General features: G+C 71.2%; 387 protein-coding genes and 15 pseudogenes (2 of these 402 only partly in view). 195 read left to right on the top strand and 207 right to left on the bottom strand.

Annotation, left to right across the window (positions count from 1 at the left end; translation table 11 throughout):
• A protein-coding gene (locus tag CP978_RS27440) for a cellulase family glycosylhydrolase (RefSeq protein WP_079162339.1) crosses the window boundary here: on the bottom strand, positions 1-1406 show its 5' portion. 82 nt of this gene lie to the left of the window's left edge; the window shows 1406 of its 1488 coding nt (coding positions 1-1406); it begins with the start codon at positions 1404-1406; its stop codon lies beyond the left edge, outside the window.
• 265 nt (positions 1407-1671) lie between these two features.
• On the opposite strand from CP978_RS27440, the gene CP978_RS27435 reads away from it, so the two are divergent.
• Together CP978_RS27435 and CP978_RS27430 are read left to right on the top strand one after the other, a co-directional pair.
• A complete protein-coding gene (locus tag CP978_RS27435) occupies positions 1672-4587 on the top strand; it encodes a glycoside hydrolase family 48 protein (RefSeq protein ID WP_043445173.1) in 2916 nt (971 codons plus the stop codon).
• 92 nt (positions 4588-4679) lie between these two features.
• A complete protein-coding gene (locus CP978_RS27430; protein ID WP_043445171.1) occupies positions 4680-7388 on the top strand; it encodes a cellulose binding domain-containing protein in 2709 nt (902 codons plus the stop codon).
• A 247-nt stretch (positions 7389-7635) separates the two neighbouring features.
• On the opposite strand, the gene CP978_RS27420 is transcribed toward CP978_RS27430, so the two are convergent.
• Together CP978_RS27420 and CP978_RS27415 are read right to left on the bottom strand one after the other, a co-directional pair.
• A complete protein-coding gene (locus tag CP978_RS27420) occupies positions 7636-8376 on the bottom strand; it encodes a class I SAM-dependent methyltransferase (RefSeq protein ID WP_043445169.1) in 741 nt (246 codons plus the stop codon).
• 12 nt (positions 8377-8388) lie between these two features.
• Complete coding sequence (locus CP978_RS27415; protein WP_043445167.1) at positions 8389-8694, bottom strand: 4a-hydroxytetrahydrobiopterin dehydratase; 306 nt, start codon at positions 8692-8694, stop codon at positions 8389-8391.
• 137 nt (positions 8695-8831) lie between these two features.
• Between CP978_RS27415 and CP978_RS27410 the strand changes: the two genes are divergently transcribed.
• Both CP978_RS27410 and CP978_RS27405 read left to right on the top strand, forming a co-directional pair.
• The gene (locus tag CP978_RS27410; RefSeq protein WP_043445165.1) at positions 8832-9656 is read left to right on the top strand and encodes a helix-turn-helix domain-containing protein; all 825 of its coding nucleotides are present in this window, start codon (positions 8832-8834) and stop codon (positions 9654-9656) included.
• A gap of 83 nt (positions 9657-9739) precedes the next feature.
• Positions 9740-10603: a helix-turn-helix domain-containing protein gene (locus CP978_RS27405; protein ID WP_079162338.1), complete on the top strand. Its 864-nt coding sequence runs from the start codon at positions 9740-9742 to the stop codon at positions 10601-10603.
• 91 nt (positions 10604-10694) lie between these two features.
• On the opposite strand, the gene dnaK is transcribed toward CP978_RS27405, so the two are convergent.
• The 4 genes from dnaK to CP978_RS27385 all read right to left on the bottom strand — a co-directional run bounded on the left by dnaK (position 10695) and on the right by CP978_RS27385 (position 16382).
• On the bottom strand, positions 10695-12572 hold the full coding sequence (gene dnaK / locus CP978_RS27400; protein WP_043445162.1) for a molecular chaperone DnaK: 1878 nt from the start codon (positions 12570-12572) through the stop codon (positions 10695-10697).
• Between the two features lie 177 nt (positions 12573-12749).
• Positions 12750-13175, bottom strand: coding sequence for an OsmC family protein (locus CP978_RS27395; RefSeq protein ID WP_043445160.1), 426 nt, complete (start codon positions 13173-13175; stop codon positions 12750-12752).
• 106 nt (positions 13176-13281) lie between these two features.
• Entirely contained in the window at positions 13282-15435 is a 2154-nt protein-coding gene (locus tag CP978_RS27390) for a phage holin family protein (protein ID WP_227745469.1), read from the bottom strand.
• 449 nt (positions 15436-15884) lie between these two features.
• Entirely contained in the window at positions 15885-16382 is a 498-nt protein-coding gene (locus CP978_RS27385; protein ID WP_227745468.1) for a hypothetical protein, read from the bottom strand.
• A gap of 84 nt (positions 16383-16466) precedes the next feature.
• On the opposite strand from CP978_RS27385, the gene CP978_RS27380 reads away from it, so the two are divergent.
• Both CP978_RS27380 and CP978_RS27375 read left to right on the top strand, forming a co-directional pair.
• On the top strand, positions 16467-17240 hold the full coding sequence (locus tag CP978_RS27380) for an MBL fold metallo-hydrolase (protein ID WP_043445158.1): 774 nt from the start codon (positions 16467-16469) through the stop codon (positions 17238-17240).
• Entirely contained in the window at positions 17240-17866 is a 627-nt protein-coding gene (locus CP978_RS27375; RefSeq protein ID WP_043445156.1) for a DedA family protein, read from the top strand. The genes CP978_RS27380 and CP978_RS27375 overlap by 1 nt, the downstream gene beginning before the upstream one ends.
• 80 nt (positions 17867-17946) lie before the next feature.
• On the opposite strand, the gene CP978_RS27370 is transcribed toward CP978_RS27375, so the two are convergent.
• The 4 genes from CP978_RS27370 to CP978_RS27355 all read right to left on the bottom strand — a co-directional run bounded on the left by CP978_RS27370 (position 17947) and on the right by CP978_RS27355 (position 25250).
• Entirely contained in the window at positions 17947-19005 is a 1059-nt protein-coding gene (locus CP978_RS27370; RefSeq protein WP_043449629.1) for an MBL fold metallo-hydrolase, read from the bottom strand.
• Positions 19002-20249 carry a pyridoxal phosphate-dependent aminotransferase family protein gene (locus CP978_RS27365; RefSeq protein ID WP_043445154.1) on the bottom strand — a complete coding sequence of 416 codons (1248 nt, stop codon included), beginning with the start codon at positions 20247-20249 and terminating at the stop codon, positions 19002-19004. Before CP978_RS27365 ends, CP978_RS27370 begins: the two co-directional genes overlap by 4 nt.
• A gap of 219 nt (positions 20250-20468) precedes the next feature.
• On the bottom strand, positions 20469-21359 hold the full coding sequence (locus CP978_RS27360; RefSeq protein WP_043445151.1) for a hypothetical protein: 891 nt from the start codon (positions 21357-21359) through the stop codon (positions 20469-20471).
• 516 nt (positions 21360-21875) lie between these two features.
• Positions 21876-25250, bottom strand: coding sequence for a pyruvate carboxylase (locus tag CP978_RS27355; RefSeq protein ID WP_043449628.1), 3375 nt, complete (start codon positions 25248-25250; stop codon positions 21876-21878).
• 239 nt (positions 25251-25489) lie between these two features.
• On the opposite strand from CP978_RS27355, the gene CP978_RS27350 reads away from it, so the two are divergent.
• Both CP978_RS27350 and CP978_RS27345 read left to right on the top strand, forming a co-directional pair.
• Positions 25490-25882, top strand: coding sequence for a DUF2795 domain-containing protein (locus CP978_RS27350; RefSeq protein ID WP_043445150.1), 393 nt, complete (start codon positions 25490-25492; stop codon positions 25880-25882).
• 68 nt (positions 25883-25950) lie between these two features.
• Positions 25951-26481, top strand: coding sequence for a type 1 glutamine amidotransferase domain-containing protein (locus tag CP978_RS27345; RefSeq protein WP_043445147.1), 531 nt, complete (start codon positions 25951-25953; stop codon positions 26479-26481).
• A 207-nt stretch (positions 26482-26688) separates the two neighbouring features.
• Here the strand turns inward: CP978_RS27345 and CP978_RS27340 are convergent, their stop codons facing one another.
• On the bottom strand, positions 26689-26970 hold the full coding sequence (locus CP978_RS27340; protein WP_052454312.1) for a DUF6158 family protein: 282 nt from the start codon (positions 26968-26970) through the stop codon (positions 26689-26691).
• Positions 26971-27056: 86 nt separating this feature from the next.
• Here CP978_RS27340 and CP978_RS27335 point away from each other — a divergent pair, with 86 nt between their 5' ends.
• Entirely contained in the window at positions 27057-28142 is a 1086-nt protein-coding gene (locus CP978_RS27335) for a baeRF2 domain-containing protein (protein WP_043445145.1), read from the top strand.
• Between the two features lie 83 nt (positions 28143-28225).
• On the opposite strand, the gene CP978_RS27330 is transcribed toward CP978_RS27335, so the two are convergent.
• A complete protein-coding gene (locus CP978_RS27330) occupies positions 28226-29845 on the bottom strand; it encodes an ABC-F family ATP-binding cassette domain-containing protein (RefSeq protein ID WP_043445143.1) in 1620 nt (539 codons plus the stop codon).
• A gap of 194 nt (positions 29846-30039) precedes the next feature.
• On the opposite strand from CP978_RS27330, the gene CP978_RS27325 reads away from it, so the two are divergent.
• Positions 30040-30864 carry a class I SAM-dependent methyltransferase gene (locus tag CP978_RS27325; RefSeq protein ID WP_043449624.1) on the top strand — a complete coding sequence of 275 codons (825 nt, stop codon included), beginning with the start codon at positions 30040-30042 and terminating at the stop codon, positions 30862-30864.
• Between the two features lie 9 nt (positions 30865-30873).
• Here CP978_RS27325 and CP978_RS27320 read toward each other — a convergent pair whose 3' ends face one another.
• The 23 genes and pseudogenes from CP978_RS27320 to CP978_RS27210 form a co-directional block, all read right to left on the bottom strand.
• Entirely contained in the window at positions 30874-31173 is a 300-nt protein-coding gene (locus CP978_RS27320) for a gas vesicle protein K (RefSeq protein WP_043445141.1), read from the bottom strand.
• The gene (locus tag CP978_RS27315; protein WP_043445139.1) at positions 31170-31364 is read right to left on the bottom strand and encodes a gas vesicle protein; all 195 of its coding nucleotides are present in this window, start codon (positions 31362-31364) and stop codon (positions 31170-31172) included. The genes CP978_RS27320 and CP978_RS27315 overlap by 4 nt, the downstream gene beginning before the upstream one ends.
• Positions 31361-32170 carry a GvpL/GvpF family gas vesicle protein gene (locus CP978_RS27310; RefSeq protein WP_043445137.1) on the bottom strand — a complete coding sequence of 270 codons (810 nt, stop codon included), beginning with the start codon at positions 32168-32170 and terminating at the stop codon, positions 31361-31363. The genes CP978_RS27315 and CP978_RS27310 overlap by 4 nt, the downstream gene beginning before the upstream one ends.
• A complete protein-coding gene (locus CP978_RS27305) occupies positions 32167-32523 on the bottom strand; it encodes a gas vesicle protein (protein ID WP_043445135.1) in 357 nt (118 codons plus the stop codon). Before CP978_RS27305 ends, CP978_RS27310 begins: the two co-directional genes overlap by 4 nt.
• Complete coding sequence (locus CP978_RS27300; RefSeq protein ID WP_043445134.1) at positions 32520-33635, bottom strand: SRPBCC family protein; 1116 nt, start codon at positions 33633-33635, stop codon at positions 32520-32522. The genes CP978_RS27305 and CP978_RS27300 overlap by 4 nt, the downstream gene beginning before the upstream one ends.
• On the bottom strand, positions 33632-34360 hold the full coding sequence (locus CP978_RS27295; protein WP_311775035.1) for a DNA primase: 729 nt from the start codon (positions 34358-34360) through the stop codon (positions 33632-33634). Before CP978_RS27295 ends, CP978_RS27300 begins: the two co-directional genes overlap by 4 nt.
• Before the next feature lie 128 nt (positions 34361-34488).
• Positions 34489-34740 (bottom strand): annotated as a pseudogene (locus CP978_RS35835) (gas vesicle protein GvpG); the annotation flags it as partial.
• A 3-nt stretch (positions 34741-34743) separates the two neighbouring features.
• The gene (locus CP978_RS27285) at positions 34744-35514 is read right to left on the bottom strand and encodes a GvpL/GvpF family gas vesicle protein (RefSeq protein ID WP_043445130.1); all 771 of its coding nucleotides are present in this window, start codon (positions 35512-35514) and stop codon (positions 34744-34746) included.
• Positions 35511-35960, bottom strand: a complete 450-nt coding sequence (locus tag CP978_RS27280; RefSeq protein ID WP_043445128.1) for a gas vesicle structural protein GvpA — start codon at positions 35958-35960, stop codon at positions 35511-35513. Before CP978_RS27280 ends, CP978_RS27285 begins: the two co-directional genes overlap by 4 nt.
• A gap of 73 nt (positions 35961-36033) precedes the next feature.
• Positions 36034-36378, bottom strand: coding sequence for a gas vesicle protein GvpO (locus CP978_RS27275; RefSeq protein WP_227745467.1), 345 nt, complete (start codon positions 36376-36378; stop codon positions 36034-36036).
• A gap of 208 nt (positions 36379-36586) precedes the next feature.
• On the bottom strand, positions 36587-38434 hold the full coding sequence (locus CP978_RS27270; protein ID WP_043445124.1) for a transketolase: 1848 nt from the start codon (positions 38432-38434) through the stop codon (positions 36587-36589).
• Complete coding sequence (locus tag CP978_RS27265; RefSeq protein ID WP_043445122.1) at positions 38431-39816, bottom strand: NAD(P)/FAD-dependent oxidoreductase; 1386 nt, start codon at positions 39814-39816, stop codon at positions 38431-38433. Before CP978_RS27265 ends, CP978_RS27270 begins: the two co-directional genes overlap by 4 nt.
• 512 nt (positions 39817-40328) lie before the next feature.
• A complete protein-coding gene (locus CP978_RS27260; protein ID WP_043445121.1) occupies positions 40329-40874 on the bottom strand; it encodes a GNAT family N-acetyltransferase in 546 nt (181 codons plus the stop codon).
• Positions 40875-40925: 51 nt separating this feature from the next.
• On the bottom strand, positions 40926-41177 hold the full coding sequence (locus CP978_RS27255; RefSeq protein WP_043445119.1) for a LapA family protein: 252 nt from the start codon (positions 41175-41177) through the stop codon (positions 40926-40928).
• A 134-nt stretch (positions 41178-41311) separates the two neighbouring features.
• Positions 41312-42259, bottom strand: a complete 948-nt coding sequence (locus tag CP978_RS27250; RefSeq protein WP_227745466.1) for a S66 peptidase family protein — start codon at positions 42257-42259, stop codon at positions 41312-41314.
• The gene (locus tag CP978_RS27245) at positions 42256-44253 is read right to left on the bottom strand and encodes a prolyl oligopeptidase family serine peptidase (protein WP_043445116.1); all 1998 of its coding nucleotides are present in this window, start codon (positions 44251-44253) and stop codon (positions 42256-42258) included. The genes CP978_RS27250 and CP978_RS27245 overlap by 4 nt, the downstream gene beginning before the upstream one ends.
• A 9-nt stretch (positions 44254-44262) precedes the next feature.
• A complete protein-coding gene (locus CP978_RS27240; RefSeq protein ID WP_043445115.1) occupies positions 44263-45576 on the bottom strand; it encodes a M20/M25/M40 family metallo-hydrolase in 1314 nt (437 codons plus the stop codon).
• Positions 45569-46402: a M55 family metallopeptidase gene (locus CP978_RS27235; protein ID WP_043445113.1), complete on the bottom strand. Its 834-nt coding sequence runs from the start codon at positions 46400-46402 to the stop codon at positions 45569-45571. The genes CP978_RS27240 and CP978_RS27235 overlap by 8 nt, the downstream gene beginning before the upstream one ends.
• A 210-nt stretch (positions 46403-46612) precedes the next feature.
• Complete coding sequence (locus CP978_RS27230; protein WP_043445111.1) at positions 46613-47632, bottom strand: Gfo/Idh/MocA family protein; 1020 nt, start codon at positions 47630-47632, stop codon at positions 46613-46615.
• 25 nt (positions 47633-47657) lie between these two features.
• Complete coding sequence (locus CP978_RS27225) at positions 47658-48560, bottom strand: sugar phosphate isomerase/epimerase family protein (protein ID WP_043445109.1); 903 nt, start codon at positions 48558-48560, stop codon at positions 47658-47660.
• 1 nt (position 48561) lies between these two features.
• Positions 48562-49464, bottom strand: coding sequence for an ATP-binding cassette domain-containing protein (locus tag CP978_RS27220; protein WP_043445107.1), 903 nt, complete (start codon positions 49462-49464; stop codon positions 48562-48564).
• 6 nt (positions 49465-49470) lie between these two features.
• On the bottom strand, positions 49471-50541 hold the full coding sequence (locus tag CP978_RS27215; RefSeq protein ID WP_043445105.1) for an ABC transporter permease: 1071 nt from the start codon (positions 50539-50541) through the stop codon (positions 49471-49473).
• Complete coding sequence (locus tag CP978_RS27210; RefSeq protein ID WP_043445103.1) at positions 50541-51563, bottom strand: sugar ABC transporter substrate-binding protein; 1023 nt, start codon at positions 51561-51563, stop codon at positions 50541-50543. Before CP978_RS27210 ends, CP978_RS27215 begins: the two co-directional genes overlap by 1 nt.
• Positions 51564-51792: 229 nt before the next feature.
• On the opposite strand from CP978_RS27210, the gene iolC reads away from it, so the two are divergent.
• The 5 genes from iolC (at position 51793) to CP978_RS27185 (ending at position 57471) form a co-directional block, all read left to right on the top strand.
• The gene (gene iolC, locus CP978_RS27205) at positions 51793-52767 is read left to right on the top strand and encodes a 5-dehydro-2-deoxygluconokinase (protein ID WP_043445101.1); all 975 of its coding nucleotides are present in this window, start codon (positions 51793-51795) and stop codon (positions 52765-52767) included.
• A gap of 60 nt (positions 52768-52827) precedes the next feature.
• On the top strand, positions 52828-53706 hold the full coding sequence (locus CP978_RS27200) for a Cgl0159 family (beta/alpha)8-fold protein (RefSeq protein WP_043445098.1): 879 nt from the start codon (positions 52828-52830) through the stop codon (positions 53704-53706).
• Positions 53707-53836: 130 nt separating this feature from the next.
• Positions 53837-54754 (top strand): 5-deoxy-glucuronate isomerase, encoded by a 918-nt coding sequence (iolB, locus tag CP978_RS27195; RefSeq protein ID WP_043445096.1) that lies wholly within the window; start codon positions 53837-53839, stop codon positions 54752-54754.
• Positions 54755-54758: 4 nt separating this feature from the next.
• A complete protein-coding gene (gene iolD / locus CP978_RS27190) occupies positions 54759-56645 on the top strand; it encodes a 3D-(3,5/4)-trihydroxycyclohexane-1,2-dione acylhydrolase (decyclizing) (RefSeq protein ID WP_376697963.1) in 1887 nt (628 codons plus the stop codon).
• 28 nt (positions 56646-56673) lie between these two features.
• Positions 56674-57471, top strand: coding sequence for a GntR family transcriptional regulator (locus CP978_RS27185; RefSeq protein WP_043445092.1), 798 nt, complete (start codon positions 56674-56676; stop codon positions 57469-57471).
• Between the two features lie 31 nt (positions 57472-57502).
• Here the strand turns inward: CP978_RS27185 and CP978_RS27180 are convergent, their stop codons facing one another.
• Together CP978_RS27180 and CP978_RS27175 are read right to left on the bottom strand one after the other, a co-directional pair.
• The gene (locus CP978_RS27180) at positions 57503-57994 is read right to left on the bottom strand and encodes a GNAT family N-acetyltransferase (protein ID WP_043445091.1); all 492 of its coding nucleotides are present in this window, start codon (positions 57992-57994) and stop codon (positions 57503-57505) included.
• Positions 57995-58070: 76 nt separating this feature from the next.
• On the bottom strand, positions 58071-59225 hold the full coding sequence (locus CP978_RS27175) for a Gfo/Idh/MocA family protein (protein WP_043449618.1): 1155 nt from the start codon (positions 59223-59225) through the stop codon (positions 58071-58073).
• Positions 59226-59336: 111 nt separating this feature from the next.
• Between CP978_RS27175 and CP978_RS27170 the strand changes: the two genes are divergently transcribed.
• Positions 59337-60347 (top strand): LacI family DNA-binding transcriptional regulator, encoded by a 1011-nt coding sequence (locus CP978_RS27170; protein ID WP_043445089.1) that lies wholly within the window; start codon positions 59337-59339, stop codon positions 60345-60347.
• Between the two features lie 78 nt (positions 60348-60425).
• On the opposite strand, the pseudogene CP978_RS27165 reads toward CP978_RS27170, so the two are convergent.
• The 4 genes and pseudogenes from CP978_RS27165 to CP978_RS27150 form a co-directional block, all read right to left on the bottom strand.
• Positions 60426-61235, bottom strand: a pseudogene (locus CP978_RS27165) (PAS domain-containing protein); the annotation flags it as partial.
• Between the two features lie 203 nt (positions 61236-61438).
• Entirely contained in the window at positions 61439-63847 is a 2409-nt protein-coding gene (locus CP978_RS27160; protein WP_043445085.1) for an MFS transporter, read from the bottom strand.
• Between the two features lie 312 nt (positions 63848-64159).
• Positions 64160-64603, bottom strand: a complete 444-nt coding sequence (locus tag CP978_RS27155; protein ID WP_043445083.1) for an SRPBCC family protein — start codon at positions 64601-64603, stop codon at positions 64160-64162.
• Between the two features lie 111 nt (positions 64604-64714).
• Positions 64715-65620, bottom strand: coding sequence for an alpha/beta hydrolase (locus CP978_RS27150; RefSeq protein WP_052454311.1), 906 nt, complete (start codon positions 65618-65620; stop codon positions 64715-64717).
• 321 nt (positions 65621-65941) lie between these two features.
• Between CP978_RS27150 and CP978_RS27145 the strand changes: the two genes are divergently transcribed.
• Both CP978_RS27145 and CP978_RS27140 read left to right on the top strand, forming a co-directional pair.
• Positions 65942-67519, top strand: a complete 1578-nt coding sequence (locus CP978_RS27145; protein ID WP_043449613.1) for an alpha/beta hydrolase — start codon at positions 65942-65944, stop codon at positions 67517-67519.
• Between the two features lie 73 nt (positions 67520-67592).
• Positions 67593-67991 (top strand): RidA family protein, encoded by a 399-nt coding sequence (locus tag CP978_RS27140; RefSeq protein WP_043449611.1) that lies wholly within the window; start codon positions 67593-67595, stop codon positions 67989-67991.
• Positions 67992-68036: 45 nt separating this feature from the next.
• Here the strand turns inward: CP978_RS27140 and CP978_RS27135 are convergent, their stop codons facing one another.
• Positions 68037-68612: an adenylosuccinate lyase gene (locus tag CP978_RS27135; protein ID WP_043445081.1), complete on the bottom strand. Its 576-nt coding sequence runs from the start codon at positions 68610-68612 to the stop codon at positions 68037-68039.
• Positions 68613-69012: 400 nt separating this feature from the next.
• On the opposite strand from CP978_RS27135, the gene CP978_RS27130 reads away from it, so the two are divergent.
• The 9 genes from CP978_RS27130 to pssA all read left to right on the top strand — a co-directional run bounded on the left by CP978_RS27130 (position 69013) and on the right by pssA (position 80121).
• Positions 69013-70815 (top strand): 3-hydroxyacyl-CoA dehydrogenase family protein, encoded by a 1803-nt coding sequence (locus CP978_RS27130; protein WP_150478318.1) that lies wholly within the window; start codon positions 69013-69015, stop codon positions 70813-70815.
• A 123-nt stretch (positions 70816-70938) separates the two neighbouring features.
• Entirely contained in the window at positions 70939-71751 is an 813-nt protein-coding gene (locus tag CP978_RS27125) for a TetR family transcriptional regulator (RefSeq protein ID WP_242647099.1), read from the top strand.
• Positions 71752-72223: 472 nt separating this feature from the next.
• The gene (ccrA, locus tag CP978_RS27120) at positions 72224-73561 is read left to right on the top strand and encodes a crotonyl-CoA carboxylase/reductase (RefSeq protein ID WP_043445077.1); all 1338 of its coding nucleotides are present in this window, start codon (positions 72224-72226) and stop codon (positions 73559-73561) included.
• A gap of 18 nt (positions 73562-73579) precedes the next feature.
• Positions 73580-75625, top strand: coding sequence for a protein meaA (locus CP978_RS27115; RefSeq protein ID WP_043445075.1), 2046 nt, complete (start codon positions 73580-73582; stop codon positions 75623-75625).
• Positions 75622-76632 (top strand): HpcH/HpaI aldolase/citrate lyase family protein, encoded by a 1011-nt coding sequence (locus CP978_RS27110; RefSeq protein WP_052454310.1) that lies wholly within the window; start codon positions 75622-75624, stop codon positions 76630-76632. Before CP978_RS27115 ends, CP978_RS27110 begins: the two co-directional genes overlap by 4 nt.
• Before the next feature lie 4 nt (positions 76633-76636).
• Positions 76637-77170 (top strand): MaoC family dehydratase, encoded by a 534-nt coding sequence (locus tag CP978_RS27105; RefSeq protein ID WP_043445073.1) that lies wholly within the window; start codon positions 76637-76639, stop codon positions 77168-77170.
• The gene (locus tag CP978_RS27100) at positions 77167-78372 is read left to right on the top strand and encodes an acyl-CoA dehydrogenase family protein (protein WP_043445071.1); all 1206 of its coding nucleotides are present in this window, start codon (positions 77167-77169) and stop codon (positions 78370-78372) included. The genes CP978_RS27105 and CP978_RS27100 overlap by 4 nt, the downstream gene beginning before the upstream one ends.
• 248 nt (positions 78373-78620) lie before the next feature.
• Positions 78621-79277, top strand: coding sequence for a phosphatidylserine decarboxylase (locus CP978_RS27095; protein ID WP_043445069.1), 657 nt, complete (start codon positions 78621-78623; stop codon positions 79275-79277).
• A gap of 22 nt (positions 79278-79299) precedes the next feature.
• Complete coding sequence (pssA, locus tag CP978_RS27090; protein WP_043445067.1) at positions 79300-80121, top strand: CDP-diacylglycerol--serine O-phosphatidyltransferase; 822 nt, start codon at positions 79300-79302, stop codon at positions 80119-80121.
• A gap of 76 nt (positions 80122-80197) precedes the next feature.
• On the opposite strand, the gene CP978_RS27085 is transcribed toward pssA, so the two are convergent.
• Complete coding sequence (locus CP978_RS27085) at positions 80198-81334, bottom strand: glycerate kinase (protein ID WP_043445066.1); 1137 nt, start codon at positions 81332-81334, stop codon at positions 80198-80200.
• 339 nt (positions 81335-81673) lie between these two features.
• Between CP978_RS27085 and CP978_RS35015 the strand changes: the two genes are divergently transcribed.
• From CP978_RS35015 to CP978_RS27075, 3 genes are all read left to right on the top strand, one after another.
• Positions 81674-81850, top strand: a complete 177-nt coding sequence (locus CP978_RS35015; RefSeq protein WP_158508354.1) for a hypothetical protein — start codon at positions 81674-81676, stop codon at positions 81848-81850.
• A gap of 222 nt (positions 81851-82072) precedes the next feature.
• Positions 82073-84133 carry a restriction endonuclease gene (locus CP978_RS27080; RefSeq protein WP_052454309.1) on the top strand — a complete coding sequence of 687 codons (2061 nt, stop codon included), beginning with the start codon at positions 82073-82075 and terminating at the stop codon, positions 84131-84133.
• A gap of 174 nt (positions 84134-84307) precedes the next feature.
• Entirely contained in the window at positions 84308-84907 is a 600-nt protein-coding gene (locus CP978_RS27075; protein ID WP_144401494.1) for a VCBS repeat-containing protein, read from the top strand.
• A 111-nt stretch (positions 84908-85018) separates the two neighbouring features.
• On the opposite strand, the gene CP978_RS27070 is transcribed toward CP978_RS27075, so the two are convergent.
• On the bottom strand, positions 85019-86269 hold the full coding sequence (locus CP978_RS27070; RefSeq protein WP_170307423.1) for an IS701 family transposase: 1251 nt from the start codon (positions 86267-86269) through the stop codon (positions 85019-85021).
• A 179-nt stretch (positions 86270-86448) separates the two neighbouring features.
• Between CP978_RS27070 and CP978_RS27065 the strand changes: the two genes are divergently transcribed.
• Together CP978_RS27065 and CP978_RS27060 are read left to right on the top strand one after the other, a co-directional pair.
• Positions 86449-87186, top strand: a complete 738-nt coding sequence (locus tag CP978_RS27065; RefSeq protein ID WP_043445062.1) for an SIR2 family NAD-dependent protein deacylase — start codon at positions 86449-86451, stop codon at positions 87184-87186.
• A 643-nt stretch (positions 87187-87829) separates the two neighbouring features.
• A complete protein-coding gene (locus CP978_RS27060) occupies positions 87830-88333 on the top strand; it encodes a hypothetical protein (RefSeq protein WP_043445060.1) in 504 nt (167 codons plus the stop codon).
• Between the two features lie 135 nt (positions 88334-88468).
• On the opposite strand, the gene CP978_RS27055 is transcribed toward CP978_RS27060, so the two are convergent.
• The 6 genes and pseudogenes from CP978_RS27055 to CP978_RS27040 form a co-directional block, all read right to left on the bottom strand.
• The gene (locus tag CP978_RS27055; protein ID WP_043445058.1) at positions 88469-88951 is read right to left on the bottom strand and encodes a methylated-DNA--[protein]-cysteine S-methyltransferase; all 483 of its coding nucleotides are present in this window, start codon (positions 88949-88951) and stop codon (positions 88469-88471) included.
• 9 nt (positions 88952-88960) lie between these two features.
• A complete protein-coding gene (locus CP978_RS27050; RefSeq protein WP_043445056.1) occupies positions 88961-90439 on the bottom strand; it encodes a DNA-3-methyladenine glycosylase 2 family protein in 1479 nt (492 codons plus the stop codon).
• Positions 90440-90608: 169 nt separating this feature from the next.
• Positions 90609-91700, bottom strand: a pseudogene (locus CP978_RS35830) (3-keto-alpha-glucoside-1,2-lyase-like domain-containing protein); the annotation flags it as partial.
• Positions 91701-91751: 51 nt separating this feature from the next.
• Positions 91752-93701: pseudogene (locus tag CP978_RS27045) on the bottom strand (ThuA domain-containing protein); the annotation flags it as partial.
• Positions 93702-94499: pseudogene (locus tag CP978_RS36260) on the bottom strand (ThuA domain-containing protein); the annotation flags it as partial.
• Between the two features lie 290 nt (positions 94500-94789).
• The gene (locus CP978_RS27040) at positions 94790-95770 is read right to left on the bottom strand and encodes a multicopper oxidase domain-containing protein (RefSeq protein WP_079162333.1); all 981 of its coding nucleotides are present in this window, start codon (positions 95768-95770) and stop codon (positions 94790-94792) included.
• Between the two features lie 635 nt (positions 95771-96405).
• On the opposite strand from CP978_RS27040, the gene CP978_RS27035 reads away from it, so the two are divergent.
• Together CP978_RS27035 and CP978_RS27030 are read left to right on the top strand one after the other, a co-directional pair.
• Complete coding sequence (locus CP978_RS27035; RefSeq protein WP_052454307.1) at positions 96406-98055, top strand: OmpL47-type beta-barrel domain-containing protein; 1650 nt, start codon at positions 96406-96408, stop codon at positions 98053-98055.
• A gap of 467 nt (positions 98056-98522) precedes the next feature.
• On the top strand, positions 98523-99389 hold the full coding sequence (locus CP978_RS27030) for an alpha/beta fold hydrolase (protein ID WP_043445052.1): 867 nt from the start codon (positions 98523-98525) through the stop codon (positions 99387-99389).
• Positions 99390-99512: 123 nt separating this feature from the next.
• Here the strand turns inward: CP978_RS27030 and CP978_RS27025 are convergent, their stop codons facing one another.
• The 6 genes and pseudogenes from CP978_RS27025 to CP978_RS27000 form a co-directional block, all read right to left on the bottom strand.
• Positions 99513-100022 carry an O-acetyl-ADP-ribose deacetylase gene (locus CP978_RS27025; protein ID WP_043445050.1) on the bottom strand — a complete coding sequence of 170 codons (510 nt, stop codon included), beginning with the start codon at positions 100020-100022 and terminating at the stop codon, positions 99513-99515.
• Positions 100019-101428: a phytoene desaturase family protein gene (locus tag CP978_RS27020; RefSeq protein WP_043449601.1), complete on the bottom strand. Its 1410-nt coding sequence runs from the start codon at positions 101426-101428 to the stop codon at positions 100019-100021. Before CP978_RS27020 ends, CP978_RS27025 begins: the two co-directional genes overlap by 4 nt.
• 124 nt (positions 101429-101552) lie before the next feature.
• The gene (locus CP978_RS27015) at positions 101553-102410 is read right to left on the bottom strand and encodes an inositol monophosphatase family protein (protein WP_043449599.1); all 858 of its coding nucleotides are present in this window, start codon (positions 102408-102410) and stop codon (positions 101553-101555) included.
• 156 nt (positions 102411-102566) lie between these two features.
• A pseudogene (locus CP978_RS35300) lies at positions 102567-102775 on the bottom strand (YbhB/YbcL family Raf kinase inhibitor-like protein); the annotation flags it as partial.
• Positions 102776-102874: 99 nt separating this feature from the next.
• Entirely contained in the window at positions 102875-104416 is a 1542-nt protein-coding gene (locus CP978_RS27005; RefSeq protein WP_043445048.1) for a M28 family metallopeptidase, read from the bottom strand.
• 240 nt (positions 104417-104656) lie between these two features.
• Positions 104657-105373 (bottom strand): rhomboid family intramembrane serine protease, encoded by a 717-nt coding sequence (locus tag CP978_RS27000; protein WP_043445047.1) that lies wholly within the window; start codon positions 105371-105373, stop codon positions 104657-104659.
• Between the two features lie 535 nt (positions 105374-105908).
• On the opposite strand from CP978_RS27000, the gene CP978_RS26995 reads away from it, so the two are divergent.
• Both CP978_RS26995 and CP978_RS26990 read left to right on the top strand, forming a co-directional pair.
• Positions 105909-106943: a glycoside hydrolase family 11 protein gene (locus CP978_RS26995; RefSeq protein WP_043445045.1), complete on the top strand. Its 1035-nt coding sequence runs from the start codon at positions 105909-105911 to the stop codon at positions 106941-106943.
• Between the two features lie 121 nt (positions 106944-107064).
• A complete protein-coding gene (locus CP978_RS26990; RefSeq protein ID WP_043445043.1) occupies positions 107065-108072 on the top strand; it encodes a polysaccharide deacetylase family protein in 1008 nt (335 codons plus the stop codon).
• A 113-nt stretch (positions 108073-108185) separates the two neighbouring features.
• On the opposite strand, the pseudogene CP978_RS26985 reads toward CP978_RS26990, so the two are convergent.
• Positions 108186-108353, bottom strand: a pseudogene (locus CP978_RS26985) (DNA-binding response regulator); the annotation flags it as partial.
• Between CP978_RS26985 and CP978_RS26980 the strand changes: the two are divergent.
• Both CP978_RS26980 and CP978_RS26975 read left to right on the top strand, forming a co-directional pair.
• Positions 108344-108733: pseudogene (locus tag CP978_RS26980) on the top strand (carboxymuconolactone decarboxylase family protein); the annotation flags it as partial. The pseudogenes CP978_RS26985 and CP978_RS26980 overlap by 10 nt on opposite strands.
• A gap of 270 nt (positions 108734-109003) precedes the next feature.
• Positions 109004-109696: a hypothetical protein gene (locus CP978_RS26975; protein WP_043449598.1), complete on the top strand. Its 693-nt coding sequence runs from the start codon at positions 109004-109006 to the stop codon at positions 109694-109696.
• Positions 109697-109719: 23 nt separating this feature from the next.
• Here CP978_RS26975 and CP978_RS26970 read toward each other — a convergent pair whose 3' ends face one another.
• From CP978_RS26970 to CP978_RS26945, 6 genes are all read right to left on the bottom strand, one after another.
• Complete coding sequence (locus tag CP978_RS26970; RefSeq protein WP_043445041.1) at positions 109720-111246, bottom strand: NCS1 family nucleobase:cation symporter-1; 1527 nt, start codon at positions 111244-111246, stop codon at positions 109720-109722.
• A 138-nt stretch (positions 111247-111384) separates the two neighbouring features.
• Positions 111385-112404, bottom strand: a complete 1020-nt coding sequence (locus CP978_RS26965) for a TIGR03842 family LLM class F420-dependent oxidoreductase (RefSeq protein ID WP_043445040.1) — start codon at positions 112402-112404, stop codon at positions 111385-111387.
• A gap of 11 nt (positions 112405-112415) precedes the next feature.
• On the bottom strand, positions 112416-113819 hold the full coding sequence (gene hydA, locus CP978_RS26960; protein WP_043445038.1) for a dihydropyrimidinase: 1404 nt from the start codon (positions 113817-113819) through the stop codon (positions 112416-112418).
• 164 nt (positions 113820-113983) lie between these two features.
• Positions 113984-115270, bottom strand: coding sequence for an aspartate aminotransferase family protein (locus CP978_RS26955; RefSeq protein WP_043445036.1), 1287 nt, complete (start codon positions 115268-115270; stop codon positions 113984-113986).
• Positions 115267-116109, bottom strand: a complete 843-nt coding sequence (locus CP978_RS26950; RefSeq protein WP_043445034.1) for a nitrilase-related carbon-nitrogen hydrolase — start codon at positions 116107-116109, stop codon at positions 115267-115269. The genes CP978_RS26955 and CP978_RS26950 overlap by 4 nt, the downstream gene beginning before the upstream one ends.
• A 252-nt stretch (positions 116110-116361) precedes the next feature.
• Complete coding sequence (locus CP978_RS26945; protein WP_043445032.1) at positions 116362-116619, bottom strand: helix-turn-helix domain-containing protein; 258 nt, start codon at positions 116617-116619, stop codon at positions 116362-116364.
• 73 nt (positions 116620-116692) lie between these two features.
• Here CP978_RS26945 and map point away from each other — a divergent pair, with 73 nt between their 5' ends.
• Entirely contained in the window at positions 116693-117472 is a 780-nt protein-coding gene (gene map / locus CP978_RS26940) for a type I methionyl aminopeptidase (protein ID WP_043445030.1), read from the top strand.
• A 711-nt stretch (positions 117473-118183) separates the two neighbouring features.
• Positions 118184-120799: an ATP-dependent Clp protease ATP-binding subunit gene (locus CP978_RS26935; protein ID WP_052454627.1), complete on the top strand. Its 2616-nt coding sequence runs from the start codon at positions 118184-118186 to the stop codon at positions 120797-120799.
• An 81-nt stretch (positions 120800-120880) separates the two neighbouring features.
• On the opposite strand, the gene ggt is transcribed toward CP978_RS26935, so the two are convergent.
• A complete protein-coding gene (gene ggt, locus CP978_RS26930; protein WP_043445027.1) occupies positions 120881-122677 on the bottom strand; it encodes a gamma-glutamyltransferase in 1797 nt (598 codons plus the stop codon).
• A gap of 192 nt (positions 122678-122869) precedes the next feature.
• Here ggt and CP978_RS26925 point away from each other — a divergent pair, with 192 nt between their 5' ends.
• Together CP978_RS26925 and CP978_RS26920 are read left to right on the top strand one after the other, a co-directional pair.
• On the top strand, positions 122870-125779 hold the full coding sequence (locus tag CP978_RS26925) for an AfsR/SARP family transcriptional regulator (RefSeq protein ID WP_311775033.1): 2910 nt from the start codon (positions 122870-122872) through the stop codon (positions 125777-125779).
• A gap of 308 nt (positions 125780-126087) precedes the next feature.
• Positions 126088-126633 carry a sigma-70 family RNA polymerase sigma factor gene (locus CP978_RS26920; protein ID WP_079162332.1) on the top strand — a complete coding sequence of 182 codons (546 nt, stop codon included), beginning with the start codon at positions 126088-126090 and terminating at the stop codon, positions 126631-126633.
• A 170-nt stretch (positions 126634-126803) separates the two neighbouring features.
• Here the strand turns inward: CP978_RS26920 and CP978_RS26915 are convergent, their stop codons facing one another.
• Positions 126804-128255, bottom strand: coding sequence for a hypothetical protein (locus CP978_RS26915; RefSeq protein ID WP_043445026.1), 1452 nt, complete (start codon positions 128253-128255; stop codon positions 126804-126806).
• 198 nt (positions 128256-128453) lie between these two features.
• On the opposite strand from CP978_RS26915, the gene CP978_RS26910 reads away from it, so the two are divergent.
• The 3 genes from CP978_RS26910 (at position 128454) to CP978_RS26900 (ending at position 135154) form a co-directional block, all read left to right on the top strand.
• Positions 128454-130304 carry a hypothetical protein gene (locus tag CP978_RS26910; protein WP_144401493.1) on the top strand — a complete coding sequence of 617 codons (1851 nt, stop codon included), beginning with the start codon at positions 128454-128456 and terminating at the stop codon, positions 130302-130304.
• An 86-nt stretch (positions 130305-130390) separates the two neighbouring features.
• Positions 130391-130684: a WXG100 family type VII secretion target gene (locus tag CP978_RS26905; RefSeq protein ID WP_043445022.1), complete on the top strand. Its 294-nt coding sequence runs from the start codon at positions 130391-130393 to the stop codon at positions 130682-130684.
• 108 nt (positions 130685-130792) lie between these two features.
• Entirely contained in the window at positions 130793-135154 is a 4362-nt protein-coding gene (locus tag CP978_RS26900; RefSeq protein ID WP_227745465.1) for a type VII secretion EssC family protein, read from the top strand.
• A gap of 181 nt (positions 135155-135335) precedes the next feature.
• Here CP978_RS26900 and CP978_RS26895 read toward each other — a convergent pair whose 3' ends face one another.
• Together CP978_RS26895 and CP978_RS26890 are read right to left on the bottom strand one after the other, a co-directional pair.
• Positions 135336-135965, bottom strand: a complete 630-nt coding sequence (locus CP978_RS26895; protein ID WP_043445018.1) for a hypothetical protein — start codon at positions 135963-135965, stop codon at positions 135336-135338.
• Positions 135966-136032: 67 nt separating this feature from the next.
• A complete protein-coding gene (locus CP978_RS26890) occupies positions 136033-136329 on the bottom strand; it encodes a hypothetical protein (protein WP_043445016.1) in 297 nt (98 codons plus the stop codon).
• Between the two features lie 144 nt (positions 136330-136473).
• Between CP978_RS26890 and CP978_RS26885 the strand changes: the two genes are divergently transcribed.
• From CP978_RS26885 to CP978_RS26875, 3 genes are all read left to right on the top strand, one after another.
• Entirely contained in the window at positions 136474-137160 is a 687-nt protein-coding gene (locus CP978_RS26885; protein ID WP_043445014.1) for a hypothetical protein, read from the top strand.
• A gap of 135 nt (positions 137161-137295) precedes the next feature.
• Positions 137296-137565, top strand: a complete 270-nt coding sequence (locus tag CP978_RS36145) for a CPCC family cysteine-rich protein (protein WP_043445012.1) — start codon at positions 137296-137298, stop codon at positions 137563-137565.
• Positions 137562-138293: a HEAT repeat domain-containing protein gene (locus CP978_RS26875; RefSeq protein ID WP_043445009.1), complete on the top strand. Its 732-nt coding sequence runs from the start codon at positions 137562-137564 to the stop codon at positions 138291-138293. The genes CP978_RS36145 and CP978_RS26875 overlap by 4 nt, the downstream gene beginning before the upstream one ends.
• A gap of 92 nt (positions 138294-138385) precedes the next feature.
• On the opposite strand, the gene CP978_RS36140 is transcribed toward CP978_RS26875, so the two are convergent.
• The 11 genes from CP978_RS36140 to CP978_RS26820 all read right to left on the bottom strand — a co-directional run bounded on the left by CP978_RS36140 (position 138386) and on the right by CP978_RS26820 (position 151949).
• Positions 138386-138520 (bottom strand): hypothetical protein, encoded by a 135-nt coding sequence (locus tag CP978_RS36140; RefSeq protein WP_260421131.1) that lies wholly within the window; start codon positions 138518-138520, stop codon positions 138386-138388.
• 15 nt (positions 138521-138535) lie between these two features.
• Entirely contained in the window at positions 138536-139672 is a 1137-nt protein-coding gene (locus CP978_RS26870) for a Fic family protein (protein ID WP_043449590.1), read from the bottom strand.
• A gap of 569 nt (positions 139673-140241) precedes the next feature.
• Positions 140242-140682 carry a DUF6278 family protein gene (locus tag CP978_RS26865; protein ID WP_043445007.1) on the bottom strand — a complete coding sequence of 147 codons (441 nt, stop codon included), beginning with the start codon at positions 140680-140682 and terminating at the stop codon, positions 140242-140244.
• Between the two features lie 90 nt (positions 140683-140772).
• The gene (locus CP978_RS26860) at positions 140773-141552 is read right to left on the bottom strand and encodes an exodeoxyribonuclease III (protein ID WP_043445005.1); all 780 of its coding nucleotides are present in this window, start codon (positions 141550-141552) and stop codon (positions 140773-140775) included.
• A 69-nt stretch (positions 141553-141621) separates the two neighbouring features.
• A complete protein-coding gene (locus CP978_RS26855) occupies positions 141622-142257 on the bottom strand; it encodes an MBL fold metallo-hydrolase (protein ID WP_043445003.1) in 636 nt (211 codons plus the stop codon).
• Between the two features lie 71 nt (positions 142258-142328).
• Positions 142329-143645: a bifunctional 3-oxoadipate enol-lactonase/4-carboxymuconolactone decarboxylase PcaDC gene (pcaDC, locus tag CP978_RS26850; RefSeq protein ID WP_043445001.1), complete on the bottom strand. Its 1317-nt coding sequence runs from the start codon at positions 143643-143645 to the stop codon at positions 142329-142331.
• Between the two features lie 379 nt (positions 143646-144024).
• Positions 144025-146304 (bottom strand): SWIM zinc finger family protein, encoded by a 2280-nt coding sequence (locus CP978_RS26840; protein ID WP_150478317.1) that lies wholly within the window; start codon positions 146302-146304, stop codon positions 144025-144027.
• A complete protein-coding gene (locus CP978_RS26835) occupies positions 146301-149105 on the bottom strand; it encodes a DEAD/DEAH box helicase (protein WP_043444999.1) in 2805 nt (934 codons plus the stop codon). Before CP978_RS26835 ends, CP978_RS26840 begins: the two co-directional genes overlap by 4 nt.
• 175 nt (positions 149106-149280) lie before the next feature.
• Positions 149281-149868, bottom strand: coding sequence for a hypothetical protein (locus CP978_RS26830; RefSeq protein ID WP_052454304.1), 588 nt, complete (start codon positions 149866-149868; stop codon positions 149281-149283).
• On the bottom strand, positions 149865-151010 hold the full coding sequence (locus CP978_RS26825; RefSeq protein ID WP_043444997.1) for an ROK family glucokinase: 1146 nt from the start codon (positions 151008-151010) through the stop codon (positions 149865-149867). Before CP978_RS26825 ends, CP978_RS26830 begins: the two co-directional genes overlap by 4 nt.
• A 189-nt stretch (positions 151011-151199) precedes the next feature.
• On the bottom strand, positions 151200-151949 hold the full coding sequence (locus CP978_RS26820; protein WP_043444995.1) for a GntR family transcriptional regulator: 750 nt from the start codon (positions 151947-151949) through the stop codon (positions 151200-151202).
• Between the two features lie 116 nt (positions 151950-152065).
• Between CP978_RS26820 and CP978_RS26815 the strand changes: the two genes are divergently transcribed.
• A complete protein-coding gene (locus CP978_RS26815) occupies positions 152066-153082 on the top strand; it encodes a Gfo/Idh/MocA family protein (protein ID WP_043444993.1) in 1017 nt (338 codons plus the stop codon).
• Positions 153083-153314: 232 nt separating this feature from the next.
• On the opposite strand, the gene CP978_RS26810 is transcribed toward CP978_RS26815, so the two are convergent.
• The 5 genes from CP978_RS26810 to CP978_RS26790 all read right to left on the bottom strand — a co-directional run bounded on the left by CP978_RS26810 (position 153315) and on the right by CP978_RS26790 (position 157911).
• Entirely contained in the window at positions 153315-153626 is a 312-nt protein-coding gene (locus CP978_RS26810; RefSeq protein WP_043444991.1) for a DUF5955 family protein, read from the bottom strand.
• Between the two features lie 187 nt (positions 153627-153813).
• Positions 153814-154104: an Rdx family protein gene (locus tag CP978_RS26805; protein WP_043444989.1), complete on the bottom strand. Its 291-nt coding sequence runs from the start codon at positions 154102-154104 to the stop codon at positions 153814-153816.
• Positions 154101-155015, bottom strand: coding sequence for a HipA family kinase (locus CP978_RS26800; RefSeq protein ID WP_043444987.1), 915 nt, complete (start codon positions 155013-155015; stop codon positions 154101-154103). The genes CP978_RS26805 and CP978_RS26800 overlap by 4 nt, the downstream gene beginning before the upstream one ends.
• A gap of 151 nt (positions 155016-155166) precedes the next feature.
• Complete coding sequence (locus CP978_RS26795) at positions 155167-156318, bottom strand: PP2C family protein-serine/threonine phosphatase (RefSeq protein ID WP_052454303.1); 1152 nt, start codon at positions 156316-156318, stop codon at positions 155167-155169.
• 93 nt (positions 156319-156411) lie between these two features.
• Positions 156412-157911, bottom strand: a complete 1500-nt coding sequence (locus CP978_RS26790) for an IucA/IucC family protein (RefSeq protein ID WP_043444985.1) — start codon at positions 157909-157911, stop codon at positions 156412-156414.
• Between the two features lie 238 nt (positions 157912-158149).
• Here CP978_RS26790 and CP978_RS26785 point away from each other — a divergent pair, with 238 nt between their 5' ends.
• From CP978_RS26785 to CP978_RS26775, 3 genes are read left to right on the top strand one after another with little or no spacing between them, the layout of a single operon-like run.
• Positions 158150-159673: an IucA/IucC family protein gene (locus CP978_RS26785; RefSeq protein ID WP_043444983.1), complete on the top strand. Its 1524-nt coding sequence runs from the start codon at positions 158150-158152 to the stop codon at positions 159671-159673.
• Between the two features lie 43 nt (positions 159674-159716).
• Complete coding sequence (locus CP978_RS26780) at positions 159717-160982, top strand: VWA domain-containing protein (protein ID WP_043444981.1); 1266 nt, start codon at positions 159717-159719, stop codon at positions 160980-160982.
• Entirely contained in the window at positions 160982-161785 is an 804-nt protein-coding gene (locus tag CP978_RS26775) for a hypothetical protein (protein WP_043444979.1), read from the top strand. The genes CP978_RS26780 and CP978_RS26775 overlap by 1 nt, the downstream gene beginning before the upstream one ends.
• A 119-nt stretch (positions 161786-161904) precedes the next feature.
• Here the strand turns inward: CP978_RS26775 and CP978_RS26770 are convergent, their stop codons facing one another.
• The gene (locus CP978_RS26770; RefSeq protein WP_227745462.1) at positions 161905-162537 is read right to left on the bottom strand and encodes a winged helix-turn-helix transcriptional regulator; all 633 of its coding nucleotides are present in this window, start codon (positions 162535-162537) and stop codon (positions 161905-161907) included.
• An 87-nt stretch (positions 162538-162624) separates the two neighbouring features.
• Here CP978_RS26770 and CP978_RS26765 point away from each other — a divergent pair, with 87 nt between their 5' ends.
• The 3 genes from CP978_RS26765 to CP978_RS26755 all read left to right on the top strand — a co-directional run bounded on the left by CP978_RS26765 (position 162625) and on the right by CP978_RS26755 (position 165273).
• Entirely contained in the window at positions 162625-163833 is a 1209-nt protein-coding gene (locus tag CP978_RS26765) for a pyridoxal phosphate-dependent aminotransferase (RefSeq protein ID WP_043444976.1), read from the top strand.
• A 134-nt stretch (positions 163834-163967) separates the two neighbouring features.
• Positions 163968-164618: a histidine phosphatase family protein gene (locus CP978_RS26760; protein ID WP_052454302.1), complete on the top strand. Its 651-nt coding sequence runs from the start codon at positions 163968-163970 to the stop codon at positions 164616-164618.
• Positions 164619-164649: 31 nt separating this feature from the next.
• Positions 164650-165273: a hypothetical protein gene (locus tag CP978_RS26755; RefSeq protein ID WP_043444974.1), complete on the top strand. Its 624-nt coding sequence runs from the start codon at positions 164650-164652 to the stop codon at positions 165271-165273.
• A 53-nt stretch (positions 165274-165326) separates the two neighbouring features.
• On the opposite strand, the gene CP978_RS36440 is transcribed toward CP978_RS26755, so the two are convergent.
• A complete protein-coding gene (locus CP978_RS36440; protein ID WP_158508353.1) occupies positions 165327-165470 on the bottom strand; it encodes a hypothetical protein in 144 nt (47 codons plus the stop codon).
• A gap of 107 nt (positions 165471-165577) precedes the next feature.
• On the opposite strand from CP978_RS36440, the gene CP978_RS26750 reads away from it, so the two are divergent.
• Together CP978_RS26750 and CP978_RS26745 are read left to right on the top strand one after the other, a co-directional pair.
• The gene (locus tag CP978_RS26750; protein WP_052454301.1) at positions 165578-166090 is read left to right on the top strand and encodes a hypothetical protein; all 513 of its coding nucleotides are present in this window, start codon (positions 165578-165580) and stop codon (positions 166088-166090) included.
• Positions 166091-166493: 403 nt separating this feature from the next.
• A complete protein-coding gene (locus CP978_RS26745) occupies positions 166494-167315 on the top strand; it encodes a hypothetical protein (RefSeq protein ID WP_052454300.1) in 822 nt (273 codons plus the stop codon).
• A 149-nt stretch (positions 167316-167464) separates the two neighbouring features.
• On the opposite strand, the gene CP978_RS26740 is transcribed toward CP978_RS26745, so the two are convergent.
• Positions 167465-169144, bottom strand: a complete 1680-nt coding sequence (locus CP978_RS26740) for an AMP-binding protein (RefSeq protein ID WP_043444972.1) — start codon at positions 169142-169144, stop codon at positions 167465-167467.
• 156 nt (positions 169145-169300) lie between these two features.
• On the opposite strand from CP978_RS26740, the gene CP978_RS26735 reads away from it, so the two are divergent.
• The 3 genes from CP978_RS26735 to CP978_RS35005 all read left to right on the top strand — a co-directional run bounded on the left by CP978_RS26735 (position 169301) and on the right by CP978_RS35005 (position 173521).
• The gene (locus tag CP978_RS26735) at positions 169301-170137 is read left to right on the top strand and encodes a helix-turn-helix transcriptional regulator (protein ID WP_043444970.1); all 837 of its coding nucleotides are present in this window, start codon (positions 169301-169303) and stop codon (positions 170135-170137) included.
• 224 nt (positions 170138-170361) lie between these two features.
• Positions 170362-173181: a helix-turn-helix transcriptional regulator gene (locus tag CP978_RS26730; protein ID WP_043444968.1), complete on the top strand. Its 2820-nt coding sequence runs from the start codon at positions 170362-170364 to the stop codon at positions 173179-173181.
• A gap of 190 nt (positions 173182-173371) precedes the next feature.
• Positions 173372-173521 carry a hypothetical protein gene (locus tag CP978_RS35005; protein WP_158508352.1) on the top strand — a complete coding sequence of 50 codons (150 nt, stop codon included), beginning with the start codon at positions 173372-173374 and terminating at the stop codon, positions 173519-173521.
• Positions 173522-173752: 231 nt separating this feature from the next.
• Here the strand turns inward: CP978_RS35005 and CP978_RS26725 are convergent, their stop codons facing one another.
• The 3 genes from CP978_RS26725 to CP978_RS26715 all read right to left on the bottom strand — a co-directional run bounded on the left by CP978_RS26725 (position 173753) and on the right by CP978_RS26715 (position 176563).
• A complete protein-coding gene (locus CP978_RS26725; protein ID WP_043444966.1) occupies positions 173753-175267 on the bottom strand; it encodes an SPFH domain-containing protein in 1515 nt (504 codons plus the stop codon).
• 145 nt (positions 175268-175412) lie between these two features.
• Positions 175413-175922 carry a hypothetical protein gene (locus tag CP978_RS26720; protein ID WP_043444964.1) on the bottom strand — a complete coding sequence of 170 codons (510 nt, stop codon included), beginning with the start codon at positions 175920-175922 and terminating at the stop codon, positions 175413-175415.
• 197 nt (positions 175923-176119) lie between these two features.
• Complete coding sequence (locus tag CP978_RS26715; RefSeq protein WP_043444962.1) at positions 176120-176563, bottom strand: hypothetical protein; 444 nt, start codon at positions 176561-176563, stop codon at positions 176120-176122.
• 230 nt (positions 176564-176793) lie between these two features.
• Between CP978_RS26715 and CP978_RS26710 the strand changes: the two genes are divergently transcribed.
• Both CP978_RS26710 and CP978_RS26705 read left to right on the top strand, forming a co-directional pair.
• A complete protein-coding gene (locus CP978_RS26710; RefSeq protein WP_043444960.1) occupies positions 176794-177264 on the top strand; it encodes a cation:proton antiporter regulatory subunit in 471 nt (156 codons plus the stop codon).
• A 2-nt stretch (positions 177265-177266) separates the two neighbouring features.
• A complete protein-coding gene (locus CP978_RS26705) occupies positions 177267-178511 on the top strand; it encodes a cation:proton antiporter (protein ID WP_043444958.1) in 1245 nt (414 codons plus the stop codon).
• A gap of 172 nt (positions 178512-178683) precedes the next feature.
• Here CP978_RS26705 and CP978_RS26700 read toward each other — a convergent pair whose 3' ends face one another.
• Together CP978_RS26700 and CP978_RS26695 are read right to left on the bottom strand one after the other, a co-directional pair.
• Entirely contained in the window at positions 178684-179766 is a 1083-nt protein-coding gene (locus CP978_RS26700; protein ID WP_043449575.1) for a protein kinase family protein, read from the bottom strand.
• A 132-nt stretch (positions 179767-179898) separates the two neighbouring features.
• Positions 179899-180999: a PucR family transcriptional regulator gene (locus tag CP978_RS26695; RefSeq protein WP_079162329.1), complete on the bottom strand. Its 1101-nt coding sequence runs from the start codon at positions 180997-180999 to the stop codon at positions 179899-179901.
• A gap of 424 nt (positions 181000-181423) precedes the next feature.
• Between CP978_RS26695 and CP978_RS26690 the strand changes: the two genes are divergently transcribed.
• Entirely contained in the window at positions 181424-183139 is a 1716-nt protein-coding gene (locus CP978_RS26690) for a PucR family transcriptional regulator (protein WP_043444956.1), read from the top strand.
• 164 nt (positions 183140-183303) lie between these two features.
• Entirely contained in the window at positions 183304-184092 is a 789-nt protein-coding gene (locus tag CP978_RS26685; RefSeq protein WP_043449570.1) for a hypothetical protein, read from the top strand.
• 72 nt (positions 184093-184164) lie between these two features.
• Here CP978_RS26685 and CP978_RS26680 read toward each other — a convergent pair whose 3' ends face one another.
• Positions 184165-185064: a GntR family transcriptional regulator gene (locus tag CP978_RS26680; protein ID WP_043444954.1), complete on the bottom strand. Its 900-nt coding sequence runs from the start codon at positions 185062-185064 to the stop codon at positions 184165-184167.
• A gap of 194 nt (positions 185065-185258) precedes the next feature.
• On the opposite strand from CP978_RS26680, the gene CP978_RS26675 reads away from it, so the two are divergent.
• A complete protein-coding gene (locus CP978_RS26675) occupies positions 185259-186101 on the top strand; it encodes a (2Fe-2S)-binding protein (RefSeq protein WP_043449568.1) in 843 nt (280 codons plus the stop codon).
• A gap of 309 nt (positions 186102-186410) precedes the next feature.
• Positions 186411-187445 carry a DUF2637 domain-containing protein gene (locus tag CP978_RS26670; protein WP_043444952.1) on the top strand — a complete coding sequence of 345 codons (1035 nt, stop codon included), beginning with the start codon at positions 186411-186413 and terminating at the stop codon, positions 187443-187445.
• Positions 187446-187503: 58 nt separating this feature from the next.
• Here the strand turns inward: CP978_RS26670 and CP978_RS26665 are convergent, their stop codons facing one another.
• Entirely contained in the window at positions 187504-187944 is a 441-nt protein-coding gene (locus CP978_RS26665; RefSeq protein WP_052454298.1) for an ATP-binding protein, read from the bottom strand.
• A gap of 350 nt (positions 187945-188294) precedes the next feature.
• On the opposite strand from CP978_RS26665, the gene CP978_RS35000 reads away from it, so the two are divergent.
• The gene (locus CP978_RS35000) at positions 188295-188975 is read left to right on the top strand and encodes a hypothetical protein (RefSeq protein WP_158508351.1); all 681 of its coding nucleotides are present in this window, start codon (positions 188295-188297) and stop codon (positions 188973-188975) included.
• A 96-nt stretch (positions 188976-189071) separates the two neighbouring features.
• Here the strand turns inward: CP978_RS35000 and CP978_RS26660 are convergent, their stop codons facing one another.
• Positions 189072-190814 (bottom strand): pyruvate dehydrogenase, encoded by a 1743-nt coding sequence (locus CP978_RS26660; protein ID WP_043444950.1) that lies wholly within the window; start codon positions 190812-190814, stop codon positions 189072-189074.
• Between the two features lie 53 nt (positions 190815-190867).
• On the bottom strand, positions 190868-192745 hold the full coding sequence (locus CP978_RS26655; protein ID WP_150478316.1) for a protein phosphatase 2C domain-containing protein: 1878 nt from the start codon (positions 192743-192745) through the stop codon (positions 190868-190870).
• A 470-nt stretch (positions 192746-193215) separates the two neighbouring features.
• Between CP978_RS26655 and CP978_RS26650 the strand changes: the two genes are divergently transcribed.
• Positions 193216-194196, top strand: coding sequence for a helix-turn-helix transcriptional regulator (locus CP978_RS26650; RefSeq protein WP_043444949.1), 981 nt, complete (start codon positions 193216-193218; stop codon positions 194194-194196).
• 26 nt (positions 194197-194222) lie between these two features.
• Here CP978_RS26650 and CP978_RS26645 read toward each other — a convergent pair whose 3' ends face one another.
• From CP978_RS26645 to CP978_RS26630, 4 genes are all read right to left on the bottom strand, one after another.
• Positions 194223-195455: an SGNH/GDSL hydrolase family protein gene (locus CP978_RS26645; protein ID WP_052454297.1), complete on the bottom strand. Its 1233-nt coding sequence runs from the start codon at positions 195453-195455 to the stop codon at positions 194223-194225.
• Between the two features lie 237 nt (positions 195456-195692).
• Positions 195693-196841 carry a ribosome small subunit-dependent GTPase A gene (gene rsgA / locus CP978_RS26640; RefSeq protein WP_043444947.1) on the bottom strand — a complete coding sequence of 383 codons (1149 nt, stop codon included), beginning with the start codon at positions 196839-196841 and terminating at the stop codon, positions 195693-195695.
• A gap of 273 nt (positions 196842-197114) precedes the next feature.
• A complete protein-coding gene (locus CP978_RS26635) occupies positions 197115-198602 on the bottom strand; it encodes a cellulose-binding domain-containing protein (protein WP_043444945.1) in 1488 nt (495 codons plus the stop codon).
• 228 nt (positions 198603-198830) lie between these two features.
• A complete protein-coding gene (locus tag CP978_RS26630) occupies positions 198831-200198 on the bottom strand; it encodes a radical SAM protein (protein ID WP_043444943.1) in 1368 nt (455 codons plus the stop codon).
• 230 nt (positions 200199-200428) lie between these two features.
• Between CP978_RS26630 and CP978_RS26625 the strand changes: the two genes are divergently transcribed.
• Positions 200429-201676, top strand: coding sequence for a D-arabinono-1,4-lactone oxidase (locus CP978_RS26625; RefSeq protein ID WP_043444941.1), 1248 nt, complete (start codon positions 200429-200431; stop codon positions 201674-201676).
• A gap of 162 nt (positions 201677-201838) precedes the next feature.
• Positions 201839-203083, top strand: a complete 1245-nt coding sequence (locus tag CP978_RS26620) for an ROK family protein (protein WP_043444939.1) — start codon at positions 201839-201841, stop codon at positions 203081-203083.
• An 89-nt stretch (positions 203084-203172) separates the two neighbouring features.
• Here the strand turns inward: CP978_RS26620 and CP978_RS26615 are convergent, their stop codons facing one another.
• Positions 203173-203763: a malonic semialdehyde reductase gene (locus CP978_RS26615; RefSeq protein ID WP_043444938.1), complete on the bottom strand. Its 591-nt coding sequence runs from the start codon at positions 203761-203763 to the stop codon at positions 203173-203175.
• A gap of 331 nt (positions 203764-204094) precedes the next feature.
• Here CP978_RS26615 and CP978_RS26610 point away from each other — a divergent pair, with 331 nt between their 5' ends.
• The 3 genes from CP978_RS26610 (at position 204095) to mmuM (ending at position 208951) form a co-directional block, all read left to right on the top strand.
• Positions 204095-207022 carry a glycoside hydrolase family 2 TIM barrel-domain containing protein gene (locus tag CP978_RS26610; RefSeq protein WP_052454296.1) on the top strand — a complete coding sequence of 976 codons (2928 nt, stop codon included), beginning with the start codon at positions 204095-204097 and terminating at the stop codon, positions 207020-207022.
• Between the two features lie 139 nt (positions 207023-207161).
• Complete coding sequence (locus tag CP978_RS26605; protein ID WP_043444937.1) at positions 207162-207749, top strand: TetR-like C-terminal domain-containing protein; 588 nt, start codon at positions 207162-207164, stop codon at positions 207747-207749.
• A 257-nt stretch (positions 207750-208006) separates the two neighbouring features.
• A complete protein-coding gene (mmuM, locus tag CP978_RS26600; protein WP_043444936.1) occupies positions 208007-208951 on the top strand; it encodes a homocysteine S-methyltransferase in 945 nt (314 codons plus the stop codon).
• Between the two features lie 25 nt (positions 208952-208976).
• On the opposite strand, the gene CP978_RS26595 is transcribed toward mmuM, so the two are convergent.
• From CP978_RS26595 to CP978_RS26585, 3 genes are all read right to left on the bottom strand, one after another.
• Positions 208977-209597, bottom strand: a complete 621-nt coding sequence (locus CP978_RS26595) for a LysE family translocator (RefSeq protein ID WP_043444934.1) — start codon at positions 209595-209597, stop codon at positions 208977-208979.
• Positions 209598-209712: 115 nt separating this feature from the next.
• A complete protein-coding gene (locus CP978_RS26590; protein WP_174498684.1) occupies positions 209713-211353 on the bottom strand; it encodes a carboxylesterase/lipase family protein in 1641 nt (546 codons plus the stop codon).
• A gap of 209 nt (positions 211354-211562) precedes the next feature.
• Complete coding sequence (locus CP978_RS26585; protein ID WP_043444932.1) at positions 211563-212219, bottom strand: ThuA domain-containing protein; 657 nt, start codon at positions 212217-212219, stop codon at positions 211563-211565.
• Positions 212220-212318: 99 nt separating this feature from the next.
• Here CP978_RS26585 and CP978_RS26580 point away from each other — a divergent pair, with 99 nt between their 5' ends.
• Positions 212319-212714 carry a VOC family protein gene (locus tag CP978_RS26580; protein WP_043444930.1) on the top strand — a complete coding sequence of 132 codons (396 nt, stop codon included), beginning with the start codon at positions 212319-212321 and terminating at the stop codon, positions 212712-212714.
• 52 nt (positions 212715-212766) lie between these two features.
• Here CP978_RS26580 and CP978_RS26575 read toward each other — a convergent pair whose 3' ends face one another.
• Both CP978_RS26575 and CP978_RS26570 read right to left on the bottom strand, forming a co-directional pair.
• Positions 212767-213495, bottom strand: coding sequence for a helix-turn-helix transcriptional regulator (locus CP978_RS26575; RefSeq protein ID WP_043444928.1), 729 nt, complete (start codon positions 213493-213495; stop codon positions 212767-212769).
• Between the two features lie 42 nt (positions 213496-213537).
• A complete protein-coding gene (locus tag CP978_RS26570; protein ID WP_079162328.1) occupies positions 213538-214692 on the bottom strand; it encodes a YihY/virulence factor BrkB family protein in 1155 nt (384 codons plus the stop codon).
• 124 nt (positions 214693-214816) lie between these two features.
• Here CP978_RS26570 and CP978_RS26565 point away from each other — a divergent pair, with 124 nt between their 5' ends.
• The 16 genes from CP978_RS26565 (at position 214817) to CP978_RS26490 (ending at position 230759) form a co-directional block, all read left to right on the top strand.
• Positions 214817-216451 carry an acyl-CoA dehydrogenase family protein gene (locus CP978_RS26565; RefSeq protein ID WP_043444926.1) on the top strand — a complete coding sequence of 545 codons (1635 nt, stop codon included), beginning with the start codon at positions 214817-214819 and terminating at the stop codon, positions 216449-216451.
• A gap of 325 nt (positions 216452-216776) precedes the next feature.
• Positions 216777-218069, top strand: coding sequence for a GAF domain-containing protein (locus tag CP978_RS26560; RefSeq protein WP_043444924.1), 1293 nt, complete (start codon positions 216777-216779; stop codon positions 218067-218069).
• Between the two features lie 229 nt (positions 218070-218298).
• Positions 218299-219681, top strand: a complete 1383-nt coding sequence (locus tag CP978_RS26555) for a hypothetical protein (RefSeq protein WP_043444922.1) — start codon at positions 218299-218301, stop codon at positions 219679-219681.
• Between the two features lie 100 nt (positions 219682-219781).
• The gene (locus CP978_RS26550) at positions 219782-220357 is read left to right on the top strand and encodes a GNAT family N-acetyltransferase (RefSeq protein ID WP_043444920.1); all 576 of its coding nucleotides are present in this window, start codon (positions 219782-219784) and stop codon (positions 220355-220357) included.
• 128 nt (positions 220358-220485) lie between these two features.
• Positions 220486-220569 (top strand): putative leader peptide, encoded by an 84-nt coding sequence (locus CP978_RS36250; RefSeq protein WP_311775066.1) that lies wholly within the window; start codon positions 220486-220488, stop codon positions 220567-220569.
• A 127-nt stretch (positions 220570-220696) separates the two neighbouring features.
• Positions 220697-222388: a nitrite/sulfite reductase gene (locus CP978_RS26545; protein WP_043444918.1), complete on the top strand. Its 1692-nt coding sequence runs from the start codon at positions 220697-220699 to the stop codon at positions 222386-222388.
• Positions 222385-222582: a hypothetical protein gene (locus tag CP978_RS26540; RefSeq protein WP_043444916.1), complete on the top strand. Its 198-nt coding sequence runs from the start codon at positions 222385-222387 to the stop codon at positions 222580-222582. The genes CP978_RS26545 and CP978_RS26540 overlap by 4 nt, the downstream gene beginning before the upstream one ends.
• A complete protein-coding gene (locus CP978_RS26535; RefSeq protein WP_043444914.1) occupies positions 222579-223289 on the top strand; it encodes a phosphoadenylyl-sulfate reductase in 711 nt (236 codons plus the stop codon). Before CP978_RS26540 ends, CP978_RS26535 begins: the two co-directional genes overlap by 4 nt.
• Before the next feature lie 2 nt (positions 223290-223291).
• Positions 223292-223852 (top strand): adenylyl-sulfate kinase, encoded by a 561-nt coding sequence (gene cysC / locus CP978_RS26530; RefSeq protein ID WP_043444912.1) that lies wholly within the window; start codon positions 223292-223294, stop codon positions 223850-223852.
• Positions 223849-224793, top strand: coding sequence for a sulfate adenylyltransferase subunit CysD (gene cysD, locus CP978_RS26525; RefSeq protein WP_043444910.1), 945 nt, complete (start codon positions 223849-223851; stop codon positions 224791-224793). Before cysC ends, cysD begins: the two co-directional genes overlap by 4 nt.
• A gap of 2 nt (positions 224794-224795) precedes the next feature.
• Complete coding sequence (locus tag CP978_RS26520; protein ID WP_043444908.1) at positions 224796-226133, top strand: sulfate adenylyltransferase subunit 1; 1338 nt, start codon at positions 224796-224798, stop codon at positions 226131-226133.
• 237 nt (positions 226134-226370) lie between these two features.
• The gene (locus CP978_RS26510) at positions 226371-227519 is read left to right on the top strand and encodes an aliphatic sulfonate ABC transporter substrate-binding protein (RefSeq protein ID WP_052454295.1); all 1149 of its coding nucleotides are present in this window, start codon (positions 226371-226373) and stop codon (positions 227517-227519) included.
• Positions 227520-227555: 36 nt separating this feature from the next.
• A complete protein-coding gene (locus CP978_RS26505; RefSeq protein ID WP_043444905.1) occupies positions 227556-228344 on the top strand; it encodes an ABC transporter ATP-binding protein in 789 nt (262 codons plus the stop codon).
• Positions 228331-229239, top strand: coding sequence for an ABC transporter permease (locus tag CP978_RS26500; protein ID WP_043444903.1), 909 nt, complete (start codon positions 228331-228333; stop codon positions 229237-229239). The genes CP978_RS26505 and CP978_RS26500 overlap by 14 nt, the downstream gene beginning before the upstream one ends.
• Positions 229240-229245: 6 nt before the next feature.
• The gene (locus CP978_RS26495; protein WP_043444901.1) at positions 229246-229986 is read left to right on the top strand and encodes a sirohydrochlorin chelatase; all 741 of its coding nucleotides are present in this window, start codon (positions 229246-229248) and stop codon (positions 229984-229986) included.
• Positions 229987-230099: 113 nt separating this feature from the next.
• Positions 230100-230759 carry an HAD family hydrolase gene (locus tag CP978_RS26490; protein ID WP_227745458.1) on the top strand — a complete coding sequence of 220 codons (660 nt, stop codon included), beginning with the start codon at positions 230100-230102 and terminating at the stop codon, positions 230757-230759.
• Between the two features lie 21 nt (positions 230760-230780).
• Here the strand turns inward: CP978_RS26490 and CP978_RS26485 are convergent, their stop codons facing one another.
• A complete protein-coding gene (locus CP978_RS26485) occupies positions 230781-231515 on the bottom strand; it encodes an ABC transporter permease (RefSeq protein ID WP_174498682.1) in 735 nt (244 codons plus the stop codon).
• Between the two features lie 2 nt (positions 231516-231517).
• On the bottom strand, positions 231518-232459 hold the full coding sequence (locus CP978_RS26480) for an ABC transporter ATP-binding protein (RefSeq protein WP_043449546.1): 942 nt from the start codon (positions 232457-232459) through the stop codon (positions 231518-231520).
• A 108-nt stretch (positions 232460-232567) separates the two neighbouring features.
• On the opposite strand from CP978_RS26480, the gene CP978_RS26475 reads away from it, so the two are divergent.
• Positions 232568-233782 carry a sensor histidine kinase gene (locus CP978_RS26475; RefSeq protein ID WP_043449544.1) on the top strand — a complete coding sequence of 405 codons (1215 nt, stop codon included), beginning with the start codon at positions 232568-232570 and terminating at the stop codon, positions 233780-233782.
• 41 nt (positions 233783-233823) lie between these two features.
• Positions 233824-234486: a response regulator gene (locus tag CP978_RS26470; protein WP_043449542.1), complete on the top strand. Its 663-nt coding sequence runs from the start codon at positions 233824-233826 to the stop codon at positions 234484-234486.
• A gap of 20 nt (positions 234487-234506) precedes the next feature.
• Here the strand turns inward: CP978_RS26470 and CP978_RS26465 are convergent, their stop codons facing one another.
• A complete protein-coding gene (locus tag CP978_RS26465; protein ID WP_043444899.1) occupies positions 234507-235061 on the bottom strand; it encodes a DUF1697 domain-containing protein in 555 nt (184 codons plus the stop codon).
• A 288-nt stretch (positions 235062-235349) separates the two neighbouring features.
• On the opposite strand from CP978_RS26465, the gene CP978_RS26460 reads away from it, so the two are divergent.
• A complete protein-coding gene (locus CP978_RS26460; RefSeq protein WP_174498681.1) occupies positions 235350-237623 on the top strand; it encodes an MMPL family transporter in 2274 nt (757 codons plus the stop codon).
• Positions 237624-237690: 67 nt separating this feature from the next.
• On the opposite strand, the gene erm is transcribed toward CP978_RS26460, so the two are convergent.
• Entirely contained in the window at positions 237691-238470 is a 780-nt protein-coding gene (gene erm / locus CP978_RS26455) for an ErmE/ErmH/ErmO/ErmR family 23S rRNA (adenine(2058)-N(6))-methyltransferase (RefSeq protein ID WP_043444897.1), read from the bottom strand.
• A 384-nt stretch (positions 238471-238854) separates the two neighbouring features.
• Between erm and CP978_RS26450 the strand changes: the two genes are divergently transcribed.
• The gene (locus CP978_RS26450) at positions 238855-239718 is read left to right on the top strand and encodes a phosphotransferase enzyme family protein (protein WP_043444894.1); all 864 of its coding nucleotides are present in this window, start codon (positions 238855-238857) and stop codon (positions 239716-239718) included.
• Between the two features lie 81 nt (positions 239719-239799).
• Here the strand turns inward: CP978_RS26450 and CP978_RS26445 are convergent, their stop codons facing one another.
• Positions 239800-240513: a 3'-5' exonuclease gene (locus CP978_RS26445; protein WP_043444892.1), complete on the bottom strand. Its 714-nt coding sequence runs from the start codon at positions 240511-240513 to the stop codon at positions 239800-239802.
• A gap of 190 nt (positions 240514-240703) precedes the next feature.
• Positions 240704-241942, bottom strand: a complete 1239-nt coding sequence (locus tag CP978_RS26440; protein WP_043444890.1) for a DUF5919 domain-containing protein — start codon at positions 241940-241942, stop codon at positions 240704-240706.
• 549 nt (positions 241943-242491) lie between these two features.
• Between CP978_RS26440 and glgX the strand changes: the two genes are divergently transcribed.
• A complete protein-coding gene (gene glgX, locus CP978_RS26435; protein WP_079162560.1) occupies positions 242492-244717 on the top strand; it encodes a glycogen debranching protein GlgX in 2226 nt (741 codons plus the stop codon).
• Positions 244718-244751: 34 nt separating this feature from the next.
• The gene (gene treY, locus CP978_RS26430; protein ID WP_043444888.1) at positions 244752-247106 is read left to right on the top strand and encodes a malto-oligosyltrehalose synthase; all 2355 of its coding nucleotides are present in this window, start codon (positions 244752-244754) and stop codon (positions 247104-247106) included.
• 123 nt (positions 247107-247229) lie between these two features.
• Here treY and CP978_RS26425 read toward each other — a convergent pair whose 3' ends face one another.
• The 3 genes from CP978_RS26425 to CP978_RS26415 all read right to left on the bottom strand — a co-directional run bounded on the left by CP978_RS26425 (position 247230) and on the right by CP978_RS26415 (position 249741).
• Entirely contained in the window at positions 247230-247733 is a 504-nt protein-coding gene (locus tag CP978_RS26425) for an SSI family serine proteinase inhibitor (protein ID WP_063839084.1), read from the bottom strand.
• Entirely contained in the window at positions 247730-249055 is a 1326-nt protein-coding gene (locus CP978_RS26420; protein ID WP_174498680.1) for a M14 family zinc carboxypeptidase, read from the bottom strand. Before CP978_RS26420 ends, CP978_RS26425 begins: the two co-directional genes overlap by 4 nt.
• Positions 249056-249189: 134 nt before the next feature.
• Positions 249190-249741 carry an FHA domain-containing protein gene (locus tag CP978_RS26415; protein ID WP_043444884.1) on the bottom strand — a complete coding sequence of 184 codons (552 nt, stop codon included), beginning with the start codon at positions 249739-249741 and terminating at the stop codon, positions 249190-249192.
• A gap of 172 nt (positions 249742-249913) precedes the next feature.
• On the opposite strand from CP978_RS26415, the gene treZ reads away from it, so the two are divergent.
• On the top strand, positions 249914-251659 hold the full coding sequence (gene treZ, locus CP978_RS26410) for a malto-oligosyltrehalose trehalohydrolase (protein ID WP_043444882.1): 1746 nt from the start codon (positions 249914-249916) through the stop codon (positions 251657-251659).
• A gap of 109 nt (positions 251660-251768) precedes the next feature.
• On the opposite strand, the gene CP978_RS26405 is transcribed toward treZ, so the two are convergent.
• The gene (locus CP978_RS26405; RefSeq protein ID WP_043444881.1) at positions 251769-252173 is read right to left on the bottom strand and encodes a MerR family transcriptional regulator; all 405 of its coding nucleotides are present in this window, start codon (positions 252171-252173) and stop codon (positions 251769-251771) included.
• 70 nt (positions 252174-252243) lie between these two features.
• Between CP978_RS26405 and CP978_RS26400 the strand changes: the two genes are divergently transcribed.
• Positions 252244-253494, top strand: a complete 1251-nt coding sequence (locus CP978_RS26400) for an MFS transporter (protein WP_043444879.1) — start codon at positions 252244-252246, stop codon at positions 253492-253494.
• A 519-nt stretch (positions 253495-254013) separates the two neighbouring features.
• On the opposite strand, the gene fxlM is transcribed toward CP978_RS26400, so the two are convergent.
• From fxlM to CP978_RS26335, 13 genes are all read right to left on the bottom strand, one after another.
• On the bottom strand, positions 254014-255216 hold the full coding sequence (gene fxlM / locus CP978_RS26390) for a methyltransferase, FxLD system (RefSeq protein WP_043444877.1): 1203 nt from the start codon (positions 255214-255216) through the stop codon (positions 254014-254016).
• A gap of 11 nt (positions 255217-255227) precedes the next feature.
• On the bottom strand, positions 255228-256370 hold the full coding sequence (locus CP978_RS26385) for a lanthionine synthetase C family protein (protein WP_052454294.1): 1143 nt from the start codon (positions 256368-256370) through the stop codon (positions 255228-255230).
• Positions 256367-259336: a lantibiotic dehydratase gene (locus tag CP978_RS26380; RefSeq protein WP_170307433.1), complete on the bottom strand. Its 2970-nt coding sequence runs from the start codon at positions 259334-259336 to the stop codon at positions 256367-256369. The genes CP978_RS26385 and CP978_RS26380 overlap by 4 nt, the downstream gene beginning before the upstream one ends.
• A 78-nt stretch (positions 259337-259414) precedes the next feature.
• Positions 259415-259585, bottom strand: a complete 171-nt coding sequence (locus CP978_RS26375) for an FxLD family lanthipeptide (RefSeq protein ID WP_107070452.1) — start codon at positions 259583-259585, stop codon at positions 259415-259417.
• A 93-nt stretch (positions 259586-259678) separates the two neighbouring features.
• The gene (locus CP978_RS34995; protein WP_158508349.1) at positions 259679-259831 is read right to left on the bottom strand and encodes a hypothetical protein; all 153 of its coding nucleotides are present in this window, start codon (positions 259829-259831) and stop codon (positions 259679-259681) included.
• Positions 259828-260391 carry an ATP-binding protein gene (locus tag CP978_RS26370; protein WP_227745456.1) on the bottom strand — a complete coding sequence of 188 codons (564 nt, stop codon included), beginning with the start codon at positions 260389-260391 and terminating at the stop codon, positions 259828-259830. Before CP978_RS26370 ends, CP978_RS34995 begins: the two co-directional genes overlap by 4 nt.
• Positions 260392-260504: 113 nt before the next feature.
• On the bottom strand, positions 260505-261707 hold the full coding sequence (locus tag CP978_RS26365; RefSeq protein WP_043444876.1) for a helix-turn-helix domain-containing protein: 1203 nt from the start codon (positions 261705-261707) through the stop codon (positions 260505-260507).
• A gap of 357 nt (positions 261708-262064) precedes the next feature.
• Positions 262065-262997, bottom strand: coding sequence for an aminoglycoside phosphotransferase family protein (locus CP978_RS26360; RefSeq protein ID WP_043449531.1), 933 nt, complete (start codon positions 262995-262997; stop codon positions 262065-262067).
• 72 nt (positions 262998-263069) lie between these two features.
• Entirely contained in the window at positions 263070-264215 is a 1146-nt protein-coding gene (locus CP978_RS26355; protein WP_043444874.1) for an aminopeptidase P family protein, read from the bottom strand.
• A 275-nt stretch (positions 264216-264490) separates the two neighbouring features.
• Positions 264491-266710, bottom strand: a complete 2220-nt coding sequence (gene cyc2, locus CP978_RS26350) for a germacradienol/geosmin synthase Cyc2 (protein ID WP_043444872.1) — start codon at positions 266708-266710, stop codon at positions 264491-264493.
• A 207-nt stretch (positions 266711-266917) separates the two neighbouring features.
• Complete coding sequence (locus CP978_RS26345) at positions 266918-268066, bottom strand: damage-control phosphatase ARMT1 family protein (RefSeq protein WP_043444870.1); 1149 nt, start codon at positions 268064-268066, stop codon at positions 266918-266920.
• On the bottom strand, positions 268059-268634 hold the full coding sequence (locus CP978_RS26340; RefSeq protein WP_043444868.1) for a hypothetical protein: 576 nt from the start codon (positions 268632-268634) through the stop codon (positions 268059-268061). Before CP978_RS26340 ends, CP978_RS26345 begins: the two co-directional genes overlap by 8 nt.
• A 107-nt stretch (positions 268635-268741) precedes the next feature.
• Positions 268742-269419: a Tat pathway signal sequence domain protein gene (locus CP978_RS26335; protein ID WP_150478314.1), complete on the bottom strand. Its 678-nt coding sequence runs from the start codon at positions 269417-269419 to the stop codon at positions 268742-268744.
• Between the two features lie 624 nt (positions 269420-270043).
• Between CP978_RS26335 and CP978_RS26330 the strand changes: the two genes are divergently transcribed.
• Both CP978_RS26330 and CP978_RS26325 read left to right on the top strand, forming a co-directional pair.
• Positions 270044-270721 (top strand): DUF6230 family protein, encoded by a 678-nt coding sequence (locus CP978_RS26330; RefSeq protein WP_043444866.1) that lies wholly within the window; start codon positions 270044-270046, stop codon positions 270719-270721.
• Positions 270721-271140, top strand: coding sequence for a DUF6114 domain-containing protein (locus CP978_RS26325; RefSeq protein WP_150478313.1), 420 nt, complete (start codon positions 270721-270723; stop codon positions 271138-271140). The genes CP978_RS26330 and CP978_RS26325 overlap by 1 nt, the downstream gene beginning before the upstream one ends.
• A gap of 93 nt (positions 271141-271233) precedes the next feature.
• Here the strand turns inward: CP978_RS26325 and CP978_RS26320 are convergent, their stop codons facing one another.
• The 3 genes from CP978_RS26320 to CP978_RS26310 form a co-directional block, all read right to left on the bottom strand.
• The gene (locus tag CP978_RS26320) at positions 271234-272034 is read right to left on the bottom strand and encodes a VOC family protein (protein ID WP_043449529.1); all 801 of its coding nucleotides are present in this window, start codon (positions 272032-272034) and stop codon (positions 271234-271236) included.
• Positions 272035-272149: 115 nt separating this feature from the next.
• Positions 272150-272665 carry a hypothetical protein gene (locus CP978_RS26315; RefSeq protein ID WP_043444865.1) on the bottom strand — a complete coding sequence of 172 codons (516 nt, stop codon included), beginning with the start codon at positions 272663-272665 and terminating at the stop codon, positions 272150-272152.
• Entirely contained in the window at positions 272643-273143 is a 501-nt protein-coding gene (locus CP978_RS26310; RefSeq protein WP_242647100.1) for an ATP-binding protein, read from the bottom strand. Before CP978_RS26310 ends, CP978_RS26315 begins: the two co-directional genes overlap by 23 nt.
• Positions 273144-273524: 381 nt before the next feature.
• Here CP978_RS26310 and CP978_RS26305 point away from each other — a divergent pair, with 381 nt between their 5' ends.
• Positions 273525-274400 (top strand): helix-turn-helix domain-containing protein, encoded by an 876-nt coding sequence (locus CP978_RS26305; protein ID WP_043444863.1) that lies wholly within the window; start codon positions 273525-273527, stop codon positions 274398-274400.
• 132 nt (positions 274401-274532) lie between these two features.
• Positions 274533-275348 carry an SAM-dependent methyltransferase gene (locus tag CP978_RS26300; protein ID WP_043444862.1) on the top strand — a complete coding sequence of 272 codons (816 nt, stop codon included), beginning with the start codon at positions 274533-274535 and terminating at the stop codon, positions 275346-275348.
• 85 nt (positions 275349-275433) lie between these two features.
• Here CP978_RS26300 and CP978_RS26295 read toward each other — a convergent pair whose 3' ends face one another.
• Together CP978_RS26295 and CP978_RS26290 are read right to left on the bottom strand one after the other, a co-directional pair.
• On the bottom strand, positions 275434-276930 hold the full coding sequence (locus CP978_RS26295; protein ID WP_043444861.1) for an aromatic amino acid ammonia-lyase: 1497 nt from the start codon (positions 276928-276930) through the stop codon (positions 275434-275436).
• Between the two features lie 10 nt (positions 276931-276940).
• The gene (locus CP978_RS26290) at positions 276941-277903 is read right to left on the bottom strand and encodes an ABC transporter substrate-binding protein (RefSeq protein ID WP_043444860.1); all 963 of its coding nucleotides are present in this window, start codon (positions 277901-277903) and stop codon (positions 276941-276943) included.
• 430 nt (positions 277904-278333) lie between these two features.
• On the opposite strand from CP978_RS26290, the gene CP978_RS26285 reads away from it, so the two are divergent.
• The 4 genes from CP978_RS26285 (at position 278334) to CP978_RS26270 (ending at position 282702) form a co-directional block, all read left to right on the top strand.
• Positions 278334-281117: an ATP-binding protein gene (locus tag CP978_RS26285; protein ID WP_150478312.1), complete on the top strand. Its 2784-nt coding sequence runs from the start codon at positions 278334-278336 to the stop codon at positions 281115-281117.
• Complete coding sequence (locus CP978_RS26280) at positions 281114-281590, top strand: roadblock/LC7 domain-containing protein (protein WP_043444859.1); 477 nt, start codon at positions 281114-281116, stop codon at positions 281588-281590. The genes CP978_RS26285 and CP978_RS26280 overlap by 4 nt, the downstream gene beginning before the upstream one ends.
• Before the next feature lie 36 nt (positions 281591-281626).
• Complete coding sequence (locus tag CP978_RS26275) at positions 281627-282067, top strand: DUF742 domain-containing protein (protein WP_043444858.1); 441 nt, start codon at positions 281627-281629, stop codon at positions 282065-282067.
• A 107-nt stretch (positions 282068-282174) separates the two neighbouring features.
• Complete coding sequence (locus CP978_RS26270; protein WP_227745651.1) at positions 282175-282702, top strand: GTP-binding protein; 528 nt, start codon at positions 282175-282177, stop codon at positions 282700-282702.
• A 78-nt stretch (positions 282703-282780) separates the two neighbouring features.
• Here the strand turns inward: CP978_RS26270 and CP978_RS26265 are convergent, their stop codons facing one another.
• The 3 genes from CP978_RS26265 to CP978_RS26255 are packed head-to-tail and all read right to left on the bottom strand — an operon-like array spanning position 282781 to position 285289.
• Positions 282781-283449: an ABC transporter permease gene (locus CP978_RS26265; RefSeq protein ID WP_043444856.1), complete on the bottom strand. Its 669-nt coding sequence runs from the start codon at positions 283447-283449 to the stop codon at positions 282781-282783.
• On the bottom strand, positions 283446-284162 hold the full coding sequence (locus CP978_RS26260) for an ABC transporter permease (RefSeq protein ID WP_043444855.1): 717 nt from the start codon (positions 284160-284162) through the stop codon (positions 283446-283448). The genes CP978_RS26265 and CP978_RS26260 overlap by 4 nt, the downstream gene beginning before the upstream one ends.
• On the bottom strand, positions 284159-285289 hold the full coding sequence (locus CP978_RS26255; RefSeq protein ID WP_043444854.1) for an ABC transporter ATP-binding protein: 1131 nt from the start codon (positions 285287-285289) through the stop codon (positions 284159-284161). Before CP978_RS26255 ends, CP978_RS26260 begins: the two co-directional genes overlap by 4 nt.
• Positions 285290-285480: 191 nt before the next feature.
• Between CP978_RS26255 and CP978_RS26250 the strand changes: the two genes are divergently transcribed.
• Positions 285481-286326 (top strand): PhzF family phenazine biosynthesis protein, encoded by an 846-nt coding sequence (locus CP978_RS26250; RefSeq protein ID WP_043444853.1) that lies wholly within the window; start codon positions 285481-285483, stop codon positions 286324-286326.
• 130 nt (positions 286327-286456) lie between these two features.
• On the opposite strand, the gene CP978_RS26245 is transcribed toward CP978_RS26250, so the two are convergent.
• On the bottom strand, positions 286457-288616 hold the full coding sequence (locus CP978_RS26245) for a tetratricopeptide repeat protein (RefSeq protein ID WP_043444852.1): 2160 nt from the start codon (positions 288614-288616) through the stop codon (positions 286457-286459).
• Positions 288613-289023 carry a hypothetical protein gene (locus CP978_RS26240; RefSeq protein WP_043444851.1) on the bottom strand — a complete coding sequence of 137 codons (411 nt, stop codon included), beginning with the start codon at positions 289021-289023 and terminating at the stop codon, positions 288613-288615. Before CP978_RS26240 ends, CP978_RS26245 begins: the two co-directional genes overlap by 4 nt.
• A 233-nt stretch (positions 289024-289256) precedes the next feature.
• On the opposite strand from CP978_RS26240, the gene CP978_RS35820 reads away from it, so the two are divergent.
• The 4 genes from CP978_RS35820 to CP978_RS26220 all read left to right on the top strand — a co-directional run bounded on the left by CP978_RS35820 (position 289257) and on the right by CP978_RS26220 (position 291490).
• Positions 289257-289526: a hypothetical protein gene (locus CP978_RS35820; protein WP_079162557.1), complete on the top strand. Its 270-nt coding sequence runs from the start codon at positions 289257-289259 to the stop codon at positions 289524-289526.
• On the top strand, positions 289519-290130 hold the full coding sequence (locus CP978_RS26230; protein ID WP_043444850.1) for a DUF6879 family protein: 612 nt from the start codon (positions 289519-289521) through the stop codon (positions 290128-290130). The genes CP978_RS35820 and CP978_RS26230 overlap by 8 nt, the downstream gene beginning before the upstream one ends.
• A gap of 212 nt (positions 290131-290342) precedes the next feature.
• Positions 290343-291278 carry a helix-turn-helix domain-containing protein gene (locus CP978_RS26225; RefSeq protein WP_043449527.1) on the top strand — a complete coding sequence of 312 codons (936 nt, stop codon included), beginning with the start codon at positions 290343-290345 and terminating at the stop codon, positions 291276-291278.
• Positions 291275-291490, top strand: coding sequence for a DUF397 domain-containing protein (locus tag CP978_RS26220; RefSeq protein ID WP_043444849.1), 216 nt, complete (start codon positions 291275-291277; stop codon positions 291488-291490). The genes CP978_RS26225 and CP978_RS26220 overlap by 4 nt, the downstream gene beginning before the upstream one ends.
• 61 nt (positions 291491-291551) lie before the next feature.
• Here CP978_RS26220 and CP978_RS26215 read toward each other — a convergent pair whose 3' ends face one another.
• Positions 291552-291854 carry a type I restriction enzyme endonuclease domain-containing protein gene (locus CP978_RS26215; RefSeq protein WP_227745650.1) on the bottom strand — a complete coding sequence of 101 codons (303 nt, stop codon included), beginning with the start codon at positions 291852-291854 and terminating at the stop codon, positions 291552-291554.
• Positions 291855-291876: 22 nt separating this feature from the next.
• Between CP978_RS26215 and CP978_RS34990 the strand changes: the two genes are divergently transcribed.
• Positions 291877-292020, top strand: coding sequence for a hypothetical protein (locus CP978_RS34990; RefSeq protein ID WP_158508348.1), 144 nt, complete (start codon positions 291877-291879; stop codon positions 292018-292020).
• Between the two features lie 260 nt (positions 292021-292280).
• Here CP978_RS34990 and CP978_RS26210 read toward each other — a convergent pair whose 3' ends face one another.
• The 3 genes from CP978_RS26210 to CP978_RS26200 are packed head-to-tail and all read right to left on the bottom strand — an operon-like array spanning position 292281 to position 293449.
• Positions 292281-292661 carry a PIN domain-containing protein gene (locus CP978_RS26210; protein WP_174498679.1) on the bottom strand — a complete coding sequence of 127 codons (381 nt, stop codon included), beginning with the start codon at positions 292659-292661 and terminating at the stop codon, positions 292281-292283.
• On the bottom strand, positions 292658-292915 hold the full coding sequence (locus tag CP978_RS26205) for a hypothetical protein (RefSeq protein ID WP_043444847.1): 258 nt from the start codon (positions 292913-292915) through the stop codon (positions 292658-292660). The genes CP978_RS26210 and CP978_RS26205 overlap by 4 nt, the downstream gene beginning before the upstream one ends.
• 27 nt (positions 292916-292942) lie before the next feature.
• A complete protein-coding gene (locus CP978_RS26200) occupies positions 292943-293449 on the bottom strand; it encodes an ATP-binding protein (protein WP_227745450.1) in 507 nt (168 codons plus the stop codon).
• Between the two features lie 142 nt (positions 293450-293591).
• Here CP978_RS26200 and CP978_RS26195 point away from each other — a divergent pair, with 142 nt between their 5' ends.
• The 4 genes from CP978_RS26195 (at position 293592) to CP978_RS26180 (ending at position 296187) form a co-directional block, all read left to right on the top strand.
• Complete coding sequence (locus tag CP978_RS26195; RefSeq protein WP_052454291.1) at positions 293592-294503, top strand: helix-turn-helix domain-containing protein; 912 nt, start codon at positions 293592-293594, stop codon at positions 294501-294503.
• Positions 294500-294715 carry a DUF397 domain-containing protein gene (locus tag CP978_RS26190; RefSeq protein ID WP_043444844.1) on the top strand — a complete coding sequence of 72 codons (216 nt, stop codon included), beginning with the start codon at positions 294500-294502 and terminating at the stop codon, positions 294713-294715. The genes CP978_RS26195 and CP978_RS26190 overlap by 4 nt, the downstream gene beginning before the upstream one ends.
• A gap of 110 nt (positions 294716-294825) precedes the next feature.
• Positions 294826-295263, top strand: a complete 438-nt coding sequence (locus tag CP978_RS26185) for a hypothetical protein (RefSeq protein WP_052454290.1) — start codon at positions 294826-294828, stop codon at positions 295261-295263.
• Between the two features lie 150 nt (positions 295264-295413).
• The gene (locus tag CP978_RS26180) at positions 295414-296187 is read left to right on the top strand and encodes a polysaccharide deacetylase family protein (protein ID WP_043444841.1); all 774 of its coding nucleotides are present in this window, start codon (positions 295414-295416) and stop codon (positions 296185-296187) included.
• Positions 296188-296316: 129 nt separating this feature from the next.
• Here CP978_RS26180 and msrB read toward each other — a convergent pair whose 3' ends face one another.
• The 4 genes from msrB to CP978_RS26155 form a co-directional block, all read right to left on the bottom strand.
• On the bottom strand, positions 296317-296724 hold the full coding sequence (gene msrB, locus CP978_RS26175) for a peptide-methionine (R)-S-oxide reductase MsrB (protein ID WP_043449518.1): 408 nt from the start codon (positions 296722-296724) through the stop codon (positions 296317-296319).
• Positions 296725-296737: 13 nt separating this feature from the next.
• Positions 296738-298129, bottom strand: a complete 1392-nt coding sequence (gene murC, locus CP978_RS26170; protein WP_043444839.1) for a UDP-N-acetylmuramate--L-alanine ligase — start codon at positions 298127-298129, stop codon at positions 296738-296740.
• Between the two features lie 130 nt (positions 298130-298259).
• Complete coding sequence (locus tag CP978_RS26165; RefSeq protein WP_174498678.1) at positions 298260-298736, bottom strand: indole-3-glycerol phosphate synthase; 477 nt, start codon at positions 298734-298736, stop codon at positions 298260-298262.
• Positions 298737-299083: 347 nt separating this feature from the next.
• Entirely contained in the window at positions 299084-299890 is an 807-nt protein-coding gene (locus CP978_RS26155) for a pyrimidine reductase family protein (protein WP_043444838.1), read from the bottom strand.
• A 37-nt stretch (positions 299891-299927) separates the two neighbouring features.
• Between CP978_RS26155 and zapE the strand changes: the two genes are divergently transcribed.
• The 5 genes from zapE (at position 299928) to CP978_RS26130 (ending at position 305753) form a co-directional block, all read left to right on the top strand.
• Positions 299928-301028, top strand: a complete 1101-nt coding sequence (zapE, locus tag CP978_RS26150; protein WP_043444836.1) for a cell division protein ZapE — start codon at positions 299928-299930, stop codon at positions 301026-301028.
• Positions 301029-301153: 125 nt separating this feature from the next.
• Entirely contained in the window at positions 301154-302242 is a 1089-nt protein-coding gene (locus tag CP978_RS26145) for a slipin family protein (RefSeq protein ID WP_079162323.1), read from the top strand.
• A 142-nt stretch (positions 302243-302384) separates the two neighbouring features.
• Positions 302385-303269 (top strand): polysaccharide deacetylase family protein, encoded by an 885-nt coding sequence (locus tag CP978_RS26140; RefSeq protein WP_043444834.1) that lies wholly within the window; start codon positions 302385-302387, stop codon positions 303267-303269.
• A 92-nt stretch (positions 303270-303361) separates the two neighbouring features.
• Positions 303362-304108, top strand: a complete 747-nt coding sequence (locus CP978_RS26135) for a peptidyl-tRNA hydrolase (RefSeq protein WP_052454289.1) — start codon at positions 303362-303364, stop codon at positions 304106-304108.
• 217 nt (positions 304109-304325) lie between these two features.
• A complete protein-coding gene (locus CP978_RS26130) occupies positions 304326-305753 on the top strand; it encodes an MbnB/TglH/ChrH family RiPP precursor modification enzyme (protein ID WP_043444830.1) in 1428 nt (475 codons plus the stop codon).
• A 140-nt stretch (positions 305754-305893) separates the two neighbouring features.
• Here the strand turns inward: CP978_RS26130 and hemQ are convergent, their stop codons facing one another.
• Positions 305894-306625: a hydrogen peroxide-dependent heme synthase gene (gene hemQ, locus CP978_RS26125; protein ID WP_043444829.1), complete on the bottom strand. Its 732-nt coding sequence runs from the start codon at positions 306623-306625 to the stop codon at positions 305894-305896.
• Between the two features lie 4 nt (positions 306626-306629).
• Entirely contained in the window at positions 306630-308135 is a 1506-nt protein-coding gene (hemG, locus tag CP978_RS26120; RefSeq protein WP_043444826.1) for a protoporphyrinogen oxidase, read from the bottom strand.
• Positions 308136-308294: 159 nt separating this feature from the next.
• On the opposite strand from hemG, the gene CP978_RS26115 reads away from it, so the two are divergent.
• From CP978_RS26115 to CP978_RS26100, 4 genes are all read left to right on the top strand, one after another.
• Positions 308295-309365: a DUF4349 domain-containing protein gene (locus CP978_RS26115; protein ID WP_052454288.1), complete on the top strand. Its 1071-nt coding sequence runs from the start codon at positions 308295-308297 to the stop codon at positions 309363-309365.
• A gap of 28 nt (positions 309366-309393) precedes the next feature.
• Positions 309394-310788 carry an FAD-dependent oxidoreductase gene (locus CP978_RS26110; protein ID WP_043444825.1) on the top strand — a complete coding sequence of 465 codons (1395 nt, stop codon included), beginning with the start codon at positions 309394-309396 and terminating at the stop codon, positions 310786-310788.
• Between the two features lie 92 nt (positions 310789-310880).
• Positions 310881-311699, top strand: a complete 819-nt coding sequence (locus CP978_RS26105) for a rhomboid family intramembrane serine protease (protein ID WP_043444822.1) — start codon at positions 310881-310883, stop codon at positions 311697-311699.
• A gap of 148 nt (positions 311700-311847) precedes the next feature.
• On the top strand, positions 311848-312237 hold the full coding sequence (locus CP978_RS26100) for a hypothetical protein (RefSeq protein ID WP_107070451.1): 390 nt from the start codon (positions 311848-311850) through the stop codon (positions 312235-312237).
• A 104-nt stretch (positions 312238-312341) separates the two neighbouring features.
• Here the strand turns inward: CP978_RS26100 and hemE are convergent, their stop codons facing one another.
• Positions 312342-313409, bottom strand: coding sequence for a uroporphyrinogen decarboxylase (hemE, locus tag CP978_RS26095; protein WP_043444820.1), 1068 nt, complete (start codon positions 313407-313409; stop codon positions 312342-312344).
• A 362-nt stretch (positions 313410-313771) separates the two neighbouring features.
• Here hemE and CP978_RS26090 point away from each other — a divergent pair, with 362 nt between their 5' ends.
• The 6 genes from CP978_RS26090 to CP978_RS26065 all read left to right on the top strand — a co-directional run bounded on the left by CP978_RS26090 (position 313772) and on the right by CP978_RS26065 (position 321335).
• Positions 313772-314440 carry a DUF3000 domain-containing protein gene (locus CP978_RS26090; protein WP_063839082.1) on the top strand — a complete coding sequence of 223 codons (669 nt, stop codon included), beginning with the start codon at positions 313772-313774 and terminating at the stop codon, positions 314438-314440.
• A gap of 422 nt (positions 314441-314862) precedes the next feature.
• Positions 314863-315525, top strand: coding sequence for a response regulator transcription factor (locus CP978_RS26085; protein ID WP_043444816.1), 663 nt, complete (start codon positions 314863-314865; stop codon positions 315523-315525).
• Positions 315526-315743: 218 nt separating this feature from the next.
• A complete protein-coding gene (locus CP978_RS26080) occupies positions 315744-317018 on the top strand; it encodes an HRDC domain-containing protein (RefSeq protein WP_079162322.1) in 1275 nt (424 codons plus the stop codon).
• A gap of 349 nt (positions 317019-317367) precedes the next feature.
• Positions 317368-318585: a thiolase family protein gene (locus tag CP978_RS26075; RefSeq protein WP_043444812.1), complete on the top strand. Its 1218-nt coding sequence runs from the start codon at positions 317368-317370 to the stop codon at positions 318583-318585.
• The gene (locus CP978_RS26070) at positions 318582-320711 is read left to right on the top strand and encodes a 3-hydroxyacyl-CoA dehydrogenase NAD-binding domain-containing protein (protein ID WP_043444809.1); all 2130 of its coding nucleotides are present in this window, start codon (positions 318582-318584) and stop codon (positions 320709-320711) included. The genes CP978_RS26075 and CP978_RS26070 overlap by 4 nt, the downstream gene beginning before the upstream one ends.
• Positions 320712-320921: 210 nt before the next feature.
• The gene (locus tag CP978_RS26065) at positions 320922-321335 is read left to right on the top strand and encodes a PIN domain-containing protein (RefSeq protein ID WP_043444808.1); all 414 of its coding nucleotides are present in this window, start codon (positions 320922-320924) and stop codon (positions 321333-321335) included.
• Positions 321336-321401: 66 nt separating this feature from the next.
• Here CP978_RS26065 and CP978_RS26060 read toward each other — a convergent pair whose 3' ends face one another.
• From CP978_RS26060 to ngcE, 9 genes are all read right to left on the bottom strand, one after another.
• Positions 321402-322925, bottom strand: a complete 1524-nt coding sequence (locus tag CP978_RS26060) for an amino acid permease (RefSeq protein WP_043444806.1) — start codon at positions 322923-322925, stop codon at positions 321402-321404.
• Positions 322926-323070: 145 nt separating this feature from the next.
• Entirely contained in the window at positions 323071-325044 is a 1974-nt protein-coding gene (gene dxs, locus CP978_RS26055) for a 1-deoxy-D-xylulose-5-phosphate synthase (RefSeq protein WP_052454287.1), read from the bottom strand.
• A gap of 168 nt (positions 325045-325212) precedes the next feature.
• On the bottom strand, positions 325213-326502 hold the full coding sequence (locus CP978_RS26050; protein ID WP_043444804.1) for a sugar ABC transporter permease: 1290 nt from the start codon (positions 326500-326502) through the stop codon (positions 325213-325215).
• Positions 326499-327290 carry an ATP-binding cassette domain-containing protein gene (locus CP978_RS26045; RefSeq protein ID WP_043444802.1) on the bottom strand — a complete coding sequence of 264 codons (792 nt, stop codon included), beginning with the start codon at positions 327288-327290 and terminating at the stop codon, positions 326499-326501. The genes CP978_RS26050 and CP978_RS26045 overlap by 4 nt, the downstream gene beginning before the upstream one ends.
• A 179-nt stretch (positions 327291-327469) precedes the next feature.
• Complete coding sequence (locus tag CP978_RS26040) at positions 327470-328573, bottom strand: substrate-binding domain-containing protein (RefSeq protein WP_043444800.1); 1104 nt, start codon at positions 328571-328573, stop codon at positions 327470-327472.
• Positions 328574-328706: 133 nt separating this feature from the next.
• Complete coding sequence (locus CP978_RS26035; RefSeq protein WP_043444797.1) at positions 328707-329906, bottom strand: ROK family transcriptional regulator; 1200 nt, start codon at positions 329904-329906, stop codon at positions 328707-328709.
• 263 nt (positions 329907-330169) lie between these two features.
• Entirely contained in the window at positions 330170-331093 is a 924-nt protein-coding gene (locus tag CP978_RS26030) for a carbohydrate ABC transporter permease (RefSeq protein ID WP_043444796.1), read from the bottom strand.
• Positions 331094-331095: 2 nt separating this feature from the next.
• Entirely contained in the window at positions 331096-332022 is a 927-nt protein-coding gene (locus CP978_RS26025; RefSeq protein ID WP_043444794.1) for a carbohydrate ABC transporter permease, read from the bottom strand.
• A gap of 73 nt (positions 332023-332095) precedes the next feature.
• Entirely contained in the window at positions 332096-333544 is a 1449-nt protein-coding gene (ngcE, locus tag CP978_RS26020) for an N-acetylglucosamine/diacetylchitobiose ABC transporter substrate-binding protein (RefSeq protein WP_043444791.1), read from the bottom strand.
• A 459-nt stretch (positions 333545-334003) separates the two neighbouring features.
• Between ngcE and CP978_RS26015 the strand changes: the two genes are divergently transcribed.
• The 6 genes from CP978_RS26015 to CP978_RS25990 all read left to right on the top strand — a co-directional run bounded on the left by CP978_RS26015 (position 334004) and on the right by CP978_RS25990 (position 342519).
• Positions 334004-337804 (top strand): GH92 family glycosyl hydrolase, encoded by a 3801-nt coding sequence (locus CP978_RS26015; RefSeq protein ID WP_174498677.1) that lies wholly within the window; start codon positions 334004-334006, stop codon positions 337802-337804.
• A 494-nt stretch (positions 337805-338298) separates the two neighbouring features.
• On the top strand, positions 338299-338706 hold the full coding sequence (locus CP978_RS26010) for a YunG family protein (protein ID WP_043444789.1): 408 nt from the start codon (positions 338299-338301) through the stop codon (positions 338704-338706).
• Positions 338707-339060: 354 nt separating this feature from the next.
• Positions 339061-339423 (top strand): hypothetical protein, encoded by a 363-nt coding sequence (locus CP978_RS26005; RefSeq protein WP_043444787.1) that lies wholly within the window; start codon positions 339061-339063, stop codon positions 339421-339423.
• Between the two features lie 449 nt (positions 339424-339872).
• On the top strand, positions 339873-340709 hold the full coding sequence (locus CP978_RS26000) for a CPBP family intramembrane glutamic endopeptidase (RefSeq protein WP_043444786.1): 837 nt from the start codon (positions 339873-339875) through the stop codon (positions 340707-340709).
• Positions 340706-341860 (top strand): sensor histidine kinase, encoded by a 1155-nt coding sequence (locus tag CP978_RS25995; protein WP_043444784.1) that lies wholly within the window; start codon positions 340706-340708, stop codon positions 341858-341860. The genes CP978_RS26000 and CP978_RS25995 overlap by 4 nt, the downstream gene beginning before the upstream one ends.
• A complete protein-coding gene (locus CP978_RS25990) occupies positions 341857-342519 on the top strand; it encodes a response regulator (protein ID WP_043444782.1) in 663 nt (220 codons plus the stop codon). The genes CP978_RS25995 and CP978_RS25990 overlap by 4 nt, the downstream gene beginning before the upstream one ends.
• A 110-nt stretch (positions 342520-342629) precedes the next feature.
• Here the strand turns inward: CP978_RS25990 and acnA are convergent, their stop codons facing one another.
• Positions 342630-345344: an aconitate hydratase AcnA gene (gene acnA, locus CP978_RS25985; RefSeq protein WP_043444780.1), complete on the bottom strand. Its 2715-nt coding sequence runs from the start codon at positions 345342-345344 to the stop codon at positions 342630-342632.
• A gap of 472 nt (positions 345345-345816) precedes the next feature.
• On the opposite strand from acnA, the gene CP978_RS25980 reads away from it, so the two are divergent.
• From CP978_RS25980 to CP978_RS25970, 3 genes are all read left to right on the top strand, one after another.
• Positions 345817-347346, top strand: a complete 1530-nt coding sequence (locus CP978_RS25980) for a helix-turn-helix domain-containing protein (protein ID WP_043444778.1) — start codon at positions 345817-345819, stop codon at positions 347344-347346.
• Between the two features lie 346 nt (positions 347347-347692).
• A complete protein-coding gene (locus CP978_RS25975; protein WP_043444776.1) occupies positions 347693-348559 on the top strand; it encodes an RHS repeat protein in 867 nt (288 codons plus the stop codon).
• Between the two features lie 141 nt (positions 348560-348700).
• A complete protein-coding gene (locus tag CP978_RS25970; RefSeq protein ID WP_043444774.1) occupies positions 348701-349258 on the top strand; it encodes a hypothetical protein in 558 nt (185 codons plus the stop codon).
• 232 nt (positions 349259-349490) lie between these two features.
• On the opposite strand, the pseudogene CP978_RS25965 reads toward CP978_RS25970, so the two are convergent.
• A pseudogene (locus tag CP978_RS25965) lies at positions 349491-350309 on the bottom strand (nucleotidyltransferase domain-containing protein).
• A gap of 96 nt (positions 350310-350405) precedes the next feature.
• Positions 350406-350828 carry a DUF6299 family protein gene (locus CP978_RS25960; RefSeq protein WP_043444772.1) on the bottom strand — a complete coding sequence of 141 codons (423 nt, stop codon included), beginning with the start codon at positions 350826-350828 and terminating at the stop codon, positions 350406-350408.
• Positions 350829-351013: 185 nt separating this feature from the next.
• Between CP978_RS25960 and CP978_RS25955 the strand changes: the two genes are divergently transcribed.
• Positions 351014-351520, top strand: coding sequence for a DUF6584 family protein (locus tag CP978_RS25955; protein WP_043449504.1), 507 nt, complete (start codon positions 351014-351016; stop codon positions 351518-351520).
• 40 nt (positions 351521-351560) lie between these two features.
• On the opposite strand, the gene CP978_RS25950 is transcribed toward CP978_RS25955, so the two are convergent.
• Both CP978_RS25950 and CP978_RS25945 read right to left on the bottom strand, forming a co-directional pair.
• Complete coding sequence (locus tag CP978_RS25950) at positions 351561-351983, bottom strand: RidA family protein (RefSeq protein WP_043444771.1); 423 nt, start codon at positions 351981-351983, stop codon at positions 351561-351563.
• Entirely contained in the window at positions 351980-353107 is a 1128-nt protein-coding gene (locus tag CP978_RS25945) for an acyl-CoA dehydrogenase family protein (protein ID WP_043444769.1), read from the bottom strand. Before CP978_RS25945 ends, CP978_RS25950 begins: the two co-directional genes overlap by 4 nt.
• A gap of 165 nt (positions 353108-353272) precedes the next feature.
• On the opposite strand from CP978_RS25945, the gene CP978_RS25940 reads away from it, so the two are divergent.
• Both CP978_RS25940 and CP978_RS25935 read left to right on the top strand, forming a co-directional pair.
• The gene (locus tag CP978_RS25940; RefSeq protein ID WP_278190166.1) at positions 353273-355360 is read left to right on the top strand and encodes an AMP-binding protein; all 2088 of its coding nucleotides are present in this window, start codon (positions 353273-353275) and stop codon (positions 355358-355360) included.
• Positions 355361-355375: 15 nt separating this feature from the next.
• Positions 355376-356230 (top strand): PaaX family transcriptional regulator, encoded by an 855-nt coding sequence (locus tag CP978_RS25935; protein WP_043444768.1) that lies wholly within the window; start codon positions 355376-355378, stop codon positions 356228-356230.
• 40 nt (positions 356231-356270) lie between these two features.
• Here CP978_RS25935 and CP978_RS25930 read toward each other — a convergent pair whose 3' ends face one another.
• Positions 356271-358643 carry a bifunctional salicylyl-CoA 5-hydroxylase/oxidoreductase gene (locus CP978_RS25930; RefSeq protein WP_079162320.1) on the bottom strand — a complete coding sequence of 791 codons (2373 nt, stop codon included), beginning with the start codon at positions 358641-358643 and terminating at the stop codon, positions 356271-356273.
• Positions 358628-359455, bottom strand: coding sequence for an enoyl-CoA hydratase family protein (locus CP978_RS25925; protein ID WP_043444766.1), 828 nt, complete (start codon positions 359453-359455; stop codon positions 358628-358630). Before CP978_RS25925 ends, CP978_RS25930 begins: the two co-directional genes overlap by 16 nt.
• Before the next feature lie 347 nt (positions 359456-359802).
• Here CP978_RS25925 and CP978_RS25920 point away from each other — a divergent pair, with 347 nt between their 5' ends.
• Positions 359803-360252: an ATP-binding protein gene (locus CP978_RS25920; protein ID WP_043444764.1), complete on the top strand. Its 450-nt coding sequence runs from the start codon at positions 359803-359805 to the stop codon at positions 360250-360252.
• Here the strand turns inward: CP978_RS25920 and CP978_RS25915 are convergent.
• The 9 genes from CP978_RS25915 to CP978_RS25875 form a co-directional block, all read right to left on the bottom strand.
• Positions 360212-361666, bottom strand: coding sequence for an amino acid permease (locus CP978_RS25915; protein WP_043444762.1), 1455 nt, complete (start codon positions 361664-361666; stop codon positions 360212-360214). The two genes, CP978_RS25920 and CP978_RS25915, sit on opposite strands and share 41 nt — an antisense overlap.
• A 143-nt stretch (positions 361667-361809) precedes the next feature.
• The gene (gene argF, locus CP978_RS25910) at positions 361810-362835 is read right to left on the bottom strand and encodes an ornithine carbamoyltransferase (protein WP_043444760.1); all 1026 of its coding nucleotides are present in this window, start codon (positions 362833-362835) and stop codon (positions 361810-361812) included.
• A gap of 105 nt (positions 362836-362940) precedes the next feature.
• Positions 362941-364179 (bottom strand): arginine deiminase, encoded by a 1239-nt coding sequence (locus tag CP978_RS25905; protein WP_043444758.1) that lies wholly within the window; start codon positions 364177-364179, stop codon positions 362941-362943.
• Between the two features lie 309 nt (positions 364180-364488).
• Positions 364489-367026 (bottom strand): polynucleotide kinase-phosphatase, encoded by a 2538-nt coding sequence (locus CP978_RS25900; RefSeq protein WP_043444756.1) that lies wholly within the window; start codon positions 367024-367026, stop codon positions 364489-364491.
• The gene (locus tag CP978_RS25895) at positions 367023-368483 is read right to left on the bottom strand and encodes a 3' terminal RNA ribose 2'-O-methyltransferase Hen1 (RefSeq protein WP_043444754.1); all 1461 of its coding nucleotides are present in this window, start codon (positions 368481-368483) and stop codon (positions 367023-367025) included. The genes CP978_RS25900 and CP978_RS25895 overlap by 4 nt, the downstream gene beginning before the upstream one ends.
• Positions 368484-368699: 216 nt before the next feature.
• Positions 368700-369623, bottom strand: a complete 924-nt coding sequence (locus CP978_RS25890) for an LLM class F420-dependent oxidoreductase (RefSeq protein WP_043444752.1) — start codon at positions 369621-369623, stop codon at positions 368700-368702.
• 80 nt (positions 369624-369703) lie between these two features.
• Positions 369704-370180, bottom strand: a complete 477-nt coding sequence (locus tag CP978_RS25885; protein WP_043449497.1) for a DUF6099 family protein — start codon at positions 370178-370180, stop codon at positions 369704-369706.
• Positions 370181-370396: 216 nt separating this feature from the next.
• Complete coding sequence (locus CP978_RS25880; RefSeq protein ID WP_052454623.1) at positions 370397-370753, bottom strand: nucleotide pyrophosphohydrolase; 357 nt, start codon at positions 370751-370753, stop codon at positions 370397-370399.
• 148 nt (positions 370754-370901) lie between these two features.
• Complete coding sequence (locus CP978_RS25875) at positions 370902-371291, bottom strand: cell division protein SepF (RefSeq protein WP_043444749.1); 390 nt, start codon at positions 371289-371291, stop codon at positions 370902-370904.
• 365 nt (positions 371292-371656) lie between these two features.
• Between CP978_RS25875 and CP978_RS25870 the strand changes: the two genes are divergently transcribed.
• A complete protein-coding gene (locus tag CP978_RS25870; RefSeq protein ID WP_043444747.1) occupies positions 371657-373321 on the top strand; it encodes a membrane protein in 1665 nt (554 codons plus the stop codon).
• Between the two features lie 54 nt (positions 373322-373375).
• Here CP978_RS25870 and CP978_RS25865 read toward each other — a convergent pair whose 3' ends face one another.
• The gene (locus CP978_RS25865; RefSeq protein WP_242647101.1) at positions 373376-374080 is read right to left on the bottom strand and encodes a YcnI family protein; all 705 of its coding nucleotides are present in this window, start codon (positions 374078-374080) and stop codon (positions 373376-373378) included.
• Positions 373971-374906, bottom strand: a complete 936-nt coding sequence (locus CP978_RS25860; protein ID WP_227745447.1) for a hypothetical protein — start codon at positions 374904-374906, stop codon at positions 373971-373973. The genes CP978_RS25865 and CP978_RS25860 overlap by 110 nt, the downstream gene beginning before the upstream one ends.
• A 199-nt stretch (positions 374907-375105) precedes the next feature.
• Between CP978_RS25860 and CP978_RS25855 the strand changes: the two genes are divergently transcribed.
• The 6 genes and pseudogenes from CP978_RS25855 to CP978_RS25830 all read left to right on the top strand — a co-directional run.
• Complete coding sequence (locus CP978_RS25855; RefSeq protein WP_043444744.1) at positions 375106-375504, top strand: TOBE domain-containing protein; 399 nt, start codon at positions 375106-375108, stop codon at positions 375502-375504.
• A 320-nt stretch (positions 375505-375824) separates the two neighbouring features.
• Complete coding sequence (modA, locus tag CP978_RS25850) at positions 375825-376664, top strand: molybdate ABC transporter substrate-binding protein (RefSeq protein WP_079162318.1); 840 nt, start codon at positions 375825-375827, stop codon at positions 376662-376664.
• Complete coding sequence (gene modB, locus CP978_RS25845) at positions 376661-377515, top strand: molybdate ABC transporter permease subunit (RefSeq protein ID WP_043444740.1); 855 nt, start codon at positions 376661-376663, stop codon at positions 377513-377515. The genes modA and modB overlap by 4 nt, the downstream gene beginning before the upstream one ends.
• The gene (locus CP978_RS25840; RefSeq protein ID WP_043444738.1) at positions 377512-378606 is read left to right on the top strand and encodes an ABC transporter ATP-binding protein; all 1095 of its coding nucleotides are present in this window, start codon (positions 377512-377514) and stop codon (positions 378604-378606) included. The genes modB and CP978_RS25840 overlap by 4 nt, the downstream gene beginning before the upstream one ends.
• Before the next feature lie 325 nt (positions 378607-378931).
• Positions 378932-379597: a DedA family protein gene (locus tag CP978_RS25835; protein ID WP_043444736.1), complete on the top strand. Its 666-nt coding sequence runs from the start codon at positions 378932-378934 to the stop codon at positions 379595-379597.
• A pseudogene (locus tag CP978_RS25830) lies at positions 379594-380196 on the top strand (phosphatase PAP2 family protein); the annotation flags it as partial. The gene CP978_RS25835 and the pseudogene CP978_RS25830, both read left to right, overlap by 4 nt.
• Positions 380197-380430: 234 nt before the next feature.
• Here CP978_RS25830 and CP978_RS25825 read toward each other — a convergent pair.
• Positions 380431-381945: a hypothetical protein gene (locus tag CP978_RS25825; RefSeq protein ID WP_043444734.1), complete on the bottom strand. Its 1515-nt coding sequence runs from the start codon at positions 381943-381945 to the stop codon at positions 380431-380433.
• Between the two features lie 268 nt (positions 381946-382213).
• Between CP978_RS25825 and CP978_RS25820 the strand changes: the two genes are divergently transcribed.
• Entirely contained in the window at positions 382214-382615 is a 402-nt protein-coding gene (locus CP978_RS25820; RefSeq protein WP_079162317.1) for a BlaI/MecI/CopY family transcriptional regulator, read from the top strand.
• 10 nt (positions 382616-382625) lie between these two features.
• On the opposite strand, the gene CP978_RS25815 is transcribed toward CP978_RS25820, so the two are convergent.
• The gene (locus CP978_RS25815) at positions 382626-383471 is read right to left on the bottom strand and encodes an ABC transporter ATP-binding protein (protein ID WP_043444730.1); all 846 of its coding nucleotides are present in this window, start codon (positions 383469-383471) and stop codon (positions 382626-382628) included.
• Positions 383472-383814: 343 nt separating this feature from the next.
• On the opposite strand from CP978_RS25815, the gene CP978_RS25810 reads away from it, so the two are divergent.
• The 10 genes from CP978_RS25810 to CP978_RS25765 all read left to right on the top strand — a co-directional run bounded on the left by CP978_RS25810 (position 383815) and on the right by CP978_RS25765 (position 393833).
• Positions 383815-385698, top strand: coding sequence for an ATP-binding cassette domain-containing protein (locus CP978_RS25810; protein ID WP_043449491.1), 1884 nt, complete (start codon positions 383815-383817; stop codon positions 385696-385698).
• A gap of 228 nt (positions 385699-385926) precedes the next feature.
• Entirely contained in the window at positions 385927-386334 is a 408-nt protein-coding gene (locus CP978_RS25805; RefSeq protein WP_052454284.1) for a hypothetical protein, read from the top strand.
• A gap of 141 nt (positions 386335-386475) precedes the next feature.
• The gene (locus CP978_RS25800; protein ID WP_043444728.1) at positions 386476-386772 is read left to right on the top strand and encodes a hypothetical protein; all 297 of its coding nucleotides are present in this window, start codon (positions 386476-386478) and stop codon (positions 386770-386772) included.
• Entirely contained in the window at positions 386769-387026 is a 258-nt protein-coding gene (locus CP978_RS25795; protein WP_227745445.1) for a hypothetical protein, read from the top strand. The genes CP978_RS25800 and CP978_RS25795 overlap by 4 nt, the downstream gene beginning before the upstream one ends.
• Before the next feature lie 221 nt (positions 387027-387247).
• Positions 387248-388015 carry an IclR family transcriptional regulator gene (locus tag CP978_RS25790; RefSeq protein WP_043444724.1) on the top strand — a complete coding sequence of 256 codons (768 nt, stop codon included), beginning with the start codon at positions 387248-387250 and terminating at the stop codon, positions 388013-388015.
• A gap of 228 nt (positions 388016-388243) precedes the next feature.
• Positions 388244-389806, top strand: a complete 1563-nt coding sequence (locus CP978_RS25785) for an OPT/YSL family transporter (RefSeq protein ID WP_043449484.1) — start codon at positions 388244-388246, stop codon at positions 389804-389806.
• Positions 389807-389891: 85 nt separating this feature from the next.
• Positions 389892-390956, top strand: a complete 1065-nt coding sequence (locus CP978_RS25780) for a 2,5-dihydroxypyridine 5,6-dioxygenase NicX family protein (protein ID WP_043444723.1) — start codon at positions 389892-389894, stop codon at positions 390954-390956.
• A 90-nt stretch (positions 390957-391046) separates the two neighbouring features.
• Positions 391047-392333, top strand: a complete 1287-nt coding sequence (locus CP978_RS25775) for an alpha/beta fold hydrolase (RefSeq protein WP_043444721.1) — start codon at positions 391047-391049, stop codon at positions 392331-392333.
• Between the two features lie 142 nt (positions 392334-392475).
• The gene (gene rpmF / locus CP978_RS25770) at positions 392476-392646 is read left to right on the top strand and encodes a 50S ribosomal protein L32 (RefSeq protein WP_043444719.1); all 171 of its coding nucleotides are present in this window, start codon (positions 392476-392478) and stop codon (positions 392644-392646) included.
• Between the two features lie 5 nt (positions 392647-392651).
• Positions 392652-393833, top strand: a complete 1182-nt coding sequence (locus tag CP978_RS25765; RefSeq protein ID WP_043444717.1) for a GTP-binding protein — start codon at positions 392652-392654, stop codon at positions 393831-393833.
• A gap of 118 nt (positions 393834-393951) precedes the next feature.
• On the opposite strand, the gene nicT is transcribed toward CP978_RS25765, so the two are convergent.
• The 3 genes from nicT to CP978_RS25750 all read right to left on the bottom strand — a co-directional run bounded on the left by nicT (position 393952) and on the right by CP978_RS25750 (position 395903).
• The gene (gene nicT / locus CP978_RS25760; protein WP_174498675.1) at positions 393952-395124 is read right to left on the bottom strand and encodes a Nickel transporter NicT; all 1173 of its coding nucleotides are present in this window, start codon (positions 395122-395124) and stop codon (positions 393952-393954) included.
• Between the two features lie 465 nt (positions 395125-395589).
• Positions 395590-395667 carry a type II toxin-antitoxin system YoeB family toxin gene (locus tag CP978_RS36435; RefSeq protein WP_227745649.1) on the bottom strand — a complete coding sequence of 26 codons (78 nt, stop codon included), beginning with the start codon at positions 395665-395667 and terminating at the stop codon, positions 395590-395592.
• Between the two features lie 26 nt (positions 395668-395693).
• On the bottom strand, positions 395694-395903 hold the full coding sequence (locus tag CP978_RS25750; protein WP_043444712.1) for a DUF397 domain-containing protein: 210 nt from the start codon (positions 395901-395903) through the stop codon (positions 395694-395696).
• A 351-nt stretch (positions 395904-396254) separates the two neighbouring features.
• Between CP978_RS25750 and CP978_RS25740 the strand changes: the two genes are divergently transcribed.
• The 7 genes from CP978_RS25740 to CP978_RS25710 all read left to right on the top strand — a co-directional run bounded on the left by CP978_RS25740 (position 396255) and on the right by CP978_RS25710 (position 402669).
• Complete coding sequence (locus CP978_RS25740; protein WP_043444711.1) at positions 396255-396491, top strand: hypothetical protein; 237 nt, start codon at positions 396255-396257, stop codon at positions 396489-396491.
• Positions 396492-396569: 78 nt separating this feature from the next.
• On the top strand, positions 396570-398168 hold the full coding sequence (locus tag CP978_RS25735; RefSeq protein WP_043444709.1) for an ABC transporter substrate-binding protein: 1599 nt from the start codon (positions 396570-396572) through the stop codon (positions 398166-398168).
• Positions 398169-398194: 26 nt separating this feature from the next.
• Positions 398195-399163: an ABC transporter permease gene (locus CP978_RS25730; RefSeq protein WP_043449483.1), complete on the top strand. Its 969-nt coding sequence runs from the start codon at positions 398195-398197 to the stop codon at positions 399161-399163.
• Between the two features lie 5 nt (positions 399164-399168).
• Positions 399169-400065, top strand: coding sequence for an ABC transporter permease (locus CP978_RS25725; protein ID WP_043444707.1), 897 nt, complete (start codon positions 399169-399171; stop codon positions 400063-400065).
• Positions 400062-401027 (top strand): ABC transporter ATP-binding protein, encoded by a 966-nt coding sequence (locus tag CP978_RS25720; RefSeq protein WP_043444705.1) that lies wholly within the window; start codon positions 400062-400064, stop codon positions 401025-401027. Before CP978_RS25725 ends, CP978_RS25720 begins: the two co-directional genes overlap by 4 nt.
• Positions 401020-401679, top strand: coding sequence for an ABC transporter ATP-binding protein (locus CP978_RS25715; protein ID WP_043444703.1), 660 nt, complete (start codon positions 401020-401022; stop codon positions 401677-401679). The genes CP978_RS25720 and CP978_RS25715 overlap by 8 nt, the downstream gene beginning before the upstream one ends.
• 246 nt (positions 401680-401925) lie before the next feature.
• Positions 401926-402669 (top strand): dienelactone hydrolase family protein, encoded by a 744-nt coding sequence (locus CP978_RS25710; protein WP_043444701.1) that lies wholly within the window; start codon positions 401926-401928, stop codon positions 402667-402669.
• 86 nt (positions 402670-402755) lie between these two features.
• Here CP978_RS25710 and CP978_RS25705 read toward each other — a convergent pair whose 3' ends face one another.
• From CP978_RS25705 to CP978_RS25695, 3 genes are all read right to left on the bottom strand, one after another.
• Positions 402756-403850 carry a lytic polysaccharide monooxygenase auxiliary activity family 9 protein gene (locus CP978_RS25705; RefSeq protein ID WP_043444699.1) on the bottom strand — a complete coding sequence of 365 codons (1095 nt, stop codon included), beginning with the start codon at positions 403848-403850 and terminating at the stop codon, positions 402756-402758.
• A 166-nt stretch (positions 403851-404016) separates the two neighbouring features.
• A complete protein-coding gene (locus CP978_RS25700; RefSeq protein ID WP_043444697.1) occupies positions 404017-405156 on the bottom strand; it encodes a glycoside hydrolase family 12 protein in 1140 nt (379 codons plus the stop codon).
• 367 nt (positions 405157-405523) lie between these two features.
• The gene (locus CP978_RS25695; RefSeq protein WP_043444696.1) at positions 405524-406411 is read right to left on the bottom strand and encodes an SDR family NAD(P)-dependent oxidoreductase; all 888 of its coding nucleotides are present in this window, start codon (positions 406409-406411) and stop codon (positions 405524-405526) included.
• Positions 406412-406469: 58 nt separating this feature from the next.
• Here CP978_RS25695 and CP978_RS25690 point away from each other — a divergent pair, with 58 nt between their 5' ends.
• Positions 406470-406925 (top strand): MarR family winged helix-turn-helix transcriptional regulator, encoded by a 456-nt coding sequence (locus tag CP978_RS25690; protein ID WP_221500987.1) that lies wholly within the window; start codon positions 406470-406472, stop codon positions 406923-406925.
• Positions 406926-406966: 41 nt separating this feature from the next.
• Here CP978_RS25690 and CP978_RS25685 read toward each other — a convergent pair whose 3' ends face one another.
• Together CP978_RS25685 and CP978_RS25680 are read right to left on the bottom strand one after the other, a co-directional pair.
• On the bottom strand, positions 406967-407713 hold the full coding sequence (locus CP978_RS25685) for an SDR family NAD(P)-dependent oxidoreductase (protein WP_043444694.1): 747 nt from the start codon (positions 407711-407713) through the stop codon (positions 406967-406969).
• Positions 407714-407740: 27 nt separating this feature from the next.
• The gene (locus CP978_RS25680; protein WP_052454283.1) at positions 407741-408505 is read right to left on the bottom strand and encodes a VOC family protein; all 765 of its coding nucleotides are present in this window, start codon (positions 408503-408505) and stop codon (positions 407741-407743) included.
• Positions 408506-408689: 184 nt separating this feature from the next.
• Between CP978_RS25680 and CP978_RS25675 the strand changes: the two genes are divergently transcribed.
• A complete protein-coding gene (locus CP978_RS25675) occupies positions 408690-409322 on the top strand; it encodes a TetR/AcrR family transcriptional regulator (RefSeq protein ID WP_079162314.1) in 633 nt (210 codons plus the stop codon).
• A 22-nt stretch (positions 409323-409344) separates the two neighbouring features.
• On the opposite strand, the gene CP978_RS25670 is transcribed toward CP978_RS25675, so the two are convergent.
• Positions 409345-410553 carry a hypothetical protein gene (locus CP978_RS25670; protein WP_079162313.1) on the bottom strand — a complete coding sequence of 403 codons (1209 nt, stop codon included), beginning with the start codon at positions 410551-410553 and terminating at the stop codon, positions 409345-409347.
• Positions 410554-411103: 550 nt separating this feature from the next.
• Here CP978_RS25670 and CP978_RS25665 point away from each other — a divergent pair.
• From CP978_RS25665 to CP978_RS25655, 3 genes are all read left to right on the top strand, one after another.
• Complete coding sequence (locus CP978_RS25665; protein WP_043444689.1) at positions 411104-411853, top strand: ABC transporter ATP-binding protein; 750 nt, start codon at positions 411104-411106, stop codon at positions 411851-411853.
• 278 nt (positions 411854-412131) lie between these two features.
• Positions 412132-413160 (top strand): DUF7224 domain-containing protein, encoded by a 1029-nt coding sequence (locus CP978_RS25660; protein WP_144401491.1) that lies wholly within the window; start codon positions 412132-412134, stop codon positions 413158-413160.
• 31 nt (positions 413161-413191) lie between these two features.
• Positions 413192-413755, top strand: a complete 564-nt coding sequence (locus CP978_RS25655) for a hypothetical protein (protein WP_144401490.1) — start codon at positions 413192-413194, stop codon at positions 413753-413755.
• 142 nt (positions 413756-413897) lie between these two features.
• On the opposite strand, the gene CP978_RS25650 is transcribed toward CP978_RS25655, so the two are convergent.
• From CP978_RS25650 to CP978_RS35810, 3 genes are all read right to left on the bottom strand, one after another.
• Entirely contained in the window at positions 413898-414941 is a 1044-nt protein-coding gene (locus tag CP978_RS25650; protein ID WP_043444686.1) for a MerR family transcriptional regulator, read from the bottom strand.
• Positions 414935-415621: a HEAT repeat domain-containing protein gene (locus tag CP978_RS25645; protein ID WP_311775065.1), complete on the bottom strand. Its 687-nt coding sequence runs from the start codon at positions 415619-415621 to the stop codon at positions 414935-414937. Before CP978_RS25645 ends, CP978_RS25650 begins: the two co-directional genes overlap by 7 nt.
• A 527-nt stretch (positions 415622-416148) precedes the next feature.
• Positions 416149-417438, bottom strand: coding sequence for a hypothetical protein (locus tag CP978_RS35810; RefSeq protein WP_052454278.1), 1290 nt, complete (start codon positions 417436-417438; stop codon positions 416149-416151).
• A gap of 339 nt (positions 417439-417777) precedes the next feature.
• On the opposite strand from CP978_RS35810, the gene CP978_RS25630 reads away from it, so the two are divergent.
• From CP978_RS25630 to CP978_RS25620, 3 genes are all read left to right on the top strand, one after another.
• A complete protein-coding gene (locus CP978_RS25630; RefSeq protein WP_150478310.1) occupies positions 417778-422520 on the top strand; it encodes an RHS repeat-associated core domain-containing protein in 4743 nt (1580 codons plus the stop codon).
• A 24-nt stretch (positions 422521-422544) separates the two neighbouring features.
• The gene (locus CP978_RS25625) at positions 422545-423093 is read left to right on the top strand and encodes an SMI1/KNR4 family protein (protein ID WP_043444682.1); all 549 of its coding nucleotides are present in this window, start codon (positions 422545-422547) and stop codon (positions 423091-423093) included.
• Positions 423094-423594: 501 nt separating this feature from the next.
• Positions 423595-426006 (top strand): plasma-membrane proton-efflux P-type ATPase, encoded by a 2412-nt coding sequence (locus CP978_RS25620; protein ID WP_043444681.1) that lies wholly within the window; start codon positions 423595-423597, stop codon positions 426004-426006.
• On the opposite strand, the gene CP978_RS25615 is transcribed toward CP978_RS25620, so the two are convergent.
• From CP978_RS25615 to CP978_RS25600, 4 genes are read right to left on the bottom strand one after another with little or no spacing between them, the layout of a single operon-like run.
• Positions 425996-427243 (bottom strand): FAD-dependent oxidoreductase, encoded by a 1248-nt coding sequence (locus tag CP978_RS25615; RefSeq protein ID WP_043444679.1) that lies wholly within the window; start codon positions 427241-427243, stop codon positions 425996-425998. The two genes, CP978_RS25620 and CP978_RS25615, sit on opposite strands and share 11 nt — an antisense overlap.
• Positions 427244-427269: 26 nt before the next feature.
• A complete protein-coding gene (locus CP978_RS25610; protein WP_043444677.1) occupies positions 427270-427902 on the bottom strand; it encodes a maleylpyruvate isomerase family mycothiol-dependent enzyme in 633 nt (210 codons plus the stop codon).
• Entirely contained in the window at positions 427899-428726 is an 828-nt protein-coding gene (locus CP978_RS25605; protein WP_043444675.1) for a fumarylacetoacetate hydrolase family protein, read from the bottom strand. Before CP978_RS25605 ends, CP978_RS25610 begins: the two co-directional genes overlap by 4 nt.
• A 2-nt stretch (positions 428727-428728) precedes the next feature.
• Positions 428729-429898, bottom strand: a complete 1170-nt coding sequence (locus CP978_RS25600) for a cupin domain-containing protein (protein WP_052454277.1) — start codon at positions 429896-429898, stop codon at positions 428729-428731.
• 69 nt (positions 429899-429967) lie between these two features.
• Here CP978_RS25600 and CP978_RS25595 point away from each other — a divergent pair, with 69 nt between their 5' ends.
• Positions 429968-430744 (top strand): IclR family transcriptional regulator, encoded by a 777-nt coding sequence (locus CP978_RS25595; protein ID WP_043444673.1) that lies wholly within the window; start codon positions 429968-429970, stop codon positions 430742-430744.
• A gap of 53 nt (positions 430745-430797) precedes the next feature.
• Here CP978_RS25595 and CP978_RS25590 read toward each other — a convergent pair whose 3' ends face one another.
• Entirely contained in the window at positions 430798-431448 is a 651-nt protein-coding gene (locus CP978_RS25590) for a TetR/AcrR family transcriptional regulator (RefSeq protein WP_227745444.1), read from the bottom strand.
• A gap of 185 nt (positions 431449-431633) precedes the next feature.
• Here CP978_RS25590 and CP978_RS25585 point away from each other — a divergent pair, with 185 nt between their 5' ends.
• From CP978_RS25585 to CP978_RS25555, 7 genes are all read left to right on the top strand, one after another.
• Positions 431634-433181, top strand: a complete 1548-nt coding sequence (locus CP978_RS25585) for a bifunctional 3-(3-hydroxy-phenyl)propionate/3-hydroxycinnamic acid hydroxylase (RefSeq protein ID WP_043444669.1) — start codon at positions 431634-431636, stop codon at positions 433179-433181.
• A gap of 36 nt (positions 433182-433217) precedes the next feature.
• The gene (locus tag CP978_RS25580; RefSeq protein ID WP_052454276.1) at positions 433218-434186 is read left to right on the top strand and encodes a VOC family protein; all 969 of its coding nucleotides are present in this window, start codon (positions 433218-433220) and stop codon (positions 434184-434186) included.
• The gene (locus CP978_RS25575; RefSeq protein WP_043444667.1) at positions 434186-435043 is read left to right on the top strand and encodes an alpha/beta fold hydrolase; all 858 of its coding nucleotides are present in this window, start codon (positions 434186-434188) and stop codon (positions 435041-435043) included. The genes CP978_RS25580 and CP978_RS25575 overlap by 1 nt, the downstream gene beginning before the upstream one ends.
• Positions 435036-435845: a 2-keto-4-pentenoate hydratase gene (locus CP978_RS25570; RefSeq protein WP_043444665.1), complete on the top strand. Its 810-nt coding sequence runs from the start codon at positions 435036-435038 to the stop codon at positions 435843-435845. The genes CP978_RS25575 and CP978_RS25570 overlap by 8 nt, the downstream gene beginning before the upstream one ends.
• Positions 435842-436825, top strand: a complete 984-nt coding sequence (locus CP978_RS25565) for an acetaldehyde dehydrogenase (acetylating) (RefSeq protein WP_043444663.1) — start codon at positions 435842-435844, stop codon at positions 436823-436825. The genes CP978_RS25570 and CP978_RS25565 overlap by 4 nt, the downstream gene beginning before the upstream one ends.
• Entirely contained in the window at positions 436822-437841 is a 1020-nt protein-coding gene (gene dmpG / locus CP978_RS25560) for a 4-hydroxy-2-oxovalerate aldolase (RefSeq protein ID WP_043444661.1), read from the top strand. The genes CP978_RS25565 and dmpG overlap by 4 nt, the downstream gene beginning before the upstream one ends.
• Positions 437842-437941: 100 nt before the next feature.
• The gene (locus CP978_RS25555) at positions 437942-439090 is read left to right on the top strand and encodes an MBL fold metallo-hydrolase (RefSeq protein WP_052454275.1); all 1149 of its coding nucleotides are present in this window, start codon (positions 437942-437944) and stop codon (positions 439088-439090) included.
• A gap of 156 nt (positions 439091-439246) precedes the next feature.
• Here CP978_RS25555 and CP978_RS34985 read toward each other — a convergent pair whose 3' ends face one another.
• The 4 genes and pseudogenes from CP978_RS34985 to repSA all read right to left on the bottom strand — a co-directional run.
• Complete coding sequence (locus CP978_RS34985) at positions 439247-439402, bottom strand: hypothetical protein (protein WP_158508347.1); 156 nt, start codon at positions 439400-439402, stop codon at positions 439247-439249.
• 42 nt (positions 439403-439444) lie between these two features.
• Complete coding sequence (locus CP978_RS25550) at positions 439445-439870, bottom strand: hypothetical protein (protein WP_052454274.1); 426 nt, start codon at positions 439868-439870, stop codon at positions 439445-439447.
• 370 nt (positions 439871-440240) lie between these two features.
• Positions 440241-441440, bottom strand: coding sequence for a hypothetical protein (locus CP978_RS35805; protein ID WP_227745443.1), 1200 nt, complete (start codon positions 441438-441440; stop codon positions 440241-440243).
• 55 nt (positions 441441-441495) lie between these two features.
• Positions 441496-442197, bottom strand: a pseudogene (repSA, locus tag CP978_RS25535) (replication initiator protein RepSA); the annotation flags it as partial.
• 634 nt (positions 442198-442831) lie between these two features.
• Between repSA and CP978_RS25530 the strand changes: the two are divergent.
• From CP978_RS25530 to CP978_RS25515, 4 genes are all read left to right on the top strand, one after another.
• A complete protein-coding gene (locus CP978_RS25530; protein WP_144401489.1) occupies positions 442832-443179 on the top strand; it encodes a hypothetical protein in 348 nt (115 codons plus the stop codon).
• A 78-nt stretch (positions 443180-443257) separates the two neighbouring features.
• Positions 443258-444010 carry an ATP-binding cassette domain-containing protein gene (locus CP978_RS25525; protein ID WP_227745442.1) on the top strand — a complete coding sequence of 251 codons (753 nt, stop codon included), beginning with the start codon at positions 443258-443260 and terminating at the stop codon, positions 444008-444010.
• The gene (locus CP978_RS25520; RefSeq protein WP_043444658.1) at positions 444010-445272 is read left to right on the top strand and encodes a hypothetical protein; all 1263 of its coding nucleotides are present in this window, start codon (positions 444010-444012) and stop codon (positions 445270-445272) included. Before CP978_RS25525 ends, CP978_RS25520 begins: the two co-directional genes overlap by 1 nt.
• The gene (locus tag CP978_RS25515) at positions 445265-445903 is read left to right on the top strand and encodes a hypothetical protein (RefSeq protein ID WP_043444656.1); all 639 of its coding nucleotides are present in this window, start codon (positions 445265-445267) and stop codon (positions 445901-445903) included. The genes CP978_RS25520 and CP978_RS25515 overlap by 8 nt, the downstream gene beginning before the upstream one ends.
• Before the next feature lie 122 nt (positions 445904-446025).
• Here CP978_RS25515 and CP978_RS25510 read toward each other — a convergent pair whose 3' ends face one another.
• A complete protein-coding gene (locus CP978_RS25510) occupies positions 446026-446376 on the bottom strand; it encodes a hypothetical protein (protein WP_043444654.1) in 351 nt (116 codons plus the stop codon).
• Positions 446377-446909: 533 nt separating this feature from the next.
• Here CP978_RS25510 and CP978_RS25505 point away from each other — a divergent pair.
• Positions 446910-447101, top strand: a pseudogene (locus tag CP978_RS25505) (IS5/IS1182 family transposase); the annotation flags it as partial.
• Positions 447102-447205: 104 nt separating this feature from the next.
• Here CP978_RS25505 and CP978_RS25500 read toward each other — a convergent pair.
• Positions 447206-448456, bottom strand: a pseudogene (locus tag CP978_RS25500) (IS3 family transposase).
• Between the two features lie 237 nt (positions 448457-448693).
• On the opposite strand from CP978_RS25500, the gene CP978_RS25495 reads away from it, so the two are divergent.
• The 4 genes from CP978_RS25495 to CP978_RS25480 all read left to right on the top strand — a co-directional run bounded on the left by CP978_RS25495 (position 448694) and on the right by CP978_RS25480 (position 451759).
• On the top strand, positions 448694-449464 hold the full coding sequence (locus CP978_RS25495) for an IS5 family transposase (RefSeq protein ID WP_150478254.1): 771 nt from the start codon (positions 448694-448696) through the stop codon (positions 449462-449464).
• A 117-nt stretch (positions 449465-449581) separates the two neighbouring features.
• A complete protein-coding gene (locus tag CP978_RS25490; protein ID WP_043444649.1) occupies positions 449582-449836 on the top strand; it encodes a hypothetical protein in 255 nt (84 codons plus the stop codon).
• A gap of 701 nt (positions 449837-450537) precedes the next feature.
• Positions 450538-451398 (top strand): hypothetical protein, encoded by an 861-nt coding sequence (locus CP978_RS25485; protein ID WP_043444647.1) that lies wholly within the window; start codon positions 450538-450540, stop codon positions 451396-451398.
• A gap of 52 nt (positions 451399-451450) precedes the next feature.
• Entirely contained in the window at positions 451451-451759 is a 309-nt protein-coding gene (locus CP978_RS25480; protein WP_144401488.1) for an ATP-dependent DNA ligase, read from the top strand.
• 377 nt (positions 451760-452136) lie between these two features.
• Here the strand turns inward: CP978_RS25480 and CP978_RS25475 are convergent, their stop codons facing one another.
• The 5 genes and pseudogenes from CP978_RS25475 to CP978_RS25455 form a co-directional block, all read right to left on the bottom strand.
• Positions 452137-453354 carry a hypothetical protein gene (locus CP978_RS25475; RefSeq protein WP_144401487.1) on the bottom strand — a complete coding sequence of 406 codons (1218 nt, stop codon included), beginning with the start codon at positions 453352-453354 and terminating at the stop codon, positions 452137-452139.
• A gap of 209 nt (positions 453355-453563) precedes the next feature.
• A pseudogene (locus CP978_RS25470) lies at positions 453564-454937 on the bottom strand (IS1380 family transposase).
• A gap of 136 nt (positions 454938-455073) precedes the next feature.
• Positions 455074-455843 (bottom strand): annotated as a pseudogene (locus CP978_RS25465) (IS5 family transposase).
• Between the two features lie 186 nt (positions 455844-456029).
• Positions 456030-457790 carry an ATP-dependent helicase gene (locus CP978_RS25460; RefSeq protein WP_158508346.1) on the bottom strand — a complete coding sequence of 587 codons (1761 nt, stop codon included), beginning with the start codon at positions 457788-457790 and terminating at the stop codon, positions 456030-456032.
• Between the two features lie 5 nt (positions 457791-457795).
• Complete coding sequence (locus CP978_RS25455; RefSeq protein WP_144401486.1) at positions 457796-459775, bottom strand: ATP-dependent nuclease; 1980 nt, start codon at positions 459773-459775, stop codon at positions 457796-457798.
• A gap of 309 nt (positions 459776-460084) precedes the next feature.
• Here CP978_RS25455 and CP978_RS25450 point away from each other — a divergent pair, with 309 nt between their 5' ends.
• A protein-coding gene (locus CP978_RS25450; RefSeq protein ID WP_150478309.1) for a sacsin N-terminal ATP-binding-like domain-containing protein crosses the window boundary here: on the top strand, positions 460085-461373 show its 5' end (the start). It continues 4117 nt past the right edge of the window; the window shows 1289 of its 5406 coding nt (coding positions 1-1289); its start codon is at positions 460085-460087; the stop codon falls past the right edge of the window.

The following is a 461373-nucleotide window of genomic DNA, read 5'->3' as shown; positions in this document are numbered from 1 at the left end:
GGCCCGGAGGAGCAGTCCCAGGTGTTCCAGGTCCAGCCCAGGTAGGACAGGGACCGATCGTCGAACCACTTCATGACCTGGTCGACGAAACCGTGCGAGCAGGTGTTCTCACCGATCTCCCCGGCCACCAGCGGCACCGCGGCCGCCACCGGCGCGAGCGTGGAGTTCCAGCAGCTCTCGGTGGAACAGGTGTTGAAGTTGTAGACGTGGTACGAGGCGGCCAGATTGCCGGTCGGATCGCTGGGCCGGTAGGTCAGCCACTGGCTCATGTCGTTCGAGTAGGCGAGCCCGCCGGCCATGATCACGTTCTTGGCTCCGGCGCCGCGCACCGCGTCGACCAGGGACTGCATCCCGGCGACCCGGTACTCGATGCCGGGGCAGGTGCCGCCGTCCCGCCAGCACTGCCACGCCTGGGTGGTCGTGGAGGTGGCGCGGTCCGGATAGGGCTCGTTGAACAGGTCGAACACGACCGCCTGGTCGTCCTTGAAGGTACTGGCGACCGACGACCAGAACGAGGGGCTGTACTGGGCGTCCGGCATCGGCTTCTGGCAGGTGGCGTGCACATCGGAGCAGCCCGCGGAGTTCCCGGTGTACTGGCCGTAGGTCCAGTGCAGTTCGACGATCGGGGTCATCCCGTGCGCCTCGACCCTGGCCACCAGGTCCTTGATCGCGCCGATGTAGTTGGCGCCCGCGTACTGCGGCTTGATGTTGGACAGCCCCAGCCAGCACTCCTCGTTCAGCGGAATGCGGACCGTGTTGGCCTTCCAGTCGGCGATCGCCTTGATCGCCGCGTCGTCGACCGGACCGTCGAAGATGCCATAACCCTGCACACACATGAACTCGGCACCCGAACGGTTCACGCCGAGCAGCCTGCGCGAGCTGCCGCCGGCGTCCACCAGCTTGTTGCCCGAGACATGCAGTGCCGGAACCTTGCCGTCCGACGGTGGGTCGGTCGGCGGATCCGTCGGTGGGTCGGTCGGCGGCGTCGGCCCGGAATCCACGTTGCACGTCGTGCCGTTGAGCTTGAACGACGTGGGAGCGGCATTGTTCCCCGACCAGGAGCCGAGGAACCCGGCGCTGACACTCGCGCCCGTGGCCAGCGAACCGTTGTAGCTCTCATTGGTCGCGGTCACGGTCGCACCGGACTGCGACCACTTGGCGTTCCAGCCCTGTGTCACCTTCTGACCGTTCGCAAAGCCGAAGGTCAGACTCCAGGAACTCAGGGCCGCACTGTTGTTGGTGATCTGTACCGAGCCCTGGAAGCCGCTGTCCCACTGGTTGGTGACGGAGTACTCCACCGAGCAGACGGGCGCGGCGCCCGAGGCCGTGACGACCGGCGCGACCGCGGTGCCCACAAGGGCGACCGCGCCGGCCACGAGTAAAAGCGCGGAGCGAGGGGGGTGCATGAGCGAGTCCTTACAGCTCGGGCACGTCGTGACAGACGCGTCGACTGATGGAATCGCTCCCACTGGTGGCAATGAAGCTAGCGGCAAGTGACGGCAAAGGATAGAGGAGGTCGCCGACTTTCCTTCGGCGCGACACGTCGAATCTTTTCGACTCTTCAAACATCTTGACCGCCTCAACCCCCCTCCCCAATATGGGAGCGCTCCCACTGGTTCAAGGCTTGTTGCTCCTCCCCCACTTCTCCGAGCCGCAAGGAGGAACCAGCACATGGCTCCCAGACGGAGACGTCGCGCCGTGCGACGGCTCTTGACCGCCGTCACGGCGGCCCTCGCGCTCCCCCTCACGATGCTGGCCAACGGCACGACTCCCGCCCAGGCGGCGGCGGTCCAGTGCAGCGTGGACTACAAGACCAACGACTGGGGCTCCGGCTTCACCACGGATGTCACGATCACCAACCGTGGTACGGACACCCTCAACGGCTGGACCCTGACGTACGCCTACTCCGGCAACCAGACGCTCTCCAACGGCTGGAACGGCAGCTGGTCCCAGTCGGGCAAGAACATCACGGTGAAGAACGTCGACTGGAACGGAACGATCGCCGCCGGGGCCGCCGTCACCGCCGGCGCCCAGTTCAGTTACAGCGGCACGAACACCGCCCCGACGAGCTTCGCGGTCAACGGTACGACCTGTACGGGCGCGCATCAGCCGCCGATCGCCGTGCTGACCAGCCCCGCTCCGGGCGCGGTCTACAGCCAGGGTGAGGCGGTTCCGCTCGCCGCGACCGCGGCCGCCGCCGACAACGCGACGGTCAGCAAGGTCGAGTTCTACGACGACACCACTCTGCTGGGCACCGACACCAGTGCGCCCTTCACGCTCTCGGTCTCAAGCTTGACCGTGGGCAGTCATTCTCTGGTGGCCAAGGCGTACGACAGCCTGGGCGCGTCCGCCGCCTCGACCCCGGTCGGGATCACGGTCGCCTCCGGTCCCGCCGTGGTGGCCTCCCCGACCCAGCTCGGCGTCCAGCAGGGCAAGACCGGCACCTTCGGGGTGTCGCTGTCCAAGCAGCCGAGCTCCAATGTGACGGTGTCCGTGGCCCGCACGGCCGGCAACACCGGGCTGTCCGTGACCGGTGGGTCCTCGCTCACCTTCACGCCGTCCAACTGGAACACCGCGCAGACGGTGACCGTCACCGCCAACGCGACGGGGACCGGCTCCGCCACCTTCACCGCCTCCGCGACCGGCTATGCCAACGCCACGGTCACGGTGACGGAACTGGCGGCCTCCAAGGGGTACGACGCCCGTTTCCTGGACCTCTACGGGAAGATCACCAATCCGGCGAACGGCTACTTCTCGCCCGACGGCATCCCCTACCACTCGGTGGAGACGCTGATCGTGGAGGCACCCGACCACGGTCATGAGACCACGTCGGAGGCGTACAGCTATCTCATCTGGCTGCAGGCCATGTACGGCAAGGTGACGGGCGACTGGTCCAAGTTCAACGGCGCCTGGGGAACCATGGAGAAGTACATGATCCCCACCCACGCCGACCAGCCGACCAACTCCTTCTACACCGCTTCCAAGCCGGCGACCTACGCGCCGGAGCTGGACACGCCCAACGAGTACCCGGCGAAGCTCGACGGCAATGTGTCGGTGGGCTCCGACCCGATCGCGGGTGAGCTGAAGTCCGCGTACGGCACGGACGACATCTACGGGATGCACTGGATCGAGGACGTCGACAACACCTACGGCTACGGCAACACGCCCGGCGGCGGGTGCGAGGCCGGCCCGACGGCCAAGGGTCCGTCGTACATCAACACCTTCCAGCGCGGTGCCGAGGAGTCGGTCTGGGAGACCGTGCCGCAGCCGACCTGTGACGCCTTCAAGTACGGCGGCACCAACGGCTATCTGGACCTGTTCACCGGCGACTCCTCCTACGCCAAGCAGTGGAAGTTCACCGACGCCCCGGACGCCGACGCACGTGCCGTGCAGGCCGCGTACTGGGCCGATGTGTGGGCCAAGTCGCAGGGCAAGGGCAGCGATGTCTCGGCCACCGTGGCCAAGGCGGCCAAGATGGGCGACTATCTGCGCTACTCGATGTACGACAAGTACTTCAAGAAGATCGGTAACTGCACCAGTGTCTCCTGCCCGGCCGGCACCGGGAAGGACGCCTCGCACTATCTGCTCTCCTGGTACTACGCCTGGGGCGGCGCGACGGACTCCGCGGCGGGCTGGGCCTGGCGCATCGGCTCCAGCCACACCCACGGCGGCTACCAGAACCCGCTCGCCGCGTACGCGCTCAGCAGCTACGCCGATCTGAAGCCCAAGTCGGCGACGGGCAGCGCCGACTGGAGCACCTCGCTCAAGCGCCAGCTGGAGTTCTACCAGTGGCTGCAGTCGTCCGAGGGCGCCATCGCGGGCGGCGCGACCAACAGCTGGCAGGGCCGGTACGCCACCCCGCCGGCCGGCACGCCGACCTTCTACGGCATGTACTACGACTGGCAGCCCGTCTACCACGACCCGCCGTCGAACCAGTGGTTCGGCTTCCAGGCGTGGTCGATGGAGCGGGTCGCCGAGTACTACCAGCAGACCGGGGACGCCTCGGCGAAGAAGGTCCTCGACAAGTGGGTGAAGTGGGCGCTGTCCAAGACCACGGTCAACCCGGACGGCACCTTCCAGATCCCCTCGACCCTCCAGTGGTCGGGTCAGCCCGACACCTGGAACGCGTCCAGCCCCGGAGCCAACAACGGGCTGCATGTCACCGTCGCGGACTACACCAACGACGTGGGCGTGGCGGCCGCATACGCCAAGACGCTGACGTACTACGGCGCCAAGTCCGGTGACGCGGCGGCGAAGTCGACCGCCAAGGCACTGCTGGACGGCATGTGGAACAACGACCAGGACAGCCTCGGTATCGCCGTCCCGGAGACCCGCACCGACTACAGCCGCTTCGGCGACAAGGTGTACGTCCCGAACGGCTGGAGCGGCAAGATGCCGAACGGCGACACGATCAACTCGTCGTCGACCTTCTCCTCGCTGAGGTCCTTCTACAAGAACGACCCCGCCTGGTCGAAGATCCAGAGCTATCTCGCGGGCGGCGCCGCGCCCACGTTCACGTACCACCGGTTCTGGGCCCAGGCGGACATCGCCCTCGCCATGGGCTCGTACGCGGAGCTCCTCGAATAAGTCCCCGCTAAGGCTTCGCGTACCGCGCCGGGCGGTCCTCACCCGCACAGAGGGCCGCCCGGTCGTCGTGTCCGAGACGAGAGGACCCCACCGTGCGAAGAACTCCCCGCAAGGGCCGTGTCCTCACGGCCGTACTCGCGCTGGCAGCGGGCCTGCTGTCCGGCGCCCCCTCCGCGCTCGCCGTGGACACCCCCCGGACGGTGGCCGCCGCAGAGGCCTACACCTGGCAGAACGCCCGTATCGACGGCGGCGGCTTCGTGCCCGGCATCGTCTTCAACCGCTCCGAGAAGAACCTCGCCTATGCCCGCACCGACATCGGCGGCGCCTACCGCTGGCAGCAGTCCACCAAGTCCTGGACCCCGCTGCTCGACTCGGTCGGCTGGGACGACTGGGGGCACACCGGAGTCGTCAGCCTCGCCAGCGACTCCGTCGACCCCGACAAGGTGTACGCGGCCGTCGGCACCTACACCAACGACTGGGACCCGGGCAACGGGGCCGTGCTGAGGTCCTCCGACCGGGGCGCGACCTGGCAGAAGGCCGGACTGCCGTTCAAGCTGGGCGGGAACATGCCGGGGCGCGGCATGGGCGAGCGGCTGGCGATCGACCCCCACAAGGACAGCGTGCTCTATCTGGGCGCGCCCAGCGGAAAGGGCCTGTGGCGCTCGACCGACTCCGGGGCGACCTGGTCCCAGGTCGGCACCTTCCCCAATGCCGGCACCTATGTGCAGGACCCGGGCGACACCAGCGGATACGCCAGTGACAACCAGGGCATCGTCTGGGTCACCTTCGACGAGTCCACCGGCACCGCGGGCAGCGCCACCAAGACGATCTACGTCGGGGTCGCCGACCAGGACAACGCGGTCTACCGCTCCACGGACGCGGGCGCGACCTGGTCCCGGCTGGCCGGGCAGCCCACCGGCCGACTCGCCCACAAGGGCGTGCTGGACGCCGAGAACGGCTATCTCTACCTCGCCTACAGCGACAAGGGCGGGCCGTACGACGGCGACAAGGGCCGGCTTCTGCGGTACGCGACCAGGACCGGCACCTGGACCGACATCAGCCCGGTCGCGGAGGCCGACACCTACTACGGCTTCAGCGGGCTGACGATCGACCGGCGGCATCCGGGCACGGTGATGGCGACCGCGTACAGCTCCTGGTGGCCGGACACCCAGATCTTCCGCTCCACCGACAGCGGCGCCACCTGGACACAGGCCTGGGACTACACCTCGTACCCGAACCGCTCGAACCGCTACACCATCGATGTCTCGTCCTCGCCCTGGCTGACCTTCGGCGCCGACCCGGCACCGCCGGAACAGACCCCGAAACTCGGCTGGATGACCGAGTCGCTGGAGATCGACCCCTTCGACTCGGACCGGATGATGTACGGGACGGGCGCGACCGTCTACGGCACCGAGAACCTGACGAACTGGGACAGCGGGAGCCGGTTCGCCGTCAAGCCCATGGTGCGGGGCCTGGAGGAGACCTCGGTCAACGACCTCGCCGCTCCCCCGTCCGGCGGGGCCCGGCTCTTCAGCGCGCTCGGCGACATCGGCGGGTTCCGGCACACGGACCTCACCCAGGTCCCGTCGATGATGTACACCTCCCCGGTCTTCACCACGACCACCAGCCTGGACTTCGCCGAGAGCGACCCCGACACCGTGGTGCGGGTGGGCGACGCGGACGCGGCGCCGCACATCGCGTTCTCGACGGACAACGGCGCCCACTGGTTCGGCGGCACCGATCCCTCGGGCGTCAGCGGCGGCGGCACGGTCGCGGCGGCCTCCGACGGCAGCCGGTTCGTATGGAGTCCGGCGGGCACCGGGGTGCGGTACACCGCCGGCTTCGGCTCGTCCTGGTCGACGGCGGGCGGCATCCCCGCGGGGGCTCTCGTGGAGTCGGACCGGGTGGACCCCAAGACCTTCTACGGCTTCAAGTCCGGGAAGCTCTACGTCAGTTCGGACGGCGGCGCGACCTTCACCGCCTCTACGGCGACCGGTCTGCCGAGCGGGGACAGCGTCCGTTTCAAGGCACTTCCCGGCGCCAAGGGCGACCTCTGGCTGGCGGGCGGCACGGACGACGGCGCCTACGGTCTGTGGCACTCGACGAACGGCGGCGCCTCCTTCACCAAGCTGTCCACGGTGCAGCAGGCCGACACCATCGGCTTCGGCAAGGCGGCACCGGGAGCCTCGTACCAGACGCTCTACACCAGCGCGAAGATCGGCGGCGTACGGGGGATCTTCCGCTCCACGGACCAGGGCGCGAGCTGGACGCGCATCAACGACGACTCCCATCAGTGGGGCTGGACCGGCGCGGCGATCACCGGTGATCCACGGGTGTACGGGCGGGTCTATGTGTCCACCAACGGGCGGGGGGTCGTCTACGGCGACACCTCCGCCCCGGGCGGCGGTGGGGACACCGGCGGCGGCGACACGGGAGGCGGGGGCTCCGACGGCGGAGGCGGCACCGATCCGACGCCCTCGGGCGCCTGCGCCGTCACCTACACCGTCACCAACCAGTGGCCGGGCGGCTTCCAGGCCGATGTACAGCTCACCAACACCGGCTCCACCGCGTGGAACGGCTGGTCGCTCGGCTGGTCCTTCGCGAACGGCCAGAAGGTCGGCCAGCTGTGGAACGCCGACTACACCCAGTCGGGCACCACGGTGACGGCGAAGAACCTGAGCTGGAACGCCGGTGTCACGGCGGGCTCGTCCGTGGGCTTCGGGTTCACGGGGAGCTGGTCGGGGGCGAACACCCGGCCGGCGGCGTTCGAACTCGGCGGTCGCAGCTGCACGGTGCGCTGAGGCGAACTAAGAGGTCGCGCGGATAGATGGGGCGGCGTCGCGGGGCCGGGCACGCACATCTGCGGCGTTGTCGTCAATCACCATGGCTCCGCCATGCCTCAATCCTCCGCCTTGCAACTGCACGCACCCGGCCCCGCTCCTTCCTCCACCCCACCTATCCGCGCGACCTCTAAGCGGGGAGTATGCCGTGCTCGGCACACTCCCCGCCCGCTTCACGGGGGGGGGCGCCACGGGCCGTACGGGCCGCTCAGCCCTTGCGGTAGGCCCGGACGGTGAACTCCGGGTCGGGGCGCGGGCGGTCCTGGTCGGGCAGTCGCCTCAGCCGTGCGGCGATCCGCTCCCCGAGCGGGCTGTCGGGGGCCACCGTGGTGAACCAGCCGCGCCGCAGGTCCGCCAGGACGGTACGAGGGGTGCGCCCCTGGCCCACCCCGGGGAAGCGGGCCCGCCCGGCCGGCAGCAGACCGCAGGCCGCCGCGTGCGCGGTGACCGCCTCCGTACCGTCGGCGGCGGGGCGGCGCGGACGGTCGGCGACCACGCGGTCGATGTCGCTGCCCACATCATGGGCGTCGGCCTTGTCGACGGTGGTGACACAGACCCCGCCCGGCCGCAGCACCCGGGCGCACTCACCGAGCACCGCCCGCACCTGCTCGGGCCCGTCGAGGAGATGGAGCAGCCATACGCTGGTGACGGCGTCGAACGTCGCGTCCGGGAACGGCAGTCGGCGGCTGTCGGCGAGGAGCACGGCGCCCGGCATCCGTCCGGCGGCCCGGCGGGCCATCCCGTACGCCAGATCCACGCCGGTCACCCGCAGTCCGGGGCGTCCTGCCGCGAGCCGCCGGGTCACGATCCCGGTGCCGCAGGCCATGTCGAGCAGTCGGCCGGCGTCCTCGGGGATCAGCCGGAGCAGGGCCTCGGCCGCCGCCGCGGCCCGGGGTTCGCCGCCGCGCAGGGCGTCGTACCGCTCGGCCTCCCGGTCGTAGTCGAGCATGCCCGGCTCCCCTCAGTGGGCGCCGTGCCCGGGCGCCAGCTCCTCCACCCGGTGCGCGAGCGCGAAGTCCAGCTCGGTGACCGCACCGCCCACGCTGTGGGTGTTCACGGTGAGGGAGACGCTGTGGTAGCCGAGGGTGAGATCCGAGTGGTGGTCCAGCTCCTCCTGCACCTGGGCGATGTGCAGCACCATCGCGGCGGCCGCGAAGTGCGAGCCGAGCCGGTAGGAACGGGCGATCCGGTCACCCTCCAGCGACCAGCCGGGCAGCTCCGCGAGCCGGTCCTCGATCTCCTTCTGCGACAGCGGTTCGACGGCCATGGCCCGGCTCCTTCCGGTACGACACGGGTTCGCCCCACCCTGTCACATCCCCTCCCCGCGCCGCCGTACGCACGGCCGTCCCCCTTTCGCCCTCCGCTCCGGCCGTCCGCGTGCCGCTGCTCGGCTACGGTCGCCCCATGACCTCTGTCGCGTCCGGCCCCCGCGCCTCCTCGTCCGCGCCCTCCGACCGGGGTGCCGGCCCGCTGCTGCGCGGCTGGCGGGAGCGCAGGCGGGTCAGCCAGCTGGAGCTGGCGCTGCGGGCCGGTTCCTCGGCCCGGCACATCAGCTTCGTGGAGACGGGCCGCTCACGGCCCAGCGAGGAGATGATCCTGCGGCTCGCCGAGCATCTTCAGGTGCCGGTGCGGGAGCGCAACGCCCTGCTGCTGGCGGCCGGGTACGCGCCGCGCTATCCGAGGACGCCGCTGGACGACCCGTCGATGGACGCGCTGCGCACGGGGGTACAGCGGCTGCTCCAAGGCTATGAACCGTATCCGGCGCTGGTGGTCGACGCGACCTATGACGTGGTGGCGGCGAACCGGGGCATCACCATGCTCCTGGAGGGCGTCCCGGAGCGGCTGCTCGCCCCTCCCCTGAACGCGATGCGCCTCACCCTTCACCCCGAGGGCCTGGCACCGCGCATCCGCAATCTGCGCGCATGGCGGGGGCATCTGCTGGCCCAGATGGACCGTCAGATCGCCCTGGAGCGCTCACCGGAGCTGCGGGCGCTCCATGACGAGGTGGCCGGGTATCCGGTCCCGGAGCGTGACCCGGAACCCGAGCCGGACGAGCCCGCCCCCGCTTTCGCGCTCCCGCTGCTGATCGAGCACGACGGCCGGGTGCTGTCCTTCGTCTCGTCGATCGCCACCTTCAACACCCCGATGGATGTGACGGTCGCGGAGCTGGCGATCGAGACCTTCCTTCCCGCGGACCCGGCGACGGTGAAGTACCTTCACACTCGGTGACATCACTTCGTACCGAACCCGTGAGTCCCGGGCCCGGACGTGCCACACTGCTGCGATGTGCGGGCGCGCAGGGGAGGCGTGACGTGAGCGAGCGGCGGGCTGCCCCCACCGTGGGGCAAGTCGTACTCGGGCGGCGGTTGCAGGAGTTGAGGGAGGCCGCCGGGCTGAGGCGGGAGGAGGCCGCGCGGGCGCTGCGCGTCGCTCCGGCCACCGTGCGGCGGATGGAGACCGCCGAGGTCGCGTTGAAGATCCCGTATGTACTGATGCTGCTGACCACCTACGGGGTGTCCGACGAGGAGACGACCGCCTTCGTCCGGCTCGCCGAGGAGGCCAACCAGCCCGGCTGGTGGCAGCACTACCACGATGTCCTGCCCGACTGGTTCAGCCTGCATGTCAGTCTGGAGGGCGCCGCCCGCATCATCCGCTCCTACGAGCCGCACTTCGTGCCCGGGCTGCTGCAGACCGAGGACTACGCACGGGCGGTGCTCCAGGCCGGGACCGTGGGGCAGGCCCGGCCCCAGGACATCGAGCGGCATGTGGCGCTGCGCCTGGCCCGGCAGCAGCTGCTCACCCGGCCGGACGCGCCGCACTTCTGGGTGATCATGGACGAGACGGTGCTGCGCCGCCCGGTGAGCGTCCACTCCGAGGTGATGCGCGAGCAGCTCGACCGGCTGATCGAGGCCTCCGAGAACCCCGGCATCACCGTGCAGATCGCCGAGTTCGCCGCCGGTCCGCACCCGGGGACGCACACGCCGTTCGTCCTGTTCCGCTTCGGGGAGCCGGAGCTGCCCGACATGGTCTACAGCGAGTATCTGACCGGCGCCCTGTATCTGGACTCGCGCACCGAGGTGGCCCTGCATCTGGAGGTCCTGGACCTGATGTCCGCCAAGGCGGCGTCCGTCCGGCGCACCCGGGCGATTCTCGAGGAGACCCGCGACGCCTACTGATCCGGCCTGATCCGGCGCCGTGTCCCGGCCCGGTCCCTCAGGAGGGTCGGTACGGCGCCGGGGCCGTACGACGCCGGGGCCGCACCGGCGGTCAGGCCGTCCGGCCGCCCGGGCCGTCGTCGTCGACGATCTCCGCGTCCACGACCCCCTCGTCGTCGCCGCCCGAGCCCTCGCCGGCGGAAGGAGAGCCGCCGGCCGCGCTCCCGGCCGGCGTCTCCCGGGCCCGGGCGTACATGGCCTGGCCCATCCGCTGGCTGACACCGGTCAGTTTCTCGATCCCGGTCCGCAGCTCGGCCGTGGTGGCCTCCTCCTTCAGCAGGGCCTTCAGCTCGGCGGTCGCGGCCCTCACCTCGTCCCCGGTGTCCGCCGGGACGCGTTCCTCGTTCTCGCGCAGGAACTTCTCGCTCCGGTGGACGAGTTGCTCGGCCTGGTTGCGGACCTCCGCCGCCTCCCGGCGTTCCCGGTCCTGGTCCGCGTACTGCTCCGCGTCCCGCATCATCCGGTCGATCTCGTCCTCGGGCAGCGTCGAACGACCGGTCACCGTCATCTTCTGCTCCCGGCCCGTCCCCAGGTCCTTGGCGGAGACATGCATGATCCCGTCGGCGTCGATGTCGAAGGCCACCTCGATCTGCGGCACCCCGCGCGGCGCGGGCGGCAGCCCGGTCAGATCGAAGACGCCGAGCTTCTTGTTGTACGCCGCGATCTCCCGCTCGCCCTGGTAGACCTGGATGCCGACCGAGGGCTGGTTGTCCTCGGCGGTGGTGAAGATCTCCGAACGCCGGGTGGGAATCGTCGTGTTGCGTTCGATGAGCCTGGTCATGATGCCGCCCTTGGTCTCGATGCCCAGGGACAGCGGGGTCACATCGAGCAGCAGCACATCCTTGACGTCACCGCGGATGACACCGGCCTGGAGGGCCGCGCCGAGCGCCACCACCTCGTCCGGGTTGACGCCCTTGTGCGGGTCCTTGCCGGTGAGTTCCCTGACCAGATCGGTGACGGCGGGCATCCGGGTGGAGCCGCCGACGAGGACGACACGGTCGATCGCCGTGAGCTTGGCGCCCGCGTCCTTGACCGCCTGGTGGAAGGGGATGCGGCAGCGGTCCAGCAGATCGGCGGTCAGTTCCTGGAACTGGGCCCGGGTCAGTGTCTCCTCGAGGTGCAGGGGGCCGGCCGCTGAGGCGGTGATGTAGGGCAGATTGACGGTGGTCTCGGTGGCGCCGGACAGTTCGACCTTGGCCTTCTCGGCGCCCTCGCGCAGCCGTTGCAGCGCCATCTTGTCGACGCCGAGATCGATGCCGTACTGCCCCTTGAACCGCTTGACCAGGTGGTCGACGATCCGTTGGTCCCAGTCGTCCCCGCCGAGGCGGGTGTCGCCGTTGGTGGCCTTGACCTCGATCACCCCGTCGCCGATGTCCAGCAGGGAGACGTCGAAGGTGCCGCCGCCGAGGTCGAAGACGAGAACCGTCTGCTCCTCACCGCGGTCCAGTCCATAGGCGAGCGCCGCGGCCGTCGGCTCGTTGACGATCCTCAGGACGTTCAGACCGGCGATCTCCCCGGCCTCCTTGGTGGCCTGCCGCTGGGAGTCGTCGAAGTAGGCGGGCACGGTGATCACCGCGTCGGTGACGTCCTCCCCCAGATAGGCCTCCGCGTCCCGCTTCAGCTTCTGCAGCACCCGCGCGGACAGCTCCTGCGCCCGGTAGCGGGTGCCGTCCACGGAACCCGACGGGGGGAAGCGCCAGTTCACGTCGCCCATGTGCCGCTTGACCGAGCGCGCGGTGCGCTCGACGTTCGTCACCGCCTGGCGCTTGGCGACCTCGCCGACGAGCACCTCGCCGTTCTTGGCGAAGGCCACGACCGACGGAGTGGTCCGCGCGCCCTCGGCGTTGGCGACGACGGTGGGCTCACCCCCCTCCAGGACGGCCACCACCGAGTTCGTCGTACCGAGATCGATCCCGACCGCGCGTGCCATCGCTGTCCCCTTCCGTCAGGGCGCTTGCCACCGTCCATCACAAAATTTGAGTGGCCTCTTGTCAATGCCTCCCGCTCGACGGCGTATGGGTTCCGGCCCCGCGCCGCCCGTGAAAAAGGCGGTGCCGCGCCCCCTTCACGGAGGGCGCGGCACCGGTGCGGTACGCGGGTACGGGCGTCAGGCGAGCTTGGCCGTCAGCGTGATGGTCGTGCCGGACAGCGCCTGGCTGACCGGGCAGTTCTTCTTGGCGTCCTCGGCGGCGGCGGTGAAGGCCTCCTCGTCGAGGCCGGGAACGGTGCCCTCGACGGTGAGGTGGATGCCGGTGATGCCCTCACCGGGCTGGAAGGTGACGTCCGCCGAGGTGACGAGCTTGGTGGGAGGGGTGCCGGCTCCGCTCAGGCCGTGCGACAGCGCCATGGAGAAGCAGCTGGAGTGGGCGGCGGCGATCAGCTCCTCCGGGCTGGTCCTGCCGTTCGCCTGCTCGGCGCGCGACGGCCACGACACCGGCTGGTTTCCGATGCCGGAGGAGTCGAAGGTCACAACGCCGTTGCCCTGGAGCAGGTTGCCTTCCCAGACGGTGTGTGCGGTGCGCGTGGTTGCCACGGTTCTTCCTTTCGATGTGGTCCCGTTGCCGGGGTCCGTGACCCCTATCCGATCACACCCGGGTCCGACTCACCCATCGCACCGCGCCCTTGACGGCCCGCTCCGGTCAGGCCGCGCGTTCCTGCTCGTCCTCCGGCGCGGGCAGCGGCACCGGGTGGCCCCGGCACTCGTCCAGCCAGCGGCGGAAGACCCGGTGCAGCCGCTCGGCGCCGACGAGTTCGGCTCCTTCCTCGTCCGGGGCGGACAGGTCCACCGGCGACAGCAGGAACGGCCGCCCCTGGGCGCCGCCGAGTCCGCCGTGCGAGCCGATCTGCTCCTCGAACGCCAGGACTTCGCCGCCGACCGGGTCGTACCAGGAGTTGACCATGATGTCGGCGGTGTGCGGGAAGGAGTGGGTACGGCGTATGGCGTCGGCGGCGCCCGGGCCGAAACCGGCCAGCGGCCCGTCCCCGTCGGCGAGCAGGCCGAGCGGCACCTGCGCGCCGTCCGCCCCCAGCACCACCCCGTCGTGCTCCTGGCTGCGCACCAGGACGAAGCCGATGCCGGGATGCCCGGCCAGCGCCGGCAGCAGCGCGGGGTGGCGGCGGTCGATCTCCTCCTTGGTCATCCGGTGCGGCACATCGGGGAAGGAGACCAGTCCGAGGTTGCCGGAGGCGAGCACGACCGGTTCGGAGCGGCGCCGGGCGGCGCGGCGGGTCCCGGAGTGCTCCTCGACCGCGATGTGCTCCTCGATCTCGGCGTGCTCCTCGACCGGCCGGCGCAGCGCGACCCGTACCGCGGCACGTGCCTCGGTCCCGCTGTGGGTGCTCCCCCACTGCTCGACCCGGGCCAGGGCCCCCGCAGCCCTGCGCGGCACACCCAGCCCGCAGCCGGCCCGCACCAGATCGGCGAGGCCGAGGCCGTAGCGGGTGCGGAAGGTCTCCCCGGGGCTCTGGCCGTGGTCGGACAGTACGACGATCCGATAGGGGCGCGGGGCGTGTTCGGCGACCTGGGCGAGCAGCGCCAGCGAGCGGTCCAGCCGGCGCAGGACCTGCTCGGCGTCACCGCTGTGCGGGCCGGAGTGGTGGGCGACCTCGTCGTAGGCCACCAGGTCCGCATAGATCACATCGCGTCCGGCGAGCATGTCGCCGATCACCGCGGCGACCACCACGTCCCGTTCCACCACGGTGGCGAAGGCGCGCACCAGCGGGTAGAGGCCGCCGCGTTTGACCCGAGGCCGCCGCCGGGCGAGCCGGGCCCGGGTGGACTGGGCGATCTCGCGGCCCACCTCGGCGAGGAACGACAGGGCGGTGCGGACGGCGTTCGCGGGGTCGCTGAAGTACGCGAAGTACCCGGCCCGGGAGCGGTTCTCCCGGCCCCTGCGGACGGCGACCGACAGCACCAGGGCGACCTCGTCGGCGCCGCCGCTGAAGAGATTGCCGCGGCTGGCGCCCCCGTCCGCCAGGAGTCCGCCGTCACCGGTGCGTGCGACGGCCCTGCGCTGGAGTTCGGCGGCGCTGGAGGGCCGGTTGCTGACCATGACCTCGCGGCGGTCCTTCTCGTACCACCTGAAGGCCGGGACATCGTGGTTGGAGCCGTGCAGGATGCCCAGTTGGCTGGCGCCGGTCTGGCTGGACCAGTCGGTGCGCCAGGGGGTGAGCCGATGGCTGGGGCCGTGGTCGTCGCGAGGGCCGAGCCAGGAGGCGACGGTCGGCATCAGCCCCCGGTCGACGGCCGAGCGGAGCACCTCGTGCCCGACGCCGTCGAGCTGGAGGAACAGCACCGCCGGGGTGCGGGGCCCGGTTCGGTCGCGGGCGCGTCCGCGACGGCGGTCGGCGAGCCGGTGGAGCCGTCTGCGGTAGGCGTCGTCGTCCCGTACCGCGAGGGCGCCTCCGGTGGCGGAGGCGACGGCGGACATCACGGCGGCGACCACCACCGCGGTCTCGGGGGCGGCCTCGCCCCGCCCGGAGGGGTTGAGACGGAGGGCGACCAGCAGCAGCGAGCCGTTGAGGAAGAAGACCAGCAGCCCCAGCACCAGGGCGGGCACCAGCAGCATCAGCCGGACGAGCAGGGGCCACACCAGGGACGACAGCAGCCCGAAGACACCGGCGCCGACCGCGGCGGTGAGGGCGACCCGGGTGATGCTGTCACCGCCCGCGGACTCCAGCCGGAAGTCGGGGAGCAGCCCGGCAAGGAGAAGCATCGTCGCAGTGGACGCGGCCCACACGGCGATGCTCCGCCACACTCCGCTGATCAGTCTCCGCCAGCGCTCCTGAGCCACGCCCTGTTCACCTCACGTCCCTGCCGATGCGGTCCCCGGGGACCCGCCCCACCATGTCACAGCGGCCCGAAACTCCCGAAACGGCCCACGACGCGGCCTCCGTCGGCCGTCGGCACGCGGGCCACCGGCCCCCGGCCGCCGAACCCCGGCACACGGCCGCCGCGACAAGTCGGCAGCCGAGCTACGCACCGGCGGACACCGGCAGTGCGGCCCGCTGAACCGGCGAGAGCCGGGCCGGCCACCGGGTCGCGGGTCATCGGGCAAACCGCCCCGAAGCAACGGGCCATGGAGTCACCGGGCAACAGCAGCCGACGGGCCCACCCGGACGCCGGGCCCGCGCACCAGGCACCACACACCAGGCGAGCCGCCCCGAGCTGACGGCTGCGAGGCACGCGTCACGGGGCCGTCTGGCCGGTCGCCGCCAGGTCGCCGAGGTGCCGGCCGTGGGGTCAGCGGCCGTCGTAGCCCGCCGTCGGCATGGAGAGGCGGCGGTGGACGCAGGCCTTCATCCGGGCGTCGTACGACGGCTCCGCACGGCCCACCGTCTCGACCCGCACGCCCCGGCGCGCACACTCCGCGGTGAACTCCTCGACGGAGGACAGGGCCCGTTCCAGGACCCGGCGGCTGGGGGCCACGAACAGGTCGACCAGGCCCGCGTCCACATCCGCCCACAGCGCGCGATGGTCCGGGCGCAGCCCCCGTACCAGCAGTTCCCTCGTGACCACATAGCCCCGCTCGACCGCCCAGCGCGCGCACATCGCGTGCTGGCTGCGGGAGTCGACGAGGAAGGGCTCCGCGTCCAGTTCCTCCAGCGGTGTCAGACTGGCGATCGCCACCACCCGGACCTGACCGGGCCCCACCGGGTCGGCCGGGACGGGATCGGCCCGGACCGGGTCGAGCCGTACAAAGGCGTCGCGTGTGCCGGAGGCGCGGTGCGCATCTCCCATGGGGTCCCTCTCACCTCTGGGTCGGGCCGACGACCCTACTCCTGCCCGTAGGCTCAAGGGGAGTCGCGCGAAGGAGGCAGTGGAGTGCCGGTCGAGATCACCTGGTGGGGTCACGCCACCTGCACCGTCGAGGACTCCGGGACGCGCGTCCTGACCGACCCCCTGTTCGCGCGCCGTCTGGCACATCTGCACCGGCGCCGCGGGGCCCTGCCGCCCCCCGAGGCGGCCGTCGCGGAGGTGGCGCTGGTCTCGCATCTGCACGCCGACCATCTACATCTGCCGTCGCTGGCGCGGCTGGCCCCGGGCACCCTGCTGGTGGTGCCCCGCGGTGCCCCCGAGCGGGTGCCGGGGCTGCACCGGCTCGACCGTCTCCGGATCACCGAGGTGGTGCCCGGCGACCGGGTGCGGGTCGGTGACCTGGTGGTACGGGTGGTACGGGCACGGCACGACGGGCGGCGGCTGCCGGTCGGACCGCACCGCTGCCCCGCCCTCGGCTTTGTCGTCGAGGGCACCGCACGGACCTACTTCGCCGGGGACACCGGACTGTTCGCCTCGATGGCCGAGGAGGTCGGGCAGGTCGATGTGGCACTGCTGCCGGTGGGCGGCTGGGGCCCGTATCTCGGTCCCGGGCATCTGGACGCGGGGCGCGCGGCGCAGGCCCTGGCCCGGCTGATGCCGCGCAGCGCGGTCCCGGTGCACTACGGCACGTATTGGCCGATCGGGATGGACGCCGTGCGCCCCCATGAGTTCTACGCGCCGGGGGAGGAGTTCGTGCGCCTCGCCGCGCGCTGGGCGCCCGAGGTGTCGGTGCATCTGCCGGCCCAGGGGGAGAGCGTCCGCCCGGAGGTCGCCCGGTGATGTTCCTCGGCACCGCCGCCGGCACGGGTGTGCCGCCGGAGTCGACGCAGCAGGCGATCGGATATCCGTCGCTGTTCCTGCTGGTGCTGATCGGTGCGCTGGTGCCGGTGGTACCGACGGGCGCGCTGGTCAGCTCGGCGGCGGTGGTGGCCTTCCACCACACCGCGCCCCTCTCCCTGGTGCTGGTCTTCGTCGTGGCGGCGTTCGCCGCCTATCTCGGGGACCTCGCGCTGTACTGGCTCGGGCAGCGCGGTATGCGGTCGAAGAACGGCTCCCGCCGGCTGGAGGCGCTCCGCCGGCGCGCCCCCGAGGACCGGCTGGCCCAGGCACAGGAGAAGCTGAACGAGCACGGTGTCGCGGTGCTCACCCTCTCCCGGCTCGTCCCGGCGGGCCGGATCCCGGTGATGCTCGCCTGTCTCCTGGCCCGGATGCCGCTGCGGGAGTTCGCCCGGGGCGACGCCCCGGCCTGTCTCGCCTGGGCGGCGACGTACCAGGTGATCGGCATCCTCGGCGGTTCGCTGTTCCGGGAGCCGTGGGAGGGCGTCGCGGCGGCGGTCGCCCTGACGCTGGCGGTCAGCACGGCACCCGGCGTGTGGCGCCGTATACGCGGGACGGCGACACCGTGACGGGCCGGAACATTCGCTGACCGTCCAGGAGTTCTCCCGCCGCACCGGACCGTCCGTCCCGCACCGGCCCGCTGTGCCGCTCACTCCAGCACCCGTGAGGCCCCCACCGGCAGGTCCCACAGGTCCTCGCGGTCCAGGCCCGCCTTCTCCCAGGCCACCCGTACCCGGGTCAGGGGTTCCAGGACCGGCTCCGCCGACAGCACGAAGGTGCCCCAGTGCATGGGCGCCATCCGGCGGGCCCCCAGATCCAGCGTCGCCCGGACCGCCTCCTCCGGGTCGCAGTGGACGTCTCTGAGCCACCACCGCGGGTCATAGGCACCGATCGGCATCAGCGCCAGGTCGATTCCCGGGTACCGGCGGCCGATCCGCTCGAACCAGTGGCCGTACCCCGTGTCACCGGCGAAGTACACCCGCTGCCCGTCGGGGGCGGTCAGCACCCAACCGCCCCACAGGGAACGGCAGGTGTCGGTCAGGGTCCGCTTGGACCAGTGGTGGGCGGGAACGAAGTCGAAGCGCACACCGTCGAGTTCGGCGCCCTCCCACCAGTCCAGCTCGGTGACGCAGCTGAAGCGGCGGCGCCGGAACCACGCGGCGAGCCCGGCCGGCGCGAACACGGGTATGTGGCGCGGCAGTCGGCTCAGGGTCGGCGCGTCCAGGTGGTCGTAGTGGTTGTGGCTGACGACGACCGCGTCCAGGCGCGGCAGTTCGCCCCAGGCGATGCCGACGGGGGTGATCCGGGCCGGTGTCCCGAGGATGCGGCGGGACCAGACCGGGTCGGTGAGCACGCTCAGCCCGCCGATCCGCACCACCCAACTGGCGTGTCCCGCCCAGGAGACGGCGACGGTACGGACGCCGACCCGGGGCAGCGGGGCCGGCTCGTACGGCAGCAGCGGGACATCCTTGAGCCCCTCGGTCCCGGGTCTCACCGCACCCTCGCGGGCGAAGCGCGCGAAGGCCTTGAGGCCGGGCAGCGGCGCGGTCAGCCGGTCCATGAACGAGCGGGGCCAGAGGCGGAGTTCGCCCAGCGGGCGGGGGGCGGCGAGTGGCGGGTAGGGCCTCAGCAGGGGTCTGCTCACGGGCTCGTGGACGGCCTGCTGCTCCGAAACGGTGCTCGTGGTCGACTCGGACTGCTGCGTCATCGAGGAGGCTCCCATCGCTGAGCTTCGTCACGTAGATCGTCGAAAACCGATCCCAGGTGGATCAACGCGCGCTGCACATGAGGTGGTTCCAACGGCTCGGGGGCGATGAGGCAGCGGGACCGCTCCGCGGCGGTCCTGCCGAGGAAGGGGGCGGTGGACAGACGGACCCGCAGCGCCTCCAGATCGTCCCCGAAGCGGTGGCCGCCGGGCGCGGGCATGCCGAGCCGGCCGGTGAGGAGGTCCTCCAGTTCCTGGGCGTCGCCGATGCCGCGCGCGCCGAGCTCGGGGCGCAGCGGCCCGAAGTCCACGTACAGATGGCGTCCGGCCTGCGGGGGCCTGGCGAGGGCGCCCGCGGCGACGACGATCCCGTGGACGGCGGCGGCCACCTGGGCGTGCACCGCGGTGTCGGCGGCGAGGCGCCGGGTGATGTCGGCGGGTTCGTCGAGGGCGTACGCGGCGGCCGCGGCGATCGGGTCGGCGATCCGGGCGCCGAGCGCGGTGAGCACATCGAGGACGCGGGCGTGCAGCCCGGCTCCGTCGGCGCCGGCCGGGAAACGGGCGACGGCCGCGGGCCAGCCGGACGGCAGAAAGGGTCCGGCGAGGTCGGTGACGACGGTGACCCGGTCGGGGACCATCTCGGCGGGGCTGAGCAGCACGGTGTCGTAGGGCCGGTGCACGGTGTCGCGCCAGGTCTCGTCGCTCACCAGATGGAGTCCCTCGCCGACGCCGGCCTCGACCGTCTCGTGCACCACCTCGGGCGGGGCCACGGTGGCGGTCGGGTCGTCGGCGACCGAGAGCACCAGCAGACGGGGGTCGCCGCCCTCCTCGCGGACCCGGCGGACGGTCTCCAGCAGGGCGTAGGGGTCCGGGACGCCACCGCACTCGGCCGGGGTCGCCACCTGGTACGCGGACCGTCCCAGGGCCCGCACCTGGGGTGCCCACCAGGCGGGGCAGGGCCGCGGGACCAGGACGTCGCCGCCGAGCGCGGCGGTGATCGCGACGAACAGGACGGGCGCTCCGGGCGCGGTGGCCAGCGCGCCGGGTCCGGTGGGCAGTCCGCGGCGGCCGAAGTAGCCCCCGGCGGCGTCCAGCAGGGCGGGGATCCGGCCGAAGCCGTCGACGCCGTCGCGTTCCGCGGCGGCGGTGAGGGCCCCGGCGAGGCCCGGGAGGAGGGGCAGTCCGTGGTCGGGAAGGAGCGGACCGTAACGGACGGGGCCATGTCCTTCCGGGTCCGTGCGCCGCATGCGTGCCTCCGCGCTGTCCGTGGTTCCTTCTGTTCCTTCGGCCTCCTTGCGGTGCCGCCTGTCTTCACCGTGAAGGCTGTTCCCGCACGGCACCGATGTTCCTCATGGTGCGGATGTCGGTCTACGGTGTCGCTGTTGTCCGGCGGTGCCGCTGGTACTCCTGTGTTCCGGGTACCCAGAGATCGATGCGGTCATGACGCGCGGCCCGTCCGCCCCGGGTCACAGGGTCCGTCCATGGCCGAGGGCACCGCGCCGCCACAGCCGGTGGACGGCGGCGGCGAGCGCGAGAGCGATCAGGAAGCCGCCGGCGATCTGCATCGGCACGGACTCGCCGAAGGCGCCGCCCTCGCCCGCGTGCGCACCGTGCTGGACCCCGACGGGCGGGCCCGAACCCTCGTCGCGGTCCCCCCGGCGCCCGTCCTGGTCGTCCCCGCGCTGCTTGCCCCACTGGTCCTGGCCGTCGCCCTGGGGCCTCCCGGGCGACGGGAACGGGTTCCCGAACGCCGGGGGCCCGGCGGCGCCCTGCCTCCCGGCCGACTGCGGCGGAAGGTCGCCCTGCGCGCTCCCCGGCTGCTGGGCCGGGTCGTCGGCCGGCGGTCCCGCGAGCGGCTGGGACGCGGTGCCCGCCTGATCATTGCCCGGCAGTTGGATGGGGCCCTCGCCCTGCTGCCCGGCGCGGTCCCTGGCCACGGTGAACGAGGCGTCCCACGGTTTCTGGCGGCTGCCGGGAGCCACCGGGCACCAGCCGTCGACGCCCCACACCGCCTCACGGCCCGCCGCCTCGGTGACGGCGCCCACGCTGCCGCCCGTCGGAATGCGGGCGGTGCCGCTGTAGAGCACGGCCGGCTGCTGAGCCCGGGTGTCGTCGGTGGCGTCGACCCGGATCAGCCGGGCCCTGCCGGCCTCGAAGCCCTGGGAGGTGGCGTCGATGAAGTCGGGCGGGGCGGCGCCGGTGGCGTCGCAGGACACCGAGACGGTGACCGTCCCGCCGGGGATCGCGGAGCGCGGGGTGATGGCGGCGGTGGGATCGGCGGAGGCGGACGGGGCGACGGCGCCCAGAGCGGCGCCGGCCAGAGCTGCGGCGGACAGGACACGGGCACTGTGGCGCATGCGGGCGACTCCTTCGGCCGGGTTCCTCCGAGGGCACGACGACCGTGCCCCCGAAAGCCCATGACAGCCCGTCCGACCCCGGCCCGCGCGCGACCGGGCCCCATTCGCGCGACCCTCACCCCCGGGAGGGTGACGCAGACGGCCGTGCGGCGGCAGATGCCCCCGGCACGGCGCGACCGCGCGGCGACGCATCCGGCACGGTACGGCGCGACCGTGCGGCGGCGGGTCCGGCATCGTACGCCTGGCTGCCACCCCGTGGCCCGGTGCCGGGCGTCCTCCTCGCCGCGAGCCACGCGATCAGGGCCCGCGGGCGTCCCGGGAGCCCGGCACCCTTCCGGCCCCGGTACGGCCGACCACCGACGCGCTCCCCGGCACCAGGCGGGACGGGGCGCCCTCCTCGCCGCGGGCCGCGCGGACCGGGGCCGGCCGCCCGGGCGTCCCGGGAACGCGGCGGGCCTCCGGCTCGGCCGGCCGCGGGGGCACTCCGGGTGCCGAGCGGCCCGGGGTGGTGGCGGGTCAGGTGATCTCGACGAGCAGGTCGCCGCCCTCCACCTGCTGGACGGGGGTGATGGCCAACCGGGTCACGGTCCCGGACCTGGAGGCGGTGATCGTGGCCTCCATCTTCATCGCCTCGATGGTGGCCACCGTCGCCCCCGCCGCCACCTCGTCGCCCTCCGCGACCGAGAGGCTCACCACCCCGGCGAACGGCGCCGCCACATGACCGGGGTCGGACCGGTCGGCCTTCTCGGTGGCCGGTACGTCGGAGGCGACCGCGGTGTCCCGCACCTGGATGGGCCGCAGCTGGCCGTTGAGGCTGGACATCACCGTGCGCATCCCGCGTTCGTCGGCCTGGCCGACCGCCTGGAGCTCGATCAGGAGCCGGACCCCGGGTTCGAGGTCGACGCCGTACTCCTTCCCGGGCAGCAGCCCGTAGAAGAAGGCCTTGCTGTCCAGCACGCTGGTGTCGCCGTAGGCCTGACGGTGTGCCTCGAAGTCGCGTGTCGGCCCGGGGAACAGCAGCCGGTTGAGGGTCGGGCGCCGGGCCTTCTCCAGGCCCGCGCGGTCGTCCGCGGTCAGCTCCCGCACCGGCTTGGCCTCGCCGCGGCCCGTCAGCGCCCTGGTGCGGAAGGGCTCCGGCCAGCCGCCGGGCGGGGTGCCCAGCTCGCCGCGGAGAAAACCGATGACGGAGTCGGGGATGTCGTACCGGTCCGGTGCCGCCTCGAAGTCCTCCGGCGCCACCCCGGCCCCCACCAGATGCAGGGCGAGGTCGCCGACCACCTTCGACGACGGGGTGACCTTCACCAGCCGGCCCAGCATACGGTCGGCGGCGGCGTACATCGCCTCGATCTCCTCGAAGCGGTCGCCGAGACCCAGTGCGACGGCCTGGGTGCGCAGATTGGACAGCTGCCCGCCGGGGATCTCGTGGTGGTAGACCCGTCCGGTCGGTGCGGCCAGGCCCGCCTCGAAGGGCGCGTAGATCCGGCGCACGCTCTCCCAGTACGGCTCCAGATCGCCGACGGCCCCCAGATCCAGGCCGGTGGGACGCTCGGAGTGGTCGGTCGCGGCCACGATGGCCGACAGCGAGGGCTGCGAGGTGGTGCCGGCCATCGAGGCCACGGCGCCGTCGACCGCGTCCGCACCGGCCTGGATCGCGGCGAGATAGGTGGCGAGCTGGCCGCCCGCGGTGTCATGGGTGTGCAGATGCACCGGCAGGTCGAACTCGCGGCGCAGCGCCGCCACCAGCGTCGCGGCGGCCGGGGCGCGCAGCAGGCCCGCCATGTCCTTGACGGCCAGGATGTGGGCTCCCGCGGCCACGATCTGCTCGGCCAGGCGCAGATAGTAGTCCAGGGTGTACAGCCGCTCGGAGGGGTCCGACAGATCGGCGGTGTAGCACAGGGCGACCTCGGCGACGGCCGTCCCGGTCTCCCGTACGGCGTCGATGGCGGGCCGCATCTGGCCCACGTCGTTGAGCGCGTCGAAGATGCGGAAGATGTCGATCCCGGTGGCGGCGGCCTCCTGCACGAAGGCGTCGGTCACCTCGGTCGGGTACGGCGTGTAGCCCACGGTGTTGCGGCCGCGCAGCAGCATCTGGAGGCAGATGTTGGGCACCGCCTCGCGCAGGGCCGCCAGGCGCTCCCAGGGGTCCTCGGCGAGGAAGCGCAGCGCCACGTCGTAGGTGGCGCCGCCCCAGCACTCCAGCGACAGCAGCTCGGGCAGGGTCCGCGCCACCGCCGGGGCGACGGCGAGCAGGTCCCGGGTGCGCACCCGGGTCGCCAGCAGCGACTGGTGGGCGTCGCGGAAGGTGGTGTCGGTGACCCCGATGGTCGGTGACCGGCGCAGTTGCCGGGCGAAGCCCTCCGGGCCGAGCTCGACGAGTCGCTGTCGGGAGCCCGCGGGCGGCTCGCCGGGCAGCAGCCGCGGCAGCTTGCCCGCCGGGTCGATGAGGTGGGGGCGCTCTCCGTGCGGCTTGTTCACCGTCACATCGGCGAGATAGGTGAGCAGCTTGGTGCCGCGGTCGGCGGAGTGCCGTGCGGTGAGCAGATGGGGCCGCTGCTCGATGAACGAGGTCGTGACCCGCCCTGCCTGGAAGTCCGGGTCGTCCAGCACGGCCTGGAGGAACGGGATGTTGGTGGCCACCCCGCGGATGCGGAACTCGGCCACGGCGCGCCGGGCCCGGCCGATCGCGGCCTTGAAGTCCCGTCCCCGGCAGGTGAGTTTGACGAGCATCGAGTCGAAGTGCGCGCTGATCTCGGTGCCCGCGTGGGTGGTGCCGCCGTCCAGGCGGATGCCCGAGCCGCCCGGTGAGCGGTAGGCGCTGATCCTGCCGGTGTCGGGGCGGAAGCCGTTGGCCGGGTCCTCGGTGGTGATACGGCACTGCAGGGCGGCGCCGCGCAGCGTGACGGTCTCCTGCGACAGCCCCAGGTCGGCCAGGGTCTCCCCGGCGGCGATGCGCAACTGGGCCTGCACCAGGTCGACATCGGTGACCTCCTCGGTCACCGTGTGCTCGACCTGGATGCGGGGGTTCATCTCGATGAAGACATGGTGGCCGTCGCGGTCGAGCAGAAACTCCACGGTGCCCGCGTTGCGGTAGCCGATCTCACGGGCGAACCGCACCGCGTCGGCGCACATCCGGTCCCTCAGCTCCGGGTCGAGGTTGGGCGCGGGGGCCAGCTCGATGACCTTCTGGTGGCGGCGCTGCACCGAGCAGTCACGCTCGAAGAGATGGATGACCTCGCCCTCGCCGTCGGCCAGGATCTGCACCTCGACATGGCGCGGTTCGACGACGGCCTTCTCCAGGAAGACGGTCGGGTCGCCGAAGGCGGAGGCCGCCTCGCGGGACGCCGCCTCGATGGACTCGCGCAGCGCGGCCGGGTCCTCGACGCGGCGCATCCCGCGTCCGCCGCCGCCGGCGACCGCCTTGACGAACACCGGGAAGCCGATCTCCTCCGCGGCCCCGACCAGGGTGTCCACATCGGTGGAGGGGGCCGAGGAGGCGAGCACCGGCACGCCGGCCGCGCGGGCGGCCTCCACCGCGCGGGCCTTGTTCCCGGTCAGCACGAGGGTGTCGGCGCTCGGCCCGACGAAGGTGATGCCGGCCTCCTCGCAGGCCCGTGCCAGGTCCGGGTTCTCGGAGAGGAATCCGTAGCCGGGATAGACGGCGTCGGCTCCCGCCCGCAGGGCCGCGCCGACGATCTCCTCGACGGAGAGATAGGCCCGCACCGGATGCCCCGGCTCGCCGATCTCGTACGCCTCGTCGGCCTTCAGCCGGTGCAGCGAATTGCGGTCCTCGTGCGGGAAGACGGCGACCGTTCGCGCGCCCAGCTCGTAGCCGGCCCGGAATGCGCGAATCGCGATCTCGCCGCGGTTGGCGACCAGCACCTTACGGAACATCGTGGATCCCTTCAGCCTGCCGGCGACGCACACCATGGTGTCAGCCCTCCATGCCGTACCCCGTTGCGACGTCAGGAATCCCGGCGGCGATCATCCGGCATCCGGCCGGCGGCTCAGGTCGTTGACGCGTGAACTGTTTTCGTTCCGGACGTCCTGCCCTCCGGCCGTCCGTGCTCCCTCCGTGTCGATCGCTGCCCACCGGGTACGCGAGGGCCACCCCCGAGGATCTGGAGGGAGTCATGCAGCGAGGCAGCGACCGGCTGAGCGTCCACCGGGACGACGAGATGAAGCACGAACTGAAGGATCTCCTTCGGTCCGGCCGTCCGACCCGGACCGAGGAGTGGCACGATCCCGAACCGACCGCGGACGACGATCCGGCGGTCTGGGCCGGTCCGGTGACCACGGGCGGCGCCCCTTCCGTGGCCGAGGTGCGCCATGAGCTGGCACGGCATCTGAGCCGCACGATGTTCCCGGCACGGCCGTACGAGCTGATCCACGAGCTGCGCCGTGGGCACGCCCCGGACGCGCTGGTGGATCCGCTGGAGCGGCTCCCGCGCTCCGCGCGCTATGTCAACGCCCAGGAACTGGCCGAGGCCGTCGTCCGCACGGAAGAGACCGTCCGGCAGGCATAGGACCGTCCGGCAGACATAGGGGCGGCCGGCCGGGTCCGCACCCACGGGGAGAAAGGACAGTGAGCAGCATGCGTATCGCGTTCCTGATGGCGCCCGAGGGCGTCGAGCAGGTGGAACTCACCGACCCCTGGCAGGCCGTGACCGGGGCCGGTCATGAGCCGGTCCTGGTGTCGACGCGGCCGGGGCACATCCAGGCGTTCCACCATCTGGACAAGGCCGACACCTTCCCGGTGGACACGGTCGTGAGCCAGGTGGAGGCGGAGGACTTCGACGGGCTGGTGCTGCCGGGCGGTGTGGCCAACCCGGACTTTCTGAGGATGGACGAGCGGGCCGTGTCGTTCGTCCGGGACGTGGTGCGGCGGGGCCGTCCGGTCGCGGCCGTCTGCCACGGTCCGTGGACGCTGGTGGAGGCCGATGTGGTGCGGGGTCGCACCCTGACCTCGTGGCCGAGCCTGCGGACCGACATCCGCAATGCGGGCGGCACCTGGGTGGACGAGCAGGTACGGATCGACCAGGGCCCCAACAAGCTGATCACCAGCCGCAGGCCGGACGATCTGAAGGCGTTCGACGAGGCGATCCTGACGGAGTTCGCCGCGTAGACGACCTGCCTCGCGCCCCGTCAGGGGCGCGAGGAACTGCGCACTCAGCCCCGACGCACCCGCACCAACCAACCAGCCGGCTCCGTCGCCGCCGAGCGCGTCGCGCCCCGTCAGGGGCGCGGGGAACTGCGCGCTCAGCCCCGACACACCCGCACCCGACCGGCTTGCTCGGCCCCGCCCGCTCGCTTCTCCCAGGCGCCGCACGGCTCAGCGTGCCGGTTCCGCCCCCTGGGGTTCACCGCCGCCCAGTCCCGTCAGGGCGTTCGGTCTTTCCCGCTCCCGGGCCCCGTCCCGGGTGCGGCTCGTCGCCACCACACGGCGTGGATGGCGGCGCAGATACTCGCCCTCGAGGCGCGCCATGCGGTCGTTGTGGGCGCGCAGCGCGTCGTTGGAGCCGTAGAGCAGCGCGTCATGGCGGGTGCGGTGGATCGTCTCCAGCTCCTTCATGAGCTGCTGGTCGGTCAGCCGGCCCGGGTCGACTCCGGTCATGGTGGTCCCCGCTCGTCGTGTTCCCTCGGTGCGGTCCGGGTACCCGCCGGGGCAGGCGGTACCCCGAGCGGCATCCGGAGGTGGCCATGGATCTCGCCTTTCTCCATCCACTGTACGAACATCCCGGTCCCTGGGCCTCCGTATACGTCGACACCTCCCGGCACAGCGGGTCCACGCACCAGGACCGTGCCTCGACCGCCCGGGAGCTGGCCCGTGACCTGCGGGAACAGGGAGCGGACCGGGCGACGTGCCATGCGGTGCGCGCGGCGGTGGAGGAGCTGGCCCTGTCCCCCGAGCCGCTCGGGAGGGCCCTGTTCGCACGGGCGGGCGAGGTGGTCCTGGATCCGCCGCTGGCCGCGGCCCCGGGCGGTTCCTCGGCCCGCTGGGCGGCGCTGCCGCACACCGCGCCCCTGCTGGACCTGGCCACCGAGGACCCGGTGTGCGCGGTGGCGTACATCGACCGCGCGGGCGCCGAGTTCGAGCTGCGTGGGGCGGTGGGCAGCCGGGAGGCCGGGCCGCCGCGGGGCACGGCGGACCCGGACCGGCCGGTGCGCCACTTCCGGCTGCGGGTGGAGAACGCCTGGGACCACAACGCGGCCGAGATCGCCGACGCGCTCGCCGTCTGCCAGGAGGAGACGGGCGCCGGTCTGGTGGTGCTCGTCGGTGAGCGGCGCGCGCGGCGCTCGGTGCGCGAGCGGCTGCCGCACCGGCTGCGGGACCGGGTGGCCGAGGCGTCGCCGGGGCCGGGCGGCCGGCTGCTGGACGAGGACGTGGAACGGATCAGGGAGGCCCATCTGCGTGACCGGGCCGCCGCGGAACTGGAACGCTTCCTGGCCGCCCGGACACCGGACGAGAACGGGCGTACCCGGGCGGTGGAGGGCGTGTCCGCGGTCGCCGAGGCGGCACGCGACCACCGTATCGACGAACTGCTGATCCGGCCGGGCGGTCCGGACACCCGTCGTGAGGTGTGGATCGGCGAGGACCCGGACCGGGTCGCGGTGCGCCCCGACGACCTCGGCTCACCGGGCGAACAGCACCCCTGGCGGGCCCGGGCGGACGACGCCCTGCTGCGCGCCGCGGTGGAGACGGGCGCCCCGGCCGTCTCGGTGCCGTCCACGGCGGGGGGCGAGGCACCGGCGGGCGGGGTGGGGGCGCTGCTCCGCGGGGACTGATCCACACCCTGGTACCGGGGCGTGCCCCGACCCGGTCGCGGCGCGCGGCCGGGTGCTCGCAGGTCCCTCGCGGATCGGGGTCGCTAACGCGCCCTTTCCACCCTCCGTTCGTCCCACACCGGTTCCGGTGTCTCGCGGAGCCGGCCGTCGCTGCCGAAGACCAGATAGCGGTCGAAGGAGCGGGCGAACCAGCGGTCGTGGGTCACCGCGAGAACCGTGCCCTCGAACGCCTCCAGGCCCTTCTGGAGCGCCTCGGCGGACTCCAGGTCCAGGTTGTCGGTCGGCTCGTCGAGCAACAGGGCCGTGACGCCCTGCAGTTCGAGCAGCAGAATCTGGAAGCGGGCCTGCTGCCCGCCCGAGAGCCGGTCGAAGGGCTGCTCGCACTGCGCGGTCAGCTCATAGCGGCGCAGCCGGGACATGGCCGCGCCCCGGTCCTGGGAGTGCTCCTGCCACAGGATGTCGAGCAGCGCCCGGCCCTGGAGTTCGGGGTGGGCGTGGGTCTGGGCGAAGTGCCCGGGCACCACCCGTGCCCCGAGCCGCCACCGGCCGCTGTGGGCCACCTCGCCGCCCGCGAGCAGCCGCAGGAAGTGCGACTTGCCGGAACCGTTGGAGCCGAGGACGGCGACCCGCTCGCCGTAGAAGACCTCCAGGTCGAAGGGTTTCATCAGCCCGGTGAGCTCGAGCTGTTCGCAGGTGACGGCCCGGACGCCGGTACGACCGCCCTTGAGCCGCATCCTGATGTCCTGCTCGCGCGGCGGCTCGGGAGGCGGCCCGGCCTCCTCGAACTTCCTCAACCGGGTCTGGGCGGCCTGGTAACGGGAGGCCAGCTCATGGCTGACGGTGGCGGCCTGACGGAGGTTCAGCACCAGTTTCTTCAGCTGTGCGTGCTTCTCGTCCCAGCGTCTGCGCAACTCTTCGAAGCGGGCGAAGCGTTCCCGGCGGGCCTGGTCGTAGGTGGCGAAGCCGCCGCCGTGCACCCAGGCGTCGGCTCCGGCGGGGCTCGGTTCGAGGGACACGATCCGCTGCGCGGCGCGGGCCAGCAGCTCCCGGTCGTGGGAGACCAGCAGCACGGTCTTGCGGGTCTCCGTAAGGCGCTCCTCCAGCCAGCGTTTCCCGGGCACATCGAGGTAGTTGTCGGGCTCGTCGAGCAGCAGGACCTCGTCGGTGCCGCGCAGCAGCGCCTCCAGGACGAGCCGCTTCTGCTCGCCGCCGGAGAGCGTGCGCACCTCGCGCCACTGCGCCTTCTCGTACGGGACGCCCAGCGCCGCCGTGGTGCACATGTCCCACAGCGTCTCGGCCTCGTAGCCGCGGACCTCGGCCCAGTCGGAGAGGGCCTGCGCATAGCCGAGCTGGGCGGCCTCGTCGTCGACGGTCATCAGGGCGTGCTCGGCGTCGTCGACGGTGCGGGCGGCCTCGCGGATGCGGGGCGGAGCGACCGAGACCAGGAGGTCCCGTACCGTCGTCGCGTCCCGGACGGACCCCACGAACTGTCGCATCACACCGAGCCCGCCGCTCACGGTGACGCTCCCGCCGTGCGGCTGGAGCTCGCCGGAGAGCAGGCGCAGCAGGGTGGTCTTCCCGGCGCCGTTGGGCCCGACGAGGGCGACGACCGCGCCGTCACCGACCCGGAAGGACACATCGCCGAGCAAGGCCCTCCCGTCGGGAAGGTCGTACTGAAGGTGCGCGGCTTCCAGGTGTCCCATGGCCGCATTGTGGGCGGACGCCGCTGGGCGGGGCAATCGGATATCCCCGCCCAGCCGATCGGTCATCCCCGCCCCACCCCGCGACTGTTTCACATGACAAGACGGGAGTCTCACCATCCGGCATGAGCGTCTACGGTGATGCGTATCGCCCCGCGCTCCGGCCGCGGGGACCGTACGACGGGAAGAGGCAGGTCATGCCGAAGGAGACGGCGGTCTACACCCATGGCCACCATGAGTCCGTGCTGCGCTCGCACACCTGGCGGACCGCCGCCAACTCCGCGGCGTACCTCCTCGACTCGATCCAGCCGCACATGCGGATCCTGGACATCGGATGCGGCCCGGGCACCATCACCGCGGATCTGGCGGAGCTGGTCCCCGACGGCCGGGTCACCGGCGTCGACCACGCGCCCGGGATCCTGGAGCAGGCCCGGGCCACGGCCGGCGCGCGCGGTCTGACCAACGTGGAGTTCGCGGTCGCGGACGTGCACGCCCTGGACTACCCGGACGACACGTTCTGTGTGGTCCACGCCCATCAGGTGCTCCAGCACGTGGGCGATCCGGTGCAGGCGCTGCGCGAGATGCACCGGGTCACCAGGCCCGGCGGTCTCATCGCCGCCCGTGACGCGGACTACGCGGCGATGACCTGGTACCCGGCGTCCGAGGGCCTCGAGGACTGGCTGGACCTGTACGAGCGGGTGGCCAGGGCCAACGGCGGTGAGCCGGACGCCGGACGGCGCCTCCTGTCCTGGGCGCTGGACGCGGGCATCCGGGAGGTCACCGCCGGCTCGAGCACCTGGACCTTCGCCACGGCCGAGGAGCGGGCCTGGTGGAGCGGGCTGTGGGCGGACCGCACCCTCGCCTCGGCGTACGCGGACCGCGCGGTCGAAGGGGGACATACGACGTCCGAGGGGTTGCGGGCAGTCTCGCGGGCCTGGCGGGAGTGGGGAGAGCGGCAGAACGGCTGGTTCGCGGTTCTGCACGGGGAGATCCTCTGCCGCAAGGACGGCAAGGACACCTGAGCGCCGGGGTCACTCCCGCGGCAGGAGCGGTCCCAGGGGCCCGAGGTCCAGGTTCAGGTCCTCGGGCCGCAGTCCGTAATGGTCCCGCAGTTCGGCCATGCGGTCCTCAAGGAGCATCAGCGTCCGCCCCATCCGTTCCTCCTGCGCCTCGGTCAGCTCTCCGGTGTCGAAGCGGCGCACCGCCTGGCGCTCCATGAGCTGGCGGAGCAGTTCGACGACCGTCAGCACCAGCTTGACCAGGTCGCGTTCGACGGTGTCGGGCTCCAGGTCCAGCCGGTTGCGGGGCTTGCGGGGTGTCCGGTCGGTCATGGTGCCTGTGCCTCCGGCCAGGGCGAGGGAACGCGGGCGTCGACCGAGCTGATCAGGGCGTTGAGGTCGATGCGGACGAGGTCCACGTCCGCGATGCGCAGCGTGATGTCACCGGCGATGACGACACCGCCCGCGAGCAGCCGGTCCAGCAGGTCGACCAGGGCGATCTCCCGGTGTTCGACGACGGTCACGCCGCTCCTTCCGTTCCTTCCGTCAGTCCGGTGAAGGAGTAGGCCGCCCAGGGGCCGGTGAGTTCCACCCGGACTCCCGGGGAGTCGTCCTCCACGCGGTCCACCAGTTCCACGAACTCCTCGGAACGGGACCGCGGCACCAGATAGGCGGCGTTCAGCACATTGCGTCCCGAGGCCCCCGACAGTGTCGCGCTCTGGGGCGCGTGCAGCCGGGAGTCCTCGGCCTGCGCCGAGAGCATGTCGTGCAGCCGGCGCGCGAACCCCTCGGCCCTCTGCCAGGTCTCCTCGTGCGCCCTGGTGCGCGAACGCCGCTGCCGGAGGTAGTCCCGGCCGGAGACGGCCCCGGCGGGGGCGGCCGGACCGGCCTTCTCCCCGTGCTCCCGGCCCTTCTCGTCCTCGTCGGCCTCGCTCTCCTCGACATAGACCTTGACGCCCCATTCGACCCGGCCCTCGAGCCGCTCCATGGCGTGCCGGAATTCCTTCTCGCGCGCTTCGAGCATCACCCGGACACCGCTGTCGTCCCGGAACACGGTGCCGAGCCGCAGCGGCAGCGGGGTGGTGAGACCGGTGAGCGCGTCGATGACGTTCTGATGGGCGCGGGCGGTGTCGGTGAGCCAGTCCAGGTCCTCCAGATGCGCCTTGAGGGGCGCCTCCGCGAAGTCCTCCTCCGGGACCAGACTGAGTACGGCGATGAGGCCGTGGTGCTCCAACTGCCGGGCGGGGGCGCCCGCCACCCCGGTCAACTGGGCCTGGAGCGGGGCACCGAGGGGGCGGCACACCGCGTAGACATAGCGGAGCGCGGTCACGGTGACTCCCTCCTGCCGTGGGCGCCCTCGATCTGCGCCTCGCCGTAGGACGCCTCGAGGCGTTCCAGACGGGCCCGCAACTCGGCGTTCTCCCGGGTGAGTTCGTCGCGCCGGGCCCCGGAGGAGAGGGCCGGGTCGGACTCCCACCAGTCGATGCCCATCTCCTTCGCCTTGTCGACCGAGGCGACGATCAGGCGCAGTTTGACGGTGAGCAGTTCGATGTCGAGCAGATTGATCCGGATGTCACCGGCGATCACCACGCCCTTGTCGAGGACCCGTTCAAGGATGTCGGCGAGGCTGGCGCCGCTGCTGGGGCCGCCGTAGGGGTCGGGGAGCCTGCGGGGGGTCGTCATCGCCGGCTCCCGGCCGTCGGCCGTCCGGCCTCACGGTCCGCCTCGCGCGCGTCGCCCTCGTCGTCATCCCCCTCCTCCGCTTCCTCCGGCTCCTCCTCTTCGCCGTACTCCCCGGCTGCCCCGGTGCCCTCGTCCTCGTACTCCTCGTCCGGCTCCTCTTCTTCCTCTTCCCCTTCCTCGTGCTCGGCTTCCGGCTCCTCCTCGCCGGTCTCCTCCTCGTACTCGTCCTCGGGCTGCTCCTCCTCGGCCAGGGCCTCCTCGTGGGTGCGTACGACCTCGCCGTCGCTGATCTCACCGCGCCAGCCGTCCTCCACCTCTCCCTTGAGGGTGATGTGACGGGCGAAGTGCTTGAAGTCGAGGCGGGCCCTGCGGCCCTGGGCGCGCCAGATGTTGCCGGTCTTCTCGAAGAACCCGCTAGGGTAGTACTCCATGACCAGCAGCACCCGGGTGAGGTTCTCACCGAGCGCATGGAAGGAGATCACGCCCTTGCTGGTGCCCTTGGCGCCCTCGGTGCTCCACTGGATGCGGTAGTCGGGCACCTGCTCGACGGTGTGTCCCTTCCAGCTGCGGCTGGACCAGAGCACCTTCAGCTGCCAGTCGGAGGTGGTGTCGTCCGCGCGGCTCGCGCTCTTGACGCCCTTGGCGAAGGTGCTGAAGTCCTCGTACCGGGTCCACTGGTCGTAGGCGGTGCGCACCGGCACCCCGACATCGACGGACTCCACGATGACGGTGGGCTTGTCGCCCCCTCTGCCCTTGCGCTTCTTTCCGCCCATGAGGCCCTTGAACGCCTGGCCGAGGCTCTGCTTGGCCTGTCCGGCGCCGGACTCCAGAAGGGCGCGCAGCGGTCCCTTGCCCTCGGCGAGTTTCCGTCCGCCCTCCAGGGCGAGCCCGGCGAGTCCGGGGCTCTTGCCCTCGGCGATGTCATTGAGCTTGACGGTGGTCTCGCCCAGCTTGCGGCCCACGCCGACGAGCATCCGCTCGGCCTGGGCGGCGAGATACCCGCGCACTTCCGTCTTGAGGCGGTCGACCGCCTCGCTCCGGGCGGAGGACGACAGCTGGTCCCCTGCCTTGCCGGTGGCCCTGCCGGTCACCGAACCGATCGTGTCCGTCATCCTGATCGCCTCCCTTCGCCGCTCGGTCCACGAGCTTCGCGGGCGGCGCGTCGCGCTCCGGCCCTCGCGGAGGCGGACTTCTTCGCGGGGGCGGTCCTCTTCACTGCGGCCCTCTTGCCGGGCGCCCTGTCGGCCGGGGCCTTCTTGCCGGACGCCTTGCCCGGGGCCTTCTCGGCGCCGGTCCTGCCGGCCGCCTCCGGACGGCCCGGGGTCCGCTCGTCCGGTGATTTCCTCGGCCTCTCCCCGGCCTCGGCCGGGGTCCTCTTCGCCGTCTCCGTACGCGGGGCCTCCGTCTCCTCGTCCTCCTCGGCGTCCCCCGTGTCTGCGCGCCCGGGACCCTCTTCGCCGGTTCGCTCCTGCTCGCCCCGGTCCGTCGGTCCGGACGGTTCCGGTCCCTCGGGCAGGGACCCCGGGAGCTGGTCCCGCAGCTGGGCGGTGCGGTCGTGCAGCCGGTCGGCGATGCCCTCGATCCTGCGGTCGAGCAGGGCGCCGGACGCGGCCTTGCCCGCGCCCCGCAGCTCCTGGCGCAGCTGGTCGCCCATCTCCTTGAGCTGCGGGTTCTCCGTCAACTGCTGGTTGATCCGGTCGGCGAGGGCCCGCGGGTTGAGATCCTTTCGCTTCCCGGCGACGAGCGAGGCCACGGTGAAGGCGAGCTTCATCTTCCTGGTGCGTCCGAGCAGGTACCCCGCCCCGATGGCGAGACCCAGTGCGGTCCGATTCATCATGTGGTCCTGTCGCCCGTGTCCGCTGCGCCGCCCGGCTCCGCGGTGCCGCCGGTGACGGCCGCGTCCTGCGCTGCGGTTGCGTCCTCTGTCGCCTCGGCGTCCACGGCGGTCGCGTCGTCCGCTTCCGCCGTGCCGCCCATGGCCGTCGCACGGCCCAGACCGATCTCCAGCCGGTCGAGCAGGGCGTCCTCCTCCCGGTCGAACTCCTCGGCCGTGATCTCGCCCTCGTCGAGCCGGCGCTCGAGGAGGGCGAGTTCGGCCCGTACGGTCGCCGGGTCGTAGTACTGTCGCTCGGCCTCGGCGATCAGCTGTCTGATCACCCAAAGGCTGCCGCGCGCCGGTGCGAACGGCAGCAGCACGGTCTCCGAGAGCAGTCCCATGGCTCACTCCTCACCCGTGGCCGCGCCGGTGGTGCTCGCGGCGGGCTCGGCGGGGCCGGGCTCGACGAAGCTGTACGGCGGCAGCGGCCCGTTCACCCGCAGTTCGAGGTGCGGGTGGCTCTTGCGTATCTCCTCCACGGCGGCCAGGAACTCCTCGGCGGAGTCCCGGGGCACCAGGAAGGAGAGATTGGCCAGCCAGCCGCCGGACTCGGGGCCCGTGCTGACGGCCTCGGCGGCCGGTTCGAGCAGGCGCTGCAGCTCCGCTGCGTCCTCCGCCTCACGGCTCTGCACCGCCTCGGCGATCACTTGGCCGAGCCGCAGCCGTTCGTCGTAGCTGCCGCCGCCCGCCTGCCGGTTGGCCTCGGCCAGGGCGCGCGTCTCCGGTTCCTCGGCCATCACCCGGTGCAGCACCGCCTCCTGGTCATGGCTGGCCTTGACGTTGTACTCGATCCGTCCGCCCAGCGCCGACAGCCGTTCCCGGTAGTGGTCGGCCCGCTCGGCGAGCACCCGGGTGACGGCGTCGTCGTCCGGCGCCACACTGCCGAAGCGCATGGGCAGCACCGCGCCGCCCGCGCCGGCCTCGCCGAGCACGCTCTGGTGGGCCAGCAGGTCCCTGCGCTTGGGCCGCAGCCCTTCGGGGGCGTCGCTGACGATGGCCGCCAGTCCGCCCTCGCGGAGGATCCTGACCGGGCAGGGAGGTTCCCCGACCCCGCCCAGGCCCTTGGGGAGCGAGGGGTGCGAGGCCGCGGCGACGCCATAGACATAGGTGCTCACTCCTGCTCCTCCTCCCTCTTGCCGCGGGCGGTCATGGACCTGCGGGGCCGTGACCGCTCCTCCCGCTGTCCCTGCCCCTGCCCCTGTCCCTCCTCACGGGCCTGGTTGAAGGCGTCGGAGATGGTCTGGGCGGCGCCGGACAGGGCGCCCTTCGACTTGCCTCGCGCCCCCGATTCGGTGATCTCGCCGACCAGGTCGGGCAGACCGGGGCTCTTGCGCGGCCCGGCCTCCAGGTCGAGCCGGTTGCACGCCTCGGCGAAGCGCAGATAGGTGTCGACGCTCGCCACCACGACCCGTACGTCGATCTTCAGAATCTCGATGCCGACGAGGGACACCCGGACGAACGCGTCGATCACCAGCCCTCGGTCGAGGACGAGTTCCAGGACGTCGTAGAGTCCGCTCGAGCCACCGCCCGAGCCGGTCTGTGCTGCCGGGACAACGGTCATGCCGACCGCTCCTCCCTGTCTGCCGTGCCTGTGCTGCCGGTGTGGTCCGTCGGGGCGGCCACGGGATCGCGGTCTAGCGACCGCCCGGCCGATGTGCGTCGGCCCTCCCGCGTTCATAGCGGCGAACGCGTCGATAACCGGCGAGCTCACCGTCGGCGGTGAGCTCCACCTCATAGCTCGCGATCAGGCTCATCGTGTCGGGGACCCGGGCGAGCTCCAGAACCTCGATCTCCAGCTCCCAGCCGTCCTCGGTGGGCTCGAAGGACGACACCGCTTCGGGCGTCATGCCGGTGAGCTCGGCGAACTCGGCCCGGGCCCGGCGCAGCACCTCCATCGGGCTCAGCCCGCCCTGTGGTGTGCCGTCGCCCGCCTTCCTGGGCGAGTTCCGCGCATGCGATGCGCTCGATCCCTGTGACATGGCGACCTCGGGGACCGAGTGCCCCTTGTCAGGTGTGCAAACCCGCACTCCCCGATTCAGGACATATCGGAATCGGGGCCGGTGCGCCCGCCGTGCTCTTTCCGCGTTCCACTCCGGGCAACGGCCCCGGACCGTCATGTCGTCCGTCATGTCGTCGGCTCCGTCGTCGGCGCATCTCACGCGCGTCGTACGGACCCGCTCTCCTCGGTCAGGACGCCACCGCGTGCTCCACCAGCTGCCGGGCCACGGCGGCGATGGACTCCGCGTCGATGCCCGCGGCGTGCAGTTGCTCGGCGGGCGTGGCCGACCCCGGCATGGTCCGCACCGCCAGCCGCTCCAGCCGGGGCACGGGACGCCCGTCGGTGAAGGCGTCGAGCACCGCGTCACCGAGGCCGCCCTGTTCATGGTGGTCCTCGACGGTGAGCAGACAGCCGGTGCGCTCGGCGGCCTCGCGCAGGGTGGCGCGGTCGACCGGCTTGACCGAGTAGAGGTCGACGACCCGGACGCGTATCCCCTGGTCCGCCAGGGCGTCGGCGGCCTTCAGCGCCTCATGGACGGTGACCCCGGCGGCGACCACCGTCAGCCGGTCCTCGGCGGAGGCGCGCAGTACCTTGCTGCCGCCGACCGGGAACTCCTCGGTGGGACCGTAGATCACCGGGGTGTCCCCGCGTGAGGTGCGCAGATAGCGGATGCCGTCCAGTCCGGCCATCGCGGCGACCAGCCGCGCGGTCTGGTTGGCGTCGCACGGGTACAGCACGGTCGACCCGTACACGCAGCGCAGCATCGCGAGGTCCTCCAGGCCCATCTGGGAGGGCCCGTCCTCGCCGATGGCGCAGCCCGCGTGGGAACCGACCAGGTTGATGCCGGCACCGCTGATCGAAGCCATCCGGATGAAATCGTGGGCACGGGTGAGGAACGCGGCGAACGTCGAGGCGTACGGCACCCAGCCGCGCGCCGCCAGGCCGACGGCGACCCCGACCATCAGCTGCTCGGCGATATAGCACTCGAAGTAGCGCTCGGGGTGGCCCTTGGCGAACAGTTCGGTCCGGGTGGAGTCGCCCACCTCTCCGTCGACGGCCACGACATCGCCTCGGGCGTTGCCGAGCGCCACCAGCGCCTGGCCGTAGGCGTCCCGGGTGGCGACCCGGTCGCCGAGGTCGTAGCGCGGCAGATCCAGATGGCCTCCGCGTACGGCGTGCAGGGTCCGGGCGGCGGGCGGCGGCTCGACCTCGACCTGCACGTTTCGTACGCCGCCGAGCTCCGCGATCGCCTCCTCGGGGTCCGGCAGCGGCTTGCCGTGCATGCCCTCGCGGTTCTGTACCGAGCCGACGCCCTTGCCCTTGAAGGTGCGGGCGAGAATGACGGTGGGCTGTCCCGCGGTGGATTCGGCCTCGGTGCAGGCGCGGTCGATCGCCTCGACGTCATGGCCGTCGATCTCGAGGGTGTGCCAGTCGAAGGCCCGGAAGCGGCGGGCGTAGGCGTCCAGGTCGTGGCCGTGCCGGGTGGGTCCGCGCTGGCCGAGCCGGTTGACGTCGACCATCACGATCAGGTTGTCGAGGTGCTCATGGCCGGCGTGCTCGGCGGCCTCCCACACGGACCCCTCGGCCAGTTCGCTGTCTCCGCACATGACCCACACCCGGTATCCGGTGTGGTCGAGCCGCTTCCCGGCCAGGGCGATGCCGACGCCGACGGGCAGCCCCTGGCCGAGCGAGCCGGTGGCCGTCTCGACCCAGGGCAGCCGGCGGGGTGTGGGGTGCCCCTCCAGCCGGCTGCCGAGCTTGCGGAAGGTGAGCAGTTCGGTCTCGTTGATGGCTCCGGCGGCCTTGTAGGCGGCGTAGAGCAGGGGTGAGGCATGCCCCTTGGAGAGGATGAAGCGGTCGTTGCCGGGGTGGGCGGGGCGCTCGAAGTCGTAGCGGAAGTGCCGGGCCAGCAGTACGGCCATCAGATCCGCGGCGGACATCGAGGAGGTGGGGTGCCCGGAACCGGCCGCGGCGGCGGCGCGGACGCTGTCGACGCGCAACTGCTGGGCGAGTTCGGTGAGCTGACGGGTGTTCATGAATCCTCCTGCGTACCGTGCCGCTCGTCGGGCGGCGTCGGGAGAGGGGCGGCGGCCGAGGGCGGGGTGGTGCCGGGGGCTCCCGGCACCCGGGCCAGTTCGGGCGACGCCGACTCCAGCGGTACGGACCAGGAGCGGACCAGGCCCAACTGCACCGCCTGGCGCGGAAGTACGGCGTCCAGGAGCCAGTCGGCGGCGACCCGGACACGGTTGCCGGGCATCGCGGCCAGATGGTAACCGCGGGTGACGGCCGCGGCGGGCGGCCCGGACAGCGGGATGCCGAGCGGATCGGCGGCGGCCTGGGTGCCGCCGAGGTCCACGACGAATCCCAGATCCCGGTGGCGATAGGCGCGCCGTGAGCCGATACCGAGGGAGGCGGCGACGTTCCGGGCGCAGACCCGGCCCTGCCGCCAGGCGTGCTGCGCGGTCATCGGCGTGTACCGGCCGGGCTTGTCCAGATCGGGCACGGCCGCCCCGTCCCCGCAGGCGAACACGTCGGCATGGCCGGGCACCTGGAGGTACGGGTCGACCAGCAGGCGGCCCCGTTCCAGCGGCCGGCCCAGGCTCTCCATCAGCGGATCGGGGCGTACGCCGACGCACCACACCAGGGTGCGGGTGTCGACGAACTCCCCGTCCGTCAGCAGGACTCCTTCGTGGGTCGCCTCCTTCACCGAGGTTCCCATCCGTACGTCGACCCCGCGCCGCCGCAGCACCCGCTCGGCGGAGCGGGAGAGCCGTTCGTCCAGCTCCGGCAGGACCCGCGCCGCGACGTCCAGCAGCAGCCAGCGCGGCCGCATACCGTGGCGCAGCGGCTGGGTGCGCACCAGTTCGTCGGTGAACTGCTGTCCCTGTGCGGCGACTTCGGTTCCGGTGTAGCCGGCGCCGACCACCACGAAGGTGCAGCGGGCGGAGCACCGCCCGGGGTCGTCGGCCGCGGCGGCCAGCTCGATCTGGCGGGTCACATGGTCGCGCAGATAGAGCGCCTCGGGCAGTCCCCGGAAGCCGTGCGCATGCTCGGCGACACCGGGAATCGGCAACAGCTTGTTGACGCTGCCGACGGCGAGCACCAGCCGGTCGTAACCGAGCGTGCCCTCCCGGCCCTCGGGGTCGGTGTAGCGCACGGTGCGGGCGTCCAGGTCGATGCCGCCCGCCTCGCCGAGCACCAGGCGCACCCGGCGCAGGGTGCCGGGCAGCGAGACGGCCACCCGGCGCGGATCCAGGACGCCCATGGCGACCTGGGGCAGCAGGGGGAGATACAGAAAGTAGTCGGTCGGGTTGAGCAGGGTGATGTCGGCTCGGTGCCGGGTCAGCCGGGCGAGGGTGCGGGCCGTTCGGTACCCGGCGAATCCGGCACCGACGATCAGGATGCGGGGTCGACTCACGTTCGCCTCCGGCGTGTGGACGTCGTCTGCGTCTGGTCGCCTGCGTGTCTGTACGTGTCGTGCGTGTCTGTACGTGTCGTGCGTGCCTGCGGGTGCGTACGACTCGGCATACGCGTCCGCGTCTTCCTGGCGGCGGGCGCGGCAAAACCACCCTCACCGACTTCCCGCGTCCCCCGGTTCGGACCGGCCAAACGCCGCGGCCCACGCATTTCGGGCCACCGTCGATGACACGGCAATGACACGGCCGACGGCCGGCGGCGCTCCGGGCCGGTCGGCGGAGAGGCGGTGAACGCGAAAATCCCACCCCTATAGAACAGGGGTGGGATTCTCATCCGAGCGCCGGGCAGGCCTTGCACCTGCATCTCCCCGCAGGAAGCGGGACGTCTTTCCTTGGACCACCAACGCACTGTCGGCTACCGGGAGTTCCGGTGACCGGCTCAAGATCAACCATACCCCATCGCGCGCCGGGCGGCGAGTCGTGGCCGGGTGGCCTCCTGCCCGTCGGCCGGCCGCTACGCGCCGGTCATCTCCGCCGTGATGGCCCAGCGTTCATGGTCCTGCCAGGCCCCGTCGACATAGATCATGTTCGGGGAGAAGCCCTCCAGGCGGAAGCCGCAGCGGCGGGCGAGGGCGATCGAGGCGGTGTTGCCGGGCTGCACATTGATCTCCAGCCGGTGCAGCCGCAAGGGCCCGAAGGCGTACCGCACCACCAGGCCGAGAGCCTCCGTCATCAGCCCGCGTCCGGCGGCGTGCGCGAAGACGCCGTATCCCAGGGCCCCGCACAGAAAGCCGCCCTCGACAATGTTGTTGATGTTGATGAACCCGGCGATGGCCCCGTTCTCCTTCTCGCACACCAGGAACCCCGCCCTCGCCGGATCCCCGATCAGCCGTCCCGCGTAGGAGGCGAACGCCTCGGCGCTGGTCGGCGGGAACAGCCAGGGGCGGTGCAGTTCCTCGCTCTCCCGTGCACGGGCGGTGAACTCGGCCGCGTCGTCCTGGGTGAAGCGGCGTATGCCCACACGGGGGCCTTCGGCAAGATATCCATGGGTCTCAGGCACATCGACACCGTAGACGAGGCCGGGTGGTCCGCGGCCCTGGACCGGGGCGGGTCATCCGCGCCGGCTCGCGGCGAGCGCCCCGGCCAGCGCCCCGATCAGCCCCGTGGCCAGCAGCGCCAGCCACAGCGGCATCGTCACCAGCGTGCCCAGCAGTTTGATCCGGGTCGTCCGGGTGTTCTCGAAGACGAAGACCAGGACCAGCGCGGCCAGGACCAGGCCGGCGAGCCTGCGGGGCGTCAGCCACTCCGGGCCCAGGTGCGTCCCCGCGCTCGTCCCGGTCCTGCGGGAGGTCTTCGGGCTCATGCCACCAGGATGGACGGCCGGGCCCGGAGCCGCCCGGCCGGTGCGGGCCGGACGGGTGACGGCGCCCCCGGGGCCCGCCCACGCCCCGGGACGGCCCCCGGCGGACGGCGGCGCCCCGGCGCCGCGCGGCCGGACTACGCCAGCGCGGGCGCGTCCAGGGTCAGGGTCCCCGCGTCCGCGTCCAGTTCGGCGCCGACACCGAACGGGACGGTCAGCGCCCCGTCCCCGTGGCCGAAGCCGAACTCCTCCACGACCGGCACACCGAGCGGGCCGAGCCGGTCGCTGAGGACGGCGCGCAGCAGGTCGTAGGGGCCGCACTCCTTCCAGGAGCCGAGCGCGATCCCTGTGACCCCGTCGAGCCATCCCGAGCGCAGCAGCTGGGTGAGCATCCGGTCGATCCGGTACGCCTCCTCGCCGATGTCCTCGATCATCAGCAGTCCGCCGCGGGCGCCGGAGCGGGCGCCCGGGGTGCCCAGCTCGGTGGCGAGCAGGCTCAGACAGCCGCCGAGGGTGATGCCGCGGGCGCGGCCGGGCACCAGGGCGGTGCCGCCGGAGGCGATGGTCCGTACGGACTCCGGGTCGAACAGGGTCGCACGCAGATGCTGCTGCGCCCGGGTGTTCTTGAGGAAGTCGACGGCCGACACCATCGGGCCGTGCAGAGTGACCAGGCCCAGGCGGGCGGCGAAGGCCTCGTGCAGCGCGGTGATGTCGCTGTAGCCGACCAGCACCTTGGGCCCCGCGGCCCGCAGCGCGTCCCAGTCGAGCAGGTCGACCATCCGCTGGGCCCCGTACCCGCCGCGGGCGCAGAGCACCGCGGACACCCGTGGGTCGCACCAGGCGGCCTGGAAGTCGGCGGCCCGGTCGGCGTCGGTGCCCGCCAGGTAGGGAAAGCCGGGATGCCGGTCGAGGACGTGCGGGGCCACGACGGGCTCCAGCTCCCAGGCGCGCAGCAGGTCGAGCCCGGCGGCGAGCCGCTCCTCACGCACGGGCCCGCTGGGCGCGACGACGGCCACCCGGGCGCCGGGCACCAGCCTGGGAGGTCGCACCAGGGGGGACGTGCCCCGCACGTCGGGCTGCTTCACTCGGCCGGCTCCATGCGGGCTCCCCGCTCCAGCTCCAGGGTGGGAACGCCGGGCGGGGTCAGTCCGAAGACCTGTGCGTACAGGGACAGTTCGGCCTCCAGGGCGCGCACCATGGTCTCCGCCTTCCGGAAGCCGTGCCCCTCGCCCTCGAAGGTGAGACAGGCGTGCGGGACCCCGGTGCCGCGGATCCGGTCGAGGAACCGCTCGCACTGGGCGGGCAGGCAGATGGGGTCGTCCAGCCCCTGGAGGAGCAGGAAGGGGACGGTGATCCGGTCGGCCTGCTCCAGGGGCGACCGCTCGGCATACCGCTCCGGCACCTCGGAGTACGGGCCGACCAGGCTGTCCAGATACCGCGACTCGAAGTCATGGGTCTCCCCCGACCCGAAGCTCTTCAGGTCCAGCACGGGGTAGATGATCGTGCCGCAGGCGTAGACGTCGGTCGCGGTGAGGGAGACGGCCGTGGTCCAGCCGCCCGCGCTGCCGCCCCGCACGGCGAGCCGCTCGCGGTCCGCGGTGCCCTCGGCGGCGAGCGCGAGGGCGACGGCCGCGCAGTCCTCGACGTCGACCACGCCCCACTGTCCGCGCAGCCGGTTGCGGTACTCCCGTCCGTACCCGGTCGAGCCTCCGTAGTTGACCTCGACGACGCCGATGCCGCGCGAGGTGAAGTAGGCGATCTCCAGGTCCAGGACCAGCGGGGTGCGGCTGGTGGGCCCGCCGTGCGCCCACACGACATACGGCGGCAGCTCCCCGTCGGGCGCCCGGTGGGCCGGGTGGTGCGGCGGGTGGACATGGGCGTGGATCTCCCGGCCGTCCGGGCCGGTGAAGACCCGGCTCCGCGGCTCGGAGTAGTAGGAGGGATCCACCGCGTCCCGGTGGGCGGCGCCGATGACGCGGGCACGGCCGGTGCGGGCGTCCAGTTCGACCACCTCGGGGGCGCTGCGCGGGCCGGCGGCGACCGAGACGATCCGGCTGCCGTGCACGGCGAGCGTGGCGGCGAACTCGGTCCAGGGCCCGGGGCTGTCGGCGAGCTCGCCGCGCGCCGGGTCGAGGATCCCGAGCCGGCCCGCGCCCCGGCCGTGGACGACGGCGATCAGCCCGTTGTCCAGGGGCGCGAACCACCGCTGTCCGACCTTCCACAGCGGGCCGCCGAACTCCTCCTCGCGGGGGCACAACGGCTCGCCGTCCCGGTAGAGGTTCCACCAGCCGGTGCGGTCACCGACGTACAGCAGGGAGCCGTCGGTCGCCCACTCGGCCTGTGCGATCGACTCCTCGGGGCCGCCGGCGACGGTGCGGGGTTCCCGGAAGGTTCCCTCGTCCGTGACCTCGGCGACGATCAGCTCGGTGCCGTCCCAGGGCATCCGCGGATGGTCCCAGGCGATCCAGGCCGCACGCCGCCCGTCCGGAGCGAGACGGGGCCCGGTGACGAACCGGTGGCGCTCGGCGGTGAGTTCCCGGACCGCGGCCCGGTCCCCGGCCGCCGAACCGTCCAGCGGTACGGACACCGCGACCCGGCGCACATCGGTGGACCGTTCCCCGGTGAACTCCTCCAGGACGCACCACACTTCGCCCCGCTCGACATGGATCTGCGGGTCGATCCAGCGCAGTCCGCCGCCCACCGCGGAGAGCGGGGTGAGCGGGCGCGGTACGGCGTCCCCGGCCGCGGGCTCATAGGCGTAGAGCCGCTGGTCGGCGAAGTTCGCGAAGACCACCAGCGGTCCCTCGGGGCGCATCGTCCCGGCCCAGGCCGACCCGCCGTACTCCATGACCCGGCTGCGCACGTTCCACGGGGCGGGCAGCACCGCCTCGGTCGCACCGTCCGCGGTGCGCCGGACCAGGGCACGGCGACCGCCCTCGGCGGGGCGCGGCTCGGTCCACCACGCCTCGTCGCCCACATATCCCACCGACTCCGGCTGCCCGTCGTGCGCGGCGGCCAGCGCCGCGTCGATGGGCGAGGGCCAGTCCCCGTACGGCAGTGTCTCCTTCAACTCCCCCACTCCTCCCAACTAGACCGTGCGCAGAAAGCGGTCGAGGACCTGGACACCGAAGTGCAGTGCCTCCACCGGCACCCGCTCGTCGACACCGTGGAAGAGCGCCTGGTAGTCGAAGCCCTCGGGGAGCTTGAGCGGCGCGAATCCGTATCCGGTGATACCGAGCCGGGAGAACTGCTTGGCGTCGGTACCGCCCGACATGCAGTACGGCACCACATGCCCCTCGGGGGCGAACTCCTGCACCGCGGCGCGCATCCTGGCGTACGTCGGTGAGTCCACCGGCGCCTGGAGGGCGACCTCGCGATGCTCGAACTCCCAGTCCACGTCCGGGCCGGTGAGTTCGTCGAGGGTCCTCGCGAACTCCTCCTCGCCGCCGGGCACACAGCGCCCGTCGACATGGGCCACGGCCTGACCGGGAATCACATTCACCTTGTAACCGGCGTTCAGCATCGTCGGGTTGCTGCTGTTGCGGAGGGTCGCCTCGACGAGCGAGGCGGCCGGGCCGAGCTTCGCCAGCAGGCCGTCGATGTCGCGGGGGTCGTCGAGGTCGGCCTCCAGTCCGTACACGTCGGCGAGTCCGGCGAGCGCGGCGCGCACCGTCGGGGTCAGTCGCAGCGGCCACTCATGGGTGCCGATCCGCGCCACCGCGGCGGCGAGCCGGGTGACCGCGTTGTCGCGGTTGACCTTGGAACCGTGGCCCGCCCGGCCGTGCGCGGTGAGCTTGAGCCAGCTGGTGCCGCGTTCCCCCGCCGCGATCGGATAGATCTGCCGTCCGGCGCCGTCGTGGAAGGTGAACGCCCCGGACTCGCTGATGCCTTCGGTGCAGCCCTCGAAGAGCTCCGGGTGCCGGTCGGCCAGGAAGCCCGAGCCGTCCTCGGCGCTCGCCTCCTCGTCGGCGGTGAAGGCGACCACCAGGTCGCGTCGCGGCCGGAAGCCCGAGCGCGCCCAGTCCCGTACGACCGCGAGGATCATCGCGTCCATGTTCTTCATGTCGACCGCGCCCCGGCCCCAGACGACGCCGTCGCGCACCTCGCCGGAGAACGGGTGCACGCTCCAGTCGCCGGCCTCGGCGGGCACCACGTCGAGATGGCCGTGGAGCAGCAGCGCGTCCGCCGAGGGGTCGGTGCCCTCGATGCGGGCGACCACATTGGTGCGGCCCGTGGTGCGCTCCAGCAGGGTGGGCTCCAGGCCCGCCTCGGCCAGCCGTGCGGCCGCGTACTCGGCGGCGGGCCGCTCCCGGCAGTCGCCCCCGCCGCGGTTGGTGGTGTCGATACGGATGAGGTCGGAGGTGAAGCGCACGACCTCGTCGAGTGCCTGCCGGTCAGCCATACTGCTCCTCCACTGCGGCCGAGACGATCGTGGTGACCGCCTTGAAGGTGCGGATCCCCTCGTACATGGTCCCGCTGGTGTACACCACCTTGCGCTCCCCGGCCCGGTCCACGCCCGGGACCACGGTGGCGGACATCGCCAGATGCTCCGCGTCGAACTCCAGCGCGACGGTGAAGGGCCCGCCGTGCACCGGCTCCTGACGGACCGCCAGGGAGGCCGCCTCCTCGGCGGCGGCGCGGATGTCGGCGGCGGTCCTGGCCGGGGTGCGGCAGACGGCCGCATAGCGTGAGACATGCTCCTTGACGGCGACCTTCAGTGCCCCGGGCGCATATCCGAGCGCGTCCTCGCAGGCCACGTCGTCGCCGGTGACCAGGATGACGGGTACTCCGTACTCGGCGGCGACATACGCGTTCAGCAGGCCCTCGCTGGCGCGTACGTCGTTCACCCACACCCCGGTGATCGAGTTGGCGAGGTAGGTGTGGGCCAGTACGCCCTCCATCCCGGCGCCCGCGTGATAGCCGAGGAACGCCACGCCGTCCACGTCCCCGTGCTGCACGCCCTCCACCATGGACAGCGCCTTGTGCCGCCCGGTGAGCAGCTGCGCCCGCTCGTCGAGCCGCTCCAGCAGCAGATTGCGCATGGTCCAGTGGGCCTCGTTGATCAGCACCTCGTCGGCGCCGCCGTCGAGGAAGCCGAGCACGGCGGCGTTCACATCGGAGGTGAACATCGCCCGGCACCGCTCCCACTGCGGCGTCCCCGGCAGCACATCGGCCGGCCAGGTCACCCCGGTGGCGCCCTCCATGTCCGCGCTGATGAGGATCTTCATGCCGCACCGTCCCCTCGGTCGTCAAGGCGTTGTCGTCCGGCCTGCGACAGCGGTGTGCGGCGGCGCTCCTTCGCGGTGGAGATCTTCATGCCGCGTCACGTTACGCGTCAAGGGGCCGACCTGCTACGGAAAGGCGGACCCGCCCTCCGGGGGGGGCGTCGCCGGGTCCGCGGCGCGTGGCCGCGAAGGGGGGTGGCGACGCCCGGCCGGTCAGGCGTAGAGGGCGGGGCGGTCGATCAGTTCGACCTCGGTGCGGCGCCCCTCGGACTGGGCGCGGACACCCGCCTCGCAGACCGCCGCCGCGGCATAGCCGTCCCAGACGCTCGGCCCGGTCACCTCACCGCGGCGGGTGGCGTCGACCCAGGCCTGCACCTCGTGGTCGTACGCCTGGGCGAAGCGCTCCACATAGTCCTGGGCGACCGTGCCGCCCCAGCGGCCCGCCATATGGGTCACCATGGCGTGTCCGTCGCCGATCCGGGCGGTGCCGTACTCGCAGACCGCCTCGGCCTGCACCTGGTAGCCGAAGCCGCAGTTGACATAGATCTCGACGTCGACCAGGGCACCGCCGCCGGTCTCGAAGACCACGAACTGCGGGTCCGACAGGCCTTCCGGGGCGTTCCCCGTCGGGGTCGGGCGCAGCACCGTCACCGCGGTGATCTCCTGGCCGAGCAGCCAGCGCGTCACATCCATCTCGTGCACGACGGAGTCGTTGATGAGCATGGCGTCCGTGAAGCCGGGCGGGCTGGCCGCGTTGCGGTGGCGGTTGTGCAGCATCAGCGGCCGGCCCAGCTGGCCGCTGTCCAGCAGCGCCTTGAGCTTGACGTACTCGGCGTCGTAGCGCCGCATGAAGCCGACCTGGACGCGCCGGTGTCCCAGCTTCTGCTCGGCCTCGAGGATCCTGAGCGCCGAGGCCGCGTCGGGGGTGAGGGGCTTCTCGCACAGCACCGGCAGATCGCGCTCGAAGGCGGCCAGCAGCGCGGCCTCGTGGGCGGGACCCGGGGAGGCGATCAGCACCGCGTCGACGTCGGCGTCGGCCATCGCGGCCGCGGGTTCGGTGTAGGCGGTGCAGCCCTCGACGCCGGCCGCGACGCTCTTGGCCCGCTCCCCGTCGACGTCGACGACGGCGGCCACCCGCGCCCCGGCGGTCACTTCGTTGATACGGCGCACATGGTCGGCGCCCATCCGCCCCGTTCCGATGACGGCCACGGAGAGCGTTCCACGCTGAGTCATGGTGGTGGGTGGTCCCTTCGGACGGTCAGGCGCCGCAGGAGCGGAGGAAGGCGCGGGTGCGCACGGCGACGGGCAGCGGCCGGTCCGGCGGGCAGGGGTACATGTCCTGCTCGACGATGGCGAAGAGTTCGACGCCGAGGGCCTGAGCGGCGGTGAGCACCGGCTCCAGCGCTGGCACGCCCGCCGGGGGCTCGCACATCACTCCGCGCTGCACCGCGGGACCGAACGGCACCCCGTTGTCGACGACCTCGGCGAGGATCTCCGGGTCGACCTGCTTGAGGTGGAGGTAGCCGATGCGCTCGCCGTAGGTCTCGATCAGCTTGACGCTGTCGCCGCCGCAGTAGGCGTAGTGCCCGGTGTCCAGGCAGAGGTTGACCAGGTCGGAGTCGGTGGAGTCGAGGAAGCGCTCGACGTGCTCCTCGGTGTCGATATGGGTGTCGGCGTGCGGGTGGACGACGATGTCGAGGCCGAAGGTCTCCTTGACCTCGTGGCCGAGCCGTTCCATGCCCTTGGTGAGATGGGCCCACTGCGCGGCGGTGAGTTCGGAGGGCTCGATGATCTCGGCGGTCTTGTCGTCCCGCCAGAAGGAGGGGATGACCACCAGGTGTTCCGCTCCCATGGCCCGGGTGAGGGCGGCGACCTGCCCGACGTGTTCCCAGGTGGACTCCCAGACGGCCGGGCCGCGGTGCAGCGAGGTGAAGACCGTGCCGGCCGACACCTTCAGGTTCCGCCGCTCCACCTCGTCGGTGAGCCGGGCCGGGTCGGTCGGCAGATAGCCGTAGGGGCCGAGCTCGATCCAGGAGTAGCCCGCCTCGGCGACCTCGTCCAGGAAGCGCTGCCAGGGCACCTGCCGGGGGTCGTCCGGGAACCAGACGCCCCAGGAGTCCGGGGCCGAGCCGACCCGGATGCGGTCCAGGGCAGTGGTCATGTCAGGACTTCCCTTCGGGTGTTGCCGCCGTGGATGCCTGGAGGTCCCCCGCTTCCGGGAGCTCCTCGATGTCGACGCCGCCGGTCTGCGCCAGTTCGTGCCTGAGGGCGGCCAGTTCCGCGCCGCCGGCCATGTGGTTGGTCAGCTCTTCGAGACTGACCTTGTCGCGGGCCGCGCTGAGCTCCAGGGTGCCCAGGCGCAGCACGTTGAAGTGGTCGCCGACCATATAGGCGTGGTGCGGGTTGTGGGTGATGAAGATGACGCCGAGGCCGCGGTCGCGGGCGGCGGCGATGTACTTCAGGACGACCCCGGACTGTTTGACGCCGAGCGCGGCGGTGGGTTCGTCCAGGATGAGGACGCGGGCGCCGAAGTAGACGGCGCGGGCGATGGCGACGCACTGGCGCTGGCCGCCGGACAGGGTGCCGATGGGCTGTTCGAGGTCGTCCAGGACGATGCCCATGTTCCGCAGTTCGTCGTCCGCGGTCTTCTTCATCCGGGCGATGTCCAGGCGCCGGACGGGCCAGGGGCCCTTGGTCATCTCGGAGCCGAGGAAGAAGTTGCGCCACACCGGCATCAGCGGCACGGTGGCCAGGTCCTGGTAGACGGTGGCGATCCCGCGGTCCAGGGCCTCGCGGGGGGTGCTGAAGCGCACCGGTTCGCCGTCGACGAGGAACGCGCCCTCGGTGTGCTGGTGCAGACCGGAGATGATCTTGATCAGGGTGGACTTGCCGGCGCCGTTGTCACCGAGGACGCAGGTGACCTCGCCGGGGCGGACGGCGAGATCGACACCGTGCAGGGCGCGGATGTTTCCGTACGACTTGCCCGCGCCGCGCAGCTCGACGACGGGGGCCTTCCCGGACGGGGCGGCCGGGCCGTCGGTGTCGCGGAGGTCAGCGGTGGTCATGGGGGGTCACCTCCGGGTCGCAGACTTCTGGACCCACAGATTGATGAGGGTGGCGCCGATGAGCATCACCCCGAGGAAGGCCTTGAACCAGTCGGGGTTCCAGCCTGCGTAGACGATGCCCTGGCTCACCATGCCGAACATGAAGGCGCCGAAGACCGGTCCGATCGCGGAGCCGTGGCCGCCGGTCAGCAGACAGCCGCCGATCACCGCCGCGGCGATGTAGATCAGCTCCTGGCCGACGCCCTCGCCGGACTGCACGGTGTTGAAGGCGAACAGCTGGTGCATCCCGACGAACCAGGCGCCGAAGCCGACCAGCATGAACAGCGAGATCTTGGTGAACTTCACCGGCACGCCCACGGCCCGCGCACTGTCCTTGTTGCCGCCGACCGCGAAGATCCAGTTGCCGTACCGGGTACGCAGCAGCACCCAGGTCGCCAGGGCCGCGAAGAGCAGCCACCAGAGCACGGTCACCTTGAACTGGACGCCGCCGACCGTGAAGGAGGACGAGAAGAGCGCCTTGGCCTGGGTGAAACCGTCCATGTCGCTGATGTCGTCGGTCGCCACATTGCCGGTGACCAGCTTGGTGACCGCGAGGTTGATGCCCTGGAGGCCGAGGAAGGTGCCGAGGGTGACCAGAAAGCTGGGAAGTCCGGTGCGCACCATCATCCAGCCGTTGAACGCGCCGATCGCCAGCGACAGCACGAGCGCGACGAGCACGCCCACCCAGACGTTCATGGTGAGCTGGAAGCTGACCATGCTCGCGGTGAGCGCCGAGGTGATCACCCCGACACCGGCCGACAGGTCGAACTCGCCGCCGATCATCAGCAGGGCCACGGGCAGCGCCATGATCCCGATGGTGGACGACTGGTAGAGCACGGTGGCCATGGCGCTTCCGGAGCGGAACGCCGGGGCCATGGCGAAGAAGAAGACGAACACCGCGACGGCGCCGAGGAGGACGCCGACCTCCGGCCGGGCGAGCAACCGCAGCGCCAGGGGGCGCCGGGCGGTCCGGCCGTCGCGTGCCCCGGGACCGGAGGCCGGCGGTGCACTCACCGCCGGCGCAGCCTGGTCGGACATCACCGGGTGCCCTTCGCGGCGAAGGCGGCGACGGAGTCGACATTGGACTTGTCGACGAAGGCCGGTCCGGTCAGCACCGGCTGCTCACCGCCGCCGCTGTAGTTGCCATTGTTCTTGTACAGCCACAGGGAGTCCACCGCGAGGTAGCCCTGGAGGTAGGGCTGCTGGTCCACGGCGAACTGGATGTCGCCCTTCTTGATGGCGCCGGTGAGTTCCTTGTTGAGGTCGAAGGTGGCGATCTTGGCCTTGCTGCCCGCGTCGGCCACCGACTGCACCGCGGTCATCGCGAACGGGGCGCCCAGCGTGACCACATAGTCGATGGAGCTGTCCTGCTTGAGCTTGGCGGTGACGGTGGACTTCACCGACGGCATGTCGGTGCCGTTGACATAGAGGGTCTGGGTCTTGCCGCCGAAGGTCTTCTTGACGCCGTCGCAGCGCTGGGTGAGCCCGATGTTGCCCTGTTCGTGGATCACACAGACCACGTTCTTGGCGCCGACCTCGTCGAGCTTCTTGCCGAACGCCTCGCCGGCCACGCCCTCCTCCTGGCCGAAGAACTCCATCAGGCCCAGCTTCTTCCAGTCGTCGACACCCGAGTTGAGGCCCACCACGGGTATGCCCGCCGCGGTGGCCTTGCCGAGGACCTCCTTCATGGCGTCCGGCTTGGCGAGGGTGACCGCGATGCCGTCGACCTTCTGGTCGATCGCGTTCTGCACCAGGTTGGCCTGGTTCCCGGCGCTCGGGTCGTTCGAATAGACCAGCTTGATGTTGTCCTTGGCCGCCGCCGCCTCGGCCCCCTTGCGGACGATGTCCCAGAAGGTGTCGCCGGATCCCTGGTGGGTGACCATCGCGACGGTCATCCGGGGGGTGTCTGCCTTGCCCGCGGCGGCGCCGGAGCTGCTCTCCTCCGACTTCTTGCCACCCGAGCTGCTGGAGCAGCCGGCGACGAGCAGCGCGGAGGCCGCGGCCAGCGCGACCAGCGGAACCAGCCTGCGGGAGCGGCGGGGGTGGAACGTGCGGTCCATCTGTCGTGCACCTCACACTGTGCGACCGGGTGTTTGGGACCGAAGCAAACCCTTGCGATACCTAGCTGTCAATACTTTGTTAAGACATCATTTCAGAAGCAGGTCCGAATGTAAGAACAAAGTCTTGACAGAAAGTCATTGTGCGGCCTACACCTGTGAGGCATCCGGGCCGGTTGTTCCACCTTCCGGACCTTCGACCGCCCGCTTCCCTGCACAAGGAGCGACGCCCATGCCCGAGTCCGCCGAACATCTCGATCTGATCACCATGGGCCGCATCGGGGTCGATCTCTATCCGCTGCAGACCGGTGTGCCGCTCCCCCAGGTCGAGACCTTCGGAAAGTTCCTCGGCGGTTCGGCCGCCAATGTGGCGGTGGCCGCCGCACGCCTGGGCCGTGCCACCGCCGTCATCACCCGGACCGGGAACGACCCCTTCGGCACCTATCTCCACCAGGCGCTGCGGGAGTTCGGCGTCGACGACCGGTATGTCACCCCCGTGGACGCCTACCCGACCCCGGTCACCTTCTGCGAGATCTTCCCGCCGGACGACTTCCCGCTGTACTTCTACCGCCGGCCCAAGGCCCCCGATCTGGAGATCCACACCGACGAGCTGGACCTGGCGGCCGTCCGCTCGGCCCGGATCTTCTGGATCACCGGCACCGGACTGAGCGAGGAGCCCAGCCGCTCGGCCACGCTCGCCGCCCTGAAGGCCCGGGACAAGGCCGGCATCACGGTCTTCGACCTCGACTGGCGCCCCATGTTCTGGGCGGGCGACGGCTCCCGCGGCCCGGCGGAGACCGCACGGCCCCACTACGCCGAGGCGCTGCGCCACGCCACCGTGGCGGTCGGCAACCTCGACGAGTGCGAGATCGCCACCGGGGTACGCGAACCCCGTGCGTGCGCCCGGGCCCTGCTGGACGCGGGCGTGGAACTCGCGGTCGTCAAGCAGGGACCCAAGGGAGTGCTCGCCATGCACCGCGACGGCACGACGGCCGAGGTGCCGCCCCTGACCGTGGAGGTCGTCAACGGGCTCGGGGCCGGGGACGCCTTCGGCGGCTCGCTCTGCCACGGGCTGCTCGCCGGCTGGCCGCTGGAGAGGACCCTGCGGCACGCCAACGCGGCCGGGGCCCTGGTCGCCTCCCGTCTCGCCTGCTCCTCGGCGATGCCGACCGAGTCCGAGATCGCCGGCCTCCTCGCGCACGGCTGACCGCCGTCCCGAGGCCTCTCGCCCGCGGCGGACCGCCGCCCCCTCCGAACGGAGCCTGTCTTGAGCATCAGCATCCCCGACCTCACCCGGATGCGCGTCCGCCATCCGGAGGCCGTCGCCGAGGCCGCCGCCCGCCGCGTCCGCCGCCCGCTGATCGGCGACTCCGGCCGCCTCATGATCGTGGCCGCCGACCATCCGGCCCGTGGCTCCCTCGGCGTCGGCGACCGCCGCCTGGCCATGGCGAACCGAGCCGATCTGCTGGAACGTCTCTGCATCGCGCTCTCCCGGCCCGGCGTGGACGGGGTGCTGGCCACCGCCGACATACTCGAGGACCTGCTGCTGCTCGGCGTCCTGGACGACAAGGTCGTCATGGGCTCCATGAACCGCGGCGGCCTGGCGGGCGCCTCCTTCGAGATGGACGACCGCTTCACCGGCCACCGCGCCGAGGACATCGCACGGCTCGGCTTCGACGCCGGGAAGCTGCTGCTGCGCATCGACTACGACGACCCCGGCTCGCTGCGCACCCTGGAGTCCGCGGCCCGGGCCGTCGACGACATGGCCGCGCGCCGGCTGCCCCTGTTCGTCGAGCCCTTCCTGTCGCGCCGGGTCGACGGAAAGGTGCGCAACGACCTGAGCGCCGAGGCCGTCACCCGCTCCATCGCCATCGCCTCGGGTCTCGGCGGCACCTCCGCCTACACCTGGCTCAAGGTTCCCGTCACCGAGGACCCCGACGACATGGCCGGGGCGCTCCAGGCCTCCACGCTGCCCGCCGTGCTGCTCGGCGGCGAGGTCGGCGGGGACCAGGAGCGCGCCTACGAGAAATGGCGCACGGCCCTGCGCCTGCCCACGGTCCAGGGTCTGGTCGTCGGCCGGTCGCTGCTGTACCCGGCCGAGGGCAGTGTGGAGACGGCGGTGGACACCGCGGTCGGCCTGCTGTGACCCCGCACGGAGCCCCCGGCCGGGACCGCCCGGGCGCCCCCGGCCGCACCGCCCGCCCGGCATCGCTCCGCGCCGCCGTCTCCGTGACCTCACCCGACATCGCCTCTGTGATCGCTTCAAGAAGGGCATCATGACCGCCACGCATCACCTTCCCGCGGGCCGGGCCGCCACCGACGCCTACGCGGTCGAGATCACCCCCGAGTCGGCCGGCTGGGGCTACTCGGGTCTGAAGGTGCTCGACCTGCCCTCCGGCGGCCGGCACACCTTCGACACCGCCGACAGCGAGTGGATCGTGCTTCCGCTGTCGGGCTCCTGCACGGTCACCGTCGACGACGACACCTTCCGGCTGCACGGCCGGGAGAGCGTCTTCAGCGGGGTGAGCGACTTCGCCTATGTGCCGCGCGACGCCCGGGTCTCCCTCACCTCCGAGGCCGGCGGCCGGTTCGCACTCACCGGCGCCCGCTGCGAGCGCCGGCTGCCCGCCCGCTACGGTCCCGCCTCGGCCGTGCCGGTCGAACTGCGCGGCACCGGCAACTGCTCCCGGCAGGTCAACAACTTCGCCGCGGCGGCACCCGCGGGAGCCGGGGACGGCTACGGCTTCGACTGCGACCGGCTGATCGCCGTGGAGGTGATCACCCCGGGCGGCAACTGGTCCTCCTTCCCGCCGCACAAGCACGACGAGCACCGGCCCGGCGAGGAGTCCCAGCTGGAGGAGATCTACTACTTCGAGTTCGCCGCCCACGAGGGCACGCCCGGGCTCGGCTACCAGCGGGTCTCCCCCTCGGGACCCGGCCGCACCACGGATGTGCTGGCCGAGGTGCGCGACGGCGATGTCGTCCTCATCCCGGACGGCTGGCACGGACCGTCCATGGCCGTACCTGGCCACCACATGTACTACCTCAACGTCATGGCGGGCCCCGATCCCGAGCGCGCCTGGCTGATCTGCGACCACCCCGGCCACGCCTGGATCCGCGGCACCTGGCCCGCCCAGCCGGCCGACCCGCGCCTCCCGCTCTACACCGCCCCCGCCGACGAGCCGTCCCAGTGAGGTCATGATGAGCCACCCGAACCCGTCAGTGCGTCGTCTGACCGTCGCCCAGGCCCTGGTGCGGTTCCTGTCCGCGCAGTACAGCGAGCGCGACGGGGTACGCCACCGTCTGATCGCCGGCACCTGGGGCATCTTCGGCCATGGGAACGTCGCCGGAATCGGCCAGGCACTGCTGGAGGCCGGCGAGGAGGCCATGCCGTTCCACCAGGGCCGCAACGAACAGGCCATGGTGCACGCCGCCGTCGGCTACGCCCGCCAGTGCGACCGGCTGTCCGCACAGGCGGTCACCACCTCCATCGGGCCCGGCGCCACCAACCTGGTCACCGGCGCAGCGCTCGCCACCATCAACCGCCTCCCGGTGCTGCTGCTGCCCGGGGACTACTTCGCCGCCCGCCCCGCCGACCCGCTGCTGCAACAGCTGGAGCACCCGGTGGAGGCCGATGTCTCCGTCAACGACACCCTGCGCCCGGTCTCCCGCTACTTCGACCGGATCACCCGTCCGGAGGCGCTGATCCCGTCCGCGCTGAACGCTATGCGGGTGCTGGCCGACCCGGCCGAGACCGGAGCGGTCACCCTCGCCCTGCCGCAGGACGTGCAGGCGGAGGCGTACGACTGGCCCGAGGAGTTCTTCGCGGAACGCGTCTGGTGCATCCGCCGCCCGGCGCCCGACCCGGTCGAACTGGCCGAGGCGGTACGTGCCGTGCGCGCCGCCCGCCGTCCGCTGATCGTGGCGGGCGGCGGCGTCCACCACAGCGGGGCCGAGAACGCGCTGAGGGCACTGGCCGACGCCACCGGCATCCCGGTCGCCTCCACCCAGGCCGGCAAGGGCTCGCTGCGCCACGACCACCCCGCGGACCTCGGCGGCATCGGGCACACCGGCACCGCCGTCTGCGACGAGACCGCCCGCACCGCCGACCTGGTCATCGGCGTCGGCACCCGCTACACCGACTTCACCACCGCCTCCGGCACCCTGTTCCAGCACCCCGGCGTGCGGTTCGTCAATCTCAACATCGCCGCCTTCGACGCCCATAAGCTCGCCGCCCGCACCCTGGTGGCCGACGCGCGGGCGGGCCTTCAGGCACTCGCCGAGGGACTGACCGGCCATCGGGTGGACCCGGCGTACGAGGCCGAGTACCGGGCGGGCAAGGGACGCTGGGACCGGGTCGTCGAGGCCGCCTTCCACGCCGACGACGAGGACCGGGCCCCGACCCAGACCCAGGTGCTCGGCGCCCTGGACTCCGTGGTGGGCGACGAGGACGTGGTGATCAACGCGGCCGGCTCGCTCCCGGGCGACCTGCACAAGCTGTGGCGGGCCCGTTCGGCGCGCCAGTACCACCTGGAGTACGGCTACTCCTGCATGGGCTACGAGATCCCGGCGTCCATCGGCGTCCAGCAGGCCGCTCCGGACACCCCGGTGTGGGCGCTGGTCGGCGACGGCACCTATCTGATGATGCCCACCGAGCTCGTGACGGCGGTGCAGGAGGGTCTGCCCGTCAATCTGGTGCTGATCCAGAACCATGGCTACGCCTCCATCGGCGGCCTGTCCGAGGAGACCGGCGGCGAACGCTTCGGCACCGCCTACCGCTACCGAACCGAGGGAGGCGCCTTCACCGGCGCCCCGCTCCCGGTGGACCTGGCCGCCAACGCCGCCAGCCTCGGCATGGAGGTGATCCGCGCCGGGACCGTGCGGGAACTGCGCGCGGCCCTGGCCGCGGCGCGCGCCTCGGACCGGCCCACCTGTGTGTATGTCGAGACGGACCCGACGCCCACCGCGCCGGGCGCCGAGGCGTGGTGGGACGTGCCCGTCGCCGAGGTCGCCGCCCGGGAGGCCGCCGTGACGGCCCGGAAGCGGTACGACCGGCACTCCGCCGACCGCCGGCGCCACCTGTGAACCCGGCACCGACGGTCAGGACGATGCGATGAGAAGAGCTCCCGCCGCCAGGCCGGCCCACCCGTCACCCGCGGGCCACGGGACCCCCGCGGCCCTCGATCTCGCGGTCGACCGGGGCAGCCCGGTCCCGCTCTACTACCAGCTGGCCCGGCAGTTGGAGACGGCGATCGAACAGGGCGCGCTGGGCCCGGGCAGTCGGCTGGGCAATGAGGTCGACCTCGCCGGGCGGCTCGGCCTGTCCCGCCCCACGGTCCGCCAGGCCATCCAGTCGCTGGTGGACAAGGGGCTGCTGGTGCGTCGCCGGGGCGTGGGCACCCAGGTGGTGCACAGCCAGGTCAAGCGCCCGCTGGAACTGAGCAGTCTCTACGACGATCTGGAGGCCGCCGGCCAGCGACCGAGCACTCGGGTGGTGCGCAACGCGGTGGAGCGGGCCTCCGCCGAGGTCGCGGCCACCCTGGGGATAGCCGAGGGCACCGAGGTCCACCACCTGGAGCGGCTCCGCCTCGCCCACGACGAGCCCATGGCGTTCCTGTCCAACTATGTGCCGCTGGATCTGCTGGACATCCGCACGGAGCGACTGGAGTCGACGGGCCTGTACCGGATGATGCGCGCCGTCGGCGTCACCCTGCACAGCGCCCGGCAGTCCATCGGCGCCCGCCGCGCCACCACCGAGGAGGCCGAGCGGCTCGCGGAACCGGAGGGCGCCGCCCTGCTCACCATGCACCGCACGGCGTACGACGACACGGGCCGCGCCGTCGAGTACGGCACCCATGTCTACCGCGCCTCGCGCTACACCTTCGACTTCCGCCTGCTGGTCCGCCCCTGACACCGACGCCCCGCCGGACGGCCGTGTCCGCTCACCGCCCGGCGGCGAGCGGACGCCGGTACCGCATACCGGGCCGGCCCGCGACCGGCGCGTCCTCCACTGCGGCGAAGCCGTTGCGCAGCAGCACCGCCCGGGAGGCCGGGTTGTCGAGCGCGACCAGCGCCGTCAGCGTGGTCAGGCCGTACTCCTCGGCGGCGCGACCGCAGATCTCCCCCACCGCGGCCGTCGCCACGCCCCGTCCCGTGGCGCGTTCGCCGATCCGGTAGCCGAGTTCGGCGTCGCCCGCCCGGACGTCCACCAGATTGACGCGTCCGATCACCTCGCCCCGGTCGTCGAGGAGCAGATGGAAGTGGCACAGCCCGGCCTCCTGCTCGGCCAGCAGGGCGCGATGGCGGTCGGCGAACTCGGCGAAGTAGGCGTCACCCCGGTCGGACACGAACCGCGCGAAGTACTCCCGGTTCTCCCGCTCGAAGGCCAGCAGGGCCCTCGCATGGTGGGGGCTCAGCCGTTCCAGCGTCGTCATGACCGCAGCCTACGGTCCGGTGCCCGCCCCCGCGCCGGCCGGGGAGCGGGGGTGCCGCCGCGCGGCCGGGCGGTGCTCAGGCCGGGCTCACCCAGGTCCCCTGCTCGGCGGAGCGGGCCATGGCGTCCAGTGCGGAGGCGCTGCGCACCGCGTCGTCGAGACCGGCGCCGTACGGGATGCCCTCGGTGACGGAGCGCAGGAACTGATACGCCTCGACGACCTTCAGGTCGTCATAGCTCATGCTGTTGGCCGCACCGGGCTGGAAGGCGGCGAACTCGCCGTCGCCGGGGCCGACATGGCGGATGCTGACGGGCTGGTCCTGGTAGGAGGTGCCCAGGCTGACGCCGAGTTCGCCCATGCGCCGGAAGTCCCAGAAGACCGCCCCCTCGGTGCCGTGGACCTCGAAGCCGTAGTTGTTCTGCTCCCCCACCGAGACCCGGCAGGCCTCCAGGACGCCCCGGGCTCCGGAGGCGAAGCGCAGCAGGCAGTTGACATAGTCCTCGTTCTCCACCGGGCCCGGCTCGCCGCCCGTCGCCCGGGTGTGACCGGCGGTGGCACCGGCGGGGCGGGCCCGTTCGGGGATGAAGACGGCGGTGTCGGCGGCCAGCGAATCGATCTCGCCGAGCAGGAAGCGGGCCAGGTCCACGCCGTGCGAGGCAAGGTCGCCGAGCACCCCGCTGCCGCCCCGCTCACGCTCGTACCGCCAGGTCAGGGCGCCCTCCGGGTGGGCCGCATAGTCGCTGAAGAGCCGGATGCGGGCATGGGTGACGGTGCCGATCCCGCCGGAGGCGATCAGCTCGCGGGCGGCGGCGACGGCGGGCGCGTTGCGGTAGTTGAAGCCGACCGTGCCCCGGACGCCGGCCGCGGCGACGGCGTCGGCCACCGCCCGGGCGTCCCCGGCGGTGAGACCGACGGGCTTCTCGATCCAGATGTGCTTGCCCGCCTCGGCCATGGCGACGCCGATCTCCCGGTGCAGGAAGTTCGGGGCGGCGATGCTCACCGCGGCCACCCTCGGGTCGGCGGCGATCTCGCGCCAGTCCCTGACCGCGGTGGAGAAGCCGTACCGCCCTGCGGCCTCCTCGGCCCGGCCGGGCACCTCGTCGGCGACGGCGACCAGTTCGGGCCGCACGGACAGCTGGGGGAAGTGGTGCGGCACACGGAGGTAGGCCTGGGTGTGCACCCGTCCCATCCAGCCGAATCCGACGACGGCGACACCGAGCGTGCTCACGATGACCGACCCTTCTTTGGACCGTTCCAGGAATGTCCTGGCCCAGACTGGGGGCCATTTCCGCACTTGTCAATGCCTTTGACAGCGGCGGAGACCGTATGGAACGGTCCATCCATGAGACCCCCGACGATCCGTGATGTGGCCGAGCGGGCCGGAGTGTCCAAGTCGCTGGTCTCGCTGGTGCTGCGCGGCTCCGAGCAGGTGCGTCCCGAGAAGCGGGCGGCCGTGCTGGCCGCCGTCGAGGAGCTGGGCTACCGGCCCAACGCCGCCGCTCGCAGCCTGAGCGAGCGGCGCACCCGCACGGTCGGCGTGCTGCTCAACGATCTGCGCAACCCCTGGTTCGTGGAGCTGCTGGACGGCCTCAACTCCCGGCTGCACGACTCCGGTCTGCGGATGCTGCTGGGCGACGGGCATCTCAACCGGCGTCTCGGCGAGGACCTCACCCGTACCTTCACCGAGCTGCGGGTGGACGGACTGGTCGCGGTCGGCACACTGCCGCCCTCCGAGGCGCTGCGCCGGGCCGCCGCCCGGATCCCCACCGTGGTCGCGGGGGCCCGGGAGCCGGAGCTCGCGGCGGTGGACATCGTCGCGGGCGACGACGAGCGGGGCGCCCGGCTGGCCACCGAGCATCTCATCGGACTCGGGCACCGCAGGATCGCGCACATCGCCGGGCAGGGGGTGGTCGGTGCGCTGCGCCGCCGCGCCTTCGAGGCCGTCATGGCCGCCCAGGGGCCGGCCGGCACGGCGGTGGTGGAACAGGGCGATCTCACCGAGGAGGGCGGCTATCGGGCCGCGGTCCGTCTCCTCGGCTCCGCCGGACGCGGCGAACGCCCCACCGCGGTCTTCGCGTTCAACGACATCGCGGCGGTGGGAGCCCTGTCGGCGGCGGAGGAGCTGGGGCTCCGGGTGCCGCACGACCTCTCCCTGGTCGGCTATGACAACACGTCCCTCTCCCGGCTGCGCCACCTCTGGCTGACCACCGTGGACAACGGCAGCCACGACGTGGGACGCCGGGCCGCCCAGTGCCTGCTCGACCGCATCGCCGCCCCCACCCGCCCGGGCCGCCTGGAGCTCACCACCCCGACCCTGGAGGTCCGGGGCACGACAGGACCCCCGCCGCCCTGACCGGAGGCGCGCGCCACCGCCGTACACCCGTGTGCGCCCGTCGGCGTCAGCGGTGCGGACGGCGGCTCAGCGGCACCCCAGCCGTTCGCGGGCCGCGGTGCCCGGGCGGTCCTCGCCCCCGTCCCTGAGGTCCTCCGGCACCGGCCGGCCCGGCGCCTCGGCCCGTGCCGTCCGTCTCCGGCACGCCCCGCGCCGGGGCGCGCTCCAGTCGGGGGTGACGGGCACCCGGTCGCTGCGGCCGAAGTCCACCATGGGATAGCCCAGTTCGAGGACGTGCGCCGCGATGCGGGCGCTCTCGCCGACGCTCATGCCGGGCAGGGCCCCGGGCAGCCCGCGGGCCAGTTCCTCGGCATCGGGGACATCGGTGTGCAGGGCGAAACCGGGCGCGATGCGTCCGGCCGCCACCCCCTCGTCGCGGTGCAGCGCGTCCACCTCGGCGGCCAGCACAAGGAGCCGCTCGGGGCCCGGACCCACCAGCGGGTACGCCCACCACAGCACATCGACCCGCTCCCCGTCCGGGACCCCGCGCGCACCGCCGGGTGCGGACAGGCGGGCGCGTCCCGCCGCGGGGTGGGGCAGCCGCCCGCCGGACGAGGGTGCCCGGCCGGGGCCCGGCCCGTCGTGGGCCTCGGGCGCCTCGAGCGGGCCGCCCTCCTCGTCCTCGGGCAGGGTGCCGGAGACGGGCAGCAGATCGGCGGCGGGCCGGCCGATCGCGTCCTTCCCGGGGACACCGAACAACCGTCCCGCCCGCGGGCTCCAGTGCGAGACCAGACGGTCGCGGTCCACCACGACCGTGGCCAGGGGGACACGGCCGGGCGGGGCGTCCTCCGCGGGGCCGTCACCGGCCGGGGAGGCGAACGGCGCGCCCTTGTCGGTGCCATGGTCCACGGCCAGGCCCTCTCTCCCCGATCACCAAGATCCTTACGCTCAACCACGTTACGGCGACGCCCTGTTGGGATGTGTGGCATTACGCGAATTGATCCCGGAGCGGCCCCGGTGTCCGTACCCTGTGCCCTGGTACGGCCCCGCCGCCCGGACGCGCCCGTACGCCGGGCGGTCCACGGCCGACGGGGCGGATCCGGCCGGGCCCCTCAGTCCTCGTGCCCCAGCTGAAGATCCCGTTCCGTCCGGCCGCCCCCGGCGACCTGGAGCACCGTGGCGACCGGCGGGTACCCGGCGGCGATCACGGTGTACTCCCCGGACGACAGATCGACGAACCGGAATGTTCCGTCGGTGCCCGTGGTCAGGGTGTCGACGACATTGCCCGCGGCGTCAAGCAGGGTCACCCGGGCGTCCTCGACCGGCCGTCCGTCGCCGGCCCGCACCGTACCGCGCAACACCGCTCCGCCCGCGAGCTCCACGTCCTGCCGGGTCTCGCGCGAGGCCTGCACGGTGACCGGCAGCGCGGCCGGGCGGAAGGCCGGGGCGCTGGCCGCGAGGGTGTACTCCCCGGCCACCAGTTCGCCGATGACATAGCCCCCTTCCCGCCCGCTGCGGGTACTGGCGACCACCTCGCCGTGCACATTGGTCAGGGTGACGGCGGCGTCCCGCACCGGAGTGCCGTCGGCGGTCAGCACGCTGCCCGCCAGCCGTCCCGCGCCGCCGAGCACCACATCCAGTTCGACCGGGCGCTCCCCGACGGTGACCGAGACCGCCTGCGGCTGATGGCCGCCGGCCGCGGCGATCAGCACATAGGACCCGGATCCGGGCGTGGAGAGCGCGTACCGCCCGTCCTCGCCGCTGGCGCCGCGTCCGATCTGGACCCCTCCGACATCGATGAGGGTGAGCGCGGCGCGCGGCACCACGGTGCCGTCGGGGTGCTGGACCGTTCCGCAGACGGGCACTCCGGCGGCGTACGACGAACGTGCGTGCGGCACCTGGGGCGCGGCAGGGACGTCGGCGGGGGCGTTGTGGGACACCAGCGGTTTCTCCTTGAGAAAGAAGGCGATGAGCAGGCCGAGCACGATGACCGGCACGAGATAGAGGAAGATCCTCGGCATGGCGTCGGCGTACGCGGCGAGGTACGCGTCGCGCAGCGCCGGGGGCAGCGCATGGACGAGCTGTGGGGTGATGGAGTCGGCGTCGGGCAGCCGGGCGCCCGCTCGCGCCGGGAGCCGTTCGGCGAGGGAGTCCGAGAGCCGGCTGGCGAAGAGGGTGCCGAAGACGGCGGCGCCGACGCTGCCGCCGATCTGCCGGAAGTAGTTGTTGGCGCTGGTCGCGGTGCCGAGGTCGGCGGGGCCCACGGAGTTCTGCACGGCGAGGACCAGGACGGGCATCACCAGGCCGATGCCGGCGCCGAGGACCGCCATCCAGAGGCTGTACTGCCAGCGCGGGGTGTCCAGGTCCAGCAGGGACAGCAGCCACATGCCGACGGCGGCCAGGGCGCTGCCGAGGAGGGGGTAGAGCCGGTAGCGGCCGGTGCGGCTGATGAGCTGTCCGCCGATGATCGAGGCGCCGACGATCCCGGCCATCATCGGCAGCATCAGCAGTCCGGACTCGGTGGCGCTCGCCCCGTCGACCATCTGCAGAAAAGTGGGCAGATAGCTGGCCGCGCCGAACAGCGCTACGCCGATGACCAGCCCCACCAGGGCGGTGACATTGAAGACGGAGTCCCGGAACAGCCGCAGCGGGATGAGCGGTTCGACGGCGTACGACTCGGCGACCAGGAAGAGGACGGTCGCGAGGACTGCCCCGGCACCGAGTCCGAGGATGACCCGGGAGCCCCAGGCGTACTCGGTGCCGCCCCAGCTGGTCAGCAGCACCAGACAGGTCGAGGCGGCGGCCAGCAGCAGGGTGCCCAGGACGTCGAGGCGGGCCTTGACGGCGCGCTTCGGCAGTTTCAGCACGACCGCGACGACGGCCAGGGTGATCAGGCCGAAGGGCACATTGACGTAGAAGCACCAGCGCCAGGAGAGATGGTCGGTGAAATAGCCGCCGAGGAGCGGGCCGGCGACGGAGGCGAGGCCGAAGGCGGCGCCGATGACACCCATGTAGCGGCCGCGCTCGCGGGGCGGGACGATGTCCGCCATGATCGCCTGCACACCGATCATCAGACCGCCCGCGCCGATGCCCTGGACGGCACGGAAGGCGATCATCTGGTCCATGGTCCCGGCCCGTCCGGCGAGGGCGGAGCCGATGACGAAGACGGCGATCGCGAACTGGAAGACGCCCTTACGGCCGAAGAGGTCCCCGCACTTGCCGTAGACCGGCAGCCCCACGGTGGAGGTCAGCAGATAGGCGGTGATCGCCCAGGACATCCGGTCCAGTCCGTGCAGCTCGCCGACGATCTTCGGCAGCGCGGTGGCCACGATCATCTGGTCGAGGGCGGCGAGCAGCAGCGCCAGCATCAGCCCGACGAAGACCAGGCGCACCCGGCGGGGGCTGAGCGTCTCCGGGGAGCCGGGGATGCCGACCGGATCACGGGGCGCGCGCGGGACCACGGGCCGTACCGCCACCCGTTCGCTCTCCACATCCACCGCAACCGCAGTCGTCCCGCCCACCTGCCGCTCCCCTCGTCGCGTCCGCGCCGCCCATTTCTCGCATTGGGCGACAACCAGGTTCAAGCGCGACGAGTCGCCCGTGAGGGGGACCGCGGGAAGGTAACCGCCGGTCGGACGGCCCCCGGAGTACAGCCGGGGCCCGTTGAAAACCACTCGATACGGTGAGCGCGGAATTCAGCGGAACGACGGACGGCCCACGCTCCGGGGGCTCGGGCCGATGGCTCCGCGCCCCCGGAGCGCGCCAGGAGTCATACGGGGGTAGGAGGGGCGCTCACGGTCTGCCGCCAAGAGCGCCGGTGGTCCCGCCGGGGGTCACTTCTCCACTTCGGCGGCCAGCCTGGCGAGCACCGCGTCGTAGATCCGGGCGAGGCCCTTGGGCGCGAAGGTCCTCTCGAAGAAGCCTCCGATGCCGCTCGCGCCGTTCCAGACGGTGGTGATGACGACCCGTGCCCGGCCCTCGCCCGCCGGGGTGACCCGCCAGGTGGTGACCATGGAGGAGTTGCGGTCCTTCTCGACGAGTTCGCCGTCGGTCGGCTCGGTCACCTCCATGAGGCAGTCACGGACACGCTTGCTGGTGGCCTGGAGCTTCCAGTGCACGAGGGTGCCCTCGCCGTCACCGCCCTCGCGCACCTCGTACTCGCTGAACTGCTCGGGCAGCAGCTTGGAGCGGGTGCCGCTGTAGTCGGCGACCGCATCGAACACCGTGTCCGCGTCCGACGCGACGATCCGCTCCGTCGTGGCCTCGACCTGCGCCATGACCGACCTCTTCCTGTGCGTGTGATGGGGGGCGCCGCCATCCCATCACACCCGGGGAGCGGTGCCTGACGGGACGTCGCCGACGTCCGGCCGCGCCCCCGCGGACACCGCTCACCTCCTGCGCGGATCCGGCGTCCCGGTAAGGCATTCCTCGAAGAAGGCGAGGGCGCGCAGATGGTACGAACGCGCCGCCCAGCCCAGGCTGATGTTGTGACCGGCACCGTGCTGGTGCTCGACCCGGACGAGGGGGGCCGCGGTCAGCCGGGCGGTGAGGTCGGCGATCTCCCCCTCCCCGTGCAGCCACCAGGCCTCGTGTTCGGCGAAGGTCAGCCGCACCGGGATCCGGACGCGCGGCGCCAGTTCGTCGAACAGCCCGGGCCAGCGGGCCAGTTCGTCCGCCTCGTGGTCGGGCATGGGCGCCACCAGGGAGGCGACGGAGCGGAAGGTGTCCGGGGGATACAGCCGCAGCGGCCCCCAGTTGCGCAGCCGGTCCGAGCCGGTGCGGATCCGCGGCAGTTCGGCCTCCTCGACCCCGTAGCGGTGGCCGCAGCCGGAGATGTCCAGGGCGAGCGGGCCCCCGGCGCGGGCGGCCGTCACCAGGGCGAGTTTGCCGCCGTAGGAGTGCGCCAGCAGAAAGAACCCGGCTCCGACGGCATGGCGGGAGGCGAACCGTTCCATCACCGCCTCCAGCACCTCGGCCTGCTCGGCGAGGCCCTGTCCGCCGGGCAGTTGCGCCGCGGACCGACCGTAGCCGGGGCGGTCCGGGGCGAACACCGTGAAGCCGAGACGCGCGCCGAGCGTGAGCAGGGACAGATCGGGATGGGCCTGACCGTCGAAGTAACCGGCCGTCATACCGCCCCCGTGCACGGCGATCACGGTGGCCCGGGGCCTGCCGTCCGGCACCTCGGCGAGCAGACCGGACAGGGTGACGCCCGCGGCCTCCAGGGTGAGGCGACGCACCCCCGTGGAGAGGGCCCCCGGCGGATTCGGCTGCCGCACCACTGCATCGTGTCGCATCCCTCTGTTATGACGCAGTCGCCGACGGGGCCGTGACGGGCGCGCCGACCGCCGGGCCCCCGAGCACACCGCTCGGAGCACAGAGGGCGGCGGGGAACCCTGCCCGCCCCGGCAGGGCTCGGCTCCTCCGGACGGGCACCTGATGCGTCCGGCCCCGTCCCGGCATGTTCCTGACGGCCATTCAGATGCATCCGGGCGCTTCACACGACCCGATCGGCTCAAGTCCGGCCCGATGGCGTCGCTCCGGGCCGGCTTTCCGGGACGATGCGGCGTGGACCCGGCACCCGCGGTCCGAACCCCTCCGCCCTGGGAGGCCTGACCATGAGAAAACGCGCAGCAGCGCTGTGCGGAGCCGCTGTCGTGACGGCCGGAATGCTCACCGCCGTCCCCGCCGACGCGAGCGCCTCGCGCCTCGCGGACACCGTGCGAGCGGCGCAACCCGACTGGAAGAGTTGCGGCATCGCCGCCCGTCCGACGCTCCAGTGCGCGTCCGTGACGGTGCCGCTCGACTACGCCGACCCGCGCGGACGGCAGATCACCCTGGCGCTCTCGCGCGTCCCGCACACCGCCAAGACCTATCAGGGACCCCTGCTGGTCAACCCCGGCGGCCCCGGCGGCAGCGGTCTGACGCTCGCCGGGTACGTCGCCGCCACGCTGCCCAAGGCGGTGGCGGCACAGTACGACGTGATCGGCTTCGACCCGCGGGGCGTGGGCAAGAGCGAGCCCGCGCTGACCTGCAGCCCCGGCTACGCCGCCCCCGTGCGCCCGGACTCGGTGCCCCGCACCCCGGCCCGGGAGAGGACCAACCTGTCCCGGGTGGCCGCCTTCGCCGAGGGGTGCGCCGGGAAATACGCGAGCGTGCTGCCGTACATCGACACGATCAGCACCGTGCGCGACATGGACTCGATCCGCCGGGCGCTCGGCGCTCCCCGGATCAACTACTTCGGCTACTCCTACGGCACCTATCTGGGCGCCGTCTACGCCAAGCTGTTCCCGCAGCGGGTGCGCCGGCTGGCGCTCGACTCCGTCGTCGACCCCACGGGCGTCTGGTACGACGACAACATCCAGCAGGACTACGCCTTCAACGACCGTCACCGGGCGTTCCTGGCCTGGGTCGCCCGGCACGACTCCACCTACCGGCTCGGCACCGACCCGGCCCGGATCGAGGCCAGGTGGTACGGGATGCGGGCGGCGCTGGGAAGGAATCCGGCGCAGCAGAAGGTGGGCGCCTCCGAACTGGACGACACCTTCATCCCCGGCGGCTACTACAACGGCTACTGGCCCGTCCTCGCCAAGGCGTTCGCGGCGTATGTGAACGACGCCGACCCCGGCCCGCTGGTCAAGGCGTACGACGCGATCGGCGCGGCCGGCGCCTCGGGCGACAACAGCTACAGCATCTATGCGGCGGTGCAGTGCCGTGACGCCTCCTGGCCGCGGTCCTGGGCGCGTTGGCGGCAGGACACCTGGGCGGTCTACGCCAAGGCGCCGTTCATGGCCTGGAACAACGCCTGGTACAACGCACCCTGCGCCTTCTGGCCGACGACATCGCTGCGGCCGGTGGACGTGTCCAACGACGCGCTGCCGCCGACGCTGCTGTTCCAGGCGACCGACGACGCCGCCACCCCGTACCAGGGCGGTGTGACGCTCCATCGTCGGCTGCGCGGCTCCAGCCTGGTGGTCGAGCAGGGCGGGGGGAACCATGGCATCACCTTGAGCGGCAACGCCTGTCTGGACCGGTATCTGGCGGACTATCTCGACAAGGGCACGGTGCCACGGAGCGGCGGCACGGTCGACGCGGTCTGCCAGAGGCTCCCGGACCCGTCACCGACGAGTGTGAAGGCCGCCTCCCCGGGCGGCCGAGGCTCGACCCTGCACGGCCTGATCGGCTTCCGCCGCTGAGTCCTGGGGCCCGGTGCCCCAGGACACCGGGCCCTTCGGGGTGTTGTCGGTCCCGTGGTCCATCATGGGCCGCATGACCGAGTTGATCAGGATTCCCGCGCCGGACGGGGTCGCCCCCGCCGCCGCGTACAGTCATGTCGTCATGGGCACCGGCCGCTTCGTCGCGATCTCCGGTCAGCTCGCCCTGGACGAGGAGGGCACTCTCGTCGGCGAGGGCGACCCGGCGGCACAGGCCCGGCAGGTCTTCGAGAATCTGCGCCGCTGTCTGGCCGCCGCCGGGGCCGGCTTCGACGATGTGGTCAAACTGACCTTCTTCGTCACGGACATGGCGTACCTGCCGGCGATCCGCGCGGCCCGCGCCGAGCACATACCCGCCGACCGGCTGCCGGCCGCCTCGGCGGTGCAGGTGGCGGCGCTGGTGCGCCCCGAGTTCCTGATGGAGATCGAGGCGTACGCGGTACTGCCGGACTGATCCGTGGCCCCGCGGGGCCCCGCCTGCCCGGATCCGGCCGGCGGTTCAGTACCGGCCGGGGATGCGGGCCAGGGCGTGCACGGCCGCCTCCGCCAGCGCCGGGTGCGCCAGCGCCTCGTCGAGCACGGGCCGGGCCCGGGCGTCCCCGAGCGTGCCGAGCCCCTCCACACAGGCGAGCGCCACCGTGCGGTAGGGGTCGTGGGGCCGCAGCCGGCGCCTCAGGGTGGTGATCAGCGCGGGCACGGCCTCGACGGCGCGCAGCTCGACCAGCAGCCGGACGGGGTGGAGGGCATAGGCGACCCGCAGCTCATTGGTGGCGAGGGCGGCGGCGGCCCGGCCGGTGCGCGGGTCGCCGAGCCGGGCCAGTGCGTACGCGGCCGAGGCGCCGCGCTGCGGATCGCGGTGGTTGAGCAGCAGCACGAGTGCCTCGAACGCCCGCCGGTCCCCCGCGAGACCGAGCCGGAAGGCCGCCGCCTCCCGGGCCCACAGCGGCTGACCAGGCCCGGTCAGCACGGCGCCGAGATCGTCCGGGTTCTCCGTGGCCATCAGCCGTTCGTACGCCGGGGCCCCCTCGGCCTCGGCCCGTAAACGCTCCGTGAGCGCCTGCAACTCTTCGTCCATGACGCGAGACTAGGACGCCGGAGAGACCCTCGGGTGGGTCCGGCAGGATATCGGCCATTCGGGGGCTGGCGCGCTCATTACCGTGCGGTTAAGCTCAATCGAGCGAGTCACTCACTCGCAGGGACTTGTGGCGGCCTGGTGACGCAGCCGTCGCAAGGGGCAGCTCCCGGGCCTTGGGGCCAGGGGCGCCGATCGGTTCGGTACCTCAGGTACCGCAGTACGGCCCGGCTCCGGGACAGGGCCGGTCGGTCACCGCTCCCGGGCGCCTCGCGTCCGCGGACGGCACCGGGCGTATGCGTTCAGCGGCCCGGAAGACACCCCTCACCCACCGCACCCGGGTACGCCGGCCGGCGCATCGGGCGCGCTCCTCAGTCGTCACTCTCTTCTCTGGAGTTCCGCGATGGCCACTCCCCTGTCCGACACCCCGTCTCCCTTCACGACCATCGCCGTGGTCGGCCTCGGCACCATGGGCACCGGTATCGCCCGGGTGCTGACCCGGGCCGGCCGCGAGGTCGTCGGCATCGACATCAGCGAGGCCGCGGCCGGCCGTGCCGTCTCCGCCCTGGAGGCCGCCGGCGCCCGCGCCGTCGGCCGCGGGGAGCTGACCGAGCGGGAACGCGCCGAGGCCCTGGCCCGGTTCCGCACCTCCACCGATCTGGCGGCCGCCGCCGACGCCGGCCTGGTCATCGAGGTGGTCCCGGAGTCGTACGAGATCAAGCAGCAGGTCTTCCAGGCCCTCGACGGCATCGTGCGCCCCGACGCCATCCTCGCCACCGGCACCAACGCCCTCTCCGTGACCCGGCTCGCGGCCGACTCGGCCCATCCCGAACGGGTCCTCGGGCTGCACTTCTTCAACCCCGCGCCGGCCATGAAGCTGGTCGAGGTCGTCTCGTCCGTGCTGACCGCGCCCACGGCGGTCGCCGCCGTCACCGATCTCGCCCTTGACCTGGGCAAGGAGCCCGTCGCGGTGGGAGACCGGCCCGGGTTCGTCGCCGACGGGCTGCTGTTCGGCTACCTCAACCAGGCCGCCGCGATGTACGAGTCCAGGTACGCCTCACGCGAGGACATCGACGCCGCGATGCAGCTCGGCTGCGGGCTGCCCATGGGACCGCTCGCCCTGCTGGATCTGATCGGCATCGACACCGCCCGTACGGTCCTGGAGGCCATGTACGCCGCCTCCCACGACCGGCTGCACGCGCCGGCGCCGATCCTCAGACAGCTCAGCGAGGCGGGTCTGACCGGCCGCAAGTCGGGACGCGGCTTCTACACCTACGAGGCGTCCGGCAGCCCGACCGTGGTGCGGGACGCGCTGACCCCGCCGGCGGACCTCGCCCCGGTGCCGGGCCGTGCGGTGCGCTCCGTCGGGGTCGCCGGTTCCGGCACCATGGCGTCGGGGATCGCCGAGGTCTTCGCCAAGGCGGGGCACGAGGTGGTCCTCGCCGCCCGCACCGAGGAGAAGGCGCGTGCCGCGCGGGCCCGGATCGGCACCTCGCTGGCCCGCTCCGTCGACCGGGGCCGGATGACCGCCGAGGAGGCCGCCCGGACACTCGACCGGATCCGGGCGACCGGTTCCTTGGACGACTTCGCCGAGGTCGACCTGGCCCTGGAGGCCGTCGTCGAGGACCTGGAGGTCAAGCGGCAGCTGTTCGCCTCGCTCGACAAGGTCTGCAAGCCGGGCGCGATCCTCGCCACCACCACCTCCTCGCTCCCGGTGATCGCCTGCGCCCGCGCCACCTCGCGCCCCCAGGACGTGATCGGCCTGCACTTCTTCAACCCGGCGCCGGCCATGAAGCTGGTCGAGGTGGTCCGTACGGTGCTGACCGCGGACGACGTCCACGCCACGGCCCGGAATGTCTGCGCCTCGGTCAGAAAGCACCCGGTCGACTGCGGCGACCGCGCCGGATTCATCGTGAACGCACTGCTGTTCCCCTATCTCAACAACGCGATCAAGATGGTGCAGGAGCACTATGCCTCCCTCGACGACATCGACGCGGCGATGAAGCTGGGCGGCGGCTATCCGATGGGTCCGTTCGAACTGCTGGACGTGGTCGGTCTCGATGTCTCGCTGGCCATCGAGAAGGTGCTGCACCGGGAGTTCCGCGACCCGGGTCTCGCCCCCGCACCGCTCCTGGAACACCTGGTGGCCGCGGGCTGCCTCGGCCGCAAGACCGGCCGCGGTTTCCGCGAATACGCCGGACGCTGACCGGTACGCCCCCATGACGCGCCGCGGCGGGTGCGGCCGGACCTTTTCGATCAGCACGGTGTCCTGGGCACCCTCGGTCCGGGGCGTGCACACCACCCCCCGCACATGCAGTACGTTCAGGGCATGCCCCAGCCCGCCAGGTCCTCACGTCCACCCGCCGCGCCCGACGCACCGGCGAGTGCCGCAGGCAGCCGTGCCGCCGCCCAGCGGCTCAAGATGCGCCGAGAGCTGGCGGCCGCGGCCATGGAGTTGTTCGCCACGAAGGGGTACGAGGCCACCACCGTCGACGAGATCGCGGCCGCCGCCGGGGTCGCCCGACGCACCTTTTTCCGCCACTTCCGCTCCAAGGACGAGGCGATCTTCCCCGACCACGACGACACCCTGGTCCGGGCCGAGGCGGTGCTCAACGCCGCCCCGGCGCACGAGCACCCGCTGGACACGGTGTGCCGCGGCATCAAGGAAGTCATGAAGATGTACGCGGCCCAGCCGGAGATCTCCGTGCAGCGCTACAAGCTGACGCGTGAGGTACCCACGCTGCGCGAGGCGGAGATCGCCTCGGTCGCCCGCTACGAGCGGCTCTTCACCCGCTATCTGCTCGGACACTTCGACGAGCACGCGCACGACGACGACGCCAACGACGATCCGCTGCTGGCGGAGGTCGCCGCGTCCGCGGTGGTCACCGCGCACAACCATGTGCTGCGACGCTGGCTGCGGGCCGGCGGGCAGGGCGGCCTCGAGGCACAGCTCGACCATGCCTTCGCGATCGTACGGAAGACGTTCGGCACCGGCATCGGCGCCGGGCGCGGGACCGCCTCCCCCGCCGGACCGGCCTCCGTGACCTCACGGGGGGAGGTCCTGGTGACGGTGGCCAGGACGGATGCGCCGCTCGAGGAGGTCATGCGGACCATCGAGCAGGCGCTCAGGGAACGTTCCTAGCCTCTCCCGACCCCGTCGTACGACCGTTCGGATCCTTTGGGCCGGCGGTGGCACCGCGTGCCGCCGCCGGCCCTTCTCCATGCGCCCACCCGCACCCGCTCGACGGCGAGCACGATCGATGATCGCTCATCTGTTGAGTGAATATTTCATTTGAGAACGCTTTTTGGCACTGAGTGCCTTGCGGGGCGACACGGCGTGCCATACGTTGGTGGTGTCCGGGCGGCCGGCCGACGGATACCACCCGCAGGCCGGTTGTCCCCGCGAGCCTCCCTCAGGCGAGTGCGCCCGGACGCCTGCGTCACAGGCAACCTCCCGCGCCACAACGCGCTGCCACAGCACCACCCGCCGAACCGACGGCGCCCTCTCCCGCCAGCAGCAGCAACCGACGTGATCCCCAGCGTCTCCCCCTCAGGACCTCCCCGGCCCCGACCCGCTCGGCCCGGGGAGACCCCGTATCGCCGGAGGCAACACCGTGAAGGACATCCTGGACGCGATCCAGTCGGGGACGGCCTCGTCCGCCGACTTCTCCGCACTACCGCTCCCCGAGTCGTACCGCGCGGTCACCGTGCACAAGGACGAGACGGAGATGTTCGCCGGGCTCACCACCCGCGACAAGGACCCCCGCAAGTCCCTGCACCTGGACGAGGTCCCGCCGCCCGAGCTGGGCCCCGGCGAGGCCCTGGTCGCCGTCATGGCCTCCTCGGTCAACTACAACTCGGTATGGACCTCGATCTTCGAGCCGCTGCCCACCTTCGGCTTCCTGGAGCGCTACGGCACGCTCTGCGAGCTGGCCCGGCGCCATGACCTGCCGTACCACATCATCGGCTCCGACCTCGCGGGCGTGGTGCTGCGCACCGGGCCCGGCGTCAACGCCTGGAAGCCCGGCGACGAGGTGGTCGCGCATTGTCTGTCGGTCGAGCTGGAGTCCAGCGACGGGCACAACGACACCATGCTCGACCCCGAGCAGCGCATCTGGGGCTTCGAGACCAACTTCGGCGGCCTGGCGGAGATCGCCCTGGTCAAGTCCAACCAGCTGATGCCCAAGCCGCGGCACCTCAGCTGGGAGGAGGCCGCGGCCCCGGGTCTGGTCAACTCCACCGCGTACCGGCAGCTGGTCTCCCGCAACGGCGCCCAGCTGAAGCAGGGCGACAATGTGCTGATCTGGGGCGCGAGCGGCGGCCTCGGCTCCTATGCGACACAGTTCGCGCTGGTGGGCGGCGCCACCCCGATCTGTGTGGTCTCCTCGCCGGCCAAGGCGGAGATCTGCCGCTCGATGGGCGCCGAGGCGGTCATCGACCGCAACGCCGAGGGGTACCGGTTCTGGAAGGACGAGCACACCCAGGACCCCAAGGAGTGGAAGCGCTTCGGCAAGCGCATCCGCGAGCTGACCGGGGGCGAGGACGTGGACATCGTCTTCGAGCACCCGGGCCGGGAGACCTTCGGCGCCTCCGTCTATGTCACCCGCAAGGGCGGCACGATCGCCACCTGCGCCTCCACCTCGGGCTACACCCATGAGTACGACAACCGCTATCTGTGGATGTCCCTGAAGCGGATCATCGGCTCGCACTTCGCCAACTACCGCGAGGCCTGGGAGGCCAACCGGCTCATCGCCAAGGGAAAGATCCACCCGACGCTGTCGAGGGTGTACCCGCTGGAGGAGACCGGCCAGGCCGCGTACGACGTCCACCGCAACCTCCACCAGGGCAAGGTCGGCGTGCTGTGCCTCGCCCCCCGCGAAGGTCTGGGCGTGCGCGACGAGGAGATGCGCGCGCAGCACCTCGACGCCATCAACCGCTTCCGGAACATCTGAGAGCGACCGGAGGTCACGATGACTGAGCGTCAGCCGCAGGCGCGGCGGGAGAAGGACCGGCCGTGGCTCATGCGCACCTACGCCGGTCACTCCACGGCGGAGGCGTCCAACGAGCTGTACCGGCGCAATCTCGCCAAGGGCCAGACCGGTCTTTCCGTCGCCTTCGACCTGCCCACCCAGACCGGCTACGACCCCGACCACGTCCTCGCCCGCGGCGAGGTCGGCCGGGTCGGGGTCCCGGTCTCCCACCTCGGTGACATGCGCCGGCTGTTCGAGGACATCCCCCTGGAGCGGATGAACACCTCGATGACCATCAACGCCACGGCCATGTGGCTGCTGGCGCTCTACCAGGTGGTCGCGGAGGAACAGGGCGCGGACATCACCGAGCTCCAGGGCACCACCCAGAACGACATCGTCAAGGAGTACCTGTCCCGCGGCACCCATGTCTTCCCGCCGGGCCCCTCGCTCCGGCTGACCACCGACATGATCGCCTACACGGTCTCCCACCTCCCCAGGTGGAACCCGATCAACATCTGCAGCTACCACCTCCAGGAGGCGGGCGCCACCCCGGTGCAGGAGATCGCCTATGCGCTGTCCACGGCGATCGCCGTCCTCGACGCCGTGCGGGACAGCGGCCAGGTGCCGCAGGAGCGCATGGGCGATGTCGTGGGACGTATCTCCTTCTTCGTGAACGCGGGCGTCCGCTTCATCGAGGAGATGTGCAAGATGAGGGCGTTCGGCCGCATCTGGGACACCCTCACCCGGGAGCGGTACGGCATCGAGAACCCCAGGCACCGCCGCTTCCGCTACGGGGTCCAGGTCAACTCGCTGGGCCTGACGGAGGCCCAGCCGGAGAACAACGTCCAGCGGATCGTGCTGGAGATGCTGGCCGTGACCCTCTCCAAGGACGCCCGCGCCCGCGCCGTGCAGCTCCCGGCCTGGAACGAGGCGCTGGGCCTGCCCCGGCCCTGGGACCAGCAGTGGTCGCTGCGCATCCAGCAGGTGCTGGCGCACGAGAGCGATCTGCTGGAGTACGACGACATCTTCGAGGGCTCCACGGTCGTCGAGGCCGAGGTGGGCCGGCTGGTCGAGGAGTCGCTCGCCGAGATCGAGCGGATCCAGGAGATGGGCGGCGCCCTGGCCGCCGTCGAGTCCGGCTACCTCAAGTCGCAGCTGGTCGCCTCGCACGCGGAGCGCCGGGCCCGGATCGAGTCCGGCCAGGAGAAGATCGTCGGCGTCAATGTCTTCGAGACGACCGAGCCGAACCCGCTCACCGCCGATCTGGACACCGCGATCCAGACGGTCGACCCCGCGGTCGAGGAGCGGGTCGTGGAGGCGCTGCGGAACTGGCGCGACACCCGCTACCAGCCGCCGTTCAACCATCCGCGCCCCTGCAAGGCGCTGGAGCGGCTGAAGGAGGCGGCCGAGAGCACCGAGAACCTGATGGAGGCCACCCTGGACTGCGCCCGCGCCGGGGTCACCACCGGCGAGTGGGCCAGGGCCCTGCGCGAGGTGTTCGGTGAGTACCGGGCGCCGACCGGGGTGTCGTCCGCGCCGGTCGCGATGACCGCCGAGGAGGGCACGGCGCTGGCCCGGGTGCGCCGGAAGGTGGAGCTGACGGCCCGGGACCTCGGGGTGGGCAAGCTGCGCTTCCTGGTGGGCAAGCCGGGTCTCGACGGGCACTCCAACGGCGCCGAGCAGATAGCCGTACGGGCCAGGGACGCCGGGTTCGAGGTGGTCTACCAGGGCATCCGGCTGACCCCGGAGCAGATCGTGGACGCGGCCCTCGCGGAGGACGTGCACGCGGTCGGCCTGTCCATCCTCTCCGGCTCGCACGCCCGGCTGGTGCCGGATGTGCTGGAACGGCTGCGCGAGGCCGGGGCGGCCGACATCCCGGTGATCGCCGGCGGGATCATCCCCACCGGCGACGCCGCACAGCTCAGGGCCGCTGGAGTGGCCGCGGTCTTCACCCCGAAGGACTTCGACATCACCGGGATCATCGGCCGTATCGTCGACGAGATCCGCACCGCGAACAAGCTCGAACCCCTGGAGGTTCCCGCATGACCCGCCCGTCGCCCGCCACCGCCCCCGCAGCGAGCGGCTCCGCCGCGAGCTCCTACGACCGTCTGCGTCCGCGGCGCTCCTGTCTGGCCGTGCCGGGCAGCAACCCCCGTTTCCTGGAGAAGGCTCAGGGCCTCCCCGCCGACCAGGTCTTCCTCGACCTGGAGGACGCCTGTGCGCCGCTGGCCAAGCCCGAGGCTCGGCACACCGTCGTCAAGTTCCTCAACGAGGGCGACTGGACGGGCAAGACACGGGTGGTGCGGGTCAACGACTGGACGACCGAGTGGACGTACCGCGATGTGGTGACCGTGGTCGAGGGCGCCGGCCCGAACCTGGACTGCATCATGCTGCCCAAGGTGCAGGACGCCGGCCAGATCGTCGCCCTGGACCTGCTGCTGACGCAGATCGAGAAGACGATGGGCTTCGAGGTCGGCCGGATCGGCATCGAGGCGCAGATCGAGAACGCCCGGGGCCTCAACAACGTCAATGAGATCGCGGAGGCCTCCGAGCGCATCGAGACCATCATCTTCGGCCCGGCCGACTTCATGGCGTCGATCAATATGAAGTCGCTGGTCGTGGGCGAGCAGCCGCCCGGCTACCCGGCGGACGCCTACCACTACATCCTGATGAAGCTGCTGATGGCGGCGCGCGCCAACGACCTCCAGGCGATCGACGGCCCCTACCTCCAGATCCGCAATGTGGACGGCTTCCGTGCGGTGGCCGGCCGCGCGGCCGCGCTCGGCTTCGACGGCAAGTGGGTGCTCCATCCGGGTCAGGTGGAGGCCGCCAACGAGGTGTTCTCGCCGTCCCAGGAGGACTACGACCACGCCGAGCTGATCCTGGACGCATACGAGTACTGCACCTCGGAGGCGGGCGGCAGGAAGGGTTCGGCGATGCTCGGCGACGAGATGATCGACGAGGCCAGCCGGAAGATGGCGCTGGTCGTCGCGGGCAAGGGCCGTGCCGCCGGTATGCGGCGCACCAGCACGTTCGAGATCCCGGAGGGGTGAGGCGATGCAGTTCGGACGCACCTACGAGGAGTTCGAGGTCGGCGAGACCTACAAGCACTGGCCGGGCAAGACGGTCACGGAGTACGACGACCATCTGTTCTGTCTTCTCACCATGAACCACCACCCGCTCCACATGGACGCGAACTACGCCGGGACGACGACGGACTTCGGCCGGAACGTGGTCGTGGGCAACTATGTCTACTCGCTGCTGCTCGGCATGTCCGTCCCGGACGTCTCCGGCAAGGCGATCGCCAATCTGGAGATCGAGTCGCTGCGGCATGTGGCGCCCACCTTCCACGGCGACACGATCTACGGCGAGACGACCGTGCTGGACAAGCGGCCGTCGAAGTCGAAGAGCGACCGCGGCATCGTCCAGGTCGAGACCAGGGGCTACAAGCAGGACGGCACCCTGGTCTGCGTGTTCCGGCGCAAGGTGATGGTCCCCACCGAGACCTATGTCAAGGAGCGGGGCGGCGAGCAGCCGGGACGACCGGCCCTCGCCCAGGAAGCCCCCTCGGAACGGACGGAGAAGCCATGAGCCGCCTCGCCGAGACCTACGGGCTCACGGACGTCCAGCAGGAGATCCTCTCCACGGTCCGGGACTTCGTGGACAAGGAGATCATCCCGGTCGCGACGGAGCTGGAGCACCGCGACGAGTACCCGCAGGCGATCGTGGACGGCCTCAAGGACCTGGGCCTGTTCGGTCTGATGATCCCCGAGGAGTACGGAGGGCTCGGCGAGTCGCTGCTGACCTACGCGCTGTGTGTGGAGGAGATCTCCCGCGGCTGGATGAGCGTCTCCGGGATCATCAACACCCACTTCATCGTCGCCTACATGATCAAGCAGCACGGCACCCAGGAGCAGAAGGACCACTTCCTGCCGAGGATGGCCCTCGGCGAGATCCGGGGTGCCTTCTCGATGTCGGAGCCGGGCCTGGGCTCCGATGTGTCGGCGATCACCTCCAAGGCGGTCAAGGACGGCGACGCGTACGTCCTTGACGGCCAGAAGATGTGGCTGACCAACGGCGGCACCTCCTCGCTCGTCGCGGTGCTCGTCCGGAGTGACGAAGGACACCCCGAGGGCACGGCTCCCCATAAGTCGATGACGACCTTCCTGGTGGAGAAGGAGCCGGGCTTCGGCGAGGTCCGCCCCGGCCTCACCGTCCCCGGGAAGATCGACAAGATGGGCTACAAGGGCGTGGACACCACGGAGCTCATCATGGACGGGCTGCGCGTCCCGGCCGACCGGGTGCTCGGCGGGACCACCGGCCGGGGCTTCTACCAGATGATGGACGGGGTCGAGGTCGGCCGGGTGAATGTGGCGGCGCGCGGCTGCGGCGTCGCCCGGCGCGCCTTCGAGCTGGGCGTGACCTACGCCCAGCAGCGGCACACCTTCGGCAAGCCGATCGCCCAGCACCAGGCCATCCAGTTCAAGCTGGCGGAGATGGGCACCAAGGTCGAGGCCGCCCATGCGATGATGGTGAACGCGGCACGCAAAAAGGACTCCGGGGAACGGAACGACCTTGAGGCGGGCATGGCGAAATACCTCGCCTCCGAATACTGCAAGGAAGTCGTGGAGGACTCCTTCCGGATCCACGGCGGCTACGGCTTCTCGAAGGAGTACGAGATCGAACGCCTCTACCGCGAGGCCCCCATGCTGTTGATCGGCGAGGGCACCGCCGAGATCCAGAAAATGATCATCGGCCGCCGGCTGCTCGAGGAGTATCGGCTCCAGAACTGAGGAGTATCGACTCCGGGGCCAGGGTAGTGGGTTGGGGTCGGGCCACGAGCCCGGCCCGACCCGAGCGAGAGGCCCCGGATGACCGGGTTCGGGGTGTTTTCTTCGCGAAGAAGATCACACCCCGGCAACCGTCCTCGGGCGCCGACTCGACTTCCTGGCTTGCCCAGTTGCGGCTCGCGACCGGTACGATCGCCGAAAAGCCGCCGTCCCCCGTTGAAGCGCGGCATCATCCGCTACGAAGGTCATCCATGCCCCACAGCCAAACCTCTGCACCACGCGACAGCCTGGTCGGCGTACGCCTCGCGCGCGGAGCATCGCCGTGGCTTCTCCCGACCGTTGCCACCGCCGCACTCAGCCTGGCCCGGGCGCGCCGTTCCGGCGTCGCCAAGGCCGTGGCCGTGCCCGCCACCGCGCTCGCGGCGGGCATGCTGTGGTTCTTCCGCGACCCCGAGCGCGAGATCTCCCGGGGGCGGGTCATCTCGCCCGCCGACGGTGTGGTGCAGAGCATCATGCCGTGGAAGGACGGTCGCACCCGCGTCGCGATCTTCATGAGCCCGCTCAATGTCCATGTGAACCGCGCGCCGCTGGCCGGCTCCGTCACCTCGGTCGAGCATGTGCCGGGTGGCTTCGTTCCCGCCTTCAACAAGGAGAGCGAGAACAACGAGCGCGTAGTCTGGCATTTCGACACCGAACTCGGCGACATCGAGATGATCCAGATCGCCGGCGCGGTCGCCCGCCGCATCGTGCCGTATGTGCCCCAGGGCACCAAGGTCGAGCAGGGTGAGCGTATCGGTCTGATCCGCTTCGGCTCGCGCGTCGACCTCTATCTGCCCGAGGGCGTGGAGGTCGCGGTCGAGGTCGGCCAGAAGACCGTGGCTGGGGTGACTCGTCTTGACCGTGATTGATCCCGATACCAAGCCCGACTGGGTGCCGGAGGCACATGAGGCGGACGACGAGGAGGAGATGCCCCTCTCACTGCGCCTCTCGATAGCGGACACGCTCACCCTGGGCAACGCCACCTGCGGCTTCATGGCGGTGTACTTCACCACCACCGGCATTCTGATCCCGCATCTGACGGGGCACGACGAGTCGGCGGGCATGGCCCGGCACAGCGCCGCCACGGCGGTCATCCTCATCCTGTGTGCCGCGGTCTTCGACCTGTTCGACGGTCTGGTCGCCCGCAAGCTCCGCTCCTCGCCGATGGGCGCCGAGCTGGACAACCTCTCGGACCTGATCAGCTTCGGGCTGGCTCCGGCGTACTTCGTCCTGGTGTACGGCATGGTGGCGGACGACGCCCATCAGAGAGTGGCGGCGCTGGGGGCGATCGTGGTGCTCCTGGCGGTGGTCCTACGCCTGGCGCGGTTCTCCTGCGTGACGATGAAGGACGGCATGTTCCAGGGGATGCCCTCGCCGTTCGGCGCGTTGACGGTGGTCTCGATCGTCCTGCTCGAGCTGCCGTTCTTCGCCACACTGCTGGCGATCCTGGGGACGGCGTGGCTGATGGTGAGCCGGGTGGAGTACCCGAAGCCGCGGGGGCGCCTGGCGGTGGCCATGCTGTCCTGGATCGTCCTGTCGATGGGGCTCCTGACGGCCTGGGCCTTCGACGCGCCCAGCGGGCAGCTTCTGCTCCAGACGGGCTGCGCGCTGCAGCTGGTCATGGGGGCGGTGATCCCGCTGTTCGCGACGGCACGCCGGGTGCACAACTTCCGCGACAACCGCCGCGAGGCGCGGGCCGCGCAGTTGCCGTAACCCTTCCGGACATGGGTGTGGGCCCGAGCCATATGGCTCGGGCCCACACCCATGTCCGGGTACGTCAAGGGCTGGATCAGTCCAGGTGGTCGCGGGCGATGCGTTCCGCGACCCGTTCCAGGATCGGACCCGCCTGCGCGATGCAGAGGGCGACGTCCGGTTCCTCCTCCGTCAGCGGGTAGGCGCGCCGGATACCGGCCCCGCTCAGCTCCTGGGCCGACAGGGCCAGACGGCCGCAGACCGCGACGACCTCCTTGCCGGCCGCCCGCGCCGCCGCGGCGACACCCGCCGGGGCCTTGCCGTGCAGCGTCTGCTCGTCCAGGGACCCCTCACCGGTGATCACCAGTGAGGCCCGCTCCAGCGCCGGAGCGAAGCCGAGGACGTCCAGCATCACCTCGATGCCCGGCCGGAAGCGGGCGCCGAGCAGCAGCGCCCCGTACCCGATGCCCCCGGCAGCACCCGCGCCCGGCGCCCCGGCGTACTCCGCCGCCCTGGAACCCACCGCCTCCTCCAGCACCTCGGCGTAGTGGACGAGCGCCGCGTCCAGCGCCGCCACATCGTCCGGCGAGGCGCCCTTCTGCGGCCCGTACACGGCGGGCGCGCCCTTCGGCCCGGTCAGCGGGTTGTCGACGTCGCTCGCCAGCACCAGGTCCACCGAGGCCAGCCGCGGGTCGAGTCCCGACAGGTCGGCCCGGGCGAGTCCCGCCAGTCCCCCGCCGCCCGGCGGCACGGGCTCGCCCTCCGCATCCAGGAACCGCGCCCCGAGCGCGGACAGCATCCCCGCTCCCCCGTCCGTCGTCGCGCTTCCGCCGACCCCGAACACGATGGTCCGCGCCCCGGCGTCCAGCGCGGCCCGCAGCAGCTCCCCGGAGCCATGGGTGGACGCGGTCAGCGGTGCGAGGACCCCGGCCGGCAGCCGTCCCAGCCCGCTCGCCTCCGCCATCTCCACGACCGCGGTGTCTCCCCGCAGCGCGAACGCCGCGGTCACCTCCTGGCCGAGGGGGCCGGTGACCCGCGCCTCATGCCGGACGAACCCGGCCGCGACGGCCGCGGCCACGGTCCCGTCGCCTCCGTCGGCCACGGGCAGCGCCTCGACCTCGAGGCCCGGCACGACCCGGCGCAGCCCCGCCGTCACCCGCTCCGCGACCTCCAGGGCCGTCAGCGAGCCCTTGAACTTGTCCGCGGCGATGAGCACCCGCCGGGTGCCGTTCACTGCAGCGTCCGCCACCTGCACTCCCCTTGCTCTCCGAGCCTTGCGCATGTCAAGGCAGTCGCGCCGCAGCGACCTTAACCGGGGTACGCCCCGGCCGTCACGCCCCGCGCGGCTCGAGACCCCGCGCGACCAGCGGCGTCTCCCCCACCGCAGCCGCCTCGCACCCCGGTGGACCTGATGACCGGACAGTCACCCAGAGTGCCGACCCGGCGCCCGCTCACCCGAATGGCCGACACTTCCCCTCGCCCGGTGTGTGCGGTCACCCAACTGGTCGCACGCTGGCAGTGACCTCGTTGTGCACACACCCACGGCCGGTTCACTACTCCCTCGGGAGGCCGCGTGATCGTGATAGCGCTGCTCGTCCCGGTGGCCCTCCTGTTGCTGATGTTCGCGTTGGACGCACTGGAGGACATCCTGTTCCCCGCGTCCCGGAACCCCCCGCCCGACAACCCCGCCCCCGAACAGCCGGTGACCGACGGCACGGTGGGGGACCCGGAGCCAGGAACCACCGACTGACACCCCGGGGCGCGCCGCTGAGCGCCCCGGCATCCGCTCGCCCGCCCTACCGGGCAGCGCCCCCGCCCGGCTGCCTACACCAGCCGCTACGACCGCGACCGATTCCTGGACGCGGCGGACTCTTGCCGGGCGGATGTGCGAGCGGGGCATCGCTGGATAGAGTCGTCCCGTCACACCTGGTTGTGGGGACAGCCAGAGTGCCTCGGGGAGGGCCTGCAACGCATGAGTCGTCGTTCCAATGGTTTGGTCGGAGTCTGGGCTGAGACGCAGAGACAGCAGCAGCGCCAGATGGAGGCCGAAGCCAGGCGACAGAGACAAGAGGCACAGCAAGCACGTGCCCGTCAACGGCAAGCTGCCCAGAGTCACCGGGAGTACCGGCAGGCGGAGGCGCTGCGGCGCACCGAGGAGCTGGACGCTCAGGTTGCGGCGCTGCAAGGTCTTCTGGCCTCGGGTTGTCAGGCTCCGGCCTTCAGAGCTTCCTCGCTCCTGCGCCCTGAAGAGGTCCAGCCGTTCGCCCCGGGACCGCTGGCGCGGCCCGTGCCCATGCCGAACCTCGATCACTACCAGGCGCAGGGCGGATGGACCGCCGGTCGCCGGGCGCAGGCGCAGGCCGAAGCCCGGGCACGTTTCGAGCGGGACCGGCACGCGGCGCAGGCGGCGGAGACGCAGCGGCAGCTGCAACTGGCGTCGTACCAGCGGGAGTACCAGCAGCGGGCCGATGCTCAGCTGGCCGATGTACGACGGCACAACGCCGGCGTCGTCGCGCTGACCGAGGGGGTCGGGCGCCGCGATCCTGACGCCGTGGTCGAGTACTTCTCCGCTGCTCTCTACGCGTCGACCGTGTGGCCCGAGGGTCTGCCGCGGCAGGTGGCGGCGGCCTATGACGGCGCGGCGCGACAGCTGGTGCTGGACTGGGAGCTGCCGGCGTACGACATCGTCCCCGAGGCCAAGTCGGTCCGGTACATGCCCAGCCTGGACCAGGACAAGGAGACCTCTCGGCCGGTGAGTCAGCGTCGGGCTCTGTACCGCGAGTTTCTCGCGCAGTGCATGCTGCTCGTCCTGCATGAACTCTTCGCCGCGGACGAGCTGGAGGCGCTCGAGTCGGTGACCCTGAACGGGTTCGTGGACGGGCATGACCCGACGACCGGGCGCCCGGGCCACATCTATCTGGCGACCGTCATGGCCCCGCGCTCGACGTTCCGCGACCTGCACCTGGCGCAGGTGGACGCCTGCAGCTGCCTGGCCGATGCGTTGCGCGGGCAGCTCTCGGCCCGTCCCGACCAGCTGACTCCGGTGCGGCCGAGTCGCCGGCCGCAGGAGGTGGGGAACCGGGTCGTCACGCATGGCAGCGATGAGGAACCCGACCTGTACGAGATGGATCCGGTCGCCTTCGAGAATCTCGTCGCCGATCTTTTCCGGGCCATGGGGATGCAGGCCGTCACCACTCAGCGCTCGAACGACGGTGGGGTGGACGTCGACGCACTGGATCCGACACCGATCCGCGGCGGCAGGATCGTCGTACAGGTCAAGCGCTACCGCAACACGGTTCCGCCCACGGTCGTGCGCGACTTGTACGGGACCGTGCAGGACGTCGGCGCCAACAAGGGCGTGCTCGTGACGACGTCGGGGTTCGGCCCCGGCTCACACACCTTCGCCAACGGCAAACCGCTGGAGCTGATCTCGGGAACCGAACTCGTCGACCTGCTGCACCGCCATGGGCTGCGTGGGCGTCTGGGCGACGGTGCCCGTCGCTCCGGGGCTCAGTCGCCGCCGGCGGTTCCGGAGACTCGGCTGCCCGACGACCACAACGTCCTGGGCATGTCCTGGACCGGAAGTGTCGCCCTGGACGTGTGCGCTCTCGTCTGCCGCGGCAACCGCGTCCTCAGCGACGATCACTTCGTCTTCTACAACAACCCGCGGACGCCGGACGGCTCGGTGCGCGCCCTTCCGGCCCAGGCACCCGACAGAGCCGCTGTCTGCGTCTCCTTCGACGCGTTGCCGGACGAGGCCGACCGATTCGTACTCGTGGCCGCCGTCGACCCGGAGGCCGATCCGGACGCGGACCTCTCGGGCTTCACGGACGCGTACATCCGGCTGCTCGACCCGAGCCTGGCCGAGCTGGGACGGCTGGAGGTCTCCGACGGTCAGCCACGCGAAACCGCATTGGTGCTCGGCTCCTTCCGCCGCAGGTCGAACGGGGACTGGGACTTCGTGCTGGGCGGCAGGGGCTACACGGGCGGCCTGGAGGAGCTCATCCAGGATTTCGGCGTCGAGGTGGAGTAGTTGCGATCAATCTTCTGGAAAGGCCGGCACCTCGTGCGCGGTGGGAAACGGGCAGTCGGGCGGCCATGCTTCGTGGTGATGCTCGTGGCGTCTACGGCCCTGGTGACCGGATGCGGCGACGGCCGGGGCGATCCGCCCGGTCGCCCGGCTGCCGGGCCCGCGATCAGAAGTTGCGTGACCTCCTCCGGAGCCCTCGTGGCCGACCTGAACGGCGACGGCATCACCGACCGTGTCTCTCCCCCCTCCCTCACCGGCGCCGACCTGGCCATCACCTTCGGAGCCGAGCACGGGCAGCAGGAAAAGAAGGCGGGGCCCCGGGATCTCGTCGGGGATCGCGGCAGGTCCGCGAAGGACGTCCTGGCCGTCGTCGCCGACTTCGACCAGGACGGCTGGAACGACCTCTTCATCGCTGCCACCAAGGAGTTCGAGGGCGACGACCCCGTGGCCCCGGACGTCTCCGAACTGCGGCTCGGACCCTTCTCGGCACACGGACGCGGACAGAGCGATCACCATGTCGAGCTGTCGGAGCCGCGCGCCCTCGCCGTCGCCGACTACGACCACGACCACCACCCGGACCTGGCGTCCTACGGACACGAGGGCGACGGCGTCTATGGGGCGATGGCCCGTCTCGGCAGTAAGAAGGGCCTCGACCGGAAGTCCGACTCCACCAACTGGCAGTACACAAAGTTCGCCGAACAGACCGGCCGGCCCACACCCGACTCCATGCCCATGGCCGACTTGACGGCGTTCTACCCGACCTGCGACGGCGCCTAGTAGGGCTTGGTCAGGTTGGTATCGGGGTGGGTATGTCGCGGTGACAGGTGGGGCAGGTGCCGATCCAGAGGGCGAGGAGTGTCTGCATCTCGCGGACTACTTGGTAAAGGCTCAGTCCTGCGCCGCGTCTTTTGGGTCGTGTGCCAGCCGTTGCAGGGTGCAGAAGGCGTGGGCAGCCGAGACGAGGGTGACGTGGTGGTGCCAGCCGTTCCAGGTGCGGCCTTCGAAATGGGCCAGTCCGAGGGCTTGTTTCATCTCGCGGTAGTCGTGCTCGATGCGCCAGCGGAGCTTGGCCAGTCGGACCAGCGAGGCCAGGGGCATGCCGGAGGGCAGACTGGACAGCCAGAACTGCACCGGTTCCGGCTCGGTGGCGGGCCATTCGGCCAGCAGCCATCGCTCGGGCAGCCCCGCGCCCTTGGTGGCCTGGCGGATCTCGCGTCCGGCGGGCCGGATGCGCAGGACGACGAAGCGCGAGTACATGCGTTTGAAGCCACTGCGCCCCTTTCCCGGCCGGGAACCCTCGCGCCAGGACACCGGCCGGGCCGCCTGCCGGCCGGCCTCGATGACCAGTTCCTTCACCGTCATCGGCTTGTCCGGATACGTCGCCACCGGCGGTCGGCCAATGCCCTGATAAGGCGGGGTAACCGGCTGCGCATGTTCAGGGTGAGCAGTGAGCCGGGAGGAGACGCCGACGGCGTAAGCCAGTTTCCGTTCTTCCAGGGCCAGGCGGAAGGCGGTGGCGTCGCCGTATCCGGCGTCCGCGACGACCAGCGGAACGTCCACGCCCCAACTGCGGGCCTCGTCGATCATGTCCAGGGCCAACTGCCACTTCTCCACATGGCCGGCGTCGGCGGGGACGCCGCAACGCTGACGGCGGGCGACCTTGGCCGCATCCGTCTCCGGCGAGGCGGGATCCCAGGAAGCGGGCAGGAACAGCCGCCAGTCGATCGCGGCCGAGGCACGGTCGTTGGCCAGGTGCAGCGACACGCCTACCTGGCAGTTGGTGACCTTGCCCGCGGTGCCGGTGTACTGCCGGGATACGCATGCAGAGGCGTTACCGTCCTTGAGGAAGCCGGTGTCGTCGACGATCAGTGCCTCCGGACCGATCGCTTCATACATCCTCCAGGCCAGCCGGGCCCGCACATGGGCCGCATTCCACGGACTGGAGGTGATGAAGTGCGCCAGCGCCTGGCGGTTGCCGTCCTCGCCGAGACGGGCAGCCATCGGTTCCACCGACTTGCGCCGCCCGTCCAGCAGCAGCCCTCGTACATACGCCTGCCCCCAGCGCCGCTGGTCCGCGCGGAAGAACCCGTCGAACAACTCCGCCGTGAACGCCTCCAGGTCCTCCCGGACCTCGGTCATCTCCCCAGGTGTCACACCCCCACAACGACACCCCGACGCCACCGGACACGCCACTCACGAGTGAAGCTGACCAAGCCCTACTAGCCTCGTGGTCGGCTCAGCCGGACTCGTCACATAACTGCCGGAGGCGTGCCCATTATCCGTTCGCCGGGAGCAGGCAAGCGCCCTACTCTCGGCCTATGAACAGGCCACTCGTAGCCATCCTCAGCGGGGCGGGTATCTCCACCGATTCCGGGATCCCTGATTACCGAGGGCCGAACGGGGTCTGGCGGAAGGATCCCGGCGCCGAGAAGCTCGTGACATACGAGTACTACATGGGCGATCCCGAGATCCGGCGGCGCTCATGGCAGCTGCGGCGCAGGAACCGGACGCTGAAGGCCGAGCCGAACGCCGCGCACCGGGCCGTGGCGGAGCTGGAGCGGTCCGGGGTGCCGGTGCGGGTGATCACGCAGAACGTGGACGGGCTGCACCAGCTCGCCGGTATGCCCGCCCGCAAGGTGCTGGAGCTGCACGGCACCGCCCGTAGTGTCGTGTGCACGAAGTGCCATGCACGGGGGCCCATGGAGGACGCGCTCGCCCGGGTCGATGCGGGCGAGGACGATCCCCCGTGCCTGGAGTGCGGCGGCATCCTCAAGTCCGCCACGGTGATGTTCGGCGAACCGCTCGACCCGGTCGTCCTCGGCGAGGCCCTCGCCATCACCAAGGCCTGCCAGATCTTCATCGCGGTCGGCACCAGCCTCCAGGTCCAGCCCGCCGCAGGCCTCGCGGGCGTCGCCGCCGACCACGGCGCCCAGCTGATCATCGTCAACGCCGAACCGACGCCGTACGACGACCGCGCCGACACGCTCGTCCGCGAACCGATCGGCACCGCCCTGCCCGGACTGCTGCGCGGGCTGGGCGGCGCGTGCGACGCATAGGGTTGCCTCACGTCGACCGTCAGGCCGGAGGCGCTTTCTGCTCAGCCGACCACGTGCCGGACAGCCCGCTTTATGAAGCGCGAGGTCAGGCCCCTACTCCCCGATGAAAAAAGGGGGCTGGCCGGGGTCGGCAGCAGGCACTGCGGGCAGAGCCTTGCCCGGCATCAAAGTCGTGAGCTCGCCGGTACGCACGTCCGCGCTGTAGCCCCGTTGCCCCTCGGCGAACGGCACCACCTGGCCTTCCGGCCCCGCGAACCCCAGGAGAACGGAACGCCCCGTCCTGGGATCCGTCTGATACGCAAGGCCCCAGCCGGCGGCTGCCGCTGCAACCCCCGCAGAGTGAGCGTCTTTCGGTCCTGCGGCACAGACAGGGGTGACACTTGCCGCCCCGCACAGGACAACAGCCGACACGGCGATGTGAGGCAGACGTTTCATGAGGCTCCGATCTTTGAAGCAGCTCTGACGAAAGACCTCATCGTAGGGGACCGAAACCCGCGAACGATGATACGACCGAAAGGTGTCGACCCGCCCAACAATGACGTGAAGTGATCGATCCGCGGCCTACCTCCATGGCCGGGCCCCAGGTATGTTCGATCTTCATGAGCGCCGTGAGCGCCACGGCCTCAAATGTCTGGAGTGGCCAATGAAGTCATCCATAAAGGCGGTTGCACTCACTGCTCTGGCTGCCTGCAGCATTCTCGCGGGAACCGCACAAGCGTCGGCGGCGGACACACAGTCCGATGTAAAACCCATGAAATGGGTCGGACCGGCTGTACGGAGTGATGAGGCGCCGGCCGGAAAGGTGGCTCACTACGAGGCCAATCCCGAGACCGGGACGATCACGTTCCTCGGTTTCGTGCCCTCTGAGCCGGAGTTCTCCACACTGATTACCGAGCACAACCCGGCACAGTCCGGAGACTGCGTCCTCGCGCCGACCGGCGTTCCCTATGCCTCCTTCGGATTCCGCGGAGCGGGCACATTGAACGGGAATTGGCAGAACCGCAAGCGGATAACTGGCGGTACCGAAGGATGTGCCGGCACTTATCACGCCCAGAGCGGGGGCAGCAACTTCAATACACCCATTCTCGCCCCGGGCGCCTTCATCGATTTCACCGCCGCCGCGGTGTTCACCCAGATTCGCATCTGATCTGCGGACAGGTACACGTGAGCAAGTACAAATCCACGGGTGGACATGCCGTGCTGTGGAACCAGGGCCGGCGCCCGTAACCCCCCTGGATTTCGGTACGGTCCGCCGTCTCCGTCGGCGGACCGTACCGGGGGATCAGAACAGGGCCGCGCTGCTCTCGAAGTCCAGGAGGCGCTTCTTGCGGTCCAGGCCGCCGCCGTAGCCGGTCAGGCTCCCGTTGGCGCCGACGACGCGATGGCAGGGGACGATGATGCCGATGGGGTTTCTGCCGTTGGCGAGGCCTACCGCGCGGGAGGCGCCCGGGTTGCCGAGGGCGTCGGCGAGTTCACCGTAGGAGCGGGTCTCGCCGTAGGGGATCAGACGCAGTTGTTCCCAGACCTTGCGCTGGAACGGGGTGCCGGCCAGGCACAGTTCCAGGGTGAAGTCCTTCAACTCGCCCTCGAAGTACGCCCGCAGCTGCTCGATGGTCTCGCCGAAGGGCTCCTCGTCGGGCTCGCCGAAGGTCTCCTCGGGTGGGCGGTGGCGCTGACCGACCATATAGAGGCCGCACAGGGCGCCGTCGTCGGCGACCAGGGTGAGCGGGCCGTAGGGGCTGTCGATGACCATGTGCTGTTTCATGGAACGTCCTCAGATCGGAAGGAAGTTGATCGGGTGACTGTCGGTCGCCCACAGATACTGGACCGCGTACGCCCGCCACGGCCGCCAGGCCGCCGCGCGTGCGGTGAGCGCCGCCGGGGTGGAGGGCAGGCCCAACTCCTGGGCGGCGCGCCGGATCCCGAGGTCGGTCGGCAGGAACGCGTCGGGGTCGCCGAGGGCGCGCATGGTGATGACATCGACCGTCCAGGGGCCGAAGCCGGGCAGGGACAGCAGCCGGGCCCGGCTCTCCTCCCAGTCGCTCTCCACGCCCAGGTGCAGTGTTCCGTCGGCGAGTTGCCCGACGAGCGTGGTGAACGTGGTGCGCCGGGTGCGGGGCATCGCCAGCGACTCGGGGTCCAGTTGGGCGAGCGCCCCGGGCGCCGGGAAGAGATGGGTGAGGCCGCCCTCGGGATCCTCGACGGTCTCACCGTGCACGGTGACCAGCCGGGCCGCATGGGTACGGGCGGCGGCCGTGGAGACCTGCTGGCCCAGGACGGCCCGTACGGCGAACTCGGCCTCGTCGACGGTGCGCGGCACCCGGCGGCCGGGGGCCTTGTCGACCAGGGGTGCCAGCACCGGGTCGGTGCGCAGCTGTTCGTCGACGGCGACCGGATCCGCGTCCAGGTCGAGCATCCGGCGGCAGCGGCTGATGGCGACGGGAAGGTCGCGCAGATCGCTGAGGGTGAGACGGCAGGCGATGTGGTCGGGGCGCGGGGTCAGCGCCACGATCCCATGGCCGTACGGCAGCCGCAGCGTGCGCCGGTACGCCCCGTCGCGCCACTCCTCCACCCCCGGGACACCGGTCGCGGCGAGGTGGCCGAAGAGGTTGTCGGGGTTGAGCGGGGCCCGGAAGGGCAGCCGCAGGCTCAGGGTGCCGGGGGCGATCACCGTCGTCCTGGGGAGACGGCTGCGCAGCCCGCTCGGGGAGAGCGCGAACACCTCGCGGACGGTGTCGTTGAAGGAGCGGATCGAGGAGAAACCGGCCGCGAAGGCGATGTCCGCCATCGGCAGTGCGGTCGTCTCGATGAGCAGCCGGGCGGTCTGGGCGCGCTGGGCCCGGGCGAGCGCCAGGGGGCCGGCGCCCAGCTCGGCGAGGAGCTGGCGTTCGATCTGCCGGGTGCTGTAGCCGAGGCGGGAGGCAAGGCCCGGCACCCCTTCGCGGTCCACCACGCCGTCGGCGATCAGCCGCATGGCGCGGGCGACCAGGTCGGCCCGCTGGTTCCAGGCGGGCGAGCCGGGGCTGGTGTCCGGGCGGCACCGCTTGCAGGCCCGGAAGCCGGCCTGCTGGCAGGCGGCGGCGCTCGGGTGGAAGGTCATGTTCTCCGGCTTGGGCGGCACGGCCGGGCAGCTGGGCCGGCAGTAGATCCCGGTGGTCAGGACGGCCGTGAAGAACCAGCCGTCGAACCGCGCGTCCTTCGACTGGACGGCGCGCACACAGCGCTCCCTGTCGATATGCATCCCGTTCCGCATATCTCCAGCATCGGGCACGGGCCGGGGTACCGCTGGCAGGAATCCGACAGGTAGGTGGGCCGACCTGCTGCTGCTCCGATCACCGCGCCCGGCAGTGCCGGGCCCGGGGCTGTCGCCTCGGGCCCGGCACCGGGCGCTGTTCCTGCTCGTCGGGCGCGTTCGCGGCCGGCTACAGGTTGCGCACCCGGATGTCGCGGAACTCGATCAGATCATTGTCGCTGTGGTTCTGGAGTCCCACATATCCCTTGAGGAACTGACGCAGGTCCGTGGGCGGGTCACCCGCCCGGGACGACGACTTGCCGGGCGTGTTGTCGAACTCGTTGATCACCACACCGTTGCGGATGATCGTGTAGTGCTGCCCGACCGCGCGGATCTCGTAGTCGTTCCACTGTCCCTTCGGGGTCACCCCCGCCTTGTCCAGGTCCAGCGGCTTGAAGTTGTACACCGAGCCGGTCTTCTGGACCTCGCCGCCGGCCCCGTCGTAGATCTGGATCTCCTGGCCGCAGTAGATCGCGACCCACTCGGGGGCGGTGCGGGCCGAGCCGACCGTTCCGCAGCTGCCGTCCGGGCGGTCGGCCAGTGGCGTCCTCGGATCCGGGAACCGGATGAAGACCCCGCTGTTGGCGTTGCCGTTGTCCGGGGCGGCGTCCCGGAACTGGAGTCTGACCGAGAAGTCCCCCAGTTCCCGCTCGGCGTACCACAGCATGCCCATGCCGCCGGAGCTGCGCAGGGTGCCGTCGGAGAGGAGCGAGAACGTTCCGGCGCCGGCCTGCCGCCAGTCGGCCAGGCTCGCCGCGGTGCCGTCGAAGAGGGACCGGTACCCGGCGACCTTGCCGATCTTGCTCTGCGCCGCGGCCTTGCTGATCGCCGACGACTCGCGGTTGTTCAGGACGCCCTGCCTGCGGAGGTCGCCGACCACGGCGGCGACATGGCTGACGAACTTCCCGTGGTTGGGCCAGGATGCCTCGTCGTCGATCAGGTCGTTGACGGTGCAGCCGCCGCCGGCCCGGTGGTTGGCCACCCCGGTGTCGGTGTCGAGCAGGGTGACGGTCGGCCGGGCGTCGGGGGCGGGGCAGCCGGCCTTGGCGTCGATCGTGGCGGTGGCCCGCTTGCCGTCGGCGTAGGTGACCGTCAGCTTGGCGTGGTAGGTGCCGTACTTGGCGTAGGTGTGTGTGGGGTCGGCCTCGTGCGACGGCCTGCTGCCGTCACCGAAGTTCCACTCCCAGGCCACACCGCCGGCCTTGGCGCTGGAGAACGCCACCGTCCTGGGCTTGCTCCGGGTGGTCACCCGTGCCCCGGCGTCCTGCGGGTTCGGGGTGGCCGGGCCGCCCTGGTAGGTGATCCGGACGAGCTTCTGGTTGTTGTCCAGGCTGAAGAACCCGCCCGCGTAGTCGAGCATGTACAGCGCGCCGTCGGGGCCGAACTTGGCGTCCATCCAGCTCTGCATCTGGGTGCCGCCGCTGCCGGGCGCGATGATGCGGCGCAGGTCCTCGCCGAAGGCCGGGGCGCCCTGGTCCTTGATGTGGTCGGGGTCGAGGGTCACCGCGACCCGGTTGTTGGCGTTGGACTCGTCACCGATGAACCACTTGTCCTCCCAGTACGCCGGCCAGGCGACGCCGCTCCCGGTGTCCACCTGGGAGCGGTGGTAGGTCGGACCGGACATGACGGCCTGACCGCCGCCCTTGAGGTACGGCAGGGTGTAGGTGGCCTCGCTGTCGACATAGCTGGGGACGCCGCTGCCGTCGGGGCGCTCGGGGAAGACCGGGCCGCCGCCCTGAGGTGAGTACCAGATCATGTTGTCGCGGGCCGGCGGGATGTCCACCAGGCCGGTGTTGCGCGGCGACTCGTTCTTGAGGTGGTCGCAGTCGTACCAGCCGGTGAGGACCTTGGCGTCGGTGCTGCTGCGGTCACGGTAGGGCTGCCGGTTGCCCATGCAGTACGGCCAGCCCTGGTTGCCCGCGGAGGTGATGACCGTGGCCGTCTCGTACTTGGCCGGGCCCAGTTCCGGGCTGGAGGAGCCGGCGTCCGGACCGACCCAGCCTGCGGTCAGCCAGTTGTGCACCGGGTCGACGGAGAGCCGCGCGATGTTGCGAACCCCCATCACATAGATCTCCGGGCGGGTCTTGTCCGTGCCCGGCGCGAAGAGGTTGCCCTTGGGGATGGTGTAGGTGCCGTCGGGCTCGGGGTGGATACGGATGATCTTGCCGTTGAGGTCGTTGGTGTTGCCGGCGGTGCGGCGGGCGTCCTGGAAGGAGAGGCCCTTGTAGTCCTGGGTCCAGTTGTTCCCGGAGTAGCCGTCGGAGCCGCCGGAGGAGTTGCTGTCGCCGGAGCCGATGTAGAGGTTGCCGTCCTTGTCGAAGGACATCCCGCCACCGGCGTGGCAGCAGCTGTGGATCTGGGTGTCCCAGTGCAGCAGGTCCTTGCGGGTGCCCTGGTCGATGGACTCGGACGCGAAGTCGTAGGTCAGCCGGGAGATGGTCCGCTGTCCGATCCGCTTGTCGCGGTCGATCGACTCGTGCGGCATCCAGTAGACGTAGATCCACCCGTTCTTCTCGAACTTGGGGTCGAGGGCGATGCCGATCAGGCCCTCCTCGTTCTTGACCAGTTCGTCGCCGCTGCCCCGGTTGCCCATCACCTCGAGCGTGGTGAGCAGCTTGGCCTTCTTGGTCCCGGGGTCCCACTGGTGGATGGTGCCGCAGCCCAGGCCGACCTTGGGATCGTTCCAGTCGACGATCGGGCCGGACGGGCAGGCGGCCTTGCCGATGTAGAAGGCCTTGCCGTCGGGGGCCATGGCGAGACCGTGCGGCTCACCGATCTGGTCGAGCTGCCCCGCCTTGTTCTGGTCGGTCAGCCGCTCGGTCTTGTAGTTGGAGGCGATGGTCGCCTGACAGTCGCCGCGGACCATACCGGTGGTCCATCGGATGGCGCCGAGGAGATGGCTGCGGAACTTCGTGTCGGTGGTGTAGCTCTCCTCGGTGCGGCCCATGCCGGTGTAGAAGGACCGGCCGCCGTCGTAGTCACGGCACCAGGAGACCGGGTGGAACGCGCCGTTGGCGCCGGCGCCCGGCTTGTACTTCCACTCCTCTACCTGGGCGATCGTGTGGACCTTGCCGATCGGGTTGGGGTCCCAGTTGATCCACTGGTCGGAGCGGGTCCAGTTGAGCGGCAGGCCCTTGTTGGCCGGATGCTGACGGTCCGTCACATCGACGACGGCCTGCTGGACCTTGGAATCCTGCGGAGGCGTCGGGTCGGCGCCGAACAGGCGCAGCTCGGCCAGCTGGGTCAGCGGTTCACCGCCGTTCGTGGTGATCTCCAGCCGGTAGTGCTGGTATGCCTCGGTGTTGGAGAAGCGGAACTGCCTGGTCTGGAGGCGCGAAGGGAAGGTCTCGCCGCTGCGGGTGTCCAGGGTCGTCCAGTTCTGGCCGTCCTGCGAGCCCTGGAGTTTCCAGTCCTTCGGGTCCCGTCCCGGATAGTCGTTGGCGGAGGTGAGCGCGTAGTCGACCACCGCGACGGGCTTGTCCAGCTTCATGGTGACCCAGCCGGTCGGCGTACGGGCCAGCCACTTGGTGTCGTCCTTGCCGTCGAACAGCTTGTCCTTGGTCTCGTTCGGCGGGTTGTCCGAGTTGACCGCGCTCTCGACGACCTTCTCGGCGTCGGGCAGGCCCAGGGCCGGGCGGGTGCCGATCAGGCCGGTGAACCAGGAGGAGTCGGACTGGGCGCGGGCGGCGTCGTGGACGCCGACGAACCCGCCGCCGTTGTTGATGTACGACTGGAACGCGGCCTCCTGCTCGGCGTCGAGGGTCACGCCGTCGGCCGACAGGAACACCACTCCCCGGTACTTGGCGAGGTGGGCGGTGGTGAAGACCCCCGGGTCCTCGGACTCGGTGACCTTGAAGCCGTTCTTGGCGCCGAGGTTCCCGATCGCCGCCGCGGCCTTCTTGACCGGGTCGTCCTGCTTGACGGCCGGTCCATGGAAGACCAGGACGTTCACCTGGCTCCCGGTGCCGCCGCCCCGGGTGTTCTCCGCGGGCGGCCGCGCGTTCGCCTGGGCGGCCGGCATCGCGGTCAGTCCCACGGTCAGTGCGGCGCTGGACAGCAGAACGAGCGCGCGGCGCCAGGACCATATGTGACGAGGGGGTGGCTCGGTGCTCGACGGCGGTGCTCCGCTTCGTCGTGAGAGGGCTAACCGGTCTCTCTTGCCCATGGTTGCTCCTTGACTCGATCCGACAACGGGAAGAGTGGTGAGGGGAGGGAGCGAGGGCTGCCGCGAGGGCCCCGCCCGGCAGTCGCCGGTGAGGCGGTTCTCCGGGCCCTCGGGCCGCACGCCCGGTGTGATCCACGCGAGGGGCCCTAATGGTGGGGCGTGCCTCCGGGGACGGTGCCGTCGGCCTCGGTCACCAGGAAGGTCCCGGCCATGCCCATGTCCGAGTGGCTCTGGACATGGCAGTGGTACATCCAGGCGCCGGCGCCGACCCGGTCACCCGCGACGACCTGGAACCCGAAGGAGTCCGCGGGGCCGACGGTCCTGGTGTCGATGACCCGGCTCACGTCCTGCGGACCTTGCAGGATCCCGGTGCGGTTGTCCGCCCAGCGATGGCCGTGCACATGAAAGGTGTGGAAGAACTCCCCGTGAGTGATCACGATGAACTCCACCCGCTCACCGCGGACGGCCTGGAAGGTGGGTGCGTCGTGGGCGGCCTTGTTGTTGATGGTCATGTCGTTGAACACGACCGTGAACCGCCGGTCCGGCAGCACATCGCCCTTGCGGCGCACGATCACGGGACCGTAGAGGCCCTTCTTGATGCCGCCCGTGCCGTGCTCGGTGCCCACGTTGTGATCGTGATAGTGCCAGTAGCCGGCGCTGCCGGCCTCCCAGGTCCCGCCGCTCCTGCGGCCCGGTGCGTGGGTGCGCCAGACATAGGTACGCCGGCCGCCCGGCTCGACGACGCTGTCGTTCATCCTGGTGCCGTCGCTGGCGATGTCGTAGTCCAGGCCGTGCACATGCAGACTCGCGGCGACATCCAGGTTGTTGACGACCTCGATGTGCATCGTGTCGCCCTCGGTCAGCTCGATGAGCGGGCCGGGGATCGTCGCCTTCCCGGGCTCCAGGCCGTAGCCCATCTGCCCGTTCGGCAGCGCCTCCATGTACAGCGTCAGATGGCGTTCTCTGCCCCTGTTGTTCCCATGGCCGTTTCCCGCGCCGGTCTTGTCCTTCGGGTCGGCGGCGGCGGTGGTGCCGAGCACCGTGGGCACGGCGGCCGTGGCGGCCAGCCCGGTGGTGAACGCTCGCCGGGAGAAGAAGCGTCTCGTGCCTGCGCCTGAGTCGGTCATCGCTCTCCAATCCTCGAAACGCGGGCGTGCCTGAGGGCGTTTCGTGGTCGTGGGGGTGAGCCGCCGCCGACAGCAGCTGTCCGTCACGGCGGTACGCGGTGGCGCGCCGGGTGTTCGGCCCCGCGAGAAGGGCGGGGCGGTCGTCGAACCGGAGTGTGGGGGGCCGTCCGGCTCGGCTCGAGACGCCGGATGCGGCCGGGATCGGGTCGGCTGGGCGAAGGGGACTCGCCTCGGGACTGGCTCACCGTAACGGGCTCCGCCGTAGTTTTTCCAGACTCAGGTCAAAGTTGGTCGGATACTGGTGATAGGTCTTGGCGGTTGGTCAAAAGTTCAGTAGCTTCCGACCGTTGCCGCATCACAAGAGGTTGCCTGAACCCCGCTCCCGGGTTCGCGGTGCCACCGGCCTCGCCGCGACAGGGGCGGACACCGCCCCTCGGTGAGTGACGGCGGCCACCGACGTCAGCACGCCCGGGCCATCACCCGAAGCAGTGCTCGCCCCTTTTCCGTTCCGGGTGCCGGTCCGGTGGGCGGAGTCCTCGCGCCTCGAACGCATCGTCCCGGCGGCCGGTCGTCCCCCCGGCGGGACCACGCCTTGTGCACGGTCCCGCACCAGCGCATTCCCGAAAGGTGCAGCGGTGTTCAGAAGACTGCTCCATGCCCAGACGGATCCGCCTCCCTCACGTTCCGCGCGACGCACCCGATTCCCCGCCCATCCCGTACTGGTGGCCCTGGTGGCCGTCGTCGTCACGGCCTTCTCGTTGGCCGTGCCGGCCGCGTACGCGGCGGCCGGCCATGCGGCGAGGACCACAGCGGCCCAGGTGCTCACCTGGACGGCCGGCGACGACTACATGAGCTACACCTCCGCCCCCACCACCGCGGTGGCCGGCCCGGCGACCATCGTGTTCGAGAACAGCGCGGCGACCGGCAACACCACGGGACTGCCGCACACCCTGACGTTCGACGTCTCCGGCTCGGGCTACAACAACGATGTCAGCCTCAACATCCAGGCGAGCCCCTTCGACTCCGACGGGGGCCGGCACACGGCCGAGGTCGTCCTCACACCCGGCGTCTACCACTACTTCTGCGCGATGCCGGGCCATCAGATGATGTCGGGCGAGCTGGTCGTCACCGCCGCGTCCGGCGAGGACACCACCGCGCCGGAGACCTCGGCGACCGTGTCGGGGACCAAGAACGCCTCCGGCGACTACGTCGACAGCGCGACGGTGGCCATCACGGCCTCGGACGCCGAGTCGGGCGTGGCGACGATCGAATACTCCCTCGACGACGCCGCCTTCACCCCCTACTCCGAGCCCGTCGAGGTCACCGACGCCGGCCGGCACTCACTGGCCTACCGGGCGACGGACACGGCGGGGAACACCTCACCGGTGAAGACCCTCGAATTCACCGTCGTCACCACCGCTCCCGCGGACACGACACCCCCCGAGACCTCGGCAACGGTGTCCGGAACCAAGGACGACTCCGGCAACTACATCGACACCGCCACGGTGACCATCACGGCCTCGGACGCCGAGTCGGGCGTGGCCGGGATCGAGTACTCCCTCGACGGTGCGGCCTATGCCCCCTACCCGGCGCCGGTCGAGGTGAGCGATACGGGCCCGCACACGCTCGCCTACCGGGCGACGGACAAGGCCGGGAACACCTCACCGGTGAAGTCCGTGGAGTTCACGGTGGTGGCCGCCCCTCCGGAGGACCGCACTCCGCCCGAGGTGTCGGCCTCCGTCTCCGGCACGAAGAACGACTCCGGTGACTACATCGGCAGCGCGACGGTGACCGTGACGGCCTCGGACGCCGGCTCGGGCGTGGCCGGGATCGAGTACTCCCTCGACGGCGGCCCCTATCTCGGGTACTCCGCGCCGGTGGTGATCGACAGGGCCGGAAGCCACACCGTCCTCTACCGGGCTAGTGACAAGGCCGGCAACACCTCGGCGCCGCAGTCGCTGTCCCTCACCGTCGTCGACGCCAGGCCGCCCGCCGACTGCCCCGAAAAGGACGACCGCTCCACCGTGTTCATCGGCTCGATCGACACCGGGGTGCCCGACCGGGTCACCGCCGGCGGCTGCACGATCAACGAGCTGATCGAGGATCACCGGGCCTGGCGCAGCCACGGCGCGTTCGTCTCGCACGTCGGGAAGATCGTGACAAAGCTCCGGAAGGAGGGAGTCCTCGACCAGCGGGAGGCCGCCAAGATCAAGAAAGCCGCCGCCAAATCCGGCATCGGCATGCCGCACTGCGGCTCCGGCGGCCACCGGGGCAAGGGGCATTGACCTCACCTGAGCCGTCCGTCTGAGGGGGCCGCACCGGCAGCCCCCTCAGACGTCCGCCGCCATCGGCGCCGCCCAGGCCCACCGGCGGTCGCGGGCGCGGTCGGGGCGACCCGGCTGATCAGCGATCATCTCTTCTCGCCGGCCTGACATCCGAGCGGTGCGCCGCTCCTTCGACGCGGCGATGTGACGAGGGCCTCAGACGCCTCGCCCGGAACTTCGGATTTATTACATCAATTCGGACCTTGTGAGCTTCTTGTGATGTGAGGTGGGCCACCTACCCATTGCTGTCACCGGAAACTTCGGCTTAACGTCCCCGCAATCCGTTCGAGCAGACGGCGTCGCCGACCGGCCCCCGTTCGACGGCGGCCCTCGGCCCGGGCTCCCGGTGGAGCCCTCTCTGTGCGGCGGGGCGCGTTCCCTGTCCGATGCCGACAGCGCGCGCCCCTGGCGACGTAAGGAGTCGTCCCATGATTCTTTCCGGAAGTCGCAGCATGGGGGTGGCACTTCCCGGCCGGGCCGGTTCGCCGGGTCCGCTCAGGGATCTGTTCTCGGTCCCGGCCCTGGCCGGAGCCGTGTTCGGCGCCGCCGTGGAGCTGGCCGCGATCGTCGCGGCGGTGGCCCTGTACCCGTCCGGCATGGGCGAGGAACGCCGCAGGGCCGGAGCGCGGGCGGCGGTCCCGGACGGCACCGTGTCCTTGCCGGATCTCTCCGTCGACAGCCCGGTCCTGCTGGTCCACGGGCTGTGCAGCAACCGGGCGATCTTCCATGTCATGAGACGCGGACTGCGGCAGGCGGGCTTTCGCCGGGTGACGGTGCTGAACTACAGCTGGCTGAGTGACGACGTCCGCAGCGCGGCGCGGCTGCTGGCGGACGAGGTGGAGCGGATCTGCGAGAGCAGCGGGCACGAGCGCGTCCATGTGATCGGCCACAGTCTCGGCGGTGTGATCGCCCGCTACTACGTGCAGCGGATGGGCGGCGACGCCCGTGTGCACACCCTGGTCACCCTGGGCGCCCCGCACCACGGCACGCTGGCCGCGAGGGTCCCGCTGCCGCTGCGGGCGATCCGGCAGCTCCGCCCGGGCAGCGAGGTGCTCACGGAGCTCGCCGAGCCCGCTCCCGGGTGCGGAACCCGCTTCGTCGCGTTCCACAGCGACCTCGACGAGCTGATCCTCCCCGCCGCCAACGCCCGGCTCGTCCACCCCGACCTTCAGGTCCGCAACGTCCGTGTGCGGGCTGTGGGCCATGTCACTCTTCCCCTGCACCACGGGGTGGTCGGCGAGATCTGCCGCACGCTGCGCGAAGCGCGCGTCAGCGAGCCCCTGGCCGCGGCGTGAACCGTGCCGCACCGGCGCCCTCCGGGGGCTTAAGAGCTCCGAACAAAAGTGGGGCCCGGCGGGCGGCGCCCACTTTTGTTCGGAGCTCTAAGGCCAGGCACCTGTGCCGGCTCCGTGCCGAGGTCAGCCGAGCTGCGCGGCGAACGCCTCGTAGGCCCGGTCGTCGAAGAGCACGAACCGCACCTCCTCGACGGCGGTGTCCATGGCCCGCACCGCCTCCACGGCGATCCGCGCGGCGTCCTCCAGCGGCCACCCGTAGGCGCCGGTGGAGATCGCCGGGAAGGCGACGGTGCGGGCCCCGAGCTCGTCGGCGACGCGCAGGGCCTCGCGGTAGCAGGACGTCAGCAGGGACGGATCACCGCCGGACGCCCGATGGACCGGGCCCACGGTGTGGATCACCCACCGGGCGTCCAGTTCGCCCGCAGTGGTGGCGACGGCCCGTCCCGTGGGCAGGCCCTTGCCGTAGTGCGAGGCGCGGAGCCGGCGGCACTCGTCGAGGATCGCGGGCCCGCCGTGCCGATGGATCGCGCCGTCCACCCCTCCCCCGCCGAGCAGTGAGGAGTTGGCCGCGTTGACGATGGCGTCGGCGCTCTGCCGGGTGATGTCCCCCTGCACCAGGACGATCGTGGTCATGTCTGCCTCAGCCTCCTCCAGACGGCCTTCGCCGCGTTGTGGCCCGACATGCCGTGCACACCGGGGCCCGGCGGGGTGGCCGACGAGCAGATGAAGACGGCCGGGTGGGGGGTGTGGTACGGGGACAGGGACACCTTGGGGCGCAGCAGCAGCTGGAGCCCGGACGCCGCGCCGGAGGCGATGTCACCGCCGACGTAGTTGGCGTTGCGCGCGGCCAGTTGGGGCGGGCCCGCGGTGGCGCGGGCGAGGACGCGGTCGCGGAAGCCCGGTGCGAACCGCTCCAGTTGGCGTTCCATGGCGTCGGTGAGGTCTCCCGTCCAGCCGTTGGGCACATGGCCGTACGCCCAGAAGACCTGTTTGCCCTCGGGGGCGCGGGTCGGGTCGGCGACGCTGGGCTGCACCGTGATCAGGAACGGCGCGTCGGGTGCCCGGCCCTCGCGGGAGACGGCGCGCAGGGCGGTACCGATCTCCGTGCTGTCGGCCCCGATCTGCACGGTGCCCGCGGTGCGCGCGGCCTCCGCGGTCCAGGGCACCGGACCGTCCAGGGCGTAGTCGATCTTGAAGACGCCTGGGCCGTAGCGGTAGTGCGCGTAGTAGTTGCCGAGGCCCGCGATCCGGGCCAGGGCGGTGGGCGAGGTGTCGAAGATGTACGCCCGGGCCGGGGGCAGGTCGTCCAGGCGCTTGACCTCGTAGTCGGTGTGCACGCTGCCGCCGAGGTCCTCGAGGTACGCGGCCAGCGCGTCCGAGATGGCCTGGGAGCCGCCGCGGGCCACCGGCCAGCCCCGGGCATGCGCGGCCAGCGCGAAGATCAGGCCGACCGCTCCGGTGGCGAAGCCGTCGAGGGGGGCGATCACATGGGCGACGAGCCCGGCGAACAGCGCCTTCGCCCGCTCGTCGCGGAAGCGGCGCATCAGCCAGGTCGACGGGGGCAGACCGGCGAGTCCGAAACGGGCCAGGGTGACCGGGTCCCGGGGCAGCGCGGTGCGCGGCAGGGACATGAAGTCCCGGGCCAGGGTGTCCCAGTGGCCGAGGAAGGGCGCCACCAGCCTGCGGTACGTCCCCGCGTCGCGCGGTCCGAAGGAGGCGGCCGTCTCGGCCACCGAGCGGGACAGCACCGCCGCGGTGCCGTCCGGGAAGGGATGTGCCATGGGCAGCCCGGCGTGCAGCCATTCCAGGCCGTACCGCTCCAGCGGCAGGGCCCGGAACGCGGGCGAGTTGATACCGAGGGGGTGGGCCGCGGAACAGGGGTCGTGTCGGAAACCGGGCAGCGTCAGCTCCTCGGTCCTGGCTCCTCCGCCCACGGTGCCACGCGCCTCGAAGACCGCCACGGAGAAACCGCGGCGGGCCAGCTCCACGGCAGCCGTCAGTCCGTTGGGTCCCGCTCCCACCACGACCGCATCGTGTATCGACGGCACCTTGGGACTCCTTGTCAGCCGACGCCCACCGGGAGATCAGGATATGCCGGGGGACCCCTGCCGCCGGGGCGCGGGGTCGCCGCTCGGCGGAGCGGCGGCGCCGCGTTCCGTGCCGTCAGGGGGCCGTCGGGGTGCCGCCCGACAGCATGTCCGTCACCCGGCGGGCGGTGGCCGCGTCCCTGGCCGTGGTGAAGGGCAGGGCGTTGCCGCCGGTGATGCGGAACGGCTCTCCCGTGAGGGTGAGGTGGGCGCCGCCCGCCTCCTCGACCAGCAGCAGGCCCGCCGCGTGGTCCCAGGCCGCCTCCCAGGAGAAGACGGTGCCGTCCAGCAGGCCCCGGGCGATGGCCAGATACTCCAGGCCGGCCGATCCGCACGGGCGCGGACGGACGCCCTCGGTCCGCAGGCCGAGCAGCGCCCGCTTCTGCTCGTCGGTGGTGTAGTCCGGGTGGGAGGTGGCGATCCTGAGGTCGCTGCCCTGGTCGGGCGAGCCGGAGATCAGACGCTCCCCGTCGAGGAAGGCTCCCCGGCCCCTGACGGCCGTGGCCATCTGGTCGCGGGCCGGCGCATAGGTCCACGAGGCGTACACGACGCCGCGCCGGGCGAGCGCGACCAGGGTGCAGAATCCGGGGTCGCCGTGCACGAACTGGCGGGTGCCGTCGACGGGGTCGACGATCCAGACCAGCTCCTCGCCCCGTATCGCCTCATAGACCGCCGGGTCGGCGTGCACCGCCTCCTCGCCGACCACCACGGAGCCGGGCAGCAGTCCGGCGAGCACCTCGGTGAGGCGGGCCTCGGCCTTGCGGTCGGCGTCGGTGACCAGGTCGTGGGGGCCGCTCTTCTCGTCGACCTCATGGGCCGCGAGCCGGCGGAAACGGGGCATGATCTCCGCGGCGGCCGCGTCACGGAGGGCCTGCTCCACATCGGAGGAACGGTGGGCGAGAAACTCGTCGATGGTTTCGATGTCTACGATCATGCCCCCCATGAGAGCATGCGCCGCTGACAATCCGCACCGGCCCGGTGCACCTCGGGTGGAATCGGCATGAATTCGGAACATCGCGGCTCACCGCCCGGGTGCCGGCGTCCCGGCAGGCAACGTTCGCCCCGCCGCAGCGCCGATCGGGCGGCGCCGTCAGGCGGTGGACTCGGCGGTGGCGACCGGTGCCGCGCGGCCGAGGATGTGGCCGGACATGGTGAAGCCGAGGACGGCCGGGGTGGCGTCGGCCGGGACACCGAGGGAAGCGACGTCGAGGGCGTGCACCACGACGAAGTAACGGCGCGGGCCGTACCCGGCCGGCGGGCGGCCCCTATGCAGCGGGCCACACGGGCGTCGCTGGGCAGCGGGAGGCGCCTTCGAGCAGGCCCGAGCGGGCCCCGTACATACGAACAGCGTGGGGGAGCCGGACAGTCCGGCTCCCCCACGCTGTGTGGAAACGGGAGTTACTCGGTGACCTCGTGGTCGTGGCCCTCGTGCAGGCCGCCGCCGCTGCCCGCCGAACCGTGGGTGTCCTGCGGCGGCACCGGCTTGCTCAGCAGGCTGGTGTCCCAGGCGTACTGCCCGACCGCGTTGGCGATGACGTCGATGTTGACGTCGAACGCCTTCATGTCGATGTTCTTCAGGGTGTCGCAGGCGGCGTGGTAGCAGGCGTCGTACGCGACACCGGCCTTACCGCCGTACACCTTCGCCTGCGCGGCCGTCTTGATGCCCTCGGCGCCGGTGAAGGTGCCGCCCGAGGGGATGCCCACCTCGATGAACGGCCCGTAGTCCGAACGGCCGGTGAAGTCGGTGCCCTCGTGCGGGATGCGCCGGCTGTCCAGGTAGTCGGTGATCTGCCGCTCCAACTGCGCCGAGCCCTTCGGTCCCGGGCCGGCACCGACCTGGTCGGAGTCATCGCCGTCGTAGACGAACTGGGCGTAGTTCGGCGAGGCGATCATGTCGAAGTTCAGATACAGCTTGATCTTCGAAAGGTCCTTCGCCGAGAGGCTGTTCACATACGCCTCCGAGCCCAGCAGGCCGAACTCCTCGGCCGACCACCAGGCGAAGCGCACCTTGTTCTTGACCTTCTTGTGGGCGAGGTTCAGGGCCACATCGAGAATGCCGGCGGAGCCGGAGCCGTTGTCATTGATGCCCGGACCGGCCGCCACCGAGTCCAGGTGGGCCCCGAACATCACCACATTGCCGGTGTCACCGCTCTTGGTCTCGGCGATCACGTTGTAGGTGTGCCGGGTCTCCGCGACGGTGCGTATCTCCAGGTTGACGGTCACCGTGCCGGCGGCGGCCTTGGCCGCGAGGGCCTCGCCGTCCGCCTGGGTGATGCCGCCGGCCGGGATCCTGGCGGCGGAGGGGTCTCCCAGGGTGCCGTTGAGCGCGCCCTCGGTGTTGTTGTAGATGATCGCGCCGACCGCGCCCGCACCGGCGGCGGCCTCCTGCTTCTCCGCGAAGGTGCAGCCGCCGCGCTGGATCAGGGCGATCGCGCCGGTGAACGCCCCGGGGGCGTAGTCGGCCGGCTCGCAGCCGGTGGTGTCGTCGACCGGCACCACCGCGACCGGGGCGGTGATGCCTCCGGCCGGGCTGCTGGCGGAGTACGTCATGGCGATCACCGGGACGTCCTGCTGCTGCGGCGACACCACCCGCAGGCTCTGCGCCAGCGTCTCGGTGAACGGATAGTCGAACTCGTTGCGGGTGACCGAGTATCCGGCCTTCCGCAGCAGACCTTCGACATACAGGGCCGACTGCCGGTGCCCCTCCGACCCGGCCACCCGGGTGTTCCCGTTCTTGTCGGCGATCCGCTGGAACTGCTTCAGATGCTCATAGGCATGCTTGGCGTCGCTCTTCTTGACGAGTTGTTTCGCGAGCTTGGCGGCCTCCTTGGCAGGGTCACTGTGGGCGGAGGCGGCGCCCGATCCGATCAGCAGCAGGGGCGCTATGAGCCCTGCGACGGATACGGCGGCTACCGTGGTGCGGCGGTTCCGAGCGTTCAAAACGCTTCCTTCCGGCGGTCCATCAGAAAGCGGCCCGAGGGCCGAAGAGGGGACGAACGGCGTACGGCGGTACGCCGGGCCAGGCGGGGACGGCCGGATCGCTCCGCCCCCGCCACCGGCAAGGAGAAAGGTATCTGCTCGGTAAACGTTTGGTAATGGGTCGGCGAGAATCTTCGGCGCCGGAACTCGGTTGCGCCGCGGGCGAGTTCACCGCTCGGCTCCGCCCCACGCCCCGGCGGATCAGAGCAGGCCGAGGTCGCCCAGTTCCTTGTGCAGGTCGGCGCGCGGGTTGTGGGCGCCGGGGGCCGGGGGGCCGCTGTCGGAGGGGGCGGCCCCTGCGCCCGGTGAGCGCCGATCGCGGAAGAGCCAGGCCCCGATCAGGCCGCCGATCAGTCCTCCCAGGTGTGCGAGCCAGCTGACTCCCGGCGTCCCGGGCACGGCGACGGTGAGCAGATAGGCGAAGGAGGCGGCCATGACGAGACCGATCAGCGAGTCGATCAGATGCCGGTCGAAGAGCCCGCGGACCACGACATAGCCGAAGTACCCGAAGATCAGGCCGCTGGCGCCCACCGTCTCCACGCCACCCCGTTCGAAGAACCACACCGCCAGCCCACTGGTCCCCGCGACCAGCAGACTCAGTCCGAGAAAGCGGACCACGCCCCGGTAGGCGGCCAGGAACCCGAAGACGAACAGCGGGCCGGAGTTGCTCTCGATATGAGCCCAACTCCAGTGCAGGAAGGGAGCAGCGAGGATGTCGGGCAGCGTGCCGACCTCGCCGGCGATCACACCGTAGTGCCGTGAGAGGGCGTAATGGCCCGCGTAGTTGGCCAGTTGCACCAGCCACACCACCACCATGAACCCGAACATCACGAAGAACGCCTTGCGTGCCTCCGCGATCATCTGCTCCGGACCGACCGGCCCGGCGCCGGCCCCGCCCCGGCCAGACCCACCGCTCATGCCACGCACCCCTCCCCCGCGGCTCCCTGTCCGCGCCACCCAGGGGCAGCTTATGCACCGCGTCCCCGGAAGTCCGCACCTCGGGACTTCTCACCTGGCACAGGCCCGGAACAGGGCCGGCGCGAGGGTTCGAAAGCGTCGAAACTTTCGAACGCGCGGCGGCTGCATCGATCTTGATCTCGGCTCGATCTACGGCAGGACCGCGCCCACCAGGTCAAGGATGGCCGTTGTCCAGCGATGATGACCGGCAGGTGAATTCATGATCACTCGAACGTTTCGAAACTCATACCGAAACTGTTGACAGTTGACGCGGACAGGCCAACACTGTTCGCCGTTGACGGACCTCAACCTCTGTCGGCCCAGGTCACCGGCGTGATCTGGGCCTCCGGTCGCCGAGCGCACGACGACCGGTCCTGCTCTGCCGTATCGCGCGACGCCGACGCGCAATCGGCGTCACCCGTGGCCGCCGACAGCCCCCACGGGATCCTGTCGCGCTGCCCACCCCTCACCAGCCTCATGTGGAGGTAGCACAGACATGAACGCGCACGTCCTTCCGCAAGGCCGCAGACGCGGCCGCTTCTCGCTGTTCGTCAGAAGTGCCTGTGCCCTGGCGCTGGTCGCCCTGGCCTCGCTCTTCCTGCCGGGCACCGCCAGCGCCGACACCGTCATCACGTCGAACCAGACCGGCACCAACAACGGTTACTACTACTCGTTCTGGACCGACGGCGGCGGCTCGGTCTCCATGAACCTGGCCTCCGGCGGCAGCTACAGCACCCAGTGGAGCAATGTCGGCAACTTCGTGGCCGGCAAGGGCTGGGCCACCGGCGGACGCAAGGCGGTCAACTACTCGGGCAGCTTCAACCCGTCCGGCAACGCGTATCTGGCTCTCTACGGGTGGACGACCAACCCGCTCGTGGAGTACTACGTCGTCGACAACTGGGGCACCTACCGGCCCACCGGAACGTTCATGGGCACCGTCACCAGCGACGGCGGCACGTACGACATCTACAAGACGACTCGGGTCAACGCCCCCTCCATCGAGGGCACCAGGACCTTCGACCAGTACTGGAGCGTCCGTCAGTCGAAGAAGACCGGGGGAACCATCACCACCGGCAACCACTTCGACGCCTGGGCGAGCAAGGGAATGAAGCTGGGCAGCTTCAACTACATGATCCTCGCGACCGAGGGTTACCAGAGCAGCGGGAACTCCAACGTCACGGTGAGCGACGGCGGTTCCGGCGGTGGCGGTAACGGCGGGGGAACCGGGGGCGGTACCGGCGGCGGTACCGGGGGCGGTGGTGGGGGCGGCTGCACCGCGACCCTCTCCGCGGGACAGCAGTGGAGCGACCGCTACAACCTCAACGTCTCCGTCACCGGCTCCAGCAACTGGACCGTCACCATGAACGTCCCCTCCCCCGAAAAAATCATCGCCACCTGGAACATCACCGCCAACTACCCCAGCTCCCAACAACTCGTCGCCAAACCCAACGGCAACGGCAACAACTGGGGCGTCACCCTCCAGACCAACGGCACCTGGACCTGGCCCACCGTCAGCTGCACCGCAAGCTGACCCGCTGATCCGCTGATCCCCCTACGGCCGAAGCACTTCAGAGGTTGAGGTCCCTCGGCCACCGGGCCGCTCGATGTCACCCGACAGCGGCCGAGCCGCCAGAACGAGGAGGACCCTCCCCATGCGCAAGAGACCGCTTCCGTCGCTCCGCTCGATGGCCGGAGTGCTGGCCGTCGCCGCGATGGCCGTGGCGAGCACCGTCACCGTCGGCGCCGGCACCTCGCAGGCCGCCACCTGCAACGGGTACGTCGGGCTCACCTTCGACGACGGCCCGTCCAACGACCACACGCCTGCCCTGCTCAATGCGCTCAAGCAGAACGGGCTGCGGGCCACGATGTTCAACGAGGGCCAGTTCGCGGCCTCCTACCCGGCGCAGGTCAAGGCCCAGGTCGACGCCGGCATGTGGGTCGGCAACCACAGCTACACCCACCCGCACCTGACCCAGCAGAGCCAGGCGCAGATGGACTCGGAGATCTCCCGCACCCAGCAGGCCATCGCCAACGCGGGCGGCGGCACCCCGAAGCTGTTCCGCCCGCCGTACGGTGAGACCAACTCGACGCTGAAGTCAGTCGAGGCCAAGTACGGACTCACCGAGATCATCTGGGACGTCGACTCACAGGACTGGAACGGCGCGAGCGTCGACGCGATCGTCCAGGCCAACTCCCGGCTCACCAACGGCCAGGTCATCCTGATGCACGAGTGGCCTGCCAACACCCTGGCCGCGATCCCGCGGATCGCACAGAACCTGGCCTCCCGCGGGCTGTGCGCCGGCATGATCTCCCCGAGCACCGGCCGCGCCGTCGCCCCCGACGGCGGCGGGACCGGCGGCGGCAACGGCGGTGGCACGGGAGGCGGCAACGGCGGCGGCTGCACCGCGACCCTCTCCGCGGGCCAGCAGTGGAGCGACCGCTACAACCTCAACGTCTCCGTCACCGGCTCCAGCAACTGGACCGTCACCATGAACGTCCCCTCCCCCGAAAAAATCATCGCCACCTGGAACATCACCGCCAACTACCCCAGCTCCCAACAACTCGTCGCCAAACCCAACGGCAACGGCAACAACTGGGGCGTCACCCTCCAGACCAACGGCACCTGGACCTGGCCCACCGTCAGCTGCACCGCAAGCTGACCGGTCGATCCCCGTACGACCGCGGACCGCACCCATGGCGCGGCGGCACCCGGCCGCCGCGCCACACCGTGCCCGGGGGACACGGCACGGAGGCGGACGGGGCGGCACCCGGGTCACCCGGGCCGCCGATCGCCTCCCCGCGGTGTCACCAGCCCCGACGCATGGGCGAGGACCACCAGTCGGGCCCGGTCCCGCGCGCCCGGCTCGGTCATCGCCCGGCTGATGTGCGTCTTGGCCGTGAACGGGCTGATGACCATGTGCGCCGCGATCTCCGTTCCCGAGCGAGCAGGCCCCCGTCTGTCCGGGCACCGCACTCGCCTTCCACTTCATCGACCGCATCGTGTCGGCCCTGCTGACCGAGCAACTGCTGCCCGGCGACATCCAGCGGTTCCGGGCGGTACGGAGCCTCGCGGGCCGTGCGGTCGCCGGGACCGTCCGCAGGCGCGCCGTGCCCGGAGCCGCGCTGCCCCTGCTCGAGGGCCACGGCCCGGGACCGGCCCGGGCGGCCGGGACCGCGGTCGGCCCCGCCTACGCCGCGCTGCGCTCGGCCACCGCGCCGGGCGCAGGACTCCTGGACGCCGAGGACCGCGCCCTCGTCGAGGAGACCCTCGGGACCTGGGACGGATCGCGGCCGTCGACCGGATCGCGTCCGCCCTTCCCCTCCCCAGCGGCCGGAACGTCTCCTGAGCGGGCGTGCCCGGGCCCGTCGGGCTCGGACGCGGCGGATGTGTGCCTCAACACACCCCTCGTGTTTGAACTGGGGCTGAATCAGGGCGAGTTGGCCGCGGAACGCCGCGCGAACGGGCTGAGTTGTGTCACCGCTCGGGCACGGAGCGAGTTCGCACTTCCCCCTCACGGGGAGTCATGTGAGACTGGCGTCCCGTCCGCAGTGTGGACCTCACTCCGCACCGACCCCCACGGAAAGTGCGCCGTGCAGTCTCTTCCTCTGCCGCTCGCTCTGACCGCGCGACTGCTGCCGGTCGCCGTGCTCGCCGCGGCGGGCTGGGCCATGTCGTCCGGTCCGCTCGCCGCCGCCCCGGCTTCCGAACAGGAGTCGGCGCAGGAGAGCCGGAGCACACAGACCACCCCGGAACCCGGGACCACTCCCTCGTCCGAGGCGTCCGTGACGCCCCCGAAGTTCACCGCGGCGCCCGCGCCGTGCGGCAGTCTGGCCAAGGCGACGATCACCGCACTGGTCCCGGGCGCCAAGACGGACGGCAAGGAGATCCCCTCGACGGACGAGTCGGTGCGGCGCACCTGCTCCTGGAACGCGCTCAAGGGCTACGACTACCGCTGGCTCGACGTCTCCTTCGAGGTCATGAAGACGGAGGAGCAGGCGAAGAAGTCCTACACCGAGCGCACCACGGAGAAGAGCGGCGGCGGGGAGGTTCCCGGCCTCGGTGAAGAGGGCTACTCGGTCGTGAACCTCACCACCGAGGACAAGCAGCAGACCCGCGAGGGCATGGTGCTGGCCCGCATATCCAACGCGCTGGTGTCCATCAACTACAACGGCAGCGACTTCGAGTCGAAGAAGGCACCGGCCACGGACGAGATCAACAAGGGTGCGATCAAGGCCGCCAAGGAGGCGATGGGCGCGCTGGAGAACGGCGCGAAGAAGAGCTGACCTCCCCCGCATCCGGCCGGGGGTCAGCCCATGGCCCTCCGCCGGCGCCTCGGGAGCATCAGCCCCAGATACAGCACCATGGATGTGCCCAGGCCCACCGCCCAGCCGTAGTCGGCGAGCGGCGACAGGACCGGCAGGGGGCGGCCGTCGAGCAGCGGATGGAAGTCCGCGCCGCCCACCGCCAGGACACCGCCGACCAGGAACGCCACCACGGCCCGCCAGTTCCAGCCGCCCCCGTACCAGTAGCGGCCGCCCCGGCGGTACAGATCGCCGAGGTCGAGCCGGGTGCGGCGCAGGATCCAGTAGTCGGCGATGAGGATGCCGGCCACCGTGCCCAACAGGCCGCCGACCAGTCCCAGCCAGGTGAAGATATAGCCCTGCGGGTCGGCGTACAGCTTCCAGGGGCGGATCAGCACGGCGAGCACACAGGTGATCAGGGCGCCGGTGCGGAAGCCGACCTTGCGGGGCGCGACATGGGAGAAGTCGAAGGCCGGCGAGACCAGATTGGCCGCGATGTTCACGGACAGGGTGGCCACCAGCACCGTCACCAGCGCGTACAGCAGCCCGACCGTGCTGTCCGTCCTGGCGGCCAACTGCACCGGGTCCCAGACGGGTTTGCCGTACACCGCCTGCGAGCCCGAGGTGACCAGCACCGACAGGAACGCGAACAACGTCATCGTGGTCGGCAGGCCCAGACTCTGTCCCCAGGTCTGCGCCCTCTGGCTGCTGCCGTAGCGGGTGAAGTCGGGGATGTTCAGCGACAGCGTGGACCAGAAGCCGATCATGCCCATCAGCGAGGGCGCGAACAGCTTCCAGAAGTCCCCGCCCCAGCCCAGCCCGGACGGCTGGTCGAACAGCGGGCCGAGGCCGCCGGCCTTGTCGCTCATCCACCACAGCATCACCACCGCGCCGACCAGTACGAAGGGTGCCGCCCAGTTCTCGAAGCGCCGGATGGTCTCCATGCCCCGGTAGATGATGGCGACCTGGATGGCCCAGAAGACGGCGAAGGACAGCCACATCGTCCAGGCGTATCCGCCGATGCGGGAGGCGTCGGCCCAGCCCTGGCCGATGAGCTTGCCGGCGAGGAAGTAGATCGCCTCCCCGCCGATCCAGGTCTGGATGCCGAACCAGCCGCAGGCCACCAACGCCCGTACGACTGCGGGCAGATTGGCGCCGCGCACTCCGAACGAGGCACGGGCGAAGACCGGGAAGGGAATGCCGTACTTGGGTCCCGCGTGCCCGGTGAGCAGCATCGGGATCAGGACGATCACATTGGCCAGGGCGATGGTGAACACCGCCTGCTTCCAGTCCATGCCCACGGCGATCAGCCCGGAGGCCAGGGTCCAGGAGGCGGTGTTGTGGGCCATGCCGACCCAGAGAGCGGAGAAGTTGTAGGTGGTCCAGGTCCGCTTCTCGACGGGGACCGGCAGCAGATCCTCGTTGGTGTAGGGACCGCTCGGCGCGGGGGAGCCGGGGGCGATCTCCACCCGTCCGTCGGGGAGGGTGACCTGGGCGGGCCTCGGTACGGGCGCGGGGGCGGTGTCGCTCATGGGCAGGCCGATCGTGAGGCGGGACGGGAAAGGCCGTGCGGGGGGGGGTGCCGATGGAGTGCGCGGGTCCGGGGGTGAGGGCGAGCGGGGACCACGGGGTGAAGGGCCCTGGTCCCCCGGACCGTCGACGCCGATGCGCTAACCGTTGACGGCGGGGATGATCCGGCTGCCGTAGGCGTCGATGACGGCTTCCTGGGCGTCGTGCATGTCGTAGACGGCGAACTGGTCCACGCCCAGTTCACGCAGTGCGGTGAGTCTGGCGATGTGCTGCTCGGCCGTGCCGACGAGGCAGAACCGGTCGACGATCTCATCGGGCACGAACGCGGTGTCGGGGTTGTCGCTGCGGCCGTGGTGCGCGTAGTCGTAGCCCTGGCGGGCCTTGATGTAGCCGGTGAGTTCCTCGGGTACGGCGGCGGAGTGCTCGCCGTATCTGGCGACGAGGTCGGCCACATGGTTGCCGACCATGCCGCCGAACCAGCGGCACTGCTCACGGGCGTGGGCGAGCGCCTCGGGCGAGTCGTCCCCGGTGACATAGGCGGGGGCGGCGACACAGACGCTGACGTCGGCCGGGTCGCGTCCGGCGGCCAGGGCGGCGTCCCTGACCGCCTTGATCATGTACTCGGTCAGATAGGGGTCGGCGAGCTGAAGGATGAAGCCGTCCGCCTCCTCACCTGCCAGCTTCAGCGCCTTGGGGCCGTAGGCGGCCATCCAGACGGGGAGTTCGGCGCCGGGCCTGACCCAGGGGAACCTGACGACGGTGCCGCCCAGGTCGGCCTCCTCGCCACGGCCCAGGGCCCGGATGACCTTCATGGCCTCGCTGATGCGGGCGAGGGTGACGGGGCTGCGCCCGGCGACGCGCATGGCGGAGTCGCCGCGGCCGATGCCGCAGACGGTGCGGTTGCCGAACATGTCGTTGAGCGTGGCGAAGGTGGAGGCGGTGACCTCCCAGGTGCGGGTGCCGGGGTTGGTGACCATGGGGCCGACCGTCAAGTCCCGTGTGTGGGCGAGGATCTGGCTGTAGATCACAAACGGTTCCTGCCACAGCACGGCCGAGTCGAAGGTCCAGCCGTAGCGGAAGCCGTTGTCTTCCGCCCGCTGCATCAGGGCGATGACCCGGGAGGCCGGCGGGTCGGTCTGCAGGACGAGTCCGAAGTCCATGTGCGCCACTCCTAGTCGAGGTACTGACAGACCGAGCGGGGGGTGTAGACGCCGTGGCCCGCCCGTCCGGTGAACGTCCGGTCGGTGATGACGGGCTCTCCGCGGGAGAGCACGGTCTCGACCCGGCCGGTGACGCGCCTGCCCTCGTACGCCGAGTAGTCGACGTTCATATGGTGGGTCTCGGCGGACATGATCTGCTCGGCGTGCGGGTCGTAGAGGACGATGTCGGCGTCCGCTCCCGGGGCGATGGTGCCCTTCTTCGGGTAGAGGCCGAACATCCGGGCCGGGGTGGCGCAGGCGATCTCGATCCAGCGGCGGCGCGAGATATGCCCGTCGAGGACGGCCTGGTGCAGCAGGTCCATACGGTTCTCCACGCCCGGCAAACCGTTGGGGATCTTCGAGAAGTCGCCCCGGCCCAGCTCCTTCTGGCCCATGAAGCAGAAGGGGCAGTGGTCGGTGGAGACCACCTGGAGGTCGTCGGTGCGCAGCCCCTTCCACAGGGCCGCCTGGTGCTCCTTGGGCCGCAGCGGGGTCGAGCACACATACTTGGCGCCCTCGAAGTCCGGCTCGGCGAGGTTGTCGGTGGACAGGAACAGATACTGGGGGCAGGTCTCGCCGAAGACGGGAAGCCCCTCGTCGCGTGCCCGGGTCAGTTCGGCGACCGCCTGCTGCGCCGAGACATGCACCACATACAGGGGTGCGCCGGCCACCTGCGCCAGCTGGATGGCGCGATGGGTGGCCTCGGCCTCCAGCAGGGCCCTGCGGACCTCGCCGTGATGGCGTGGGTCCGTCTCGCCGCGGGCCAGTGCCTGTTCGACCAGCACATCGATCGCGATGCCGTTCTCGGCGTGCATCATGATCAGGCCGCCGTTGTCGGCGGCGCGCTGCATGGCGCGCAGGATCTGGCCGTCGTCGCTGTAGAAGACGCCGGGATACGCCATGAACTGCTTGAAGGAGGTCAGTCCCTCCCCGACCAGCAGATCCATCTCCTTGAGCGTCTCCGGGTTCACATCGGACACGATCATGTGGAAGCCGTAGTCGATGGCGCAGTTGCCCTCCGCCTTGGCGTGCCAGGTGTCCAGGCCCTCGCGCAGGCTCCGGCCGACGCTCTGCACGGCGAAGTCGACGATCGTGGTCGTACCGCCCCAGGCGGCGGCCCGGGTACCGGTCTCGAAGGTGTCCGAGGCGTAGGTGCCGCCGAACGGCATCTCCATATGGGTGTGGGCGTCGACGCCACCCGGGATCACATACTTCCCCGTGGCGTCGAGGGTCCGCTCGGCCGTGAAGGCCCCGGCGGCCGGGGTTCCGGTCGCGGCGAGCGCGGCGATGCGGCCGTCCTCGATCAGGACATCGGCGTGGATCTCGTCGGAGGCGGTGATGACGAGGCCACCGCGGATGACGGTACGACTGCTCATGCTCCCTCTGCTCCCTCTGCTACGGGGACGCTCCGCTGAGTGCGCGCGCTGACGTCTGGGTGCGTGGTGGAGGCGGCTGACGGGTCCGTGGTGACCGGTCGCGCCGTACCCCGCGCCCCTGAGAGGGCACGGGGGGGGAACGGCGCCGTACGGGTGCCTCGGGCCTACGGGTGGACGCTGCGGAGGGCGTGTTCGAGGATCGCGGCGCCCTCCTCGGCCTCCTGGACGGTGAGGGTGAGCGGCGGGGCGATGCGCAGGGCGCTGGTGTCGTGTCCGCCGCCCTTGCCGATCAGCAGACCCCCCTCCCGGGCCGCCTCCAGCACGGCGGAGGCCGCCTCCGGGTCGGCCTCGTCGGTGCCGGGCCGCACCAGTTCCACGCCGATCATCAGGCCGCGCCCCCGCACCTCGCGGACGCCCGGGAGCCCGGCGGCGGCCGACCGCAGCCGCTCGATGAGCAGTCCGCCGACGCGCCGGGCGTTGCCCTGGAGGTCGTGCTCCAGCAGATAGGTGAGGTTGGCGAGGCCCGCCGCCATGGTGATCTGGGTGCCGCCGAACGTCGAGATGGAGTTGGCGTCCAGGCAGTTCATGATGTCGGCCCGGGCGACGACCCCGCCGATGGACATCCCGTTGCCGATGCCCTTGGCGAAGGTGAGGATGTCCGGCGGGCCGCTGCGGTCGTGCGCCTGCCAGCCCCAGAAGTGGTCGCCGGTACGGCCCCAGCCGGTCTGCACCTCGTCGGAGATCCAGAGGATGCCGTGGTCCCGCAGCACATCGCGGAAGGCCGCGTACAGCCCGTCGGGCGGCGAGGTGAAGCCGCCGACGCCCTGGACGGGCTCGGCGATCAGCGCCGCGGGCGTCCGGACATGCCCGAGCAGGTCCTTGAGGTCCTCGACGCAGGCCGCGATGAAGCCGGCGTCGTCCAGGTGGGCGTACGGGCCGCGGGTGCGGACGCCGCCGTGGACGTACAGGGTCGCCAGCGGTGACAGCGAGGTCGGCGACCAGGAGCGGTTGCCGGTGACTCCGACCGCGCTGAACGACCGGCCGTGGTAGCTGTTGCGCATCGCCAGGATCTGGTTGCCGCCCCGGTACGCGGTCGCCAGCAGCAGCGCGGTGTCATTGGCCTCGGTGCCGGAGGTGGTGAAGAAGACCCGGGCGTCCGGGATGCCGCTCAACCGGGCGATGCGCTCGGCGAGTTCGACCATCGGACGGTTGAGGTAGAGGGTCGAGGAGTGGATGATCCGCCCGGCCTGTTCGCCGACCGCCTTGGTCACCTCGGGCAGGGCGTGCGCCGTCATGGTGGTGAGGATGCCGCCGAAGAAGTCCAGATAACTCTTTCCGTCGGCGTCCCAGACATGGCGGCCCTCGCCGTGGGTGATCTCCAGGGGGTCCCGGTAGTACAGGGCGAGCCAGTCGGGCAGGACGGCCCGGTGGCGGGCGTGCAGGTCGCTCATGGCTTCACCAGCCCCTCGTAGGCGTCGGGGCGGCGGTCACGGTAGAACGCCCACTGCTGCCGCACCTCCTCGATGAGGTCGAAATCGAGGTCCCGGACGACGAGTTCCTCCTCCTTGTCGCCGGCGACCTCCCCGACGAACTGCCCGCGGGGGTCCACGAAGTAGCTGGTGCCGTAGAAGTCGTTGTCTCCGTACTCCTCCCGGCCCACGCGGTTGATGGCCGCCACGAAGTACTCGTTGGCGACGGCCGCCGCGGGCTGTTCCAGCTGCCAGAGATAGGCCGAGAGCCCGCGCGAGGTGGCGGACGGGTTGTACACCAACTGGGCGCCGTTGAGGCCGAGTTGCCGCCAGCCCTCCGGGAAGTGGCGGTCGTAGCAGATATACACGCCGACCTTGCCGACCGCGGTGTCGAAGACGGGCCAGCCGAGATTGCCCGGCTTGAAGTAGTACTTCTCCCAGAAGCCCTCGACCTGGGGGATGTGATGCTTGCGGTACTTGCCGAGGTAGGTGCCGTCGGCGTCGATCACGGCGGCGGTGTTGTAGTAGAAGCCGGACTGTTCGACCTCGAAGACGGGGACGACGATCACCATGCCGGTCTCGCGTGCCAGTTCACGCATCCGGGTGACCGTGGGCCCTTCGGGGACGGGTTCGGCCCAGCGGTAGTGCTCGGACTCCTGGACCTGGCAGAAGTAGGGGGCGTTGAAGACTTCCTGGAAACCGATGATCCGGGCGCCTCGGCGGGCCGCCTCGCGGGCGTGCTCCTCATGCTTGGCGATCATGGATTCGGTGTCACCGGTCCAGGTCGCCTGGACCAGTGCGGCGCGTACGACATGGGTCATGGTGCCGCTCCTTTGCCTGTTGTCCCGGCGGGGACGTCAGAGAGCCTCTACGCCCGTAGACAGAGGGGTAGAGGCTCGAACGTAAGCCTCTGGAAGGGCCTTGCCAAGACCATCGTCACCAACCCGCGGAGTCGATCATGTTTCGCACTCCTGCGGGTGAGTGATCGGATTGTCGTTCCGCGTCACCCTCGCGTGCACGCAGAAGGGCGGCCCGCAGCGGCAAGAAACGCCCCCGATGCCGGGGTCCGCGGCTCAGGCCACGCGCACGGCCGGCTCGCACCGCCCGACGACCTCGTCCAGGGACAGCCCGAGCACCCCGGCCAGCGCGGCGACCGTGAAGAACGCAGGGGTCGGCGCGCGCCCGGTCTCGATCTTGCGCAGGGTCTCGGCGGAGATCCCGGCGCCCGCGGCCACCGCCACCATGCTCCGGTCCCCACGGGCCTCGCGCAGCAGCCGTCCGAGCCGCTCGCCGCGTTCACGCTCTTCGGGGGTCAGCGGGTTGCGCACCATGGACCCATTCTAATACCGGCTCCCCGAACCCGGACCGGTATAGTAATTGGCGATTACCGGTATAGTAATTGGCATGGTGGAACTGAAGACGGACGCGTCCATCGACGCGATGCATGCGGCGGGCCAGGTGGTCGGCCGCGCCCTGACGGCGGTGCGCGACGCCGCCGAGGTGGGGATCTCCCTGCGGGAACTGGACGAGGTGGCGCACGATGTGCTGCGCGCGGCGGGTGCGGGATCGCCCTTTCTCGGCTACCGCCCCTCCTTCGCGCCGACCCCCTTCCCCGCGGTCATCTGCGCCTCCGTGAACGACGCGATCGTGCACGGCATCCCCGACGGCTACCGGCTGCGCGACGGCGACCTGGTCTCCATCGACTGCGGCGCCACGCTGGACGGCTGGGCGGGCGACTCGGCGATCAGCTTTGTGGTGGGCGAGCCCCGGGCCGAGGACCTGCGGCTGGTGGAGACCGCGGAACGGGCGCTGGCGGCGGGGATCGCGGCGGCCGTGGTCGGCAACCGCATCGGGGACATCGCACACGCCGTCGGATCGGTGTGCCGGGCCGCCGGATACGGCATCCCGGAGGACTTCGGCGGGCACGGCGTGGGACGCCAGATGCACGAGGACCCCGGGGTCCCCAACGAGGGCCGCCCCGGACGTGGCTACCGGCTGCGGCCGGGCCTGGTCCTGGCCATCGAGCCCATGGTCATCGGCGGCGGCACCGACGGCTACCACGCGGCGCCCGACGGCTGGACCCTCCGCACCGACGACGGCTCCCGCGCGGCGCACGCGGAGCACACCGTGGCGATCACGAACGCCGGCCCACGGATCCTCACGGCCCGCGAGGAGAGGCCCTGACGGACCGGAGGCCGGGGCGGCGCGTGGCAGGGGCCGTCGAGCCGGGGTCCGGCCGGACGGACCCATGGCGCACGGCCGCCGTCGCCGCCCACGGTCCGCGCCCGCCCGCCCGGACGACATGACCGCCGGGGCGGACAGCAGCACGGGAGGACGCGAGGCGTCCGAGTGGGACGGATACCCCGTCCCCAACGGGGCGGACAGCCCAGCCTGAGCAGGACGGAAGGCCCTGTCCGAACGAGGCGGACAGCCCAGCCCGAGCCACGCGGACGGTCCCGCCCGAACGAGGCGGACAGCCCAGCCCGAGCCACGCGGACGGTCCCGCCCGAGCAAGACGGACCGCCCGGCCCGGGTCGCGTGGACACCCCAGCCCGAGCAAGGCGGACAGCCCGAGCAGGGCGGAAGACCCGGCCTCAGCAAGGCGGACACCCCGGCCCGGCCCGTCCGGACACCCCGACCCGAGCAGCGCCGACAGCCCAACCCGAACAAGGCGGAAGGCCCTCCTGAGCAGAGTGGAAGGGTCGTCGTTGCCCGCCGGGACGGGGCCCGGAGGGGAGGCGGCTCTGGACATGCCGCCGGAGTGCGTTCGTGCCATCGTGGTACGAGCGCCGGACGCGTCCCACAGGTGTCATCGGGCCCCGCCCGGGCACCCGGCACGGCACGTCGATCAACGAGCGTGTCCCGGGCCCCGCCGGGACGCCGGAACGGATGGCCATGACCAGCGGGTTCAACGGTCCGCAGGGCTACGGCTCGGACCCCTTCGCAGAGTTCTTCGCACGGATCTTCGGCGGACAGCGTCCCGGTCCCCGGCAGATCGACCTCGGCCGGCTGCTCAGCGAGCCGGCCCGGCAACTGGTCGTCGGGGCCGCGCAGTACGCCGCCGAGCACGGCAGCCGCGACCTCGACACCCAGCACCTGCTGCGCGCCGCCCTCGCCGCCGAACCCACCCGGAGTCTGCTGAGCCGCGCGGGCGCGGATCCCGACTCGCTCGCGACGGAGATCGACCAGCGCTCAGGACCGCACCGGCAGGGCGGCTCGGGCCAGCCGCTGCCCCCCACGTCGCTCTCCCTGACCCCCGCCGTCAAACGCGCCCTGCTGGACGCGCACGAGCTGGCCCGTTCGAGCGGCACCGGCTACATCGGCCCCGAGCATGTGCTCAGCGCGCTGGCCGCCAACCCCGACTCGGCCGCCGGACACATCCTGCACTCGGCCCACTTCGCGCCCCTGTCCCCGCCGTCGGAGACGCAGGACACCGCCAAGACACGCCCGGAACGGCCGCGCCCCTCCGCGACCCCCACCCTGGACAAGTACAGCCGCGACCTCACCGCCCTGGCGCGCCAGGGCCGGATCGACCCGGTGATCGGGCGGGACGAGGAGATCGAGCAGACCATCGAGGTGCTCTCCCGCCGCGGCAAGAACAACCCGGTCCTCATCGGGGACGCCGGTGTCGGCAAGACCGCGATCGTGGAGGGACTGGCCCAGCGCATCGCCGACGGCGACGTACCCGACATCCTGCTGGGCCGCCGGGTCGTCGCCCTGGACCTCACCGGAGTGGTCGCCGGCACCCGCTACCGCGGTGACTTCGAGGAACGGCTCACCACCATCGTGGGCGAGATCCGCGCCCACTCGGACGAGCTGATCGTCTTCCTGGACGAGCTGCACACCGTCGTCGGCGCCGGTGGCGGCGGCGCGGAGGGCGGCTCCATGGACGCGGGCAACATCCTCAAGCCCGCGCTGGCCCGCGGCGAACTGCACATCGTGGGCGCCACCACGCTGGAGGAGTACCGCAGGATCGAGAAGGACGCCGCCCTGGCACGCCGCTTCCAGCCCATCCTGGTGCCCGAGCCGTCCGTCACGGACGCCCTGGAGATCCTGCGCGGGCTGCGCGACCGCTATGAGGCGCACCATCAGGTCCGTTACACCGACGAGGCGCTGACGGCGGCCGTGGAGCTGTCCGACCGCTATCTCACCGACCGCCATCTGCCCGACAAGGCGATCGACCTGATCGACCAGGCCGGCGCCCGGGTGCGGCTGCGCGCCCGCACCAAGGGCACGGACGTACGGGCCATGGAGCGCGAGGTCGAGCAGCTGGTACGGGACAAGGACCAGGCGGTGGCCGACGAGCAGTACGAGCACGCCACCCAGCTGCGCGACCGCATCACCGAGCTGAAGCAGCGGATCGGGCAGGCCTCCGGCGACACCGAGGCCGACGAGGGGCAGCATCTGGAGGTCACCGCCGAGGCCATCGCCGAGGTCGTCTCCCGGCTCACCGGTGTCCCGGTCAGCCGGCTCACCGAGGAGGAGAAGAAGCGGCTGCTGGCCCTGGAGGAACATCTGCGCCGGCGGGTCGTCGGACAGGACGAGGCGGTCGGGGTGGTCTCCGACGCGGTACTGCGCTCGCGTGCCGGACTGTCCAGCCCCGAGCGGCCGATCGGCAGCTTCCTCTTCCTCGGCCCGACCGGCGTCGGCAAGACGGAGCTGGCCCGGGCGCTGGCGGAGGCGCTGTTCGGCAGCGAGGAGCGGATGGTCCGCCTCGACATGAGCGAGTACCAGGAACGCCACACCGTCAGCCGTCTGGTGGGGGCCCCGCCCGGCTATGTCGGCCATGAGGAGGCCGGACAGCTCACCGAGGTCGTACGGCGCCACCCGTACTCCCTGCTGCTGCTCGACGAGATCGAGAAGGCGCACCCCGATGTCTTCAACATCCTGTTGCAGGTCCTCGACGACGGCCGGCTCACCGACGCCCAGGGCCGCACGGTGGACTTCACCAGCACCGTGATCGTGATGACCAGCAACCTCGGCTCGGAGGCGATCACCCGGCGCGGTGCCGCCATCGGGTTCGGGGCGGGCGGCGCCGACGCGGCCGAGGAGGCACGGCGCGAGCAGATCCTGCGTCCGCTGCGGGAGCACTTCCGGCCCGAGTTCCTCAACCGCATCGACGAGGTCGTGATCTTCCGGCAGCTGACGGCGGAGCAACTGCGGCGCATCACCGATCTGATGCTCGACAAGACACGGCGCCTGACGCACGCCCAGGACATCGATGTGACGTTCACCGAGCGGGCCGTGGACTGGCTGGCGCAGCGCGGCTTCCAGCCCGAGTACGGTGCCCGGCCGCTGCGCCGCACCATCCAGCGGGAGGTCGACAACCAGCTCTCCCGGCTGCTGCTGGAGCGCAGCATCGAGCGCGGCGGACGGGTCGAGGTGGACGTGGAGGCCGGCCGGCTCGCCTTCCGCACGGAGCCGCCCGCCCCCGAGGAGGCATCCTCCCCCGCCGCCCCGCGCGAGACCGGGGACGAGAGCACACACCCGGAGCGCCCCGAAGGCGGGTGACGAGGACCCGGAGACACCCGGGTCACCCGGGTCACCCGGGCCACCCGGGCCACCCGTCCGGGGCGGCCCGGGTGCCGGCTGTCAGCGTGTCGGATTCACCACCATCGCGGATCCGCCGCCGCGCCGCACGGTCTCGGCGGCCGCCAGCCATGTGCCGCCCGGCAGTCGCTGCACACCGGTGGCCGCGCCGATCTCCGGGTTCTGGCTGAACGAGTGCCCGAGGGCCTCCAGCCGGGAGCGCAGGGCACTGTCGTAGAGGCCGGGTTCGAGTTCCGTGTTGGCCGCGTTGCGCTGGCTGGCGCGCGGGGCGGCGATCGCGTCGACCAGCGGCAGATGCCGGTCGAGGAACCCGGTCAGAGTCTGGAGCACCGTGGTGATGATGGTGGCGCCGCCGGGCGAGCCGAGCGCGACGACCGGGCGGCCCTGCCGGTCCAGCACGATCGTGGGTGAGATCGAGGACCGCGGACGCTTGCCCGGACCCGGCAGATTCGGGTCGTGGACGGCGGGGTCGGCGGGCGCGAAGGAGAAGTCGGTCAGCTCGTTGTTGAGGAGGAAGCCCCGGCCCGGGACGGTAATACCGCTGCCGCCGGTCTGCTCGATGGTGAGGGTGTAGGAGACCACGTTGCCCCACTTGTCGGCGACCGTGAGGTGCGTGGTGTTCTCGCCCTCGTACGTCGTCGGGGCCGCCTTGCCGCCGGCCCCGCAGGCCACCGGGTGGCGCGGGTCGCCGGGCGCGAGCGGGCTGGTGAGCACCGCGTTGTCCTTGATCAGGCAGGCGCGTGAGTCGGCGAACTTCTGGGAGAGCAGCTGTCGGGTGGGCACGTCCTCGAAGGAGGGGTCGCCGACCCAGCGTCCGCGGTCCGCGAAGGCGATACGGCTCGCCTCGATGAAGCGGTGCAGATACTGCGTCTCGCTCGCCTTCGAGAGGTCCGTCCTCTCCAGAATGTTGAGCGCCTCCCCGACCGTGGTGCCGCCGGAGGAGGAGGGGGCGATCGAGTAGACGTCGAGCCCCCGGTACGAGGTCTTCGTGGGCGCCTGGAGCTTGGCCCGGTAGGCGGCGAGATCCCGGGTGGAGAGCTTGCCCGGACGGGCCTTCCAGCCGGAGGCCGGGTCCACCGGCGGCTTGTCGGCCGTGGCGACGATCTCCTTGCCGAGAGCGCCGCGGTAGATCGTGTCGATGCCCTTGCTGCCCAGTTCCTTGTAGGTGCGGGCGAGTTCGGGGTTCTTGAAGGTGGAGCCGACGACCGGCAGCCGCCCGTTCGGCAGGAACAGCTTGGCCGTGTCCGGGAAGTAGCGGAAGCGGGTCTCGTTGGAGGCGGTCTGGGAGCGGAAGGTGTCGTCGACGGTGAAGCCGTCGCTCGCGAGCTTCTCGGCCGGTTTCAGTACGGTGCCGAGCCGTTGGCTGCCCCACTCGTCCAGCGCCTTCTGCCAGGTGGCGGGGGTGCCCGGGGTACCGACGCTCAGTCCGCTGCTGACGGCGTCGGCGAAGGCGAGCGGCTTGCCGTTCTCCGTGAAAAGCTGGGAGTCCGCGGTCAGCGGGGCCGTCTCCCGGCCGTCGATGGTGCGCACGGTTCGGGTCTTGGCGTCGTAGTAGACGAAGTAGCCGCCTCCGCCGATGCCCGCGGAGTAGGGCTCGGTGACACCGAGCGCGGCGGCCGTGGCGACGGCCGCGTCCACCGCGTTGCCGCCCTTCTTGAGTATCTCGATGCCGGCGGCGGTGGCGTCCGCGTCGACGCTGGCCACGGCGCCTCCGGAGCCGACGGCCACGGGCGTCTTCCCCGGCGCCCTGGCGGGCGGGGGCGGCGCCGCCGCTCCCACCGACACCACGGCGACCGAGACCGCCAGCACCGTCAGACTCCGTGCGAGGGGGTGACGCATCCGTACCTCCAGTCGACGAACGTCCACACAACGTAACCGTATTGCCATGATCCCGACACTCCTTCGAACATCGGTCCGCCTGCGTACGTACGCTCATTACGCTGATTCCTTATCGCCTGGCCGGGATGTCCAGGCGCGTTGTTCATGAGTCATGCGTGTCATCGTGGGGGTGTTGTGCCTACGCGTTTCGCTGTGCTGGGACCTGTTCGTGCCTGGCGCGGGGATGTCGAGCTGGAGCTGGGGCCGCCGAAGCAGCGCGGTCTGCTGGCCCTGCTGCTGATCCAGGCCGGCCATCCGGTGGCCGTCCACGACATCGTCGACACGCTGTGGGGGCAGGCCCCGCCGGACAGTGCCGTCAATGTGGTGCAGCGGCACATCGGGGCACTCCGGCGTCTGCTCGAACCCGAGCTGCGGGCCCGGGGCCACTCGCGATGGCTGGTGCGGGGAGCGGGCGGCTACCGCCTGGAGGTGGAGCCCGACTCACTGGACCTGCTGCGCTTCCGTGCCCTGCGCCAGGAGGCGGCCCGGTCGGCGCACGCCGGCAGCCCCGCGCGGGCCACCGAACTGCTGATCGAGGCCCTGAGGCTGTGGCGGGCGCCGGTGGCCTCGGACATCACGCCCGAGGTGCGCTCCCATCCGGCCTTCACCGCGGTGGACCGCGAGTACCTGTCCGCCGTCAAGGAGGCCGCCGACCTCGCGCTGACGGCCGGGCCGGAACTCGGCGCCGGAGTGCTGGTGGCGCTGAGGCAGGCCGCGGCCCAGCACCCCTTGGACGAAGCGCTGCACGCCCGGCTGATCGTGGTGCTCGCCTCCACCGGCTACCAGGCGGAGGCGCTGGACCTGTACCGGACCCTGCGTGCCCGGCTCGTGGAGGATCTGGGGCTGGAGCCGGGCCCCGAACTGCGCTCCGCCCACCAGCGGGTACTGCGCCAGACCGTCCCGTCCCACGCCGCGCCGCCCGCCGTGCCCGAGGAGAGCGACCCCGGGCCCGGGGAGGAGCCGGGAACGTCCGTCGCGGCGGAGGGGCCGCCGTGGACGGCAGCCACCGTGCCTCCCGCCCAGCTTCCCCCGGATCTGGCCGTCTTCACGGGCAGACGCAGGGAGCTGGCCCAGGTGAAGGCGCTGCTGCCCGCCCCGGAGGAACGCCCCTCCATGGTGGTGATCAGCGCGATCGGCGGGATGGTGGGCATCGGCAAGACCACACTGGCCGTGCACTGGGCGCACCAGGCCGCCGACCGGTTCCCCGACGGGCAGCTCTATGTCGATCTGCGGGGCTTCCATCCCACCGGCTCGATCATGAGCCCCGGTGAGGCGATAGGCACCTTCCTCGAGGCCTTCGGTGTGCCCACGCACCGTATCCCCGCGGGACTGGACGCGCAGACCGCGCTGTACCGCAGTCTGCTCGCCGACCGGCGGGTGCTGATCGTCCTGGACAACGCACGGGACAGCGAGCACGTCCGGCCCCTGCTGCCCGGGGCGCCCGGCTGTCTGGTCATCGTCACCAGCCGCAACCAGCTCCATGGCCTGGTGGTGGCGGAGGGCGCCCACAGCCTGACGCTGGACGTCCTGAGCGAGGCGGACGCGCTGGAGTTCCTGTCGCGGCGTCTCGGCGCCGGCCGGATCGCGGACGAGCCGCGCGCCGCCACGGAGATCATCGCCCTGTGCGAGCATCTGCCCCTGGCGCTGGCCATCGTCGCCGCCCGCGCCGCGGTGAATCCCGCCTTCTCGCTCGCGGCCGTCGCCGCCGAACTGCGCGAGAGCCAGGGCAGCCTCGACGCCTTCACCGCCGAGGCCCCGGTGGCGGACGCGCGCTGCGCCTTCTCCTGGTCCTACAACCTGCTCACCCCGGCGGCCGCACGGATGTTCAGGCTGCTCGCCCTGCACCCGGGCCGGGAGTGTTCGCTGGCCGCCGCCGCGAGTCTGGCGGGGCGGCGGCCGGGACAGGTCCGGCCGGCGCTCGCGGAACTGGTCCGGGCCCATCTGATCTCCGAGCCGAGACCCGGCCACTTCACCTGCCATGAACTGCTGCGCGCCTACGGACTGGAGCTCGGCGAGGACCAGGACACGGCGGAGGAGCTGTACACGGCCCGATGCCGGATGCTGGACCACTATCTGCACAGCGCGCATGCGGCGGACACCGTCCTGGCGCCCAGCCGGGACCGCATCGAGCTGAGCCCCCGGCAGGCCGGTGTGACCACGGCGTCCTTCGCCGATCAGACGGGTGCCACCGACTGGCTGGACGGCAATCTGTCCGCCATGCTCGCCGCCGTCGAACTGGACGCCCGCCGCGGGAGCGGCCGGCACAGCTGGCAGCTGGCCGTGACCCTGGAGCTCTATCTGGACCGCAACGGCCGCTGGCAGGAACAGCTCACCGCGCAGACCACGGCCGCGACCACCGCCCGACGGCTGGGCGACACACGTGGTCAGGCCCATGCGCACCGGGCGCTCGGCTTTGTCACCGGGCGGCTGGAGCGCTGGGACGAGGCGGACGAGAACCTGTCGCGGTCCCTGGAGCTGTTCGGGGACATCGGGGACGCGGTGGGGCAGGCCCGGGTGCACCGTTACTTCGCCCTGCTGGCCAATCGCCGTAGCGATCACGGCAGAGCGCTCGACCACTACGGGTCCGCTCATGCCCTGTACCGCTCGGCCGGGCACCGCAGCGGGGAGGCCAGCGTCTTCAACGAGATCGGCTGGACGTACATCCTGCTGGGTCAGTACGGCGAGGCGCTGGAGGAGTGCGGGCGGTCCCTCGAGGCCCACCGGGCGATCGGCGACCGCAACGGCGAGGCCGCGGCGTGGGACAGCCTCGGCTACGCCCATCACCATCTGCGCCAACACGACCGGGCGCTGGAGTGCTACGAGCACGCACTGGCCCTGTACCGCGTCATCAAGGACGCCTATCTGGAAGCCGACACCCTGACCCATATCGGCGACGCCCACCATGCGGCCGGGCGCCCCGTGGAAGCGGCGCTCGCCTGGCGCCAAGGGCTGGAGATCCTCGCCCGGATCGGGCACCCGGACGCCGCACTCGTCTGCGGCAGGCTGACGGACCTCGCCCCGTCCTCCTCGTCCCCCGAGGGCGCCGAGGATCCAGGCGCCTGACGGCTGCCCCGATCGCCGGCCCCGCCCCCGCGGCCGGACGTCAGAAAAGCGTCAGTCCTACGGAAGTGGCGGCTGCCTACGCTCCGCCATGCGCCGATTCACCGGGGGCCGCGGCGCGCTCGGCACGCCTCGGTGTGCCGCTGGTGCGGCGACCGCCGGTTCCGTGGGACCGGCTTCGTCCTGAGCGTTCCTGCCGCCGGGGGTTCCTTACCCCGGTGATCGTCACGTATGCCCCCTCGCGTACGAACGAACAGTCCTGACGGGTGAGTACGGCGCAGGCAAGGCCTTCCCCCTACAGGAACTGGACCATGAACACGACCGTTGTGGACGCCGCGACCGCCGAACACCAGGCGCACCTTCTGCAGAGGCTGGTCACCGACCACACCAAGGCGCTGCTCGCCTACGCCGAGAAACTGCTGAACGACCGCCACACGGCGGAGGACGTCGTGCAGGAGACCTTCATCCGGGCCTGGCCCAACGCGGAGCGGCTGTACAGCACGCAGGGTTCGGTGCGGGGCTGGCTCCTCACGGTCACCCGCAATCTGGTGGTCGACCGGATGCGCAGCGCGGCCTCCCGGCACGAGACGGTGGGCGCCGAGGACCTCGACGCGTTCCAGCCCGATCACGCCGACGGGATACTGACCACGGTCGAGGCGGTCACCCTGCTGCGCCGGCTGTCCCATGAGCACCGCGAGGTCCTTCTGCACACTTATCTGTGCGGCAGGACCGTGAAGGAGACGGCGCGGATCCTCGGCATACCGGCGGGCACCGTGAAGTCCCGTCAGCACTACGCCCTCAGCAGTCTGCGCAGCAAGGCCGCGGCGGTGCCCCGGAACAGGGCGCTGCCGGCGTGAGGCCGTCCTCGTCACCGGTCCCGCCGCCGACCGTGGGCGGGACGCGCCGGGTGCCGGTCGTCGGCCGGCACCCGGCGGATACCGGTGGCCCCTGATCGGCAGGGGCCGAGGGGCTCCAGTCGGCGGAGGACCGAGGGGCTCCGGTCGGCAAGGGCCGAGGGGCTGCGCTCTCACGCCGGAACGGTGAGCCGCAGGTCGAGCACCGGGATGTCCACATGGCCGTCGGCGTCCGTGTTCCAGCGCCAGTGCGCGCCGTCCACCTCGCCGGAGACGAGTCCCGTCCAGCCCGCGCCGCCCGGTCCGCAGAGCGCGGTCAGCTCGGCGGTCTCCCGCTCGGTGGGGGTGCCCGCCAGGACCACCAGGCCCTTGACCGGGTGCCGTGCGGCGGCGGCGCGTGTGGTGCCGCCACCGACGGCGGGGGTCGCGGCCGGCGCTTCGACCCGGGGAAGCCGTCGCAGGGCTTCCGGCAGGGCGAACGCCTCGGCTCCGTCCCGGCCGCCGAGGACGGTCACCGGGGTGTCCGGCCGGCTGCGGGCGATCTCCGCCAGCAGGTTCCGCACCACATCGCGGGCCACGGCCTGATCACCCGTCACGCTGAGGACACCGTCCAGACGGCTGAGGTCCACGAACACCGGTTCGCCGGCGGTGTCGGTGCCCACCCGCACCAGACACGCTGCGGTGACCGCCGCCCGGGAGGTCATGGCGCCGTCGCCGCCGGCCGGGGTCATCCAGCCGACCGCGGCGGCGGTGCGGTGCCACCGGGTGCTGTCGATGTTCTGCCAGGGGGCGTCGACCGTGGAGGAGGGCGGCAGCCACACCGTGACACCGCCGTCGTCGACCCGCAGCCCGTGCACCGGCGTCTCCGGTCGCCCCCCGTCGGCGGAGAGTTCCCCGAGGGCGCCGTAGGCACGGCGTACGGAGTCGGCGTCGGTCGCGAACCGCCGGCCCGTCGCGCGTCGTAGCACCAGTTGTCGCCGCCGCCTGGCCGGTTCCCCCAGCTTTCGCACCACGCGCAGCCCCGCGGCGTACACGGCGTGTGCCTTCTTCCTGCTCACGATGACCGCGGTCACCAGGGCCAGCAGCAGGGCCACCAGGGCGGCCACCACCGCGGCCAGCGGAATGGCGAACACGGTGGATCCGCCGTCGGCCGCTCCGGCGTCGTCCGGTGTGCCGTTCGGGTCCGTGGACGTGCCGTCCGTGTTCCCGGAGTCCTTCGCCAGCTGGACGCCGGGTCCCGAGGCATCCGGTGGCAGACGCAGGATCCAGCCGGGGTGCAGCTGCTCCCCGGAGTCGTTCAGTGCCCCGCCGTCCCTCTGCCGCAGGCCCCGGTTGAGGTCGAGGATCTCCCCCGCACGCGAGGCGTCGCCCAGCGTGGTGGCGGCGATCGACTCCAGGGTGGCGAGCTGCCCACCGGTCTGCGCGGGGTCCTGGACCACGAACACCTTGATCAGATCGTCGCCCTCCGCGGCGGTCGCGGACGAGACCGCGCCCAGTGCGGCCACGCAGGCCATCACCATGACCACGAGGAGGCGCAGCACGGTGGGCGGTGTGCGGTGGGGCGCGGTGCTTCTCGGCCGGTGCCGAGGCACGGCGTCGCTGTCGTCGGTCATGGTGTCCGCCATGTCGTCTGCTACTCCTCCGGGCTGCCGGGAGCGTTGTGCGGGCCGTGCGGGAGAGGCCCCGCCGCTGATCCGCCGATGCGCTCCACCGTCTACACGGAGCCGGGCGGTGAAAGCGTTCGAAGAAGATATGAACCCTTGGGAAGCCCGAGCCCGTGTATCTGGCGACCGCATCTGAGGGACACCGCACGGGGGATGGGCATGGCACGTCGGCACGCGAGTTCCGAGGATTTCCAGATCGTCGGGCTGAACGCGGATCCGACGCCTGGCGACCCGGATCTGATCCAGGCCGTCATGCAGCGGTACCGGGACGTCGGGGACGCCGCTGAGAAGGCGCTGAACGTGCTGAAGAGGGACGGCACGATCGCGCAGGGCCGGGGGTCGGCCATGGACAAGCTGAAGGAGAAGATCGGCGACGATCTCCCGGACAAGCTGACCAAGACGATGACCTCCTATCACGACGCGGCCCAGGCCTACAGCGACTACATGCCGCGTCTGCAGGAGGCCCAGGACACCTTCGACCGGGCGGTGGATCAGGCGCGGGCCGCCGCACCGCAGGCGAACCAGGCGCCCAAGGAACTGGGGGACGACCCCACGGACGAGGAGAAGTCCGAGGCCCGCCGGGTCCAGGACTCCATCGACATCGGCAGAACCGAGATGAGCGCGGCCAGGAGCCTGGCCGAGCAGGCCAAGGCGATGCGGGAGAGCGCCCAGCGGGAGTGCGCCGATGTACTGGACCGGGCGGCGCGGGAGGCGATTCCGGAGCGGAACATCTTCCAGAAGATCGCCGACTTCTTCAAGGACTTCCCCTTCGTCCAGATCCTGCTCGCCGCGCTGATCGCCGTCGTGGCGGTGTTCTTCCCGGTGGTGGGGGCCTTGCTGGGCGGGGCGCTCTTCGTTTTCAACCAAGTCGTCGCGAGTCAGACCGGCGGCGTCAAAGCGGGTGACTTCGTCGTCGGTCTGCTCGGCATCATCCCCGGCGGCTCCCTGCTGAAGCTGGGGGGCAGGGCGGTGGAGGCCATCGCCCCCACCGCGGTGGCCGCGATCAAGGGATCCAGCGTGATCACCAAGACCACCGGAACCATCACCAAGGTCACCGAGTCCCTCACCAACAGCAAGATCGTCAGCGGGATCCTCGACAACTCGGCGCTCAAGACGGCCGCGGAGGTCGGCGGCGGCTTCCTGGGGAACTCGGCCCTGGAGGCAGCCGCCAAGGCGGCGAACCACGACGAGATCACCGCGGCCGGGGTCTTCGCCGGAGCCGCGGCGGGGGCGGTGGCGGGAGCCGCCTTCAAGGGGGGCGTCGGCAAGATCGGCTCGGCCAGGGGGAATCCGCCGGTCAAGGACGGGGCCGGCGGCCGTTTCGGGGACACCACCGAACCGGCGCTGGGCGACAGCGTCGGGAAGCGGGCCTCCGACCAGGTCGGCAACTTCGTCGAGGAAGGCGCCACGCTCGGCGCCAAGATCGGTGTCGGGGTCGCCCAGGGCGGCGATCCGGGCGAGGTCGCGGCCGGCGAGATCGCCAACTCGGCGCCCAAGCTCGGGGTGGGACCGGTCGGCACAGCGGGCCTCGGCCGCGCGGTCGACGGCGTGACGCACCAGATCCCGATCAAGGGCAAGGTCCGCCCCGACGCCACACCGCCCGTCGACCCGGCGGCTGTGCCGTTGCCCGCGTCACCCACGACACCGCGCCCTTCGGGTGTGGATCCGGTGGATGTGCCGTTGCCCGCGTCGCCGACGACGCCGCGCCCCTCGGTCGTGGACCCGGCCGATGTGCCGCTGCCCCCCTCCCCCACGACGCCGCGCCCCTCGGGTGTGGACCCCGCCGACGTGCCGCTGCCCGCGTCCCCCACGACGCCGCGTCCCTCGGTCGTCGACCCGGCCGACGTGCCGCTGCCCGCGTCCCCCACGACACCACGCCCCTCGGTCACGGACCCGGCCGATGTGCCCCTCCCGCCGTCGCCCACCGCCCCGGACGGCGGCGCGGTGGGCGGGCGTCCCCCGCTGCCGCCGCTCACCATCCCCGACGAGTCGACCGGCAACGGCGGCTAGTACCGCCGGGCCGTCCTCGGACCTCGGCCCGCACAGAACTCCATCCCTGAACGGATGGACGGAACCGACCAGCAAGGAGTACTTCCATGCCTTCCTACAACGTCAACTCCGAAGAGACCGCCTCGACCTCGCAGGCGCTCCTCAATGACTTCGCGCAGCTTCAGGACAAGCTCGCCGAGGTCAAGGGCAAGATCTCCAACCTGCTGGCCAACGGCTACAGCACGCCCGCCGCCCAGCAGAAGTTCTCCCCGTTCTTCGACGAGTTCGCCAAGGGGTTCGACCAGGTCAACCAGGGCCTGCAGGGGATCGGCCAGTACGTGAAGGCCGTCGGCGACGCCTTCTCGCAGACCGACGACCAGCTCGGCGCCAACCTCGGCTGACCCCGCGGCCCGCTCGGTGTCGAGGCCGGCGCAGGCACCCACTCCCCACGCGAAGGACGATGAGCAGTGCGATTGACCGTCAGTGTTCGTGACCCTCGGATCGAGGGGGTGTCCACCACCGTCGTCGTCGACACCGAGCCTTCCGCGCAGGCGGGCAGGCTCGCGGCCGAGCTGGCCCGTGCCGTCGGCCATGCGGAGGCCGACGGCACGGGGGCGCCGGAGCTCGCTCTCTACATCGGCTCCACGCCCGTCGACCCGCAGGCCACCCTCCGGGCGGCCGGTGTGCGGGACGGCATGGACCTCGGGCTCGGCACCCCCGTCCCCCAGGAGCCCGAGGCCGAGGGCCACAGCGAGGTCCGGGTGGTCTCGGGTCCGGGGGCGGGGACCGTCTTCCGTCTGGTGCCCGGCGACTACGACATCGGCAGCGGCCCGTCCTGCCGGATCCGGCTGGCCGGGACGGCGCCCGCGCTCGCGGCCCGGGTACGGGTCCGGCTCGACGGGAGCGCCGAGCTGCTCAGGACCGATATGGCACTCCTCGACGGCAGGAGCGCCACGGCCCCCTCCCCGTGGCAGGAGGGCAGTCAGCTCGCCGTCGGCGACATCCTGCTGGAGCTGACCTCACGTCAGGACTCCCGGGCGCCGCTGACGCCGGCCCAGGACGGACTGGGCCTGGAGTTCAACCGGCCGCCGCGCTTCCTGCCGTCGGCGGCCGGATCGAAGTTCCGGCTGCCGACCCCACCGGTGAAGCCGGACAAGCGGCCCATCCCGCTGCTGCCGATCCTGCTGCTTCCGGCGGGCAGCGCCCTGATCGCCATCTTTGTCACCCAGCGCTGGTCCTTCGTCTTCATCGCCCTGCTCTCGCCGATCGCCGCGCTGGTCACCCAGTTCGGCGGCCGTAAGCAGGCGATGCTCAAGTACCTGGAGAAGAAGGAGGAGTACGAGCAGACGCTGGCGCGGGTGCGCGCGGACGTCGACCGGGCCGTCCTCGAGGAACAGCACAATCTGCGCCTGTCCCTGCCGGACCCCGCCGCCCTGCTCCAGATGGCCGCCCAGCCCTCGGAACGGCTGTGGGAGCGCCGCTGGCTGGACCCCGACTTCCTGTCCGTACGGGTCGGCACGACCGATCTTCCCTCCTCGTCGAGCGTCGACGATCCCACGCAGGACGAGCACCGGCGCACCACCGTGCCGCAGCTGAACCAGGTGCCCGTCGCCACCTCGCTGCGCCGCGTCGGCGTGGCGGGGGTCGCCGGCCCGGGAGCGGCCCGGCTGGCCGGGTGGATGACGGCCCAGGCCGCCGCCCTGCACAGCCCCTCCGATCTGCGGATCGTGGTGCTCGCGGGACCGGACGGCGAGCGGGACTGGTCCTGGACGCGCTGGCTGCCGCACACCCAGGCGCAGGGGGAGGACGCCTATGCCCTGCTGGGCAGCACCGCAGACTCCCTGGCCCGGCGCATCGGCGAGCTGGGGCAGATCGTCGCGTCCCGTATCGGGGCCGGACCCGATCTCACCCGGGGCGGCGCCAACGGCTACCCGGACATTCTGGTCGTCCTGGAGCAGGCCCGCCGCGCGCGTTCCCTGCCCGGTGTCATCGCCCTGCTGCGCGACGGGCCGTCGGTGGGCGTCCACACCCTCTGCATCGACCGCGAGGAACGGCTGCTGCCCGAGGAGTGCGGCGCGGTCGTGGTCACGGAGGCGGGCGCCGGCACGGCCTCCAAGGTGCGCACCGGTGCGGGTGCGGCGCTTGAGGGGGTGCGCACCGACTCGCCGGAGGCCGGCTGGTACGAGCACTTCGGGCGCGCCCTGGCTCCGCTGCGCGGCGTGGGCGACAGCGACGAGAGCACGCTGCCCGGCTCCGTGCGCCTCCTGGACCTGCTGGGCGTCGAGCCACCGACGGCCGAGGCGGTGACGGCCGGCTGGTCGCTCGGCGGCCGCAGCACCAAGGCCGTCCTGGGTACCGGATACGACGGGCCGTTCGCCGTCGACCTGGTGCGGGACGGCCCGCACGCACTGATCGCGGGGACCACCGGTTCCGGCAAGTCGGAACTGCTGCAGACCCTGGTCGCCACCCTGGCGGTGGTCAACCGTCCCGACGAGATGACGTTCGTACTGGTCGACTACAAGGGCGGCAGCGCCTTCGCGGAGTGCGCCGACCTGCCCCACACCGTCGGACTGGTCACCGACCTCGACACCCATCTGGTGGAGCGGGCCCTGGTGTCCCTCGGGGCCGAACTGCGGCGCCGGGAGACACAGTTGGCCCAGGCGGGCGCCAAGGACATCGAGGACTACCTCGACAAGCGGTCCCGCGGCGGCGACGTACTGCCGCCCCTGCCGCGGCTGATGCTGGTCATCGACGAGTTCGCCTCCATGGTGCGGGAACTGCCCGACTTCATCTCGGGCCTGGTCAACATCGCGCAGCGCGGCCGGTCCCTGGGGATCCACCTGGTGCTGGCGACACAGCGGCCCGGCGGCGCCGTCACCCCGGACATCCGCGCCAACACCAATCTGCGGATCGCCCTGCGCACCACCGACACCACCGAGAGCCGGGACATCATCGACGCACCCGACTCCGGGGAGATCTCCCCGGCGACCCCGGGCCGCGCCTACGCCCGGCTCGGACCGTCGGCCCTGCTGCCGTTCCAGTCCGGCCGGGTCGGCGGGCGCCGGCCCGGCGGCGACCCCGCCGACGGCACACGGACCGTCATCCGGGCGGAGGCGGTGTCCTGGCAGGAGATCGGGGGTCCGCTGCCGCGCGGCGGAGCCCGTGGCGGGGCACGTCCCGCGCAGACCGAGGCCGTCACCGACCTGGCGGTCCTGACCGGCGCCGTCGCCCAGGCGGCACGGCTGTCCGGAATACCCCGGCAGACCAGTCCATGGCTGCCGCCGCTGCCCGGGCTCCTCGTCCGGACCCCGGAGACCGCGCCCGAGCCCGCCGCCGACCGCGCCGCCGCGCTGCCGGCCGTGGAGTACGGGATGGTCGACCTGCCGGCGCAGCAGACCCGTGCGCCGCTGGTGTTCGACCTCGACCGCTCCGGACATCTGCACATCATCGGATCGCCCCGCAGCGGGCGCTCCCAGACGCTGCGCACCCTGGCCGCGGCGCTCGCCGAGGCCCACGGCGCCGACGACGTGCATCTGTACGGCATCGACTGCGGCAACGGCGCGCTCAACGCGCTGACCTCGCTGCCGCACTGCGGTGCCGTCGTCGACCGCAACCAGACCGAGCGGCTCGGACGGCTCCTTGAGCGGCTCAACTCCGAGCTCACCGCCCGGCAGAGCATCCTGGGCGCGCGCGGCACCGCCGACCTGACCGAGCTGCGCTCGGCACAGAAGCCGGGCGAGCGGCTGCCCCACATCGTGCTGATGGTCGACCGGTTCGAGGTCTTCGAGCGCGAGTTCGCGGCCTACGACAACGGCAGCTATATGGAGCGCCTGGTCCGTCTGCTGCGCGACGGCGCGGGCGTCGGTGTGCATGTCGTCCTGGCCGGTGACCGGGTGCTCGGCGGCAGCCGGTTCTCCGGCACCACCGAGGACAAGATCGTCCTGCGGCTCAACGACCGCCAGGACTACTCCACCGTCGGCATCCCCACCAAATCCGCCCCCTCCGACCCCCTGCCGGGACGCGGTATCCGTACCCAGGACCTCAGCGAGGTGCAGATCGCGGTGCTGGGCGAGGACCTGGCCGGCACCGCTCAGGCCCAGGCCCTCACCGACCTCGGCCGGCGCCTGGGCGAGCGGGAGTCCGCAGTGCCCGCACAGCGGCTCCCGCTGCGCCTGGACGTCCTCCCCGACCGCATCGGCTACGCCGACGCCCTGACCCTGCACACCCACGGCGGGCCGATGCGGCCTCTGGTGGCGGTCGGCGGTGACACCCTCACCTCCCTCGGCCCCGATCTGGCGGACGTGCCGACCTTCGTCATCGCGGGGCCGCCGCGCACCGGCCGCAGCTCCGCGCTGCTGACCGCCGCGCACTCGCTGCTGGCGGCCGGCGCCGGTCTGATCGTTCTCGCCCCGCGCCGCTCGCCCCTGCGGCTGCTCCAGGGCCGCCCCGGTGTGGCCGCCCTCTTCACCGACGCGGAGGTGCCGGTCAACGACTTCCGTCAGGCGCTCGGCAATGTGCCGGAGGAGAACGGGGTGATCGTCGTGGACGACGCCGAATTGTTCATGGGCGCCGAGATCGACTCCGATCTGGCCCTGCTCGCCCGGGGCGGGGCCGGCACCGGCTGGGGCGTTCTGGCGGCCGGCAACGCCGAGTCGCTGTCGCTGAGCCTGGCGGGCTGGATGGGTCAGGTCAAACGCAACCGCACCGGCATGCTGCTGTCCCCGCAGGGGCTGAGCGACGGGGAGGTCATCGGGGTGAAGCTGACCCGGGGCGTCGTCGGGCAGGCGCCCCAGCCGGGCCGCGGTCTGCTGCATCTGGGGGACGGAACACTGCGAACGGTGCAGGTGCCGCTTCCGGAAACGGAGCTGTGAAGCCGGAGGTGCACCCATGACCCCCTCGCCGGGTGCACCTCCTTCCCCCGCGGGCACGGCGCAGCGGTCCTGCCCGCGGGACGCGAAGGGCGGCCGGGTGAAGCACCCGGCCGCCCTTCCTCCGTTCCGTCGTACGTCCCGCCGTGCGTCCCGTCGTGGGCGCCGGTCAGGCGGCGACGCCTCAGCCGCCGTCCCGGGTGACCTGGACACCGTCGTCCGTCACAAAGCGGAAGGTGCTGGTGATGGCGTCGAACAGGTCGTACGCCTCGCTCTTCAGCGGCAGATTGGGGCTGGCGAAGGTGACCACGAGGAAGTCCTCGGTGGTGCCCGGCACCGGCATCATGGTGTGCATCGTGAGCAGCTTGACGTCGATGTCCCCGGTCAGCCGGGTCACCTCGGTACCGGTCACCCGGGCCACCGTGCCCACATGGGGCACGTCCACGGAGGTGATGACCCGGTCCTTCGGCGCGGCCCCGGTCGCCGAGGAGACGCCGAGCCGCGCGGACAGCACCGGCAGCGTCAGCTCCTCACCCTGCGGAGTGGTGACGGCGAACACCATCCCGTACGCCATGAAGAGGCCCTCGGGATACATCGTCGCCGTCCCCACCGCCAGCACCGCTCCATGGCGGCGTGCGGCCCGGGTCACCTCCCGTCCCTGACGGAACATGTCGTTGATCCGGGCCTTCTCCAGGGGGTCCCGGGTCGAGGCCAGTGCCCGCGCACGCACCTGGGCCAGGTCCTCGCCGGTGAGGTCCAGTTGGTTCCACAGATCCGGTATGTCAAGCACAAAGCGCCGTGCAGCAGTACTCATCGGTCACCGATCGTCTCGTCCGCCATCGAACACACTCCTCACCGCCGCCTCCCGAGCCGGCCGCGGCTCAGGCCCCGTCGCTGCCGCTGTCCAGGTTGGACACGGCGTCCAGATCGGTCTTCTCGAACGAGTCCAGAATGCTGCCGATCGCGTCCCTGATGCCCTGCACCTGCTTCTGCAGCTGGTGCTTGCCGTCCTCCCACCTGTTCTCGAAGTTCTGGGCGGAACCCCGGGACAGCTCCCGGCCGAAGGCCGCATCGAAGTCGAACGTGTGGTGTCCGATGTCGATGAAGTCGTGCACAAAGCCCAGCATCTCCTGGGCCTCCCGGAGTTCACTCCCGGGAATGTTGATGTCCGAAGCCATCTTTGAGTACCTGTTCCGGTGCGATGAGGATTCACCTGTGTGTACAACACGGGTCCAGGGGCCCGGATCGTTCACCTCCGGAGGTTTTTCGCGGCGGTCGCCGGACGCATCGAACCTTTCGTGCTTCTGTCTCGTGTAGCAGGCATGACCTCGCTTCTCACCGGCCTGCCGTTCCGCAGCACCACCGCACGCCGGACCGCCGTCACCTTCGCCTTCGTCCTGTGCGGCGTCGCGGGCCTGTCCGCCTGCGGCAAGACCATCCAGATCGGCGACAGCACTCCGCAGACGGCCTCGGCCCCGGCACCGGCGTCCTCCCCGGCCGCGGCGGACGGCCGGAGTGGGGACAACACCGCGCTGCAGGTCGTCGACTCCACCGCTCAGGACGCCGGCCTGAACGGCAACGGCGGCACCGTAACAGGCACCGCCGTCCAGGAGGCGCCTCCGAAGTGGGTCCAGCTGTCGGCGGTGACCTCGGCGCCGCTCTTCTCGCCGCACCTGATCAACATCAACCAGGCCGCGCTGTACCGCTTCGACAAGGACACGGCCCAGCCGTCGCAGTCCAACTGCAACGACGACTGTGCCGTGCAGTGGCCTCCGGTGACCATCAAGGAGGGCGGCAATGTCTATCTGGCGGGCGTGGACCAGAAGGACGTCGGAGCGATCCGCCGCCAGGACGGCCAGGTCCAGCTCACCGTCGGCGGCTGGCCGGTCTACCGCTTCTCCGGCGACAGCAGGCCGGGCGACCTGAACGGACAGGGCGTGGGCGGCACATGGTTCGCGGTGGGCCCCACCGGAGAGAAGGCCGAACAAGGGGCGAGCGCGCCTCAGTAGAGCGGGGGGCCGGAGCGGCGCCGGCAGGCGTCGTGGAGGCGCGACGGTCCCGCTGCAAGGTGCCGCGGGGGGCGGGACCACAACCACTCTGGAAATGAATGGCCCCGGGACCGGCCTCTCGACGAGACTGCGAGAGTGAACCCCCGTCATCCCTGCCCCTGTTGCGGCCACCTCGTACTCGACAAGACGCCCGGGTCCCACGCAATCCGCCCCGGGGCGAACAAGACCTCCCTGATCGAGGCCCGGCACAACCACCGGGACTTCGGCGCGTGCGACCAGCAGGGCCGACGGTCGGACTCCTTCGAGATCTGGGGAGCGAAGGACCGGGCCCCGCGGCCGGCAGACCCCTCAGCGCTCTGCTGGTGGCTTCCCACCTTCTGGCGCCGCGACCACTCCGCCTCATGACCTCCCGTATCGAGAGACTCATCCAGCAGCTCGACGACTCGAGCGGCCCGTCGTACGACGCCCGCGCGGAACTGATCGGCATGGGCTCCGACGCCATCCCCGCCATCGTCGACGGACTGCCCTCCCTCGGCGACTTCGGGCAGCTGACCGCCATCGAGGTCTTCGCGGAGGTGGGCGATCCCCGCTGCGGCCCTGCCCTCATCGGACTGCTGAACAGCGACAACCCGACCGTCCGCGAATGGGCGGCCATGGCCCTGGCGAGCCTGGATGTCGACGGCGCCGTCGAGCCCCTGCGCCGCGCGTACCGCGCCTGCCTGGACCGCGCGACCCCACCGGACTGGACCGAGCCGGGCGGCATCCGCTGGGCCCTGACCGAACTCGGCGCACGCACCCCCGTCGTCCCACCGCTCACCGCGCGCCTACGCGCCACCGCCGCGGATGACGCCCCCGGCTGGCCCTCGGCCCACTTCACCGAGATCATCAACGATCTGGCCGACCACGCCCAGGTGATCCTCTACTCCCAGTTCTGGCGCGTGAACGGCGGGTCCACCTCCAGGGTCACCAACCCCGGCCCGGACTGGGAACTCGACTGGACCGTGCCCTGGGAGCACCTGGTCGAAGAGGCCCGTACATGGTCCCTGCTGGAAGCCTCCGAAGCCCCCGCCGGCGACACCGTCTTCGTCGCCCCCACCTGGATCGACCGCACCGACCTGTACCCGGAGAGGTGACTCCGTCCCCTTCCAGCACCCTGCGCCACGCCGGCCTGGCCGGGCGGCTTCGACATCGATCGCCGGTGGCGAATCCCACCGTCTCGACGTATTCAAAGCGCGGCGGCGCCCGAGGCGAGCAGTTCCTGAACGGCCCGCCAGCGGATCTCGGCATCGGTCCCCAGCTTGCCTCCGCCGCGACCTGTGCCGTCGCGGGCTCCGGGAGATACCGCGGCGTCGGCGGACACGATCGCCGGACGTCCTCAGCGGGTGTACGGATCGGCCAGCGGCAGGGGCGTCCGGGCTGCTTCCAGGGCTGACTCCGGAAAGGCGGGGCCGGTGGTGTAGAAGCGGGCGCGGGTACGGCCGACCGGTGTCAGGACGTCGCCCGCGACCAGGTCCCGCAGGTCGCGTTGAGCCCGCTGCAGGCTCAGATCCTCCGCTCGTTCATAGCGTGTACGACGCACCCGCCCGGACATCGCCACATCATGCAGGGCGGAGACGACCCTCTCGTCCAGCCCCCGGGCCTCCGCGAACTCACCGAGCAGGAGCCACACCCGGCTCGAACGGTCCAGACGACTGCGTACGGTCTGGGCCTGCTGGTGGTAGGCGGTGAGATTGAAGCGAATCCAGTCGGAAACGTCCTGGTCGGGGTGGTAGGTGGCACCCCGGCGCTGCAACTCGCGGTAGTACTCCCAGGTGTTGCCTGGGCGACCCAGCCAGGCCTCGATCGAGGAGAACTCGGGGGCCAGTTGTCCCTCTCTCGCAATCATCAGTGTTTGAAGAGACCGGGACATGCGGCCGTTTCCGTCCGCCCACGGGTGGATGGAGACGAGGTGCAGATGCGCCATGGCGGCCCGTACCAGCGGATGGGTGCCGTCGTCCGCGTTCAGCCACTCCGCCAGTTCGCCCATCAGCGCAGGCACATCGGCCGCATCCGGCGCCGTGTAGGCCGCGATGCCGGGGTCGCGGGCATCTGTCACATGGACCGCTCCGCGCCGCCATTGCCCGGCGGGCTTGCGCGGGGTGTGCCGGTGTCCCTGGAGCATCCAGTGGAGCGCGTTGAGCAACTCCTTGCTGTAACGGAAGTCCGCGACATCGTGCAGCGTCTGGAGGTAGGTCATCATCCGCTGATAAGCGAGCGTCTCCTCACGGTCCTCCTCGGAGACATCGACGTCCCGCTCACCCTCCAGAAGGTCCTCGACGTCGACCGTGGACACTGTGAAGCCCTCGATCGAGTTGGAGGCCGCCACCGCATCGGCGGTCAAGAAATTGCGCAGCCGTTCGGTCCACTTCACCGGAGTTGACCTCACCCGCAGGCGCAACGAGTGGCGAAGGTCTTCGATCTCACCGAGAACCCGCTGATCCTCGACGTTGAGAGCAGGCGTGGGGAAGAGCACACCCACACGATATTTTGACGCAAACATTACGTCAATGCGCCAGCGTGGTCCGCGCGGGCAGTCCTTCGCCGACCATGGGGCAGGCCCAGCTGTTGTCGGGGCGGGCTCGGTCCCGGTCGGGGTGAGCACAACCCGTCCGGCGGGCAGCTGACCTTCCGTTCGGGCCTCGGACGGTCCCTCCCCCGGGACCGTTCGCTGTGCGAACAGTGATCTCCGGCTGCCGCCGGCCGGGCATGGCCCTGTGGCTGCCGCTCGTGTTCCCCGGGGCCCGGGGCCGTGGGGGAACCCCACCCGGCAGCAACGTCCCCGGCGCGGCCGGGACGGCGTCCGCGGTCTTCGTCGGGGGACTGCGCCGCTCCCGCCGGGACGCCCACTGCGGGTACCGGAAGTAGCGACATGGCACATCCCGGCGTGGATCGGTGGGGACACCATCACCAAGGGGATGAGCGCTATATCGTAGTCGAGGTTCGCTGTGATGCCCTTCCCGGCGTGGGGGAACGCCTCGGGGGACGGCAGGCGGTTTCCGGGCGGGGCGCACCATTTCGGGCGGCGGTCGCGGGGACGGCGGGTCAGATCTCCGTCACCTCCGCATAGACATGGGAGAGTTCGGGCGCCCCGGTGGCGGCCCAGGTATGGCCGTCGGCGACCACATCCACCTCACGGCCGGAGGCCAGCCGGACCACGGGGTGCCCGTCGGACCGGATCCTCCAGGCGGCGCCCGCGACCGTGCGCACGATGACGGTACCCAGGTAGAGGCCCGCGTCGTTCCCGAGCCAGGGCAGGATCTCCTCGTCGTCGCGCCAGCGCGGGACGAGTTGGTCGAGTGCCTCCAACGAGGCGGCGGAGTCGTCGAGTTCGACGCCCGCCTGCCCGGCGTGGGAGCGCAACAGCTCGCATTCGGAGAGCAGCCCGGCGACACCGGCCGCATCGGCGTCGTCGTCGGAGAACACCGCGACACCGGCGGCGGGGCCGCGGTTCTTGCGCCAGTTGACCAGGAAAGGGATGTTCATGCATCCCAGCGTGGCACCGGCGGTACGGGTCGCACTACGGGGCGCGCGGACCTCCTCGCGCCGGTCGGCACAGGGCAGCCCCCGGGGCCGCTACGCGTCCAGGTCCACCACGACCGGTGCGTGGTCCGAGGCGCCCTTGCCCTTGCGCTCCTCCCGGTCCACATAGGCGTCCTTGACCGCCTTGGCGAACGGCTCGTTGCCGTACACCAGGTCGATGCGCATACCGCGGTTCTTGGGGAAGCCGAGCTGGCGGTAGTCCCAGTAGGTGAAGGGCTGGTCGTACTTGAGCGGGCGCGGCACGACATCCGTCAGGCCCGTGCTCCGCAGCTCCGCCAGGGCGGCCCGCTCGGCCGGGGTGACATGGGTCTGGCCCTCGAAGGCCGCCGTGTCGAAGACGTCGTCGTCGGTCGGCGCCACGTTGTAGTCGCCCAGCACCGCGAACGGGCGGCTGCCGCCCGCGTCGCCCGCCACCGCCGCCTTCAGCGCCTCGAACCACTGGATCTTGTAGGCGTAGTGCGGGTGCCCCACCTCACGGCCGTTGGGCACATAGACCGACCAGACGCGGACCGGGCCGCAGGTCGCGGAGATGGCCCGGGGCTCCTGGACACCGTCGTACCCCGGGTCCCCGGGCAGGCCCTTGACCACGTCCTCGATGCCGACACGGGAGAGCACCGCGACGCCGTTCCACCGGCCGGTGGCGTGGACCGCCGCCTCGTACCCCAGCTCCCGCAGCGGCTCGTACGGGAACTGCTCCTCGGCGATCTTGGCCTCCTGGAGGCACAGCACGTCCGTGCCGCTGCTCTCCAGCCAGGCGAGGAGGCGGGGGAGGCGGGCGGTGATCGAGTTCACGTTCCAGGTGGCGATGCGCATGACTGCCAACCTACCCGGCGGCACCGACATCGCCTCCCGGCGCCCGGGAGCCGGCGCCTGCCCGGCCGCTCAGAGCTCCGCCGACGCGCCCGGCGCCAGCCTCAGATGCTCGGTGCCGCCCAGCGCGCCGATCTGGTTGTCGTAGATCGGGCGGGCGAGGTCGGTCAGAAGCGCGTCATGGACGTCGTAGGCACGCCGCGGCTCGACCTCGCGCACATAGTCGATCACCTCGGCGATCTTGTTCCAGGGGGCCATCACCGGAAGCATCAGCGTCTGCACCCGCTGGTCCGGGACGGTGAGCGCGTCGCCGGGGTGGAAGACCGTACCGTCGTCGATCAGATAGCCGACGTTGGTGATGCGCGGGATGTCGGGGTGGATCACGGCGTGCAGCCGACCGTGCACCTGGACGTCGAAGCCCGCGGCGGTGAAGGTGTCGCCGTGCCCGACGGTGTGCACCCGGCCCGGGAAGGCCGCCGAGAGCTTCTCCGCGACGGAGGCCAGGGTCCAGATCTCGGCGCCCGGGTTGCCCTCCAGGCCGGCCCGCAGCCGCCCCTCGTCGAAGTGGTCGGGGTGCTCATGGGTGACCAGGATCGCGTCGGCGCCGACCGCGGCGTCCGGCTCGCTGAAGGCGCCGGGGTCGATGACGAGCGTCCGCCCGTCCTTCTCGAGCCGGATGCAGGCATGCGACTTCTTGGTGAGCTTCATGGGTCCATCGTGCCCCGGCCCGAGCGGCCGGGGCACGACGGCGGGAAAGCTCCGGGCGGTCCGGCCGGCGCTCAGCCCTGCGGGGTGGTCTCCTCCTGGATGATCTGCTGCGCCACCGTGAACGCGCTGCTCGCGGCCGGTACACCGCAGTAGACCGCCGACTGGAGCAGCACCTCCTTGATCTCCGCCGGGGTGAGCCCGTTGCGCAGGGCCGCACGGGTGTGGGCGGCCAGCGCGTCCAGATGGCCGCCCGCGACCAGGGCGCTGATCGTGATGCAGCTGCGGGTGCGCCGGTCCAGACCGGGCCGGTCCCAGATCTCGCCCCAGCTGTACCGGGTGATGAACTCCTGGAAGTCGCCGGAGAAGTCGTCCGCCATGGACAGCGCCCGGTCGACATGGGCGTCGCCCAGCACCTCGCGCCGGATCTTGATGCCCACGTCGTACCGGTCGGTTCCGCCCTCGGGCTCCGGGGGCGCGACGGGCGGGGCGATCTCGGCCAGGGGTGCGACCGGCAGGGGCGCCACCGGCACCGGCCTGGGCGGGGACATCGGGGACATCGGGGACATCGCGACCGCCGTCAGCTGCCCGGTCGACGCGTCGAACGCCGGCTGCCACGCGGTCGAGAAATGGCGCACCAGCAGGTCCGTGACCGCTGCGGGCTGCTCGACGGGCACCAGATGGGAGGCGCCGGGCACCACCGCGAGCCGGGCGTCCGGAATCCCGGCGACCAGGGTGCGGGCCTCGGCGGGCCCGGTGACCTGGTCCTCGGAGCCGACCAGGACCAGGGTCGGTACGCCGACCCGGCCGAGCTCGGACCGCACGTCGAAGGTCGCGAGCGCCTCGCAGGCGGCGATATAGCAACCGGGGTCGGTGGTGCGCACCATCTGCACCGCCCACTCGGTGATCGCGGGCTGGGCGGCCGCGAACCCCCCGGTGAACCAGCGCTCCGGGGAGGTCCGGGCGATGGGGTCGAGCCCGTTCGTCCGGACGATCACCCCGCGCTGACGGAACTCGTCGGCCGTGCCGAAGCGGGGCGAGGCGGCGATCAGGGCGAGCGAGGCGAGGCGTTCGGGGTGACGCAGCGCCAACTCGATCCCGACGGCCCCGCCGAGCGCGCAGCCCGCATAGCCGAAGCGCTGCACACCGAGCCCGTTGAGCGTGGCCAGCAGCCGGGCGGTGACATCGGCGACGGAGAGCGCCGGGTGCGCGGGGGCGCCGCCGTGCCCGGGCAGGTCGTACCGGAAGATCCGCCACTGCTTGACGAGTTCCGGGATCTGCCGGTCCCACATGTGCCATGTCGTCCCGAGCGAGGGGCCGAGGATCAGGACCGGGGCGTCTTCTGGCCCGTCAAAGCGGTATTGCAGGGGTGCGGCAGTCGTCTCACTCACTCGACTCACGCTCTCACATCTCACAATTTCTCACGTACCGGGGTTGGGGCACTGTGCAGACCCTCCCACGTTGTGGCGGCCTCGCGCAGATCTTCCGCATCTGGCTTGACATACCACTTCTTTGCCGTCTTTCTCTGCCGTCTCCACAGGGGCGCGCCCTGTCCAACGAGCAAGGAGGTGATCCGGTACGCCGTTGTCCGCGGGGCGCCCGAGGCACGACGCGCGGACGTCGTACGGACGGGTCCCGCACAGCCCCGGTCGGCACAAGAGGCTATACGCCTCTCCCCGCGGGGGCCGACTCGTTCGGGGCACTGGCGGATTTTCGTCCGCCGCCGGCGGGCGCCCGGGGCGTGTGCCGAAGCCCCGGGGGACCGCCGGGTCATGGGCCGTCCAGGGCTCCCAGGCCGGTCAGGGCGCCGACCGGGTCCGGGTCCGGGGTGCCCCGGGGCCACCAGTCCTCGCGGGCCGGCTCGGACTCGTAGGCGTACCAGAGGCCGTTCCGGCCGAGGCGGAGCTGGAGGTGGCCGCCCGGGTGGGTGAGGTGGTTGCGCCAGGGGCGGAACGCGGGCAGGTCGGCGGCGAGCAGCAGGGGGCGGGCGCGGTCGAAGCGTCCGGCCGGCGGATCCCAGGGCTCCTCCAGCACGGCCAGTGCCGTCCGTCCGCCCTGCCGCCATGCGGCCACCGCCCGTGCCAGGTCGGCCGTGCTGCGCCCGGTGGCGGCGGCCAGCGAGGCGTACAGCTCACGGGTGCCGGCGGTCAGGCCCGAGCCGGGGCGGGCCGCGGCGAGCCGTACCGCGTCCTGCCACGGCGTCAGTTCCGCGACGGGGTCCTGCCCGGTGGTCAGCAGGACATGCGCGCGGGCCGCCGCGTCGGTGGCCAGCTGGTCCAGGGCGAAGGCGTCGGGGCCGCCGGGCGCTCCCGGGTAGACCGGCGGCTGCTCGGGGTGGGCGGGCGGCGGCAGCGGGGCGGGGAGCGGCGGCAGCTCCTGCCGGGCCATGGCGTCACGGGCGCGTACGCCGGGGAGGGGCGCGGGTTTCCGTTCCCGGGCGGCCCGGGCCGCGCGCGCCGCGTTGCGCCGGGACAGCGCCTCGAGCAACGGGCGCTCGCCGCGGCCGCGCAGCAGAAGCAGGACGAAGGGGTCCCGGTCGAGCAGCCGGGCGGTCTGATAGCAGACGGCCGCCGCGTGCTTGCAGGGGTGGCCGGTGTCGGGGCAGCCGCACCGCGGTTCGAGGTCGCCGGGGGCGGGAAGCAGCCGGACGCCGCACTCCGCGAGGGACCTCGGCATCTGCCGGTCCAGCAGTGCCGCGATATGTCCGGGCTGCTCGGCGGCGGCGTCCAGGAAGCGGTCCCACTCCTCGTCGGAGAACGTCCGCAGCCGCACCTGCACCCGGTAGGGGCGTGGACGGCTCCCCTGGACGTAGGCCAGGACGAGACCGGGGGTGACGGTGATGGCGTCCACCTTGCCGCGGTCCGCGTAGACCCTGCCGCGTGCCAGGCGCGCCGCGTCCAGGGCGCCCTCCTCCAGGGCGTCCACCCAGGCGTTGCCCCACCAGGTCCCGGCGAACTGCTCGCTCTCGCCCGCCGGGCGCGCGGGGAGGGCCGCGAAGGTGCGCCGCAGCTCGCCGTCCCGGCCGGGGGCGGCCATGGAGGACGGGTAACGGGCCGGTGCGGGCGCGGCCTCCGGGGTGCCACGGGGGCTCCGGGGCGGGTCGGGATGCGCCTGTCCGCTCCAGTGTTCGGGTGCGTGGTGCCCGGTGGGCGGGGGTGCCTCCGTCCGCTCGGATCCGGCGACCCGCTCGGGGAACGCGGTCCCGGCCCGGGCTGCCACCGACTCCGGCGGTCCGAACACACCGGCGAGGAGTTCCCCTATGCCCTGGACGGGGGCGCCGGCCTCACGGGCACGGGCTCGGGGGCGGCTCGCGCGGGCACGGGCGCCCCGGTCCGGGCGGCCCCGGGTGCCCGAGGCACCGGGCCGGCCGACCGCCCCGACGGCCCGTGCCGCTCCGCCCGCCTCGACCACATGGCTCGCCCTGACCGTGTCGGCCGCTTCTGCGGTTCCGGCCTGCACCGCGGTCCCGGTCTCGTCCCGCCCCGGAGCGGCCTCTGCCCCGGAGGCTTCTTCCCTGGAGGCTTCTTCCCTGGATGCCTGCTCCCTGGCGGCCTGTGCCCGGGCAGCGCGCAAGGCCTGGCGTGCGGCATCGCCGGGGCGCGCGGCCGGGGCGGTGCGCGGGGCCGCGGACGCCGCGGCGCCCTCGGACCCGGACGCCGACGCGGCAGTTCGCGGGGCCTCGGACGCCGGAGCGGGCTCCGCGGGAACGGCCGGGGGCGCGGTAACAGCCGGGGGCGCGGGAACGGCCGGGGGCGCGGGTGCGGGCTCCGGCGATGCTCCCTCGTCCGCCCCGGACCCCGGCCCCGGTATGCCACCGCGGCGTTCCGCGGTCGCCCGCCGCAGTGCCGCGCGCGCCGCGTCCCCCGGTCGCGCCCCCGGCCCCACGCCCCCGCCGATCCCGGCCTCCCCCGGCTCGACGGCGTTCGCCTCCCCCGGAGGCACCCCGCCCGAGGGCTCCCGCTCCCGGGCGGCCCACAGCGCACGGCGCGCCCCGTCGGCGGGACGCGCCGCGCCGCTCGCTCCGGGCCGCTCCTCCCCCGCCCCGCTCATACCGTCCTCCTCAGCGACACCAGGTCCGACAGCTCACGGTCGGTCAGTTCGGTCAGGGCCGACTCGCCGGAGCCCAGGATCGCGTCGGCCAGCGCGCGCTTGGCCTCCAGCATCTCAGCGATGCGGTCCTCGACCGTGCCCTCGGTGATCAGACGGTGGACCTGGACCGGCTGGGTCTGCCCGATGCGGTAGGCGCGGTCCGTGGCCTGTTCCTCCACCGCCGGGTTCCACCAGCGGTCGAAGTGGACGACATGGCCCGCGCGCGTGAGGTTCAGGCCGGTGCCGGCGGCCTTGAGGGAGAGGACCAGGACCGGTGTGGCGCCGCTCTGGAAGCGGTCCACCATGCGCTCCCGCTCGGGCACCGCAGTGCCCCCGTGCAGCAGGTCGACGGGCACCGCCCGGGAGGCCAGATGCCTGGTGATCAGCCGGGCCATGCCGACGTACTGGGTGAAGACCAGCGCCGAGCCGTCCTCCGCAAGCAGGGTGTCCAGCAGCTCGTCCAGCAGGGCGAGTTTCCCGGACCGGGCGGGGAGGCCCGCGGCCCTGCCCGGGTCCTCCTTCAGATACAGCGCCGGATGGTCGCAGATCTGTTTGAGCGCCCCGAGCAGCTTGAGCACCAGGCCCCGCCGGGCGATGCCCTCCGCCGTCTCGATCGCCAGCAACGACTCCCGGACCACCGCCTCGTAGAGCGCGGCCTGCTCTCGGGTGAGCGGCACCGGATGGTCCGTCTCCGTCTTCGGCGGGAGCTCGGGGACGATGCCCGGGTCGGACTTCTTGCGGCGCAGCAGGAACGGGCGGACCAGCCGGGCCAGCCGCTCCACCGCCTCGGTGTCCTCGCCGTTCTCCACCGCGCGTGCGTGCCGGGCGCGGAAGGACTTCAGCGGGCCGAGCAGCCCGGGGGTGGTCCAGTCGAGGAGCGCCCACAGCTCGGAGAGGTTGTTCTCCACGGGGGTGCCGGTGACGGCCACGCGTGCCGGGGACGGAATGGTGCGCAGCGCCTTCGCCGTCGCCGAGCTGGGGTTCTTGACGTGCTGGGCCTCGTCCGCGACGACCAGGCCCCAGGGCTGCTCGGCCAGGCGGGTCGCCGCGGTGCGCATCGTCCCGTAGGTGGTGAGGACGAAACCGCCGTCCAGGCCGTCCAGGGAGCGGTCCGCGCCGTGGAAGCGGCGGACCGGGACGCCGGGGGCGAAGCGGGTGATCTCCCGCTGCCAGTTGCCCAGCAGCGAGGCCGGACAGACCACCAGGGTCGGTTCGCGGCGCGCCCGGCGCAGATGCAGCGCGATCACGGTGACCGTCTTGCCGAGCCCCATGTCGTCGGCGAGGCAGCCGCCGAGGCCGAGGGAGGTCATCAGGTCCAGCCAGGCCAGGCCCCGCAGCTGGTAGGCCCGCAGCCGGGCGGCGAGGCCCGGCGGCGGCTCCACCGGGACGATGCCCGCCGTCAGCCGGTCCCGGAGCGCGGCCAGCGCGCCCACCGGCACCGCCTCCACCGTCTCCCCGTCGACCTCCGCACTGCCGGTGAGGGCGACCGACAGCGCGTCCACCGGGTCGAGCAGGCCCAGTTCACGTCTGCGTGCCTTGCGGACCAGCGCCGGGTCGACCAGCACCCACTGGTCGCGCAGCCGGACGACCGGACGGTGGGCCTCTGCCAGCGCGTCCATCTCGGTGTCGGTGAGCGGATCGCCGCCGAGCGCCAACTGCCAGCGGAACTGGAGCAGTTCCTCGCTCTCGAAGAATCCCGTGCCGTCGGTCGCCGAGCCCGGCGCGGGGCGCACCACCGCCGTCGCGGTCAGGTCCTGTGCCAGGTCCCTGGGCCAGTGCACCGCGACCCCGGCCGCACCCAGCCGGGCGGCCGCCACGCCGAGGAGGTCGCCCAGCTCATCCTCGGAGAGCTCCAGGACGTCCGGCGTCTCCCGTGCGGAGAGCCGGTCCAGCGGCGGCCAGACCCGGGCCGCGCGGCGCACGGCCAGAGCGGCGTCCACCCGCGCCCGGGGGCCGAAGGCCGTGTCCGCCTCCCCGGCCCACAGCGCCGCCGCGTCGACCACCAGGGTCGGGTCGGCCAGGCTGTGCACCTGCACCACCGCGGCCCCGGCGCGGTGGGCGCCCTCGCCGTCGTCGAACAGCTGGTACGCCGACAGGTCGAGGCGCAGCGAGATCCGCACCCCCGCGTCCATGCCCGCCGCGACCTCGGCGGCCCAGTCGTGCGCCCCGGGCAGTCGCTGTGGTGCGCGCGCCGCGAAGGGCCGGCCCACGGCATGGGCGGCGGCCGGGGTACGCGGCAGGGTGTCCGCGACCGCGTCCAGGAAGGAGCGCACCAGGTCCTCGGGCTCGGGCAGCTGGAGGGGGCCCTTGCCGGGAAGCGGCACGGCGTGCCCCTCGTACGGGAGGGCGGCGGCGACCGCTCTGAGGTGGGTGATGTCGTCGGGCTCCAGCGGTCCGGCCCGCCAGGCGTCGTATCCGTCCGGGGTGAGCCCTGGCAGCAGCCGCCCTCGCGCGACGAGCCGCAGGGCGTGCAGCGCCGCCGCGCCCCAGCAGGCGGTGGCGGGGTGGGCACCCGGGTCGCGCCGGGCCCGGGTGAGCAGCGGCAGGGCCTCAGCGACCGGCAGCGACAGGGCGGGCACGGTGCCCCGGCGCGCTCCGGTCCCGTGCCGCCGTGCGACCGTCAGCTCCTCGGTGTCACCCGGCGGCGGTGCGCCGCCCTCCGGGTCCCAGAAGGCGAACCGGCCCTGCCGGGGCAGCGGCGCGGGCAGAAAGACCGCCGCCAGCCGTGTGGACACGGCGGCCTGAGCCACCTGGTCCGTCATACGTCCGGTCACCTCCCGCCGCTCCGTCGGATCGAACGTCTTCGACTGTAAGGGCGGGGTCTGACAATCGGCTCCGGCTGCCGCTCACCCGCGGGCCCGCACAGGGCCGTCAGGAACGGGCCGGCGGGCCCCTCGGGAACAGGCGGGAAGAGACCCCCGGGAACGGGCGGGACCGTCAGGGAATGGTGCGGGAGACCACATACACCCTGGGCTGCTCCGGCACGGACTTGTCCACCATGATGTCCAGGGTGGGCGCGGGGTTCTTCTGTGTGTGGACCAGCCCGTACCAGGTGCTCCCCACCGCGAAGTTCCAGCCGACGACCTGCTGGTCGCGTGCGTTGATCGCGAGGTCCGCCTGCTTCAGCGCGTCCTGGGTGACCTTCAGGGCCCCGAGGAACTCGGTCAGACCGGCCTCGCTGGTGGTGAACTGCGCGTACATACGACTGGTCTTCCAGTTGTTCGTCTCGTAGTACGCGACACCGGTGGCGCCCTTCGGGATCGCCACATGGTAGAGGCGGCGCTGCACGCGCGAGGGCCAGGCCGAGGTGAGCCCGGTCGCCGAGTACTTGGCCTCCTTGAGCCGACCGCTGTCCCGGCTCTGGTTGGCCGAGATCACCAGATAGCCGGCCGGGACCCCGATGAGCAGCACGATGATCAGCAGGGTGAGCGTCCGGCGGCGGATCATCCGCCCCCTGCTCTCCGGGGGACGCTGCGGTTCGCCGACCGGGGAGGACTGATGCGGTATCGGGGTGGTCGCCGTCACAGCGCCTCCTTGGCCGTGCGACGCGCCTCCGCATAGCGCTCGTACCGTTCGTACCGCTCCACGCGGCGCCGGTTGGCGCGCCGGAAGCGGCGGGCGACGAGCCGGGCGAGGTCCGCGGCGCCGACCATACCGGCCTCGGGACCGAGCTGGGCCCGTGCGATCCGGGCCTCGGGGCGGTAGCCGCGGCCGGTGAGCTGACGGCGGAAGGCGTCCCGGGCCGGGCCGATCAGCAGATCGTCGGCCGCGCTGACCCCGCCGCCGATCACAAAGCAGGAGGGGTCGAGGGCCGCCGCCAGGTTCGCGATGCCGACGCCCAACCACTGGCCGATGTCCTGGAGCAGCTCGACGCACATCGGGTCGCCCTCACGGGCCAGCTCGGTGATCATCGGGCCGGTGATGTCGGCGACGCTGCCCTTGACGTGCTCGATGATCCCGAATGCCACCGGGGAGTCGGCGGCCGCCAGCTCCTTGGCCTCGCGGACCAGGGCGTTCCCGGAGCTGTACTGCTCCCAGCAGCCCCGGTTGCCGCACGGGCAGCGATGACCGCCGGGCACCACCTGCATATGGCCGAACTCCCCGGCCACCCCGAACTTGCCGCGCTTGACCTGGCCGTCCTCCAGGATGGCGCCGCCGATGCCGGTGCCCAGCGTGATCATGACGAGGTCGTCCTCGCCGCGTCCGGCGCCGAAGCGCCACTCGGCCCAGGCGGCGGCGTTGGCGTCGTTGTCGACCAGGACGGGCACGGCGAGCCGACCGGCGAGGCGGTCGCGCAGGGGTTCGTTGCGCCAGGACAGATGGGGGGCGAACAGGACGCGATTGCGGTCCGCGTCCACCCAGCCGGCCGCGCCGATGCCGACGGCGTGCACATCGTGCCGGTCGGAGAGGTCCAGGACCAGTTCGACGATGGTGTCCTCGACAACCTTGGGGCTCTTGGACTTGTCCGGCGTCTCGGTGCGGAGCTTCTCCAGGATGTTGCCGTCGGCGTCGACGACCCCGGCCATCACCTTGGTGCCGCCGATGTCGATGCCGACGGTGGGAACACGCGGCGCCGTGAGGTGGGATCGGCGTTCACGCGTGCCGACGGTCCGCAGGACGGTGGCCCGGGCGGTGCCGCGGTGCGTGAAGTCGCGGTAGCTGCTCATCGCGCCGATTCTGCCTCACCCGTGGCGTCCTCCGCACGGCGGCACGGATTCGGTGACCTCGGGCACACCGCCGGTGCCCCCGGAAGAAGAACACGACGACGAAGGACAGGACGAAGGACAGAAGGAAGACAGAGGGGAGGGGAGGAGGGAAGAGGAGGAGGTCGGGGGCGGAGTCCCGTTCGGCCCGGCTCAGGACCGTACGAGGAGCTGGAACTCGAACGAGTAGCGCGAGGCGCGGTAGGTGTGGGTGCCGAACTCCACGGCCCGGCCCGTGTCGTCGAACGTGGTGCGCTCCATGGTGAGCAGCGGGGCGCCCTCGGGCTCGTCCAGCCGCTCGCCCTCGAGCAGGGTCGCGGCGCGGGCCCCGACGGACTGCCGAGCGCTGTGCAGGGTGATCCCGGCGGCGCGCATCAGACGGTAGAGGCCGGTCGACTCCAGCTGTCCGCTGTCGAGGGCGAGCAGGCCGGTGGGCAGGTGGTTGCAGAGATACGCCATCGGCTCCCCGTGGGCGAGGCGCAGCCGCTCGATCCGGTGCACCTCCTGGCCTTCGGGCACCGCGAGTGCGGCGGCGATCTCGGCGGAGGCGGACACCAGGGTGTTGAGGAGCACCCGGGTCGCGGGGCGCTGTCCGGCCGCCTCCAGGTCGTCGTAGAGGCTGCTGAGTTCCAGCGGGCGCCTCACCTGGCTGTGCACGACCTGGGTGCCGACGCCGCGACGGCGTACCAGCAGGCCCTTGTCCACGAGGGACTGGATGGCCTGGCGGACGGTGGGCCGGGAGAGTCCGAGCCGGGCGGCCAGCTCGATCTCGTTGCCCAGTAGGCTGCCGGGCGTCAGCATGCCCTGCTCGATCGCTGCCTCCAGCTGCTGGGACAGCTGGAAGTACAACGGGACCGGGCTGTTCCGGTCGACGCCGAGGTGGAGCGAGACAGTCGGGTCCACGTCTGGTTTGGGCACGGGGCGAGCGTAGCTCCGGTGCCTGATGACGGGAAGTTGTGTAGTCCGATTGTCAGGACAAACAATTGACACGCCGGGGGGTGCGGCCTCAGCTTGTTCCCATGCGCATCGGACTCATCGGAGCAGGCCGGATCGGCACCTTCCACGCGGCCACGCTCAGCCGTCATCGCGAGGTCGGCTCGCTCATCGTCACCGACGTCGACCCGGCCCGGGCCAGGGGGCTGGCGGACCGGCTGGGCGAGACCGCGGCACCCGGGGTGGACGAGATCTTCACCTGGGGCGTGGACGCGGTGGTGATCACCGCGGCGACGGTGGCCCACGCCGACCTGATCGGCCGGGCGGCACGCTCCGGACTCCCCGTGTTCTGCGAGAAACCCATCGCCCTCGACCTGCCCGGGACCTTAGCCGCACTCGCCGAGGTCGACACCGCCGGGACGATTCTCCAGATGGGTTTCCAGCGGCGCTTCGACGCGGGCTACACGGCCGCACGGGAGGCCGTGCACTCCGGCAGGCTGGGGCGGCTGCACACGGTCCGTGCGACCACGGCCGACCGGACGCCGCCGCCGGCCGAGTATCTCCCGCTGTCCGGCGGCATGTACCGCGACTGCCTGATCCACGACTTCGACATGGTGCGCTGGGTGACCGGCCGCAAGGTCGTGGAGGTCTATGCGACCGGGTCCGACGCAGGCGGGGCGATGTACCGCGCGGTGAACGACGTGGACACGGCCGCGGTCGTGCTCACCCTGGACGACGGCACCCTGGCCGTGGCGACCGCGACCCGTACCAACGGCGCCGGCTACGACGTCCGGATGGAACTGGCGGGCGAGCTGGACACGGTCGCGGTCGGTCTGGACGACCGTACGCCGATCGCCTCCACCGAGGTCGCCGGTCCGCCGCCCGCGGACAAGCCCTGGACCGGCTTCCTGGAGCGCTTCGCCCCCGCCTACGAGGCCGAGGTGGCGGCGTTCGTCGAGGTGGTGTGCGGCGAGCGGGCCAATCCCTGCGACGGCCGTGAGGCGCTCCAGGCGCTGCGCGTCGCGGAGGCCTGTGAGCTGTCCCGCCGGGAGAGACGCCCGGTGAACCTCGGGGAGATCGAGAACGCCCCCCGCACCGTGTGACCCGCGCCCGGCCGGGCTTCCCGCCACGGCACCTCCCCGCCACGACGTGTCCGGCCGGGCTCCCCACCACGGTACCTCGGGGACGCCTCGCACCGGCCCGACGATCCCGTCGCCCGGTCCGGGCCGGAGGCCATCGCCACTGGACCGGACCGCGCCACAGGCCCTCGGCCGCGCGGCCCCGACCGCACGGCCCGGGGCCGCTTCCGTACCCCGGGCCGCACCGCGATGTCCGTCAACGGCGGGTCTGCTGCCCGAACAGCTCCACCGCCCTGCGGACGTCCGCGAGGCCCCCGGCCAGAGCGCTGACCGAGCCGATGGCCCCGGCGACCAGCAGCAGGGAGCGGTGCAGACGCGGGATCTCGGGGCCGCCGCTCAGGGCCATCTCGGCCAGCGCGGCAAGCTCCTCCTCGGCGATCGCACGGTCCGGTAACTCCCCCGGATGCGCGGCCAGTTCACGGCGCAGCCGGGACACCGTGGTCCACAGTCCCACCGCCCTCGGGTCCTCTTCGCTGCCGGTCCACGGCCGCTGTTCCAAGCTCCGCAACGCAGCTCCCCCCTTGCACCCCGTGGTGCGCACGGCGTCGGTACGTCGCCCGGTACCCCGTGGCGCATATCGGGCGCCGGGGACGCGCGCCAGTAAACGCCACCCCGGTACGCCGGCGCCACCGTACGGACGGAAATTCAGCCCCCGGGAAGGGGCGTACGAACGGTGCCGTGGCCGCCCGGCCGGTTCACCCCGGCTCCGCCGTCCTCTCCGAGTGGCCCAGGGGCCTTCCCGGTGCCACACGGTCGCGTACGAGCCGCTTGACCGCCGTCGGCTCGGGGAAGCGCTGCTCCTTGCGGTCCCAGACCACCTCGTCGTCCACCCGGACGACGAAGACGCCGCCCGTGCCCGGCTTGAGCGCGAGCTCGGTCAGCTCGGACTCGAACGTCGTCAGCAACTCCTGTGCCAGCCAGGCCGCCCGGGGCAGCCAGCGGCACCGGACGCAGTACTCGATCTCCACACGATGGCTGTCCGTCATCCCAGGTGCACCGACCAATCCTGTTGTGCCGCCGGTTTGCCGTGCAGATCCGGAACGCGCTTGAGCCAGTCCGGACGGCCTTCCTGGGTGCGCGCCGCCCGTGCGGCCTGCTCGTCGGCGAGTTCCCGCCGGGTGGGGAAGTCGGTGGGCAGCCAGCTCTCCGACGCCTTGGCGCGGGCGGCGAGATAGTCCGCATAGGCGTCCCTGACCTCCTCGGGGGTGGCGAAGCCGGGCTCCTCGGCCAGCCAGGCGTCCGGCACCTCCTCGGTGATCTCGCGCAGCAGGTCCCTGGTCACCCTCGGCGAAAGTTCCGCCTCGGCGGCCCGGGTGTCCGGGGCGAAGTGCCCGAGGGCGTGGTGGCGGAAGTCGTACGCCTTCTCCGGCGAGGAGGCGTCCCAGCGGTGGTGGAAGACCAGCGCCGCGCCGTGGTCGATCAGCCAGAGCTTCGGGGGTGCGGTGCCGAAGGTGGGCCAGACCATGAGGTTGGAACTGTGCACCGTGCGGTCCACGTTCACGGTCAGGGCGTCGAGCCAGACGATCCTGCCGGCCTCCAGCGGGTCGACCGTGCAGGCCATGGCCACCTCGGGGGTGAAGTCCCGGGCCCCGGGGAGGTAGTCCATGCCGAGGTTGAGGCCCGGGCTGGCGTCCAGCAGATCGCGCACCTCCTGGTGCGGTTCGTGCGCGGCGAGCGCCGGGTCGAAGTGGGCGAGGACCAGCTCGGGCACCCGCAGTCCGAGCCTGCGCGCCAGCTCCCCGACGATCACCTCGGCGACCAGCGCCTTCACTCCCTGTGCGGAGCCGGTGAACTTCATGACATACGTCCCGAGGTCATCGGCCTCGACGACACCGGGCACGGAGCCGCCGGAACGCAGGGGCTCGAAGTAGCAGGTTGCGGTGACCTCTCTCAACATCTTCCAAAGCCCCACGGCCTGTTTGTCTTGCATTCCATGGCCAGCTCCAACGCGATGCAGCCCGGCGCACCCTTCGTGCGCGGCGGAATGATACCGGCCTCGGCCGGAGCGGGCGGCCCGAACTGCCGACCACCGTTCGTGGGCCCGCCCGCTAATGCGCCTCGGCGACCAGGTCACCGAGGTGGAGCCCGAGGCGCGGTGGGGGTGTGCGCTGGAGGGCGAGGATGGCGGCGTCGTCTCCGAGAGCCCCGTGGCAGTGGGCGCTCAGGTCCCGCTCGATGTGCTGCACCAGTGCCTTGGGGCTGCTCCTGGTCCAGAAGGCGATTCGTTGTTCGAGCGGATAGAAGTTGCGGTCGCGGTCGCGGGCCTCCACGACGCCGTCGGTGTAGAGGAGCAGGCTGTCACTGAACTGGAAGCAGAACGAATGCGTGGGGTGATCGTCGGGTGCCAGCCCCCACATGCCCAGCGGGGGCGCCGGGTCCTCGCACGACAGGCATCTCACCTGGCCACGTCTGACCAGCAGGGGCGGTGGGTGTCCGCAGTTGATCATCCGTGCCACGGGGCTGTGGTCGGAGAGCTCCACCAGAAGGGCGGTGATGAAGTGCTCCTCGGCCTCCTCGTCCGTCTCGGGGAACTCGGTGAGGTGGCGGCAGATGCTGCGGTCCAGGGCTTCAGCGAGGGCAGGCAGTGTGGCGTAGCGGTGGGTGGCCTCGCGGAACGCGCCCAGCAGCATGGCTGCCTCTCCCACCGCGGCAAGCCCTTTCCCTCTGACATCGCCGATGATCACACGGGTCCGGCCGTCGATGCGGGCCGCCGCGTACAGGTCACCGCCCATGGCGGCTTGCTTCGCGGCGGCCAGGTACGACGACGCGATGCGCAAGGGGCCGAGCCGATCGGGCAGCGGGCGGAGCAGGGCCTGCTGTGCGGTTTCGGCGACAGACCGCACTTGGGCCAGTTCACTGGCGTTCCGGTCGCGCGCGAAGGACATCAGCGTGGCGATGATCGACAGGAGCGCGAGCCCGACGAGTTGCGCGTAACGGTCCTCGGCCAGGCCGATCTGAAGTTCATCGATGAGGCGATGGGCGCCCACGGCCAGCGCCCCTATCAATGCGGTCAGCCGATAGCCGGCGAATGCGGTGGTGATGGCGGGCGCCACGACGAGCAGTGGGCTCAGGTGGACATCCGGCGGGGCGCAGATGTCCGCCACGGAGATGGCCACGATCAACACAAGGGGGATCGCCACCAGAGCACGGCGCAACTGCCATGGCTGCCGGACGAAGGCGAAGTATTGCGCTGCCTCCATATCCCCAATATGCACCCGCGGGCGAGCGGCTTCTCGGTGGTTCGCCGCCCTGCTCGCCAAAAGGTCCGCGAACGCAGGCGACGCACCCGCGTCTCACCGGGCGGCCAGCGGATTGGGGAGCGGAAGGTAGCGCGCGTCCGCGCCGTCCGCGCCGGTCCAGCGCAGCAGCAGATTGGTCTTGCCCGGAAGGGTGGGGGAGGCGAGCAGGGCGGGGATCTCGGGGAGGGGGTGGCGGGCCAGTTCGGCGCGGGCGGCGGGCCAGGGGTCCCAGCCGGGGTGACGTTCCGACAGCAGTGCGGCCGTCTCCACGAGATTGTTGACGACCAGGCAGTAGACGAGCCGCTCCCAGCCCGCCTGCCGGGACACGTCCGTCAGGAGCTTCACGCCCTCCGCGTCCCGGAACAGCGCCTGGACGGGCAGGCCGGTGGCGGCCACCGCGACCAGGGTGTTCTGCAGATGGGCCTCGACGACCACGCCGTGCCGGTCGAACGCCTCCAGGGCCGGTGGCACGACCTGGCGCAGATAGGCCGTCCACCAGTGAGCCGGGTCGGTGAGCGCGTCCAGCGGGTTGCCCTCGAACCCCTCCACCAGGGCCGCGGCGAGCAGCGGGGTGGTGCCGGGCAGGACATGGGGGCCCAGTCCGTCGCGGACCAGGACGGCCAGTTCCTCGAAGGCGAAGCCTGCCGTGCGGTAGCCGCGGTCGCTCAGCCAGGCTGCCGGGCCCGGCAGCCCCGCGAAGGCGGACACCGCCGCCTGATCGGTGCGCCGCAGCTCGACCAGGTCATGGCGCCACAGCCGGCGGATGTCGTTGGTGATCCGCACGTCCAGGCTGAACTTGAGGAACAGGTCGTCGCCGGGGAGGTACACCGTGCGGATGGCGGCCGTGGGGCCGGCGGGCCGCGCCGTCTCGCCGAGCCGGACCAGCCGTCCGTCCTCGAAGGCCTCCCGGATCTCCAGGCGGCCCGCGACCAGCGCGAGCTGCCAGGGGTGCGCGGGCAGCAGCCGGTAGCCGCGCGGCGCGGTGCCGAGCGCGTCCAGCGCCGTGGTGTCGCCCTCCTCGACGACCGTGTCCTCCCGCACCCCCAGCAGGGCGAGCGGGAAACGGGCGTACGCCTCGGGCGCGTACGGCAGCCATTCGGCGACGGGGCCGCCGCCGCGCGCCTTGGGGGCGGGGTGGTGGGGGTGCCCGGTGACCAGGGACTGCTCGGAGCGGAGGTACGGGTCCTCGGGCGCCGTCGCCCGGGCGCGGGCGGCGAGGATCGCGGCCACCGCCTCCCGGCTGTCGATCATCTCGCCGGGCAGTTCGGGGTTGGACAGGCCGGTGGCGCGGCGCAGCTCGTCGGCGGTGAGTTTGACCAGCTCGGCGTGGGTGAGCGGAACCCAGCGGCCGTCGGCGTACACCTCGGGGTCGCGGGGCCGGCGTCCCCCGCGCACTCTCAGCAGTCTCCCGCAGGACCGCAGCCGGTGGACGCCCTGCTCCCCGGCGGGCTCCGCCGCCTCCCGGAGCAGACAGTTGAGCAGCGGCGCCATCGCGTAGGCGTCGGCGCGCTCGGGAAGCTCGTCCCTGGAATGCATGGAGTCCACACGATCCATTCGTTCCGTACGGTGCACTGCGCTGACGATCAGTATGTCGGTGGAGGGCCGCCGCCCACGATCCGGTGCCCGTGGTGGATCATCTCCACCATCGGATGCGGATGCCCGTGGTGATCCGTCGCCGGGATCCGGTGTCCGAGGTGGGCCACCCCGGTGGCGCTCCACCGCCACGCTCGCTCCGCCGGCCGTGGTGTCCCCCACCACCGTCCCGTCCCCCCTGCCCCGGAGGAACCCGACCGTGCCCCCTTCCCCCTGCGCCGTGGCCGAGGAGCAGCTCGCCGGTGAGCTCGACTCGGTACGGCCCGCCCTGTCGGCACCGTACGCGACCGCGCTCCCCGGTGCCCGCTCGGCCGTTCTGTCGCGTCTGTGGCGGGCCCTGGCCCATGAGCCGCTGCCGTGGATCGCGCGCCGGGAGACCTCGGGCGGGGAACTCACCCTCCATCTGACCGACGGGCGCCGGTTGCACGGCCCGCGCGCCGACCCGTATGCGACCGCCGCGTACGTCGACGAGGTGCGGCTCGGCACCCGGGCGTACGACCGTGCGGGGGATCTGATGAGGGCGCTCGGGGTTCCTCACGGTACGGAGTTCGCCGGTGAACTCGACCACGGTACGGCGTCGTTGGCACTGTCACGGGCGGATCAGCCACAGGACGCGGCGGAGCCGGTGACCGACTGGGCGTGGGAGCAGCGGGTGGTCGACGGGCACCCCTACCACCCCAACTGCCGCTCCCGACAGGGTTTCTCGGTCGCCGAACAGCTCGCCTACGGGCCCGAGCACCGGCAGGTGGTGCGGCTCGGCCTGGTGCCCGTGGAGGACGCCCTGGTACGGGGCGACTGGCCGGCGTGGCTGTGGGACGGGGGGCGCCCGCTGATCCCGGTCCATCCCTGGCAGCGGGCGCATGTGCTCGGCGTACCGGCGTCGGAGGGCCCGGCCGCGCATCCGCTGATGTCGCTGCGGACCCTGGCCCTGGCCGCGGACGGCCCGCATGTGAAGACCGCCCTCAGCGCACGGCTGACGTCCTCCGTGCGGAACATCTCGGTGCGGTCCGTCGAGACCTCCCGCACGGTGTCCGACTTCGTGCAGTCGGTCGTGACGCGCACCGGGGCGCCGCTGTATGTCACCCGCACCCTGGGAGCGGTCAGCGCCCACTCCCCCGATCTGGGGGCGGTGCTGCGGGAGTCGCCCGCGGTCCACGCGGACCCGGCGGCCGGTGAGCGGGTGGTCCCGGTGGCCGCCCTTCCGCTCACCGGGCTGCCCTCCTCCCCCGAGTGGCTGGCCGGCTTCGCGCGCCTGGCCCTCACCGCCGGTCTGGGGCTGCTGGAGGCGGGGGTGGCCCTGGAGGCGCACGGCCAGAACCTGCTGGTGGTGCTCTCGTCCACGGGTGCGCCCCGACGGCTGGTCTACCGTGACCTCGCGGACATCCGGGTGAGCCCGGCCCGGCTGGCCCGGCACGGACTCAGGGCCCCGGAGCTGGCCGCGCGGATGGTCACGGACGACGAGACCACCCTGCGCCGCAAGCTGTTCGGCTCGCTGGTGGCGGGCGCGCTGGCCGCCACGGCGGGTTCCGCTCCCGCGCTGCGGGCGGCGCTCGAGGCCGCCGTACGGGATCTGCCGCACGGTCCCGATCTGGCGGCCCTGTGCCGAGAGTCGCTTCCGGCGAAGGCGCTGACCCTGATGAGGCTGACGCCGCGCAGGTCAGGGGACTTGTGGGCGCGGCTGCCCAACCCCCTTGTTCCCCAGGGGGACTCCTACGCTCCATGAGGTCGTTTTGAAGCACACCCCTTCCGGTCAATAGGATCCGCCGATGATCACAAGACAACGGCTGGCGGCGGGAGTCTGTACTCTGCTCGCCGCTCTGGCGGCCGGGATCGCGGTTCCCGCCGATGCCGTCGCCGACGAGACCACTCCTCAGGACCCGCCCAAGGTCAATCTCGTCCTCGACGTCAGCGGCTCGATGCGGGCACGGGACATCGACGGCGACAGCCGGATGGCCGCCGCGAAGCAGGCCTTCAACGAGGTCGTGGACGCGACACCGGAGGATGTGGAGCTCGGCATCCGGACGCTGGGCGCCAACTACCCAGGAAACGACCGCAAGACAGGGTGCAAGGACACCGCGCAGCTCTACCCGGTCGGGCCGCTCAACCGCGACCAGGCCAAGGCGGCCGTGGCGACCCTCCAGCCCACCGGCTGGACGCCGATCGGCCCCGCTCTGCTGAAGGCGGCGGACGACCTGGAGGGCGGCAACGGCCCCCGTCGTATCGTCCTCATCACCGACGGCGAGGACACCTGTGCCCCGCTGGACCCCTGCGAGGTGGCCCGGGAAATCGCGGCCAAGGGCGTGGGTCTGACCATCGACACCCTCGGCCTGGTGCCCGACGTCAAGCTGAACCGGCAGCTGAGCTGTATCGCCGAGGCGACCGGCGGCACCTATACGTCGGTGGAGCACAAGGAGGAACTCTCCGGCAAGGTCAACCAGTTGGTGGACCGCGCGGCGGACAAGGTGGTCACTCCGGTCGCCGTGGACGGCACCGATCAGTGCAGCGCGGCGCCTTCGCTGAAGTCCGGTCTCTACACGGACCGTGAGGAGTTCGGCCGGCACCGCTACTACCGTGTGGAGCTGGAGCCGGGTCAGGAGCTGCGTGCCTCGGTGAGCGTCGCCGACGACCGTCAGGTGGCTCCCGACTACGGGGTGACGCTGCGGGCGGTCACGGAGCACGGACGGGAGATCGTCCGCGGTGAGGCCACCGGCACGGGCCGTACGGACGTGCTGTCGACGGGCCTGCGCTATCCGAAGCCCGAGAGCGACGACGAGAGCACGCCCGCCGAGACGGTGTGCCTCGAGGTCGCCAACTCCTTCTCCCCGGCGGCCGGTGTCAAGACCACGCCGGGTCTGCCGCTGGAACTCACCGTCGATGTCGTCGCCGGTCCCGACCGGGCGTCCGACGTGGCCTCCTTCGGTCTGGGGCGCGGCTGGTGGCTGCTCGGCGCACTGGTGCTGACCGGCTTCTTGGCGGGTCTGTTGTGGGGCTGGCTGTCGCGCTGGCGGTTCGCGATCTGGAGGACCAACTGATGCGTTTCCCAAGAGCTTTGAGCGCGGCGGTCCTGCTGCTCGGCATGGCGGTGTCCCCGGCGGTCGCCGACTCCTCGCCCTCCGCGAGCCCGTCCGAGGACGACGGCGCCCCCACCTCGGCGGGCACCTCGTTCCGTACGGCGACGGAGATCGAGCAGGGGCAGCAGGCCACGGCCAACGCCTCCACGGGTGACTATCTGTACTGGTCGTTCCCGGCGGACGCCAAGACACGGCCCACCGTGAAGGCGACGGTGAAGTTCACCTCGTCGTCCCGCAACGGTGGGCAGACCTGGCAGCTCGATGTGTACGACGGTCTGCGCCGCCGCCAGGCGTGCCAGTACGGGACGCAGACCCGCACGGCGGCCACGGAGGCGGCCTCCGTGGAGCTGGCCTGCACCCTGCGCACGGTCCGCGCCTGGTCGGAGCCGTGGGCCGACGACCCGCTGCCGGGTACCTACTACATCCGGGTGACGGCCGTGGGGGTGGGCGCGGGCGACCTCGGGCTTCCGGTGGACACCGAGGTCCGGGTGGAGTCCAAGGACATCGGCGGCGCGGCGGCGGTGGACGGTTCGCTGGCCGAGCCGCTGGTGCCGGGCATCGCGACCACCTCGCAGGAGTCCTCCGACTCCGAGGCGCCCAAGCTGTTCTCGCTCAAGCCGGGTGGCGGCTGGTCGTCGGGCTGGTGGTCCGACCGCTGGGTGTGGACCGGGATCGGCGGCATCCTCGCGGCCCTCGCGGGTATCGGCGGCTATGCGCTGACCCGCGGCTCGGGCCGCCCGTCCCGCATACCGCCGGGCGTCTGAGCCCCGAAGCCGGTGGCGGAGGCCCGTCGCGCCCTGTGGGGCGCGGCGGGCCTCCCGCTTTCGGCCGCCGGGGCACCGTGTCCGGCACCGAGAGCGCCGCTCCGGAGGCGCCGCTTCCCTCAGCCGGCGCGCAGCGCCTTGGCAAGAGGCCCGCCGCCCGAGACCTCGACGCGTCCCGCCTCGACGGCCTGACGGAGCGTCAATCTCCCTCCGCCCAGGTCTGTGCAGGTGTCCGCGTCGAGAGCCAGCAGGGCGTCGGGCTCCTCGGGGGCCGCTCCGTCGCCGTAGACCGGGCCGTCCGGGGCGCCGAGCCGCAGATGGAACCGGCCCTCGTCCAGCCGGACTTCGACCAGTCCCTCGCCCTCCCTCTCCAGCAGGCGCAGCAGCGGCAGGGCGAACCAGTGCGCCCGCACCGCGTCCGTCGGCCTGCGCTCGGCCAGCGCGGGGGCGCCCCAGGTCCCGAGAGCCTGCAGCACGGGCAGCAACTCCATGCCCCGTCCGGTGAGTTCGTAGACGGACGCGGCCCCGGGCGGCGGCAGCCGACGTCGAGTGGTCAGGCCGTCGCGCTCCATGTCCTTCAGCCGGGACGCCAGGACGTCCGTGCTCACCCCCGGCAGATCCGCGTGCAGATCGGTGTAGCGCCGCGGTCCGGCGAGGAGTTCACGGACGATCAGGAGGGTCCAGCGGTCGCCGACGGCATCGAGGGCCCGGGCCGTGGAGCAGTACTGGTCGTAGCTTCGGCGAGGTGACATGCGACGCAGTCTAGACATGTTGTTGGACTTTCCAAGCTGCTACTTGGTAAAACCAAGCAACACCAGATACCGGAGAGGATGCGGCGCATGGAGTTCCGGCAGTCGAGCAAACTCAGCGAGGTCTGTTACGAGATCCGCGGCCCGGTGATCGAGCACGCGAACGCGCTGGAGGAGGCGGGCCACAGCGTGCTCCGCCTGAACACCGGCAACCCGGCGCTCTTCGGTTTCGAGGCACCGGAGGAGATCCTCCAGGACATGATCCGGATGCTGCCTCAGGCGCACGGCTACACGGACTCGCGGGGCATCCTCTCCGCCCGCCGCGCCGTGGCCCAGCGCTACCAGGAGCGGGGCATCGAGGTCGGCGTCGACGACGTCTTCCTGGGCAACGGCGTCTCCGAACTGGTCTCGATGGCCGTCCAGGCACTGTTGGAGGACGGCGACGAGATCCTCATCCCCGCCCCGGACTTCCCCCTGTGGACCGCGGTGACGACCCTGGCGGGCGGCACGGCGGTGCACTATCTGTGCGACGAACAGTCCGACTGGTACCCGGACCTCGACGACATGGCCGCGAAGATCACCGACCGCACCCGGGCCGTGGTCATCATCAACCCCAACAACCCGACGGGCGCGGTCTATCCCAAGGAGATCGTCGAGGGCATCCTCGGCCTCGCCCGGCGCCACGGCCTGATGGTCTTCGCGGACGAGATCTACGACCAGATCCTGTACGACGACGCCGTGCACCACTCGGCCGCCGCCCTCGCCCCCGATCTGGTGGTGCTCACCTTCTGCGGGCTGTCCAAGACCTACCGGGTGGCGGGCTTCCGCTCCGGCTGGCTGGTGGTCACCGGCCCCCGGCAGCACGCACGGGACTATCTGGAGGGCCTGACGATGCTGGCCTCCATGCGTCTGTGCGCCAACGCCCCCGCCCAGTACGCGATCCAGGCCGCACTCGGGGGCCGCCAGTCCATCCAGGAACTGACCGCCCCGGGCGGCCGGCTGCACGAACAGCGCGACCGCGCCTGGCAGAAGCTCAACGAGATCCCGGGCGTGAGCTGTGTGAAGCCGAAGGGGGCGCTGTACGCCTTCCCCCGCCTGGACCCCGAGGTGCACCGGATCCACGACGACGAGAGGTTCGTCCTCGACCTGCTGCTGCGGGAGAAGATCCAGGTGGTCCAGGGCACCGGCTTCAACTGGCCCAACCCCGACCACTTCCGCATCCTCACCCTCCCGCACGCGGACGTCCTGGACACGGCGATCAGCAGAATCGGCCGCTTCCTGAACGGCTACCGGCAGTAGCGACCGCCGCCGACCGTCGGCGTAAGACCGGTCACACGCCCCGCGCAGGGTTCCTCACCGGCGCGGGGCGGCTGCGTACGGTGGGACGGTATGCAGAAGCACGACAGCGCGACAGCGGGACAGGGAGGGCAGGCGTGGGCGATCTCATTCTGGTCCGGCACGGTGAGACCGAGTGGTCGCTGTCCGGGCGGCACACCGGGCGGTCCGACATCCCTCTGACCGAGAACGGCCGGGAACAGGCGCGTCGGCTGGCTCCGCTGATCGCACGGCATCGCATCGCGGCGGCGTTCGTCAGCCCCATGCAGCGGGCCCGGGAGACGGCCCGGCTGGCCGGGATCGGCGGGGCGCGGGTGGACACGGATCTGTCCGAGTGGGACTACGGCGGGTACGAGGGCGTCACCACCGTCGAGATCCACCACACCCGGCCGGACTGGTTCCTGTTCACGGACGGCGTCACGCCCGGCCCGCCCGAGTTCCCCGGGGAGGGCCCCGAGGAGATCGGGGCGCGCGCGGAGCGGATGCTCGCGAAGATCGACGCGGCGCTCGGCGACGCGGAGGGCAGTGTGGTCGTGGTCTCGCACGGGCACTTCCTGCGGGTGCTCACCGCGCGGCGGCTGGGGCTGCCCGTGGCGGCGGGCGCATTGTTCCAGCTCGCCACGGGGACGATGAGCCGGCTGAGCACGGAGCACCGCCGACATGTGGTGGCCGGCTGGAATGTCAGACCCGACACCTACTGTTCCCATGGGTCCCTCTCCGCGGGGGAGGCGGACCCCGGGGAGCCCTGACCGGCCTCCGTCCCGCGGGAAGGAGCACGTCATGACCCGACCGCCGACCACGGCTCAGCGACGCGTCATCGATGCCGCCGATCCCCTGACCGGGCGGCTGCGGGGGACGGACGCCCAGCTCGCGGCGCTGGTGAAGCGGGGCCTGGCCTTCCGCCATCCGCGTCCACCGCACGAGCACTTTCTGACCCCGGCAGGGCATCGGGTGCGGGAGACACCCGCGGAGGAACCGGCGCAGCCCCCGGCGCCCGCGGAGTCCGGGGTGTTCGCCGCACGCGTCGGCGGTGAGGAACCGTCGGACACCACCCCCGCCCGGCTGCGGGAGGTGCACGGCGCCTGGCAGGGCCTGCTGGAGCTGCGCCGGATGACCAACCCGGGCGGCGCCAGGGACCGTCCCTGCGCCTGGGAGCGCGCGCATCTGGTGCGGGCCGCCGCGCTCGCCCTGGAGGCGGCGGGGCACCGGCCCGCGACCGGGGACGGCGACGGCTACCGGGTGCGTACGACCCCGCAGCCGGAGGCGGTCGCCGTGCACCAGCCGGACGTCGGGGCCCTGCGCGCCTGCGCGGCCACGCTGGAGGAGGCGGGCTGGCAGGTGAGCGAGCACACGGAGCCACGAGGCCGCACACGCTATGTACTGGCGTCGCCCCGGCGGGCATGACCTGGCGCCCCGACAAGCGACGTTCCCCCCGAACGCGGCGGACCCGCGGCGCCCTACGCGTCGAGCTGCTCCGGCCGGTGCTCGGCGTCATAGCACGCACGCGCCTCGGCGATCGCCACCCGGTGCCGCTCCGCCCAGTCGGTGAGGGACAGCAGGGGCCGCGGCCGTACTCGGGCCCGGGGCTGTGTCCTCCGCACGGCACTTGTGACACCCCCGTGACAGAGGGAGTGACCCCCCTCACAGTCCGGGCGGTCCGCGCCCTGGTGAGGTGGGCGGATTCATCTCACCGAGGGGGAGGATCCTCATGCTCGTGGGTCTCGCGGTCTTCGTGCTCTGCGGCATCGGTGCGCTGATCGCCCTGTTGGGGGTCATCGGGGTGGCGCTCCCGGGCCGGCCCCAGCCCTGGCAGAAGCATCTGGTGCACCGCGCGGCCTGGCTGACCGCGTCCGCCGCCGGCGCCGTCTACGGGCTGGGGCTCGCCTCCGTCCTGGCCTCCGAGCACGAGTTCGGCAACGGTGCCGACTCGATACCGGCACCCGCGTGCCGCGACGGCTTCGACGAGGCCACGGTGCAGTACCTCAGCCACCACCGGGCCTCCTATCTGCCCCTTCGCTTCGACTGCGTCCGCGACGACGGCACCGTGTACGCCAGTTCCCCCAGCTACACCTGGCTGAACGGGCTGTCGTTCACCCTCGCGGTGTGCTGCGCGCTGCTCGTCATCGGCGCGGGCTATGCGACGGAGCTCCGCGCCCGGAGGGAGGCGCGCGTTTCCGCCGGTACGGAGGCGCCCCGTTCCGCCGCCGACGCGCAGCGGTGAACCGCCCGGACGCACCGGCGCCGCGCGCCCGTCCGCAGCAACCTCAAATCAACCTCTGAACCCCGGCCGGGAGGCTTCAACTCCCCGTGTGCGTGGGCAGTTTCTCCGTACAAGGGCCCGCCGGCACGGGGGCGGCGGGCCCTGCGGCAAGGGGCTGAGCGGCGGCACAGGCACGGGACCGGATGCAGGGGCCGGACCCGACGGAGGCGACCCATGGGGGTGGGACGCTCCGCAGCGCCGCCCAGCCCCTGTTCTGCCGTGTTCCGGCAGTCGGGGCCCGCCGACTGTGCCGATGACCGACGTACCCACCGGCCCCGCCGCCATGGCGCAATATCCGTGTGGCAGGGGCACCGCGCACTGCGCGAGGAGGGGTGCCGCTCGGGCACCAGGGGGGGCGGCCGACATGAGCCGGAGGCACGAGAAGGCGGCAGCACGGGCCTTCGAGGCGGCACAGGCGGCCGAGCGTGCCCGGCGCCTGCGGCGGACGACCTGGTGGCACCGCGTCTGGGGAACCGCCGCGGCACTCCTCGGTGTGGCGGCGGTGACGGCGACAGCCGTACTGCTGGCCTCGGTGCCCGGCGCGCTGGAGGACGTACGGGCGTATCGCGCGGCCCGGCCGTGCCCGTCCCCGGTGGCCCCGGCCGCCGACTGTCTGCGCACGGTCCCGGCGACCGTGCGGGGCAGGACCATCCAGGAGCGGCAACGGAACCCGCGGTACATGCTCTTCCTCGACGGCCCCCGCGGGGTCCCCGCCGAACTCGAGATGGACGGCCCGGACCCGTTGCTGAGCAAGCTCCACAAGGGCGACACCGTGACACTGACCCGCTGGCGCGGCTACACCACCGCGGTCAGCGAGGGCGGCGTCACCCAGGAGTCCGCCGACACCCCCGACGGTGAGCCGGAGGCCCTCACGGCCCTGGCGCTCGCCCTGCTGGCCGTGGGCCTCTTCGGCATGTACGCGGGCGCCGTCGCCGCCCGCCACGCGTCCCGCCATGCCCGGGAGGGGCTGCCCGTCCGGATCGAGTCGCTGGGCATCGCGACGTTCTGGGCCGCCGTGGCCGCCCTGCCCGCCGTCATGGTCGGCGATCACACCGGGCCGGTCGGCGTGGTGGTGAGCTGGCTGGCGCTGCTGCTCCTGATCCTGCTGATCGTGCTGCGCGTGGAGAGGAAGAGCCGCGGACGGCACTCCCGCCCGTATGTGCGAGCCCGGCGGAACCACGGCTGAGGGCGAGCGACCGTACGGCCGTCCCGCGGGGCGGCGCCTCACCGGGACGACGCCGCCTCGCGGGGCACCACGGGACACCGCGGCGGAATACCCGTGCGGCGATTCCGGTCCCGTGCGGCCGTGCGGCGTCGTCCGTCACGGCGGCACGATCACCGGAAGTCCTCCTCCCGGTACTCGCTTCCGGAACCCGCCGCGGTCGCCTCGCGCAGCTCGATCCGGCGGATCTTGCCGGAGACGGTCTTGGGCAGTTCGCCGAACTCCAGACGGCGGACGCGCTGGTAGGGGGCGAGGGTCTCGCGGGAGTGCTCGAAGAGGACCTTCGCGGTGTCCGGTCCTGGCTCCCAGCCGGCGGCGAGCACGATGTACGCCTTGGGGACGGCGAGGCGCAGCTCGTCCGGGGCGGGCACCACCGCAGCCTCCGCCACCGCCTCGTGTTCGAGGAGCGCGCTCTCCAGCTCGAAGGGGGAGATCTTGTAGTCGGAGGCCTTGAAGACGTCGTCGGCGCGGCCCACATAGGTGATGTAGCCGTCCTCGTCCCGGGAGCCGATGTCCCCGGTCCGGTAGTAGCCGCCCGCCATGGCCTCCGCCGTACGGCCGGGGTCGCCGTGGTAGCCGGTCATCAGGCCCACCGGCCGGTCGGACAGGTCCAGGGAGATCTCGCCCTCCGTGGCACCGGGCGCCCCGGTCACCGGGTCCAGCAGTTCGATCCGGAAGCCCGGGCTCGGCCGGCCCATGGAACCGGTCTTCAGCCGCTGTCCGGGACTGTTGGAGACCTGCACGGCCGTCTCCGTCTGCCCGAAGCCGTCCCGGATGGTGACGCCCCAGGCGCGCCGCACCTGCTCGATGACCTCGGGGTTGAGCGGTTCGCCCGCGGCGACGGCCTCGCGCGGCGGGGTGCGCAGCTGGGTGAGGTCGGCCTGGATGAGCATGCGCCACACGGTCGGCGGGGCGCAGAAGGTGGTGACGCCCGCGCGGTCCATCTCGGCCATCAGCCGGGGGGCGTCGAAGCGGGTGTAGTTGTGCAGGAAGACGGTCGCCTCCGCGTTCCACGGGGCGAACAGATTGGACCAGGCGTGCTTGGCCCAGCCCGGGGAGGAGATGTTCAGATGCACGTCCCCGGGCCTGAGGCCGACCCAGTACATCGTCGCCAGATGACCGATCGGATAGGAGACATGGGTGTGCTCGACCAGCTTGGGGCTGGCGGTGGTGCCGGAGGTGAAGTACAGCATCAGCGGGTCGTCCGCGCGGGTGGGCCCGTCCGGCTCGAAGTCGGGGGCGGCGGTGTACGCGTCCTCGTAGGCCCGCCAGCCCTCGGGGGCGCCGCCGACCGCGATCCGGGTGTAGTCGCCGGTCACCTCGTCGAACTTGGCGGTGTCCCCGGCGCGCGCCACGACATGACGGACCCGGCCGCGCTCCACCCGGTCACGCAGGTCGGCGGGGCCGAGCAGCGGGGTGGCCGGGATGACGACCGCGCGCAGCTTCATCGCGGCCAGCGCGGTCTCCCACAGTTCCGCCTGGTTGCCGAGCATGACCAGGAGGCGGTCCCCGGCGCTCACCCCCCAGGCACGCAGCCGGTTCGCCACCCTGTTGGAGCGCTCGGACAGCTCGGCGAAGGACAGGGCGACGGCGGCGCCGTCCTCCTCCACGATGTGCAGGGCGGTGCGGTCGTTCCCGTCCGCGATCGCGTCGAACCAGTCGAGCGCCCAGTTGAAGTGCGCGGGGCGCGGCCAGCGAAAGCCCCGGTAGGCCGAGGCATAGTCCTCCCGGTGCGCCAGCAGAAAGTCCCGTGCGGCACGGAACGACTCCGTCGCCTCGCTGTTCGCCGTCATGTGTTCTCCTCATCGCCGGACAGCCGCCCACGCCCGCGGCAGGCGGCGTTCGCCCGGCGGGGCGGACGTTGCCTGACGCGGCACTAGCATCGTGTAATCCGTGATAGAGGTCTCACCACCCCCGAACGGGGGTAGCCGCGACGAAGGGGTGAGCGGATGGCGGCCGACGCAGCCGAGGCGGTGCAGGTGCGCGGCGCGCTGGTGCGGCTGCGGCGGGCCACGGGGCTGCCGGTCGCCTTCGGCGGGCTCGTGGAGAACGGGCGGCGGCAGATGCGGATCAGCGAGCTCAACGGCAACGCGACGACGGCGCTCAGCTCGCTCGCCGTGGTCTCCGGCAACGGTCTGGGCGGCAAGGTGGTCGCACTGTCCCGGCCGTGCGCGGTGACGGACTACTCGGCGTCCCGGCAGATCAGCCACGAGTACGACGTGGCGGTGGCGACGGAGGGCCTCAAGTCGGTGCTCGCGGTCCCGGTCGTCGTACGGCGCCGGGTGCGCGGTGTGCTGTACGGCGCCCTGCGGACGGCACAGCCGCTGGGCGACCGGGTGCTGAACGCGGCCGTGGCGGCGGCGCGGGACGTGGAACAGTCCCTGGTCGCCCGGGAGGAGGCGCGCGCCCTGCTGGGGGCGGTACGGGAACCCGAGGCTCCCGCCGGCGCGGCCTGGGAGCGGGTCCGTGACGCCCATGGTGCGCTGCGGTCCCTGGCACAGCGGGTCGAGGACCCCGTGCTGCGGACCGAACTCCTCGCGGTCTGCGGACGGTTGGCGGGCGCGGGCGCCCCGGTCCGGTCGGCGCGGGCGGCGCACCTCGCCCCGCGGGAGGTGGACGTCCTGTCGTGTGTGGCGGGAGGCTCGACCAATGCGGCCACCGCGGAGCTGCTGGGGCTGCGCCCGGAGACCGTGAAGGCGTATCTACGGTCGGCCATGCGGAAGTTGGGTGCGCACACCCGCTGGGAGGCGGTCGTGGCGGCACGACGGGCGGGGGTTCTGCCGTGAGCCGGACCGAAGGCCGCGGGACCGCCCTCGGCCCACCCGCCCGCGCGGCCGTGTGGCACCGCTGCTGCGCACCGCCCGTCGACCACGGGTTCTCACCTCGTTCACGTCGTTGAATTCCTCTGTACAGCCCCGCTGTTGTCTGCCTCACCGCTGCTGCTGGCCGAATTCAGACGTCTCTTGCTTAGCATGGGCCAGCGAACGACACACGAAGGGGAGCGGTCACCGTGCGACGGGATTTCCGGGAGCCTGTGAGGCCCCGCCCCGACCTGGTCATCGGCCGGGAGAACCTGCTCATCGGCCGGGAGGACCTGGTGGCGGGGGCGCGGGAGCAGCTCGCCGCCGGGGGGAGCGTGCTGGTGCACGGCCCGGCCGGGATCGGGAAGTCGACGGTGCTGCGCGCGCTGGCCGAAAAACGCGGCCGCGAGGTGCACACCGTGCTGCGCTGCTCGGCGACCGAGTCCGAATCCCACCTCCCCTTCCTCGCCCTCGCCGATCTACTCGGTCTCGTCATGGACGAGGTCGCCGCACAGCTGCCCGCCCCGCAGCGCACCGCCCTGGAGTCCGCTCTCACCGGCCGCGGCGAGTCCACACTGCAACGGGACGGTCTGGCGCTGCGGCTCGCGGTGCTGTCCACGCTGCGCGCGCTCGCCGCCCGCGGTCCGGTGCTGATCGTCGCCGACGATCTGCAGTGGCTGGACCCGGCCAGCACCGAACTCCTCGGCTTCGCGGCACGGCGTCTGGGCGGCACCCCGGTGCAGCTGCTGTGCGCGGTCCGTACCCACAGCGAGCCGCAGGGCCGGGAGCACCACGGCCAGCTGGACACGGCCCCGCCGGGCACCCTCACGCTCAGAGTCGACCCGCTCTCCCGCCCCCAGACCGCCCAGCTCCTGAGCCACCGCGGCTACTCCGGGCTGCCCCGCTCCATCGTCCGGGACATCCATCGCACCAGCGGCGGCAACCCGCTGTTCGCGCTGGAACTCGGCCGTGCCCTCGTCGAGAGCCCGACACCGCCGCGCCCGGGTGAGCCGCTGCCCGTGCCGACCTCGCTGCGCGCCCTGGTGCTCAACCGGCTGGAAGCTCTCTCGGCACAGGCGCGCCGCACCCTGCTGGTGGCCAGCGCGGGGGCCCGGCCCACCCTGGCGCTGCTGCGCGCGGCGGGCCGGGAGAACGCGGAGGCGGAGACCGCGCAGGCCGCCGCCCTGGGGCTGCTGGTGACCGAACAGGACGCGCCGGGCGTGCGGTTCGCTCATCCGCTGATATCGGCCGCGCTGTATGCGCAGGCCGGTGCGCAGGAGCGGCGCGACGCCCATGCCGCGCTGTCGACGGCGGCCTCCGATCCGATCGAGCGGGCCCGGCATCTGGCGCTGGCGACCACCGGGACCGACCCCCGGGTGGCCGCACGTCTGGGTGAGGCCGCTGCCGCCGCCCGGGACCGGGGCGCCCCCTCGGTGGCCGCGGGGCTCGGGCTGCTCGCGGCCCGCCGTACGCCCGCGGACGTGCTGCCGGGTCCCGAGGCACGGCGGCTCCAGGCGGCCGAGGACGCGCTGACCGCCGGGGAGACCGACCTCGCCCGGGACATCGCCCACGATGTGCTGGACCGTGCCACCGATCCGGCGGACCGGGTACGGGCGTGGATGGTGGTGATCAACTCCGCCGGGCATGCGATGGCCGAGGTGGACGCGGCGTTCCCGCAGGCGCTGGTGGACGCGGGCGACGACCCCCGGTTGCTCACCCTGGTGCACTATCTGCTCGGCTGGCGGGCCGTGCTGGTGGAGGGGGACTTCGGACAGGCCCGGGACGAGGGCGCGCTCGCCGCGGAGCTGGCGGCCCGGGCCGGTGACCGGCGCAACGAGCTGCTGGCCCTGGCCTTCCAGGCCCACGCCGAGACGCTGATGGGGCATCCGGACGCGCCCACGACCATCGCACGCGCCCAGCAGGAGCCGCAGGACCCCCGGGTGGCCTGCGACCACAACGGCCCCGGTGCCGTGCGGTTCCGCTGGCTGATCATGAGCGACCAGCTGGCCGAGGCTCGCACCGCGGTCAGCGCGCTGCTGCGCGAGGCCCGGCGGCGCGGGACGGTCGAGGCCGAGGTGCACTTCCTGCGCGGGCTGGCCGAGACGGAGCTGCGGGCCGGACACTGCGGACGAGCTCTGGATCTCGCGCGGGAGAGTCTGCGGCTGTCCCGGGACACCGGCATCGGCGAGGCCCCGAGCGCGATGCTCGCCTCGTTCGCGGAGGCCGCAGGCGGCGAGGTGGACCGGGCTCTGGCACTGGCCCGCGAGGCGGTGGCACGCACCGAGCGGAACGGCGATGCGATCTATCTGTCGCGGGCCCTGGCCGCACTGGGCCACGCCCAGCTGGTCGCGGGGGACACGGAGGGGGCGGTGCGTTCGCTGCGCCGGGTAGGGGAGTTGGAGGAGGGGCTCGGGGTCACCGATCCGGCCAGGGGACGCTGGCACGGCGATCTCGCCGAGGCGCTGGTGCGCATCGGGGAGCCCGCCGAGGCTCAGGCGCTCGTCGACGCCGCGCGGACCCGGGCGCGCCGGCTCGAACGGTCCGGCGTGCTCGCGGTGCTGGACCGGGCGGAGGCCCTGGTCCGAGCCGGGCGCGGGGAGACGGAAGCCGCCGAACGGCAGTTGGCCGCGGCCCGGGACCGGCTGGCGAGGCTGGGCCAGGGGCTGGAGGAGGCCCGTACGGCCTATGCGCTGGCGGAGGTGCGCGCCCAGGGTCGTGGACCGGTCTCGTACGCCGAGGCGGCCCGTCTCTTCCGGCGCTGCCGGGCGATGCCCTGGCTGCGCCGGGTGGAGACGGTCGCGGCCGGCGAACCGGGCCGGCCGGCCCGGACCACGGCCACCCTCGAGTGCCTCGCCGCGACCGAACGGCAGGTCGCCGCGCTGGTGATGGAGGGCGCGACCAACCGGGAGATCGCGGCACGCCTGTTCATCAGCGTGAAGACGGTGGAGGCGACGCTCACCCGGGTCTACCGCAAGCTGGGGATCCGCTCCCGGGTCGACATCGTCCGCCTGGCGGCGGGGCAGGGCTAGCCGCAGCCACGGAGCGCTGATGAACCGTCAGGCCGTGCCGTGCGCGGGGACCGAGGGTTTTCCCTGCCCGGTTCCCTTAGGGGGTTCCCTCATTGGGAGGGGAACCCTCCGGCTTCTAGCGTGAGGGCATGCCGCTCGCCCGGGTACCCCCCACCCCGGCGGCCCCCACCGGCGGCCCGTGAGGAGACTCATGTTCGCGCCCGACCGCGCCAGAGCGACCGTCGCCGCCTGCACGGCCGCACCGCCGCACCTCCGTGGCACCTTCGCCGCGGCCCGGCCGGTCGCTCTCCCGTTCCGGACGGCCGTCATGGACGGGCCCGGCGTCCTCGCCGCCTCCTGAGCACCGCTCAGGCACAGACCAGGGGGCGTTGCGGGCCTCCACGAGCGGCCCGCAACGCTCCCTCACCATCTTCTCCCGTCCCGTCCCGGCCTCCGCGGCCCGCCGGGTCACCGTCCTGGCGACGTCACCTTCCCGGTCCCGTACGAACGGCGGACGCCCGGCCCCGCGGTGTCACGGACGAGTCGCCCCGTCCGCGACACCCCGGTCCGGGCGTCCCGTTGCGCGTACCGATCAGTCGGTGATCTCGGTCCTTCCGTTCACCGCGGCGGGCGCGGTGCCGGTCCGGCGGGACATCCCCTTCAGCAGCTCGGCGAGGTCGACTCCCGTGGTGGAGCCGAGGAGTTCGATGCCCTGGGCCACGTTGTCGGCGACCGCCCGCGGGATGCGGCCGGCACCGTCCGTGGAGATCACGGTCATCTTCTCCACCGCGCTGAGCGGCTCGGAGGCCTTGGCGACGATCTCCGGCAGCGCCCCCACGACCATCTGCAGCACCGCCGCGTCGCCGTAGCGCTCGTACGCGTCGGCCTTCTTCTCCATGGCCTCGGCCTCGGCCGCACCCTTGGCGCCGATGGCCGCCGCCTCGGCCTCGCCCTCCAGCCGGACCGCCTCCGCGATCGCGCCACGCCGGGCCCGCTCGGCCTCACCCTGCTTGAGACCCTCGATGGCCTCGGCCTCGGCCAGCGCGCTGCGGCGCTGCTTCTCGCCCTCACCGGTCAGGCGGGCCCGCTCGGCCTCACCCTGGGCGGCGGCGATCGCGGCCAGCCGCTCGGCCTCGGCCTGCTTGACGCGGGCCACCCGCTTGGCCTCGGCCTCCTGCTCGGCGGCGTACCGCTGGGCGTCGGCCGGCTTGCGGACCTGGGTGTCGAGCTGACGGTCGGTCAGTGCGGCCTGCCGCTCGGCGACCTTCTCCTGCTCGATCAGGATGTCCTGCTGGCGGGCCGCCTCGGCCAGCGGGCCGGCTGCGGCGGCACGGGCGGAGGCCTCGTCGGTCTCTGCCTTGATCTCGGCCTGCTTGAGGTAGAAGGTCCGCTGCGCGACCGCTATCTCCTCCTCGGCCTTCAGCCGGGCCTGCTCCGCGGCGCGGCGGGCCACGGCCTCGGCGATGTCCGCCTCCTGCTTGGCGCGGGCCGCCTCGGGCCGGCCGAGGTCCTCCAGGTAGGAGCCCTCGGTGGTGATGTCCTGGATCTGGAAGGCGTCCAGGGCCAGGCCCTGCCCCGACAGGCTCGCCTCCGCCTCCTCGGCCACCTGGCCGGCGAACGCCGCACGGTCCCGGATGATGTCCTCGACCGACATCCGGCCCACGATCGCCCGCAGCGCGCCGGAGAGCACTTCCTGGGTGAAGCCGACGATGCCGTCCTGCTGCATCAGGAACCGCTGGGCCGCGGCGCGGATGGCGTCCTCGGTGCCGCCGACCTTGACGATCGCGACACCGTCCAGGTTGACCTTCACACCCCGCAGGGTGACCGCGCCGCGCACCGCGACGGGGATGTGCCGCGAGGACAGGTCGAGACTGAACTTCTGCTGGACGAACGGGACGACGAACACACCGCCGCCGACGACGACCTTCTGACCGCTGTTGTCGGTGAAGACCTGACCGGTCTGCGGATCGGTGGCCTTCTTGCCCCGCCGACCCGTGATGATGAACGCCTCACTCGGCCCCGCCACCTTGTAGCGAGTGATCACGACCAGCGCGATCAGCACGAGGAGAACGACGACTCCCACCACCGCAATGATGACAGGACTCATGACAGTACCCCCGAATCACATGGGAGGATGAAAATCCATAGGAAATGACATACCGGACGACGGGCCCGGGACGGCGCACGGCACACACGAGGGGCCGAGGCCCCGGGAGCCGACGGCCGAGGGCGAGGTCCGCACGGCCGCCCGCTCAGCGTTCCACGGGACGGACCACGACGGACGTCGAACTCGGCGACGCCTCCACCCACACCTCGGTGCCGCGGGCCACCGGTACGGTACTGCGCGCGGCGAACTTCACCGGCTGACCCCCCAGTTGGAGCAGCACCTCACCGAAGCCCCCGGTGGGGATCGCGGTCACCACCTTGCCCGAGGTGCCCACGAGATCACCCCCGTTGGGTGTGCTCGCCGTCTGGTCGCGCATCAGGGCGCGGCTGAAACGATACGTCAGCCAGGCCGCCGCCAGTCCCGCCAGCACGCCCACCCCCGTGGCCGCCGCGGGACCGATGTCCGTGACACCCAGGGCGATGGCCCCGCCGAAACCGGTCATCGACACGAATCCGGCGATGACCGGCATCGACAGCCACCCGTCCAGGACGCCGTCCAGCGCTCCCCCGAACGCGCCGTCCAGTACTCCGTCGAAGACCAGCGACAGGGTGAGCAGTACAACCCCCGTGATGCCGAGTCCGAGAAACCAGGCCATGTGCACCGTCCCCCTCTCCCCTGCCGCTGATCTCCGGCTTGGCCGAATCCTCACATACGACAAGAGCCCGTTTCACTGCCGTGTCCCGGCAATCTTCACACGCTTTTGATGCCGTCCTCCGCCCAGGGACCGGCATCGGGACCCGGCGGACACCCGCCCGACATCCCCCGGACACCCGCCCCTCCCCATCCGTCCCGTCACCGTTCGGGCGGCAGGTCCTCCGCCCCCGGTATCGCGGTGCCGATCACGGTGGTCAGCCGGCGGTAGGCGGCATGGGCGGTCACCAGGCGGGCCAGTGCGGTGCCGATGAGGGCGGCGCCGAGCAGACAGGCCAGCCACCAGCCGTCGCGGCGTACGGCCCAGGTGAGGGTGCCCTCGGGCGGGATCGCGAAGCCGTTGAGGAACAGCCAGCACAGCACCGCGGTGCCGGGGGCGGCGGTGAAGCGCGCGCATCCGCTCAGGACGGCCGCCAGCACGGACAGCGCGATCAGGGCGAGCAGCGGTCGGCCCGGGCCGGCCACGGCGTTGAGGAGCGCCACCAGCGCCAGCCCGCCCCCGAAGGCCCCGGCCCACACCAAGGGGGTGGCGACGGGTTGGGGCACGGGCCGGGCCTCGACGCCCAGGGACACCCACTCGATCATGCTGACGCTTCCTTCCGGTCCTGCCGGCGCCGACCGGGCGCGCGACGTCACGGCGGCCGCGGGGTCGCCGGGACCCCGGGCACGGATCGTTCCACTGGTCTTCTGCTGCTCTTCGACACCGGAATCCATCGGCGGAATCCGGGTCCGCCGTTAGGGTGGCATCAATGTTTCCCAAAGAAACAGTCAAAACGAAGCCGAAGTCGGGAGAGAGACAAGTGGGGGCTTCACGTATGAGCAGTACGCCGTTGCCGGGCATCGGGGTGCGGTACGACCTGACCACCCGGGAGCAGCGCCGTCTGTCGGTCGTGGCGCACCGGGACGGTTCACGGACGCTGAGCGCCTACCGGGACGACGATCCGGACGCCTGCGCCCTGTCGGTGCGGCTGACCTCGGGAGAGGCGGACACGCTCATCGACGCGCTGATGCCGTCGCACCGCAGCCCGAACCTGTTGTCGACGACCGAGCTGGGGCTGGTCGCGGAACGCATAGAACTGTCGGCCACATCACACTGGAACGGACGGCTGCTGGGCGACACCCGGATGCGCACCGAGACCGGTGTCTCGATCGTGGCGGTGCTGCGCCTGGCCGAGGCGACCCCCTCCCCCGGCCCGGCCTTCCGGCTCGCCGGCGGGGACATCCTGATCGTCATCGGCACACGCGAGGGCGTCGAGGCCGCCGCCGTGATCCTCGGGCGGGAGTGACCGTGCATTCGACCGCGGTCTTCCTGATCGAGTTCGGCGGGATCCTCCTCAGCCTGGGGCTGCTGGGGCGCCTCGCCGGACGGATGGGCTTCTCACCGATCCCCCTGTATCTGCTGGCCGGCCTGGCCTTCGGCAAAGGCGGGCTGCTGCCGCTGGACACCAGCGAGGAGTTCGTGGCGACCGGCGCCGAGATCGGCGTGATCCTGCTGCTGCTCATGCTCGGCCTGGAGTACACGGCCAGCGATCTGGTCTCCAACCTCAAGACCCAGTACCCGGCCGGCCTCGTGGACGGGGCGCTCAACGCGCTGCCCGGAGCCGCCGCGGCACTGCTGCTCGGCTGGGGCCCGGTCGCCGCCATCGCCCTGGCCGGGGTCACCTGGATCTCGTCCTCGGGCGTGATCGCCAAAGTGCTGGGCGAACTGGGCCGGCTCGGCAACCGGGAGACACCGGTCATCCTGAGCATCCTGGTCCTCGAGGACCTGTCCATGGCGGTGTATCTGCCGATCCTCACCGCGCTGCTCGCCGGGACCGGCATCGCGGCGGGCAGTGTCACCCTGGGCATCGCCCTCGGGGTGGCCGGGCTGGTGCTGCTGCTGGCCGTGCGCTTCGGCCGTCACATCTCCCGCTTCGTCTCCCACGACGACCCCGAGAAGCTGCTGCTGGTGGTGCTGGGCCTGACCCTGCTGGTCGCCGGTATCGCCCAGCAGCTCCAGGTGTCCGCCGCCGTCGGGGCGTTCCTGGTCGGTATCGCGCTGTCCGGTGAGGTCGCCGAGGGCGCGCACAACCTGCTGTCGCCCCTGCGGGATCTGTTCGCCGCGGTGTTCTTCGTCTTCTTCGGCCTGCACACCGACCCCACGGACATCCCGCCGGTCCTGCTGCCCGCCCTGGCCCTGGCCGCGGTCACCACCGTGACGAAGATCGTCACCGGGTACTGGGCGGCCCGCCGCGCCGGGATCTCCGTCCGGGGCCGCTGGCGGGCCGGTGGAACCCTGGTCGCCCGCGGCGAGTTCTCCATCGTGATCGCCGGACTGGCCGTCACCGCCGGGGTCGAGCCCGCGCTCGGCCCGCTGGCCACGGCCTATGTGCTGATCCTGGTCGTTCTCGGCCCGATCAGCGCCCGCTGGACCGAGCCGATCGCCCGTCGCCTGACCGGCCGGTGGGGCGCGCCCGCGACCGCGACGCCCGACGCGGCGCTCACGGCGCCGCAGGCCGCCCTGGACGACCAGGACACGGTCGGCCACCGCTGACCGAGGGGGTCCCGGGCGCCGTCGCCCCGCCGCGGCGCCCCGGGACCACCGCCCAGCACATCGTCCACGCCTCAGAACGCACCCCTGAGGCACGGCCGAAACGGGGCGGGCGGCGGAGGTGCGGCCCTTCTCGGCCGGGGACGCTCGCGGCCTCGCCCGGACCACCGACGTCTCAACGGGGCGCCGTGATCGCCGTGGTGCGCCGGGCCCGCTCGATCTCGGCGGCCGGAAACGGCGTCCGCTTGCTCTCGGTGCGCAGACGGCGGGCGAACTCGCCGAAGATCATGGCGGCCCGGGAATGCCGGTCGATGATCGCGGCGATCTCGGGTGGGACGCCGTCGGGCCGGTGGCCCGCGTCCCACGCGCGCAGGAACGTCTCGTGTTCCATACCGCCGCGCAGGCCGTCGGGCAGATGGTGGCGGAGCAGATGGCTCACGGTGTGGCAGCGGTCGTACCCGAGGTGGTCGGAGAGGAACTCCGCCTCGCTCGCCGACAGTTCGAAGCCGGAGCTCAGGGCGAGCCCGAAGTCCGCGAAGTAGAGCAGCCGGCCGTCGGTCAGGACATTGGCGAAGTGGGCGTCGAAGTGGACGAGTCCGTGCGAGCTCATGAAGTCGGTGCCGCGCGCCAGGGCTTGCTCCACCCACGGGTACGGCGAGCTCTCCCCGCCCTCCGGCGCGGCGGTCCGGTGGTCGTGCAGCCAGTCGGCGAGTGTCCGCGGGACGTGTTCCAGGAAGAGAACCAGGCTGGACGACGACCGGCCGATGGCCTCCAGCCGCTCACGCACGGCCGGTGATCCCTCCCAGTGCACGACCGCCCCGTCGATGCCCCCGAACTCGTCGGCGACCCCTTCGGGAGGGGAGTCGGGCAGGACGCGCCAGTGGTACATCAGCGGAAAGCCCTCGTACTCGTTCCCGAGGACCCAGTTGGTGGCCATGATGTGCACGGCCAGCTCCCGCCAGGCCCCGAACCCCGCTGAGCCCACCCCGTACTGGTAGAACATCGGCAGTCCGAAGAGGTTCGCCGTCGATCGCGCGTTCTCCGGCCGCGACTCGGTGTCCGTCAGGGGGACCCGTTTGACGAACACCCGCGTGCCGTCGATGTCCAGCTCCGCCGACCTGCCGCCGATGCCGGACCCGAGCGGGTCGGCGGCGGCCACGGCCTCGCCGAGCCGGCGGTCGCTCAGCAGGGACAGGTGCGTGGCCACGGTCCCATAGGTGGCGAGCCGTTCGGCATACCGCGGGTCCGGGTGGCGCATGGACGACTCCTCGGGGGCCGGAACCAGGGCTTCGGTGCTCTCACGCACGTCGTCGAGCCTATCCGCCGTGCCTGGCGAAGGAGGAAGCACGCGAAGTCGCCCGTAACACCGGCCGACACCGGGTGAACCCGCTCACAAGGGCCTGCCCGGCCATTCGAGCAGACGCGCGCCGATGACCGCGGTCTGGAGGGTGTAGCGGTGGGTGGGGTCGGTGGGGTCGTTGCCGGTCAGGGCCTGGATGCGGGCCAGCCGGTAGGTGAGCGCGCGCACGCTGAGGGAAAGCTCCCGGGCGGCCGCGGCGGCCACACATCCCGAGTCGAAGTACACGGCGAGGGTGTCCAGGAGCGGCTGTGCCCCGCCGCGTGCCGTCTCCAGCGGTCCCAGGGTGTGCTGGACCAGGTCCACCAGCGCTTGCCGGTCCCGGGCCAGGACGGGGAAGACCAGCATGTCCGCGGCGCGGAGCAGGGGTTCGTCGAGGCCCATGCGCTGGGCCACGTCCAGGGCGTTCAGGGCCTCCTCGTAGCTGTGGCCGATACCGACCGCGCCCGGCCTGGACCGTCCGACCGCGACCCGGCTCGCCCCGGTGACGGTGTGGACGAGCTTGGCGAAGTGGTTGAGCACGTCGTCCTGATGACCGCCGGCGATGCAGATCATCCGGCCGTCCTTGGTGGTGAACAGGATGCGGCGGTTCTCGAAGCGCGCGAACAGCTCGCCCGCGACCTGCCCGGGCACCGGATCGGACTCGTCGTACTTCTCCGGCCCCTCGGCCACCGCGACCGCATGGGTGCGGGACAGCCGCAGCCCGAACCGCTCGCAGCGCGAGGCGAGATGGCCCGGGTCCCCGCGCCGGTGGAGCAGATCGTCGATGAACTCGCGCCGGGCGGCCTCCTCCTTGCGGACGACCCGCCGCTGTGCCCGCTCGTATCCGTCGGCGAAGGCGTCCACCGCCTGCTCGACCACGGCCAGCACCGCGTCCGGGTCGGCCCCCGCGGGCCGGCTGGTGCGCCCGGCCGCGAGATGCGCCCGCACCAGGGCGCGCCACCCGAGTCCCGCCTCGGCCGCCCGGGCGCCCAGATCCCGGCGGGACTCGATCTCGTTGCGGGTCAGGCGGCGGCCCGTGGCGGCGGCGTCCTCGAGGATCTGCTCGAAGCCTTCCAGGAACGCCTCGGCGTTGCCGGGTTCGCCCCGTTCCCCCTTCTTCGACGCGATGACCGTCGGGGGCGAGAGGGGCATCGTCGAGCGCCGGCCCGGATATCGCTCTCCAGAGGGCCGGAATCTGTCCGGTGTCATGTCCACACGGCCGATTCTCCCCCACTCGTTCCCGCGCACGCGCCACCCCCGAGCTGTACTTATGGCCCCGTATGTGACGCATACGCAATGTGTAAGGTCACCCCGAGGTCTCCACCGGTAAGAGGGACAGCCGTACGGTCCGGTTGCGTTCCGCGCCCGGGCGGAACGCATGAAGGAATTGGCTGGCCAAGGCCCCCATCTTGTAGATTCATATGAACGGAGGCCCTCGGTCGTCGTCCCCATGCTGTCTCAAATTCAGTGCACAGCCGGGGAGGCACGGGCCCGGCCTCCGCACCCCCCGGCTCGGCCGCCCGGCCCGCCGTACGGGGACAGACGACGGACGGACAGGGAACGGCGGCGACGAGACATGCGGCTGCGCGCACTGCTGAACACCGACGCGCTGGGGCTGCGCCTGCTCGGCGGCGAGGACCAGCTGGACCGCGCGGTGCGCGGGGTGATGACCACGGACCTCAAGGACCCCAGCCGCTATCTCTCCGGCGGCGAACTGGTCCTCACGGGCCTGGCCTGGTGGCACGACCCCGCCGACCTCGAGCCCTTCGTCCGGATCCTCGCCGACGCGGGCGTCAGCGCGCTCGCGGTGGGCGAGGCGGAGCTGCGCGCCGTCCCGGACGAGCTGACCCTGGCCTGCGCCCGGCACCGGCTGCCGCTGTTCGGCGTCGACGAGTCGGTGGCGTTCGCGACGGTCACCGAGCATGTCGTGCGGCAGGTGTCCGGCGAGCGGGCCGGTGACCTGGCGGCCGTGGTGGACCGGCACCGGCGGATGATGACCTCGGGCCCGGCCGGCGGCGGACCGGACGTCGTCCTGGATCTGCTCGGCTCGGACCTGGACCTGCGCGCCTGGGTGCTCTCCCCGACCGGCCGGCAGATCGCGGGCCCGGTCCCGGGACTCCCGGCGCAGGTGCGCGCCGAACTGGCCGCCGAGCATCTGGCGGCGGCGCGCACCGACCGCCGGGGACCGCACCGGGCGACGGTCGGCGGAACGACGTACACACTCTTCCCCGTCCACGGCGGCGGCCACCGCCCCGGGACGGCCGGGGAGAACCGTGCGACGGCCGACACCCCGCGCGATCCGCGCGAGACGCTGCTCTCCGACTGGCTGCTCGCCGTTGAGGCGGACGGCCGCGACTGGCCCGAGGGCCGGCTCGATCTGCTGCGCGGCGTCACCCAGCTGATCGCGGTCGAACGGGACCGGCGGGACGCGGCCCGCACGGTGCGGCGGCGGCTGGCGCAGGAGGTCCTGGAACTGGTGCAGACGGGGGCCGCCCCCACCGAGGTGACGGCCCGGCTGCGGGTCGCCGCGCCGGTACTGCTGCCCGGCCTCGGCGCGGCCCCGCACTGGCAGGTGGTCGTCGCCCGGGTGGAGTGGGAGGGCGGCGAGATCGAGGGCGGCCCGGTCGCCCGGTCGCTGCTGGAGGAGATCCTCGGCGCCCCCGCCACGGGCGAGGAGCAGCCCCGCCCGGGCGGCCCGGAGCAGAACGACCGGACGGCGGTGGCCCACACCGGCGAGGAGGCGATCGCGCTGGTCCCGCTCCCCGCGGTCTCCTCGGAGCACGACGGCACCGAGTCGGGCGTCGCCGCCGACACCCTTCTGGAGGCCATCCGGGATCCGCTGTCCGCCGGCCTGGACGACGACGGGCGGCTGACCCTGGGCGTCAGCGCCGCGGTGCACTCCGCCGAGGGACTGCGCGGCGCCCTGGAGGAGGCGCGGCACGCCCGCCGGGTCGCCGCCGCGCGGCCCGGCCGGGTCTGTGCGGCCGGACATCATGAGCTGGCCTCGCATGTGCTGCTGCTGCCGTTCGTCCCGGACGATGTGCGCCGTGCCTTCACCGCCCGTCTCCTGGACCCGCTGCGCGACTACGACCGACGGCACCGCGCCGAGCTGATCCCGACCCTGGAGGCCTTCCTGGAGTCCGACGGCTCCTGGACCCGCTGCGCGACCCGGCTGCATCTGCACGTCAACACGCTGCGATACCGGGTAGGGCGTATCGAGCAGTTGACGGGCCGTGACCTGTCACGCCTGGAGGACAAGCTCGATTTCTTCCTGGCGCTGCGGATGAGCTGAGGTCACCGGGGTGGCACACCCGGCGCACGGCAAGGGACCGTGCGCCGTTCCTCTGTCCCACGACTTTGTGAATTCTTTCACCCGACCTCTTGGCCTCGCGCCCCGATCGGTGCTGGAATGCCGCCACCACTCAACAGCTCGATGGCGTGCTCGGGGAGGGCAACGTGGCGCATACCGCCATGTCTGGTACCGGAACGACCGCTGATGACGATCCACTCCGGACCGCGGTATGGCGGTTACGCTCACGCGCCTGCTGGGCCGACGCGGCGGCCCTGCTCCGCGGGCGGACGGCGCAGGACTCGCTGCTGCGGGCCGCGCTGCTCGTCGAGCGATGCCTGTACACGGAGCAGGGCTGGGCGGAGGCCGAGGACGCCCTGCGCACGGCGGAGGCGCAGGCCGACAGCGACGAGGAGCGGGGCGCCGCGGCCTGTGAGCGCGGGCAACTGGCGTACACGGCCACGCTGCACGGCGTACGGGACCGGGCGGACGAGGCGCGTGCCGCGCTGGGCCGGGCGGCGGCGCTGATCGCGCCGGACTCCCCGGACCGGGCGCTGCTGGACTTCCGGCGCGGGCTGCTCGCCGAGAATCTCTCCCGCTCCCCGCAGGCGGCCCGCGCCGCCTACCAACGCGCCCATGCGAACGCCGCCACCCACGGCGACACCCTGCTGCTCTCCTTCACCTGGCGCCATCTGGCCGGACTCGCCCTGCGCGACGGTGAGCTGGGCGAGGCGCGGCACGGGTTCGCGGAATCGCTGCGGATCCGTGAGGAGCTGGGCTATCTCGTCGGTACGGCGCCCGCGCTGGCCTCGCTCGCGGACACCGAGAGCGAACCGGAGGCCTCCCGGCTGCGGGCCGAGGCGGGCCGGCTGTTCCGGCTGCTGGGCGGGGTCCCGACCTGGCTGCCGCGGCACTTGGCCTCGGCGGGAGAGGCGACGGATCCGACCGGTCAGTAGCGGATCCCTCTCGGGACCGGACGGAAAGGCTCCGGGCCCGGGGCCGTACGCGCGTACGGCCCCGGGTCGGGGTCAGGGTGCGACGGTGAAGTGTTCTCCCACCAGCGAGCGCACTTCGGTCAGGTCCTGTGCGACCAGCGCGTCCAGCAGGGCCGTGTGTTCGGCCGCGTCGGCGATCAGGTCGGCGCGGCCGGGCAGGACGGGGCTCGAGACGAGGGGCCACTGGGCGCGGCGGTGCAGTTCCTCCGCGATCCGCACCAGCTGCTCGTTGCCCGAGAGGGAGAGCACCGCGCGGTGGAAGGCGCGGTCGGACTCGGCGTAGGTGGCCCGGCATCCACAGGACGCGGCCCGTACGGTCGCCTCGGCCAGCGGGCGCAGCCCCGTCCAGCGTTCGGCGGGCACCGTGCGGGCGAGCCGCAGCATCACCGGGACCTCGATCAGCGCCCTGACCTCGGCGAGCTCGGCCAGCTCACGGGCGTCACGCACCACGACGCGGAAGCCGCGGTTGGGGACGACCTCGACGGCGCCCTCCAGGGCGAGTTGCTGCATCGCCTCGCGCACGGGGGTGGCGGACACCCCGAAACGCTCGCCGAGCGCGGGCGCGGAGTAGACCTCGCCGGGTGCCAGCTCCCCCGCGACCAGCGCGGTGCGCAGGGCGTCCAGGACCTGCCGGCGCACGGAGGACCGCTGAACGACCGGGCGCCCGGGCTCGGTCTCCGGAGCAGCCCCGTACAGGGGACCTTCCCCGGCTCCGGACCGCTCGCCGGACCGCCGCGGCTCCACCACCCGGGGCCGCGGCAGGGGCGGCTCGCCATGGGTGTGCTCACCGCGCACGGAACCCGGGGCGGCACCCCGTTCGCGCCGGTCGTCCTCCGCGCCCGGAACCGACGGCAGCTGCGTGGTCCGCGTACGGGCGCCGACGGCCCCGGTCTCGGCGGAGCCCTCCGCATGGCGGGAACGGGCCTGCTCCACGGGCTCCTCCTCCGGTCCTGACGATGCTGCACATTATGCGGGACTTTCGTGGGGCTTGTTACCGCTCGTGATGCACCTTGGGCACCTTACGCTCCGTTTCAGCCGGGGATCACCTCGAACTGGACCGCGAACAGCCGGGGATCTCGGGTAAGGTAAGCCTTACCTACCGAATGCTCGTGGAACGGCGGTCCCTCATGCCCCTCCCCGCCTCACCCCTTTCCGCGGCCGCGGACGCCTACGCCCGGCTCGCCGAGGTGTACCCCGGGCTGACCGTCCTGGAGCTGGGCCCCGACGGCGACGCCCCCGAGGGTGAGGACTGGTTCCCGGCCGCCGAACTAGCCGCCGGCGGGGCCGCCCTGGAGGCGTTCCTGGCCTGGGACGAGGCACAGGTGGTCCGGGACTACGGACAGCGGGCCCGCCCGGACGTCGTGGCGAGCTTCGGACTGCACCGGTACGCCTGGCCGGCCTGCCTGCTGATCACCCTGCCCTGGTTCCTGCGCCGTCGGGTGCCCCGTCTGCCCGTGGAGCACGTCGCGTTCCAGCGCGCCCAGGGACGTATGGCGGTGCGCACCGGCGCCTTCGCCTGTCTGCCCGGGGACCCGGCGGCCGGACTGCCCGGCGCCCGGGTCGTGGCGGACGAGGAGGCGCTGCGGGCCGAGGTGCGGGCGGCCGTGGCGGAGCACCTGGGCCCGGTCCTGACGGGGTTCGGACCGCGCATGCGGCGGCGCGGACGCGCGCTGTGGGGCATGGCGACGGACGAGGTGGTCGAGGGGCTCTGGTACATCGCCCATCTGCTGGGCGAGGAACGGCGCGCGATGCGCGAGCTGGAGCTGCTGCTCCCGGGGGCCACCAAGCCGTACGCCGGTGCCGCCGCCTTCCGCGAGCTCACCGGCCCCGACGGCGAGACGCTGCCGACCCGCGACCGGGCGAGCTGCTGCCTGTTCTACACGCTGCGCCCCGAGGACACCTGCACCACCTGCCCCCGCACCCCGGACGCCGACCGGGTCGCCAAACTGGTGGCCGCGGCCGCCTGCTGAGGGCCCCTCAGGGCCCCGGCGGCCCGGCACCCGGCGCGTGCCGTAGGATCCGCTCCGAACAGACCCCGCCCGGATGGCGGCAGTTTCACATCTTCCTCACTGTTCGCAGGAACTTTCCGAGGAACCATCCGTACGGGTATCTTGTTCGAACCCAACCCCCGCCCCTCACACGGCCGTTCGAGCAGAACGCCGTCCTGGGCGACCCCTTGCGCTTCCCTCGCGGTCTGTTGCCCCGAAACCCCTTGAGGCATGGCGGGATTGGGCCACCATGGCGGGCATTACGCCCTATCCCAATGCAAGGGACACCAGATGACTGACATATCGCTGAACTGGCTGCTACCGGGCACCGTGCTGCTCATGGGCGTGCTGGTGGCGGTGGTGGTGCTCATGCGCGGCAAGCAGTCCAAGGAGAGCACGAGTTCCGAGGACTCGTGGGAGCGCAGCGAGGAACGCCGCAGACGCAAGGAGGCCGTCTACAGCACCGCCTCCTATGCGCTGCTCTTCTGCTGTGCGGCGGTGGCCGCGGCGCTCTCCTTCCACGGCCTGGTCGGATTCGGCGAGCAGAACCTGAATCTCTCCGGCGGCTGGCAGTATCTGGTCCCGTTCGGCCTCGACGGCGCGGCGATGTTCTGCTCCGTGCTCGCGGTGCGCGAGGCCAGCCACGGCGACGCGGCGCTCGGCTCCCGGATCCTGGTGTGGACGTTCGCCGCCGCCGCCGCGTGGTTCAACTGGGTGCACGCGCCCAGGGGTCTCGACCACGCCGGGGCGCCGCACTTCTTCGCGGGCATGTCGCTCTCGGCCGCGGTCCTCTTCGACCGGGCGCTCAAGCAGACCCGCCGCGCCGCACTGCGCGAGCAGGGTCTGGTGCCCCGGCCGCTGCCGCAGATCCGTGTCGTCCGTTGGATCAGGGCCCCGCGTGAGACCTACCACGCCTGGTCGCTGATGCTTCTGGAGGGTGTGCGCAGCCTGGACGAGGCCGTCGAGGAGGTCCGCGAGGACCGGCGCCAGAAGGAGCAGCACAAGACTCGGCGCCGGGAGCAGAAGCGGGTCGAGCGCGCCCAGCTCAAGGCGATCAGCCGGGGCCGCCGCGCGCTGTCCGGCGGCAACGGCGGCCGCAAGGCCGAGATGCCGACCGTGGAGCGGGCGACCGAGCCGGTCCCTTCGGAGCCTGCCCTACCCGTGGGTGAACTGCCCTCGCACACGCGTCCCTCGCTCCAGCCCGTCCGGAACCCCGCGGCTGACCCGATCACGGTCGACCTCACCACCGAGGACGACACCATGGCACTGCCCCGGCTCGACTCCCTGGAGCGCAAGCTCAAGGATCTCGAGCAGCAGTTCGGCTGAGTCCTCAGGACACCACGGGAAGGGGGCGCGGCACCATGCCGCGCCCCCTTCCCGTGCGTCAGGCGGCCCCCGCGTCCAGCACCCCGGGCGGCTCCTTCGCGTCCAGCTCGAACCACACCGCCTTACCGACCCCGTGCGCCCGCACACCCCATGCGTCCGCGAGGGACTGAACGAGGATCAGCCCCCGGCCATGGGTGCGCTCACCCCCGTCCGGAGGCCGCGGCCGGGGCAGGTGCCCCGTGAAGTCCCGTACCTCCACGCGGAGTCCGCGCGCGGAGACGGTCGCCGTCAGCACCGCCCCGCGGTCGGTGTGGAACAGCGCATTGGTGACCAGTTCGCTGGTGAGCAGCTCCGCCGTGTCGGACCGCTCCGCGCGCCCCCAGCGGATCAGCAGTTCCCGCAGCGCCCTGCGCGCCTCCGGCACCGCCCGGGCATCGGCCCGCCCCAGCCGGCGCCTGAGCTGCGGCGCAGCCCCGTCCCCCCGTACTCGTCTCTTCATGTCCCCCGCCCGTGCCCGGATGTCGATTCCCCCTGCTCGAACATGTCCAGGGGAATCCATGCCCGTCGGGACGCCGAGCGTCACGCGAAATCGCCAACTATCCACGCATTACGGCGAAATGACCGGAAGCAGGACCACGGTCACCGATAGCCGTGCACCGGTCCGCCGGGACTCCCCCCACCCACCCTCCGAGTGAGGGGGCGTCAGGACGGACTTGTCAGGCCCACGATTACTCCAATCGTATTGTTCTTCATATTGTCAGCATGTCCGACATGACGCTTATGCGGATCGTCTGTACGTTCAATCTCGCATCGGCTCACAGCCGACGTCTCTCAGACAGGAGAACTGACATGGCAACGCGTTCCACTGCAGTAATCGCCGCAACCGCGGCAGCCGCGGCCCTTGCGGCCACGGGTATCACTTATGCCTCCGCCGCTTCGGAGCCGGCACAGGCCGTGGCCCAGCAGGCCTCCGCCGTACAGGGCAGCGACAACAGCGGCGGCAACGGCGGCCGGGGCGGCGAGGAGGGTGGCGGCTTCGGCGGCAAGGGCGGCTTCGGAGGCGGCGGCAAGGGCGGCTTCGGCGGCGGCGGCAAGGGCGGCTTCGGCGGCGGCTTCGGCGGCGGCCTGGGCGGCTTCGGCGGCGGCTACGGAGGCGGCTACGGCGACGACGAGGGTTACGACAGGATCCACATCAACGAGCGCGACTACGCCGCCGTCCCCGACGGCTGCATCACCGTGGTCAGCGGTCTCGGATCCAGGAGCTTCAACGTCCGCAACGACAGCAAGCGGCACATCGAGGTCTTCAACGGTGCCACCTGCGACAACGGAGCTCCGATCGCCACCGTCGGTCCCCACAGCTCGGCCAACGGGATCCGTGTCTTCCGTCACATCCCCGGCGGTGTGAAGGTCAAGCACGGTGTGGTCGCCAGCTTCCGTGTGATCGGTCACCACCACCGCCGTGGCGGGGCCTTCTTCGAGAGCGGTGGCTTCGAAGAGGGCGGTGGCGGCGGCGGTCAGTCCGGCAAGTGATCTGGACACGCCCCGAGAGACAAGAGAGGTAAGAGCGAGAACCCCGGCCCGCCGGAATCGGGCCGGGGTTCTGGTCTGGTGGCGCGGTGCGCCCGGCTACGGCCGTGGCACGTTGCGCAGATTGGAGCGCGCCATCTGGAGCATGCGGCCGACGCCGCCGTCCAGGACCATCTTCGACGCGGAGAGCGCGAAGCCCGTCACCATGTCCGCGCGGATCTTCGGCGGGATGGACAGGGCGTTCGGATCCGTGACGATGTCGACCAGGGCCGGGCCCTGGTGCCGGAAGGCGTCCTTCAGCGCGCCCTCGAGCTGCTTGGGCTTCTCGACCCGGATGCCGTATGCCCCGCAGGCGCGGGCCACCGCCGCGAAGTCCGGGTTCTTGGTGGCGGTGCCGTACGAGGGCAGTCCGGCGACCATCATCTCCAGCTCGACCATGCCGAGGGAGGAGTTGTCGAACAGGACGACCTTCACCGGCAGGTCGTACTGCACCAGGGTGAGGAAGTCCCCCATCAGCATGGAGAATCCGCCGTCCCCGGACATCGAGACGACCTGCCGGCCGCGGTCGGTGAACTGCGCCCCGATCGCCATCGGCAGCGCGTTCGCCATCGAGCCGTGGGAGAACGAACCGATGACCCGCCGACGGCCGTTGGGGGACAGATAGCGAGCGGCCCAGACATTGCACATGCCCGTGTCGACCGTGAAGACCGCGTCCGGATCAGCCATCTCGTCGACCACCGACGCCACATACTCCGGGTGGATCGGAATGTGCTTGTCGACCTTGCGGGTGTACGCCTTGACGACGCCTTCCAGCGCGTCCGCGTGTTTCCTCAGCATCCTGTCCAGGAAACGCCGGTCCTGCTTGAGCTTCACCCGCGGGGTGAGACAGCGCAGCGTCTCCCTGACGTCGCCCCACACCGCGAGGTCCAGCTTGGAACGGCGTCCCAGGTTCTCCGGACGCACATCGACCTGGACGATCTTCACATCGTCGGGGAGGAAGGCGTTGTACGGGAAGTCGGTGCCCAGCAGGATCAGCAGATCGCACTCATGGGTGGCCTCATAGGCGGCGCCGTAGCCCAGCAGACCGCTCATACCGACGTCGTACGGATTGTCGTACTGAATCCATTCCTTGCCGCGCAGGGCGTGTCCCACGGGGGCCTTGATCTTCTCGGCGAACTCCATGACCTCGGTGTGGGCGCCCGCGGTGCCGCTGCCGCAGAAGAGGGTCACGCGCTCCGCCCGGTCGATCATCTCCACCAGTTCGTCGATCTCGTGGTCGCCGGGGCGGACGGTGGGCCGGGAGGTGACCAGGGCGGTCTCGGCCGGTCTGTCGGGGGCGGGCTGGTCGGCGATGTCGCCGGGCAGCGAGACGACGCTCACTCCGCTGCGGCCTATCGCGTGCTGGATCGCCGTCTGCAGCAGTCGGGGCATCTGGCGGGGGTTGGATATCAGCTCGCTGTAATGACTGCACTCACGGAACAACTGGTCCGGATGGGTCTCCTGGAAGTAGCCGAGGCCTATCTCGCTGGAGGGTATGTGCGAGGCGAGGGCGAGCACCGGGGCCATGGAGCGATGGGCGTCGTACAGGCCGTTGATCAGGTGGAGGTTGCCGGGGCCGCAGGAACCCGCGCATGCGGCCAGCCGGCCGGATATCTGCGCCTCGGCGCCCGCCGCGAAGGCGGCGGTCTCCTCATGGCGCACATGGACCCAGTCCACGGCGGAGTTGCGGCGCACGGCGTCCACGACCGGGTTGAGGCTGTCCCCCACCACGCCGTACAGACGTCTCACCCCCGCGCGGGCGAGGATGTCGACGAACTGATCGGCGACGTTCTGCTTGGCCATGGCTCCTGCACCCTTTCGGTTGCCTGGAGTCCATCAATCCACAGGGATCGCGATCACGCCTCCCAAACGGCGACCGCCGTACGGTCGTCGCTACAGCCCTCGGCCCGCACCCGGGTGTCGGCGAGAAAGGCGGCGAGCCCCGGTGGTTCGCCGGTCGACCAGCGGTCCCTGAGGTGTTCGGCGACCCCCGGCTCCGCACGCAGCGGGTCGGCGAGACCACCCGTGCACAGCAGCAGCGTGTCACCCGGGCGGGCGATGGACGCACGGAAGCGGAAGGGATCACGGGCCGACTCGACGGGGCCCCCGCCCCGCGGGGACGGAGCCGGGGAACGGGAGGCGGCCGTGTCGGGGCCCGGGGGCGTGGTGATCCCCAGGTCCACGGTGAGCCGGTCGTCCCCGGGGGTCCCCGTGGACGGCGAGCCGAAGCCGACCACCGCCTCGCCCGAGGCGTCTGCCACGCGCGGCTCGATGTTCTGCCAGGCGCCGTCCCGCAGCCGGAAGAGGCCGCCCGCGCCGACACCGAAGAACACCCGGGTACGGCAGGAGGGGTCGGCCGGCAGCAGCAGACAGCGCAGGGTGGCGCTGTACTCCTCGGGGGCGAGGCCCCGCTCGACGGCGTCCGCGCGCAGCGTGCCGAGACAGCGGTCGGTGAGTCGTTGCAGGCCCGATTTGAGCTCACCGCGCCGGGCGGACCTGATGTCCTCGCCGAGCCGGAGGTGGCTGCGCCCGACGGCACGCCCGATCCACCGGCACACCTCGGCGGCGACGCCGGGCGCACCGGTCGCCATGGCCACCAGCACCAGGGCCTGCTCGCCCGTGCCGAAACGGGCGGTGAGCAGGAAGTCCCGGCGCGGTTCGCCCTGCCGGCGCGCCGCGTCCCCCCGCGCGGAGACCGCCCGCAAGGTGCAGGTCCCGAAACTCCCGCCGTCCAGCACCGTGTCCGGTACCAGTCCGTCAAGGGCGTCCGCATCGGCGGGCGGAAGGACACCGGGCCGGTCGTCGGGGGCCGGTCCGGAACCGGCGTGGCCGGCCGGGGGGCGGTCGGCGTTCTGGGAGCTGTGGGGGTCGGCCTCCGTGGGGGTACGGCGATCGGCGTTCGCCGGAGTATGGGGGTCGGCGTTCGCCGGGGTACTGGGCTCTGGGGTGGCCTGGGCGGGGACGTCGGTGTCCGCCGGGGCGCGAAGTTCAGTGTTCATCGAAGTTCGGGAGTCTGTATCCAGCAGTGATCGGGGATCGGCGGGCGGGGCGTGGGGGACGGGGCCGCGCGGGGCGGCGTCGAACGGCGGGGGCGGAGGCGGCGGGAGCCGCCGGTCGGCCGGTGAACGGCCGGTCGGGGAGGGCGTGTCCGGCGGAGGGCCGCACGCCGGGGCGGTGGCCGGGTCCGCCGGGGAGCGGGGGGACGGGACGGCGGTCGGTTCGGTCGGTGTGCCGCCGCGCGGGGAGCGTGCGCTCCGGCCCGGCGGCTCGGGGGTGGCGGGGAAGGTCACGGGGCCCGTGGGCCGGGCGGAACGGAATTCCCAGGGCGCGGCCTTCCGGACCGGACCGCCGGGCGGGTCGGGTTCGTCGGCCCCGATCGCCGGGAGGGGCGGGTCCACGGCCCCGGCGGGGACGCCCGGAGCGCCGCTCTCCGTGCCGGGCCGCCCGCCGCGGCGATCCGGCCCGCGCTCTCCCGGCGCGGTGCCCGGCTGCGCCTCCGGCACGCTCCGGTCGGGTGCGGCGGGCGGCACCGCCGCCGCCGACGGGTCGCCGGGCACGGGTGGAGCCGGGGGCGGGACCTCGGTGTCCCGGCCCACGGTTCCCGCGGCGGAGGCGAAGCGGTCGTCGAGGGTGTCGGCCGCGGAGGCCGGACCCGCGTCACCGGTGGAGCCGTCGTACAACTCCCCCCACCAGTCGTCCTCGTGATCGGTGGGCCTCTCCCCCTGCTGACTCATGCCGCCCATTGTCCACCGCCCCGTGCACGGGGAGACGGGGCATCAGGAAAATCCGGCCGGGCGTCCGTTCCGCCCTCCGCACACCGGACAAAACTCCGGGCGACGAGCGGAACCGGCCGCTTCGCCACCGGCCGCCGGACGGTCCCACCCCCCACAGGGGGACCGTACGGCGGCGGCACCGTGACCGGGTCCCGGCACCCCACCGGGCGCCCCGTCACCTTCCCGCGGGCCCCGTCGCGTTCGGCCGGATCCGGCCGGGCATGTCCCGCTTCCCGAGGCCCCCCGTCCGCGTCCGCAGGAATCGGACGGAACCGATACGCGCAGGAGGACGGTGGTGGTCACCGCGGTGACGCCACCTTGGCAGAAAGACCGGGGGTACGGCGATGATGTGCCGAGGCGGGTATGCGCCGTGGCCGGTTTCCGCCACGGCACGGCACCGCGGGTTCGAGTTTCGGGGAGGGCCGGAGCTGATGCTGGCAGCGATAGGACTGGACGACACGCACGAGTCGGCGTACCGGGCACTGGTGGCCGTGGGCGCCGCCGAGGTACCCGACCTCGCACGGCGGCTGGCGCTCGGCGAGTACGACACCGAGCGCGCCCTGCGCCGGCTGGAGCGGCACGGGCTCGCGGCCCAGTCGTCGGCCCGGTCCGGCCGCTGGGTCGCGGCGCCGCCCGGGGTGGCCCTGGGCGCGCTGCTCACCCAGCGGCGGCACGAGCTGGAGCAGGCCGAACTCGCCGCCGCGCTGCTCTCCGAGGAGTACCGGGCGGCGGCCTCCGAGCCCGCGGTGCACGATCTGATCGAGGTGGTGATCGGCGCGGCGGCGGTCTCCCAGCGCTTCCTCCAGCTCCAGCTCGGCGCGACCGAGGAGGTGTGCGCGCTGGTCACCGGCGCTCCGGTCGCCGTGTCGGGCACGGAGAACGACGCCGAGGAACAGGCCGCGGGACGCGGGGTCCGCTACCGGGTGGTGGTCGAGCGGGCGGTGCTCGACCAGCCCACCGGCATCACGGAGGTGACCGCCGCGATCACCCGCGACGAACGGGTGCGGGTCGTCGACACGGTGCCGACCAAACTGGTGGTCGCCGACCGGTCCCTGGCCATGGTGCCGCTCACCTCGCACACCGCGGAGCCGGCCGCGCTGGTGGTGCATGCCAGCGGACTGCTGGAGCTGCTCTGCGGGCTGTTCGAGTCGGTGTGGCGGGAGGCGCTGCCCCTGCGGCTGGGCTCGTCCGGCATCACCGAGCCGGCCCCGGACGGCCCCGACAGCACCGATCTGGAGGTGCTGTCCCTGTTGCTCGCCGGGCTGACCGACGTCAGCGTGGCCAAACAGCTCGATCTGGGTCTGAGGACCGTACAGCGGCGGGTGAAGCGGCTGATGGAGCTGACCGGGGTGACCACCCGGCTGCAACTCGGCTGGCACGCCTACGAACGGGGCTGGGTGGCACGGGACTGACCGCGCACCCCGGGGACCGCCGGCCGTCAGCGGACCAGTTCCGCCAGGTCGATCGCGTCGGCGAGGGCCTGCATCCCGGCGTCGTTGAGGTGGACGTGGTCACCCGGGTCATAGGCGACCCTGAGGCGTTCGGGACGGGCGGGGTCGCGGACCGCCGCGTCGAAGTCGGCGACCGCGTCGAACAGTCCGCCGCGGATGAGCCCGTTGATCTCATGGCGCAGCCGCTCGCGCGCCGGCGTCCAGCCGCTGTGGCCGCCGAAGGGGGTGAGGGTGGCTCCGACGACACGGACGCCACGGGCGTGGGCGCGGGACACGAGAGTGCGGTACGCCCGGACGAACGCGCCCGCGTCGGTCCGGGCCGGAGCGCGCCTGAGGTCCCCCGCGCCCTCCAGCAGAACCACGGTGCGCACCCCGGTGCGGGAGAGGACGTCCGCGTCCAGTCGGGCCAGGGCGCTCGGGCCCACTCCGTCGAGGAGGAGGCGGTTGCCGGAGATCCCGGCGTTCAGGACACCGGGCCTGCGGCTCACGGGCAGCGCGCGCAGGCGCCGTGACAGGACGTCGGGCCAGCGGCGGTCGGCGCCGGCGGTGGATCCGGTGCCGTCGGTGACGGCGTCGCCGAGCGCCACCACGCTGCCGGCGGTGCCCGGGCGCAGGACGTCGACTCCGGTCGCGTAGTACCAGTGGGAGACCGTCTTGGTGTACGCCGTGCCCTCGGTGTCGGCGGTCCGGTTGCCGCCCTCGGCGAGATAGCTGGTCTGCAGGGCGGTGCGATGGTAGGTCGCAGGGCCGGACGCGATGGGTGTGTACACGGAGACCAGAAGGTCGGCGTCGGCCGGGACACGCAGCCGGACGGGGTCGCTGACCCGGTCCTGGCCCGCCGGTACGGTCACGGAGCTCTCCCCGCCGAAGGTGACGGCGCGCAGCGAACCCGGCACGGCCCCGGGCCCCGCGGGCCCGTCCTTCCGTCGCAGTGCGACGGTGACGGCGTCGAGCCGGAGCGGGGCGGTGCCCAGGCGGTTGGTGACCCGGATCCGGGCGGCGCTGCCGCCGACGCTGGTGTGCACCACATTGCGGATCGACACGCCGGGCAGGGCGGGGGCGGTTCCGGACGGGGCGGCCTCCCAGGTGCCGGTCCAGCGCGGCGCCGTCTCCTGCCGGGTGGAGGCGCCCGGGGAGGTGGCGGCGGTCGACACCAGGGTGAGGGCCAGGACGGCGAAGCAGCGGCGCCGCATTCCGTGCGCGCGGGCCAGGTGGACCATGGGAACGCACCACCCTTTCCTCACAGGCGACCCGGGGTGCGTACCGGGGGCGTTCCATGACTTCCCGTGACACGCCGGGCTGCTAACAGCCCGTCACACGTTCGGGTACGGGGCCGCCGACGGGCACGACGGCACGGGGCCCCGGTACGGGGCGGTACGGGACCGGGCGCCTCCGGCCGCGCGTCGCCCCGGGGGTGGCGTCACCGCCCCGGGGCGTGCCCGGGGCGGCCCCGGGCCCTACCGCTTCCGCCCGCGCTTCGCCTCCATGGCCTCACGCCCCGCCGCGCCCTTGCGCTTCCACTCCCGGCGCAGCTCCGCCCGTACCCGGGCATCCGTCTTGGCGACGATCCTCCGGTTCTCGCGCAGCAGCTTCCGGTAGCTCTCCAGGCGTCGCACCGACAGTTCCCCGGCGTCGGCGGCGGCGCGCACCGCACAGCCCGGCTCCGCCAGATGCGCGCAGTCGTGGAAGCGGCACCGGGCGGCCAGTTCCTCGATCTCGGAGAACACCTGGCCCACACCGGTCTCGGCGTCCCAGAGCCCCACCCCGCGCAGCCCGGGCGTGTCGATGAGCACTCCCCCGCCCGGCAGAGTGAGCAGATTGCGGGTGGTGGTGGTGTGGCGGCCCTTGCCGTCCACCTCGCGCGCCGCCTGCACGGTCATCACGTCCTCGCCCAGCAGCGCGTTGGCGAGGGTGGACTTGCCTGCGCCGGACTGCCCCAGCAGCACGGCGGTACCTCCGGAGAGGGTCGCGACGAGCACGTCGAGCCCCTCGCCGTGCCGCGAGCTGACCGGGAGCACCTGCACCCCGGGCGCGGTGGCCGCCACGTCCTGGACGAGATGGTCGAGCGTCGTCGCGTCCGGTACCAGGTCGGCCTTGGTGAGCACCACGATCGACTGCGCCCCGGACTCCCGGGAGAGCGGCGATGTGTGCAGCAGTGCCTCACCGCTCGAGCAGGACATGGCCAGCGCCAGGAACCGTTCGATCCGTCCGAGGTCCAGTTCGACCGCGAGCGACACACAGATGACGACATGGTCGATGTTGGTGGCCAGCACCTGGCCCTCGGAACGCTTCGACGACGTCGACCGCACGAAGGCGGTGCGACGCGGCAGCAGCGTCCGTACATACTGCGGCTCCCCGTCCGGGTCGACCGCGACCCAGTCCCCCGTGCACACGACCTTCATCGGGTCACGGGGCACGACGAACTCGGTATCGGCGCGCACGGTGCCGACCGGGGTGACGACATCGCACTGGCCGCGGTCGACTCGTACGACGCGGCCGGGCAGGAGGCCCTTCTCGGCGTACGGGGCGAACTCGGACTCCCATGCCTCGTCCCAGCCGTACGGGGTGAGAGGGTGCGACGAAGCCGAAAGAGAAGAGAGATTCAAGGGAAACCCTTCAAAGGGGCGGCCCCGGCTTCGCGCAGGTCGGCGCGGTGAGAAAGGTCAGCCGGAGGCCACGGGGATGGAGTGGATGAACTTCTGGTCGCGGGCAGCGCCCGTCACAGAGACAGTCATCGGTCACACCTCCCGTTCCTCACTCGGCCGACAGCGGCAGTCGACGACCTGCCGCAAGAAGCAGTCGTCACTTTAGAGAGACACACGCTCGGGCGCCATCGGTTTTTCCGCTGCGCGCCCGGGCGGTGGCCGAGCCGCGCGGGTTCAGCCGACGGTCGAGCACCTGGCCCCGTTCACCGTGAACGCCCGCGGCGCCGAGTTGGTGCCGTTGCGGGTGGAGACGAACCCGATCGCGACGCTGTCGTCGGCGGCGACCCGCTTGTTGTACTCGACGGCCTTCGCGGTGACCTGCCCGTCGGCCTGGCCGTAGGTGGCGTCCCACATCTGGGTGATGTGCTGGCCGTCCGCGAACGTCCAGGCGAGGCTCCAGTCGTCGAGCGCCCGGGCGGAGGTGACGGTGACCGAGGCCTGGAAGCCGTCCGTCCACTCGTTGACCACCTGGTAGGCCACCCGGCAGGCGGTCGAGGTGCCGAGGACCGTGCCGAGACCGGCGGAGGGGTCGTCCACGGGGCTCGTCGACTCGCCCTGCGGTTCCGTGTCGGAGTCGTCGTCCCCGGTGGCCGTCTCCGGGCCCGCGGGGCGCGAGGTCGACGAGGAGCCGAAGGTGTCGTCACCCGAGGACGCGTCGGAGGACGGCGGGGCCGGTACGGCGGCCGACTGGTCGGCGGCGTCGCCGCGCGTGTCCTCGTCGCCGCCCGAGGCACCGCTCTGCAGCAGCGACACGGTGAGCGCCAGCGCGGACACGATCACCGCGCCGACCAGGATGCCGGTCCGGCCGATCCGGGGCCGTGTCACGATCCCCGGGGCGATGCCCCGGTCCGTGCCGGCGTCCGCGCGTCCGCCGCTCAGCCCGGCCTCCGCGGCCCTGCGCCGCCGCTCCAGATAGGCCAGCCCGCCCCAGCCGATCACCCCGCTCGCCAGCGCCGCCGGGGTGCCTCCGCCGTGCAGGCGCAGACAGGCCGCGGCCTCCGCGCACTCCACACAGAGGGCCAGGTGCCGGGAGAGGTCCTCGGGTGTCTCGGCCGCCGGAGAGCGGGTGACCGCGTCGAGGAGTCCGGCATAGCGCCGGCAGTCGGAGGCCATCGGCGCATCGAGGTGGCTGCGCCGGCAACGGTCCCGGAACAGCGCCCGCACCTGGTCGAGTTCGGCAGCCGCGCGCGCCGGGTCCAGATGGAGCCGGCGGGCCACGTCGGACAGCGGCAGCGCCTCCACCTCGGCCAGCCACAGCAGCGCCGCGTCGGGCTCCTGCATGTCCTTGAGCCCGCGCAGGGCCAGCGGACGCGTCAGGGGCGGCCCGGCATAGCGGGCGGCCTTCTCGGAGTTGAGCCACAGGCGCAGCTCGGGGTCGAGCCGCTGCCCGTGCCCCTGCGCCTCCCAGGCCATGGCGGTGGTGCGCACCGCCGTGAGCAGCAGGGGGATCCCGGGCAGCCGGGGGGTGCGGCGCCCGGTGGTCCTCCCCCGGGCGTCGGTGGCACGTATCTCCTGGATGCCATGGGTGAACGCCTCGGTGGCCAGCTGCCGGCCGGCCACCGAACCGGAGGTGCACAGGTCGGCGTAGGACAGCACCGCGTCCCAGCACTCCGAGAACAGTGCGGCCTCGGCGGCATCCTGGGGGGTCGGCAGGTCAGACATGGGGGCTCCTGCGTCAACTGCGACATGCAAATTCAACCCACCTGGAACACAAGGGAGTTGAGGGTAGTCTCACGACAGACTCAGAGCTTTTCACGGGCCCTGCACAACTGACAAGCTGCGCATTCAATTGTTGCGCCGGGCGGCCCGGCGTGGCCGCGGACTCCTTGCCCGGCCGCGCGGTCCGGCGCCCCACCCGTGCTCGGCGGGTGGGGCGCGCACCTCGGGTCCTCAGGCCAGGGACCGCTGTCCGGCACCGTCGCCGGCGCCTTCGTCCGAACTCCCCTCGGCGCTCTCCTCCGCCGAGAGGCTGTCCATGAAGGAGCTGACGGAGAACACCGCGCGGCCGGGTCCAGGCGGGCCGTAGCCGGGGGGCGAGGCGAGCCCGAAGTCGTCCATGGTGGCGCGGTAGGCCTCCAGCAGACGGATGTGGTACTCCAGCGGCGCGCCCTGCGGGTTGGCCTTGCCGAGCGGGGTCGTCGGCTCCGGGCACCAGGTGGTGAACCGGGGGGTGATGCCGTGCGACATGAAGAAGCGCAGGCCCTCCGTGGTCGAGGCGATCGCCTCGTCGACCGTGGTGAAGCCGAAGGGCTCGGCCATCTCCACGCCCGCCACGAAGTTGGGGATCACATTGCGGGCGCCGAAGACCTCGGCCGAGTCCAGGATGCGCCGGTGCCACTCGTCACGGCCGACATAGCGCTCCTTGCCCGGGCAGTAGAGCTCGAACAGACGCCGGTCCCACACCTCGAAGTTGGGGTGGTAGATCTGCACCCCGTAGTCCTTGAACCGCTGGACGTCGTCCTTCGGCAGGGCCTGGGCGACCACCTTGCCGATCCAGCGGCCCGGGAAGCGTTCCTCGATGGCCTTGGCGTAGTGCCCGTAGAAGTCGGCCTCGTCACGGCCCGCGACCTTGGAGGTGACCGCGCCGCCGGTGAGGGTGTAGGCGGTGGACGCCTTCTGGGTGTCGTACCGGTCGATGATCTCCAGCGCCTCGAGGACCTCCTCGACGTCCTTCACCCCGGTGTAGGGACGCCCGGCCGCCTTGTGCTGGCGCCAGTTGTGGTTGATGTCGCAGTACTGGCACTCCTCCTTGGCGCCGAAGTACTGGCAGACACGGAAGACGGTGAGATAGATCAGATAACCCCACTGGATGGTCGGGGCCACCTCCATCACGGACTTCCCGTTGGACAGGGTGTGCCGGTAGTACTCCGGCATGGGCGGCACCCCGACGTCCGCGATCCGGCGCCCGTCGAGGTAGAGCCCGAGCAGCCCCTCCCCGTCGGCGGCCACCCGGTAGGGCGAGGAAGGGTTGACCCGTACGGAGACCACGGTCCGCCTCAGGTCGTAGGGGCCGCCGGTGAGGATGATCTCCTCGGGCGGGCGGCGCAGCGCGGCCTCCCCCAGCTCGGGCAGGGTGCCGTGGTCGAAGGAGAAGATGAAGTACGACTTGGGTTTGACCTCGCCGCCCTCGTTGTCGGAGAGAGCGGACGCGTCGAAGGCGACACCCCCGCGCAGCAGATCCTCCTTGAAGACGGCTTCCCGCGGTACTTGCGGAAAGCGCTCCATCAGATCCTCGACCAGTGCGGTCCGGCTGGCCATCCCTTGTCTCCTCCCGGATCGGACGTACGACTCCTCACGGTATGCCCCCGGCCGTCCGTACGCGGTGCCGGGTCCCCTAAGGGCCTGTCGTCTGGATCATGCCGGGCTCGCGGACCTGGCACCGCGCGGCCGCCGTGACCGGGAACCTGCCGCCACGCCCTGCGGGGGCACCGGGATAGGTTCCCGGTCAGACGCGTGGCTCTCGACGCCACGGGGAGGGACTGCGAGAGATGACCGAGACCGTGACCAACTGGGCGGGCAACATCACCTACGCCGCCGGGGAGCTGCACCGCCCGGGCACGCTCGACGCGCTGCGCTCCCTCGTCGCGGGCGCCGCGCGGGTGCGGGTGCTCGGCAGCGGGCACTCCTTCAACGAGATTGCCGAGCCGGGCGCCGGCGGCGTACTGCTCTCGCTGGCCGGGCTGCCCGCCGAGATCGACGTCGACCCGGCGGCCCGTACGGTGCGGGTCGGCGGGGGCGTACGGTACGCCGAGCTCGCCCGGGTGGTGCACGGCCACGGGCTGGCGCTGCACAACATGGCCTCCCTGCCGCACATCTCGGTGGCGGGCTCGGTGGCCACCGGCACCCACGGTTCGGGTGTCGCCAACGGCTCGCTCGCCTCGGCCGTACGCGAGGTGGAGCTGGTCACCGCCGACGGCTCGACCCTGCGGATCGGCCGGGGCGAGGACCGTTTCGACGGCGCCGTGACCGCGCTCGGCGCGCTGGGCGTGGTCACCGCGCTCACCCTGGACCTGGAGCCCGGCTTCGAGGTCGAACAGCATGTGTTCACCGAACTACCCCTGGAGGGGCTGGACTTCGAGACCGTGGCGGCGTCGGCGTACAGCGTGAGCCTGTTCACCGACTGGCGCGCGCCGGGCTTCCGCCAGGTCTGGCTGAAGCGGCGCACCGACCAGCCGCTGCCGGATTTCCCGTGGGCCGCGCCCGCCACCGAGGCGATGCACCCCGTGCCGGGCATGCCGGCGGTCAACTGCACCCGGCAGTTCGGCGTTCCGGGCCCCTGGCACGAGCGGCTGCCGCACTTCCGGGCGGACTTCATGCCGAGCAGCGGTGCCGAACTCCAGTCGGAGTATCTGCTGCCACGCGGGCACGCCCTGGACGCGCTGCACGCCCTGGACGCGATCCGTACGACGGTGGCGCCGGTGCTGCGGACCTGCGAGGTGCGCACGGTCGCCGCCGACGCGCAGTGGCTGAGCCCCTCCTACGGGCGGGACACCGTGGCCCTGCACTTCACCTGGATCGAGGACACGGCCGCCGTGCTGCCCGTGGTGCGGCAGGTCGAGGCGGCGCTGGACCCCTTCCAGGCCCGACCGCACTGGGGCAAGGTCTTCACCGTGCCGGCCGGGGTGCTCCGCGAGCGCTACCCCCGGCTCGACGACTTCGCGGCGCTGACCGGGGCGCTGGACCCGGAGGGCACCTTCCGCAACGCGTTCGTGCGCGAGTCCCTGGGGCTGCGCTGAGCCGGGAGGCGGCCCGGGCGGTAGGCGTGCCCGGTCCTCCCTCCCGCCCCTTGTAGGGGCTCCGGGGCGAGATTAGGATCCCGCGCGCCGGGGCGCGGGCCTCGCCGGAGGCCCGGGGGGATCGATGGCCCGGAGGGATCGGGGGAATCGGGGGACCTACCGATGAGACGCACCTCGCGCGACATTCGCACCGCGAACCGGTCCGAGGTGCTGCGCCGGATCATCGCCCGCTCGCCCGCCTCCCGGCAGGAGCTGGCCGCCGCCACCGGGCTGAGCCTGGCCACGGTCGCCACCCTGGTCGGTGAGCTGCTGGACCTCCGGATGATCACCGAGGTCGGCTACGAGGACTCGGCGGGCGGCAGGCCGCGGGGACTGGTCGCGGTCGACGCCTCGGGGGGCGTGCTGATCGGCGTCGACATCGCGGAGACCTATGTGAGGGTCGAGCTGTTCGACCTGGCGCTGACCCCGCGCGCCCGCGACGAGCAGGAGATGCGTCCCGGTGAGAACCGCCCGGAGCAGGTCGTGGCCCGGGTGGTGGCGGGCGTCGGCGCGGTGGTCGCCCGGGCGGGGGAGGCGGCCTCCCGGGTGCTGGGCATCGGGGTCGGTGTGCCCGGGCAGATCGACCGCGACCGGGGGGTGTGCGCCTACGCCGCCAACTGGGACTGGCACGAGGTGCCGCTGCTCGAGCTGCTCGCCGAGCACCTCGCCCACCCCCTGTACCTGGACAATCCGCTGCGCGCCTGCACGGTGGCCGAGCTGTGGTTCGGGGCGGCCCGGGGGCGCGAGGACGCCGTGGTCGTCAATCTGGGCACGGGGGTCGGAGCCGGGCTCGCCCTGGGCGGCGGACTGCACCGCGGGGTCAGCAACAGCGCGGGTGAGTGGGGCCATACGACGCTGGTTCCGGACGGCCGGCCGTGCCACTGCGGCAACCACGGCTGTGTGGAGGCCTATGCCGGGGCGCCCGGCATCATGCGCAGCCTGCGGGAGCTCGACCCCGGCAGCCCGCTGCTGCACCCCGAGGACCAGACCGCCACGATCGACGCCCTCGCCCGCGGGGTCGCCGCGCGGGACCCGGTCGCCCTGGAGGTCGTACGGATCACCGCGGGCCATCTCGGCACCGGCATCGCCGACCTGGTCAATCTGCTCAACCCCGAGGTGGTGGTGCTCAGCAGCTGGGTCGCGGCCACGCTCGGCGAGCCGCTGCTGGACGAGGTGCGGAAGGCCGTCGGCCGGTATGCGCTCGGCCGCCCGTTCGCGGCCACCGAGATCGTGCTGTCCCCCGTTCCCACCGACCCGGTGTGCCTGGGAGCCGCGACCTTCGCCCTGGAGGGCGCACTCCGCTCGGCCGGCCGGCGGCCCGCCCACCGCACCGCGCCGCCCGTACGCCGCAGCGCACCGTCCCCCTGACGGTGGCCGGGCCCGCTCCCCCGGCCCGTGCGAAAGGCCCCCGGGAACCGCCAGGGGTTCCGGGGGCCTTCTCAGAGTGTGGGGGCGACTCAGACCGTGGTGACGACCTGGTCGAACTCCAGGCGCGGGGAGCGCGGGAACCAGGCGTCCTCGCCCGGCTTGCCGATGTTGACGACCATCAGCGGGGTGTGGTCGTCGTCCAGGAACTCCTTGCGGACGCCCTCGAAGTCCAGGCCGGTCATCGGGCCGGCGGCGAGGCCCGCGGCACGGACGCCGATGATGAAGTACGCGGCCTGCAGGGCGGCGTTGAGGCCGGCCTGGTTCTCCCGCACCGAGCGGTCGCCGAAGACGGCGTCCTTGGCCTCGGGGAAGTGCGGGAAGAGGTACGGCAGCTCCTCGTGGAACTCGTTGTCCGCGGAGAGGATCGCGACCAGGGGGGCGGCGGCGGTCTTCGGCCGGTTGCCCTCCATCATGTGCTGGACCAGGCGCTCACGCGCCTCGGGGGAGCGGACCAGGGTGACGCGCAGCGGCGACTGGTTCATGGACGTCGGGCCGTACTTGACCAGGTCGTAGATCGCCTGGACCTGCTCGTCGGTCACCGGTTCGTCGGTGAAGGTGTTCGCCGTGCGGGCCTCGCGGAAGAGCAGATCCTGGGCGGTGGGGTCAAGAACGAGCGACATGGGGGGAACTTCCTCGAGTCGTGTGATGGATCCCGGGGGATCGACTTGCGACACCGACCCTAGACTCGGGAAGTTCAAGTTTCAACCAAGACCGGCTCCGTGGTGATCAGCTTCACAGCACAAGCCCCGGCCGCAAGGCAAGCGCGGGCCGGTCGCGGCGCCCGCTCGGACGGCGCGGTGGCACTGCCGTGCTCCGGTGACCCGGCGCACCTTCGTCCGACCCCTTGCCGAAGGGTCGGAGGAAGGTTAACGTCCCGCCCGCAACGCCCTGTGAGCCCGCTCGTGCGCGAACCGTGAAAGCCGCAGCCGTACTCGAGACAAGGACGTCAGCATGTCGGCACCGAGCAGCAGCAACCGGGACCACCGATCACCTCTGAGGGCCGCCACCGACTATGTCGAGGATGTCGCACCGGGCAGCGGAACCCTGCCGCCGCGTGCCTGGTACGCCTCCTCGGACGCCGCCTCCCTCTCCCTGAACGGCAGTTGGCGCTTCCGGCTGTCCCCGACGGCCGACGCCGAGGACGACGCGTTCGCCGGGCCCGGATTCGACGCGGGGCACTGGGCGCGGATCTCGGTGCCCGGTCACTGGGTGCTCCAGGGCCATGGAGCCCCCGCCTACACCAACCACCTCTACCCGTTCCCCGTCGACCCGCCGCGGGTGCCGACCGAGAACCCGACCGGTGACCATCTGCGCCTCTTCGACCTGCCCTCCGACTGGCCCTCGGACGGCGGGGCGGTGCTGCGCTTCGACGGGGTCGAGTCCTGCGCCCGGGTCTGGCTGAACGGCACCGACCTCGGCGAGTTCAAGGGCTCCCGGCTGCCGCACGAGTTCGCGGTGGGGCATCTGCTCAGGCCCGAGGGCAATGTGCTCGCGGTCCGGGTCCACCAGTGGTCGGCGGGCTCGTATCTGGAGGACCAGGACCAGTGGTGGCTGCCGGGCATCTTCCGGGACGTCACCCTGCTGCACCGCCCGGCGGGCTGCGCCCTCGACTTCTTCGTGCACGCCTCCTACGACCACACCGCCGGCGCGGGCACGCTGAAGGTCGACTCGGACGTGGCCGGCCGGGTCACCGTGCCCGCCCTGGGCATCGACGTCCCCACCGGTGCATCCGTGACCGTCCCCGTCGAGCCGTGGACCGCGGAGACCCCACGGCTGTACGACGGCGTCCTGGCCACCGAGGGCGAACGCGTGCCGCTGCGCATCGGCTTCCGCACGGTGGTGGTCGAGGACGGCCTGATCGAGGTCAACGGCAGGGCGATCCTCTTCAAGGGCGTCAACCGGCACGAGTGGCACCCGGAGCAGGGCCGCGCCCTGGACCGGGAGACCATGCGCGAGGACGTGCTGCTGATGAAGCGGCACAACATCAACGCCGTGCGCACCTCGCACTATCCGCCGCACCCGGCCTTCCTCGACCTCTGCGACGAACTCGGGCTCTGGGTGATCGACGAGTGCGATCTGGAGACCCATGGTTTCGTGGAGCAGTCCTGGCGCGACAACCCGGTGGACGACGAGCGCTGGACCCCGGCCCTCCTCGACCGCGCCGCCCGGATGGTCGAACGCGACAAGAACCACCCCTCGGTGGTCGTCTGGTCGCTGGGCAACGAAGCGGGCACCGGCCGCGGACTGACCGCGATGGCCGAGTGGATCCACGGCCGGGACAGCTCGCGCCTGGTGCACTACGAGGGCGACCGCGACTGCCGGGACACGGACATGTACTCGCGGATGTACGCCGTCCACGAGGAGGTCGACCGGATCGGCCGCGGTCTGGACGGCGGCCCCCTCAAGCGCCGCCGACTGCCCTTCGTCCTCTGCGAGTACGGGCACGCCATGGGCAACGGCCCCGGCGGCCTCGCCGACTACCAGCGGCTCTTCGAGACCCATGACCGCGTCCAGGGCGGCTTCGTCTGGGAGTGGATCGACCACGGCGTCAAGGACGAGCGCCATGGCTTCGCCTACGGCGGCGACTTCGGCGAGGAACTGCACGACGGGAACTTCGTCTGCGACGGACTGCTGTTCCCGGACCGCACCCCGTCCCCCGGTCTGGTCGAGTACAAGAAGGTGATCGAGCCGGTCCGCTTCGAGGCCCGGCCCCCGGCTCCTGCGGAGTACGGGGCGGGCCCCGGGACCGTGCGGATCCGCAACGCCCATGACTTCCTGGACCTCACGGCGCTCGCCTTCGAGTGGTCCTACCAGGTCGACGGCGAGACGGTCGCATCGGGCGGCCTGCCCGTGCCCAGGGCGGCACCGGGCGAGTCGGTGGAGGTGAAACTGCCCGAACCGCCCGGCACCCGGGACGGTGAGACCCAGTGGACGGTCCGTGCGCTGCTGGCGTCCGACACCGCCTGGGCGCCGAAGGGGCATCCGGTGGCCTGGGCCCAGTTCCCCGTCTCCGCCCGCCCGCCGCTCCGGGTCGCCCGGGGCGCGGCGCCCGCCCGCGGGGACGGCCGGATCACCCTCGGCCCGGGCTCCTTCGACGCCCGTACGGGGGCGCTGCTGAGCATCGGCGCGGTGGAGGTGACCGGGCCACCCCGCCTGGACGTGTGGCGGGCGCCCACCGACAACGACGACGGCGCCACCTGGCAGTCGGACGTCCGCTACGGCCTGCTGTGGCGCACCCTCGGTCTGCAGCGCATGCGCCACCGCCTGGACTCCGTGGAGACCGGCGAGGACGCCCTGACCGTACGGACCAGGGTGGCGCCCGCCGGCCGGGAGCTGGGCCTCGCCACCGTCTACCGCTGGACCTCCGACGGCGAACGGCTGCGGCTGACCGTGTCCGTCGGTCCGCAGGGCGAGTGGACGGTGCCGCTGCCACGGCTCGGGATCCGGTTCGGGCTGTCCGGCGCGGCGGACCGGGTGCGCTGGTTCGGCGGCGGCCCCGGCGAGGCGTACCCGGACACCAGGTCGGCGTCCCGGCTGGGGCGTTGGGAGTCCACGGTGGACGGCCTCCAGACGCCCTACGTCCGCCCGCAGGAGAACGGCGCCCGTGCCGACGTCCGTTGGGCGGAGATCGGCGGGCTGCGGATCGAGGGCGACCCGGAGTTCTGGCTGAGCGGCCGGCGCTGGACCAACGAGCACCTGGACGCCGCCCGCCATCTGACGGACCTCATCCCCGGTGACACGGTGTGGGTCAATCTCGACCACGCCCAGCACGGCATCGGCTCGCAGTCCTGCGGCCCGGGCCCGCTGCCGCGGTACTTCCTGTGGGCCGCGCCCGCGGAGTTCTCGTTCGTCTTCTCGGAGACCGCCGAACGCGCCTGACCCGACGGGTTCCGGCCGGCACCTCCACGGGGGTGCCGGCCGCTCCCCGGCACGGGCGGCCGTCCGGACCCGGTGTGCCACACTGCGCCCAGGAGCTCGCGGAACACGGCCGGGCGGAGATGGTCAGGAAGGTCACCAGATGGTCCGTGCGGGGCTCTCCGCGGAACGCGTCGTCGCTGCCGCCGCCGAGCTCGCGGACGAGGTCGGCTTCGAGAACGTCACGGTGTCGGCGCTGGCGCGGCGGTTCGGGGTGAAGGACGCGAGCCTGTACTCGCACATCAAGAACCTCCAGGACCTCCGCACCCGGCTCGCCCTCCACGCCGGCGCCGAGCTGATCGAGCAGATCGCCGCGGCCGTCGCCGGACGGGCGGGCAAGGACGCGCTGGCCGCCTTCGCGGGGGCCTACCGGACGTACGCGTGCCGGCATCCCGGCCGGTACGCGGCCACCCAGATCCGTGTCGACCAGTCCCTGGTGGCCGACTCCCCCGCCCTGCGCCGCACCGCCGAGATCACCTACGGCATGCTCCGCGCCTACGGTCTGGAGGAGCCCGACCTCACCGATGCCGTACGCCTGCTGCGCAGCACCTTCCACGGCTACTGCACCATCGAGTCCATGGGCGGCTTCGGCGCGCCCCGCGATGTCGAGGCGTCCTGGGACAAGGCGGTCGAGGCCCTGCACGGGGCACTGGAGCACTGGCCCCGCGAGAAGAAGAAGGACGACGGCTGACGCCTCGTCCGGCCGACGCGGCCCAGACCTGGGGCGCCCCGGTTCCGGTCGGAACGCCCCAGGGGACTGGGCGGGAGGCGGATACCGCGTTCATGTGTATGGACGCCGTTCCGCTTCCTGTTGTACGCCCGCATTCAACCAAGGACGGGGGGTCGGTGTCATCACCATCGGTCAACCATGCTCCTGCACGGTATGCCGGAGCCCGGCGTGTCATGTCCCGTGTGTCCGTCACCACCGAGGGGGACTAGCGTCGAGGCATGACCAGCGCTGCCGCCCCCTCCTTCGCCGGGGCCCTCTCCGCCGGGACGCTCGTGCTCGACGGCGGTATGTCGAATCAGCTCGAGTCGGCCGGACACGACCTGAGTGACGAACTGTGGTCGGCGCGGCTGCTCGCGGAGCGGCCGGAGGCGATCACCGAGGCACATCTCGGGTACTTCCTGGCGGGCGCGGATGTGGCGATCACCGCCAGTTACCAGGCGACGTTCGAGAGCTTCGCGCGGCGCGGCATCGACCGGGAGCGGGCCGCCGGGCTGCTCGCCCTGAGCGTCGGCCTGGCCCGTGAGGCGGCCCGGCGGGCGCGCACCGGGGGTGTCGTCGGACGGCCGTTGTGGGTGGCGGCGTCCGTGGGCCCGTACGGGGCGATGCTCGCGGACGGCTCCGAGTACCGGGGCCGCTACGGCCTCACGGTCGCCGAGCTGGAGGCCTTCCACCGGCCGCGCCTGGAGGTGCTGGCCGCGGCGGGCCCCGATGTGCTGGCCCTGGAGACGGTCCCCGACACGGAGGAGGCGGCGGCCCTGCTGCGGGCGGTGCGCGGGCTCGGCGTCCCGGCCTGGCTGTCGTACAGCGTCTCCGGCGACCGTACGCGCGCCGGGCAGCCGCTGGAGGAGGCGTTCGCCCTGGCCGCCGACGCGGAGGAGGTGATCGCGGTGGGCGTGAACTGCTGCGCCCCCGAGGACGTGGACGCCGCGATCGCGACGGCGGCCCGGGTGACGGGCAAGCCGGTGGTGGTCTACCCGAACAGCGGTGAGGCCTGGGACGCCGGGGCCCGCACCTGGGACGGCCGCGGCACCTTCACCGCCGACCGGGTCACCGGCTGGTACGCGGCCGGGGCACGGCTGGTCGGGGGCTGCTGCCGGGTGGGCCCGGAGGCCGTCACCGCCGTCGCCCGGGCACTGCGCCCACCGTCGGCCACCGCCCGCTGACAGCTTCCGCCCGGGGCGGCCGGGGTCAGGGCTGGGTCGTGGCGACCTTCAGTCCGAACCCGATCAGGACGACGCCGGTGACACGGTCCATGCCTCTGCGGACGGCGGGCTTCTCGAAGACCGCACGGGCCTTGGCCAGCAGCAGCGCATAGCCGCCGAGCCATCCGGCGGTCAGCACCGCGTGGACGAGGACCAGCAGTGCCATGCCGGTGTGGGGCGAGAGCCCGGACGGGGCCAGCGTCGGCAGCAGACCGGTGTAGAAGACGGCCATCTTGGGATTGAAGAGGTTGCTGACCAGGCCGGTCCGCCAGGGGTTGCCGACGGGCGCGGCGGCGGCCGTGGCCTCGGTCACCGCCGCCGTGCGCCTGCTCCTGAGGAGCGTCTGGACGCCGAGGAAGACCAGGTAGGCCGCTCCGACCAGCTTGACCACGGTGTACGCGGTGGCGGAGGCGGCCAGGACCGCGGCCAGACCCGCGACCGCGAGGACACCCCAGACCAGCAGTCCCGCGGTGATTCCGCCGACCGTCCGCAATCCGTCCCGCCAGCCGGAGGACACGGCCCGTTTGGTCACCACGGCCATGTCCGGTCCGGGCACCACGGTCAGTACGGCGAGCACCCCGGCCGCAGCGAGGAACTGTATGAGCATGCCCTCAGTCTCACATCGCGCCGCATCGCGGGGGAACGGCCCGGCGCCCCGGTACAAGGCTTTCCGAAGGGCCGCCGCCGTCGCCCGTGGGCGCCGCCGGGACGCACCCGGTCGTTCACCCGGCGTCGCCGCGACGGCGCTCGCCTCCCGGCCGCCGCAGTCGCCGTACCGCCGAGAAGGGCCTGGTACCGCGCAGCAGCGTGCCGCTTCCGGCGCCCGGTGCCCGGGTGGGCTGCGGCTGGGTGGCTGTCGCCTCCCACAGCGCCATCTCCGGGTCGCGCGGCCCATGGGCGACCGGGTCCCCGTCACCGCCGAAGACCCGTACCGGGTGGCGGGCGTCCCAGGCGGGCCAGCCCGGGTCGCCGTCCGTCGCGAAACGCACCCAGGCGGTGTGCATCTCGCGGGCGAGCTCGCGGGGCGCGTCGGGCCCGGCCATCCTGGCCGCGTCCGGCACCTCGGCGCTGTCGAAGACGAAGCCCAGCTCCAGGGCGTGGCAGGCGCCGAGGCCGGGGAGGCCGGAGCGCCAGCCGAACTCATAGAGGTGGGAGGGCGCCCGGCCCTCGCTCGCTCGGGAGTCGGCCAGCCGGTGCAGCGGGAAGCGGAGCAGATGGTCGGTGACCATCTGGCCCAGCAGTTCGGAGACGGGGGCGTCCGGGTGGGCGTTGCGGTAGCCGCGCGGGACGTCGGGGCCGCAGTGGCAGCGGGCCATCGCACCGGCCATGGCGACCGCGCCCAGCCGGTCGATGCGCTCGGTCAGCCCGCCGGGCGCCAGCCACAGCAGATGCTCCTCGCTGGTCCATCCCATGAGCAGGGGGATGTCCCCGGCGTCCCCGTCGAGCAGCGCCTCCAAGGGGTCTCGGGGCACCAGATCGCCGTCGACGACGATCCCGAAGGCGGGTCCGCCGAGGATCGGGCTGGCCCGTCGGCCCACCTCCGCCTGGGTCTCGGCCAGCAGCGCGCGGTCCACCGCGGCGAACGCGGCCGCCGTCGCCGGCACCTTCAGCCGGGTGGCCATCCGGCGCACCAGGCGCCGTACCCGGTCCCGGTCCGTGGACTGCGGCGGCCCGCTCTGCAGCACCGCCCGCCGGAACAGCCCCCGGGCGCGGGGCGCGGCCAGCAGGGCTCCGATGCTGATCGCGCCCGCCGACTGGCCGAAGACGGTCACCCGGTCCGGGTCCCCGCCGAACGCGGCGATCGCCTCGTGCACCCACTCCAGCGCGGCGAGCTGATCGCGCAGCCCGGGGTTGGCCGGGACGTCCGGGAACAGTCCGTAGCCCTCCACACCCAGGCGGTAGTTGAAGGTGACCAGAACGACGCCGTCCCGGGCGAAGGCGCCGCCGTCGTAGACGGGTACGGCGGAGGAGCCGCGGGTCAGGGCGCCACCGTGGATCCACACCAGGACCGGGAGCCGGGCGCCGGGGCTCGGCTCGGGCGTCCACACATTGAGGTTGAGGCAGTCGTCCCCGGGGACCACCGGGTCGGCCAGATAGCGGGCGAACGCCTCCGAGTAGGGCGGCTTGGGCGGCGTCGGCCCGAAGGCGCCCGCGTCCCGCACCCCGTCCCAGGGCTGCGGCGGCACGGGCGGGCGGAAGCGGTGCGGGCCGAAGGGCGCGGCGGCATAGGGGATGCCCCGGAAGACGGCGACTCCTCGCTCATGGCGACCGCGCACGGCTCCGTAGGGGGTGCGGACCACGGGGTCCGGCAGGTCCGGTCTCGCCGCTTCACCGGTCGTCTCGTCGGTACGGTCCAGGTCCATCAGGCCCTCTCCTCACCGCTGGGGGACATCCCGCCTCAGCGCATCACATCAGCGCCCCCACCCACGGGACGGCCCGCCGAAGGCCGACGGACCGCATGTCCCGCCGCACGGTCCACGTCCACCGGAGACAACCGCCGTCGCCTCCGATGTCCGCATAGGCTCAACGCGGCACGGGCCCGGAGAATGCCCGCCGTGCGAGTGCCGGGGAATCACGCCGCCCGGGCGGCCCAGCGGACGGCGCCGAGGAGATGGGCGCGGAAGGCCGGGTCCTGATAGGCCTCACAGGAGTGTCCGAGGGCGGTGTAGAAGACCCGGCCCGCGCCCCGCTCGTGACACCACACCAGCGGGTGGTCCTCGCCCATCCCGCCGCCCTGGTACGAGGATTCGTCCGCAGCGGCGAGCACCCGCACCGAACCGCGGGGGCTGGCCCGGAAGTCGTACCACTCGTCGGTGAACTCCCAGACGGCCGGCAGATGCCCGGTCGCCGGATGGTCCCGGTCCTCGACGACCGCCTTGCCCGGCTGAAGGTCGGGGTGCCGGGCGAACCGGGCCCCCAGCAGCTCTCCGTAGTACGGCCAGTCGTACTCGGTGCAGGCCGCCGCGTGCACCCCGACGAAGCCGCCGCCGCCCCGGGTGTACTCCGTCAGCCGCTCGCGGCCCGCCGGGGTCAGCACCTCGCCGCTGGTGGAGAGGAAGACGACCGCCGCATACCCGTCCAGGGGCGATTCGAAGGCCCCGGGGTCCTCGGTGGCGTCGACCTCGAAGCCGTGGGCGGCCCCGAGGGCACGGACGGCGGCGACGGCGTCCGGGATGGAGTCGTGCCGGTAATCGGTGGTACGGGTGTACACGAGGATGCGGAAGGCCATGGCCCGAGCCTAGGACCGCCGTCAAGCAGTCGTTCTGCGGTCCGTGCGCTGTCCGATTCGTTCAAGACCCGGTGTCGGCCGCCTGCCTACGGTGGCCGTATGACTCCTCGATTCGACATGATCGGCCTGGTCGTCTCCGATCCGGCCGCCTCCCTCGCCTTCTACCGCCGCCTCGGCCTCGTCTTCCCCGAGGGCGCCGAGGACCTCCCGCATGTCGAGACGGCTCTGCCCGGTGGGGCGCGGCTGGCCCTGGACACCGAGGACACCGTCCGTGCGTACCACCCGGGGTGGCGGGCGCCGGACGGTGGCGGCCGGGTCTCGCTCGCCTTCCGCTGCGACTCCCCCGCCGAGGTGGACGGCGTCTACGAGGACCTGGTGGGCGCCGGGTACCACGGCGAGCTGAAGCCCTGGGACGCGGTGTGGGGCATGCGGTACGCGGTCGTGCACGACCCGGACGGCAACGCCGTGGACCTCTTCGCGGACCTGACGGGCTGACCGGGCCCCAGGCCATGCCACGGGCCGGCCGGATCCAACGGATCAACCGGATCTAACGGCCGGTCTCGTCGCGGGCCAGCAGGGCTCCCAGCGGCATCCCCGTCAGCCGGCGTACGTCCCGGGACAGATGGGCCTGGTCGGCGAAGCCCGCACGGGCCGCTGTCTCGGCGAAGGGCACCCCGGACCGTGCCAGCGCCAGCGCCCGCTGCAACCGCAGCACCCGGGCCAGCGTCTTGGGGCCGTACCCGAACGCGGCGAGCGAACGGCGGTGCAACCGGCGCGCCCCGAGGCCCAGGGCGTCGGCGGTGGCGGCGACCGGGCGCCCCGCCTCCAGGGCCTCGACCAGCGCGCCGAGCAGCGGGTCGGGGGCCGCTGACCGCGCGGCCCCGTCCAGCGCGATCTCCTCCAGCGCCCGCGCGGGATCGGCGGCCGCGTCCACCCGTGCGGTCAGCCGGCGCACCTCGGCGGCCGGCCACAGGTCGGCCAGCTCCACCCGGCGGTCGCGCAGTTCGTACGCCGGGACGCCCAGGAAGGCGGGTGCGGTGCCGGGGCGGAAGCGGACGCCCGCCCAGCGCGCCGGAGACCCTCCGGGGCGGAAGGCGCGGGTGTCCGGGCCGGCGACGAGCAGGGTGCCCTCGGTCCACAGCAGATCCATGCAGCCGTCGGGCAGGACGAGCGGCCCGGTGGCGTCGGAGGGTGCCCGGGTCCAGACGACCGCACCCGTGAGCCGGGACGCCCGCTCGGCGTACCCGGGAGACGGGAAGGCTCCCTCGACGGCCATGTGCGCCAGCGTACGCGCCCGCCCCGCCGCCCCGAGGTCTCCTCAGTCCCCCGAGCTCCCGCCCTTGTGCTGGGGGTGCAGGCTGCGCGCATGGGCCCGCAGCCGGGAGGTGACGTCCTCCGGGGGCAGGAAGCGGGACCATCGCTCCGGGAACTCGGACGGCATGTCGGGGTCGTCCGGGTCGTCGGGCTCGTCCCCGCGGGCCGCGGCGGCGCGGGCCGCGTACTCCGCCGCCTGTTCCTCCCGCAGCCGCTCATTGGCCTCGCGGGCCGCCGCCGTGCCCTCGGCCGGCCACACCCGGTCGATCGCCGCATTGACGGCCGCGCCGACCAGGACCGCGAAGGCGGACACACCGATCCACAGGAGCACGGCCACCGGTGCGGCCAGCGAACCGTAGATCGTCGGCCCCTCGATGGTGTGGGTCAGATAGATCCGCAGCAGGAAGCTGCCCAGCACCCACATCGCCAGGGCCACCAGCGCGCCCGGCACGTCCTCCACCCAGGGTGACCGCACCGGCACGGAGACATGGTAGAGCGTTGTCAGGAACACGACCGACAGCACGATGACCACCGGCCAGTACAGGACCTGCACCACCGTGGTCGACCAGGGCACCACGCTCACCACCGCGTCGGGGCCCGCCACCATCAGCGGCAGCGCGACCGAGCCGATCAGCAGCGCCACCACGAAGAGCACGAACGCCAGCAGCCGGGTCCTGACGATGCCCCGGGTGCCGTCGAGCCCGTACATCACGGTGATCGTGTCGATGAAGACGTTCACGGCGCGCGACCCCGACCACAGGGCGAACAGGAAGCCGATCGAGATGACGTCGGGGCGTCCGCCCTTCATCACGTCGTGCAGGATCGGCTGGGCGATCTCCTTGACGCCCTTGTCGGACAGCACCGTGCGGGAGGCCTCCAGGATGTTGTTCTCCAGGCTGTGGATGGTGTCGGCGCCCGTCCAGGCGTCGACATAGCCCAGCAGCCCGATGAGGCTCAGCAGCAGCGGAGGCACGGACAGCAGCGTGAAGAACGCCGCCTCGGCCGCCAGCCCGAGGATCCGGTACTCCATGCACGAGTCGACCGTGTCCTTCAGCAGCAACCAGGCGGTTTTGCGCATGGAGACATTGCGGTAGAGGGCGCGTGCCCGGTGGAGCCGACCTGCCGGGCGCTCGGGGTTCTCTCTTGCTGCTGACTGCACGCCTCAACGGTATCCGCCACCCGGGCCCGCTCTCACCCCCTGCCGGAGACGGGTTTCCAGTTCGGGGGCACGCCCCGGGGGCGGGACGGGTGACCGGCGGCGTACCGAGGAGTAGGTTCGCAGCATGGCAGCCACCACGCACACGGTGACCAACCAGGCCCCACCCCTGGTCGGATACGACGTCTTCACCGCCGACCGCACCCTCGTGGCGGCCGTCGAGCGGCATCTGGACCCCGAACTGCTGGACGAGAGCCGCGCGGAGTTGTCACGCCTGGGGCAGAGCGCGGGCTCCGCCCAGCTCCAGGAATGGGGGGTGCTGGCCAACGAATTCCCGCCGAGGCTGCGCACTCATGACCGCTACGGCAACCGGATCGACGAGGTCGAGTTCCATCCGGCCTGGCACCGGCTGCTCGGCAAGGGTGTCTCCGCGGGGCTGACCGCGGCCTGGGCACGCCCGGGCGGCCATGTGCGCCGCGCCGCCGCCTTCATCGTCTGGACCCAGGTCGAGGCGGGCACCGGCTGTCCCCTGTCGATGACCCATGCCGCGGTGCCCGCGCTGCGCGTGGACCCCGCGCTGGCCGCCGAGTGGGAGCCCCGGCTGACCTCCACGCTCTACGACCAGGAGCTGCGCCCGGCCGCGCAGAAGCCCGGCGTCCTCTTCGGTATGGGCATGACGGAGAAACAGGGCGGCAGCGACGTACGTGCCAACACCACCTCGGCCCGGCCGCTCGCCGAGGACGGCACCTATGCGCTGACGGGTCACAAGTGGTTCTGCTCGGCGCCCATGTCGGACGGCTTCCTGGTGCTGGCGCAGGCCCCGGGCGGGCTCACCTGCTTCCTCGTCCCGCGCGTGCTGGCGGACGGCACCCGGAACGTGTTCCTGCTCCAGCGGCTCAAGGACAAGCTCGGCAACCGGTCCAACGCCTCCAGCGAGGTCGAGTTCGACGGCACCTGGGCGCGCCGGGTCGGCGAGGAGGGCCGCGGGGTGCGCACCATCATCGAGATGGTCGCGGCCACCCGGCTCGACTGCGCCCTCGGCTCCGCGTCCCTGATGCGGCAGGCGGTCGCCCAGGCGATCCATCACTGCGCCTACCGGGAGGCGTTCGGCGGAAAGCTCGTCGACAAGCCCCTGATGCGCAATGTGCTGGCCGATCTGGCCCTGGAGTCGGAGGCGGCGACGACCCTGACGCTGCGGCTCGCGGCGGCCTACGACGACGGGAGCGCGCAGGAGCGGGCGTTCCTCAGGCTCGCGGTGCCGGCCGCCAAGTACTGGGTGACCAAGCGGTGCACCCCGGTGGTGACGGAGGCCTCGGAGTGCCTGGGCGGCAACGGCTATGTCGAGGAGTCGGGCATGCCCCGGCTGCTGCGCGAGTCGCCGCTCAACTCCGTCTGGGAGGGCGCGGGCAATGTCCAGGCGCTCGATGTGCTGCGGGCGCTCCAGCGCGAGCCGCAGGCGCTGGACGCCTTTCTGCGGGAGGTCGGCCAGGCGCGCGGCGCCGATCACCGGCTGGACGGCGCGATCAAGAACCTGCTCACCGAACTCGCCGATCTGGAGGGCGTCGAGGCCCGGGCGCGCCGGGTGGTGGAACGGATCGCCCTGGTGCTCCAGGGGTCCCTGCTCGTCCGGTACGCGCCACCGGCGGTCGCGGACGCCTTCTGCGCCTCCCGGCTCGGCGGGGACTGGGGCTCGGCCTTCGGCACCCTGCCGCACAGCCTGGATCTGGCATCGGTGGTGGAACGGGCGCGCCCGGCGGTCTGATCCGCGCGGCGGGGGTGATGCCGCGCCGACACGGCACCACCCCCGCTCTGCTGCCCCTCGTAGATGCCGGACCCGAGGAGCAGGGACACCGCTGGAGCGGCGCTGCACAAGTTTCGGGCAGCGCGGAGGCGTCCGCCAGAGTTGCAAGGGGTTGCAACACGGGGGTCCGCAGTTGCCCAAGTGCGCTCCCCCGCGCCGGGTGGACGGCAATATGTGAGTCACCGTCGGCAGGGTTCGCCTCAGGGGTGGGGACGGGTTCGCCAGGGGCGGCCGAGTCCGCCGGCGGGCACGGGTGGAGACCTTGGGGGAGGTTGCAGTGGTTCCAGTGACGCGCTCGGCGAAGGACGTCACCCGGCTCGCCGCCCTGGACACCGCGCGGGCGGCGCGGCTGCTGAGCGAGGTGCGCAGCGCGGCGCTCGCGGGAGAGCGGGGTCCGGTCCCGCCGCGTCCGGTGATCGAGGCGTCCTGGGGGCGGATGCTGCGCGGCGGGGTCGACCCCGACCATGACGTCCGGGCCGCCCCGCTGGGGCCCGAGAAGGTCGAACGGCGCCGCCGGGACTCGCCGTTGCGCCATGTGCTGCCGGTGCTGCGCGAGGGCCTGCTGTCGGTCGCGGACGAGGCACGGCACATCATGGTCGTCGCGGACGCGGACGGGCGGGTGCTGTGGCGTGAGGGCAGTTGCTCGGTGCTGCGCACGGCGGACCGGCTGGGTCTGGAAGTCGGCGCGGACTGGAGCGAGATGTCGGTCGGCACCAACGGTGTGGGCACCCCGGCGGTGGCCCGGCGTCCCGTGCAGGTCTTCGGCTCCGAGCACTTCGTACGCTCCCATGCGTCCTGGACCTGCGCGGGCGCCCCGATCCTGGATCCGCGCGACGGCCGGCTGATCGGGGTGGTGGATGTCAGCGGCCCGTTGGAGACGATGCATCCGGCCACGCTCGCCTGGGTGGAGGCGGTGGCCAAGCTCGCTGAGGCGCGGCTGCGGGAGGTCCATCTGGCCTCGCTGGAACGGCTGCGCGCGGTGGCGGCCCCGCTGCTGGCCGGGCTCGGCGGCCGGGCCGTCGCGGTGGACCGGGACGGCTGGACGGCGGCGGTGGCCGGGGTGCCGTACACCGGGCGGGTGGCCCTGCCCGCGACGCTCTCACCGGGCCGCCATCCGCTGCCGGCACTGGGAACCTGCACGGTGGAGCCGCTGCCGGGCGGCTGGCTGCTCCGGGTCGCCCGGACACCCGCGCCGGAGCGCACCACCCGGGTGCTGCTGGACGTCGGGCAGCCGCGCCGCCGGTCGGTGACGGTGACCGGGGACACCGGTTCCTGGGACCATGAACTCAGCCCTCGGCACGCCGAGTTGCTGCTGCTCCTCGCCGTGGACCGCATGGGCCGCACCGCCGCGGAGCTGGCCGCCGACCTGTTCGGCGACCCGGCCCGCACGGTGACGGTCCGCGCGGAGATGTCCCGGGTGCGACGCTATCTGGGGGCGTTCCTGGAGCACCGGCCGTATCGTTTCCGCGAGTCGGCGGAGGTGAAGCTGCTGACCCCGCCCGATCCGGAGGACCTGCTGCCGTACTCCACGGCGCCGGGGGTGGTGCGGGCGCGGGACGCCCTGCGGGGCATGCGCTAGGGCGTGTTCCGAGAGTGCCGTCTGCCCGGCCGGGACGGCTCCCGGTGCGTTCTTTCTCTCGTTTCCCGCTGCGAGGTTTAACCCTCCGGAGGGGATCGCCCCCCAATTCCCGGGTCTTCGGCCGGTCCCGTATTCCCCTGACGTAGCATCACCCCCACGGGCCACCCCACCCGCGCCTCGGGTCAATGACCGGACCGAGAGGAGCAGTTGGCCTACGCCAGGAGGTTGTATGAAGCACCGTGGCAGGCACCGTCGCAGACGCAGAACACGCGCGCTGCGGGCCACATTGGCCGGGACGGCACTGGCGCTGACCGCCGCCGCCACGCTGATCAGCACCTCACAGGCCGCGGGCGGCAACAACCCCGGGGGCCTGACCCGGGTCACCGACGCCGCCGAGACCGCGAAGTTCCGCCTCCATGAGGAGCTGACCGACCGCGGCACCCTGAACACCCTCACCCGGGAGCTGGGCGGCACCGTCGACGTCCGCGAGGTCCTCGCCTCCGTCGACCGCGCCATGCGTGGGCGGTCCGCGTGCGACACCGACGAGACCGCCGCGCTGCCGGTGAAACCGACGGCCACCCGGGCGTACTGCTGGGACCGTCGCGACGCGACGAGCACCCGGTGGCTGCCCCGTTCCGTGACCACCTCGGGGGACTCCGACGCCTACGGTCGCTGGGGCGCCGACCGGGTGGTCCTCTCCGGCTGGACCCAGTACGACCCCCGCTCCGACACCCCGGCCGAGGACCGGGGCCTCGCCCGGATCGCCTTCATCGACGCCAACAACCCGGACTCCTTCGCCTATCGCTGGGCCCTGCTGGTCGCCCCGCTCGACGGCGGCAAGGACTTCGCCCCGGTGCGCAGCGGCGTCTCCGGCATGGTCTGGTACCAGGACAAGCTGTTCGTCACGGCCCGTGACTCGCTGCTGGTCTTCGATCTGCACCGGATCCTGCGGGTCGACGGGGACGGCGCCGCCGTCGGACGGGTGAAGGGCGGCTACTCCGCGAACGGTTACCGCTATGTGCTCCCCACGGTCGGTTCCTACCGGCTGAGCGGCGGCTCCTGTTCCACGGACGACGACCGCGCGGCCCCCTGTTTCACCTCCCTCTCGCTCGACCGCACCTCGACCCCGGACAGCCTGGTGGCGAGCGAGTGGTCCGCTCCCGGCGACTCCGGCAGAACCGCCCGGGTGTGGCGCTATGCGTTCAGCACCGCGCCCGGCCGCGAGGGCCTGCTGGCCACGGACGCGCACGGCGACGCCGGGGCGACCGAGGCGTACCGGACGGAGGTGTCCGGGGTGCAGGGCGTGCTCTCGCACCGGGAGTTCGGGGCCGAGAAGGCCGACTGGTACGTCGACCGCACCCCCGTCGTCGGCGGCCGTCATGGCACGCTCTGGCGGCAGAGCACCTCCGGGGCGAAGGCGACCACCTGCGCGGTGGACGAGACGCACGCCTGCTGGGGCCGGCACACCGCCTCCCTGTCGTACTGGGCCGAGACGGACGAGCTGTGGACCCTGACCGAGGGCGCCGCGGGCGGGGACGACGAGGGAGGGCCCGCCGGGGCACGGGTGCTGTACGCGGTGCCGCTGCGCTCCGTGGACGACGCCCTGGACTAGGGCAGGCGACGTTCCGGAGCACGCCGGGCCCGCGGGTCCCGGCCCGCGGGCGGGGCGCCCTCCTGTGCCGTGGCGGGCGGAGTCATGGTTCCCTGGCCGTATGAGCAGCCTCACCGTGACCACATGGTCCCTGGAGCAGACGTCCCCGACCGATCTGGTGCCCGCGGCGGCCCCCGACGGCGATGTGCGCATCGTCCGGGCGGAGGTCCCCTCACCGGAGTTCAGCCGTTTCCTGTACGCCTCGGTCGGCCAGGACATCCGCTGGACCGACCGGCTGGGCTGGAGCCACGCGCGCTGGCAGGAGTATCTGGACCGGCCCGGCGTGGAGACCTGGGTGGCCTACGACCAGGGCACACCCGCGGGGTATGTGGAGCTGGAGGCCCTGGACGAGGGGGTCGTGGAGATCGCCTACTTCGGGCTCCTGCCCGCCTTCCGTGGACGGCGGATCGGCGGCCACCTGTTGTCGTACGCCACCGCACGCGCCTGGGACCTCGCCGAGCGCCGGCCGGAGCCGGCGCAGCCGACGAAGCGGGTGTGGCTGCACACCTGCAGCAAGGACGGCGAGCACGCCATGGCCAACTACCTGCGCAGGGGGTTCCAGCTGTTCGACACCAAGGTCGAACAGGAGCCGGACGTCGCCACCCCCGGCCCCTGGCCCGGGGCGCACTCCGCCTGATCTGCGCGGACACCGGCCCCCTCGGCACGACATGCCCGATGACACCCTTGTTCCACATTCCGGGACAAGGGTGTCCGCATGATGGATGAAGCTGGACTGGTTCCAGATCGCCGTGACACGCTTTCGTCATGTCTGGATCTGGAACCGCCTTGGTGAGTCGACGACACGTCGACCTCGGCCGCATGTCCAGCGCCATCTGTCCGGCGAGCTGACCCTCTTCAGCCAGCGCCGGTTTTTCTCTTTCTCCCTCGTTGCGCGATGGTGCGCACACGTTCGCCGCGCCCCCGTATGCGCAGGTCAGAGCCTTTTTACCTGCCTGTCTCGAAGGACGTACCCCCCATGTCTGCCACCCCGCAGAACTCCGCAGAACCTCGCCGCAAGGTGAGCCGTCACCGCGGCGAGGGCCAGTGGGCCGTGGGTCACTTCACCCCGCTCAACGCCAACGAGCAGTTCAAGAAGGACGACGACGGTCTCAATGTGCGGACACGCATTGAGACGATCTACTCCCGGCGGGGCTTCGACTCCATCGACCCGGCCGATCTGCGCGGGCGGATGCGCTGGTGGGGCCTCTACACCCAGCGCAAGCCCGGGATCGACGGCGGCAAGACGGCCGTTCTGGAGCCGGAGGAGCTGGAGGACACGTACTTCATGATGCGTGTCCGTATCGACGGCGGGGGCCTGACCACCCGGCAGTTGCGGGTCATCGGGGAGGTCTCCCAGGAGTTCGCGCGCGGCACCGCCGACATCACCGACCGGCAGAACATCCAGTTCCACTGGATCCGGATCGAGGACGTGCCCGAGATCTGGAACCGCCTGGAGGCCGTCGGGCTGTCCACCACCGAGGCCTGCGGTGACACACCCCGCGTCGTGCTCGGCTCCCCCGTCGCCGGTATCGCCGAGGACGAGATCATCGACGGCACCCCGGCGATCGAGGAGATCCACCGCCGGATCATCGGCAACAAGGCGTTCTCCAACCTGCCGAGGAAGTTCAAGACCGCGGTCTCCGGTTCGCCGCTGCTCGATGTGGCGCACGAGATCAACGACATCGCGTTCGTCGGTGTCGACCACCCCGAGCACGGCCCCGGCTTCGACCTCTGGGTCGGCGGCGGTCTGTCCACCAACCCGAAGATCGGGGTCCGGCTCGGCGCCTGGGTCCCGCTGGACGAGGTCGCGGACGTCCATGAGGGCGTGGTCTCCATCTTCCGCGACTACGGCTACCGCCGGCTGCGCAACCGTGCCCGGCTGAAGTTCCTGGTCGCCGACTGGGGCGCGGAGAAGTTCCGCCGGGTCCTGGAGGAGGAGTACCTGGGGCGGCGGCTGGTCGACGGCCCGGCGCCCGATCAGCCCGTGGAGCGCTGGCGCGACCACGTCGGCGTGCACCGGCAGCGGGACGGCCGTTTCTACGTCGGTTTCGCACCGCGGGTCGGCCGCGTCGACGGCGCCACCCTGACGAAGATCGCCGACCTGGCGGAGGCCCATGGCTCGGGCCGGGTCCGTACCACCGTCGAGCAGAAGATGATCGTGCTGGACGTGGAGGAGGCACAGGTCGAGTCGCTGGTCGAGGGCCTTCAGGCGCTGGACCTCACCACCAGCCCCTCGACGTTCCGGCGCGGCACCATGGCCTGCACCGGCATCGAGTACTGCAAGCTCGCCATCGTGGAGACCAAGGCGCGGGGCTCCTCGCTGATCGACGAACTGGAGCGCCGCCTCCCGGACTTCGACGAGCCGATCACCATCAATCTCAACGGCTGCCCGAACGCCTGCGCCCGCATCCAGGTCGCGGACATCGGTCTCAAGGGCCAGCTGGTCCTCGACGACAGGGGCGAGCAGGTCGAGGGCTTCCAGGTGCACCTGGGCGGCGCGCTCGGTCTCGAGGCCGGCTTCGGCCGCAAGGTCCGCGGTCTGAAGGTCACCTCGGCGGAACTGCCGGACTACATCGAGCGGGTCCTCAAGCGGTTCCAGGCGGAGCGCGAGGAGGGCGAGCGGTTCGCCGTCTGGGCCGCCCGCGCCTCCGAGGAGGCCCTGTCATGAGCGGGCGCGCGGCCCCCTTCTACTGCCCCTACTGCGGCGACGAGGACCTACGGCCGGGAGAAGAAGGACACGGCAGCTGGGAGTGCAGGGCGTGCAGCAGGGCCTTCCAGCTGAAGTTCCTGGGCCTGCTCGCCCGGGGGCTGGGGCGGGCCGACGACGGCGACCACCAAGGGCGCGGAGGGCACGGGGCATGACGTCCGTTCAGGAAGAGCACGGCACCGACGAACTCAAGGCGCTCGCCGAGCAGGCGGGCCGTGAACTGGAGGACGCCTCCGCGCCGGAGATCCTCCGGTGGGCGGCCCGCACCTTCGGCAGGCGCTTCTGTGTGACCTCGTCCATGGAGGACGCGGTGGTCGCCCATCTGGCCTCCCGGGCGATGCCCGGGGTCGACGTGGTGTTCCTGGACACCGGCTACCACTTCCCGGAGACCATCGGCACCCGGGACGCGGTGGAGGCCGTGATGGACGTCAACGTCATCACCCTCACCCCGCGCCGGACGGTCGCCGAGCAGGACGCCGAGCACGGGCCGAAGCTGCACGACCGCGACCCGGACCTGTGCTGCGCGCTGCGGAAGGTGCAGCCCCTGGAGGAGGGCCTTACCGGCTATGACGCCTGGGCGACCGGACTGCGCCGCGACGAGTCCCCGACCCGGGCGGGCACCCCGGTCGTCGGCTGGGACGAGAAGCGCCGGAAGGTGAAGGTCTCCCCGATCGCCCGCTGGACCCAGGACGACGTGGACGCGTATGTCGCCGAGCACGGCGTCCTCACCAACCCGCTGCTGACGGACGGCTATGCCTCGGTGGGCTGCGCCCCCTGCACCCGGCGGGTCCTCGAGGGCGAGGACGCGCGGGCCGGACGCTGGGCGGGCCGCGCCAAGACCGAGTGCGGGCTGCACGGCTGACCATGACGGAGATTCAGGAGACACACGTGACGACCGGAGCCACCGTCTGGCTCACGGGTCTGCCGAGCGCCGGCAAGACCACCATCGCGTACGAGCTGGCCGGACGGCTGAGTGCGGAGGGCCACCGGGTGGAGGTGCTCGACGGCGACGAGATCCGCGAGTTCCTCTCGGCGGGGCTCGGCTTCAGCCGCGCGGACCGGCACACCCATGTGCAGCGCATCGGCTTCCTGGCCGATCTGCTCGCCCGCAACGGGGTCAAGGCCCTGGTCCCGGTGATCGCGCCCTATGCGGACAGCCGGGAGGCGGTGCGCACCCGCCACCGGGTGAACGCGACACCGTATCTGGAGGTGCATGTGGCGACCCCGGTCGAGGTCTGCTCGGTGCGCGATGTGAAGGGTCTGTACGCCAAGCAGGCCGCGGGCGAACTGACGGGCCTGACGGGGGTGGACGACCCGTACGAGGAGCCGGTCTCGCCCGATCTGCGGATCGAGTCCCACCACCAGACCGTGCAGGAGTCCGCGGCGGCGGTGTACGCGCTGCTCAGCGAGAGGGGACTGATATGACGACCGTCGCCAGGACCGAGGAGTCCGAGGAAGGTACGGACGGTCCGTACGCCCTGTCCCACCTGGACGCGCTGGAGTCCGAGGCGGTGCACATCATCCGCGAGGTGGCCGGCGAGTTCGAACGGCCGGTGATCCTGTTCTCCGGCGGCAAGGACTCCATCCTCATGCTGCATCTGGCCCTCAAGGCGTTCGCCCCCGCGCCCGTGCCCTTCTCCCTGCTGCATGTGGACACCGGACACAACTTCCCCGAAGTCCTGGAGTACCGGGACCGTGTGGTGGCGGCCCATGGGCTGCGCCTCCATGTGGCCTCCGTACAGGACTACATCGACCGCGGTGTGCTGCGCGAACGGCCCGACGGCACCCGCAACCCGCTCCAGACGCTGCCGCTGACCGAGAAGATCCAGTCGGAGAGGTTCGACGCCGTCTTCGGCGGCGGCCGCCGCGACGAGGAGAAGGCCCGCGCCAAGGAGCGGGTCTTCTCGCTGCGGGACGAGTTCTCCCAGTGGGACCCCCGCCGCCAGCGCCCCGAGCTGTGGCAGCTCTACAACGGCCGCCACGCCCCCGGCGAGCACGTCCGGGTCTTCCCGCTGTCCAACTGGACCGAACTCGACGTCTGGCAGTACATCGCCCGCGAGAACATCGCACTGCCCTCGATCTACTTCGCCCACCACCGCGAGGTCTTCCGCCGCGACGGCATGTGGCTGACCGCGGGCGACTGGGGCGGCCCCAAGGACGGCGAGAACGTCGAGCGTCGGCAGATCCGCTACCGCACCGTCGGCGACATGTCCTGCACCGGCGCCGTCGACTCCGACGCGGCGAGCCTGGACCAGGTGATCACCGAGATCGCCGCCTCCCGGCTCACCGAGCGGGGCGCGACACGCGCCGACGACAAGCTCTCCGAGGCCGCCATGGAGGACCGCAAGCGCGAGGGGTACTTCTGACCATGACCACCACCACTCCGGAGGCGGCCTCCTCCGCCACCACCCTGCTGCGCTTCGCCACCGCCGGCTCCGTCGACGACGGCAAGTCGACCCTCGTCGGCCGGCTGCTGCACGACTCCAAGTCGGTCCTCGCCGACCAGCTGGAGGCCGTCGAGCGCGCCTCCGCGGACCGCGGCCAGCACACCCCCGACCTGGCCCTGCTCACCGACGGACTGCGCGCCGAGCGCGAGCAGGGCATCACCATCGATGTGGCCTACCGCTACTTCGCCACGCCCCGCCGCCGGTTCATCCTGGCCGACACCCCCGGCCATGTGCAGTACACCCGCAACATGGTCACCGGTGCCTCCACCGCCGAACTGACCGTGATCCTGGTCGACGCCCGCAACGGCGTCGTGGAACAGACCCGGCGGCACGCCGCGATCGCCGCACTGCTGCGCGTGCCGCATGTGGTCCTGGCCGTCAACAAGATGGACCTGGTCGACTACCGGGAGTCCGACTTCGCGGCGATCGCCGAGGAGTTCACCGCCTACGCCACCGGCCTCGGCATCCCGGAGATCACCGCGATCCCCATCTCGGCGCTGGCCGGCGACAACGTCGTGGAGGCGTCCGCGACCATGGACTGGTACGGCGGCCCCACCGTCCTGGAGCATCTGGAGACCGTGCCCGTCAGCCACGACCTGGCGCACTGCCACGCCCGGCTGCCGGTGCAGTACGTGATCCGCCCGCAGACCGCGGAGCACCCCGACTACCGGGGCTACGCGGGCCAGATCGCGGCCGGCACCTTCCGGGTGGGTGAGACGGTCACCGTGCTGCCCTCCGGCCGTACCACGAAGGTCTCGGGCATCGATCTGCTGGGCGAGCCGGTCGAGGCGGCCTGGACACCGCAGTCGGTGACCCTGCTGCTGGAGGACGACCTCGATGTCTCGCGCGGCGATCTGATCGTGCCCGCCGAGGACGCGCCCGCGACCACCCAGGACATCGAGGCGACCGTCTGCCATGTCGCCGACCAGCCCCTGACCGTCGGCCACCGGGTGCTGCTCAAGCACGGCACCCGCACCGTCAAGGCGATCGTCAAGGACATCCCGTCCCGGCTCACGCTCGACGACCTCTCCCTGCACCCTCACCCGGGGCTGCTCGCCGCCAACGACATCGGCCGCGTCAAGATCCGGACCGCCGAGCCGCTGCCGGTGGACTCCTACGCGGACTCCCGCCGCACCGGCTCGTTCATCCTGATCGACCCCGCCGACGGCACCACCCTCACCGCGGGCATGGTCGGTGAGTCGTTCGCCGCGCCGGAGCCGGTCGGGGCCGGCGCCGACGAGGAAGGGTGGGACTTCTGACATGACCATCACCTGCACCACCTGCTTCTACTCGCTGTTCGCCAAGGAGGGCGGGCGCGTCGGCAGCGGCGCCCTCGGGAGCGGGCAGGGCGGAGTGGCGCGATGTGCGCGATGACGTACGCGCACCGCCTGCGCGCCCCGATGTCCCCGTCCCGGACCGGACGACGAAGACCTTCCGACCTCCCGGCCACGGCCTGAGAGACCGTGACCGCCGGGCCTACGAGAGGAACACCTCCCGTGCCTGTCAGCCTCCCGCCCTCCCGAGTCCCTTCGACCGGGAAACCCGGCTCCCCCGTCCTGCGCCGCGGCCTGACCGTGCTCGCCGCCCTTCCCCTGCTGGCCCTCGCCGCCTGCGGCTACGGGTCGAACGCGGAGAACGACCCCGCCCCGCAGAAGGTCGCCGCCGGCGCCAAGAAGATCGACGGACTGGACTCCGTGAAGATCGGCTACTTCGGCAACCTCACCCATGCCACCGCGCTGGTGGGCGTCCAGAAGGGCTTCTTCCAGAAGTCGCTCGGCGCCACCCGGGCCAAGTACCAGGTCTTCAACGCCGGCCCCTCCGAGATCGAGGCCCTCAACTCGGGTGCCGTCGACATCGGCTGGATCGGCCCCTCCCCCGCGATCAACGGCTACACCAAGTCCGAGGGCAAGAGCCTCAGGATCATCGGCGGTTCGGCCTCCGGCGGGGTGAAGCTGGTGGTGAACCCCGCGAAGATCAAGTCTCTGAAGGACGTCAAGGGCAAGAAGATAGCGACGCCTCAGCTCGGCAACACCCAGGACGTGGCGTTCCTCAACTGGATCGCCGAGCAGGGCTGGAAGGTCGACGCCGACAGCGGCAAGGGCGATGTGTCCGTGGTGCGCACGGACAACAAGGTCACCCCGGACGCCTTCAAGTCCGGGTCCGTCGACGGCGCCTGGGTGCCGGAGCCGACCGCGTCCAAGCTGGTCGCCGAGGGCGGCGAGGTGCTGCTCGACGAGTCCTCGCTGTGGCCCGACAAGAAGTTCGTGATCACGAACATCATCGTGTCGCAGACGTTCCTCAAGGAGCACCCGAAGGCCGTCGAGGCGGTCCTGAGGGCCTCGGTCGAGACCAACAAGTGGATCAACGCCCATCCTGACGAGGCGAAGGCCGCGGCGAACAAGCAGCTGGAGACCGACTCCGGGAAGGCCCTGCCGGCCGACGTCCTGGACCCGGCGTGGAAGTCCATCCAGATCATCGACGATCCGCTGGCCGCCACCCTGGACACCGAGGCGCGGCACGCCGTCAAGGCGGGTCTGCTCAAGGACCCGAAGCTGGACGGCATCTACGACCTCACCCTGCTGAACAAGGTCCTCAAGGACGAGGGCGAGAGCACGGTCGACGCCGCCGGTCTCGGCGTCGAGTAAGCCCGTATCCCGTTGAGTTCCCAGGAGGTGACGGCCATGGCCACTGTCCTCGCCAAGGCCGCCGACGGCGCCGAGTCGCTGGAGCACGCCGCCCGCATCGAGCGGGTCTCGAAGTCCTTCGCCGGTCCCGCCGGAGCGCAACTCGTCCTCGACGACATCTCCCTGGATGTCGCACCGGGCGAGTTCGTCACCCTCCTGGGGGCCTCGGGCTGCGGCAAGTCGACCCTGCTCAACCTGGTGGCGGGGCTCGACCGGCCCTCCACCGGGACCATCACGACCGACGGGCGCCCCGCCCTGATGTTCCAGGAGCACGCCCTCTTCCCGTGGCTGACCGCGGGCAAGAACATCGAACTCGCCCTGAAGCTCAGGGGGGTCGCCAAGAACGAGCGGCGCGGCCGGGCCGAGGAACTGCTCACCCTCGTACGCCTGGACGGCTCGTACCAGAAGCGGGTGCACGAGCTGTCCGGCGGGATGCGGCAGCGGGTCGCCATGGCCCGCGCCCTGGCCCAGGACAGCCGGCTGCTGCTGATGGACGAGCCGTTCGCGGCGCTCGACGCGATCACGCGCGATGTGCTGCACGACGAACTGACCCGTATCTGGCAGGAGACGGGACTGTCCGTGCTGTTCGTCACCCACAACGTGCGCGAGGCGGTGCGACTGGCACAACGCGTGGTCCTGCTCTCCTCGCGGCCCGGGCGGGTGGCGCGCGAGTGGACCGTGGACATCCCGCAGCCGCGCCGCGTCGAGGACGCCCCCGTGGCCGAGCTGTCCGTCGAGATCACCGAGGTACTGCGTGGGGAGATCCGCCGACATGGCCAGCACTGAGACCACCGGCACGACGGACGCCCCCGCCGCGGACGGGAACGGGCTGGGCGGCCTGGAGGCCGGCCTGGACGCACTGGAGACCTCCACGACGGCCCGTACGCCGTTCCGGCGGACCTTCGTCGACAAGATCCTGCCGCCGATCGTCGCGGTCGTGGTGGTCCTGGTGGTCTGGCAGTCCCTGATCTCCTTCGGGATCGTCGACGATCCGACCAAGCTGCCCTCACCGGCCGCCGTGGGGGGCGAGTTCAAGGACGCCTGGTTGCGCGGCACCCTGCTCGGCTACATCTGGACCAGCGTCTCGCGCGGACTGCTGGGCTTTCTGCTGGCGCTGGCGATCGGCACCCCGCTGGGTCTGCTGGTGGCGCGTGTGAAGTTCGTACGCGCGGCCATCGGGCCGGTCCTGTCCGGGCTGCAGTCGCTGCCGTCGGTGGCCTGGGTGCCGCCCGCGGTGATCTGGCTGGGCCTGGACAACTCCATGATGTACGCGGTGATCCTCCTCGGCGCGGTCCCCTCCATCGCCAACGGACTGGTCTCCGGCATCGACCAGGTGCCGCCGCTCTTCCTGCGGGCGGGCCGCACCATGGGCGCCACGGGGCTGAAGGGCGCCCGGCACATCGTGCTGCCTGCCGCGCTGCCGGGCTATCTGGCCGGCCTCAAGCAGGGCTGGGCCTTCTCCTGGCGCTCGCTGATGGCCGCGGAGATCATCGCTTCCTCGCCCGATCTGGGCATCGGCCTGGGCGCGCTGCTGGAGAACGGCCGCAACGCGAGTTCCATGTCGATGGTGTTCGAGGCCATCATCCTGATCCTGTTCGTCGGCATCGCCATCGACCTGCTGATCTTCAGTCCGCTGGAGCGGCGGGTGCTGCGCGGCCGTGGCCTCCTGGTGAAGGGCTGATCGACCGTGCACCGTGATCCCGTTCTTCTCGTCGTCGCCCACGGCAGCCGCGACCCGCGGCATGCGGCGACCGTGCACGCCCTGGTGGAGCGGGTACGGTCGCTGCGGCCCGGGCTGCGCGTGGTGACCGGCTTCCTGGATTTCAACGTCCCGTCCGTGCAGGGGGTGCTGCGGTCCCTGGCGGCGGACGGCACCAGGGACGTGGTGGCCCTGCCGCTCCTGCTGAACCGGGCGTTCCATGCCAAGGCGGACATCCCGGCGGTGCTGCGGGAGGCCCCGCCCCGGCTGCGCATCCGGCAGGCGGACGTCCTGGGCCCCTCGCCGCTGCTGCTGGACGCCCTGGAGCGGCGGCTGTACGAGGCGGGGCTGACGCCCGCCGACAAGTCCTCGACCGGGGTCGTCCTGGCCTCGGCGGGGTCCACGGACCCGGAGGCGATCGCAGTGATCGCAGATGTCGCGCGGGAGTGGCGGCGCACCGGTTGGTGTGCCGTGCGGCCTGCCTTCGCCTCCGCGTCCCTGCCGCGCACCGAGGACGCGGTCAGGGCGCTGCGGGCCGCGGGCTGCCCCCGGGTGGCCGTGGCCCCGTACGTCCTGGCCCCCGGCTTTCTCCCGGACCGCATCGCCCGCGGCGCCGCCGACGCCGATGTCCTGGCCGAGGTCCTGGGCCCGGCACCGGAGGTGGCCCGACTCGTCCTGGCCCGCTACGACCGGGCCCGGCTGCCGCTGCTCAGAGCCATCGGGGCCTGAGGACCCGTCACGGCGTACCGTCAGGGTCCTGGGACCGAGTGCCCCCACGGATCCAGGAACACCCGGGATACTCCGGTGACGATGATGGACCGCGTCCCGAGGAGCCCCGCACAGTGACGACTTCCGAGATCCACCGGCGTCCCCAGGCCGCCGGGACTCCGGACCGCCCCTTCGACGCCGTGCTGTGCGACCTCGACCAGGTGATCCGTTTCTACGACACCAGCCGGGTGACCGCGCTGGAGCGCGCCGCGGGGCTGCCGGAGGGCACCACCGAGGAAGTGGCCTACGCCCCGGAGCGGGACCTCCCCTTCCTCCTCGGCCGGATCACTCGGCGCGAGTGGGTGGAATCGATCGTGCGCGGACTCGCTGACCGGGTGCCGCGGACAAAGGCGCATGAGCTGGCGACCGCACTCGCCGAGGCCCCGTTCCGGGCCGACCCGGTGGTGGTGGGCCTGCTCCGCCGGGTGCGGGCCCGCCTGCCGCTGGTCCTGGTGACCAATGCGACGGTGGACCTGGAGGACGACCTGGCCTCGCTGGGGCTGTCGGATCTCGCGGACCATGTCGTCGGCAGCGCCGGGGTGGGCGTGGCCAAACCGGACCGGAGGATCTATGAGATCGCGGCCGAGCGGGCCGGAGCGGCCATGGACCGCTGTCTCTTCGTGGACGACCGCGCGGAGAACGTCGAGACCGCGCTCGCCTGCGGGATGACCACCGTCCTCTACCGCGAACCGGCGGACCTCCAGGGGCCGTTGGGCTTCCTGCTGCCCGGCTGAGCCCGTCCCACCAGCGGGATGTCAGGCATCGCGTCGATGGAGCGCCCACCAGCCGGCCAGCACCGCGCCCGCCGCCCACAGCGCCGTCACCGCGAGCCCCGTCCAGGGGCCGACGCCTCCCGGCGGGTCCTGGTACAGGATCTGCCGGCCGGCACGGTCCGGAAGCCAGTCGGCGGCGCCCCCTGCGATGTCCCCCACCACGAAGGACACGATCAGGATGAACGGGACGAGCAGGCTCAGCACCGCGACGGCGCTGCGCAGCAGAAAGGTGAGCCCGGCGGCGAACAGGGCCATCAGAGCCAGATAGACCCCCGCGCCGACGCAGGCCCGCAGCGCCCCCGGTGCGCCGAGACTAATGGCGTACTCCCCCAGGAACGCCTGTCCGGTGAAGAAGCTGACGAAGGCGGTCGCAAGCCCCACGACGAGGGCGGCGCCGGCCACCACCATCGTTCTGGCCGCGTAGAAGAGGCCCCGGTGCGGCACGGCGGACAGGGAGATCCGCAGGGCCCCGCCCGCGTACTCCGACGAGACGGCGGTGGCCCCGAAGGCGATGGCGGCGAGCTGCGCGAAGTTGACCGCGTAGAAGGCGCCGAAGACGGGATCTTCGCCGTGGACGGCCTCCGCCCGGCCGACGGTGGCGAAGACCAGCAGGGTGACGGCCTGAGTGACGGCGAAGACCGCGATCAGTGATCCGAAGCTCGCTCGGACCGACCTGATCTTGATCCATTCGGAGTGGAGCACCGCTGTGAGGGACATGGTCAGGCCTCCCGGGGGACGGTCGTGGACGGGGCGGTCGTGGCGGTGAATTCCGCCGCGTCCGCCGTGAGAGCGAGATACGCCTGCTCCAAGGAGGCGCGTTCGTCGGCGAGTTCGAGTAGCCGGATACCTTTTCGGGCGGCGAGCTTCCCGACCTGCTCGGCCTTGGCGCCCGCCACCACCCATCGGCCGTCGTCGGCCGCCTCGACCGTGTGGCCCTCGGCGAGCATCGCGGCCCGCAGCCGGGCGGGGTCGGCGGTGCGTACCCGTACAGAGGGCCGGCTGTGCCGTTCGATGAAGTCCTGGAGGGGGAGGTCGGCGAGCAGTCGGCCCCGGCCCAGGACGACCAGGTGGTCGGCGAAGGTCGCGGTCTCGTTCATCAGATGGCTGGAGACCAGGACCGTACGGCCTTCGTCTGCGAGCCGGCGCAGCAGCCGGCGGATCCAGACGATCCCTTCCGGGTCGAGGCCGTTGGCGGGTTCGTCCAGCATGAGGACCGGCGGGTCCCCGAGGAGCGCCGCCGCGATGCCGAGGCGCTGGCGCATGCCGAGCGAGAAGGTTCCGATGCGGCGACGGGCCACCGGCGCGAGACCGGTGTCCTCGAGGACCTCGTCCACCCGGCGGGCGGGGAGGCGGTTGCTGACGGCGAGAAAGCGCAGCTGGTCGCGGGCGGTCCGGGAACCGTGGGCCGCCTGGGCGTCCAGCAGGGCGCCGACGGTGCGCAGGGGTGCGCGCAACGTCGGGTACGGGCGGCCGCCGAGCGTGGCGGTGCCGGAGGTGGGGCGGTCGAGGCCGAGGGTGAGCCGCATGGTGGTGGACTTCCCGGCGCCGTTGGGGCCGAGGAATCCGGTGACCCGGCCCGGCTCGATACGGCAGGTCAGCCGGTCGACGGCGCGGGTGCCGCCGTACTCCTTGGTGAGGTCCTCGAGTTCGATGCTGATCATGGCCTCAGCCTGGCCGTGCGCCGCGGGGAGCCGCATCCCCCGTGGGAGGAGTTCGTCTCCCCCGCGCGGGGGAGGCACCGCTCCCACCTGCTCTGTCACGATGGCGGCATGCCGGGCCCTCTGTCGCCGCTCATCCGTGCGGTCACCTACACCCGTTGGGTTCATCTGCTGATGGGCGCGATCGTGCCGTTGGCCTGCGCCATGGTCCATCCCGGTCTGCACGACCCCTCGCCTGCCGACTGGGCGCTGATCGCGGTCCTCCCGCTGCCCCTGGCCGCGGCCGTGGCCCTGGCGCCCTCTGTTCGCCGTGCGGAGGGCTTGCAGGCACGGCTGATGCTGTTCCCCGGGCCGCACGCCCGCACAGGCGGCGCCGAGGATCCCGGTGTCTCCGCCGTGCCGTCCGCGACGTGGAGCGACCGGGTCAGAACCGGTGTCTGGCTGGTGCTGCGTCTGGAGGCGGGACTCGCCATGGCGCTGGTGACGGGGCAGTTGATGGCCCTCTCCCTGTCGCTCGCGGGAGCGGCCGCCGGAGATCCCGGTCCGGCCGGCCCGCTCCTGCGCCCGTCCGGTACGGGGTGGAGGTACGCCCTGCTGACACCGGTGCCCGTGCTGGTGCTGGTCGCGGTGGCCGCAGGCGCCGGTGCCCTCATGGCCCGGGCGGCCCGCCGGCTGCTCGGGCCCTCGGTCAGGGAACGTCTGGCCGCGTCGGAGGAGCGCACCGAGCAGCTCCTGGAACGCAACCGCATCGCCCGGGAGCTGCACGACTCCATCGGCCACGCGCTCACCCTGGCGGTCGTGCAGGCGGGTGCGGCCCGGGCCGCCGCGGACCCGGAGTTCACGGACCGGGCCCTGGAGACCGTCGAGGAGACGGGACGGGCCGCGCTGGAGGACCTGGAACGGGTGCTCCTCCTGCTGCGCGAAGGGCCGCGGCCGACGAGCTCCCGGCCGGCCCTCGTCGAGGCGCACCGTCTGCTGGACTCCGCGCGGTCCTCGGGCGCCCAGGTCGACGCCGAGGTGACCGGACCGCTGGAGCGGGTGCCGGGACCGGTCTCCCGGGAGGGCTACCGGATGCTCCAGGAGGGCCTGACCAATGTGCTGCGGCATGCGGGCCCCGTCCCGATCCGTGTCCGTATCGCGGTGCAGGAGGCACGGCTGCGTCTCGAGGTGCGCAATCCGCTGGCCGCGGCCGCGTCGGCGAACGGCACGGAGAGCGGCAGCGGACTGTGCGGGATCCGCGAGCGTGCCACGCTGCTCGGCGGCGAGGCCCGGGCGGGACGGCAGGGCGACCAGTGGCTGCTGCGGGTCGACCTGCCGCTGCGGTGATCCGGTGCCGGGGCGAGGACGACACGCTCTACGCTGACCGGATGCCGCTCACCGTTCTGCTGGTCGACGACGAGCCCCTGGTACGGGCGGGTCTGCGCGCCGTGCTGGAGGCTCAGCCGGACATCGAGGTGGTGGGTGAGGCGGCCGACGGTGCCGCGGTGACCCCCCTGGTCCGGCGGCTGCGTCCCGATGTGGTGGCCATGGACGTGCGGATGCCGCTGATGGACGGCATCGAGGCCACCCGCGCGGTGCTGCGCACGGTGCCGGACCCGCCGAAGATCGTGGTGGTGACGACCTTCGAGAACGACGAGTACGTCTACGGGGCGCTGCGCGCGGGCGCCGACGGTTTCCTGCTCAAGCGGGCCCGGCCCGCGGAGATCGTGCAGGCGGTACGGCTGGTCGCCGAGGGCGACTCGCTGCTGTTCCCGGCGGCGGTACGCCGGTTGGCCGCCTCGTACGCCGAGCAGCGGGGCACCACCGCGGCCCGGGCGGTCATGGCGCGTGCCGCGCTGACCGGGCGGGAGGAGGAGGTGCTGCGTCTCATGGCGCGCGGTCTGTCGAACGCGGAGATCGCCGCGCGTCTGGTGGTGGGGACCGAGACCGTCAAGTCCCATGTGAGTTCGGTCCTGGCGAAACTCGGGGCCCGGGACCGCACCCAGGCCGTCATCGCGGCCTACGAGTCCGGCTTCGTCTCCCCCGGCTGATCACCGGGCCGCGCGGCGGGTCAGTCGGCGTCCGCGGTCATCTCGGCCAGTTTGACGACCGTGTTCCAGTTGCGGCTGGTGGCGGTCAGGCCCTTGTTCAGGCGGGGCTTGGAGAGGTGTTCGGCGAGCTTGGAGCGGCCGAGTCCGCCCGGGGCGTAGAGGTAGAGGGCGCGAGTGCCGAGCCGGAACTCCTCCGGGAGGTACGCGGCCCGGTCGATCTCCGCGAAGCGTTCGGGGTCCACGGGCCCCGAGAAGTAGGTGACGTGCAGCTGCCTGCCCTCCAGGGTGTCCGCCGGGAACGGACAGTCCTCGCGTACGGACCTCAGATAGGTGTGATCGCGTACCAGCACATCGACGCGGAAGCCGAAGTGCTTCTCGATCGCCTCGGCCAGTTCCGCCGCCAGGGACTCCTCGTCGCCGTGGTCGGCGGTGAAGACCGCGTTGCCGCTCTGGAGGTAGGTGGCGACCCCGGTGTGTCCGAGCTCCGTCAGCAGCGTGCGCAACTGTGCCATCGGCAGCTTCTTGCTGCCGCCCACGTTGATCCCGCGCAGCAGCGCCGCGTACGTCGTCGTCATCCGCCCACCTTAGAGCGGCCTCCGTGCCCCGTGGGGTGGTTCGGGGCCTCACGGATCGGACACGGTTGCGCCGGCCGGACCGGACCCTGACTCCGGCCCCGAGAAACCCCGACTGTGTGTAAGGGGTCCCCTACTCCCAGGCGGTGAGACCACGGACTCCCATAGGAGGAGCCGGGCCGTTCCGGGTTCACCGATGAGCACGACGAGCGTCGCGCACCGCGCCCCTACCTTCGAGGGGAAGGGTGACGGCAGGGGGCCGTCACCTGCGGACGAGAGGGCAAGCCCGTCATGGGGAACGGAGATCTGCGGGTGCGGGGCATCGCCGCCCGGGCCGGCGGCTGGAGCGCGAGACACCGCTGGGCCGCCGTCGGCATCTGGGTGGTGTTCGTGGTCGTGGCGCTGGCCGTCGGCACGGCCGTCGGGCGGGTGGACGTCAAGGAGAGCGAGCAGCTCAGGGGCGAGACCCGCACCGCCGCGGAGATCGTCAAGGACGCGGGCATCCAGCAGCCCGCAGGGGAGACCGTCCTGATCCAGTCCGAGGACGGCCGGACCACCGCCACCGACCCGCAGTTCCGGGCCGCCGTCACCGCGGTCGTCCGGGCCGTCGAGGGCACCGGCCAGGTGACAGAGGTGACCTCGCCGTACGAGACGAAGTCCATCTCGGAGGACGGGCGCAGCGCTCTGGTGCAGTTCGCCATGCGCGGTGACGCGGACACCGCGGGCGACCGTGTGGAGCCGGTGCTCGATGCCGTGGCCGGGGTGCAGAAGGAGCACACCGGGCTGAGGATCGAGGAGGTCGGCGCCGCCAGCATCCAGAAGACGTTCGCCGACGCGTACGGCGACGACTTCCAGCAGGCGGAGCTCTCGGTGGTGCCGGTGGCCCTGGGCATCCTGCTGATCGCGTTCGGCGCGCTGGTCGCGGCGCTGCTGCCGGTGGCGCTCGCCGTCACCGCGATCGTGGCGACGACCGGTCTGATGGGCATCGTCAGCCATCTTCAGCCGATGGACAACACCGCCAACTCGGTGATGCTGCTGATCGGCATGGCCGTCGGCGTCGACTACTGCCTCTTCTATCTGCGGCGCGAGCGTGAGGAGCGGGCGGCCGGCCGGGACGCCCGCACGGCGCTGCAGATCGCCGCCGCGACCAGCGGACACGCGATCATCGTCTCCGGCGTCACCGTGTGCGCCGCGATGGCGGGCATGCTGTTCACCGGACTGGCCACGTTCGAGGCGATGGGCCTGGCCTCCCTGATGGTGGTGGCGGTCGCCATGGTCGGTTCGGTGACCGTGCTGCCCGCGCTGCTGTCCCTCCTGGGGACGCGGGTCGAGAAGGGGCGCGTCCCGTTTCTGCACCCGGAGTGGCGGCGCAGGCGGAACGAGCGGCTGGGCCGTTCCGTCCAGGAGGGGAGCCGGCTGTGGGCCGCCGTCCTCAGGGTGGTGCTCGCCAGGCCCGCCGTCTCGCTGGCGGTCGCGGCCGGTGTCCTGCTGGCGGTCGCCGCGCCCGCACTGGGGATGAAGACCCAGAACCTCACCCTGGACCAGGAGTTCGGGAACAAGCTGCCCATCGTGGCCACGTACGACCGGGTCAACGACGCCTTCCCCGGCGGCTCCGGGCCGGCCTCGGTCGTCGTCAGGGCCAAGGACATCAACGCCCCCGAGGTGACGACGGCACTCGCCGACTTCCGTGCGCAGGCGATCAGTTCGGGCGCCTCGCGCGGCCCGGTCGAGATCAAGGTGCATGACGCGGAGAACGTGGCCCTGGTGTCGGTGCCGCTGGTGGGCGGCTCCGATCTGGACCGGGCGAGCAAGAGTCTGGAACTGCTGCGCGACACGGTCCGGCCCGCCACTCTCGGCAAGGTCGCCGGGGTGCAGGCGCCGATCACCGGTGAGGTGGCGGGCTCGCACGACTTCAACGAGCAGCTCCTCGGCTCGGTGGTCCCGGTCTTCGTCTTCGTCGTGGTCTTCGCCTTCCTGCTCATGCTGGTGTCCTTCCGCTCTCTGACGGTCGCGATCACCTCGATCGTGCTGAACCTGCTGTCGGTGTGCGCGGCCTACGGCATCCTGGTCATCGTCTTCCAGCACGGCTGGGGCGCGTCGCTGGTGGGCGCCCAGGGGGTGGGGGCCGTCGTCACCTGGCTGCCGCTGTTCCTCTTCGTGATCCTCTTCGGGCTCTCGATGGACTATCACGTGTTCGTGGTCTCCCGGATCCGTGAGGCGCGGATGCGGGGCCTGGCCACCAAGCAGGCGATCACCCACGGGGTGGTGACCACGGCGGGGGTCGTCACCAGCGCCGCGGTCATCATGGTCGCCGTCTTCGCGATCTTCGGCACGCTGTCCATGCAGTCCATGAAGCAGATGGGCGTGGGCCTGGCCGCGGCGGTGCTCATCGACGCGACGATCATCCGGGGCGTGCTGCTCCCGGCGACGATGGCCCTGCTCGGTGAGCGCAACTGGTATCTGCCGCGGTGGCTGCACCGGCTGCCCGACCTCACCCACGACGAGCCCCCGGCGCCGGTGGTCGCCCCGCCCGCACCGAGGCCGGGCGCACCGCTCGGGGTCTGAACGCCCCGCCCGACCAGGGCCCGTCGGCCTCTTGAGGCCGACGGGCCCTCGTGCCGTCCCCGACGGGTCACACGGTCAGCACCTGGTGCAGTGTCAGCCAGCGCTCCGGCGGCACCTCGCCGACCAGCACCCCGCGGTCGAGCCCGGCGGCCCGGAACGCGGCGTCCACCCGGTGCCGGGGGTGGGCCCGGCGCAGCGAGGCGTGCAGCGAGCCGCCCACCCCGCTGAAGCCCAGTTCGACCAGTCGGCACCAACCGTCGTGGTGAACCGGCGCGAGCAGCGGGGTGCGGCGGCGCTCGATCCGGATGACCCCGGCGTCGACCCGGGGCACCGGCCGGAACCGGGTACGCCCCACCCGCGCCACCAGCCGCCACTCGTGGCGGGGCCAGCTGCGCACGGTGAGCAGTGTCCAGCGGCCGTAGTCCCCCGTCCGCTTCCGGGCGTACTCGAGCTGGGTGAGCAGGGTGGCGTCGGTGAGGGCGGGGGCGCGCAGACACCAGGCGACGATGTCCGCGGTGCGGGAGTACGGCACGTTCCCGGCGACGGAGAACGGCTCCTGCGGGGGCCGGGCCCGTAGAAAGTCCCCGCTGACCACGTCGATGTGCGGCACGTTCCGGAAGCGGGCGCGCAGCCCGGGTACCAGTCGGTGGTCGATCTCATAGGCGCGCAGCGAGCGGCAGCGCGGGGCGAGCGCGACGGTCAACGCGCCCTGGCCGGCGCCCACTTCGAGGACCAGGGGGCGGTCGCCCGGCAGGGGTACGGCGAGCCGGGCGAGATGTTCGGCGGTGGCGCGGTCGGCGAGGAAGTTCTGCGACAGCGCCCGGGAGGTGTGCGAGGGGCGGGCCATGGCCTGCGGTCCTTGTCTTCCGTGGATCGGTGAAGGGCAGCCGAAGGCCCTGACCGGAAGACAGGAGAGAGAAAGCGGGGGCGTGGCGCGCGGCGCGCACGGCTCAGCGGGTGGGACCGCTCCCCGGGCCGGTCAGGGCACCGGAGCCGCGTCGCACCCGCTGGGAGTGCGCGCAGCCCCGGCCGAGACCGGAGTTGAAGATCGCGTTGAAAGCTGCCACGGGCGGGAGACTAGGGGGCTGCAGGAAGCCGGGGCAATCGGTTTTCCGCGGGCAGGCCCCGGGCCCGGGCCCTGAGCTGTGTGGATGCGAAACTGACCGTCGGACTGCGAGGGGGCGGTCGATCGCGTAGGCATGGGCATGCAGAGGGACACGGAGGGCGGACGATGGACGAGGCTCGGGCGCGGGAGGTGCTGGCCGCGGCGGATGTGCTGTCCGGTCCGGCGCGGGAGGCGCGGCTGATCGCGCTGGGTGAGAACGCGGTGTTCGCCGCCGGGGATCTGGTCGTCAAGGTGGGCCGGGACCGCGAACTCCTGGAGCGGGCGCGGCGCGAGCTGCGGATCGCCCTGTGGCTGGCCGAGGAGGGGGTGCCCGCGGTGCGGGCCGCCCGCCCCGAGGCGGAGCTGGCCGAGGGGCACCCGGTGACCGTGTGGCACCGGCTGCCCGACCCGATACGGCCCGCCGAGCCGGCGGATCTGGCCGGGCTGCTGCGGACCGTGCATGCGCTGCCCTCCCCCTCCTTCGCGCTGCCGGCCCGTGAGCTGCTGGGCGGTGTGGAGCGCTGGCTGCGGCTCGCCGGCGAGGCGATCGACCCGGCGGACGCGGCGTATCTGCGTGAGCGCCGCGACGGGTTCGCCGCCGCGGCGGCGACGCTCACCCCGCGTCTGGTGCCGGGCCCGATCCATGGCGACGCGCTGCCCCGCAATGTGCACATCGGGCCGGACGGCCCGGTCCTGGTCGATCTGGAGACCTTCTCCTCGGATCTGCGCGAGCACGATCTGGTGGTGATGGCCCTCTCCCACGACCGCTACGGGCTCCCGGACGAGGCGTACGACTCCTTCACCGAGACCTACGGCTGGGACGTTCGTGAGTGGGAGGGCTGCTCGGTGCTCCGCGGGGCACGCGAGACGGCCAGTTGCGCCTGGGTCGCCCAGCACGCACCGAGCAACCCCAAGGCGCTGGCCGAGTTCGAGCGACGCGTCGCCTCCCTGCGGGACGGGGACGAGTCGGTCCGCTGGTACCCCTTCTGAACCCAGGGGCCCCTCGATCCCTGTACACCGGCCCGGCCGGGCACCCTGCTGTCTCCGCTCGGTCCGGCCCCGCTGCCGCGGTCAGCGGCCGAACGGGACGAAGGGCCAGTGCGGCTCGACTCTCGCCTCGGGGTCCGAGGTGCGGCGGAGATACCTCTGCAACGATTCCGCCTGCTCGGCTGCCGCACGGACCTGAAGGTCGTGCAGCTCCGCCGGGGCCAGCGTTCCTATGGACGCGTGCCTGATTCCCAGGGATCGCGACGCATGTGCCGCGGCCACCGCGTCCGCGACGGCGTTGTGGGCGTCGTCGAGCAGCACTCCGTAGTGCTCGCAGAGGGCCTTGAGGTTCCGCGAGCCCTTCCGGTAGCGGTCCGCGTGTTTGTCGAGGACCAGGGGGTCGATGACGGGCGAGGTCCTTCCCCGCAGTCGACCGGCCAACGGCTCGATCCCGTGCCGTCGGCACTCACGGTCGAGCAGGGAGAGGTCGTACCGCGCGTTCATCACCACCAGCGGGGTGCCCGAGTTCAGCACCGCGGTGACGGCCGAGGCGATCTCTTCGATCGCGGGCCCCGCCGGCACCCCGTGCGCACGAGCGTGTTCCGTGGAGATGCCGTGGATCGCCGAGGCCTGTGGCGGGATGGGCACTCCGGGATCGAGCAGCCAGGTCCGGGCCTGTGGACGCCGCTCGTCGGTGTCCACGGCGACCAGCGCGGCGGTGACGATCCGGTCCGTCTCGATGTCGGTGCCGGTGGTCTCCAGGTCGAAGGCCACCAGCGGCCCGGTGATCCAGCTCATCGCACGGCTCCGTCCGCCAGGGCGTCCTCGGACACCCGTCCGACGGTCTCCAGGTCGAAGCCGGTCAGCGGCTCTCGATGCCAGGCCACGGCGGCCCCCCTTCTCTGTGGTGCTTTCCCCCAGTGGTTCTCACCCTCGCACGCACCACTGACAATCGAGGAAGCGCCTCCCACCCGGCGGAAGGGGTGCTTCAGGACACGGGCCGCGAATCCGCCCAGGTGATCTCGAACTCCTCGCGGTAGGTGGGGAACAGCCCGCTCTCCTCCGTGAGGTCGGACGTGACGACCCGGCTGCCGTTGCGCAGCACCAGCACCGGCACCTCCATACCGCGGGTGCGCCGCAGATAGGACTGCACGACCGCGATGCCGTCGGAGCCGTCCCCGTCCACCAGATAGGCGGTGAAGCGCGGTGTCTCGTCGAAGACCTGGATCTCGAAGGCGCCAGGGTCGCGCAGCCTGGACCGCACCCGGCGCATATGCAGGATGTTCATCTCGACCGCGCGGCTCAGTTCGCCCTTCTTGATGCCCAGTTCCCGCTCGCGCCGCTTGATCGCGCTGGAGGCGGGGTTGAGGAACAGCAGACGCACCCGGCAGCCCGCCTCGGCCAGGCGCACCAGCCGGCGCCCGGAGAAGTTCTGCACCAGCAGATTGAGGCCGATGCCGATGGCGTCGAGACGGCGGGCGCCGCCGAAGATGTCCTCGGCGGGGAACTGCCGCAGCAGCCGCACCCGGTCCGGGTGGACGGCGACCACGTCCGCGTACCGGTCGCCCACCAGTTCCTCGACCGCGTCGACGGGCAGCCGGTGCGCGGAAGGCACGTCGCCCTCCGCGCCGAGGATCTCGAGCAGCCTGGCCGAGGCGCGCTCGGCCTGGGCGAGGACGGCCGTGGACAGGGCCCGGTTGCGGGAGACCACATTGCGGGTCACCTCCAGCTCGTCCAGGGCGAGTTCGACGTCGCGCCGCTCGTCGACGTACGGCGCGAAGCAGGGCCAGTGCTGGACCATCAGCTCACGCAGCTGCGGCAGGGTCAGAAAGCTCAGCACATTGTCGTCGGCGGGGTCGAGCAGATACCCCTTGCGGCGGCTGACCTCGCGCACCGCGACCGCGCGCTGCACCCATTCCTGACCGGCCGGCCCGGCCGCGGCGACCACCCAGTCGTCCCCGTGGACGGGTTCGTAGACGGGACGGAGCACGGCGGCCACCACCGTGCGCAGCCGCTGTTCGACCAGGTTCAGCCAGATGTAGGCCCGCCCCGCGCGCTGGGCGCGGGTCCGCACCTCGCGCCATGCGTCGGTGTCCCACTCCAGGTCGGGTCCGATGGCTCCCATGTCCATCGGCCGTGCCAGGGACACCGTCCCGGGCGGGACATCCGCAGGGCTCCCCTCGCGGCCCTCGCCACCAGGGGGCAGCTCCAGCCCTCCCGAGCCCACCCGCGCACCGCCTTCCGCTCCCCGAGCCTCCCCAGGGGCCAGGCCCCAGCCAACGATCAAGGAAGGGTACTCCGGTAGCCCGGCGCGATGCAGCCGGATGGGCAGGGTCGTTTCTCAACTACCGCCTTCCACATGCCTGTTCTGATCCACAAGGGCGGCCCGAGTGAGCGGATTCATAGCCGTGACATCGCACGAAGCGGTCGAGGAGCCTTGCCGGCGGGGCGACTTGGGCCGTCGGCCCCGGTCGCGGACACCATGCCGCAGAGCCGTCATCACCCCATCCTTTGGGGTGAATGAGCATCCATCTGTTGACCTCTGGGGCGACGCATCCGGCACCCTCCCCGGCCGTACCGCGACACCAGCACCTCTCACCCGTTTGCGTAAGATCATCCGAAATCCGAAGAGAGTGGCGAACCCTGCCGCTACGGTGGCGTCATGACGACGCCGAGGAGAGCCGACCCGGGCGCACACGCACGGTGCGCCGGCCGGCTCCCTGCGCCGGCCGCGACCCGTCCGCCAGGGTCCGGGACGCCGGAGAGGGTCGTGTCCATACAGGTCTGGCCCGGGCAGGCGTATCCGCTGGGCGCCACCTTCGACGGCGCCGGGACGAACTTCGCGGTCCATTCGGAGGCCGCCGACCGGATCGAGCTGTGCCTGCTGGCGGACGACGGCTCGGAGACCGCGGTGGAGCTGCGGGAGACCGACGCCTTTGTGCGGCACGCCTATCTGCCGGGGGTGATGCCGGGGCAGCGATACGGCTTCCGGGTGCACGGCCCCTACGCCCCCGCCCGCGGCCTGCGCTGCAACTCGGCCAAGCTGCTGCTCGACCCGTACGCCCGGGCCGTCAGCGGCACCGTGACATGGGGCGAGGAGGTGTACGGCTACCCCTTCGGCGCCCCCGACAAGCGCAACGACCTGGACTCGGCTCCCCACACCATGACCTCCGTGGTGGTCGACCCCGCCTTCGACTGGGGCGACGACCGCCGGCCGGGCACCGAGTACCACCGCACGGTGATCTACGAGGCCCATGTGAAGGGCCTGACCATGCGTCACCCGGCGCTGCCCGAGGAACTGCGCGGCAGCTATGCGGCACTGGCCCATCTGGCCATCATCGAACACCTGACCGATCTAGGGGTCACCGCCCTGGAGCTGATGCCCGTACACCAGTTCGTGAACGATCACCGTCTGGTGGACATGGGGCTGACCAACTACTGGGGCTACAACACCATCGGCTTCTTCGCCCCGCACAACGCCTACGCCTCCCGGGGCGACCGCGGACAACAGGTCACGGAGTTCAAGACGGCGGTCCGGGCCCTGCACCAGGCCGGTATCGAGGTCATCCTGGACGTCGTCTACAACCACACCGCCGAGGGCAACCACCTCGGCCCGACGCTCTCCTTCCGGGGCCTCGACAACCCCTCCTACTACCGGCTGGCGGACGACCCGCGGTACTACACGGACACCACGGGCACCGGCAACTCCCTGCTGATGCGCTCCCCGCACGTCCTCCAACTGATCATGGACTCGCTGCGCTACTGGGTCACCGAGATGCATGTGGACGGCTTCCGCTTCGACCTGGCGGCGACGCTGGCCCGGCAGTTCCACGAGGTGGACCGGCTGTCGTCGTTCTTCGACCTGGTGCAGCAGGACCCCGTGGTCTCCCAGGTGAAGCTGATCGCCGAGCCGTGGGACCTGGGCGAGGGCGGCTATCAGGTGGGCAACTTCCCGCCGCTGTGGACCGAGTGGAACGGCAAGTACCGCGACACGGTGCGGGACCTGTGGCGCGGCGAGCCGCGGGCGCTCGCCGAGTTCGCCTCCCGGCTGACCGGCTCCTCGGACCTCTACCAGGACGACGGCCGCCGCCCGCTCGCCTCCGTCAACTTCGTCACCTGCCACGACGGCTTCACCCTGCACGACCTCGTCTCCTACGACGACAAGCACAACGAGGCCAACGGCGAGGACAACCGCGACGGGGAGAGCCACAACCGGTCCTGGAACTGCGGGGCCGAGGGCGAGACCGACGACCCCGCGGTGCTGGCGCTGCGGGCCCGGCAGACACGGAACTTCATCGCCACCCTGATGCTGTCCCAGGGGGTGCCGATGCTCAGCCACGGCGACGAGTTCGCCCGCACCCAGCGGGGCAACAACAACGCCTACTGCCAGGACAACGACCTGTCCTGGGTGCGGTGGCCCGAGGACGGCGGCGCCCTGCCGGCGTTCACCCGGACGATGGTGCGGCTGCGCCGCGACCACCCGGTCTTCCGCCGGCGCCGCTTCTTCCACGGCCGCCCCGTGCAGGGCACCCACCACCAGCTCTCCGACATCGCCTGGTTCACCCCCGAGGGCGAGCCGATGACCCCCCGGGACTGGACCTCGGCACAGGCCGGCGCGCTGACCGTGTTCCTCAACGGCGACGCGATCTCCGAGCCAGGGCCACACGGGGAACGGATCACCGACGACTCCTTCCTGCTGATGTTCAACGCCTCGCCGGGGCCCCTGGAGTTCGTGGTGCCGGCCGGCCTCGGGAGCCGCTGGCAGGTGGTGGTGGACACGGCCGTCCCGGAAGGGGTGCTTCCGGGCGCCGGTACGAGGATCGGGGCGGGGAGACGGCTGACCCTGGTGGACCGCAGTCTGACGGTGCTTCGGCGCACCGCCCCGGACCCCGGTGCCGGATCCACCGCACCCGGCGGAACCGCCGGCCCGGGCGGCGCCCCCTGGGAGCCGCCGGAGCCGGACCCCGGCGGCGCGGCGCGGGACCGGGCGGTGCGCCGGTGACACGAAAGGCCGCCGGGCGGGTACGTAGGTTCCCATGACCCCCCTGCCTCCCGTCCCTGCGGTGCCCACGGCCACCTACCGGCTGCAGCTGCAGCCGCAGTTCCCGTTCGGCGCGGCCCGTGCGGCCGTGCCGTACCTGGCGGCGCTCGGTGTCTCGCATCTGCATCTGTCGCCGGTCCTGGAGGCCGTGCCGGGGTCGGCCCACGGCTATGACGTCGTCGACCCCGCCCGGGTACGGGAGGAACTGGGCGGCGAGGCGGGGCTGCGGTCGCTGGCGCACACCGCGCGGGAGCACGGGCTCGGCCTCGTCGTGGACATCGTGCCCAACCACATGGCGGCCTCCCCGCGTCACAACCGTGCCCTGTGGGAGGTGCTGCGCGAGGGCCCCGCGTCCCCGTACGCACGCTGGTTCGACATCGACTGGGAGGCGCAGGACGGTCAGCTGCTGCTGCCGGTGCTGGGACGGCGGCTCGGCGAGGAGACCGGGGATCTGACCGTCGACGGGGACGTACTGCGCTACCACGAACAGGTGTTCCCGCTGCGCGAGGGAACCGAGTCGCTGCCGCTGCCGCAGCTGCTCGACGCCCAGTGGTACCGCCCGGTGTGGTGGCGCCTGGCCCGCACCGAGCTGAACTACCGGCGGTTCTTCAGCATCTCGGAACTCATCGGGGTGCGCGTGGAGGACCCGGAGGTCTTCGCGGCGACCCATGGCACCCTGCTGCGGCTGCTCGACGAGGGGCTGATCCACGGCCTGCGGGTGGACCACCCGGACGGTCTGGCCGACCCGGACGCCTACCTCGGCCGACTGTACGAGGCCGCCTCGGGCCGCTGGACGGTCGTCGAGAAGATCCTGGCGCCCGGTGAGCGCCTGCCCGCCGGCTGGCCGGTCGCGGGCACCACCGGGTACGACGCGCTGCGGCAGGTGGACGGGGTCTTCACGGATGCGGCGGGCGCCGACGAGCTGCTCGACCACTACCGGCGGTTCGCGGCCCCGCCGGACGACCTCGGCGGCCGGTGGGGCCCCACCGTGCGGCGCGCCGCCCATGAGGTGATCACCCAGGAGCTGGCCACCGAGACGGACCGCCTCACCCGGGTGGTGAGCCGGCTGTGCGCCACCTCCCCGGACCCCGCCCTGCGCGACCACGCCCCCTGGGCGCTGCGCACCGCGCTGCGGGAACTCCTGGTCCGCCTTGAGGTGTACCGGCCGTACGCCTCCGTGGACGCGGCCACGGTGGTCACCGAGGAGGCCGCCGCCGAGGCCCGTGCCGTGTTCACGGTGCCCGAGGAGGCCCACGCGGTGGACGTCGTACGGGATCTGGTGCTGGGACGGCTGGGGGACGGGCCCGGCCACGCCGAGTTCCGGGTGCGGTTCGCGCAGACCGCGTCGGCGCTGCGCGCCAAGTCGGTGGAGGACAGGGCGCTCTACCGCTATGTGCCACTGCTGTCGGCCGATGAGGTGGGTGGCGATCCCGGGGACCCGGCCGTCTCCCCGGAGGGCTTCCACGCCCACTGTGCGCGGGTACAGCGCGACCGGCCCGCCACGGGCACCGTGCTGTCCACTCACGACACCAAGCGCAGCGCGGACGTGCGGGCCGCGATCTCGGTGCTCACCCAGTGCCCGGGGCGCTGGGCCGAGGTGCTGGCCGAGGTGACCCGCTCGGGCGCGCGCACGCCCGATCCCCAGCTGGTGTGGGCCGCCTGGCAGACCTTCTTCGGGCTGGGGTGTACGGACGAGGCGCGCCTGCGGTCAGCCCTGCTCAAACACGTCAGGGAGGCGGGACTGCACACCACCTGGACCGAGCGGGACCCCGGCTACGAGGAGGCGGTCGCGGACTTTGCCGCGGGCGGGCCCTGCGGGGCGCCGGGCCGGCTCGTACGGGGCTTCCGGGACGCCCTGGCCCCGCACATCCGGGCGAACGTCCTGGGGGCAGCGCTGGTGCAGCTGACGATGCCGGGCGTGCCGGATGTCTACCAGGGCACCGAGGGCGAGTACCGGGCGCTGGTCGACCCGGACAACCGGGGGCCGTTCGCGCCCCAGGAGGCCGCCTCCGACAAGGCGGCCCTCACCGCGGCCGCGCTGCGGCTGCGTCGGCGGCGCCCCGAGCTCTTCGGCGCCTCGGCCGACTACACCCCGCTCATGGCCGAGGGCCCGGCCGCCGCGCACTGTCTGGCCTTCGTGCGCTCCGCGCGGGTGCTCACGGCGGTCACCCGGCTCTCGCTGCGCCTGGCGGAGGCGGGCGGCTGGCACGACACCTCCCTTGTGCTGCCCGGGGGCCGCTGGGCCGACGTCCTCGCCCCTGACCGGGAGTTCGAGGGCCGCATCCGCCTGGCGGATCTCTTCACCCGGCTGCCGGTGGCACTGCTGGAGCGGATCGACGACGCGCACTGACCGGGCCGGGCGACGCCCTCCGCCCGGTACCAGCGCCCCGGGCGTCCGCGGCACACGGGCCACGGTGTGCACCCGCGCACCTGCGCGCCCGAGGTGCCGTCGGCCCGCGCGCCGGGCCCCTGTTCAGTGCCGCAGGTCCTGGGGACCCGGCATCGCCATGTCCGTGCCCTGTTCCTGGGCCCGGGCCCCGTCCTGGTCCTGCTCCTGCTCCTGCTCCTGCTCCTCCGACAGGGCGAACACCGCACCGGTGCGGGCGGTCAGATCGCAGGCGTTGGCGAAGGTGTGCTCGTACTCGACGTGCCGTCCGTCCCACTCCCCCCGCGCGGACACGCTCACCGGGGCGTAGATCATCGGGCAGATGGTCTGCTCGGGCGGGATGCGGTCGACGTCTCCCTGGGCCGCGGCGAGTTCCGCGCAGGCCCGGGCGGCCCGTGGGTGCCCCTGGGGCGGGTCGCACATCAGGAGGGTGCCGCGGACGTCCCTGGTGAGGGCGTCTCCCTTGCTGAGGGTGAGATAGAGCCAGTTGCCGACCTCGGCCGGGCGGGCGAGGGCGGGGGCCGGGGCCGAGAGGGTCAGGACGGCCGCGGCGAGCAGGGCGCCGCGCAGTGCCAGGGTCGTCTTCGTCATTCCGTATGCATCGGCACCGCGGCACCGGGACCCCAGCCGGACTCACCCGAACGGGAGCGCAGCGGCCCGAACCGTCCGGCGAGTTCGCACGCGGCGAGCACCACCCGCGACTGGTACTCGGCCTGCCGTGCGACCGGGATCCAGCGTGCCCCGTAGCCGTCCCGGTAGTCGGCGCACCAGGCGTCGATCAGCGGCTCCAGTTCCGGCAGCACCCCGGCCGCCCCGCGCCCGGCGGCCCCGGCGAGTTGATGGAGCAGTCCGGCGGTGCGCAGCGCGACCCGGCGCCCGGAGATGCCGAGGGTGGTCAGATGGGCGGAGTCGAGCGGCGGCAACGGCCGCTCCCCGGCGCCGTAGGTGTCGGGATCCCAGGAGTCGGCGAGCCCGGGGCCGATCAGAAGGTAGTCGTCCACCGGGGCGAGCAGCCGGGCGGCGTCCCGGACGCCCGTCAGATGCGGGCGGATGCGGGCCAGCAGGCCCTCGAGCAGGCGGGTGTCGTGTCGCAGCGCCCGGCTGACGCTCCTGAGCACCGCCTCGGCGTCGACGGGTGACGAGCCGTCCTGCACGGCCGCCACCCCCCACATCGGTGCCTCGACCACCGCGGTGACGGTGCCGTAGCGGTGCGGGTGGAACCAGGTCGACTCCACCGCCGCCTCGGTGATCGCGGCGGCAAGATCGCCGCGGCGGGGCGGGGGGATGGAGTAGACGGCGGGGCCGAGGGCCGGCCAGTACAGGGTGTCGTAGGGGCCGAGTTCCCGCGGGATGCCCAGACCGGCCGCGGTCCGGGCCAGCCGTTCGGCCATGCCGGGCAGATCACGGGTCAGCTCGACGAACCCGCCGCCGACGTCGACGCCGTGCAGGGAGCACTGGAAGAAGGGCCGCAGCTCGTCCTGGAGGTCCAGCAGGGCGCGGGTCTCGGGCAGGGCCGCTCGCTCCGCGCCGTCGGGCAGCCACTCGGGCTGCTCCAGGAATCCGGGGCGGAAGAAGTTCCGGAAGTAGCGGCCGAGGGTGTACGGGCCGGACAGCCAGCCCTCGTTGCGCCGTGCGCCGTCCGGGTCGAGGCAGAGCAGCAGGTTCCAGGTGGTGTCGGCGCCCGCGACGAGCCCGGGGTCGGCCAGCGCACGTTCGGCCAGGCGCAGCACGGTGACACCGCCGACGGGCTCGTTGGCGTGCGGTCCGGCGACGACCAGGGCGTGCCGGCTGCCGTGGCCGACGGAGAGCAGCCACAGGGGCGTACCGCCTCGCGATGTGCCCACCCGGCGCAGCCGGGCGTCGCGCGGGCGGCGGGCGACGAGCGCGGCCGCGCGGGCGCCGAGTTCGTCCACCGTCGGGTAGCGGAGGAGTGGCGACAGGGCACACCTCCACGAGGGGGTGCGGTCCGGTTCGCCCGGTATGCCGGGCGTACCGCTCAGTCAGTCACGGCCCGGGCGGTACGTCAACACCCGGGCGGCGGAGGCGATTACTCCGCCGCCAGCCGGAAGGCCATCGTCCCGAAGCTCACCTGATCGCCGTCGCGGACCACCGCCGCGCCGATCACCCGGCGGCCGTTGACGGTGGTGCCGTTGGTCGAGCCGAGGTCGCGCAGCACCCAGAGACCGCCCTGGTGCCTCAGTTCTGCGTGCACCCGGGAGACGGTCTCATGGCTGAGTCTGAGGCCGTTGGCGGGGTCGCGGCCTATGCGCAGCGGATAGGGGTGGCCCGGGTTGGGCAGCAGCAGCTTGGGCAGCCGCTCGGCCTGCCAGGCGCGGCGCAGCCGCACGGTGAACCCGGAGATCGCCGAGACCGACCCGAACACCAGGCGCGACCAGCGCTTCTCGGAGGGCAGATCGGCGGTGAGCGCGACCAGTTCGTGCGGCTGCCGGGCGGCCAGCACCAGTTCCATGCGCCGGATGAAGGTGTCGTGCGACAGCCGTCCCAGCTCGACCCCGTCGCGGAGCACCTTCAGCGCCTTCTCGCGGTCGGCGTCCGAGAGCCGCGCGGAATAGGTGGGGAACTCGGGCGTCGACGTCACGCAAGTGATTGTCCGCCAGGCGGACCCCGGGTGTCCAGAAAGCACGAGGACGGCCACGGCCCCCGCCGGAGCGGTTCCCTGCGCCAAAAGGGTGGATTCGACGGCGAATTGGCCCGGCGTGACGCACCATGGACCCGCCGTGTCACCAGGAGTAGACGAGGGGGAACTGTCCGTGCGGTTCGAGGTATGGGCACCGGGGGCCACCAGGATGACGCTCCACTGCGGGGACGTCACTCACGCGTTGACCCGCGATCCGCGGCGCCCGGGGTGGTGGACGGGCGAGGCGGAGGCCGAGGACGGCACCCGGTACGGGTTCGCCGTGGACGACGGTCCCGTGCTGCCCGACCCGCGCTCGCGCCGCCAGCCGCAGGGCCCGGACGGGCCGAGCGCGGTGGTCGACCACGGACGGTACGCATGGCAGGCCGACTGGTCGGGGCGCGGGCTGCCGGGCGCGGTGCTGTACGAGCTGCATATGGGGACGTACACCCGCGAGGGCACCCTGGACGCCGCCGCCGAGCGGCTCGATCACCTCGCCGAACTGGGCGTCACGCACGTGGAGTTGATGCCGCTGTGCCCGTTCCCCGGGCGGCACGGCTGGGGGTACGAGGGCGTCGCCCCCTGGGCCGTGCACGAGCCGTACGGCGGGCCGGAGGCACTGAAACGGTTCGTGGACCGGGCGCACACGCTCGGCCTCGGGGTGGTGCTGGACGTGGTGCACAACCACCTCGGCCCCTCGGGCAACCATCTCCCCGCGTTCGGCCCCTACTTCACCACAACGCATCACACGCCCTGGGGCGCGGCGGTGAACCTGGACGCGCCGGGATCGGACGAGGTGCGCGCCTATCTGATCGGCAGCGCGCTGTCCTGGCTGCGCGACTACCGGCTCGACGGGCTGCGGCTGGACGCGGTGCACGCACTGCACGACACCCGCGCGGTCCACTTCCTGGAGGAACTGTCCTCGGCGGTGGACGCGCTCGCCGTCGAGCTGGGCCGGCCGCTCTTTCTGATCGCCGAGTCGGACCTGAACGACCCGCGCCTCATCACCCCGCGCGCGGAGCACGGCCTGGGGGTGCACGCCCAGTGGGACGACGACTTCCACCATGCCCTGCACACCACCCTGACCGGCGAGTCCCGGGGCTACTACGAGGACTTCGCTGGCGCCCCGCTCGCGGCACTCGCCAAGACGCTGACGGGCGGGTTCTTCCACGACGGGACGTACTCGGCCTTCCGGGGCCGGAGCCACGGCCGCCCGCTGGACCGCACCCGGGTCTCCGCCCACCGGCTGCTGGGCTATGCCCAGACCCACGACCAGGTCGGCAATCGCGCCCGGGGCGACCGTCTGTCCGCGTCCCTGTCCCCGGGGCTGCTGGCCTGCGCGGCGACGCTGGTGCTCACCTCGCCGTTCACCCCGATGCTGTTCATGGGCGAGGAGTGGGCCGCCGGCACCCCCTGGCAGTTCTTCACCGACCACACCGATCCCGGACTCGCCGACGCCGTACGGCGGGGCAGGCGCCGGGAGTTCGCCGCGCAGGGCTGGGCGGCGGAGGAGGTGCCCGACCCGCAGGACCCGGCGACCCGGGAGCGCTCCTGCCTCGACTGGTCCGAGCCGGAACGCGCCCCCCATGCACGGGTCCTGGCCTGGTACCGCGAGCTGATCGCCCTGCGCCGCGCCCACCCCGATCTGTCGGACCCCGACCTCGAGGACGTGAAGGTCACCTACGACGAGCACGCCCGCTGGCTCGCCTTCCGCCGCGGCGACGTCCGGATCGCCGTGAACCTCGCGAAGGAACCGACCCGGATCCCCCTCGGCATCGACCACGCACGGGTCCTCGCCGCCTGGGAGCCGGTACCCCCACCGGACGCGTCCGGAGCCCTGACCGTACCGGGCGAGTCGTGCGTGGTACTGACACAGGTCTGACCGGGGCTTCTCCCCCTCCCAGGGGGGACCATCGCCATAGCCGACGGGGGAGGCGGACCGGACCGGCCGACCGCCCGGTTGTCGCGGGTCATGACGTCGCTGACACCGCCTACAGGAGTTCGGCGTTCCGTGGAGGGCTGTCAGGCGCCGGTGCTCGGCATTGCTCGACTTCGGCCAGGTACTCGCTCAACGCATCACGATTGCGGATGAGTACGTCGATCCGCTCGGTGAGCCGGTCCCGCTCGGTGGCCAGCAGGGCCAGCATCTCCGGTGTCGCATCGGGAAAGTGGATCGAACGAGGTTTGTCCAGGCACGGGAGGATCTGTTTGATGATGCGGGTGGGGAGCCCCGCATCCAGCAGGCCACGGATTTGATTGACCCGGTCCACGTAGCGGTCGTCATACTCCCGATACCCGTTCGCGCCCCGGTCCGGGACGATCAGCTCCTGCTCCTCGTAGTAGCGGAGCAGCCGACGGGACGCGCCCGTCAATCGCGATAATTCACCGATCCTCACACCCACCGAAGCTATCCGGCGCGCCTCGACTTGACCATCACACCCATGTGAACGTTTCACGATTCGATGCATGACCACCACGTCTTCTCACGCACGGACCCGTATGCGACAGGTCGGCCTGCCATGGTCTGCGCTGTTGGCATTGGGGACTGCCATCTTCATCACGAGCTTGACCGAGACGCTGCCTGCCGGTGTTCTGCCCGAGATCTCGGCCTCACTGGACACCAGTTCGGGCGCTACCGGCCAGGCTGTCACCGTCTACGCGGCCGCCACTGCGTTGACGGCGATCCCGCTGGCCGCAGCGACCGCGTCCGTTCCGCGGAAACCACTGCTGCTCGGCGCCATGATTGTCTTCCTGGTGGCCAACACGCTGACAGCTGCTGCACCGGGATATGTCGTTCTGCTTGCGGGCCGTTGCCTCGCCGGCGTGGCCGCGGGCCTGGCGTGGGCGATGCTCGCCGGCTATGCGCGTCGTATCGCACCTGCCGGGTCGGAGGGGCGCGCCATCGCGGTGGCAATGACCGGGATCCCGGTGGCGTTGTCCCTGGGAGTTCCGGCCGGCACGCTGATCGGTGAGCAGATGGGGTGGCGGGCGGCGTTTGCCGCTGTCTCCCTGGTCACCCTTGTCGTCATCGGCTGGATCAGCGTGTCCGTCCCCGGCGTAGGTCGGCCCGTCATGGAGCGGGCTGACATCGATCATTCGCACACTGCGCCGGTGGCAGCGAAGTCGCCCCTTCGGCAGACCCTGGCTGTGCCCGGTATCGCGGCGATCATGGTCACAGTGACGACCTTCGTTCTCGGGCACACGATCCTCTACGCCTATATCGCTCCCTACCTGCAGCATGCTGGGCTCGGGCCGGCGACCGACGCGGTTCTCCTTGCTTTCGGGGCCGCATGTCTGGTGAGCATCTGGTGCGTCGGGCGCCATGTCGACCGTCGGCTGCGGACCCTGACGGTCACCGCCGCGGTGCTGTTCACTCTCGCCACCGCGACTCTTGCCGTCACAACGACGCATCCGATCGTCTGGGCCGCCGCTGTTCTTTGGGGCCTGGGGTGGGGCGGTGCCCCGACCTTGCTGCAAACCACGGCCGGACGAGCCGGATTGCGACACAGCACCGCTGCTGCCGACACCGCGCAAGCCGTCCTCGTCACCCTCTGGAACGCCGCAATGGCCCTCGGCGGCATCATCGGCGGCCTCCTGTTGGAAAGCTCGGGCATCACCGCGGTCGCCGCGTCAGCCGCCGCGCTCGGGGCAGTCAGCCTGCTCATCGTCACCGGGGCCCGACACCACGCGTTCCCCGGCACTCGGGCCACACCATGACCCGTGCCGACGGCCGGATCTTGAGCCCCTTCTGGCCTCGATCGGTCGGATTCGGTCTGCCAGGATGTTCCGAACACCGATGGCAGCTGATCGGACGGCTGACAACCAATGTGGTCAATGCCGTCACGGACGTTCTCGATCCAGCCCCTGAGAGACCATGACCGACCACCTGCAAGCCGTCTTCGACATGCTCGGCCCCAGAGAAGAGCGGCTCTCCGAACCTGCGGCCTGGCTTGAACCGCCGAGGGCCTGATCCCCCTCGCCTCCACCGACCAGGGAGCCATGGTCTTCGGGGCTACCCGAGTTCACGGGATTCCCGACGGCGTGGTCGTCCAGGGCTCGGAACGTGACTGGGTCGGACACCCGATGACCTTCACGGAATGGCTGTACCGCGCGGCATGGAAGCCTCACACCGACCGTGAACCGTAGAGGACCATCGCCCGACACCCCGGTCACCTGGTCCTTCACCTCACGCGACGGGTGCCTCCCACCGCAGGGGAGGCACCCGCGCAGTCGGCTTCAGTAGGTCAGCCGGAGTCGGCTCTCCGGCTTGCTGATCACATGCCCCGGGCCGGCTGCCACAGCGGACTTCGCCGGGGTGATGCTCAGGCGGGGGACTGCGGTGCGGGCGGTGCCCCAAGCCTCGATGTGCCCGATGAGGTCCTGGGCGAGCTCCCCGGCGTGCGGCCCGTAAGCGGCCGCGCCCAGCCGGTGCGGCCGCTGCGGGTCGACGCCTTCACGGCGCACGACCAAGTAGGCGAGGGAGTCCCTGTCGATCAGGATCGGGCTGCGGCCGGGGATCGCCGGTCGCAGGAGGAGTTCCTGAGCCAGCGCATCGGGCATGACCTGGAGGCGACACACCCGATCGTCGGTAGCGGTGGCGCGCAGCCACACGCCGTCGAACGACTCCTCGCCACCGATTCGTTGCCCGGACATGACCTCGATGCCGGTGGTGGTGAGGCAGTTGCCGAGCGCACCGGCGTCCACGGCCTGGTCCTCGTCATGGATGACGCTGATCGTGCCGTCGATGTTGAGCGCCGTGGTCTTCTCCCCGTCCTGCCCGATGATGGGGACGAAGCCGCAGAGCTCCATTCCTTCCGAGACGAGGGTGTCGCCGTGGCGGGTGAGAGCGACGGAGCGGGTCTGGCCGCGCCACCGCAGCGGGAGGACGAGACGACCGCCGTTGCCGAGCTGCCCCCACCATGCGGCAGGCACGTCCCACAGTCCCACGGCGGCAAGCATCCGGTCGTAGGGGGCGTTCTCCGGCGCGCCGATCAGGCCGTCGCGCTCCATCACATGCACGTGCCGGTACCCGGCGCGGTCGAGCATGGTCCGCGCGTGCAGCGCCACATCGGAGTCGATGTCGATACTGGTGACGTGCCCGTTGTCACCTGCGAGTTCTGCGAGCAGCGCGGCGTTGTAGCCGGTGCCGGCGCCGATCTCGAGGATGTCGTCGCCCGGCTGGACCTCGAGCTGGCTCAGCATCATCCCGACGACTGACGGCACCGACGCACACGACAGGGGAAGAGGTCCACCAAGGGGGTTGTCCTTGATGGAAACAGCCTGGTCGACGTACGCCTCTTCAAGGTCGATGCCGGGCAGGAACGCCTCTCGGTGCACCGTGCGCATGGCCCGCTCGACGTCGGCAGTCAGACGCACGTCCTGGAGGATCTCGTCGACGAGTCGGTTGCGCAGGTCGTCAGAGGTAGGAGTCTGGCCCACTGGCCGTCCTTTCAGTTCAAGAGAAGACAGGTCTCCCACCCCAGGTCAGCGGGGCGGGGAGCGCCGAGGGTGTGCAGCGTGAGCAGAACGCCGGCCTTGCCGGAGAGGAGGCCGGCGTTCTTGGGTATCTCGTGCCGCGCCAGGGCCGCGTCGAGGTATGAGCGCAGTACCGGCAATTCGGTGGCGATGCTCGGGGTCATGGCGTCGGCGGCGATTCGGTCGCAGGTGAGCAACAGCCCGGCCCAGCCGTGGCAGAGCGTTGTGTCCTCAAGCTGGGAGAGACGCCTGTGATCGGTGACAGAGCCGAGCACGACGTGTTCGGCGAACTGACGGGCTCGTCCGTTGCGGCGGACGAGCCCGGCAAGTTGTAGAGCGCGGCCGATGCCGGGTGCGCCGTAGCACCAGGAAGGACGTCCTGGCTCACTGCCGATGACCGGCCCGTTCAGAAAGTCGTGCAACGCGAGGACCTCGGGCCATCCGATGCTGCCGTCGTTGGACGGCTGCGCCCAGGTGGTGAGGAGGGTGATGCCTTCATCGAGCGCTTGCTCCTGGCCGTCCACGGTGATACCGGCACGGCTGGACAGGGCAAGGAGAGCGATCGGGCCGGTGATGCCGTGCGCGATGCCGAAGTTGGCGTGTCCGGTGCTGAATAGGCCGTCTTCCGGGAGGCCGCGCGGTCCGTCGGCCGTCCACCAGCCGGGGACCCGGTGACCGGCTACGGTGAGTGGCTCGGTGAGCAGCCGTACGAGGTAGCGCAGGATGCGCTCGAGCGCGGCCTGTCGCTCGCGCCGCAGCAGGTAGGCGCCGAGCCCGGTCAGTCCGCTGATCAGGTCGTACTCGGCCATGCGGGGCGCGTGCCCGCTGTCCATACGGCGCTGCGCTGCATTGAGGCGGGCGGCGACGATCGCTGTCGTCTCAGCATCCAGATCGGCGAGTGTTCGCCAGGAGGCCGAACGCTTGGCGAAGTGTAGGGCGTAGGCGACGGCGGGAACTCCTCGGTACAGGCCGGCTTCGTCGGGATGCCCGGCCAGCGGCTGGGCTGTGGCGGCCTGCGCAGCAGCGCGGGCAGCGGTCCAGGTGCTGCACGTGTGAGCCACCACCATCTCGTACAGGGCGGTCCCTGCGAGGCCGCCGCCGAGGTCGTCGTGCCTCATGTGTCCCTCCGCGCTGTGAGAGACCGGCAGGCCTGGCGCGCGGCGTGTCGGGATGCGTCCTCGCTGGCACGGTCGGGTCCCGCCATCCTGTTGTGATGCATATGCAGCAGAGATTCAAGGACCTGCTCAAGACGCTGATCGTCGACGCGGGCCCGGTACTGGCCCAGGGCCGACCGGCGTTGCGCCAGGGCTGCGGCCAGCCGGGGGGAGGCCGTGAGCAGCGGGTGGGTACGCACCTGGTGAACAGCGGGGCGGGTGATTTCGGAGCGTCCCTCGCCACGCGGCACTGCGGTGGCGATCCAAGTCCTGCCTTCGCGGGTACCGAGGAATCCCTCCGCCAGGTCGATCATGCTGTGGGCACACAGCACTTCCCGCTCCAGATGAGGCAGGTCTGTGAGGGCGTAGCGGGTCACAAGGCTGTCCGCGACGAACAGCGCTTCGGCCGCTTCCATCGCGGGGCCCGTGCCGTATCGGCCGACTTCGGGCCGGTACCCGTCGATGACAAGGTTGGAGGCAAGCCGATCGGTGGTGAGTTGCTCGGTCCACGCTGCCACTCCCTCCAGGGCGTTGCTGCCGGCCGGCACGCGGATGCGCAGGTGATCGGTCTCATGCAGCGACCGGTAGCGCACGAACCACGATTCGGAAGTGCCGAGGTCCTCGAACAGGTCGGGCAGGCGGTGCGTGATGATTTGGTCCATCGCTGTGGGGTGGGTGAACACCTTCGCCTGCAGCCAGCGGCCGACATCGCCGGGGCGTGGCAGGTCCTGGTTCGTGACCAGGGGCGCGCTCGTCAGGTCCGGGTGCGGCATCTGGGGGCCAGTGGAGGCAAGCGGCAATGTGATCTCGTGTGCGTGGCCGATCCACCCCAGGTCGTCGCCCATCGCGGTCTCGGTGAGGAGAGCCAGCTGGTGGTGCTGCAGGTGCTGGTGGATCAGGCGTCCGTGGAGCGGCTCGGCCAGGTCGAGGCCCATGGTCCGGTCGTCGTCGTGGAGGTCGAGACGCGCAGGGCAGCGCCATGTGGCAACCCAGTCGTTCAGTGCCGCCTGCCACTGCTCCGTGAACGGCCCCGCGGGCAGAGCCGCAGCGGGCAGCTTCCAGCGTGCGGGGGCCAGAATCGTACGGCGGTAGCGGATCCGGGGCAGGAACGGCAGAGCGACGGCGGCCGGGCCCCAGTCGAACGCGGTCCAGGCGGTGACGGATCCACGAGTGAGCATGGCGAGGAACCTGGCGAGAGGAGGCGCCTGCTTCTGGAGCGCGAGCGGGTGGAGTACGAGCGGCTCGACGACGCGCCGCCGGGAGATGCTGGCCAGATGCAGGTGCCTGCCGGTGGAGAACACGGCGAGGTCGTCCACGTCGATGACGTGGTCGGCCGACTCACGGTGCTCACCGACGCTGAGCACGTGAGGCAGCACTGCGGGGATGCGGGCGACGTTCTCCCCGTGGGGGAAGGTGGGCGTGAAGGAGAGCTGTGCGGGCAGTGCTCCTTGGACCATGGTGGGCAGTGTGGAGTACAGGTCTGACAGCCCGGCCCCGAGGAGCGCGGTGAACCGCCCGGTCAGGGCGCCCGCAGTCCAGGCCGGACGCGCCTCGAGCAGGAATTCGCCGCGGTCCAAAGCACTTGGACCGGCGGACCGGATCCGGATCGCCAACTCGACGTGCGGTGCCGCCGGTCCGACCTCGCTCCCATCAGACAGGTCGTCGATGTCCGCATCCGTGATCACAATCTCCCGGGTGCCGGTCATGGCCGCGTGCATGGCCTTCGCCGCGAGCTTCTCGTCACGGGCCAGCATTTTGGGCAGCGTCTCCGGCCATAGCGACATGGGGTAGTCGGCGGGGTAGCCGATGCCCGCGGCCAGGTCTGCGGCATCGCGTACGGGAACCAGGACTCCGGCACCGTACCGCTCCCAGAAGTGCGTGGCGTAGGCCGCCCATGCGGGGGACTCGCCGCGTGCACGGGTCAGGCGGACGAGCGCGTCCGCGGCATGCTCCGCTTCGGCCAGGACGTGGCCGGGGACACGTACATGGGCGTCGAGATGCAGGTCGAGAGAGATGCGGCTGCGACTTGCTGCCGGGGCTGACCGCATCAGGTCGTCGGCGGTCTCACGTAGCTTTTGCGCGGCGGTACCAGAGACCCGGTTGTGCGCGCCGAGAAGCCGTTCGGCCCCGTCGAGTTGAGCGAGGACGTCCCGGGTGCCCGGTTCGAACTCCTCAGCGTGGGAGCGGAGCATGCGCACGATGTGCCCCGCGGGATCATCCACGGTCATCGGCGCCGTAAGGCTGCTGATCAGGTAGCCGTCGGCGAGGGCCTGTCCGATCAGGCGCCGGGCCTGTTCGGGAGTGCCTCCGGCGGCGATGAGTAGCCGCAACAGTTCCCGGCCAGTGGCCGGCTCCTCGGTTGCCCGCAGAAGAACGGACAGAGGGCGGCTGACCCTGGCACTGGCGATGCGGCCACCTGAGCGGAACAAGCTGATGGTGTCGCCGCGCCGGAACGCCAGGGTGTTGATCTGGATGGTCAGGTACGGCAGTACGTCGGCACGGCCTTCCAGTTCCTTGCGTACATGGTCGACCCACAGGGTGTCGGGGCGGGCGACGGCCTGGTGGGTTGCGCCGATCACGGCGGAAGCGGTACCGACAGTGGCCAGGGCGACTCCGGCGAACAGACCGAACGGTGTCGGCCGCCCGGTGGCGCGCAGCAAGTACGCCGCAACCGAGCAGGTGGCCTTGTGAATCCGCTTCCGTTCGATGTCGTCACCGGCAAGGATCCGTTCCACGTAGCCGACCAGGCGTGGGGATGCTGCACGCAGTGAGGTGACGAACGTGTTGTCATCCCACACGCGCTCAAGCCACTGGCGGCAGGCATCCGAAGAGCCAACGACGGGCCAGTCGGTGGGGCGCGCCGTAGCAGGCATGGCAGCGGCACGCAGGACCAACACATCCCCGAACCGCCGATAAATCGGTCGAGTCACAGGTGTCCCTCCTCCTTCCATCAAGTGGTGCGCCGGTGCGGGCGGAGAGGCTGCCCGCACCGGCGCAAGGGCGCTCGGTCAGCTCGAGGTGCAGGACGACGCGCAGGTCTTGGCACACCCGTCGTTGGTGTCGCACATCTCGGTGATCGGCATCGGGGAGGTGGTGATGATCGTGCTCAGGTCCCACTCGTCCTCGGAGAGCGGAACCTCAACCGTCTTCGAGGCGAGTGTCGCAGTGGCTTGAGCCATAGCTGGTGCTCCTTGATAAGTCGGCCACCCATGGGACGGGGCGGAGAGGCCCGCAGGACCCCCGTTGTGACCTGCCGTAATGGTCGGTGCAGATCACAACGCGGGCACCGCGAAGGGCTGAGAGACGAGCCAGTCGTTCGCCGACGGCCGCAGCCAGCACAGGCCCAGCGGGACCATCCGGTTCAGGGACGGCAGCGTGATCGTGTGGGGCGCGCCCGAACACACCTGCGTGGGTGTGCCTCTCACCAGGCAGAGAATCCGCGTGGGACCAGCGAGTAGAACCAACCGCTCTCGGGGTCCTTGATGTCAGAGGGCCCTTCAGCCAGAGGGAGGGTGCACCAGGTCGTCGTGCCATCAGGGGTGACACCCCACTCCGCGGCCATGGCATCGACGAGGAAGAGGCCGCGGCCGCTTTCATCGGTGGCGGTGGCGTGGCGGAACACGGGCCGGGTGGGGGAGCCGTCGTTCACCTCGATCACGAGGCGGTCGCCTTGGGCATAGATGCGGATGCCGATATCGAGACCTCTTGCATGGCGGAGAGCATTGGTCGCCAACTCGGTGAGCAGCAGTTCCGCAGTCTCCACCAGGCTGGGGCGACCCCAGTGGATAAGGCTGGCTCGGACGATGCGGCGGAGTCGCCGCGGCCAGGCGGCGTCTGCCTCGGAGAGGGCATCGCCATCCGGGTTGGGACGGCGCTCGATGGACATCTCCAGGGCTGTTCCGATGCCTCCGCAGCGTCTCGGTTCATCGGCGGCGCCGGGCGCGCGGCAACGAGTGCGCTCCTGATCCGCGAGGTGGGTCGTCATGGTCGGCTCCATGTCGAAATGGCCAGTGACGACATGCTGGGCCCACAACTAGACCCCAACTACCATGGGTTGATGATAGTTGGGGCTATAGCCTGACATGGAGTGATGGAAAGCTAGGCGACCTGTCCAGTTCCGGCGCTCAGCCAGGATCCGAACGACAGGAAACTCTCCGGAAGCCGACGGTGGGCGGCCTCGAGTCCGGCGTACGTCTCCCGCACCGTCGGGTGGTACTTGGCCTGCTGGGGTGCAGCCCTACGGGCCTGGAGCAGGCTCTTGAAAGACCCTTCCAGGTCGTTGGTCCACATCTGCGCGCGAGCGACCTCGGCATAGTGGTGGCTGGTACGCGACTTCGGCCAGTCCTCCGGGATTGCAAGGTTGCCGGTGGCCTCGACCGCTTCACCGTATTGGTCGAGCTCGGCAAGGACAGAGACCCGGTGCACCCGGACGTTGGTCGGCCCGAAGGTGAGATAGTGAACCTTGATCGCTTCCCCTGTCGTCCCGGCGATTCGTTCAGCCTCTCCAAGGTGTGACAGGGCCTTGTTCTCGTCATGCGCCCGGCCGGCCATCACCGCGCCACCAAGGTGAAGCTGCCCGACAACGACGTCACGTTCCCGGGATTCGTCCGCCTGCTGCAGCGTCGCCAGTCCGCGGGTGACGAGACGCTGACCGATCTCGAACTTGCCTTCCCGCAGGTAGGTGAGCGCCCGCAGGTACTGGTACATGCCGCCGAGGACGGCGTCGGAGCCTCGCTGTGCCGCCCAGTCCATGCGGGCGAGGGCGAGTTGAGCAAGGTCCGAGAATCCGAGCTTGGTGGCTACGTCGTAGGCCGTGCGGTAGAACGACGCGAGCGTCAGCCACCCCTCCGTGCTGTTCAACGAGTGGGCTGCAGTGGTGCCTTCTTCGATGAGTCCGGCGACGTTGCTGGCGGCCTTCTTGATCTTGCCGGCGCGGACGGACACCAAGAGGGCTTCGGCGTCATCGTCGAGTTCCTCGAGTCGCCGCGGCTGGACATCCGGGTCGGCTCCGAGATCGTAGATGTCCAGGGCTTCCCTGATGGGCCTTATCAGGACGTCGAGTTCGTCGGCCCTCAGATCCTCCGCGTAGGGCTGACCGACCACTGTGGCGACCTCGAGCCGCAGCCCTCGGGCGAAAGCTGCGATGACGTGCGGGGTGGCGGCGATGACACCCTGCTCGGTCTTCGTGTACGTGCTGTACGGGATCCCGGTCAGGTCCGAGGCGGCCTTTTGAGTGAGGTGGCGTTCGCGGCGCAGCCGCGCCATGCGCACGCCGATGTGATCTTCGGGCAGAGCGTGCATGCTGGCTCCTGTTCTGCTTCGACACCGGAACAGTACCCACGGTCGGTTCCACCGGTCACGAACGAGCCCCGTTCTCCCGAGGGTGGGGCTCTTCGCCTCCGATCTCCAGATGCCGTGTCACCGCTGCGTAGCTTGCATCGGGTTGTGCACAGAAACTTGTCGAACGGGTTTCGTTTCGCGTCCTGGAAGGACTGCACGTACGCCTTGCAGGGAACGGACACCCCCTTGACACACCGCCGGCTTCCGCTCGTAGAGCGTGTGCCCGCGCAGGTGCGCGTCGCGCTTCGTGGCCGTCTTCGCCAGGGCTCCTCCGTGTTCGTCCGGACGCTCGTGCGGGCCCGTGCGACCGGCGCTCCGCTACGGCGTCTCGGCGCCCGGTAGGGCGGTGACGCGTTCCAGGAGGATCGGTTCCCAGGCGTGGCGGGTCCGGGTGCGCAGGGTCGGCAGGGGGGTGCGGTCGTGGCCCCGGGTTCCGGCGGCGAGGCGGAGCAGCGCGTCGCAGCGGGCCAGCCACAGGCCGCGCAGGCACGGGCGGGCGCCGTAGCCGGCGAGGGTGGCGGAGCGCACCGCGGCGGGGGCGCCCACGGCGAGGGCGAGTCCGGCGATGTCCTCGGCCGGGTCGCCGATGACCGCGTCGTCCCAGCCGAGCACTCCGCGCACCCGCCCGTCGCCGCTCACCACCAGGTGGTCGTCCGCGAGTCCGTGATGCACCAGGACCGGGGCGCCGGTCTGGGCGGTGAGCTGACGGGCGCCGGTCACCGTGAGCCGGGCGACCCCGGCGGGGTCGAACTCGTCGGCCTCGGCGAGCCGCCCGGCGGCGGCTGCGGCGGCCGTCCGCAGCTTCTCCAGGGAGCGCGGTGGCACCCGGGGGACGCCGAGCGGCTCGACCTGGCGCACGGGCACCTCGCGCAGTCCGGTGAGCAGTTCCGCGAGGTCCGTCTCCCCCACCGCCGACACGCCGGCGCCCTCACCGGTGGCTCCGGGCAGCCGGGTGTCGAGGGTGTAGGCGAGGCCGGGGGCCCACTCCCCGTGGGCGATGCTCGTCGGGACGGCGATCCTCATCCGGGGCCGCACCAGGGCGCGCAGCCGCAGTTCCCGGCGCCGGCGCGCGGAGGAGTCCCGGTCGGTCGCCAGCCGCAGCACATGCCGGGCGCCGACCCACCAGATGGAGTGGCCGGGCCCCGCCGCGACCGGCGTCACCTCCGGCCCCTCGCCCGGCTCCTCGCCGTGGAGCAGGGAGCGGACCAGCCGGCGTACGGCCTCCGCGTTCGGTGTCGATGCCTGGGTCATGATCACGCCGTTGTCGTCTCGGATGGCTGTCGGGGCCGGGGGCCGGCCGGGGCCGTCGCGGTCGGCCCGCGCTCAGTCCACCGTCGCCATCTCACGGGGTGTGTTGTTGAGGCGGCGTCCGCCGTCCTCGGTCACCGTCACGATGTCCTCGATACGGACCCCGAAGCGGCCCGGCAGATAGATGCCGGGCTCCACGGAGAAGCACATACCGGGGACGAGCGGCTGCTCCTCGCCCTCGATCATGTACGGCGGTTCATGTGTGGTGACGCCGATGCCGTGCCCGGTGCGGTGGATGAAGTGCTCCCCGTACCCGGCGTCGGCGATGACCGCGCGGGCCGCCCGGTCCACGTCCTGGCAGGCCGCGCCCGGGGCGACCGCCGCGAAGCCCGCCTCCTGGGCCGCGCGGACCAGATCGTGCACCCGGCGCTCCTCGTCGGTCGGCTCGCCGACATGGACGGTGCGGGAGGTGTCGGAGCCGTAGCCGTGCTTGAGGCCGCCGAAGTCGAGGACCACCATGTCGCCGCGCTCGATGACCCGCTCACCGGCCTCATGGTGCGGATTGGCGCCGTTGGGCCCGGAGGCCACGATGGTGAAGTCCACCTGCTCGTGCCCGTGCCGCCGCAGCAACGCGTCGAGGTCCGCGGCCACCTCGCGCTCCCGGCGGCCGGCGAAGGGAACCTTCCGGATCTCCTGGTACGCCGCGTCCGCGGCCGCGCCCGCGGCGGCCATCCGGCCAAGTTCCGCCGCGTCCTTGACGGCCCGCAGCATCGGAAGGGCCCGGGTGAGCGCGACCTGGTCGAGGTCCGGGCGGCGTTCGCGCAGGCCGAGCAGGTGCAGGGCCCAGGCGTTGTCACTGATGCCGTAGCGGCCGGCCGGCCCGAGGAGGTCGGCGGCGGAGCCGTAGGGGTCCGTGCCGTCGGTCCAGTCGCGCAGCGTCAGCGCGGGGCCGCCGGCCGCCTTCGCGGCGTCGGGCGCCTCCAGGGTGGGCACGACGAGGACGGGGTCGTGTCCGGCCCGCAGCACCAGCAGCGTGAGGCGCTCGGTCTCCACCGGCCGGTATCCCGTCAGCCACACCAGATCGGGCCCCGGCGCGATCAGCAGTCCGGCGAGCCCGGCCCCGGCGGCGGACTCCGCGGCGCGCCGCATCCGGGCCGCGTAGTCCTCGGCGGTGAAGGGCGTGGGCGTGCCTGTCTCGGCCTGCTCGGGCGTGCCGGTCATCCATGTCCTCCGCGATCGGGGTGTTCCAGGTCTGTCTACGGGCAGCATCCTGCCCCTCCGCAGGGGCGGACGCGAGCGGATGGTGACCTCGGCGGCGTGGAACCGGCGGCTCCCCCTCCCTGTACGTCCGGCCGCCACGACCTCCCTCCGGGCTCCGGCAGCCGGTCCGTCGGTCCCGGGCGCGCCGTGCACCGGCTCGGCACGGTGGCTCACGGTCGGGTGCGGGGCCACCCCGGAGGTCCTCGCGGGCTCTCCGGGGTGGGCCTCACGCCCGGTCAGTGCGGTGCCGGCTGCGGTCGCCCGACGCCGGCCGGGACCGGTCCCGGCACCAGGCCGTCGGGCACGAAGCCATGGACCCGGCGGGCCAGATCGGCGGCGCCGTAGCGGTGGCAGCCGCGATGCCAGTTCAGGATGCCGGACATATAGTTCTGCAGCTCCACGACATAGCCGTCCAGGATGCCCCTGACCTCCTCGGAGAGCGCGAAGTCGTCGTAGAGGACGGGCAGTTCACGGGCGGCCACATGCTGGAACTGCCGCATGCGCTGGGTCATCAGATCGTTCACCACACGCAGGGCCGTCGGGTAGTCGCAGCCGAAGAAGTTCTGCACGACGAGGAGCGCGTTGTGGATCTCGCCCTCGTACTGGATCTCCTTCTGGTACGAGAACACGTCGTTGATCAGCATGGCGTAGTCGATGGCCGCGTTCTCCAGGGCCCGCAGGGTGCCGCTGCGGTACACCTCCGGCGGGACCTGGGGGCCGTGGCCCCTGCGGCAGAGGTTCTTGGTGAGGTCGGCGCCGAAGGTGGCGCGGCGCATCTCCAGATAGTCGACCGGGTCGGGGATGCGGTGCTGGAGCTGGTTGGACAGCTCCCACAGCCAGCTCTCGGTCATGGTGTCCACGGCCGCGCGCAGGGCGCGCCGTTGCTCCGGGTCCATCTCCGCCGTGGTGCGGGTCCACAGGTCGGTCAGACCGCGTTCCAGACCGTTGACGGGGAGGGGTGGTTCCGCGCCGTCGAGGGGCATGCACGAGGACAGCCGCTCGGTGCACAGCTTGGCCGCCGCGAGGTCGCGCCGGTTGCCGAAGACCAGCGGGTAGTAGTCGTCCCCGTAGGTGCCCCAGGCCAGCCACCGGGAGCTGAGGTCCAGTGCCTCGGGGCCGGCGTCCGGGTCCAGGCCCGCCGCGCACAGCGGGAGGTCGTACGCCGCCAGCTTGTCCTCGTCCCAGACGCCCTCGCTGAGCATCCCCGTCCGGTGCATCCAGGGCACCAGCCGGCGGCGGGCGCCGTCCAGATGGGGGCTGAGCTCCACCGTGTAGGGCATGTGGAACTCAGGGAGCAGCGAGGGGCCCACCTGCTGGAAGGGCACATGGGTGTAGGGGCGCAGTCTCCCCCACTGCCCGAAGGGCGAGGAACCCAGGGCCTCGGCGTCCGCGTCGGCGAGCAGTCCGCGCACATCGGCGGCCGAGGTGCCGGGGCCGGAGAGCGCGAAGGGCCGCCGCGCGGTGCGGGCGCCCTGGTTCATGTAGCGGCTGGACCTCAGGTGCCACTCATGGCCTCCGGACTGCCAGTCCTGGAGGCCCCGGGTATAGGCGGCGACGGCGGCGACCTGCTCAGGGGTGAGGCCGTTCTCCAGGGCGAGCGCGGGCACCTCGGTCAGCGCGGTGTGCTCGAACTGGTGCAGCCGCGAGGTGAGGATGTCATTGACGATCTCGGCGGCCTGCTGGGTGCCGCAGCCGAAGAAGGTCTCAAGGACGAGGACGCCGTTGCTGAGTTCGCCCTCCTCCTCGACCTCACGCTGGTACGAGAAGAGGTCGTTGCGCAGATGGACGGCGTCGGAGAAGGTCTCCATCAGCACGCGCAGCGGCCGTGACGTCGCCACCGGGGCGGGCACTTCGGCGGTCGCGAACTCGACGAGTCCCGCGGACCAGGGGGCGCCGCCCACCTTGCGGCGCATCTCGATGTACTCGACGGGGTTGGCGACCCGGCCCTCGTCGATGTTGGACAGCTCCCACAGCGACTCGTTGAGCAGATGCTCGGTGGCCAGCGCGAACCGCTCGCGCCAGTGCCGGGACATCGACGGCACGGTGCGCGCCCACAGATCGGCGAGCCCGGCCTCGACGGGGTTCTCCGGCTCGGGCACGGGGGTCGAGAGGTCCAGCGGCATGAACAGCGGCAGCCGGTCCAGATAGGCCTTGCCGCCCTGGCGGTCCTGGGTGCGTTTGAAGGTCTCCAGGAAGTGGTCGTCGAAGAAGAACACCCACACGTACCAGTCGGTGACCAGGGAGAGGGCCGGGCCGTCACAGTCCGGGTGCGTGTACGCGCAGAGCAGCCCGTAGTCGTGCGCGTCGAGGTCGGACTGTTCCCAGATCCCGGAGCCCTCCAGCATGCCCATCTCGCGCGCCCAGTGCGTCGAGTGGGCGCGCGCCTCGTCGACATGCGGGTTCAGCCGCGCGGGATACGGCATGTAGAAGTGCGGGAGTTCGAACGGCTGCGTCATGGCCGGGCCCTACCCGGGGCCTCTCGGCGGCATCCGTCCGGCGGGGCATGGCCACACCATCGCGTGAATCGGGGGCGCGGCCCCGGTGAACGGGCGGCGCACGGCGCGTCCGTACGCACGAGGGGGCGCGTGGAGCGGTGGCCACGCCCGACGGATCCCCTGGTGCCCCGGTGTCTCCGGCGGCCTCGCAGTCCCCGGCGCCGTGTCTCAGGCCCTGACCTGGATCAGCGCATGCGCCCCGCTGGTTCGCCACCGCCGGCCCTCGGCGGCGTCCAGGGCCGCCTCCATGGACGCGTCCAGGCCGACGATCACATCGGACTTCAGGGTGCGCAGCGCCGCGACCGGGCCGGGGAAGTAGGCCGTGACCTCCGCGAAGGGCGTGGTCGGCGGGTACAGCCGGTCGCCCACCAGGCGACGGTAGTTGAGGTCCCCCTTGAAGATGGTCAGATCCGCCGCGGCGAACTCCGCGCGCAGTTCGTCCGGCATCTCCGCATAGGGCAGCGGGGCGCAGGAGAAGGGGTGCGCCCGGATCTGGAGGCGGCCCTCGGTCATCGCCGTCCACAGGCGCTCCCCGGCCCCGGCCGCCGCGCCCTGGGCACCGACGAGCCGGCGTACCGCGTCCACGACGTCGGCGGTGGTGGCGTCGGAGATGTAGTAGGGGTGCGTCTTCACCTGGAGCACGGCCCGCCGCACCCGCCCGTGGTGGAGCAGATGGTCCGTCAGCAGCAGGTCCGGGATCAGCTCGCGGCCCGCGTTGTCGGCGACCAGGCAGAGCGTGTCGGCGGGCAGCAGCGACCAGAACGCCTCGCCGTCGTCGGCGACCAGCCGCCCGGCCGCCGTCGGGGAGCCGGTGGCGGAGAGCCGGAAGCCCAGGTCCGCGCGGTTGCCCCAGAGCGAGCCGTGCAGCAGTGCCCGTGCCTGTTCGTCCAGGGGCTGCTCGGGGAGACGGTCGAGCGCGGCCAGTTCCTCGTCGGTCTCCGGGGAGTCGAGTTCGGCGAGTTTGAAGGGGCGGAAGGGGTCGACGCCCTGCCAGGCGCCGGGGCCGAAATAGCCGACGGCCTCGAGGAGGACGCGGTAGAAGTAGCTCTCGGACCAGAGGAAGGGCGCCTCGAACCAGGACCGGCCGACCTGGTCCCGGGCGCCCCAGGCCGCCCATCGCTCGTCGTCCTCGGTGCCGAGCGGTGCGATGACGCCCTCGGTGGCCGCGGTCAGCAGTGCGTCGAGCGCCCGCAGTTGTGCGGGTCCGTACGGGAAGGCCTCCCGGACGGCGCGGATCAGCGCGGGATGGCGCGCGGCGAGCACACCGTGGGCGAAGGAGCCCGGCACATCGGCGACGATCACGGGAGCGTCAGGCATGGTCTCGGCCTCCTCCGGGGACGGCCGGTGCGACGGGAGGCAGGTCCACGTCCTTGAACCGCTCCTCGAGCTGCTCCCCGTAGCCGGCCTCGGTCCACACGTACTTCTTGAACTGCTCGGGCGTCAGCAGACCCTGCCACGGAGAGCCGTCAGGGCAGAACACCGACGCGCACGAGGAGCAGTGGTACGACGGTCGCCACAACGCGTTCGCACGGTGTTCGCCCGCCGCCACCACGGCCCGCTGACGGACCTCGCCGCGGACCACCAGGAGCGTGCCGACGAACAGCAGCAGGGCGAGCAACGATCCGCCGACCGCGTAGAGCGGCTTGTCCCGGGTGATGCCGTGGTGGGCGAGGGCGACGCCGATTCCGACCATCACCATGCCCTCCACGACATGCAGACCGCAGTCGAACCGGGTCGGGGCGCCCGGTGTCCGCGCCAGCCGGTCGGCGAGGCCCGCGCGCCCGGCCGCGTGGTCGTCGCAGATCTCCGGCACCGCCCGTACCCCGGACGATCCACAGCCCGGACACTTCGGGCCGGCTTCCTGCGGGGCGCTCTCCGTCGTCATGGGCCTACGCTAACGGCCGCCGCTCCCCGCGCCGGGGGACGGTCGGCCGGGAACGGCCGCTCCCGGGCGTCTCGCACAGCGGAAGCGGCCGATCGGTTCTCGCCGGTTCAGCCGACGTGGACCACCGGGCCGCCCGGCAGGCTGGTGTCGGTGACCGGGGCGTACTTCGCCGTGAAGTAGCCGTCGGAGAAGCACAGCGAGGTGCCGGAGGACCTGGTGAAGTGCTGCTTGGTGAAGGCGATGCTGTTGTCGGCGTTGCTCGCCGTGCCGGTCAGGGCCGGGGCCTGATAGACACAGGTGATCGTGCCGAGCAGGGTGCGCAGCCGGACCGTGGTCTGGACGGCGGAGCCGGCGGCCGGGGTGACCGTGATCGTGCCGTCGGAGGAGACCGCGGTGGTGTAGGGCAGATTGTCGACGGTGATACCGCTGACGCCCAGCACCCCGACGACATTGCTGGTGCAGCCGCCGGTGTCGAAGGTGTGGCCGGTGAGCGACTCGGAGGCGGTGCCGGGCGCGGCCGGGTTGGCGGTGACGGTGGCGGTGAACGCGGACGAGGTGCAGGAGACTCCGCTGGTACCGGTCGCGCTGGAGTACAGCGTGGCGGCGGTGCCGGCGGCGAGCGAGGCGTTGAGGACGTCTCCGACGGCGACGGGGGTGTTCTCGCCGGTGGTGAGCACGGCGCCGTCCGCGGCGGCGGGGGCGGCCGCGGCGACGGGGGCGGCCACGGCGACGGCGAGGGCCGCGGCGGCACCCGCGGCGACGAGCAGGGATCGGGTCGTACGCATGAGGGCCTCTTCTCCGAGAAGGGAGCGGTACGTCGAGGGGGGCCGTCGCCGGAGCATGACGCCTTCTCGTACGGGATGGCCGGCGGCGGAACCCGGGACCGGGGACGGTCCGCGGACCGGTGGGAGGGCGGCCGTACCGGTGCTGTGGTGGGGGTGCGGGAGCGCGGCGGGATGTGAAGGACCCGTGTGGTGCACCGCGCGCCCGAAGGTGTCACCGGCGCCCCGGAGGGACGGGGCCGGGAGGGTGACGCGCGCCGTGCGACGGATCCGGCGCCACGGATCCGCGGAAAACAGTGGTTGTTGTAGACCTGATGTGCCGCCGACGTCAAGGGAAATCAACGGGGTCGGCCGGGCGCGGCGACAGCGGTGCAGGTCCCCGGGGCCTCCCAGAGAAGCGGACAGCAACGCTCCGCTACCACTGACACACAATCAACACCCTTTTTGCACAGCTCCCTTGACCCTTGAATGTAACCCCCGGTAACTTTCTGGTCGGTAACCGCCGTGTCACGAGCGATCCCTTGCACAGGCCGGGAGGTGCGAGGAGCCGTGCGTGGCAGTCGCTGTCCGCGCCAGGACAACGTGCCCGCGAAGACCTACTCGCATCGCCTATGCCCAGGAGCAGACATGGCCTCGTCCCCGGACGCCACGGCGTCCCCCGGTTCCGCCCCCGAGCCCCCGAAGAGCACTCCTGCCGTCGACGGGTCGTCCGAGAGACGCGGGCGGGTCCGCCTGCGCCGCGCCGCGGTGATGGCGGTGCCTGCCACCGCGGTCGCCGCCGGGCTCGCGATCCTGACGGCGCAGGGAGCGCTCGGGGTGCAGTTCGCCATATCCGGCATGCCGTTCACGGTCACCGCCACGGAACTGAACGGCACCGGATTCGAGCAGTTCGGCAATCTCGACACCATGGCGGACGACAGCCCGAACGCCGGTGACACCGGCGGCCAGGTGCTGGTGGTCACCTCAGCGATCAAGAACGCGACGCTCACCAAGCTCTGCCAGAGCGTCAACCTCGGCGGGACGAATCTGCTCATCACCGCGGGCGGCGGCAAGGACAAGGTGGCCGCCACCGATCTGACCACCGACTCGACCGAGCTGAGCGGCAACGCCGAGTTCAGCAACATCGAGATCGGCAACGACGCCAGCACGCTGAACAAGGCCAGGGCGCGCGGCAACAAGGGCGTCTTCAGCCAGCAGGCCGACACCGTGCACATCGGCAATCTGCGGCAGACCAACTACGCCACCACGGCAGGGGTGTTCAGACTGCCCGGGCTCAGACTCCGCTTCAGCGACTCGGGCTGCTGATGGCGGGCCGGGCGAGGACCGCCTTCCGGCGGTGGCGGGCACGGCGGCCCTTCTGGGGTGGACTGCTGCTCACGCTGGGCGGGGCGGAGGTCCTCCTCACGGAGAAGGCGTCGATGAAGGTGGTCCTGCACATCGGCATGCAGGGCCTGGCGGGGTATCTGCTGCCGGCCGTGATGCTGCTCTGCGGTCTGCTGCTCCTCTTCAATCCGGCCCAGCGCCTCTTCTACTCGATCGTCGGCGTCCTGGTGTCCCTGGGCACCTGGCTCACGTCCAATCTGGGCGGCTTCCTGATCGGCCTGCTGCTGGGCGTGACGGGCAGCTGTCTGGCCTTCGGCTGGCTGCCCGACCAGGAGCCCCGCCGGGGCCTGCGGCGCCGCCGTCACGCAGGGCCCCCCGCCACCGGCCCGACCACCTCCTGAGCCCGGCGGGCGGGCCCCGGCCACCCGGCCCCCGCCGGGCGCTCCCGGACCCCGCCCGCCCCGCAGCCGTGCGGCCGCCGGCGCTCGGGATGCTCAGGGCTCCCGTTTGGCGGACACCATGAAGCGGGCGCCGTCCGGGTCGACCAGGATCGCCTCATGGGCGCCCTCCTGCCAGCGGGGGGCGGTACCGCCGTGGGCACGGGCGGCGCGGACGCAGGCGTCGACGTCGGAGACCACGAAGTGGACCTGCCAGTGCGGGCGGATCGTGGGGTCGGGCGCCGCCTCCACCGCCCCCGAGTGGATCCGCGCCACCACCGCCCCGCCGCTGCGCAGCACGACCTCGTCGCCGTCATAGTGCACCTCGCAGCAGCCGGGGGTCGAGGACGCCCATTCGAGGACCTCGCCGTAGAAGATGGCGGAGTCGAAGGCGTTGCGGGTGTGCAGCCGGATGAAGGTGGGGGCGGCCTCGCGCCACTCCTCCCAGCCGGTCACCAGCGGTCCCTCCCAGATGCCGAAGACGGCCCCGTCACGGTCCGCGAGCAGGGCCGTCCGGCCGGGCGGCAGGGCGAGGGGGCCGACCGCCGTGGTCCCGCCGCGCTCCCGGCAGCGGGCCGCGGCCTCGTCGGCGCTGGCCACCGCGAAATACGGCGTCCAGGCGACGGCCGTCTGCCACATCGAGGCCACGGCGGCGATCTGGGCGACCGGCACCCCGTCCGCCTGCGCCACCCGGAACCGGTCGCCCATGCTGTCCGGCCGCCACTGCCAGCCGAGCACGGCACCGTAGAAGCTCTCCGCGGCCTCCAGGTCGCGCGTGGTCAGGCTGACCCAGCACGGCGCGCCGAACACCGAGCGGCTGGGGACTTCTCCCCTGCCGTGTGCCTCGTTCTTGACCATGACCACACCGCCCGGTTCCCGGGAGGAGCTGCCGGGCACCTCCTCCGTCGTTCGCTCAGGGCCTCCGGGTACCCCGATCGCACCCCTGCAAGGATGCGCCACCGGGCGCCGGGCGTCATCCCGAGGAGGACCGGCCGGGCGTGTCCGGCGACCAGTGCGGGGTACTGCCGGCGAGTCGGCAGGCCAGAAAGTACAAGGGGATGGGCGGTGTGTACGGAGAGTCGCCGTCGGGGCGGTGGATCAGCAGCGGCTGACCATTGCGGGGCCCGCTCCAGGAGGGATCGGCCGAGGCCGGGTCCCCGAAGCCCAGACGGGCGTCCACGGCGTAGCTGGTCGACGGGGGCCAGGTGACCCCTATGTCGGAGCCCGAGGGGACGATCCACCACCAGCGGAGGTCGTCGGCGAAGACACAGCCGACCCGGGGCAGGCTCCTCTTGATCCGTTCGCCGTGTTCCCTGGGGATGCCCACGGCGTCGTACCCGAGGGAGGCGATCACTTCCGGGGGGAGGGCCAGACGGCCGCCGCGCCCGCGCGTACAGGGCACGGACGGGCGGGACACGGGCGGGCGGGAGGCGGAGGGACAGGGCGCCGACACGAGGCGCAGCGGATCAGTGGCGTGCGTTCGGTCCATGGGGTGGGGGTCCTTCGGCCGGTTGGGGGGCGGGCCTGAGGTGCGGGGTGGTGGCCGGGGCGGCCGGGGGGCCGGTCGCGGCCGTTTCTTCCGGTTGGGGTGACAGCTCGGCTTCCGCCGGTTCCGGTGACAGCTCGGCCCAGACGACGCGCCCGGCTCCCTGGGGGGCGTCGCGCACGCCCCAGTCGCTGCACAGCACGTCGACCAGGACGAGACCGCGGCCGCTCTGGTCGTCCGGAGCGGGCCGGCGCCGGGCCGGCAGGGTCCCCCCGAGGTTCTCGTCCTGGACCTCGATACGCAGCCGGCGGCCGTCGGCGCTCACCCGGCAGACCACCCGGTCGCTCACGGTGTGCATGACCGCGTTGGTCACCAGCTCGGAGGTCACCAGGACGGCGTTGTCGACGGCCTCCTCCCCGATGCCCCACCGGTCGAGCAGCCGGCGCACATTCCTGCGGGCCAGGCCCACCGCGGCGGTCACCGCCGGAAGGTCGAACGCCTGTGATCGCTGGGGCTGGGAACCCCGCGGAAGTCTGCCCAAGGACTGGGGGAGGGAGGGCGGAGCCACTTCCGTTCGCCTTTCTTCTGCCGGGGCACCATGGCCGGTGCCTCACCGCCGGTCGCCTCGGTACGCGGCCCGGGCACAGCGCTTGGCGCACACCGGGTCGCAGCGTCTCCCCCAACCGGGCCCTTTTCAGGGCCTCGTTCACCGACCGCCGACGGTATGGACACTCTGACACTCGCCAACAACGCCCCGCAACCGACGAGTTGAAAATTGCAGCGGCCGAGGTGCATGCTGCTCCGGTCGGGGGCTGATCGCGACGGACCGCGACCGTGCAGATGTCCCGGCAAGGGGGTAGGCGTGAGCGCGGAGACCGACTGGGGCGGCGCTCCTTCCGTGCTGCGCATGATCCTCGGCAGACAGCTGGAGGAGCTGCGGAGCAGGGCCGGACTCAGCTTCGAGCAGGCCGCCGAGGCCATCGGGGTCAGCCACTCCACGATCCGCCGTATGGAGGCCGCCAAGGTGGCCCGGCTGCGCCTCGCGGACACCGAGAAACTGCTGCAGACGTACGGCGTCACGGACCAGCAGGAGATCGACACCTTTCTGCAGTCGGTCCGCGAGGCCAACAAGCGCGGCTGGTGGCACACCTACCGCGATGTGCTGCCGGACTGGTTCGCCGCCTATCTGAGCCTGGAACAGGCGGCCCTGCAGATCCGCGGGTACGAGCCGGAGTTCGTGCCCGGGCTGCTGCAGACGGAGGACTACGCCCGCGCCCTGCTGAGCGCCGGCAATCCGCACGCGCCGCCCGGGGCGACCGAGCGGGGAGTGGCGTTGCGCATGCGGCGCCAGGAACTGCTGTCGCGCCCCTCACCGCCGCGCGTGTGGATCGTGATGGACGAGACCGTGCTGCGCTGGCCGGTGGGCGGCCCCCGGGTGATGCGCGCCCAGATCGACCATCTGATGGCGATGCACGCGCTCCCCCATGTCACCGTGCAGATCATGCCGTTCCGCAACGGCCCGCACCCCGCGCTGCGCGCCGGCGCCTTCCATCTCCTCAGGTTCAGGGCCCCCGAGCTGCCGGACATCGCGTATCTGAGCGGCCTGGTGGGCGCCGTCTATCTCGACAAGGGCGACGACGTGGTGGTCTACCGCGAGGCCCTGGACCGGCTGGGCGCCCAGTCCGCCCCGCCGACCAAGACCGAGGCGCTGCTCGGCGCGATCCGGAAGGAGCTGTGAGGCCGCCCTCCGCTCCCGCTCCCGGTGTCCCCCGCGTCCCCCGGTTCCCCCTGGGCCTTCCCGGGCCCTGACCTGCACTCCCATCGACCGCTCGTTCACCCCACCACCCATCGACGAGACCTGGAGGCGGCGTTGCCCGACAACGGATGGCCGGCCGACCGTATCGACACCGAGAACGCGCACTCGGCGCGCATCTACGACTACATCCTGGGCGGAAAGGACTACTACCCGGCCGACAAGGAGGCGGGTGACGCCATGGCGCGGGAGTGGCCCGCGCTCCCCATCCATATGCGCGCCAACCGCGACTGGATGAACCGGGCGGTGCGCTGGCTCGCCGAGGAGGCGGGGATACGCCAGTTCCTGGACGTCGGCACCGGCATCCCCACCTCCCCCAACCTGCATGAGATCGCCCAGTCGGTGGCCCCCTCGTCCCGGGTGGTGTACGTCGACAACGACCCGATCGTGCTCACCCTCTCCCAGGGACTGCTGGCCAGCACGCCCGAGGGCCGGACGGCGTATGTCGAGGCCGACTTCCGCGATCCGGAGGCCATTCTGGCCGCGCCGGAGTTCCGCGAGACCCTGGATCTGGACCAGCCGGTCGCGCTGACGGTCATCGCGATCGTGCATTTCATGCTGGACGAGGACGACGCGGTCGGCATCGTCCGCCGGCTGCTCGAACCGCTGCCGTCCGGGAGCTACCTGGCGATGTCCATCGGCACGGCCGAGTTCGCCCCCGAGGAGGTGGGACGGGTGGCGCGCGAGTACGCGGCGCGCAACATGCCGATGCGGCTGCGGACCATCGACGAGGCGCACGAGTTCTTCGAGGGCCTGGAGCTGGTGGAGCCCGGTGTGGTCCAGGTGCACAAGTGGCATCCGGACGGCGGCGGTGAGCAGGGCATCCGGGACGAGGACATCGCGATGTACGGAGCCGTCGCCCGCAAGCCCTGAGGTCCGTGCCCACACCCCGGGCGGCCTTCCGCCCCCGGGGTGCGGGCACGTCCCGGCCCACCACCCGCCGGGCGGGGAGCGATCCCTACAACCGCGCCAGCACCGGCAGCAGTTCGGCCGCCGCGGCCACGTCCGCCGTCAGGGGACGGTCCTCCGTGCCCTGGGGCAGCACCGCCGCGGCCCGGGTGAAGGCCGGGATCGCGGGTGGGACCGTGCGGAGCCTCGACGCCCGTACCGCCACGACGAGTTCGCAGGCCAGGACGGTGCGGTAGGCGTCCGCCGCCCGCAGGGTCTGGCGGACGGCCTGCGAGGCGAAGCTGGCCGCCTCCTCGAGACCGTGCGAGAGGACGGCATGGTTCGCCGAGGCGGGGGACGCGCAGGCGTGCAGCTCGGCCAGCGCGGAGTGGGCGGTGTACTCCAGGATCATCGTGCCGGAGCTGCCGACGGGGCCCGGGGCCAGGAACGCGGGCAGTCCGGTGAGGTCCGGCCGGCCGAGCGCGGTCAGCCGGGCGGCGGACAGCCGGGCGGTCCCCAGCAGGGCCAGGCACAGTCCGTCCAGGGCCAGGCCGAGCGGCGCCGCGAAGAAGCCGCCGTGGTGGTGGGCCGTGCCGTCCTCACCGATCAGCGGGTTCTCCGAGGGGCAGTTGACCTCCACCCCGATGATCCCGCGCAGCGCGTCGACGGCCTCCAGGGCGGGCCCGTGCACCTGGGGGAAGGCCCGGAAGCCGTACGGGTCCTGGATCCGCTCCCCGGCCGGCGCCGACCGGTCGGAAACGCCCAGCAGCCGCCGCACCTCCCCGGCGGCGCGGGCCGCCCCCGGATAGGGGCGCAGGGCGTGCACCGGGGCCGCGTAGGCCTCCAGGGAGCCGGACACCGCGGCCAGCGACAGGGCGGCCACCGCATGGGTGGCCCGCAGCAGCACCGTCAGCTCGTGGCAGACCAGCGCGGCCCTGCCGAGGGCCAGGGCGTTGCTGCTGAGCAGGGCCAGCGCGTCACCGGGCCGCGGGACCACGGGCGCGGGCAGACCGCCGGCCGGGTCGCCGAGCCAGGGGCGTTCCCCGATCAGGGTGAGCCCGGTCTGGGCGAGCGCCGTCAGATCGCCGGTGCCGAGCCCGCCGTACTCGTTGACGGCGGGATGCACACCGAGCCGCAGGGCGTCGGTGAGGGCGGTGACGAAGGCGGGCTGGATGCCGGAGCCGCCCGCCAGCAGCTGGTTGGCGCGCACGGCCAGCATCGCCCGGACGTCACGGGCCGGCAGCAGGGCTCCCGCCCCGCCCGCATGGCTGCGCAGCAGTCGCAGCCCGTGGTCCGCCTCGTCCTGCGCCGCGACCGTCACCGAGCGGTGGGCGCCCACCCCCGTGCCGCGGCCGTACAGCCGGCCGGTGGCGGCGAGCCGCTCGGCCGTGCGCCAGGAACGCCGGGCCCTTTCCAGTGCCCCGGCGGGCACCTCGGGCACGGCCTCGGCGTCGGCGAGGCGGACCACCCCGTCGACGTCGAGGCCGGTGCCGTCGAGAACGACACGGTCACCGCCGGAACCGGTGGGCGGCGGCGCACCCGTGGGTTCGTTCGCGGTGGTGTCCATGGCGGGGAGGTCAGTCCAGTCCGGCCGACTTCAGCCAGGCCTTGGCGACGTCCAGCGGGTCCTTGTTCTCCAGCTGCACCTGGCTGTCCAGGCGGAGCAGGGTCGGGGTGTCCAGCTTGGCCGACACCGCGTCGAGCGCCTCGACGCCCTCCTTCGACAGTCCCGACTTGTAGACCAGCGGCTGGACGTTCTCGAACCCGAAGAGGTTCTTCGGGTCCTGGAGGATCACAAAGCCCTCCTTGGCGATGGTCGGGTCGGTGGTGAAGAGGTCCGCGGCCTGGATGGTGTCCTTCTTCAGCGCCGCCTGGGTCAGCGTGCCGCCCGCGTCCAGCGCCTTGAAGGACTTGAAGTCGAGGCCGTAGAGCGTCTTCAGGCCCACCAGGCCCTGCTGCCGGGTCTGGAACTCCGGGGAGCCGCCGATGACCAGGTCCTTGGCGATCGCGCCGAGGTCCTCGATGCTGGACTTGTCGGTGAGGTGGTACTTCTTCGCGGTGGCCGCGTTGACCACGACGGCGTCCTTGTCCTCCGCGGCCGCCGGCTCCAGCAGCGTCAGCTTGGAGTCCAGCTTGGCCTCGATGGCGGCCGTGGTCGCGGCGACCGTCTTCGGAGCGGCGTTCTTGTCGAGATAGGCGAGCAGCGCGCCATTGTACTCGGGAAGGACCGTGATGGAGCCGTTCTTCAGCAGGCCGTAGGTGGTCTCGCGGCTGCCGATGTTGGGCTTGTAACTGACGTTGATGCCCTTGGCCTTGAGGGCCTCGCCGTAGATGTCGGCGATCAGGATGCTCTCGGCGAAGTTGTTGGAGCCGACGACGACCGTGTCACCCTCGGGCTTGCCGCCCGACAGCGGGTTGTCGGACGTGTCGTCGCCGGACGAGGAACACCCCGCGAGCAGCGCCGCCGTGGCGGCCAGCGCGACGGCCGCCGCACCGGGGAGTCTCCTGCTGGACGTGCTGGTGTTCGCGGTAGAAGTCACGATTCCCGTTCCGGGCCGAGGGATGGGGGCAGGACTGGCGCTGTGCGGCATACGGACACCCGCACCCAACTGATCCAATCCAGCCGGTTCTCGATCAGTCAAGCGCATTCTGGTCACCGATCGGCTTCGATAAGGGGCCAGTTGCGTACGTCTGAGGTGAAGAACCAAGGGAAGGACCGCGGGGGAACCGCGCGCTCTTCGTAATGGATTCTTGACGTAGGGCCACCGGAGCCGGAGTCCGAAGAGGCTGTAGTCTCCCGGAAGTTGTCGACGAGCAGCACTGTGGGCGGACAACGGCGTCCAGGTCCGTCCTGTACGGTTCTGCACCGACCCCGGTCGGTTTCCGCTTGCGAGCCCGCTCGGTCAATGACGGTCAATGACGGTCATGCGAAGTCCTCGCACGCGCTGAGACGCCTTCGAAGGAGGCTTGGTGTCCACGAACGAGGTGGACGCGCCGGCCCGCCCGGCGCCGTCGCCGCCGTGGGGCGGCCTACGCGGCTTCGCCGACCGATGGCCCTTCCGGCGCAAGCTCAATGTCCTGGTCGGTGTACCGCTCGCGGTGGTCGCCGTGCTGCTCGCCTATCTCATCACCGATCTGGCGCAGCAGTCGGACCGGGCGCAGTCGGCGGCCCGGCTCGTCCGCGACAGCACCCAGGTCGCCCGTCTGGTGGGCCGGGTGGAGGCCGAACACCAGCAGGCCATTCTGCTCTCCGTGCGCTATGAGGCGGCCGTCGGTGACTACCAGCCCTCGCTGGCCGCCTACCGCGCGGCCCAGAAGGCCGTGGACGCCCAGGTCGCGACGGTCCGGGAGACCTTCGGGGACCGGCTGCCGACGACGGAGAACCAGGCGCTCAGGGAGGCCGAGGGCCTGGCGGGTCTGCGCGAGACCGTCGAGCAGGGGTATCTGCCCGCGGACAACATCGACCCGGCCTACACCAACGTCGCCAAGGGCCTGATCGACGGCCTCGGACTGGACCGGAACCAGGACCTCGCCGACACCTTCACCGGCCATCTGCTCGACTCGCTGCTGCGGGCCGACGCCGCGCACGGTTCCTTCGAGACCGGCGTCTTCTCCGCGACGACCGGGGACAGCAATGCGCTGATCGAGTTCACCGGCGCGGTCGGCGCCCATGAGCTGTACCTCTACCAGGCCGACCGGTTCGCACGGTTCGCCACCGACGAGCAGGTGGACGAGCTCTCCGGCATCGAGCACAACGTCGCCCAGCGGGAGATCGCCGAGGCGTACGCCGAGCTCCAGGTCGACCCCAGCGGACTCCAGGCGGGCACCCCGGCCGAGGTCCGCCACGGCTTTGAGGCCGCCCTGGCCGGATACGCCTCCTATCCCAAGCAGGCCGACGAGCGGCTGAAGATCACCACCTCACTGATCGACCAGATCGCCGACCGGGCCGACGCCGCCTCCCGCACCGCCCAGTGGCGGGCCGGGCTGCTGCTGGGCCTCACCGTGCTCGGCTTCGCCTGCTGGCTCGCCTTCTCCGTGGTGGTACGCCGCTCGGTGGTGCGGCCGGTGCGGGCCCTCACCGGCGCCGCCCAGCAGGTCGCCGAGGTCGCGGGCCGGGAACTCTCCCGGGTCGCCGACGACGACGCCGAGGACGACGGGCCGCCGCGGCTGCGCGAGGTGCCCGTCACCGCGCACGACGAGATCGGCGAACTCGCCGAGGCGTTCAACCATGTACAGTCCACCGCCGGTGCGCTGCTCGAGCGCCAGGTGCTCAGCCGCCGCAATGTCGCCGAGATGTTCGGCAACGTCGGACGCCGGGTGAGCAATCTGACCACCCGTCAGCTCGCGCTGATCGACGCGGTGGAGCGGGGCGAGACCGACCCCGCACTGCTGGAACGCCTCTACTCCATCGACCACATCGCGGTACGGCTGCGGCGCAACGCGGACAGCCTGATGCTGCTCGCCGGCATCCGTGAGACGGTCCTGGACTCCGGTCCCACCGCGCTCACCAACGTCGTACGTGCCGCGCTCGGCCAGATCGAGGGCTATCAGCGGGTACGGCTGAGCGCCGCCACCGAGGTCATGGTGGCGCCCGACATCATCGGCGACCTGACCCTGATGGTCGCCGAACTCCTGGAGAACGCCGTGGCGTTCTCGCCCGCCGACAGCCCCGTCGAAGTAACCGTGCACATGGGCGGCGAGGGCGCGGTGATCTCGATCGCGGATCACGGCCTGGGCATGAGCCCCGAGCGGCTCACCGAGGAGAACGCCCGGCTGATCCGCCGCGAGCGCCTCGATGTGATGCCGACGAAGGTGCTCGGCCTGTTCGTGGTGGGCACGCTGGCGCGGCGCTGGGCGGTCGAGGTCGTCCTGTCCCGTACGCCCGGCGGTGGTGTCACGGCGACCGTCGAGATCCCCCTGTCGCTGCTGCTGACGATGAGCCCGATGGACATACCGGAGAAGACCAGGTCCGCGGAGTCCGCCGGCGCCAGGACCGAGCCCGCCGCCGGGGCGTCTGCCGCCTCCGGTCCGAAGCCTTCGGGTGCCGGAGCGTCCGGCCCGCGGCCCTCTGCCGCGGCCGCGACGGACCAGGTGCCGTCGGCCGCCACCGTGTCCGGTCCGGTGCCCTCGCCGGACACCGTGTCCGGCCGCGTACCGTCGTCCGCCGCGGGGGAGGACCCCGTACCGTCGTCCGCCGCGCGGGAAACCCCCGGAGCGACGCCCGCCACCGGGTCCGCCACGCCCGCCGCCCGCCCCCCGGCCGAGCACCCGACCGCCGGCGCGCCCGGCGCCCTGCCCCGCAGGGTCCCGCGCCGCGGATCCGCCCCGGAAGGGGACGGGGCGGCCGAGAAGCACCACGAGCGGCCGGACGGTACGGAACCCGGTGCGCACGACCGCGCCGAGGCGCCCGGCCTCGCCGGAGACCACGACCGCGCCGAGGAGGCCCCGCTCATCCCCCGCCCCCGCACCGGCGACGCCCCTGTGCCGGCGTCCTCCCCCACCGAGGGCGTCGCAGGCGGCCCGCGGCCGCTGCGGCGGCGGGTGCGGGGCGCTACGCTGCGGACCGCCGGCCAGGACCGGCCCTCGGCACCCCGGGCACCCCGGGCCCCCCGGACCGCCGACGCTGACGAAGTCCGCAGCGCTCTGGAAGAATTCGAGGCAGCGGTGGAGCGCGCCCACCGTGACAGCACCCCACGATCCGCCCCCCACGACACGCAGGACCAGAACCACCTCCCGGAAGGAGCGGAGCAGTGAGTACGTCGACAGGTGACACTCCGGCTGGAGGCACCACGCCGGCCGATCTCCAGGCCGCCGCAGCCGACTTCACCTGGTTGCTCAATCGTTTCGCCAATGAGACGGCAGGGGTCGTCGACGCCATCGCCGTCTCCTCCGACGGGCTGCTGATCGCCGTCTCCGAGCTGCGCGAACAGGCGGACTCCGAGCGGCTGGCCGCGATCGTCTCCGGCATCACCAGCCTGGCCGCCGGCGCCTCCGGCAACTACGGCCTGGGCGAACTCAACAAGGTCATCATCGATCTGGAGGGCGGCCATGTACTGGTCTCCTCGATCGGCAGCGGCGCCGTGCTCGGTGTGGTCGCCGACAAGGAGGCCAAGCTGGGCAACATCGCCTATGAGATGACCCTGTTCGCGAACCGGGCCGGTGCCGCCCTCAGCCCCCAGCTGGTGCTGGAGCTGAAGAACAGCGTCGGCGCGGCCGCGACGGGGTGACCGGTCTCCACCCGGTCGAGGAAGGAAGTAGCACCGATGGCGGACGGCCGCACCGAGCGCGGCGCCGACGAGGACGGTTTCGCGCCCGCGGAGCCGGTGAACCCGGTCGGCCCCGTCGCGGCCGTACGGCCGTTCCTGGTCACCGCCGGCCGGGTGGCACCCACCGCCTCCGGTCGGCCGGTCCCCGTCGAGACCCAGGTGGTGGCCACCGTGGCGGGTCTCACGGCGCTCGACCGGCTTTCCTTCGAGCAGCACGACATCGTCGCCGCCTGCCGCCGTCCGCAGTCCATCGCGGAGATCGCGGCCCGGCTGCGGCTGCACCTCAATGTGGTCCGGGTCCTCGCCGAGGACCTGCGGGCCGCCGGGCAGTTGACGGTGTATGTGCCCCACACCGACGTCACGCATGACGCTTCCGTCCTGCGCAGGGTTATCGATGGCCTCCGCGCCATCCCCGACTCCCGGGGAGTTACTCCGTGACACCGTCCGAACAGGCCACCCTCCCCCGCTCCCTCGGCGCCGGCCGCACCGGGGACATCCCCCTCGCGGGCGCGGAGACCGTCGTACGACCACCGCTGCCGGTGAAGATGGTGATCGCGGGCGGCTTCGGGGTGGGCAAGACCACCGCCGTCGGCTCGATCTCCGAGATCGAGCCGCTGACCACCGAGGCGGCCATCACCGAGGTCGCGGCGGGCGTGGACGATCTCACGCACACCCCGCGCAAGACGACGACCACGGTCGCGTTGGACTTCGGCTGTATCACCGTCGACCCGACCCTGAAGCTGTATCTGTTCGGCACACCGGGCCAGGACCGGTTCGGCTTCATGTGGGACGACATCGTGGAGGGCGCGGTCGGCGGGCTGGTCATCGTCGACACCCGCCGCCTCGACGACTGCTATGCGGCCGTGGACTACTTCGAGCACCGGCAGATCCCGTTCGCGGTCGCCCTCAACGCCTTCGACGGCAAGGTGGAGTACGACGTGGACCAGGTCCGCTGGGCACTGGACGTCTCCGAGCACGTCCCGGTCATCGTCTTCGACGCCCGGGAGCGCGGCTCGGTCCGCGACGCGCTGCTCGTGGTGCTGGAGCAGGCGCTGGCCCGTACGGAGGGGTGACACCGGCGTACGAGAGGGGCCCGGGAGCCGATACCGGCCCCCGGGCCCCTTTTGTCCATGCCGTCCCTGCCCGTGCCGTCAGGCGCTTCTGCGCACCCCCGCCGACACCGCGAGGCGCGTGAGGGCCCAGAACACCGCGAGGGTCACCAGGGCGAGCAGCGCCACCAGCGTGGCACCGCCCACGACCTTGGAGTAGTCGTGCTGGTAGAGGCCGTCCACGATGTAGCGGCCGAGCCCGCCGAAGCTGACGTACGCCGCGATGGTGGCGGTCGAGACGATCTGGATGGCCGCCGAGCGCAGACCGCCCAGGATCAACGGCAGCGCGACCGGCACCTCGACCTGAAGAAGGATCCGCGGCTCGGTCATGCCCATGCCCCGGGCGGCGTCCACCGGTGACGGGTCCACGGAGCGCACCGCCTCATAGGTGGTCACCAGGATCGGCGGGACGGCGAGCACCACCAGTGGAATCATCACGGGGGTCAGACCCAGGCCGAGGAGGACGAACATCAGCACCAGCAGGCCGAAGCTGGGCAGCGCACGGGCGGCGGTGGCGATGAGGGCGAGGGCGTTGCCGCCGCGCCCGGTGTGGCCGGTCACCAGCCCCACCGGCAGTCCGATGGCGGCCGCGATGGCGAGCGCCATCAGGGAGTACAGGATGTGCTCGGTGAGCCGGGTGGGGATGCCGTCGTAGCCGTGCCAGTGGGCGTGGTCGCCGAAGAAGAGGCTGCCGAAGTGGAAGACGTTCACCGGGACGTGTCCTCCAGGGAGAGTGCGGCCGACGTGGGCCGGGCGTCGGCTTCGACGGGGCGCCTGCCGCCCGTGCCGCCCGGCATCCACGGGGTCAGAAGTCTGCGGGCGAGCACCAGCAGGGCGTCCACCAGGACGGCCAGCACGGCCGAGGTGACCACGGAGAGCACCGCGAGCCGCGGCCGATGGTAGAGGTTCGCGTCCTGGAGCAGGTTGCCGAGCGCGCCCTGATTGCCGATCAGCATGCCGACGCTGACCAGGCTGATGCTGGACACGGCCGCCACCCTCAGTCCGGCGATGATGGCGGGAGCCGCGATGGGCAACTGCACCGTCGCATACCGGCGTACCGGCCCGAAGCCCATGGCCGACGCGGCGGCGAGGGTCTCCTGCGGCACCGAGCGGACGCCGTCCACGATCGCCGGGACCAGCACGACCAGGCTGTAGACGGTCAGCGGGATCATGACGGTGATCTCGTGCAGTCCGGTGTAGTCGATCAGCACGACGAAGAACGCCAGCGACGGGATCGCGTAGAGCACGGTCGTCGCCCACAGCACCGGCGGGTACAGCCAGCGGAACCGCACACACACCTGGGCGATCGGCAGCGACAGCAGCAGCCCGGCCAGCACAGGCAGCAGGGCCTCGCGCACATGCAGTCCGATCAGACCGATGTAGCTGTGCTGGAGGTCGCTCGGGATGTCGAAGAACCCGTTCATCCGGCGACCTTCTCGTCCGCCCGGCCGGCCGCGTGGGCGCTGCGGATCGCCTCTCCGATCGTCTGCTGCGACACCACCCCCACCACCCGGCCGGCGCCGTCCACGGCGACCGCCCAGCCGGTGGGCGACAGCACCGCGCAGTCGAGCGCGGCACGCAGCGAGTCCTTGCCGTACTCGAACGGCCGCCCGTACGGCAGCAACCGCTCCGGCTCGATGTCCCCGGCGATCAGGTCCCCGGGCTCGCTCCAGCCGAGCGGTTTGCCGTCGACCGCGGTGACCAGCAGATACGGCGCGTCGGTCGAGCTCCGGGAGGCGATCTGCTCGGCGGAGGCGTCGAGGGCGACGATCGGGGTCTTCTCCAGCGGGAGGGCCCCGGAAGGGAAGAACGACAGCCGCCGGATGCCCCGGTCCGCGCCGAGGAAGTCCTCCACGAACGCGTCGGCGGGGGACGACAGCAGCTCGGCGGGCGGCGCGAACTGGGCGAGCCTGCCACCGGTCCGCATCACCGCGACCATGGTGCCGAGCCGGATCGCCTCGTCGATGTCATGGGTGACGAACACGATGGTCTTGCCCAGTTCCTCCTGGATCCGGAGCAGCTCCTCCTGGAGGCCCTTGCGGACGACCGGGTCGACGGCGGAGAACGGCTCGTCCATCAGCAGCACCGGCGGATCCGCGGCCAGCGCCCGGGCGACCCCGACCCGCTGCTGCTGTCCGCCCGAGAGCTGATAGGGGTAGCGCCGGGCGAGCGCGGCGTCGAGGCCCACCCGTTCCATCAGCTCCCTCGCCCGCTCCCGGGCCTTCTGCTTGGTCCAGCCGAGCAGCCGGGGCACGGTGGCGATGTTGTCGACGATGGTGCGATGCGGGAAGAGACCGGCGTTCTGGATGACGTAACCCATGGACCGCCGCAGGGAGTTCACCGGCTGCCTGCCGATGTCGACGCCGTCCAGGCTGATGGTGCCCTCGCTGGGTTCGACCATCCGGTTGATCATGCGGAGGGTGGTCGTCTTGCCGCAGCCCGAGGGGCCCACCAGGACCGTGATCGAGCGGTCCGGTATCTCCAAGGACAGCCGGTCTACCGCCACCGTGCCGTCCGGGTACCGCTTGGTGACTGAATCTATCCGTATCAAGGTGCCGAAGACCCTTCGGGTGTGGCAGGAGCGGCCCGATCCCGGCCGTTTTCGCACGGGCCGTAGGGGTGAAAGTCTAAACCTCCACCTTCGCGCGGCCCGGGCGCAGACCTGCCCCGGCCACGGACAAGAAACAAGGACTTTACACAACGGTGCTGCTGTGAAGGCCGGGTGCTGGTTACGGTCGTCCGATGCAGGTACTTCGCTACACGGCGTTCACCGCCGACCCGGCCGGCGGCAACCCCGCCGGAGTGGTGCTCGACGCCACCGGCGCGGACGACGCCACCATGCTGGCGACGGCGGCGTCCCTCGGCTACTCGGAGACGGCGTTCCTGACACCGCCCGAGCACGGGGACGGCGACGAGTTCGGCGTCCGCTACTTCAGTCCGCTCGCCGAGGTGCCGTTCTGCGGTCACGCCACCATCGCCACGGCGGTGGCCCACGCCGAGCGCCATGGCCCCGGAACCTTGCGGCTGCGCACCGGAGCGGGCCCCGTCACGGTCACCACCCGCTCCCCGGAGGACGGCCCGGTCACCGCCACCCTGGTGAGCGTCGCCCCGCGCACCGCGCCCCTCACCGCCCCCGTCCTGGCCGAACTCCTCACCGCCCTGCGCTGGTCGGCCGACGACCTGGACCCGGCACTGCCCCCGCGCGTCGCCTACGCCGGCGCCTGGCACCCCGTCATCGCCACACCCGACCGCGCCCGCCTCGCCGACCTGGACTACGACTTCCCCGCCCTGGCCTCCCTGATGGACCGCGAGGGCTGGACCACCGTCGACCTCGTCCACCGCGAGTCACCGACGGTCTACCACTCCCGCAACCCCTTCCCGCCCGGCGGCGTCACCGAGGACCCCGCCACCGGCGCCGCGGCCGCAGCCTTCGGCGGCTACCTCCGCGAACTGCACCTGGTCCCCGCCCCCACCACCCTGACCATCCACCAGGGCCACGACATGGGCCGCCCCAGCACCATCACGGTCACGGTCCCGGCAAACCCGGCCACCGGCATCGCGGTCTCGGGGACGGCGGTAGCCCTCTGACGGGACGGGGGCGAGGGCGGGGTCAGTCTTCAAACGGAGGGCGTTGAGCGGAAGAGGCGGTGATGGACATGACTGAGTGCAAGGGCCCGGTGGCGGCACTCCGTCCGGACGCCCCTGGGCTCCGGGACGTTCACCCGCGCGCCTCCGGCGGACGCCCCAGCCCGGTTGTGAACTCGCCGAGGAGTCGCCGGCCCGCGACTGTGAACGGGTGATCGGCTCCCAGGCCGCGTTCCCGCCGGGCCACGACATCCGCCATGATGTCGCCGGCCGCCACCAAGTCGCCCCGTGCGGCCCGGATCCGGGACAAGAGCTGCTGCGCCGAGAGCGCGATCGGGTGGTCGGGGCCGAAGCGCCGCCGGTACGCCTCGGTGACCCGCCGGATCTCCTGTTCGGCCTCGTCGAAGCGGCCCAGCAGATACAGCGCCCAGGCGTGGTTGTGATGGGCGCCCAGGGTCACCGTGTGGTCGGGACCGAGGAAACGTACGCATTCCGTGGGCAGGGAGAGCAGGGCGCCGTCTTCTTCGACGACGCTCTCGGACGCGGACAGCAGGACCAGCAGACTGGAACGGGAGCGCAATGTCAGCGGGTGGGCAGGACCCAGCGCCCTTCGCCTGCCGACAACCGTGGAGCGGAGGAGCGAGACGGCCTCATCGCGTTCTCCGACGTTGCCGAGCACCAGCTGAAGGCCGTGACGGCTGTCCAGGGTGTCCGGGTCGTCAGCCCCGAACAGTCGCTCCTGAGTCGTGTGAAGGCGTCTGAGGAGGAGTTCGGCCTCGACGTATTCGCCCAGCCGGAAGAGTGCCCGGCCGGCCCTGGAGCCGGCGGCCAGGACGAGCCGGTGCTCGGCGCCGAGTCGCTGTTCACCGAGGTCTGCGGCGGCTCGGGCGGTCTCCCAGGCGGACACGTAGTCCCCCGTGCGGTGCAGGGCGGTGGACAGCCTGGTCACCGCGGCCAGTGCGTCGGCCGATGTCGACGGGTCCTCGGCGCGCCGCAGCAGGGCGAGACCGTGCGGCACCAGCAGCCGAAGCAGCGGATCGTACGGACCGGCGTCGGGTACCTCGGGCACGGCAGCGTCGAGCAGTCGGACCGCTGTGGCGTGGAGCATCGGCACCACGTTCGCAGGGGTCGCCGCGACGACGCTGTCGAGCAGCACCGCGTGGCTCGTCACGCACCGCTCACCGACGTCGAGCAGTTCGGTGAGCGACTGGTCCAGCAGTGCTCTCAGGGCCGTTTCGCAGCGGGCGCGCGGCAGGACACCGCTGATCTCGGCATGGCTGAGAAGGGACAGCGGCAGTGGCTCGGGGGCGAACCGCGACAGGAGCCTCAGCAGCGCGGTCGCTTCGGGCAGGCCGCGGGCCTCGAAGGCGTCGAGTGTCAGTTGCCACGTCAGACCCACCAGGTGCCGGGGGTCCTCCTCCGACAGGGCATCGGCTCCCTGGTCGATGAGGTCGACTCCGCCTCCTTCCTCCAGACGGCGCCCGTAGGTCTCCATCGTCCAGGGGTCGAGCACTTGCTGGGACAGGAAGCCGCCCGCCAGTGTGAGGGCGAGCGGCAGCCGACCGAGCCGGTCCGCGATCCGAGCCGCCTCCTGCTGCGTGCCACTGTGCGGGGCGAGATCCTGCAGCACCCGTGCGGCATCCTCACGCGGCAGTACGCCGATATGCTGCAGTTCCGCCCCCGGCCACCAGCGGGCGGCCGGACGGCGCGTGGTCACCACGACCGTGCCCATAGGACTGGTGCGCAGCCAGCTGCCGTCCCGGAGGATCTCGGGGTGGTCGGTGTTGTCGAGCACCAGCAGCCAGGGCTCGGCGGAGCGGTCGAGATACTGCCAGACCAGATCGGCGGCAGGACGGAGTCCGTTCCTGGCGGCCAGCAGCTCCCCGTCACCGGCGCCCCGGTCGGCGGCCACGGCGAGCATGCCCGCACGCAGGCTCGCACGGTCGGCGGCGTTGACCCACAGCCCGACCCGGCCGCATTCGCCGGTGGCCAGCTGAAAGAGTGTGTAGGCGACCGCGGTCTTGCCGCAGCCACCCATGCCGTACAGCACGTAGACCTCACCGGTCTGCCCTGTCCGCACACTCGCCAGCAGCCGTTCCAACACCTCGGCGCGATCGCGCAGCACGACTGGAGGGCGGCCGACCGCCGGACGGCGGACCGAGTCGGGGCCTGGAGGCGCGACCGCTCCATCGCCGTGTTCGCCGTAGTGGTGGTGCTCGCTGATGTGCTGGTCGCCCGACGCCTGGTAGACACGGCCACGGCCCTCGGCGTGGCCGTCCATCTCGCCTGTCATCGCTGCGTGTTGTGCTGGTCTCGCCCGGCTTGATAGATACGGGCGTTGCCCGACGCACTGGCGTGCTGGGTGATCGCGGATCTGCTCGCACCGCCCGGGTCGAGCTCGTCGAGCAGTCCACGCAGTTCCGCTGCGGCGCCGGGCCGGGCGGCGAGCAGCCGTCTCAGCCGCGCCTGCCACTCCGCATGCAGTTCCCCGAGGGTCTCCTGGTCCCCGGTCTCACCGGCCGCCAGGGCGTCTTCGCGAGTGGCCGTCAGTTGGGCGGCGACGGCCTCGGCTCTGTGTGGCTGCGTTCGCTGCCACAGTCGTGTGACGCCCTCCCGAGTGCGGTTCCAGGCGTCGGTCGTCATCAAAGTGACCAGTGTGACTCCCGCGCTCTGCGCGAGTAATGCCGTCTCCGGGTCCACAGTTCCCCCCTGCCCAAAATATTCAAATTTTTGTATTGTATACCGAATGACCCGCGTCTGCCGCATTTTGATACTGTGCCGCTTCGCGACCTCTCATCATGGCACTCTTGAGCCGCACGGGACAACAAGGGAAAGGCCCCACCATCTTCAGCGTGTCCATTTTTCACACACCCGAGCCGACATACCCAATGTTAAAGTAGCGAGATTCCGACCCGACTGAGGGGGAAATGACCATGAGTAGGCCATGGGAAGCCGACCCGACCACGACATTCAAGCGGCGCCTAGGGAAATCAGCTCAGGATTTAGGGCACACGACCGACAACCCCGACTGTCCCGACATCTGGGAACTCGAGAACGGGGACATTGCCATCATCGGGCGTGACCTCACACAACCTCTGGGCGGAAAGCTGCCCGTCGGAGTATCCGTCGGAGCGGACGAACGAATCGTGGTCATCCCGAGGAACATGCTCATCGCAGCGAAACCGGATATCCCGAATGTTTGACTCCTTCCCGAGCGGAACCTTCGAACGCATGGACCGCCCCACATATCACGCGCATTTCCGCCGTGTCTACGAGAGTGGAATTCACCATCTGAACAAACTCGAACGAGGACAGAACTTCAAAGAACGCGGGTTCGCCAGCTGGGAAGCCTTCGCTGCCGGAGAATGGGACCGCGCCCTGTCCCTCACTCAGGAAAAACGCGACGTCTATGCACGGCAGTTCCGCGACGCCGCACGGTTAGGCATTCTGGAGCGTCGCCTTCGCGTGGTGGAGTTCCCGGTGACCCCCTACGTGCACTGGGAGCTCTTCGTCCTGCGTCTGCGCGTGGAGTTGGGGGACAACATCAGGGTGCTCGATGCCCGCGAGATCTCGGACATCGAGAAGGACCGCCCTGTCCCCGAGGTGGTGATTCTCGGGGACGTCGCCATGTACGAGGTGCTCTACGACGATGACGGGAACGCAGCGGGAGCCAATCGCTTCACCGATCGGACACTGATCCGGGAGACGTCAGCCGGCTTCGACGCCCTGTATGAGCGGGGAGACGACTTCCACGACTTCTTCGACCGGGAGATCCTCCCCCTCGCCCCGCCCGCGGTCGCCCACTGAACGCCCATTTCGTTCGGAGCTCCGAGCCCCGCCCCCGGCGCCTTCCCGGGACGAGCCGTGACCGGACAGCCCGCATGCGACAGCACGGATGCGACAAGTAGTGACGTAGCGACAAGGGCGGTTGTGTGCGCGTCGCCCGCGCGAGCAGAAGCCGTACACCGTAACGGCTTGCCTTACGGAGGCGTTGAGGCAAGGAGGCGGTGAAGATGGACATGGCTGAGCGTGAGGGCGTGGAGGCGGGCGCCGAGGCGCTCGCGGAAGAGCGTGACGGCGGCGGCGCGGGGGCGGTCGTGAGTCTCGGGGACGGCTGGGAGAACGACGACGGCGCCGGACGGCGACCGGAGGACGAGGTCGGGCGCGGTGTCGTCGTCGCGTTCGGGCAGACCATGAAGACTCTGCGGGTGCGGGAGGGGCTGGAGCGCGAGGAGTTCGGGCGGCGGCTCGGGTATTCGGCGTCCACGGTTGCGTCGTTCGAGCAGGGGAGACGGATTCCGACTCCCCGGACGATCGAGCGGGCGGACGAGGTGCTGGGGGCCGGTGGGTTGTTGTGCCTGTGGAAGGAGCAGGTGGAGCGGGCTCAGTATCCGGTGTTCTTTCAGGGGATGGCGGTGCTGGAGAAGGAGGCCATTGAGCTGGTCTCGTACAGCATGCCTGTGCTCAACGGCCTACTTCAGACCGAGGAGTACATGAGGGGGCTGCTCGCCATGAGGCGTCCGCCTCTGGACGAGGAGACCATCGAGCAGCGAGTGGCGGCACGATTCGCCCGACAGGACATCTTCGATCGTCGGCCCGCACCCTTCCTGAGTTTCGTGCTCGACGAGTCGCTCCTGCGACGTCCGTACGGGGGTAAGACGGTGCAGCGCGGGCAGTTGGAGCACCTCTTGCTGATCGGTCGGAAGCGCAATGTCGAGATCCAGGTCATGCCGCTCGACCGTGAGGACAATGCGGGTGTGAACGGACCGTTCACCGTCGTCACGCGCAAGGACGGCAAGAAGTTCGTGTACGCCGAGGCACGGGGCATCGGCTCTCTGCAGACCGACCCCGAGCAAGGGGTACTGGCGGCCGCACTCTATGGGATTATCCGATCACAGGCTCTCAGTCCGCGAGAGTCAACGGAGTTCATCGAAAGGTTGCTGGGATCGCTATGACCAACGCTGAGTCCTCGACCGTCGCCTCCGGCCTTGCCTGGTTCAAGAGTAGCTACAGCGGAACCGAGGGCGGCGAATGCGTAGAGGTTGCGGCTGCCACGGCAGTTGTGCACGTCCGGGACTCGAAGGCTGGGGCCGGCCTCATGCTCACCGTCTCGCGTGACGCGTGGGCGGGGTTCATCGGGCTGGCCTCGTCGGAGCAGCGCGTCTGACGTTCGTACGGTCGTGGGAGCCCTGCCGACCCCGCATGTCGGGTCGGCAGGGCTCTCACGTTCAGTCCTCCGGAACGCCCTTCTCGGACCACTCGTTGGCGAAGTGTTCCATCTGGCGGAGGACCAGGTCGATGGCCTCCTTCTGCTGGTCCGGCGGATAGTTGTTGCGGGCCAGGAGGCGCTTGATGGTGCTGCGCAGGCGGGCGCGGACGGACTCGCGGGCGATCCAGTCGGGCTTGAGCTGGCGGCAGACCTCGGTAACGAGTTCGCGGGCGATGCCGGCCAGGACCTCGTCGCCCATGAGGGAGCGGGCGGTGCCGTGGTCGGCGACAGCGTCGTAGAAGGCGAGTTCGCGCCAGTTCAGGGGCGGGTCGAACTGCGTCGCGATGGGGAGTCTGGGCCTGGGCCAGAAAACGAAGCAGGGCTGCGAGTTCCCCTGCTATACGGTCGAGGTCTCCCACCGCGGCGAGCTCACCCAGACCGAGGGCGATCTGCGCGCGGGTGGCCTCGCGTTCACTCTCGGCGACTGAACAGCCAATCGGGGCGGGATGGCCCCTCCGTGCCCTCCCTGCGCATGCCCGCCCTTTCGGAACCTGTCACTGGACAAAGAACTTCACCCACGTGTCGGCCGGCAGGGCATCGTGGACCCAGCGACAGGTCCCGACAACTCCGGCCACCGGCATCGCGGTCTCGGGGACGGCGGTAGCCCTCAGCGGGTGACGCCGGCCACGTCGGGACACTCGACGCGCGAACCGGGCTGGGGCAGCGGTGTCCACCATCCCGGAACGACTCAGGGGCCGAGGTCGAGGACTCGTACAGGCTGCCCCTTCCACACGTCAGGGGCCGCGGTGGCAACCACCGCCCCGTTCGGCCGTTCCGCGGTCGGCTCGGCGGCGTGCCGGGTGTGGGCAGGAGCCCAGGACGTCTCGCGGGCCATGGCGAGCGCGGCCGGCAGATCCAGGTCGAGCACGGTGATCCCCGGGAGCGCGGCAAGGCGCTCCGCCGAACCGGGCCGTATGCGATCGGCCTCGACCAGCGCGCATGCGGGGGCGTAGAGGAACCAGCCCACCTCGGAATGCGCGCGATGAATCAGGCGTGAGGCGAGCACATTGCCCCGTCCTGCCGCCACCATCGCCGTCTCGTCCAGGACGAAGTGCAGAGCCTCGGTCACCTTACCCCCGCCTCGGTGAGCCGCCGGTCCAGCTCGGCGTCCAGTTCGGCCTGTTCGCTTGCACTCGGGTCGTAGCCGTTCCATGTGCGCAGGGCGGCGCGCGCCTGCTCGGCGCGGGCGGTGCGCTCCTCGGCGGTGAGCAGGGTCTCGGCGAGATGGGACAGGTAGCCTCGCAGAGACATGCCTTCGGAGGACGCTATCCGGGCCAGCCGGTCGCGGGCTTCGGCGGGAATGCGGATGTTGGCGTCGGACATATGGGCCTCCTCAGTCGATCCACGACCTCATCGCCGGCCCCCTGCCGGAAACACGTACTCCGCCCACACGGTCTTCCCCGGTCCCTCCGCGCGCGGATGCCAGTCCCAGCGGGTGGCGAAGTGCGACACCAGCACCAGCCCGCGGCCGGCCTCCTCCTCGCCGTCGGCGGCGCCCTCCGGGGCGGCGGGGCGTCGGGGCAGCCGTTCGGTGCGGGTGTCGGTGACCTCGACGCGCACGACCCGGCCGTCGGGCTCGGCACACAGACGAAAGTGGAAGTCCCGGCCGGCGACATGACCGTGCTGCACGGCGTTCGCGGTGAGCTCGGCGACGATCAGCACGATCGCGTCATGCGCGTCGGTGCCGTACGGCATTCCCCACGCGTCCAGCCGAACGGCCGCCAGACGACGGGCGAGGCGGGCCCCACGGGGCGTGGAGGTGAAGCGCATCTCGAAGGTGCGGTCCGGCGACGGAACGGGAGCGCAGGGACTGGCCGGTTGGGCGATACCGATGAGTTTGTTGGGTTTCGTCGACACACCGACCACGGTCCCGCCCGTCGCGTAGCGTGACCAGAGGTGACGCAGCGACAGGGACGGTTGTACGTGCACCGTCCGCACCGGTAGGCGCTGCGCGCCGTGACGGCGTCCCTTGCGGGGGCGTTGGGGCAAGGAGGCGGTGATGCACATGGCGGAGACCGGGGAACGCGGTCACGGCGGCGCGGGGGCGGTCGTGAGTCTCGGGGACAGCTGGGAGAACGACGACGGGGCGGCCGGGCCGCGACCTGAGGACGACACCGGGCGAGGGATCGTCGTCGCGTTCGGGCAGACCATGAAGACGCTGCGACTGCGACAGGGCCTGGAACGCGAGGAGTTCGGAAGACGTCTCGGCTACTCGGCCTCCACGATCGCCTCGTTCGAGCAGGGACGGCGGATCCCCACGCCCCGGACGATCGAGCGGGCCGACGACGAACTCGGGGCGGACGGCTTGCTGTGCCTGTGGAAGGAGCAGTTGGAGCGGGCACAGTATCCGGTGTTCTTCCAGGGGATGGCGACCCTGGAGAAAGAGGCCATGGAGTTGGTCTCGTACAGCACACTCGTGTTCAACGGCCTGGTGCAGACCGAGGAGTACATGCGAGCCGTGTTGGCCATGCGGTGCCCGATCCTGGACGAGGAGACCATCGAGCAACGCGTCGCAGCACGGCTGGCCCGCCAGGTCATCCTCGACGGCCGACCGGCCCCGCTCCTCAGCTTCGTGATCGGGGAGGCGGTGCTGAGACACCGATATGGAGGAAGGGACGTGCTACGGGGGCAGTTGGAGCATCTGCTCCTCATCGGCCAAAAGCGGAATGTTGTGATTCAGGTGATGCCACTCGACTGTGAAGACAACGCAGGCGTAGACGGTCCGTTCACGATCGTCACACGCAAGGACGGCAAGAAGTTCGTGTATGCGGAGGCGCAAGGAACCAGCGCCCTCCAGACCGACCCGGAACAAACAGCTCTCGCCGGCGCTCGCTATGGGATTATCCGATCACAGGCTCTCAGTCCGCGAGAGTCTCTGGAGCTCATCGAAGGGTTGCTGGGATCGCTATGAACAACGCTGAGTCCTCGACCGCCGCGTCCGGCCTCGCCTGGTTCAAGAGCAGCTACAGCGGAGCCGAAGGCGGCGAATGCGTAGAGGTCGCCACCGCCGCGGCATCCGTACACATCCGCGACTCCAAGGCCATCACCGGCCCGATCGTCACGGTCTCCCGCAAGGCGTGGACGGGATTCGTCCAGCTGACCTCATCGGAACAGCGCGCCTGACGCACCCCGCACGCCCGTAAGAGCCCTGCCGCCCCCGCCGGACGGCAGGGCTCTCACCATCGGTGCATTTTCGGGTGCGACGGATACCGCTGCCCATCCAGAATGGCCCGATGATCGAAGAACTCGCCGATCGGCTGCGGCAGTGCGGGGAGGACACCGGGCACCCCGAGTTCGCCGCACGCATGGCCCATGCCCTGGAGGCCGTCGTGGCGGATCTCCAGGCACTGCCTCGTGACGACGCGCCCACCGTCCTTGACCTGTACAGGTACGTCAAAGAGCGTTTGGCACGGAACCCGGAGGACAGCGCGGCCCGTTGGGGGCTGGTCGCGCTCTCGCTGGTCCACGGGGCCAACGACGGCGGGCTGTCCCTGCTCGGGCCGGAGATCGCCGCCGACCCGGCGATCGTGGCGGACGCCGTCACGATCGCGGACTGGGTCTTCCAGGAGATCGGCTTCGACCTCACCCGCGAGCTGCGTGAGGCGTGCTCGTATGCCGACCGCCGGGCCCTGGAGGCGCCGGCGCGGACGAACGACCGATTGATTGATTGATTCGAACGAAACTGCCTGGTTGTCCGCGAACTCCCCCGGAAGTGTCCGCGATCGGTAACTGCCGCATCCCGTGGCCGTCGACCCTCGTCCTGGCAAGTGGTCGGAAGGCGACCGAGGATCGGCGAGGAACTGCGGGAAAGTGGGGCGGACATGGCACGGCACGGCGGTGGGCGGGGTTGGCACGTCAAGGTGGCCGGGGCGGCGCTCGGGGTGACGGTGCTGGCTGCGGGTGCGTCGCTGTGGACCGCGCAGGCCGGTGTCCTGGGCGGCCCGACGCCGCGGGCGACCGCGTCGGCAACGCCGGGCAGTGACATCAAGCCGGTGGACGTGACCATCGTGCATGCCTCGGACAAGGGGGAGCACGGCGTCAACATCACCATCGACGACGGCCCCGACCCCGTGTGGACCCCTCAGGTGCTCGAGCTGCTGCGGGAGTACGGGGTGAAGGCCACCTTCTGCATGGTGGGAACGCAGGCGCAGGCGCATCCGGACCTCGTGAAGCAGGTGGTCGCGGCCGGGCACCGGCTGTGCGACCACACGGTGTCGCACGACACCACCATGGACACCAAGTCCGAGGCCTACCAGAAGCAGCAGATTCTCGACGCCGAACGCATGATCACCGAGGCGTCCGGGGGCATACGGCCGATGTACTACCGGGCGCCCGGCGGGGCCTTCACCCCCTACAGCCGCAAGCTGGCGGCCTCCCGGGGTATGCGCCCGCTGGGCTGGAACGTGGACACCAAGGACTTCGAGCTGCCGGGCACCGACGCCATCGTCGCCACCGTCGAGCGGGAACTGCCCAACGGGCCGACGCTCCTCTTCCACGACGCGGGCGGCGACCGCTCCCAGACCGTCGAGGCCCTGCGCCGGATCCTCCCCCGACTCAAGGAGCAGGGCTACTCCTTCGGGTTCCCGGTGCGCTGAGCCACTCGCCCGGGTGACACCAGTGTCGCGTAGCCCTCACCCGACGCGTGAGCCTACGTCGGCTACGGCCCTGAGCCGGGTGAACTCCCGGGTCAGGGCCGTAAACACGTAAACAGAGGAACTACCGCGTCACTCCGCGTCCGGCGTCATCCGCAGCGAGATCGAGTTGATGCAGTACCGCTGGTCCGTGGGTGTCGCGTAGCCCTCACCCTCGAAGACATGGCCCAGGTGGGAGCCGCAGCGGGCGCAGCGGACCTCGGTGCGGAGCATGCCGTGGGAGCGGTCCTCCAGGAGTTCCACCGCGTCGGTGTCCTTCGGGTCGAAGAAGGACGGCCAGCCGCAGTGGGACTCGAACTTCGTGTCCGAGGTGAAGAGTTCGGCACCGCAGGCGCGGCAGGAGTAGACGCCCTTGGCCTTGGTGTTCGTGTACTCACCCCGGAAGGCGGGCTCCGTGCCCGCCTGGCGCAGCACCGCGTACTCGGCGGGGGTCAGCTCCGCGCGCCACTGCTCGTCCGGCTTCTCTACGTCGTACGACATGAAGGCCAACCCCTTACTGCTGTGCGAGACGGTCCAGGATCCGCGGGCCGAGGTCGGTGACATCGCCCGCGCCCATGGTAAGAACGAGATCACCGGGCTTCGCCATTCCCGCCACGACCTCGGGAATCTCCGCCTTGTCGTGGACGGCCTGCACCTCGGCGCCCGCCGCCCGGGCCGCCTCGATGATCAGCTCGCTGGTGATGCCGGGGATCGGGTCCTCGCGGGCCGGGTAGATGTCCAGGACGGCCGAGGCGTCCGCCAGGGCGAGCGCCTGGCCCATCTCCTTGCCCAGCTCCTGGGTGCGGGAGAAGAGGTGGGGCTGGAAGACCACCAGGATGCGGGAGTCCCCGGCCGCCGCCCGCATCGCCTCCAGGTCGGCCGTCATCTCGGTCGGGTGGTGGGCATAGGAGTCGACGACCTGCACACCGGCCGCCTCGCCCATCAGCTGGAGGCGGCGCTTGACGCCGGTGTACGCCGCGAGGGCGGGGGCCAGCTCGGCCGCCGGTACGCCGAGGGCCGCGCCCGCAGCCAGCGCCGCCACCGCGTTGTGCGCGTAGTGCCGGCCGGGGACGGAGACCGTGAAGGCCAGCTCCGCGCCGTCCATGAGCACCGTCACCCGGCTCTTCAGGCCCTGCGGGACGACGGACAGGATGCGGACGTCGGCGTCCTCCGACTCTCCGTACGTCACCGTCCGCACCGATCCGTCCAGCCGCCGGGTCAGCTCGCGGGCGCCCTCGTGGTCCGCCGCGATCACCAGGGTGCCGCCGGGGACGATCCGGTCCACGAAGGTCCCGAAGGAGGCGTAGATCTCCTCGATGGACGCATAGTTCGCATGGTGGTCGAGCTCGACGTTGAGGACGACGGCGACCTCGGGCGCGTACTTGTGGAAGCTGCGGTCGCTTTCGTCGGCCTCGGCGACGAAGATCTCGCCCTCGCCGTGCACGGCGTTGGAGCCGGGGGCGTCCAGGTCGCCGCCGATCGCGTAGGACGGGGCGAGGCCCAGCTCGGTCAGGGACACCGCCAGCATCGATGTGGTGGTCGTCTTGCCGTGCGTGCCGGCGACCGCGAGCGGACGCAGGCCGTCCATCAGCCGGGCGAGGGCGTCCGACCGGTGCACCACGGGGATGCCCAGCTCCGCCGCGCGCGCCAGCTCCGGGTTGTCGGCCCGGATCGCGGAGGAGACCACCACACAGGTGGCGTCGGCGGCGAGGTGCCCGGCCGCGTGGCCGAGGTGCACCGTCGCACCCAGTGCGCGCAGCGCCTCGACGGTCGGCGACTCCTTGGCGTCGCTGCCGGCCACCTCGGCGCCGCGCTGGGCGAGGATCTTCGCGATGCCCGACATTCCGGCGCCGCCGATGCCGATGAAATGGGGTCGGTCCATGGCGGTGGGGAGGCCGGGTGCCATGCGTGTCTCCTGAGGTGCTGGTACGGCGGGCTTTCGGCGGACCAGCCTATGCCGTGGCGCCCCCGATCACGTAACACCGGATCACGCGGCACCGACCGGTCGGACGGACGGATCCCGTGAGACCGCCCGGTCAGGACGCCTTGCTGTGCGAGAACAGCTTCAGCACCGGCACTCCCACCTTGTGCCGGGCCCTGGACGCCCAGTCGCGGTGGAAGAACTCCTCCACATAGTGGGGATCGGTCAGCACGATCACCTCGTCCGCGCCGACCTCGCCGACCAGCGCCCTGAGCGCGTCCAGCGGGTGGTCCTCGATCAGCCGGCCCTCGGCCTCGCGGCCCGCCGCGCGCAGTGCGGTCAGGGAGACCTCCAGGGCCTGCTGCCCGAGTGCCGCCGCGTCCTTGCCCTCCGGGGTGGCCCTTTCGTGTGCCGCCTCGTCCAGCTCGCCCAGGGCGATGTCGTCGATCGCCCGCAGCAACCGGTCCGCCTGGTCGCCGCGGGGCTGCAACAGGACGTGGAAGAACACCTGCTCGTCACCGTGCAAGGTGGTGACGAACTCCACGTCGGCGGATGTGAGGGCCTTCTCGATCATCAGTACGCTCGTGAACACGACGGGCGCCCCTTCTTCTCCGAGCCTTCGAGGGCCCCCGAGGGGCCTCTTCTCCTCCGCGGGCCGTACAGACCCTGCGGAAACCATCCTGCCCTGTGATCGCATAGGAGGTCGCGCGGATAGGTGGGGCGGCGTCGCGGGGCCGGGCACGCACATCTGCGGCGTTGTCGTCAATCACCATGGCTCCGCCATGCCTCAATCCTCCGCCTTGCAGCTGCACGCACCCGGCCCCGCTCCTTCCTCCACCCCACCTATCCGCGCGACCTCTAGGTTCTGCGAGATTCGGTGTGCCCGTCCGCAGTCGGTCGCGGCGAGTCACCCCCGCGGCGCCGCGCCGTGGTGCCGCCTCAGGTGCGGCGGTACCGGCTGAACAGGAACCCGTCCTCCTCCAGCAGCGACGCCAGCGCGAACCGCCGGGGGACCGTCAGCGCGGGGCCGTCGGCGATCCGCTGCCCGTCGCCCGCCGTGAGCATCGGGGAGACCGTGAGACACAGTTCGTCCAGCACCCCGGCCGCGATCATCTGGCCCAGCAGCCGGGGCCCGCCCTCGGTGAGCTGCCGGGTCATGCCGAGGTCCGCGAGGGCGCGGACGGCTCGCGCCGGGTCCACGGCCGTGCCGTCCCCGGCGATCACCACCCGGGCCCCCGCCTTCTCGGCGGCGGCCTTCTGCTCCGGCGGTGCCGCCGCCCCGGTCAGCACCAGGGTCGGCACCCGGGGCGAGGTGAACAGCGGCCAGGAGAAGTCCAGCCGGAGGCTCGCGCTCACCACGGCGATCGCGGTCGCCGGGGCCTGCCCCGCCGCCTTCCGCGCCGCCGCGAAGGCCTCCCGCTCGCGGGCCGGGCGGTACCCCTCCTGCCGTACCGTTTCCGCACCGACGATCACGACGTCCGCGAGCCCCCGCAGGGTGCCGAAGATCCGCATGTCGGCGGCCCCGGAGATGGGCTGGGAACGCCCGTCGTGCTGGGCGGCCCCGTCGAGCGTGGAGACCATGTTGGCGCGCAGCCAGGGCTCCCGGCGGCCGGCGGCGGGCTCGGGGTAGGCGTACGCCCCGGCCAGCTCCTCCAGCGTCCACTCACGGTCGCCGGGCGGGGGCACCGGGCCGCTCTCACCGGGCCGGGCCGCTGTCTCGTCGGTCACAGGGAACAGGCGTCGCATGCCGTGCAGTCTGGCACGGCCTTTAGAGTGGTGAACCGTGCCGTCCTTCACCGCCGCTTCCGGGATCGATCCGATAACCGAAACGGGCCCGCTGTCCCTGTGCTCGCGCGAGCCGCATGTCCCCGCCGACCGACTGGTCGCCGAGATGGTGCCGCCGCCGCGCTTCGACTCGGTCCGGTTCGCCACCTACCTCCCGGACCCCGACCAGCCCAGCCAGCGCGAGGCCGTGGGCGTCCTCGACGGCTTCGCCGGGGGGCTCGGCGGTGCGCACGCCGTGTCCGCCAGGCGCTCGTTCTTCGGCTTCGGCAAGGCCAGGACGCCCAAGGTCCCGGCCGGCCCCCGGGGCGTCTATCTGGACGGTGGTTACGGCGTCGGCAAGACCCACCTCCTGGCCTCGCTGTGGCACGCCACCCCGGCCGAGCCCGCGCTCAAGGCCTTCGGCACCTTTGTGGAGCTGACCAATCTGGTGGGCGCGCTCGGCTTCCAGCAGACGGTCCGGACGCTCTCCGGGCACCGCCTCCTGTGCATCGACGAGTTCGAACTCGACGACCCCGGCGACACCGTCCTCGTCTCCACGCTGCTCGGCAAGCTCGTCGACGCGGGCGTGGCGCTCGCCGCCACCTCCAACACCCTGCCGGGCAAGCTCGGCGAGGGACGTTTCGCGGCCGCCGACTTCCTGCGCGAGATCCAGGGCCTGTCCGCCCACTTCCGCGCCCTGCGCATCGACGGCGAGGACTACCGCCACCGCGGACTTCCGAAGGCCCCGGAGCCCTACAGCGACGACCAGGTGACCAAGGCGGCGTACGCCACCGAGGGCGCCTCGCTCGACGACTTCCCGCATCTGCTGGACCACCTCGCACGCGTCCACCCCAGCCGCTACGGCGCGCTGACGGACGGGCTCAGGGCGGTGTGCCTGACCGATGTGCGGCCGGTGCCGGACCAGTCGACGGCGCTGCGCCTGGTGGTGCTGGCGGACCGTCTCTACGACCGTGAGGTGCCGGTGCTCGCCTCCGGACTGCCGTTCGATCAGCTGTTCAGCGAGGAGATGCTGAAGGGCGGCTACCGCAAGAAGTACTTCCGGGCGATCTCCCGTCTCACCGCCCTCGCCCGCGACGCCCAGGGCCTCGTCGGGGACTGACACCCGTCCGGGGCCCACCGGACGGCGGTACCGGTCTCGCCCCGAGGGCCACATCGGAATTATCGTGGCAAGTGCAGATAATTCCGGACCTCTCATGATCCGGGCCTCTCGTCGAGGGGGTCGTCATGATCCAGGAGCTGGTGGGCGCCTTGGTGGGGGCGGGTGCCGTGGGACTCGTGTATCTGGCCGCGGCGGCACGGATCATCAAGCAGTACGAACGCGGTGTGGTCTTCCGCTTCGGGCAGCTCATCGGGGCGCCCCGGCCCCCGGGATTCACCATGATCCTTCCGGTGGTCGACCGGCTGTACAAGGTCAATCTGCAGATCGTGACACTGCCCATCCCCGCCCAGGAGGGCATCACCCGGGACAATGTGACCGTACGCGTGGACGCCGTCGTCTACTTCAAGGTGATGGACGCGGCGAACGCGCTGATCAAGGTCGAGGACTACCGGTTCGCGGTCTCCCAGATGGCGCAGACCTCGCTGCGCTCGATCATCGGCAAGAGCGATCTGGACGATCTGCTCTCCAACCGGGAGAAGCTCAACCAGGGGCTGGAACTGATGATCGACAGCCCGGCGGTGGGTTGGGGTGTCCAGATCGACCGCGTCGAGATCAAGGATGTGTCGCTGCCCGACACGATGAAGCGTTCGATGGCCCGCCAGGCGGAGGCCGACCGGGAGCGCCGGGCGCGCATCATCAACGCGGACGCGGAGCTCCAGGCCTCGAAGAAGCTGGCGGAGGCCGCCGGGGTGATGTCCGAGCAGCCCGCCGCGCTCCAGCTGCGGCTGCTGCAGACCGTGGTGGCGGTGGCGGCCGAGAAGAACTCCACACTGGTACTGCCGTTCCCGGTGGAGTTGCTGCGGTTCCTGGAGCGGGCGGCACCGGCGGAGGCGGACCGGGGCCACGACGGGCAGGCTGCCCGACTGCCAGGAAGGACACCCTCCGAGGGCGTGCCGGAGCCCGAGGAGGCCCCGGGACCGCCGGACGAGGTGGTTCCCGGACCGTCGTCTCCCGAGCCCTCCGGTGCGGACGAGCCCATGCCGTCCCCCGAGACCGCCACTCCGTGCGAACCCGGGCCGGAACCCGCGGACCCGGCCTCCGACGCAGACCCGGACTCGGACGCGGCCCCGGACGCGTCACCCGCCACGCCCTCCGCGTGTCGCTCCGCCTTCCTCCAGGACCACGAGGACCAGCCCCGTTCCCCTCAGCCCTGACGACCGAGGTCAGCCCGGACGACCGAGGCCGGCCTGACGACCGAGCCGCCCTCGGTCCGGCCGGGTGACTTCCGCGGCCCTCCCGGTCCGGCACACCCACCCAGTAGGGTTTCCCGATCATGGAGACCGCTACGTTCGTACGGTGATCCCTCTTGTACGACGTCTCGTGGCCCTCGGCGTCCTCGGCACCGCGCTCGCCGCCTGCGGAGCCCCCTCCACCCCCACCACTTCGCACCTCTCCGCGCGGCCCTCGGCATCGCTGCCGGCCTCGCCCTCGGTCTCGCATCCGACGCCGTCCCGGCCGGCCACATCGGGGCCGCCCACGCTCGCGACCGGGCCCCGGGGGCTGACCCCCGTCTTCAAGAACGCCGCGACGCACGAGAAGGTCGTCGCCCTCACCTTCGACGCGGACATGACCGCGGACCAGGGCCCCCGGGCGAAGGCGGGCGAACACTTCGACAATCCCGGACTGATCGACGCGCTCCGGCAGTTGAAGGTGCCGTCGACCGTGTTCATGACCGGCCGCTGGGCCGAGCAGTACCCCCGCCAGGCCCGGGCCATCGGCCGTGACCCGCTCTTCGAGGTCGCCAACCACTCCTACAGCCACCACTCCTTCACCGGCAGCTGCTACGGACTGCCGGTCCTGCCCGAGGAACGGATGCGCTCCGATGTGGAACGCGCCTTCACCTCGCTCCGCGCGGCGGGCGTGCCCCGTCCGATGCCCTACTTCCGCTTCCCGGGCGGCTGCTACGACAACAAGGCGCTGCGCGCGATCAGTTCGCTGGGTGTGACGGCGGTCCAGTGGGACGTCGTCAGCGGGGACGCGTTCGCCAAGGACGCGAACGCCGTGGTGCAGCAGGTGCTGGACGGGGTCCGGCCCGGTTCCGTGGTCGTCCTGCACTGCACCCGCAGCGCGGCACCGGTGACCGAGCAGGTGATCCGGACCGTGGTGCCCCGGCTCCGGGAACAGGGCTACCGGTTCGTCAAGGTCTCCGAGATGATCGAGGTGTCGCGCCGACGGTCGTAGGAGCCGGGCGCGGCCGTCCTCCGCCCCGGGAATCCTCCTGTCCCGCGCCTGGCAGACTGGGGGCCGTGAGCAGTGACCACAGCCCCGCGGCATTGACCCAGGACCGGAGCCAGGAGCGTACGGACGGCGGAGACGCCCGGGAGGACAGTCCGTTCCGCTCCGAGCGCTCCGTGCGCGACGAGGCACCGCAGTACGTGCTTCCGCTCGTCGTACGTATCGAGCGGGCCGCTCCCCCGGCGCGTACCGACGCACTGGAGACGGCGGCCCGTGCCGTGCTCCTGATCCTCGACGACGAACGCTCGCTCGGCGAGGGCGAGTGGGCGGCGGCGATGCGGGACTGGCAGGACGCCCGGATCCGCAAGGTGGTGCGGCGGGCGCGCGGCGCGGAGTGGCGGCGGGCCGAGGCGCTGCCGGGCATCACGGTCACGGGCGCCGCGGCGCAGGTACGTGTCTTCCCGCCCGTCCCCCTGGACGGCTGGCCGAAGGAGCTGGCCAAGCTCCAGGTCTCCGGCACGGACCTCGACGAACCGGAGCAGCCTGCGCGGCCCGACCCCGCGGTGCCGGTGCTGTGGCTCAACCCGGAGCTGGAGATGTCGGCCGGCAAGGCCATGGCCCAGGCCGGGCACGGCGCCCAACTCGCCTGGTGGGCCCTGCCGGACGAGGCGCGCACCGCCTGGCGGGAGGCGGGCTTCCCGCTCGCCGTCCGCACCGCGTCCCCGTCCCGCTGGCCCGAACTCACCATGTCCGGGCTTCCGTTGGTGCGGGACGCGGGTTTCACGGAGATCGCCCCGGGCAGCTGCACGGTGGTCGCGGACCATCCCGCGCTCCGCCGGGCCTGACGAGGGGCGAGGCCCGGGGGAACCTCAAATGTTCCTCTGAACGCCCCCCGGTGGGGGTTCGACCCCCGGGGCCGGGGTCATGACTCCCTCAACGCCGTCTGGGGAGACGCGTCTACGGGAAAGAACAGTCGTGCGGCCGGTGTGGGCGGTGACCGCACCGGCCGCACGGCTGTTCGACCGCAGGGCCCGGGGAGATCCTCGCCGGAGGAGGGGGACGATGGAGCGACTGGGGACGGGCATCGGCTGGCGGCCGGAGATCGCCGACGCGGTGGAGCGCATGCAGGGCGTCGACTGGGTCGAGACCGTGGCGGAGAACGTGTGCCCGGGGCATCTCCCCGAGTCGCTGCTGCGGCTGCGTGACCGCGGTGTCACCGTCGTCCCGCACGGTGTCTCCCTCGGCCTGGGCGGCGCGCACCCTCCCGAGGAGGCCCGGCTGGCCGGACTCGCCGAGCGTGCCCTGGCGCTGGGCTCGCCACTGGTCACCGAGCACATCGCGTTCGTACGGGCGGGCGGGCCGCCGACCGGCTCTCCCCCGCTGGAGGCTGGTCATCTGCTGCCGGTCCCGCGCAGCCGCGACGCGCTGGACGTGCTGTGCGAGAACGTCCGCATCGCCCAGGAGTCCCTGCCGGTACCGCTCGCGGTGGAGAACATCGCGGCCCTGTTCTCCTGGCCGGGCGAGGAGATGACCGAGGGGCAGTTCCTGTACGAGCTGGTGGACCGCACCGGGGTACGGCTGCTGATCGATGTCGCCAACCTCCACACCAACCACGTCAACCGGGGCGAGGACCCGGCCGGGGCGCTCGACGAACTGCCCGTGGAGGCCATCGCCTACGTCCATGTCGCGGGCGGTCACGAACGGGACGGCGTCTGGCACGACAGCCATGCTCATCCGGTCCCCGAGCCGGTCCTGGACATCCTGGCGGACCTGGCGTCCCGCATCACCCCGCCCGGGGTGCTGCTGGAACGCGACGACGACTTCCCCGAGCAGGCCGAGCTGGAGCGGGAACTGACGGCGATCCGGGAGACGGTGCGCGCGCGGACGGCGGCGGGCGGGCAGAGGGCCGGCGGGCGGACGGCAGCGGGCGGCCCGACCGATCCCGCGACGGCGGATCGGGGCGGCTCACCCGTGAGGTCCAGTGCCATGAGAGAGACACCCCGGCGGGCCGGAGTCCCCGTACCCGTGGATCCGGCGTGCGAGGATCCCGGTGATCCCGGTCGCGGCGGTACCGACCCCGCCCGTCGGCGGCTCGCGCTGGCGCAGACCGCGCTGCTCTCCTCCCTGGTCGCCGACGCTGCCCCGCCCGAGGGCTTCGACCGGGTGCGGCTCGGGGTGCAGGCGGACGCTCTGGCCGCCAAGCGGGCCGGTGTGGTGGCGAAGGTCGCGCCCGAACTGCCCCGGATCCTCGGGGAGGAGTACCGGCCCGCCTTCCTCGCCTACGCCCAGGACCGCCCGATGACCGGCGGCCACCGGCGCGACGCCCTCGACTTCGCCGAGCATCTGCTGCGCGCCGGACGGCCCGAGGACACCCGGGCGCGGCGTCGGCTGCGCACCTGGTGGCGGGAGCGCTCGGGACCGACACCGCCCTCCCGCCGCCCCGCGGTCCGGCTGGCCAGGACCGCACGCCGGATCCTGTCCCGGCGCTGAACCGGCACATCCCGGTCTCCGAGCTCTCGGTGATCGTCGTGGACGCCGATCGGCACCAGGGCACGCGCCCGCTCGGTAGGGCCGCGCACATAGATATGTCCCGCACCCCGGCAGGGCGCGGGACATGTCCCGGTGGAGCGTCAGGCGAGGTCGGCGACCAGGTCCGCGACCGACTTGCGGCGGCCCGTGAAGAACGGCACCTCCTCGCGGACGTGCATCCGGGCCTCCGAACCGCGCAGATGGCGCATCAGGTCGACGATGCGGTGCAGCTCGTCGGCCTCGAAGGCGAGGACCCACTCGTAGTCGCCGAGGGAGAAGGAGGCGACCGTGTTGGCCCGCACGTCCGGGTAGCCGCGGGCCATCTTGCCGTGGTCCGCGAGCATCCGGCGGCGGTCCTCGTCGGGCAGCAGATACCAGTCGTACGAGCGCACGAACGGGTAGACGCTGACATAGTTGCGCGGGGTCTCGTCGGCCAGGAACGCCGGGATGTGCGAGCGGTTGAACTCGGCGGGGCGGTGCAGCGCCATGTTCGACCAGACCGGCTCCAGGGCGCGGCCCAGCCTGGTGCGGCGGAAGAGGTTGTAGGCCTCCTGCAGCTGGTCGCTGGACTCCGCGTGCCACCAGATCATGAGGTCGGCGTCGGCGCGCAGCCCCGACAGGTCATAGGTGCCGCGGACGGTCACATCCTTGGCGCCGAGCTGGTCGAACAGCTCCTGGACCTCGTCGGCGTACCCGGCGCGGTCCTCGGGCAGCACGTCCTTCAGCTTGAAGACGGACCACAGGGTGTAGCGGATGACCTCGTTGAGGTCCTTGGCCAGCTTGCCCTTGTTCGGGATCCTGCCGGCCTCGGTGGTGGGGGCGTCGTCACTCATGGGGTTATTCTCCCGCTCCGTCATCAGGGTTCTGCACCGGGTGTGCGGTGTGGTCGTGCGTGTCCCCCGGTCGTGCGGTCTCGGCGGACGCGCCGTGCGCCGCGGCGGTCGTCGCGGGGGTCACGCCGAGCCGGTCCACGGCGGCGTAGGCGCTCGCGATGCACGCCGGGATGCCGACGCCGTCGTAGGCCGCGCCGCACACCGCGAGGCCCGGCAGTGCGGCGAGGTGCTCACGGACGCGGTCCACCCGCGCATGGTGGCCGACGGGGTACTGGGGCAGGCCGCCGTTCCAGCGGGTGACCCGGGCCTCCAGCGGCACCGCGTCCAGGCCGGTGGCCTCGCGCAGGTCGTGCCGGGAGACGGCCACCAGGTCGCGGTCCTCGCGCTGGAGTATCTCGCTCTCGCCGTACCGGCCGACCGAGGTCCGTACGACGACCACGTCCGGGTCCTCGTCGGCGATCCAGCCCCACTTGTGGGAGGCGAACGTCGACGCCTTGATCGTGCGTCCGTCGACCGGGGGCACCAGGAAGCCGCTGCCCTCGGGCAGGGTCAGGTCGGCGCGGTGGAAGGCGAGGGTGATCAGGGCCATGGAGGCGTACTCCACGGCGCCCAGTTCGGCGGCGGCCCCCGGGGAGGCGGTGCGCAGCAGCCGGGCGGCCTCCGGGGCGGGGGCCGCGAGGACCACCGCGTCGGCCTCGAGGACCCGGTCGCCGAGGCGGACCCGCCAGCCCTCAGTCGTACGGTCCAGCCCCTCCGCCGCGGTCTTCAGGAGGATCTCCCCTCCCCGCGCCCGCACCGACTCCGCCACGGCAAGCGGGAGCCGGCCGACGCCGCCCCGGACGCCCAGGAACACCGGGCCCTGCTGCGGGTTCGCGGCCGAGGCCGCCTGGATCTCGCGGACCGCCTCGGTCAGCGAGTCGTGCGCACGGGCCGCCGAGAACAGCTGCGGGACCGCCGAGCGCATCGAGATGCGGTACGCGTCCCCCGCGTACACCCCGCCGAGCAGCGGTTCCACCAGACGGTCCACCACCTCACGGCCGAGGCGGGCCGCCACGTACTCCCCCACCGCCACATCGTCGCCGACCTCGGTGCGCGGCAGCTCCGCGTCGCGCTCGATACGGGCCAGCCCCTCGTCGGTGAGCAGACCGGACAGGGCGGAGGCGGTGCCCGGCACCCCCATGACATGTCCCTTGGGCATCGGCCGCAGCGCACCGCGGGTCCAGATCGAGGCGGTGGTCGTGGCCGGGGCCCGGAGGTCGTCGGTGAGACCGACCTCGCGGGCGAGCACCGCCGCCTCGGGCCGGCGCGCCAGCATCGACTCGGCACCGAGGTCGACGCGCACTCCGGCGATCTCACCGGGCAGCAGCTTGCCGCCCACCCGTTCCGAGGCCTCCAGGACCGTCACGCGCGCTCCCCGGTCCAGCAGCCGGTGTGCGGCGGCGAGCCCCGCGATCCCGCCTCCGACGACCACCACGTGCCCCGCGCCGGTGCGGTTCTCCCATGCGTTCATGCTCTCCAGGCTCTCAGACCGTCCGGCCCCTCCCGCATGGGCCGGTTGTCCCTGCCGAGTCCCGACCGTGACCGCATCGGGACCGGGATAGCGCCAACGTTCCGGCCCGGCCCCGCGTCCAAGATGCATCGGTCACCACACCCTGGGGGGTACACCCGTATGCGCACATCACGCACACCGCACACACCACGTTCCGTACGGCCGGTCCGGGTCCTGGCCGCGACCCTGCTCACCGCCGCGCTCGCCCTGGCAGGCTGCAGCGCGAGCGCCGGGGACAAGGCGGGGGACGTGTCGAGCGGCGGCCGGGCCCGGGCCGCCGAGGCCGCGTCACCGCAGCAGGGCGCCGTCGACAGCTCCACCGGCGGCGCCGCGAAGAACGGCGCCGGCACGCCCGCTCCCGCCGTGAACGCCGTCATCCGCACCGCGTCCCTGACGGTGCGGGTCAAGGATGTGTCCCGGGCGCTCGACGAGACGCGGACCGCCGTCGAGAACGCGGGCGGGTTCATCGGCCACGAGAACACCAGCCGCGACGCCCGGGGCCATGAGCGCACCCGGCTCGTCCTGAGGGTGCCCGCCGAGAAGTACGAGGAGGTGCTCACCGCACTGCAGGGCACGGGCACGCTGGTCGAGCGGACCGCCAAGGCGGAGGACGTCACCGACCAGGTCGTCGACGTCCAGAGCCGCATCGCCTCGCAGCGCGCCAGTGTGGCGCGGGTGCGCGAGCTGATGGACCGGGCGACCAGGCTCAGCGATGTGGTCGCCCTGGAGGGGGAACTGAGCTCGCGCCAGGCCGATCTCGAGGCACTGCTCGCCCGGCAGTCGTCTCTGAAGGACCGCACCAGCCTGGCCACCATCACCCTGTCGCTGTCCGAGGCGCCCGCGAAGAAGCCGGTGAAGGCGGCCGAGGACGACCGGCCCGGTTTCCTGGACGCGCTGGCCGGAGGCTGGCACGTCTTCGTCACCCTGCTGCGGTGGATCGCCCTGGCCGTCGGCGCGGTGCTCCCCTTCGCGGTGTGCGCGGCGCTGCTGGTGCTGCTGTGGACCAAGGTGATACGCCCCCGGATGCCGTACCGCCCCGCGCACGCCCCCTTCTCCACGGCACTGGACAAGTTCCCCGCGGCCCGTACGACGACCGGGCCCACCGGGGAGCAGGAGGACGGGAGCGGACCGCGGGGCCACGGCGGGCAGGAGGGCCGGGCGGAGCCCGAGGGCGGGACCGGGCAGGACTGAGACCGCCCTGCCCCCGTAGCGTGTTCGTATGAGCATCAGCCACGGTTCGGCCGAGCGTCTGGTCGTGATCGGTGGCGACGCGGCGGGCATGTCCGCCGCGTCGCAGGCACGCCGTCTGAAGGGCCCCGGCGAGCTGGAGATCGTGGCGTTCGAACGCGGTCACTTCTCCTCGTTCTCGGCGTGCGGCATCCCCTACTGGGTCGGCGGCGCCGTCGCCGCACGGGACGAGCTGATCGCGCGGACGCCCGAGGAGCACCGGGCGCGCGCCATCGACCTGCGGATGCGGACGGAGGTCACGGAGATCGATGTGGCGGGCGGCCGGGTCCGCGCACGGGACGTCGATTCCGGGGCCGAGTCCTGGACGTCGTACGACAAGCTGGTGATCGCGACCGGGGCCCGGCCGATCCGCCCCGACCTGCCGGGCGTCGACGCTCCCGGGGTGCACGGTGTGCAGACCCTGGACGACGGCCAGGCGCTGCTGGACACGCTGACCGGCGTGCCGGCGCGCCGCGCGGTGGTCGTCGGCGCGGGCTATATCGGGGTGGAGATGGCCGAGGCGCTGATCGCACGCGGATACGAGGTCACCGTCGTCAACCGCGGCAGCGAGCCCATGGCCACGCTCGACCCGGACATGGGCCGGCTGGTCCACCGGGCCATGGAGGGCCTGAGCATCACCATGGTGAACGACGCCGAGGTCACCAAGATCCTCACCGGGGAGGACGGCGGGGTCCGCGCGGTGGGCACGGAGGCGGCCGAGTTCCCGGCGGACGTGGTGGTGCTCGGCATCGGCGTCCGCCCGGAGACCACGCTGGCCCGGGCCGCCGGACTGCCGCTGGGTGAGCACGGCGGGCTGCTCACGGATCTCGCGATGCGGGTGCGCGGGCATCGGAACATCTGGGCCGGCGGCGACTGCGTCGAAGTCCTCGACCTGGTGTCCGGACGCGAGCGGCATATCGCGCTGGGCACCCATGCCAATAAGCACGGGCAGGTCATCGGCACCAATGCGGGCGGCGGCTACGCCACCTTCCCCGGTGTGGTCGGCACGGCCGTGAGCAAGGTCTGCGATCTGGAGATCGCCCGCACCGGACTGCGGGAGAAGGACGCACGCCGGGCCGGGCTGCAGTATGTGACGGTCACCATCGAGTCCACCAGCCGCGCGGGCTACTACCCGGGCGCCGCCCCCATGACGGTGAAGATGCTCGCCGAGCGCCGCACCGGCCGGCTGCTCGGCGTCCAGATCGTGGGCCGGGAGGGTGCGGCGAAACGGGTGGACATCGCCGCGGTCGCGCTGACCGCACGGATGACGGTCGAGGAGATGACCTCCCTGGACCTGGGCTACGCCCCTCCGTTCTCCCCGGTGTGGGACCCGGTCCTGGTGGCGGCGCGGAAGGCGGTCACGGCGGTGCGTGACGGCCCCGGCTGAGGGGACAAAAGGGGCCCTGCCGTCGCGGCATCCGTCCGAGCGCGGGAAAAATTCACCCGATTCGTCCCGCCCGTCCCGGGCACACCTTCCTTGTGGTCATCCCCGTCCATGATGTGAACCCGTTGCGCCACACGCCCTATGTGACGTTCGCACTGATCGCCGCCAATGTCGTCGTCTTCCTGCTCATGCCGGGCCTGGCGGGTTCGGTGGCGGGCCAGAGCAACCTGGCCCAGCTGTGCCATCTGCATGCGTTCCTGGACCAGTACGCGGCGGTGCCCCGGGAACTGATCCACGATCAGCTGCCCGGGCTCGTCCCCACGGGCGCGGTCGGCGTCGGTCCCCAGGGCTCCGGCTGTGTGGTGGCCCCACCGGACTACCAGAAGTCACCACCGCTATCGGTCCTCACGGCGATGTTCCTGCACGGCAGCTGGCTGCACCTGCTGGGCAACATGCTGTTCCTGCTGATCTTCGGCAACAACATCGAGGACCGCATGGGCCACCTGCGGTATCTGCTGTTCTATCTCGTGTGCGGATATGTGTCGGTGTACGGCTTCGCCCTCCTCAACAGCTCCTCCGGCGAGCCGCTGATCGGCGCCTCCGGGGCCATCGCGGGGGTGCTCGGCGCCTATCTGGTCCTGTATCCGACGGCCAGGGTCTGGGTCCTGGTCCCGTTCCTGATCTTCCTGCCGCTGCGGCTGGCCGCGTGGATCGTGCTCGGCTTCTGGTTCGCGCTCCAGGCGGTCTACTCCTACGGGGGCGCCGTCTCCCAGGCCGGATCCGTGGCGTACGCGGCCCATGTGGTCGGCTTCATCGTGGGCATGCTGCTGGCCTGGCCCCTCAAACGGGGCACCCCGCCACCACCCCAGCCACCCGGCATCCTCTTCGGCCGGCAGACCCGAGGCGCCTGGTAGGGCCGCACACCGGAGGTTGCCGGAAGGCGGCAGGGTTCAGCCGGGCTCTGGTGCCGGAAGTTGCCGTTCACGCCGGACGATCAGGTGACTAGGGTTGCTCGCGCCGAAGTGGACGACGTCGCACCACGCGCCAGGGGGATCCGCGAGCATGTCTTTCCATGTGACCACGAACGAATGGGTCCTCGTCGCCGCCGTCTCCACCGTCATCTACCTGGTCGCGACGCGCTGGTGCATGCCGACGCCGAAGGCGAAGCGCAGCATGTCCTTGGTCCCGCTGGCCGGTTGCCTGTTTCTGGTGCCGAGCGCCGCGGCCAAGGGCTATTCCGTCTCCTTGACCCTCTATCTGTACAGCTGCGTCCTGCTGACGCTGGTCGTGATGCTGGTGCCGGTCAGAAAGAGGGTCGCGGCCGACATCCTGGAGCAGGAGCAGAAGCCCTGGGTCAAGGTGCCGCTCAACACCTTCACCCGGTACTGGATCCCGCTGTCGCTCACGGGGTGCCTGGCGGCCATGGTCTATCTCTGGTCACGCCTCGGATAGCGGACGGAGAAGGGCGGCGCGCACCCGCCACTCGGGTGCGCGCCGCCCTCGGTGTCTGCTCGGAGGCCGGGGGTTTCCGGTATCGGATCGGTCCGGCGGACGGTTCAGCGGGCCGTCTGCCGGTGGACGTGGTCCACGAGACGGGTGAGCGCGTCCGGGTCGGTGGCCGGCATCACACCGTGGCCGAGGTTGAAGATATGGCCCTCGAGGCCCGCGGCGGCGTCGAGCACCTCGAGGGTGCAGGCCTCCACGGCCTCGCGGGGGGCGAAGAGGACCGCGGGGTCGAGGTTGCCCTGGAGTGCCTTGCCGGGTCCGACGCGGCGGGCCGCCTCGTCGAGCGGGACCCGCCAGTCGACGCCCACGACATCCGCGCCGGCCTCGCCCATCAGACCGAGCAGTTCACCGGTGCCGACTCCGAAGTGGATGCGCGGCACGCCGTATCCCTCGACCGCCCGGAAGACCTTGGCCGAGGCGGGCAGTACCGAGCGGCGGTATTCGGCGGGGGCGAGGGCGCCGGCCCAGGAGTCGAAGAGCTGGACCGCCGAGGCACCCGCCTCGATCTGGACCTTGAGGAAGGCGGAGGTGATCTCGGCAAGCCGGTCCAGCAGGTCGGCCCACAGCTGCGGGTCGCCGTACATGATCGCCTTGGTGTGCTCATAGGTGCGGGAGGGGCCGCCCTCGATCAGATAGCTGGCGAGGGTGAAGGGGGCGCCCGCGAAACCGATCAGCGGGGTGCCACCCAGCTCGGCGGTGAGCAGCCGGACGGCCTCCGTGACGTACGGAACGTCCTCGGGGGTCAGATCCCGCAGCCTCGCCAGGTCGGCACGGGAGCGGATGGGCTGCTCGACGACCGGTCCGATGCCGGGCTTGATGTCGAGGTCGATGCCGATGGCCTTGAGCGGGACGACGATGTCGCTGAAGTAGATCGCCGCATCCACTCCGTGCCGGCGGACCGGCTGGAGCGTGATCTCGGTGATCAGCTCGGGCCGCATGCAGGACTCGAGCATCGGGATGCCCTCGCGCACCTTGCGGTACTCGGGCAGCGAGCGCCCGGCCTGCCGCATGAACCACACCGGGGTGTGCGGCACGGGCTCGCGCCTGCACGCCCGGAGGAAGGCGGAGTCGTACGTCGCTGTCGGCTGGCCCTGCACGGGGCGGTCAATGGCACTCACGCCAAGAGTCTCGCACGCCGCGCGGACGGGGCGGCCGGGGGGCGACGACACCCTCGCGGCGGCGGGGGCGGCACCCCTCGGGAGCAGCGGGACCGGCTCCCGGACGGCTCCCCGTGGGGTCGGCGGCCCGGGTCGGCGGGGGCGCGGGCCGGGTCGTCATGCGCCCCCGCGGTGACGGTGCGGTGCGGCCGCCGACAGCCCTCGCGCGCTCCGTGCCGCGGGGCCGTCCCGGGCGAAGGCGCCGACCACCGCCCCGTCCCCCGGCACCGGCCCGGGCGGAGCCCCGCCGTTCCCGGCCAAACCGCCGGGGGCCAGGGTGTCTCTCCCTGCGAACGCGCTTTCTTCCCCTTACTCTTCCCCGCATGGCTGCGGCTCAGGGACGACTGACGGACGGCGCTGGCGACATGGACGACGCGGAGGAGGGGGACGCTCATACGACGGACAACACTCCGCTGCCCTTCCGCGCCGCACTCGACGCGCTGAAGGCCGCACGGCTGCGGCCGGAGATCGAGATCGAGCCGACCCGTCCCCCGCAGCGGCTCGCCCCGCATGTGTACGCGCTGGAGGCCGCGGTCGTCGAGGAGGGCGAGGACCTGGCCGACGGACGTCTCGTGCTGCTGTACGACCCCGCCGGACACGACGCCTGGCAGGGCTGCTTCCGCCTGGTGACCCTGGTGCGCGCCGAGCTCGAAGCCGAGATGGCCTCGGATCCGCTGCTGCCCGAGGTGTGCTGGTCCTGGCTGACCGGCGCGCTCCAGGCCCGGGGGCTGGCCTACGGGGTGCCCAGCGGCACCGTGACGCGCGCGAGTTCGCACTACTTCGGGGGGCTCGCCGCGCGCCCCGCCGCCTCCCAGATCGAGATCCGCGCCTCCTGGTCCCCCCGCGAGGGCCTGGGCGGCGTCCCGGACACGGCCGCCCACCTGGCCTCCTGGTGCGATCTGCTGTGTCAGGTGGCGGGCCTGCCCCCGGCGGCCCCGGGGGACAACTCGGTGGTGACGCTGCCGCAGCGGCGCGGGCCGCAGTCCCGGTGAAACCGGCGGACCCCCCGGCCGTGTGCTGACGAGGGGCGTGCCCCTCGCCGGGCACGCCCCTCGTCGGCACACGGCCGCCCCTCACCTTGCCGCCGCCCGCGCCCCCTGCCTCCTCGCCACCGTCCTCCTCGTCGCCGCCCTCCTCGCCACCGCGCCCCCTCGTCAGCCTCTTGCTGACCCTTCTTGCCATCTCTTTGTCGATACGGCCACTTTCGGCCTTGTATCGACACCGGAGCGAACCGATTCGATCTTCGGTTGATCGCTCGCGCGTCCGAATTGCACGGATTGTTACTCACCAAATCGTGATCATTCTCTAAAGGAGCACGAGTGTGATGCCGAAGACCACTGTGACCTTGAAAGCACGGTTCGTCCTCTTCATCCCCAGAGCCGGCCCCGTCCCCGCACCCCCTTCAGGAGGCCTGGTGTCCGTTCTCCTCGAGCAGCCCGCAAGCCTGGTCGCCTACCGTCCGAACAAGCCGACCGCCATGGTCGTCGTGGCCGATCCACGCGTCCGTTCCACCGTCACCCGTCATCTGTGGGCACTCGGAGTGCGCGACGTCATCGAGGCGTCGTCCATCGCGGAGGCCCGCCCCCGTATCGGCAACCCCCGCGACATCTGTGTCGCCGATGTCCACCTCCCCGACGGCTCGGGCCTCACCCTCCTCTCGGAGACCCGCGCCGCAGGCTGGCCCAACGGCCTCGCCCTGTCCGCCGCCGACGACATCGGCGCCGTCCGCAACGCCCTGGCGGGCGGGGTGAAGGGCTATGTCGTCACCGGCACGCGCACCAACATCGGGCTCCCCACCCGCCCCGGTGCCGCCCCCATCGGCGCCGCCGCCGCACGCCTGCACCGCCGCCCCCCGGGTGCTCCGAGCCACCCGGGCGGCTATCGCGAGCTGTCCGGCCGCGAGGTGGAGGTGCTGCGTCTGGTGGCCGAGGGCCAGTCGAACAAGGCCATCGGTGTCTCCATGGGCCTGTCCGCACTGACCGTCAAGAGTCACCTCGCCCGCATCGCCCGCAAGCTGGGCACCGGGGACCGCGCCGGCATGGTCGCGGTCGCCCTGCGCACCGGCATCATCCACTGACCCCGCCGCCGACCGTCCTGCCGCCGCGCGTCCGCACCGAGCCGCCCCCGACCGGGCCCGAAAAGACCACCGCCGGCACGACCCGCGTCCACGTGGGGGCGGACTCGCAGAAGTTCCTCACCCACACGTGTGACACATGACTGGTTTACGACCCTTCACCGCCCGTCGACGGAACGTTCCGTCGACGGGCGCAGTCCATACACGGATACCCTTGACACGTGACCGACGCCCAAGAGACCGCAGCAGACAGTCCACTGCGAACCACCGGAGGCGCCCCTCCGGACGACGTCGAAGAGGCGCCGATCCCTTTGCTCGAACCGCGCGACGGCATCCCGCCGGTGATCACCGACGAGGACTCGCTCGCCGAGGTGGTCGCCGCCTTCGCGGCCGGCTCGGGACCCGTCGCCGTCGACGCCGAGCGCGCCTCCGGCTACCGGTACGGCCAGCGCGCCTATCTGGTCCAGCTGCGCCGCGAGGGCGCGGGCTCCGCGCTGATCGACCCCATCGCCTGCCCGGGTCTCGCCGGCCTGGGCCAGGAGCTCTCCGGTGTCGAGTGGGTGCTCCACGCCGCCACCCAGGACCTGCCGTGTCTGCGGGAAATAGGCATGGTGCCCACCCGTCTGTTCGACACCGAGCTGGCAGGACGGCTCGCCGGATTCCCGCGGGTCGGGCTCGGCGCCATGGTGGAGAACGTCCTCGGCTTCGTCCTGGAGAAGGGACACTCCGCCGTCGACTGGTCGACGCGCCCGCTGCCCGAGCCCTGGCTGCGCTATGCCGCCCTCGACGTGGAGCTCCTGGTCGATCTGCGCGACGCCCTGGAGAAGGAGCTGGACCGGCAGGGCAAGCTGGAGTGGGCGCTCCAGGAGTTCGACGCGATCGCCTCCGCCCCGCCGGCGGAGCCGCGCAAGGACCCCTGGCGCCGTACGTCCGGTATGCACAAGGTGCGCCGCCGTCGGCAGATGGCGGTCGTCCGGGAGCTGTGGCAGACCCGGGACCGGATCGCGCAGCGCCGGGACGTCTCGCCGGGCAAGGTACTCGGGGACGCGGCGATCATCGAGGCCGCGCTGGCCATCCCGCCGAATGTGCACGCCCTCGCCTCGCTGAACGGCTTCGGCAGCCGCACGGGGCGGCGCCAGCTGGAGCAGTGGCAGGCGGCGATCGACCGCGCCAGGGCGCTGTCCGAGTCCGCGCTGCCGCAGCCGGGGCAGCCGGTGACCGGGCCTCCGCCCCCGCGGGCCTGGGCCGACAAGGACCCGTCGGCCGCGGCCCGGCTGTCCGCGGCGCGGGCCGCGGTGTCGGAGCTCGCCGAGGAGCTGAACATGCCGCAGGAGAACCTGATCTCCCCCGACACCGTGCGGCGGGTGTGCTGGGAACCGCCGCAGCCGATCGACCCGGAGTCGGTGGCCGCCGCGCTCGCCGGGTACGGGGCCCGGCCCTGGCAGATCGAACAGGTGACCCCCGTCCTGACCCTCGCACTCACCACCAAGGCCTGAGGGACCACCCGCTCTTCCGCGGTACGCCCTCGACCCCGCTCTCCCACCCGGGCGGGCCCGGCGAAAGGCCGGACCCGCCCGAAGGGCTGCGCCCATTCGTGGGCGTCCCCGGCGCACCCGGCGCGGCTCCCGGAGCATTCTGTTCCGGTCACATCTTCCCGGGCTCCTCATCCACGCCCCCGTACGACTCACCTCGGCCCGCCCTACCCCCGTGTCCGCGCCGGGGATGTGACCTTCACCGCTTGGACCAGCAGGACTGGGCAGCTTGGTTACCCACGAGTAGCATGGGACTGAGCGCGTGCTCAGCGCGTCGCAGCAGTGCCGTTCCGCACCCTGGAGGAGAGCCATCGTGCCTCGTACCGTCAGGGACGTCGTCTTCGTCGACGGCGTCCGTACCCCGTTCGGCAAGGCGGGCCCGAAGGGCATCTACCACGAGACCCGCGCGGACGACCTGGTCGTGAAGGCGATCCGGGAGCTGCTGCGCCGCAACCCGGGCCTCGACCCGAAGAAGGTCGACGAGGTCGCCGTCGCCGCGACCACGCAGATCGGCGACCAGGGCCTGACCCTCGGGCGTACCGCGGGCATCCTCGCCGGTCTCCCCCAGTCCGTCCCCGGCTACTCCATCGACCGGATGTGCGCCGGCGCGCTGACGGCCGTGACGACCACGGCGGGCTCCATCGCCTTCGGCGCCTACGACGTCGTGATCGCGGGCGGTGTCGAGCACATGGGCCGCCACCCCATGGGCGAGGGCGTGGACCCGAACCCCCGCTTCGTGAGCGAGAAGCTGGTCGACGAGTCCGCCCTCTTCATGGGCATGACCGCGGAGAACCTGCACGACCGCTTCCCGCACCTCACCAAGGTGCGCGCCGACGAATACGCCGTGCGCTCGCAGGAGAAGGCCGCCAAGGCGTACGCCGACGGCACGATCCAGCAGGACCTGGTGCCGATCTCGGTGCGCCGCACCGACCCGGCCGGCGGCGAGACCGGCTGGGGCCTGGTCACGGCGGACGAGCCGATGCGTCCGGGCACCACCCTGGAGAACCTGGCGGGCCTCAAGACGCCGTTCCGCGTCCACGGCCGGGTCACCGCGGGCAACGCCGCGGGGCTCAACGACGGCGCCACCGCCTCGATCATCGCGAGCGAGGAGTTCGCCCGCGAGAACGGCCTGCCGGTCAAGATGCGCCTGGTGTCGTACGCCTTCGCGGGCGTCGAGCCGGAGGTCATGGGGTACGGCCCGATCCCGGCCACCGAGAAGGCCCTCGCCAAGGCGGGCCTTGCCATCTCCGACATCGGCCTGTTCGAGATCAACGAGGCCTTCGCGGTCCAGGTCCTGGCCTTCCTCGACCACTACGGCATCGCGGACGACGACGAGCGCGTCAACCGGTACGGCGGCGCCATCGCCTACGGCCACCCGCTCGCCGCCTCCGGCGTCCGGCTGATGACGCAGTTGGCCCGCCAGTTCGAGGAGCGGCCCGAGGTCCGCTACGGACTGACCACCATGTGCGTCGGCTTCGGCATGGGCGCGACGGTCATCTGGGAGAACCCGCACTTCGAGGGGGACAAGTGAGCACCACCGCTGAACTGTTGAAGGGCGCGGCCGAGCTGTTCCCGGACGAGGTCGTCACCCAGGCGCAGGTACGCCACTTCGACCTGCCGTTCGATGCCGGGCGGTTCGCCCTGATCACCCTGGACAACGGCCTCGACCACACCAAGCCGACCACCTTCGGGCCACAGTCCCTCGCCAACCTGGACCTTGCGATCGACCAGGTCGAGCGGGAGGCCGCGGCCGGTGAGATCGTCGGCGTCGGTGTCACCGGCAAGCCGTTCATCTTCGCCGTCGGCGCCGACCTCAAGGGCGTCGAGCTGCTGAAGACCCATGAGCAGGCGCTCGCCATCGGCAGGGGCGGCCACGAGGTCTTCAAGCGCCTCGCCGGGCTTGCCGTGCCCACCTTCACGTACTACAACGGCGCGGCGATGGGCGGCGGGGTCGAGATCGGCCTGCACTGCACCTACCGCACGGTCTCCCGGGCGCTCCCGGCGTTCTCGCTGCCCGAGGTGTTCCTGGGCCTGGTCCCGGGCTGGGGCGGCTGCACCCTGCTGCCCAACCTGATCGGTGCCGACCGGGCCGTCTCGGTCATCATCGAGAACTCTCTCAACCAGAACAGGCAGCTCAAGGGCCGGCAGGTCCATGAACTCGGCATCGCCGACGCCCTGTTCGAGGGCGCCGACTTCCTGGAGCAGTCGCTGGTCTGGACGGCGCGGGTGCTCACCGGCGAGATCGAGGTCGAGCGCCCGGTGCTGGACCGCGGCGACGCCTGGGACCAGGCCGTCGCCCGCGGCCGCTTCATCGCCGACAGCAAGGTGCACGGCGCGGCCCCGGCCGCCTACCGGGCCCTGGACATCATCGCCGCGGCCAAGAACGGCGACCTCCAGCAGGGGTACGACGCCGAGGACCAGGCCCTCGCGGACCTGATCATGGGCGGTGAACTGCGCTCCGGCATCTACGCCTTCAACCTGGTCCAGAAGCGTGGCAAACGCCCGGCGGGCGCCCCGGACAGGAATCTGGCCCGCCCGGTCACCAAGGTCGGGGTCGTCGGCGCCGGTCTGATGGCCTCGCAGCTGGCGCTGCTCTTCCTGCGCCGTCTGGAGGTCCCGGTCGTCCTCACCGACATCGACCAGGAGCGGGTGGACAAGGGGGTGGGCTATGTCCACTCCGAGATCGACAAGCTGCTCGGCAGGGGCCGGATCAACCAGGACAAGGCCAACCGGCTCAAGGCGCTGGTGACCGGTGTCCTGGACAAGGCTGAGGGCTTCTCGGACGCCGACTTCGTCATCGAGGCGGTCTTCGAGGAGATCGGCGTCAAGCAGCGGGTGTTCGCGGAGGTCGAGGCGGTCGCCCCGGCGCATGCGATCCTCGCCACCAACACCTCCTCGCTCTCGGTGTCCGAGATGGCGTCGCAGCTGAAGCACCCCGAGCGGGTCGTCGGCTTCCACTTCTTCAACCCGGTCGCGGTACTGCCGCTGCTGGAGATCGTCCGCGGTGCGAAGACCGACGAGGCCTCCCTGGCCACGGCGTTCGCCGTCGCCAAGAAGCTGAAGAAGACGGCGGTCCTGGTGAAGGACGCCCCGGCGTTCGTCGTCAACCGCATCCTGACCCGCTTCATGGGCGAGATCCAGAACGTCATCGACGAGGGCACCCCCGTCGAGGTGGCGGAGCAGGCGGTGGAGCCCCTGGGCCTGCCGATGTCCCCGCTGGTGCTGCTGGAGCTGGTCGGCCCGGCCATCGGTCTGCATGTCTCCGAGACGCTGCACGGCGCCTTCCCGGACCGCTTCACGGTCTCCCCCAACCTCAAGGCGGTCGTCGAGGCGGGCAAGCGCGGCTTCTACGTCCATGACAGCGGCACGCCGGAGCTGGACCCGGAGGTGCTCGCGCTGCTGAAGCAGGGCGACACGGTCCTGACGGAGGAGCAGGTCCGGGCCCGGGTGCTGGACGCGGTGGCGCAGGAGATCGGGCTGATGCTGGAGGAGGGTGTCGTGGCCGAGGCCCAGGACATCGACCTCTGTCTGATCACGGGCGCGGGCTGGCCCTTCCACCTGGGCGGCGTCACCCCGTATCTGGATCGCGAGGGCGTCTCCGAGCGGGTGAACGGCAAGAGGTTCCTGGAGCCGGGCGTGGCGAGCGTCCCGGAGTGACGGACCCACTGTGAAAAGGGGTGGGCCGCACGGGACTTCTCCGTGCGGCCCACCCCTTTTCGCGTCGCCCGTGAACGGGGCGCGCCTCGGTGTGCCTCTGCCGTCCCACGCCGGGCCGCCCCGCCTGCTGTCGGGCCCACCATCGACCGCGCGGTGCCGGCGTCCCGGGGTCACCGGGCCGGGACGGCGGCTCCGTGCCAAGCTGGGCACATGTCCGAGAACGAAGGCACATCGGAGACCGGGGGCGGCTCACCGGTCCCGCCCCTGCTCGTCGTGGACGGGGCGAACGTGGTCGGCTCCGTGCCGGACGGCTGGTGGCGCGACCGGCGCGGGGCCGCCGAGCGCCTGCGGGACCGTCTGGTGGCGTACGCCGAGAGCGGCCTGCCCGGCCGTCCGGGGCCGCTGGACGTCGTTCTGGTCGTCGAGGGCGCGGCCCGGGGCGTTCCGTCCGTGCCCGGGGTACGCGTCGACCCGGCGCCCGGCAGCGGGGACGACCGCATCGTGGAACTCGTCGCCGACGCCGCCCACCGCCCCCGCCTCGTCATCACCGCCGACCGCGAACTCCGGCACCGGGTGACCCGCTTGGGCGCCGAGGTGGCGGGACCCCGCACGGTGCGCAGCTGAGAACGGGCACCCGGACCGGGCCCCGACCGGGCTTCGGACTCGAACTCGGGTGCACTTGTGCGGGGGCTATGCGTCGTTGCGCTCCGGGGGCGGAGGGGGCCCGGTGGGAGCGGGCTTCTCCTGGGGAGCCAGGCGGCTGTGTGCGCGGCCGTAGAGGAAGTACACCAGGAATCCGATGGCCATCCAGATCGCGAACCGCAGCCAGGTCTCGGCCGGCAGATTCAGCATCAGCCACAGTGAGGCGCACACCGACAGCGCCGGCACCACGGGGACGAACGGGGTGCGGAAGGAGCGGGGCAGGTCGGGCCGGGTTCTGCGGAGGATGACCACGCCGATCGCGACCACGATGAAGGCGAAGAGCGTGCCGATGTTCACTAGTTCGGCCAGCTCGCTGAGGCTGGTGAAACCCGCGACGACGGCGATGAGGCCGCCGAGCAGGACGGTCGGGCGGTGCGGGGTCTTGAACCGGGGATGGACCCGGGAGAAGAAGCGGGGCAGCAGCCCGTCACGGCTCATCGCGAAGAAGACCCGGGTCTGGCCGAGCAGCAGGATCATACAGACGCTCGTCAGTCCGACGGCGGCGCCGAAGCTGATCACTCCCGCGTACCAGGGGTGCCCGATGGCCTTGAAGGCGTCGGCGAGCGGGGCGTCCACCGAGAGATCGCGGTAGTGCTGCATCCCGGTGACGACGATGGCCACCCCCACATACAGCGCGGTGCAGATGAAGAGGGAGCCGAGGATGCCGCGCGGCATGTCACGCTGCGGGTTCCTGGTCTCCTCGGCCGTGGTGGCCACGATGTCGAAGCCGATGAAGGCGAAGAACACCACGGACGCGGCGGTGAAGATGCCCATCACACCGAAGTCGGACGGCGTCCAGCCGAACATCAGCTGGATCAGCGGGGCCTTGAGGGTGCCGGCCGCCTGCGCCGACTGCGCCGGGGGGATGAACGGCCGGTAGTTGGCGCCGGTGACGAAGAAGGCGCCCGCGACGATCACGATCAGCACCACGGTCACCTTGACGGCGACGACCAGCTGGGTCACCCGCGCGGAGAGCTTCACCCCGACCACCAGCACCGCGGTGAGCACCAGCACCAGCACCGCGGCGAGGATGTCGAAGCCGAAGCCGTGCGCCCCGTCCCGCCCGCCGAGCGAGGCCGGCAGATGCCAGCCCGCGTTGTCCAGCAGCGAGCGGATGTACCCGGACCAGCCGACCGCGACCACCGCCGTGCCCAGCGCGAACTCCAGGACCAGGTCCCAGCCGATGATCCAGGCGGGCAGCTCGCCGAGCGTGGCGTAGGAGAAGGTGTACGCGGATCCGGCGACCGGGACCGTGGAGGCGAACTCCGCGTAGCAGAGCGCGGCGAGCGCACAGACCACACCGGCGACCACGAAGGCCAGGGAGACCGCGGGACCGGCGTTCTCCTTGGCGACCTTGCCGGTCAGCACGAAGATGCCGGTGCCGATGATGACACCGACACCGAACACGGTCAGGTCCAGAGCGGAGAGGGTCTTACTGAGCGCCTGCTCGGGCTCCTCGGTGTCCCGGATCGACTGCTCGACGTTCTTCGTCCGGAAGAGGGTGCTGATCACGGGCGTACCTCCCACACTCGTCCCTCTCGACATGATCGAGAGGCGATTCAGTGCTTATGCCCGGAGTGGGGAGGATTCACGCGAACGGGCCGGTTTCGCCACCTCGAAGGGTGGCGAAACCGGCCCGGACGGTGCGGGTGCCGTATCAGTCGTGCGCCGGCTCGGCCGAGTCCGCGACCCGTGCCGCGGCACTGGTGCGGTCGGTGGGGGTCTTCCCGCTCGGGCGGAGCCGGGAGTCGGGCAGGCCGTCCAGCTTGGCGACGAGCCCGGTCACCTGGCGGGCGATGTCCGGGGCGGTCAGGCCGATCTCCGCCATGACCTCCTTGCGGGAGGCATGGTCGAGGAAGCGCGGCGGGATGCCGAAGTCGCGCAGCGGCACATCGACACCCGCGTCCCGCAGGGCCTGGGCGATCGCGGAGCCGACTCCGCCGACGCGCGAGTTGTCCTCGACGGTGACCACCACGCGGTGCCGCGCGGCGAGCGGGGCGAGCGCCTCGTCGACGGGCTTGACCCAGCGCGGGTCGACCACGGTGGTGGAGATGCCCTGCTTGTCGAGGAGGCCCGCGATCTCCAGGCACATGGGGGCCAGCGCGCCGACGGAGACCAGCAGCACATCCGGTGCGGGCGCGTCGGCCCGGCGCAGTACGTCCATGCCGCCGACCGTGCCGACCGCGGGGACGGCCGGTCCGACGACGCCCTTGGAGTAGCGCAGCGCGGTCGGCGCGTCGTCGACGTCGACGGCCTCCCGCAGCTGGGCGCGCAGCTGTTCGGCGTCGCGCGGGGCGGCGATCCTCAGGCCCGGTACGACCTGGAGCATCGACATGTCCCACATGCCGTTGTGCGAGGCGCCGTCGTCGCCGGTGACTCCGGCCCGGTCGAGCACGAAGGTCACCCCGCACTTGTGCAGGGCCACATCCATGAGGACCTGATCGAAGGCGCGGTTGAGGAAGGTGGCGTACACCGCGAAGACGGGGTGCACTCCGCCGGTGGCCAGGCCGGCCGCGGAGACCGCGCCGTGCTGCTCGGCGATACCGACGTCGTAGATGCGGTCCGGGAAGGTCTCCGCGAACTTCTTCAGGCCCACGGGATGGAGCATCGCGGCGGTGATGGCGACGACGTCCTCGCGCTCGCGGCCGAGCTTGACCATCTCGTCGCCGAAGACGGAGGTCCAGCTGGCGGCCGCGGCCTTGATGGGCAGACCGGTGTCCGGGTGGATCACGCCGACGGCGTGGAAGCGGTCGGCCTCGTCCTCGACCGCGGGCCGGTAGCCCCGGCCCTTCTCGGTGAGGCAGTGCACGATGACCGGGCCGCCGAACCGCTTGGCACGGGCGAGGGCGGACTCCAGGGCCTCGATGTCATGGCCGTCGATCGGGCCGACGTACTTCAGGCCCAGGTCCTCGAACATGCCCTGCGGGGCGATGAAGTCCTTCAGGCCCTTCTTGGCGCCGTGCAGGGTCTCGTAGAGGGGCCTGCCGACGACCGGGGTGCGCTCCAGCACCTCCCGGGTCCGGGTGAGGAACTTCTCGTAGCCGTCGGTGGTGCGCAGGGTGGCCAGGTGGTTGGCGAGACCGCCGATGGTCGGCGAGTAGGAACGCTCGTTGTCGTTGACGACGATGACCAGCGGGCGGTCCTTGGCGTCGGCGATGTTGTTGAGCGCCTCCCAGGCCATGCCGCCGGTGAGGGCGCCGTCGCCGATGACGGCCACCACACGACTGTCGCGCTCGAGGAGCTGGTTGGCCTTGGCGAGGCCGTCCGCCCAGCCGAGGACGGTGGAGGCGTGCGAGTTCTCGATGATGTCGTGCTCGGACTCGGCGCGCGAGGGGTAGCCGGACAGACCGCCCTTGGCACGGAGCTTGGAGAAGTCCTGACGGCCGGTGAGCAGCTTGTGGACATAGGCCTGGTGACCGGTGTCGAAGAGGACCTTGTCCTTGGGCGATTCGAAGACGCGGTGCAGGGCGATGGTGAGCTCGACCACACCGAGGTTGGGGCCGAGGTGGCCGCCGGTCTTGGAGACGGCGCCGACGAGGAAGGTACGGATCTCCTCCGCCAGCTGGTCCAGCTGCTCCAGGCTGAGCCGGTCCAGATCGCGCGGTCCCCTGATGCGGGTCAGCAACGGCACCCGTGCCTCCTTGCAGTAGAACTGTGTCCAGGTTTTTCCGGGCTCGTCGAGTCTAATGTTCCGTTGCTACGGATCTTGGCCGGGCCTCGTCTTCCGTGCCGCGCGTCCGGCCGTACCCACGGCTGTGCCCGGCACCACCAGGGGTACCGGGCACAGGTCGGAAGAGGCTCAGGCGCGGCCTGCCGTCTTCTGGGTCTTGCGGGTCACCGCGTCGATGACGACGGTGGCCAGCAGCACACCACCGGTGATCATGTACTGGACCGGCGCGCCGACGCCCTCCAGTGCGAGGCCGTACTGGATCGAGACGATGACCAGCACACCGAGGAGCGCGTCCCAGGTACGGCCCCGGCCGCCGAAGAGGGACGTGCCGCCGATCACGGCCGCGGCGATGACGTTCATCAGGAACTCACCGGTGCCCGCGCCCTGGTTGGCTGAGGCGATCTTCGAGGCGACGAAGAGGCCGCCGATCGCGGCGAAGGTGCCGGCGATCGCGAAGACCGAGATCCGGACCATCTCCACGTTGATGCCGGCCCGCCGGGAGGCCTCGACGCTGCCGCCGAGCGCGAAGATCTTGCGGCCGTAGGCGGTGCGGCGCAGCACGAAGTCGCTGATCACCAGCACGGCGAGGAAGATCACCACGGCGAGCGGGAGGCCCTTGTACTGGTTGTAGACGATCGCCACGGCGAAGGAGACGACGGCCAGGAGCACCGTGCGCACCACGATGTCGCTGAGCGGGCGGGAGGGGATCCCGACGGCCTCCCGGCGGCGGTTGCCCAGGTACGCGGTGAGGAAGTAACCGGCCACGGCCACGACCGCGAGCCCGTAGGCGGCGGCGACGTCGGTGAAGTAGTAGCTGGTGAGGTTGGTGACGATGCCGTCGTCGAGGTTGATGGTTCCGTTGCTCCCGAGGATCTGGAGCATGAAGCCCTGCCAGAACAGCAGTCCGGCCAGCGTCACGGCGAAGGCGGGGACGCCGATCCGGGCGAAGAAGAAGCCGTGGACGGCGCCGGCCACGGTACCGGTGAGGACGGCCAGCACCAGGGCCAGCACCTCGTTCATCCCGTGCGTGATGTTCAGCACCGCGAAGGTGGCGCCCGCGACACCGGAGACGGAGCCGACCGAGAGGTCGATCTCGCCGAGCAGCAGCACGAAGACGATACCGACGGCGATCATGCCCGTGCCGACCATGGCGACGGAGATGTCGGAGAGGTTCCCCGCGGTGAGGAAGTTGGAGTTCAGGCTCTGGAAGATGATCCAGATGACGATCAGGCCGACGACGACCGGGAGGGACCCCAGGTCGCCCGCCTTCATCTTGCGCTTGAACTCCGTGAGGTAGCCCGCGAAGCCCTGTTCACGCACCAGCAGCCGGGGGTCGACGGCGACATCGGCGCCTGCGGCTGCCTCGGGGTTCTCCACCGCCTCGTCCTTGGGCGGCGTGGACGTCTTGTCGATGCTCACTTCTTGATCTCCCCATTGCTGCGCGCCGCACGGCGGGTCACGGCGTTGTCCGTGGCGCCGGTGATGGCGGAGATGATCTCTTCCTGGGAGGTCGACTTGACCTCGAAGACGCCGTTGTTGCGACCCAGGCGCAGCACCGCCACCTTGTCGGCGACGGCCTTCACATCGGCCATGTTGTGGCTGATGAGGATCACGGCGTGACCGCGTTCGCGCAGCCGCTCCACCAGGTCGAGGACCTGGGCGGTCTGCTCCACACCGAGGGCGGCGGTGGGCTCGTCGAGGATGACCAGCTTGGGCTCGCCGAGCATGGACCGGGCGATGGCCACGACCTGGCGCTGACCGCCGGAGAGCGAGGCGATCGGGATGCGGACGCTGGGGATGCGGATCGACAGCGTGTCGAGGAGTTCGCGCGAGCGGCGCTCCATCTCCACCTCGTCCAGGACGCCGCGCTTGCGCAGCTCCCGGCCCAGGTAGAGGTTGCCGACGACATCGATGTTGTCGCACAGCGCGAGGTCCTGGTACACCGTCGCGATGCCCAGGTTCTGGGCGTCGTGCGGCTTGCCGATCTGGACGGCCTTTCCTGCCCATTCGATGACGCCCTCATCGATGGGGTGCACGCCGGCGATCGTCTTGACCAGCGTGGATTTTCCGGCGCCGTTGTCGCCGACGAGGGCGACCACCTCACCGGCATGGACCTCAAGCTCTACGTCGGTGAGCGCCTGAACGGCACCGAACCGCTTGGAGACCCCGCGCAACGCCAGCACGGGCGTAGCGGACACGTGAACCATCTCCTTCGCCGCCTGACCCGGCGGAAGGTAGTGCAACAGTTGGGGGGATGTTCCGTCCGGCGCCCCGCAACGAGCTTGCGGGGCTGGTGAGTGCGGGGCGCCGGCGGAGCCTTGGTGCGCCAGTCCCCGTACGGGTATTCAAGGGTGAATTCCGGTACGGGGAAAGGACTTCCGACCGGTTACTTCAGACCGATCTTGTCGCAGGCGGCCTTGTACTGGCCGGCGCAGATGTCGGCGACCGTGTAGAAACCGTCCTTGACGACGGTGTCCGTGATGTTGTCCTTGGTCAGCGAGATGACCGGGACCAGGACGGACGGGACGCCCTTGGTGGTCGGGCTGTCGACCTTGTCCTTCGCTATCGAGTCGAGCGACTTGCCCTGGGCGAGCGCGACGGCCATCTCGGCGGCGACGGTCGCCTCCTGCGGGTAGGACTTGTAGACGCTCATGTACTGCTCACCGGTCACGATGCGCTGCACACCCGCGAGTTCGGCGTCCTGGCCGGTCACCGGGACACCGGTGATGCCGGCGCCCTTGAGGGCCGTGATGATACCGCCGGCCATGCCGTCGTTGGCGGAGTAGACACCGATGATGTTCTTCTTGCCGAGCGCGGAGATGGCGCCTTCCATGTTGGCGTTGGCGTTCTCCGGCTTCCACTCCTTGGTGTCGTACTCCTTGCCGACGTTCACCTTGCCGTCGAGGGCCTCGTGGGCGCCCTGCTTGAACTGGGCGGCGTTCGGGTCGGTGGACGAGCCGTTCATCATCACGATCTTGCCGGACTTGGCCTTGGAGCCGAGGGCCTTGAGGAGCGCCTCGCCCTGGGCCTTGCCGACGGACACGTTGTCGAACGAGGTGTAGGCGTCGATCGGGCCCTGCGCCAGGCGGTCGTAGGCGACGACCGGGATGCCGGCGTCCTTGGCCTTCTGCACGGAGTTCTTGATGGCCGCGGCGTCCACCGCGTCCACGACCAGCACGTCGACCTTGTTGGTGATCATGGTCTCGACCTGCTGGCTCTGCAGCGTGGCGTCCTGCTTGGCGTTGGCGTAGACGACCTCACCCTTGTTGTTGGTGAGCTCCTTGACCTTCTTCTCGATCAACGGGCGGTCGAACTTCTCGTACCGCGCGGTCTGGTTCTCGGGCAGCAGCAGGCCGACCTTGATGGCGTCGCCCTTCTTCTCGCTGCCGGACGACTTGGCGGAGTCGCCACCGGACTCCTTGGCACTGCCACAGGCGGCCAGCGAGACGGCCATCGCACCGACGGCAACGGCAACGGCGGCACGACGCATACGCGTGTTCACTTCAGAAACCTCCCTGACGAGGCCGCGTCGTTGCGGCCGAGGTGGCTGGAAGTCAACTCGGCCGCGCGTGCGACGTCAAGAAGTAAATCCTTAACGAGATGGCAACGGTGCCATCCGTTCTCTAAGTGAAGACAGGGGTCGACGTGGAGAGTGTTCCGTCCAAAAGGGTTGAATCCCCCATCTCGCTGAGCGCCAGGGCGAGCGCCCCGAGCACCTCCGCGCGACCTCCCAAGGCCCCGGGGAGAACGGAGAGTTGACGTGCCGCGCTGGGGATCGCATAGCGCCCGACGGACTCCCTGATGGGCCCCAGGACCAGCTCCCCCGCCTCCGCGAGGTCCCCGCCGAGCACCACCCGGCTGGGGTTCAGCAGATTGCAGAGATTGGCGACCCCGCTGCCGATGTGACGGCCCACGTCGGCGATCACCCGGCGGCAGCCGGGGTCGCCCTCCCGGGCCAGCCTGACCATGCCTTCCATGGTCAGGTCGGCTCCGTGACCGGGCTGGAGCAGCGGCAGCACGTACGGGGCCGCGGCGAAGGTCTCCAGGCAGCCGCGGTTGCCGCAGCGGCAGACGGGGCCGGACTCGTCGAGGGTGATGTGACCGATCTCCCCGGCCGTGCCGCCGGGGCCCCGGTAGATCGTGCCGTCGATCACCAGACCTGCGCCGACACCGCTGGCGACCTTGATGTACGCCAGGTCCCTGACCCCGCGGCCACTGCCCCAGACCAGCTCGCCGAGGGCCCCGAGATTGGCGTCGTTGTCCACGTGCACCGGCACGCCGAGCCGCCCCCGCAGCTCCTCGGCGGGCCTGGCGCCGCTCCACCCCGGCAGGATGGCGGTGGAGCCGAGGGTGCCCGACTCGACATCGATGGGCCCCGGCACGCCGAGCCCCACCCCCGCGACCTTGGAGCGGTCCACCCCGGTCGCCTCGATCAGCCTGCTGACCAGCTCTTCCGCCCGGTCGAAGCCCTGCGCGGCGGAGGCGTCCACATCCAGTGGCTCGGACTCCTCGGCGAGCACCTGATGGGCCAGGTTTCCTATCGCGACCCGCAGATGGGCATGCCCGAAGTCGACGCCGATCACAATGCCGGCGTCGCCGCTGAGGGAGACGCTGCGGGCCCTGCGGCCACCCGCGGATGTGGGCGTGACCTCGACCGTTCCGCCGTTCTTGAGCTCTCGCACGATATTGGACACCGTCGCCGCGGACAGGCCCGTGGTCCTCGCGATCTCGGCCTGTGTGAGGGATCCGGCCAGCCGCACGGCACGTATGACCCGCTCCAGGTTGGCTCGGTGCAGCGACGACTGCGACCCCGGAGTCTCCATCGACTCATCCACTCCTGCCCTCAGCCCAACGGCCACGATGCCGCCGGTGTGACCCAGGTCACGACAATGGAACCCGGGCTACTTACAAGTTGTGAACTCCAAGCTCCGCTGAACGGGTTACCGCAGTCAAGACCTTGACGGAAATCGAGGGCGAACGGATGCGGGGGCACATGGACACGCCGGCGCCGCCCCCGGTTCACGGGGAGGACGCCGGCGTGCCGGTTCGTTCGGATACGTACGGGTGCCCCGGTGAAGCCCCGGGGCTACTTCAGGGCCCCCGCGGTGAGCCCCTGCACCACCTGCCGCTGGAAGACGATGTATGCCGCCAGCACCGGCAGCATCGCCATCACCAGGCCCGCGAAGAGGCCCGACCAGTCCCCCTTGTATCCCTGGCTGGTGGCGAGCTGCACCAGGCCCTGGGTGAGGACGCGTTTGTCGGGGTCGGTGTTCAGGACCGTCGGCAGCATGTACTGGTTCCACTGGCCCAGGAAGTTGAAGATCCCCACGCTGATCAGTCCGGGCTTCGCCATCGGCAGCATGATCTGGAAGAACGTACGGGTGTGCGAGGCCCCGTCCACGAAGGCGGCCTCGGCCACCGAGGTCGGCAGCGAGCGGAAGAACGCGGTCAGGAAGAAGACCGTGAAGGGCAGCGAGTAGGCGATATAGACCAGGATCAGACCGTGGATCGTGTTCAGCAGGCCCATGTTGTTCACGACGTAGAACAGCGGGACCAGCGCGAGCATGATCGGGAAGCTCATGCCGCCGATGAACAGGTAGTAGATGAACCGGTTGCCCGGGAAGTCGAAGCGGGCCAGGACATAGGCGGCCATCGAGCCGAGCACCAGCGTGCCGACGAGCGAACCGCCCACCACCAGGACGGTGTTGAGGAAGTAGTCGCTCATATTGGCGTCGGTCCACGCCCGCGCCCAGTTGTCGAGATGCAGCTTGTCCGGCAGCGACCAGGGCGAGGTGAAGATCGAGCTGTCGTCCTTGAAGGAGGTCATCACCGCCCACAGCAGCGGCATGACCACCATGAACGCCCACAGCACGAGCATGCCGTGCGAGAAGACATTGAGGACGGTGCCCTCACGTCCGCGCCGCGGCGGCTTGCCGGCCGGGGTGCCGGGCACGGTCAGGGTGACGCCGGGCTCGGCCGGGATCGGGGCGGGGGTCTCGGTCGTCTTCATGCTCAGAACTCCAGCCGCTCGCGCCGGCCCAGTCGCATCACGACCGCCGCGAAGAGCAGCGTCACGATGAGCAGGGCGACACCGATCGTGGTTGCGTAGGCGGCCTGACCGTCGCGGAAGGCCTTCTGGTAGACGTACAGCACCATCACGGTGGTCGAGTAGTCGGGCCCGCCCGGTCCGGTCGTCATGATCTGTACGACCGCGAACGACTCGGCGCCCAGGGCCAGGATGCCCATGTACACCCAGCCGGACTGCACGGTGTCCCACAGCAGGGGCAGGGTGATCCGGAAGAACGTCTTCGCGCGGCCCGCCCCGTCGAGCAGCGCGGCCTCATAGAGGTCCGCCGGGATGGAGGCCATACCGGCCGAGAAGAGGACCACGAAGAAGCCGACCGTGGACCAGACGAGGACCGCCATCACACACCACAGGGCGAGGTTCGGGTCGCCCAGCCACAGCGGCTGGACGCCGTCGAGCCCGATGCCGCGCAGCAGCGAGTTGATCGCGCCGCTGTCCGGGTTGTAGGCGAACGCGAAGAGCAGCGCCACGATGGCGATCGAAAGGACCTGCGGGAAGAAGTAGACGATCTTGTAGAAGGACGAACCGCGCACACCGGAGATCGCCGGCCCGCCCCTGCGCCGCCGCCCGCCCACATTGATCATGAAGGAGAAGAACAGCGCCAGGCTGATGGTCACCAGGGGCAGCAGCAGCGCGAACAGGAGGCTGTGCCAGAGCGACTTCCAGAAGATGTCGTCGTGGAACATCCTGGTGTAGTTGTCGAAGCCCACCATCTGGAAATCGGGGCTCAGACCGGTCCAGTCCGTGAACGAGTAGTAGATGGACTGGATGAAGGGCCACACGACGAAGATCGCGTACAGCCCGAGGGGGGCCGCCAGGAACCCCACGATGAACCGGTACTTGCCGTGCTGCATTGCCACCGACCCCGATCTCGCTGCATGGCTCCCGGCGCCGGCCGCACGGGCGGCCGGCGCCGGGAGCGGACGCTCACTGGTGCTTGTAGTGCTTGATCGACGTGTCCTTGGCGGCCTCGTCGGCGAATCCCTGGATCTTCTTGATGGCCTCGGCCGGAGTGAGCCGGCCGGCCATCATCTCGCCGAGACCGGAGACACCGATCTTCTCCTTCTGGAGCTGCACGTACCAGTCCTGCAGGCGCGGGTTCAGGACATTGCTGCCGGCCTTCTCCAGCGCCGCCACACCGGACTCGAGGCCCGGGGTGAGGCTGAGGCCGGTGGTCCCGCCGTTGAGCGCCGTCAGCGACTTGACCTTGTCGGTGAAGTTCTTCGAGGACGCCTCGCTGAGCATGATGCGCAGCTGTTCCATGCCGCCCGCGGCGTTCCTCGCCTTGGCCGGGACGACGAAGGGCTCACCGCCGGATGCCCAGATGGTGCCGAAGGGCATCTTGTCGGAGCCGTCCAGCCCGGAGGGGGCGTTGACGGCGAGATCGAAATCGGCGGGGATGACGTTCGCGGACTCGTTCTCCACCCAGGAGCCGTTCGGGATGAACAGTGCCTTGCCCTTGGCCCAGGCGGTCTGCGACTGGATGTGGTCCAGGCCGGGCGTGCCCTGGAGGACGTAGCCCTTCCGGTACAGCTCGAAGTACGCCTCGAAGCAGGCCTTGACGGCCGGGTTCTTCCAGGCGTTCGGCTCCAGGTTGTCGATGGCGTCGAGGACCTCGCGGCCGCCGACCTTGCCGATCATCGGGTAGAGGGAGAAGGGGATGTAGTACGGGTACTTGCCGGCGTAGGTCCAGCCGGCGATGCCCTTCTTCTTGGCCTTCGCGCAGACCTTGAGCATCTCGTCCCAGGTCTCCGGGTACTGCTCGTCGAGCGACCCCAGGGCCTTCCGCGAGTACCAGACGCCGTAGACGGTGTAGGCGTAGTACATGATCCAGACGGGGTCGCCGTCGAACTGGCCCATCTCCACGATGCCCGGGCGCAGCGTGTCGCGGACCTTCTTGTTCGGGTCGTCGTAGGAGGGGGCGTCGAGGAGCGGGGTGAGGTCGGCGAGCTGGTTCTTGCCGACGAGGACGCCCATGTCCATCTGCTCGGCGCCGGAGTTGTCGATCAGGTCCGGCGGCGTGCCCTGGTTGAAGCGGGGCTGCAGGGTGGACTGGATCTTCTGGGTGGCCGAGAACTTGACCTTCGCCCCGGGAAAGGCCTTCTCATAGATCTTGACCGCGTCCTGGGCGTACTCCTTGCCGAAGCCGCCGTCGAACAATACGAATTCCATCTGCGCGGTGTCATTGACACCGAGCGGGTTCTTCGCGGTCTTCTTGCCCGCTTTGGCCTTCTCCTCGCCGCCGCCCCCACTGCTGGCACACGCGGACAGAAAGCCCATCGTGGGAACGGAGATCAGACCGAGCGCGGCGGACCGCTTGATCAGATCGCGACGGCCGACGCCTGCGGGGGTCTTCCCGCCGGAGGTGGATCCCATGCTCAAGTCCTCGCCTTCTCCAGGACTCAGGCGGTGAACCGGATCCTCCCCGGCACCGCGGTGATGGTGAAGCTGGGGTCGTGCATGAGGGATTCAGTGGGACGGCACGCCGGCCGACCGCATCCGAACAGATCCGTCGCCTCCCGATTCCCCCGGTCGTGCCTGTCTGCGGGCCGTGTCACACCATGATGACGGCCGCCCGAACGCCGACAGGTATAGTCCACTTTCCGCCGACGGAGCAAGATCAAATGCAAGGTTCACTCTTTGCTTTTCCGAGTTGAGACCTCAGGGAAACCAGGGAAGTTTCCGCACCTCCCGAATCGGGATATCCGCCACATTGGCCCCGAATGCCACAGCCAACACCCTTGACATCACTGGCCACTTGACTCCTACTGGTCCTTGCGCAGCGAAGCTGACAACGTTGTCCGAATTTTCTCAGCGCAGGGAGGGTGCTCGCGCATGCAGCACAGATCTCGCCATAGAGGGGCTCCTACGGCGGTCGTGGCGACGACCGCCCTGGCCTTGCTCATGGCCACCCAGGGCGTGGCGGTGGCACTGCCCGGCCGGCCGACGACGGACCGGGAGTTCACCTCGTCGTTCGAAACCGACGATCCGGCGCCGACATGGCTCAACACCGTGGACACCGCGAGGAACGGTGAAAAGCGGGCGTCCGGCGTGGACGGAGGGTATACGACCGGAATTCCGGGCAATGTGACCGATGAGGTCACCGATGTCCGGGCCAGCGCCGAGAACACCGACGGCGGTGAGGTCAAGGAGAACCTCATCGACGGCGAGCCGGGCACCAAATGGCTGACGTTCGCGTCGACCGGCTGGGTCGAATTCGACCTCGACAAGCCCGTCAAGGTGGTCACCTACGCACTGACCTCGGCCAATGACCACGATGAGCGGGACCCGGCGGACTGGACCCTTCAGGGCTCCACGGACGGCAAGGACTGGAAGACCCTCGACAAACGCACCGGTGAATCGTTCGCCGAGCGCTTCCAGACCAAGTCCTACGATCTCGCGGAGCCCGCCGAGTACGCGCACTTCCGCATCGACTTCACCCGCAATCACAGCGGGGACATCCTTCAGCTGGCCGATGTGCAGTTCTCCACGGGCAAGAGCGACGAGCCCGCCCCCAAGGACATGCGCACCCTGGTGGACCGCGGCCCCACCGGCTCCCCCACCGCCAAGGCGGGCGCGGGCTTCACGGGCAAGCGGGCACTGCGGTACGCGGGCACGCACACGGCCAAGGGCCGGGCCTACTCGTACAACAAGGTCTTCGACGTGAATGTGGGCGTCCAGCGGGACACCGAGCTGTCGTACCGGGTCTTCCCGTCGATGGCGGACGGTGACCTGGACTACGACGCCACCAATGTCTCCGTCGACCTGGCCTTCACCGACGGCACCTATCTGAGCGGCCTCGGGGCCCTCGACCAGCACGGCTTCGCGCTCACCCCGAGCGGCCAGGGCGCGTCCAAGGTCCTCTACGTCAACCAGTGGAACAACGTGGTCTCGCGGATCGGGTCGGTCGCGGCCGGCAAGACCGTGGACCGGATCCTGGTCGCCTATGACTCCCCCAAGGGTCCGGCGAAGTTCCGCGGCTGGCTGGACGACATCACCCTGAAGGTCGCGCAGCCGGAGAAGCCCAAGGCGCATCTGTCGGACTATGCGCTGACCACCCGGGGCACCAACTCCAGCGGCTCCTTCTCCCGTGGCAACAACTTCCCGGCGACGGCCGTCCCGCACGGCTTCAACTTCTGGACGCCGGTGACCAACGCGGGCTCGCTGAGCTGGCTGTACGACTACGCCCGGGCCAACAACTCGGACAACCTGCCCACGATCCAGGCGTTCAGCGCCAGCCATGAGCCGAGCCCGTGGATGGGCGACCGGCAGACCTTCCAGGTGATGCCGTCGGCGGCCTCCGGCACCCCGGACACGGGCCGCGCCGCACGGGAACTGGCGTTCCGGCACGAGAACGAGATCGCGCGCCCCTACTACTACGGGGTGACCTTCGAGAACGGTCTCAAGGCGGAGATGGCGCCCACGGACCACGCGGCGGCGCTGCGGTTCACCTACCCCGGTGACGACGCGAGCGTGATCTTCGACAATGTGACCGAACAGGCCGGGCTGACCCTCGACAAGGACAACGGGATCGTCACCGGCTACTCCGATGTGAAGTCCGGACTGTCCACGGGTGCCACCCGCCTGTTCGTGTACGGCGTCTTCGACGCTCCGGTGACGGACGGCGCGGCCTCCGGGGTCAAGGGCTATCTGCGCTTCAAGCCGCGCGCCGGCCACGCGGTGACCCTGCGCCTGGCGACCTCGCTGATCAGCGTCGACCAGGCGAAGGACAATCTGCGCCAGGAGATCCCCGACGGGACCTCCTTCGACCAGGTGAAGGCGGGCGCCCAGCGCACCTGGGACAAGCTGCTCGGCACGGTCGAGGTCGAGGGCGCCACCCCCGACCAGCTGACCACGCTGTACTCCTCGCTCTACCGGCTGTATCTGTACCCCAACTCCGGCTTCGAGAAGGTGGGATCGTCCTACAAGTACGCCTCCCCGTTCTCCTCGATGACGGGCCCCGACACCCCGACCCACACCGGGGCGAAGATCGTCGACGGCAAGGTGTACGTCAACAACGGCTTCTGGGACACCTATCGCACGACCTGGCCGGCGTACTCCTTCTTCACCCCGAAGGAGGCCGGTGAGCTGGTCGACGGTTTCGTCCAGCAGTACAAGGACGGCGGCTGGACCTCCCGGTGGTCCTCGCCCGGCTATGCGGACCTGATGACGGGCACCTCCTCGGACGTGGCGTTCGCGGACGCCTATGTCAAGGGCGTGAAGTTCGACGCGGAGGCGGCCTATGAGGCGGCGGTGAAGAACGCGACCGCGGTGCCGCCGTCGTCCGGGGTCGGCCGCAAGGGCATGACGACCTCGCCCTTCCTCGGCTACACCAGCACCGCCACCGGCGAGGGCCTGTCGTGGGCGATGGAGGGCTATGTCAACGACTACGGCATCGCCCGGATGGGCCAGGCGCTGTTCGAGAAGACGGGCAAGAAGCGCTACCAGGAGGAGTCGGAGTACTTCCTCAACCGTGCCCGTGACTACGTCAACCTCTTCGACTCCAAGGCCGGCTTCTTCCAGGGCCGCAACGCGCAGGGGAACTGGCGGCTGGACTCCTCGAAGTACGACCCGCGGGTGTGGGGTTACGACTACACGGAGACCAACGGCTGGGGCTATGCCTTCACCGCCCCGCAGGACAGCCGGGGCCTGGCGAACCTGTACGGGGGCCGCGCCAAGCTGGGCGACAAGCTGGACGAGTACTTCTCGACACCGGAGACGGCCGGGCCGGAGTTCGTGGGCTCCTACGGCGGTGTCATCCATGAGATGACGGAGGCACGCGATGTCCGGATGGGCAACTACGGCCACTCCAACCAGGTCGCGCACCATGTGATCTACATGTACGACGCGGCCGGACAGCCGTGGAAGGCGCAGCAGAACGTCCGCGAGGTCCTCTCCCGGCTCTACACCGGCAGCGAGATCGGCCAGGGCTACCACGGCGACGAGGACAACGGCGAGCAGTCGGCCTGGTACGTGTTCTCGGCGCTGGGCTTCTACCCGCTGGTGATGGGCGGCGGGGAGTACGCCGTCGGATCGCCGCTGTTCACCAAGGCCACGGTGCACCTGGAGAACGGCAAGGACCTGGTGATCAAGGCCCCGCGGAACAGCACCCGGAACATCTACGTCCAGGGTCTGAAGGTGAACGGCAAGGCGTGGACCTCGACGTCCCTGCCGCACACGCTGCTGGCCAAGGGCGGAGTGCTGGAGTTCGACATGGGTCCGCGGCCCTCGTCCTGGGGCACGGGCAAGAACGCGGCGCCGGTGTCGATCACCCAGGACGACAAGGTGCCCTCGCCGCGCACCGATGTACTCAAGGGTGACGGTCCGCTCTTCGACAACACCTCGGCCACGGAGGCGACCGTGACGACCGTGGACCTCCCGGTCGGTGACCGCAGCAAGGCGGTGCAGTACACCCTGACGTCCCCGGCCGACCCGGCCAAGGCACCCGCCGGCTGGACCCTCCAGGCCTCCCAGGACGGCACCCGGTGGACGACGCTCGACAAGCGCTCGGGTGAATCCTTCGCCTGGGCCCGGCAGACGCGGGCGTTCTCGATCCCCCAGGCCGGCGCGTACACGCACTACCGCCTGGTCCTGAACGGGGAGTCGACCCTGGCGGAGGTGGAGCTGCTGGCCTGAGCGGCTCGGCCGGACGGGGCGGGCGCGGGATCCTTCCGCGCCCGCCCCGTCATCGTGGTGCTGCGGCTTCAGCCTTACGAGGGAACAACCTTGACATCGTTGTCCGCGACGGGAGTACAGTCACGTACAAATCATCATCCGACAACGCTGTCGTCGTCAGCGCGGTCGTCATCACAGGCCCCGCACAAGCCACTTCCCACCCGGCGCCGGCCCTCTCCCCCCGGACCGGCCCGGCTCGCGGACCGGGTGGCACCCACACCGGCCACCCGGTCCGCCCGAGCGGGTGGCCTTAGAGCTCCGAACAAAAGTGGGGTCCGATCAGCGGGCGGTGTCCGGTGCGTGCGATCGCAAGGCGCCGGAAGGTCCTTGTAGCGGAGCTACCAGGGCCTTCCGGCAACGCGGCGAGCGTGCGTGCCGGGCGCCGCCCGCCGGGCCCCACTTTTGTTCGGAGCTCTTAGCCGGCCGATGTCAGTGGTGGCTGCGATGCTGCCGCCATGACTTCTTGGAATCTGCTGGACATCGACAAGGCTCTGCGGGCCAGTTGGTCCGCCGACACCTGCTCCCCGGACGACCTCGACCGCGCCCCGTGGCAGCCCGACAACCCGTCGTGGGGCCACTGCGACATCACGGCCCTGATCGTGAACGACCTCTTCGGCGGCGACCTCCTGGTCGGGGAGGTCCACTGCGACGGGGAACAGCACGGGTTCCACTGGTGGAACCGGCTGCCCAGCGGTGTGGAACTGGACCTGACCTACGAGCAGTTCACCTGGGGCCAGACCGTCAGCGCGGTCCGCGTCGTCGAGCGTCCGCCGGGGCCGCTGCCTCGGCGCTGGGAGGAGTATCTCCTTCTGCGTGAGCGGGTCACCAAGCACCTCGGCCGGCTCCCCGAGCCCGCTGCCTGACCGGGCACGCCACGCAGGGCTTCGGTGCGCGAAAGGGTGTGGGGTGGGAGCCGCTCGGCGGCCCGCGCGGGTTCCGGTCCACCCGGACCGCCGAGAATGGGAGCGCTCCCACCCCACAGGAGCTTGAAGCTAGCGTGCGCGGCCATCGCTGTAAACCTCAGGCACACACGCTACGGCCGGTCTTCGCCAAGGACGCGCCCGACCGGATACGGCAGAACGGCCCGCGGCGCACCCGAAGTCCTGGAACGTCACCCTTGGGGGCGGTGTTGCCCGCACCGGGCGGCGCGCAGGGCAACCCCGGTGCTCTCGTGGTCATCTAGCTCTACGAACACGACACCGGGGAGAGGGCGGGCTGTGCATGGTTCCGGTACGGACGGCGGCCGCACACGGGGCGCCGCCGGTTCCTGGTGGGCGGCCGCGACGGCGAACCTCCTCATCGGACTGGCCGCGATCCTGCCGGGCGTCTGTGTGCGGTGGTTGCTGACCCGATACGCCGTCATCCCCTGCGGCGGCTTCGGCTGCGCCGACGGGACGCCGGACGAGGCGGTCGGCATGGTGCTGGGCGCCGTGCTGGGCAGCGCGTTCGTGCTCGGCATGATCCTGGTGGTGGACATCCTGATCCCCTGGCAGGAGGGCAGGCCACTGAACCTGTGGCTCGGCATGTCGACCCTGGTACCCGCGCCGTTCGCCGTCGCCCAGGTCGCGGGGTGGATCTGATCCGCTCGTCCGGATCATGCCGGGCTCGCGGGTGCGGGCGGGACGAGGGCCCGCCCGCATCGGCCGCATGACCACCCCGCGAGTCTGCCCATGGTCAGGGTTGGCTTTCTGACGGACGGAGGGCGACGCGCTCGGCCACGCCGGGCATGCCGCGGCCTCCGTGCAACGGGATCCGGGCCCCGGATCACCTCCGCTCCGGAGGGGAACGGATGCTTGTCACAGCCATGATGAGGGGCCGTTCGGTCGCGGACCGGCGTTTGCGTGTAAACGCCATACGACCGCACTGCACGCGACGCAAAGCGGGGCGGCCGGCAGGACCGGCCCGCTGTCTGTCCCCCGTGCGAGCTACAGACAGGTGTCCACCGCACGGTGACGATTCCGGGCCGCCGGATCCGTAGCGTACGAATCAGCCGCGGCGCCCCGGCCGCGGATTCGGCGAAGGAGTCTTCATGAGACTGGTGTGGCAGCTTCTGGCGGTCTCGGCGGTCGCCCTCATCGGCGGCCGCAGTGCCATGGCGGTCCAGGACAACCCGTGGCTCACGCTGGGCGTCGGGCTGCTGACAGCCGTGCTCGCGCTGCCCGTCTACGGGTGGGTGGTACGGCGGACCGAGCACCGCCCGTCCACGGAGGTGGCCCGGGAAGGCGCCGCGGCTGCGATCGGCAGGGGGGTGCTGATCGGGGTCGCCCTGTTCGGGGCCGTCATCGCCAACATCGCCTTCCTCGGGTACTACACGGTGGACGGACTGGGTTCGCCCTCGGGCGCGGTGGGGCTGTTCGGTTTCATGGCCGCCGCCGCCGTGACGGAGGAACTGCTGTTCCGCGGCGTACTGTTCAGGATCATCGAGGAACGCACCGGCACCTGGATCGCGCTGACGCTGACCGGTGTGCTCTTCGGCCTGGCGCACCTGCTCAATCCGCATGCCAGTGTGTGGGGCGCCATCGCCATCGCCGTTGAGGCCGGTGGCATGCTCGCCGCGGCGTACGCCGCCACCCGCAATCTATGGGTGCCGATCGGCCTGCACTTCGGCTGGAACTTCGCCGCGTCCGCCATCTTCAGCACCGAGGTCTCGGGCAACGACACCGCACAGGGGCTGCTGAACGCCACGACCTCGGGCCCGGTGCCGATCACCGGCGGCGACTTCGGCCCGGAGGGAAGCCTGTACTCGGTGTTGTTCGGCGTGCTGGTGATGATCGTGTTCCTGTGGCTGGCCCACCGGCGCGGTCATCTGGTGCCCCTCCGCCGGCACGCCGCCCGGGCCGCCGCCACCGCTACACTCCCCCGATGATGAATGCTCGGCAGCTCCCGGAGTTGTGGCGCCGGTTGGACGTCACGCTCCGGGATCTCCCGTTGGGGCTGCTGCTGTTCGCCGCCTCGCTGCTGCCGGCGTCACACAGCCATGGGACGCAGCTCGGGGGCCTGCCGGACCGTGCCTTCGACGCGGTGGCCGTGGTGGCGGTCGCCCTGCAGTGCCTGCCGCTCACCGTACGCCGGCGATGGCCGGTCCTCTGCCTCGCCCTGGTCTCGCTCGGCTTCGCCCTCGACCAGCTCCGCGGCTACCACTCGCCCGCCGGCACCGCACTGCCCGTCGCGCTGCTGAGCGTGGGATCCCATCTGGAACGGCACCGGCGCACCACCGCGGTCGTCTTCTCCGCGGCGTATGTGCTGCTGGCCCTCGCGATGTTCCGGGTCGGCCCGGGCGAACCGCCGGACGAGTTCGTCACGTTCTACCTGGCGGTGGCCCTCGCCTGGGGCATCGGGGCGTGGCTGCGCTTCACCCGGATCGCGGAGGCCGAACGCCGCCGCCGGGTCGCCGAGGACACCCGCGCCGCCGAACGCACCCGCATCGCCCGTGAGCTCCACGACGTGGTGACCCATCATGTGACGGCGATGGTGGTGCAGGCCGAGGCGGCCCGCTATCTGACCGCGGCGCCCGATCGCCTCGACCAGGCCCTGAATGCGGTCACCGACACCGGCCGGCAGGCCATCGGCGATCTGCGGCACCTGCTCGATCTGCTCAACCCCGACCACGGCGGCGAGACCAGGACACCGCCGGTCGGGAAACTGCTCATGCTCGTGGAGCAGACGCGCCGGGCCGGGCAGCCGGTGGAGTTCACCGAGGAGGGCACACCGGCGGAGTCGACCGGCAGCGCGGACCTCGTGGCCTACCGGGTGGTGCAGGAGGCCCTGACGAACGCCCTCAAGTACGCCCATGGCAGCCGCACCTCGGTCAGGGTGCGCCACGGAGAAAGAGAGATCACGGTGGAAGTCGGCACGGAGGGTTCCGGCTCGGCGGCCGGGTCCCCCGGTGGGAGCGGGCGGGGCCTCGCCGGGCTCCGCGAACGGGTCGATGTCCTCGGCGGCGACTTCAGCACGGGCCGGCGATCAGGCGGTGGCTTTGTCGTACGGGCGCGGATACCCACGGGGAGCTCGGCGTGACCGCGCCGATCCGGGTGCTGGTCTGCGACGACCAGGTGCTGATCCGCACCGGGCTGGTGACGATCATCGACGCCCAGCCCGACCTGGAGGTGGCGGGCGAGTGCGGGGACGGGCAGGCCGCGGTGGACCTCGCCGGGCGGCTGCGTCCGGACGTGGTGGTGATGGACATCCGGATGCCGGGGCTCGACGGCATCGCGGCCACCCGCCTGCTGGCCGGCGCCGGGGTCACGCATCCCGTCAAGGTGCTCGTGGTGACGACGTTCAACCTGGACGAGTACGTCTATGAGGCGCTGCGCGCGGGGGCCAGCGGCTTCCTCCTCAAGGACGCCCCGCCGGCCCAACTGCTGCACGGGATCCGCACTGTGGCGACTGGTGCGGCACTGCTGGACCCGGAGGTGACGCGCCGACTGGTGGGCAGGTACGCGGCCCGGATCAGGCCCGCCGGGGACGGCGCGACGCAGGACGTCCCGCTGACGCCCCGCGAACTGGAGGTCCTTCGTCTCATCGCGGACGGCCGCTCCAACAGCGAGATCGCCGCGATCCTGGTGATCAGCCAGGAGACCGTCAAGACCTTTGTGTCCCGCATCCTCACCAAACTGGGCCTCCGCGACCGTGTGCAGGCGGTGGTCTATGCCTACCGGCGGGGGCTGGTGGCCTGACCCGCCGCGCGGACGGGGGAGCGTCGGCGCCGCGCCCGGGGAGGTCGGCGTGAACGGCGAAGGGCCGCGCCCCCGTGGGGACGCGGCCCTGAACCGCCCTGCCGGACCGCCTACTTGCGGATCAGGCTGCGCAGCACGTACTGCATGATGCCGCCGTTGCGGTAGTAGTCCGCCTCGCCGGGGGTGTCGATGCGGACGACCGCGTCGAACTCGACACCGGTGTCGGTGGTGACCTTGACCGTGCGGGGCGTGGTGCCCTCGTTCAGCTCGGTCACACCGGAGAAGGAGAAGGTCTCCTCACCGGTCAGGCCGAGCGCCTCGGCGGAGGCACCCTCCGGGAACTGCAGCGGGAGCACGCCCATGCCGATGAGGTTCGAGCGGTGGATGCGCTCGTAGGACTCGGCGATGACGGCCTTGACGCCGAGCAGCGCGGTGCCCTTCGCGGCCCAGTCGCGGGACGAGCCGGAGCCGTACTCCTTGCCGGCCAGGACGACCAGCGGGATGTCCTGCGCGATGTAGTTGCGCGAGGCGTCGTAGATGAAGGAGACCGGGCCGCCGTCCTGCGTGAAGTCACGCGTGTAGCCGCCCTCGGTGCCCGGCGCGATCTGGTTGCGCAGGCGGATGTTGGCGAACGTGCCGCGGATCATCACCTCGTGGTTGCCGCGGCGGGAACCGTAGGAGTTGAAGTCGCGGCGCTCCACACCGTGCTCGGTGAGGTACTGGCCGGCCGGGGTGTCGGCCTTGATCGCACCGGCCGGGGAGATGTGGTCGGTGGTGACCGAGTCGCCCAGCTTGGCGAGCACCCGGGCGCCGGCGATGTCCTCGACCGGGGCCGGCTCCATCTCCATGCCCTCGAAGTACGGGGGCTTGCGGACGTAGGTCGACTCGGCGTCCCACTCGAAGGTGTTGCCGGTCGGGATCGGCAGGGCCTGCCACTGGGCGTCGCCCGCGAAGACGTCCTCGTACGACTTCTCGAACATGTCCTCGCCGATGGCGTTGGCGACGACATCGTTCACCTCGGCCTCGCTCGGCCAGATGTCCGTGAGGTACACCGGGTTGCCGTCCTGGTCGATGCCCAGGGCGTCCTTGGTGATGTCCACCTTCATGGAGCCGGCGAGGGCGTACGCGACCACCAGCGGCGGGGAGGCCAGGTAGTTCATCTTGACGTCGGGGTTGATCCGGCCCTCGAAGTTGCGGTTGCCGGACAGCACCGAGGTGACCGCGAGGTCGTGGTCGTTGACCGCCTTGGAGACCTCCTCCGGCAGCGGGCCGGAGTTGCCGATGCAGGTGGTGCAGCCGTAGCCGACCAGGTTGAAGCCGACCTTGTCGAGGTACGGGGTCAGCCCGGCCTTGTCGAAGTAGTCCGTCACGACCTTCGAACCCGGGGCGAGGGTGGTCTTGACCCACGGCTTGCGGGTCAGGCCCTTCTCCACCGCCTTCTTGGCCACCAGGGCGGCGGCGACCATGACATACGGGTTGGAGGTGTTGGTGCAGGAGGTGATGGCCGCGACCGTCACCGCACCGTGGTCGAGCGTGTAGGTCGTGCCGTCGGGGGCGGTGACCTGGACCGGGTTGGACGGGACGCCGTTGGCGGAGGCCGGGGCGTCGGAGGCCGGGAAGGACTCCTTGCCCGCCTCGTCGGCGGTGTCCACGTAGTTACGGACGTCCGCCTTGAACTGCTCGGCGGCGTTGGCAAGGACGATACGGTCCTGCGGGCGCTTCGGGCCGGCGATCGAGGGGACGACGGTGGACAGGTCGAGCTCGAGCTTCTCGGAGAAGTCGGGCTCGACCGTCGGGTCCAGCCAGAGGCCCTGCTCCTTGGCGTACGCCTCGACGAGCGCCACCTGCTGGGTGGAACGGCCGGTCAGGCGCAGGTAGTTGAGGGTCTCCTCGTCGATCGGGAAGATCGCGGCGGTGGAGCCGAACTCCGGCGACATATTGCCGATGGTGGCGCGGTTGGCGAGCGAGGTGGCCGCGACGCCCTCACCGTAGAACTCGACGAACTTGCCGACCACACCGTGCTTGCGGAGCATCTCGGTGATGGTCAGCACCAGGTCGGTGGCGGTGGTGCCGGGCTGCAGCTCGCCGGTGAGCTTGAAGCCCACCACGCGCGGGATGAGCATGGAGACCGGCTGGCCGAGCATGGCGGCCTCGGCCTCGATGCCGCCGACGCCCCAGCCGAGCACACCGAGGCCGTTGACCATGGTGGTGTGGGAGTCGGTGCCGACGAGGGTGTCGGGGTAGGCCTGTCCGTTCCGGACCATCACCGTGCGGGCCAGGTGCTCGATGTTCACCTGGTGGACGATGCCGGTGCCCGGCGGGACGACCTTGAACTCGTCGAAGGCGGTCTGGCCCCAGCGCAGGAACTGGTAGCGCTCCTTGTTGCGGCCGTACTCCAGCTCGACGTTCGCCTTGAAGGCGTCGTTGGTGCCGAACTTGTCGGCGATGACGGAGTGGTCGATGACCAGCTCGGCCGGGGCCAGCGGGTTGATCTTCGCCGGGTCGCCGCCGAGCTCCTTGACGGCCTCACGCATGGTGGCGAGGTCGACGACACAGGGCACGCCGGTGAAGTCCTGCATGATCACGCGGGCCGGGGTGAACTGGATCTCCTGCGACGGCTGGGCCTGGGAGTCCCAGCCGCCGAGGGCGCGGATGTGGTCCGCGGTGATGTTCGCGCCGTCCTCGGTGCGGAGCAGGTTCTCCAGCAGGACCTTGAGGCTGTACGGCAGCCGTGCCGAGCCCTCCACCTTGTCCAGCCGGAAGATCTCGTACGACTCGTCGCCCACCTGCAGCGTGCTGCGGGCGTCGAAGCTGTTCGCCGACACGACAGTCTCCTTCATAGATGTGCGCGTACCACCGCACCGCAACGCTATGCGGCTGCTACCGCATGGTGCCGCCACGACGGCCTGGCATATCCGCTGAGGTAAGGCTAAGTTAGGTAAGCCTTACTCCGCGGGGGCCGTGGTGCGCCTAAACAGATATCTCGATGTCGAGATAACTCTAGTACATGGGCGCTGAATGGTCATGCCCAGGCCCGGCCCACCCAGCCCGCGCCCCCGCCGGGCGGCGACCCGGCGCGCCCCGACGCGGCCGCCTCCCACACGTACGCCACGCCGGCATGGATCACTCACCCACATGGCGGCATCGAACGGCATACGACATCGTGGAATTCAGCCGAACCCTCCCCATCCCCCCGACTTCCCCCCGACCCCCTCTCCCTCACGACTCACTGACGGTCACTCACTCCAATGGACCCCCCGGGAGGCGCCATCTCATATCTGAGATAACCTCGACCTCATGTCAGACGACTACCTCGTACGTATCGGCAGGCTCATTCGTGACGCCCGGCAGCACCGTGGCTGGACTCAGGCCCAGCTGGCCGAGGCGCTCGGCACCAGTCAGAGTGCCGTGAACCGTATCGAGCGCGGCAATCAGAACCTCAGTCTTGAGATGATCGCCCGCATCGGTGAGGCCCTGGACAGCGAGATCGTGTCCCTGGGCTATGCGGGCCCCATGCATCTTCGGGTGGTCGGCGGACGCCGGCTCTCCGGGGCCATCGACGTCAAGACGAGCAAGAACGCCTGTGTGGCCCTGTTGTGCGGCTCGCTCCTCAACAAGGGACGCACGGTACTGCGCCGGGTGGCCCGCATCGAGGAGGTCTACCGCCTCCTCGAGGTGCTGACCTCCATCGGCGTACGGACCCGCTGGATCAACGACGGGGTCGATCTGGAGATCGTGCCGCCCGCCGACCTCGACCTGGAGGCCATCGACGCCGCGGCCGCCCGCCGTACGCGGTCCATCATCATGTTCCTCGGCCCGCTGCTGCACCGCACCGAGCGCTTCCGGCTGCCGTACGCGGGCGGCTGCGACCTGGGGACGCGCACCGTCGAGCCCCATATGATCGCGCTGCGCCGCTTCGGTCTGGACGTCACCGCCACCGAGGGCCACTACCACGCGGTGGTGGACCGGTCCGTCTCCCCCGGCCGGCCGATCGTGCTGACCGAGCGCGGCGACACGGTGACGGAGAACGCGCTGCTCGCCGCGGCGCGCCACGACGGGGTCACGATCATCCGGAACGCGTCGTCCAACTACATGGTCCAGGACCTGTGCTTCTTCCTGGAGGCACTCGGTGTCGAGGTCGAGGGCATCGGCACCACCACCCTCACGGTGCACGGCGTGCCGGACATCGACGTCGACGTGGACTACTCCCCCTCCGAGGACCCGGTCGAGGCGATGAGCCTGCTGGCCGCCGCGGTGGTCACCGAGTCGGAGCTCACGGTGCGGCGGGTGCCGATCGAGTTCCTGGAGATCGAGCTCGCGGTGCTGGAGGAGATGGGCCTCGACCACGACCGCTCGCCCGAGTACGTCGCCGACAACGGCCGTACCCGGCTGGTGGACCTCACCGTGCGGCCCTCCAAGCTGGAGGCGCCCATCGACAAGATCCACCCGATGCCGTTCCCCGGCCTGAACATCGACAACGTCCCGTTCTTCGCGGCGATCGCGGCCGCCGCGCAGGGCAAGACCCTGATCCACGACTGGGTCTACGACAACCGGGCCATCTATCTCACCGACCTCAACCGCCTCGGCGGACGCCTCCAGCTCCTCGACCCCCACCGGGTCCTGGTCGAGGGCCCGACCCGTTGGCGCGCCGCCGAGATGATGTGCCCGCCGGCCCTGCGCCCCGCCGTGGTCGTCCTGCTGGCGATGATGGCCGCCGAGGGCACGTCCGTGCTGCGGAACGTGTACGTCATCAACCGCGGCTACGAGGACCTGGCCGAACGGCTCAACTCGGTGGGAGCCCAGATCGAGACGTTCCGGAACATCTGATACGCGCGGTGTCGTGCCCCTTGGAGGCAAAGGGCACGACACCTCAACATGTCAGTTGACCTGCGAATACTTACCTTCGCGGCTCTCCATTGATCACCGTTGTTTTTCAGCACCTTGTGCAACGCACGTGCAAGATGATCTTAAATTGCTGACGATACGTCAGAGATGTCTGAGCACCCATCAGCCGTCACGGAGGGTTGTCGCCGAAGTGGCCTCGCAACGCCCGAGGCGCGGCGGTGACGGTGGCATCTCACGTCCCCCGGCCCTTGTCGTCGTAGCGGTACGTGGCGAGCACCCTGGAGGTCGGGGTGCTGGAGGAGGGCGTGGGCGACCAGGCCGTGACCGTGTGGAGGCGGCCGCCGTAAGTGCCGAGGGAGCGGCCGGCAAGGTCGCCAAGGTCACCAACCCGGACGGCGCCGTGACCGCGTACACCTACGACAAATCCAGCGCGCTCCTCACCGCCAAGAACCCCAAGGGCCGTACGCAGACCTACAGCTACGACGCTGCCAGCCGCCTCAAGACCGCCACGACCCCGGCGGGCCGGACCACCTCTTACACCTACGACATCAGCGGCCGGCTCACCGAGAAGGCGCTGCCCGGCGGCAGTGTCCACTACGGCTACGACAGCCTGGGCCGTACCACGTCCGTCACCCACAGCGACAACAGCGACGACCTCGCCTATGTCTACGACGACAACCTGCTCGCAAGCACCACCCTCACCGCCGCCTCCGGCACCACCGCGGAGGTCGACTACACCTACGACGCCGCCGGCAACACCCTCACCACCACCCGACAGAACGGTCCGACGACCACCCGCGCCTACGATGCGACCGGCGAACTCACCTCCCTGACCCACACCCAGGGCAGCTCCACCCTCACCAAGTACGACGTCACCTGGAACGACGCCGGCAGCCCAGCCGCCATCACCACCACCCGCGGCTCGACGGCCACCACCACCCTCTACAGCTACGACAGCGCCGGACAACTCACAGTTGAAGGTGACCTGGTCGTGCGAGTTCGGTTTCCTCTTCTGCACGTTCGACTCGGGCTGGAGGAAGACGCATGCCGACTACAGCGGCAAGTGGAAAACTCTGGACTGGTACTACGCCCTCTACCACTTCCAGTGGCGGGCGGCCGGCTCGCTGCAGACCAAGCACGGGTTCACCTACAACCTGAGCATCAGGAAGCGCTACGACTGGGGTGTCCCGAGTGAGCACAGGGCGAACCTGAAGATCACCATCCCCGGAGTGCTCAGCTACAACATCGCCCAGCCGGAGATCGCCCATCTCCACACCGTGGGGCTCGCCCGGGACTACGACGTCCGGGGAACGTCCAAGATGAGGAAGAAGCCGTGATGCCGCACACCGCGCGCCAGGAGCGCGCCCCGCGGGAACCCGCCGTCCCTGTGCTGCTCGTGCTATGCGGTGTGCTGGTGGCCGCCGCCGTAGCCATGGTGGTCTGGCCGATGGTGGGCATCACCGTGACCGTTCCGCCCACGTCCTCCTCCGCCTCGGCGGAGAAGCGGGGAATCCCCGCCGCCGCGCTGCAGAAGACCTTCCGCCTAGCGGTGCCGGCCGGGGCCCAGGACACCTCCTACCTGGTGGTCCCGGGTGACGGCAGCGCGGACAGCGGACAGGACCTCTATCTGCGCTTCCGCACCACCCCCGAAGGCCTCGAGGAGTTCCTGACCTCGCTGGGCGAGACCACCGGGGACCTGGCGGCCGGGAATGTCGTCCTGGAACAGGACGACATCGACTCGGTCGACCTTCCTTGGAAGATCGGAACCAAGGGTCGTCTCGCCGGTCTCTACGCGGACATCCCCGAGCAGGGCGACAGCGCCGGCGCAGCCCAGGTGACCGTCGACGAGACCGATGCGGCCGCGCCCCTGGTCTACGCACACGTGACCGTGTAGAAGGCATCCAGACGTAGCCCTCAAACCGCCGCCGCGATCGGCGCCCTGCCCAACGGACCGTGACGGCATGGCCGCGACGCGACGCCCTGCGCGACCGCTCACCCGCCTGCGGGGGCAGGAAGTCGCGGGTGTCCTCCACCGAGGCCTCGGGGGGTCGGCGCCCAAGGCGTCCCGAGCCGGTGGTCACCGGTGTGACCGAGGACGAAGCCGCGGGGCAGCCGGGGACCGGTCGTCAGCGGGGCGTCAGCCGGTCGCAGACCTCGGCGGTCAGCCGGTCGGCCGCGTCGAGTGTGGTGTGGAGGGCGTCCGGGGTGGTGCCGGGCGCGGCGAACAGTCGGTGGGCCCGGTTGGCGAAATCGGAGGGGCGGAGGGGAGGTCTGCGGCGGCCTGGACCGCGCCCTTCTCGTTGAGCAGCCAGCTGCGGTCGTGAGCGTGCAGGGCGTGTACGAGGAGTCCCACCGCGCGGAAGAGACAGCCGGCGACATAGAAGGCGTCGCCGCGCGCCGCTCCCTTGCGGGCGCAGGACAGGGTGAAGGGGGCCTGCCGGCGCGCGTCGGCGATCAGCGCTTCACGCAGCGGCTCCGGATAGTGCCGCATCTCCCGCCGCAGGCCCTGGAGTTCACCGCCGGGGTCGGCGAGGATGCGCCCGAGGGCCAGCTCGCCGATGTAGGCGTGGGAGTACACCCCCAGCGGATGGCCGGGCTGGGTGCCCACCTCGACGTGTCCTTCCCGGCACTGCTCCCAGATGCGGTGGACCCGGTCCAGATCGCGGTAGATCCAGTCGACCCGGTGGCCGTCGACGGTCAGCCAGGCTCCGCCGTCCACCCAGGGCCCCCAGCCGCCCGGCTCCGTCACCTCGACCGGGGCGCCGGTCACCTCGGACGCGAGGCGCCGCAGGGCGGCGGTGTCCAGGGGCTTCCCGGTAGTAGAGGCCCAGGTCGTGGTCGGAGTCCGGGCGATGGGTGCCCCGGGCCCGGCTGCCGCCCAGGGTCACCCCGACGATGCCGCCGGCCTCGGCCAGCCGATCCGCGATCTCCAGCAGGCGTTCCATGGGTCGGAGTCTGCAGTAACAGGGCATCTATGTCGCCGGGATTTCGGGATTTACGGGGCGGGCTGTGACGGGGGCGAGGGGTGGCGGCGGTGCCGTTCAGCGCGCGACGAGCCGGATGTTCCGGTCCCGCTTGGCATGGAAGTGGGGCAGCGGGATACCGGGGCCGCGCAGCTCCATCAGAGTGGCCCGGACATGGGCCCGGCCGCGGCGGTATGTGTCCGGGCGGGTCTCCGAGTTGGTCCAGCGGTGCCGGGCGCCGTCGCAGACCGCGAGGGTGCCGCCGATCCCGTGGGCGACACGAGGGTCGCCCTGGGAGAGGGAGGAGGACACGAAGACGGGGCCACGGGCACGGTGGCAGCGATAGGTGCCGGAGAGGGTGACGGTGCCGTCGGCCCTGAGACGCCCGATCGGGTCCACGGTCACCCTGTCGTACGGACGGGGCGCGGCACTCGCGGCGGGGGCGGCGGACAGCAGCAGGGCGGCACCGAGGGCCAGCCCGAAGACCTGGCGCACGGACATGGACGTACCTCCTGGGGGTGGGGGTTCCACAGGTACCGGGAGTTCGTGCCAGGGAGCGTGATCATCACCCCATCGTGGCGAGTCCGCACCGTTGTGCGCCCCGGGTGCGCGGAGCCGGAGGCAGAGCGTCCCGCATCCGACAAATAAGGTCGACGGTGGTCATTGCGGTGCCCGATCATGCGTTCATGCCTCCGAGAGACACCCTTGCCCGAGTCGATGCGGACCTGGCCGCCGGCCGGGTCCCCGTCGCGCGCCAGCGCCTGCGCGGGCTGGTGTCGTCCTTTCCGGACGACCTGACGCTTCGCCGGCGCCTGGCCGAGGTGTACCGCCTGTACGGAGAGCCCGCGGAGGCGGGCCGCTGGATGTACCTCGAACAGGACCGGGACGCGGCTGAGACCGCCGCCTTCGAGGCGAGGTACCACACAGCTCCGCAGCGCATGCGGGCACTTGCCTGGCGGGGACCGGAGTCGCTTGCCCGGACGGCCTTCGCCGGAGAGCAACTGGCGGCAGTACGAGCAGCCTGCTCCGAGGCCGTGGGACGCCCCGTCGACTGGGACACGGTGCCGTCCGGCGAGGAGGCAGCCAGCGGGAAAGGCGCCTTCGCCGACTCCCTGACAAAGGCTGGATGCCTAGTGGCGATCCTTGTGTTCCTCTCGATCTGGGTGAACGGACTCGTCGCCCTCTTCGACTGACTCCGGTCCCCGGCCCCCGTTCAGCGGTACGGGGCAGCCCTCAGGGCAGCACGGCGAAGCCGTCCAGTTCCACGAGGGCCTGCTCGTCCCAGAGCCGGGTGATGCCTACGACGGCCATCGCGGGGTAGTCGCGGCCGGCCAGCCTGCGCCAGATGCGGCCGAGTTGGGGTGCGTGGGTGCGGTAGTCGGCCACATCGGTGGCGTAGACGGTGACCCGGGCGAGGTCGGCGGGGGTGCCGCCGGCGGCCCGCAGGGCGGTGAGCAGATTGCCGAGCGCCCTTTCGAACTGGGCGGGAAGGGAGTCGCCGGTCACCTTTCCCTCCGGGTCGAGGGCGGTCTGGCCGGCCAGGAACAGCAGCCGTGACCCGGTGGCGACCACGGCGTGCGAGAAACCGGTGGGCGGGGAGAGGGCCGGCGGGTTGACGCGTGCGAGGGCGGGCGGGTCGGTGCGCTCGGTGGTCACGGTGCCTCCACGGTGGCGTACAACTCCTTGGCGATGATGCCGCGCTGGACCTCGCTGGCGCCCTCGTAGATCCGGGGCGCGCGCACCTCTCGGTAGAGGTGTTCGAGGAGGTGGCCGCGGCGCAGGGCGCGGGCGCCGTGCAACTGGACGGCCGTGTCGACGACATACTGCGCGGTCTCGGTGGCGAGCAGTTTCGCCATGGCGGCCCGCAGCGGCACATCGGGGGCGCCCTCGTCGTACGCCGTCGCCGCCGCATGGACCAGGAGGCGGGCGGCCTCGGTGCGCAGGGCCATCTCCGCGACCTGGTGGGAGACGGCCTGGAGGTCCTTCAACTTGCCGCCGAAGGCGTCCCGTCGGGCCGTATGGGCGAGGGTCGCGTCCAGGGCCGCCTGCGCCATGCCGACCGCGAAGGCGCCGACGCTGGGCCGGAAGCGGTTGAGGGTGCCCATGGCGACCCGGAAGCCGCGGTCGGGCTCCCCGAGGACGTCGTCCTCGGTCACCGGCACCGCGTCGAGGTCCAGCCTGCCGATGGGGTGCGCGGAGAGCATCTCGAGCGGGGCTCCGGACAGCCCGGGGCGGTCGGCGGGGACGAGGAAAGCGGTCACGCCACGGGGGCCGGCCTCGGGGGCGGTGCGGGCGAAGACGGTGTAGAAGTCGGCCTCGGGGGCGTTGGAGATCCAGCATTTCTCACCGGTGAGCCGCCAGCCGGACGGGGAATCCGGGGTCGCCGTGAGCGACAGCGCCGCCGCGTCCGAGCCCGCGTCCGGCTCGGTCAGGGCGAAGGCCGCCACCGTGGTGCCGGCGCGGACACCGGGGAGCCAGCGGGCGCGCTGGGCCTCGGTGCCGTGGGCGTGCACCGGATGGGCGCCGAGACCTTGCAGGGCGAGCGCCGTCTCCGCCTCGGTGCAGGCGTAGGCCAGGGACTCCCGCATCAGGCAGAGATCGAGGGCGCCGGAGGTGAACAGGCGGTCGAGGAGTCCGAGTCGGCCGAGTTCGACGACCAGTGCGCGGTTGACACGGCCCGGTTCGCCCTTCTCCGCGAGCGGGTGCAGGCGCTGCTCGGCGGCCCTGCGCAGCTCCGCACACCAGGCGATATGTGCGGGATCGAGCGAGAATGCGGTCATTGCCGGTCCTCTCTCCCTGACGACGTCCCCGGGGATCCCCGGAACGCACCCGGCGAACCCGGGCCGGACGAGCCCTTCACTCGACCGTATCGCGGAGCATTGACTGTCGTCACCAAGACGATACGCTCGATGCGCGAGCCCACCACGACAAGGGGGCGAACCGCCATGGACCCGAGGGACGCCACCGGCGCCACGGACGCCGCACGCGCGAGCGCCGACCCGTCGCCCCCGGCCGGGGCGGCACCCACTCCTCCCACGGCCGACCCGGCACCGGCGCCCCGACGGCCCGGCGCAGCACCGGCGCCTCCACGGTCCGGAGCGGCAGACGGGCCCCGGCACGCCAGCACGGCGGAAGGACGACAGCCCGCCGGCACAGCGGAGGAACAACAGCCCGCCGGCACGGCGGAAGGACCACAGCCCGCCAGCACGGCGGAAGGACCACAGCCCGCCGACACAGCGGACGAACAACAACCCGTCAGCACGGCAGAAGAACAACGGCCCGCCGGCACGGCGGAAGGACGACAGCCCGCCGGCACGGCCGACGGACAGCGGCCCGCCGATACGGCGACACCCCCTCCGCCCGCCGACGAGCCCACCCGCACCGCCCACCAGGACACCTTCGCCCGCGACCATCTCCCGCCCCGCGAGCAGTGGCCCGAGCTCCTCTTCGGGCTGCCCGAGTTGCGCTACCCCGAACGGCTCAACGCCGCCGTCGAATTACTCGCCCGCACCGCCCCCGAGCGTCCCGCTTTCCGTACGCCGGACGGCGGCACCTGGACCTATGGGCGGCTCCGCACCCAGGTGGACCGGATCGCGCACGCCCTCACCTCGCATCTGGGCGTCGTCCCCGGAAACCGTGTCCTGCTGCGCGGCCCCACCACCCCCTGGCTGGCCGCCTGCTGGCTCGCGGTGCTGAAGGCGGGTGCGGTGGCTGTCACCGTGCTGGCCCAGCAGCGCCCGCACGAGCTGCGCACCATCTGCGAGATCGCCCGGGTGGGTCACGCCCTCTGCGACGCCCGCGCGGTCGACGACCTGGCGGGGGCCGGCGTACCCGGATTGCGCGTCACCCCCTACGGCGGCGACTCCCCCGGCGATCTGCTGCACCTGCCGACGCCCGAGGAGCCGTACCCGGCCGTGGACACGGCGGCCGACGATGTGGCGCTGATCGCGTTCACCTCGGGCACCACGGGCCGCCCCAAGGGGTGTGTCCACTTCCACCGCGATCTGCTCGCCGTCGCGGACACCTTCTCCCGGCACGTTCTGGAACCGCGCCCCGACGACGTCTTCGCGGGCAGTCCCCCGCTCGGCTTCACCTTCGGTCTCGGCGGCCTGGTCGTCTTCCCGTTGCGGGCCGGCGCCAGCGCTCTGCTGCTCGAACAGGCGGGGCCCAGGCAGCTGTTGCCGGCGATCGCCGAGCACCGGGTCTCCGTGCTGTTCACCGCGCCCACCGCCTATCGCACGATGCTGAACGAACTCGACGGGTACGACATCACCTCGCTGCGGCGCTGTGTGTCGGCCGGCGAGAACCTGTCCGCCGCGACCTGGCGGGCCTGGCACCGGCGCACCGGGCTGCGCATCATCAACGGCATCGGCGCCACCGAGCTGCTGCACATCTTCATCTCCGCCGCGGACGACCGGATCCGCCCCGGGACCACGGGTGTTCCGGTACCGGGGTGGCAGGCGCGTGTGCAGGACGCCGACGGCACACCCCTGCCCGACGGCGAGCCCGGACTGCTCGCGGTGCGCGGACCGGTGGGCTGCCGCTATCTCGCCGACCCCCGGCAGCGGGAGTACGTCCGGGACGGCTGGAACATCACCGGCGACACCTATGTCCGCGAGCCCGACGGCTGGTTCCGCTTTGTCGCTCGCGCCGACGACATGATCGTCTCGGCCGGGTACAACATCGCCGGGCCCGAGGTCGAGGACGCCCTGCTGCGCCATCCCGATGTGCTGGAGACGGCGGTGGTGGGGCGGCCCGACGAGGCGCGCGGACAGATCGCGGTGGCGTACACGGTCCTCAGGGCGGGCGCGCCCCGGGATCCGGAGGCCCTGCGGGCGTTTCTGACGTCCGAGTTGGTGCCGTTCAAGTGCCCGCGCGAGTTCGTCTTCGTGGACGCGCTGCCGCGCACGGCGACCGGCAAGCTCCAGCGCTTCCGGCTGCGTACGCACCACGCCGGGGACGGACACCCGGACGACGGCACGGGCCTCTGTCTCGAAGTCGACTCCGTATCCGCAGAAAGTGATCATGATTGACGCGGACGAATTAGAGTGATCGACGTGTCCGATCAGCCCGTTCCCCGATCCCTCATCGTCACGTTCTACGGCGCCTACGGCCGCTTCGCCCCAGGCCCGGTGCCTGTGGCCGAGCTGATCAGGCTGCTGGGCGCGGTCGGCGTGGACGCGCCCTCGGTGCGCTCCTCGGTGTCACGGCTGAAGCGGCGCGGTCTGCTGCTGCCGGCCCGCACGGCGCAGGGCGCGGCCGGATATGCGCTGTCGCCGGACGCGCGGCAGCTGCTCGACGACGGCGATCTGCGGGTGTACGCGAAGGCTCCGCCGGGGGACGAGGGCTGGGTGCTCGCGGTGTTCTCGGTGCCGGAGTCGGAGCGGCACAAGCGGCATCTGCTGCGCTCCCGGCTGGCGGGTCTCGGCTTCGGCACGGCGGCCCCCGGGGTGTGGATCGCCCCCGCACGGCTGTACGAGGAGACCCGGCACACCCTGCACCGGCTGCGCCTGGACCCCTATGTGGACTTCTTCCGGGGGGAGCACCTCGGTTTCGCGGCCACCGCGGAGGCGGCGACGCGCTGGTGGGACCTGGCGGCGATCGCGGCCCAGCACGAGGAGTTCCTGGATCGTCAGGCACCCGTGCTGCGGGCCTGGGAGGCCCGTGCGGACACCCCTCCGGAGGAGGCGTACCACGACTATCTGCTCGCCCTGGACTCCTGGCGCCATCTTCCTTACGCAGACCCGGGGTTGCCCGCCGAGCTGCTCCCCTCCGACTGGCCGGGGGTGCGCTCGGCCGCCGTCTTCCGGGCGCTGCACGAGCGGTTGCGGGACGCGGGGGCGGTCTTTGTGGAGGGCGAGCCGGGCCGGACCCCTGCCCCGGAGACCGCGGCCGAGCCCTGACGTCCTCGTGGGGCGGGCCCGGCGGACGGCACGGCGCGGTTCAACGGCCCAGGGTGAGGCGGGGTCTGGGGGCATCGGTGCGGCCCGTCGGGGGGCGTCGGCTGCCCGCCCGGTAGGGCTCCGGCCACACTGCCGCGGACCCGGTGTACCCCTGCTCGGCCGCCGCGTGCAGCGTCCAGTGGGGGTCGTAGAGATGCGGCCGGGCCAGCGCGCACAGATCCGCACGCCCGGCCAGGATCAGCGAGTTGACGTCGTCCCAGGACGAGATGGCGCCCACCGCGATCACCGGGATGCCGATCTCCTGCCGGATCCGCTCGGCGTAGGGCGTCTGGTAGGAGCGCCCGAACTCCGGCCGCTCCTCGGCCACCACCTGCCCGGTGGACACATCGATGGCGTCGGCGCCGTGCGCGGCGAAGGCTCGGGCGATCTCCACGGCGTCCTCCGCGGTGGTGCCGCCCTCGGCCCAGTCGGTGGCGGAGATCCTTACCGTCAGGGGCCGTTCCTCGGGCCACACCGACCGTACGGCGTCGAAGACCTCCAGCGGGTATCGCAGCCGGTTGTCGAGTGTGCCGCCGTAGGCGTCGGTCCGCCGGTTGGTGAGCGGTGAGAGGAAGCCGGAGAGCAGATAGCCGTGGGCGCAGTGGAGTTCGAGCAGATCGAAGCCGCCGCGTACGGCGCGCCAGGCGGCGGCCATGAACTGTTCGCGGATATCGGTCAGCTGGGCGCGGGACAGCTCGCGGGGCTGTTGACTCCCGGGTCTGTACGGGATCGGGGAGGCGGCCACAAGACCCCAGTTGCCCTCCTCCAGGGGCTCGTCCATGCCCTCCCACATCCGTCGGGTGGAGCCCTTGCGGCCGCTGTGCCCGAGCTGTACGCCGATCGCGACGCCCGGTGCCCGGGTGTGCACGAAGTCGGTGATCCGCCGCCAGGCCTGCGTCTGATCGCCGGTCCAGAGCCCGGCGCAGCCGGGAGTGATCCGGCCCTCGGGGCTCACACACACCATCTCGGTCATCACCAGGCCGGCTCCGCCGAGCGCCCGTGCGCCCAGGTGGACCAGGTGGAAGTCGCCCGGGACCCCGTCCTCGGCCGAGTACATGTCCATCGGGGAGACCACGACCCGGTTGCGCAGGGTCAGTCCGCGCAGCCGGAAGGGGGTGAACATCGGGGGTGTGCCGGGCGGGCAGCCGAAGTCTCGCTCCACGGCCTCGGTGAAGTGCGGGTCACGCAGTCGAAGATTGTCGTGGGTGACCCGGCGGCTGCGGGTGAGCAGGTCGAAGGCGAACTGCCGGGCGGGCCGGCCGACATGGAGCCCGAGGTTCTCGAACCACTCCAGGCTGGCCCGGGCCGCGCGTTGGGTGGAGGCGACGACCGGGCGCCGCTCCTCCTCGTAGGCGGTCAGGGCCTCCGGCAGTGTGGTGTGCTCCTCCAAGCAGGCGGCCAGGGCCAGCGCGTCCTCCATGGCCAGTTTGGTGCCGGAGCCGATGGAGAAGTGCGCGGTGTGCGCGGCGTCGCCGAGCAGCACCAGATTGCCGTGCGACCAGCGTTCGTTGACGACCGTGCGGAAGGTGGTCCAGGCGGAGTTGCGGGAGCGCAGGGGTCGCCCGCCGAGCGCCTCCGTGAAGATCTTGGCGCATCGCTCGACGCTTTCCGCGGTCTCCATGTCCGCGAACCCGGCCGCCCGCCAGACCTCCTCGCGCATCTCCACGATCACCGTGGAGGCGCCGGGTCGGCCGGACGGCCCGGCGGGAACCGAAGCGGGGAGGGGGTCGGGCGAGGGGCGGGAGTACGGGTAGCCGTGCAGTTGCATCACGCCGTACTCGGTCTCGGCGATCTCGAAGCGGAAGGCGTCGAAGGCGAAGTCGGCGGCGAGCCAGATGTAACGGCAGCGGTGCTCCCGGACCGTGGGCCGGAACACCTCGGCACCGGCCTCGCGGGTGGTGCTGTGCACCCCGTCGGCGGCGATCACCAGGTCGTACGACTGGCTGAGCCGGTCCGGGTGCGGGGCCTCGGTGCCGAAGCGCAGCTCGACGCCGAGCGAACGGCAGCGCTCGTGCAGGACCGCCAGCAGCCGGCGTCTGCCGAGCGCGGCGAAGCCATGGCCGCCGGAGGTGTGCCGCTCGCCCCGGTGCACGATGTCGATGTCGTCCCAGCGCACGAACTCGTCCTGGAGCGCCGCATGGACGACCGGGTCGGCGTGGGCGATCCCACCGAGGGTCTCGTCGGACAGCACCACCCCGAAGCCGAAGGTGTCGTCGGGGGCGTTGCGCTCCCAGACGGTGATCTCACGGGACGGGTCGAGGCGCTTGAGGAGGGCGGCGGCGTACAGACCGCCGGGGCCCCCGCCGATCACGGCGACCCGCGGAGTCCGGACCCACGCCCGGTCCTTGGCCTCCATGGCTACTTCCCCTGCCATTTCGGAGACCGCCGCTCGGTGAAGGCGGCGTGGAACTCCGCGTAGTCCTCGCCGTTCATCAGCAGCGCCTGGGTCGAGGCGTCCAGCTCGACGGAGGCGGCGAGCGGCATGTCCAGCTCGGCCGTGAGCAGGGCCTTCGTCTGGGCGTGGGCGAGCGCCGGGCCGTCGGCGAGCCGGCGGGCCAGCGCCCGGGCCGCCTCGTCGACCCGGCCCTCCTCGGCCGACTCGCTGATCAGCCCGATCCGCTCGGCCTCGGGGGCGCGCACCGGCTCGCCGAGCATCAGCAGCCTGGTCGCATGGCCGAGCCCGACGACCCTGGGGAGCAGATAGGCAGCGCCCATGTCGCCTCCGGAGAGGCCGACCCGGGTGAACAGGAAGGCGAAGCGGGCCGAGGCGTCCGCCACCCGGAAGTCCGCGGCCAGCGCGAGGACCGCGCCCGCGCCCGCGGCCACCCCGTGCACGGCGGCGATCACCGGGAAGGGGCACTCCCGCAGGGCCCGTACGACCTGCCCGGTCATCCGGTTGAAGTCGAGCAGCTGGGCGGTGTCCATGGCGAGGGTGGCGCCGATGATCTCGTCGACATCGCCGCCCGAGCAGAAGCCCCGGCCCTCGCCGCCCAGCACCAGGGCCCGTACGGCTCTCTCCCGGGACAGCTCGGCGAGCAGATCGCGCAGATCGGCGTAGGCGCCGAAGGTGAGCGCGTTGAGTTTCTCGGGGCGGGCCAGGGTGACCGTCGCGATCCCGTCGGCGCGATCGCATCTGAGGTGACGCCACTCGGAGGTGCGGGCGGCGGATCCGGTGAAGGGACTCATGACGTACGGCCTCCTCGGACGGGGGCGACGGTCGGCGGTGCCGCTGCGATTGAAGTTATCACCTATCTGTGACTGTCGTCACGAGTACGCGATAGAGTGCGGGTGCGTACGCCCCGCAGGGGCGCGCCGGTGGCGGGGGCTGGACGCGCCGGGGGCGGCGGCCCGCAGGCATGTCACACCTCGTCGACGGACCGGTAACGACAGGCACCGGAGCGGGGGCGGGGGCGCCGTCCGGGGTAGGCAACCGGGTGCCGGGGCCGACGGAGTTCCCGGGGGAAGCCCGCCGACGGCCCCGAAGAGGGCGGGCCGTACCATGCCTCTTGTTTGAAAGCAGGACGACCTGCGCCATGAACGGACACACCGTGTACGAACCATCCATCCCCGCCTCCTGGCGCGTCGCGCTGCCGCACACCTCCGCGGCCGTGCCCGTGGCGCGTGCGCTGGTCCGTACGGCGCTGGCGGAGCTGGATCACGCGGCGGACTGCGACACCGCGGAGCTGCTCACCGCGGAGCTGGTCGCCAACGCCGTGGAGCACGCCACGGGCGAGGGTCCGATAGAGCTGGTGGTCGAGCTGGCGCCGACGGGCTGCAAGGTCGAGGTGCACGACCCCGACCCGGCACCGCCCGGCCGGCTGACCCAGCCGGGTATGCGGGCCCCCGACCCCTGGCAGGAACACGGGCGGGGCCTGCTGCTGATCCGCAGTCTCAGTTCGTCCTGCGGTCACCGCCTCACCGCGTCCGGCAAGGCGGTGTGGTTCAGACTGCCCGTGCTTCCACGGCAGTGGCGTCCGGTGTGACGGCGTCGTTCACCAGCCGGGAGTTCCGCCGCCCGTAGGCCGCGTACACCAGGCAGCCGATCGTCAGGAACGCCGCGAACTGCACCCAGGTCGTCCAGCCCGTCTCGTACATCAGATAACTGCAGAAGCCGACACCCAGCAGCGGCACCACCGGATAGAGCGGCACCCGGAAGCTGCGGGCGAGTCCCGGCTCACGGCGGCGCAGGGCGATCACCGCGATATTGACCACGGCCATTGTGGCGAGGGTGCCGATGGTGCACAGGTTGACGACCGCGTCCAGCGAGGAGAAGGCCGCCGGGACGGCGAAGACGACCGCGGTGATCAGGGTGCCGGTGACCGGGGTGGAGGTCTTCGGCGAGACCCGTTCGAAGACCCGCGGGATGAGGCCGTCGCGGGACATCGACATCAGGATGCGGGTCTGGCCGTACATCACCGCGAGCACCACCGAGGCGATGGCGACGACCGCGCCGAAGGCGATCACCCCACCCCCGACCGCGGAACCGGTGACCCGGTCCACGACATGGGAGAGGGCCGCGGACCGGCCGCCCACCTCGGCGCCGCCGACGGCGCCGATGGCGGCGATCGCGACCGTGCAGTACAGCAGCGTGACCAGTCCGATGCAGACGAGGATCGCGATCGGGATGTTGCGGCGGGGGTTCTTGGCCTCCTCGCCGGCGGTGGTGATCGCGTCGAAGCCGATGTAGGAGAAGAAGGCCGCCGTGGTGCCGGCACCGATGCCACCGAGCCCGGCCGGGGCGAACGGAGTGAGCCTGCCGTGCCGGAAGGCGGTGAAGGCGATGGCGCAGAAGGCGACGAGGACGGCGAGCTTGAGCACGGCCATGGCGGCGGTGGCCCGGGCGCTCTCCCGGACCCCCCGCACCAGAAGCAGGGAGGCCAGGGCGATGACGATCACGGCGGGCAGGTTGATCACCCCGCCGTCGCCGGGTCCGGCGGACAGCTCGGCGGGCAGCTGCAGGCCGAGGAGATAGCGCAGCAGCTCGTTGACGTACTGGCTCCAGCCGACCGCGACCGCCGACACGGACACGCCGTACTCCAGGAGCAGACACCAGCCGACCAGGAAGGCCACGCGCTCGCCGAGGCCCGCATAGGCGAAGGAGTACGAGGATCCGGAGACCGGGATCGCACCACCCAGCTCGGCGAAGGCGAACGCGGTGAGGACGCAGGTGAGCGCCGCCAGCACGAAGGAGACCACGACGGCGGGCCCGGCCTGGGCGACCGAGTCGGACAGGCCGACGAAGATACCGGTGCCGACGATGGCTCCGACACCGAAGCAGATCAGCTGGAAGAGGCCCATATGGCGTCTGAGGCCGTGGCCCTCGAGATCGCCGCCGGACTGGGCGACGAGCAGCTGGGGGGACTTGATCCGGAAGGGATTGGCGGTACTGCCGGGCATACGGGTGGTGCTCTCTCGATGGTGCGGGTGCGACGGTGGGGTGCCCCTGGTCAGGGGCGGTGGGGGTGTCGCGCGACGGGCCGCGGAAGGGGTGGTACCGGGCCCGCCGGTGGTCGTGACGGAGGTTCCCGACCGGCGCCCGGTCAGGAAGGGCGGGCCGGTCGGGCGAGGGTGGCGACGAGGACGGCCTTGATCGTGTGCATCCGGTTCTCCGCCTCGTCGAAGACGACGGAGTGCTCGGACTCGAACACCTCGTCGGTGACCTCCAGTTCGGTCAGGCCATGGCGCCGGTGGATCTCGCGGCCGACGTGCGTGCCGAGGTCGTGGAAAGCCGGCAGGCAGTGCAGGAACTTCACGTTGTCGTTGCCGGTGGCGCGCAGCACGTCCATGGTCACGGCGTAGGGGCCGAGCAGCTCTATGCGCTCGTCCCAGACCTCCTTGGGCTCCCCCATGGACACCCAGACGTCGGTGGCGACGAAGTCCGCGCCATGGACGCCCTTCTTCACGTCCTCGGTGAGCGTGACACGGGCCCCGGAGGCACCGGCGAGATGCTGGGCGAGCTCGACGATGGTGTCGTCCGGCCAGAGCACCCGGGGCGCGACGATACGGACGTCCATGCCGAGCAGGGCGCCGGTGACCAGGTAGGAGTTGCCCATGTTGTAGCGGGCGTCGCCCAGGTAGGCGAAGGCCGTCCCGGTCAGCGGCTTGTCGCTGTGCTCGGTCATCGTGAGCACATCGGCGAGCATCTGGGTGGGGTGCCACTCGTCGGTGAGCCCGTTGTAGACGGGCACCCCGGCGTGGGCGGCCAGTTCCTCGACGACGCCCTGACCGTGCCCGCGGTACTCGATGGCGTCGAACATCCGGCCGAGTACACGGGCGGTGTCCTTGACCGACTCCTTGTGCCCGATCTGTGAGCCCACGGGGTCCAGATAGGTGGTGTGCGCGCCCTGGTCGGCGGCGGCGACCTCGAAGGCGCAGCGCGTGCGGGTCGAGGTCTTCTCGAAGACCAGGGCGATGTTCCGGCCCGTGAGATACCGCGTCTCGGCCCCGGCCTTCTTGGCCGCCTTCAGCTCGGCCGCCAGCTCGATCAGCGAACGGAACTCCTCGGCGGAGAAGTCCAGCTCCTTGAGGAAGTGGCGTCCGGCGAGGGCGGTCGGAACTGTCGCCATGGGGCGCTCCAGAGTACGAGAACAGAAGGCGAACATAGGGACGAATGAAAGTCTATACGATCCTCCACATTTCTATACGGCACCCTGTCCGGAGGGCGCGGCACCTCACCCGGAGAGCACCGGGATCGCGTCCCGCTCCACCGGGCAGCTCATGCACCGGGGCCCGCCCCTCCCCCGCCCCAGCTCGCTCCCAGGGATCTCGATGACCTCGATCCCCTGTCTCCGCAGATGGGTGTTGGTGGTGGCGTTGCGTTCATAGGCGATCACCACACCGGGCTCGACCGCGAGGACGTTGCATCCGTCGTCCCACTGCTCCCGCTCGGCCGCGTGCACATCCTGGGTGGCGGTGAGCACACGGATCTCGCTGAGGCCGAGCGCCGCGGCGATCGCCCGGTGCATATGCTCCGGCGGATGGTCGGTGACCTTCAGCTCCTTGTCGCCCGACCCGGGCTCGATGGTGTACGAGCGGAGCATGCCGAGCCCCGCGTACTGGGTGAAGGTGTCACCGTCGACCATGGTCATCACGGTGTCGAGGTGCATCAGGGCGCGCCGCTTGGGCATGTCGAGCGCCACGATGGTCCGCGCCGAGCCGGCCGCGAAGAGCTTGTGGGCGAGCATCTCCACGGCCTGGGGGGTGGTCCGCTCGCTCATCCCGATCAGCACCGCACCGCTGCCGATGACCAGCACATCACCGCCTTCGATGGTGGACGGATAGTCCGACTGCCCCTCGGACCAGACCTGGAAGTCCTCGTCCCGGAACAGCGGGTGGTGCCGGTAGATCGCCTCGAAGTGGACGGTCTCGCGCTGCCGCGCGGGCCAGCGCATGGCGTTGATGGAGACGCCGTCGTAGATCCAGGCGGAGGTGTCGCGGGTGAAGAGGTGGTTGGGGAGGGGCCGCAGCAGGAAGTCGTCGAGCTCCATCGCATGGAACCGCACGGAGGTCGGCTCGGGATGGGCGTCCAGGAACTCCCGCTTGGTCATGCCGCCGACCAGGGCCTCGGCCAGCTCGGGCGAGGGCAGCGCCTCGAAGGCGGCACGGAGGTGATCGGTGGCGAGCGGCCCGTACTCCTTCTCGTCGAAGACCCGGCCCAGGACCAGGGACCGGGCGGCCGCGATCTCCAGCGCCTCGGTCAGCAGATCGCCGAAGAGATGGACGACGACCCCGCGGTCGCGCAGCACATCGGCGAACCCGTCGTGCTCCGCGCGCGCCCGGCGCACCCACAGCACATCGTCGAAGAGCAGGGCGTCCTTGTTGCTGGGGGTGAGCCTTTTCAGTTCGAGATCCGGCCGGTGCAGGATGACGCGGCGCAGGCGGCCGACCTCGGAGTCGACATGGAATCCCATGCCTCCATCCTGACCATTCGGACGCACCTTCACCCTTCGATCGCCCTGACCCGTACGGATCCGACCGTCCGCGCCCCGCCCGGTCCGCGCCCGGGCCCCGCCGGTGACGGGGCGCGGACGGTCCGGACGCAGGTCCCACGGACCGCAGGACCGCGAGTCCACGGGACCGCGGGACCGCAGGACCGGCGGGTCCACGGGTCCACGGGTCCACGGGGGGGGGCACGTCCCGCCGGTCCGCTGGAGGGCCACGGCCCGCCGGTCCGCGGTGCGGGGCCGGATTCCCCGCACCCGCACCGCGGACCGCTCCCCTCACAGCCGGGGGTCCACCGGCTCCGACTCCAGGGCCAGGACCGCGAAGACCGCCTCGTGGACCCGCCACAGGGGTTCGCCCTCCGCCAGGCGGTCCAGGGCTTCCAGGCCGAGGGCGTACTCGCGCAGGGCCAGCGAGCGCTTGTGGTTCAGGAACCTCCCGCGGAGCCGGGCGAGGTTCTCCGGTCGGGTGTACTCGGGGCCGTAGATGATCCTCAGATACTCACGGCCACGGCACTTGATGCCGGGCTGCACCAGGCGGTCCCGCCCGTCGCGCCGCATCGCGCCGACCGGCTTGACCACCATGCCCTCGCCGCCGCGCCCGGTCAGCTCCAGCCACCAGTCGATCCCGGCCCGCACCGACTCCGGGTCCCCGGTGTCGACGAACAGGCGTTCCGTCGAGCGCAGCAGCCCGGAGGTGTCGTGCGCGACCAGCCGGTCGATCAGGGCGAGCTGCTCGTCATGGGGGACGGCGGCGAGGCTGCGGCCCCGTGCGGCAAGGATCTGGAAGGGGGCCAGACGCACCCCGTCCAGACCGTCCGTGGTCCAGCAGTAGCGGCGGTAGGCGTCGGTGAACGCCGCCGCGTCGGCCGCCCGTTCACGCTGGCGTGCCAGCAGGGGGGCCACCTCGACGCCCCGCGCCGCCGCGCCCTCCAGTGCGGCGAGCGCCCCCGGGAACGCCGCCCCGGACGCCGCTCCGACCGCCGCGTACTGGGTGCGCAGCAGTCCGGTGGACTTCAGCGACCAGGGCATCAGCTCGGCGTCCAGCAGCAGCCAGTCGGTGTCCAGCTCCTCCCACAGGCCCGCGGCGCCGATCGCCGACCGCACCCGGCCGAGGACCTCCTCGGTCGTCGCCGGGTCGTCGAAGAAGGGGCGGCCGGTGCGGGTGTACAGGGCTCCGGCCGGGCCGTCGACCCCGAAACGGTCGCGTGCCGCGTCCGTGTCCCGGCACACCAGGGCCACCGCCCGCGAGCCCATGTGCTTCTCCTCGCACACGACCCGGGTGACCCCGTCCTGCCGGTACTGCGCGAAGGCCTCGAAGGGGTGCTCCAGATAGCCGTCGACGCCCGAGGTGGCCGTCGGCGCCATGGTCGGCGGCAGATACGGCAGCAGCCGCGGGTCCACCGCGAAACGGCTCATGACCTCCAGGGCCGCCGCGGCGTTCTCCTCGCGCACCGAGATCCGGCCCGCGTGCCGGGTCTCCACCACCCGGCGGCCGTGGACGTCAGAGAGTGCCGGCGGACGGCAGTCGTGACCGCCGGGCGCCTCGTCGGCCAGCGGCTTGAGCGGCTCGTACCAGACCCGCTCGGCCGGTACGTCGACCAGTTCCCGCTCCGGCCAGCGCAGCGCGGTCAGCCGGCCGCCGAAGACCGCGCCGGTGTCCAGGCAGATGGTGTTGTTGAGCCAGCCGGCCTTCGGCACCGGGGTGTGCCCGTACACCACCGCCGCCCGGCCCCGGTACTCCTCCGCCCACGGATAGCGCACCGGCAGGCCGAACTCGTCGGTCTCCCCCGTGGTCTCGCCGTACAGCGCGTGCGAGCGGACCCGGCCCGAGGTGCGGCCGTGGTACTTCTCCGGCAGTCCTGCGTGGCAGACGACCAGACTGCCGCCGTCGAGGACGTAGTGGCTGACCAGCCCGTCGATGAACTCCCGTACCCGCTGCCGGAACTCCTCGCTCTCGCCCTCCATCTGCGCGATGGTCTCGGCGAGCCCATGGGTGTGCTGCACCTTGCGGCCGCGCAGATGACGGCCGTACTTGTTCTCGTGGTTGCCGGGCACGCAGAGCGCGTCCCCGGACGCCACCATGGACATCACCCGGCGCAGCACCCCGGGGCTGTCCGGGCCGCGGTCCACCAGGTCGCCGACGAAGACGGCGGTACGGCCCTCCGGGTGCGTCCCGTCGACGTATCCGAGCTTGCCCAGCAGCACCTCCAGCTCGGCCGAGCAGCCATGGACGTCGCCGATGATGTCGAAGGGGCCGGTGAGGTGGGTCAGGTCGTTGTAGCGCTTCTCGGTGGCGACGGTCGCGCTCTCGGTCTCCTCCACCCCGCGCAGAACGTGCACCTTGCGGAAGCCCTCCCGCTCCAGGTGCCTGAGGGAGCGGCGCAGTTCACGGGTGTGGCGCTGGATCACCCGGCGCGGCATGCCGGCCCGGTCGGCGCGTTCCGCGTTGCGTGCGGCGCACACCTCCTCCGGTATGTCGAGCACGATCGCGATGGGCAGTACGTCGTGCTGCCTGGCCAGGTCGATCAGCTGACGGCGCGCGTCCTGCTGCACGCTGGTGGCGTCGACGACGGTTCGGCGGCCGGCCGCCAGGCGTTTGCCGGCGATGTAGTGCAGGACGTCGAAGGCGTCCCGGGTGGCGCTCTGGTCGTTCTCGTCGTCGCTGACCAGGCCCCGGCAGAAGTCCGAGGAGATGATCTCTGTGGGCTTGAAGTGCTGGCGGGCGAAGGTGGACTTGCCGGATCCCGACGCACCGATCAGCACCACGAGGCTGAGGTCGGTGACGGGCAGGGTGCGTCCCTCGGTCTCGGTCATGCGGCCTTCTCCTCCTTCACTATGCGGGTGAACACGGCCATCTGGGTGGGCGGCCCCACCTCGGGGTCGTCGGGGCCCACGGGGGTGAACTCGACGGTGTAGCGGTACCGTTCGGCCACCTGGCCCGCCCAGGAGCGGAACTCCTCGCGCGTCCACTCGAAGCGGTGGTCGCCGTGGCGGGTGTGTCCGGCCGGGAGGGTCTCCCAGCGGACGTTGTACTCGACGTTCGGCGTCGTCACGAGCACCGTGCGGGGTCGTGCAGCGCCGAACACCGCATACTCCAGGGCGGGCAGGCGGGGCAGGTCGAGATGCTCGACGACCTCGCTGAGCACGGCGGCGTCATAGCCCTCGAGCCGCTGGTCGGTGTAGGTGAGCGAGCTCTGGAGGAGGGTGACGCGTGCGGCCTGCCGCTCGCCCATGCGGTCCAGTTTCAGCCGTCGGGAGGCGATGCCGAGCGCGCGCATCGACACATCCACACCGACGATCTCCGTGAACCGGGGGTCCTTGAGCAGTTCCTGCACCAACTGGCCCTGTCCGCAGCCGAGGTCCAGGACCCGGGCGGCGGCGGCACTGCCGAGCGCCGTGAGGATCGCCGCCCGGCGTCGCACGGCGAGCGGGGTGGGCTTCTCCTCCGTGGCGGTCTCCTCCTCGACCGCGTTGTCGATCTCCTCGACCTCGCTGTCGTCCGCCTCGGCCAGCCGGACCAGTTCGAGCCGCTCCGTCGCCTGCCGGGTCAGGGACCAGCGGCGGGAGAGATAGCGGCTGGTGATCAGCGTCTGCTCCGGGTGGCCGGCGAGCCAGCCCTCACCGGCCCGCAGCAGCTTGTCGACCTCGTCCGAGGACACCCAGTAGTGCTTGGCGTCGTCGAGGACGGGGAGCAGGACATAGAGGTGGCGCAGGGCCTCGGCCAGCGTCAGCGCGGTGGACTCCAGGACCAGGCGGAGATACCGCGAGTCGCCCCACTCGGGGAACTCGGTGTCCAGCGGCACCGGTTCGGCGGTCACCGTCCAGCCGAGCGGCTCGAACAGCCGGCCTACCAGGCCGGGACCGCCCCGGGCGGGCAGCGCGGGCACCTCGATGCGCAGCGGCAGCGGCTGCCGGGCACGCTCGGGCCTGGCCCGGCACACTCCGCGTATCGCGCTGGAGAACACACCGCTCAGCGCCACGGCCAGCAGGGAGGAGGCGGCGTAGGGGCGGTCGTTGACATAGCGTCCGAGTGCCGCGTCGGGAGCTCCGCCCCGGGCCTTGCCCTTGCCGCGCCGGACCAGTGCCACCGCATCGACCTCCAGGAGCAGCGCCGCCGTGCAGCGCTCGGCATCCGCCTCGGGGTAGAAGACATGCGCGATGCCGTGGGAAGTGCTGAACTCCTGCGCGCGGCCGGGATGCTTGTGCAGCAGAAAGCCCAGGTCGGTGGCAGGGTTCTTCTCGTCGCCTGTGGTGGAGATCGTCAGAAACACACGCCTGAGTATCAACGGGCCGGCCCCCGCGTGGCCATGGAGTTTTCGCACCGCACCCCGGTCCCCTCGCCCCCCTCCTCTGCGCAGGGTGCAGGCATCCGTGCAGGGCGCAGGTGCCCGCTCCGGCCGCGTCCCGGTAGGTTCCCGCGGAACCGCGGAACCGCAGAACTGTAGAACCGCGGGAACGGGGCGACGCGGGACGCGGCCGTGCAGGGATCAGGACAGCTGGGACTGGACCTGAGAAGAGATCAGCTCCAGGTGGTCCAGGTCCTGGAGATCGAGGATCTGGAGGTAGAAACGGCTGGAACCGGCCTCCGCGTACCTGCCGATCTTGTCCACGACCTCGGCCGGGGAGCCGGCCAGGCCGTTCTCCTTCAGCTCGTCGACCTCACGGCCGATCACGGCCGCGCGACGGGCCACCTCCTGGTCGTCCCTGCCGACGCAGACCACCAGCGCGTTGGAGTACGTCAGGGCGTCCGCACTCCGCCCGGCCTCCTCGGCGGCGGCACGGACCCGGCCGATCTGACGCTCGCTGTCCTCGATCGACGCGAACGGCACATTGAACTCGTCGGCGTACTGCGCGGCCAGCCGCGGGGTACGGGACGCTCCGAGACCGCCGATGAGCACCGGGACCTTGGCCTGGGCGGGCTTGGGCAGGGCCGGCGAGTCGGTGAGGTCGTAGTGCTTCCCGTGGAAGCTGAAGCTCTTGCCGGCCTCGGTCGCCCACAGTCCGGTGACGATCGCCAGCTGCTCCTCCAGGCGACCGAACTTCTCCTTCGGGAAGGGGATGCCGTATGCCTTGTGCTCCTCCTCGTACCAGCCCGCGCCCAGTCCCAGCTCGACACGGCCGCCGGACATCTGGTCCACCTGCGCGACCTCGATGGCGAGGACGCCGGGCAGACGGAAGGTGGCGGCGGTCATCAGCGTGCCGAGACGGATGCGCTTGGTCTCACGGGCGAGGCCGGCCAGGGTGATCCAGGCGTCGGTGGGGCCGGGCAGACCGTCGACATCGCCCATCTTCAGATAGTGGTCCGACCGGAAGAAGGCGTCGAAGCCGAGGTCCTCGGTGGCCTTGGCGACGGCGAGAAGGGTGTCGTAGGTCGCCCCCTGCTGGGGCTCGGTGAAGATGCGAAGGTCCATGCCTCCATCCTGCATGTTCGGGTGCCGGTCCGTCCTGTCAGCCCCACCGGTCCCGCCCTCCTCACCGGACATGGACGCCCTCAGCCCGCCGCCCGGTGCCGCTCCCGTATCTCCCCGTCCCGCGCCGCCATTCTGCGCAGCATCTCCCTGACCCGGTCCCTGGACTCGTCCGCCGCGTCTATGGCCTCCATGCACTGCCAGTAGGTGCCTTCGTCGGCCGCGGCGCTCGCCACGGCCACCAGCGCCATGCCCAACTCCACCAGCAGGGTGGCGAGATCGAGGAGGGCCCTGCGGGCATCGCCCAGGTCCGTGAGCCGGGCGGCGCGCAGATCGGCCACATCGAGCGGAGGCGTGTCCAGGACGCCGCAGCCCCGGCCCGCCAGCTCCGTCAACCCCAGTGCCTCGCCTCGTAGTTCAGGCGGTCCGGAGACCGCCAGCCGACTTCCGATCGCCTGCGCCAAGGCATATGCCTGCCATGCTTCGGTCATGATCCTCGGCCCGTCCTCGCTCCCCGCCAGGGCGCGCCTGCTCGTCACGATGAGCCGCACCGCGTCCATGCGCTGCCCCCGCTCTGTCCCGACGTACTCCCGCACGTCTGCCCGAACTCCGTTGTCCACTACCCAGAGTGAAGGCACTCGGGACGAAAAGCCAGAGGTGAGGCGAAATCTGTGGACAACCAAGGAGACTGGGACAACTCCATAACTCCGGAGAGTGACAGCGGAGGAACGGGTTCCTGTTGCCTGGCCCGGCCCCCGTGCGGGGGCGGCTCCGGCTCACTCCGCTCCCGGCACCGGAAACCTCTTCTCATTGCGGTCGATCTTCGCATCCAGCGCCGACAGCGCATCGATGCCCAGCACCTCGCACAGCTGGAGCAGATACGCGAGCACGTCCGCCACCTCGTCGGTCACCCGGTGCGCCGTGCCGGGGTCGTCCATCACCCGAGCGGACTGATCCGGCGTCAGCCACTGGAAGATCTCGACCAGTTCGGAAGCCTCCACGCTGAGCGCGGCCACCAGGTTCTTGGGCGTGTGGTACGGCTGCCAGTCGCGTGCCGCGGCGAAGTCGGCGAGCCGCCGCTGCAACCCCGCCACATCCAGGCCCTCGCGCCGTCCGGGTTCTTCTTCCGTCACGGGCACAGGTCTACCACCGCCCGTCCGTCCGCCCCCACGGCCCCCGGCACCTCGGTCACCGCGCCCGCTCTCCCCCCGAGGCACCCGCAACCCTCCGGCCATGGGGCCCCACCGGCCCGCAGCGCGCGGCAAGCCGCCCTGCCGGACCTCAGATCCCCGGAGCCTCCGCCCCCTCCATCAGGGCACGCACCTCGGTCCCCTTCGGCGTCAGCAGAAACACATTGCGGTCGACCCGGTGCATCCCGAAGGAGAGCCCGAAGACCACCCCCGTGCTGAAGTCCAGCACCCGCTTGGCGACCTCGGTCTCGGCGCCCGTCAGATCGAGCAGCACGGGCACCCCCGCCATCAGTGTCTGAGCCACCTCACGGGCGTCCGCGAACACATTGACCCGAAGCACCACCAGGCGGCGTCGCGTCTCGGTCTCGGCATAGGGCGTCGCGCGGTGGTCGACCGCGGACGGCCAGGCGTCCCGGCCACGCAGCGGAACGACCTGAGCAAGCCCCTCCCACTGTTCGTCGGTGACATCGTGGCTGTTCACCGGCCCTCCCCGCGCTGACTCGCCCTCATCGTCTGCATCGGCCAATTCTTACGCATGGTCACCCGTTCGGCCCAACTGCGACACGTACCGCGACATCCTCCACCGTGTGTGTACGGCTCTCCCGGGCGACCCGGGACGACCAGGCACCGAGCCGTCCGGTCACCGGCGGGGGAACCTGTGTGACATGCGGCGGCCCGGCCCGGAACAGCCGGAGACAGCCACCCGTACGGGTGCTTCTTACGACCCTCACACCGGACTCTTCACGTCCGGACGGGTGGCCTTCATCGGGCCCCTTTACCTTCCCTGTCGTGCAGTTGACAGAAGCAGGACCAGCGACCGTCAGCCGATCGGCGAGCCCGGCCACGATGCGGGACCAGCCGGACCGGGACGCCGCGCAGTGGCATCGCGTTCTGACGCTGCTCGCGGACATCAGCCTGTTCATCGGGACGCGCGGGGTGTGGACCTCCGCGGCCGGCCACCAGTTGACGATCGCCGCGGTCGTCTGCGTCTGCTACGCGTCGATCCTGATCACCGGTGTGCTGGCACTGGTGGTGCGCGGCACCCGGTCGCTGGCCCGCCTCGACCTCGTCGTGCTGGTGACGGCCGTCGCGCTCGTCTACTGCGCCCTGTCCGTGAAGCACGGCTTCAGCGACGAGTCGGCCCTCACCACCCAGGCGGCCCGGGAACTGCTCCACGGCCGGCCGACGTACGGGCAGCCGTGGCCCTGGCTGTTCCGGCACAACATCGCCTACACCCCGACGGTGACCGGCGGCTACGACTACACCTACGGCTATCCACCGCTGACCATGCTGCTCACCGCGCCACTGCTGTGGCTGGGCCATGGCGCGCTGCCGGCGGCCCTGGTCACCACGAGCGCGCTGGTCCTCGGCACGATCGTCATGTGGAAGCTGCTGCCGGTCCCGTGGCGTTCGGCGGCGACGCTGGTGTGTCTGGGCTTCGGCCTGGTCCCGACGTACGCCCGGCTCGGCTATCCGGCGGTCGTCGCACTGGCCTTCCTGGTCCCGGTGGTGGTGCGCTGGACCCGCATGGGCACCGGCGGCCGGGCCGACTGGGCGCGCGCGGCCTGTCTGGGCGCCGCCTGCGCCTCCCAGCAACTGCCGTGGTTCCTTACGCCGTTCCTGATCGCCGGGGTCTATGCGCTGCGCCGCGGCGAGCTGGGGCCGCGCGGCGCCGCTGCGGCCGTGGCACGCATCGCCGGTACGGCCGCCGCCACCTGGCTGTTGATCAACGCGTACTTCGTGGTGAGCGAGCCGCGCACCTGGCTCTCGGGCATCGCGCTGCCGCTCACCCAGGGGGCCGTCCTCCACGGCCAGGGCCTGGTCGACATCTCCCTGTACTTCACCGACGGCAGCGACCGCGTGGTCTGGTACTCCCATGCGGGAATGCTGCTCACGGCGGGCCTGCTGGCGGTGTTCGTCCTGTTCGTGCGCCGGCTGGGTCCGGCCGCGACGGTGCTGCCCTGGTGCGCCTTCTTCCTCGCGACCCGCTCTCAGGACGGCTACTACCTGCTGATGACGCCGCTGTGGCTGGCCGCCGCCGTCACCGTGCCGCCCGGAGCTTTCGCCACCGCCTGGCAGCCCCGGTTGCCGCAGGGACGACGGGGCTTCCGTACGGCGGTGGCGGCGGCCCTGCTGGCCCCGTCGCTGGCGGCCGTGACCCTGGCGGCGACCGGGGGACCGCCACTGCGCATGAAGGCCACCGCGGCCTCCCGGACGGCCCTCACGGTCAGGACGCTCACGGTACGGGTCCACAACACCGGCGACGCGGACCTCCAACCGCACTTCATGGTGACCACCGGTCAAGGCATGAGCCGCTACTGGAAGGTGCTCGCCGGACCCTCGTCGGTCGCCGGCCATGCGAGGGCCACCTATCTGCTCCAGTCACCCGACGGGCGGCTCGTCCTCCCCGGGAAGGGCGCCCGCATCCGGGTGCGTGCCTTCACCGCGTCCCCCATGACCCTGTCGAGCCAGGACGTCCCACTGGAACGCGAGCCGGCACCCGCGCCATGACCGCCCCTCCCCCGCCCCGCCGACGGAGGGTGCCGTCGGCGGGGCGGGGTGCGGTCACTCGGAGGAGGGTGTCGACGTCGACGGACGGGTACGGCCGCGGGCGAGCGCGAAGCCCGCGGCGGCCAGGCCCAGGGCGCCCACGACCAGGCCGGCCACCCCGAGCCCACGGGCGGTCGAGTCGCTGCCGGAGGCGGCCTGCGCCGTGGAACCGCCGGACTTCTCCTGCGTCGCGGCGGGGGCGGAGGCCGCCGTACCGCTGTCCTGGGCCGTGCCCTCGGCGGTGAGCCGGAGGACGGGCGCCGGGTTCTCGGGCTCGTCACCGCCCTTGTGGGTCTCCTCGATCCAGCGGACGACATTTCCGTCGGAGTAGGTCTGCAACGTCTTGAAGGTCAACTGGTCGGTGTCGTCCGGGAGCTGACCGAAGGCCACCTGGAAGTCCTGGTACTGGCCGTGCCGGATGCGCCCGCCGGTCCAGGTGATCTCGGAGACGGCGTCCGTGACGGTGCCGTCGTCCGTCTTGACCGGCTTCTTCAGCTTGGTGGTGGTCATCTGCGCGGTCCAGCCGTCCTGCGGACTGACCAGCACGCCCAGGATCGGGTGGTCGGTGGGCAGGAAGACCTGCACCTTGGTGGTCGCGGCGGTGTCCGCCTCATTGGGCACCCGGAAGGTCAGCACACCGTCGGTGGAGCCCTTGGCGTAGCTCTCCGGGTGGACGGTGACATGGGCGAAGGCCGCGCCCGCCGCGGCGAGGACGCTCACGGCGGCCAGTGCGGTGACGGTGCCGGCGCGGCGCAGGGTGGTACGCATCGGGGACATGGGTGGGGAAGCTCCGTACTCGTGCTCGATATGGGGGGGTGGGTCGGGTACGGGGTGCTCGGGGCGGACCGCGCCGGGACAGGGCGTGGCGCAGCAGTGTCTGCCGGAGGGGGTGACGCCGAGAGGCGAAGGGGCCGGTCGGCAGGGCGTACCCCGGCAGCGGTGCCGCCGTACGCCACCAGGCGGCGAGGCCCGGTACGAACGCGACGGCCTTGCGCAGCAGCGACCACAGGGCGGCCTCGCCACGCCGCAGACACCAGGAGGCGACGAGGGCGGCGGCCAGATGCGCGACGACGGCGGGAGCGGACATGCCGTGCGACGGGGCGGCCAGGGGCATGCCCGAAGGCATCGCCGCCATGGACATGCCTGTCATGGGCGTGCCCATCATGTGCATCGCCGCGTGCAGGCCCTCGCTGTACATCGCCGCATGCGGGCCCGCGCCGTGCGCTTCCGTGGGCAGGCCCGGCGAGTGCATCGCCGGGTGCGTCGGCGCGTCCGGCGGGCCGGCCGCGTCGAAGGCGAGGTGGAGCCCGCCCTGCACCACGAGCATCGCGGCGCCGATACCGAACTGCGAGCGCTCGCGCGCGGCGAGCGCCGTGCCGACGGTGAACACGGCCAGGAATCCGCCCGCTTCGACCCACAGCGGTGGGGCGAAGCCGGTGGCCAGCGTGTGTCCCCCGGCGGCGAGCAGCACGCACACGACGGCGAACACCGCCGCGCGCACACTCCGCACCGCCCAGGACGCGCCCATGCCGTGGGATCCTGCCATGCGGACGCGGTCGCCCACGCCGGTTTCGACCTCGGGCCCGTCCGTCGCGTGTCTCGTGCCTCCGCGCGCCCGCATCTCGCCCTGTGCGTCCGCGGTTCCGTGGGTCCAGGCGTCATAAGTGTCCACGTGCGGGTCCGACGGAGTGTTCGGCCGCCACCAGGTGCGCCCATGATCACCCGGGGCGCCTATCGTGGCGCCCATGCAGTCCTACACAATCGGCCAGGCCGCCCGTCTGCTGGGAGTGAGCCCGGACACCGCGCGACGGTGGGCGGACGCGGGCCGGGTGGCCACCCGCCGCGACGAGGGCGGGCGCCGGGTCATCGACGGCGCGGACCTGGCCGCGTTCTCGGTGGAACTGGCCCGCGGCGGCGCGGACGAGGAGGACGCCCCGTCCTACACCTCGGTCCGCAATGCGTTCCCGGGGATCGTCACCGCCGTGAAGCTCGGTGATGTGGCCGCCCAGGTGGAGATCCAGGCGGGGCCGCACCGACTGGTGTCCCTGCTGACCAGGGAGGCCGTGGAGGAACTGGGCCTGGAGGTCGGGATGGAGGCCACCGCCCGGGTGAAGTCGACGAACGTGCATATCGACCGGGCCTGAGCGAACGGGCCCGATCGACCGGGCGGGGCCCGATCTGCCGGACGGGTCCGGGCGACACCGGACGGGTCCGGGCGACGCGGACGGGTCCGGGCGGCGCGCCCTTCGGTGCCCGGTGTGACCATCCGTCAGCTCCGTACCGCGCCCCGCAGCGGTGAGGAAGCACCCAGCCCCCAGCAAACGCAGATGCCACCCTGACCAGAAAACCGGCCCTGCTCCTGCCATGCCGAAAGGCCCTACCGGCCAGCATCCGCAACAGTATGATCGGCATATCGGAGGGGTTCGGGAATCCCTCCTGGCCGATCCGAGGGAGTGGACCCGTGATGACCCGTTCCGAGCGTCGGAGCCGCCGGACACTACAGCTGACCGGAGCGGTGGCCGCCGGCCTGCTGGCCCTGAGCGCCTGCTCCTCCTCGTCCGATTCCGGCTCGTCCGACTCCGGCTCCAAGGAGACGTCGGGGGCCTCGGCTCCCTCCTCCGCCAAGGTGTCCGGCACGGTCACGGTCTTCGCCGCCGCCTCCCTCAAGGAGAGCTTCACGGCCCTCGGCCAGACGTTCGAGAAGCAGCACCCGGGCACCACGGTGACCTTCAGCTTCGGTGGCAGCGACACGCTCGCCGCAAGCATCACCGGGGGTGCGCCGGCCGATGTCTTCGCCGCCGCCAGCCCCAAGACGATGGCCATCGTGACGGATGCGAAGGACACGGCCGACACGCCGGTCACCTTTGTGCGCAACCAGCTGGAGATCGCCACCCTGCCCGGCAACCCGGACAAGATCTCCTCCCTGAAGGACCTCACCAAGTCCGGTCTCAAGGTCGTCCTGTGCGACAAGACCGTGCCGTGCGGAGCCGCCGCGCAGAAGGCGCTGGACGCCAGCGGTCTGAAGCTGACCCCGGTGTCGTACGAGCAGGACGTCAAGAGCGCCCTGACCAAGGTGGAGCTGAAGGAGGCCGACGCCGCGGTCGTCTACAAGACCGATGTGCAGGCGGCCGGTGACAAGGTGGAGGGCGTGGAGTTCCCCGAGTCGGCCGAGGCCGTCAACGACTATCCGATCGCCCTGCTCAAGGACGCCGGCAACCCTGAGGCGGCCAAGGCGTTCATCGCGCTGGTGCGGTCCGCCGAGGGAAGCAAGGTCCTGACCGGGGCGGGGTTCCTCGAGCCGTGACCCGGCCCGGCACCTCCGACACCGCGGCCCGCCCCCGGGTGGACGGGCCGCGGCGCGGGCGTGTCCCGCGGCCGGGGGTGCCGCTGCCCCTGCTTCTGCCTGCGGTGATCGGCCTGGCGTTTCTGCTGCTGCCGCTGATCGCCCTGCTGGCACGGGCTCCCTGGCGGGACCTGCCGCACCAGCTGACCAGCACGGAGGTGTGGCAGGCGCTCCAGCTGTCCCTGCTGAGCGCCACCGCGGCCACCGCGGTGAGCCTGGTGCTGGGCGTGCCGCTGGCCTGGCTGCTGGCCCGTACGGACTTTCCCGGACGCGGCCTGGTACGGGCCCTGGTGACGCTGCCGCTGGTGCTGCCGCCGGTGGTGGGCGGTGTGGCCCTGCTGCTGGCGCTCGGGCGCAACGGCATCGTCGGGCAGTGGCTGGACGCCTGGTTCGGGATCACACTGCCGTTCACCACCGCCGGGGTCGTGGTGGCCGAGGCGTTCGTGGCGATGCCGTTCCTCGTCATCAGCGTCGAGGGCACGCTGCGGGCCGCCGATCCGCGCTACGAGGAGGCCGCGACGACGCTCGGCGCCTCCCGGTTCACGGCGTTCCGCCGGGTCACGCTGCCGCTGATCGCACCGGGCATCGCGGCCGGGGCCGTACTGGCCTGGGCGCGGGCGCTCGGCGAGTTCGGGGCGACGATCACCTTCGCGGGCAACTTCCCCGGCCGCACCCAGACGATGCCGCTGGCCGTCTATCTGGCGCTGCAGAACGACCCGGCGGCGGCGATCGCCCTGAGCCTGGTACTGCTGGCCGTGTCGATCGCGGTCCTGGCGGGGCTCCGGGACCGCTGGATGACGGCGGCGTCATGACCCGCCTCGAGGAGACCTCCACCGGCCGCCAGCCGGCCGTGGCGCGCACTGCGGGCCTGGACGCCCGGATCGTGGTCGAGCGCGGCTCCTTCCGGCTCGATGTGACACTGACCGCGGCGCCCGGAGAGGTCGTCGCGCTGCTGGGACCCAACGGCGCCGGGAAGACCACCGCACTGCGCGCGCTGGCCGGGCTGGTACCGCTCGCCGTCGACGGCCGTCTGCTGCTCGACGGGTCCGCGCTGGACCGTACGCCGCCCGAGGCGCGCCCCGTGGGCGTCGTCTTCCAGGACTATCTGCTCTTCCCGCATCTGACCGCGCTGGACAATGTGGCCTTCGGCCCCCGCTGCCGGGGCGCGTCCAAGGCGGAGGCACGGGCGGTCGCCGCGAACTGGCTGGAGCGCATGGGGCTGGCCGACCACGCCGGGGCCAGGCCGCGCCGGCTCTCCGGCGGCCAGGCGCAGCGTGTCGCGCTCGCCCGCGCACTGGCCACCCGGCCCCGGCTGCTGCTCCTGGACGAGCCGCTCGCCGCGCTCGACGCCCGCACCCGGCTGGAGGTACGGGCCGGGCTGCGGCGCCATCTGGCCGAGTTCGAGGCGGTGGCGGTGCTGGTCACCCATGACCCGCTGGACGCGATGGTGCTCGCCGACCGACTGGTGGTCGTGGAGCACGGCCGGGTGGTCCAGGAGGGCACCCCGTCGGATGTGGCGCGCCGGCCCCGTACGGACTACATCGCCCGGCTGGTGGGCCTCAACCTGTACCGGGGGGTCGCCGAGGGGCATACGGTACGGCTGGACACCGGTCCCGTGATCATCAGCACGGAGGTGCTGACCGGCCCCGCCTTCGTGGCGTTCCCTCCCGCCGCCGTCACCCTGTTCCGGGAGCGGCCCAGCGGTGCGAGTGCGCGCAATCTGTGGCGGTGCGAGGTCGCGGGCTTGGAGACACACGGGGACCGGATCCGTGTCGACCTCACCGGTGAGCTGCCGCTGGCCGCGGATCTGACCACCGTCGCCGCGGCGGAACTCGGGCTCCAGCCGGGGATCACGGTCTGGGCGGCCGTCAAGGCGGCGCAGACCCACGCCTATCCGGCCTGACACGACGCTCTCCGGATCCTGCCGTCCGCTCTCTGAACCTCTCGGGCCTCTTGGACCTCTTGGGCTGCTTGGACGCGGCCCGTTCGTCTGTACCGGCTGCACCCGGCCCGGTCTCCCGAGCCTGACCCGGCCCGCTTGCTTTCCTGAATCCGGCCCGCCTTGATCCCCGGGACCCCGGGACCGGGTCCGTTCACTCGTCCAGGCGAACGGGAACGCCCGCCGCCTCTCCATCGTCTACAGTTCAGTAGACGGTCTACATGTCTGTAGTCAGCTGCCGGGTGGTGTCGTGCTGCGCCCGGCCTCCCTTATGGAAGGGCTCGCGCCGATGGCCACAACCTTGTCACTGGGGGCACAGCTCGCGGTGAATGTGCTGGACGCCCAGTCTCTGCTCGCAGCCTTCGGCGTGCTGGGCGTGGGCGTCGTGCTGTTCGCCGAGACGGGCCTGCTCATCGGCTTCTTCCTGCCGGGCGACTCCCTGCTGTTCACCGCCGGGCTGCTGTGCGCCGGCTCGGGCCGGCACGGCATACATCTGGCGCTCGGCCCGCTGCTGGTCGCGGCCGCCGTGGGCGCGCTCGCCGGATCCCAGTGCGGCTATCTGATCGGCCGTAAGGCGGGCGGCGCGCTGCTCGCCCGGAGCCGCTCGCCCCGGCTGCACGAGGGCGCCCAGCGCGCCGAGGAGCTCCTGGAGCGGTACGGCCACGCCAAGGCGATCGTCCTGGCCCGCTTCATCCCCGTCGTCCGTACGGTGTTGAACCCGATGGCCGGTGCCCTGCGGGTGCCTCTGCGGACCTTCACCGTCTGGCAGGTGGCCGGTGGCCTGGTGTGGAGCCTCGGTCTCATCCTCGCCGGATATGCGCTCGGCTCCTCGGTGCCGAACATCGACGCCTATCTGCTGCCGATGATCGCGGTGATCGTCGTGCTCTCCCTGATCCCCCTCGCCCTGGAGCTGCTGCGCTCCCGCCGGACCGCGAAGGAAGGTGCCCGCGGATGATGTACGCCCTCGACGGCTCGCCTTTGGACGGCTCCGTGTACAGAGATGTGGTGGACCTGGCCGGGCGCGCCCCCTCCTGGCTGGACTCCCTGATCTCCGCCTGGTCGACGTTAGGGCTGGGGCTGTTCGCCGTGCTGATGATCGTCGTCTGGTGGCGGGCGCGCCATATCGGCCCCCGTGACGCACTGGTCGCCCTGGCGGTCCCGCTGGTGGTCGTTCTCGCCTACGCGCTGAACGACGGGCTGAAGATGCTGGTCCGGGAGGACCGCCCCTGTCAGAGCCTCCATGTGTCCACGCTGGAGGCCTGTCCGGCGCCGGGCGACTGGTCCTTCCCCAGCAACCACACGGCGATAGCCGCGGCGGCCGCGGTCGCCCTGTTCGTGGTGTCACGCCGTGTCGGCCGGATCGCTCTGGTGGCGGCGGCCGCGATGGGGGCCTCCCGGGTCTGGGTCGGCGCCCACTATCCGCACGACGTGGTGGCCGGGTTCGTTGTCGGAGCCCTGGTGGCATACCTCGCGATGATCCCGCTGAGCCGTCACCCGGGGGCCCTGACCCGGCGGCTGGAGTCCACTCCCCTGCGTCCGTTGCTCCAGGCGTCATCAGCGCCCTCGGGGTCGTCGACCTCCTCGGGGTCGTCGACGTCATCAGCGTCCTCGGGGTCGTCGGCATCGTCGGCATCACCCGGGCCGTCGGCAGGACCGTCAGCCGGGCAGGACCCCGCCCCGGAACGGGTCGACAGCCGTAGCTGACCGCATCCCGACCGCGCGCGGGCACGGCGCGCAGGGCCGGCACCGCCCGGGTGCCGGGAGCCGTGCCGGTGCCGGTCGGAGTGGTCATCCGCGTCCGCCCTGGGCCGTCACGGGACCGACATAGAGGCGAAGGCCCTGGAAGGAGTGGGGCTTCCAGCCACGCGCATAGGACGGTGGACGTCCCGTGGCGGTGCCCAGATACGCCACGGGCTGGAGCCGGGCGGTGCGCGCGATGTCGTCGGCGGTGGTGTTGGCGTTGTTGCCACTGGTCGCGGCGGAGGAGCAGCCGGCGTAGAAGGCGATCGGGACGGAATCGCCGCCGGTCAGCATGCAGGGCGGCCGCACCCCGAGCCGGTGCAGTTCGGCGGCGGTGCGGGACCATGCGCGGTGGTCGGCGGTGGTGTGGTGGACGGTGCTGTGCAGCACCTCGTACTGGACGGTCAGATGGGCGGCGAGCCCGAGCGCCAGGAGGGCCGCGGTCACCGGCCGCCGACGGCCGTCCGGTGCGGTGCCCAGATGGAGGAGGAGGTCGGCGACGGGGATCGCGAGCAGCGCATAGGCGGGGAGCAGAAAGCGGGGTGCGGCGTATCCGATCAGAAAGAGGTAGGGGAAGGCGGCCGTCGCCGCGCAGGCCAGCGGCACCAGGGTGCGGCTCGGTGGCGCGGGGCGCCGGGCCCGGAACGCGATGACCGCCGCGAGCACGGCGAGCAGGGGCAGCACGAACCACCAGAGGGTCACCGCCGGGTGCGGCAACGGGCCGGTGCAGGGCCGGCACAGGGTGCGCCCGCCGAGGCTGCGCAACTGGTCGCCGACGGCGATGTTCCAGCCGAGGCCGCCCTGGGCCTGGGAGGCGTCGGACAGACGTCGCAGCAATCCCCCGTAGCGGTCGTGCGCCTCGACGATCCACTGGGCCGATCCGGCGGCCAGCCCGCCGACCAGCGCCAGCAGCAGCGAGAAGCGCCGCCACTGCCGCAGGAGAAGCGCCAGGAGCAGGAGCGGGGCCGTGATCCAGACACCGTCGACGGGCCGCATCCAGGTCATCAGCGTGACGCTCGCGGCGAGGCCCCACAGGGCCGGCCGATCGGCGCTGTCCGCGTGGACGCGGAGAAAGCAGCCGGCGGCGGCCAGGGCGCCGACCGCCACCCAGTAGTTGGGCATGGCCTGCGGGCCGTAGAAGAGGGTGATCCACAGGCTTGCGAACAGCGCGCCGCCGAGGGCGAGCGCTCGGGCGGGGAAGATGCCCCGCCAGGCGCGCAGGGCGAGAAAGAGCGTGGCACCGGAGAGCACCGCGAGATAGACCCGGAGCAGGGCGGTCGAGGACGACCAGGAGGTGATCGGGGCGACCAGCAGGGAGATGCCCCGGGCACGGGGTGCGCTGAAGTACGCCGCGGGGGCGTGGGTGCTGATCTGGCTGACGTACACCGTCTCGTCCCAGCCGAGCCCCATCCCGGGCCGGACGAGCAGAAGTTGGGCCAGGGTGAAGGCGGCCGCGACGGCGGCGGTCATCCCCTGGCCCCGGTCCCGCCACGACATGCCGGCCACCGACGGTGCCGCGAGCCGGCGGGCGCTTGCGAGCGTGCTGCTGGAGCTGTTGGCCATACCCATCCCTCACCCCCTACGGGACATAGGGGCATCATGCCCCGGGCACCGGTAGGGCCGACGATGGAAATCGGGAAAGAAAAAGGTAAAACGCTAAAACACGAACAAGCTAACGCGAACAGACCGGCGGGCGCAGCGTGAGAGCCACAACTGTCCTGCTTCCGGGACTCTCTTACGCCGAGCGGGTGGGCGGGACCCACTCCGGTGGACGGTCGGCCCGGCCCCACTCCCGGCACCCCGCTCCCCTACGCGCTGTAAGGTTGCGGGCATGGCTGGCAGAGGTCCCGAGGGCAGGGCGGAACGACGCAGCGCCGGTGAGCTGGAGAGCGCGGTGCTGGCCGCGCTGTGGGCCACCGAACAGGCGCTCACGCCCGCCGAGATCCAGGCCGGCATCGGCGGCGGCCTCGCCTACAACACCGTGCACACCATCCTCAAGCGCCTCTATGACAAGGGACTTGTCCTGCGGGACGTGGACGGGCGGCGCGGGGCGTACCGGCCCTCGAAGGACGCGGCCGAACTGACCGCCGAGGCCATGCACCAGGCCCTGGACCGCGGCCCCGACCCGATCGCCGCGCTCCAGCAGTTCGTCTCCGGCCTCAGCCCCGAGGAGGAACAGGCCTTGCGCGATGTGCTCGACGAGCGTCCGTCCCCCGGGGGCCGCGAGACCTGAGGACCGGCGTCTAGGCGCCCGGCCGCTCCGCGCCCGGCAGGGACGCGGACCGGGCGTACCAGCGGCCGTCGTGCGCCTCGACCCGGATGGGCCGTCCGAAGCACCGGGTGAAGTTCTCCGAGGTGAGCACCGAGTCCACCGGCCCGGAGACCAGTTCACGGCCCTCTTTGAGCAGATAGGCGTGCGAGGTGGAGGGCGGCAGCTCCTCCGGATGATGGGTGACGGTCACGGTCGACAGTCCCGGACGGCCGTCCGCCAGCCGGTGCAGCGCGTCGACCAGATCCTCCCGGGAGGGCAGGTCGAGCGCGTTGAACGGCTCGTCGAGCAGCAGCAGGGACGGCTCGGACATCAGGGCGCGGGCGATCAGCACCCGGGCGCGCTGCCCGCCCGAGCAGTCGCCGAAGGCCCGGCCGGCGAGTTCCTTGCAGCCCAGTTCCGCGAGCAGGTCATGGGCCCGCTCACGGTCGTCGGCGTCATACATCCGCCACAGCGGCTGCACCGTGCCGGTCACACCGGTGAGAACCACGGTGTGGGCGGTGGCGTCCAGCGGAACCTTCTGCGCGGCGGTGACCAGGCCGAGGCGTGCGCGCAACTCCCGTACGTCCACCCGGCCCAGGCGGTGACCGAGCACGTCCACCGTCCCCGCGGTGGGGTGCAGCAGTGCCCCGGCGAGCCTCAGCATGGTGGTCTTGCCGGCGCCGTTCGGCCCCAGCAGGGCCCAGTGCTCGCCGGTCCGTACGGTCCAGTCGACCGAGTCCAGGACGATCTCCTGACCGGTCGTACGGCGATGGACGCTCACCCCGGCCAGGGCGATGACGGGACGGGATTCGGTGGCACCAAGGCTGCGGCCTGTCATGGGGGCAGCGTATCGGTTCCCCCCTCCCCGGTCCGGCCGTTTCCGGCGGTGGGGCAGCTGTCGGAAGGGTGCCCCCACCGGGCGGCGACCGGGGCCGCCTGCCGGTGGAACCGCACCGAGGTGAACCCCACCCGTCACATCAGCAACGAGCCTCGGCGATTCGGCCAACGCCGACCGCTCCGGGCACCGTGCGGCACCGTGTCCGTGCCAGGAGAACCCCGTGATTCCGGGACTGCGCTTCGTCCGGAATCGAGCGCGTTCGAATCACCGTCACCCTCGTTGAGCCGGGCACCGCCGGACCACCCAGGTGCGGCGCCGACCCCCGGGAGGGATGCAGGTGACCATGACCGACGCCTCCGCCGAAAGCTCGAACCCGCCGCCCCCACCACCTCCGGCCACCATCGCCTTCGAGGGGAAGCACGGCAAGAACCCTCTGGAAGAGGCCAGTTTCACCAAGATGTGCGGGCGGCTGCCCTCCGTCCTGGGACACACCGCACGCATGGCCTGGGCGGTCGACCGGAGCGCGGTCGTCCTGCTGCTGGTGTGTCAGCTGCTCACCGGGGTCGCAGCCGGTGTCGTCCTCGCGTTCACCGCACAGGCCATGCGACACCTCCTCGGCACGGGCACGGTGTCCGAGCGGCTGCACGGGGCCCTGCCCGCGCTCATGGTGGTCACTGCCGCCTCTGCCGCCGCCCGGGTGACCAGCGCCCTGTCCAGCTACGCCGACGGGCGGATCACCCCGGGCCTGATGAGCGAGGCGGACACCGCGCTGGTCGCCGCCGTGTGCCGGGTGGAGTCCTCCGCCTACGGTGAGGACGGGTTCGCGGACCGTCAGGAGGCGGCCGAGGTCGGCGTCACTCGCACCCGGATGATGGTCAGTGACGCGCAGCGGTTCATGGCCTCGCTGATCCGGATGGTCGCCGCGGGCGGTGTGATCACCGCACTGCACTGGCTGATGCTCCCGCTGCTGCTGCTCGCCGTGCTCCCGGCCGGCCTGGGTGCGGTGCTCTGCGCCCGCGTGGACTACGAGACGCACTACGCCAATGTGGGCGACCGCAATGTGCGCGGCATGATGCGCTGGTGGGCCACCGACCCGCGCCACAGTGACGAGGTCCGCGCCAACGGCATGACCGGCTATCTCATCTACTGGTACCGGACCCTGTCCCGGCGCATCGACGAGCGCACCCTGACCGCCGCGCCGCGGATGCTCCGTATCGTTCTGTCCACCTCCGCCGTGGGCGGGCTGTTCCTGCTGGCGACCTGGGCGACGCTGGCCTGGCTCGCCGGCACCGGCCGCGTCGCACTGCCCATCGCCGCCACCGCCGTGGTCGCCGTGCAGACCACGCTCGGCGCGCTCTCCCAACTGGTCGTCTACGGGGCGGCGTTGTTCCACACCTCGCTCTACCTCGCCGATATGCGCTCCTTCCTCGACCTCGCCGGGAAGCGGGCGCCCCGGCGCGGGGAGGCGGTCATCCCCTCCCGCGTCGACGAGATCCGGCTCGACGAGGTCGTCTACCGCTACCCCGGCAAGGAGGAACCGGCCGTGGCCGGTGTCTCCCTCACTCTGCGCCGCGGGAAGATCCTGGCCGTGGTGGGCGAGAACGGCTCCGGCAAGTCCACCCTGACCAGGCTGATCACCGGAATCCTGCTCGCCGACAAGGGACGGGTGCTGTGGGACGGCACCGACCTGGCCCGGGCGGCGCCCGACTCGGTCTGGGCCCGAGCGGCCCTGGTGCCGCAGAACTTCGCCACCTGGCCGCTGCGCGCACGGGAGAACATCACCCTCGGACAGCCCAGGAGCTGGGACGACGCTCCCGTCTGGGAGGCCGTCGACGCCGTCGGCATGCGCGGCGCCATCGAGCGGCTGCCGCGACAGCTCGACACCCTGCTCGCCCGGGAGCTCTTCGGAGGCGTCGAACTGTCCGGCGGCCAGTGGCAGCGGCTCGCCTGCGGTCGCGCCCTGTACCGCCGGACACCGCTGCTGATCCTGGACGAACCGACGTCACAGATGGACCCGCGCGGCGAACACCAGATCTTCGAGAGGATCAAGGCGATCGCCGCGGACCGGATCACCATCGTGGTCACCCACCGGCTGGAGAACACCCGGGTGGCCGACCACATCGTCGTCATGGAGCAGGGCCGCATCACCGAACAGGGCCGTTACGACGACCTGGTCCGCGCCAACGGGACGTTCGCCGAGCTGCTCGCCCTCTCCCAGGACCGGTGATCCCCGGAGTCCGGCAGCACCGGGGCGCGGACGACCGGTCCGCGCCCTGGCTGGTCGCGGACCGCCACTGATGCGCTGCCGCCCCCGAAGGCGTCCCAAAGGCGTCGGCGCCCGGCGGTACCTTGCCGTCATCGGGCAGGGAAGCGCACACCGATCGTGCTGGGGCCCGGCATGGCCGCGAAGGTGCCGACTGTGGCTGAATGTCGGTACCCGGGAAGGGGAGGCGGCATGGCGGGCGAGACTCAGCCGGTGGAGTGGCGTGAGGCGGTGTGGGTCCTGCTGGGCTGCTCGGCGATGTCCGCTGTGGCCTGGGGGATCCTGTCCCTCTGGGGAGGCCGGGACCAGTCCCTGCCCCCAGCGGCGGTCATGATCCTGAGCCAGTGGTTCTGGACCCGGCACCGGTTCTGGTTCGCCGGCTCGGCCGCCGCGGTGACCGGCTCGGTCACCGCGTTCCTCCTGACCGACGAGCTACGGCCGCACCTGGACCGGCTGTCCGCCGACGCCGTGGCGATCGAGGCCGGTGTCCTTGTCGCGCTGGTGGTCTTCGGCGTGTGTGCGCGGCTGCGGTTTCCCCGCCGTGCCGTGCGGGAGCAGGCCGCCGCGTCGACCGGGAGCGGCCGGCCTCCCACGAAGTGACCGCGCCGGCCGCACCCGCTGCACCCGCCGCACCGGCCGCACCGCATCGAGGATCCGCCGTCCGGATCCGTCACCCTCACATCCAGCCGTTGCGGCCGACCGCGCGGGAACGGCAGAACAGCACAGGAGCCCTGATCGACGATGTTCTGGCAATGGACCGCCCTCGCCCTCGCCACCCTTACCCTGCTGCCGGCCGGAGTGGCCCTGGTGACCGGCCGGGTGCCGGACCGGATACGGACCCGACCGGCACCGATACGGCCGGTGGGCTGGGCCCTGCTGGCGATCTACGCCGCCGCACCGCTCAATGCGGTTCCCCGTCTGGCGGGCGCCCCCGACTCGGTCACCCTGACCGCGACCGCCATCGGAGGCATGGCGGCGGTGGCCGGATGCGTGCTGCTGGCGATGGCGACCCGCAGCACCGCGAGCAGCGCGTCATGAGCGGTCTCCCGCGGTGGCGGCCGGAGGTCATGGACCGCCTGCCGCGATGGCTGTCGGAGATCATCTCGATCGTTCTCTGGTGGGGCGCCCTGGCACTCGCCCTCTGGCTGCTGTCCCAGGGCCTGAACCGGCCCCCGAGCCTCATAGCCTGCATCGCCTCCGGGGCGCTGCTGGCCGCCGTGGGAGAAGCCGGTGACTGGCTGCGCCGCCGCCGGCGCACCCGGCGCGACCGCAGCGGGGTCCGCCAGGGCTAGCCAGTAGTGCTGGCGGACCTGTCCATGCCATGCACCGCCGATCCGTTATGGTCGCATTTGACGCGAATGCATCGAAGACAATCCTCGACTCCACTTCCGGAAGGTATTGACTCCCGCGGACTCACTGGCCATAGTTCTCGCCACTCAGCGCAACGGTGTTGCGCTGAGCGCACCGTCCGGTGGACGTATACCGGCCGAGGAGAGCAAGGAGAGCGGGTTCCATGACCGAGGCGGAATCCCCGAAAGGGGTGCTGCAGAGCGTCGACCGAGCGCTGAGCGCACTGCTCTCCTTCACCGAGCGGCGCCCCGAGTGGGGCGTGACCGAACTGGCCCGGGAGCATGGCTGGGACAAGGCCGTCGCACAGCGGCTGCTCACCACGCTCACCGCCCGCGGCTTTCTGATGTGCGACGCCACCACCCGTCGCTACCGCCTGGGCCCCTCGGTGTCACGGCTGGCCCGGGTCGGCGAGCACAGCGGCGTGCTGCCCTCCCTGGTCCGGCCCGTGCTCGCCCGGCTGCTGCGCGAGACCGGGGAGAGCGTGGTCCTCAACGTCCCGCACGGCAGCGGCTACCGCTGCGCCGCCGCCGTGGACGGCACCGGACCCGTCCGCTACACCGCGATCATCGGCGCCCTGATGCCCGGCCACGCCGGGGCCTCCGGCCACGCGATCTTCGCCCACTATCGGGAGCCCGAGCTGCGCCAGCTGTTCGGCGCCAGCCCGCTGCAGCGCTTCAACGAGCACACCGTCACCGATTACGACGTCCTCCTCGAGCGCTATGCGGAGGTACGGCGGGACGGTGTCAGCGTCAGCCACGGAGAGTATGACGAGGCCGTCACGGCCATCGCCGCCCCGGTCTTCCAGGCGGGCAGCGTCGCCGCCTCGCTGACCGTCATCGGCCCGGCCCACCGCGTCTCCCGCGCGGCCGAACGCCTCACCGAGCTGGTCAGAGAGGCCGCCGACGAGGCCAGCACCGCCTTCGGCGGCTGACGCCCCCCGCCCGCCGCCACACCCCTCCCCCGCACTCACACCCACACGCCGCATTCCGCGATCCCGTCGACGCGGGGCCCGGTTCGTCGCCCCCGGTCCCGCCCTTGCCGAAAGGGGTGTCACGTGTCACCTCATTCCCCCTCCGCCACCGATTCCGCCGCGGAGGAGCTTCCGCCGCACTCCGGCGCACAGGACACCGACCGCGTGCACCCCAAGGTGCGCGAACCCATGACGTTCGTGCTGCTCGTCCTGCTGTCCCTGGTGGGCGCGGTGATCGGCACCGACCTGGTCGCCAAGCTCGGCATCTCCGCCAACACCGCCGTGGTCGGTGCGCTGCTGGCGATGCTCATCGGCCGTATCCCCATAGCCGGGCTGAGACGGATGCGTTCCGTGCACCGGCAGAACCTCGCCCAGAGCGCCATCTCCGCGGCCACCTTCGCCTCCGCCAATGTGCTGCTCAGCTCGATCGCCGTGCCCTATGTCTTCGGCCGCAGCGACCTGGTGTGGCCGATGCTGGCCGGTGCCTTCGCCGGTCTGCTGATCGACGCCTGGGTGCTGTACCGCTCGTTCGGCTCCCGGCTGCTGCCCGCGGACGCCGCCTGGCCGCCCGGCGCCGCCGCCGCGGAGACCATCAAGGCGGGCGACAAGGGCGGCCGGCGAGCCCTGATCCTCGGCGCCGGCACGCTCGTCGGCCTGGGCGGCACCCTCTTCAGCCTGCCCCTGTCCGCGGCCGGCGTCGCCTTCCTCGGCAATGTGTGGGCGCTGCTGATGTTCGGCGTCGGCCTGGGCATCGCCCAGTACGCGCCCGGTGCCTTCCAGGTGAATCTGACCGCCGACTTCATCCCGCACGGCGTCATGGTCGGCGCCGGTGTGGTGGCCCTGGGCCAGGCGGTCCATCTGCTGCTGCGTCGCCGCCCGGACCGCTCCGCCGCCGTCGGCACCGCCGCGCCGGCCGACCCCACCGTCCGTACCACCGTCGACGAGACCACCCTGCGCCGCACGCTGGTGCGCGGCTATCTCCTCTTCGCCGCCGGTGCCGTGGTGATGGCGGTCCTCGGCGGGGTGCTGGGTGACATGAGCCCCCTCGGTATCGCGGGCTGGGTGCTGTTCGCGGCGTTCGCCGCCATCGTCCACGAGCTGATCGTGGGCCTCGCGGCGATGCAGTCGGGCTGGTTCCCGTCCTTCGCCGTCACCCTGATCTTCCTGATCGCCGGGCTGCTCATCGGTATCCCCTCGGTGCCGCTCGCGCTGCTCGTCGGTTATGTCTCCGCGACCGGTCCGGCCTTCGCGGACATGGGGTACGACCTCAAGGCGGGCTGGCTGCTGCGCAGGACCCACCGCCCGTGGGACGCCTATGAGCGGGCCGGACGGCGTGAGCAGTTCCGCGCCGCGCTGATCGGCTTCACCGCCGCGCTGATCGTCGTCGCCGTGGTGTGGCACTCCTACTTCCGCCAGGGCCTGATCCCGCCGGTCGCCCGGGTCTACGCCGACACCGTCAAGCAGGGCCTGGACTCCCCCGGTGTCCTCGGCCATCTGCTGCTGTGGGCGATCCCCGGCGCCGTGATCCAGCTCCTCGGCGGGACCAAGCGGCAGATGGGCGTGATGCTCGCCACCGGTCTGCTGGTCGCCACCCCGAGCGCCTGCTGGTTCGTCGTCGCGGCACTGCTGGTCCGCGTGGTGTACCGCAGATGGCGCGGGGAGCAGGCGGACGAGGAGCTGAACCTGGTCGGTGCCGGTCTCATCGCGGGCAGTTCGCTGGGCGACACCGCGCAGATCGTCAAGGCCGGATGACCCTCGTGCCGCGCACCGTCCGGCCACCGCCGCGCCCCTCCTCCTCCCCCCGGTCCGACCGCACTTTCGCACAAGGAGACCCCCCATGGAGATGTTCAGCCGCCTCGAACCCCGCCCCGAGTATCTGGGCTTCGAACTCGCGCTGGCCGCGCGCAAGCTGGTCGAGGAGGTCATGCTGGTCAAGCCCGGCGAGCATGTCGTGCTGACCGGTGACACCAGCAGTGACCGCCGGGTCGTGGAGGCCACCGCCCAGGCCGTCGCCGCGGCCGGCGCCCACCCGGTGATCGTCTGGTCCGAGACCCTGCCCAGCTCCTCCATGGAGCCGCCCCGCCCGGTCGCCGGCGCCATCGCCCACGCCGATGTGTGGATCGAGTTCGCCGTCTCGTATCTGATGCATTCCGACGCCTTCCGCGCCGCCATGGCGAACGGCTGCCGCTACACCAACCTCACCGCGATGGACGTCCATATGCTGGTCGCCACCGTGGGCCGCCCCGACTTCCAGGGTGTGATGAAGCTCGGCAAGGCGCTGGTGCGTCTGTTGGAGGCCGCCGACGAGGTGCGCATCACCTCCCCGAACGGCACCGACCTCGTCGGCCGCAACGGCGATCGGCCGATCAATCTGCGGGGCAAGCCGGCCGAGAAGCCCGGCGAGACCGTGATGCTCTCCGGTCAGATCTCCTGGAACCCGCTGGAGGAGACCCAGGACGGCGTGCTGGTCTTCGACGGCGCCCTGTGGCCGCCGGACCAGCTGGGCCTGCTGCGTTCCCCGGTCCGCCTCACCGTGGAGAAGGGCGTGGTCACCGAGATCGAGGGCGACCGGGACGCGGATGTCTTCCGCACCTGGATGGCCTCCTGGGACGACCCCAACATGTACCGGGTCGCCCACTGGTCGCTCGGCTTCAACCCGGGCGTGCTCGCGCCGACCGGCCGGATCGTGGAGGACGAGCGGGTCTTCGGCTGCGTCGAGCTCGGCATCGGGACCAAGGGCGCCTGGATCGGCGGCGAGCCATGGGTGGCCGCGGCCCACACCGACGGCTCCATCGTCGGCCCGTCGATCTATCTGGACGGCGAGTGCATCGAGCAGGAGGGCGTGTATGTGCACCCCGAACTCGTCGAGATCTGCCGTGAACTGGGCGTCGAGGGATACTGAGCCCCGCCGTCCGCCCACGGGGTTCCCGGCGCCGCCGCCGGGAACCCCGGCCCGCCCCGCCCCGCCCACGCACCGCCACGGAATGTAGACATGACCACCATCCACGCCCCCTATCGCCACAGCGGCCTGGTCTGCTCCGACCACACCCTCAGCGTGCCCCTCGACCACGCCCGCCCCGACGGCCCACGGATCGACGTGTTCGCCCGGGAGGTCGTCGCCGCGGGGCAGGAGCGCCGGGAGCTGCCCCGACTGCTGTGGCTGCAGGGCGGTCCCGGCGGCCGGGCGGAACGCCCCGACGCCGCCTCGGCCTGGCTGCGCCGGGCGCTGAAGGAGTACCGCGTGGTGCTCCTGGACCAGCGCGGCACCGGCCGGTCCACGCCCGCCGACCGCACCACTCTCGAGGGGCACCCCGACGCCGCCGGCCATCTGACGCACTTCCGCGCCGACGCCATCGTGCGCGACGCCGAACTGCTGCGCAGGGAACTCCAGGGCGACCGCCCCTGGAGCGTGCTGGGCCAGAGCTTCGGCGGTTTCTGCGCGCTGACGTATCTCAGCCACGCCCCCGAGGGTCTCGAACAGGTCTTCATCACCGGCGGTCTGCCCACCCTCACCGGCCATGCCGACGACGTCTACCGCGCCGCCTACGGCCGCGTACTGGCGCACAACGAGCGGTACTTCGCCCGCTACCCCGGCGACCAGGCGCTCGCCGACGCCGTCGCGGCCCATCTGACGGAGCACGAGGTGCGCATGCCCTCGGGCGAACGGCTCTCGGCGCGCCGCTTCCAGACCATGGGCATCACCTTCGGCACCGCGTCCGGCTTCGACAGCCTGCACTATCTGCTGGAGGGCGCGTTCGTGCGGGGACCGCGCGGGCCCCGGCTGTCCGACCCGTTCCTGCGCGGTCTGGACGCCACCCTCTCGTTCGCGCCCCGTCCGCTCTACGCCGTGCTGCACGAGCCGATCTACGCCCAGGGCGGCCGGGCCACCGGCTGGTCGGCGCACCGGATCCGGGAGGAGTTCCCGCAGTTCGACGCCGAGGCCGGCGGTCCGCTGCGGTTCACCGGCGAGATGATCTACCCATGGCAGTTCGAGGAGGACCCCGCACTGATCCCGCTGCGGGAGGCCGCCGACGCGCTGGCCCGGCGCACCGACTGGCCGGCCCTGTACGACCTGGACCGGCTCTCGGCCAACACGGTGCCGGTCGTGGCCGCCGTCTACTACGACGACATGTTCGTCGACCGTGAGCAGTCCCTGGTGACCGCGGGACTGGTGCGCGGACTGCGTCCCTGGATCACCAACACCCACGCCCATGACGGCGTCCGCGCCGACGCGGCGGTGTTCGAGCGGCTGCGGGGGATGGCCCGCGGCGAACTGTGAGCGAAGGACGAGACGAAGAAGGCCGGCCCGGGCAGGACTGCGGGCCGGCCTTCGGTCGTTCGTGCCACCAAGACACCCCAGCTTGGTAATGGCATCCATTTTCATATAGCGTGTGGTGATCGCCCATCAGCAGGAGGATTCCATGGCCGTCCCCAAGCGGAAGATGTCCCGCAGCAACACCCGCCATCGCCGCGCGCAGTGGAAGGCGACCACGCCGACGCTCGTGCCGATCACCCTCGACGGCGTCCGCCACCTGGTACCGCAGCACCTGGTGAAGGCGTACGAGCGCGGGCTGCTGCACCCCGAGGACTGACGAAGATGCCGTACGACCGACCGGCCCTGCTGCCCGTCACCGTCCTGTCCGGTTTCCTCGGGGCGGGCAAGACGACGCTGCTCAACCATGTCCTGGCCAACCGCGAGGGCCTGCGGGTGGCCGTCATCGTCAACGACATGAGCGAGGTCAACATCGACGCGGCGCTGGTGCGCGGCGGCGAGGCGGCCCTGTCCCGGACCGAGGAGCGCCTGGTCGAGATGACCAACGGGTGCATCTGCTGCACCCTGCGCGACGATCTGCTGGAGGAGGTCGACCGGCTGGCGCGCGAGGGCCGCTTCGATCATCTGCTCATCGAGTCGTCCGGGATCTCGGAGCCGATGCCGGTGGCGGCGACCTTCGCCTTCGCCCGCGACGACGGTGCCACCCTCGGCGATGTCGCACAGCTGGACACCATGGTCACGGTGGTCGACGCCGCCAACTTCCTGTCCGAGCTGGAGAGCGGCGATGAGCTGGTCGAGCGGGGCCTGGACCAGTACGAGGACGACGAGCGCACCGTCAGCGACCTGCTGATGGACCAGGTCGAGTTCGCCGATGTCATCGTGCTCAACAAGCTCGACCTGGTCGACGAGGTGGCGGCGGACCGGCTCCGGGCGACGCTGGCCCGGCTCAACCCCGAAGCCCGGATCGTCCGGGCCGTCCAGGGGCGCGTGGAGCTCCGGGAGGTGCTGGGCACCGGACGGTTCGACCTGGAGCGCGCCCAGCAGGCGCCGGGCTGGGTCAAGGAGCTCAACGGCGACCATGTCCCCGAGACGGAGGAGTACGGCATCTCCTCCACCGTCTTCCGCTCCGGACTCCCCTTCCACCCCGGCCGGTTGTGGGCCTTTGTGACCCGGCGGCTGGACAGCGGGGCCTATGGGCGGATCCTGCGCTCCAAGGGCTTCTTCACCCTGGCGACCCGCCCCCAGGTGATCGGCTTGTGGTCCCAGGCCGGCTCGGTGGCCCGCTTCGAGCCCTCCGCCGCCCGCGACGCCGAGGCCCCCCACGCCCAGGAACTGGTCTTCATCGGCACCCGGTTGGACGCCGACGCGCTCCGGTCCGCCCTGACCGAGTGCCTGCTGACGGACGGCGAGGAGCTTCCGCCCGAGGACCCGTTCCCCGCCTGGGACACCTACGGCTTCGACGACACCTGCGAGCACGAGCACCCCGAGGCCCTCGCGCACACATGAGAACTCCGGGGCGGGCGGTGGACGCAGCCACGGCGCCGCCCGCCCCGGTACACCCTGTTCGGCACCTTCCTTGCTCCGCAGGCACTCGCTGTTCGGCGCCCCGTTCCGCCGGCACTCGCTATTTGGCGCCCTGTTCCGCCGGTGCCGACGACCGGGCCATGCCCGCCTCCCACTTCGCCTCGATGCCGCCGAGCCTCCACACCAGCACGGCGACGGCCCAGGTGGCGAAGAACAGGCCGACGATGACATAGCCGACGATGTTCAGGTCGAGTCCGGCGATCCAGTCCCAGAACGCCCCGTGCAGACCGGCCTTGTCCGCGAGCAGGCCCAGCAGCTCGACGGTGCCGATGATCAGCGCGACGGCGACGGAGAGGCCGGTCATGGTGAGGTTGTAGTAGACCTTGCGGACGGGCTTGGAGAACGCCCACTCATAGGCGAAGTTCATGAACGAGCCGTCGATCGTGTCGAGCAGCGACATCCCGGCCGCGAACAGCACCGGAAGACACAGGATGGCGTACCAGGGCAGCCCCGAGGCCGCGCCCGAGCCGGCCAGGACCAGCAGCGCGACCTCGGTGGCGGTGTCGAAGCCCAGACCGAACAGCAGGCCCAGCGGATACATCTGCCACGGCTTGGTGATCGCCTTCATCAGGCGGCCCAGGATGCGGTTCATGAAGCCGCGGTTGTCGAGCTGCTTCTCCAGGGCCGCCTCGTCGAAGCGGCCGGAGCGCATCTGCCGGAAGACCTTCCAGATCCCGGCCATGATCACCAGGTTGATGACGGCGATGACATAGAGAAACGCCCCGGAGACCGTCGTGCCGATCCAGCCGGTGATGTCGTGCAGCGTGGAATTGTCGTCCTGCACGGGCCCGGCCAGTGCCTTCACACCCAGGGAGAGCAGGAAGGCGAGGACGAAGACCACCGTGGAGTGCCCGAGGGAGAACCAGAAGCCGACCGACAGCGGGCGCTTCCCCTCCCCCATCAGCTTGCGGGTGGTGTTGTCGATCGCCGCGATGTGGTCCGCGTCGAAGGCGTGCCGCATGCCGAGGGTGTAGGCGGTGACGCCGATGCCCACCCCGAAGGTCTTGGTGCCCAGGCTGTAGTGCTCCGGCGCGACGATCGCCACCAGGGTGAACCAGCCGATGATGTGCAGCGCCAGGATGAAGGCCGCCATCCCGCCGACGCCGGCCCACTCCCCGCGGGTCATCGAGGTGCGGACGCGATGCCACGACTGACCGCGCCCGCCACCGCTGGCGGCCGGGCGCGGTGGAGCGGAATCAGGTGCGGTGGTCATGGGAGTGCAGTCCTTACGTCTCGACGTTCTCGGTGGGTGACGGCCGTCAGCCGCACTCCTCAGGTTTCTGCACATGGATTGCAGCTACAACTACAGAGCGGCAAAGACCAGGCCAACACCCAGCCTTATCGAATACGGTTCTCATTCCCTCTGCGGTCGGCCATGTTCACATCACCCCGGCCGGGTGAACGCCCGGGCGACCTCGCCACTGTCGCCGACCGCCAGGATCAAGGCGCCCGGAAGCCCGTCCGCACTGTCGAACAGGAGCCCGCCACACTCGTGGTTCGCGTCAAAGATCCCGTCGCCCCTCATCTGCCACAGCAGCCCACGCCCACGGCGGGACGACGATGTCGCCCCGCCGCGCCCCTTGCGTGACCATGACAATAATAGGGTCGCACGGTAATCATTTTCAACAAGGGAGGTGGTCGGCCCCGGAAGTGACGCCGACACGACCCGCCCGGGCCGTCAGTAGTGATATCGGGCGGCAATGACGATGACTTCTTCGTTCGTCACCACGTAAACGAGGCGGTGCTCCTCATCGATCCGTAGGCACCTCTTGGGCCCGCCCGTCAGGCGCCCAGCTCGCCGCGCTTCACGGCCGCCACGAACGAGGCCCAGCCGCCGGCGGCGAACGCGATCACCGGACCGCGCACATCCTTGCTGTCACGCACGGGGACGACGGCGACGAAGTCCTCGGAAACGTCCAGGCACTCGCCACCGTCCTGGTTGCTGTAGCTGCCCTTGCGCCAGGTGGCGCCGGTCAAGTCGAGGGATCGCACGGCGTTTCCTCCAACACGCGCAGGACGAACTTCCGCGATTCGGCGCACGTGCTGCCGCTCCACCATCTCCAACATCAACTCCAACTGTCCGCACCACTCCCCCGCATCGCGCAGCGGCGATCTCAGGACCGCCTCCGAAATGGGACGCCCTCGCGGAGGCCCTCACCCACGCCGGCATCCAGCTCCCCGCGATGGACGTCCGCACCCCCTGGGGCGCCCCCTTCCCCGACGACGAGCCCGGCGAGCCCGGCACTCCCCCCCCAGTGCCCGCTACGTCCTCGTCCACCTCGGCGTCTGCTCCGCCTCCGTGGCCCTCGCCCTCGCCGCCGTCATCGCGAGGGGCGCCGCCCGATGAACGCCCCGTACGCCGGCGCCCCTCCCCCACCCGGCACCGCCGTACGCGACACCGCCCGCGACCGCGTCGGCATCGTGATGGGGCACGAGGGCCCCCACCTCCAGCTCCGCCCTCTCTCCGGCGGCCGGGAATGGGACGCCGAGCCCGGCCAGGTCCAGCCGCTCACCCCCGCGGAGCTGCTCCACGCCCGCCTGGCCGAGGTGAACGAGCGCAGCCGGTTCCGCCCCGGATAGACGGCACCCCGACCGGGTAACCCTTCTGCTGCGAGAGATACGCAATAACCATTGGCATGCAACAAAGGTGTGAGGCTCATGACGACCCGTCGAATACGAAGTGCCGCCGTCGCCACGGCGTTGGTGACGGCCGGGGTCGCCGCCTGCGCCGCCCCCGGCAGCGGCGGGAGCGACGGCACCTCCGTCGTGATCGGGGTGGCCGCCGAGCCGGACACCCTCAGCCCGCTGCTCGGCTACGGCAAGGACGGCAACTCCAAGATCTTCGACGGCCTGCTGGCCCGGGACGCCCAACTGAAGCTCAAGCCCGCCCTCGCCACCACGCTTCCCCAGGTCACCGCGGACGGCCTCACCTACACGTACACCCTGCGCGACGGCGTGAAGTTCAGTGACGGGAAGCCGCTGACCACCGACGACGTGGTCTTCACCTACCGGACCGTCCTGGACAAGAAGACCAATAACACCTCCCGCAGCGAACTGGACGCCGTCAAGGACGTCCGGGCGAGCGGTGGCAACCGGGTCGTCTTCACCCTGAAGTACCCGTACGCGCCGTTCGCCGGGCGCACCGTGCTGCCCATCGTCCCCGAGCACATCGCCGGCAAGCAGGACCCCAACACCGGTTCCTTCAACACCGAGCCGGTCGGCACCGGCCCCTATGTCCTCTCCGCCTGGAGCAAGGGCGAGAAGCTCACCTTCAAGGCCAACCCGCATTACTGGGGCGGGGAGCCGAAGGTCAAGACGTTCACCATGGCGGTCATCGCCGACGACAGTGTGCGCGCCACCCGGCTGCGCTCCGGCGACCTCGACGGCGCGGTCCTGCCGCCCCAGCTCGCCGCCACCTTCAAGGGCGAGAACGGCAAGAAGACGTACCGGGCGAAGTCCTACGACTTCCGGGCCGTCACCCTCCCCACCGAGAACAAGGTCACCGGCGACCGGGCGATCCGCCGGGCGCTCGACTCCGCCGTGGACCGGGAGGCCATGGTCGCCAAGATCCTCGACGGCGCGGGACGGCCCGCGTACGGGCCGCTGCCCATGGACGACCCCTGGTTCGCCAAGAGCGTCGAACGGCCCCGTGACCTCGCCGGGGCCCGGCGCATCCTCGACGAGGCGGGCTGGCGGACCGGCAAGGACGGCATCCGTGTCAAGGACGGCATCCGTGTCAAGGACGGCCGCCGGGCCTCCTTCACCCTCCTCTACCCCTCCGGGGACAAGGTCCGCCAGGACCACGCACTCGCCTATGCCTCCGACGCCAAGAAGGCCGGCATCGATGTGACCGTGGAGAGCGCCACCTGGGAGGTCATCGAGCCCCGGATGAAGGACGACGCGGTCCTCGCGGGCTTCGGCTCCGCCGGCGACCCCGACTTCGGCCTCTACACCCTGCTGCACTCCTCCCTCGCCGGCGACGGCTTCAACAACATGGCCCGCTACAGCGACCCGGCCGTGGACAAGGCGCTCGACACCGGCCGCCGCAGCCGGGACCGGACCGTCCGCGAGAACGCCTACGACACGGTTCAGCACGCACTGGTCGAGAACCCCGGCTACACCTTCCTCACCCACATCGACCACCTCTATGTGCTCGCGGACCGCTGGCAGGGGCTGACCACCCAACTCGAGCCGCACGAGCACGGGTTCGCCAGCGGTCCCTGGTGGAACATCCAGGACTGGCAGCCCGCGAAGTGACCACCACCTCCCTGCCCTGGGGAGCGATGGCACGACTGGTGGGGCGGCGGCTCCTGTCCGCCGTCCCCGTCCTCCTCGTCGTCACCTTCGGTGTCTTCGCCGTCGCCGCCGCCTCCCCCTTCGACCCCGTCAAGGCCTACGCGGGCACGGCCGCCCTCGGCGCCGACCAGCAAACCCTGGACCGGCTGCGGGACAACCTCGGTGTGGACCAGCCCTTCACCGCCCGCTGGTGGCACTGGCTGACCTCCGCTCTCGGCGGCGACCTGGGCCGATCCACCCTGCTGCGGCAGCCCGTCGCCCAGGTGATCGGCGAACGCCTCGTATGGTCCTCGCTGTTGTGCGCGGTCGCGTTCGCAGCCGCCGTGCTCGGCGGCACCCTGCTGGGGGTGCTGGCCGCCCGCCGCCCCGGATCGATGGTCGACCGCGGTGTCAGTTCGGTCGCCTACGCCCTCGAAGCGGCCCCGGTCTTCTGGATCGCGCTCCTCGCCGTCTGGCTGTTCGCCCTCCGGCTGGGCGTCCTCCCGGCGGGCGGCCTCACCGACACCGCCAGCGAACACATCACCCCGGGGCAGGTGGCCCGCCATCTGGTGCTGCCCGCCGGTGTGCTCGCCGTCTCCCAACTGCCCTGGTTCACCCTGTACGTACGCCAGGGGGTCGGCGACGCCCTGGCGGAGGACCCCGTGCGCGGCGCCCGGGCCCGCGGCCTGAGCGAGACCACGGTGCTGCTCGGCCATGCGCTGCGCTCCGGTCTGCTGCCGGTCATCACCCTGATCGGCTCCCGCGTCCCCGAACTCATCACGGGCGCCCTGCTGGTGGAGAGCGTCTTCAGCTGGCCCGGCATCGCGGCGACCACCGTGCAGGCGGCCACCGCCGTCGACTTCCCGCTGCTCGCCGCTCTGACGACGCTGGCCGCCACCGCCGTGCTCATCGGCAATCTGCTCGCCGACCTGCTCTATGGACTCCTCGACCCGAGGGTGAAGCTCAGTGAGATGTGACTCCCATGGCTGAGGCCACGCACCGTCCGAAACCGCGGTCCGGGACCGTCTGGCGTTCGAGGGGCGCCGACCGCCGTTCCACCCGTGCCCTGCGGGTGCGCACCTCGGCGGTCCTGGTGACCGCGACCCTGCTCGCCGTGCTGCTGGTCCCGCCGCTCGTCCAGCTCGACCAGCAGGCCGTCGACCTGGCCGCCAAGCTGCGACCGCCCTCCTGGGCCCACCCCTTCGGCACCGACGACGTCGGCCGGGACCTGCTGCTGCGCTGCGTCTACGGCCTGCGGGTCTCCCTGCTGGTCGGCGCGGCGGCGGCCCTCACCGCGACCGTGATCGGCACCGCCGTCGGGGCCTGCGCCGGAGCCCTGGGCGGCTGGGCGGACCGCATCGTGATGCGGGTCGTCGACACCGTCTCCTCGGTGCCCCATCTGCTGCTCGGCATCTTCATCGTCGCCCTGTTCCGGCCCGGCGTCTGGCCGGTGATCGTCTCGGTCGCGCTCACCCACTGGCTGTCGACCGCCCGGATCGTCCGCGCCGAGGTCCTCTCCCTGCGCGCCCGGCCGTACATCGACGCCGCCGTCTCGGGCGGCGCGTCCCGGTGGCGGGTGGCGGTACGTCATCTGCTGCCCGCCGTGCTGCCCCAGGCCGGGCTCGCCGCCGTACTGATGGTGCCGCACGCCATGTGGCACGAGTCGGCCCTGTCCTTCTTGGGACTCGGCCTGCCCACCCACACCGCGAGCCTGGGCACCCTCATCCAGGGCGCACAGGGCTCGCTGCTGGCCGGACAGTGGTGGCCGACCCTCTTCCCGGGCCTGTTCATCATCGTCCCCACCCTCGCCGTGGCCGGCCTCGCCGGAGCCTGGCGGGAACGGCTCAACCCCCGCCGCCGATCGGAGCTGATGCTGTGACCGAGCGACCTCCCGTGCTGTCGGTACGCGGGCTGTCGGTGCGTTTTCTGATGCCCGGCGGGCGCCGCGTCGCCGCCGTCACCGACGCCCGTTTCGAGGTGGCGGCCGGGGAGTGTCTCGCCCTGATCGGGGAGAGCGGCTGCGGCAAGTCCGTCCTGGCCTCCGCCCTCCTCGGGCTGCTCCCCGCCAACGCCGAGACCGCGGGCGAGGCCGGGCTCGACGGCCTCGATCTGCTCTCCGCCGACGAGCGGACCCTCGCCCGCACCGTGCGCGGCCGCCTCATCGGGCTCGTCCCGCAGAGCCCCGCCGCCCATCTGACCCCCGTACGCACCGTCCGATCCCATCTGGAGGAGACGGTCGCCGCCCTGACCGGCACCCGGGGCCGCCGGGCCACCCGCGCGGCCGCCGAGGCGTCCGCCGCACGCGCGGCCTTCCCCGCGGACCACCTCGACCGGCATCCCCACCAGCTCTCCGGCGGTCTCGCCCAGCGCGCCGCGACCGCCCTGGCCCTGGTCGGCGACGCACCCCTGCTACTGGCCGACGAACCGACCACCGGACTCGACCGCGAACTGGTGGAGCGCACGGTCGACGAACTGCGCCGCCCCATCGACGAGGCCGGCCGGGCCCTGCTGATGATCACCCACGATCTGTCCGCGGCCGAACGCATCGCCGACCGTATCGCCGTGATGTACGCGGGCCGCATCGTCGAGATCGCCGACGCGACCGCCTTCTTCGGCACCCCGGGCCCCCGCCATCCCTACAGCCGAGGCCTCCTCCAGGCCCTGCCCGACCGCGCCTTCGCCCCCATCCCCGGCATGCCCCCGGAACTCGACGCCCTCCCGGACGGCTGCGCCTTCGCACCGCGCTGCCCCCGCGCCACCGACGCCTGTGCGACGCCCCCGCGGCCGACCGGGACCGTCGCCTGCCACCACCCGCACGTCCCGGAGGACGCCCGTGCTTGAACTGCGCGCCATCACCGCCGGATACGACCGAAACGCCCCCGTGGTGCGGGACGCCTCCCTGACGGTCGAGCCGGGCGAGGCCGTCGGCCTGCTCGGCCCCAGCGGCTGCGGCAAATCCACCCTCGCCCGCGTCGCCGCCCTGCTGCACCGCCCCTACTCCGGCGCCCTCCTCCTCGACGGCGCCCCGGTGCGCCGCTGGCGCCACCGCGCCCCGCGCACACAACGCACCGCCTTCGGCGTCGTCTTCCAGCAGCCCCGGCTCTCCGCGGACCCCCGGCTGAGCCTCACCGACCTGATCACCGAACCCCTGCGCGCCACCGGCCGCCGTGACACACCTCCCGAGCAGGTGACCGAACTCGCCACGGCCGTCGGCCTCACCCCGGACCTGCTGTCCCGACGCCCCCACGAGGTCAGCGACGGCCAGCTCCAGCGCGCCTGCCTCGCCCGCGCCCTGGTACTGCGCCCCCGCTGGCTGATCTGCGACGAGATGACCGCCATGCTCGACGCCTCCACCACCGCCGCCCTGGTCACCGTCGTCGAGGACTACCGCCGCACCACGGGCGCGGGCCTCCTCGCCGTGGGCCACGACCACACCCTCCTGCACCGCTGGTGCGACCGCACGGTCCACTGGAACACCCTGGCAGTGGGGTGAGCGAGACACAGGACCCGCCCGACGCGCGTTCTCCGGCCCACGGCGGACATGCGCCCCGGCCGTCCCCGGCCGCGGCGGACAGGCGGCCGCCTGCCGAGCCGGTCTGCTAGCCTTCCGGAGGCCGTGCGTCAGAACAAGGAGGTGGTACCCGTGAACGTATCGACATGGGTGCTCCCCTCCGGGGTCACGGTCGGGCGATAAATCGTCCGGGAGCGCCGTTTCTGAGCTCTCCCGAAAGGCACGACCGTGCATTTCACCTCTGAACAGCCGCTCGACGACGGTGTCCTCGAGCGCGCATTCTCCCTCGACGAGATCCCCGGCATCCTGTGGACGCCCGCATCCGCGTCCGCATCCACACCTGCGCCGCTGATCCTGATCGGCCACCCCCCGCTCGGGCTGCGCAGGATGTATCCCCGGCTGGCGGGGCGGGCCCGGTACTACGCGACGGAGTACGGCTTCGCCGCGGCCACCGTCGAGCTCCCCGGGAGCGGTGACCGGCCCCGTTGGGCCGCCGTCGAGCAGGCCCGCGCCGACCTGCGCCGGGCCATGGAGGCCGGCGAGCCGGTCGGTGACGAGATCGTCGACGCCCTCGTCCTCCCGCTCGTCGAGAAGTCGGTCCCGGAATGGCAGGCCGCCCTGGACGCCCTGCTGTCGCTGCCCGAGATCGGCGGCCCGGTCGGGTACGAGGGAGGAGTGATCTCCATCGGCATCCGGCTGGCGGCGGTCGAGCCGCGCATCTCGGCCGCCAACCTCTTCGCCGGGAGCCTGGTGCCCGCCGCCATGTTCGAGGAGGCCCGCCAGGTCGGCATTCCGCTGCAGGTCCTGCTGCAGTGGGACGACGAGGGGAACGACCGGCAGGCGGCCCTGGACCTGTTCGACGCCTTCGGCACCAAGGAGAAGACCCTGCACGCCAATCTCGGCGGGCACACCGGCGTCCCGCAGTTCGAGCTCGACGCCGGGGCCCGGTTCTTCGCCCGGCACCTCCTCTAGTGCTGTGACCGGGTAGGGCGGACGTCCCGCGAAGGGCGCGCCGGCAAGGAGCCGGCGCGCCCGGGAGGTGAGCGACGCGGTGGGCGTCAGGGGGTGAGACAGCCGACCGAACCGACCGGATAGTTGTTCCCGGTGGAGGTCGCGGTGAATCCGAAGGTCACACTGCCGTTGGCCTGGATGGTCCGGTTGTAGTCGGCGTTCTTGACCGTGATCGTGCCGTCCCCGGCCTTGGACAGGGAACCGTTCCAGACACTGCTGACCTGGGTCCCGGTGCCCGGCTTCCAGGACACCGACCAGCCGTTCAGCGGAGCCGTGCCGTGGTTCATCACCTCGACGGAACCCTGGAACCCGCCGTTCCAGGAGCTGTCCACGTTGTACACGGCCATGCAGGCACCGTTGCCCGAGTCGGGCGGGGTGGACGGGTCGGTCGGAGGCGTGCCGGGGTCGGTGGGAGGCGTGCCGGGGCTCCCGCGCATGCCGGTCACCTCGCCGTGGCCGCCGTCGAAGGCGATGTCCGAGCAGGAGAAGAAGTTCTCCTGGCTGTCGGACCGGACCCACTGGATGAAGATCAGGGCGTCACCCGAGCGACCGGAGGGCAGCGTCAGGTTCCAGTAGTAGTGGCCGCCGTCGGTGCCCGGCGAGCCCTGCTGGGGCGGATTGCTGACCGTCTGGATCAGGTCCAGGTCGGCCCAGCGCACCTGGGACGAGGACGACCAGCCGGGCTTGGTCACATAGACGCGGAAGTCACCCGGGTGCGCCGCCCAGTTGCTGTACTGGAGCTGCATGGTGGAGCCCGAGGTCAGATGGGTCCGGGGCCAGTCGTTGCGGGCGGCGTTGTAGGCGGAGAAGTCGTAGGGCGAGCGGTCGCCCGCGCTGCACAGGGTGCCGTCCGGCACATAACCCGCGCCCCGGCCACCGGCGTTGGAGTCCAGCACGGCGAACCAGTTGTACAGGGGGGTGGCGCCGCTCTTGGCCAGGGCGGCACGACAGGCGGGGTTGGTCGGGTCGAGGCTACCGGTGGCGGTGCGGCCGTCCTGGTAACACAGATAGGTGCGCGAACCGGGCATCATCGCCACGCCGTGTGCCTCGGCGCGGCCCTGACCGAGGAGGGTCAGGCCCAGTGCCGCGAGCAGGGTGGCGAACGCCGCCGCCACCGACAGGAGTCTGCTGTGTCGAGCCACGTCGGTCCTTCCTTCTTACTGGGGGGTGTACGTCCTTACTGGGGTGTACGTCCTTACTGGGGGGTGCACGTCCGTTGCGCTGGGAGTGCGAGTGCTTCCGCCTCCACTCGCCCCGATCGCCCGGAGGCGCGCCGCCCGGACGTGGGCGGCGCGTCACCCGGGGATGTCAGGCGGTGGTGCAGGCGGTGCCGTTGAGGGTGAAGGAGCTCGGTGCGGCGAAGGTTCCGCCGTAGCTGCCCTGGAAGCCGAAGGTCTGACTGCCGCCCGGGGCTATCTGCGTGTTGTGGCTCAGGGCACTCGCGGTGACGGCACCCGACGACCCGGACAGCGTGGCGTTCCAGGCGCTGGTGACGCCCTGTCCGGAGGGCAGGGTGAAGGCGAGCTTCCAGGCGTCCACCGGTGCCGAACCGGTGTTGCGGATGGTGACATCGGCGGTGAACCCGCCCTGCCAGACGTTGGTGGCGTACGCCACCTGGCAGGCGGCCTGGCCACCGGAGCCACCGCCGGGGTTGCCGGACCCGCCGCCGCCCGTGCGGATCTCCGAGGAGAACGACGTCACGGCGAGCCCCGCCCCGTTCTGCCAGGGTTCGAAGCCCGCCTGGACGCTCGTCAGATACCAGTTGCTCGAAGCCAGTTGACGCGAGACAGCCTGCTGGACGAAGTCCATCACATCGAAGTTCCAGCTTCCGATCGCCGACGGGGCGACGAAGGACAGCACGTTGTTGGAACCGTTGCTGCCGGACCACACCTGCCAGGAACGGCCGGCGACCGTGGCCGTACCGGTCTGCGAGCCCACCGGCTGGATCGATCCGACCTTGTTGAACCAGACCATGATCTCGGTCCGGTTCACACCGTCCTTGCGGGCCGTCGGGTCCAGCCAGATGTCGTAGGCGGCGTCGTAGACCGCGTCACTGACATAGCTGTACGAAATGCTGGTCGGGGCACTGGAGATGGTGTCCAGCCGGGCCGGAAGCGCCGTCCCCGGGGAGCAATTGGTGTAGTGGCAGCCGTTGTAGACGGAGGGGTACGACTTCGGGGCACCGTTGGTGGGCACCGATCCGTCGGCCTGGCTGACCTTGAAGCCGGAGCTTGTGACCGTGATGCACTGGGCGGCACTGGTACCCCAGCGGTTGTTCTGGACGACATAGCGGCCCTGGATCGTGGTCGACCCGTAGGCATCGCAGATCTGTGTGTCGGCATGGGCCGACGGGGCGGCCGCCAGAAGGGCGGCGACCAGTGCGAAAACCGCGAGCAGCGAGCCCGGCAGGGCGCGCGCGGTGTCGAGCCGATGGGGCAACAGTCGCATGGGGGGCCTCTTCGGGAGAGCGACGTCGGAAAGAGGAGCGCTCCCTCCCGCGCGTTCATGGGAGCGCTCCCATCGGTTGGAACGGGACTATAGGAAGCGATTCATGTCCCTGACAAGGCTGCGGACAGGATCCGTGACCGGGCGCCCACCACCCCGAAGCGGGCGCACCACCCGAGCCCCGCCCCACGCAACGCGCGTCACACGGTCGTGAACTGGGCAGCTCATGTCGGGGCCCAGGGCTGCCCACCCGCCCCGAGGTTCAGATCCCGAGCCCGCTCAACTCGACCGCGCAACCGGTCCCGGGCCGCAGCCCCAGCCCATTTCCGGCCAACGGCCGGTTCACGACATCCGCTTCACGAACTCCCGTTCACGAACTGCCGAGGCCGTCGAGCAACGCCACCGTCTCCGCCCACAACTCGCGTTGCACACTCTCGTCACGGCCGGGCTCGGGGCACTCCAGGGGCCTGGCGTCGCGTACGGAGAAATAACCGCCGCTGTTGTGCGCGAACACCGGATCGGTCGCCAGCCGGACGATGATCCCCGCACCCTTGCGGGGGTCACCCACCCCGAGGGTGTTCAGTACGCGCTGCAGCACGGCGGAGCCCGGCAAGTCCCGTCCGAGGCCGGTGGCGTTGAAGCCCGGGTCGCAGCAGTTCACCGTGGTCTCCGCGGGATCAAGGCGCCGGGCCAGTTCCTGGGTCCACATGATGGTCATCAGCTTGGTCCGGCCGTACAGCGCCATCGACTCACGCCTCGTATAGGCGTCGGCGCGGTGCAGATCCGTCTTCGGCGAGATGGTCCCGGCCTGCCGGGCGGCCTCGGAGGCGACATTGACGATGCGCGCCGGGCCGGACGCCCGCAGAACCCCCGAAGGTCTCGGAGTCTCCAGCAGAGCCCTGGTCAGCACGAACGGACCGAGGTAGTTGACCGCGGTCATCTCCGCCAGCCCCTCGGTCGTGACGCGCTGGGAGAACGCATGCAGACCGGCGTTGTTGACCAGCACATCGAGACGCGGATATCGCGCGGCGATCTCCTCACCCGCCCGACGAGCCTGGGCCATCACCCCGAGGTCCGCGTGGAAGACATCGACCTCCGCCTCGCCGGCCACACTCCTCAGCTCACCGAGCAGCGCATCGGCCTTGGCCCGGGACCGCGCCACGACGCCGAGCCGGTACCCGCGGTGCGCCAGTTCGATGGCGGCGATCCGGCCCAGCCCCGAGGTGGCGCCGGTGATCACTGCGACAGGGCGACTCATCGGCCACATCCATTCGTGAGGTACCTCATGGTTATGTTGTGCGAGGATACCCGACGACATGAGCGAGCACGAAGCAGGGCGCACGGACCTCGACCCGGCCCAGGTGGGGCTGCGTTTCCTGTCCGTCGCCCACCAGGTACGCGAGACGGTCGACCAGCACATGGCCGGGGCCGGGTTGTCGCTGTCCCGCACCAAGATGCTCCGGGTGCTGGCCGAGCGCGGCGCCCTGCACCAGGCGGAGCTCGCCGAGGCGCTCGGCCAGGCCCCGCGCTCCATCACCCAGGCGCTGCAGGCCCTGGAACGACTTCACCTCGTCACCCGCACCACCGATCCCACGGACCAGCGCCGCAAGACCGTGTCGTTGACCGACGCCGGTCAGACGGCCCTGACAGCGGGAGAGCAGGCCGGGGAGCAGATACTCCAGCGACTCTTCGGCTCGCTGGACCCCCGTCGGCTGGCCGAACTGGAGACATTGCTCACCGCCGTCGACACGGCGGCCACCGGCACGGACTGAACCGCGGCCCGCCTGCCGCAGCACCACGGCAGACCGGCGCCCTAGAGCTGGGTCTGTCCGCCGTTGATCTCGTAGACCGAGCCGGTGATGAACGGCGCCTGGTCGGAGAGCAGGAAGTTGACGAGGGCGGCGACCTCGTCGGCCTGGCCCATCCGGTTCATCGCGGTCTTGGCCGCCAGGCTCGCGCGCACCTCGGTCGGCAGACCCGAGGCAGACACCGAGTCGATCGGCCCGGGGGCGACCGCATTGATGCGCACGCCTCGCTGCGCGTACTCGACCGCGGAGCTGCGCGTGAGGCCGACGACGCCGTGTTTGGACGCCGAGTAGGCCGCGCGCAGGGGGTGCGCCATCACGCCTGCGGTCGAGGCCATATTGACGATCGCGCCGCCGCCGTGCTCCACGAAGTAAGCCAGTTCGGCCTTCATGCAGTGGAAGACGCCGGTCAGGTTGACGTTGACGACGTCGAGCCAGTCCTGGTTGTCGATCTCGTGCACGGTGACCAGCCGCGGAGTGACGCCGGCGTTGTTGAACGCGATGTCGAGACCGCCGTAGGCGGCCACGGCCGTGTCCACCAGCCGCTGGGCGTCCTCGAAGTTCGTGACGTCCGCGGCCAGGGGTGTCGCCTGACCCCCGGCCGCGTTGATCTCCTCGGCCACCCGTTCGACACGGTCGAGGTAACGGTCGGCCACGACTAGCTTGGCACCCTCGCGGGCCAGTCGCTTGGCTCCGACCTCGCCGAGCCCGGAGCCTGCGCCGGTGACGATTCCTGTCTTGCCGTTGACGGACATGGTGTCCTCCTTGGTGCGGTGAAGTGATCAGTGGCTGGCGGCAACGACGGTGAAGACCGCGCCCGTGGGGTCGCTGAGAACCGCGATCGTGCCGTGCTCGATCCCGGTGGACGGCATCAGCACCGTGGCGCCGAGCCGGACGGCGGCCTCCACGGCCCGCTCGGCGTCGCCGACGGTGAAGTACACGTCCCAGTACGGCGGGATCTCGGCGGACATGGCCGGGGGCCGCGGCAGAAGCACCGAGACGGTACGGCCGCCGAGGCGCCAGTCCCTGCGGCCCAACGGGCCATAGGGCTTGCCGAGGTTCCAGCTGAAGACCTGCGCGTAGAACGCCGCGGATGCCTCGACGTCGTCGGTGATCAGCTCACCCCCGTGGAAGGCGCCGGGCTCGCCGACCACACCGGAGCCGTGGTGCCCGTCGGCCTCCCAGATACCGAACCGGGTTCCGGCATGGTCGGCGAGAACGGCAGAGCGTCCGGCGGAGCCCAGCGTGCGCAGTTCCGCCGACACGCTCCCGCCGGCCGCCACGACCTTCTCCAGCGCTTTGTCGGCGTCGGCCACGTTGACGTACACAGTCCATCCGCCTCGCTCGGCGCCGGGAACGGTGGTCACGACGGCGGACGGACGCCCGCGATCCACGGCGAGCTGCGACTGCGGCTGCCCTCCGAACGCGCCGTCGAAGCTCCAGCCGAAAAGCTCCCCGTAGAAGCGTGTACTGGTCTCGGCGTCGGGCGTGGTCAGCTCCACCCACGCCGGTGTGCCGTCCTCATGAACAGGAACAGCGATGTCCACCACTCTCTCCTCTCGTCCAGGGGCGCCGAACGAAGACCGCGGCACTCCCCACTCGTCAACCATAGACACATCTGTCACCGAGTGACAAGTAAGTCAACGAGAGACGGCTTCCGACTCCGAACAAGGGCACCCGACCCGCAACGCACCCGCACCCCGCACCCGCACCCCCAGAAACTGACACTCGATGACAAAACTGGCAGGCTATGATGACGAAATGGTGGATGCAGCTACCAAGCTGGAAGGCAGCGGAATGCGCGACGTCGCCCGACGGGCCGTCCGGGCCGAGATTGCCGCGACGGCGATGGAGCTCTTCTTGGCCGAGGGCTACGAGGAGACGACGGTCAAGCAGATCGGGGCCGCGGTCGGAATGGCCGGCAGGACCCTGTTCAGGTACTTCGACACCAAGGAAGACCTTGTCATCGGCGGGCTCATCGAACTCGGCGCCGATGTCGCCGCAGCGCTCGCGCGCCGGCCTGCTGATGAGGACCCGTGGAACGCGCTGCGGCACGCCCTGCAGGTGTGCGTCGAGTCCATGGAAGGTGACGAGCTCGGGCTGCGCCGGGCGACGATGCTCGCCAACACCCCCTCACTTCGCACCGCCATGCTCGACAAGCAACTGCGCTGGCAGCAGATGCTGGTCCCCCACATCGAGAACCGTCTGCCCGGCCCCGAGCAGCTTCGCGCACTTCAGTCGCGTGCGCTGGTCTCAGCGGCCTTGACCTGCCTCGACGTCGGAGCGACGGTGTGGACCGAGGTGGAGGGCAGCCAGCCTCTGACGCATCTGGTCGATGCCGCGTTTGCGGCCGTCCGCACCTGAGGCGCCGGAACAAAGTCGCAGGTCAGGATCCCCGTTGGATGCTTCCCGAGGAAGGCGGGGTCGGCGTGGCAGCAGTCAGTGCGCCGAGCACATAGGGCAGATCCTCGCTGCCCGCGCCGATCAGTACACGCGCACCGGGCACCGGTCCGTCCAGGGCCTCGCACTCGGCGATGACCACGGATTGCGGCTTCTCCGCCCCGCCCGTCCGCAGATACCGGCCGAGCCTCAGCCGCAGCGGGTCATCCCGGTGCGGTAGCCGCACCCGGGCCAGACACAGAGCCCCGGGGAAAGGCCGCACCCCGAAGGTGCCGGTCCCCGTCGCCGGTCCGGGTACGACGGCCAGTCCCCGCGGGCCGGTCCGCAGCCACCCCGTGGACAGCGTCTGCCATGGGCCCGGTCCCCACACGGTGCCCAGGAAGCGGCGCTCGTCCACCGACGCGACGGGCTCCATCCGCTCGAGTGCCGGCAGCCTGCGCCGCACCAGCCGGTACGCCCAACGGGCCATGCCCACCGCGCTCACCGCACCCACGACACCCGCGGTCCACGCCATCGTCCAGGGCGCATGCACGACGAACATCGCGCCGAGCGCCCCGCCCAGACCTGCCAGAGTGAAGGTCACCCCTGGCACCGTCGTCTGCCACGGCCAGTTCAACCGGGACACGCCCCCGCGCACGATCCGCCACAGCCCCGCCCACAGGCACGCCGCACCCAGCCCGGCGAGGACCGCCCCGCATGCGGCGGGCACCACGGACTCCCAGCCCGGGTGGTGCGCCGTGCGCAGCGTCCGCCGTTCACCGCCCGCCGACACCTCCAGCAGCCGTACCGAATCACGCCACCAGTACAGGGTTGCCTTGCCGTGCCCGTCGGCGGCTTCGACGAGCTTCTGGTCGTCATGGTCGATGTCCAGGCTGAGGGCCAGGGTGCGCCCGCCGGACCGGCGGAACTCGAACCGGTAGCGGGCCCCGGTCTTCTTGTTCAGCCTCAGCTGTACATCGCCCACCGCCACATGCTCCGCCCGCAGGCAGAACGGCTCCGGGTACCGGTCCCCGCACACCTTCAGACTGCCCGTGTCCCGCCCCCGGGCGTCGTGTATCTCCAGGCGTGAGAAGTCGAGATCGGCAGAGCGATCGTGCTCCGCGTTCCGCGCCAGCTGCCACGCCGCCCCCAGCAGCACGACGGCCAGCACCACCCGCACCGTCCCCCACACCACGTCATGCACCCGCCCGCGCACAGGCCACACCCCCCTGGCCCCGACGCCCCTCGCGCCGGTACGGCCGATCGGAAGTCTGCCACCAGCAGGTGTCGGGCAGATGATCAGCGCCCCCGATGAGCATGAGCGCCCGGAGGTCGGCCGTATCACGCGACAGGCACACCGACCTCGTCGAAGACACCGTTCTCGACCTGGAGTTGATCACAAGTGGATCACGTCCACAGGAGATTCTCATCTGTGGTCTGAATCAGATGTGAACCTTGGGTGTCCGCCTTCGGGCCGAACTCCGGAGACGGACAGCGAGGCCGATCGGGTCTCGTGCGGCCCGGCTTCCAGCCCAGCAAGACCGACACCGCGTCAGCCCCGACGATCGTCGACTTCTACGGCTGCCGGACCGCGGACCACGGTTCTGGCAGCGAGTCGACCAAGGCCAGTCCCACGGAAAGCTGACCGGACGCTGTCGGCAGCGGACCGATGCCAAGCATGGCACGCGTCCATATGTGGTGATTTGAGGTATGTCAGCGCCCGCACCGAGCAGGTGCGGGCTTTCCCCCGTCAGAGAGCACGCACCATGCCCATCGGCTTCCACTCGGCCGCATTCGGCTATCGCCGTCGCAGTCCGGTCATCGAGGACTTCACCTTCGCCTTCCCTCGCGGCCGGACCGTGTTCCTCGGCCCCAACGGCGCCGGCAAGTCGACGGTCCTGTCGCTGGCTGCTTCGGTGCTACGCCCGCAGTCCGGCACCGTGGTCCACGGCGGGCGGAGGACCGACCGGCGGGGCGACCTTGCCGAATTCCGTCGGCGCATCGCCTGGCTGCCCCAGCACATCGAGTCGGTTCCCCGACTGACCGCCCGCGAACAGGTCGCCTATGTCGGCTGGCTGAAAGGCATGAATCGCCGAGACGCCTGGGACGCCTCTCACGGCGCTCTCCAGCGGGTGGAACTCGCCGACTTCGCCGACCGGAAGGTCCACCGGATGTCCGGTGGACAGCAGCGCCGGGTCGGCGTCGCGCAGTCACTGGTGCACGAGGCCGAAGTCCTTCTGCTCGACGAGCCGACCGCCGGCATGGACCCGCGCCAGCGACGCGTCTTCCACGAGATCCTCGGCGGGCTCGACCAACATGTACTGCTCTCCACTCACGACGTCGCCGATCTGGAGGACACCTACGACCACGTGGTCGTACTCAACGGCGGGACTGTCCGCTTCGCGGGTGCGGTACGCGAGTTCCATGCCCTGGCCCCGCCCGGCACCGCGCCGGGTCGCCTCGCGGAAGCCGCCTACTACGTCACTGTCGAGGAAGAGGCGGCCGCATGCGCTTAGCAACAGCACTGCGGACCACCAGCGTCGTCTGGGTCGCTCCTCTGGTCTTCGGATGGGTGTGGCTGGTCAGCAGTCATGAGGCCGCGAACGAACCGGCCTACTGGGCCGGCAACACTGCTCTGGTCGGGCACACCCTTCCCTTTTACGCCCCCGCTTGCGCGGCCTGCGCAGCCTGGGAAGCCGGACGGCTGAGGAGGGCAGAGGTCCATCGGCTGGCGCCCGTGCGAGGCAGATACGCGATTGCGATCAGCGCGCTGTGGCCCGTGGTACTCCTCGGAGTGGCGGCGGTCGTGGTCTGTCTGGTGACCGTGCGCCTGGCGACCGGCGCGGCATTTGACTGGCCGCACCCGGGCGTGCTGGCCATGGCCGGATACCTCATCACCGTCCACACCGTCCTCGGCTACGGGCTCGGCATGCTGCTGCCGCGCGTTCTGGCCGCACCACTGCTTCTTGTCGTCGACTACCTGTGCCTCGTGATGCCCGTCACGATCGTCGACCCTATGTGGCTGCGGGAACTCACCGGATGGCTCGACGCCCCCTACGGGGACATCACCACCACCATGAACCCGGTGGCGCTCGTCGTACCGATGGTGCTGGCCACGGGCATCCTGGCCGCTGTCCTGATCAGTGCCGAGATCGCGCGGTGGCGTCGCCCCCGCGTGGTACGCGTCGGCGCCGCAGCCACCGCATTCCTGGTCTGCCTGAGCGTGTTCACGGTCTCAGCCGTGCTGCCCGTGCGTGACTGGAATGGAGACCCGCCGCCGCGCGCCCGCACGGACTCGCCCGTGTGCACGGACGGTTCCCCCAGGATCTGCGTCCCGGTAGAGGCGGCGGACAGCTTGGAGCCGCTGGCCGCTGCCGCGAAAGAGGTCGTGCCGCGCCTCGTCGACGCAGGCCTGGAGCCTCCGGAGGAACTCGCGTTCGTCTCCGAGGCAGCCGACATCGATACGCGGACATGGAGGCTGTTCCTCTATCGGGACATGGGCGACGTGGACATGAAGGCAAGCATCGCGGCGTCGGCGCTGCCACCGATCCCGCCGTGCCCCGAGACGTCCGACGTCCGAAGCGGCCATGCGGGCACGCTCGCGGCCTGGCTCATGGTCAAGGCAGGCATGGGCGTCGACGAGATCCAGAGCCAGTCCAGTCAGAAGTTGGCCACCGACCCCCAGATCATGCCCGTGGTGGACAGGGAGACGAAGCTGTCTCCTGAGAGGCAACTGTCGTGGTTCACACGCAACGTCACCTTGCTTCAGCAGTGCAGACCTGCTCCGGAAACCATGCCGACCTTCGTCAAGACGGGAGCGTGATCCGATGCGCATATGGCTGAGAACCCGACAGTTGCCGGTCCTCGCCGCCGCTCTCGCGGCTTATGCCGCGCTGACCGCGGCAGCCGGTGACACTCTGGTCGATCTTCCCTCCCTGGGCAGCGACGCCGCCCGCCCCCTGGTTCTCTTCGCCCCGCTTTTCGCCTGCATAGGGCTGGTGGTCTGCCTCAGCAGCAGACTCCCCGCCGCCGAGGCGTCGGGCAGTCGTCCCGTTTTCCGCTTCGACCAGGCACTGATCCTGGTCACCGTCCTGACCACGGTTGCCGTGGCGTATGCCGTGACGGTGTTCCTCGACGCCCAGACTGCGAACATCGCCGGCCGCAATACCGCGTTCCTGGTCGGGCTGATGCTCTGCGCCCGCCGGATAGCGGGTCATCAGGTGGCTGCCATCGCGCCCGTCGCATGGGTGATCACGATGATGCTCATCGGCAACTCGGGCGGCAACGGTCAGGCTCATCCGTGGACGGTCATCCTCATGCCCCCGGACCACATACCTGCCGCCATCACAACCGCCGCGATGCTGGCCCTCGGCACAGCCTCGGCCCCGGCCGCCCCGATATTCCGTGACGCAAGCTGAGTCGGCAACGCCCTCCGGGAAGGCTCACCGCCCGGCTCAACCTCTTCTGACCTGCCTCGTCAAGCCCTTTGGTGTGACGTCATGAGGAAACCGGCCGGTGGCATGTATCGATGTCCGGCTCATGCCACCGGTCCTGGACCGACTACGGAGGCAAACCCTCCTCGCCCCGGTCTTCGGGAGACCGCTCGTCGAGAAGCGTGGCGAAGGCCGAGGCGACGAGGGCGACGGCGCGGTCGTCGTCGTGGGCCAGTCGGTGAAGGACCTGCCGCGCGGTGGTCCCCGACAGCTCGACCAGCGCCTGGGTCAGACGTATCCGCGTCGCGGAGTCCGCGGTGGGCGCGGCGAGTTCACCGGTCAGTGCGGTCATGATCCGGTCCGCGCACCCGGGGTCCCGGGACAGCGTTCCCAGGACCTCCGCCGCTTCGACGTCGTTGGAACCTTCGACCACCATGCCGACGAGTGTCGGCACGGCCCCGGTCACGCCCCGCCTGCCCAACGCCAGAGCGGCAGGCCTGTGCACCCTTGTGTCCGGATCCCCGAGCGCATCCGCGAGCACCGCGGTCGCCCCCGGAGCCTCGGCCATCTCGGCGATCGCCAGCACCGCGCGTCGCCGGACCTCGGCGTCCTCCGCATGCACGCCGGCGGCCAGTGCCGCCACACCGTCGCCGCCCGACCGGGCGAGCGCCCAGCGCAGGGCGCCCGCGACATGCGGGTCGGATTCGGCCAGGACCGCCCCTGCCAGCAGTTCGGCGGGAACCGACATGACCTCCGGCCGGGTCAGCACGGCCTGCTGCCTGCGCGCGGCACTGGTCGAGCCGAGCCCCTGCATGAGTTCGACGATGCGCAGGACGTCCTGCCAGCCGGTGGGTGCTGAGGCATCGACGGCGCGGAGCCGCTCCAGCAGTTCCTGTTCCCGTTCCAGGCGGTCTTCCGTCCACCGGATGAGGTCGCTGACCAGGGCGGACGGCGTGAAGTCCGGGTCCTCCAGCGCGCGCCCGATCTGCTTGAGCGAGAGCCCGAGGGACCGCAGGCTCTCCACGTGGAAGATCCTGCGGACATCCTCGGCGCAGTACTCGCGGTAGCCGCCGACGGTGCGACCCGTCGGTCGCACCAGCCCCAGGGCGTCGTAGTGCCGGAGCATCCGGGGACTCACACCCGAGTGGCGGGCCACCTCACCGATCAGCATTCCGCGGTCTCCGCGGTGGCGGCTCGTTCCGGGCCGAGGGCCACGACCCGCTTCGCCTCGTCGACGGCCGCGTCAAAGCCGGTCTCCGGATTCCGCCGCAGCACCTCGGTGGCACCGGCGTGCGCGGCCACCGCCGGATCGGAGCTCGCCGCGGCCCTCGCCAGGGCAAGCTCGCTCACATCGCCGAGGTCGACGAGGGCCCGGCTCAGACTCAGCTGCGTGCTGCGGTCGCCGCGGCCGAGCTGCGTGACCAGCTCGTCGACCAGGCCCTTCTTCTCGTCCTCGGGCACAAGGACGACCGCGACGCGCCACGCGGTCCGCGCGACCTCGTCTTCGGCGTCACGCAGCAGATCACGCGTGATCCAGGCCCATGCACTCCTGTCGCCGATCTTGGAGAGCGTGTGCAACGCCTGGCTGCGGGCCCGAGCGCGCTCGGAGTCCAGTTCCCGACGCATCCGCGGCAGGGTGATCTCCGGCGGAAGACGGGTCAACGCCCAGGTCAGCATGTCCCGCACAAAGAAGTCGGGCTCGACCGCGCACCGCTCGACGAGCGCCTCCAGAAAGCCGACCTCGGGGTTCGAGCCGACCACCAAGGCCGCCTGAAGCCGAACCGAAGAGTCCACAGCGCTCAGGGCGTCGACCAGGCGGGCGTTCTGCGAGGTTCCGTCTGTCGTGTTGATCGAAACCACCTCCTGCCACCCAGGGGACACCTTGCCACCATGTCAAGGTCAAGCCCGTGACCGGCGCCCACGCACCCCGCCGCGCGAGGCCGCAGGTGAACCCGCAGGGCAGCGGCCCCGACTTCACCGGCTCCAGAATCGCCACGCGCTCCACATAGAAACGGGCTACGACAGCCAGCTCACTAGCGCGCCCGACGACTCCACATCACCACTCGCCGCGCCTGGGCTGTGGGTTGGGGCTGATGACCTCGCTACCCGTCCCCTCGAAGAGGCCATGATACGGATACAGGTTGAGCGTGTCCGAATGAGATGACAGCTACAAACGGTTAGAGCTAGAGCCAAGAGTGGTCAGGCAAGAAACAGTCGGCCGCAACTTTGTCGTACCAATCGCTCCGGACAAGCCACCTCCCAACGGCACGGGTGATCAGCTGGGATCGTCCCTTCTGCGCCCCCATTCGTCCTTGCCTCCAGGGCCTCAGCGTCCGGCCGCCCAGACATACGGGCGGCCGGACCGGTATCACACGCTGTCACACGCGGAGCGCCACGCAGTGTCGCAACAGCGGCTCCAGGCGCCATTGGGTGTCCTTGCGGTCTAATACCTGAAGCGCGTCAAGACAGTTGACGATCCACCGCGCCTCGTCCTCGTCCTCGTCCTCGATCTTGAGCGCCACAGCGGTCACCGCGCCCTCCAGATCGAACGCGCCGTCCTTGAACTCGTCATCGAGGGCCCGGTACCCACCGGCAAGTAGCGGGTCAGCGTACACGCCGGCCGCCTCGACGAAGGAGCGGGCCTCAGCCCGGTCCGTGCGGAGATCCGCCAGACGGCGCAAAACCTCATCGGGATCGCCCAGTTCGCCATGCAGGTGATGTGCTCGGTTGACCAGGAGCGGCCAACCGCCCGTCAACTCATGGAGTCGATCCAGACGGTCCTCCGTGTGGAACATGTTGACACGCTGAGCCCAGCCTCGCAGGCTGCGCCGGTCGTGGCGACGCAGCACCACAGGGGCGGCCGAGGTGGGTTCGGTTCCCATCAGCAATGTGCGCCACAATGCCAGCTGGTTGGTGTCCGTAACGAGAACGGCCGCGCGGGTGACCCCCGGGGTGCTGGGCAGCAGCGTCTCGGCCAGGTCGACGGCCTCTCGGCAGGTCTCAGGCCGCACCGGGTCACGATCGCCGCCCAGCGGCCCGGTGTCCCGCCAGCATTCCGCGAGAGAGTTCCGAGTCATGGCGTAGTGACCCCATGTGCGCAACCGCGCACTGGAGCAGAGGACACCGCGCACCGTGTCGAGGAGACCGAGCAGTCCCGCCCGTAGGTCATCGTCGTGCGTGCCGCCCATGAGCGAGGGGAAGGACACGGGAACAAAGGGGCTGAGCAGCTGCCCCCGTGCCGCCGTCAGAAGATGGTCGGCATACGCCGTCAGCTCGTCGCGCCCGGCCGCCTCCAGGGACGGGTAGTGAACGTCGACCACGACATGCCCGTCTTCATTGATCCAGCGCTGACGCGTACGTAGGCGGTGGAGCTGATGCGCGCGCATTGACTGACTGGCCACGTCGTGCAGATCGCCCGAGCCGCCCTCGCCCGACCGGAACGGCACGGCCTTCTGCCTGGGCGACACCCGCCGGGCTCCAGATGGGCCGGCGGGGTGGCGGAAACAGTTCACCTGAGCATTCTGCGAGGCGACCGAAAAGGTCCCCTCGACCTTGGCGGTCGCGAAGTCCCCGATTGTGACAGCGATCCCGCCCTCGCCGGGCTTGGCTCGCAGCCGCTCGACCTTTCGCCCGGACATGTCGATGCCGAGCTCCTCGACACCACGCATCGCGAGCGGCGGGGCGCGACCGGCCCGGGGTCCCGACCCCGGGCTCCGCGGTCCGCCCACGTCCCCTGCCAGCGTTGCCGGCAGATCCACGGCGGGGCCTTTACCCTGCGGGAGCATCTCCGCCGACGACTCGTCGTACGACGCGGCGACGGACTCCCCGAAGTAGCCCTCTTCATCGAGCAGGCGTCCACCGTACGGCGGTCACCGGCCGAAGCTCGACAGTTTCCGGCGCGGCGGCCGACACGGGAACCAAGCGAACTGATAGTACGTCAAGCACACTGGCTACCAATCATTCGCACGGGCGACGCACACCTGATCGGTTAACGGGGAGCACGGGGGATGGGTTACACAGTCCCGGGTTGGCTGGACGAGATACTCGACTTCATCGGGATCAACTTCCCGAACGTGGACGAGGACGACTACCGCGAAATGGCCGCGTCCATGCGGGAGTTCGCCGACAATTTCGAGGGCAAGAGCGGCGACGCCCACCAGGCGGTAGCCCGGATCCTGTCCTCCTCGCAGGGCTGGGCCGTCGATGCGATGCAGAAGCACTGGTCGCACGTGAAGGCTGGGCATCTCGACAAGATCCCGGAGCTGGCGCGGCTGTTCGCGGAGGCGTGCGATGTCGTCGCGGACGTCATCTACGGCATGAAGATCAAGGCCGAGATCGAACTCGGTGCGATGGCCGCCTCGGTGGGTATCTCCCTGGGCCTCGCCGCGTTCACCGGCGGCCTGTCGGCGCTGCTGGGCGCTGCCGAGATCACGGCGATGCGGCAGGCGGTGAAGCGGATCGTCGACGAGGCCGCCGACCGCATCGTGGACGAGCTGGTGGCCCGAGTGACCGAACCGGTCAACGCCAAGCTGGAGAAGATGGTCGAGGACGCAGTCCTGGACCTGGCCGATGGCGCGTTCTCGCTACCCCCCGAGCCGGACGCAGGTGGCGGTGGTGGCTCCGGCAAGCACGGCCACGGCGGCATGCAGCTGGCCTCGGCCGGAGGCGGGGCCATGATGCTCGCGTCCGCCGGTGGAGGCCCGGGCCGCGGGGTGGACCTGTTCATCGACCATGTCGAGTTCGAGGACGGCGCCGACAAGGTCTCCCGGCACGGCGGTGACTTGCACAGCGCCGTCACCGACCCGCTGGAGCGGGCCAAAGGCCACTTCGGCCGCACCAAGGGCAAGGACGCCTTCACCGCGCCCTTCGAGTCGGTGCTGGAAGGCGCCCTCAAGGGCTCGGAGAAGGCCGTCAAGAAAGTCGTCAAGCATATCGCCGAGAATGTCCCGGACCGTGTGAAGGCCACCTCCCGTCTACACAAGGGCAACGACATCGACGCCGGCCGCCGGGCCAACAGCGTCCACGTCAATTCCAGCAAGTCAGGCGAACGTTCAGGCGGCCACCACGGCACCCCCTCGTCCGGCCGCAAGCCCGACCCCGGCCTGAAGATCGACTCGTCGAAACTTTCCCGGCAGGCCCGTGAGCTGGACGCCAAGCAGCTGTGCGGCGACCCGATCGACATGTCCAGCGGCCAGATGGTGCTTGCCCAGAAGGATGTGGCGTTGCCGGGTGTCCTGCCCCTGAAACTGCACCGCGCCCATCTCTCCGGCTACGAAGCAGGCCGCTTCTTCGGCCCGTCCTGGGCCTCCACCCTCGACGAACGGATCCAGCAGGACGACGCTCTGGGCGGATACTGGTGGTACCGGGAGGACGGGTCCGCACTCGCCTATCCGCGTATGCCCGACCTGCCCGGCGACCGGGTGGGGCCCGCCGAGGGCGTCCGTCTCCCGCTGACCTATGTGAGCCGCGGCAGCGGTTACGTCCTGACGGTGGAGGATCCGCACTCAGGACTCACGCGCCAGTTCGAAGCCGGAAGGGCGCAGGGCGGACCGTGGTGGCTGGTCGGCGTCGAGGACCGCAACGGCAACCACGTCTCCGTCGAACGCGACGACAACGGTGTGCCGCTCACCGTCACCCACGGCGGTGGTTACCGCATACGCGTCGACCACGACGACCAGCAGCGCATCACCGCGCTGTGGGCCCTCACCGACGACGACCCGGTACGCCTGCGCACCTTCTGCTACGACGCCGAGACCGGGAACCTGGGCGAAGTCCGCAACGCGGTCGACGCACCCACGCGGTTCACCTACGACAGCGCCCACCGCGTGACGGGGTGGCGGGACTCCAACGACACCGAGTTCGCCTACGTCTACGACGCCGGGGGACGTGTGATCGAGACCCGTGGGACCGACGGCGTCCTCAACTCCCGCCTGACCTACGGCGAGCGCCAGGACGACGGCACCAGCACCGCCACGTACACCGATTCACTCGGCGATACGACGATCTACCGGGCCAACCGGCGTGGGCAGATCGTCGCGATCACCGATCCGCTCGGACACACCATCACCCAGACCTGGGACCACCACGACCAACTGCTCTCCCGCACTGACCCTCTGGGTCGTACCACCCGCTGGACGTGGGACGACGCAGGTGCCCTGGTCTCGGTCACGGCTCCCGATGGCACAAGCAGCCACGTGACCTACAACGCGTTGCACCTGCCGGTCCGCATCACCGATCCGCAGGGGGCGGCCTACGTCCAGGACTTCGACGCACGGGGCAACTGCACTGCCCTGACCGGACCGGACGGCTCGGTTCGCCTGTTCACCCATCATTCGACGGGCGCCGTCGCCGTGATCAGCGGGCCCGCGGGCGACACACTCCGTATCGACACCGACCCGGCGGGCCTGGCCACCGTCGTGGAAGACGCGCAGGGGAACCGCACCCGCTATCTGCGCGACGCCCTCGGACGCCCGGCGCGCATCACCGACCCGGTCGGGGCCACCACCACGCTCGTGTGGGACGCGGAGGGCCGACTGCGAGAACGTACCGCGGCCAACGGCGCCACCGAATCCTGGTCGTACGACGGAGAGGGCAACTGCACCGACCACACCGACGCTGTCGGGGGGCGTACGCGACTCGTCCACGGCCCCTTCGACCTGCTGGTCGCCCGCATCTCCCCGGACGGCGTGGAACACCGGTTCCGCTATGACACCGAACGCCGGCTGACCGAGGTGCTCAACCCCCAGGGAGCCGTGTGGAAGTACGTTTACGACGCCGCCGGACAACTGGTGAAGGAGACCGACTTCGACGGGCACGAGACGACATACCGCTACGACGCGACGGGCGACCTGACCGCGCGGACCAACGCGGCGGGGCAGACCGTCGAGTACCACTACGACGCGTCCGGACAACTGATCGAGAAGGTCGTCGACGACCGCAGGACCGTCTTCCGGAACGACGCGTGCGGGCGGCTCGTCTCAGCAGCCGGTCCCGACGGGACACTGGCCTACGCGTACGACGCGGTGGGTCGGGTCATTGCAGAGACCATCGACGGCCGGACACTGACCACGGACTGCGACGCCTCGGGGCGCCGGACACTACGCAGGACGCCCGGGGGCGTCGAGACAACGTACTCCTACGACACGGCCGGCCGCTACGCCGAGCTGTCGCTCTCTGGCCGCACCCTCTCCTTCGAGCACGACGCGGCGGGACGGGAAGTGCTGCGGCACCTCGGCGACCGATTCACCCTCGCCTTCACCTGGCATCCCGTCGGCAGCCTGAGCGGCCAGACACTCACCGTCCACGACACCGCGCAGCCGTCGATCCAGCGCAGCTACACCTACCGTCATGACGGACTCCTGACCGGCATCACCGACCGGGACGCTGGCCGGCGCTCGTTCCTCCTGGACCGGGCGGGACGGGTCAGCGCCGTAGAGGCCGGACGCTGGAGCGAGAGCTACGCCTACGACGAGACCGGAAACCAGACGCGGGCGACCTGGCCGGAGAAGCATCCCGGCAGTCAGGCGCGAGGAACGCGCAGCTACGCCGGAACGCGCCTGATCAGCGCCGGCAACGTGCGCTACGAGCACGACGCCGCCGGCCGGTGCGTGCTCCGGCAGGTCAAACATCTCTCCCGCAAGCCCGACACCTGGCGTTACACCTGGGACGCCGAGGACCGGCTCGTCTCCGTCGTCACCCCTGACGCCATCTGCTGGCGGTACCTGTACGACCCCCTCGGGCGGCGCATCGCGAAGCAGCGTCTGTCCGCAAACGGCGCTGTCACCGAGGAAACCCGGTTCGTCTGGGACGGCTCCACGCTGGTGGAGCAGACCACCGGGGTCAGCGGCGCGGCCGAACTGGTCACACTCACCTGGGACCACGACGGCCAGGCACCTGTCACGCAGACCGAGACCAAGTCCCTTGCGGACGCTCCGCAGGACATCATCGACCAGCGCTTCTTCGCCATCGTCACCGACCAGATCGGCACTCCCACCGAACTCGTCGACGAGGAGGGCAGGATCGCGTGGCGCACCCGCACGACTCTCTGGGGCTCAACTACCTGGAACCACGACGCCACCGCCTACACGCCGCTCAGGTTCCCGGGCCAGTACTACGACCCCGAGACGGGGCTGCACCACAACTACTTCCGTCACTACGATCCGGAGACCGCGCGCTACCTGACCTCGGACCCCCTTGGCCTGGACCCCGCGCCGAACTCCTTCGCCTACGTCGACAACCCGCACACGCTGTCCGACCCGCTGGGCCTCACTCCCTGCGACGAGAACGACGTCACGTGGGGCGGCCGGGTCCGCTACGGTGCGCCCGGTCCCGGAGGCCGCACCACGACCATGCGCGCGACGATCGAGTCCGACATGACCGGCGGCAAGACCGATCCCCGGGTCAATGTGCCCGGTTACCAGAAGTACAAGAAGCTCAACAAGACGCACTTGCTCGGCGCTCAGATCGGCGGCTCCAACCGGGACCCCCGCAACTTCGTCACCATGCACCGGTTCGCCAATTCGCCGGTCATGCGGAAGATCGAGGACCAGATCAGGGAAGCGGTCGACAAACATGGTGAGACGATCGAGTACACCGTCACGCCCGTCTACCGCACGAACAACCCCGCCGATGTCATTCCGCTGGGGCTCACCGTCGAGGCCCGGGGCAACAAGGGATTCACCTTCACTCCCTACGAGGGCGGCAGCAGTACCAACATCGTCACTATCCTGAACGTCCCCAAACGCATATGACGCCCCCAGGGAGACAAGCCCCTCATGCACCCCGCTGTAGCCAGGCTCATCGAGATCGTTCCGCCGGGCGGTCCCCGGAGGACCCGTGACTGGAACGCTGTCGAACGGGCGCTCGGCACGCCGTTGCCGGAGGACTACAAGGAACTGGTCGAGGTCTACGGAGGCGGCGTCTTCGACGAGACGGTATGGCTGTTCGACCCGGAGTGCCCTGACGAGGACTACAACCTCGTGGACCAGTCCGCGGAGCGGGAGAAGGTGCTCGCCCGGCTGTGGCAGACCGAGCCGAAGCCGGCGGAACTCGACCGGCCGGGTACGCGGGTCCTGTCCTGGGCCTACATCGAGGACAGCGGTGCGATGCTCTACTGGCTCGCCGGGCCGGGGCAGAGCCCGGACGAGTGGACCGTGCTGTTCAACGAGGGGCGCGGTCCCGAGTGGGAGCACCACGCCACTCAGTGCGCCTCCTTTCTCCTGGCCGTCCTGACGGGAGAGTCCGAGAGCTCGTACTTCCCCGACCTGCCCGCCGACAGCCATCAGTTCGACTCAAACGACGAGATCCTCGGCGAAGAGGACTGAGGGACCCTGGTTGCCGGGCCCGTGGCACCCCGTTTAAGGGAGGGTCCCTGCCTCCACTTCGGCGATCCGCCGGACATGGACAGGAAGCCGGAACCGTGGACCACGGTGGTAAGACCGTGCAGCACGAGGGCACCGGCGAGCGTGCGCAGCGGGTACAGCCCCTCGCTCGGCAGCGGAGCAGGAGACGACCACCGTCGGCGGCACCGCCAGGGCGACCGTCTGCCGCACGGTTGCGATCACCTGGTGGCGGGCGTTACCTGGCAGGTGGCTGGCACGGCGGGGCGTCGCCGAGCCGGAATGGGTCGCACCGTGTTCAGCGGGGGCCAGGTTCGGTACTCCGGGCGGACGCCGATCAAAGAGCGTGCTCGGTCCCTGCTGTCGTCAGGACGCTGCCACCCGGACCAGAGACGGCCGGTGGAAGAGAGGTTCGGATTGCCTGGATCTGCGGCTGGGAGCGATGATCGCGCCGCGACACGCGGGAACAGGAACCAAGGGCACGCGGTGTGCGATCAGCGCACCGCGGACGACCGGCAGGCGGACGTGCGCGGGAGCGCCGATGCGGGACTGGAATCCGCGCAGGCGAAGGCGCGGCGGGAACGTTACGGACCCAATGTCATCGAGGAGGAGGAACGCAGCGTCGTCCTGGAGCTGCTGTCGCACTTCTGGGGTCCGATTCCATGGATGATCGAGGCCGCTCTGGCGTTGACGGCGGCGACCGGCCGGTGGGCGGACTTCGCGATCATTCTGGCGTTGCTGCTCCTCAACGGGGTCGTGGGGTTCTGGGAGGAGCACCAGGCGCAGAACGCGATCGCCGCGCTCAAGGAGCGGTTGGCCAAGGTGGCGCAGGTCAAGCGGGACGGGGCGTGGACGACGGTGGCGGCCTCCGAGCTGGTTCCCGGGGATCTGGTGCGGGTCGGCCGTGGGGATGTGGTGCCCGCGGACGGGACGGTGGTGGAGGGCGAGGGTGAGGCGGACGAGTCGGCGCTGACCGGGGAATCGCTGCCGGTGACCAAGGGTCCCGGCGACGACGTGTACTCGGGGTCGGCGGTGTCGCGGGGCGGGCCGGTGGTGCGTGTGCTGGCCACGGGCGCGGACACGGAGTTCGGTCGCACCGCCCGGCTGGCGGGACGGGCGGCACCGGTGAGTCACTTCCAGCGCGCGGTCATCCGCATCGGAAGGTATCTGAGTCTTCTCGCACTCGGACTGGTGGCCGTGATCATCGCGGTGTCGCTGCTGCGCGGGAGCGGCGTGAGTCGCACGCTGGAGTTCGCGCTGGTGGTGGTCATCGCCTCCGTTCCGGTGGCGCTGCCTGCTGTGCTGTCGGTGACGATGGCCGTCGGAGCCCGGTACCTGGCCAAACGGGAGGCGGTGGTCAGCCATCTGCCGGCGGTGGAGGAGATGGCCGGCGTCGATGTGCTGTGCGCCGACAAGACCGGCACGATCACCCGCAACGAGCTGGCGGTCGCCGACGTCGTCGTACTCGAGCAGGGGATGGACGAGGCGCGGGTGCTCCGGCAGGCGGCCCTCACCGCGGACCGGGGTGGCGGTGACCCCGTCGACGAGGCGATCCTCCAGGCGTGCGACACCGACCGGCCGGCGGGCTGGGAGGTCACCGGCTTCACACCGTTCGACTCCGCCCGCAAGTTCGCCCGGGCCGAGGTGCGGGGCCCGGGACCGGAACGAGCCGTGGCGAAGGGAGCGGTGCAGGCGATCCTCGGCCTCGCACAGGCCGACGGCTCGGTCGCACAGCGCGTGCAGGAGGTGACGCGTTCCTTCGCGAGCCGGGGTTTCCGCGCCATGGCCGTTGCCTGTGCCGACGGCGGCGGATGGCGCGTGACCGGGATGCTGGGGCTGCAGGATCCGCCGCGCGAGGATTCCCGCGCGACGCTGCAGGAAGCCGGACGGCTGGGCGTGCAGGTCAGGATGGTGACCGGTGACCGGGTGGAGATCGCCCGGGAGATCTGCGGACGGGTGGGCCTGGGCACCGATGTGCTGGACGCCGGGCGGATGGAACAGCTCGAGGGGGCGGATCTCGCGCACGCCGTGGAGCAGGCCGACGGATTCGCCCAGGTGGTGCCCGAGGACAAGTACCGCATCGTGAAAGCCCTGCAGGAACACGGCCATATCGTCGGCATGACCGGGGACGGCGTGAACGACGCCCCCGCCCTGCACCGCGCGGACGCCGGAATCGCGGTCAGCGGCGCCACCGACGCGGCCCGCGCGGCCTCCGACATCGTCTTCCTGGCCCCCGGCCTGTCGACGATCGTCGAAGCCGTCCACCGTTCCCGTGAAGTGTTCCGGCGGATGAAGAACTACGCGATCTACCGGATCACCGAGACGATCCGCGTCGTACTCTTCGTCACCGCCACGATCGTGGTGTTCGCGTTCTTCCCGGTCACACCCATCCAAGTGGTGCTGCTGGCCATCCTCAACGACGCGGCCATCCTGTCCATCGCCTACGACCGGGTACGGCCCTCCGCGAAGCCGGAACGCTGGGACCTGACCGAGGTGACCGCGATCGCCGCCGTACTGGGCCTGGCCGGTCTGGTCTCGACGTTCGCTCTGGTGTGGATGACGCACCTGCCACTCGGTCTCGCGGACGTCCAGGTGCGGACCCTGATCTACCTCAAGCTGTCCGTCAGCGGGCACCTGACCGTTTTCCTGGCCCGCACCAGCGGCCCGTTCTGGTCCTACCGTCCGTCCTGGATCCTGCTCACGGCCGTGATCGGCACCCAGATCCTCGCCACCGCGATCGCCCTCACCGGCTTTCTGATGCAGCCCATCGGCTGGAGCCTGGTCGGGCTCGCCTGGGGCTGGGCCTTCGCGGAGTTCCTGCTCCTCGACCCGCTCAAGCTGCTCGCCTACCGCGTTCTGGAACGGCACGGCAGGGCGGCCGGAACCGTCAGCGCCTGACCATTCCGCCCACCTCCCCGTCCGCCGAGGTCAGCGGGATCGGCGTGAACATGGGTGGCTCCTGGTCCGGTGTCAGCGCGGTCGGGCCGTACAGCCAGTCGACGAACGAGTAGTCGTGGGTGTCGCGGGCGCGCAGCAGTGCGTTGCGCTGCTCGCGGTGGGCGCCGTCGAGGTGCCACAGCTCGCCCCAGGTGCGGGAGGTGCTCAGCACGCGGCGGCAGTGCTCCGGGCGGACCGCCTGGTAGGCGGCGAGGGCGGCGTCCCAGTCGACCGTGCCGTCGGCGGCCCGGTTGCGGGCGACGTGCTCGCCCAGCACCCAGCCGTCCTCGATCGCCATGATCGCGCCCTGGGCGATGTACTGCAGCGGCGGGTGCGCGGAGTCGCCGAGCAGTGCGATCCGGCCGTGGACCCAGTTCATGATCGGGTCGCGGTCGAACATCCGCCACCACTTGTCCCGCCACATGAACGGCAGGCCGTCCCGGACGAAGTCGCAGGTCTCGGCGAAGGCGGCGTCCAGCTCGTCGGGCGTGCCCCAGTCCTCCTGCCCGGCCAGCGCCTTGGGCGACTCGAAGACGGCGACCTGGTTGAGCAGCTCGCCGCCGCGCAGGCCGTAGTGCACGAAGTGGCAGGAGGGACCGACGTACACCACGACCTCGGCAAGGTCGACGGACCGCACCCGCGGCAGTTCGGCGGGCACGGTGCCGCGGTAGGCGACGTACGCCGAGGAGACGGGCTGGTCGTCGACGAGCAGCTTGCGGGCGAGGGAGTGCAGCCCGTCGGCCGCGATCACCACACCGGCCTCGTGGGTCTCGCCGGAGGCGAGGGTCACGCGGGCGCCGTCGTCGGTGTTCTCGTACGAGGTCACCTGGGCGTCGGTGATCAGCTCGACGCCGGCGCGTTCGCACGCGCGCAGCAGCAGACCGTGCAGGTCGCTGCGGTGGATGACCAGGTACGGGTAGCCGTAGCGCTGCTCCAGATGACGCAGGTCGAGCCGGGTCAGCTCGGTGCCGTCGACGGCGTCGCGCATCACCATGGAGTCCGGGACGACGCCGAGGCTCTTGGCCTCCTCGAGCAGGCCGTAGTCGTCGAGGATGCGGGTGCAGTTGGGTGCGAGCTGGATGCCGGCGCCGACCTCGCCGAAGGCCGGGGCGCGTTCCAGCAGGCGGACGCTCTGGCCCCGGCGGGTCAGCGACAACGCGACGCCGAGGCCGCCGAGGCCCCCGCCGACGACGATCACATCAGGTTGGGACATGACTCGACTCCTCAGAGCCACGGGCCGAGCTCGGGGGCGTCGGCGAGCGAGTGCGGGCGACCGGTCAGCCAGGCCGCGACCTCCGGCAATGGCCCGTAGGGCAGGTCGGCCGGTCCGCGCTTGTCGCGGATCTCGTCGACCAGTGCGGTCAGGAAGCCGTCCGGCAGGTCGGCGAAGGCGGTGCCGACGGCGAAGTCGACGGCGTGGACGCACACCTCGCGGGCGCGCATCCACAACAGCTCGGTGGCGGGGACCGTACGGCCCTGGGCGGTGACGACCTGGTGCTGCCACTGCTCGTCGGTGAGTCCGTCGAGTCCCTCGGCGAGCCGGTGCGCGGAGGCGGTCAGCCAGGACCGCAGCTCCTCGGCCGACAGGGCCGGGCCCCTGGCGATGCCGGCGGCGCGCTCCTCGGCGGAGGCGTACATCGGCGTCTCCTCGCCGGTGGCCGCCCAGTGCACCAGGTGGCACAGGGCGTCGGCGTTCGCGGCGACATGTGCGGCGAGATGCTTGCGGGTCCATCCGGGAAGCGCGCTGTCGGCCGAGAAGCCGGCCTCGTCGAGGTCCGCGACGGCGGCGAGCACCAACTCGGTGCCCGTGCCGGCCCAGGCGCGCGCGTCGGCGAGGGTCCGTACGGCGTCCGTCATGCCCCGACCACCCTGTTGGTGCAGGCGCCCAGACCCGAGATCTCGGTGACCACGGTGTCGCCGGGGAGCAGGAAGACCTTCGGGTCGCGGGCGTTGCCCACACCGGCCGGGGTGCCGGTGGCGATGATGTCGCCGGGGCGCAGGGTGATGACGGTGGAGATGTACCGCACCAGGAACACCGGGTCGAACAGCAGCGTGCCGGTGTCGTCCTGCTGCATGACCTGCCCGTCGACGACCGTCTTCACCTCGAGCGAGGGGCGGACGCCGCCGACCTCGTCGGGGGTGACGACATAGGGGCCGACCGGGGTGGAGGCCTCCCAGATCTTGCCCTGGGTCCACTCGACGGTGCGGAACTGCCAGTCGCGCACCGAGATGTCGTTCATGACGGTGAAGCCGGCGATGGCGTCGGCGGCCTGCTGCTCGTCGGCGCGGCGCACCGCCGTGCCGATCACGACCGCCAGCTCGACCTCCCAGTCGAGCGCGTCGGTCTCGGCCGGCTTGACGATGTCGTCGCCGGCGCCGAGCAGGGTGTCGGCGAACTTGGGGAAGAGGGTCGGATAGTTCGGCAGTTCCCGGCCCATCTCCTTGATGTGGTCGGTGTAGTTGTGCCCGACACAGATGATCTTGGAGGGGTGGGGCACGACCGGCGCGAAGTCGGCGCCCTCGACCGGGTAGGTGGTGCCGGACGCGGCGGCGGCCGTGGCCCGCCAGTCGGCCTCGGCGAACAGTTCACCCAGGTCGGCGTACCCGAGGTCGACCAGAAGGTCGCCGTCGAGACGGACCGCCCTGGTGCCGTCGGGGGTGCGGATGGTGGCGAGCTTCATCGTCAGGCGTCCTTCTGGCTGCGGTCGGTGCGGTGGAGGTCGAGCGCCTCGAAGACGGGCGCGTCGGAGAAGCGGAACAGGTCGAGGGCTCCCGCGTCCGAGTCGGTCGTGCCGGCCTCGGACCTGGCGGCGAACGGCTCCCAGGACGGGACGACGAAGAGGTCGCCGCGGGTCACCGTCCAGGACGTGTCGCCGACGGTCACCACACCGGAGCCGTCGAAGACCTGGTAGACCGACGAACCGGTCTCGCGCACCGGCGCGGTCTCGGCGCCGCGGGCGATGCGGTGGAACTCGGCGCGGACGGTCGGCAGGACGTCGGAACCGTCGTGCGGGTTGGAGTAGCGCACCGCGGCGTGGCCCGGCTCCAGGGTGCCGCCGAAGCCCTCCTTCTCCAGCAGGAGTTGGTCGCGGAGAGCGGCGTCGGTGTACTCCCACTTGTACGACAGCAACGGGCTGCCCGGCGTGTGCGGGGCGGCCGAGAGCGGGCGCAGGCCGGGGTGGCCCCACAGGCGCTCGGAGCGCGACCGCTCCGGAGTGATCCGCTCGGCGTCGCTGATCTCGTCGCGGCCGAACTCGAAGAACTGCGCCTCGGTGACGTACTGGAAGGGGATGTCAAGACCGTCGATCCACGCCATCGGCTCGGAGGTCGCGTTGTGGTGGGCGTGCCAGTTCCAGCCCGCCTGCGGGAGGAAGTCACCGCGGTTCATCGGCACCGGGTCGCCGCCGACGACCGTCCACACGCCCGAGCCCTCGACGACGAAGCGGAAGGCGTGCTGGGTGTGCCGGTGCTCCGGGGCGTCCTCACCGGGCATCAGATACTGGATGGCCGCCCACAGCGTCGGGGTGGCGAAGGGCCGGCCGGCGAGGGAGGGGTTGGCCAGCGCGATGGCCCGGCGCTCGCCTCCGCGGCCGACGGGAACCAGGTCGCCGGCCCGGTCCGCCAGCCGCCGCAGCCGCTCCCAGCGCCACAGGTGCGGCACGGCGCGCGAGCGCGGGTGGGCCGGCATCAGGTCGCCGATCTCGGTCCACAGCGGGACGAGCAGTTCCTGTTCGAAGCCCCGGTACAGCTCTTCGAGCGCCGGGGTGACCTCGGGCTGCCCCTCCGCGGCGACGGCCTGGAGCCGGACCGGGGAACCCGTGGCGGTGTCTTGGGCGATGGAGGTCTCAGTCACGGCATCAGCGTGCGCGGCGTCTGGTGCGAGAACATGGATATTCTGGAGAGCAGAATCAGGGGACATGCCATGGACAAGCCGCTGAAGACACCGCCGCCCTATCCGATCGCCAGCGTGGACCATGCGCTGCGGGCGGCGACCATCCTGCAGATGGAGGGCGGCGCCACCGTCTCGCAGATCGCCGAGCGCCTGGGCGTCGCCCGGTCCACCGCCCACCGGATCCTGGCGATGCTGGTCTACCGGGACTTCGCCGTGCAGGACGAGGACCGCCTCTACCGCGCGGGACCGGTACTGGAACTCGCCGCGCACTCCCAGTCACTGGTCTCGCGGCTGCGCACGGCTGCCCTGCCCCATCTGCACCGGGTCGTCGACCTGCTCGACGAGACCGCGAACCTCACGGTGCGCACCGGGGACACGGCCCGGTTCATCGCCAGTGTCGAGTGCCGGCAGGCCCTGCGGGTGGGCTCGCGGGAGGGCATGGTGTTCCCGGCGCACCGCACCACGGGGGGACTGCTCCTGCTCGCCGGCCTCTCCGACGAGGAACTGGACGAGGTGTACGCCGCCGAGCGCTACCGTGACCGCCCGGCCGACCGACCGGACCTCGCCCGCCTGCGCGCGGAGCTGAAAAAGCTGCGGCGCAACGGGTTCGCCGTCAACAAGGAACGCTCCGAGCGGGGTCTGATCGCCGTCGGCGTACCGGTGCGCGACCGGGACGGCACCGCGCTGGCCGGCCTCTCCGTCTCGATGCCCGGCGTGCGCTACGACCCGCACCGCCTCCAGTCCCTGGTCACGGCCCTGAGCGCCGCGGCACGCGCCCTGGAGGACGATCTGGCCGAGCAGCACTGATCCGCCGTCTCCTCGGGTGACGGGCCGGCACCCGCGAGACGTTCGGCCCGCCGTCAGGGGCGCAGGCCCGCGGCCATGGACTCGCCGAGGGCTGCGACCGCGTCGGTGAGCAGGTCCATCGCCTCGGCCATCGAGCGGGAGGGGTCGGCCTGCCAGGCGACGAAGGCCCCGTCGAAGCCCGCGATGGCGAAGTAGTCCAGCCGGTCGGCCACGGTCTGTGCGATCTCCGGGCCGTACTCGGCGAACGAGTCGGCGATCATATGGTTCATATGCGCGCGGCCGTCCCGCCGCACCCGTTCGATGATCCGCTCGACCTCCGCGGCCTCCGCCGCCTCGGCGTTCATCACCAGGATCAGGTGCAGCCGCAGGAAGTCCGGGTTGGCCAGGAAGACCTCCCCGGTGCGCCGGAGGTACCAGCCCAGCCGCTCCCGTGCGCTCCCCTCGCGCGGGGGATGCTGCTGCGCCCGGGCCATGTGCTGGAAGAACGCATAGGCACCGTGCTCCATCACCGCGGAGAGCAGTCCGCCCTTGGAGCGGAAGTGGTGGTAGACCGCGCTCTTGGGCAGCCCCGACTCCCGGCTGAGCTCCGACAGCGTGGTGGCCGCGTATCCGCGTTCGGCCATCAGGCGTGACGCGACCTCGAGGATCTCCTCCCGGGAGCGCCGCCCCCTGCGGTTGCCGGTGTTGTCGCGCCTGGGTTCCACGCGCTGAAGCATACCCGCGCGCATTCGCCCGGAGCCTAAGCCCCGTGAGCCGATATGGGCGCTGATTCTGCTGTGCGGAATCCGTGATGCACCCTCTTGACCGGCTTTTTCGGCCGTGTGACAGTCCCCGCTATTGGACTGAACGACCGGTCCAAAACTTTGGGACGACCGGCAAGGAGGCCGCCATGCCCCAGAACTTCGACGCGGACGTCGCCGTCATCGGCTACGGCCCCACGGGCGTCGTCGGTGCTCTGACCCTCGCTCAGCAGGGCGCGCGAGTGATCGCCTTCGAGCGGGACAAGGAGATCTATCCGCGGGCGCGGGCGGTCACGGTCAACGACTGGACCATGCGGATCTTCCAGAGCCTGGGCATCGGCGAGCGCATCGAGAAGGTGATCGACCCGCAGCGTGCGCTGCGCTGGGTGACGTACGACGGGCACGAGGTGATGCGCATCGAGCATCCGCCGTCGGCGCTCGGGGCGAGGGCGCGCTTCTACAACATCTACCAACCGGTCATGGAGTCCGAGCTGCGGTCCTGCGCGCAGGACCGGCAGGACCTGATCTCGGTGCGCTACGGCGCCGAGGTGACCGAGATCGAGCAGGACGGCTCCGGGGTCACGGTCACCACCACCGACACGGCCACCGGGGAGGTCCGCCGGTACCGGACCCGGTACGCGATCGCCGCGGACGGCGGCAGCAGCAGGACCCGGCAGCGGCTGGGCATCCAGCTGCTCGGCGACACCAACGAGGTCTCCTGGGTGGTCATCGACTGCCGGGTCAAGCGCTGGTGGCCCGACCGCGACTTCCTCACCTTCTGGACGGACCAGGAGCGGCCGGTCGTCGACATCGCGCTGTCGGCAGGCAACCACCGCTGGGAGATCCCGCTCAAGCCGCACGAGACCGAGGCCGACTTCCCCACCGCCACCGAGGTGTGGCCCCTGCTCAAGGCGCTGGGCGTGAGCGAGGACGACGTCGAGATCCACCAGCACGCCTTCTACCGGCACCATGTACGGATGGCGCGGACCTGGCGCTCCGGCCGGGTCTTCCTGGCCGGCGATGCCGCCCATCTGATGCCGCCGTGGGCGGGCGCCGGAATGCAGACCGGGATGCGGGACGCCCACAACCTGGGCTGGAAGCTCGGCCGGGTGCTGGCCGGAAAGCTGCCCGAGTCCTGGCTCGACACCTATGAGGCCGAGCGCCGTCCGAACGCGGCCTTCTACACCGGGCTCGCGGTGCAGCTCGGCCGGGTGATCAAGCAGGAGATCTCCGACGAGGAGCGGGCCGCCCTGTCCGCGCCACCGCCCGACGGACTCGTCACCCCCTTCGAGCCGCCGCTGATCGCGTCGCCGGTGCTGGAGGCCGGCTGGCTGCGCGGCCCGCTCGGCGACGCCAGCATCGTCGGCCGGATGGTGCCGCAGCCGGTGGTCGGCGACACCGTCGGCCGGATGGCGCCGCTGGACGAACTGCTCGGCGACACCTTCGTACTCCTGGGCGACGACATCGATCCCTCGACCCTGCTGACCGAGGAGGAACGCCGGCAGTGGGACGCGCTCGGCGCCCGCTATCGCGCGGTCCGCCCGCAGAACGCCTACACCCAGGGGCCCGACGAACTCGTCGACCTGGACGGTGTGCTCGGCTCCTGGCTGCGCCGGTACGGGGTGCGCGCGGTGGCCCTGCGCCCCGACCGCTTCGTGGCCGCCGCCGACACCAGCGGGCTCGCCGTCCCCGCCTGACCGCCCGTCCACCCACCTTTCGAGGAGAGATCTGCCATGAGCGGAGTCAAGGAACTCGCGTACGTCGTCTACGAGGTCGGCGATCTCGCCGACTGGGAGCACTTCGCTGTCGAGCTGCTCGGCATGCAGCTCGGTGAGCGCGGCGAGGACCGGTTCACCCTGCGCCTGGACGAGAAGGCGCACCGCTGGATCGTCACCCGGGGGCCGGCCGACGACCTGGTCGTCAGTGGGTACGAGGTCGAGAGCGACGCCGAACTCGACGCGCTGGTCGAGCGGTTGCGGGCCGCGGGCCTCCAGGTCGACGAGGGGGACGCGGCGCTCGCCGCGGACCGCCGGGTGGAGCGGATCTTCGCCACCACCGACCCCATGGGCAACCGCGTCGAACTGGTCACCGGCCTGGCCGACGCCCGCACCCCGTTCGCCTCCGGCACGCTGCTCGGCGAGTTCGTCACCGGAGCCGGCGGCGCCGGGCACCAGGTGCTGATGGCCCACGGGGTGAGCCGTGAGGAGTACCTCGGCTTCTACCGCGACCTGCTGGGCTTCAGGATCAGCGACATCATCGTCGAGGAGCTGGCCCCCGGCATCGTCGCGGACCTGATCTTCCTGCACTGCAACGGCCGCCACCACACCGTCGCGTTCGGCGACATGCCCTCCCCCAAGCGCACCCACCACTTCATGGTCGAGGTCACCGACATCCGGGACGTGGGCCTGGCCTACGACCGCTGTATGGACGCCGAGCAGCCGTTCGAGATGACGCTGGGGATGCACCCCAACGACCACATGTTCAGCTTCTACGTCTTCACCCCCTCCGGCTTCTCCGTCGAATACGGCTGGGGCGGACTCATCATCGACGACGCCACCTGGCAGGTGCGCACCCTCGACCGGCTGCACAGCTGGGGCCACCGCCCGCCGGGGGTGGTGGCCGAGCTGCTGGCCGCGGCACCGTCCCCGCCGGAAACCGAGGGAAACGAAGGAACCGAAGGAACCGAAGGAGGCGAGGGCTGATGGCACTCGACAAGGAACAGAGCGCGCGCACGGTCAAGACACGCGACTGGTCGCTGCGCTACTACGAGGCGGGCTCCGGCCATCCGCTGGTGATGCTGCACGGCAGCGGCCCGGGGGCGACCGGCTGGAGCAACTTCCGCGGCAACATCGAGGCGCTCGCCGAGCACTTCCATGTGTACGCCGTCGACATGCCCGGCTGGGGCGAGTCGGACCCGGCCACGGTCGACCGACTCGACCACGTCGACGCCGCGATCCAGTTCCTCGACGCACTGGGCATCTCCCGGGCCGCGTTCGTGGGGAACTCGATGGGCGGCCAGACCTCGCTGCGGCTGGCCACCGAACACCCCGGGCGGATCAGCCACCTGGTGACCATGGGACCGCCGGTGGGGCGGATGCCCAGCCTGTTCGGGGCCGGTGACGGGCCCTCCGAGGGGCTGAAGGTCCTCATCGAGGCCTACCAGGACCCCAGCGCGGAGAACATGCGCCGACTGGTCGAGATCATGTGCTACGACAAGGCGCGCTTCGCCACTCCGGAGCTGTGCGAGGCCCGTTCTCAGGCGGCCCTCGCCCGGCCCGAGCACCTGGCCAACTATGTGGCGGGTCTGCCGCACGGGGCGCCGCTGCCGCGCTGGGTGGACCCGGCCCGGCTGCCCGACATCGCGGTGCCCACCCTGCTCATCCATGGCCGCGACGACCGGGTGGTCTCCTTCGAGAGCTCCTTGTTCCTGCTGGCGAACATCCCCGACTCCCGGCTGGTCGTGCTCAACCGCTGCGGGCACTGGGCGATGATCGAGCACGCCGAGGAGTTCAACCGGCTGGTCATCGACTTCGTCCGGGGGAATTCCGGCGATGACTGACACCAGGCAGGTACCGGGGGGTGTCGCGGAGGCGGCCGCCCGGCTGCTGGAGGCCGCCGCCACCCGCGTTCCGTGCGCGCCGGTACGAGATCTGATCGGCACCGCCGACATCGGTGCCGCGTACGCCGTGCAGCAGCGGATCACGGCGGCGTGCTCGGCCCGCGGCGCACGCGTCGTGGGCCACAAGATCGGGCTGACCTCGCCCGCCGTGCAGCGCCAACTCGGCGTGGACCAGCCCGACTTCGGGGTGCTCCTTGACGACATGGGATACGCGGACGGCGACACCGTGCCGTATGCGTCCGTGCTCCAGCCCCGGGTCGAGGCCGAGATCGCGTTCGTGCTGGGCGCGGACCTCGCCGAAGGTCCGCTGGACATGGCCCGGGTGCGAGCCGCGGTCGATCACGCCGTCGCCGCCCTGGAGATCTGCGGCAGCCGTATCGCGGGCTGGGACATCACCCTGTCCGACACGGTCGCCGACAACGCCTCCGCGGGCGCCTTCGTGCTCGGCCGGGAGCGCCGCGGCCTCGCCGAGTTCGAACCGCGGACGGCCGTGATGGAGATGTCCGTCGACGGCCGGACCGTGTCCGAGGGCACCGGTGCGGACTGTCTGGGCGACCCGCTCGCCGCGCTGCTCTGGCTGGCCCGCACCGCACGTGACCTGGGCGATCCGCTGCGCGCCGGCCATGTGGTGCTCTCCGGCGCGCTCGGCCCGATGAGCCCGCTCACCCCGGGCACACAGATCACCGCGACGATCGGCGGGCTGGGCACGGTCACCGCCGCCATCGGGGAAGGAACGATATGACAACGCGTGCAGACGGTGCGCCACGCACCAAGGTCGCGATCATCGGCTCGGGCAACATCGGTACCGATCTCATGATCAAGGTGCTGCGCACCGCCCGGCACCTGGAGATGGGCGCCCTGGTCGGCATCGATCCGGCGTCCGACGGTCTGGCGCGCGCCAGGCGTCTGGGCGTGGCCACCACGCACGAGGGCGTGGACGGGCTGATCGCCCTGCCCGGCTTCGACGAGATCGGCATCGTCTTCGACGCCACCTCGGCGGGGGCCCACCGGGCCAACGCGGCGAAGCTGACACCGCTGGGCAAGCGGCTGATCGATCTGACCCCGGCGGCGATCGGCCCGTACGTCGTCCCGGCGGTCAACATGGAGGAGCACCTGGACGCTCCCAACGTGAACATGGTCACCTGCGGCGGCCAGGCCACCATCCCGGTGGTCGCCGCGATCTCCCGGGTGGTCCCGGTCCGCTACGCGGAGATCGTCGCCTCGATCGCCTCCAGGTCGGCCGGTCCCGGCACCCGCGCCAATATCGACGAGTTCACCGAGACCACGTCCCGGGCGCTCGTCGAGGTGGGCGGCGCGGACCGCGGCAAGGCGATCATCATCCTCAACCCGGCCGAGCCTCCGCTGATCATGCGGGACACCGTGCTTTGCCTGGTGAACGCGCCCGACACCACCCGGCACGCCGCGATCCAGGAGAGCGTCGCCGCGATGGTGGCCGAGGTGGCGGCCTATGTCCCCGGCTACCGGCTGAAGCAGCAGGTGCAGATCACCCCGGTTCCCGGGGACCAGCCGGTACAGACCCTGCTGACCGAGGGCACGGCCGGCCGGCCGACCCACCAGGTGTCCGTGTTCCTGGAGGTCGAGGGCGCGGCCCACTACCTCCCGGCCTACGCGGGCAACCTCGACATCATGACCTCGGCCGCCCTCAGGGTGGCCGAGCGGATCGCGGCCCGTGCGGCCGGTGCCTGCGAGGTGACGGCATGAGCAGCAACATCTTCGTCCAGGACGTGACCCTGCGGGACGGGATGCACGCCGTCCGGCACCGGATCACCCCGGCGGACGTGCAACGGATCGTACGGGCACTGGACGCCGCCGGAGTCGACGCCATCGAGGTCGCCCACGGCGACGGGCTGGCGGGCGGCTCGCTCACCTACGGCCCCGGCTCCCACACCGACTGGGCGTGGATCGAGGCGGCGGCCTCGGTGCTGGAGCGGGCACGGCTCACCACCCTGCTGCTGCCCGGCGTGGGCACCGTCCACGATCTGAAGACCGCCTACGACCTGGGGGTGCGCTCGGTCCGGGTGGCCACCCACTGCACCGAGGCGGACATCTCCGCGCAGCACATCGCCGCGGCCCGCGAACTGGGCATGGACGTGTCCGGCTTCCTGATGCTCTCCCACCGCGCCGAACCGGCCCGACTCGCCGAGCAGGCCCGGCTGATGGAGTCCTACGGCGCGCACTGCGTCTATGTCACCGACTCCGGCGGCCGACTCACCATGAAGGACGTCGCCGACCGGGTCCGGGCCTACCGCGACGTCCTGGACGACGCCACCGAGATCGGCATCCACGCCCATGAGAACCTCTCGCTGTCGGTGGCCAACAGCATCGTCGCCGTGGAGCACGGGGTGCGCCGCGTCGACGCCTCCCTGGCGGGCCACGGCGCGGGCGCGGGCAACTGCCCCCTGGAGGCGTTCATCGCGGTGGCGAACCTCTCCGGCATCCAGCACGGTTGCGACCTGTTCCAGTTGCAGGACGCCGCCGACGACCTGGTCCGCCCGCTCCAGGACCGCCCGGTCCGCGTGGACCGCGAGACCCTCACCCTGGGCTACGCCGGCGTCTATTCCTCCTTCCTGCGCCACGCGGAGATCGCCTCCGACCGCTACGGCGTCGACGTCCGCGCCCTTCTGCTGGAGTGCGGCCGGCGGGGCCTGGTCGGCGGCCAGGAGGACATGATCGTCGACGTGGCCCTCACCCTGGCGGACCGCCGCACGACGAGCTGACCGGGCAGGTGGCGACCGGTCCAAATCTCTGTGCCGACGCTGTCCGCGCCCGGCACACCACGCCCGAAACAAACGCCCAGAACAACCAAGGAGGCCCAGTATGTGCCTGTCGTGCGGACCTATTGAGGGCGCCGAGGGCGCCGAGGATCGCTCCGCGATCGGGCGGCGCGGTCTGCTGACGGCCGTGGGAGGAGCGGGACTCGCGCTGGGGCTGGCCGCCTGCGGATCGCCGGGCACGCCCGCGACCGCAACCCCCGCACGTCCCGTCGCGGACAAGCGGAAGGCAAAGCTCCAGGTGGTGCTGCTCGGGACCCAGGCCGGGCCGCCACCGACACCGGATCGCGCCGGGATCTCCACGGCGTTGCTGGTCGACGGCCACATCTATCTGATCGACTGTGGCCGCTCCTCGGTCACCCAGTTCGCCAGGGCGGGCCTCGACTTCTCCGCGATCCGGTCGATCTTCCTCACCCACCTGCACATCGACCATATCGCCGACTACTACAACTACATCGTCCTGGGCGGAGCCCCGGTCGACGGCGGGCTGGGCAGCCGCGGCCCGGTCCAGGTCTACGGACCGGGACCTGCGGGCGGGCTGCCCCCGAAGTTCGGCGGCGGCACAGCACCGGTGGTGGCCCCCTCGTCCCCGACGCCGGGCACACGTGCACTGACACAGAACTGGACCGACGCGGTCGCCTACTCCAACAATGTCTTCCTACGCGACTCCGGCATCACCGATCCGACCACACTGCTGGACGTCCGGGAGATCGGACTCCCGGACGTCGGGGCCGACTTCACGAACACCGCCCCCACGATGCGACCGTTTCCGGTGATGAGCGACGACAAGGTGAAGGTCAGCGCCGTTCTCGTGCCGCACGGCCCGGTGTTCCCCTCCTTCGCGTTCCGCTTCGACACCGAGTACGGATCGGTCACCTTCTCCGGCGACACCGCCCGCACCCCCAACATCCCCGCCCTCGCCAGGAACACCGACCTGCTCGTACACGAAGCGATCAACCTGCAGGGCGCCAAGCTCCCACCCGCCCTGCACAACCACATGCTGGAATCGCATGTCGAGGTGCAGAAAGTGGGCGCCATAGCCCACGAATCCGGTGCGAAGCGCCTCGTTCTCAGCCACCTCGTCGACTTCGCCCGCGACTCCCTCGACGCACGACAATGGCAACACTGGGCCGAACAGGGCTACGACCGCGATGTCGTCATCGGCGCCGACCTGCAACGCCTCACTGTGCAGTAGGAGTTACCGGTTCAGGAGCCCATGGCCACCGATGGCGTACCGCTCCGTCCAGCCCGGCGCGGGGACGGCGGTGACCCGGCCCATTGCTGTTGACGGCACGGGCTCCGGCGGTGATGTGCTGCGCGGCGAGCAGGCCGGCCTCGTCCCAGGCCGACGTCACGCTGAGCGCGTCACCGAAGGCCCGGACCAGTTCGCGACCGGCGGCATCGTAGGTGAATCGACCGGCCGGCCGCCGGTGGTCAGCCGTGCCCCGTCGAAGTCGGTCTCGGAGACGATGTTGCCGACCGCGTCGTACTCGTACGTCGGCGACACCGGTGAATCCTCTGAGCAGGGTGCGGCGCGAGAAATCGGTGTTCAAGAGAGCACCCCAGAAGTTCTTCTGACTCGCTTGCGCAGGTATACGGAGGTGCCGACCAAGACGGAGGCGGCACCCGCCAGCAGGCATACGAACACGGTGACCGACATCGAGACGTACTCCACGGTCGACCCGTCGGAGTACACGCAGGCGTTTCGAAGAGGCCAGTACTGTTGCTTGATGACCGCCAAGTCGGCGCCGACGTCGTTCCGGCTCGTGCACAGTTCGGGGAAAGGTCCTCCCATGTTGACGGAGAACCAGCCGTAGCAGTACACCGCCACCGCCGAGGAAGCCAGGATCAGGGCGACAAGCGCGTAAGTTCTGGGCCCGGGCAGCGGCGGGTGGCTCAGCAGGATGAGGACCACCACCACGCCCACCGCCGCAGTGACCAAACTTGCAACCAGCAACGCGCCCATCAGGAACATGCGACACCTACCTCGCTGAAACGCGTCAGGTGGCCCGTTCCTACCAGGGAGCCTCAGCCTGGCACTCGCCCGTAACGCCCACGCCGCACATCATGCACACCATCCAAACCCGCAGGTCAGGAACCCTTCGCGGCCGGTTCGAGGATGGCGACGCACTCCACATGATGCGTCATCGGAAAGATATCGGCCTGGATGAGTCACGAGAAGGCCCAGGTCAGAGGCGGTTTATCCGCTCGCTGTCCCGCGTGCGGGCGCCCAGAGCGTCAAACGAGCGTCACGACCAACAAGCCATCCCCGTTCTTCAGACAGATGGGGCTGCCACGGCCAGCTCGCCAGCACGAGCTCGCTGCCACTCACTCCGGACGCATCATCATGGCCCCTCACCACTGCCCCGATTGCCACAATGAGGTATATATCCCGCCAGCCCACAACAGTCCACCCCCGCGCGAAGCGAACTGTCGGGCGACGCCGCCGACGACCCCGCGCTGTACCGGGAGAAGTTCCGGCGTCGTCTGCCGGAATCGCTGGACGACCTGCCCGGTCCGACCCAAGGGGTCGTGGGCCTACCGCTGCACCTGGCCTGGTCCGGGATGACCTCATACAAGCTCGGCAAGTACCGCCAGCGAATGGGCCTGTACCACACCGGCCTACACGAGGGTTTGCGCGACAACCTGTCCCAGTACCTCAACCACGGTTTACTACTCCAGCTGTGGCCGGTACCGCGCACCCTGCTCGGCCGTACCGTGCGCATCGTTCGGGAGGACTCCGTCCCCAGCTCGCCTCCCGCAGCCGGGCAGCCTCGTGATGGAGATGCCGGAGCTGCACTCACTGCTCCTGGCAGATGTGGTTGCGTTCGGTTCCCGTACCGCGGACGAGAGCGACGTGGTATACCTGCAGCCACGCTGGCCGTGGCCGTAGGGGAGAGGGTTGTCCCGCAGGATGCGCCGCCCGCATCGCGTGCTTCATGGCGACGTTCAGGATCCGCCGATGCCGCTTGCGTGACCATGCGGCGGCCTGCCTGCCGTCGAGGCGTGTCGAGGGCTCGTAAGACCTCCTCGACCTTGTCCGGGTCCTCCCAGGCCGAGACGGGAAGCGAGTTCCGCTCCACCCACCTGAGGATGTTCTCCACGTCGCGGGGAGCCGCACCGCGCCGGTTCGTGTTGAACGCCCATTCGCGCAGGGCAGTACGCGCCGCGGCTGGTTCAAACTGAGCGGGCTTGACGCGCAGGAGCGCCACGGTGGTCGCGGTCAGGGTCTTGGCGAGGTTCTTCCGGCTGTTGCCGGCGAGTTGGGTCCAGCGCGCGTCCACGTACTCGACGGCGAACTTGTACCAGCTCATCGCGGCCGACTTGGAGCGATGCGATACCGGCAGTCCGGTCGCGATGACGAACGCCTCACCCTTGCCGACCGCCGTGATGAGTTCGAAGCGGAAGTCCTCGGCGAGCGCGACCGTGTCGAACGGCTCACGCCAGCGCTTGCCCGCCACCACCCTGCGCACCGTGTAGGTGGACTTCCGGGCACCCTTGTACGTGAGGATCTTGTAGATCTTGACCTCGTACGTCGTCTCCATCAGGCGGCGTCCTCACGGTCGTCGAGCCAGTGTTCGAGGTCGCTCCGCCGGATCCTTCGGAGTCGTCGCCGAAGGCCTTGACCGGGCGGACGTCGAGCTGTCGACCCCATCGGAACGTCCTGGTCGGCTGGTCATCGGCTGCCGGGACCGAGACGGACGTGTACGAGTGCGCCGCGGCAGCGCGCATCGCATCCGTGAGGAGGTCGACCGTGGCCCAGGCGGGCGGCGGTATCCCGGGACCGTCCGGGCGGTCGAGGCGTACGACGGCGTGGAAGTGCAGGGCCCCGCGTTTCTGGAATTCGGCGACCTTGCCGTACGAGACGCGGAGGTGTTCGGCGAGTTCTCAGTGAGGAAGGCCAGCGCGGGCGGCGAGTTCACGGCGGAGTCGCGTGGTGAAGCGTTACCAGAGCTGTCCGGCGTGGTTGTTGAACAGCACAGCGCCCGCATAGTCGCAGGTGTCCGAGTCGAGAGCGGTGCCCAACTCTGGAGCGTCGGAGGCGTGCCGGGTGCCGCAGCGGCAGGTGCCGTGGTCGGGGCGGTTGTGGACCGGGCCGAACGAGGTGGCGGTGAGGGTGAAGACGCGCGGGTGATCGCGGACGGCGGCGGGGATGTCGCGGCGGTCGTCTCCGGCGAGGCCGGCGCGGATCAGGTGGTAGGTGTCGCCCGCGTAGGTCCAGGCGCAAGCCGGGCAGCGGGAGGCGCGGCGGTTGTCGCAGACGAGGCGAAGGCGTCCGCCCGGCTCGTTCGAACGGCGCACCGAAGCGTTCGCTTTCCGCCATTTCGAGCGTCATTCCCGGCCGTTCACCCGCCCAGCACTGCCATCATGGTTACGCTAGCCGCTGCGGCAGCAGTGATCATCTGCTGCCACCTGGGGTATCGGCTGGCAGGGCACCCACCCGCAATACCACTTAGCCTGAGCGGAGTTGATAATTGAGTGCGAGGCGCATCTTCCGGATGCCCCAAGGCGCTCAGTTGGTGGTGCCCGGCACAAAAGCTCCAGTTGCCAGGCGGCACCCTGACTGACCTCGCTGCGGCCGGCTCGCCCACTTAACCCGGGCGATTAAGCGGAAACCGAAGAAAGTCCAGCGCCGGTGTTATCTGATCGACGGCCACCTCCGGCCGACAGGCCTGATCATGGAATGCGACGGGACCAGATCACCGAGCCCAATGAGTTCAACCCCCTGAGCAACCGGAGCAGAACGTCGCCTTCTATGCGGTGCCGTTGCAAGATCCACAAGTTGATGAGATCATGATCATGACAAGCCCGTGAAGGCCTCTCATTAAACCTTCACAGCCAACAATTGATGACGGATCAGCATGGTTGGGGTCGCAGCGGGGCAACGCTACGACCCCACCCCCGTCATCGGTCTGCACATCAGGAGGAGACAGTGATGACGGAGCACACTCAGCCCGCAAGGCGAGTAAGGAACACCATAGCGCGCGTCGCCGCGCTCACGGGCGCGGCGGTCGCTGCGGTCGCCCTGTCCGCGCCGTCTGCGATGGCGAGCGGAACGAGTGCCACACTCAACGGTTGCTACTCCACCTGGGGGAGTACCGGATCGGTGGGTCACTGCGTCAACGTGTCGAAGTACGGCCAGTACAAGAACCGCGGCGTGTGCACCTTCGGCAATGAGGACTCACTCTGGACGGTCTTCCGGATCGGGGAGTCGAACCAGAAGTGGGGCGGAGTCGAATGCACGTTCAATATCGAAAAGTCTTACATCATGTACACGGCTTGAGGTATCTCGACAGACAGGGGTGATGTGACCGGGTGCCGCTCTCGAGTGGCGCCCGGTCGCACGCGCGAAAGGAACAACGTGGAACCGATCGCTTCGCTGTCGGGGATCGCTCAGGGCTACAGCCGGCATCAGGTGATCACTGGACTCGACTGGGATCTCAGCGTGGGGGTCTACGGGCTTCTGGGCCCCAACGGGGCGGGAAAGACAACGCTTCTCCGCACCCTTGCCACGGTTGCCCCTCCCCAAGAGGGGACTCTGGAGATCTGCGGCAGAAAGGTGCACTCCGAGCGGTCGGCCAGGGCGGTCCGCCCTACGATCGGCTATCTCCCCCAGGACTTCGGCTACTACCCGTCCTTCTCGGTCTACGACTTCGTCAGATACAGCGCCTGGCTGCGCGGGGTCCCTGACGGTGAGGCCCACGGCGCGACAGGGAAAGCGATCGCTTCGGTCCTTCTCGACGGACGGGCGCAGGCCAAGATGAAGTCCCTCTCCGGTGGCATGCTGCGGCGCGCAGGCATTGCCGCGGCAATCGTCGGCTCGCCGAGACTCCTGCTCCTGGACGAGCCGACCGTCGGCCTGGACCCGGAACAACGCCTACAGTTCCGCGAGTTGATCAGATCACTGACGGGCTCGGCGATCGTGCTGAGCACCCACCTCGTCGAGGATGTGGCGGCTGTCTGCGACCAGGTCGTCGTCATGCAGTCCGGAAGGTTCCTCTTCCGCGGCACCCCCGAGGCCCTTGCGGGCAACTCCCGATCGGGAGTGGCGGGCGACAGCCCGTTGGAGCGCGGATACATGGCGGCCCTGTCGGGACAGGGGGTGCTCTCCTGATGCGTATTCTCATGATGGAGTTGCGGCGCTCTCCGCTGCGATGGTGGTTCCCCGTCCTCGTCGCCCTGGACGTGGCGGTCCTTTTCGGACGGGCCCAATGGTGGATCGGCGTCTGGCCGCAGGCCAGCGCGGCGGCCCAGATACCCGCCTTCTATCTCGGCCCCTTCCTGGCGGCCTACGCCGCCTGGGCTGCCGGCCGGATCCATCGACTCGGCTTCGAGGACCAGCACACTGCGGGAACCAGGCCCCGATGGCAGATCGAGGGAACTCAGATCGCGGCAGCCGCCGTGTATGGCGGCGGCGCCTACCTCGTGGGCGCCGCGGTTGCCGCGGCAGTCAGTCACCGCGACGCCGGACCCGGATTCCTGTGGCCCAGTTATCTGCTGCTGGGTGCCGCGCTCATCGTGCTGTGCATCGCCGTCGGCCACATCGCCGGGCGCTGGTACCCGTCCGCATTCTCCACCCCGGTCGTCTCCGGTCTGGCCTGCTTCGTGGTAGTGACGATGAACGGCGGCCCGATGAAGGCCGGCTTGTTCGTACTCTCCGGTGCCCCTGCCGTGGAGGTGACTCCGGGGAACCTCGCCCTTCGATGGGGTCTGGCGCTCTCCGCGGTGGCCGTCGCCGCTGTCACCCCACGAAGGCTGCCCGGATACACCGGCGCACGCGGAAAGCTGATCGTCAGGCTGCCGGCCGTCGGCAGTTCGGCGCTGGCCGTCGCATGCCTGGCAGGGGTGATCACGGCAGGACCCGTGCAGACGGCGCGAGCCGATCCGAGTGCTCCGATGTGCACGCGCACCGAGCCGAAGATCTGCGTATGGCCCGAGGAACGCATGTACATCCCGCGGCTCGAGGCGATGGCAAGGCGCGTGTCCGAACTTCCTCCCTTCATCACCTCCCCCTCGGCGTTCTACGAGGAAGGACTGAAGGGCGACAGCGCGCAGGACACCGACTTCTCGATCTTCGAAGGGTCCATGTGGGAGGTGGCCGACAGCATGTCCATCGCCATCTCCCGGGCGTCCACTCCACCCTTCTGCTCGGCGGTGAACAGCAGCGCCGAAGACCGGCGCATGATGGCGTACTTCGAGCTCGACTCATGGCTCGCGGCCCGGATCTCCGGCGCCGGGCAGCCGTCCGGCATTCACGGAGGGCCGCCCGGTGTCGACCAGAGAGCCATCGCACGGCTGATCAAGCAGCCCAGGCAGGTACAGGAGGACTGGGCGAAGAAGCGGATCAAGGTGATCAAAGGTACGCGCTGTGCTTGATCTCCGCGATTCCTGGATCCGCTTTCTGCGGGCTCATCGCTTCCGTGGCATCGCCGTGGGCTGGGCCGTGGTGATCGCGTGCGATGTTATGTTCGGGTCCGCCCGGCTCGACTTCCCCTTCAGCGGCGGCGGAACCTCCGCGACCCCTCTGAGGCACGTGATCCCCCTCGCTCTGGCGGTGATCGCCGTGGGCGGCCTCGGCAGCGCCATGGACTCCCTGGAGGAGACGGCGGCGAGGGGCTTCAGACGAGCCGAGATCTCCTTCCTCGTCGGGACCGTCTCGGTGGCGGCGTTGCTGCTCGTCGCGGCAGAGGCAGCCGTCAGCCCCATGGACACCGTTCTGCTGCTCCTGAGAGGCCTGCTGATCTGGGCCGGGCTCGCCCTGATGTCCGGGCGGGCATGGGGATGGAGATTCTCCTGGATCCTTCCGCTGGCCACCCTGTTCCCCCTGACGTACTGGCAGGTCGACGGCCTGGGGCGGTTCCGGTGGTGGGACTGGACGGACCAGCCCGGACACTCGATGCCATGCTGGGGGATCGCCATCGGCAGCCTGCTCGTGGGCGGGGGCGCGATGGCACTGACCCCGTGGCGCGTCAATCGGCTGCGGCGCGCATTCCAGCGGAACAGGTAGCGGGCAGGGGAATTACTTGTGGTGTCCGTGATCCTCTGATTGTCCATGCGTACGCTCAATGGACGCACTGCAGGGGTGCCCCGATTCGGGACACCCCTGCAGTGTTGATCTCGCGACGCCTCTTACTGGTGAAGCCTGAAGTTGATCCAGGATTTGTTGGCGGAGAAGGTGCATTCCACATAGCCCCAACTGGGCTTGGAAGCACCCTTGTTAAACAGGTACCAGATCGACGACTCTCCCAAGAGGCTGCAGTCGATCTGGTTCTGGAAATCACCGGTACGCGCCACCGACTGGCAGTGTCCGTTGGATCCGGTGTTGCCCCAGGTGGAATAGCAGCCTTCCGTCGTGGGGCTCGTGCCAGCCAGCGCGGTAGGGGCGGCCATGGTGACGGCTGCCGCGGCCAGGCCCGCTATCGCAACCGCTCGCGCCATCGTCTTTCGTACCCGCGTCGCGGATTGAGTGAGCTGCGCCATATTCATTTCTCCTGATGTACAGACCGGCGGTGGGGCGGGATAGCGGCGTTGCCCCGCCGTAACCCCAACCATTTTTCCGCTACCGGTGGTTGACTGAAAAGCGAGAGCCGTGAAGCTCGCGCTAAGTGTCATGATCGCATCACGATCCCGGGTTGTGCAACGACCATGGCGCGAAAGTGGCCGAATACTGGTCTGGACGGTAGCTGTTCTGGGTTGTTGACCCCTGCATGAGTGAACTCGTGGGGCAACACGACGCCGGTCGCCGTCGGCGCAGAAGGCTCTTCGGTTGCGGGCGGTGGCGACGTTACTGATTTGTTGGCGTGATGCGGGCCGCCGAGTTATTCACCTTGGGACACGACAGCAACGCGGTCGCAAAGGAGTTACGTGTCAGCGTGCGGCCGCTACAGCGGTGGCCCCAGGTTTGGGAGCACAGCGGACGCATCGGCCCTGAAGTCAAACGGACCGGCGCTCACGGCCACGCACCCGTCCCAGCACCGCGCTAGGTACGGCACCGCCGACACCGTCACCTCGTCTACCGATACGTCACCGAGGCAGTCGAGCTCCTAGCCTCTCTTGCGCCCACGCTCACAGGAGCCGTCAGGGCCGCGTCCATAAAGGCATTTGTGATCCGGGACGGGGCGATGTTGCCGATCGACTGCATCGCCGCCGACCGGCCCTTCCACTCCGGCTGTGAGCATGGTCGTGCCGTTCCGGCGTGGCTTGACTCATACTCTGGCTGGCTGCTTGCACCTTGTGTTTGACCTGTCAGCCCGGTCGGAGCGGCGCGAACCGGGGGCCTTCCCCCGTGATGGTGGACACGCTTCGTCGATCACGCGGCCAGCGTGAGCTTGGGCGCGTGGTGTCGGCGTTCGTATTCGTTGGGGCTGAGGTGGCCGTTAGCGGAGTGCCGGCGGCGGGTGTTGTGGCGGGCCAGCCATGCGAAGACCGTTCTTCTGTAGGTGCTGGCGTCGCCATAGTCGCGGGTGCCCTGAAACGTCTCGCGTTTCAGGGACGCGTGGAAACTTTCGCAGGCCGCATTGTCCGCGCTGGTGCCGACCGCACCCATCGACCGGGTGACCCCGAGCTGGTCACAAAGGTCGGCGAAGGCCCGGGATCCGTACTGGGCTCCGTGATCGGAGTGGAACACCGAGCCGTCCGGGCCGCCGCGGGTCGCGGCCGCCGTCCGTGGTGCGTCGGGGGCCAGGCGGGTGCGCGTGTGGTCGGCGATGGTCCAGCCGACGACCTTGCGGCTGAAGCGGTCCAGAACGGTCGCGGGATAGAGGAACTCCGCGCCCACGAGCGGAAGATAGGTGATGTCGCCCATGTATTTCCGCCCTGGCCCGGGGCGGTGAAGTCCCGGCTGGAACAGGTCCGGAACCTCTGAGGCTGCCAGGTCCGGGACGGTGGTGCGGACGCGTCTGCGCAGGCGGATGCCGGTGATGGAGAACGTCCGCATCACCCGGGCGATCCGCTTCTCGTTGACCCGCAGCCCCGTCTCCTGCAGCACGGCGGTTACCCGTGGGGAGGCGTAGGCGCCGCCAGACTCGCTGTGGACCTCGCGGATCCTCGCCGTCAGGAGCCGGTGCTCGCGTCGTCATGCTGCCTGCGCCTGTCTTCCGGCGAGTCGTTTGTGGTAGCTGGACCGGTTCGGGTTCAGGACCTCGCAGAGCTGCTTCACCTCGTAGGTGTCCCGGTGATCGTCGACGAACTGGAAGCGGCTCATCACCAGTTCGTCTTCCCGGCGAAGTACTTGGCCGCCTTGCGGAGTACGTCCTGCTCGGTCGCCTGCTTCCGTTCATGTGCCTCAAGCTCGGCCACCCGGGCCTCCAGCTGCCGGATCCGCGCGTCCGGATCGGCGGACGGCGCTGTCTTCCCGGGCCGGGCCGCCGCCTGCCCGCCCGGTGAGAGGGCCGTGGCGGCGACACCGCGGCGGTCACGGTCCCACAGCACCCCACTGCCGCAGGGTGGCCCGGTTGATGCCCAGGCCGGTGGCGATGCCCTTGTGCGTCGCCCCGGGCGTGGACTCGTACAGGGCCACGGGATCGGCCTTGAACTCGTCCGAGTGGTCCTTCGTCGCCATCGGCGGTCTTCTCGCTTCCTCCGGATCAAGCAGATCCAGTATCAGCGTGTCCACCACTCAGACCGTGTCCTATGTGGGGCTGGGTCGTTAAACTTGGTTATGGGGCGGGGTACGTGGAGTTGGATTGAGCCTTTGCCAACTTGCCTCGTGAGCTGGTCAGTTGGGTCGACAGATGAGTGAAGCCCCTGGTAGACGGGTTCACGACCAAGATCACCCGGTACCCACCAGAGGCTTCGCATGCTTGTCTACCCGTGTGGGCTGGACGTGTCCAGTCGATCCCTGTCCTTCCTCGCTGCTCGCCTGCGAGAACACCATCGTCGGATCAAGAGCCGCTGGCGCCGGCTCCCGGTCGGCCGTCAAGCCCTGCTGGTGTTGGCGCATCTGCGGAACGGAACCACGTACGCCCAGCTCGCGGCGGGTTTCGGGGTCGGGACGAGCACGGTCTACCGCTACATCAGCGAGGCCGTCGACCTGCTGGCCGCACTGGCACCGACCCTCGACGAGGCCGTCCGGGCTGCTTCGACGAAAGCGTACGTCCTGCTCGACGGGACGCTCCTCCCCATCGACCGGATCGCCGCCGACCGGCCCTTCTACTCGGGGAAGCATAAGAAGCACGGCATGAACGTGCAGGTCATCGCCGATCCGTTCGGCCGGCTGCTATGGGCCTCGCCCGCACTGCCAGGAGCCGTTCACGACGTTCGGGCGGCCCGCGAACACGGCATCATCAACGCCCTCGACCAGGCCCGAATCCCTTGCTGGGCGGACAAGGGCTACCAGGGCGCCCGCGGTACGGTCCGGGTTCCGTTCCGCGGCCGATGGGAGACACTTTCCACAGGTCAGCAGGCCGTGAACCGATCCCAGGCCAAAATCCGTGCCCTCGTCGAACAAGCCATGGCTACCCTCAAGAACTGGCGACTCCTTCGCAAACTCCGCTGCTCGACCACCCGCATCACGGGCCTGGTCCAAGCTGTCCTCACCCTGCATCACGCCAGCTCACCAGCAGGTTGAAAAGACCTCAGTGTCGTGGTTTGTTGAACGGCCGGCAGCAGCATATTCAGGGCCGTCGCGGGCGTGGTTCGTCGGGGGTGCGACGTACGCTCGTTGGCCAACGCGGAAGGACTCAGGATGACGGATCCCGCGCTCGACCAGATCGCCGCCGCGCAGGCCGACGCGCGCAACATGATGAAGACGACGTTCGGCTCCGACAGACCGACGTCGGGCACCAGCCCGATCATCGAGCGCTACCTGGTGCGGTTACCGCTCGACAACAGGTGGGCGCACCTGCGCGCGGTGCCGTTGCAGCCGATGTTCCCACTGATGCCGACCGACCTGTGGCGCTGCCGTGACTGCATCGCCGCGTACGCCGCCAACCACAGCTGACCGACATCGAGGAGAACACCTGCGACAACTGCCGCAGGCACTTCCCGGGGCAGGGTGCGAGCTTCACACCGTTCGTGTTCCGTCAGGATCTACTGATGCTCCACGGGTCCGACTGCGACGAGTGCATCGCCAGTCACGAGCCCCGCTAATCTCTTCCGGAACATCTGATCTGCACGATCCGGCGGGCCCCGCATAGAGCGTCACCAGCCCTCGGCGTCACATCGTCGCTCGCAGCTTTGACGCCACCTGACCTGCCCAATGCACACCTGACACCCCATCAGAACGAGCGTCAAATGAGCGTCATTTCAGCGTCAAGATATCGCCCGTAACGCCCACACCGCGCATTATGCGCACGGGCAAAACCGCAGTTCAGGAGCCCTTCGCGGCGGGTTCGAGGATGGCGACGCCCCTCTGCTGGTGGTACAAGGCCAGGCAGCGCCCGGAAGCCGCATGAAGGGCATAGGCGCGAAACCTCCTATGGCGACGGAACGTGCGCGAGGCTCCGCTTCCCGCGATCCCAATAGCCGAGATCGGAACCCATAGTTCCGCCGCTACGCTCTCTCGGTATGCCACCGTCGTCCCCTGGCCCCGCTAGCGACTCCATCCCCAGACGCCTCACCACTTCGCGTGATGTCGACCGTTTCCTCCGGACCGCAGCGTTGGCCGGGAGGAGTTCCTATCGGTGTCTCACCGATTCAGAGGTGGGGGTCGCCTTGGGGATGGCGGGGTTCCCGGCCGAGCGTGGCGATCAGCTCAGAATGCGGCGCGCGGTGGTATCACGGGGCTACTTCACCAGGGAGAAGCAGGGGGACGGGTACCAAGCTCCCTTTGGTCCCTACCTGCTGTGGACAACCGAAGGCTTGGACCGCGTAGCCGCCCTGGAGGAGCAGGCAGCGGACATAGTCGGGATCTGTGACTACATCCATACCGCCTTGCCGCGCTGGCTTTACGGATTCCTACCTGGCCAGCGGGCTGTCGACCTTGCGCAATTCCACGATAGCGATGCCGCCTGGCACGGAGGGGTTGCGATCGACCCGGCAGTGGTGGAGTTGGCCACCGAGCACCTCGTCGTGGAAGGGCTGCTCACCTCACACCGGCGCGAGGACAGAGATACTGACCTGCAGCTCACTCACCTGGGGATCCGTTTCGTCCATTCCAACCAGTCACTGGGGAGATTCATGTCCAGGCCACAGCCGCAGTTGGGTAATGAGGTCACGAACTACGGGGTCTACGTCGGGGGAAACGCGACCCACAGCAACCTGGCGAGCGGCAGCCACAACTCCCAGACGATCAACCAGGGCATCGACGGTGATGCCCTGACATCCCTGGTCAGCCAACTCCGTGCAGCTGCGTCCGCTCTGACTCTGCCCGCAGGTGATGCTGAGGATCTTGCCGAGGAGATCAGCACGCTGGAGCACGAGGGAGTCGATCTGAAGCGGGGCCAGAGGATATGGCGGTCGATCGTGCGTATTCTCACGCCAGCTGTTACCTCCGCCCTGACAGGCGAGGCGGAGCAAGCCGTGCACGCTGCGATCACAGCGGGCACAGACCTGTTTAGCTGACTCATGCGTCTTCGACGCGCGCGGCCGTGCTGCACCCCGTACATGTGGTGGGGTGACCTTGACTCCTCCGGACGAGGCGATGCTGGCCGAAGCGCGGCGCGAGCTTCCACCGGACAGGGCGCTGCCGGGGCATCTCGTAGAGCAGAAGCCGGACGGCTTCCGGGCGGTGCTCTTCGCCCGGACCGGCATGGTCATGCTCCAGTTCCGCCGCAGTGCGGACCTGGTGCCGGCGTCCCCAGAGACCGCTGCCGCAGCATCCGCGCTCGGTGAGGACCTGGTGCTCGACGGCGAACTGGTCGTGCCGCGCGCAGGGCGGCTGCACTTCGGCGAGCTCCAACATCGCGCCCGCCAGCTCAGCTAGAGCGTGCGGACGGGCGCCGCTGAGCATCTCGCTTATGTGATGTCTTCGACATGCTAGAGGCCGCGACGGTCGAGCTTTGGACCGGCCGTACAGGGAGCGCCGGGCCGTCTTGGAGGACCCCTTCGCCCACGCGGTCCTCGATGGGCCGTTCACGTTCTGCCCAGCCACCACGGACCGGGCGACCACTCTCGACTGGCTGGACCCGGCCTGGGGTGCGGCCGGTATCGAGGGCGTGGTATCAAGGGCAGCGAGCAGAAGTACGCGCCAGGCAGGAGCCACTGGGCCAGCGCGATACCGCCATCCTCATCGCCTCGCTCGGCCAGCCTGCCCCAGAGTCCGAGTTTCCAGAACAACCGTGGTTGCTCTGGAAACTCAGTTCAGCCGTTGACGAAGGGGACCAATTCGTCGTTGATGAAGGTGGCCGGCCTCCAGCCCTTGCTGAAGCGCGCGACGACGAGCTGGTCGAGGGCCACCATTCCCAGCGCGGCCGGTGGCGCCGTCTCCTCGGCATGCACGGCGATCAGGCCGTACTCGACAGCCGTGGGTATCATCCAGCGGAGCTCCTTGAACGGGTGCCTCTCCAGCGGGCTCTTCTTGAACGCGTTGGCGTAGTACTCGTCAACGAGATCTGAGGTCGGCGCCTGCCCGTCAACCCAATCCCTGAACCGCCCGGCTTTTTGCAGGACGTTGAGGAACTCTTCGAAACTGCGGCGTCCGGATTTGATAGCGCCCCTGAGATCACCGACGCCCTTAACCACCAGCTCCTGAAACTGGTCGATCTTGGTCTGCTGGCCATCGAGTTGGGCGACGAGTTCCTTCACCTTCGTCCGAGTGATGCGCTCCCCAATGCGGTCTTGGGTGAGCGAGCTCCCAAGGCTTGCGCCCAGCGCCAGGTCCTGGCGCATCTCGACCATTCCGAGCAGCACCTTCGCGGGATCAAGGAGGAGGTCGCCCTCACGAACACCACCAGCTCGCGAGACAGCAGCCCAGTCCAGATTCGTCTCGAACTGATAGTGCTCATCCGCAGAGGGCACCAGAGACACCTTGAAGTCATCCGGGAGTGAGTAGGCCGGGGCGAGCTCCTGCACGAGGTCCACGAGCACCTGCCGGACGAGGGCCTCGTCCTCCCAGTCCTGTCTGGCAAGGCCCAGGAGAGCAGGATCGAAGTCGTGAACCTTCACCTGGTTGAGAAACTGCTTGGCCCTGCGCTTTCCCCTGCCGGACGCACCAGTGACCTCGCGGAACAGGTCGAACACCAGCGAGTCAAGCGGCTGGGCAAGATGTACGACCTCGCCAGCCCGTTGGACCGAATCCATCACGGCGATGGTGGCTGGTCGATGCCGCTCGCGGTGCGTCCCGCGATCCTCAGTCCGCAACGCAAAGTCGCGATCCAGATAGATCAGGTCGACATTCTTAGCGACTTCCACAGCTACATCCGGCCCGAGCGAAACGATCAGCTGCTTCAGGCTATGCCGGGTGACCGCCAGTCGAACCTTTCGGTAGAAGAGCATCGCCTCAGCTAGACGACCAAGATCAAGTGGTCCCCCGGGGGCTCCATCCGGAGCCGTGCGCCGGATCGCAATAGCGTCGAACACGGCAAAATCTTACCGTCGCATCTCCCGCCCCTTCCTCAGCTCCCTAGCCTCGACCTTGCATGACGGTCCGTCGACGAAGTCGGTGGTTCGTTTCGCTTTCTGTGGCTGATGGTGGGCATGCCGGCGGACCGAGTGTCGCGTCGGGTGGGCGCCGGGTTTCACTGCTCCGGGCTGGGTTCTCTTTTCGTAGGGACAGGCGAATTCGCTGGTCAGCCGGGAGTTGGCAGGAGCGCGAGCCGTTCGAGGGCGGCGGTGATCTCGCCGGCCCGGGGCCAGTGCGGGGCGAGACGGAGAATCCTGCGTCGGCCGGTGGTGACGAGTTGGGCGGCCGCGGAGAACAGGCGGAATCGCAGGCGGCGGGGTTCCCAGAGCCGGGCCTTGCCGGTGAGGGCAAGCATGGGCATCCAGGCCAGCAGGTCGAGGGCGATCTGGACGATCTCCAGCCAGACCTTGTTCTGGGCTGTTGTATGGAGGGGCAGGTTGCGCAGACCGGTGGCCCGGGCGGCCCGGATCCGGTCCTCTGCCCGGGCCCGCAGCCGGTGACGGAGCTCGAGGCGGCGATCGGCCGGTCAGGAGTGTTGGTCGCGAAGCACGTGATCCGCATGCCGTCCGCGTCCGTGATCCTCAACTGGGCGCCAGGATGGGGCCGTTCCTTGGGGACGATCAGTCGCATGCCCTTGGGCCAGCCGTGAAGGAGCTTGCCGGTGAGCTCGGCGACCCAGGTCCCGTCACGGGCCTCACCGTCGGTCTCCGGCCGGGGTCCAGGCTGAGGCGGGGACCTTCAGCACGTGTTCGTGGATCGCTTCGGTGATCACCATGCCGACCGAGTAGGACAGCCAGCGGCCTCGCCTGGCGAGCCAGGACACGAAGTCGTGGGTGCCGCCCGCGGAGTCGGTGCGGATCAGGGTCTGCCGCCCTCGCCGGTAGTGCTTGGGCAGTTGGGCCAGGGCAAGTTGGGCGGTGGTGATGTGGTCGGCTGCCGTGTTGGAGCCCGCGTTCCCCGGCCTCAGAAGGGCGGCGACAGGCTCACCGGCTCCGCCCGGTCCGTGGTCGAGGAAGGCCGTCAGCGGGTGATGGCCATAGGTCTTCTTCCAGGTCGCGGCCGCGTCCTCCTTGTCGGAGTGGGCGATCACGAGGACGCCGTCGAGGTCGACGGTGACCTGGCCGTCGGCGTCCGGGGCGTTCTCGCCGGCCAACGACCAAACGCGGCCACGGACTTCGGACCGTGCGGACCGGATGGCCTGCAGGGCCTTCTCGCCGGAGGCCGCGAGGGTGTCGATCAGGCGGGAGATGGTCGGGGCAGAGGCGACCGGGCCGAAGACGGCCGGCTCACACCGCAGCATCGCGACGTCCGCGAGGCAGTCCCCGCCCAGTGCGATCGCCAGGGCGACGTCCAGGAGTGCCTTGCCGGGATCGTAGATGGCCCGCGGTTTGCGCCACCGAGCCAGAGCCTGGGATATGGCCTGGTCAAGACCGGTCTTGCGGACCGTTTCAACGAGCAGGACCGACCCGGCCTGGGAGACAACTTGACGGCCGTCGTCCTGGACACGGACGCGGGAATAGGACCCGATAGAGTGCTTCACCTGGGAAGTGCCTCCGGCGGTGGCAGGAACAAGGACCTCGACAATCGTCATTCTTGCTGTTCAGAGGCACTTTCTGCTTTCCCGACCGCTTGCCGGACAGCCCGCTTCATGAAAGCGCGAGGCTAGTGAGGTCTTTTCAACCTGCTGGTGAGCTGGCGTGATGCAGGGTGAGGACAGCTTGGACCAGGCCCGTGATGCGGGTGGTCGAGCAGCGGAGTTTGCGAAGGAGTCGCCAGTTCTTGAGGGTAGCCATGGCTTGTTCGACGAGGGCACGGATTTTGGCCTGGGATCGGTTCACGGCCTGCTGACCTGTGGAAAGTGTCTCCCATCGGCCGCGGAACGGAACCCGGACCGTACCGCGGGCGCCCTGGTAGCCCTTGTCCGCCCAGCAAGGGATTCGGGCCTGGTCGAGGGCGTTGATGATGCCGTGTTCGCGGGCCGCCCGAACGTCGTGAACGGCTCCTGGCAGTGCGGGCGAGGCCCATAGCAGCCGGCCGAACGGATCGGCGATGACCTGCACGTTCATGCCGTGCTTCTTATGCTTCCCCGAGTAGAAGGGCCGGTCGGCGGCGATCCGGTCGATGGGGAGGAGCGTCCCGTCGAGCAGGACGTACGCTTTCGTCGAAGCAGCCCGGACGGCCTCGTCGAGGGTCGGTGCCAGTGCGGCCAGCAGGTCGACGGCCTCGCTGATGTAGCGGTAGACCGTGCTCGTCCCGACCCCGAAACCCGCCGCGAGCTGGGCGTACGTGGTTCCGTTCCGCAGATGCGCCAACACCAGCAGGGCTTGACGGCCGACCGGGAGCCGGCGCCAGCGGCTCTTGATCCGACGATGGTGTTCTCGCAGGCGAGCAGCGAGGAAGGACAGGGATCGACTGGACACGTCCACCCACACGGGTAGACAAGCATGCGAAGCCTCTGGTGGGTACCGGGTGATCTTGGTCGTGAACCCGTCTACCAGGGGCTTCACTCATCTGTCGACCCAACTGACCAGCTCACGAGGCAAGTTGGCAAAGGCTCAGTGAGTGTTCCCAAGGCGAGCCGGTCCGTCGCCTCAGTGATGTCTGAAACCGAACGCCCTTGGTGTGGGCCGCTCTACGCCGTGCTGTAGGGAACGCCCTTGACATCGAGTAGCGCCGCAACTCGACTCGTGTGCTTACGATGCAGGGCGCACACGAGCAGTTCCTGCGCTCGGGAGCCAGCCACGTAGAGGACACGCCGGGCCTCGGTGTTGTGGGCGCCTTCCCAGTCGTCCAAGACCGTCCGCCCAGTCACCGGGTCTACCCGCAGCCTGTCCGGAAGGACAAGTACGACTCCGGGGAATTCCATGCCCTTAACACCGTGGACAGTGGAGTAGCGGATGGACGGGCTGTTGCCGAAGCTGGAGACGCCAGCCCAAGCGGCCTCCGGTGGTGCTTTGAACAGCTTACCCAGATCGCTGGAGGCCGGGGCTGGCCCGTCTCCCCAGCCGGCTGTTTTCAAGAACTCACGCACCTCGGCAGCGAAGTCGAGCCGGGTCTTGCCTTGAGCGTCGAGCCCCAAGGCCATCCGTACTGCGAAGCTCTCCAGCCACCGAGGGTCGACGCTGATCTCCTCGCAGACCGCGGTGAAGCTGTGATGCTGTGTGTCACGCCCGACGGTGAGCGTTGCCAGGATGGCTCGCTGTACCTGTTCGACGGCCTTCCGGCGGGCCTTCGGGTCCGTGTCCCGCGACCGGAGCGTAGATCCGGCGTTGGCGATGGCCAGCACGCGGTTGCTCCCAGCGGCTTCCAGGCCGGCGACGCCGACCGCCTTCATACCGTGAGCTTCGGCGTGGGACAGGACGACGAGATCGTCTGCTGCGAGCTTGTATCGCTCAGCGACTTCCAGCGCCGCGGGCACGATCTGGTCAAGAGCCGAGAACTCGATCAGGTGGACAGGGGTCTGGACGACGGAGTTCTCGCCGCGAGCCGTCTCCACCAGTTGCCCGGACCTCAGTGCGCTGTTGAAGGCACAAATGGCCGGAGAGCTGCGCCAGTTGTCGTCGAGTTCGGGTTGGGCAGGGACGCGGGCGGCAAACTCCTGGACTGCGGCGGGAGTCGCGTTGCGGAACTCGTAGATCGATTGGTCGAGGTCTCCCACCATGACCACGCGGACGCCGCTGTCTTGAAGGAAGTGGAGGATGTCGAGCTCTTCCCGGCCACAGTCCTGCGCTTCGTCCACTATGACCTCGGCGAAACGAGCCCGCAGCAGCCCTTCAAGGATCGCCCGCTCCTCGGAGCTGTTGAGCCAGAACGCGGCCAGCAGACGGGCAGCCTCGCAGGTGATGGTCCCGACCTTGAGTAGTTGGCCAAAGATGTGCGACGCCTTGGCTTCCGCCTCGTATTTGCGCTGAGCCAACTGATGGTGCACCGCGGCATCGCCGAACGTCTTCGGCACCCGGCTCACGTCCAGATAGGCGCGCCCGTCCGGTTCGAAGTCGAACCAGCGGAATTCCAGGTCTTTGGCCCTCCCTAGATCAGGGACGAGGCGAAAGCTCGTACTGGTCACGTCCTGCCAGGACTGTACGTAGTTGGGCTTCCGGTTGTACGCCTTCACGTACAGAGGGGTGACGATGAAACGGTGGATGAACGTGTCGAACGTGCCGACGAAATGGGGTGTCCGCAGGGCCTCCGTTTGGCTGCCACACCTGTGTCGGACCTCGTCCACCGCGGCGTTGGTGAAGGAGATCAGGGCGATCCCGCGTCGGGGTTCCTCGGCGGTCCGCTTGAGGAAGCGGGCGACCATGGCCCGGGTCTTACCGGCCCCAGGGCAGGCTGCCGCGAACAGGCTGTCTGTGGCGTCGACGAGGGCCTGCTGGCCGTCGGTGAGCTTCACCTCGTTCAACGTGCCTCACCCGAGGTGTCCGCCAGGACGCCGCGGATGGCGTCGGCGAGGTACTGCGGGGCTTCGAAGGTCTTCCCGTTCTCGATCGCCAAGGCCACGTCGTGCGCGAACTCTCCCTTGCCGATGAACTTCTTGTGCTTGCGGAGTTTGAGGTAGAACCCCCAAGCCCGCCCCCGTTCATTGTCGAGGATCTCCTGCCACTTCTTCTTGGAGCGCGTCTTCTGCTTCAGGAAGGCGGCTTTGAGTACGGGCTCGTTGGCCTCGGGCGTCAGGAGGTCGGCTTCCAGGGTGTGGGGAGCCTCGGCCACGTGCAGGTGGTCCTTGGCCCCGATCGACTCGGCGTGGACTGTCAGCCGGTCCTTGCGGTTGTTCACCGCGGTGTCGTCATCGTCGTCGTCCGGCTCGTCCTCGTCGGTTTCAGCGTCCGCTTCAGGATCGTTCCCGGTCGGGGCAGCGGCTGCCGGTTCCTGGACCTCGCCCTGGCCGTCCTCGCTCTCCCCCTCCTCGGTCTTCTTCTCCTTGGGGATGTCCGGGTCGCCGTCGGTGATGACGGTCAGTTTGTCCAGGAGCCGGCACCCGTTGACCTGCGACAGCAGCAGCGTGATGTAGGGGGCGAAGTCGACGCTGCCGACGTTGATGATCGTGACACCGTGGAAGTCCCGGCGCTGCTTGGCCTGGTCCTCGCCGCCGAAGACGCAGTGACGGGCGAGCACCGGCAGCAGGACGGCCTCGGCGATCCCTTCGACGAGGATGACCCTACGGGCGAAGAGCAAGCCGGCCCGGGTGGCGTCCAGGTACTGGTTGATCTTCCGCCGCTCGGCCTCAGAAAGCTCGATCTTGGCCAGCGGGAGTGCCTGGGTCTTCCGGCGCAGCACGTCCTTGTCCTGGCCCTGGCCGTTCTGGACAGTCTCCTGGTCCACCCGTGTGCGCAGCGCGACGACGTTCTCGATTCCGACGCTGCTGGCCAGGTTGGGCGAGTGTGTGCTGGCGATGACCTGGATGCGGCCGGCCGGGCCCTGCGTGTCGTCCTTGAGGGAAGCCTCGGCCTGTTCCTGCAGGTAGTCCAACAGGACTGCCTGAAGCTGCGGGTGGAGGTGGGCCTCGGGCTCCTCGACGAGGAAAAGCGTCAGCTCCATGTGCTGGGCATTGCGCAGTTCCAAGATGACGGTCGCGATGAACAGCAAGTTGGCGTAGCCCAGACCCGACTCGGTGAGGTCGGCCGGCGGGATGCCGGCCTCGGCCATCTTCACTCGCAAGCTGCGCGCCAGGCGATGCAGTTCGTACTCGGCGAAGGTGACCTCGACCGTCTGTCCGCGGACGGAGTCGGTCAGCTCGCGCAGGTGGCCCTGTATCTCCTTGGTCGTGGAGGTCAGGACGGGATGTTCCTTGAGCTGCGTGAACGAGTCGTTGGCCTGCGCGCGAAACGCTTCCTGTTCGTCTTCCTCGGTGAGGTAGCGGATGATCCTCAGCAGCCGATTCCCGTCCGAGGAGTCCAGCTCGCGCTGCGCATCCCGCAGCGGTGCCAGGTAGACGTGCGCGATCTGGTCGCGCTTGTCGGGTTCAGCGTCTGGCCCATCCACCGGACCCACAGTCACGGTCGGACGCATTTGCTGCCGGACCTCATCCCGCTTGTACGTCGTCGTGTAGGCGGCCTGGTTTGATCCCACGTCGAGCGCGGCGATGTAGTGGGCCCGCTGGGCTGCCGTCAGTCCGTCGTACATCGCACGGAACTGAGCCTCCTGGCCTTCGCGTCCGTGGGACAGGTCGACCTCATCGAACCAACGCGTCGAGCGACGGTTCAAGGGAGTCGTGGCCAGCCTCAGCGCTTCGATCACGTTGGACTTACCGCAATTATTCTCGCCAACGAGCAGCGTGATGCCGGGTTGAAAATCGATTTCGAGGTCGTAGCACGACCGGAAGTTCTTGACACCGAGCTGCCGCAGGTACATTCCGGCTTTCGGCTTGTCCTGGCTCACTAACGCGCCCCCGCTGATCCATGAAGCTATTCTGTAAAATCGGCCACCTGTACCATGCGTCACATAGAGCAGCCCTTACGCACCTTGACACACGATCCACAAGTCGATCAGGCGAACCGGCCGGTAACTCAGAGTGGCTTCGGTCACGTTGCGTTGCCGCCAGGCTGGTCGCGACAGGCCATCATGCGCATCCTCGCCAGGGCTCCTGCGCCGCCCCGCACTCGGGCGGCGCAGGGTCGTTTCCGGCAGGCCCCATGAATGTCAGTGGCACGAGATAGCGTCCCCACACGGTGAGTTGGGAGGGGACCCATGGCAGGTGTCGACCGTGCGGAGCAGCTACGCAGGTTCGGGCGATCCGTATTGGAGGGGGCGCGGTCGGAGCAGGTTCGGCGCCTGGCACGGCAGGTGAATGCCGTGTCCTACACGAGCGCGCGGGAGTACGCCGGGCGTTCGCTCTTCGAGCTGCTGCAGAACGGCTATGACGCACACCCAAGGGGCCGTTGCGACGGCCGGGTGCATGTGCTGCTGGATGAGGAAGAGGGCGAGTGGGGGACGTTGTACGTCGCCAATGGCGGCGCGCCCTTTACGTGGAGGAACGTCGAGAGGGTCTGCGAGCTGGCGCAGAGCTCCAAGGCGGTTGGGGAGGGGATCGGGAACAAGGGCGTCGGGTTCCGAAGCGTCCTGCTGATCAGCGAGGCGCCCGAGATCTTTAGCGCGGATCCTGATGGCCCCAGCGGTTCTGAACTGGACGGCTATTGCTTCCGGTTCGCGCGCAGGGGCGATGTGGAGGCGTTCTTGGGCGATGAACCGAACGCCCACGAGGTGGCCGCTGAGTTTCCGCCGCTTCAGGTGCCCTTGCCGCTGGGCGAGGTACCGGCGATCTGTCGGGAGCTCGCCGCCGAGGGGCATGTGACTGTTGTGCGACTGCCTCTGCTGAATGAGGCGGCCCGGGCCGAGGTCCGGCTGCGGCTTCGCGAGCTCGCGGAGGCGAAGGCGCCCGTGATGCTGTTCCTCGACCGACTCGCGAGCCTGACGCTGGAGCGACGGGCCACCGGTGGCGAGGGCGCGGAGCTGTGGGAACTGACCCGTTCCGAGGAGCGGTTCGCCATGGCGGGCGCGGCGGGAGCGCAGTTTCCCGTCTCCTTCGCGACCGTGGATCTGGGGCCGTCTGGAACGTTTCTCGTGGCCCGGGGCAGCGTGGAGAAGGAGCGCCTGAACAGCGCGCTCGACGAGGCCGTGAGCTTCGGACTCCTCGACGACACCTGGCAGCGGTGGACTTCGTCCGCCGCAGTGGAGATTGCCGTTCCGCTGCCCGCCGTGCGCCGGCCGCGACGGGGGCAGATCTATACCTTCTTGCCGATGGGCGCGGATCTGACGGCGCCGTTCCCCGGTCATGTGAACGCTCCGTTCTTCACCAAGATCGACCGCACCGGCCTGCCCTCTGAACACCCGCTCAACACTCTGCTGTTCGACGCCGTCGCCGAGACCTGCCTTGCGGCTGCGGCGATGTTGCGCGCTGTGCCGCAGGCCGAATTGGGGCGGCTGGCCGTGGATCTCGTGAGCTGGGAGAGCGGCAAAGGCTCAGCCGGGCTGCTGCG

Source organism: Streptomyces nodosus (assembly GCF_008704995.1).
Lineage (GTDB): Bacteria > Actinomycetota > Actinomycetes > Streptomycetales > Streptomycetaceae > Streptomyces > Streptomyces nodosus.
This window is presented reverse-complemented; position numbering and strand designations above follow the sequence as displayed.

Bases quoted from the DNA above. Each gene is read 5' to 3' on its own strand.
- CP978_RS26935 (WP_052454627.1), top strand. From the start codon at position 118,184: ATGACCAGCGGGTTCAACGGTCCGCAGGGCTACGGCTCGGACCCCTTC.
- CP978_RS26340 (WP_043444868.1), bottom strand. From the start codon at position 268,634: ATGACGACGGAGAGCGCCCCGCAGGAAGCCGGCCCGAAGTGTCCGGGC.
- CP978_RS25955 (WP_043449504.1), top strand. From the start codon at position 351,014: ATGCCTCCGAGAGACACCCTTGCCCGAGTCGATGCGGACCTGGCCGCC.
- CP978_RS26025 (WP_043444794.1), bottom strand. From the start codon at position 332,022: ATGCAGCACGGCAAGTACCGGTTCATCGTGGGGTTCCTGGCGGCCCCC.
- CP978_RS26645 (WP_052454297.1), bottom strand. From the start codon at position 195,455: ATGGTCCACCTGGCCCGCGCGCACGGAATGCGGCGCCGCTGCTTCGCC.
- CP978_RS27180 (WP_043445091.1), bottom strand. From the start codon at position 57,994: ATGACGACGCTGGAACGGCTGAGCCCCCACCATGCGAGGGCCCTGCTG.
- CP978_RS26650 (WP_043444949.1), top strand. From the start codon at position 193,216: ATGCTGGCAGCGATAGGACTGGACGACACGCACGAGTCGGCGTACCGG.
- CP978_RS26800 (WP_043444987.1), bottom strand. From the start codon at position 155,015: ATGTTGAGAGAGGTCACCGCAACCTGCTACTTCGAGCCCCTGCGTTCC.
- CP978_RS27235 (WP_043445113.1), bottom strand. From the start codon at position 46,402: ATGAAGATCCTCATCAGCGCGGACATGGAGGGCGCCACCGGGGTGACC.
- CP978_RS26720 (WP_043444964.1), bottom strand. From the start codon at position 175,922: ATGGCCTGGTTTCTCGGACTCGGCATCACGGGGGTTGTACTGCTCACC.
- CP978_RS25940 (WP_278190166.1), top strand. From the start codon at position 353,273: ATGGACCCGAGGGACGCCACCGGCGCCACGGACGCCGCACGCGCGAGC.
- CP978_RS25595 (WP_043444673.1), top strand. From the start codon at position 429,968: ATGGACAAGCCGCTGAAGACACCGCCGCCCTATCCGATCGCCAGCGTG.
- CP978_RS26675 (WP_043449568.1), top strand. From the start codon at position 185,259: ATGCCCCTCCCCGCCTCACCCCTTTCCGCGGCCGCGGACGCCTACGCC.
- CP978_RS26250 (WP_043444853.1), top strand. From the start codon at position 285,481: ATGCAGGTACTTCGCTACACGGCGTTCACCGCCGACCCGGCCGGCGGC.
- CP978_RS25685 (WP_043444694.1), bottom strand. From the start codon at position 407,713: ATGTCCGTCAACGGCAAGACAGGAATCGTCACCGGCGCAGGCTCCGGG.
- CP978_RS26620 (WP_043444939.1), top strand. From the start codon at position 201,839: ATGAGACGCACCTCGCGCGACATTCGCACCGCGAACCGGTCCGAGGTG.
- CP978_RS26320 (WP_043449529.1), bottom strand. From the start codon at position 272,034: ATGGTCAAGAACGAGGCACACGGCAGGGGAGAAGTCCCCAGCCGCTCG.
- CP978_RS25570 (WP_043444665.1), top strand. From the start codon at position 435,036: ATGACTGACACCAGGCAGGTACCGGGGGGTGTCGCGGAGGCGGCCGCC.
- CP978_RS27095 (WP_043445069.1), top strand. From the start codon at position 78,621: ATGCCCCACAGCCAAACCTCTGCACCACGCGACAGCCTGGTCGGCGTA.
- CP978_RS27255 (WP_043445119.1), bottom strand. From the start codon at position 41,177: ATGAGCCCGAAGACCTCCCGCAGGACCGGGACGAGCGCGGGGACGCAC.
- murC (WP_043444839.1), bottom strand. From the start codon at position 298,129: ATGGCACCCGGCCTCCCCACCGCCATGGACCGACCCCATTTCATCGGC.
- CP978_RS25815 (WP_043444730.1), bottom strand. From the start codon at position 383,471: ATGACAGGCCGCAGCCTTGGTGCCACCGAATCCCGTCCCGTCATCGCC.
- CP978_RS26185 (WP_052454290.1), top strand. From the start codon at position 294,826: ATGATCGAAGAACTCGCCGATCGGCTGCGGCAGTGCGGGGAGGACACC.
- CP978_RS26375 (WP_107070452.1), bottom strand. From the start codon at position 259,585: ATGGCTCAAGCCACTGCGACACTCGCCTCGAAGACGGTTGAGGTTCCG.
- CP978_RS26130 (WP_043444830.1), top strand. From the start codon at position 304,326: ATGGAGCGACTGGGGACGGGCATCGGCTGGCGGCCGGAGATCGCCGAC.
- CP978_RS26965 (WP_043445040.1), bottom strand. From the start codon at position 112,404: ATGGACTTCGGACTCGTCCTGCAGACCGACCCGCCGGCCTCCCGGGTC.
- CP978_RS27030 (WP_043445052.1), top strand. From the start codon at position 98,523: ATGATTCTTTCCGGAAGTCGCAGCATGGGGGTGGCACTTCCCGGCCGG.
- CP978_RS26425 (WP_063839084.1), bottom strand. From the start codon at position 247,733: ATGACGAAGACGACCCTGGCACTGCGCGGCGCCCTGCTCGCCGCGGCC.
- CP978_RS27325 (WP_043449624.1), top strand. From the start codon at position 30,040: ATGCCGAAGGAGACGGCGGTCTACACCCATGGCCACCATGAGTCCGTG.
- CP978_RS26945 (WP_043445032.1), bottom strand. From the start codon at position 116,619: ATGGTGCGCAACCCGCTGACCCCCGAAGAGCGTGAACGCGGCGAGCGG.
- CP978_RS27320 (WP_043445141.1), bottom strand. From the start codon at position 31,173: ATGACCGACCGGACACCCCGCAAGCCCCGCAACCGGCTGGACCTGGAG.
- CP978_RS26920 (WP_079162332.1), top strand. From the start codon at position 126,088: ATGAACACGACCGTTGTGGACGCCGCGACCGCCGAACACCAGGCGCAC.
- CP978_RS27280 (WP_043445128.1), bottom strand. From the start codon at position 35,960: ATGACCGTTGTCCCGGCAGCACAGACCGGCTCGGGCGGTGGCTCGAGC.
- CP978_RS27105 (WP_043445073.1), top strand. From the start codon at position 76,637: ATGCAGTTCGGACGCACCTACGAGGAGTTCGAGGTCGGCGAGACCTAC.
- CP978_RS27385 (WP_227745468.1), bottom strand. From the start codon at position 16,382: ATGGGAGATGCGCACCGCGCCTCCGGCACACGCGACGCCTTTGTACGG.
- CP978_RS26630 (WP_043444943.1), bottom strand. From the start codon at position 200,198: ATGGCCAGCCGGACCGCACTGGTCGAGGATCTGATGGAGCGCTTTCCG.
- CP978_RS26585 (WP_043444932.1), bottom strand. From the start codon at position 212,219: ATGGCCTTCCGCATCCTCGTGTACACCCGTACCACCGATTACCGGCAC.
- CP978_RS27225 (WP_043445109.1), bottom strand. From the start codon at position 48,560: ATGACCACTGCCCTGGACCGCATCCGGGTCGGCTCGGCCCCGGACTCC.
- CP978_RS27115 (WP_043445075.1), top strand. From the start codon at position 73,580: ATGACTGAGCGTCAGCCGCAGGCGCGGCGGGAGAAGGACCGGCCGTGG.
- CP978_RS27360 (WP_043445151.1), bottom strand. From the start codon at position 21,359: ATGCGCCACAGTGCCCGTGTCCTGTCCGCCGCAGCTCTGGCCGGCGCC.
- modA (WP_079162318.1), top strand. From the start codon at position 375,825: ATGACCCGTTCCGAGCGTCGGAGCCGCCGGACACTACAGCTGACCGGA.
- CP978_RS25555 (WP_052454275.1), top strand. From the start codon at position 437,942: ATGTGCCTGTCGTGCGGACCTATTGAGGGCGCCGAGGGCGCCGAGGAT.
- CP978_RS27420 (WP_043445169.1), bottom strand. From the start codon at position 8,376: ATGCTCGACTACGACCGGGAGGCCGAGCGGTACGACGCCCTGCGCGGC.
- CP978_RS26970 (WP_043445041.1), bottom strand. From the start codon at position 111,246: ATGAGCGACACCGCCCCCGCGCCCGTACCGAGGCCCGCCCAGGTCACC.
- CP978_RS26090 (WP_063839082.1), top strand. From the start codon at position 313,772: ATGGCTGCGGCTCAGGGACGACTGACGGACGGCGCTGGCGACATGGAC.
- CP978_RS27275 (WP_227745467.1), bottom strand. From the start codon at position 36,378: ATGTCACAGGGATCGAGCGCATCGCATGCGCGGAACTCGCCCAGGAAG.
- CP978_RS27135 (WP_043445081.1), bottom strand. From the start codon at position 68,612: ATGGACGAAGAGTTGCAGGCGCTCACGGAGCGTTTACGGGCCGAGGCC.
- CP978_RS26710 (WP_043444960.1), top strand. From the start codon at position 176,794: ATGAGCAGTACGCCGTTGCCGGGCATCGGGGTGCGGTACGACCTGACC.
- CP978_RS26580 (WP_043444930.1), top strand. From the start codon at position 212,319: ATGACTCCTCGATTCGACATGATCGGCCTGGTCGTCTCCGATCCGGCC.
- CP978_RS25550 (WP_052454274.1), bottom strand. From the start codon at position 439,870: ATGTTCCTGATGGGCGCGTTGCTGGTTGCAAGTTTGGTCACTGCGGCG.
- CP978_RS26370 (WP_227745456.1), bottom strand. From the start codon at position 260,391: ATGACGACCCACCTCGCGGATCAGGAGCGCACTCGTTGCCGCGCGCCC.
- CP978_RS25890 (WP_043444752.1), bottom strand. From the start codon at position 369,623: ATGGACCTTCGCATCTTCACCGAGCCCCAGCAGGGGGCGACCTACGAC.
- CP978_RS26115 (WP_052454288.1), top strand. From the start codon at position 308,295: ATGCGCACATCACGCACACCGCACACACCACGTTCCGTACGGCCGGTC.
- CP978_RS35820 (WP_079162557.1), top strand. From the start codon at position 289,257: ATGAGTAGGCCATGGGAAGCCGACCCGACCACGACATTCAAGCGGCGC.
- treY (WP_043444888.1), top strand. From the start codon at position 244,752: ATGACCCCCCTGCCTCCCGTCCCTGCGGTGCCCACGGCCACCTACCGG.
- iolB (WP_043445096.1), top strand. From the start codon at position 53,837: ATGACCGCCACGCATCACCTTCCCGCGGGCCGGGCCGCCACCGACGCC.
- CP978_RS26715 (WP_043444962.1), bottom strand. From the start codon at position 176,563: ATGATCGAGTGGGTGTCCCTGGGCGTCGAGGCCCGGCCCGTGCCCCAA.
- CP978_RS25825 (WP_043444734.1), bottom strand. From the start codon at position 381,945: ATGGCCAACAGCTCCAGCAGCACGCTCGCAAGCGCCCGCCGGCTCGCG.
- map (WP_043445030.1), top strand. From the start codon at position 116,693: ATGGTGGAACTGAAGACGGACGCGTCCATCGACGCGATGCATGCGGCG.
- CP978_RS25675 (WP_079162314.1), top strand. From the start codon at position 408,690: ATGACAAAACTGGCAGGCTATGATGACGAAATGGTGGATGCAGCTACC.
- CP978_RS27295 (WP_311775035.1), bottom strand. From the start codon at position 34,360: ATGATGAATCGGACCGCACTGGGTCTCGCCATCGGGGCGGGGTACCTG.
- CP978_RS26955 (WP_043445036.1), bottom strand. From the start codon at position 115,270: ATGAGCGACCTGCACGCCCGCCACCGGGCCGTCCTGCCCGACTGGCTC.
- CP978_RS26450 (WP_043444894.1), top strand. From the start codon at position 238,855: ATGGACGAGGCTCGGGCGCGGGAGGTGCTGGCCGCGGCGGATGTGCTG.
- CP978_RS34990 (WP_158508348.1), top strand. From the start codon at position 291,877: ATGGGGAGTCTGGGCCTGGGCCAGAAAACGAAGCAGGGCTGCGAGTTC.
- CP978_RS25970 (WP_043444774.1), top strand. From the start codon at position 348,701: ATGCCGCACACCGCGCGCCAGGAGCGCGCCCCGCGGGAACCCGCCGTC.
- CP978_RS26865 (WP_043445007.1), bottom strand. From the start codon at position 140,682: ATGAACATCCCTTTCCTGGTCAACTGGCGCAAGAACCGCGGCCCCGCC.
- CP978_RS26655 (WP_150478316.1), bottom strand. From the start codon at position 192,745: ATGAGTCAGCAGGGGGAGAGGCCCACCGATCACGAGGACGACTGGTGG.
- hemQ (WP_043444829.1), bottom strand. From the start codon at position 306,625: ATGAGTGACGACGCCCCCACCACCGAGGCCGGCAGGATCCCGAACAAG.
- CP978_RS26035 (WP_043444797.1), bottom strand. From the start codon at position 329,906: ATGGAGACTCCGGGGTCGCAGTCGTCGCTGCACCGAGCCAACCTGGAG.
- CP978_RS25625 (WP_043444682.1), top strand. From the start codon at position 422,545: ATGCACCCCGCTGTAGCCAGGCTCATCGAGATCGTTCCGCCGGGCGGT.
- CP978_RS26335 (WP_150478314.1), bottom strand. From the start codon at position 269,419: ATGCGTACGACCCGATCCCTGCTCGTCGCCGCGGGTGCCGCCGCGGCC.
- CP978_RS27155 (WP_043445083.1), bottom strand. From the start codon at position 64,603: ATGGCGCAGGTCGAGGCCACGACGGAGCGGATCGTCGCGTCGGACGCG.
- CP978_RS26345 (WP_043444870.1), bottom strand. From the start codon at position 268,066: ATGCCTGACGCTCCCGTGATCGTCGCCGATGTGCCGGGCTCCTTCGCC.
- CP978_RS27080 (WP_052454309.1), top strand. From the start codon at position 82,073: ATGAGTCGTCGTTCCAATGGTTTGGTCGGAGTCTGGGCTGAGACGCAG.
- CP978_RS26770 (WP_227745462.1), bottom strand. From the start codon at position 162,537: ATGTCACCTCGCCGAAGCTACGACCAGTACTGCTCCACGGCCCGGGCC.
- erm (WP_043444897.1), bottom strand. From the start codon at position 238,470: ATGGCCCGCCCCTCGCACACCTCCCGGGCGCTGTCGCAGAACTTCCTC.
- CP978_RS26605 (WP_043444937.1), top strand. From the start codon at position 207,162: ATGGTCCGTGCGGGGCTCTCCGCGGAACGCGTCGTCGCTGCCGCCGCC.
- CP978_RS26775 (WP_043444979.1), top strand. From the start codon at position 160,982: ATGCGTTTCCCAAGAGCTTTGAGCGCGGCGGTCCTGCTGCTCGGCATG.
- CP978_RS27375 (WP_043445156.1), top strand. From the start codon at position 17,240: ATGTTCCTCGGCACCGCCGCCGGCACGGGTGTGCCGCCGGAGTCGACG.
- CP978_RS27110 (WP_052454310.1), top strand. From the start codon at position 75,622: ATGACCCGCCCGTCGCCCGCCACCGCCCCCGCAGCGAGCGGCTCCGCC.
- CP978_RS26635 (WP_043444945.1), bottom strand. From the start codon at position 198,602: ATGTCTGACCTGCCGACCCCCCAGGATGCCGCCGAGGCCGCACTGTTC.
- CP978_RS27060 (WP_043445060.1), top strand. From the start codon at position 87,830: ATGAAGTCATCCATAAAGGCGGTTGCACTCACTGCTCTGGCTGCCTGC.
- CP978_RS26275 (WP_043444858.1), top strand. From the start codon at position 281,627: ATGGCGGACGGCCGCACCGAGCGCGGCGCCGACGAGGACGGTTTCGCG.
- CP978_RS25700 (WP_043444697.1), bottom strand. From the start codon at position 405,156: ATGCGACTGTTGCCCCATCGGCTCGACACCGCGCGCGCCCTGCCGGGC.
- CP978_RS27050 (WP_043445056.1), bottom strand. From the start codon at position 90,439: ATGCGGAACGGGATGCATATCGACAGGGAGCGCTGTGTGCGCGCCGTC.
- CP978_RS27150 (WP_052454311.1), bottom strand. From the start codon at position 65,620: ATGCGACACGATGCAGTGGTGCGGCAGCCGAATCCGCCGGGGGCCCTC.
- CP978_RS25580 (WP_052454276.1), top strand. From the start codon at position 433,218: ATGAGCGGAGTCAAGGAACTCGCGTACGTCGTCTACGAGGTCGGCGAT.
- CP978_RS26615 (WP_043444938.1), bottom strand. From the start codon at position 203,763: ATGTCGCTCGTTCTTGACCCCACCGCCCAGGATCTGCTCTTCCGCGAG.
- rpmF (WP_043444719.1), top strand. From the start codon at position 392,476: ATGGCCGTCCCCAAGCGGAAGATGTCCCGCAGCAACACCCGCCATCGC.
- CP978_RS27170 (WP_043445089.1), top strand. From the start codon at position 59,337: ATGAGACCCCCGACGATCCGTGATGTGGCCGAGCGGGCCGGAGTGTCC.
- CP978_RS27025 (WP_043445050.1), bottom strand. From the start codon at position 100,022: ATGACCACGATCGTCCTGGTGCAGGGGGACATCACCCGGCAGAGCGCC.
- CP978_RS26795 (WP_052454303.1), bottom strand. From the start codon at position 156,318: ATGGAGGCAGCGCAATACTTCGCCTTCGTCCGGCAGCCATGGCAGTTG.
- CP978_RS27065 (WP_043445062.1), top strand. From the start codon at position 86,449: ATGAACAGGCCACTCGTAGCCATCCTCAGCGGGGCGGGTATCTCCACC.
- CP978_RS25665 (WP_043444689.1), top strand. From the start codon at position 411,104: ATGCCCATCGGCTTCCACTCGGCCGCATTCGGCTATCGCCGTCGCAGT.
- CP978_RS35005 (WP_158508352.1), top strand. From the start codon at position 173,372: ATGTTCGCGCCCGACCGCGCCAGAGCGACCGTCGCCGCCTGCACGGCC.
- CP978_RS25835 (WP_043444736.1), top strand. From the start codon at position 378,932: ATGGCCACAACCTTGTCACTGGGGGCACAGCTCGCGGTGAATGTGCTG.
- CP978_RS25855 (WP_043444744.1), top strand. From the start codon at position 375,106: ATGCAGTCCTACACAATCGGCCAGGCCGCCCGTCTGCTGGGAGTGAGC.
- CP978_RS26475 (WP_043449544.1), top strand. From the start codon at position 232,568: ATGCCGGGCCCTCTGTCGCCGCTCATCCGTGCGGTCACCTACACCCGT.
- CP978_RS25765 (WP_043444717.1), top strand. From the start codon at position 392,652: ATGCCGTACGACCGACCGGCCCTGCTGCCCGTCACCGTCCTGTCCGGT.
- CP978_RS26145 (WP_079162323.1), top strand. From the start codon at position 301,154: ATGATCCAGGAGCTGGTGGGCGCCTTGGTGGGGGCGGGTGCCGTGGGA.
- CP978_RS26110 (WP_043444825.1), top strand. From the start codon at position 309,394: ATGAGCATCAGCCACGGTTCGGCCGAGCGTCTGGTCGTGATCGGTGGC.
- CP978_RS27435 (WP_043445173.1), top strand. From the start codon at position 1,672: ATGGCTCCCAGACGGAGACGTCGCGCCGTGCGACGGCTCTTGACCGCC.
- CP978_RS26030 (WP_043444796.1), bottom strand. From the start codon at position 331,093: ATGAAGACGACCGAGACCCCCGCCCCGATCCCGGCCGAGCCCGGCGTC.
- CP978_RS25575 (WP_043444667.1), top strand. From the start codon at position 434,186: ATGGCACTCGACAAGGAACAGAGCGCGCGCACGGTCAAGACACGCGAC.
- CP978_RS25915 (WP_043444762.1), bottom strand. From the start codon at position 361,666: ATGCCCGGCAGTACCGCCAATCCCTTCCGGATCAAGTCCCCCCAGCTG.
- CP978_RS26245 (WP_043444852.1), bottom strand. From the start codon at position 288,616: ATGACAGGCGAGATGGACGGCCACGCCGAGGGCCGTGGCCGTGTCTAC.
- CP978_RS25870 (WP_043444747.1), top strand. From the start codon at position 371,657: ATGCGGGACCAGCCGGACCGGGACGCCGCGCAGTGGCATCGCGTTCTG.
- CP978_RS27215 (WP_043445105.1), bottom strand. From the start codon at position 50,541: ATGTCCGACCAGGCTGCGCCGGCGGTGAGTGCACCGCCGGCCTCCGGT.
- CP978_RS25690 (WP_221500987.1), top strand. From the start codon at position 406,470: ATGAGCGAGCACGAAGCAGGGCGCACGGACCTCGACCCGGCCCAGGTG.
- CP978_RS26855 (WP_043445003.1), bottom strand. From the start codon at position 142,257: ATGAAGCTCACCAAGAAGTCGCATGCCTGCATCCGGCTCGAGAAGGAC.
- cyc2 (WP_043444872.1), bottom strand. From the start codon at position 266,710: ATGACGCAGCCGTTCGAACTCCCGCACTTCTACATGCCGTATCCCGCG.
- CP978_RS26840 (WP_150478317.1), bottom strand. From the start codon at position 146,304: ATGAGCGGGGCGGGGGAGGAGCGGCCCGGAGCGAGCGGCGCGGCGCGT.
- CP978_RS26045 (WP_043444802.1), bottom strand. From the start codon at position 327,290: ATGGTTCACGTGTCCGCTACGCCCGTGCTGGCGTTGCGCGGGGTCTCC.
- CP978_RS26755 (WP_043444974.1), top strand. From the start codon at position 164,650: ATGACCCGACCGCCGACCACGGCTCAGCGACGCGTCATCGATGCCGCC.
- CP978_RS26990 (WP_043445043.1), top strand. From the start codon at position 107,065: ATGCGCAAGAGACCGCTTCCGTCGCTCCGCTCGATGGCCGGAGTGCTG.
- CP978_RS25810 (WP_043449491.1), top strand. From the start codon at position 383,815: ATGACCGACGCCTCCGCCGAAAGCTCGAACCCGCCGCCCCCACCACCT.
- CP978_RS26995 (WP_043445045.1), top strand. From the start codon at position 105,909: ATGAACGCGCACGTCCTTCCGCAAGGCCGCAGACGCGGCCGCTTCTCG.
- CP978_RS26155 (WP_043444838.1), bottom strand. From the start codon at position 299,890: ATGCGACGCCTGTTCCCTGTGACCGACGAGACAGCGGCCCGGCCCGGT.
- CP978_RS26815 (WP_043444993.1), top strand. From the start codon at position 152,066: ATGCGCATCGGACTCATCGGAGCAGGCCGGATCGGCACCTTCCACGCG.
- CP978_RS25900 (WP_043444756.1), bottom strand. From the start codon at position 367,026: ATGACCGAGACCGAGGGACGCACCCTGCCCGTCACCGACCTCAGCCTC.
- CP978_RS25980 (WP_043444778.1), top strand. From the start codon at position 345,817: ATGTCAGACGACTACCTCGTACGTATCGGCAGGCTCATTCGTGACGCC.
- CP978_RS26725 (WP_043444966.1), bottom strand. From the start codon at position 175,267: ATGAGTCCTGTCATCATTGCGGTGGTGGGAGTCGTCGTTCTCCTCGTG.
- CP978_RS27070 (WP_170307423.1), bottom strand. From the start codon at position 86,269: ATGACCGAGGTCCGGGAGGACCTGGAGGCGTTCACGGCGGAGTTGTTC.
- CP978_RS27230 (WP_043445111.1), bottom strand. From the start codon at position 47,632: ATGACTCAGCGTGGAACGCTCTCCGTGGCCGTCATCGGAACGGGGCGG.
- CP978_RS26040 (WP_043444800.1), bottom strand. From the start codon at position 328,573: ATGCGTCGTGCCGCCGTTGCCGTTGCCGTCGGTGCGATGGCCGTCTCG.
- CP978_RS26790 (WP_043444985.1), bottom strand. From the start codon at position 157,911: ATGGATCGTGTGGACTCCATGCATTCCAGGGACGAGCTTCCCGAGCGC.
- CP978_RS26750 (WP_052454301.1), top strand. From the start codon at position 165,578: ATGCTCGTGGGTCTCGCGGTCTTCGTGCTCTGCGGCATCGGTGCGCTG.
- CP978_RS26445 (WP_043444892.1), bottom strand. From the start codon at position 240,513: ATGAGCTGGATCACCGGGCCGCTGGTGGCCTTCGACCTGGAGACCACC.
- CP978_RS25775 (WP_043444721.1), top strand. From the start codon at position 391,047: ATGACCACCATCCACGCCCCCTATCGCCACAGCGGCCTGGTCTGCTCC.
- CP978_RS26465 (WP_043444899.1), bottom strand. From the start codon at position 235,061: ATGACGACGACGTACGCGGCGCTGCTGCGCGGGATCAACGTGGGCGGC.
- CP978_RS27140 (WP_043449611.1), top strand. From the start codon at position 67,593: ATGACCGAGTTGATCAGGATTCCCGCGCCGGACGGGGTCGCCCCCGCC.
- CP978_RS26765 (WP_043444976.1), top strand. From the start codon at position 162,625: ATGGAGTTCCGGCAGTCGAGCAAACTCAGCGAGGTCTGTTACGAGATC.
- CP978_RS26535 (WP_043444914.1), top strand. From the start codon at position 222,579: ATGACGTCCGTTCAGGAAGAGCACGGCACCGACGAACTCAAGGCGCTC.
- CP978_RS25925 (WP_043444766.1), bottom strand. From the start codon at position 359,455: ATGAGTCCCTTCACCGGATCCGCCGCCCGCACCTCCGAGTGGCGTCAC.
- CP978_RS25495 (WP_150478254.1), top strand. From the start codon at position 448,694: ATGCTTGTCTACCCGTGTGGGCTGGACGTGTCCAGTCGATCCCTGTCC.
- CP978_RS27130 (WP_150478318.1), top strand. From the start codon at position 69,013: ATGGCCACTCCCCTGTCCGACACCCCGTCTCCCTTCACGACCATCGCC.
- CP978_RS25820 (WP_079162317.1), top strand. From the start codon at position 382,214: ATGGCTGGCAGAGGTCCCGAGGGCAGGGCGGAACGACGCAGCGCCGGT.
- CP978_RS26555 (WP_043444922.1), top strand. From the start codon at position 218,299: ATGAAGCACCGTGGCAGGCACCGTCGCAGACGCAGAACACGCGCGCTG.
- CP978_RS25795 (WP_227745445.1), top strand. From the start codon at position 386,769: ATGAGCGGTCTCCCGCGGTGGCGGCCGGAGGTCATGGACCGCCTGCCG.
- cysD (WP_043444910.1), top strand. From the start codon at position 223,849: ATGACGACCGTCGCCAGGACCGAGGAGTCCGAGGAAGGTACGGACGGT.
- CP978_RS25530 (WP_144401489.1), top strand. From the start codon at position 442,832: ATGACGGAGCACACTCAGCCCGCAAGGCGAGTAAGGAACACCATAGCG.
- CP978_RS35805 (WP_227745443.1), bottom strand. From the start codon at position 441,440: ATGGAGACGACGTACGAGGTCAAGATCTACAAGATCCTCACGTACAAG.
- CP978_RS26690 (WP_043444956.1), top strand. From the start codon at position 181,424: ATGCGGCTGCGCGCACTGCTGAACACCGACGCGCTGGGGCTGCGCCTG.
- CP978_RS26740 (WP_043444972.1), bottom strand. From the start codon at position 169,144: ATGACGGCGAACAGCGAGGCGACGGAGTCGTTCCGTGCCGCACGGGAC.
- CP978_RS27210 (WP_043445103.1), bottom strand. From the start codon at position 51,563: ATGGACCGCACGTTCCACCCCCGCCGCTCCCGCAGGCTGGTTCCGCTG.
- CP978_RS25995 (WP_043444784.1), top strand. From the start codon at position 340,706: ATGATGAATGCTCGGCAGCTCCCGGAGTTGTGGCGCCGGTTGGACGTC.
- CP978_RS26895 (WP_043445018.1), bottom strand. From the start codon at position 135,965: ATGAGTACTGCTGCACGGCGCTTTGTGCTTGACATACCGGATCTGTGG.
- CP978_RS26660 (WP_043444950.1), bottom strand. From the start codon at position 190,814: ATGGCCAAGCAGAACGTCGCCGATCAGTTCGTCGACATCCTCGCCCGC.
- CP978_RS26860 (WP_043445005.1), bottom strand. From the start codon at position 141,552: ATGCGCATCGCCACCTGGAACGTGAACTCGATCACCGCCCGCCTCCCC.
- CP978_RS26545 (WP_043444918.1), top strand. From the start codon at position 220,697: ATGTCTGCCACCCCGCAGAACTCCGCAGAACCTCGCCGCAAGGTGAGC.
- CP978_RS25945 (WP_043444769.1), bottom strand. From the start codon at position 353,107: ATGACCGCATTCTCGCTCGATCCCGCACATATCGCCTGGTGTGCGGAG.
- CP978_RS27355 (WP_043449628.1), bottom strand. From the start codon at position 25,250: ATGTTCCGTAAGGTGCTGGTCGCCAACCGCGGCGAGATCGCGATTCGC.
- CP978_RS26505 (WP_043444905.1), top strand. From the start codon at position 227,556: ATGGCCACTGTCCTCGCCAAGGCCGCCGACGGCGCCGAGTCGCTGGAG.
- CP978_RS27125 (WP_242647099.1), top strand. From the start codon at position 70,939: ATGCCCCAGCCCGCCAGGTCCTCACGTCCACCCGCCGCGCCCGACGCA.
- CP978_RS26885 (WP_043445014.1), top strand. From the start codon at position 136,474: ATGACCTCGCTTCTCACCGGCCTGCCGTTCCGCAGCACCACCGCACGC.
- CP978_RS25630 (WP_150478310.1), top strand. From the start codon at position 417,778: ATGGGTTACACAGTCCCGGGTTGGCTGGACGAGATACTCGACTTCATC.
- CP978_RS25920 (WP_043444764.1), top strand. From the start codon at position 359,803: ATGAACGGACACACCGTGTACGAACCATCCATCCCCGCCTCCTGGCGC.
- CP978_RS26590 (WP_174498684.1), bottom strand. From the start codon at position 211,353: ATGGACCTGGACCGTACCGACGAGACGACCGGTGAAGCGGCGAGACCG.
- CP978_RS25565 (WP_043444663.1), top strand. From the start codon at position 435,842: ATGACAACGCGTGCAGACGGTGCGCCACGCACCAAGGTCGCGATCATC.
- CP978_RS26905 (WP_043445022.1), top strand. From the start codon at position 130,391: ATGCCTTCCTACAACGTCAACTCCGAAGAGACCGCCTCGACCTCGCAG.
- CP978_RS26550 (WP_043444920.1), top strand. From the start codon at position 219,782: ATGAGCAGCCTCACCGTGACCACATGGTCCCTGGAGCAGACGTCCCCG.
- CP978_RS27185 (WP_043445092.1), top strand. From the start codon at position 56,674: ATGAGAAGAGCTCCCGCCGCCAGGCCGGCCCACCCGTCACCCGCGGGC.
- CP978_RS27220 (WP_043445107.1), bottom strand. From the start codon at position 49,464: ATGACCACCGCTGACCTCCGCGACACCGACGGCCCGGCCGCCCCGTCC.
- CP978_RS26825 (WP_043444997.1), bottom strand. From the start codon at position 151,010: ATGAGCAGCTACCGCGACTTCACGCACCGCGGCACCGCCCGGGCCACC.
- CP978_RS25960 (WP_043444772.1), bottom strand. From the start codon at position 350,828: ATGTCCGTGCGCCAGGTCTTCGGGCTGGCCCTCGGTGCCGCCCTGCTG.
- iolD (WP_376697963.1), top strand. From the start codon at position 54,759: ATGATGAGCCACCCGAACCCGTCAGTGCGTCGTCTGACCGTCGCCCAG.
- CP978_RS26470 (WP_043449542.1), top strand. From the start codon at position 233,824: ATGCCGCTCACCGTTCTGCTGGTCGACGACGAGCCCCTGGTACGGGCG.
- argF (WP_043444760.1), bottom strand. From the start codon at position 362,835: ATGGCGACAGTTCCGACCGCCCTCGCCGGACGCCACTTCCTCAAGGAG.
- msrB (WP_043449518.1), bottom strand. From the start codon at position 296,724: ATGTCGTACGACGTAGAGAAGCCGGACGAGCAGTGGCGCGCGGAGCTG.
- CP978_RS25860 (WP_227745447.1), bottom strand. From the start codon at position 374,906: ATGGCAGGATCCCACGGCATGGGCGCGTCCTGGGCGGTGCGGAGTGTG.
- CP978_RS26230 (WP_043444850.1), top strand. From the start codon at position 289,519: ATGTTTGACTCCTTCCCGAGCGGAACCTTCGAACGCATGGACCGCCCC.
- ggt (WP_043445027.1), bottom strand. From the start codon at position 122,677: ATGCGTCACCCCCTCGCACGGAGTCTGACGGTGCTGGCGGTCTCGGTC.
- CP978_RS26625 (WP_043444941.1), top strand. From the start codon at position 200,429: ATGACCGAGACCGTGACCAACTGGGCGGGCAACATCACCTACGCCGCC.
- CP978_RS27040 (WP_079162333.1), bottom strand. From the start codon at position 95,770: ATGACCGACTCAGGCGCAGGCACGAGACGCTTCTTCTCCCGGCGAGCG.
- CP978_RS25520 (WP_043444658.1), top strand. From the start codon at position 444,010: ATGCGTATTCTCATGATGGAGTTGCGGCGCTCTCCGCTGCGATGGTGG.
- CP978_RS26000 (WP_043444786.1), top strand. From the start codon at position 339,873: ATGAGACTGGTGTGGCAGCTTCTGGCGGTCTCGGCGGTCGCCCTCATC.
- CP978_RS26325 (WP_150478313.1), top strand. From the start codon at position 270,721: ATGGCGGGCCGGGCGAGGACCGCCTTCCGGCGGTGGCGGGCACGGCGG.
- nicT (WP_174498675.1), bottom strand. From the start codon at position 395,124: ATGACCACCGCACCTGATTCCGCTCCACCGCGCCCGGCCGCCAGCGGT.
- CP978_RS26010 (WP_043444789.1), top strand. From the start codon at position 338,299: ATGACTTCTTGGAATCTGCTGGACATCGACAAGGCTCTGCGGGCCAGT.
- CP978_RS26540 (WP_043444916.1), top strand. From the start codon at position 222,385: ATGAGCGGGCGCGCGGCCCCCTTCTACTGCCCCTACTGCGGCGACGAG.
- CP978_RS26520 (WP_043444908.1), top strand. From the start codon at position 224,796: ATGACCACCACCACTCCGGAGGCGGCCTCCTCCGCCACCACCCTGCTG.
- CP978_RS25510 (WP_043444654.1), bottom strand. From the start codon at position 446,376: ATGGCGCAGCTCACTCAATCCGCGACGCGGGTACGAAAGACGATGGCG.
- CP978_RS27015 (WP_043449599.1), bottom strand. From the start codon at position 102,410: ATGATCGTAGACATCGAAACCATCGACGAGTTTCTCGCCCACCGTTCC.
- CP978_RS26500 (WP_043444903.1), top strand. From the start codon at position 228,331: ATGGCCAGCACTGAGACCACCGGCACGACGGACGCCCCCGCCGCGGAC.
- CP978_RS25885 (WP_043449497.1), bottom strand. From the start codon at position 370,180: ATGGACGCGGTGCGGCTCATCGTGACGAGCAGGCGCGCCCTGGCGGGG.
- CP978_RS25740 (WP_043444711.1), top strand. From the start codon at position 396,255: ATGAACGCCCCGTACGCCGGCGCCCCTCCCCCACCCGGCACCGCCGTA.
- CP978_RS26220 (WP_043444849.1), top strand. From the start codon at position 291,275: ATGACCAACGCTGAGTCCTCGACCGTCGCCTCCGGCCTTGCCTGGTTC.
- CP978_RS26065 (WP_043444808.1), top strand. From the start codon at position 320,922: ATGTCCGAGAACGAAGGCACATCGGAGACCGGGGGCGGCTCACCGGTC.
- CP978_RS25605 (WP_043444675.1), bottom strand. From the start codon at position 428,726: ATGAAGCTCGCCACCATCCGCACCCCCGACGGCACCAGGGCGGTCCGT.
- CP978_RS26270 (WP_227745651.1), top strand. From the start codon at position 282,175: ATGGTGATCGCGGGCGGCTTCGGGGTGGGCAAGACCACCGCCGTCGGC.
- CP978_RS27145 (WP_043449613.1), top strand. From the start codon at position 65,942: ATGAGAAAACGCGCAGCAGCGCTGTGCGGAGCCGCTGTCGTGACGGCC.
- CP978_RS25610 (WP_043444677.1), bottom strand. From the start codon at position 427,902: ATGACGGACGCCGTACGGACCCTCGCCGACGCGCGCGCCTGGGCCGGC.
- CP978_RS26695 (WP_079162329.1), bottom strand. From the start codon at position 180,999: ATGCCCCTCTCGCCCCCGACGGTCATCGCGTCGAAGAAGGGGGAACGG.
- CP978_RS35000 (WP_158508351.1), top strand. From the start codon at position 188,295: ATGGCAACGCGTTCCACTGCAGTAATCGCCGCAACCGCGGCAGCCGCG.
- CP978_RS26100 (WP_107070451.1), top strand. From the start codon at position 311,848: ATGTCTTTCCATGTGACCACGAACGAATGGGTCCTCGTCGCCGCCGTC.
- CP978_RS27000 (WP_043445047.1), bottom strand. From the start codon at position 105,373: ATGAGCGGTGGGTCTGGCCGGGGCGGGGCCGGCGCCGGGCCGGTCGGT.
- CP978_RS25905 (WP_043444758.1), bottom strand. From the start codon at position 364,179: ATGGGATTCCATGTCGACTCCGAGGTCGGCCGCCTGCGCCGCGTCATC.
- CP978_RS26195 (WP_052454291.1), top strand. From the start codon at position 293,592: ATGCACATGGCGGAGACCGGGGAACGCGGTCACGGCGGCGCGGGGGCG.
- CP978_RS26315 (WP_043444865.1), bottom strand. From the start codon at position 272,665: ATGGACCGAACGCACGCCACTGATCCGCTGCGCCTCGTGTCGGCGCCC.
- CP978_RS27410 (WP_043445165.1), top strand. From the start codon at position 8,832: ATGACCTCTGTCGCGTCCGGCCCCCGCGCCTCCTCGTCCGCGCCCTCC.
- CP978_RS26225 (WP_043449527.1), top strand. From the start codon at position 290,343: ATGGCTGAGCGTGAGGGCGTGGAGGCGGGCGCCGAGGCGCTCGCGGAA.
- ngcE (WP_043444791.1), bottom strand. From the start codon at position 333,544: ATGGGATCCACCTCCGGCGGGAAGACCCCCGCAGGCGTCGGCCGTCGC.
- CP978_RS26355 (WP_043444874.1), bottom strand. From the start codon at position 264,215: ATGACCGGCACGCCCGAGCAGGCCGAGACAGGCACGCCCACGCCCTTC.
- CP978_RS26805 (WP_043444989.1), bottom strand. From the start codon at position 154,104: ATGACGGACAGCCATCGTGTGGAGATCGAGTACTGCGTCCGGTGCCGC.
- CP978_RS27330 (WP_043445143.1), bottom strand. From the start codon at position 29,845: ATGGGACACCTGGAAGCCGCGCACCTTCAGTACGACCTTCCCGACGGG.
- CP978_RS26745 (WP_052454300.1), top strand. From the start codon at position 166,494: ATGAGCCGGAGGCACGAGAAGGCGGCAGCACGGGCCTTCGAGGCGGCA.
- CP978_RS27345 (WP_043445147.1), top strand. From the start codon at position 25,951: ATGCGTATCGCGTTCCTGATGGCGCCCGAGGGCGTCGAGCAGGTGGAA.
- CP978_RS36250 (WP_311775066.1), top strand. From the start codon at position 220,486: ATGTCTGGATCTGGAACCGCCTTGGTGAGTCGACGACACGTCGACCTC.
- CP978_RS25650 (WP_043444686.1), bottom strand. From the start codon at position 414,941: ATGCTGATCGGTGAGGTGGCCCGCCACTCGGGTGTGAGTCCCCGGATG.
- CP978_RS26015 (WP_174498677.1), top strand. From the start codon at position 334,004: ATGCAGCACAGATCTCGCCATAGAGGGGCTCCTACGGCGGTCGTGGCG.
- CP978_RS26910 (WP_144401493.1), top strand. From the start codon at position 128,454: ATGGCACGTCGGCACGCGAGTTCCGAGGATTTCCAGATCGTCGGGCTG.
- CP978_RS25730 (WP_043449483.1), top strand. From the start codon at position 398,195: ATGGCACGACTGGTGGGGCGGCGGCTCCTGTCCGCCGTCCCCGTCCTC.
- CP978_RS25840 (WP_043444738.1), top strand. From the start codon at position 377,512: ATGACCCGCCTCGAGGAGACCTCCACCGGCCGCCAGCCGGCCGTGGCG.
- CP978_RS25780 (WP_043444723.1), top strand. From the start codon at position 389,892: ATGGAGATGTTCAGCCGCCTCGAACCCCGCCCCGAGTATCTGGGCTTC.
- CP978_RS27415 (WP_043445167.1), bottom strand. From the start codon at position 8,694: ATGGCCGTCGAACCGCTGTCGCAGAAGGAGATCGAGGACCGGCTCGCG.
- CP978_RS25790 (WP_043444724.1), top strand. From the start codon at position 387,248: ATGACCGAGGCGGAATCCCCGAAAGGGGTGCTGCAGAGCGTCGACCGA.
- CP978_RS26575 (WP_043444928.1), bottom strand. From the start codon at position 213,495: ATGGCCGTCGAGGGAGCCTTCCCGTCTCCCGGGTACGCCGAGCGGGCG.
- CP978_RS26780 (WP_043444981.1), top strand. From the start codon at position 159,717: ATGATCACAAGACAACGGCTGGCGGCGGGAGTCTGTACTCTGCTCGCC.
- CP978_RS26260 (WP_043444855.1), bottom strand. From the start codon at position 284,162: ATGAACGGGTTCTTCGACATCCCGAGCGACCTCCAGCACAGCTACATC.
- CP978_RS25585 (WP_043444669.1), top strand. From the start codon at position 431,634: ATGCCCCAGAACTTCGACGCGGACGTCGCCGTCATCGGCTACGGCCCC.
- CP978_RS27370 (WP_043449629.1), bottom strand. From the start codon at position 19,005: ATGACGCAGCAGTCCGAGTCGACCACGAGCACCGTTTCGGAGCAGCAG.
- CP978_RS25735 (WP_043444709.1), top strand. From the start codon at position 396,570: ATGACGACCCGTCGAATACGAAGTGCCGCCGTCGCCACGGCGTTGGTG.
- CP978_RS25930 (WP_079162320.1), bottom strand. From the start codon at position 358,643: ATGGCAGGGGAAGTAGCCATGGAGGCCAAGGACCGGGCGTGGGTCCGG.
- CP978_RS26480 (WP_043449546.1), bottom strand. From the start codon at position 232,459: ATGATCAGCATCGAACTCGAGGACCTCACCAAGGAGTACGGCGGCACC.
- CP978_RS27055 (WP_043445058.1), bottom strand. From the start codon at position 88,951: ATGAAACAGCACATGGTCATCGACAGCCCCTACGGCCCGCTCACCCTG.
- CP978_RS27335 (WP_043445145.1), top strand. From the start codon at position 27,057: ATGGATCTCGCCTTTCTCCATCCACTGTACGAACATCCCGGTCCCTGG.
- CP978_RS25490 (WP_043444649.1), top strand. From the start codon at position 449,582: ATGACGGATCCCGCGCTCGACCAGATCGCCGCCGCGCAGGCCGACGCG.
- CP978_RS26890 (WP_043445016.1), bottom strand. From the start codon at position 136,329: ATGGCTTCGGACATCAACATTCCCGGGAGTGAACTCCGGGAGGCCCAG.
- CP978_RS26365 (WP_043444876.1), bottom strand. From the start codon at position 261,707: ATGCACGCTCTGCCCGAAGATCACATCGGCGTGCGCATGGCGCGGCTG.
- CP978_RS26700 (WP_043449575.1), bottom strand. From the start codon at position 179,766: ATGCGCCACCCGGACCCGCGGTATGCCGAACGGCTCGCCACCTATGGG.
- CP978_RS26610 (WP_052454296.1), top strand. From the start codon at position 204,095: ATGTCGGCACCGAGCAGCAGCAACCGGGACCACCGATCACCTCTGAGG.
- CP978_RS25800 (WP_043444728.1), top strand. From the start codon at position 386,476: ATGTTCTGGCAATGGACCGCCCTCGCCCTCGCCACCCTTACCCTGCTG.
- CP978_RS26360 (WP_043449531.1), bottom strand. From the start codon at position 262,997: ATGACCCAGGCATCGACACCGAACGCGGAGGCCGTACGCCGGCTGGTC.
- CP978_RS26875 (WP_043445009.1), top strand. From the start codon at position 137,562: ATGACCTCCCGTATCGAGAGACTCATCCAGCAGCTCGACGACTCGAGC.
- CP978_RS25785 (WP_043449484.1), top strand. From the start codon at position 388,244: ATGACGTTCGTGCTGCTCGTCCTGCTGTCCCTGGTGGGCGCGGTGATC.
- CP978_RS26565 (WP_043444926.1), top strand. From the start codon at position 214,817: ATGGCAGCCACCACGCACACGGTGACCAACCAGGCCCCACCCCTGGTC.
- CP978_RS26400 (WP_043444879.1), top strand. From the start codon at position 252,244: ATGACCACCACGTCTTCTCACGCACGGACCCGTATGCGACAGGTCGGC.
- CP978_RS26330 (WP_043444866.1), top strand. From the start codon at position 270,044: ATGGCCTCGTCCCCGGACGCCACGGCGTCCCCCGGTTCCGCCCCCGAG.
- CP978_RS26835 (WP_043444999.1), bottom strand. From the start codon at position 149,105: ATGACGGACCAGGTGGCTCAGGCCGCCGTGTCCACACGGCTGGCGGCG.
- CP978_RS26205 (WP_043444847.1), bottom strand. From the start codon at position 292,915: ATGTCCGACGCCAACATCCGCATTCCCGCCGAAGCCCGCGACCGGCTG.
- CP978_RS26735 (WP_043444970.1), top strand. From the start codon at position 169,301: ATGGCGGCCGACGCAGCCGAGGCGGTGCAGGTGCGCGGCGCGCTGGTG.
- CP978_RS27300 (WP_043445134.1), bottom strand. From the start codon at position 33,635: ATGACGGACACGATCGGTTCGGTGACCGGCAGGGCCACCGGCAAGGCA.
- CP978_RS26295 (WP_043444861.1), bottom strand. From the start codon at position 276,930: ATGGACACCACCGCGAACGAACCCACGGGTGCGCCGCCGCCCACCGGT.
- CP978_RS27100 (WP_043445071.1), top strand. From the start codon at position 77,167: ATGAGCCGCCTCGCCGAGACCTACGGGCTCACGGACGTCCAGCAGGAG.
- CP978_RS35810 (WP_052454278.1), bottom strand. From the start codon at position 417,438: ATGCGTGGTGTCGAGGAGCTCGGCATCGACATGTCCGGGCGAAAGGTC.
- CP978_RS26670 (WP_043444952.1), top strand. From the start codon at position 186,411: ATGACTGACATATCGCTGAACTGGCTGCTACCGGGCACCGTGCTGCTC.
- mmuM (WP_043444936.1), top strand. From the start codon at position 208,007: ATGACCAGCGCTGCCGCCCCCTCCTTCGCCGGGGCCCTCTCCGCCGGG.
- CP978_RS26595 (WP_043444934.1), bottom strand. From the start codon at position 209,597: ATGCTCATACAGTTCCTCGCTGCGGCCGGGGTGCTCGCCGTACTGACC.
- CP978_RS26485 (WP_174498682.1), bottom strand. From the start codon at position 231,515: ATGTCCCTCACAGCGGTGCTCCACTCCGAATGGATCAAGATCAGGTCG.
- dnaK (WP_043445162.1), bottom strand. From the start codon at position 12,572: ATGGCACGCGCGGTCGGGATCGATCTCGGTACGACGAACTCGGTGGTG.
- hemG (WP_043444826.1), bottom strand. From the start codon at position 308,135: ATGAACGCATGGGAGAACCGCACCGGCGCGGGGCACGTGGTGGTCGTC.
- iolC (WP_043445101.1), top strand. From the start codon at position 51,793: ATGCCCGAGTCCGCCGAACATCTCGATCTGATCACCATGGGCCGCATC.
- CP978_RS27340 (WP_052454312.1), bottom strand. From the start codon at position 26,970: ATGACCGGAGTCGACCCGGGCCGGCTGACCGACCAGCAGCTCATGAAG.
- CP978_RS26180 (WP_043444841.1), top strand. From the start codon at position 295,414: ATGGCACGGCACGGCGGTGGGCGGGGTTGGCACGTCAAGGTGGCCGGG.
- CP978_RS26385 (WP_052454294.1), bottom strand. From the start codon at position 256,370: ATGAGGCACGACGACCTCGGCGGCGGCCTCGCAGGGACCGCCCTGTAC.
- dmpG (WP_043444661.1), top strand. From the start codon at position 436,822: ATGAGCAGCAACATCTTCGTCCAGGACGTGACCCTGCGGGACGGGATG.
- hydA (WP_043445038.1), bottom strand. From the start codon at position 113,819: ATGAGCAGTCGTACCGTCATCCGCGGTGGCCTCGTCATCACCGCCTCC.
- CP978_RS27350 (WP_043445150.1), top strand. From the start codon at position 25,490: ATGCAGCGAGGCAGCGACCGGCTGAGCGTCCACCGGGACGACGAGATG.
- CP978_RS27305 (WP_043445135.1), bottom strand. From the start codon at position 32,523: ATGACGACCCCCCGCAGGCTCCCCGACCCCTACGGCGGCCCCAGCAGC.
- CP978_RS25725 (WP_043444707.1), top strand. From the start codon at position 399,169: ATGGCTGAGGCCACGCACCGTCCGAAACCGCGGTCCGGGACCGTCTGG.
- CP978_RS26460 (WP_174498681.1), top strand. From the start codon at position 235,350: ATGGGGAACGGAGATCTGCGGGTGCGGGGCATCGCCGCCCGGGCCGGC.
- CP978_RS26915 (WP_043445026.1), bottom strand. From the start codon at position 128,255: ATGGCGGACACCATGACCGACGACAGCGACGCCGTGCCTCGGCACCGG.
- CP978_RS27365 (WP_043445154.1), bottom strand. From the start codon at position 20,249: ATGCGGCGCACGGACCCGGAAGGACATGGCCCCGTCCGTTACGGTCCG.
- CP978_RS27240 (WP_043445115.1), bottom strand. From the start codon at position 45,576: ATGGCTGACCGGCAGGCACTCGACGAGGTCGTGCGCTTCACCTCCGAC.
- CP978_RS25695 (WP_043444696.1), bottom strand. From the start codon at position 406,411: ATGAGTCGCCCTGTCGCAGTGATCACCGGCGCCACCTCGGGGCTGGGC.
- CP978_RS27270 (WP_043445124.1), bottom strand. From the start codon at position 38,434: ATGAACACCCGTCAGCTCACCGAACTCGCCCAGCAGTTGCGCGTCGAC.
- cysC (WP_043444912.1), top strand. From the start codon at position 223,292: ATGACGGAGATTCAGGAGACACACGTGACGACCGGAGCCACCGTCTGG.
- CP978_RS26190 (WP_043444844.1), top strand. From the start codon at position 294,500: ATGAACAACGCTGAGTCCTCGACCGCCGCGTCCGGCCTCGCCTGGTTC.
- CP978_RS26950 (WP_043445034.1), bottom strand. From the start codon at position 116,109: ATGACCCATGTCGTACGCGCCGCACTGGTCCAGGCGACCTGGACCGGT.
- CP978_RS25805 (WP_052454284.1), top strand. From the start codon at position 385,927: ATGGCGGGCGAGACTCAGCCGGTGGAGTGGCGTGAGGCGGTGTGGGTC.
- CP978_RS26665 (WP_052454298.1), bottom strand. From the start codon at position 187,944: ATGAAGAGACGAGTACGGGGGGACGGGGCTGCGCCGCAGCTCAGGCGC.